Annotated in this window: 372 protein-coding genes, 5 pseudogenes and 3 riboswitches (2 of these 380 only partly in view); of the genes and pseudogenes, 168 read left to right on the top strand and 209 right to left on the bottom strand. The window is 51.2% G+C overall.

Annotated elements, in window-relative coordinates:
• The 8 genes from NYE33_RS22940 to NYE33_RS22905 form a co-directional block, all read left to right on the top strand.
• Nucleotides 1-293, top strand: partial view of a response regulator gene (locus NYE33_RS22940; RefSeq protein WP_341067729.1) — the final stretch only. It extends 1,336 nt beyond the left edge of the window; 293 of the gene's 1,629 nt are visible here — the last part of the coding sequence; its start codon lies off the left edge, out of view; it ends in the stop codon at nt 291-293.
• Between the two features lie 36 nt (nt 294-329).
• Entirely contained in the window at nt 330-1,190 is an 861-nt protein-coding gene (locus tag NYE33_RS22935) for a hypothetical protein (RefSeq protein WP_336100354.1), read from the top strand.
• Nucleotides 1,168-3,015 (top strand): FAD-dependent oxidoreductase, encoded by a 1,848-nt coding sequence (locus NYE33_RS22930; RefSeq protein WP_341067726.1) that lies wholly within the window; start codon nt 1,168-1,170, stop codon nt 3,013-3,015. Before NYE33_RS22935 ends, NYE33_RS22930 begins: the two co-directional genes overlap by 23 nt.
• A gap of 101 nt (nt 3,016-3,116) precedes the next feature.
• The gene (locus tag NYE33_RS22925) at nt 3,117-4,541 is read left to right on the top strand and encodes an extracellular solute-binding protein (protein ID WP_052421878.1); all 1,425 of its coding nucleotides are present in this window, start codon (nt 3,117-3,119) and stop codon (nt 4,539-4,541) included.
• 77 nt (nt 4,542-4,618) lie between these two features.
• Nucleotides 4,619-5,530, top strand: a complete 912-nt coding sequence (locus tag NYE33_RS22920) for a carbohydrate ABC transporter permease (RefSeq protein ID WP_042137398.1) — start codon at nt 4,619-4,621, stop codon at nt 5,528-5,530.
• Nucleotides 5,531-5,535: 5 nt separating this feature from the next.
• Nucleotides 5,536-6,861 carry a carbohydrate ABC transporter permease gene (locus NYE33_RS22915; RefSeq protein ID WP_042137399.1) on the top strand — a complete coding sequence of 442 codons (1,326 nt, stop codon included), beginning with the start codon at nt 5,536-5,538 and terminating at the stop codon, nt 6,859-6,861.
• Between the two features lie 26 nt (nt 6,862-6,887).
• A complete protein-coding gene (locus NYE33_RS22910) occupies nt 6,888-8,813 on the top strand; it encodes an FAD-dependent oxidoreductase (protein WP_052421879.1) in 1,926 nt (641 codons plus the stop codon).
• A gap of 15 nt (nt 8,814-8,828) precedes the next feature.
• Nucleotides 8,829-9,446: an SGNH/GDSL hydrolase family protein gene (locus tag NYE33_RS22905; protein ID WP_341067723.1), complete on the top strand. Its 618-nt coding sequence runs from the start codon at nt 8,829-8,831 to the stop codon at nt 9,444-9,446.
• 555 nt (nt 9,447-10,001) lie between these two features.
• Here the strand turns inward: NYE33_RS22905 and NYE33_RS22900 are convergent.
• Nucleotides 10,002-13,664, bottom strand: coding sequence for a glycoside hydrolase family 9 protein (locus tag NYE33_RS22900; RefSeq protein ID WP_341067722.1), 3,663 nt, complete (start codon nt 13,662-13,664; stop codon nt 10,002-10,004).
• 345 nt (nt 13,665-14,009) lie between these two features.
• On the opposite strand from NYE33_RS22900, the gene NYE33_RS22895 reads away from it, so the two are divergent.
• From NYE33_RS22895 to NYE33_RS22855, 9 genes are all read left to right on the top strand, one after another.
• Nucleotides 14,010-15,662 carry a response regulator transcription factor gene (locus tag NYE33_RS22895; protein WP_341067721.1) on the top strand — a complete coding sequence of 551 codons (1,653 nt, stop codon included), beginning with the start codon at nt 14,010-14,012 and terminating at the stop codon, nt 15,660-15,662.
• The gene (locus NYE33_RS22890; RefSeq protein WP_341068732.1) at nt 15,550-17,382 is read left to right on the top strand and encodes a sensor histidine kinase; all 1,833 of its coding nucleotides are present in this window, start codon (nt 15,550-15,552) and stop codon (nt 17,380-17,382) included. Before NYE33_RS22895 ends, NYE33_RS22890 begins: the two co-directional genes overlap by 113 nt.
• Nucleotides 17,383-17,488: 106 nt before the next feature.
• On the top strand, nt 17,489-18,424 hold the full coding sequence (locus tag NYE33_RS22885) for an ABC transporter permease (RefSeq protein ID WP_197074243.1): 936 nt from the start codon (nt 17,489-17,491) through the stop codon (nt 18,422-18,424).
• A gap of 16 nt (nt 18,425-18,440) precedes the next feature.
• Nucleotides 18,441-19,352, top strand: a complete 912-nt coding sequence (locus NYE33_RS22880) for a carbohydrate ABC transporter permease (RefSeq protein ID WP_336100343.1) — start codon at nt 18,441-18,443, stop codon at nt 19,350-19,352.
• A 77-nt stretch (nt 19,353-19,429) separates the two neighbouring features.
• On the top strand, nt 19,430-21,001 hold the full coding sequence (locus NYE33_RS22875; RefSeq protein ID WP_042137410.1) for an ABC transporter substrate-binding protein: 1,572 nt from the start codon (nt 19,430-19,432) through the stop codon (nt 20,999-21,001).
• A gap of 85 nt (nt 21,002-21,086) precedes the next feature.
• Nucleotides 21,087-22,190, top strand: coding sequence for a glycoside hydrolase family 88 protein (locus tag NYE33_RS22870; protein ID WP_042137412.1), 1,104 nt, complete (start codon nt 21,087-21,089; stop codon nt 22,188-22,190).
• Between the two features lie 39 nt (nt 22,191-22,229).
• Nucleotides 22,230-24,389 (top strand): GH92 family glycosyl hydrolase, encoded by a 2,160-nt coding sequence (locus tag NYE33_RS22865; RefSeq protein WP_341068729.1) that lies wholly within the window; start codon nt 22,230-22,232, stop codon nt 24,387-24,389.
• 33 nt (nt 24,390-24,422) lie between these two features.
• Nucleotides 24,423-26,681 carry a polysaccharide lyase 8 family protein gene (locus tag NYE33_RS22860; protein WP_341067719.1) on the top strand — a complete coding sequence of 753 codons (2,259 nt, stop codon included), beginning with the start codon at nt 24,423-24,425 and terminating at the stop codon, nt 26,679-26,681.
• A 334-nt stretch (nt 26,682-27,015) separates the two neighbouring features.
• The gene (locus NYE33_RS22855; protein WP_341067716.1) at nt 27,016-29,808 is read left to right on the top strand and encodes a polysaccharide lyase family 8 super-sandwich domain-containing protein; all 2,793 of its coding nucleotides are present in this window, start codon (nt 27,016-27,018) and stop codon (nt 29,806-29,808) included.
• 400 nt (nt 29,809-30,208) lie between these two features.
• Here NYE33_RS22855 and NYE33_RS22850 read toward each other — a convergent pair whose 3' ends face one another.
• Complete coding sequence (locus NYE33_RS22850) at nt 30,209-32,518, bottom strand: helix-turn-helix domain-containing protein (RefSeq protein WP_341067714.1); 2,310 nt, start codon at nt 32,516-32,518, stop codon at nt 30,209-30,211.
• A gap of 261 nt (nt 32,519-32,779) precedes the next feature.
• Between NYE33_RS22850 and NYE33_RS22845 the strand changes: the two genes are divergently transcribed.
• From NYE33_RS22845 to NYE33_RS22730, 24 genes are all read left to right on the top strand, one after another.
• On the top strand, nt 32,780-34,378 hold the full coding sequence (locus NYE33_RS22845) for an extracellular solute-binding protein (protein WP_340945548.1): 1,599 nt from the start codon (nt 32,780-32,782) through the stop codon (nt 34,376-34,378).
• A gap of 86 nt (nt 34,379-34,464) precedes the next feature.
• Entirely contained in the window at nt 34,465-35,436 is a 972-nt protein-coding gene (locus NYE33_RS22840) for an ABC transporter permease (RefSeq protein WP_171719614.1), read from the top strand.
• A complete protein-coding gene (locus NYE33_RS22835; RefSeq protein WP_039292182.1) occupies nt 35,430-36,284 on the top strand; it encodes a carbohydrate ABC transporter permease in 855 nt (284 codons plus the stop codon). The genes NYE33_RS22840 and NYE33_RS22835 overlap by 7 nt, the downstream gene beginning before the upstream one ends.
• Nucleotides 36,285-36,314: 30 nt before the next feature.
• Complete coding sequence (locus NYE33_RS22830) at nt 36,315-38,384, top strand: MGH1-like glycoside hydrolase domain-containing protein (protein ID WP_341067713.1); 2,070 nt, start codon at nt 36,315-36,317, stop codon at nt 38,382-38,384.
• Complete coding sequence (locus NYE33_RS22825; protein WP_341067710.1) at nt 38,381-39,778, top strand: FAD-dependent oxidoreductase; 1,398 nt, start codon at nt 38,381-38,383, stop codon at nt 39,776-39,778. The genes NYE33_RS22830 and NYE33_RS22825 overlap by 4 nt, the downstream gene beginning before the upstream one ends.
• 27 nt (nt 39,779-39,805) lie before the next feature.
• Nucleotides 39,806-43,555, top strand: a complete 3,750-nt coding sequence (locus tag NYE33_RS22820; RefSeq protein WP_341067708.1) for a sugar-binding protein — start codon at nt 39,806-39,808, stop codon at nt 43,553-43,555.
• 69 nt (nt 43,556-43,624) lie between these two features.
• Complete coding sequence (locus NYE33_RS22815; protein WP_341067706.1) at nt 43,625-44,911, top strand: Gfo/Idh/MocA family oxidoreductase; 1,287 nt, start codon at nt 43,625-43,627, stop codon at nt 44,909-44,911.
• Between the two features lie 464 nt (nt 44,912-45,375).
• The gene (locus NYE33_RS22810; RefSeq protein WP_340987088.1) at nt 45,376-46,068 is read left to right on the top strand and encodes a response regulator transcription factor; all 693 of its coding nucleotides are present in this window, start codon (nt 45,376-45,378) and stop codon (nt 46,066-46,068) included.
• A gap of 81 nt (nt 46,069-46,149) precedes the next feature.
• Nucleotides 46,150-47,073, top strand: a complete 924-nt coding sequence (locus NYE33_RS22805) for an ATP-binding cassette domain-containing protein (RefSeq protein WP_042137436.1) — start codon at nt 46,150-46,152, stop codon at nt 47,071-47,073.
• A complete protein-coding gene (locus tag NYE33_RS22800) occupies nt 47,066-47,827 on the top strand; it encodes an ABC transporter permease (RefSeq protein WP_042137438.1) in 762 nt (253 codons plus the stop codon). Before NYE33_RS22805 ends, NYE33_RS22800 begins: the two co-directional genes overlap by 8 nt.
• A 106-nt stretch (nt 47,828-47,933) precedes the next feature.
• Nucleotides 47,934-48,749, top strand: coding sequence for a sensor histidine kinase (locus NYE33_RS22795; RefSeq protein WP_341067705.1), 816 nt, complete (start codon nt 47,934-47,936; stop codon nt 48,747-48,749).
• A gap of 197 nt (nt 48,750-48,946) precedes the next feature.
• On the top strand, nt 48,947-49,507 hold the full coding sequence (locus tag NYE33_RS22790; RefSeq protein ID WP_039292156.1) for a glycerol-3-phosphate responsive antiterminator: 561 nt from the start codon (nt 48,947-48,949) through the stop codon (nt 49,505-49,507).
• Nucleotides 49,508-49,642: 135 nt separating this feature from the next.
• A complete protein-coding gene (locus tag NYE33_RS22785; RefSeq protein WP_341067703.1) occupies nt 49,643-50,470 on the top strand; it encodes an HAD-IIA family hydrolase in 828 nt (275 codons plus the stop codon).
• Nucleotides 50,471-50,487: 17 nt separating this feature from the next.
• Entirely contained in the window at nt 50,488-51,231 is a 744-nt protein-coding gene (locus tag NYE33_RS22780) for a glycerophosphodiester phosphodiesterase (RefSeq protein ID WP_341067701.1), read from the top strand.
• Complete coding sequence (locus NYE33_RS22775; protein ID WP_341067699.1) at nt 51,228-51,962, top strand: glycerophosphodiester phosphodiesterase; 735 nt, start codon at nt 51,228-51,230, stop codon at nt 51,960-51,962. Before NYE33_RS22780 ends, NYE33_RS22775 begins: the two co-directional genes overlap by 4 nt.
• 46 nt (nt 51,963-52,008) lie before the next feature.
• A complete protein-coding gene (locus NYE33_RS22770; RefSeq protein ID WP_341067696.1) occupies nt 52,009-53,100 on the top strand; it encodes an ABC transporter ATP-binding protein in 1,092 nt (363 codons plus the stop codon).
• Entirely contained in the window at nt 53,097-53,975 is an 879-nt protein-coding gene (locus NYE33_RS22765) for a carbohydrate ABC transporter permease (RefSeq protein ID WP_341067693.1), read from the top strand. The genes NYE33_RS22770 and NYE33_RS22765 overlap by 4 nt, the downstream gene beginning before the upstream one ends.
• A 12-nt stretch (nt 53,976-53,987) precedes the next feature.
• Complete coding sequence (locus tag NYE33_RS22760; protein ID WP_171719624.1) at nt 53,988-54,815, top strand: carbohydrate ABC transporter permease; 828 nt, start codon at nt 53,988-53,990, stop codon at nt 54,813-54,815.
• Between the two features lie 66 nt (nt 54,816-54,881).
• On the top strand, nt 54,882-56,192 hold the full coding sequence (locus tag NYE33_RS22755; RefSeq protein WP_341067691.1) for an ABC transporter substrate-binding protein: 1,311 nt from the start codon (nt 54,882-54,884) through the stop codon (nt 56,190-56,192).
• Between the two features lie 180 nt (nt 56,193-56,372).
• Nucleotides 56,373-56,505: riboswitch (cyclic di-AMP (ydaO/yuaA leader) on the top strand.
• Between the two features lie 7 nt (nt 56,506-56,512).
• Nucleotides 56,513-57,322 carry an alpha/beta fold hydrolase gene (locus tag NYE33_RS22750; RefSeq protein ID WP_042137456.1) on the top strand — a complete coding sequence of 270 codons (810 nt, stop codon included), beginning with the start codon at nt 56,513-56,515 and terminating at the stop codon, nt 57,320-57,322.
• Nucleotides 57,323-57,435: 113 nt separating this feature from the next.
• The gene (locus NYE33_RS22745; RefSeq protein WP_336100325.1) at nt 57,436-58,122 is read left to right on the top strand and encodes a MarR family winged helix-turn-helix transcriptional regulator; all 687 of its coding nucleotides are present in this window, start codon (nt 57,436-57,438) and stop codon (nt 58,120-58,122) included.
• Nucleotides 58,123-58,361: 239 nt separating this feature from the next.
• Nucleotides 58,362-59,714: an MATE family efflux transporter gene (locus NYE33_RS22740; RefSeq protein ID WP_336100323.1), complete on the top strand. Its 1,353-nt coding sequence runs from the start codon at nt 58,362-58,364 to the stop codon at nt 59,712-59,714.
• A gap of 93 nt (nt 59,715-59,807) precedes the next feature.
• A complete protein-coding gene (locus NYE33_RS22735; protein ID WP_341067689.1) occupies nt 59,808-60,659 on the top strand; it encodes an RCC1 domain-containing protein in 852 nt (283 codons plus the stop codon).
• A 114-nt stretch (nt 60,660-60,773) separates the two neighbouring features.
• Nucleotides 60,774-60,962 (top strand): hypothetical protein, encoded by a 189-nt coding sequence (locus tag NYE33_RS22730; protein WP_052421883.1) that lies wholly within the window; start codon nt 60,774-60,776, stop codon nt 60,960-60,962.
• A gap of 47 nt (nt 60,963-61,009) precedes the next feature.
• Here the strand turns inward: NYE33_RS22730 and NYE33_RS22725 are convergent, their stop codons facing one another.
• Nucleotides 61,010-61,582, bottom strand: coding sequence for a TetR/AcrR family transcriptional regulator (locus NYE33_RS22725; protein WP_042137462.1), 573 nt, complete (start codon nt 61,580-61,582; stop codon nt 61,010-61,012).
• Nucleotides 61,583-61,769: 187 nt separating this feature from the next.
• On the opposite strand from NYE33_RS22725, the gene NYE33_RS22720 reads away from it, so the two are divergent.
• The 10 genes and pseudogenes from NYE33_RS22720 (at nt 61,770) to NYE33_RS22675 (ending at nt 71,698) form a co-directional block, all read left to right on the top strand.
• Complete coding sequence (locus tag NYE33_RS22720) at nt 61,770-62,633, top strand: alpha/beta fold hydrolase (protein WP_042137464.1); 864 nt, start codon at nt 61,770-61,772, stop codon at nt 62,631-62,633.
• Nucleotides 62,634-63,063: 430 nt separating this feature from the next.
• Nucleotides 63,064-63,519: an amidase domain-containing protein gene (locus NYE33_RS22715; RefSeq protein ID WP_341067688.1), complete on the top strand. Its 456-nt coding sequence runs from the start codon at nt 63,064-63,066 to the stop codon at nt 63,517-63,519.
• A gap of 161 nt (nt 63,520-63,680) precedes the next feature.
• On the top strand, nt 63,681-64,115 hold the full coding sequence (locus NYE33_RS22710; protein WP_341067686.1) for a hypothetical protein: 435 nt from the start codon (nt 63,681-63,683) through the stop codon (nt 64,113-64,115).
• On the top strand, nt 64,112-64,342 hold the full coding sequence (locus NYE33_RS22705) for a hypothetical protein (RefSeq protein ID WP_341067684.1): 231 nt from the start codon (nt 64,112-64,114) through the stop codon (nt 64,340-64,342). The genes NYE33_RS22710 and NYE33_RS22705 overlap by 4 nt, the downstream gene beginning before the upstream one ends.
• A 154-nt stretch (nt 64,343-64,496) precedes the next feature.
• Entirely contained in the window at nt 64,497-66,248 is a 1,752-nt protein-coding gene (locus NYE33_RS22700; RefSeq protein WP_042137470.1) for a spore germination protein, read from the top strand.
• A gap of 25 nt (nt 66,249-66,273) precedes the next feature.
• Nucleotides 66,274-67,362, top strand: a complete 1,089-nt coding sequence (locus tag NYE33_RS22695; RefSeq protein WP_042137471.1) for a GerAB/ArcD/ProY family transporter — start codon at nt 66,274-66,276, stop codon at nt 67,360-67,362.
• Entirely contained in the window at nt 67,359-68,552 is a 1,194-nt protein-coding gene (locus NYE33_RS22690; protein ID WP_042137473.1) for a Ger(x)C family spore germination protein, read from the top strand. The genes NYE33_RS22695 and NYE33_RS22690 overlap by 4 nt, the downstream gene beginning before the upstream one ends.
• Nucleotides 68,524-68,890, top strand: a pseudogene (locus NYE33_RS22685) (YciI family protein). Before NYE33_RS22690 ends, NYE33_RS22685 begins: the two are co-directional and overlap by 29 nt.
• Before the next feature lie 622 nt (nt 68,891-69,512).
• Entirely contained in the window at nt 69,513-71,018 is a 1,506-nt protein-coding gene (locus NYE33_RS22680) for a right-handed parallel beta-helix repeat-containing protein (RefSeq protein WP_341067682.1), read from the top strand.
• The gene (locus NYE33_RS22675; RefSeq protein ID WP_341067679.1) at nt 71,015-71,698 is read left to right on the top strand and encodes an ATP-binding cassette domain-containing protein; all 684 of its coding nucleotides are present in this window, start codon (nt 71,015-71,017) and stop codon (nt 71,696-71,698) included. Before NYE33_RS22680 ends, NYE33_RS22675 begins: the two co-directional genes overlap by 4 nt.
• Before the next feature lie 166 nt (nt 71,699-71,864).
• Here NYE33_RS22675 and NYE33_RS22670 read toward each other — a convergent pair whose 3' ends face one another.
• Nucleotides 71,865-73,019, bottom strand: coding sequence for a glycosyltransferase family 61 protein (locus tag NYE33_RS22670; protein ID WP_341067677.1), 1,155 nt, complete (start codon nt 73,017-73,019; stop codon nt 71,865-71,867).
• Nucleotides 73,020-73,496: 477 nt separating this feature from the next.
• On the opposite strand from NYE33_RS22670, the gene NYE33_RS22665 reads away from it, so the two are divergent.
• The 19 genes from NYE33_RS22665 (at nt 73,497) to NYE33_RS22575 (ending at nt 99,365) form a co-directional block, all read left to right on the top strand.
• Entirely contained in the window at nt 73,497-74,531 is a 1,035-nt protein-coding gene (locus NYE33_RS22665) for a LacI family DNA-binding transcriptional regulator (RefSeq protein ID WP_256703784.1), read from the top strand.
• 21 nt (nt 74,532-74,552) lie between these two features.
• On the top strand, nt 74,553-75,470 hold the full coding sequence (gene rbsK, locus NYE33_RS22660) for a ribokinase (RefSeq protein WP_341067674.1): 918 nt from the start codon (nt 74,553-74,555) through the stop codon (nt 75,468-75,470).
• A 151-nt stretch (nt 75,471-75,621) separates the two neighbouring features.
• Entirely contained in the window at nt 75,622-77,133 is a 1,512-nt protein-coding gene (locus NYE33_RS22655; RefSeq protein WP_341067671.1) for a sugar ABC transporter ATP-binding protein, read from the top strand.
• Nucleotides 77,130-78,092 carry an ABC transporter permease gene (locus tag NYE33_RS22650; RefSeq protein ID WP_341067670.1) on the top strand — a complete coding sequence of 321 codons (963 nt, stop codon included), beginning with the start codon at nt 77,130-77,132 and terminating at the stop codon, nt 78,090-78,092. The genes NYE33_RS22655 and NYE33_RS22650 overlap by 4 nt, the downstream gene beginning before the upstream one ends.
• Complete coding sequence (locus NYE33_RS22645) at nt 78,089-79,033, top strand: ABC transporter permease (protein WP_042137486.1); 945 nt, start codon at nt 78,089-78,091, stop codon at nt 79,031-79,033. Before NYE33_RS22650 ends, NYE33_RS22645 begins: the two co-directional genes overlap by 4 nt.
• A 5-nt stretch (nt 79,034-79,038) precedes the next feature.
• Entirely contained in the window at nt 79,039-80,076 is a 1,038-nt protein-coding gene (locus NYE33_RS22640) for an autoinducer 2 ABC transporter substrate-binding protein (protein WP_341067668.1), read from the top strand.
• 26 nt (nt 80,077-80,102) lie between these two features.
• Nucleotides 80,103-80,612: an ureidoglycolate lyase gene (locus NYE33_RS22635; protein WP_336100303.1), complete on the top strand. Its 510-nt coding sequence runs from the start codon at nt 80,103-80,105 to the stop codon at nt 80,610-80,612.
• Nucleotides 80,613-80,682: 70 nt separating this feature from the next.
• A complete protein-coding gene (locus tag NYE33_RS22630; RefSeq protein ID WP_341067666.1) occupies nt 80,683-81,996 on the top strand; it encodes an ArgE/DapE family deacylase in 1,314 nt (437 codons plus the stop codon).
• 72 nt (nt 81,997-82,068) lie between these two features.
• A complete protein-coding gene (locus NYE33_RS22625) occupies nt 82,069-82,803 on the top strand; it encodes a glutamine amidotransferase (protein ID WP_042137493.1) in 735 nt (244 codons plus the stop codon).
• Nucleotides 82,804-83,001: 198 nt separating this feature from the next.
• Nucleotides 83,002-83,952: an ABC transporter permease gene (locus tag NYE33_RS22620; RefSeq protein ID WP_341067663.1), complete on the top strand. Its 951-nt coding sequence runs from the start codon at nt 83,002-83,004 to the stop codon at nt 83,950-83,952.
• On the top strand, nt 83,946-84,842 hold the full coding sequence (locus tag NYE33_RS22615; protein ID WP_081970010.1) for a carbohydrate ABC transporter permease: 897 nt from the start codon (nt 83,946-83,948) through the stop codon (nt 84,840-84,842). The genes NYE33_RS22620 and NYE33_RS22615 overlap by 7 nt, the downstream gene beginning before the upstream one ends.
• A 108-nt stretch (nt 84,843-84,950) precedes the next feature.
• Entirely contained in the window at nt 84,951-86,576 is a 1,626-nt protein-coding gene (locus NYE33_RS22610) for an extracellular solute-binding protein (protein ID WP_341067661.1), read from the top strand.
• Between the two features lie 120 nt (nt 86,577-86,696).
• Nucleotides 86,697-88,139 (top strand): response regulator, encoded by a 1,443-nt coding sequence (locus NYE33_RS22605; RefSeq protein ID WP_341067658.1) that lies wholly within the window; start codon nt 86,697-86,699, stop codon nt 88,137-88,139.
• A gap of 20 nt (nt 88,140-88,159) precedes the next feature.
• Nucleotides 88,160-90,010, top strand: a complete 1,851-nt coding sequence (locus tag NYE33_RS22600; RefSeq protein ID WP_341067657.1) for a sensor histidine kinase — start codon at nt 88,160-88,162, stop codon at nt 90,008-90,010.
• An 890-nt stretch (nt 90,011-90,900) separates the two neighbouring features.
• Nucleotides 90,901-94,059 carry a family 43 glycosylhydrolase gene (locus tag NYE33_RS22595; RefSeq protein ID WP_341067655.1) on the top strand — a complete coding sequence of 1,053 codons (3,159 nt, stop codon included), beginning with the start codon at nt 90,901-90,903 and terminating at the stop codon, nt 94,057-94,059.
• Between the two features lie 2 nt (nt 94,060-94,061).
• A complete protein-coding gene (locus NYE33_RS22590; RefSeq protein ID WP_336100294.1) occupies nt 94,062-95,774 on the top strand; it encodes a hypothetical protein in 1,713 nt (570 codons plus the stop codon).
• 209 nt (nt 95,775-95,983) lie between these two features.
• Nucleotides 95,984-97,183, top strand: coding sequence for a phosphoenolpyruvate hydrolase family protein (locus tag NYE33_RS22585; protein WP_341067653.1), 1,200 nt, complete (start codon nt 95,984-95,986; stop codon nt 97,181-97,183).
• 108 nt (nt 97,184-97,291) lie between these two features.
• On the top strand, nt 97,292-98,515 hold the full coding sequence (locus tag NYE33_RS22580; protein WP_341067651.1) for a Tm-1-like ATP-binding domain-containing protein: 1,224 nt from the start codon (nt 97,292-97,294) through the stop codon (nt 98,513-98,515).
• Between the two features lie 46 nt (nt 98,516-98,561).
• Nucleotides 98,562-99,365: a phosphoenolpyruvate hydrolase family protein gene (locus tag NYE33_RS22575; protein WP_445669820.1), complete on the top strand. Its 804-nt coding sequence runs from the start codon at nt 98,562-98,564 to the stop codon at nt 99,363-99,365.
• Between the two features lie 75 nt (nt 99,366-99,440).
• Here NYE33_RS22575 and NYE33_RS22570 read toward each other — a convergent pair.
• Nucleotides 99,441-99,614, bottom strand: a pseudogene (locus NYE33_RS22570) (transposase); the annotation flags it as partial.
• 560 nt (nt 99,615-100,174) lie between these two features.
• Between NYE33_RS22570 and NYE33_RS22565 the strand changes: the two are divergent.
• Nucleotides 100,175-101,422 (top strand): MFS transporter, encoded by a 1,248-nt coding sequence (locus tag NYE33_RS22565; RefSeq protein WP_336100290.1) that lies wholly within the window; start codon nt 100,175-100,177, stop codon nt 101,420-101,422.
• Nucleotides 101,423-101,583: 161 nt separating this feature from the next.
• Here NYE33_RS22565 and NYE33_RS22560 read toward each other — a convergent pair whose 3' ends face one another.
• Nucleotides 101,584-102,462, bottom strand: a complete 879-nt coding sequence (locus NYE33_RS22560) for a carbohydrate ABC transporter permease (protein ID WP_042137512.1) — start codon at nt 102,460-102,462, stop codon at nt 101,584-101,586.
• Nucleotides 102,463-102,494: 32 nt separating this feature from the next.
• On the bottom strand, nt 102,495-103,430 hold the full coding sequence (locus NYE33_RS22555; protein WP_083705389.1) for an ABC transporter permease: 936 nt from the start codon (nt 103,428-103,430) through the stop codon (nt 102,495-102,497).
• Nucleotides 103,431-103,569: 139 nt separating this feature from the next.
• Here NYE33_RS22555 and NYE33_RS22550 point away from each other — a divergent pair, with 139 nt between their 5' ends.
• From NYE33_RS22550 to NYE33_RS22520, 7 genes are all read left to right on the top strand, one after another.
• Nucleotides 103,570-105,333, top strand: a complete 1,764-nt coding sequence (locus tag NYE33_RS22550) for a cache domain-containing sensor histidine kinase (RefSeq protein WP_341067642.1) — start codon at nt 103,570-103,572, stop codon at nt 105,331-105,333.
• On the top strand, nt 105,311-106,921 hold the full coding sequence (locus NYE33_RS22545) for a response regulator (protein ID WP_341068728.1): 1,611 nt from the start codon (nt 105,311-105,313) through the stop codon (nt 106,919-106,921). Before NYE33_RS22550 ends, NYE33_RS22545 begins: the two co-directional genes overlap by 23 nt.
• A gap of 111 nt (nt 106,922-107,032) precedes the next feature.
• A complete protein-coding gene (locus tag NYE33_RS22540; protein WP_042137515.1) occupies nt 107,033-108,760 on the top strand; it encodes an extracellular solute-binding protein in 1,728 nt (575 codons plus the stop codon).
• Between the two features lie 163 nt (nt 108,761-108,923).
• Entirely contained in the window at nt 108,924-110,066 is a 1,143-nt protein-coding gene (locus NYE33_RS22535; protein WP_042137517.1) for a hypothetical protein, read from the top strand.
• Between the two features lie 32 nt (nt 110,067-110,098).
• Nucleotides 110,099-113,116: a beta-xylosidase family glycoside hydrolase gene (locus tag NYE33_RS22530; protein WP_076243139.1), complete on the top strand. Its 3,018-nt coding sequence runs from the start codon at nt 110,099-110,101 to the stop codon at nt 113,114-113,116.
• A gap of 315 nt (nt 113,117-113,431) precedes the next feature.
• Nucleotides 113,432-115,294 (top strand): beta-L-arabinofuranosidase domain-containing protein, encoded by a 1,863-nt coding sequence (locus tag NYE33_RS22525; RefSeq protein ID WP_341067640.1) that lies wholly within the window; start codon nt 113,432-113,434, stop codon nt 115,292-115,294.
• Between the two features lie 206 nt (nt 115,295-115,500).
• Complete coding sequence (locus NYE33_RS22520) at nt 115,501-115,941, top strand: MazG-like family protein (protein WP_341067637.1); 441 nt, start codon at nt 115,501-115,503, stop codon at nt 115,939-115,941.
• A gap of 99 nt (nt 115,942-116,040) precedes the next feature.
• Here the strand turns inward: NYE33_RS22520 and NYE33_RS22515 are convergent, their stop codons facing one another.
• Nucleotides 116,041-117,645: a M4 family metallopeptidase gene (locus NYE33_RS22515; protein WP_336100285.1), complete on the bottom strand. Its 1,605-nt coding sequence runs from the start codon at nt 117,643-117,645 to the stop codon at nt 116,041-116,043.
• Nucleotides 117,646-118,196: 551 nt separating this feature from the next.
• Between NYE33_RS22515 and NYE33_RS22510 the strand changes: the two genes are divergently transcribed.
• The 3 genes from NYE33_RS22510 (at nt 118,197) to NYE33_RS22500 (ending at nt 123,872) form a co-directional block, all read left to right on the top strand.
• On the top strand, nt 118,197-121,997 hold the full coding sequence (locus tag NYE33_RS22510; protein ID WP_341067635.1) for a glycosyl hydrolase 53 family protein: 3,801 nt from the start codon (nt 118,197-118,199) through the stop codon (nt 121,995-121,997).
• A 274-nt stretch (nt 121,998-122,271) separates the two neighbouring features.
• A complete protein-coding gene (locus tag NYE33_RS22505; RefSeq protein WP_341067633.1) occupies nt 122,272-123,114 on the top strand; it encodes a hypothetical protein in 843 nt (280 codons plus the stop codon).
• 326 nt (nt 123,115-123,440) lie between these two features.
• The gene (locus NYE33_RS22500) at nt 123,441-123,872 is read left to right on the top strand and encodes a hypothetical protein (protein WP_083705357.1); all 432 of its coding nucleotides are present in this window, start codon (nt 123,441-123,443) and stop codon (nt 123,870-123,872) included.
• Nucleotides 123,873-124,148: 276 nt separating this feature from the next.
• Here NYE33_RS22500 and NYE33_RS22495 read toward each other — a convergent pair whose 3' ends face one another.
• Nucleotides 124,149-124,502 (bottom strand): ROK family protein, encoded by a 354-nt coding sequence (locus NYE33_RS22495; protein ID WP_076243136.1) that lies wholly within the window; start codon nt 124,500-124,502, stop codon nt 124,149-124,151.
• Between the two features lie 254 nt (nt 124,503-124,756).
• On the opposite strand from NYE33_RS22495, the gene NYE33_RS22490 reads away from it, so the two are divergent.
• The 12 genes from NYE33_RS22490 to NYE33_RS22435 all read left to right on the top strand — a co-directional run bounded on the left by NYE33_RS22490 (nt 124,757) and on the right by NYE33_RS22435 (nt 139,732).
• Entirely contained in the window at nt 124,757-126,220 is a 1,464-nt protein-coding gene (locus tag NYE33_RS22490) for a glycoside hydrolase family 32 protein (RefSeq protein ID WP_076243135.1), read from the top strand.
• A gap of 58 nt (nt 126,221-126,278) precedes the next feature.
• A complete protein-coding gene (locus NYE33_RS22485) occupies nt 126,279-127,613 on the top strand; it encodes an ABC transporter substrate-binding protein (RefSeq protein WP_341067631.1) in 1,335 nt (444 codons plus the stop codon).
• A gap of 90 nt (nt 127,614-127,703) precedes the next feature.
• On the top strand, nt 127,704-128,579 hold the full coding sequence (locus tag NYE33_RS22480; protein WP_341067629.1) for a carbohydrate ABC transporter permease: 876 nt from the start codon (nt 127,704-127,706) through the stop codon (nt 128,577-128,579).
• A 1-nt stretch (nt 128,580) separates the two neighbouring features.
• Nucleotides 128,581-129,414, top strand: a complete 834-nt coding sequence (locus NYE33_RS22475) for a carbohydrate ABC transporter permease (RefSeq protein WP_336100275.1) — start codon at nt 128,581-128,583, stop codon at nt 129,412-129,414.
• 21 nt (nt 129,415-129,435) lie between these two features.
• Nucleotides 129,436-130,524 carry a glycoside hydrolase family 172 protein gene (locus tag NYE33_RS22470; RefSeq protein ID WP_341067627.1) on the top strand — a complete coding sequence of 363 codons (1,089 nt, stop codon included), beginning with the start codon at nt 129,436-129,438 and terminating at the stop codon, nt 130,522-130,524.
• Between the two features lie 45 nt (nt 130,525-130,569).
• Nucleotides 130,570-131,562, top strand: a complete 993-nt coding sequence (locus NYE33_RS22465; protein WP_042137540.1) for a LacI family DNA-binding transcriptional regulator — start codon at nt 130,570-130,572, stop codon at nt 131,560-131,562.
• Between the two features lie 140 nt (nt 131,563-131,702).
• Nucleotides 131,703-133,310: a response regulator transcription factor gene (locus NYE33_RS22460; RefSeq protein ID WP_340945408.1), complete on the top strand. Its 1,608-nt coding sequence runs from the start codon at nt 131,703-131,705 to the stop codon at nt 133,308-133,310.
• Between the two features lie 7 nt (nt 133,311-133,317).
• Entirely contained in the window at nt 133,318-135,108 is a 1,791-nt protein-coding gene (locus NYE33_RS22455; protein WP_341067625.1) for a cache domain-containing sensor histidine kinase, read from the top strand.
• A gap of 174 nt (nt 135,109-135,282) precedes the next feature.
• A complete protein-coding gene (locus NYE33_RS22450; RefSeq protein WP_341067622.1) occupies nt 135,283-136,701 on the top strand; it encodes an ABC transporter substrate-binding protein in 1,419 nt (472 codons plus the stop codon).
• 81 nt (nt 136,702-136,782) lie between these two features.
• A complete protein-coding gene (locus NYE33_RS22445) occupies nt 136,783-137,718 on the top strand; it encodes a carbohydrate ABC transporter permease (protein WP_336100269.1) in 936 nt (311 codons plus the stop codon).
• Entirely contained in the window at nt 137,715-138,548 is an 834-nt protein-coding gene (locus NYE33_RS22440; protein WP_042137546.1) for a carbohydrate ABC transporter permease, read from the top strand. Before NYE33_RS22445 ends, NYE33_RS22440 begins: the two co-directional genes overlap by 4 nt.
• A gap of 26 nt (nt 138,549-138,574) precedes the next feature.
• Nucleotides 138,575-139,732, top strand: coding sequence for a glycoside hydrolase family 172 protein (locus NYE33_RS22435; RefSeq protein WP_042137548.1), 1,158 nt, complete (start codon nt 138,575-138,577; stop codon nt 139,730-139,732).
• 218 nt (nt 139,733-139,950) lie between these two features.
• Here the strand turns inward: NYE33_RS22435 and NYE33_RS22430 are convergent, their stop codons facing one another.
• The gene (locus NYE33_RS22430) at nt 139,951-142,227 is read right to left on the bottom strand and encodes a hypothetical protein (protein ID WP_052421887.1); all 2,277 of its coding nucleotides are present in this window, start codon (nt 142,225-142,227) and stop codon (nt 139,951-139,953) included.
• A gap of 282 nt (nt 142,228-142,509) precedes the next feature.
• Here NYE33_RS22430 and NYE33_RS22425 point away from each other — a divergent pair, with 282 nt between their 5' ends.
• Together NYE33_RS22425 and NYE33_RS22420 are read left to right on the top strand one after the other, a co-directional pair.
• Nucleotides 142,510-142,977, top strand: a complete 468-nt coding sequence (locus tag NYE33_RS22425) for a MarR family winged helix-turn-helix transcriptional regulator (protein WP_042137550.1) — start codon at nt 142,510-142,512, stop codon at nt 142,975-142,977.
• 45 nt (nt 142,978-143,022) lie between these two features.
• A complete protein-coding gene (locus NYE33_RS22420) occupies nt 143,023-143,961 on the top strand; it encodes an NADP-dependent oxidoreductase (protein WP_341067620.1) in 939 nt (312 codons plus the stop codon).
• 159 nt (nt 143,962-144,120) lie between these two features.
• On the opposite strand, the gene NYE33_RS22415 is transcribed toward NYE33_RS22420, so the two are convergent.
• On the bottom strand, nt 144,121-144,489 hold the full coding sequence (locus NYE33_RS22415; protein WP_081970015.1) for a winged helix-turn-helix transcriptional regulator: 369 nt from the start codon (nt 144,487-144,489) through the stop codon (nt 144,121-144,123).
• Nucleotides 144,490-144,706: 217 nt separating this feature from the next.
• Here NYE33_RS22415 and NYE33_RS22410 point away from each other — a divergent pair, with 217 nt between their 5' ends.
• From NYE33_RS22410 to NYE33_RS22400, 3 genes are all read left to right on the top strand, one after another.
• On the top strand, nt 144,707-145,675 hold the full coding sequence (locus tag NYE33_RS22410) for an NAD(P)H-dependent flavin oxidoreductase (RefSeq protein WP_042137553.1): 969 nt from the start codon (nt 144,707-144,709) through the stop codon (nt 145,673-145,675).
• 102 nt (nt 145,676-145,777) lie between these two features.
• Nucleotides 145,778-146,203, top strand: a complete 426-nt coding sequence (locus tag NYE33_RS22405; protein ID WP_042137556.1) for a MarR family winged helix-turn-helix transcriptional regulator — start codon at nt 145,778-145,780, stop codon at nt 146,201-146,203.
• A 53-nt stretch (nt 146,204-146,256) separates the two neighbouring features.
• Nucleotides 146,257-146,988, top strand: coding sequence for an NADPH-dependent F420 reductase (locus tag NYE33_RS22400; RefSeq protein ID WP_042137558.1), 732 nt, complete (start codon nt 146,257-146,259; stop codon nt 146,986-146,988).
• A gap of 100 nt (nt 146,989-147,088) precedes the next feature.
• Here NYE33_RS22400 and ltrA read toward each other — a convergent pair whose 3' ends face one another.
• The 3 genes from ltrA to NYE33_RS22385 all read right to left on the bottom strand — a co-directional run bounded on the left by ltrA (nt 147,089) and on the right by NYE33_RS22385 (nt 150,945).
• Nucleotides 147,089-148,480: a group II intron reverse transcriptase/maturase gene (gene ltrA, locus NYE33_RS22395; protein ID WP_081969899.1), complete on the bottom strand. Its 1,392-nt coding sequence runs from the start codon at nt 148,478-148,480 to the stop codon at nt 147,089-147,091.
• A 786-nt stretch (nt 148,481-149,266) separates the two neighbouring features.
• Complete coding sequence (locus tag NYE33_RS22390) at nt 149,267-149,980, bottom strand: suppressor of fused domain protein (RefSeq protein ID WP_341067618.1); 714 nt, start codon at nt 149,978-149,980, stop codon at nt 149,267-149,269.
• Nucleotides 149,981-150,261: 281 nt separating this feature from the next.
• A complete protein-coding gene (locus NYE33_RS22385; protein WP_076243123.1) occupies nt 150,262-150,945 on the bottom strand; it encodes a Crp/Fnr family transcriptional regulator in 684 nt (227 codons plus the stop codon).
• A gap of 112 nt (nt 150,946-151,057) precedes the next feature.
• Here NYE33_RS22385 and NYE33_RS22380 point away from each other — a divergent pair, with 112 nt between their 5' ends.
• From NYE33_RS22380 to NYE33_RS22370, 3 genes are all read left to right on the top strand, one after another.
• Nucleotides 151,058-151,735 (top strand): lactate utilization protein, encoded by a 678-nt coding sequence (locus tag NYE33_RS22380; protein ID WP_341067615.1) that lies wholly within the window; start codon nt 151,058-151,060, stop codon nt 151,733-151,735.
• Between the two features lie 333 nt (nt 151,736-152,068).
• Nucleotides 152,069-152,671, top strand: coding sequence for a nucleotidyltransferase domain-containing protein (locus NYE33_RS22375; RefSeq protein ID WP_340945381.1), 603 nt, complete (start codon nt 152,069-152,071; stop codon nt 152,669-152,671).
• A gap of 12 nt (nt 152,672-152,683) precedes the next feature.
• Nucleotides 152,684-153,049, top strand: coding sequence for a hypothetical protein (locus NYE33_RS22370; protein WP_341067614.1), 366 nt, complete (start codon nt 152,684-152,686; stop codon nt 153,047-153,049).
• Nucleotides 153,050-153,184: 135 nt separating this feature from the next.
• On the opposite strand, the gene NYE33_RS22365 is transcribed toward NYE33_RS22370, so the two are convergent.
• Complete coding sequence (locus NYE33_RS22365) at nt 153,185-153,310, bottom strand: hypothetical protein (RefSeq protein ID WP_256703782.1); 126 nt, start codon at nt 153,308-153,310, stop codon at nt 153,185-153,187.
• Nucleotides 153,311-153,429: 119 nt separating this feature from the next.
• Here NYE33_RS22365 and NYE33_RS22360 point away from each other — a divergent pair, with 119 nt between their 5' ends.
• The 6 genes from NYE33_RS22360 (at nt 153,430) to NYE33_RS22335 (ending at nt 160,142) form a co-directional block, all read left to right on the top strand.
• A complete protein-coding gene (locus NYE33_RS22360; protein WP_341067612.1) occupies nt 153,430-155,250 on the top strand; it encodes a hypothetical protein in 1,821 nt (606 codons plus the stop codon).
• A gap of 591 nt (nt 155,251-155,841) precedes the next feature.
• Entirely contained in the window at nt 155,842-156,789 is a 948-nt protein-coding gene (locus tag NYE33_RS22355; protein WP_341067609.1) for a dienelactone hydrolase family protein, read from the top strand.
• On the top strand, nt 156,789-157,034 hold the full coding sequence (locus NYE33_RS22350; RefSeq protein ID WP_042137569.1) for a hypothetical protein: 246 nt from the start codon (nt 156,789-156,791) through the stop codon (nt 157,032-157,034). Before NYE33_RS22355 ends, NYE33_RS22350 begins: the two co-directional genes overlap by 1 nt.
• A 36-nt stretch (nt 157,035-157,070) precedes the next feature.
• Nucleotides 157,071-158,426, top strand: a complete 1,356-nt coding sequence (locus tag NYE33_RS22345) for a glycoside hydrolase family 28 protein (RefSeq protein ID WP_341067608.1) — start codon at nt 157,071-157,073, stop codon at nt 158,424-158,426.
• Between the two features lie 40 nt (nt 158,427-158,466).
• Nucleotides 158,467-159,906 (top strand): glycosyl hydrolase family 28 protein, encoded by a 1,440-nt coding sequence (locus tag NYE33_RS22340; protein ID WP_341067606.1) that lies wholly within the window; start codon nt 158,467-158,469, stop codon nt 159,904-159,906.
• An 89-nt stretch (nt 159,907-159,995) separates the two neighbouring features.
• Nucleotides 159,996-160,142, top strand: coding sequence for a hypothetical protein (locus NYE33_RS22335; RefSeq protein ID WP_341067604.1), 147 nt, complete (start codon nt 159,996-159,998; stop codon nt 160,140-160,142).
• 402 nt (nt 160,143-160,544) lie between these two features.
• On the opposite strand, the pseudogene NYE33_RS22330 reads toward NYE33_RS22335, so the two are convergent.
• A pseudogene (locus NYE33_RS22330) lies at nt 160,545-161,057 on the bottom strand (C40 family peptidase); the annotation flags it as partial.
• A gap of 1,077 nt (nt 161,058-162,134) precedes the next feature.
• Here NYE33_RS22330 and NYE33_RS22325 point away from each other — a divergent pair.
• The 9 genes from NYE33_RS22325 (at nt 162,135) to NYE33_RS22290 (ending at nt 169,949) form a co-directional block, all read left to right on the top strand.
• Entirely contained in the window at nt 162,135-162,230 is a 96-nt protein-coding gene (locus NYE33_RS22325; RefSeq protein WP_081970017.1) for an AraC family transcriptional regulator, read from the top strand.
• Between the two features lie 136 nt (nt 162,231-162,366).
• Complete coding sequence (locus NYE33_RS36570; RefSeq protein ID WP_445669789.1) at nt 162,367-162,603, top strand: hypothetical protein; 237 nt, start codon at nt 162,367-162,369, stop codon at nt 162,601-162,603.
• A 339-nt stretch (nt 162,604-162,942) separates the two neighbouring features.
• On the top strand, nt 162,943-163,263 hold the full coding sequence (locus tag NYE33_RS36565; RefSeq protein ID WP_442950214.1) for a hypothetical protein: 321 nt from the start codon (nt 162,943-162,945) through the stop codon (nt 163,261-163,263).
• A gap of 410 nt (nt 163,264-163,673) precedes the next feature.
• Entirely contained in the window at nt 163,674-164,099 is a 426-nt protein-coding gene (locus tag NYE33_RS22315; RefSeq protein WP_042137576.1) for a MarR family winged helix-turn-helix transcriptional regulator, read from the top strand.
• 468 nt (nt 164,100-164,567) lie between these two features.
• Nucleotides 164,568-165,707: an NtaA/DmoA family FMN-dependent monooxygenase gene (locus NYE33_RS22310; protein ID WP_341067601.1), complete on the top strand. Its 1,140-nt coding sequence runs from the start codon at nt 164,568-164,570 to the stop codon at nt 165,705-165,707.
• 45 nt (nt 165,708-165,752) lie between these two features.
• The gene (locus tag NYE33_RS22305) at nt 165,753-167,216 is read left to right on the top strand and encodes a DHA2 family efflux MFS transporter permease subunit (protein ID WP_442950229.1); all 1,464 of its coding nucleotides are present in this window, start codon (nt 165,753-165,755) and stop codon (nt 167,214-167,216) included.
• 159 nt (nt 167,217-167,375) lie between these two features.
• Nucleotides 167,376-168,407 carry an aldo/keto reductase gene (locus NYE33_RS22300; RefSeq protein WP_341067600.1) on the top strand — a complete coding sequence of 344 codons (1,032 nt, stop codon included), beginning with the start codon at nt 167,376-167,378 and terminating at the stop codon, nt 168,405-168,407.
• 320 nt (nt 168,408-168,727) lie between these two features.
• Nucleotides 168,728-169,468 carry an oxygen-insensitive NADPH nitroreductase gene (nfsA, locus tag NYE33_RS22295; protein ID WP_341067598.1) on the top strand — a complete coding sequence of 247 codons (741 nt, stop codon included), beginning with the start codon at nt 168,728-168,730 and terminating at the stop codon, nt 169,466-169,468.
• A gap of 82 nt (nt 169,469-169,550) precedes the next feature.
• Nucleotides 169,551-169,949 (top strand): MarR family winged helix-turn-helix transcriptional regulator, encoded by a 399-nt coding sequence (locus NYE33_RS22290; RefSeq protein ID WP_341067596.1) that lies wholly within the window; start codon nt 169,551-169,553, stop codon nt 169,947-169,949.
• Between the two features lie 300 nt (nt 169,950-170,249).
• Here NYE33_RS22290 and NYE33_RS22285 read toward each other — a convergent pair whose 3' ends face one another.
• Complete coding sequence (locus NYE33_RS22285) at nt 170,250-170,795, bottom strand: TetR/AcrR family transcriptional regulator (protein ID WP_042137588.1); 546 nt, start codon at nt 170,793-170,795, stop codon at nt 170,250-170,252.
• A gap of 237 nt (nt 170,796-171,032) precedes the next feature.
• Here NYE33_RS22285 and NYE33_RS22280 point away from each other — a divergent pair, with 237 nt between their 5' ends.
• From NYE33_RS22280 to NYE33_RS22240, 8 genes and pseudogenes are all read left to right on the top strand, one after another.
• The gene (locus tag NYE33_RS22280) at nt 171,033-171,794 is read left to right on the top strand and encodes an SDR family oxidoreductase (protein WP_042137589.1); all 762 of its coding nucleotides are present in this window, start codon (nt 171,033-171,035) and stop codon (nt 171,792-171,794) included.
• Nucleotides 171,795-171,951: 157 nt separating this feature from the next.
• The gene (locus NYE33_RS22275) at nt 171,952-172,803 is read left to right on the top strand and encodes an aldo/keto reductase (RefSeq protein WP_341067594.1); all 852 of its coding nucleotides are present in this window, start codon (nt 171,952-171,954) and stop codon (nt 172,801-172,803) included.
• Between the two features lie 1,424 nt (nt 172,804-174,227).
• Nucleotides 174,228-174,491, top strand: a complete 264-nt coding sequence (locus tag NYE33_RS22270) for a hypothetical protein (protein ID WP_341067592.1) — start codon at nt 174,228-174,230, stop codon at nt 174,489-174,491.
• Nucleotides 174,492-174,548: 57 nt separating this feature from the next.
• Nucleotides 174,549-174,889 (top strand): annotated as a pseudogene (locus NYE33_RS22265) (reverse transcriptase domain-containing protein).
• A 509-nt stretch (nt 174,890-175,398) separates the two neighbouring features.
• Entirely contained in the window at nt 175,399-175,854 is a 456-nt protein-coding gene (locus NYE33_RS22255; protein ID WP_231575148.1) for a hypothetical protein, read from the top strand.
• Nucleotides 175,855-175,911: 57 nt separating this feature from the next.
• A pseudogene (locus NYE33_RS22250) lies at nt 175,912-176,127 on the top strand (transposase); the annotation flags it as partial.
• A gap of 332 nt (nt 176,128-176,459) precedes the next feature.
• Nucleotides 176,460-177,530: a tyrosine recombinase XerS gene (gene xerS, locus NYE33_RS22245; RefSeq protein WP_042137595.1), complete on the top strand. Its 1,071-nt coding sequence runs from the start codon at nt 176,460-176,462 to the stop codon at nt 177,528-177,530.
• A 1,109-nt stretch (nt 177,531-178,639) separates the two neighbouring features.
• Nucleotides 178,640-179,269, top strand: a complete 630-nt coding sequence (locus NYE33_RS22240; RefSeq protein ID WP_179093461.1) for a hypothetical protein — start codon at nt 178,640-178,642, stop codon at nt 179,267-179,269.
• 187 nt (nt 179,270-179,456) lie between these two features.
• Here NYE33_RS22240 and NYE33_RS22235 read toward each other — a convergent pair whose 3' ends face one another.
• From NYE33_RS22235 to NYE33_RS22025, 43 genes are all read right to left on the bottom strand, one after another.
• Nucleotides 179,457-180,428 (bottom strand): aldo/keto reductase, encoded by a 972-nt coding sequence (locus NYE33_RS22235; RefSeq protein ID WP_341067581.1) that lies wholly within the window; start codon nt 180,426-180,428, stop codon nt 179,457-179,459.
• A gap of 16 nt (nt 180,429-180,444) precedes the next feature.
• The gene (locus NYE33_RS22230; protein WP_341067578.1) at nt 180,445-180,867 is read right to left on the bottom strand and encodes a MerR family transcriptional regulator; all 423 of its coding nucleotides are present in this window, start codon (nt 180,865-180,867) and stop codon (nt 180,445-180,447) included.
• 142 nt (nt 180,868-181,009) lie between these two features.
• On the bottom strand, nt 181,010-181,561 hold the full coding sequence (locus tag NYE33_RS22225; RefSeq protein ID WP_341067575.1) for a GNAT family N-acetyltransferase: 552 nt from the start codon (nt 181,559-181,561) through the stop codon (nt 181,010-181,012).
• A gap of 65 nt (nt 181,562-181,626) precedes the next feature.
• Nucleotides 181,627-182,070 (bottom strand): hypothetical protein, encoded by a 444-nt coding sequence (locus NYE33_RS22220; protein ID WP_156118646.1) that lies wholly within the window; start codon nt 182,068-182,070, stop codon nt 181,627-181,629.
• A 182-nt stretch (nt 182,071-182,252) separates the two neighbouring features.
• Nucleotides 182,253-184,211 carry an ABC transporter permease gene (locus NYE33_RS22215; RefSeq protein WP_341067572.1) on the bottom strand — a complete coding sequence of 653 codons (1,959 nt, stop codon included), beginning with the start codon at nt 184,209-184,211 and terminating at the stop codon, nt 182,253-182,255.
• Nucleotides 184,201-184,968 carry an ABC transporter ATP-binding protein gene (locus tag NYE33_RS22210; RefSeq protein WP_039291976.1) on the bottom strand — a complete coding sequence of 256 codons (768 nt, stop codon included), beginning with the start codon at nt 184,966-184,968 and terminating at the stop codon, nt 184,201-184,203. The genes NYE33_RS22215 and NYE33_RS22210 overlap by 11 nt, the downstream gene beginning before the upstream one ends.
• 87 nt (nt 184,969-185,055) lie before the next feature.
• Nucleotides 185,056-186,087 carry a sensor histidine kinase gene (locus NYE33_RS22205; protein ID WP_341067569.1) on the bottom strand — a complete coding sequence of 344 codons (1,032 nt, stop codon included), beginning with the start codon at nt 186,085-186,087 and terminating at the stop codon, nt 185,056-185,058.
• The gene (locus NYE33_RS22200; RefSeq protein ID WP_042137605.1) at nt 186,084-186,788 is read right to left on the bottom strand and encodes a response regulator transcription factor; all 705 of its coding nucleotides are present in this window, start codon (nt 186,786-186,788) and stop codon (nt 186,084-186,086) included. Before NYE33_RS22200 ends, NYE33_RS22205 begins: the two co-directional genes overlap by 4 nt.
• A 45-nt stretch (nt 186,789-186,833) precedes the next feature.
• Nucleotides 186,834-187,082, bottom strand: coding sequence for a phosphopantetheine-binding protein (locus tag NYE33_RS22195; protein ID WP_039291970.1), 249 nt, complete (start codon nt 187,080-187,082; stop codon nt 186,834-186,836).
• On the bottom strand, nt 187,079-188,449 hold the full coding sequence (gene hemN / locus NYE33_RS22190; protein WP_336100241.1) for an oxygen-independent coproporphyrinogen III oxidase: 1,371 nt from the start codon (nt 188,447-188,449) through the stop codon (nt 187,079-187,081). The genes NYE33_RS22195 and hemN overlap by 4 nt, the downstream gene beginning before the upstream one ends.
• Complete coding sequence (locus NYE33_RS22185; RefSeq protein ID WP_341067564.1) at nt 188,446-191,376, bottom strand: non-ribosomal peptide synthetase; 2,931 nt, start codon at nt 191,374-191,376, stop codon at nt 188,446-188,448. Before NYE33_RS22185 ends, hemN begins: the two co-directional genes overlap by 4 nt.
• A 5-nt stretch (nt 191,377-191,381) precedes the next feature.
• On the bottom strand, nt 191,382-191,669 hold the full coding sequence (locus NYE33_RS22180) for a phosphopantetheine-binding protein (protein ID WP_081970020.1): 288 nt from the start codon (nt 191,667-191,669) through the stop codon (nt 191,382-191,384).
• Between the two features lie 6 nt (nt 191,670-191,675).
• A complete protein-coding gene (locus NYE33_RS22175) occupies nt 191,676-193,283 on the bottom strand; it encodes an amino acid adenylation domain-containing protein (RefSeq protein ID WP_341067561.1) in 1,608 nt (535 codons plus the stop codon).
• Nucleotides 193,276-194,430: an acyl-CoA dehydrogenase family protein gene (locus NYE33_RS22170; RefSeq protein WP_341067559.1), complete on the bottom strand. Its 1,155-nt coding sequence runs from the start codon at nt 194,428-194,430 to the stop codon at nt 193,276-193,278. Before NYE33_RS22170 ends, NYE33_RS22175 begins: the two co-directional genes overlap by 8 nt.
• Nucleotides 194,431-194,486: 56 nt before the next feature.
• Nucleotides 194,487-196,133: a class I adenylate-forming enzyme family protein gene (locus NYE33_RS22165; protein WP_341067557.1), complete on the bottom strand. Its 1,647-nt coding sequence runs from the start codon at nt 196,131-196,133 to the stop codon at nt 194,487-194,489.
• A 22-nt stretch (nt 196,134-196,155) separates the two neighbouring features.
• Nucleotides 196,156-197,190 (bottom strand): hypothetical protein, encoded by a 1,035-nt coding sequence (locus tag NYE33_RS22160; protein ID WP_039291955.1) that lies wholly within the window; start codon nt 197,188-197,190, stop codon nt 196,156-196,158.
• 16 nt (nt 197,191-197,206) lie between these two features.
• The gene (locus NYE33_RS22155; protein WP_042137617.1) at nt 197,207-198,280 is read right to left on the bottom strand and encodes a 3-oxoacyl-ACP synthase III family protein; all 1,074 of its coding nucleotides are present in this window, start codon (nt 198,278-198,280) and stop codon (nt 197,207-197,209) included.
• A gap of 26 nt (nt 198,281-198,306) precedes the next feature.
• The gene (locus NYE33_RS22150; protein WP_042137619.1) at nt 198,307-198,576 is read right to left on the bottom strand and encodes an acyl carrier protein; all 270 of its coding nucleotides are present in this window, start codon (nt 198,574-198,576) and stop codon (nt 198,307-198,309) included.
• 4 nt (nt 198,577-198,580) lie between these two features.
• Nucleotides 198,581-199,603 carry an electron transfer flavoprotein subunit alpha/FixB family protein gene (locus NYE33_RS22145; protein ID WP_042137621.1) on the bottom strand — a complete coding sequence of 341 codons (1,023 nt, stop codon included), beginning with the start codon at nt 199,601-199,603 and terminating at the stop codon, nt 198,581-198,583.
• A 139-nt stretch (nt 199,604-199,742) separates the two neighbouring features.
• Nucleotides 199,743-200,495: an electron transfer flavoprotein subunit beta/FixA family protein gene (locus NYE33_RS22140; RefSeq protein WP_042137622.1), complete on the bottom strand. Its 753-nt coding sequence runs from the start codon at nt 200,493-200,495 to the stop codon at nt 199,743-199,745.
• 31 nt (nt 200,496-200,526) lie between these two features.
• Entirely contained in the window at nt 200,527-201,039 is a 513-nt protein-coding gene (locus tag NYE33_RS22135) for a flavodoxin domain-containing protein (RefSeq protein ID WP_042137623.1), read from the bottom strand.
• Nucleotides 201,040-201,072: 33 nt separating this feature from the next.
• Nucleotides 201,073-201,846, bottom strand: a complete 774-nt coding sequence (locus tag NYE33_RS22130) for a 4'-phosphopantetheinyl transferase family protein (protein WP_076243105.1) — start codon at nt 201,844-201,846, stop codon at nt 201,073-201,075.
• 10 nt (nt 201,847-201,856) lie between these two features.
• Complete coding sequence (locus tag NYE33_RS22125) at nt 201,857-202,639, bottom strand: enoyl-CoA hydratase-related protein (protein WP_340948937.1); 783 nt, start codon at nt 202,637-202,639, stop codon at nt 201,857-201,859.
• Between the two features lie 12 nt (nt 202,640-202,651).
• Nucleotides 202,652-203,884 (bottom strand): hydroxymethylglutaryl-CoA synthase family protein, encoded by a 1,233-nt coding sequence (locus NYE33_RS22120; RefSeq protein ID WP_042137626.1) that lies wholly within the window; start codon nt 203,882-203,884, stop codon nt 202,652-202,654.
• Nucleotides 203,885-205,189: a beta-ketoacyl synthase N-terminal-like domain-containing protein gene (locus NYE33_RS22115; RefSeq protein ID WP_341067555.1), complete on the bottom strand. Its 1,305-nt coding sequence runs from the start codon at nt 205,187-205,189 to the stop codon at nt 203,885-203,887.
• The gene (locus NYE33_RS22110; RefSeq protein WP_340945308.1) at nt 205,176-205,415 is read right to left on the bottom strand and encodes an acyl carrier protein; all 240 of its coding nucleotides are present in this window, start codon (nt 205,413-205,415) and stop codon (nt 205,176-205,178) included. Before NYE33_RS22110 ends, NYE33_RS22115 begins: the two co-directional genes overlap by 14 nt.
• Nucleotides 205,412-208,975, bottom strand: a complete 3,564-nt coding sequence (fabD, locus tag NYE33_RS22105) for an ACP S-malonyltransferase (protein WP_341067553.1) — start codon at nt 208,973-208,975, stop codon at nt 205,412-205,414. The genes NYE33_RS22110 and fabD overlap by 4 nt, the downstream gene beginning before the upstream one ends.
• Before the next feature lie 26 nt (nt 208,976-209,001).
• Nucleotides 209,002-209,709, bottom strand: a complete 708-nt coding sequence (locus NYE33_RS22100; protein ID WP_081956551.1) for an MBL fold metallo-hydrolase — start codon at nt 209,707-209,709, stop codon at nt 209,002-209,004.
• Between the two features lie 111 nt (nt 209,710-209,820).
• Nucleotides 209,821-212,379 carry an alpha/beta fold hydrolase gene (locus NYE33_RS22095; RefSeq protein ID WP_076243102.1) on the bottom strand — a complete coding sequence of 853 codons (2,559 nt, stop codon included), beginning with the start codon at nt 212,377-212,379 and terminating at the stop codon, nt 209,821-209,823.
• Nucleotides 212,376-221,348 (bottom strand): SDR family NAD(P)-dependent oxidoreductase, encoded by an 8,973-nt coding sequence (locus NYE33_RS22090; RefSeq protein ID WP_341067552.1) that lies wholly within the window; start codon nt 221,346-221,348, stop codon nt 212,376-212,378. Before NYE33_RS22090 ends, NYE33_RS22095 begins: the two co-directional genes overlap by 4 nt.
• Nucleotides 221,349-221,400: 52 nt before the next feature.
• Complete coding sequence (locus tag NYE33_RS22085) at nt 221,401-230,646, bottom strand: SDR family NAD(P)-dependent oxidoreductase (RefSeq protein ID WP_341067550.1); 9,246 nt, start codon at nt 230,644-230,646, stop codon at nt 221,401-221,403.
• Nucleotides 230,647-234,456, bottom strand: a complete 3,810-nt coding sequence (locus NYE33_RS22080) for a beta-ketoacyl synthase N-terminal-like domain-containing protein (protein WP_341067548.1) — start codon at nt 234,454-234,456, stop codon at nt 230,647-230,649.
• Nucleotides 234,453-246,833, bottom strand: coding sequence for an SDR family NAD(P)-dependent oxidoreductase (locus tag NYE33_RS22075; protein WP_341067547.1), 12,381 nt, complete (start codon nt 246,831-246,833; stop codon nt 234,453-234,455). Before NYE33_RS22075 ends, NYE33_RS22080 begins: the two co-directional genes overlap by 4 nt.
• A gap of 60 nt (nt 246,834-246,893) precedes the next feature.
• Nucleotides 246,894-249,089 (bottom strand): beta-ketoacyl synthase N-terminal-like domain-containing protein, encoded by a 2,196-nt coding sequence (locus NYE33_RS22070; protein WP_341067544.1) that lies wholly within the window; start codon nt 249,087-249,089, stop codon nt 246,894-246,896.
• Nucleotides 249,082-255,534 (bottom strand): SDR family NAD(P)-dependent oxidoreductase, encoded by a 6,453-nt coding sequence (locus tag NYE33_RS22065; RefSeq protein WP_341067543.1) that lies wholly within the window; start codon nt 255,532-255,534, stop codon nt 249,082-249,084. The genes NYE33_RS22070 and NYE33_RS22065 overlap by 8 nt, the downstream gene beginning before the upstream one ends.
• A 34-nt stretch (nt 255,535-255,568) precedes the next feature.
• On the bottom strand, nt 255,569-261,874 hold the full coding sequence (locus tag NYE33_RS22060) for a beta-ketoacyl synthase N-terminal-like domain-containing protein (protein ID WP_341067541.1): 6,306 nt from the start codon (nt 261,872-261,874) through the stop codon (nt 255,569-255,571).
• Between the two features lie 5 nt (nt 261,875-261,879).
• Nucleotides 261,880-270,333 carry an SDR family NAD(P)-dependent oxidoreductase gene (locus tag NYE33_RS22055; RefSeq protein ID WP_341067540.1) on the bottom strand — a complete coding sequence of 2,818 codons (8,454 nt, stop codon included), beginning with the start codon at nt 270,331-270,333 and terminating at the stop codon, nt 261,880-261,882.
• Nucleotides 270,323-270,913: an indolepyruvate oxidoreductase subunit beta gene (locus tag NYE33_RS22050; RefSeq protein ID WP_042137642.1), complete on the bottom strand. Its 591-nt coding sequence runs from the start codon at nt 270,911-270,913 to the stop codon at nt 270,323-270,325. The genes NYE33_RS22055 and NYE33_RS22050 overlap by 11 nt, the downstream gene beginning before the upstream one ends.
• A gap of 7 nt (nt 270,914-270,920) precedes the next feature.
• A complete protein-coding gene (gene iorA / locus NYE33_RS22045) occupies nt 270,921-272,669 on the bottom strand; it encodes an indolepyruvate ferredoxin oxidoreductase subunit alpha (RefSeq protein WP_341067538.1) in 1,749 nt (582 codons plus the stop codon).
• A 405-nt stretch (nt 272,670-273,074) separates the two neighbouring features.
• Complete coding sequence (locus NYE33_RS22040) at nt 273,075-273,524, bottom strand: YdeI/OmpD-associated family protein (protein ID WP_076243092.1); 450 nt, start codon at nt 273,522-273,524, stop codon at nt 273,075-273,077.
• A 186-nt stretch (nt 273,525-273,710) separates the two neighbouring features.
• Complete coding sequence (locus tag NYE33_RS22035) at nt 273,711-274,691, bottom strand: patatin-like phospholipase family protein (RefSeq protein WP_341067536.1); 981 nt, start codon at nt 274,689-274,691, stop codon at nt 273,711-273,713.
• A 144-nt stretch (nt 274,692-274,835) separates the two neighbouring features.
• A complete protein-coding gene (locus NYE33_RS22030; protein ID WP_039291913.1) occupies nt 274,836-275,027 on the bottom strand; it encodes a hypothetical protein in 192 nt (63 codons plus the stop codon).
• 77 nt (nt 275,028-275,104) lie between these two features.
• Nucleotides 275,105-275,449 carry a hypothetical protein gene (locus tag NYE33_RS22025; RefSeq protein ID WP_042137649.1) on the bottom strand — a complete coding sequence of 115 codons (345 nt, stop codon included), beginning with the start codon at nt 275,447-275,449 and terminating at the stop codon, nt 275,105-275,107.
• Between the two features lie 242 nt (nt 275,450-275,691).
• Here NYE33_RS22025 and NYE33_RS22020 point away from each other — a divergent pair, with 242 nt between their 5' ends.
• Complete coding sequence (locus NYE33_RS22020) at nt 275,692-276,039, top strand: ribosomal protein L7/L12 (RefSeq protein ID WP_336103345.1); 348 nt, start codon at nt 275,692-275,694, stop codon at nt 276,037-276,039.
• 100 nt (nt 276,040-276,139) lie between these two features.
• Here the strand turns inward: NYE33_RS22020 and NYE33_RS22015 are convergent, their stop codons facing one another.
• From NYE33_RS22015 to NYE33_RS22005, 3 genes are read right to left on the bottom strand one after another with little or no spacing between them, the layout of a single operon-like run.
• The gene (locus tag NYE33_RS22015) at nt 276,140-276,778 is read right to left on the bottom strand and encodes an ABC-2 transporter permease (RefSeq protein ID WP_042137653.1); all 639 of its coding nucleotides are present in this window, start codon (nt 276,776-276,778) and stop codon (nt 276,140-276,142) included.
• On the bottom strand, nt 276,771-277,640 hold the full coding sequence (locus NYE33_RS22010) for an ABC transporter ATP-binding protein (RefSeq protein WP_341067533.1): 870 nt from the start codon (nt 277,638-277,640) through the stop codon (nt 276,771-276,773). The genes NYE33_RS22015 and NYE33_RS22010 overlap by 8 nt, the downstream gene beginning before the upstream one ends.
• Nucleotides 277,637-278,017, bottom strand: coding sequence for a GntR family transcriptional regulator (locus NYE33_RS22005; RefSeq protein WP_042137658.1), 381 nt, complete (start codon nt 278,015-278,017; stop codon nt 277,637-277,639). The genes NYE33_RS22010 and NYE33_RS22005 overlap by 4 nt, the downstream gene beginning before the upstream one ends.
• Nucleotides 278,018-278,239: 222 nt before the next feature.
• Here NYE33_RS22005 and NYE33_RS22000 point away from each other — a divergent pair, with 222 nt between their 5' ends.
• Complete coding sequence (locus tag NYE33_RS22000) at nt 278,240-279,748, top strand: hypothetical protein (protein WP_341067530.1); 1,509 nt, start codon at nt 278,240-278,242, stop codon at nt 279,746-279,748.
• On the opposite strand, the gene NYE33_RS21995 is transcribed toward NYE33_RS22000, so the two are convergent.
• Nucleotides 279,737-280,417, bottom strand: coding sequence for a succinylglutamate desuccinylase/aspartoacylase family protein (locus tag NYE33_RS21995; protein ID WP_341067527.1), 681 nt, complete (start codon nt 280,415-280,417; stop codon nt 279,737-279,739). The two genes, NYE33_RS22000 and NYE33_RS21995, sit on opposite strands and share 12 nt — an antisense overlap.
• Nucleotides 280,418-280,574: 157 nt before the next feature.
• On the bottom strand, nt 280,575-283,121 hold the full coding sequence (locus tag NYE33_RS21990) for a diguanylate cyclase domain-containing protein (RefSeq protein WP_341067524.1): 2,547 nt from the start codon (nt 283,119-283,121) through the stop codon (nt 280,575-280,577).
• Nucleotides 283,122-283,397: 276 nt separating this feature from the next.
• Here NYE33_RS21990 and NYE33_RS21985 point away from each other — a divergent pair, with 276 nt between their 5' ends.
• The gene (locus tag NYE33_RS21985; protein ID WP_336103745.1) at nt 283,398-283,619 is read left to right on the top strand and encodes a hypothetical protein; all 222 of its coding nucleotides are present in this window, start codon (nt 283,398-283,400) and stop codon (nt 283,617-283,619) included.
• Nucleotides 283,620-283,678: 59 nt separating this feature from the next.
• Nucleotides 283,679-283,801 (top strand): hypothetical protein, encoded by a 123-nt coding sequence (locus NYE33_RS21980; RefSeq protein WP_268794596.1) that lies wholly within the window; start codon nt 283,679-283,681, stop codon nt 283,799-283,801.
• Nucleotides 283,802-284,306: 505 nt separating this feature from the next.
• On the opposite strand, the gene NYE33_RS21975 is transcribed toward NYE33_RS21980, so the two are convergent.
• A complete protein-coding gene (locus NYE33_RS21975; protein WP_341067521.1) occupies nt 284,307-284,489 on the bottom strand; it encodes a DUF7667 family protein in 183 nt (60 codons plus the stop codon).
• A gap of 128 nt (nt 284,490-284,617) precedes the next feature.
• Between NYE33_RS21975 and NYE33_RS21970 the strand changes: the two genes are divergently transcribed.
• Complete coding sequence (locus tag NYE33_RS21970; protein WP_340986932.1) at nt 284,618-284,821, top strand: helix-turn-helix domain-containing protein; 204 nt, start codon at nt 284,618-284,620, stop codon at nt 284,819-284,821.
• A gap of 23 nt (nt 284,822-284,844) precedes the next feature.
• Nucleotides 284,845-285,081, top strand: a complete 237-nt coding sequence (locus NYE33_RS21965; RefSeq protein WP_341067519.1) for a hypothetical protein — start codon at nt 284,845-284,847, stop codon at nt 285,079-285,081.
• 56 nt (nt 285,082-285,137) lie between these two features.
• Here NYE33_RS21965 and NYE33_RS21960 read toward each other — a convergent pair whose 3' ends face one another.
• Entirely contained in the window at nt 285,138-285,464 is a 327-nt protein-coding gene (locus tag NYE33_RS21960) for a YolD-like family protein (RefSeq protein WP_341067516.1), read from the bottom strand.
• A gap of 11 nt (nt 285,465-285,475) precedes the next feature.
• Nucleotides 285,476-285,784: a hypothetical protein gene (locus tag NYE33_RS21955; protein ID WP_341067514.1), complete on the bottom strand. Its 309-nt coding sequence runs from the start codon at nt 285,782-285,784 to the stop codon at nt 285,476-285,478.
• On the opposite strand from NYE33_RS21955, the gene NYE33_RS21950 reads away from it, so the two are divergent.
• Nucleotides 285,783-286,025, top strand: a complete 243-nt coding sequence (locus tag NYE33_RS21950) for a hypothetical protein (protein ID WP_341067512.1) — start codon at nt 285,783-285,785, stop codon at nt 286,023-286,025. The two genes, NYE33_RS21955 and NYE33_RS21950, sit on opposite strands and share 2 nt — an antisense overlap.
• A gap of 99 nt (nt 286,026-286,124) precedes the next feature.
• On the top strand, nt 286,125-286,640 hold the full coding sequence (locus tag NYE33_RS21945; protein ID WP_341067509.1) for a hypothetical protein: 516 nt from the start codon (nt 286,125-286,127) through the stop codon (nt 286,638-286,640).
• Nucleotides 286,641-286,932: 292 nt separating this feature from the next.
• Here NYE33_RS21945 and NYE33_RS21940 read toward each other — a convergent pair whose 3' ends face one another.
• The 18 genes from NYE33_RS21940 to NYE33_RS21855 form a co-directional block, all read right to left on the bottom strand.
• A complete protein-coding gene (locus NYE33_RS21940; RefSeq protein WP_341067507.1) occupies nt 286,933-287,511 on the bottom strand; it encodes a hypothetical protein in 579 nt (192 codons plus the stop codon).
• 439 nt (nt 287,512-287,950) lie between these two features.
• Nucleotides 287,951-288,313 carry a phage holin, LLH family gene (locus NYE33_RS21935; RefSeq protein ID WP_341067504.1) on the bottom strand — a complete coding sequence of 121 codons (363 nt, stop codon included), beginning with the start codon at nt 288,311-288,313 and terminating at the stop codon, nt 287,951-287,953.
• Between the two features lie 11 nt (nt 288,314-288,324).
• Entirely contained in the window at nt 288,325-289,242 is a 918-nt protein-coding gene (locus NYE33_RS21930) for a peptidoglycan recognition protein family protein (RefSeq protein WP_341067503.1), read from the bottom strand.
• The gene (locus tag NYE33_RS21925) at nt 289,239-289,478 is read right to left on the bottom strand and encodes a hypothetical protein (protein ID WP_341067501.1); all 240 of its coding nucleotides are present in this window, start codon (nt 289,476-289,478) and stop codon (nt 289,239-289,241) included. The genes NYE33_RS21930 and NYE33_RS21925 overlap by 4 nt, the downstream gene beginning before the upstream one ends.
• A gap of 126 nt (nt 289,479-289,604) precedes the next feature.
• Nucleotides 289,605-289,820 (bottom strand): hypothetical protein, encoded by a 216-nt coding sequence (locus NYE33_RS21920; RefSeq protein ID WP_042215744.1) that lies wholly within the window; start codon nt 289,818-289,820, stop codon nt 289,605-289,607.
• A gap of 1 nt (nt 289,821) precedes the next feature.
• Nucleotides 289,822-290,106: a hypothetical protein gene (locus tag NYE33_RS21915; protein WP_341067498.1), complete on the bottom strand. Its 285-nt coding sequence runs from the start codon at nt 290,104-290,106 to the stop codon at nt 289,822-289,824.
• A gap of 118 nt (nt 290,107-290,224) precedes the next feature.
• A complete protein-coding gene (locus tag NYE33_RS21910; RefSeq protein WP_341067496.1) occupies nt 290,225-290,386 on the bottom strand; it encodes a hypothetical protein in 162 nt (53 codons plus the stop codon).
• A 276-nt stretch (nt 290,387-290,662) separates the two neighbouring features.
• Complete coding sequence (locus tag NYE33_RS21905) at nt 290,663-291,226, bottom strand: hypothetical protein (RefSeq protein ID WP_341067495.1); 564 nt, start codon at nt 291,224-291,226, stop codon at nt 290,663-290,665.
• Between the two features lie 134 nt (nt 291,227-291,360).
• On the bottom strand, nt 291,361-291,807 hold the full coding sequence (locus NYE33_RS21900; RefSeq protein ID WP_256703779.1) for a hypothetical protein: 447 nt from the start codon (nt 291,805-291,807) through the stop codon (nt 291,361-291,363).
• A complete protein-coding gene (locus tag NYE33_RS21895; protein ID WP_341067492.1) occupies nt 291,779-293,353 on the bottom strand; it encodes a prophage endopeptidase tail family protein in 1,575 nt (524 codons plus the stop codon). The genes NYE33_RS21900 and NYE33_RS21895 overlap by 29 nt, the downstream gene beginning before the upstream one ends.
• Nucleotides 293,354-293,431: 78 nt before the next feature.
• Nucleotides 293,432-294,550, bottom strand: a complete 1,119-nt coding sequence (locus tag NYE33_RS21890; RefSeq protein ID WP_076243078.1) for an acyltransferase family protein — start codon at nt 294,548-294,550, stop codon at nt 293,432-293,434.
• 126 nt (nt 294,551-294,676) lie between these two features.
• On the bottom strand, nt 294,677-294,844 hold the full coding sequence (locus NYE33_RS21885) for a hypothetical protein (protein ID WP_179093456.1): 168 nt from the start codon (nt 294,842-294,844) through the stop codon (nt 294,677-294,679).
• A 31-nt stretch (nt 294,845-294,875) separates the two neighbouring features.
• Nucleotides 294,876-295,241: a hypothetical protein gene (locus NYE33_RS21880; RefSeq protein WP_076243077.1), complete on the bottom strand. Its 366-nt coding sequence runs from the start codon at nt 295,239-295,241 to the stop codon at nt 294,876-294,878.
• A 623-nt stretch (nt 295,242-295,864) separates the two neighbouring features.
• On the bottom strand, nt 295,865-296,173 hold the full coding sequence (locus NYE33_RS21875; RefSeq protein ID WP_144026011.1) for a hypothetical protein: 309 nt from the start codon (nt 296,171-296,173) through the stop codon (nt 295,865-295,867).
• A 569-nt stretch (nt 296,174-296,742) separates the two neighbouring features.
• Nucleotides 296,743-296,916, bottom strand: coding sequence for a hypothetical protein (locus tag NYE33_RS21870; protein ID WP_341067488.1), 174 nt, complete (start codon nt 296,914-296,916; stop codon nt 296,743-296,745).
• 15 nt (nt 296,917-296,931) lie between these two features.
• Nucleotides 296,932-297,240, bottom strand: a complete 309-nt coding sequence (locus NYE33_RS21865) for a hypothetical protein (RefSeq protein WP_076243076.1) — start codon at nt 297,238-297,240, stop codon at nt 296,932-296,934.
• Nucleotides 297,241-297,549: 309 nt separating this feature from the next.
• The gene (locus NYE33_RS21860; protein WP_076243075.1) at nt 297,550-298,428 is read right to left on the bottom strand and encodes a DUF5677 domain-containing protein; all 879 of its coding nucleotides are present in this window, start codon (nt 298,426-298,428) and stop codon (nt 297,550-297,552) included.
• 38 nt (nt 298,429-298,466) lie between these two features.
• On the bottom strand, nt 298,467-298,931 hold the full coding sequence (locus tag NYE33_RS21855) for an ArpU family phage packaging/lysis transcriptional regulator (protein ID WP_341067485.1): 465 nt from the start codon (nt 298,929-298,931) through the stop codon (nt 298,467-298,469).
• 109 nt (nt 298,932-299,040) lie between these two features.
• Between NYE33_RS21855 and NYE33_RS21850 the strand changes: the two genes are divergently transcribed.
• Nucleotides 299,041-299,454, top strand: a complete 414-nt coding sequence (locus NYE33_RS21850; RefSeq protein ID WP_076243073.1) for a hypothetical protein — start codon at nt 299,041-299,043, stop codon at nt 299,452-299,454.
• 88 nt (nt 299,455-299,542) lie between these two features.
• Here the strand turns inward: NYE33_RS21850 and NYE33_RS21845 are convergent, their stop codons facing one another.
• The 4 genes from NYE33_RS21845 to NYE33_RS21830 all read right to left on the bottom strand — a co-directional run bounded on the left by NYE33_RS21845 (nt 299,543) and on the right by NYE33_RS21830 (nt 300,769).
• The gene (locus tag NYE33_RS21845; protein WP_341067482.1) at nt 299,543-299,704 is read right to left on the bottom strand and encodes a hypothetical protein; all 162 of its coding nucleotides are present in this window, start codon (nt 299,702-299,704) and stop codon (nt 299,543-299,545) included.
• 85 nt (nt 299,705-299,789) lie between these two features.
• A complete protein-coding gene (locus NYE33_RS21840) occupies nt 299,790-299,921 on the bottom strand; it encodes an ASCH domain-containing protein (RefSeq protein WP_305954187.1) in 132 nt (43 codons plus the stop codon).
• Nucleotides 299,922-299,938: 17 nt separating this feature from the next.
• Entirely contained in the window at nt 299,939-300,238 is a 300-nt protein-coding gene (locus tag NYE33_RS21835; protein WP_076243072.1) for a hypothetical protein, read from the bottom strand.
• Between the two features lie 45 nt (nt 300,239-300,283).
• A complete protein-coding gene (locus NYE33_RS21830) occupies nt 300,284-300,769 on the bottom strand; it encodes a hypothetical protein (protein ID WP_076243071.1) in 486 nt (161 codons plus the stop codon).
• Nucleotides 300,770-300,893: 124 nt separating this feature from the next.
• Between NYE33_RS21830 and NYE33_RS21825 the strand changes: the two genes are divergently transcribed.
• Nucleotides 300,894-301,178 (top strand): phosphatidylinositol kinase, encoded by a 285-nt coding sequence (locus tag NYE33_RS21825; protein WP_076243070.1) that lies wholly within the window; start codon nt 300,894-300,896, stop codon nt 301,176-301,178.
• Between the two features lie 60 nt (nt 301,179-301,238).
• Here the strand turns inward: NYE33_RS21825 and NYE33_RS21820 are convergent, their stop codons facing one another.
• Nucleotides 301,239-301,493: a hypothetical protein gene (locus NYE33_RS21820; protein WP_256703777.1), complete on the bottom strand. Its 255-nt coding sequence runs from the start codon at nt 301,491-301,493 to the stop codon at nt 301,239-301,241.
• 120 nt (nt 301,494-301,613) lie between these two features.
• Complete coding sequence (locus tag NYE33_RS21815; protein WP_445669788.1) at nt 301,614-302,918, bottom strand: DNA cytosine methyltransferase; 1,305 nt, start codon at nt 302,916-302,918, stop codon at nt 301,614-301,616.
• A 588-nt stretch (nt 302,919-303,506) separates the two neighbouring features.
• Between NYE33_RS21815 and NYE33_RS21810 the strand changes: the two genes are divergently transcribed.
• Entirely contained in the window at nt 303,507-304,667 is a 1,161-nt protein-coding gene (locus NYE33_RS21810; RefSeq protein ID WP_341067477.1) for a C45 family peptidase, read from the top strand.
• Here the strand turns inward: NYE33_RS21810 and NYE33_RS21805 are convergent.
• Nucleotides 304,627-305,079 carry a GrpB family protein gene (locus tag NYE33_RS21805; protein WP_231575149.1) on the bottom strand — a complete coding sequence of 151 codons (453 nt, stop codon included), beginning with the start codon at nt 305,077-305,079 and terminating at the stop codon, nt 304,627-304,629. The genes NYE33_RS21810 and NYE33_RS21805 overlap by 41 nt on opposite strands.
• A gap of 246 nt (nt 305,080-305,325) precedes the next feature.
• Here NYE33_RS21805 and NYE33_RS21800 point away from each other — a divergent pair, with 246 nt between their 5' ends.
• The 4 genes from NYE33_RS21800 to NYE33_RS21785 all read left to right on the top strand — a co-directional run bounded on the left by NYE33_RS21800 (nt 305,326) and on the right by NYE33_RS21785 (nt 307,768).
• Nucleotides 305,326-305,496, top strand: coding sequence for a hypothetical protein (locus NYE33_RS21800; protein ID WP_179093454.1), 171 nt, complete (start codon nt 305,326-305,328; stop codon nt 305,494-305,496).
• A 212-nt stretch (nt 305,497-305,708) separates the two neighbouring features.
• Nucleotides 305,709-306,485 (top strand): glutamate racemase, encoded by a 777-nt coding sequence (murI, locus tag NYE33_RS21795; protein WP_042137673.1) that lies wholly within the window; start codon nt 305,709-305,711, stop codon nt 306,483-306,485.
• Complete coding sequence (locus NYE33_RS21790; protein ID WP_341067474.1) at nt 306,475-307,311, top strand: GNAT family N-acetyltransferase; 837 nt, start codon at nt 306,475-306,477, stop codon at nt 307,309-307,311. The genes murI and NYE33_RS21790 overlap by 11 nt, the downstream gene beginning before the upstream one ends.
• 91 nt (nt 307,312-307,402) lie before the next feature.
• A complete protein-coding gene (locus NYE33_RS21785; protein WP_076243064.1) occupies nt 307,403-307,768 on the top strand; it encodes a DUF4190 domain-containing protein in 366 nt (121 codons plus the stop codon).
• A 61-nt stretch (nt 307,769-307,829) separates the two neighbouring features.
• On the opposite strand, the gene NYE33_RS21780 is transcribed toward NYE33_RS21785, so the two are convergent.
• The 8 genes from NYE33_RS21780 to NYE33_RS21745 all read right to left on the bottom strand — a co-directional run bounded on the left by NYE33_RS21780 (nt 307,830) and on the right by NYE33_RS21745 (nt 315,822).
• Complete coding sequence (locus NYE33_RS21780; protein ID WP_076243063.1) at nt 307,830-309,041, bottom strand: response regulator; 1,212 nt, start codon at nt 309,039-309,041, stop codon at nt 307,830-307,832.
• A complete protein-coding gene (locus NYE33_RS21775) occupies nt 309,038-310,816 on the bottom strand; it encodes a cache domain-containing sensor histidine kinase (RefSeq protein ID WP_336101449.1) in 1,779 nt (592 codons plus the stop codon). Before NYE33_RS21775 ends, NYE33_RS21780 begins: the two co-directional genes overlap by 4 nt.
• A 93-nt stretch (nt 310,817-310,909) precedes the next feature.
• A complete protein-coding gene (locus NYE33_RS21770; protein ID WP_042137684.1) occupies nt 310,910-311,734 on the bottom strand; it encodes a carbohydrate ABC transporter permease in 825 nt (274 codons plus the stop codon).
• 18 nt (nt 311,735-311,752) lie between these two features.
• Complete coding sequence (locus NYE33_RS21765; protein WP_341067472.1) at nt 311,753-312,643, bottom strand: carbohydrate ABC transporter permease; 891 nt, start codon at nt 312,641-312,643, stop codon at nt 311,753-311,755.
• Between the two features lie 162 nt (nt 312,644-312,805).
• On the bottom strand, nt 312,806-314,179 hold the full coding sequence (locus NYE33_RS21760; protein WP_042137686.1) for an extracellular solute-binding protein: 1,374 nt from the start codon (nt 314,177-314,179) through the stop codon (nt 312,806-312,808).
• A 117-nt stretch (nt 314,180-314,296) separates the two neighbouring features.
• The gene (locus NYE33_RS21755) at nt 314,297-314,737 is read right to left on the bottom strand and encodes a GNAT family N-acetyltransferase (RefSeq protein WP_042137688.1); all 441 of its coding nucleotides are present in this window, start codon (nt 314,735-314,737) and stop codon (nt 314,297-314,299) included.
• Nucleotides 314,738-314,981: 244 nt separating this feature from the next.
• Nucleotides 314,982-315,146: a hypothetical protein gene (locus tag NYE33_RS21750; protein ID WP_160311818.1), complete on the bottom strand. Its 165-nt coding sequence runs from the start codon at nt 315,144-315,146 to the stop codon at nt 314,982-314,984.
• A gap of 244 nt (nt 315,147-315,390) precedes the next feature.
• Nucleotides 315,391-315,822: a MarR family winged helix-turn-helix transcriptional regulator gene (locus NYE33_RS21745; protein ID WP_042137690.1), complete on the bottom strand. Its 432-nt coding sequence runs from the start codon at nt 315,820-315,822 to the stop codon at nt 315,391-315,393.
• Nucleotides 315,823-315,987: 165 nt separating this feature from the next.
• Between NYE33_RS21745 and NYE33_RS21740 the strand changes: the two genes are divergently transcribed.
• A complete protein-coding gene (locus NYE33_RS21740) occupies nt 315,988-317,298 on the top strand; it encodes an amidohydrolase family protein (RefSeq protein ID WP_042141233.1) in 1,311 nt (436 codons plus the stop codon).
• Nucleotides 317,299-317,523: 225 nt separating this feature from the next.
• On the opposite strand, the gene NYE33_RS21735 is transcribed toward NYE33_RS21740, so the two are convergent.
• The 5 genes from NYE33_RS21735 to NYE33_RS21715 form a co-directional block, all read right to left on the bottom strand.
• On the bottom strand, nt 317,524-319,725 hold the full coding sequence (locus tag NYE33_RS21735; RefSeq protein WP_336101451.1) for a DEAD/DEAH box helicase: 2,202 nt from the start codon (nt 319,723-319,725) through the stop codon (nt 317,524-317,526).
• Nucleotides 319,722-321,041 (bottom strand): ATP-binding protein, encoded by a 1,320-nt coding sequence (locus tag NYE33_RS21730; RefSeq protein WP_042141234.1) that lies wholly within the window; start codon nt 321,039-321,041, stop codon nt 319,722-319,724. Before NYE33_RS21730 ends, NYE33_RS21735 begins: the two co-directional genes overlap by 4 nt.
• Nucleotides 321,042-321,049: 8 nt before the next feature.
• Entirely contained in the window at nt 321,050-322,639 is a 1,590-nt protein-coding gene (locus NYE33_RS21725; protein WP_341067470.1) for a TerB N-terminal domain-containing protein, read from the bottom strand.
• Nucleotides 322,640-323,138: 499 nt separating this feature from the next.
• Nucleotides 323,139-324,350 carry an MFS transporter gene (locus NYE33_RS21720; protein ID WP_042141236.1) on the bottom strand — a complete coding sequence of 404 codons (1,212 nt, stop codon included), beginning with the start codon at nt 324,348-324,350 and terminating at the stop codon, nt 323,139-323,141.
• An 81-nt stretch (nt 324,351-324,431) separates the two neighbouring features.
• On the bottom strand, nt 324,432-325,199 hold the full coding sequence (locus NYE33_RS21715; protein ID WP_042137694.1) for a DUF1836 domain-containing protein: 768 nt from the start codon (nt 325,197-325,199) through the stop codon (nt 324,432-324,434).
• A gap of 115 nt (nt 325,200-325,314) precedes the next feature.
• On the opposite strand from NYE33_RS21715, the gene NYE33_RS21710 reads away from it, so the two are divergent.
• Complete coding sequence (locus NYE33_RS21710; RefSeq protein WP_341067467.1) at nt 325,315-326,637, top strand: hemolysin family protein; 1,323 nt, start codon at nt 325,315-325,317, stop codon at nt 326,635-326,637.
• A gap of 110 nt (nt 326,638-326,747) precedes the next feature.
• Here NYE33_RS21710 and NYE33_RS21705 read toward each other — a convergent pair whose 3' ends face one another.
• From NYE33_RS21705 to NYE33_RS21695, 3 genes are read right to left on the bottom strand one after another with little or no spacing between them, the layout of a single operon-like run.
• Nucleotides 326,748-327,266: a GNAT family N-acetyltransferase gene (locus tag NYE33_RS21705; protein WP_081970028.1), complete on the bottom strand. Its 519-nt coding sequence runs from the start codon at nt 327,264-327,266 to the stop codon at nt 326,748-326,750.
• Between the two features lie 16 nt (nt 327,267-327,282).
• Complete coding sequence (locus NYE33_RS21700; RefSeq protein ID WP_042137698.1) at nt 327,283-327,717, bottom strand: GNAT family N-acetyltransferase; 435 nt, start codon at nt 327,715-327,717, stop codon at nt 327,283-327,285.
• Nucleotides 327,718-327,775: 58 nt separating this feature from the next.
• Complete coding sequence (locus tag NYE33_RS21695) at nt 327,776-328,135, bottom strand: VOC family protein (protein ID WP_042137700.1); 360 nt, start codon at nt 328,133-328,135, stop codon at nt 327,776-327,778.
• Nucleotides 328,136-328,285: 150 nt separating this feature from the next.
• On the opposite strand from NYE33_RS21695, the gene NYE33_RS21690 reads away from it, so the two are divergent.
• Nucleotides 328,286-329,632 carry a TrkH family potassium uptake protein gene (locus NYE33_RS21690; RefSeq protein ID WP_341067465.1) on the top strand — a complete coding sequence of 449 codons (1,347 nt, stop codon included), beginning with the start codon at nt 328,286-328,288 and terminating at the stop codon, nt 329,630-329,632.
• Between the two features lie 132 nt (nt 329,633-329,764).
• Here the strand turns inward: NYE33_RS21690 and NYE33_RS21685 are convergent, their stop codons facing one another.
• Nucleotides 329,765-330,046, bottom strand: coding sequence for a hypothetical protein (locus NYE33_RS21685; protein ID WP_039298880.1), 282 nt, complete (start codon nt 330,044-330,046; stop codon nt 329,765-329,767).
• Between the two features lie 166 nt (nt 330,047-330,212).
• Here NYE33_RS21685 and NYE33_RS21680 point away from each other — a divergent pair, with 166 nt between their 5' ends.
• The 3 genes from NYE33_RS21680 to NYE33_RS21670 all read left to right on the top strand — a co-directional run bounded on the left by NYE33_RS21680 (nt 330,213) and on the right by NYE33_RS21670 (nt 333,333).
• Nucleotides 330,213-331,451: an aminopeptidase gene (locus tag NYE33_RS21680; protein ID WP_341067463.1), complete on the top strand. Its 1,239-nt coding sequence runs from the start codon at nt 330,213-330,215 to the stop codon at nt 331,449-331,451.
• Between the two features lie 53 nt (nt 331,452-331,504).
• Nucleotides 331,505-332,734, top strand: a complete 1,230-nt coding sequence (locus NYE33_RS21675; protein WP_341067460.1) for an aminopeptidase — start codon at nt 331,505-331,507, stop codon at nt 332,732-332,734.
• Nucleotides 332,735-333,159: 425 nt separating this feature from the next.
• Nucleotides 333,160-333,333: a hypothetical protein gene (locus tag NYE33_RS21670; RefSeq protein ID WP_156118649.1), complete on the top strand. Its 174-nt coding sequence runs from the start codon at nt 333,160-333,162 to the stop codon at nt 333,331-333,333.
• Between the two features lie 178 nt (nt 333,334-333,511).
• Here the strand turns inward: NYE33_RS21670 and NYE33_RS21665 are convergent, their stop codons facing one another.
• The 7 genes from NYE33_RS21665 to NYE33_RS21635 form a co-directional block, all read right to left on the bottom strand.
• Complete coding sequence (locus NYE33_RS21665) at nt 333,512-334,204, bottom strand: AlkZ-related protein (RefSeq protein ID WP_341067458.1); 693 nt, start codon at nt 334,202-334,204, stop codon at nt 333,512-333,514.
• A 24-nt stretch (nt 334,205-334,228) separates the two neighbouring features.
• Nucleotides 334,229-334,810: a TetR/AcrR family transcriptional regulator gene (locus NYE33_RS21660; RefSeq protein WP_341067457.1), complete on the bottom strand. Its 582-nt coding sequence runs from the start codon at nt 334,808-334,810 to the stop codon at nt 334,229-334,231.
• Complete coding sequence (locus NYE33_RS21655; protein ID WP_341067455.1) at nt 334,803-335,531, bottom strand: MBL fold metallo-hydrolase; 729 nt, start codon at nt 335,529-335,531, stop codon at nt 334,803-334,805. The genes NYE33_RS21660 and NYE33_RS21655 overlap by 8 nt, the downstream gene beginning before the upstream one ends.
• A 320-nt stretch (nt 335,532-335,851) precedes the next feature.
• A complete protein-coding gene (gene pstB, locus NYE33_RS21650) occupies nt 335,852-336,628 on the bottom strand; it encodes a phosphate ABC transporter ATP-binding protein PstB (protein ID WP_039298903.1) in 777 nt (258 codons plus the stop codon).
• A 108-nt stretch (nt 336,629-336,736) separates the two neighbouring features.
• Complete coding sequence (pstA, locus tag NYE33_RS21645; protein ID WP_042137714.1) at nt 336,737-337,633, bottom strand: phosphate ABC transporter permease PstA; 897 nt, start codon at nt 337,631-337,633, stop codon at nt 336,737-336,739.
• Nucleotides 337,630-338,532, bottom strand: a complete 903-nt coding sequence (pstC, locus tag NYE33_RS21640) for a phosphate ABC transporter permease subunit PstC (protein ID WP_039298909.1) — start codon at nt 338,530-338,532, stop codon at nt 337,630-337,632. Before pstC ends, pstA begins: the two co-directional genes overlap by 4 nt.
• A 99-nt stretch (nt 338,533-338,631) precedes the next feature.
• Nucleotides 338,632-339,579, bottom strand: a complete 948-nt coding sequence (locus NYE33_RS21635) for a phosphate ABC transporter substrate-binding protein PstS family protein (protein ID WP_042137717.1) — start codon at nt 339,577-339,579, stop codon at nt 338,632-338,634.
• Between the two features lie 260 nt (nt 339,580-339,839).
• On the opposite strand from NYE33_RS21635, the gene NYE33_RS21630 reads away from it, so the two are divergent.
• Nucleotides 339,840-340,769: a LysR family transcriptional regulator gene (locus tag NYE33_RS21630; RefSeq protein WP_341067452.1), complete on the top strand. Its 930-nt coding sequence runs from the start codon at nt 339,840-339,842 to the stop codon at nt 340,767-340,769.
• A 509-nt stretch (nt 340,770-341,278) separates the two neighbouring features.
• On the opposite strand, the gene NYE33_RS21625 is transcribed toward NYE33_RS21630, so the two are convergent.
• From NYE33_RS21625 to NYE33_RS21570, 12 genes are all read right to left on the bottom strand, one after another.
• Nucleotides 341,279-342,115 carry a class I SAM-dependent methyltransferase gene (locus NYE33_RS21625; protein ID WP_076243185.1) on the bottom strand — a complete coding sequence of 279 codons (837 nt, stop codon included), beginning with the start codon at nt 342,113-342,115 and terminating at the stop codon, nt 341,279-341,281.
• A gap of 63 nt (nt 342,116-342,178) precedes the next feature.
• On the bottom strand, nt 342,179-343,093 hold the full coding sequence (locus NYE33_RS21620; protein ID WP_039298918.1) for a DMT family transporter: 915 nt from the start codon (nt 343,091-343,093) through the stop codon (nt 342,179-342,181).
• A gap of 157 nt (nt 343,094-343,250) precedes the next feature.
• On the bottom strand, nt 343,251-344,387 hold the full coding sequence (locus NYE33_RS21615; protein WP_042137724.1) for a zinc-dependent alcohol dehydrogenase: 1,137 nt from the start codon (nt 344,385-344,387) through the stop codon (nt 343,251-343,253).
• An 88-nt stretch (nt 344,388-344,475) separates the two neighbouring features.
• On the bottom strand, nt 344,476-345,294 hold the full coding sequence (locus tag NYE33_RS21610; RefSeq protein ID WP_042137725.1) for a VanW family protein: 819 nt from the start codon (nt 345,292-345,294) through the stop codon (nt 344,476-344,478).
• Nucleotides 345,291-345,815 (bottom strand): cysteine hydrolase family protein, encoded by a 525-nt coding sequence (locus NYE33_RS21605; protein WP_341067450.1) that lies wholly within the window; start codon nt 345,813-345,815, stop codon nt 345,291-345,293. Before NYE33_RS21605 ends, NYE33_RS21610 begins: the two co-directional genes overlap by 4 nt.
• Nucleotides 345,816-345,836: 21 nt before the next feature.
• The gene (locus tag NYE33_RS21600) at nt 345,837-346,235 is read right to left on the bottom strand and encodes a VOC family protein (protein ID WP_052421903.1); all 399 of its coding nucleotides are present in this window, start codon (nt 346,233-346,235) and stop codon (nt 345,837-345,839) included.
• Nucleotides 346,236-346,307: 72 nt separating this feature from the next.
• Nucleotides 346,308-346,469: a hypothetical protein gene (locus NYE33_RS21595; protein ID WP_167549552.1), complete on the bottom strand. Its 162-nt coding sequence runs from the start codon at nt 346,467-346,469 to the stop codon at nt 346,308-346,310.
• A gap of 216 nt (nt 346,470-346,685) precedes the next feature.
• A complete protein-coding gene (gene queE / locus NYE33_RS21590; protein ID WP_341067448.1) occupies nt 346,686-347,408 on the bottom strand; it encodes a 7-carboxy-7-deazaguanine synthase QueE in 723 nt (240 codons plus the stop codon).
• Entirely contained in the window at nt 347,401-347,883 is a 483-nt protein-coding gene (queD, locus tag NYE33_RS21585) for a 6-carboxytetrahydropterin synthase QueD (protein WP_341067445.1), read from the bottom strand. The genes queE and queD overlap by 8 nt, the downstream gene beginning before the upstream one ends.
• Nucleotides 347,883-348,545, bottom strand: coding sequence for a 7-cyano-7-deazaguanine synthase QueC (gene queC / locus NYE33_RS21580; RefSeq protein WP_039298934.1), 663 nt, complete (start codon nt 348,543-348,545; stop codon nt 347,883-347,885). Before queC ends, queD begins: the two co-directional genes overlap by 1 nt.
• A gap of 48 nt (nt 348,546-348,593) precedes the next feature.
• Entirely contained in the window at nt 348,594-349,094 is a 501-nt protein-coding gene (gene queF, locus NYE33_RS21575; RefSeq protein ID WP_340945182.1) for a preQ(1) synthase, read from the bottom strand.
• 175 nt (nt 349,095-349,269) lie between these two features.
• A riboswitch (PreQ1 riboswitch) is annotated at nt 349,270-349,313 on the bottom strand.
• Nucleotides 349,314-349,403: 90 nt separating this feature from the next.
• Nucleotides 349,404-350,144 (bottom strand): ZIP family metal transporter, encoded by a 741-nt coding sequence (locus NYE33_RS21570; protein WP_341067442.1) that lies wholly within the window; start codon nt 350,142-350,144, stop codon nt 349,404-349,406.
• 243 nt (nt 350,145-350,387) lie between these two features.
• Here NYE33_RS21570 and NYE33_RS21565 point away from each other — a divergent pair, with 243 nt between their 5' ends.
• A complete protein-coding gene (locus NYE33_RS21565; protein WP_039298941.1) occupies nt 350,388-350,723 on the top strand; it encodes a hypothetical protein in 336 nt (111 codons plus the stop codon).
• A 138-nt stretch (nt 350,724-350,861) separates the two neighbouring features.
• Here NYE33_RS21565 and murB read toward each other — a convergent pair whose 3' ends face one another.
• The 17 genes from murB to NYE33_RS21480 all read right to left on the bottom strand — a co-directional run bounded on the left by murB (nt 350,862) and on the right by NYE33_RS21480 (nt 369,565).
• Nucleotides 350,862-351,776, bottom strand: coding sequence for a UDP-N-acetylmuramate dehydrogenase (murB, locus tag NYE33_RS21560; protein WP_336101458.1), 915 nt, complete (start codon nt 351,774-351,776; stop codon nt 350,862-350,864).
• 167 nt (nt 351,777-351,943) lie between these two features.
• On the bottom strand, nt 351,944-352,753 hold the full coding sequence (locus NYE33_RS21555) for a (2Fe-2S)-binding protein (RefSeq protein WP_340945177.1): 810 nt from the start codon (nt 352,751-352,753) through the stop codon (nt 351,944-351,946).
• A gap of 42 nt (nt 352,754-352,795) precedes the next feature.
• Nucleotides 352,796-353,602 (bottom strand): ABC transporter ATP-binding protein, encoded by an 807-nt coding sequence (locus NYE33_RS21550; RefSeq protein ID WP_039298947.1) that lies wholly within the window; start codon nt 353,600-353,602, stop codon nt 352,796-352,798.
• A 57-nt stretch (nt 353,603-353,659) separates the two neighbouring features.
• On the bottom strand, nt 353,660-354,682 hold the full coding sequence (locus NYE33_RS21545; RefSeq protein WP_445669819.1) for a FecCD family ABC transporter permease: 1,023 nt from the start codon (nt 354,680-354,682) through the stop codon (nt 353,660-353,662).
• Between the two features lie 11 nt (nt 354,683-354,693).
• Nucleotides 354,694-355,752, bottom strand: coding sequence for a FecCD family ABC transporter permease (locus NYE33_RS21540; RefSeq protein WP_341067436.1), 1,059 nt, complete (start codon nt 355,750-355,752; stop codon nt 354,694-354,696).
• A 220-nt stretch (nt 355,753-355,972) separates the two neighbouring features.
• On the bottom strand, nt 355,973-356,986 hold the full coding sequence (locus tag NYE33_RS21535) for an iron-hydroxamate ABC transporter substrate-binding protein (RefSeq protein WP_341067434.1): 1,014 nt from the start codon (nt 356,984-356,986) through the stop codon (nt 355,973-355,975).
• A 198-nt stretch (nt 356,987-357,184) separates the two neighbouring features.
• On the bottom strand, nt 357,185-359,002 hold the full coding sequence (locus NYE33_RS21530) for an APC family permease (protein WP_042137741.1): 1,818 nt from the start codon (nt 359,000-359,002) through the stop codon (nt 357,185-357,187).
• Nucleotides 359,003-359,130: 128 nt separating this feature from the next.
• Nucleotides 359,131-359,290, bottom strand: a riboswitch (cyclic di-AMP (ydaO/yuaA leader).
• Nucleotides 359,291-359,516: 226 nt separating this feature from the next.
• Nucleotides 359,517-359,951: a disulfide oxidoreductase gene (locus tag NYE33_RS21525; protein ID WP_039298958.1), complete on the bottom strand. Its 435-nt coding sequence runs from the start codon at nt 359,949-359,951 to the stop codon at nt 359,517-359,519.
• On the bottom strand, nt 359,948-360,703 hold the full coding sequence (locus NYE33_RS21520; protein ID WP_341067432.1) for a DsbA family protein: 756 nt from the start codon (nt 360,701-360,703) through the stop codon (nt 359,948-359,950). Before NYE33_RS21520 ends, NYE33_RS21525 begins: the two co-directional genes overlap by 4 nt.
• Nucleotides 360,704-360,796: 93 nt before the next feature.
• Nucleotides 360,797-362,716, bottom strand: coding sequence for an ATP-binding protein (locus NYE33_RS21515; RefSeq protein WP_341067430.1), 1,920 nt, complete (start codon nt 362,714-362,716; stop codon nt 360,797-360,799).
• 204 nt (nt 362,717-362,920) lie between these two features.
• Nucleotides 362,921-364,237 carry a hemolysin family protein gene (locus NYE33_RS21510; protein WP_042137745.1) on the bottom strand — a complete coding sequence of 439 codons (1,317 nt, stop codon included), beginning with the start codon at nt 364,235-364,237 and terminating at the stop codon, nt 362,921-362,923.
• A gap of 313 nt (nt 364,238-364,550) precedes the next feature.
• Nucleotides 364,551-365,087, bottom strand: coding sequence for a spore coat protein GerQ (gerQ, locus tag NYE33_RS21505; protein ID WP_445669787.1), 537 nt, complete (start codon nt 365,085-365,087; stop codon nt 364,551-364,553).
• Nucleotides 365,088-365,134: 47 nt separating this feature from the next.
• The gene (locus NYE33_RS21500) at nt 365,135-365,557 is read right to left on the bottom strand and encodes a cell wall hydrolase (protein ID WP_336101464.1); all 423 of its coding nucleotides are present in this window, start codon (nt 365,555-365,557) and stop codon (nt 365,135-365,137) included.
• Nucleotides 365,558-365,847: 290 nt separating this feature from the next.
• Nucleotides 365,848-366,240, bottom strand: coding sequence for a DUF2500 domain-containing protein (locus tag NYE33_RS21495; RefSeq protein ID WP_042137749.1), 393 nt, complete (start codon nt 366,238-366,240; stop codon nt 365,848-365,850).
• A 227-nt stretch (nt 366,241-366,467) separates the two neighbouring features.
• Nucleotides 366,468-366,644, bottom strand: coding sequence for a hypothetical protein (locus NYE33_RS21490; protein WP_171715899.1), 177 nt, complete (start codon nt 366,642-366,644; stop codon nt 366,468-366,470).
• 215 nt (nt 366,645-366,859) lie between these two features.
• Nucleotides 366,860-368,152, bottom strand: coding sequence for a WD40/YVTN/BNR-like repeat-containing protein (locus NYE33_RS21485; protein ID WP_042137750.1), 1,293 nt, complete (start codon nt 368,150-368,152; stop codon nt 366,860-366,862).
• Between the two features lie 27 nt (nt 368,153-368,179).
• The gene (locus tag NYE33_RS21480) at nt 368,180-369,565 is read right to left on the bottom strand and encodes an APC family permease (protein ID WP_341067427.1); all 1,386 of its coding nucleotides are present in this window, start codon (nt 369,563-369,565) and stop codon (nt 368,180-368,182) included.
• 267 nt (nt 369,566-369,832) lie between these two features.
• Here NYE33_RS21480 and NYE33_RS21475 point away from each other — a divergent pair, with 267 nt between their 5' ends.
• Entirely contained in the window at nt 369,833-370,756 is a 924-nt protein-coding gene (locus tag NYE33_RS21475; protein WP_039298976.1) for an L-lactate dehydrogenase, read from the top strand.
• Between the two features lie 369 nt (nt 370,757-371,125).
• Here NYE33_RS21475 and NYE33_RS21470 read toward each other — a convergent pair whose 3' ends face one another.
• Entirely contained in the window at nt 371,126-372,058 is a 933-nt protein-coding gene (locus tag NYE33_RS21470) for a tyrosine-type recombinase/integrase (RefSeq protein ID WP_042137755.1), read from the bottom strand.
• Nucleotides 372,055-372,969, bottom strand: coding sequence for a LysR family transcriptional regulator (locus tag NYE33_RS21465; protein ID WP_341067426.1), 915 nt, complete (start codon nt 372,967-372,969; stop codon nt 372,055-372,057). The genes NYE33_RS21470 and NYE33_RS21465 overlap by 4 nt, the downstream gene beginning before the upstream one ends.
• A gap of 117 nt (nt 372,970-373,086) precedes the next feature.
• Here NYE33_RS21465 and NYE33_RS21460 point away from each other — a divergent pair, with 117 nt between their 5' ends.
• Nucleotides 373,087-374,403 (top strand): APC family permease, encoded by a 1,317-nt coding sequence (locus NYE33_RS21460; protein ID WP_340945149.1) that lies wholly within the window; start codon nt 373,087-373,089, stop codon nt 374,401-374,403.
• A gap of 188 nt (nt 374,404-374,591) precedes the next feature.
• On the top strand, nt 374,592-375,542 hold the full coding sequence (locus tag NYE33_RS21455) for an alpha/beta hydrolase (protein ID WP_341067424.1): 951 nt from the start codon (nt 374,592-374,594) through the stop codon (nt 375,540-375,542).
• Nucleotides 375,543-375,669: 127 nt separating this feature from the next.
• Here the strand turns inward: NYE33_RS21455 and NYE33_RS21450 are convergent, their stop codons facing one another.
• Nucleotides 375,670-376,026: a hypothetical protein gene (locus tag NYE33_RS21450; RefSeq protein WP_052770023.1), complete on the bottom strand. Its 357-nt coding sequence runs from the start codon at nt 376,024-376,026 to the stop codon at nt 375,670-375,672.
• 235 nt (nt 376,027-376,261) lie between these two features.
• On the opposite strand from NYE33_RS21450, the gene NYE33_RS21445 reads away from it, so the two are divergent.
• Nucleotides 376,262-377,590 carry a PQQ-binding-like beta-propeller repeat protein gene (locus NYE33_RS21445; protein WP_341067422.1) on the top strand — a complete coding sequence of 443 codons (1,329 nt, stop codon included), beginning with the start codon at nt 376,262-376,264 and terminating at the stop codon, nt 377,588-377,590.
• Nucleotides 377,591-377,602: 12 nt separating this feature from the next.
• Here the strand turns inward: NYE33_RS21445 and NYE33_RS21440 are convergent, their stop codons facing one another.
• Nucleotides 377,603-378,823, bottom strand: a complete 1,221-nt coding sequence (locus NYE33_RS21440; RefSeq protein ID WP_336101470.1) for an aminotransferase class I/II-fold pyridoxal phosphate-dependent enzyme — start codon at nt 378,821-378,823, stop codon at nt 377,603-377,605.
• Between the two features lie 353 nt (nt 378,824-379,176).
• Here NYE33_RS21440 and NYE33_RS21435 point away from each other — a divergent pair, with 353 nt between their 5' ends.
• Nucleotides 379,177-379,350 (top strand): hypothetical protein, encoded by a 174-nt coding sequence (locus tag NYE33_RS21435; protein ID WP_179093450.1) that lies wholly within the window; start codon nt 379,177-379,179, stop codon nt 379,348-379,350.
• Between the two features lie 106 nt (nt 379,351-379,456).
• Here the strand turns inward: NYE33_RS21435 and NYE33_RS21430 are convergent, their stop codons facing one another.
• Both NYE33_RS21430 and NYE33_RS21425 read right to left on the bottom strand, forming a co-directional pair.
• Nucleotides 379,457-380,443, bottom strand: a complete 987-nt coding sequence (locus tag NYE33_RS21430) for a cation diffusion facilitator family transporter (protein WP_042137768.1) — start codon at nt 380,441-380,443, stop codon at nt 379,457-379,459.
• Nucleotides 380,444-380,585: 142 nt separating this feature from the next.
• Nucleotides 380,586-382,361 carry an ABC transporter substrate-binding protein gene (locus NYE33_RS21425; RefSeq protein WP_341067420.1) on the bottom strand — a complete coding sequence of 592 codons (1,776 nt, stop codon included), beginning with the start codon at nt 382,359-382,361 and terminating at the stop codon, nt 380,586-380,588.
• Between the two features lie 143 nt (nt 382,362-382,504).
• Here NYE33_RS21425 and NYE33_RS21420 point away from each other — a divergent pair, with 143 nt between their 5' ends.
• On the top strand, nt 382,505-383,746 hold the full coding sequence (locus tag NYE33_RS21420; protein WP_076243040.1) for an MDR family MFS transporter: 1,242 nt from the start codon (nt 382,505-382,507) through the stop codon (nt 383,744-383,746).
• A gap of 180 nt (nt 383,747-383,926) precedes the next feature.
• On the opposite strand, the gene NYE33_RS21415 is transcribed toward NYE33_RS21420, so the two are convergent.
• Entirely contained in the window at nt 383,927-384,883 is a 957-nt protein-coding gene (locus tag NYE33_RS21415; protein WP_340948933.1) for a helix-turn-helix transcriptional regulator, read from the bottom strand.
• A gap of 118 nt (nt 384,884-385,001) precedes the next feature.
• Between NYE33_RS21415 and NYE33_RS21410 the strand changes: the two genes are divergently transcribed.
• On the top strand, nt 385,002-385,937 hold the full coding sequence (locus NYE33_RS21410; RefSeq protein ID WP_042137774.1) for a Gfo/Idh/MocA family protein: 936 nt from the start codon (nt 385,002-385,004) through the stop codon (nt 385,935-385,937).
• Nucleotides 385,938-386,314: 377 nt separating this feature from the next.
• On the opposite strand, the gene NYE33_RS21405 is transcribed toward NYE33_RS21410, so the two are convergent.
• The 8 genes from NYE33_RS21405 to NYE33_RS21370 form a co-directional block, all read right to left on the bottom strand.
• Complete coding sequence (locus tag NYE33_RS21405; protein WP_340945127.1) at nt 386,315-386,800, bottom strand: flavodoxin domain-containing protein; 486 nt, start codon at nt 386,798-386,800, stop codon at nt 386,315-386,317.
• 41 nt (nt 386,801-386,841) lie between these two features.
• Entirely contained in the window at nt 386,842-387,720 is an 879-nt protein-coding gene (locus NYE33_RS21400) for a hypothetical protein (protein WP_341067418.1), read from the bottom strand.
• A 35-nt stretch (nt 387,721-387,755) separates the two neighbouring features.
• The gene (locus tag NYE33_RS21395; RefSeq protein ID WP_336101471.1) at nt 387,756-388,385 is read right to left on the bottom strand and encodes a TetR/AcrR family transcriptional regulator; all 630 of its coding nucleotides are present in this window, start codon (nt 388,383-388,385) and stop codon (nt 387,756-387,758) included.
• Between the two features lie 275 nt (nt 388,386-388,660).
• Entirely contained in the window at nt 388,661-389,767 is a 1,107-nt protein-coding gene (locus NYE33_RS21390; RefSeq protein ID WP_341067415.1) for an AbrB family transcriptional regulator, read from the bottom strand.
• Nucleotides 389,768-389,791: 24 nt separating this feature from the next.
• Complete coding sequence (locus NYE33_RS21385) at nt 389,792-390,445, bottom strand: MBL fold metallo-hydrolase (RefSeq protein WP_042137785.1); 654 nt, start codon at nt 390,443-390,445, stop codon at nt 389,792-389,794.
• A 105-nt stretch (nt 390,446-390,550) separates the two neighbouring features.
• Complete coding sequence (locus tag NYE33_RS21380) at nt 390,551-390,952, bottom strand: RrF2 family transcriptional regulator (RefSeq protein WP_076243033.1); 402 nt, start codon at nt 390,950-390,952, stop codon at nt 390,551-390,553.
• A gap of 81 nt (nt 390,953-391,033) precedes the next feature.
• On the bottom strand, nt 391,034-392,065 hold the full coding sequence (locus NYE33_RS21375) for a hypothetical protein (protein ID WP_341067413.1): 1,032 nt from the start codon (nt 392,063-392,065) through the stop codon (nt 391,034-391,036).
• Between the two features lie 109 nt (nt 392,066-392,174).
• On the bottom strand, nt 392,175-392,684 hold the full coding sequence (locus tag NYE33_RS21370) for a GNAT family N-acetyltransferase (RefSeq protein WP_039299018.1): 510 nt from the start codon (nt 392,682-392,684) through the stop codon (nt 392,175-392,177).
• 172 nt (nt 392,685-392,856) lie between these two features.
• Here NYE33_RS21370 and xerS (NYE33_RS21365) point away from each other — a divergent pair, with 172 nt between their 5' ends.
• Both xerS (NYE33_RS21365) and NYE33_RS21360 read left to right on the top strand, forming a co-directional pair.
• Nucleotides 392,857-393,951 carry a tyrosine recombinase XerS gene (gene xerS, locus NYE33_RS21365; RefSeq protein WP_042141249.1) on the top strand — a complete coding sequence of 365 codons (1,095 nt, stop codon included), beginning with the start codon at nt 392,857-392,859 and terminating at the stop codon, nt 393,949-393,951.
• 60 nt (nt 393,952-394,011) lie between these two features.
• The gene (locus tag NYE33_RS21360) at nt 394,012-394,890 is read left to right on the top strand and encodes a pentapeptide repeat-containing protein (protein ID WP_445669786.1); all 879 of its coding nucleotides are present in this window, start codon (nt 394,012-394,014) and stop codon (nt 394,888-394,890) included.
• A gap of 343 nt (nt 394,891-395,233) precedes the next feature.
• On the opposite strand, the gene NYE33_RS21355 is transcribed toward NYE33_RS21360, so the two are convergent.
• From NYE33_RS21355 to NYE33_RS21315, 9 genes are all read right to left on the bottom strand, one after another.
• Complete coding sequence (locus tag NYE33_RS21355) at nt 395,234-395,596, bottom strand: hypothetical protein (protein WP_341067412.1); 363 nt, start codon at nt 395,594-395,596, stop codon at nt 395,234-395,236.
• A gap of 681 nt (nt 395,597-396,277) precedes the next feature.
• Entirely contained in the window at nt 396,278-397,570 is a 1,293-nt protein-coding gene (locus NYE33_RS21350; RefSeq protein ID WP_340945104.1) for a molybdopterin molybdotransferase MoeA, read from the bottom strand.
• Nucleotides 397,571-397,780: 210 nt separating this feature from the next.
• Nucleotides 397,781-398,287, bottom strand: coding sequence for a DUF4178 domain-containing protein (locus NYE33_RS21345; RefSeq protein ID WP_039299317.1), 507 nt, complete (start codon nt 398,285-398,287; stop codon nt 397,781-397,783).
• A 166-nt stretch (nt 398,288-398,453) separates the two neighbouring features.
• Entirely contained in the window at nt 398,454-398,864 is a 411-nt protein-coding gene (locus NYE33_RS21340; protein WP_042137790.1) for a DUF350 domain-containing protein, read from the bottom strand.
• A gap of 126 nt (nt 398,865-398,990) precedes the next feature.
• Nucleotides 398,991-399,659, bottom strand: coding sequence for a PspA/IM30 family protein (locus NYE33_RS21335; protein WP_039299055.1), 669 nt, complete (start codon nt 399,657-399,659; stop codon nt 398,991-398,993).
• Between the two features lie 80 nt (nt 399,660-399,739).
• Nucleotides 399,740-400,078 carry a prenylated flavin chaperone LpdD gene (lpdD, locus tag NYE33_RS21330; RefSeq protein ID WP_042137791.1) on the bottom strand — a complete coding sequence of 113 codons (339 nt, stop codon included), beginning with the start codon at nt 400,076-400,078 and terminating at the stop codon, nt 399,740-399,742.
• Nucleotides 400,079-400,175: 97 nt separating this feature from the next.
• Nucleotides 400,176-401,108 carry a dihydroorotate dehydrogenase gene (locus NYE33_RS21325; RefSeq protein WP_042137792.1) on the bottom strand — a complete coding sequence of 311 codons (933 nt, stop codon included), beginning with the start codon at nt 401,106-401,108 and terminating at the stop codon, nt 400,176-400,178.
• Nucleotides 401,101-401,805 carry a dihydroorotate dehydrogenase electron transfer subunit gene (locus NYE33_RS21320; RefSeq protein ID WP_341067410.1) on the bottom strand — a complete coding sequence of 235 codons (705 nt, stop codon included), beginning with the start codon at nt 401,803-401,805 and terminating at the stop codon, nt 401,101-401,103. The genes NYE33_RS21325 and NYE33_RS21320 overlap by 8 nt, the downstream gene beginning before the upstream one ends.
• 86 nt (nt 401,806-401,891) lie before the next feature.
• Nucleotides 401,892-402,932, bottom strand: coding sequence for an NADH:flavin oxidoreductase/NADH oxidase (locus NYE33_RS21315; protein ID WP_042137799.1), 1,041 nt, complete (start codon nt 402,930-402,932; stop codon nt 401,892-401,894).
• 193 nt (nt 402,933-403,125) lie between these two features.
• Between NYE33_RS21315 and NYE33_RS21310 the strand changes: the two genes are divergently transcribed.
• Nucleotides 403,126-403,986: a polysaccharide deacetylase family protein gene (locus tag NYE33_RS21310; RefSeq protein WP_039299069.1), complete on the top strand. Its 861-nt coding sequence runs from the start codon at nt 403,126-403,128 to the stop codon at nt 403,984-403,986.
• A 158-nt stretch (nt 403,987-404,144) separates the two neighbouring features.
• Here NYE33_RS21310 and NYE33_RS21305 read toward each other — a convergent pair whose 3' ends face one another.
• Nucleotides 404,145-404,822 carry a 3D domain-containing protein gene (locus tag NYE33_RS21305; RefSeq protein WP_341067409.1) on the bottom strand — a complete coding sequence of 226 codons (678 nt, stop codon included), beginning with the start codon at nt 404,820-404,822 and terminating at the stop codon, nt 404,145-404,147.
• 392 nt (nt 404,823-405,214) lie between these two features.
• On the opposite strand from NYE33_RS21305, the gene ppk1 reads away from it, so the two are divergent.
• Entirely contained in the window at nt 405,215-407,335 is a 2,121-nt protein-coding gene (gene ppk1 / locus NYE33_RS21300; RefSeq protein ID WP_042137801.1) for a polyphosphate kinase 1, read from the top strand.
• Here ppk1 and NYE33_RS21295 read toward each other — a convergent pair.
• The 4 genes from NYE33_RS21295 to NYE33_RS21280 form a co-directional block, all read right to left on the bottom strand.
• Complete coding sequence (locus NYE33_RS21295; RefSeq protein ID WP_042137803.1) at nt 407,283-408,809, bottom strand: Ppx/GppA phosphatase family protein; 1,527 nt, start codon at nt 408,807-408,809, stop codon at nt 407,283-407,285. The genes ppk1 and NYE33_RS21295 overlap by 53 nt on opposite strands.
• Nucleotides 408,810-408,937: 128 nt before the next feature.
• Nucleotides 408,938-409,660 carry an amino acid ABC transporter ATP-binding protein gene (locus NYE33_RS21290; RefSeq protein WP_039299084.1) on the bottom strand — a complete coding sequence of 241 codons (723 nt, stop codon included), beginning with the start codon at nt 409,658-409,660 and terminating at the stop codon, nt 408,938-408,940.
• Complete coding sequence (locus tag NYE33_RS21285) at nt 409,647-410,306, bottom strand: amino acid ABC transporter permease (RefSeq protein ID WP_171715928.1); 660 nt, start codon at nt 410,304-410,306, stop codon at nt 409,647-409,649. The genes NYE33_RS21290 and NYE33_RS21285 overlap by 14 nt, the downstream gene beginning before the upstream one ends.
• A 138-nt stretch (nt 410,307-410,444) precedes the next feature.
• Nucleotides 410,445-411,260 carry a transporter substrate-binding domain-containing protein gene (locus NYE33_RS21280; RefSeq protein WP_341067408.1) on the bottom strand — a complete coding sequence of 272 codons (816 nt, stop codon included), beginning with the start codon at nt 411,258-411,260 and terminating at the stop codon, nt 410,445-410,447.
• 369 nt (nt 411,261-411,629) lie between these two features.
• Between NYE33_RS21280 and NYE33_RS21275 the strand changes: the two genes are divergently transcribed.
• Complete coding sequence (locus NYE33_RS21275; RefSeq protein ID WP_341067405.1) at nt 411,630-413,375, top strand: alpha-glycosidase; 1,746 nt, start codon at nt 411,630-411,632, stop codon at nt 413,373-413,375.
• 377 nt (nt 413,376-413,752) lie between these two features.
• Here NYE33_RS21275 and glgA read toward each other — a convergent pair whose 3' ends face one another.
• Complete coding sequence (gene glgA / locus NYE33_RS21270) at nt 413,753-415,189, bottom strand: glycogen synthase GlgA (RefSeq protein WP_042137810.1); 1,437 nt, start codon at nt 415,187-415,189, stop codon at nt 413,753-413,755.
• A gap of 30 nt (nt 415,190-415,219) precedes the next feature.
• Nucleotides 415,220-417,139 carry a 1,4-alpha-glucan branching protein GlgB gene (glgB, locus tag NYE33_RS21265; protein ID WP_341067403.1) on the bottom strand — a complete coding sequence of 640 codons (1,920 nt, stop codon included), beginning with the start codon at nt 417,137-417,139 and terminating at the stop codon, nt 415,220-415,222.
• 217 nt (nt 417,140-417,356) lie between these two features.
• Between glgB and NYE33_RS21260 the strand changes: the two genes are divergently transcribed.
• Nucleotides 417,357-418,580 (top strand): glucose-1-phosphate adenylyltransferase, encoded by a 1,224-nt coding sequence (locus tag NYE33_RS21260; protein WP_042137813.1) that lies wholly within the window; start codon nt 417,357-417,359, stop codon nt 418,578-418,580.
• Nucleotides 418,581-418,672: 92 nt separating this feature from the next.
• On the opposite strand, the gene NYE33_RS21255 is transcribed toward NYE33_RS21260, so the two are convergent.
• The 6 genes from NYE33_RS21255 to NYE33_RS21230 all read right to left on the bottom strand — a co-directional run bounded on the left by NYE33_RS21255 (nt 418,673) and on the right by NYE33_RS21230 (nt 425,123).
• Nucleotides 418,673-419,758: a GNAT family N-acetyltransferase gene (locus NYE33_RS21255; protein WP_341067401.1), complete on the bottom strand. Its 1,086-nt coding sequence runs from the start codon at nt 419,756-419,758 to the stop codon at nt 418,673-418,675.
• Nucleotides 419,755-421,161, bottom strand: a complete 1,407-nt coding sequence (locus tag NYE33_RS21250; RefSeq protein WP_039299109.1) for a sensor histidine kinase — start codon at nt 421,159-421,161, stop codon at nt 419,755-419,757. Before NYE33_RS21250 ends, NYE33_RS21255 begins: the two co-directional genes overlap by 4 nt.
• The gene (locus NYE33_RS21245) at nt 421,158-421,856 is read right to left on the bottom strand and encodes a response regulator transcription factor (protein ID WP_039299112.1); all 699 of its coding nucleotides are present in this window, start codon (nt 421,854-421,856) and stop codon (nt 421,158-421,160) included. The genes NYE33_RS21250 and NYE33_RS21245 overlap by 4 nt, the downstream gene beginning before the upstream one ends.
• Nucleotides 421,849-423,135: a hypothetical protein gene (locus NYE33_RS21240; RefSeq protein ID WP_197074250.1), complete on the bottom strand. Its 1,287-nt coding sequence runs from the start codon at nt 423,133-423,135 to the stop codon at nt 421,849-421,851. Before NYE33_RS21240 ends, NYE33_RS21245 begins: the two co-directional genes overlap by 8 nt.
• Before the next feature lie 36 nt (nt 423,136-423,171).
• Entirely contained in the window at nt 423,172-423,897 is a 726-nt protein-coding gene (locus NYE33_RS21235; RefSeq protein ID WP_042137817.1) for a phosphonate ABC transporter ATP-binding protein, read from the bottom strand.
• Between the two features lie 89 nt (nt 423,898-423,986).
• Nucleotides 423,987-425,123, bottom strand: a complete 1,137-nt coding sequence (locus NYE33_RS21230) for an MFS transporter (protein WP_042141254.1) — start codon at nt 425,121-425,123, stop codon at nt 423,987-423,989.
• Between the two features lie 182 nt (nt 425,124-425,305).
• Between NYE33_RS21230 and NYE33_RS21225 the strand changes: the two genes are divergently transcribed.
• From NYE33_RS21225 to NYE33_RS21215, 3 genes are all read left to right on the top strand, one after another.
• The gene (locus NYE33_RS21225; RefSeq protein ID WP_336103621.1) at nt 425,306-426,223 is read left to right on the top strand and encodes an ArsR/SmtB family transcription factor; all 918 of its coding nucleotides are present in this window, start codon (nt 425,306-425,308) and stop codon (nt 426,221-426,223) included.
• A 123-nt stretch (nt 426,224-426,346) separates the two neighbouring features.
• Nucleotides 426,347-427,099, top strand: coding sequence for an HAD family hydrolase (locus NYE33_RS21220; RefSeq protein ID WP_042137820.1), 753 nt, complete (start codon nt 426,347-426,349; stop codon nt 427,097-427,099).
• 85 nt (nt 427,100-427,184) lie between these two features.
• Nucleotides 427,185-427,928 carry a DsbA family protein gene (locus NYE33_RS21215; RefSeq protein WP_336103614.1) on the top strand — a complete coding sequence of 248 codons (744 nt, stop codon included), beginning with the start codon at nt 427,185-427,187 and terminating at the stop codon, nt 427,926-427,928.
• A 76-nt stretch (nt 427,929-428,004) separates the two neighbouring features.
• Here NYE33_RS21215 and NYE33_RS21210 read toward each other — a convergent pair whose 3' ends face one another.
• Nucleotides 428,005-430,272 carry a type IA DNA topoisomerase gene (locus NYE33_RS21210; RefSeq protein WP_336103613.1) on the bottom strand — a complete coding sequence of 756 codons (2,268 nt, stop codon included), beginning with the start codon at nt 430,270-430,272 and terminating at the stop codon, nt 428,005-428,007.
• Nucleotides 430,273-430,548: 276 nt separating this feature from the next.
• On the opposite strand from NYE33_RS21210, the gene NYE33_RS36560 reads away from it, so the two are divergent.
• Nucleotides 430,549-431,037, top strand: a complete 489-nt coding sequence (locus NYE33_RS36560; RefSeq protein ID WP_042137826.1) for a DUF2569 family protein — start codon at nt 430,549-430,551, stop codon at nt 431,035-431,037.
• Between the two features lie 400 nt (nt 431,038-431,437).
• On the opposite strand, the gene NYE33_RS21205 is transcribed toward NYE33_RS36560, so the two are convergent.
• Together NYE33_RS21205 and NYE33_RS21200 are read right to left on the bottom strand one after the other, a co-directional pair.
• Nucleotides 431,438-433,141, bottom strand: a complete 1,704-nt coding sequence (locus tag NYE33_RS21205) for a proline--tRNA ligase (protein ID WP_341067398.1) — start codon at nt 433,139-433,141, stop codon at nt 431,438-431,440.
• 100 nt (nt 433,142-433,241) lie between these two features.
• Nucleotides 433,242-433,451: a hypothetical protein gene (locus NYE33_RS21200; protein ID WP_156118653.1), complete on the bottom strand. Its 210-nt coding sequence runs from the start codon at nt 433,449-433,451 to the stop codon at nt 433,242-433,244.
• Nucleotides 433,452-433,719: 268 nt separating this feature from the next.
• Here NYE33_RS21200 and NYE33_RS21195 point away from each other — a divergent pair, with 268 nt between their 5' ends.
• Complete coding sequence (locus tag NYE33_RS21195; protein WP_042137830.1) at nt 433,720-435,720, top strand: methyl-accepting chemotaxis protein; 2,001 nt, start codon at nt 433,720-433,722, stop codon at nt 435,718-435,720.
• Between the two features lie 117 nt (nt 435,721-435,837).
• Here the strand turns inward: NYE33_RS21195 and NYE33_RS21190 are convergent, their stop codons facing one another.
• From NYE33_RS21190 to pdhA, 8 genes are all read right to left on the bottom strand, one after another.
• Complete coding sequence (locus tag NYE33_RS21190; protein WP_042137832.1) at nt 435,838-437,325, bottom strand: glutamate synthase subunit beta; 1,488 nt, start codon at nt 437,323-437,325, stop codon at nt 435,838-435,840.
• A gap of 236 nt (nt 437,326-437,561) precedes the next feature.
• Entirely contained in the window at nt 437,562-438,053 is a 492-nt protein-coding gene (locus NYE33_RS21185) for a dihydrofolate reductase (protein WP_076243019.1), read from the bottom strand.
• 49 nt (nt 438,054-438,102) lie between these two features.
• The gene (thyA, locus tag NYE33_RS21180) at nt 438,103-438,897 is read right to left on the bottom strand and encodes a thymidylate synthase (RefSeq protein ID WP_042137834.1); all 795 of its coding nucleotides are present in this window, start codon (nt 438,895-438,897) and stop codon (nt 438,103-438,105) included.
• A gap of 327 nt (nt 438,898-439,224) precedes the next feature.
• On the bottom strand, nt 439,225-440,199 hold the full coding sequence (locus NYE33_RS21175; RefSeq protein ID WP_341067396.1) for a S66 family peptidase: 975 nt from the start codon (nt 440,197-440,199) through the stop codon (nt 439,225-439,227).
• Nucleotides 440,200-440,333: 134 nt separating this feature from the next.
• Nucleotides 440,334-441,746 (bottom strand): dihydrolipoyl dehydrogenase, encoded by a 1,413-nt coding sequence (gene lpdA / locus NYE33_RS21170; protein ID WP_039299144.1) that lies wholly within the window; start codon nt 441,744-441,746, stop codon nt 440,334-440,336.
• Nucleotides 441,747-441,749: 3 nt separating this feature from the next.
• The gene (locus NYE33_RS21165) at nt 441,750-443,402 is read right to left on the bottom strand and encodes a 2-oxo acid dehydrogenase subunit E2 (protein WP_341067394.1); all 1,653 of its coding nucleotides are present in this window, start codon (nt 443,400-443,402) and stop codon (nt 441,750-441,752) included.
• Between the two features lie 108 nt (nt 443,403-443,510).
• The gene (locus NYE33_RS21160; RefSeq protein ID WP_042137842.1) at nt 443,511-444,488 is read right to left on the bottom strand and encodes an alpha-ketoacid dehydrogenase subunit beta; all 978 of its coding nucleotides are present in this window, start codon (nt 444,486-444,488) and stop codon (nt 443,511-443,513) included.
• Between the two features lie 15 nt (nt 444,489-444,503).
• Nucleotides 444,504-445,571 (bottom strand): pyruvate dehydrogenase (acetyl-transferring) E1 component subunit alpha, encoded by a 1,068-nt coding sequence (pdhA, locus tag NYE33_RS21155; RefSeq protein WP_341067393.1) that lies wholly within the window; start codon nt 445,569-445,571, stop codon nt 444,504-444,506.
• 266 nt (nt 445,572-445,837) lie between these two features.
• Between pdhA and NYE33_RS21150 the strand changes: the two genes are divergently transcribed.
• Nucleotides 445,838-446,569 carry an alpha/beta hydrolase gene (locus tag NYE33_RS21150; RefSeq protein ID WP_341067392.1) on the top strand — a complete coding sequence of 244 codons (732 nt, stop codon included), beginning with the start codon at nt 445,838-445,840 and terminating at the stop codon, nt 446,567-446,569.
• A gap of 135 nt (nt 446,570-446,704) precedes the next feature.
• Here NYE33_RS21150 and NYE33_RS21145 read toward each other — a convergent pair whose 3' ends face one another.
• A complete protein-coding gene (locus NYE33_RS21145; protein ID WP_076243178.1) occupies nt 446,705-447,178 on the bottom strand; it encodes a low molecular weight protein-tyrosine-phosphatase in 474 nt (157 codons plus the stop codon).
• Nucleotides 447,179-447,346: 168 nt separating this feature from the next.
• On the opposite strand from NYE33_RS21145, the gene NYE33_RS21140 reads away from it, so the two are divergent.
• A complete protein-coding gene (locus NYE33_RS21140) occupies nt 447,347-447,988 on the top strand; it encodes a thiamine diphosphokinase (RefSeq protein WP_341067391.1) in 642 nt (213 codons plus the stop codon).
• Nucleotides 447,989-448,269: 281 nt separating this feature from the next.
• Entirely contained in the window at nt 448,270-448,809 is a 540-nt protein-coding gene (locus NYE33_RS21135) for a C40 family peptidase (RefSeq protein ID WP_341067390.1), read from the top strand.
• A 110-nt stretch (nt 448,810-448,919) separates the two neighbouring features.
• Here NYE33_RS21135 and NYE33_RS21130 read toward each other — a convergent pair whose 3' ends face one another.
• The 14 genes from NYE33_RS21130 to metH form a co-directional block, all read right to left on the bottom strand.
• Nucleotides 448,920-449,678, bottom strand: coding sequence for a response regulator transcription factor (locus NYE33_RS21130; RefSeq protein ID WP_341067389.1), 759 nt, complete (start codon nt 449,676-449,678; stop codon nt 448,920-448,922).
• A 129-nt stretch (nt 449,679-449,807) separates the two neighbouring features.
• Nucleotides 449,808-450,110, bottom strand: coding sequence for a Dabb family protein (locus NYE33_RS21125; protein WP_340945047.1), 303 nt, complete (start codon nt 450,108-450,110; stop codon nt 449,808-449,810).
• A 16-nt stretch (nt 450,111-450,126) separates the two neighbouring features.
• Nucleotides 450,127-451,197: a ThiF family adenylyltransferase gene (locus NYE33_RS21120; protein ID WP_341067387.1), complete on the bottom strand. Its 1,071-nt coding sequence runs from the start codon at nt 451,195-451,197 to the stop codon at nt 450,127-450,129.
• A gap of 114 nt (nt 451,198-451,311) precedes the next feature.
• Nucleotides 451,312-452,868, bottom strand: a complete 1,557-nt coding sequence (locus NYE33_RS21115) for an ABC-F family ATP-binding cassette domain-containing protein (protein ID WP_042137854.1) — start codon at nt 452,866-452,868, stop codon at nt 451,312-451,314.
• A gap of 145 nt (nt 452,869-453,013) precedes the next feature.
• Nucleotides 453,014-454,543, bottom strand: a complete 1,530-nt coding sequence (locus tag NYE33_RS21110; RefSeq protein WP_341067385.1) for a serine/threonine protein kinase — start codon at nt 454,541-454,543, stop codon at nt 453,014-453,016.
• A 117-nt stretch (nt 454,544-454,660) separates the two neighbouring features.
• Entirely contained in the window at nt 454,661-455,728 is a 1,068-nt protein-coding gene (locus NYE33_RS21105; protein WP_340986760.1) for an SAM-dependent methyltransferase, read from the bottom strand.
• Nucleotides 455,725-456,507, bottom strand: a complete 783-nt coding sequence (locus tag NYE33_RS21100) for an ABC transporter ATP-binding protein (RefSeq protein ID WP_042137857.1) — start codon at nt 456,505-456,507, stop codon at nt 455,725-455,727. The genes NYE33_RS21105 and NYE33_RS21100 overlap by 4 nt, the downstream gene beginning before the upstream one ends.
• The gene (locus tag NYE33_RS21095) at nt 456,507-456,830 is read right to left on the bottom strand and encodes a thioredoxin family protein (RefSeq protein WP_340986759.1); all 324 of its coding nucleotides are present in this window, start codon (nt 456,828-456,830) and stop codon (nt 456,507-456,509) included. Before NYE33_RS21095 ends, NYE33_RS21100 begins: the two co-directional genes overlap by 1 nt.
• Nucleotides 456,827-457,168 carry a cyclic-phosphate processing receiver domain-containing protein gene (locus NYE33_RS21090; protein WP_331281731.1) on the bottom strand — a complete coding sequence of 114 codons (342 nt, stop codon included), beginning with the start codon at nt 457,166-457,168 and terminating at the stop codon, nt 456,827-456,829. Before NYE33_RS21090 ends, NYE33_RS21095 begins: the two co-directional genes overlap by 4 nt.
• Nucleotides 457,168-458,025, bottom strand: a complete 858-nt coding sequence (locus NYE33_RS21085; RefSeq protein ID WP_341068717.1) for a deoxyribonuclease IV — start codon at nt 458,023-458,025, stop codon at nt 457,168-457,170. The genes NYE33_RS21090 and NYE33_RS21085 overlap by 1 nt, the downstream gene beginning before the upstream one ends.
• Complete coding sequence (locus tag NYE33_RS21080; RefSeq protein WP_341067383.1) at nt 458,015-458,830, bottom strand: Fpg/Nei family DNA glycosylase; 816 nt, start codon at nt 458,828-458,830, stop codon at nt 458,015-458,017. The genes NYE33_RS21085 and NYE33_RS21080 overlap by 11 nt, the downstream gene beginning before the upstream one ends.
• A 45-nt stretch (nt 458,831-458,875) precedes the next feature.
• A complete protein-coding gene (locus NYE33_RS21075; RefSeq protein WP_341067381.1) occupies nt 458,876-459,664 on the bottom strand; it encodes a TIGR01457 family HAD-type hydrolase in 789 nt (262 codons plus the stop codon).
• Between the two features lie 294 nt (nt 459,665-459,958).
• A complete protein-coding gene (rnz, locus tag NYE33_RS21070) occupies nt 459,959-460,909 on the bottom strand; it encodes a ribonuclease Z (protein ID WP_042137866.1) in 951 nt (316 codons plus the stop codon).
• Nucleotides 460,910-461,135: 226 nt separating this feature from the next.
• Nucleotides 461,136-461,373, bottom strand: partial view of a methionine synthase gene (gene metH, locus NYE33_RS21065; protein ID WP_371916260.1) — the end only. It continues 3,140 nt past the right edge of the window; only the last 238 of its 3,378 coding nucleotides appear in the window; the start codon falls outside the window, past its right edge — the gene reads right to left on this strand; its stop codon occupies nt 461,136-461,138.

The raw sequence follows: 461,373 nt of genomic DNA, 5'->3' as shown, positions 1-461,373 counted from the left end.
ATAATCTGCATGAGCCGATCAGTCTCCAGGTCATTGCTGACCGCTTCTATATCCACCCGAATTATTTCTCCAGACGGTTCAAAGAACGGTTTAAAAGCAGCTTCATCAGCTACTTGACTGAAGAACGAATCCGCAAGGCCGGACAGCTCTTGAAGAAGACGGAGCTGCAGATCCAGGAAATTGCCGTTCTGGTTGGCTTTCCCGATGCGGCTTATTTCAGCAGCGTGTTCCGGAAATCGACTGGTACGACTCCGGTTCAGTACCGCTTGAACATGTCGGCTGCTTCAGAGTAAGGCCGATGAGTGTTGACAAGGGGGGACAAGGGTTCGATGAAGATCATGGAACATACATTGCAAGCTCACTATAAGACAATAATCTGCGGAGCGACTTGCAGCGGAATCGGAGCAGCGTTAGCGGCACCGGAGTCGACTCTGGTCGTCGAGCGGTCGGCAGCAGTAGGGCAAGAGTATATCGAGAGCTTCAACCCTGGACGGAACGATGGGCCGATTCCGCTGTCCTCATTCGGACGCTCGTTCGTGCTGGAGCTCCGTCAGCGCAATTTGACCGAGGCCGCCTTAGAGCCGGTGCACCTTCCGGGCCTTCATCCTGTTCTGTGCCGGAGACTGCTGGATGCCCGGGTTCAGGTGCTGCTCCTGACAGAGATTATTGAGATCCGGCAGCTCCCCGCAGGCTTCGAGGTTGATCTATTCAATGCATCCGGTCTACATACGGTAACGGCCGACCGCATAATAGATACGACTACATGCCGGGTATCCCGTCCGGCAGAGATCCGTCCGGCCGGGCGCAGCCTTAATGCGTATATTCACACAGGAATTGCAGATCAGGGCCTGCCTGCTGCCAGCGATCCCGGGGTGGAGTTCGTTCAAGGTCGTTTCAGCGCAGAGCATATCGTCAAATGGACGCTTGCAGCAGACGACGATTGGCCTGCTGCAAGAAACGGTCTATTAAGCTATTGGCATACCCGTCCAACTGTACTTCTCCCCTGGACAATTGCCGCCATCGCCTCCGTCTTCGATTGTGAAGTGCAGCGAGGCTTGCAGCTCGTCACGGACAGCTGGTTCTGGCTCCCGTCAAAAGGGTATGGGCACCCGGTTGAAGCTATCGATCAAGGCTATGTTCAACAAAAGAGATGGGAGGGAGCATCAGATGGAGTGCGCAGAAAGGTATAGCGGCGGCGTGGTCAACCATTCGTCCTTCGGGGGAGCTTATGCGGGACGCTATGATGTCATTGTAGCAGGGCTGGGAACAGCAGGAGCGATTGCGGCGATCACGGCGGCCAGGCAAGGGCTGAAGGTTCTTGGCGTAGAGCGTCTGCATGGCATGGGCGGTACAGGAACGGCCGGGGCTGTATGGAGCTATTATTACGGGTCGAGGGGCGGTATATCCGAGCCTCTGGATGAGCAGGTGCTAACGCTTGCTGCCGGATGCTTCACACCTTCGCAAGGCGTGAACGGAGAAGCCAAAATGATCGTAATGGAGCAGGAAGTGATTCAGCTTGGCGCAGACCTCCGGTATGAGAGCACAATCACAAGAGTCCTTAGACGGGGCAAACGCGTATGCGGAATCGAATGGATATCCCCGGAAGGCCGATTCACGGCGGACAGTGAAGTCGTGATTGATTGTACGGGAGACGCGCATGTGTGCGCGCATGCAGGAGCGGGCATGTACTGCGGCCGTAAGATGGACGGCCAGCTGCAGCCGTTCTCGAACGTATGGCTGCAGCTGGAGAACGGACAGGTTAACTGCCGGCATACCGACTCGGGTTATGCCGATCCGGGAGATGCGTTAGCTCTGTCGCAAGCAATCCTCACGTCCGCAACCGTCTCTACGCACCTGAAGGATACATATACTGAGCGGGACGGCTGGCTCCGCCTTGCACCACTGACCGGAATCAGGGAAGGACGGCTGATCGAAGGGGAAGCACAGGTGACACTCGAATGCGTCCTCAATGACATTCATACAACGGAGCCCTTGTATTACGCGTATGCGCATGTTGATCTGCACAGCAAGGATACCGCCTTCGAGAGCGAGGTGCTGCAGAAATGGACCGTTGCCTGCAGCATGTGGGGACACAAACTCTCCGTTCCGGTCCCGCTCGGCGCGCTCATTCCCAGAGGAATGGAGGGGCTGCTCGTCGCGGGCAGATGTCTGGCCGTCGATCATGACTTGGCCACCTGTGTACGGATGAAACGGGATATGCAAAAAGCAGGGGAGGCTGCCGCCTATGCCGCCTATCTCTCCATAACCAGGAAAGTACCGCTCCGGGAGGTTCCTTATCCGGAGCTATCCGCGCTGCTCACCGCAACAGGCTGCTTGCAGGCAAGCGGGCACAATACGGGTCCGGCTTGGCTCGGTCAGTCGGAGACCATCAGGGAAGGTATGTCCAGCGCGCATCCGGGGCTTTCGATCTGGTCGGCGGTTAGAATGGGTGGATCTATTCAAGCTGCATTAAGAGCCTGGATGACACAGGTTCCTGAGTCTGACCTCAGTAAGCATAGTGCATTCGCACTTGCATTGCTTGGGGATGCCTCGTCCGCACCTGTGCTGAGAAAGCTCGCGCGCGTGAAGGACCCCTTCGTACCACAGACCCGCCTCGTCCATAAGCGCAGCCATGGACGGGGCTATTCGGCGATTCTCCTGCTGGGACTGCTTGCGGACAAGGATGCGGCTGACTTGCTGTATACCCTATTGGAAGAACCTGTAGCAGCTTTCCCGAACCCGGATGCAAGTGAAGCGTCGGAGACGCCTGCCGAAGTACACTTCCAATACGTCTCGTTCGCCGTGGCTGCCTTGGCCAGAATCGGGGACCGCCACTCGGATACGCGGAGTCCAACGGCCGAAGCTTATTGTAAGCTGCTGCACAGGAAAGACCTCGGATTCGAGGTCGCCCTGCCCGGTGCGCCTCACATTCCGTACGACATGCTCCCTAAAATCCGGTTGTGCATAGAACAAACAATCCTCCGCTGGGACATCGGACCGCTGTCCTGGAGGTGAAATATTCATATTTAGCCGGTTAATTATTTCTATTTAGTAAGCGGTTGCAACCCTTTATGATGAAGGGGTACAGCAACCACACTTCACGGGGGGATTATGAAATGAAGCGTTATAAAGGGTCTACACACAAGCGGGCTGCGCTGTTAACCATGTCGCTCGCCTTCGGCCTGCTGACGGCGTGCGGTTCCGGCAACGGGAACGATCCGGCAGCCGAATCGGCGGCAACGCCGGCGGGAAATACGCCTGCGGCGGAGAATACAGCAGGGCCTTCCAAGGAAGCAGCTATCGTCGAGATTACCGTTTGGGATAAGCCGGCGCCGGATGCCGCAACGAAAGCGGTCGCCGAAGAACTGCAGGCAAAGTTCGATGCTGCTTATCCGAACATCAAGGTCACACACGAGGATGAGACGCAGACGCCCGAGAAATTCCTGGCAGCGGTTGCGGGCGGAGAGCAGCCTGATGTGTTCCGGCCGTCGTTCCCCAAGATGCAGGAATACGTTCAAGCGGGCATTGTAGCGGATATTACCGATTTGATCAACGCTTCCCCTGATAAGGACCGTTTTATCGACGGCGCCTTCAACATGGCTACACGGGACGGTAAAATCTATGGCGTACCTCTCTCAATGTATTCGACGGGCGTCTATTACAACAAAAAGCTGTTCGAAACTGCCGGAATCACGAGCCTTCCCGCCACATGGGATGAATTCGCTGCTACGGCCAAGACCGTACAAGAGAAGAATCCGGGCACTATCGGTTTCGATATTCTCGGCATGGACTGGGGCGACTGGCACTTCGAGTATTACGTCTGGCAAGCCGGCGGAGATTTGACGGAGCTGCAGCCGGACGGAACGGTCAAGCTTAACTTCACTTCTGAGGCTACCGTCAAAGCCTTGCAGTATTACAAGGATTTGAAATGGACGCATAAGGTCGTTCAGAGCAATGTTCTCCAGTCTTTTGAAGAGAATAACAAGGACTTCTACAGCGGGAAGTCGGCGATGATCCTCGGAGCATCCGATGCCTATAACACCTTCGTCGGACAGGGTATGGACCCGAGCGTAATCGGCTTCATGCCATACCCGGTCGGTCCTGCGGGTGTAGGCCCATCCCAGGTGGGCGGCAGCTTCTGGGCAATCAGCCCGTCGGCAACTCCGGAGAAGCGGCAGGCGGCTTTTGATTACATTATGTTCATGTCCTCCAAGGAAGCCTTCGAGACCCGGCTGCAGTTCAATAAAGACAACGGGCTGGGAGTCAACCCGTTTACCGTCGTCAAAGACGTAGACACATCCAATTATGTTGAAGGCATGCCCGCTGATTTCTTAAGTGCCATCCGTAAGGCGGCCGAAACGCAGCAATTGGAATATTATTTGAAGTCGAGTCTGAGCCCCTATGTGGTGAAGCCGATTCAGAAGGTGCTGCTCGATCAGAATGCTGATCCTTTGACGGAGCTCAAGGCGGCGGAACAATTGGCGCAGAAGGAAGTTATCGATAAATATAACGCAGATATCCTGAGTAAATCCGGCAAATAACCACAGATTACTGTTAAGCTGCCCGGGGTTTCCGGCAAGGGGATCCCGGCATCTATTCTTGTGCAGGCGGTGAAAAGATGAAGCTCGAATCCAGTCCTCCCCTGAAGGCCCTTCCCGCCCCCCGGACCCGTTTCCGTATCCGGTGGACGCCGGTCTTGTTTCTACTGCCATCCATTATCGTCTTCATCGTGTTTAAGTATTATCTGATCTTCTCGGCCGTGCAAATCAGTCTATTTAACTACGATATCGTGAATCCGCCCGGCAGGTTCGTCGGGTTAGAGAATTACTTCGTCTTTTTGCAGACATCGACGTTCTGGCTTGCGCTCAAGAACACTTTTATCATCTTCCTCCTGTCCGTCGCGTTAACCTTCTGGGTGCCGATCGTTCAAGCCATCTTCCTGAGCGAGATCCGCAAGGCGAACGGAGTGTACCGGGTGCTGTATCAGATTCCGAGCATTCTGCCGGTCGTGGCAGGCGCGCTGCTGTGGAAGTGGATGTACAACCCCGACAGCGGGCTGTTCAATTACTTGCTCGGCAAAATCGGCCTTGGTCCCTACGGCTGGCTCAACGATATTAACATGACTAAGTTCGCCATTGTCCTGCCGGGGTTTTTCGCCAGCGGCGGAATCGGAGTGCTGCTCTACTATGCTGCGATCAAATCGATCCCTGCAGAATTATTCGAATCGGCCAAAATCGATGGTTGTGGCCCCTGGCGCCGAATCCGGTCCCTGGTGCTGCCTAACATCCGCTTCGTAATCCTGATCCAGTTCATCTCGTTCATGTCCGGTGCACTGCTTGCATTCGATAATATCTTCATTCTGACGAAGGGCGGTCCTGCAGATGCTTCACTGGTCGTTTCCTTGCTCATTCAGCGTTCTGCCTTCGAACAATCGAACTTCGGGATGTCGGCTGCCCTGTCATTCTTCATGTTTCTGGTAATTGCCTTGCTGACGGTCATTCAATTCAAGCTGCAGAAGGAGGAGAACTGATCCTTATGAAATCTAACCGCATCTCTGAGCGAGGTGAGAAGGGACTAAAGTTCACCTCCTATGCTGTGACGATATTGTTTCTCCTGTTCGGTACGCTGCCACTCGTATGGCTGTGCCTTACTTCCATCATGGACAACGAGTCGATTCAATCGGCTACGCCCAAATTCATTCCGGACGTGCCTCACACGATTACTGTTACATTAGATTTCACGGGTGCAGCCAGCGGGGATGAGACCTTCTATAAGAAAGAAGCAATGGAGGCGATCTGGTTCCCCTGGGCATCCTTAATCCGCAACAATATCGGCGAGATTATCGTGAACGGGACGAGGGACGGCCAGCAGCTGTTCCGGGCCAAGGCCACTTCGGCGCAATTCTATGTGGGCCAGATGTCGATTGTGCCTACCCGCGTCGTCAACGATCAGGTGATGAAGCTTAAGCTGCCCACCATCGCAGAGCGGAAACTGAGTGATTTCGAATGGTACGGACCGGCCTCTAAGCCGGCCAAGGCTACGGCACCCTCCTCTGACCATGAGGTGGCGAAGCTTTACCGCGATTTCTTCGTGTCCCATGACGTGTTAGCCGGAACAATAACGAGTGTAGAGCATTCCCGCAATAAGCTAAGGCTGTTCGACAGCTTCGCCAGCCTGCAGCACATAGCGCTTGGGAAAGCCGGGGATCTCGGGTTCTACCGTTACTTCATCAACAGCGGAATGGTCACGTTCACCGTCATCATCTGGCAGCTGGTCTTCGCGGGTATCGGCAGTTATGCCTTGTCCCAGCTCATCCGCAGCAGCCGCCTCAGATTCTTCCTGTTGATGTTCTTCCTGGCGACAATTATGATTCCCGGGGTATCGATCCTGATCCCGCAATATATTCTGATCAAGAACCTGCATCTAAGTGACTCCCTGTGGGCCATCATCCTGCCGCATTTCGCCTGGGGCTTCGTAATCTTCCTGTTCAAAGGCTTCTTCGATCAGCTGCCCAAGGAATTGCTTCAGGCGGCCCGGATTGACGGTGCTGGTGAATTCAGAACCTTCTTGAAGATTGTCGTTCCCATGTCGATCCCTGTGTTCACCATCGTGGCGGTCATGACCTTCGTGCCTGTATGGAATGAATTCATGTGGCCCTACATCGTAACGAAATCGCCGGAGCATTGGACCTTCCCGGTCGCGATGAACGATATGCAGCAGACGACCAACCGCAATACCATCGTCCGGCCGAACCTGATCAGTGCGAGCGGCGTCCTCTCGCTGATTCCGCTGCTGATCTTGTTCATATCCACACAGCGTTTCGTGGAGAAAGGGATTAATTTCACAGGAATTAAGGGCTAATAACCACTTGAAGGAGCAGAGGATAAATGGAAAGCTATGAGGTTGTCATATACGGAGCAACACCCGGCGGAATCGGTGCAGCGCTCGGAGCGGCGAGGCAGGGCCGGCGGACCTTGCTTCTGGAACCGACAGATCATCTGGGAGGAATGCTGACCAGCGGACTAGGCAGAACCGATATTCTCTCTCTTGAAGCCTCCGGCGCCGTATTCCGTGAATTTGCCGGCCGCGTACATGCTTATTATCGTGACCGGTACGGCGAAGAATCCGCGCAGGTCCAGGATTGCAATAACGGATTATTCTTCGAGCCGTCCGTCGCTCAGCATATCCTGCAGGAGATGACAGGCAAGGAAACGCTGCTTCACATTCAGCTGTGTGCGGAGCTGAAGGGTGTCCGGGTAGAAGGCACTCAACTGCTGGCGATTCGGGTACAGACGGATGCTGGCGAACAGGAATTGGTCGGCAACGTATTCGTGGACGGGACTTACGAGGGTGATCTGGCGGCGATGGCAGGTGTGCCTTACCGGCTGGGGCGCGAATCCCGGGAAGAGTGGAACGAGGAGTATGCCGGCAGGCTCTATATGAACTTCGATGAATCGAAGGAAGTGTATCCCGGCAGCACCGGCGAAGGGGATGACCGGATACAAGCGTATAATTACAGGCTGTGCCTAACCCGGAACCGGGATAATTTCATTGCTTGTACCAGACCGCCGGGGTATAACCGTGACGAATATGCCCTGCTGGCAACTGATGTAGCGGAGCAGCGTATCAAGTCCATTGGCGACATGCTTAATATGCTGGCCGTGCCGAACGGTAAGACAGACAGCAATAACCACCATTACTGCATGTGCTCGACGGATCTTCCGGAGGAGAATACGGCTTATGCCGATGGGGACCGCAGGACAAGGGAGCTATTCGCGAAACGCCAGAAGGAGTATATTCAGGGGCTGCTGTGGTTTATTCAGCACGATGAGGAGCTGCCGGAGGACTTTCGCAAGGATGCGCAGAGCTGGGGGTATGCGGCGGATGAATTTACCGCTTACGATTATTTCCCGCCGCAGTTATATGTGCGTGAAGCCAGAAGGATACAGGGAGAGTACACGTTTACAGAAAATGATGCAAGACTGGCTCCGGGCCTTGGGCGTGCGCCGATTCAATTGGACAGCATCGCGATCGGGGATTACCCCATTGATTCTCATGCCGTGAAGAAACGGGAGCCCGAAGGTCAAAACAAAGCGCTTGAGGGCTTCCTCGGCCTCAACTGGCTGTCTGAAATCTATCAGATTCCCTACGGTGTTATAGTTCCTCAAGCTATTGACGGATTGCTGGTACCGGTCGCCGTGTCCGCCAGCCATATGGGCTTCGGCACCCTCCGGATGGAGCCATGCTGGATGCAGCTCGGCTTTGCGGCCGGCATAGCCGCAGACCTTGCCATCACTAGGAACACAGATGTGCGTCTTGTGCCTGTCGATGCATTGCAGATCAGCTTGCTTGATCGGGAGCAGCGGATTACTTACTTCGAAGATGTTGCCTGGGATCATCCGGCAAGGCAGGCCGCGGAATACTTGGGAACAAAGGGGTTCTTCACTGCTTATGCTGCCGGATTAGACGATCCAATGCCGTTATCCGAAGCCTCCAGACTGATTGCATGGGCACGCAGTTTACCCGGATGCCGCAGCCTGCCTGTACTTCCGGCGACAGACAACCTAATTCCGGTTGGTACAGATATGGGGCCAAGGCTGCCCCTGGAGGAAGCCGGACCGCGGGAGTACTGGCGTGAACGGCCGCTGCTAACCGGGGCGATGGCGGCGAATTGGATACAGGTTGCATTAAGAGGGCTTGGCCTCTCCGCCCGGGAGGACCCGCTTATAGAGCTTAGCCGGGAATCCAGCATCACAAGAGGGACGTTTGTGTCCAAGCTGTATGAGCTTATCCGTGAGGTTCAGCAAATGTAGTGAGGGGGTGTGTTTTTGAGAGCATCTGGCCGATGGGCAGGCAAAAGCTGGGGCACGCTTGGCGACAGCATCAGCGCGGCGGGTGGTTATCAGCCGCTGGTGTGTGCAGAAGTTGGTTTCGGAACAATGGTCAACCTCGCAGTCAGCGGTTGTCCTATGGCAGCGGGCGGAGACCGTGACTACGGGGCGACAGTACATGCGGGCCGTTCCTTAACTGAGATCCCTGACTGTGTTACTATTTTGGCCGGAACCAACGATTTCAGGCTCGATAAGCCGCTGGGAAGTATGGAAGGGCGGGACATTCATACGTTTTACGGTGCCTACGCCACTTTGATTGAGGACCTGTTAACCCGCAGACCGGATGCCCGTCTGAATCTGTGGACTCCGCTTCAGCGGGATAAGGACGGATGGGATACTGCCTTCATTAACGGCGCAGGCTTCCGCCTGCCGGAATACGCTGAAGCGGTCCGCAGGATCGGGGCTTATTATGCCTTGCCCGTACTGGACTTATATGCCGAAAGCGGGATTACCGGGTTAACCCTGAACTTTTTCACCGTTGACGGCCTTCATCCGAATGAGGCAGGCTTTCAGCGGATTGCAGAGCTGGCCATCCCTTTTCTGGAGCGGATTTGAACAGTCAGTGATTTGGCCAATGAAGAAATGCCGCTTCCGTCATACGGTGTGGTTCATGAGCAAATTCCAATTCACCCAGAACAGGTTGATCAATAGTTTTCATCCGGTTCTCCTCCGTTTTGACGTCATGCATGGACCACCATAGATCAATTTCTGCTAAATGTTGTACGTTTTACAACTCTAATCCATGGATAGCCAGGTGATCGGAAGGATTGTTGTATGAAATACAAGAATAATACTGCTGAGCTGCTTGAATAAGGTGAAATGCTGCAATTTGTACAACAATTTTGGATTTGGGCCGATATGAGGAGGGAAATGTTGTATTTTGGGCATGATTTTATACAAAGTTTCTGGATCTCTGCCACAGAAAGCGGATGAATCTATAACATCCTGTCCGCGCAGCGTCCACTCAAGTGCACACGTTGATCCTACTACACAAGCAGCAAACGGTACCGTCCTTTTTAGGGACGGTACCGTTTTTGCGAGAAATAGAAGGAGGAGCTGTCCCAAGCAGCTATTTCTTAGCTTGGGACAGCCCCGTATGCAGCGGGCTTATTAGCTACCCCAACCAACTATAGGGCCGAGCAGAACCTCTGTACTTATGGCATCCGTAAACGTATCGGTGGTGTGGAAGTAGTAGGAATGCTGGCCGGGAGGCAGCTTGGTCGTGTATTGATAGACTCTGCCGTCAACATAGTTAGTATCACCCGGATTAGCAGGCTGCATGGTCCGGACAACGCCGTCCACGACCAGCTCCATGGCAAATGGGGCCTGATTGTCCGCATCGGTATAAGTGACTGTGAAAGTAAACTCGGTTTGCGGCGTGCCTTCTGTATGATTTACGCCTCCTGAAGTTAACGTTGGCGCACTTCCGCTGACCTGATTGGTCGCCTTAATTTCATCAATCAGCATTTCTCCGGCAGTGACTGTATTTTGTTTCAGCCAAATGGACATCTTCAGCGCCTTTTTATCAATGGCCGGACTAAGTGCATTCAGATCAAATTGCAGAACGCTCCAGTCCGCTGGAACCTCTACCCAGCCTCCGGTCAGATTGTACGTTCTTTTGCCGTCATTAATTTCAATCCGGGTTCTGAGGTCAGGCGAGGCCGGATTCTTAAGCGTAATATTCAAATACCGGTAGCCGCTCAGATCGACCACATCGTTCCACGGCTGGAATTTAGCCGCTGAAGTCACACTTGCCGGAGTCTGGGCGAATTTGCCGGCTGAACGTCCGTCTACTGTAAGCTTGGTGAACGTTCCCGTGCCGCCATTCTGATTATACCAGTTGACCCAGGTCGTGTTGGCCGCAGAACCACCCCAGAATCCGCCTCCTCCAAAATCATCATATAACAGCGGAGTGGAGGGGTCCGGCAACGCGGGAGCAACGGTGTAATGAGTCGAGCTGTAGGTGTATCCGCCGGAAGAGTCCTTCGCACGAACATCTACTCTCCGGCTTACGTAGGGCAAGGATTGGCTCTCATCGATAACCGCAGCGTACACCGCACCGCTTACAGTTGAATATACATTACCGGAAACCGTCATCGGCTGATAAGGCAATCCGGCTGCCGCATACTCTACCTGGCTCAGACCATCCCCGGCCTCAGCAAAAACAGTTACATCTCCGCGGACCCATTCTCCAATCACCGGAGAGAGTAGCGGCAAGGCGGGCGGCTTCGCTGTGTTGTCTGCACCTGTTCCCGGAGTTGCACTAAGTCCCATAACTGTATATAGGAGTCCTGCCTGAATACTGATACTGAACTCGTTATACCGCCACTGATTCGTATCATCCAGATAGAGGGACCGGTCCTCGTACCAGGGGCTTATACTGGTTCGATTCTTAGGATCTTTCATATTCGGTCCGCTGACCATGGCGCCGGGGAAGATAATCCCGGTATCACCCGCAGTATTGGAATCCTCATTGTAGCGGGTATGCGGGAACATTACATGATGGGTGCCAATGCCGGAGACCCAGCTGATATTCCACGGATTTTCTCCGAACAGCCAATACATACCTTGTACCACCGCCTCCAGTGCTGCCGGGTCACCGAATAATTCATAGTACCGCAGCAGGTCCCCCAAATAAGAAGCATGAGGTTCGTTTACGCCGAAGTTTTTGAACTGGTTCAGTACACCATACGGGGTATCATCTGAAGTGGAGAGGAAGAAATCCGCTTGCCCTTTTAACAAACTGTGAATATGAGACTGTGTTGAGGCATCGGCCACCGGGTAGAACTCGGCCATGGACATTGGACTCATATCCCAATAGTTCGTGGATGAAATGTCACTCAGCGTTAAGGCGTTGATTGTAGTTGAAGCTGCATTCCTATACTGGTTATCGCCGGTCAGCAAGTACAGCTCCACATCAGCGAGCAGCTTGGAATTGGGGATGCCTCCTCTGGTGGAGTAGGAGCCTATTGGACCGTCAGGATGGGCAACCACATAATCATAAAAGATTACAGCTGCGCTCTCGCATTGGTCGGCAAAATCCGTGAGTTCTGCAATCCGGGCTGACGAGATGTCGCCTTCGTTAACCGCTGTGCGGATCGCGCGCGCTGTGGCTGCCAGTGTACCCGCTGACTTGGCTGAGCCGCCGACGCTTAAATCGGTCAGCTTCCGGTCATCCGCTGTGCCGGAGATGTTGTCGGTAGATTTCTCCGGGTGTACAAAAGAAGCATTGTTCCTGAGACTATACATTTCCCCGCCAAGCTGATCCGCGAACTTGATGAGATATTCGCTGCCGAAGACAGCTTCATCTACCAGGTCCGGGATGCCATTGCTGTCGTTATCGTACTTCACGCTGTCTTTGTCCGCATAACGCGTATAAGCAAGTGCAATCTCTGCGCCGACCCATTGGTTACCGCCATATTTGCCGTAATCCCCAGCATCGTACCAGCTGCCTGTCAGATCATAATGGGTCAGGCCGTCCGCAGACTGGGCATCATCCAGGTGTCCCGCGGCATGGTAGAGCTTAGCGGAAGGAGCTACACTGCTGTAACCCTCAGGATAAGCATCACTGGTGGCTACTGAGGCACGCAGAAGACGGTAGAAGGCTGTCATTTCATCCTTGTATTGATTCCACAGGTTAGGCGTGATTTCAAAAGGATAGGAATACTGCTGATTACTTCGCACCCTGTAGTTGTTCCCGGCATCCGTGACGGAGGAGAAACCGATAGAATAGACATGCTTATTCCAATAGAAGCCCTCGTAAGTCATGGTGCCTGATGACACGACATTAGATCCATCCAAGATTTCATAAGTAGCGTCTGTGACGGTTGTGGTTGAGATGAAATTGGCGTTCTTGATATCGTCCGCACTGTAGCCGGCTTGGCTCACTACAATATCAACCACAGAAGAGGAATTGATTACGATCAAATTGTGAATTCCGGTCTTGACTTCATTCGAAGTCGTATCTGTGGTGCGGAAATAGTAGGAATGGGCTCCCGCCGGAAGCTTGGTCATGAACCTGTAATCTTTTCCATCCGTGTAGGTTACATCGGCTTGATCGGTTTCGCGCATAGTATAAGCCGTGTCATCAATGATCACCTGGACGGCATAAGGCGCCTCGTTATCCCGGTCGGTATAAGTGGCATCGAAGGTAAAATTAGTGTTCTGGTTATAGCTGCCATCTGTATCCGCACTCATCACAGCCGGGCTTAACTGAGGCGCGGTACCACCGGAGGCCGTGGTAAACACGATATCATCGATCAGCATTTCCCCGTAAGTCCCGCCGGCTTGTCTAAGCCACACCTCCAATTTGACTTTCTCCTTCTGAATCTTGGGCGACAGGGCATCCAGATCAAACTGCAGGCTGGTCCAGGTATTCGTTGCAGGTACGTAACCACCGGTAAGATTGTAATTGGTGATGCCATCGCTTATGACAACACGAATGAGTGACTGGGCATAACCTGCATTTTGCAGAGACAGATTCATGTAACGGTAGCCCGAGAGGTCAAAGGTCTCGTTCATCGGCTGAAACTTGGCCCAGGAGGTGGAGGAGCCTGGGGTTTGTGTGAACTTTCCAATCGTACGGGTGCCTTGGACCGTCTTGGTGAAAGTGCCGCTACCCCCGTTCTGATTGTACCAGTTCGTCCAATTTTGTTTGAACAGCCCGCCGCCGGCAAAATCATCATACAGAAGAGGGTGGCCGGGTCCCGGCAAGGGGTTAACCGCTGCTGCGGCAGGCCGGGGAGACAGAGCGACAGTACTTATGATCAACAACAGACTGAGGCATACCGGTAATAACTTTTTGAGTCTCCCGGGGAATAGGCATGATCTGAACATCTGTTTAACCTCCTCATAGTCGGATAGTGTGAACCCTAATCTCCTTTCCTTATTTATGTAAACGCTTGCAAAAAGAGCATAAAAGAGTTACTATCACTAATCGATGATGAATTACGGGAAATATGTGATCTATACTAGGGCTGTAACGGCTTCAAACCTATGAAACAGAGATCTTTCAAAGCCTGGCGGTCAACAATCCTGATATAGATCACACAAAAGATGAAATAGATCATCTACCGGAATTTGCAGCGAGTGTACTGTGATACAAAAGGGGGGAGCATCATGTATAAAATTCTCGTGGTAGACGATGAGCCGAGAGTGAGTGCGGGAATCAAGAACTTCCTGCTCGCTTCGGATATGAACATCACTTATGTTGAAACGGCAATCAATGGGTTCGAAGCGATTGATTATTTGCGGATGGACCGCTTTGATCTGGTGCTGACCGATATACAGATGGGCCGGATGAGCGGAATTGAATTAATGGAGAATATCTATATGGAGCAGTGGAATGTCCCGGTGATTGTCATTTCCGCCCATGAGAAGTTTGATTTTGCCAAAAAATCACTCCGGCTGGGGGCAAAGGATTATCTGGTTAAGCCGGTAGAGCGAACAGAGCTGCTGCGGGTAGTCCGCAAAGCGTTAACCCAGAAAGAGCTTCCGGGGAAGAGTCTTGAGGCGGAAAGCAGGCCGGTACAGGACCAGTCCAGGCGCAATGAGTGGCTGATGGAGCTGGTTACAGAGCGGAATCTGACCCGGAAGGATATTGAAGATGTGACCAGTGAGGTGGGAGAGCTATTACAAGGACAATTCTTCGGCGTGATCTCCAGCCGCATTGATTATAGCCAGGCCGGCTTCAGCCAACAGAAGGTCACTCTGCATGACCGCAAATTATTGAAATATGCGGCGATCAATATTATGAATGAAACCTTAATGGAGTGGAATGGTTTGACCTTCAACGGCTTCGGCCATTCGATCATCAGCATTATCCAGTTATCTGCCGAAGAAATGGGCGATCCCCGGGTTAGAGTACACTCGCAGATCCATATGATCGGGCAGATGATCGCCATGAATATGAAGCAGTATCTGAATGTGGAGGCAACGATCGGCCTCAGCACTTTAGGCGGAGATGTATTAATGCTCCCCGGGCTGATGGAAGAAGCAGACACTGCGGCGGAGTGGACCAAAGTCCATCCCGGACAAAGGGTCTTCTATTATCACGATATAGCCGTGCAGGACAATCTGAGTATGGTGGTCTGGATGAGCAAGGTCAGTGAATTCATGGAGCAGATGAAATCAGCGGTAGAATCCGCCGGGGACGTGAATCCGCAAAGCATCCTTGGCCAGCTGCCGGTGTCTGAACAGTCACAGGAGGTCACGAACAGCTATTGCGGGATGCTGATCTACCGGATTTACGGGCTGCTGGTCGAATACGGACAGGGGAACGGGGTTTCCCTCTATGATTTCAACCCGGATATGGTGTTCCAGGGGCTTAGCGGACAGCAGAAGCTGGAACGGCTGCACCGGTACATTGAAGATTCGGTTGCTTTTTTGCAGCAGCTCTCTAAGGCCAGAGATCAGAACGTCATCTCGCGGATTACCAGCTACATCCAGAAGAATTACCGTAATCCGGCGCTGAAAATCCAGGATATTTCCGAGGAGGTTCATTTCAGCGCAGCTCACTTGGGTTATATTTTCAAACGTGATATGAAAACCAACCTCTGGGATTATGTGACGGCCCTGCGGATGGAAGAGGCCCGGCGGCTGATGATTACCACGGACAAGAAACGGTATGAAATCGCCTTTGCGGTAGGGTATGAGTCGCCTGAGCACTTCAGCCGGATGTTCAAGAGAATGCTGGGGCTCACACCGGCAGAATTCCGCAAGCAAGCCAGAGGAGGGAACCGGACTGAAGCTGAAACTGAAACTGAAGCATAAAGTCACCCTGGCATTCCTCGTATTGATTGTCCTGCCCTTTATAGTAGTAGGCTGGATTTCAGCTTATGTGGCTGTAGACACCATCAAGGAAGAAGTCGGCAGTACAACACTCCAGCTGGTTAAACAAAATCATGTGACGATAGACAAAACCATATCCGCGATCAATGACAGGACGGTCACACTGCTGGATAATCACTTTTTCAGTAATCCGGCGGGGTACAGCTTCTGGACCGGAATTGACACATTGAATGAAATCCAGCAGGCCGATAATATTCTGGAGAGCTGGTCTACCGGGGGCACGGAATATGCAATTTATATGAGAAATATTGAGCGTAGAGATACGCCCTTTGATCTTTCCCATAAGACGAAGGGATTCAAGTATTTGGATAATGACTCCGGCGTGTTGCCTGACGCTATGGTAAGCAACATGGATGTCAGCGGCGGCGGGGCACTGCGCATTACGCATGCAGAGACCGGTGAGCAAACAATCTCGTTCATGCGCAGTATCCTCAATCCCCGGGATTATAATGAGGCCATCGGCCTGCTGGTGGTCAACAAGGTAGAGGTGCTTTTAACCCGGGATATGGTATCTGTTGAGGTGCCGTCTGCTGCCGGTATCTTTTTATTCAACGACAAGGATGAGCTGTTAATGTCCGCAGGTTCAGGCAGCATTTCACTGGCCGAGATTGACAAGAATATCGGACCTGCGGGGCCTTACGGCTTCACTTTTGCGGAAGAAGGCGGGGAAGAGTGGCTCTATGCCTATTCGGACAGCCCGAAATTCCACACCAGATTATTGTACAAAATCCCCTTAGCGTCCATTACCGGTAAACAAATCTGGCTGCAAAATATGCTCGTCATTATCTCCGTCGTTTTTTTAGCATTTGTCCTCACGTTTGTTCTCTATTTAGTGCGGCTTGTCGTCAAGCCCGTAGTGAAGCTCGTCTCGGTTATGAAAATATATGAACCCGGCAAAACGCTGTCATGGACGGAGGAGCCGCTCAGGCATGACGAGTTCGGCATTCTGTATGGATCATTTGTGAAAATGACCAAAAGGCTGGATTATTCAATTGAAGAAAATTATGTGATGCAGCTGAAACAAAAGGAGTATGAGCTGCTGATGCTTCAATCCCAGATCACCCCCCATTATCTGTACAATACCCTGGACTCGATTTACTGGTACGCGCTGGATAGCGGAAATACCGAGGTAGGCGAAATGGTCCGTGACTTATCCATGCTGCTGCGTATTGGGCTAAGCAAAGGCCGTAAAATGATTACAGCCGGGGAAGAGCTGGAGCATGCCCAGGCCTATACACGGCTGCAAGAGAAACGTTATCCTGACACCTTCGGGGTCTGCTGGCAGATCGATGAAACATTGAGCGGCTATGAAACTCCCAAAGTCATTATTCAGCCTCTGATCGAAAATGCCATTATTCATGGCGTGCGCGGAATGGATGGGGAAGGAGAGATACGGGTAACTGCCGTTCAAAGTGAAGATACCCTACGCTTCATCGTAGAGGACAACGGACATCTGCCTGTAGATCCGGATGAACTCTCAGCCATTATGCAGGCAGAGCATAGTCCGAAGGGGTACGGCATCAGAAATGTGCATCAGCGGGTCCAGCTCCATTACGGGGAGGCGTATGGTTTAACCTATGAACGAAGTGTGGACGGGTGGACACGGGCAATCATCACCCTGCCTTTGCGCAGGCCTGAATGAAGGACTACCGGCTATGGGCGTTTAAAAGATCACGTTTTTACGGGAATGCATCATCGTAGCCGTGTAGAGATGGTTCTATAATAAGTCCATGAAAGGAGTAATGGACATGACTAGAGCCACTGGATTCTCAAGATTTATCCATGCCATGTGGAAGTACAAGGCGCTGACACTAATGATGCTGCCGGCCGTTCTTGTCCTTCTGGCGCACAGCTATCTGCCGATGTTCGGTATATTCATTGCGTTCAAGAATGTGAATTACATTGACGGAATTTGGGGGAGTCCATGGGTAGGATTTGATAATTTCAAATTCCTGTTCTCTTCGGGAGATATGTGGAGAATTGTAAGAAACACGCTCCTGTACAGCTTAACCTTTATGATGCTGAACCTAGTGCTGTCAGTATCGATCGCGGTGGCCATCAATGAGATCCGGAGGCGGTTTCTGGCAAAAGCTTACCAAAGCTTCATTATCCTGCCGCACTTCCTGTCGATGGTCGTGGTGAGTTATCTCGTATACGCTTTCCTGCAGCCGGATCATGGCTTCATTAATGCCACCGTCCTCAAAGCCTTCGGGCAGGATGCGGTGTTCTGGTATTCGGAGAAGGAATACTGGCCTTATATCCTGGTGTTTGTGAACGCCTGGAAGCATGCCGGCTTCGGTGCTGTAATCTACATTGCGGCGATCGCCGGAATTGACCCCGAATACTATGAGGCTGCTCTCATCGACGGGGCTTCCAAGTGGAAGCAGATTACGAACATAACGATCCCTTTTATCCGGCCGGTCATTATCATTATGACGATTCTGTCGATGGGAAGTATCTTCAGTTCAGACTTCGGGCTGTTCTTCCAGGTGCCCATGAACTCAGGGGCATTGTATCCGGTTACGGATACCGTGGATACGTATGTATACCGGGCCTTGATGCAATTAAATGATATCGGGATGTCCTCGGCCACGGCGCTTGTTCAATCGGTGGTTGGGTTCATCATGGTGATCGCAACCAATAGCGCGGTCAGACAAATTGACCGGGAACAGGCATTATTCTAAATAAAGGAGAACAATCATGGCCAATGACTCCGGCAACCGCATCGGCGGAATTTCTGTAGCTTCCAGTTTAATTTTAAACATTGCTTTTGTAATCCTCTCATTAATCTGCTTTTTGCCTGTTCTGCTAGTCATTATTGTATCCTTCACAGACGGACAGTCCATTCTGACTCAAGGGTATAGCTTTGTTCCGGATAAATGGTCGTTGATTGCGTACGAATCCATCTTTAAGGATTTTCAGACGATTCTGTCGGGCTACCGGGTGAGCTTTACCATAACTATTCTTGGCACAGCGCTCAGTGTACTGCTCATGGCACTGTATGCCTATCCCATTTCACGTGCGGATTATCCGTTCCGTAATGCATTTACATTCTTTTTGTTCTTCACGATGCTGTTTAATGGCGGGATGGTCAGCAGATATTTAATTTACACACAGGTGCTGCATATCAAGGATTCCTATATGGCGCTGATCCTGCCCATGCTGATTGTACCATTCAACGTAATTATTATGCGGACCTTTTTCCAGACGACCATTCATCCTGCAGTGATTGAATCGGCAAGAATTGACGGTGCGGGTGAGCTTAGAATCTTCCTGCGGATCGTTCTGCCGCTCTCGTTGCCTGTCCTGGCGACCATGGCTTTGTTCAGCACTATAGGTTATTGGAACGACTGGTTCAATGCGCTGCTGTATATCAGCAGTGAGGACAAATATCCGCTCCAGTATTTGATGATGCGTGTCCTCAATGACGTGCAGTATCTGCGCAATAACGTAGAGCTGGCCGCCCAGAATCCAACGATGATGAAGAACCTGCCGAATGAATCCTTACAGATGGCAATGGCCGTCATAGGGATGGGGCCGATTCTGATCGCGTACCCTTTCTTTCAGAAATATTTTGTCAAAGGCCTCACAGTAGGGGCTGTTAAGGGCTAAAGCAGCGGTGGAGCCGGCAAGCAGCATATTCTGTCTGCCGTTCTATATATAAGCTTAATCATTTAGGGAGGGTTAATATGAAAAAGTTAAAAGGGCGCAAACCGCTATTCACGGCGATTGTTCTGGTTCTTGCGTTAGCCTTGCAGGCATGCTCTGGCGGTAATAACGGGGGTACTTCTGAACCGGCAGCATCAAAAGGCACGGAGAGCACGAGTACTGCGGCACCTGCTGACAGTCCGGAATCACTGAAGCCTTACGAGGTGTCGATTATCTACTTCGGTGCGCCGCAGCGGGATGATGCGCTGGTCGAAGCCAAGCTCAGTGAATATTTCAAAGAGAAATTTAATGCCACTGTTGATCTTCAGCCGATCGCCTCCAGCGAATACAAGCAGAAGACCGAGCTGATGTTAAATGCCGGTGAGCCGATGGATCTTGTATTCACAGCCTCTTGGCTTAATTTCTTCGGCAACGTCTCTAAGGGCGCCTTCCTGGATCTTGATGATCTGCTGGCCAAATACGGGCAGGGCATCTCGGAGAACCTGAACCCGATCTACCTGGAGGCTCCGCGCTACAAAGGGAAGCTGTATGGGATTCCCACAAACAAAGAGATTACCCAGGGCAAGGCCTACACTTACCGGAAAGATATAGTCGACAAATATAGTATCCCTATTGAGGATATTAAGACGATGTCAGACTTTGAACCCTGGTTCAAGCTGCTGAAGGAGAAAGAGCCGGCATTGATTCTGGATTTCATTAAGGAGTCGGGTGAAGGCATGATGTATGAGACCCGCTCGAACTTCCGCGTTATCGGGCCAACGCCTAACAAGATTCCTTTGTTCTTATATGACTATACGAATACAGATAACATCCAGATAAAGTCGGTTGTTGATCCGGAAATCTCATCGATTGCCAAAGCGGAGTATGAGCTGAACCGCAGCTATTATGAGAAGGGCTACATCAATAGCGATGCAGCTACAACAACGACTGACATCGGTGATTTAAGAAAACAGGGTAAAATCTGGATGCAGCAGGCCGTCTGGAAGCCGGGGGCTGATATTGAACTGAAAATTGCCACAGACAATAAATATGATTTTGTCTCTAAGGTTATCGAAGAGCCTATTGTAACAACGGACCTTGCCGCCGGATCGATGTTCTCCATCTCCCGCACCTCCAAAGATCCGGAGCGGGCCATGATGGTATTAAATGCGCTGCATACCGATCCTTACGCCGTGAACCTGTTCGTTAACGGAATTGAAGGCACCCACTATAAGAAGATTAGCGAGAACCGCATCGAGCCGATTGCCGATTCCGGATATGGCACCAGCGCCTTGTTCTGGGTGATCGGTAATCAGCTCATCAATTATCTCAAGCCGGGTCAGCCTGATGATTTGTATTCAAGCTGGAAGGAATTCAACAATGAGGCCAAACGTTCACCGCTGTTAGGGTTCGTATTCGATGAGTCGTCTGTCAAAAACGAGATTACTCAGCTTACCTCGGTCATTGGCGAGTACCGGGCCGCAAGCACGGGGGCTATTCCTGACCCTGCCAAAATGCTTGAGGAAAGAAATGAGAAATTAAAGAAGGCCGGCATTGAGAAGGTCCAAACAGAATTGCAAAGCCAAATTGATGCCTGGAAAGCAGCTCAATAATTAACGGATTGAAGCATGGCAGGAGGTCTGTTGTTTCAGGGCGTCCTGCCACTTAACTCTACAAGAGAAAAGGAGACCATACACGATGGAGACTTGGATCAATGAGGCCTGGGATTATTCCCTGGGCAAATTAAGCACCACGCGCCACAGAATCGGAGCAACCTTCCCTAATGCCTCTTACGGCGGAAAATATGATGCGCGTGACCCCGATTGCTGGACCAACGGGTTCTGGCCCGGAATCCTGTGGCTGGCTTATCGTGCTACCGGCGATGAGGAATACCGGAGGATCGCCGAGAACTGTGAGGAGCAGCTGGATGCGCCTCTTCAGGAATACGAACAGCTGCATCATGATAACGGATTCCTCTGGAGCTTGTCAGCGGTAGCCGACTACAAGCTTACCGGCAATATGCTGTCCAGAAGAAGAGGGCTGATCGCTGCCAGCCATTTAGCCAGCCGCTTTAATCTTAAAGGGCATTTCATCCGTGCCTGGCTGTATGAGGGCAGTGAAGGCCTGGCTATTATAGATTGCATGATGAATCTTGGCTTACTGTACTGGGCCAGCGAAGAGCTTAAGGACCCGCGGTACCGGCATATAGCCGCTGCACATTCTGAAATGGCGCTGCGGGAATTCATCCGTCAGGATGGCTCGGTGCACCATATCGTCCGCTTCGATCCCGGAACGGGAGAGCGGATAGAAGCGCTTGGCGGACAAGGGTATAGTCCGGATTCCGCCTGGTCCCGCGGATCGGCCTGGGCGATTTACGGATTCGCTATAGGGTACCGCTATACGCGCGACATCCGGTTTTTGGATGCGGCCAAAGCGGCTGCGGATTATTTCGCCGCACAATTGCCGGAGGATCTTGTGCCACCGTGGGATTTCCGGGCACCTGCAGAACAGCTATGGGCCAAAGATTCAACAGCTGCGGCCTGCGCAGCCAGCGGAATGCTGGAAATTGCCTTTCTGCTGGAAGGCGAAGAAGCAGCGCGCTACCGGAAGCTCGGCGCGGCAATAACGGAAGCGCTGTTCCGTCATTACACGCCGGAGGACCCGGCGGAAGAAGCGTTGATTACCAAGGGGACCGGCAGCTTCCCGTCCAATGCCGAAGTAGAGGTGCCAATCATTTACGGCGACTTTTACTTTCTGGAAGCCTTGCTGAAGTTAAAGGGCGAGAGCGAAATCTTTTGGTAGAGGGAAGGCTTTACCGGCAATGAAGGAGGTACAACGTTGATGAGAAGAAGAGTGGATTATGTCGATCCGTTTATAGGTGTGGATGGGGAAAACAATTGTCTGTGCGGGCCTTATCTGCCGGGCAGCATCGTAAGGCTTGGCCCGGATACGCTGCCGCCGCAGCTATCCCACGGCTACAACAGTTCGAGGCCGATTATCCGATTCAGCCATACGCATGTCAGCGGAACGGGAGGCGGAGGCCGTTACGGCAATGTGGGCTTCACCCCTTATACCGGCATGCAGCGGTTCCATATTGATCCTTACCTTAAGGAGAATGAGCAGGCCGAAGCAGGATATTACAGCGTGCGATTAATGCCCGCTGCCATACAGGCTGAATTGACCAGCACAGCGCGCACAGGCATCCACCGTTACAGCTTCAAGGCCGGGGATGCTGCCAACCTGCTGATTGATGCCGGAGCAGTAATTCAGGTAGGCGGAGATGAGCCGGGGAAGACTACCGGCGTCTCCACGGGCGGTTACCTTGAAGTAATATCGGAGTACGAGATTGCAGGCCGTTCCGACCTGCGCGGGGGCTGGGGGCATGAGTTCCCTTATTCCGTCTACTTCTTTATCCGCTTCGATCAGCCGATGAAGAGCAGCCTGCTGGCAGACGCCGGCGGAGTACGGCGCAGCCCGTCTGTGGATGGCCCGAATTGTAAGGCTTCCCTTAGCTTCGGTGACTGCGGAGTTCTGGTGGCGAAGACAGGCATTTCTTATGTAAGTGTCGGCAAGGCCAGAGCCAGTGTGGACCGGGAAGCGTCCGCCGGATTCGATGAAATCCGGCAAGCGTCCGGCGGCATCTGGGAAGATAAACTGAGCAGAGTCACGCTTGAAGGCGGAAGTGAGGAGCATACGCGGCTGTTCTATACTCTGATGACCCGGCTGTTCTGTATGCCGAGTGACTTGGGGGTAGACGATGAGAACTTCGCCTGGGAATCCGGGGTCCGGCACTTCACTGATCTGTATGCACTGTGGGACAGCGTCCGAAATGCCAACTCGTTGATTACACTGCTCGACCCGCAGCTTGAAGCGGATATCCTCAATTGTCTGCTGGATATCGCGGATCATACCGGCTGGCTGCCGGACGCCTGGATTATGGGACATAGCGCGATGATTCAAGGGGGAAGCTCCGCAGATGTGCTGTTCTGTGAAGCGGCGCTTAAGAAGCTGGAGGGAATAGATTATGTTAAAGCCCTGAAGCAAATGCGCAAGAATAATGAGGTTCCGTCTCCGGACACCTGGCTCTATGGCCGTCACCTGAAGGATTACCATTCCCTGGGGTACTTGTCGACGGATGTGAAGAAGAACTGTGTATCCCGTCATATGGAGTATACCTATCAGGACTGGTGTATCGGCCAATTGGCCGAAGTTCTTGGTGAGGAGGAGGCGGCAGAAGAATATTATCAAAGCTCGGAGAAGCTATGGAATTTATGGCGGGAGGATCTCAAATGCTTCGCGCCCCGGCTTCCGGGCGGGGAATGGGCAGAGTCCTTCGACCCCTTATCCTGCCTGCCGGATTCATGGAATGATCCTTACTTCTACGAAGGAACCAGCCTGCAATGGTCGTTCAGCACGCATCATGACTTTCATGGACTGGTCGAACGGCATGGGGGGACAGAAGCTTTTATCAGGCATTTAGACGATTTCTTTGACGGCGGATTCTATAACTCCAAGGAAACTATGCTGCATATTCCTTATTTATATATTTATGCGGGAAGACCCGACCGGTCGGCTGACCGGGTCCGGGAATGTCTGGAGACATACTTCAGGGCTGAACGTGACGGATTGGGTGATAACGAGGATATGGGCTGTCAGAGTGCCTTTTTCATCTGTTCAGCTATGGGGTTGTACCCTTTGATGGGTCAGGACATCTATTTCCTCGTCCCGCCGTTGTTCAATAAGGTAACCTTGCTGCTGGGAGCGAAGAAGATTCCCGTTCCTCTGACGATCGAGACTCAGGGTGAATGCAGCGGGTCCGGCAACCGGTATATCCTGTCTGCTTCCATCAACGGCAAGGAATTGAACCGTGCCTGGGTCCGTCATGAAGAAATCGCCGGAGGAGGCACGCTTCTGCTGGAGCTTGGCTCTGAAGCCGGAGAGTGGGGAAGCATGATTCCACCTTCCCCGCTCAAGGAATGGGAACAGCGCACAAAGTCATAAAGGGCGAACCGGTGGTTGAAGGAGAGAATTCCCATGCAGAACTTAAAAAACAAATGGCTGCAATATATCTCGGGAGATACGCTGAGTCATGAATTTCTGCAAAGTGTCAGGCATGATCAGGATACGATGCTCTATCACCAGGAGTTGCTATGGGCTGATGTTCCTTATGCTGAGAACGCTTCGGATGTATTTGTGATCATTGGCCGTTTAAGAGCGATGGCGGTTGCTCTGAAGTCATCACGGTCTGCTTGTTATCTGGACTCTACATTAAGGCAACAGGTGATTTATGGATTGGGATGGCTATATGCAGAGAGATACAACGAAAGCTCCCGTCCCTATGGAAACTGGTGGTATTGGGAGATTGGCGTGCCGATAGCTCTGCTGGAAACCCTGCTGCTCATGGAGGAGCTGCCGGATACAGAACTTGTAGAGCGTCTACTCCTCCCCATAGACAAATATGTCGGCGATCCGGCGTTTCATGCACAGTGGTTCGTGGCTAAGGCTCCGCCGTCCACCGGAGCGAATCTGGTCTGGAAGTCTACGGCAGTTGCTCTTGCTGCCGTTATTCAGGGCGACGGGCAGAAGCTGTCCGCCGCCCTTAGTGCGCTGCTTCCGGTATTCAAGAATGTTAGCGAAGGGGACGGCTTCTATGAGGATGGCTCCTTTGTTCAGCATGATAAATACGCGTACACCGGCGGATATGGGGTCTCACTGCTGCAGGATGTGGTCCGCCTGATGGTGTGGCTGCATGATACTCCTTGGGAATTGCCGGGTGAAGCCCGCGATTTGACAGCCAAGTGGATTGAAGATTCCTTTGTGCCCCTTATGTTCAAGGGGTCCCTGCTGGATATGGCGGGCGGAAGGGAAATCTCGCGGGCGGATTCGCAGAATCATGAGAGCGGGCATTCGGTGATCACCTCCTGCTTACGCTTCTCGCGCATACTGGATGAAGCGGAGCAGGTACGTCTGCTCTCCAGAGCGAAAGGGTGGATTGTGGCTGACACGTATAAATCCTATACAGCCGGTGCACCGCCGGATACTGCGGCTCAAGCCAAAGCTCTGCTGGACAATGAATTCGTGCAGCCTGCCCGGGAAGAGTCCTTCTGCAAGCTGTTTGCGCATATGGACCGGGCGGTGCTGCAGGGTTCGGGTTTTGCCTACTCCATTAGTATGTTCTCCAGCCGGATCTATAGCTATGAATCTATTAATGGGGAAAATCTAAAGGGCTCGTATACTTCGTATGGCATGGGTCATCTGTATAATAGTGACTTGGGGCAATATGCCGATGCTTACTGGCCGACCGTTGATCCCTGCCGCCTGCCCGGAACTACAGTAACAAACAAGCGTCAGGAGGATGGAGCCGGGCAAGGGCGTTTAAGCAACCGGGATTTTGTCGGTGGGGCCGTTTTTCATAACCAATACGGCGCCATTGCCATGGAATTGGAGGATGTAGTTAACGAGGCCGATGGACTGACAGCGCTCAAAAGCTGGTTTTTGCTCGGAACCCGCATCGTTGCCTTAGGTTCGGATATTAAGAGCCGTAATTCCGCTAAAGTGGAGACGATCATCGATAACCGGAAATTGAAATCGTTAGGAGACCATGCGATTACCGCAGACGGAAGAAGAATCTGCCGGAAGCCTGGATATGCCGTGACAGAGACCCTTCACCCCAAATGGATTCATATAGCGGGCGGTGAGCGGGGAGCGGATGTTGGCTTCTTTTTTCCTGAACAATGCCGTGTACATGCCTTGCGTGAACAGCGCCAGGGGAGCTGGAAGGAAATCAACGATGCCGGTTCACCTGAGAAGATGGAACGGTTCTATCAGACGTTGTGGTTCGTTCATGGAGAAGCCCCGGCGGGGGATACCTATGCATATGTGCTTCTGCCTGGCTACAGTGAGCAAGAGACTGCTTGTTTCGCTGAGGAACCCAGGGTGAGAATCCTGGAATTGAATGCTCAGGTGCATGCGGTTGAAGATTCTGAACTGGGAATTACAGCAGCGCATTTCTGGAAGGCAGGCTGGTATACAAGCGGGGGGATTGCTTGCAGCAGTCAAGCCTCCATTGTGCTGCAAAGGAATCCTGCAGGCTGGAGCCTGGCTATAGCCGATCCGACACAAAGGCAGCGCAGTCTGATCGAAATCAGGATTGAATTCAATCACCCTGGTACCCGAGTGAAGAACAAGTCAGACCGGATAACGGTAGAACACAGTGAAACCGGCAAGGTGAGACTGTGGTTTGACCCGGATGGTGCCGGGGGAGCCTCGTTTCACGTTGAGCTTGGGACCTAGCGAATCTATGAAATGTATTGGCCGCCAGAGTTGCGGCTTTCTTCTTAAAGAATGAGAGGGTGAAATCAGGGGCACCAGCGCCTTTATTCCGCCCGAAGCGGGCTAAATGGGGAAATGAAAGGTAACCTTTCAAGATCGCTCGAAATTTCATACCTTTTCTCGAATTCACATAGTTTCTTTAGCTGTCATTCCATATCATACTATTAAATGTAAGCGCTTCATCGTAAGGCGGAATTACAGGCGCGGTAAAGAAAGAATTATGTCGGGAAAAAGAAGTGTTTGGATTACGAAAACGAAGCAAACGAAGCAATGAATGAAAAAAGGAGGATTATGGATGAGAAGAATGCTAATGAAAAGCTGCATGGTTATGTTAATTCTGCTCCTGACTGTCGGCAGCTTTGAAGGAATAATGGGTATGCAGCGTGCCCGCGCAGCGGATGAATTCGACGGAATGAGGGAGCACCGCAAGGTTATGCTGACCGGAGGAGCCTCCCTGAATACTGCGGATACGGATATAGCCGCTGCAATTACCAGGCTGACCACTGAAGCGAATGGTTATTGGCAGACAATGAATACCTCGCCCAGCCGTACCTATCTGTGGAGCGATAATCCCGGCACCGGGAATTCGATTCACATCCGGGTGACCTATGAACGTCTATACACCATGGCGCTCGCTTATGCCACCACTGGTTCGGCGTTGTACCAGGATAGTCAGCTTGAGACCGACATCGTTGCTGCACTCGATTATATGTATGCAACCAGATACCATGAGGCGGTAACGACGACCGCCAGCGGAACCAGCAATTGGTGGGATTGGCAGATCGGCATACCGATGCAGCTGAACGATACAGCAGTGCTGATGTATGACTCCCTAAGTCCGGCTCAAATTACGAATTATATGAAAGCCGTGGAACGTTTCTCGCCAACCGTCACCTTAACAGGAGCCAACCGCTCGTGGAAAGCGATCGTCGTAGGCGTTCGGGGAATCCTCGTCAAAGATGGTGCCAAGATTGCCGCTGCGCGTGACGGGCTATCTTCGATTTTTAATTACACGGTTAGCGGAGACGGCTTCTATCGAGATGGTTCATTCATTCAGCATGGCAATATCCCCTATACCGGAGGGTATGGACTCAGTCTGCTGCTGGCTGTAAGCGATCTGATGGGAATGCTCCACGGTTCAACATGGCAGGTCACCGATCCTAACCAGTCCAATGTCTGGGATTGGGTATACAACACCTATCAGCCGCTGATGTACAAAGGCGCCATGATGGATATGGTTCGCGGCAGGGAAATCTCCAGAAATTACAGTCAGGATCATGACGCGGGACATACAGCGATGCAAGGTATCCTGCTGTTGTCCGGGATCGCGCCGCCCGCACAAGCGGCTGACTTCAAGCAGATGCTTAAGGGCTGGATAATGTCGGATACCTTCAAGTCCTTCTATTCCAGTGCACCGATCCCATCCATCGTACTGGCCAAGAGCATAAGCGCGGACCCGTTGATTGAGCCGGCGGAAGAGCTTAAGGTCTATAAGCAATTCTCGGCGATGGACCGGGCAGTCCAGCACCGGCCTGAATATAGCATCGGACTTGCTATGTATTCGAAGCGCATCAGCAGCTTTGAAGCGATCAACAGCGAGAACGCCAAAGCCTGGTACACCTCAGCCGGGATGACCAGCTTGTATAACAGCGATCTCGGACAATACAGCAATGATTTCTGGCCAACCGTCGATAATTACCGCCTGCCGGGAACAACCGTGTTGTCCCAGACCCCGTCAAGCAGCCATACCAGTGCAAATACGTGGACTGGCGGCACCGACATTCAGAACTTATACGGCAGCTCAGGTATGGATTTGCAGTATGCGGATCATACGCTTGGCGCCCGGAAATCCTGGTTCATGTTTGACGGCGAAATCGTCTCCCTGGGTGCAGGCATCACCAGCACGGACAATATTGCCGTTGAAACCATCGTGGAGAACCGGAAGCTGAACACGGCGGGCAGTAATACACTCACTGTGAATGGCGAAGTACAGCCTTCAGCTTTAGGGTGGTCGGAAACCCTAGACCAGGTAGCCTGGGCTCACCTGTCCGGTAGCACAGCTGGTGCCGATACCGGATATTATTTTCCCCAGAATGTATCGCTTACCGCCAAGAGAGAGGCCAGAACAGGGAACTGGAAGCAGATCAACCCACGTCCGGTAACCCCGTCCACACCGATAACCCGCAATTATATGACCTTATGGCTGAATCATGGCGTGAATCCGGGTGGCGGGGAATATCAATATGTCCTGCTGCCGGGCAAGACCGCTGCTCAAGTGGCTGCTTATGCCGCAGCGCCTGATATTGAAGTGCTGTCAAACTCCTCCTCTGTTCAAGCGGTAAAAGAAACGAAGCTGGGCATCATTGGGGCGAATTTCTGGGAAGATGGGGCCAGCTCCGTCGATCTGATCTCAGTGAACAAGAAAGCATCAGTGATGACCAGAGAAGCCGAAGATGGCACTTTGGAACTATCGGTCAGCGATCCGACACAGTTAAATACCGGTGTTATTGAGGTTGAACTGGACCGTTCGGCAAGCGGATATACTGCGGACCCCGGAATTACAGTGACGCAGCTCAGCCCGACCATCAAATTAACAGTCAATGTCAACGCAGCCAAAGGCAAGACGTTCAAGGCCTCCTTTGAACCGGGCAGCGGTACGCCGCCAACCCTCCCTGGAGAAGAGGTTATTGTGGACAATAATGACACCACAGGTGTGCTAAAGACGGGAAGCTGGAAGACCTCTGCGGTACAGACAGACCGGTACGGAATCAACTATGTACATGATGACAACAGCGGCAAAGGCAGCAAAAGTATTACGTATACACCCGAGTTGCCCGTCACCGCCACTTATAGCGTCTATATGATGTGGCCGGAGCATTTTAACCGCTCCACTGCGATCCCAATTGAAGTCGTTCATGCCGGCGGGACGGCAACACTTACCATAGACCAGACCTCAAACGGCGGGGTATGGAACTTAATCGGAACGTACACCTTCACTGCCGGCACCTCCGGCAGTGTGACGATCCGCAATAACGGAACCAGCGGATATGTTGCTGCCGATGCGGTCAGATTTGTGCGTAACCCGTAACTGGCAGCTAAGTGAATAAAGGTTGCATCAAGAGACACTAACGGGAAAGGAGAATTTATTTGAAGCAATCCGCCAGATGGGCAGGTAAAAGCTGGGCCACGCTTGGAGACAGCATCAGCGCGGCGGGTGGCTATCAGCCGCTGGGAGCATTGAAGGCGGGACATTCATACCTTTCGCGGTGGCTACGCCACATTGATTGATTACCCGGTTAACCCTGGATTATTTCACCCTCGACGGTCTTCACCCGAACGCGGCTGGCTTTCAGCGGATTGCAGGGCTGGCTGTTCCTTTTCTGGAGCGGCTTTGAGCCGTGTATAGATAACAGCATTGTCGGACAAGAACATATACGCACAGAAAGCCGCCCATCCGGCGGCTTTCTGTGTTTTCAGAGAGGTTTCAATCAGGAATTCAAATGCAGCTGCCGGTATTCCGTCGGCGTCATGCCATAGTATTTCTTGAAATTGCGCAGAAAGCTGGAGAAGTTGGTGTAGCCGACCTGCTCGGCAATATCATTCAGCTTCATGGGGGTTTCCAGCAGCAGCCGGTGGGCGGCCTTCATGCGTACTTCAATCAGATAGTCGACAAAATTGCTGAAGGTATATTCCTTGAACAGCTTGCTTAAATAATTGGGGCTGATGCTGAACCGGTCAGCCAAATAATTAACGGAAATGTCGCTCTGGGCATAGTGCTCTGTGATATAAGAGAGAACGCTTTCAATCAATTCGCCGCTTTTTTTCTTACTGCTACGTTTCTCCTGCAGAGACTGAATCAGTTCGGTCATCAGCGAGCTTAGAACCATCCGCATCTCGTACAATGTCTCACATTGCTGAAGGCGTATGAACACCGCTTCATGCTCCGTCTGAAATTGTTCATTCAGGCTGGAGTCAGCTGCGGTCCGCAGCGCTTTTAGAATGACCTGCAGGCAGAGCTGGACCATCATCTCTTTGGACAGATTGCATCGCGCCGCCCGTTTGAACAGCTCCTCCAGCACGATTCCGGTTTTCTCCGCGTTCACCTGCTTGACCGTTTCCTGCACAGCATCAACGGACTCAAAGACCTCAAGCAGCCTGCCGCTGTCCCATGCACCAACATCGTTTGAGGTGATGAGCGCATTATGTCCCATGAGGATTTTACAGGAAATCAGCCCTGCCGACTCCAGATAAGACTTGCGGATATCTTGAAAATGATCATAATACTCACCCATGCTGACGGAAATCGTCCGTCTGAACTGCACCTCAACATAGGCCATGAAATCCTCTCCGAATGATCTGGCTTCCATTGTATTCTCCGCACGACCTGCATCCCTGAAGCTCAGAATCATTACCGCCTGATCATCGTTCATCTGAATCGCAGCCCCTTTGACCTTGTCCTGCCGGGAGCGGATCATCTCTTCAGCTACATTACACAGCGCGTACAGGTACAGATTCATGTCTCCAACCTTCTCCAGCATAGCCTTATTATCGAATTCAATGGTGAGGACGATATAATGCTGCGGATACAATTCAATGCCCACATGATTAAGCATAGGCTCAGCGGAGGCGAATTTCGTCCGGTTGCCGGTCAGAATATCGAACATAATCTGCAGCTTCAGCGCCGGAATGCTCTCGTGGAGCTTCTTTTCTGCATTGGAATAACCGGTGAATACCTGCTCTATTCTGTTATGCAGATCATTATAGGAGAGTGCCTGTGAAGAAGGTAAGCTCTGGAAACCAGAGGGAGTGCGCACAGTAATCTCCTCCAGCCTTGCAATGAAAAACTCCATGGGAGCAAACCAGCGGTGATTGACGAAGCGGCTTGCGGAAACCGCGATGACAACCATCAGCACGGCCATGGCGATCAGAATATAGCGCACTGTAAGCGAAAGCGTACTGAGCTGCTGCTGGGATACGATGTAAATCAGCTTCCAGCCGGTATAAGCAGAGTTATCGTAGAATACGAGATTTTTCCCGGTGGCTGTTTTCTCTACCACGTACCCCCGCCCTTCGCGTGCAAGTACCCGGGAAGCGTAGCTGTTGTCCAGAATGCTCTGATGAATCAGCTTGGGGTCCTTATGGGACAGCACATTCCCGTTCCGGTCGACCAGAAATACATTGTAGCTGTCGCTGAATTGCAGATCGCCGAACATCTTCGAGATACTCTTTTCATTAATTCGCGTGACCATTACACCGCTTCTGTCTTTGGGTCCGGCGGTAAAAGGGTAATTGCGGACAAGCAGGAAATCGCTGCTCTCTGCTGCCGGAGGAGAGGCATTCCATTTGCCGGTCTTGCCGCTGTCGGTGAAGGACTTGATCCAGCCCATGGAAGGCGCTGATTCCAGCGGGTAATAGTCGGAAGCAGAGAGGAGCTTGCCACTTTTCTCCGAATACAGATAGATCGCCTTCATATTAAAATTGGCTGCGAGATTGTTGCCCAGCTGATCCTGGAGCATAGAGAGGCCCAGTAAATACTGTGCAGAATCCGGACCGGAGTCCTCAAAAAAAGACCGGGTATCATTACTCCGCAGCAGATTGATGGTGGTCAAATCGATTTCCTGAAGTGTGCTGTCAACCCGTTTGCTGATCTGGCTCAGCACATTCTGATTCGAACCAATCACCTGCCTTTCTAACTGGCGGATAGAGCTGAAATAGCTGATCGCCACTGTCATCAGGATAATCAGGATGAATAATGCGGTATACATGAGCTGTACTTTGGCAGAAATTCTTCTCTTCACTTGCTATCGCTCCTTAACCGGCGGATGTTCACTTCATTATATGACATAATGCAGCGGTAAGCGGGTGTCACTTTCCATTATGATGTAGCGTTATCTACAAATATCCGCCGGACAGCGGGAGATGAGAGTTCATTGTAGGTTCTGCAACTATTCAGTCTGCCGGATAGCCCGCTATAGTTAGGTGGAGGCCAGGCGCCAGGCTTCACCGTCTTAGCAAGACATGATCTGCCCAACATCACAAGTCCATTGGAGGTCAAAAGAATGTACAGAAACAGAAAGCTCACCCCCGCGCTTCTCGCGGTGCTGCTGCTAGGAACGGCGGCTTTGTCCGCATGCGGCAACAGTAACGGAAACGCCGGCACGTCCGCAGGGCCATCCCCGGCCGCTGCCTCACAGGCGCCAAGCGCAGATCCCTATGCTTCGCTGCCCAAGGAAATATCCGGTTCCATTTATGACAGGGGGCAGGTGGCAACGGGAGAAGGCTCTTATGAAGAGAACCGCTGGACAAAGTATATCAATGAGAATTCCGGAGTGAAGGTGAATTGGGTGCCGATTCCGCGCAATCAGGAGGCGGATAAATTCAATGTGCTGATTGCTTCCGATCAGGCGCCGGATATGATGACTACCTTCAACCGCGACTTTATTGTCCGCTGGGCCGATGAAGGAGCCATTCAACCGCTGGATGAGTATATCGACAAGTACAGCACCAGCTACAAAAAATATCTGCAGGAGCATCCCGAGCTGAAGCCGTACCTGACGCTGGATGACGGTAAAATCTATGCCATCGCCAGCATGCGGCCTGCCCGTGCCAATACCGCTATCTTCATCCGGCAGGACTGGCTGGATAAACTCGGGCTGGCTATGCCGACTTCGGTGGATGAGCTGGTGGAGGTCGCCAAAGCCTTCCGGGACAAAGACCCTGACGGCAACGGTGCGGCCGATACCATTCCAATGGCGATGTCAACGGCCTACACGGCGATTACCGACGACTGGTATATGGCGCGCAGTGCGGCCTGGTTCGTGGAGGACGGAAAGCTCACCCAGAGCTTCTTCACCGAACGGTATAAAGATGCGCTTGCTTTCCGCCAGCTTGCTTACCATGAGAGTCTCGTTGACAAGGAATTTGCGACAGATAAGGAATTTTCGCGGCAGAAGCAGCTGTGGACCACGGGTCGCTCCGGCATCTATTTCAGTAACCTGAACATGGACAATACCATTACCGAGCTGCGGAAAAATAATCCGGAGGCCACACTGGCCGCAGTTCCGCCTCTGTCCACGAAATATGGAACGAATGGCTATGAGGTCGAAGTCCCTAACCATCTGCTGACCGCTTTTAACAAAAACATGAAAAATCCGCAGGCCGCGATGGAATTTATCGACTGGATGCTGGATTCAGGCTGGGAGCCGCTGACCTATGGAACTGAAGGCGTACATTATCAGTTGAAGGACAGCATTCCGGTCACAACCGATTTTGACAAATGGAAGACAGAGGTCGGCTACGCTTCGGAATACCGGCTGGTTCAGCAGGAGCAGCAGACACCGGATTATTTGGTCACCCGGGCAGGGGACAGCAAGGATGATCAGGATATGGCTGCCCTCAAAAGTACGATTATTAAGAACAGTGAGACCTATACCTTCCGCAAGGATCTGCCATATATCCCGCCAGTTGCGGAATACGCCTCCATCGCCGGCCAGTTTGAAACCAAATGGAAGGAAATTAACACCCGTATGGCGATGAGCAATCAGACACCGGATGAAGCGGTCGAAGAGCTGCGCCAAGCCTGGAACAGCCTGGACGGAGACAGTGTAACCGCCAAGGTTCAGGCCTGGTACGACGCGAACAAAGACAAGCTGAAGTAACCCATACGATTCTTGGATATAAGGGAGCTGCGGAATGAACGCTATTCCAGGCTCCCGAAATTTATAGAGGAGTGAGAAAGAGCTATATGCCAAAAACATTGCACCAGCCCTCCGGTCCGGCGGCCATACGCTCCAAAGGCCTGAACAAGCCGGGGCGGGGCCTGCTATTTTATCTCTACCGGGACCGTTATCTGTACTTGTTCCTTATTCCGGCCATGTCCTATTTCTTCCTGTTCAAATTTGTCACCCTGTACGGCGAGCTGATCGCCTTCAAGGATTTCCGCCTGCTGGACGGAGTTTGGGGCAGCCCCTGGGTGGGGCTTAAGCATTTTCATACCTTGTTTGGAAGCTCAGACTTCTGGAATGTGCTGCGCAACACCCTGCTGCTGAATTTATACAATCTTGTTTTTGCCTTCCCGGCTCCGATCCTGCTGGCCCTGCTGCTGAATGAGCTGCGGGTGAACTGGTTCAAACGGGCCGTGCAGAACATGCTGTATTTGCCTTTTTTCATCTCATGGGTAGTTCTGGCGGGGATCATTGTCTCCTTGCTGTCACCTTCCACCGGAGTAGTGAACGCGGCCCTGCGCCTGTTCGGGATTGATCCGGTTTACTTCATGACCAGCACCTTATGGTGGCCTGTGGTGTTCATTGTCTCCACCATCTGGCAAAGCGCGGGCTGGGGTACGATTATCTATATGGCCGCCATCTCATCTATTGACCCCGGCTTATACGAAGCGGCCAAAATCGACGGAGCCACCAAGCTGCGCCAGATCTGGCATATTACGCTGCCGGGTATCCGCGGGACCATTGGTGTCCTGCTGGTTCTGCAGATGGGGAAGATGATGGATGTGGGCTTCGAGCATATCTTTAATCTGCAGAATGCCGCTGTCTTCAGTGTATCCGATGTCATCAGCACGTTCGTGTACCGCACAGGGCTGCAGAACGCGCAATACAGTCTGGCAACGGCTGTGGGATTATTTCAGGCGCTGATCGGGCTGATTCTGGTGCTGACGGTCAACAAAATTGTGAAAAAGCTGGGAGAAGGCGGATTATGGTAAACCGACTGAAAAGTATGCCGCTGTATTTGTTTCTGGCCCTGTGTGCGTTCATAACGGTATTTCCGATTCTGAATATTCTGGCGATGTCGCTGAGCAGCAGCCGGGCGATCATCTCGGGCGAAGTGGTATTGTGGCCGGTAGAAATTACCGTTCAGGCCTATAAACAGCTGTTCATCGACGGGCAGCTGCTCATCGCTCTCAAGAATACAGTGATCATCACAGCCGTAGGTACTGTACTCCAGATGATTGCAACTACGCTGGCCGCATACACGCTTTCGAAGCGGAGATTGAAAGGACGGCAGATCTTTACGTTTATGGTGATGTTCAGCATGCTGTTCGGTACCGGGCTGATCCCGCTGTTCCTGCTGGTTAAGCAGCTGCACCTGATCAATACCTTCTGGGCGATCTGGCTGCCCGGGCTGGTAAGTGCTTACAATCTGTTTGTGATGAAATCATTTTTTGAAGGCCTGCCGGCCGAGCTGGAAGAATCAGCGACGATTGACGGTGCAACGGATCTGACGGTGTTCTTCAAGCTGACGCTGCCTTTATCCAAGCCTATCTTGGCTGCGATTTCGCTGTTCTATGCGGTTGCTCTGTGGAACACGTATTCCAATGCCTTGTATTTCATCAGCAAATCGCAGCTGCTGCCTGTAACAGTCAAGCTGTACCAGATGCTGCAGACGCCGATTGATTCCCTGCTTGCAGGCGGTGATTCCTCCCAGTACATTCAGCCAGAGGGTCTGAAGGCCGCGGCGATCATCATCACGGTGCTGCCAATCCTCTGCGTTTATCCGTTTTTGCAAAAGCATTTTATCAAAGGGGTTCTGCTGGGCTCGGTGAAGGGCTGAAGTACAGAATTCCATTTCCGGAGGGAACACATGAAGGTGACTACAAACTATACACTCGGTTCATTTGCGTTTGATTTACGGAAAAGTCTGGCACCTGCTGAACATCTCTGGGTGAGCAGCGGTTATAGTACTGCGGCGCCGTCCGCACGAACGGTCAGCGGCGTTCAAGGCTGCTATTCGCCTCCTTATGCCGCCAAGGATCTGGCCGTTAAACTTCATATAACAGCGGACGGACATCCTGTCCGGGATAACGGAGACTTAGGCAAAGGGGACTGTGGCGTACTGTATGCGAAGGGCGTATGGCAGCCCGATCAGATCAAAAGACAAGGAACATACCATCATCTGGTGGACGGAAACCTGTTATCACTGGCGGTGTCCAGTGAATTGACGCCTCTGGCGGATACCCATGGCTTCCTCCTGACTCAGCGGATCAAGAACCGCAGTCTTAGAACGGTAACGGTTGCTGTTCTACCGGAGCTGGTGCCGGGAAGCCCGGCCATGGTTCCGCTGGACGATTGGGACTATGGAGCACCGCTGACCTCTGCCGGTCCTGCGCTGCAGATTGAGGAAGGAATCTGGGAGAACGAACAGGTCCGTATTACACTGCTTCGGGAAGGGGATCGGGAGCTGAGCCTTGGAGAAGGGGAGGAGGCCGTGTTCCGGCTGGCTGCGGTTCTGACTCCTGCCGGACAAGAGTTCCGTTGGGAAGAAGGGCAGACCCTGAAAGAGCTGGGGGGGCGGACAACCGTAGTCTGGGAACGCCGGCTTGAGGAAGCCTGCCGTGAATTGCCGGTGCTGCAATCGGATATTCCGGGACTGGAAGACTATTACCGCCGCTCATTGATCAGCGGGATGGTCTGTCTGTGGGAGAACCCGGAATTCGCCATTCAGCCTTTTCCCGCCGTCTCCGGCTTGGAAGGTGCAGGAATCTGCTGTTATCCATGGGATGCGGGGGGATACGGTGCAAGAACGCTGGCGCTGATGCTGGGGAAGGACAAAGCGGCAGAGCTGGCTAGTCTGATGGCAGCCAGCGGCATTGAACGGCACTCCCGGTTTGCTCCCAGCGGACAAGGGGCCCATGTGCCCTATTCGTATAGCTTATGGTCGTTTCTGAACTTTGCCTGGTCGATCTTTGTGCTGCATGGGGGAGAGGCAGAGCTGTTCCCGACCATGCGGACGCTGGCCTTATATGACGATAGCCGGTTGCCGGAGTGGAATGAGCTGCTGGATTACGGCCTTCAACCGAACCTGCTGGAAATGCGGGGTGCAGGCTATGAACATATCGTAGCCAGTCCGAATGCCGAGCGGGCATGGAGTTATGACCGCTTGGCCGATCTGGCGCAGCATCTGGATCTGGCGGCGGATCAGCCCGCACAGGAATGGCGGGACAAGGCGGAGCGTATCCGCCAGTCGATCCGCACCCATCTGTGGGATGAGGACAAAGCCTGGTTCAAGGCCATATATCCCGAAGGCCATGCGGAATCGATCTATTCGATTCAATATTATGACGCGCTGCGCTTCGGGGCCTGCACCGAGGAGATGAAGGAGGGAATGTTCGCACAGGTTAGGGATGGGGCATTTCTCGGCAAATACGGCGTAAGCAGTATCTCGGCCGAAGATGAGCTGCATTATGAGCAGAATGATCCGGATTGGTCGGGAGGCGGAGCCTATACCGGGGATGGGCCGATGCTTGCGCTGACGCTGTGGGAATCCGGCCGCGATGAGCTGGCCTGGGATACATTGAAGCGCCACTTCTGGATGGGGCAGCATCTGCCGTATTATCCGCAGGAGCATTACTGTGACCGCCCGGCTGTTCCCGTGCATAAGCGGGCGAATGTGGTCGCAGGCTTGGCCGGCGCGGAAGCAATACTGTTTGGCCTGGCCGGTCTCGATCCCCGCCTGGACGGCAGCTTATGGATTCATCCCCGCCCGCCCGCTGAAGGAAAGGTCTCTCTTTCGGGATTCACATTCCGGTGCCATGCCATTGATGTGCGGATGAGCCCGGAATGGTGCGAAATCATCTGCGATGACAAGGTAATCTACAGCGGTGTCCCCAGCCTCCGTGAGGTTGTTCAGTCCCCCGGGAGCCGGAGGAATTGAAGAGAGAGAAGGGAGCGGACGCTATGAAGGGAAACTGGAATTTCGAGCTTGTGGTGGTAGGAGCAGGAGTCGGCGGGATCAGCGCAGCCCTGGCTGCTGCGAGGTTGTTCCGGCGGGTGCTGCTGATTGAGGCGGGGCCTGAAGTCGGCGGCACCGGCGTCTTCTCCAGCGTCTCGCTGATCTGCAATTTCCGCGACAGTATGGGACGCCCGGTTACAAGCGGCATTCACCGCGAGCTGTTCCCGGCGGCGTATACCCATTACAACGAACAGCGGGTGCCGACCTATGATGAGCAGTTTCTGAAGTCCACCTATCAGCAGCTCCTGGAAGCTGAGCCAACGCTAACTGTGTGGACCGGGTGCTCGGTGAATGAGGTTGATGTGGAGAAGGGTCGGATTCAGCGACTTCACCTTCAGGGCAATCAGGCTGGAACGGTTGCCGCAGAGGTATTTCTGGATGCCACGGCGGACGGTAATCTGTCCGCAATGGCAGGGATGCAGTACGAAATCGGCCGTGAAGGTGACGGCAAGCTGCAATCAGCCACCGCCACCTTTCGTGTGAGCGGCTTCGATCCCATGAAGCTGAAGAATCCGGATATCCAGACCTGGCCGGCGATCCATTCCCTGCGGCTTGAGCTGCTGCCGTATTATCAGGAGCTTAAGGACAAGGGGGAGACCGCTAATCCAAGGCAGAGCATCACCTGCTTTCCTTATCCGGACGGCAAGTCGCTGCTCTTCAACTCCACCTCTGTGCTGGGAGTGGACCCTACCCGTCCGGATTCAGTAAGACTGGGCATGGAGGAGGGTACCCGGCAAGCCAATGAATTGTTCGGGGCCATCTGCAGGCATCCGGCATTCCGGCAGGCCAGGCTGGATTATATCGCGCCGCGACTCGGTGTCAGGGAAGGCCGGCGGATCACTGGTGAGTATGTCCTGACAGCCGACGATTGCCTGAACAACCGGCATTTCGGGGATATGATTGCAGCTTGCGCCTACTCACTGGACATTCACAGCCCGGATGGAGGAGCGACCCGGCTGGAGCGCATTCCCGGGGACGGATATTATCATATTCCTTATCGTTCACTGATCCCCGTGGGCTGCTCCAATCTCCTGCTCGCCTCCCGCTGCATCAGCGGAACCCATGAGGCGCACAGCTCTTACCGGATCATGGCGTCGGTCAGCGCCATCGGTGAAGCGGCGGGGGTTGCTGCCTCGCTGGCCGTGATTCAGGGGAAGGCGGATGTAAGGGAGGTGATGCCTGCACATATCCGTTATGTGCTGCAGCTGCGGGGGCAATTCACAGAAGGTGAAGTGGAGCGGATCCCGCTTCCGGCCAGTCCGCAGCAGGAACAGCCTGGATCATTGGAACCGAACTTCAAGTCAAGTCATGACTGACCATTCAGAAGGGAGGAATACGCAACGATGAATAGGAGAAGCAGCAAGCAAGCCGTATGGGCGTTGATCATCGTGCTGGTATTCTCCATGGCGGCAGAGGGGTTCCCCTCTGCTGTCTACGGAGAACAATTGAGAGCGATTGCATCACCTGGGGGGATCATACCGCCGGATGCTCCGGGCACTCCCGCCAGCGTAACTGAGTCCGTCTATGAAGAACCGGCTTCACCGGTCATTACAGACTGGGAAGATGATTTCCGCAGTAGCTTCGGTAAGCATACGCACGCTTTGGCTCTGGAAGCGGAGGACATCGTCATTGACGGGGTAGTGGACGAATGGGATCGCTACGCAGAGATCCGGCTTCCGGAGGCTGCCGGGCAGGTGCTGGTCGAAGGCTGGGGAGGACCTGCGGATGTATCCGCCAGCGTCTATCTCGCTTATGACCAGAGCTACTTCTACTGGACGGCGAAGGTGACGGATAATGTGCATGCTCCTGTCTCCGACAGCACTATGTGGAGAGGGGACAGCATCCAGTTCGCCTTCAGTCCCGGCGGCAGCTACGGGCCGGAATACGCCATCAATTATATGGACGGGCAAGCGCATGTCTGGCAGTTCAGCGAAGGCGGAGCCGCAGCAGGAGCGGAAGTGATCACGGCTGCAGCCAGCCGGACCGGACAGGAGACCTTCTATGAGGTACGGATGCCGTGGTCTGCTATCTCCACGGGTATGCCGGAGAACGGGGAGCTTCCGTTCACGCTGCTGTTCAACGACAATGACGGCGCGGGCCGCCGGGGCTGGCTGGAATGGACACCGGGCATCGGCAAAGCCAAAAGTCCGGCCGATCATGCAGTGATTCATCTGGTCCCTTCCGCCGACCCTTGGAGCTTCTGGGTGGAAGGTCCCCGGGAGATCAATGTGAATACGACTGTCTCTTATTCGGTGTACGCTGTGAACACGACCAGTGAACCGCATAACCTCCATCTGTCATCCAGCCTGCCGGGTGTTGAAGCGGATTTCACGCTGCCTGCCGGCTCGGCCGCCGGATGGAGCCTGCCGTTCACCACGGCGGACCCCGGAGAGCAGCTGCTTGAATTCACGCTTGCGCAGCAAGGGAGTACTGCCGGCAAGCGGCAGGAGCTGAAGGTGACTGCGGTGCTCGATCCCGCAGAGATTGAGGCCATGCTGGATAGTGTGAATGCACAACTGCCCGGTCTGGAGCAGTTGCTGCTGCAATGTGAGGCACAAGGACTGTCCACAGATTATGAGCGGATTGATTATACCGTAATCAAGGACTTCATTGGTTACGGCAAGGAGGATATCGTGCAGGGGCGGCTCGGCAGAGCGCAGTATGTGGCGGCTGAGCTGGAGACGATGCTTGCAGGCAGCAAGCAGCAGCTGGAAGGGTATCTGGATGGCAGCCTGACCCCGCAGTCCGCCCCCCGGTATGTCTCCGGACGCCCGGAGATTTCCGGATATTCCTTCGTGGGTGACACCATCGTGAGGAGTACGGGCGTCACCGAAGAACGGCCAATCTTCTTCACGGGCTACGGTCACTTCAACCAGGTGAAGCGGGATATTCCGAAGCTTCAGGATCTCGGAGCGAACGTAATCCAGATTGAGCTGGGGCCAAGGGATGTCATTCTGGACAAACAAGATTTCGTAAACCGCTACACCGTCAACCGCTCCGGTGCGGTGTCTGCTACAGCAGCAATTACAGAAGGGATAAGCCATTCCGGCAATCATTCCCTGAAGATTGCCAATGCATCGCCGCGGCAGCCGAATGTATTCATCAATGTCGCCCAGACCTTAGCAGTAGAGCCGGAGACTACCTATGAATTCAAGGTATGGGTGAAGGGTGACAATGCCAGGAACGTCTGGTTCCCGGGCGGAACGGGCTGGAAGCAGCGTCAGCCGTTGCCCGGCGGAACCTATGACTGGACGGAGGTGACGTTCGAATATACCACAGCGAAGGGGGAGGTATCCTACCCGCTGGTTATTTTATCCGAGAATACAGGTACGGTCTGGGTGGATGACTTAAGTGTTGTCAAGGCCGGGAGCACGGTGAATCTGATTCAGAATCCCGGCTTTGAGGAGCTGGGAGGTTATTCCCCAGACAAGGAATACGTTGTCTCCACCCGCAAAATCCAATCGGATCTGTTACCGGCGCTGCAGCGGGCTGAGGATTATGATGTTGCGGTCAATCTCCTGATTTCCCCGCATTATTTTCCGGACTGGGTACTCGCAAAGTGGCCCGAGCTGAAGGTGGAGAATAACGGCTCTATCAAATTCTCCCTGTTTCAGCCGATGGCCCAATTCATTATAGAGGATTATCTGCGGGCCTTGATTCCTGCCATCAAGGATTATGATTCGCTGCAGAGTCTTACGCTCACCAACGAATCGGTCTATATGGCCAATAAGGATGCCTATGCGCTGCCTGCCTGGCAGGAGTATCTTGAAGGCATCTATGACGGCGATATCGGGCAGCTGAACGGCGTCTATCAAACAGCCTATAGCTCATTTAGCGAAGTGCCTATGCCTGAGAATATTACAGCTTCTCCGGCGTCTTATGACTATGTGCTGTTCAACCAGGATTACTTCGCCAGCTGGCATGAATGGATGGCCGGAATTATCCATGAGCTTGCTCCTGAGCTGCCTGTGCAGGCGAAAATCATGGGTGATCCCCGGGGCAGCCTGTCCTGGGGCGTGGATATCGAGCGCTTCTCGGAGTTCAGCCAGATCAACGGCAATGACAACTGGAATTATATCAACGAAGGCCCGAAGGGCTTCATGGAAGAACTCAGCTTCTATGATTTGCAGGCTTCCTTCAAAGAAGCCCCGGTCTTTAATTCTGAGCATCATCTGATCGCAGACGGGGACAAAATGTATACGCCGGAACAGGCAAAGCATGTCCGCTCCGTACTGTGGCAGAGTGCGATTCACGGCAGGGGCGGCTCGGCCATCTGGGTCTGGGAGCGGACATACAATGAAACGGCCAGTACCGAGGGCAGCATTCTGCACCGGCCGGATGTTGTAGCTCAGGCGGGACGAACCAATCTGGACCTGAACCGGCTGGCCGGCCAGGTTACCGCCTTCCAGAACGAGCAGCCACAGGTTGCGATTCTGTATTCTACAGCCTCAGGCGTCTTCTCCGGTGATTATTCGGCAGTCTCACTCCGCTCTTATGAAGCGTTGTCTTACAGCGGCTACAAGGCTGGATATGTTTCTGAAGGGCAGGTAGACAATGGCGGGTTGGACGATTATAAGCTGCTGATTGTGCCAAACGCTTCAAGAGTCAATCCGGAGACGCTGAGCGGAATCAGACAGTTTATGGAGCAGGGCGGACGGGTGCTGCTGATCGGCTCCCACGCTTTGGAGCTTACGCCGCACGGCGCGGCGCTCTCTGCCGCAGACAGAAGTTATGTGCTCGCCCATGCGGACAAAATATCTGCAACGGACTGGACCGCAGGCCAAATCAGAGATTACTTGTTACCGGTCCTGCAGACTGTAAATCCGGGGCAGCTGCTGCTGCTTGATCCGGCAGACAATGCTCCCGTATACAATGTCGAGTGGAGAACCGTTGAATACGGGGGACACACACTCATGAATGTGGTTAACTATGGCCCGGAACCCGTGGCGGTCAAAGCAGTCCGCAACGGATTAACGGCAAACGGCTTCATGGATCTGATTACAGATCAAAGCACTGCGGGCCAGACTATAGAGCTTCAGCCGCTGACCCCCTATTTGTTCAGTCTGGACTTTCCGGCTGAGACAGATAACTGAGGGTAGTGCACGGCTGCGATGCAAAAACTGGAACTCAATTTAAGAGCTAACTTTAGGAGGCGCACGTAATTGGACAAGAAGCGTTATGTACAGGTAGGCATTGGCGGCAGGGCGCAATTTTTCTATGAAGCTATCGCGAAGGAGTACAGGGATTCTGCGGAGCTTACCGCTTTTTGCGATGTGAATCAGACACGTATGGATTACGCCAACAAGCTGTTGTCGGAGACACACGGGTATCTGCAGGTGAACACCTACCTGGCTGAGCAGTTTGACACCATGATCGAGACAGAGAAACCGGATATTGTCATTGTCACCAGTGTCGACCGGACCCATCACAGATATATTATCCGCGCGCTTGAGCTTGGCTGTGATGTGATCACAGAGAAGCCCATGACCGTTGATGTGGAGAAATGCAAGGAGATTTACGAAGCGGTGGAGCGTACCGGACGCAAGGTCAGGGTTACCTTCAATTACCGCTATGCCCCCCATCATACGAAAGCCCGCGAGCTGATTGCCTCCGGGGTAATCGGGGAAGTGCATTCCATTCATTTCGAATGGCTGCTGAATACGGAGCATGGGGCGGATTATTTCCGCCGCTGGCACCGGGACAAGCGCAACAGCGGGGGACTGCTCGTTCACAAATCCACTCATCACTTCGATCTGGTCAACTTCTGGATCGGTGCGGAGCCGGAAACGGTGTTTGCCTTCGGCGACCTGCGATTCTATGGCCGGGAGAATGCCGAGAACCGCGGCGTAACTTCATTCTATCAGCGTGCCACCGGAAATCCGGCTGCCAAGGACGATCCCTTTGCCCTGCAGCTGGATGAGAATCCCGTTCTGAAGGAGATGTACCTGGATGCAGAAGCAGAGGACGGCTATCAGCGGGATCAAAGCGTGTTCGGCGACGGAATCAGTATTGAGGACACCATGGGAGTAATGGTCCGGTACAGCAATAAGGCGATTCTTACGTATTCATTGAACGCCTACATGCCTTGGGAGGGTTACCGGATAGCTTTTAACGGCTCCAAGGGCCGAATCGAAATGAGCATCGTGGAAAAATCCTATGTCAATGCCGGAGGTGACCGTGCCCTGGAGGGAGCTGTGGAGGGTAAGCATATTGTGGTGCATCCCATGTTTGGAGCGCCTTATGAAGTTCAGGTGGATGAAGGAACGGGAGGCCACGGCGGCGGAGATCCTGTGCTGCTGAACGATCTGTTCGGAACGCCGGACGAGGATATTTACCACCGTGCGGCCGACCACCGGGACGGAGCCCGCTCCATCATGACCGGAATCGCCGCCAATCAGGCCATGCGGACCGGACTACCGGTCCGGATCAAGGATCTGATTACCATCTAAATTATTGAAGAAGGCTGGCGTAGGCTGCTACGTCGGGAAGAGCAGGTTTTGAATACAGTTGTGTGCTTATAAGAGGCATCCCCATCAGTTAATGATGTATGGGGATGCCTCTACTTATAACAGCAGCTTCCCTGAGGAAATATAAATAACTCTTTCCATAAAATCCTGCACATAATACAACATTCCCCTCATCCTGTCGGCCCAAATTCAAAATTGTTGTATAAAATGCAGGATTTCACCTTTTTCAAGCGGCTTAGCAGGTTTATTCTTGTATTTCATACAACAATCTTCCCGAATACCAGGCTATTAATAAATCAAAGTTGCAAAACGTACAACAATGATGCCTAAAGGGCTTACTACCGATGGGGACAGCTATTCATTCTGGAAAAAGAAGCAGAAACAGTCTATCATAAAAACATAGATTTCAGAAATGACAGCCAATTAAGGAAATACAAGGAGATACGATGAATAATTCGATACATATTCTTGTAGCCGAGGATGATAGCGATATCAGCCGGCTGCTGTGCAGTATTATACGAAAAAGCGGTTATGTACCCCAGCCGGCCTTCTCCGGAACCGAAGCGTTACTCTATCTGCAGCAACGGGAATGGAGCATGGTATTGCTGGATTTAATGCTGCCCGGAATGACCGGGGAGGAGCTGCTGGATTGGATCCGTTCACGGGGAGATGTGCCGGTCCTTATCATTTCGGCTAAAGGTGAACAGCATACCAAAGTATCCGCGCTGCGCGGAGGTGCAGACGACTTCATTACGAAGCCCTTTGATCTCGAGGAGGTGTCCGCACGAATCGATTTGCATCTGCGCAGGTATGCACAAATTGCGGCTCCGCCTGTATCGCGCATCATGCAGCATAAAGGACTCCTGCTTGAATCCGACTCTAGAACGGTGACTGCAGAAGGGATGAAGGTTGCACTGACCGCCAGGGAATACAAAATTCTAAGCTTGCTCCTGTCGGCACCCCAAAAAGTATTCACCAAAGCAAATCTATACGAAAGCGTATGGGATGAGCCCTACCATGGTGATGACAATACGGTCAACGTACATATGAGCAATTTGCGGAACAAACTTGTGAAGGCTGCACCGGGAAGCGAATATATCGAGACCGTATGGGGCATGGGCTATCGGCTAAAGCCTTAAGACATTCTTAAGATTCGGCTTTAGACTCTCTTAAGTTATTGTTTCTATACTTGGTCTAAGACAGAAGGAGGCCAAGAGACTATGAATGAAGTTATTTTGCAAACGAATCAATTGTCCAAGAAGTTCCAAGGCGGTGTAGCACTGGATAAAGTAAATTTAACGATCCGCAAAGGTGCTATCTATGGCTTTATCGGGCAGAATGGAGCAGGAAAATCAACACTGATGCGCATCATAACCGGACTTGCTTTTCCAACCGGAGGATCAATTGAATTATTTGGCGCCGGCGACGAGAAGTCGTTAACCCGGGCACGCAAGCGAATGGGGTTGATTATTGAGAGCCCCGCATTGTTCCCGCACATGACTGCCGGAGAGAATCTGGAGGTGAACCGGCTCCTCAGGGGCATTCCCGGTAAAGATAGCGTCGTACGTATGCTGGAGCTGGTCGGGCTACAGGATACAGGCAGGAAGAAAGTAAAGAATTTCTCGCTTGGCATGAAGCAGCGGCTGGGCCTGGCAATCGCCATGCTGAGCGATCCCGAATTTCTGATTCTGGATGAGCCGACCAACGGGCTGGATCCGATGAGCGTCATCGAAATGCGCGAACTGCTCAAGCGGCTTAACCATGAACGGGGATTAACGATTCTGATCTCCAGCCACATTCTGAGCGAACTGCATCTGCTCGCCAGCCACTATGGCATCATTCATCAGGGAAAGCTGCTGGAACAGCTCACCGCCCGGGAATTAAATGATAAATGCCAGCAATATTTGTTCATTAAATCGGATAATCCGGACAAAGCAGTAACGGTCATTCAGAACGAGCTAAATACCCATGATTTCGAAGTGATGCCGGATGGGGCCATTAAGCTGTTCGGCCGTTTCGGGCAACCCGCGGAAATATCTTCGGCGTTATTCTCTGCAGGTGTACAGATTGAGCAGTTCATGCCCATGGGAGAAGATCTGGAGAGCTATTTCATGAAGCGGATCGGAGGTGCCGGCTATGTATAATCTGATTAGATCCGAGTTGTTCAAGCTGCGCAAGGACCGATCCTTCCGCGTGCTGCTGCTTATAACCGCCGCTCTTTCACTGGCCTACCCGCTGCTCTACTATTTTGATAACAAGTCCAGTGGAGCGCCGCAGTTCACGGGAGCAGAATTCCTGATTACTTTTATTGCAAGCAATGCTTATGTGATCAAATTGGGCGTAGCAGCCCTGGCAGGATTCTTCATCGCCAATGAATATTCAACAGGTGTAATGAAGTCGATCGCATCATCAGGCCACACCAGAGGCAGGCTATTCGCTGCCAAGCTGATTGGATTCTCTATCGGAACCATGGCTATTTCTCTGGTATTCCCGGTCATAAGCACAGCAGAGGTCTCGCTGCTTGCAGGTTTCGGCCACCTGCCGGAGGGTGTAGATTCGTCCTTCATATTACGGGTTCTTGGACTAACGCTGCTGTATACTTCAGGCTACGCGGCAATCGGAGCCCTGTTCACTGCCCTATTCACCGACAGCGGCAAATCAATCGGCTTCTCGATTATTTTCTTTCTATTGATTGATTCCGTTCTGGGCGGCTTGGTTGAATACATTCCTTCCTTAACCAAGGTATATGAATATTCGATCTTCAAGCTTATGGGGGATATCGGCAAGCCCAGAATGGATAGCCATGATCTGCCGGCGCTCCTGCTTGTGCCCATACTGACGATCGCCGTATCCGGGCTGCTCGGTATTCTTGTGTACCGCAGAAAGGAAATCAAATAGATATGAAAGGGGCGGAAGAGTCTTGCTTATCCTGACGCTTATACTAACTGCGGCGGCAGCTCTTCTGCTTGCCTATCTGCTGCTGCTCAGGCGGGAGCTAAAGCGTATGACACAGCAATTGTACCTTTACAACAAGGGAACTACCGGTAAAAAAATTGAAGTCACCTTATTCGACAACCGGCTGGAAGCGCTAGCGAGTCAAATTAACCGCCAGTCCGGACTTGTCGTCGAGGCAGAAGCACGCAGAAGACGGAGCGAGCAGGAGCTGCGGCAGGCAGTTGCGAACATTTCCCATGACATCCGTACTCCGCTGACCTCCATATCAGGTTATGTTCAACTGCTTGGAGCGGAGCCGGTTACGGATGAGGAGAAGCAGGAATACCTCTCGATCATTCATAACCGGACGAAGCGTCTGCAGGCGTTGTTGAATGATTTCTTCGAGCTGTCCCTCATTGAGTCCCCCGATTATCAGCTCAAGACGGAGCGAATCGGAATGACTGTACTCCTTTCAGAAATACTGGTTGGTTTCTACGACCGTTTCAATGAACAGAACATTATACCGGATATCCGGCTGCCAGAGGAAGACGTGGTTATCTATGCCGATGAATCAGCTATACGCAGGGTGGTTGAGAATTTGCTCATCAATACTGTCAAACATGCAAGTGGAGAGGTGAACATTTGCCTCCAAAAGAGGGACGGGTTTGCCGAGTTGAGGATCGTTAACGAGGCGAAGGCATTATCAAGTGACGAGGTAAGGTTGATATTCGACCGTTTCTACACAGTCGACCGCACACGTTCTGCCCAAGGATCCGGACTAGGACTCTCGATTGCCAAAAGTCTTATGGACAAGATGGACGGAACTCTGACAGCCGAGATGCACCAGGATCATTTGATGATGACTTGCCGTTGGAAGATCAAATAGCTCTCATGCAGTGCTTGATATACGAAGCCCCGAACCCTGTCAGTTATCTGCGGCAATGGAATTCCTTGCCTGAATGTTAACTGTAACTTTTACAGCGCTCTGATATTAAGCGAATAAAAGCTCTGTAACATAGAGTCTAGGACCAGCAGGAAGACAAGCTGGCAGCTGCAAGCTATAAGTGAAGGGAGGATGCTTACTTGAAGCATAACCCCATTATTGCTTCGATCACCGAGGAGTCACAGATTGATCAGGCGGTTGCCTGCGGTGTGAAGCGTGTGAATCTGATGACCGGCAACATTAATAACCTGGGGCAGATTGTGAAGCCGCTGCAGCATGCAGGCAAGCAGGTATTCGTCCATGTAGAGATGGTCGGCGGGATTGGCAGAGATGCGGCGGCGATTCAGTATTTGGCTGAAGCCTTCCGGATCGACGGGATCATTACCACCAAGAGCAATGCCATCGCCACAGCCAGAGCCCACGGGCTCGCCAGTATCCAGCGCTTCTTCGCCATTGATACGGCAGCGATAGAAACCGCGCTTCGGATGATCAAGACCTGTAATCCCGATGAGGTCGAGCTCATGCCCGGACTGATGCCGAGAATCATCAAAGATATGAAGCAGCGCATTAAGCAGCCGCTGATCGTAGGCGGACTGATCCGGGAAAAGCAGGAAATCAGCAGTGCGCTGGACAGCGGCGCCGATTATGTCTCCATTGGGGACGCGGCCCTGTGGCAGTGGAAGCGTGAAATAAGTGAATAACGTACCCCGGGGTGGAGACGATGAGAAAACCCAGCGGTCAGTTATTAGCATTCGATGGAGCCTTACGAGGCTGTAATCGGAGGCTTAATTTCTGGAGCTGGTTTTTTTGTGCGGAAATTCCGGCGCGGAGAACCAGTGAACCTGAATGAAAAGGAGCAAGCGCTGATGGACATCGCTTCATATGAAGCCTACTGCTTTGATTTGGATGGGACCGTGCTGATTGGCGATCAGCTGCTTGCGGGTGTGGTGGACACGGTTGCGGAGCTGCGGCGAAGGGGCCGGAGAGTTCTTTTTCTGACCAACAGCTCGGTCCATACTCCCCGGGATTGCCAGCGCAGACTGGAGCACATGGGGCTGGCCTGCGGGGAAGAGGAAATCTTGACGGCACTCTATGTCAGCGGCAGGTACTTCGCACGGGAAGAGCCGGAAGCCAGGGTGTATCTGGTTGGAGAAGCGGTGATGCGAAGGCAAATGGAGGAGTCCGGAGTGGCCGTCACCGGGAACCCGGAGGCAGCGACCCATGTGCTGGTAGGCATGGACCGCGAATTCAATTATGAGAAGCTGGTGCTCGGAATGAGAGCGGCAAGAGGGGGCGCCAGGCTGGTGGCGGTCAATCCCGATCCGGCCTGCCCGGTGCCCGGAGGTTATATCCCGGATACGTGGGCGATTGTCAAAGCGCTGGAAACTGCGGCCGGGACAGAGGCTGAGCTGATTATAGGCAAGCCTTCTCCCTATTATGCGCAGGAGGCGCTTCGGCTGCTGGCCTGTCCCCCGGAGCAATGCCTGATGGTGGGTGACCGGCTGGAGACAGACATTCTAATGGGTAACGGCAGCGGCATGCAGACGGCCCTTGTCCTTACCGGAGTGAGCACAAGAGCGGATATCACGCGACAGCAGATTCTTCCGGGTTATGTTCTGAACTCCCTGGCCGATCTGTTCAACAAGCAAGCCGAACCCCAATAACAGGAGGATGAGAAACTATGCAGGATTGTAAAATACTCGCCCACCGCGGCGCAAGCGCCTATGCACCGGAGAATACACTGGAAGCCTTCAGGCTCGCAGTGCAGCAGCAGGCCGACGGTCTGGAAATCGACATTCACCTGACCAAAGACGGAGAGATCGTGGTGATTCATGATGATACGATCGACCGCACCTCTAACGGCAAAGGGGATATTATGTCCTACACGCTGGCTGAGCTTAAGGCCTTCCGCTTCAATAAGGGCTTCGAGGAGCAATACCCGGAAGCACAGATTCCTTCCCTCCGTGAAGTGCTGGAATTGGTGAAGGAGCATGATCTGTACCTGAACATCGAAGTGAAAGATATCCTCTCGAAGTCGGAGCTGTATAACGGACTCGGGAAAGAGGCAGGCAAGCTGGTTGAGGAGTATGGCCTCAGCGGACAAGTGATCTTTTCTTCCTTCAATCATACCTCTATGGTAAGGCTCAAGGAATCTTGCCCGGAGATGCGGACAGCGCTGCTCTATATCGCGGGGCTATACGAGGGCGGGAAATATGCGCAAATGACCGGAGCCGATGCTCTGCATCCCTTGTACATCGGGGTTAACCGCGAACTGGTAGAAGAAGCCCACTCGGCAGGAGTTCAGGTCAACGCCTGGACAGTAAATGATCCGGAGCATATCCACATGATGCTGGAGGCCGGTGTAGACGCGATCATCACTGACCGTCCGGATGTCTGCTATCAGCTTAGAGAGGTACGCGCATGAAGCAGACCCAGATACTGGCTCACCGGGGAGCAAGCGCCTATGCACCGGAGAATACGATGGCCGCATTCGGGCTGGCTCTCGACATGGGGGCGCACGGCATTGAACTGGACGTGCAGCTGACTCGGGACGGGAAGCTGGTGGTGATCCACGATCTGTCCATTGACCGGACTTCGAACGGGACCGGTCTGGTCGGAGAACTGACGCTCGAAGAGCTGCGGCAGTATGATTTCTCGTATGCTTTTGCCGGGAAATACGGAACGGACGGAAGCCGCCTGCCGGAGCTTGGCGAGGTGATGGAGTTCGCCATGAAGCACGGGCTGTACATCAACATCGAGACCAAGGATTATTCCCGGCCTTACGGTGAAGTGAATATGCGGACAGCGGAGCTGGTGCGCCGTTATGGCTACACAGAGAATACGCTGATCTCTTCGATTAATCACAATGCCGTGGCCCGGCTGAAGCGCGATTACCCGGAGCTCAAGACGGCGATTGCGTTCATGGAAAGCTTCTACCGGCTGGAGGCATATGCGGCGAATTGCCGGGCGGATGTACTGCATCCGTATTATCTGGGGGTAGATGAAGCCTTCATGGTGCTGGCGGACCGCAGCCGGTTCGAGGTTAATCCCTGGACAGTGGACGATGAGGCAGAGATGATCCGCTTGCGGAATCTGGGGGTTACGCGGATTATGACCAATAAACCAGACCTTGCACGGGAGTGCCTGAAGAACTGAGAGACGAAAGGAAGCAGGCGGAAGACCACTGCTGGAGGAGGAGAATATGAGCGGCATCGTTCTGGAGAAGGTAACCAAGAAATACGGCGACAAGCTGATTATTGAGGATTTGAATCTGACGATTGAGAGCGGCAGCTTCACGGTGCTGGTCGGCCCTTCCGGGTGCGGCAAGTCTACAACGCTAAGAATGATTGCCGGACTGGAGCATTCCACGGAAGGCTCGATTCACATCGGCGGGATAAGCATGAATCAGGTAGAGCCGGGCAAACGGAATCTGGCGATGGTATTTCAGAATTATGCCTTGTACCCGACCATGACGGTCGAGAAGAACATCGAATACGGGCTGAAGAATAACAAAGTGCCGAAGGAGGAACGCCAGCGGCTGATTACTGAAATTGCGGAGACCGTTGGACTGACCAGGCATTTGCATAAAAAGCCGGAGTTTCTCTCCGGCGGTGAACGCCAACGGGTCGCCTTGGCGCGGGCCATGGTGAAGAAGCCTGCCGTGTTCCTGATGGACGAGCCGCTGTCCAATCTGGATGCCAAGCTGAGGCAGCAGATGCGGGCGGAGCTGATCGAGCTGCATAAGAAGCTGGGTGCGACCTTTGTCTACGTAACCCATGACCAGGTGGAGGCGATGAGCATGGGCACCCGGATCGTGCTGATGGATAGCGGGAAGGTCATGCAGGAGGATAACCCGCACAACCTGTATTACGATCCGGCCAACCTGTTCTCCAGCCGTTTCATCGGCACCCCGCCGATGAATATTCTCGCCCTTGACCGCTGCGGGGAAGACATCCATAAGCTGGCTCCGCAGCAGGCCCGGTATCTCGGCTTCCGGCCGGAGAAAGCGAAGTTTACCCTGGAGCCGGGAATGGAGCCGGACAATACCGTTAGCCTGACGGGTACGCTCAGCGGCCGGGAGCTGCTCGGGTCGGAGATTATCTACAAAGTGCAGCTGGAGAACGGGCTGATCATTTCGGTGAAATGCTTCGACCGTCCGGAACGCGAGCTGGAAGCAGTGAGACTCTACGTGAAGAAGGAGCATCTGGCATTCTTCGATGCGCAGGAGCAGCGGGTCCGGGAAGCTGCACAGTCCGGAATCAGCACTGCCGGAAGCACCGGTGATTCGGCATGAAGCGGCTGCGCCCGTCCGTGAAGCTGCTTCCCTATCTGCTGGTTGCTCCGGCAGTGATCATCCTGACCGTATTTTATCTCTATCCGATTCTGTACAACATCTATTTGAGCTTCTTCACCTGGAATATGCGCGGGCCGATGAAGTTCGCCGGACTCAGCAACTACGCAGAGCTGTTCAGCGGCCGGGATTTCCTCCATACCCTGCTCAATACGCTGCTGTACATGGTGATGGACGTTGGGCTGGTGATGGTGCTGGCGATGGGGCTGGCGCTCTTTTTACAGAAAAACACGCCGCTGAACCGCTTCATCCAGACGCTGAGCTTCACGCCCAATATCATCTCGCTGGTATCCGTATCGCTGATCTGGATGTGGCTGATGAACACGGATACGGGGCTGTTCAATTATCTGCTGTCTGTGCTGGGAGCAGCGCCGGTGGGCTGGCTGACCGATAAGGATGTGGCGCTGTTCTCGCTGGTGCTGGTCTCGGTCTGGAAATCCGTCGGGTTCAATGCACTGATCATTTGCTCCGCCTTGGGCTCTATTCCGGGTTACCTCTATGAGGCCGCTGCTCTGGACAATGCGTCCAAGCGTTCCGTTTTCTTTCAAATTACGCTGAAGATGATCTCACCGACCTTGTTCTTCCTGATCCTGATGAATATCATCGGCTCCTTCCAGGTGTTCGAGACGATCAATATCATGACACAGGGTGGTCCATCCAACGCCACGAACACGCTGATCTTCAGCATTTATAAGCAGAGCTTCGAATATTACCGGGTCGGCTACGCTTCCGCAATGGCGGTCGTGCTGATGGGTATCGTGGGTCTGATTACGATTTTCTACTTCAAAGCACTGAATAATCGGGTTCATTACCGCTAAAGGGGTGAAACAATGAGAGTTTGGCTCCGGCTGCCGGGCGCAGGACTGCGGATCATTGTATCTGTTCTGCTGATCGTGATCTTCCTGATGCCGTTCTATTGGATGATCCTCACCGCGTTCAAGACGCTGGGCGAGGTGCTCCGGATGCCGCCGAAATTCTGGGTGGACTCGCTGCAGTGGCAGAACTTCCGGGATGCTTTTACGAGGATTAACTTTCTGCATTATACCCGGAATTCCCTGATCATTACACTCGGGACGATGCTCGGCCAGCTGGTCGTTGTTGTGCCGGCAGCCTATGCATTCGCAAGATATCAATTCAAGGGTAAAAACGCGCTGTTCGGCATCGTGCTCGCCACCATGATGATTCCGGGCCAGCTGATCTTTCTGCCAATCTTCGTGATGTTTGCGAAGTCCGGACTGCTGAACACTTATGTATCGCTCATCGTGCCCTTCATTGCCAGCGGTACGGCCATCTTCATGCTGCGGCAGACCTTCATGCAGGTGCCGGATTCCCAGCTGGAGGCAGCCCGTCTGGATAATGCCAGTGAATTTAAAATCATATACACGATCATGATGCCTGCCGCTGTGCCCACCTTGTCCACACTCGCGCTGCTGACGTTCATCGGGACGTGGAACAGTTACTTTTTCCCGCTCGTATGGACCACAACGGATGCTGTCCGGACCTTGCCGCTTGGAATTCAGAAGCTTCAGGATGTGGAGGGGCTCAGCCCGCAGATCGTGATGGCCGGGAATATGATGCTGATCGTGCCGATTCTGCTGGTCTTCCTGATTGCACGCAAGCAGATTATCAAAGCGTTCACCTACATGGGAGTGAAGTAGCGGGAATACCCTGCGGCCTTGCATGTTGAATACCAAATACAGCAGTTCATGGAGGAGAAACGAATAATGAAGGTATGGGGAAAAAGAGTAACTCCGCTGCTCGCCACTGTTGCACTGACCGCCGTTCTTGCAGGCTGTGCCACCACCGAAGCCGAATCCAGTGTAGCGGCCTATGAGAAAGGGGATTCCGTTACCGAGTTGAACTTCTGGACCTCCGCCGTGGAAGATGTAAATCAGAATCTGGTGGACCAGTTCAACGAGACCAAGGGAGCCGAGCTGAATATCCATGTGAATGCTGAATATCAAGGCGATTACTGGGAAATGCAGCAGAAGATCAACGCCGCAGCCATAGCGGGTACGCTGCCGAATGTTTTTATTGATGAAGTGGCAATGACTAAGGGCTTTGCCGACAGTGACATTATTGCCAATCTGGAACCGTTCATGGAAACGGACAAATTCGACACCTCGGATTTCAAAATCGGCGACCTCGGCAACCTGTATCTGGGCGAGGATCTGTATGCCTTTCCGCATATGCGGAGTGTTCCCGTAATGTATGTAAACAAGACGCTCGCCGCTAAAGAGGGACTGGATCCGAACGGTCCGGCGACCTTTGCCGAACTGGAGGCCTATCTGCAGACCGCATATGATGCTACCGGCCAGCCGCCGATGTACCTGTTCAACTATGACTTCTGGGTGATGGAGGCACTGCTGCATTCGTACTCGGATACCAATGTGGTCAATGAGGATGAGACGAAATCCAACATCAACAGCGAAGGTGCAGTGAAGCTGATCTCCTTCATTGAAGATCTGGAATCCAAGGGTCTGATCAAAGTGCTCGGGGTCACGGACAAGGATGCCTACTATGCCTCCATTGCCAATCCGGCCACTGCGCTGATCTTCTCCAGTGTCGGCGGCTACAAAACGTTCGCCGGCATGGCCGCAGAGAGTGGAATTGATCTCGGCGTATCCATGATTCCTGCCGGAGAAGACGGCAAACGGGGCGTCCCGGTCGGCGGATCGAATACGTATCTGGCGAATACGGGAACGGATAATGAGAAGGCGGCCGCTTTCGAATTCATGAAATGGCTGTCGGATACCGAGCAGGCGGCGTATGCTTCTGCCAATACCGGATATCTTCCGACCCGTCTTACTTCCCTGGACACAGACTTGATGAAAGAGACCATAGCTGCTTTCCCTGGCTACAAGGTCGCTTCCGAAGAGCTGGAATTCAGCAAAATGCGTCCGATGACCGGTACGTACCATGAGATTGAAGATCTGATGGGCACACGCATCAACGATATCTGGCTGGAGAACCTGCCAATTCAGGACAGCCTGGACACGCTCGCCAAAGAGGTGGATGACATCCTGAACCGCTGATTATAGATGATGTTTAAAGCAAGCAGAGCAGTGAGTCTCCGGTAACGGGAGAATCGCTGCTCTGCTTTTTGGGTTCACTGCGGCTGGTTTCTGCGCGTGTTGGGCAAATTCACCTAAGCTATTCATTCATAGACGAATATGGGCTATACTGAAGTTTCTGTTAATCTATATCCGCAAAAATATATGTAATCGCTGAGTTCCGTAATGGAAGCGGGGAAACCAAGTTTTCTGGGGTGAATCTCGAGGAATCGAGTAGGGCTACTCTTCAAGCCCGAATCCGGCAGCTAACTCCGTAAGCGACATGAGAGGATGCACAGGTAATGCCGTATATTGACGTCAATGGAACTACCCTCTATTACGAGGTGTCGGGCAGTGGTCTGCCCATTGTTTTTATTCATGATTATTCGACTTCACATCATCTGTTCGAGCCTCAGGCGGAGTATTTCAGCAAGCGGGCGAAAGTGATCTTGTTTGACCTAAGAGGGAATGGGCAATCCGGTAAAATGGATGTGGAGATCAGCCGGATTGTAGACACGCAGTGTGAAGATCTGAAGGGATTATTGGATGGACTGTCCGTAGAACGGGCCGTCATCGTAGCTTGTTCCAGCGGTGCTGTGCTTGCCCAGAAATTCGCCTATCTGAATCCTGAACGGGTAATTAATCTGGTGTTGGTGGACAATTACATCCTAGGAGATTGTACGTCCAAAGGCAGCAAAGTGCTGGAGCTCTTTCAAATCTGCGCATGGGCCGCCCATTATCTTCCGGCTGAAATGTTCATCCGTTCTTTGCGCATTACATATAACAAATGGCTGTCTGCGTATCATATTCTGAGAAGAGAGCTTGTCCATGAACGGACAACAGAATTGATTAAACAGCGTCTGGCACTAAGACATACGGACAGCTACGGGTTTGCACTAAGGCTGCAGGTTCCCGTTCTTTGTGTATCAGGCAATCAGAATGAGCGGGTTCTGGAGCAGGTGAGACAAACAGCGGCCAAATATCCGCTCGCCACGCTGGCAATACTGGAAGATGCCATGTATCCCAGCCATTTATGTCAGCCGCAGCACTTCAACCGGCTACTGCTTGATTACCTGAAAGACCAGCAATGCTTCCAGCGGAAAATTTATTAACGGCACCTGTAGAAAATCTTTGACAAGTATAACAGGTACCGTTATAATAAATTCAACAGGTACCGTTACATTGATTGACAGGTACCGTAAATATATCCCTGGGAGGATTCATAATGAATATGAATGCTGAATTGTACGACAAGCTCGCCAAGCTGCAATGGCTGTTGCAGAGACAGCATCTGAAGAACCACGCCGCTGTTGGCCCTATGGCAGATACGTCACGGGGACAAGGCAGGATCATGGCGTTTCTCCGGATGAAGGACGGAATCAGCACGAAGGATTTATCCTATATGCTGGACATTCGTGTATCCTCGCTCAATGAATTGCTGGCCAAACTGGAGAAGGCCGAATATATCACCCGTCAGCCTTCCGAGACAGATAAACGCATCATGCTGATTTATCTGACGGCGAAAGGGCGGGAGGAAGAGGGCCAGGAGGTTGAGGGCGGCAGCATATTTTCAGTCCTGTCTCCAGAAGAACAGGCAGCCTTCGGTGAATACCTGGTCCGCGTCATTACAGCCTTAGAAGAAGAACTAGGAACAGATGCAGACCGTGATGTAATGGCTATGTGGATGGAGGCCGCTAAGGAGCGCATAGGATCAGCGGAATTCGACAAGCTGATGGCTATGCGCGGACAAATGAGCAGAATGTGGGGAAATATGGATGACGGACGCTTTAGCGGAAGATTCCCCGGATTTGGCCGGGAAGGTCAAGGCGGCGGCATGAACGGCTTCGGCTGGCCTTCCAGAGATGGTAGAGACGGCTCGAAGGACAACTCCAGTGATTCGGATGACAAGTAAGTAAAGCATTTCCTATTAGCAGCAGCGCTGTCTTTCCCGAAGAACTGAAGGCAAAGGCAGCGCAATAAAGATTTTACCAAATACAGTCTGAAACTGACGATTAGTCAACACCCGCTCACGAGACCCGTATTGTCATTTGTTACGGGTTTGTTTGGTGCGGCACAAAGTTCGCAATCAATTTATAGTTAGAATTCTAACTAATATAGAGACTAACATACAGGAAGAAAGTGGTGAACCGCATGGATACAGAAAACCTCCATTACTTTGAAAAAGCACCGGTTGCAAAAGCCGTAGCGCACTTCGCAATACCAATGATGCTTGGAACGTCAATGAGTGTCATCTATTCCATCCTGAATGCATTTTTCATTGGAACGTTAAATAACACTGCCATGTTAACCGCACTTGCCTTAACCTTACCGTTATTCGCGGTCATTATGGCGCTGGGTAACCTGATTGGTGTCGGCAGCAGCGCCTTCATTTCCCGTTTGCTGGGAGAGAAAAATACGGCTGATGTTAAGCATGTGTCTGCATTCGCCTTTTACAGCAGCCTGGTTCTCGGTCTTATCGCGATGGCCGTCGGCCTGCCGCTCATTAATTCTATCGTACATGGCCTCGGGGCAACGCCTGACTCCTTCGGATTTACCAAGGACTACGTCACCATTATGCTTATTGGCTCACCCTTCGTTGTATTATTCTTCACATTGGAGAGTATTGTCCGCTCGGAGGGAGCCGCGATAACATCTATGATTGGTATGCTGCTTAGTGTGGCCGTGAATATAATTCTCGATGCGCTGGTCATCTTCGTCTTCCACTGGGATGTAATCGGTGTTGCGTCTGCCACGGTCATTTCTAACATGGTTGCGAGTGCTTATTACGCCTATCATATAGGATTTAAGAGTCGATTCTTAACAGTCTCACTGAAACAATTCAAGGCCACTAAGGTCATTCTAAGAAATGTATTCAAAATCGGAGTTCCCGTCTTTGTAATGAGTCTCTTCATGGGTGCCATGTCGCTTATCTTTAACCGTTTTCTGGTTGAGTATGGGGAGCAGGCTATTGCGGGCTTCGGAATTTCCTCACGATTGCTGCAATTTCCCGAGTTAATCCTGATGGGCTTAAGTGAGGGCGTCGTGCCGCTTATTGCGTTCTCTTTTGCAGCGAACCGATTGCGCATGAAGCATACCATTCAATTCACCATTAAAACAATTCTGGCGTTAGCCATCTTGTTCGGCGTTATCGTCTACCTGGTCTCTGACCACTTAATTGGTCTATTCACCAATGATCCGCAATTAATTGAAATGGGCAGCTACATTCTGCATGTCACGTTCTTGTCCTTGTTCATTACAGGTATGACGACGCTATTCACGGGGATCTTCCAGGCAACAGCACAAGGGACCGCCGCCTTCATTATGTCAGTTATTCAAGGAATTACTCTGATTCCTGTGCTCTACATTGCCAACCGCATGAACGGATTCCATGGGGTGGTCTGGTCGCTGGTCATTTCCGATGTCGTGGCGTTCCTGGTCGGGGCCATCATGCTGTATGTTCTGCGGAACAAATTACAGCCGGACTTGGTGAGTTTAGCACAGTAGGATCTGGATTCGGCTCTTGATAAGACAGCCAAGGATAGATACTCTAGAGGGAGCCGCAATAATACCGAAGTCTTCAATGAAGGAGCGAGATTCATGAATGTGTTGGAACGTGTGCCTTCCATAGCAGCTGGGTACCGTCATACTGTCCTGCTTAGGCCGGATGGGGCAGTAATGGCAGCGGGCGACAATAAATATGGTCAATGTGACGTAAGCGGCTGGCAGGATATGGTGGCAATTGCTGCAGCTAATGCCCATACAGGGAATTCACATACCCTCGGACTCAGACCGGACGGTACGGTGGCCGCTGTGGGCTGGAATATGCATAATCAATGCGAGGTAAGCGGCTGGCAGGGTATCGTGGCGGTTGCTGCGGGTTGGCGCCGTTCGGTTGGCATTCAATCGGATGGCACGGTAGTGGCCGTTGGCCGGAATAATGAAGGTCAATGCGATGTACACAGCTGGCGTGATATTATAGCGGTTGCAGCTGGCGACTGGCATACCGCCGGACTGAAACGGGACGGCACGGTGACAATTACGGGGAATAACCGGTATGGCCAATCCAATGTTAGCAGCTGGCGCGATATCGTGGCGATAGGGGCAGGTTATCTTCATACCGCCGGCCTTAGAGCAGATGGCACGGTGGTGGCTGCAGGCCGGAATCATGAAGGTCAATGCGAGGTAAGCGGCTGGCATGATATCGTTGCGATAGCGGCTGGCAGTCATCACACCATCTGTCTTAAGGCAGACGGTACAGTGGAAGCTCAAGGCTGGAATAAACACGGCGAATGCAATATAAGTGACTGGCGCGATATCGTGGCGGTTGCGGCAGGCTGCGCTCATAGCGTTGGCCTTAAGTCAGATGGCACGGTGATAGCTGCGGGTGATGATACATATGGTCAATGCGAGGTGAGCAGTTGGCCTTTCGGACAGCTGGAGGACTATTGAGAGCAGGATGAAATACGAATAAATCATACGAATAAGGGCATTGTAATCAATGGAAAAGTTGATAAAAGATGATCGTAAATCGCGGCATTTTGAATTTCCCGGGAGGTTAAGACAATGACAAATCAGGATCCGAAGGAGCTTCTTCGTCTAAAGCACGAGCAAGATGAGCACAAAAAGCAGTTCACCAATTTTGCCCGGAGTGTCAGCGCCCATGGCGAGGCAGAAGCCGGCCAGGAATTTAGTGTTGACCGTGTGCCTGACGATCAGAACCGTATGAAATCTGTAGAGAACAAACGGGATTAACTTAAAAAGTTAAATGAAGCCGGTCCCTTTCGGGACCGGCTTACTCATTATTTGCTTTGCAGATAATAATCAATGATCACCCTGGCGGTTTCCCGGGCATGCTCCGCAGGCTTGGGATCGGTCTGCAGCATGGCTGCAGTAATCGCGCCTTCCACTAACAGAGACAGACCGCTGGATAAGGCTTCGCGATTCACAGACGGACATTCATTAAGAACAGAATCGATGTATTTTTTCATAAAAGCTTTGTAATTACGGGCTGCTTCATAGTAAGGATGGGAGTGATCCATGAATTCCGCTGCCGTCTTAATGTACACGCAGCCATTAAATTCCGGCTCCCCGAACCATTCTCCGAGCATATCGAATACAGCCAGTAATTTGTCTCTGGGCGTTTTTGCGCTCTTGTTGACTGAGTCTTCGAACCGTTTTCTCCACTCGTCATCGTACTTCATGAGATAAGCAAGGACAAGCTCATCCTTGGAACGGAAATGATTGTAGAGCGTCATTTTGGCTATGTTCGATTCAGAGACAACCTGGTCTACACCGGTAGCCCGGATTCCCTGTTTATTAAATAAGTCGGAGGCGACAGTTAGGATATGTTCTTTTTTACTTTTATTAGCCACAGGATTCCCTCCGGTTCACAGTATTTCAAAAGTATACAGATCAGTCTATCTATTATAAATGGCTCACGGTTACTACGCAAATGATAAATCTAAAAAAAATAACTTGAAACTATACAGACCTGTATGTATACTATTGAGTATCGGAACAGGTAAGCTGGTTACCGGTAACAATGGGGAGGTTGGTTCAATGACTATACAATACAGCTATGCACAAGTTGAAGGTTTGAATATTTTTTACCGCGAGGCAGGGAGCAGGGAGAAGCCAACACTTCTTCTGCTGCATGGATTTCCTTCTTCATCGCATATGTACAGAAACCTTATTCGTGAACTCGAAGGCGATTACCATATCGTAGCTCCGGACTATCCCGGTTTCGGGAACAGCGATCAGCCGTCAACTTCAGAATTCACGTATACCTTCGACAATCTTGCCGTGCTGATCAATGCATTCGTTGAACAATTGAACCTGAACCAATATATCCTGTATGTTCATGATTACGGTGCTCCGGTAGGCTTCCGTTTGGCCCGTATGCATCCGGAACGCGTTCAAGCCATTATTTCACAGAACGGAAATGCTTATGAAGAAGGAATCGGAGAGTCCTGGGCACCGATGCGTGCCTTTTGGAATGATCCAGGGAATCCGGCCAGTCTTGAAGGTATGCTCAATCTGTTGACACCGGAACTGACGAAGTTTCAGTATGTGAATGGAACCCGTAATCCTGAGGCCATAAGCCCTGATAACTGGAATATGGACCAAATTGCCCTGGATCGTCCGGGGAATCAAGACATTCAACTGGCTCTCTCTTACGATTATCAGAATAATTTGAAACAATATCCGGTCTGGCAGGAATACTTCCGGAACTCTCAGCCGCCTTTACTCGCTGCGTGGGGTAAAAACGACTTTTTCTTTGGACCGGAGGGAGCCTTAGCCTTTCAAAAGGATTTAAAAGATGTGGAGGTTCATTTGTTAGATACGGGGCATTTCCCGCTCGAAGAAGATCTGGAACTCAGTGTGAGCCTCATCCGCAGTTTTCTTAAAAAAGAGTTAAAATAGCATATCGCCATACTATTTCTTGTTTTTAGCGTGGAAATTAATCCGAGTGCCTACGCTTTGGAGCTGTCTTCTTCCAAAACTACGAGGAGATTGGTAAGGAATTTCTGAAGGAATATTATTATTTCATTGATATGAAGCAAGACATGAATGTGTCCAAATATATTAAGGACGAAAATGTGCTCCAATATGTCGATTTGAAGCATGATATTATCAAAAACAGAAATGTTCGTTTCGATATTGATGTATCCAGCTTTTCGTTGGAGGTAAGTGTCTATGACTATCAGGTATTAGATAATAACGTAGTCATAACTTATAATACCAGCTTGATTACAGTAAAAAACCAAATGAAATCTTAGAAACTAAATTAAGCAATGAAAATAATTTTTTTGATAAGCTGGATTCTGAAGTTTCGCTCTACAAGACGGATGCAATGAATCCTAATGCTGCAACCCCTAATTCCGCCAGTCTTGCAAGTGTAAGCAGTACTGCCAGAAGCAATATTGTTACATATGCAATTGTTAACAGCAGCAAAACGGAGCCAAGCTCAGGAAATTCAAGCTACGCACCTTATTATGATTTCAGCGCCATTGCAAATGATTGTACAAATTTTATTTCCCATAGTTTGTTAGCAGGAGGAGCCAAAGAAAACCGCACTAGCTGGTATTATGATTCATTATCCGCACGTACCCCGTCATGGGCAGGTGTGAATGAATTTCACGATCCGAATCCAAACCGTTGGCCTACGCCTGCCCGCCTCAATATGTTAGCTGGGAGAATGGGGATATTATTCAGATTAAGTATTCAGTTTACGGATACCCAGGGTTTGGTCATTCTACCATCGTTACTGGTTCCTATGCTCCTAGCTATAACACTCAATATCCAATAATCACATCCAGAACAGGTGATTATTCGTATAATACAAATGAAATTCTTACTAACGTATACCCAATTGATGGAGCAGACGTACTGGCTTACAGACTAATCCATCTAACTGCTGTACAATAAGTTCACTAATTGTTATATAAGCATGTTTAGCCTGGAGGCCAAATGAATAGAAAAACAGGATTACTCTCCTGTATTACTGTTGTTGCTTGCGTTGTGGTTATCATGCTTTTCTTGCATTATTATGATCGGGATAAAGCCGCTTCAACCCAGGCTGCCGCAAATCAAAATGAAGTTATTATTCCAGAGATTGACTTACAGAAAATTGATGATTTCTTTATTGGCTCTGAGCCTCCGCACCTTATTTATGCAGATAGAGATAAGGTAATATTTGAAACCACGGGCGGAGTGTATGTTTATGATATGAAGGGTAAGTCTCTTCTCAGATCCTTCGATACCGCCTCATTCGCATCAGAAAGATACTCGAACGTACTACGGAGTGCTTTTGCTACGCAAGACGGGAAGCAGCTTATTTTAACTTTAGTAAAGGACCCGGATATGTTGCTGCCTACCGTTATTCCTTGGAAGATAAGTTTATGAGTGAATTAACCGGGAAGGAATACGCAGAGTATCTTAAAAAAAGATTTGAATACAGCTATCTCGATCCCAGTGATGAACTGTATCAAAAATCCTCAGGCCTCATAATCACAATTTCCGGCTCAGAATATGTTTATTTAACGTTTCAGGACTGGAAAGTGAGTACAATCAACGTGGTTTATGTGCAGAATGATAAGGAAACAGTCTACAGCGTGTTTACCAGCAAATAATAAGCACCATTCCTGACAAGCGAGTCCTCCGTGACTCGCTTTTTTGATGTGAAATAGATTCAGAAAAACGGTTGAATTCGTCTTAATTAGCAGGTGTGCATGAATTATCCAGCTTCGGCCAAAATAAGGGTTACGATCAGAGGGGGTGTTTGTGTTGTGGAAGAGCATTACGGGTTACATTCCCGGCTGGAGTGTGTGCATGCAGGCACTTATTATTTTTATTGTTCCGGTCATTTTGACAAGATGCATGCTGTGGCTTCGCGCTAAGGAAGGCAAGGCAAGTACCCGGGGAAGACGGGCTGAAGGGCAGAAGGGCGGAGGCGTGCCAAGCTCCGAGGATACCGGTGAAGCAGAGCAAACCAGTGAAGCTGTGAAAAATAATAAGATTGTTCCTTCAACTACTTCGCAGAATAATCAGCAGCCAACGTTAACCTATACCGGACAATTTCAGCAGGATCTACAGACCTTTAGGGAGATCAGTGCGGATATGTCGGATGTTAATGTACGGGAGCTACGTGTAGGGACCCTGAAATTGAAGGCAGCGCTGTTCTTTCTGGACGGCCTCACCGACAAGGATGGAATGGACCGCAATATCCTAAGGCCGCTGATGAATGCAGCACGTCCATTTGAAGGGCTGGACACTCCGCCTGATCCGGCGAGCCTGAAAGAAATCATTGTTCATCAGGTGGTGCTGGTCTCGGAAGTTGAATTCACCAATCAGCTGGACATGTCGCTCAAAAAGGTGTTATTCGGCTCTGCGGTGCTGCTGATCGAAGGAATGAGCGAGGTCTTCATCCTGGGGACGTCTAAAGGGAATACAAGAAGTGTAGAGGAACCGATCTCGGAAGCGCTGCTGCGCGGCCCGCGAATCGGCTTCACGGAAGCGCTGAGCGACAATACGGCCATGCTGCGCAGGCACGGACAGAACACCGATCTTGCGATGATTTCTTTTACGGTCGGAGAAAGAGTCGAGAAAGAGCTGATACTAACCTACATTAAAGGGATAGCTAATGATGAACTGATTGCAGAAGTCACCCGGAGAATTCATACGATTAATATCGATGATGTGCAGGAATCCGGTTATATCGAACAGCTGGTAGAGGACAATTATCTCAGCCCTTTCCAGCAGATTCAGAATACGGAACGGCCGGACCGGGTGATGGCCGCACTGCTGGAGGGAAGGGCTGCCATTTTGCTTGACGGCACGCCGTTTGCGTTGATCATGCCGGTGACGTTCGGGATGCTGCTGCAATCCCCCGAGGATTATTATGACCGCTGGTTCTCCGGCTCCCTGCTGCGGATGCTGCGCTTCTTCGCCGCCTCCGTATCACTGTTTGCTCCGGCGCTCTATATTTCCTTCCTCTCCTTCCATCCCGGTCTGGTTCCGACCAAGCTGGCGATTTCGATCATGAGCTCACGCCAGGGAGTTCCATTCCCGACCTTAATCGAAGCGCTCATTATGGAGATTTCGATCGAAATCCTGCGTGAGGCGGGTCTGCGTCTGCCTAAGCCGATTGGCCCGGCCATGGGTATCGTCGGCGGTCTGATCATCGGCCAAGCGGCGGTAGAAGCGGGGATTGTCAGCCCGATTCTGGTCATTGTCGTTGCCGTTACGGCGATTTCTTCCTTCTCGGTGCCGATGTACAGTGCAGGGATCACCCTGCGGTTTCTCCGCTTCTTCGCGATGTTCTTCGCCGCTACCTTCGGGCTGTACGGTGTAGTACTGTTCTTCCTCCTGCTGAGCAGTCATCTGATTAAGCTGAAGAGCTTCGGTGTGCCTTATCTGAGCATGATCACCCCTAACCGGATGAGTGACCTTCGCGACTTTATTGTCCGGGTACCGCTGCAGTTGATGAAGCGCCGTCCTTCACTTTTGGAGCCAAAGGATAAGCTGCGTAAAAGATAAGCTTAAGTGAAAGGGAGGTGAGCCAATGATCACTAAAGCCCATGACAAAATTACAACGAGTCAGGCGACCATTATTATGGTAAATTACATTCTCGTAGCCGGGATATTCAGCCTTCCCCGGACAACCGTACAGGCTGCAGGCACGCCCGATGTGTGGATTTCAGTAATACTGGGGTCGCTCTGTTCAATGGCAGCAGGTGTAATTATCGTCAGACTCAGCCAGAGGTTTCCGGGCCAGACCTTTTTTCAATACAGTACCCAAATTACCGGTAAACCGGTCGCCGTATTGCTCGGGCTGGTGATCATCGGGTATTTCCTCGCGGTGTCCGGCTACGAGCTGCGTACTATGCAGGAGGTAACTATGTTTTTCCTCCTGGAAGGTACCCCTCCATGGGCAGTAGCCGGCATGTTCCTGTGGGTCGCCCTTTATCTGTGCAGAGGGGGAATCAATGCCTTATCACGGCTAAGCAGACTCGTTGCTCCTATGGCCGGTGCCATATTCTTCGGCGTCTGCCTGCTCAGCCTGAAGGTGTTCGATCTGGACAATCTGCGGCCTGTACTTGGAGAAGGCCTCGCTCCGGTCTGGAGAGGAATTAAGCCAACGGCCCTAACCTATACAGCGGGCGAAGCACTGCTGTTTCTTGTTGCTTTTATGGACAAGCCCAAACGGGCCGGCAGAGTTCTCGTAATCGGAACCCTGATCTCAATGGTTTTTTATTTGCTGGCGGTTATACTGACGATCGGGGCATTTTCTGTAGAAGGAGTGGTTACCCGGACTTGGCCATTCATTGACCTGATCCGCAGCTTTGAAGTGAATCTTCTGTTCGAACGGTTTGAGTCGCTGCTGCTGGTAATCTGGATTATGCAGATTTTCTGTACATTCTGTATCTCTTTTTACGGCGCTGCACTGGGAGTCTCGCATATCTTCAACCTCAAACTGGATCATTGTTTATTCCTGCTGCTGCCGGTTGCTTATCTCATCACGGAAGCGCCGCACAACATTAATAATTTATTTGCCTTTGGCACAGGGCTTGGCAATGGGGCGATTGTGCTCTTCGGTCTGATCCCGCTGCCGCTGCTGCTCATTGCTTATTTCCGGAGAGCCGGTTCATGAAGCGCTGCATTCTGCTGATTGTGTCGTTTGCTCAGATAATGCTGTTAACGGCCTGCTGGAGCAGTGCACCGATTGAGAATTTGAATATGGAAGTAGCGGTAGCGCTGGACGCGGCTGATGAGACTGCCATTGAAAAGAAGTTCGAAGGTGAAGGAGGAGACTATCCTAAACGCGAACGGATATCAGCGACCTATCAATTTATTGTGCCGCAAGGCGCTGTAGGCTCCAAAAAAGAAGGGGCTGCTTCAAGAAATTTCTACAATATGACCGAGACCGGCGATTCTATCTTTGAGGCCATCCGTGAGCTCTCGCTGCGCACAAACCGCCAGCCGATCGGGCACCACTTAAAGGTAATTGTTATTGGCGAGAAGCTGGCCCGTTCCACGAAGCTGTCGGAGCTGATTGATTTCTTCAGCCGGGATAATGATATCCGCCCGAGCGTGCTGGTCCTGGTCAGCAAGGGGAAAGCCAAGGATGTACTGAACAATGTGCTGCCCGGCCAGACACCGGCCTTTGTGCTCGAAGGCATCTTCGGCAACCGTGACCGGAGCCTGCGCATCTGGGACCCGGTAACCATTACCAAGATTGTTGGACCTTTGCACAGCAAGAAGAGCTTTCTGCTGCAGAATGTTATTGCTGCGGAGAATGAAATGAAGTTTGCCGGAGCCGGAATCATTGACGGTGAGTCAGGCAAGCTCAGCGGTTTTTTGAGCGAGAAGGAGCTGGAGGGTGTAGTCTGGCTGACAGGCAAGGGTAAAGGCGGTGTACTCAAAACCCACAAGGATGACACCGGCCGGCTGATCACCTATGAGGTGAAAGCGATGAGCAGCAAGATCAAGGCGGTTGTGGAGGAGGGGCAGATTTCGTTCCATGTAAAGATCGAATCGAAAGGCCGGTACGCCGAAACCTTCTCAACAGACGGGGACCGATTGGATGCGGCTTTTATGAGACGGGATGCCATGGAGCTGGAGAAGGAGGTAAAGGAGCTGGTAAAGACCGTAATTGATAAAATGCAGCATGAGCTGCATGCCGACGTCGGCGGATTCGGTAAAACCCTGAGAATTCAGCATCCTGAGGTATGGCGGAAAGTGAAAGAGCATTGGGATCAGACGTTCACCAGTCTTCCGGTACACCTTGAGGTTAAGCTTCAAATCGAAGAGTATGGTGCTTCCGGTACAGCGACGGACTGACCTAAATACATTGGAGGATTCGGAGGCCGGGAATCTCCCAAGTCCGGAAACTCAGGCAAGCCATGACAAAGTATAATGAGGAATTAGTTAAGGCAGGTGTACGGGTTGCAGCAAAAGGACTTCATCCAAGCTCAAACGGGATTCGCCTTTCGTATCCGGCAGCAGGGGGAGACCCGGTAATTACAGACGGCCCCTTCACGGAATCGGAAGACTTGATTGCCGGATTCATTCTGATTGATGTGAAATCGAGGGAAGAAGCCCTCGCGTGGGCTATGCGCATGCCGGACCCGCAAGGGCATGGTGAAGGCCAGGTTGAATTACGCCAGGTATTTGATTAACAGGACAATGACCAGCTAAATAGGCTGAACTTTAGAACTTAAGAACTTAAGATTTTAACATACAACCAAATCCTTCAACCGTGAATAATGTGGCATCCGGGCTCCGGGCGGCTACAGTTGCCGCAGGAATTTCCCGGTTCATCTTTTTTTCTGGGGCTTAAGACGAAGTTCTGTAGCTTTTCATAAAATCCTGCACATAATACAACATTCCCCTTTCCATATCGGCTCAAATCCAAAATTGTTGTAAAAAATGCAGCATTTCATCTGTTTCAAGCGGCGTAGACGGATTATTCTTGTATTTCATACAACAATCCTTACGAATACCCTGCTGTTTACGAATCAAAGTTGTAAAACGTACAACTTTTATGTCTACCTCTACACGCGATCTATGCAGATGTCTCTCGAATTGTACGCACACAGATCCTATCCGGGTCTGTTTTTTGCTATATAGCCCTTTTATTGCCTTTTATATAGAATACGCTTCTCTTGGTTTGTCTTGATTAGGGTAATCAATTATGATAATCAATGGAATGAATTTCCGCAATTATATAGAAGTGTAGTTGAGAGGACGGCGAATATGCTTAGAAACTTCCGGCGATCCGCCATTTTACTTTGTTTGCTTATGATCTGGGGATGTTCCGGCAGCCAGTATCCACCGCTGCCGGATACAACCTCACCAATCTCTTCCATTCCGCCCATCTCACCAGCTTCGCCAACTGTAAATACAGATCCGGAGGATGCCGCTAATATCTACTACGTATCTATAGCTGGAGATAACACTAACCCGGGGACGATAGATTCACCCTGGAAGACACTCCAGTATGCTGCCGATCATGCCGGTCCGGGTAGTTACGTCTATATTCGCGGAGGCGTGTATCATCAGAAGCTGCGCATCTCAAGAGGAGGCTCAGCGGCGGCGGGACCTATCGTGTTCGCCGGTTATCCCAATGAGACAGCAGTCCTTGACGGGGAAGGTCTGCCAGTTAACGGGCTGGAAGGACTTATCGAGATCGGTCAGGCGGGCTATGTAACCATAAGGGAACTGGAAATTCGCAATTATAAGACGTCAACCAGAGGTGAAGTGCCTGCAGGCATCTATATTCACGGCTCAGGGAAGAACATCTCGTTACTGAATAACCGCATTCATTCCATCGCCAATACCGCCATTCCTGAGGGGGACGAGCTTTCCGGCAGAGATGCCCACGGGATAGCGGTGTACGGTACTGAAACAGACGCAGCCCTGGTTGGCCTGACCATTGACGGCAATGAAGTGTATGATTTGGTCCTCGGTTCCAGTGAAGCGCTGGCTGTGAATGGCAATGTGGATGCTTTTGCGATTACGAACAATATCATTCATGACAATGACAACATCGGGATTGACCTGATCGGCTATGAAGGTACGGCCGGAGACATGGCGGTAGACCAGGCAAGGAACGGAACGGTTCGGGGCAATGTAGTCTACGGGATTTCATCCAATACTAATCCGTCATACGGCGCTTCTGTGCCGAACGGCAGCAATGCAGCGGGCGGAATATACATCGACGGGGGCAGGTCAATCCTTGTCGCGGAGAATCGCGTATACGACAATGACATTGGGATTGAGCTTGCTTCCGAGCATAAGGGACGGCTAACCAGCGGCATCACGGTACAAGACAACCTGATCTACCGCAATCGACTGACCGGCATTGCAATGGGCGGTTATGACGGAGGACGCGGCGGCACTAGCGATAGTACGGTTGTATCCAATACGCTGTACAAGAATGACCTCTTGGGCGACGGCAACGGACAATTGTATCTGCAAGCGAACTTAAGCGGCAATACGATTAGTAAGAATATTATTGTAGCTGGGGATTCCAGCGTCTTCATCAGCAACGAATACAAGAGCAACCGGAATAACACGGTGGATGGTAATCTTTATTACGCTGAGGCTGGAGCGGATGAGGCGTTCTGGGTCTGGAAAAAGAAACCTTACACCGGCTTCGCCGCTTACCAGCGCGGCTCAGGCAATGATTCCGGCTCACGATTTGCCGAGCCGCAGTTCAAAGATGCCGCCCGTGATGACTTCCGGCTGGAGCCGGGGTCTCCGGGAGCCGATGGCGGAGCTACAGAGGAAGGAGCACAGCCATGATTTATTTGCGGAGCTTTAAGCTGTCTGATGAAATCGAGCGTAATCCCAACATCTACCCTGACCATGTATTTAAACATATCGCCGGGGAGGTGCTGTTGTTTGACCGGATCACAGTGCTCTATGGCAATAATGGCAGCGGTAAATCCACGTTACTTAATGTAATTTCGGGCAAGCTGGGGATTCCGGGAGCCGAAAGAATGACCAGCTATGGGCATAGTATTTATGCTCAGCGGTTTGTGGAGAGGAGCAGCTATCAGCTCGGGCAGGATGAGCAAGAGCGTACAATCAGGCGGCTTCCAGAAGGAAGCCGGTATCTGAAATCAGAGGATATTCTATATGAGGTCAAGAAGATCCAACAAGCCTCCGTCCTGCGTGAGGGACTGTTATATGAGCAGATGAACAAAGGAATGAGCAAAGAACAGGCAGCAGAATATGAAGCAACCTATGCGTTCAAAAAAAAGCTGGACGACATTCAGTTCTCACAAGAGAAATACTCGAATGGCGAAACATCCATGCAGTTTTTCGAGGAATATCTGCTGCCCGGGCAATTGTACTTACTGGACGAGCCGGAAACATCACTGTCTCCAGCCAATCAGATAAAAATGGCCGAGCAATCAATGAGCTGGCGCGTTATTTGGACAGCCAATTCATCATTGCTACTCATTCACCCTATGTTCTAGGCACACTGCAGGCAAAAATATACAACCTCGATGCAAAACCTCTTCAGACAGCAGAATGGTTTGAGCTGGACAATGTCCAATTCTTTTATCAGTTTTTCAATAAGCATAAGCAGTTGTTTGAATGAGAGTGGAATGTAATGACGGTCTGCTTCACCTGAACGGCTGCTCATGCGCCTTGCATCTTCAGTCCGGCCATAACAAGTGTTTGCTCCAGCCGGTCCAAATTCACCGTGAAGTCTGCAAGTCCCGGAAACCGCTCCTGTGCTGTACCGTCATCTTGTCCGTACATCATGTAGTAGTCAAGTTTGTTGTGGTTGCTGATCATCCAGTAAGTAGGCACTACATGCCGGATATGAAAAATTTCGATAACAACGGTTCCCTTCATGCAGAAAGCAAGATTGGCCAGTCCCGCACCATGCGGGGAAACTATCGCTTTGGCACAAGCAAAGAGCTGAACCTGCTGGGCCACGGTCCAATCCTCCAGACAAACGGGAACGAATCCGTACGCCTCCAAATGCCGGATGACTTCGTTCTCGTTAGTGAACCGGCGGGCAGATGCTTGGCCCCGGGAAATCAAAATACGGCTTGGTGAATGGTGGAGTGTGACGTGTCCGGGCAGCATAAACCTCCGGAGGGTAGCAGTGGTCCAAGGCGGATAATGGGAATTCATCATCAGGGAAGGAACCACCAGCCGCTCGGCCTGAATTTCCCGGTCATTGGCGGCGTGAATTACGGACGATTCCGGTACGTCAAACATGGCTAACGTCTCTTCCACGAAAGCCCCATAAGGATTCGGGTTCATAATGAGGGTATGAAACGAGAGATTTAGAGTCCTAAGCATCCCCAGCCGCGGCAGCACATCATATAACCAGTGAAAATAGTTATGGCTCCCGCAAAAAGTTAATACAGCAGCCGTTCCAGGGACCTCCTGATGCTCCAAGGCCTCCCGCCGCTGCAACGCCGGGTGTTCTTCCAGTGTCAGCATTCTGTGCAGTTGTCCATCGTATTCGGGGGATAGGTCATAGATCAGTTTGTTGTCTGATGTCAGGACCGCCCCAGATCGTCCCCATACACGCCCGCTCGGAATACATGCCACATATCCGACTCCGGGGTGAAGAGTATAGGGTTGCAGGTACGGGTGAACTTCCGGTTCAAGTGTGTTGGGGGCCTTATATTCAGCGGCTCCACCAAAGTCAAAAGGTACAACTCTTTCCCTGGCTCCAGAGGGAACGGAAGCCTCCCATTCCCACACATCACGGTAGAACCCGGACTCTCTCAGGCTTGTGCCACCCGGCTTATCGTTTCCGCAGATTTCATCCACTGATCATCCCGCCATTCCGTTTAATCTCATGAAGTTATTTTATGCGGGCCTAGCTTAACGGGCACGAAGACAGAAAAAAAAGGCGGACATTCCCAAAGAAAAGTGTAGGAATATTTGCGTAAACGTTTTTACAAATTCACAGCCCTGAATGCCTCCCGCTTGAATTTTATATTTCACAAAATCCGTTCCAACCCATTCATCAAAATTGAACGCTCTAAAAATATCAAATGTTATGTTATCTAACATATAAAACAGATTATTTCCATTATAAAGAAATTAAAAACCGAATACATAACGCAATAATGTCATAAATAACAGTTGTAAGCGTTTTTATTTTTAAATTTTAAGTATTTCCTATTGTAATTCATGAATTCCTATACTAAAATAAACCTAGAAATTGCGAAAACGTTTTTGCAAATAAATCCAAACTCACTGATTATAACGTTGATATAGAAGTCTAATTCTTGCGTAAACGTTATGACAGAAAGGAAAATTATGGCGGATAAAGAGCTTACCATCAAAGATGTGGCCAGACTTGCGGGCGTCTCGGTGGCAACTGTCTCAAGAGTAATGAATGGCCGGGATCGTGTAAGTGATGCAACCCGCAAAAAAATCCTGAAGATGATCGAGGAGCTTAATTTCGTTCCGAATACGATGGCTGCGTCTATGGTCAACAAGAAAACCCATATGATTGCAGTCGTTGTTCCGGAGATTCAGAATCCATTCTATACCGCCGTCATTGGCGGAACCGTGGAAGCGGCTAAGAAAGAGGGATTCTCCACACTCGTTGTCTCTACATATAACGATGAGGCGGAGGAGGAAGAGTTCTTCGAAGGTTTTCTGGGACGCAATGTTGACGGAATTATTCTTATCGGTACGCACAAAGAGGCCGCATTCTACCGCAACATCCGCAAGCCTACAATCCTGGTGGACCGGTTTATCAACGATTGCGGGCATGACGGTGTTCTGATTGATAACTTCCGGGGGGCCTACGAGGCGGTCAGACATTTTGTGGACTATGGCCATGAACGTATCGCAATTATCGACGGAGCACATGACTTCAATGACGGCAAAGACAGATATTGGGGTTATCATCAGGCTCTGCATGAGAATGGTATTACGCCGGATTCCAATTATCATAAGCAGGGCCGGTGGCTTGAGGAAGACGGATACAGGTTTACGATAGAGCTTATGCAGGCTGAACAGCCGCCCACAGCAATTTTTGCTACCAATAATGTGATCTGTACAGGGGCTATTAAAGCCATCCGGGACTTGAATCTGCGGATAGGTGAAGATATATCTTTAATTGGTTTTGACGAGAACGAACTCGCCCAGTTTGTCCAGCCCCAAGTGACTGTTGTGGGCAGACCGATGAGAGAGATGGGGCTGCACGCGACGGAAATGCTTATTCAGAAGATCAAGGTGCCCACAAACGGGTCTTCACCAAAGCTAAAAAAAGTGATACTGGATGTGGAGCTGATCAAGCGGGGTTCCGTTAAAAAGCTAAAGTAGAGTAGCACGGGAGGAAGAGGTATGGCTAACATTCTTGTCGTAGGCAGCATGAATATGGATATTGTGACCCGGGTAGACCGGCTTCCTGTTCCCGGTGAAACGTTACATGGTCTGGGTACTGGCTTTCATGCAGGAGGGAAAGGAGGCAATCAGGCCTGTGCCGCAGCGCGATCCGGGGCCAAGGTAGCGATGGCGGGAGGAGTAGGCACCGACGCTTTTGGCATAGAGATATGCCGGAAGCTTGAAGATGAGGGGATCGATACCACAGCCATTGCCCGCAAGCCGGAAACGACCGGGATCGCACTCATTACCACTGATTCCTCAGGGGAGAACAATATTATCCTGTCGCCGGGAGCCAACTATAGTTATGGCGGAGACGATCTGGAAGCGCTGGTGCTGTCCCCATACGATGTCATCCTCCTGCAGAATGAAATTCCAGGCTCTGTGAATCGCAGGATAATTGATAGGGCCGTAGCTGCAGGCGTCCCCGTATGCATGAACCCGGCTCCGGTGACCGGATTTGACCGTGACCAGCTCAGAGGAATACGCTTACTGATCATGAACGAAACCGAAGCGGAGGCACTGAGCGGGATGCGGATTGTAAGCTTCAAGGAGGCGTGCAGCGCGGGCCGGTTGTTATTGGAGGATGGAATTCCGCAATTGATTATTACACTGGGCAGCCAAGGGGCTGTATACATGGATGGTGACGGGAATATCATCGAGATTCCCGCCTATCCTGTGGAAGCCGTGGACACTACAGCTGCAGGGGATACATTTATCGGAGCCTTCGCTTCAGCCTACTATGCAGGCAAGGAACTGGCAGACAGTCTGCAATATGCTTCCGCTGCAGCCGCGATAACCGTCTCCGCTCCTGGAGCTCAAAGCTCTATACCCGTGATAGAGCAGGTTAATACTTTTCTTGAACAGGCTGGTTCCTAGCCGTAGAAATTCATAACTTACCATAGAAATATCAGTTTCCTTCGTGAAAAAGAGGTTTCTTCACCCAAACACTTTCGCAAATTAACGCTTTTAATTATTAAAGTAACTATAAAACCATGTTTCAATAGCGAATGAAAAAGGGGGTCACAGAATGACTCAACCAGTATTGACCATGGAGGGTATTCGCAAAGAATTCCCGGGTGTAAAAGCTTTGACCGATGTCGGTTTCGAGCTGTATCCGGGTGAGGTCCACGCACTAATGGGCGAGAACGGTGCCGGCAAATCAACGCTGATGAAGATCCTTTCCGGTGTGTATCCGCCAACAGGGGGAACCGTCAGGTTAAAAGGCAAGGAAGCGGTCTTCCGCAGTCCGCTGGATGCCCAGCGCCAAGGTGTGTCGATTATCCATCAGGAGTTCAACCTGTTTACGAATCTGTCCGCAGCGGAGAATATCTTCATCGACCGTCCGGAAATGGCTGGCGGGTTCGGCCGGATCAAGTGGTCCAGAATGGTTGCAGAGGCCCAAGCGCTGGTCGACTCCATCGGAGGGGGTGACATCGATGTCCGTGAAGAGGTGCGGCACCTCGGTGTGCATAGCCAGCAGGTGGTCGAGATTGCCAAGGCGCTGTCCTTCAAGGCCGATGTGCTGATTATGGACGAGCCGTCAGCGGCATTGCCCGAGAATGAAGTCAAGAAGATGTTTGAAGTCATCCGCCGGCTGCGGTCACAGGGTGTAGCCATCGTGTATGTCTCTCACCGGATGAAGGAAATCTTCGAGATTGCTGACAAGGTCACCGTTCTAAGAGACGGCCACAAGGTTGCTACTCAGCCTATTAGCGAAGTCACCGAGCAGAGCCTAATTCAGATGATGGTAGGTAAAGAGGTTCAGCAGTTGTATCCGGTCCGCAAGCAGCCGCATGGGAAAGAGGTAGTGCTTAAGGTAAGGGACCTGTCACTGGATGCCAGCCACAAGATCTCATTTGAGCTGAGAAGAGGAGAAATTGCCGGGCTGTTCGGTATTCCGGGCTCCGGATCGCATACGGTTGCCGAGCGTCTGTTCGGCCTGAAGCGGGGAAGCGGGGAGATCGAGATTAATGGACAGCCTGTCAAGATTACAAATCCCAGTGAGGCCAAAGCTAAAAAGCTGGCCTATGTCCCCCCTGACCGGCACCGCCAGGGCATCATTAAGCCGATGTCCATCAGGCAAAATATCACCTTCGCCATGCTGCCCGAGCTGTCCAAAGGACTAGTGCTGGACCGGAATGCCATTCAGCATGTGAGCGCGGAATATATGAAGAAGCTGCGGATCAAGGCGCCGGATGATGGCCAGACCGTGGATTTCTTAAGCGGAGGCAATCAGCAGAAGGTGGTCATCGGCAAATGGCTTGCAGCCCAACCCGATATTCTCATACTTGAAGAACCCACGCGTGGCGTGGATGTGGGTGCCAAAGCGGAAATTTACAGCATTATTCACGAGCTCGCCCGGGAGGGATTAAGCATACTGCTTATTTCTTCGGAAATGCCGGAGGTTATAGGACTCAGTGACCGGGTGCTGGTGATGTACCAGGGTGATATTGTACATGAATTTGCCCATGGCGAAGCTGATCAGGAGCAGCTGCTGCAGCGGGCCTCACATCCGCGCGGGAAGGGAGGCACCTTATGAAACGCATTTCAAATATACATGAAGCACCTATCATGATATTCACGATCCTAGTCATCGTACTTTTCTCCATCATCACACCGGACTTCTTCGCCCTTACTAATCTCAAGCTTATTCTGGATCAGAATACGACCATGTTTATTGTGGCAATCGGGATGACCATGGTCATTCTGCTGGGCGGCATGGATTTATCCGTAGGCTCTGTCCTGGCAGTGACGGCAACTTCAGTCGGGCTGTTTCTCAGTAAAGGAGTTTCCCCCGTCATAGCGGCTTTGCTCGGAGTCGTTATCGGTGTCCTTTGCGGAGTGGTGAACGGATATTTTATCGCTGTAAGGAAAATCCCGGATATCATCGTCACTTTAGCTACCATGTATATCTTCCGGGGGGTTGCCGTCGGGATAAGCGGCGGAACATGGATGAACAATTTCCCGGACAGCTTCCGCTTTTTCGGTCAAGGGATGGTGCTGGGGATTTCGTTTCCGCTGATCATAGCCCTGCTCCTGATTGCGATCTTCATCTACTTGCTGAAATACACCCGGGGAGGCAGAAGAATATACTCCGTCGGAGGCAACAGCTCTGCAGCCAAGCTGGCGGGCATCAATGTGGCCAGAACCAAGTTCCTGGTATATGTGTTAACCGGAATGCTGGTAGGAATCGCCTCCGTTATCTTTGCAGCCAAGGTAGGCAGTGTTCAGGCATCGACCGCAGGCAACAGCCTGTCCTTTGAAGTCATGGCTGCGGTTCTGATCGGTGGAGGCAGCATCTTTGGCGGCGTAGGCACCATCGGCGGAACGATGCTCGGCGTACTCTTTATGGGCATCGTCAAGAACGGCCTGATTATTGCGAAGGTCTCCCCGTTCTGGGTGGATGCAACCACCGGGTTTCTGATTATCCTGGCTATCGTCATCAATACGCTCCAGCGGGCACGCCAAAATAAAGGGAAAGAAGGGGATCTGGTATGAAAGCCTGGACAAGCCGTCTGCCGCTCAAATCGAATACGCTGCTCGTTCAGCTGTCACTGCTGCTGTTCATCCTAATCCTGTTCAGCTTCCTCTCCCCCTATTTCTTATCCGTTACGAACTTTATGAATGTACTGAACCAGATGGTTGAAGTCGGGCTTATCGCTATACCCATGACGCTGATCATCATTTCCGGTGCGATGGACCTGTCAGTCGGATCAATCCTAGCTTTCTCCGCTGTATCTATGGGGGTCGCCTTTGAACGGGGCTTCAACATCTGGATATGCGTCATTTTCGGCCTTGTGGCGGGTCTGATGTGCGGGGCCGTTAACGGTTATCTTATTGCAAGGCATAGGATGCAGGCGATTGTCGTCACCATCGGAATGCTGGTTATGCTCCGGGGCCTGGTCTATGTCATCAATGAAGGCAGACCGATCAGCGGCTACCCGGATTCCTTCTACTTCCTTGGACAGCATTACATTGCAGGAATTCCATTTAATGCAATCGTACTGGTCGTGTTGTTCCTGATTGCCAGCTTCGTCATGAAGAAAACGAAATTCGGCACCTATATTTACGGGATCGGCAATAACGAAGAGGTCGTACGTTATTCCGGCATTTCGGTAGTCCGTATTCGTTTCGCACTCTTTATGCTTAGCGGTTTGTTCTCTGCACTGGCGGGTGTATTCCTGGTGTCACGGCTGGCAAGCGCCGAAGCGACATCGGGTACCAATATAGAGCTGGATGTCATCACAGCTACTCTGATAGGCGGCACTCATATTTTTGGAGGGAGGGGAAGTCTTACCGGCACCTTTGTCGGTCTGCTGATTATTGTGTTCTTGCGTAATGGTCTGAATTTGCTGGGCGTTTCGGTGCTGTATCAGGCAGTCATTTTAGGAGCCCTGCTGCTGCTTGCGGTAGGAAATAAAAAAATTAGTGGAGAGTGAACCCTATGAAAAAAATGACATTAGCGTTACTGACTGGCGTACTTGCTTTGAGCTTGACTGCTTGTGGAAATGCGGGGAATTCTCAGGCGGACACCGGCTCCCAGACTAATAACGGGGCTGCCGCTTCCGGCACTAGAACCTACTTCATCAACCCGAAATCGATCGGGCCTGCTTACTGGGCTGCTGCGGAGAAGGGAGCCAAGCAGGCGGCCGGGGATATGGGTGTTAAGGTTGTATTCAATGCACCAACCGAGGCGGATTCATCCAAACAGATCAACATGATTCAGGACATGCTGACCCGCAAGGTAAGCGGAATCGGTGTATCTCCGAACGATGCCAAGGCGGTAGGACCTGTCTTCAAAAAAGCTGCCGACCAGGATGTGAAGATCGTCACCTGGGACAGCGATGCACCGGATACCGACCGTCAATATTATGTAGCCCCGGCCACTGACGAAGAAGTCGGAGAATTGCTGGCTAAGACAATCGGTGAAGAGATGGGCGGCAAGGGGCAGGTTGCCTTCATGGTGGCAGGTCTCGGCTCCCAGAATCAGATTGCCAAGTCTGATGCGGCCAAAGCCTATTTTGCAGCTAACTATCCTGACATCGAGCTGGTAACGACCGTATCGAGCGACGATGACCAGCAGAAGGCTTATGCCAATGCCCAGAACTTAATCCAGACTTATCCGGATCTCAAAGGGATTATCGGGTTTGCGGGCGGTGAGCCGCCGGCAGCGGCTGAGGTCGTTGAACAGGCGGTGAAGGCGGGCACGATTGAGCAGGGGCAGATCGCCATTACAGGGATTGCCGTTCCAAGCGTTGTGAAGAACTATATCGCCAACGGCACGATCAAAACGGATATTATCTGGGACCCGGGCAAGCTTGCATATACTACAGTTTACATTCTGGACCAGCTGGCCCAGGGGAATGAAATTAAAGACGGGATGGAAATTCCGACCGTGGGCGCTGTCAAGGTTGACGGACAGAACGTATTCATCGGCACTCTTGAAGTCACCAGTGAGAATGTGGACAGCTTTGACTTCTAGTCAAAGCTGGAAAGGAGGCAGCTTATATGGAACATAGAGTCATCATAGAAGATTTGACGGGAACCGCATTTGCCCCGTATGGCAAAGTCATTGATCTGCCGGCAACCGAGCCATCCAAGACAGGTGACGGCTGGGACTGCTGGAGCTATATTCAGATGCTGGATGTGTCGGAGCCCATCGGCTTCGGCTTGGTGGAAACACAGCAGCGCGCGTTCGTGGTTACTGCGATGGAACGGCATGTAAGCCGCGAGGAGCTGCTGCTCACCTTCGACCGGGAGATCATTCAGCCCGTTGCCTGCTGCAACGACATCGAAGACCCGGAGGAGCAGCCTGATCCCCTGACTGTGAAATGCTTCCGCATCAAGCCGGGACAAGCCATTGTCATCGGCCGCGGAGTCTGGCACAGCCCGGCTTATCCGGCGTCTGAAGATGCCCGGTATCTCTTTGCCATTGAGAAGAAGAAGGACAAGTTCGGAGATGAGATGATTAATCCGTGGGTGGATTTCATTGGTGGAGACACCATCCGGTTTGATTAAAGGTTAGACTACAGCGGGCGCCGTTACACCGGGATGCAAGCCCGGTGCAGACGGCCGAGAAGGAGCAGAGATGATGAATCAGGAACAGCAAGTCATGGAATGGATTGAAGATCATCAGGAGGAAATCCTGGAATTTTTGCAGCAGCTGATCCAGATTCCCAGCGTCAACCCGTGGTTCTTCGATGAACCGGGTCCTTCCAAGGAGAAGGAGGTTCAGGAATTTATCTCCCGTAAACTTGAGGGCCTCGGCGCTGAGATCGAGATGTGGGAGCCGAATGCGGATGACCTGAAGCCGTATGAAGGAATGGCGGGTTATTACCCGGGACGCGATTTCACCGGCAGACCCAATCTGGCAGCAACCTTCGGAAAAGACGCTCCCGGTAAGTCCTTATTATTGTTCGGTCATATCGATGTTGTCATGGCGGGCTCGAAATGGACGGTTGATCCGTTCGAAGGCACGATCATGGACGGCAAAATGTACGGCCGCGGCACTGTAGACATGAAGGGCGGCGTTGCCGCAATGATTATGGCTGTGGAGGCGGTTCTGGGCAGTGGACTTAAGCTGAAGGGGCCCGTTGTAGTGGGAACCGTGGTGGATGAGGAAGCCGGAGGCATGGGGGCACTCGATTTCATTCACCACGGATACCGGGCCGATGCCTGTATATTGACCGAACCAACCTCGCTGACGATTGCTCCGCTGTGCAGAGGGATTCTGTGGGGCAAAATCAAGATTCAGGGCCGGAGCGGCCATATCGAAATGCCGCAGGCGGACTGGAAAGACGGCGGCGCAGTAGACTCCATCAAGAAAGCACGCTATATCCTGGATGCGTTCGACCGGTTGAATGAGCAGTGGGCCGTAAGCAAGACTCACCCTTATTTATCGATTCCCTGCCAGGTGCATGTGGCCCAGCTTAACGCCGGTGAATACCCGACCTCATTTGCGAATGAGGCAGAGATTGTCTTTAATGCGCAGTACCTGCCGTCCGAGCGTGATGAGAAGCTGGTCGGAGGGAACGTGAAGAAGGAATTGACAGACTTCCTGCGCCAGGCTGCTCTGCAAGATCCATGGCTAAGTGAGCATCTGCCGGAAATCGAGTGGATGGTCGACGCGGATTGTGCAGAAACCGATGTGGCCCATCCGTTTGTGCAGACCTGTGTCCAGTCCCTGCAGGCGATTGGCGAGGCAGGCACCATCGAAGGGCTTGGCTTCCACACGGACATGGGCTGGCCGGTTAATGTAGGCATTCCGACGATTAACTTCGGTCCCGGTGACCCGAGCCTGGCTCATCACAGCGATGAATTCACACCCGTACATGAAGTGATCCAGGCTGTGAAAATGATCGCCAAGACGATTATCGACTGGTGCGGGACAGAGAAGGCTTAAGCTAGCGATCAACCGGCCGTGCAGGCCTTAATGACCATATATGGAATACGGAATACGGAGGGCTATGATAATATGAAAATTTTGTTTATTGGAGAATCCTGGGTAGTGCATATGATTCATACCAAGGGGTATGACAGCTTTACATCCACGAAGTATGAAGAAGGGGCCACTTATCTGCTGTCCTGTCTGCGCAAAGAGGGGATTGAGGTAACCTATATGCCTGCCCATGAGGTCCAGGTCCGGTTTCCCCAGTCGCTTGAAGAGCTTAAAGCGTATGATGCCATAGTCATCAGTGATGTAGGAGCGAATACGTTCCTGCTGCAGAACCCGACTTTCTACCAGATGCAAATCATACCCAACGCTCTGGACAATATTAAGCAGTATGTAGAGGAAGGCGGCGGTCTGCTGATGGTCGGCGGCTACCTGACGTTTATGGGAATTGAGGGTAAGGCGAATTACACGAATACGGTACTGGCCGAGGTGCTGCCGGTTATTATGCAGAACGGAGATGACCGGGTGGAGATGCCTTCAGGGTTCTCTCCTGCAATCGCCAAAGAACATCCGCTTGCAGGCTACGGCGAGTGGCCGAAGCTGCTTGGATACAACAAGCTGGCGGCCAAGACGGAGGCCGAGGAGCTGCTGAGCCATAACGGTGATGCCATTCTTACCGTTGGCACTTACGGCAAAGGCAGAACCGCAGCCTTTGCCAGCGACTGCTCACCGCACTGGGGCTCCACGGAATTCATGGAATGGGAGCACTATTCAGCATTCTGGGCTAACCTCGTCAAGTCGTTGAAGCAGGGTTGACATCAGATTTTGACGAGAGAATTCAATGTACAGCAAGAACAGCGTCTTCCGTAACCGGAGGATGCTGTTCTTTTTATATTACTTTTAGCCTTTTAAGTTATTACCAAATTCATTTAAGGGATTACATTTTCTTATTTTCCCCGGAAGCTATAATGAAGGACATGAGAGCTCCTTAATACAGCCGGAGGGATGAGAGAAATGAAAGCGGTTTTATTCAATCAGCGAAATCGTGTCGGAATAAATAAGAGAAATACTTTTTGGTTCAGAATAAAAAGAGATGCCATCCTCTATACCCTTTTACTGGTGCCTCTGTCGTACATTGCCATTTTTAAATATGCTCCCATCTATGGCTTGATTATGGCATTCCAGGATTACAACATCTTCGCAGGAATAAGGGGGAGCGAGTGGGTTGGACTCGATGTGTTCCGGTTTATTTTCCAGCAGGACAGCTTCTATCGTGCACTCAAGAATACGCTGGTTCTGAATGTTCTGGATTTGATCGCGGGATTTCCGGCACCGATTCTGCTGGCCATTCTTCTGAATGAAGTAAGGCAGGCCAGATTCAAGAAATTAACCCAGACGGTCCTGTATCTGCCGCACTTTATGTCCTGGGTGATCATTGGGGGGATTGTATACCTGATGTTCTCGAACAGCGGGATGGTCAATCATTTCATCGCTGCCCTCGGGCTAGAGAAGATTGAGTTCCTGTCGCAGAAAGTCCCCTGGCTGATCACCTACATCTTCGTTGGAGTCTGGCAGAATATCGGCTGGGGGACGATCATTTATCTGGCGGCGATCACCGGAATCAATAAGGAATTGTATGAGGCCTCCGATATGGACGGGTGCAGCAGGCTCCGCAAAATGTGGCATATTACTCTGCCCGGCATTAAGCCGACCATCAATATTCTGCTGATCCTTCAGATTGGCCGGATGGTGTCCATCGGGTTCGACCGCCCCTTCGTGATGGGGAATTCACTGGTCAGTGAATATTCCGATGTAATCAGTACGTTCGTGTACAGAGTGGGGATTAGTTCGGGAGATTTCTCCCAGGCTACAGCAGTAGGCTTGTTCCAATCCGTGGTCGGTCTGACCCTGCTCATAGGCGCCAACTACATCGCGAAGAAATTAGGGGAGGATGGAATATGGTGAAGCTGATGAAGAACGTGCGTCCAGGGAAAAAAATGAGTGTAGCCGATATTGCGATTATTGTATTTATCGTGGCCTTATCCTTCACATGTATTGTTCCATTCCTTTATATGATAGCGCTTTCCCTCAGCTCCAATGAAGCGATCGTTTCCCAAAAAGTAGGACTGTGGCCGGTAGGCTTCACAATAGAGACTTACAAAACCATTCTGAGCGATATGGATATGCTGTACACGCTGGGATATAGTATTGTGCTTACCATTTTCTTCACCGTCGTGTGCATGTTCCTGACCATTTGCGCGGCATATCCGTTAACGAAGAAGCGGCTGTGGGGAAGAAATTTCATTCTGTCAGCCCTCGTCTTCACGATGTATTTCAGCGGCGGACTGATTCCTTCCTATATTCTGGTTAAAAACCTCGGTATGATGAACACGGTATGGAGTCTAATTCTGCCGGGCGCCATGAGTGTCTTCAACCTGATCATCCTGAAAACGTTCTTCACCTCGCTTCCTGAGAGTCTGGAGGAATCAGCGTCCATTGACGGGTGTTCGGATCTGGGCATTCTCATCCGGATTGTGCTTCCGCTCTCGCTGCCTTCCATTGCCACATTAAGCCTTTTCTATGCTGTGGACCGGTGGAATGGCTTCCAGGATGCCTTGTTCTATATTACGAAGAAGGAGCTGTACCCTATGCAGCTCAAGCTGTACCAGATCATTTCGGCCAATCAGCAGCTGGATAGCCAGCAGGGGGGAGAAGGAAGTATAGGCTCCTTCATTGTGCCTGAATCCCTGAAAGCAGCCAGTGTCATGTTTACAACGATCCCAATTCTACTGATCTATCCCAAACTGCAGAAGTATTTCGTAGACGGTGTGATGACCGGGGCGATCAAGGGCTGAGGATAGGCGGATCATAATGAAGGGGGGGATTCCCGGGCTGGTGGACGGCGGCTGATGGATGAAAGATGCAAGGGATTTGCAGATTGGATGATTTCAATAAACAGAGGCATGAAAGGGTGGTTTCTAGTGAAGACGGGCATGAAGAAAATAGCAGCAGTTCTGTGTAGTACAGCTCTTCTGGCCAGTGTTGCCGCAGGCTGTGGAGGCAATGGCAACAAGAGCGGGGAGACATCATCGTCAGAGGCATCAACGACTGCATCTGGCGCCCCTTCCGGTGCTCCGGCAACCTTGACGGTAGAAGTGTTCGACCGCGGGGTTCAGGGACAGCCGGATTTGAACAACAACAAATGGACCCAATACGTTAATGAGAAATTCGGCAAGCCCAATAACGCCATTGTAGAATTTGTTCCTGTCCCCCGCTCCCAGGAAGTCGACAAGCTGAATGTGTTAATGGCCGCGAACCAGGCTCCTGATATTTCCTTCACCTACGACGGGACCCTGGTCACCCGCTTCGCCAAAAGCAAGGGACTCTATACGCTGGACGAATTGCTGGAACAGCACGGCCAGCAATTGAAGTCGTACCTGGGTGAGAAGGTGCTCTCCTACGGAAAATATGACGGCAAACAGGTCTCCATCCCGGGCAAGCGGACCCTGCTGGCCTGGAACGGAATGTTCATCCGCAAGGATTGGCTGGATAAGCTGGGCCTGCCGGTTCCGACGAACCGGGACGAATTGTATGAGACGCTGGTAGCCTTCCGTGACAAGAACCCCGGTAATGTTGACGGCGTCATCCCTTGGGCTACAGCGGCTGCCGGGATGAACTATACCTTCGGCAACCTGGTGCAATCGTTCTGGAAGTCCATGCCGGAGGAGGAATTCATCACCACGTCGAACTGGCTGAAGCCCGGTAACAAGGAGGCTTACCAATGGCTGAACAAGCTGTACAATGAGAAGCTGATCAGCCCCGATTTTGCCCTGGACAAAACAACCAAGCAGGCGGATGCTGATGTAACCAACGGCAAGGTAGGCTTCTATGCCGCCAACTGGGATTATCCGATGACACAAAAAATCCGTGTTCCGCTGAAGCAAAATTCGCCGGAGGCCAACTATGTTCCGATTGATACCTTCAAGAATGACGAAGGCAAATACCTCAAAGAGGTATATAATGAGAATGGTATATTCTCCTTCATTCCCAAGAGCAGCAAGAACGCGGAGCTGGCGATTAAATATCTGAACTGGATGGCTGATCCGGAAGTGATGTTCTTCCTGCAGTTCGGTGATGAAGGCGTTAACCACAAGATGGTAGACGGCATCCCTCACGGGATTGCACAGACCGGCGAGAAAATGCAAATGAGCAATTTGAATATGGATTATACGATGATTGTTAACGGCGCTGAGCTGGGCGATACCGAAAAGAATGTCAGAACCTATGCGGCAGCGCTGGCAGCCGGGGACAAGAGTTATGAGAAGCTGGCGATTGACTCCTATGCAATCAATACAACGGACGGCTATAGCAGCTACAACTATGGCATACCGAACGAAGCCAATATCAAGTACGGCAAAACGCTGGGCGACATGAACAAGCAAATGATTGACAGGCTGATCGTTGCCAAGCCTTCAGAGTTCGACGCCCTGTACGAGAAGCTGGTGAAAGAATATATGGACGCCGGCGGTAAAGCTGTTCAAGAGGAGAATGTGAAGAATTACAGAGAGAGCCAAGCCGCCAAAAAATAATCTCATCATATTCGGATAAGCCATTGAGAGTTTATCATCATGGTTTATCCGAATTTCGGTTGCTATTCCCGGACAATTTCACTATTATTCAGAGGAATCCATAGGTTCAGGAGGCTACCCATGTACAAGGTCATGATTGTAGATGATGAGTCATGGGCGATAAGAGGAATTCAGAACGCCTTTGACTGGGAGAAATACGGTTTTGAAATCACGGGACAATTTACAAGCGCTTACAAAGCGTGGGAGGCCATGTGTACACAACAGCCGGACTTGGTGTTTACGGATATCCGGATGCCGGATATCTCCGGGCTGGATCTGATGAAGCGGGCCAAAGCTCAAGGGCTGAACACCGAGTTTGTCATCGTAAGCGGATATGGGGAATTTGAATACGCCCAGGAAGCGATACGCCACGGGGCGCTCGATTATTTCCTGAAGCCTCTGGATGTCGATATGGCAGATACATTCATTGCGAAGCTGGCCGCTCACTTCTCCCGGAGAAGCGCAACGCGCAATCACCTTCTTCTGGATGCGCTGACCTCGGGGGATGAGACCGAGATCAGGCGCTTCCTGCCGCTTCCGGCCAGTATGGCTGTATGCTATTACCAAGTGTTTGCGGTCTATTTGCGGAGTGAACTTAAGGGTATCAGGAAGCTGTTGTCTCCGGAGGGCAGGAACATAACTGCCGTGGAGGTTGAAGCCGGGTCCCGGAAGCTGCTGGTCGTGCGGATGGCTGAGCATCTGAGCAGCTTGGAGTGGACCCCGGATGAAGGGGTGCTGAAAGAGACGGGAATCCAAAGTGTGGGCATCAGCAGCATCAGCAGCCAGCTTCAGCAGGTGAGCAAACTGATCAAAGAAGCTGACCTGTCCGCCTCGCATATTTTTCTGGAGCAGACTTCAGCAGCCGTTCACTATGAGCCGAAGCTTCATCTCGTGAAACCTTGCATTGATGAACTCGATACGATCATTCACGTGAATTCGCTTGATGATATGAATGTGTACATTGCAGGGCTGCAGGAATATTTCAGGCTTCATCATCTGGGCATGGGCGAGGTGGTCTATTTATGGAATCAGGCCGTCGGGATGCTTATGAACGCGTACGCGGAGGAACTGAGGGACATGGAGCTGGAATTCCTCAATTATTCCGAGATCAAGGAACGGTTCGAAGACTTTGCATCTCTGTGCAGCTTCTTGCATGACGTCCTTACGGTCATCCGGCAAGGCAGCAGCCGTTCCTTACAGGAAGGGGATATTCAATCCTGCTTCAACCGGATGGTCGCCTATATCGACCGGAACTTTGAGCAGAAGCTGTATCTGAAGGATCTGTCTGTCCAGTTCTTCATTAATCAGGTGTATTGCTGCCAGTTGTTCAAGAACAATCTGGGCAGAACCTTCTCTGAATATGTGGCAGAGCTGAGGATCAGGAAAGCCCGGGAGCTGCTGAAGCAGACGGACCTGTCCATTGAGCAAATTGCCGTTAAGTCCGGGTATGTCGATTATTATTATTTCAATAAAGTATTCAAGAAGCATTGCGGGATGACGCCCACCAAATTCAGAAAAAGCTAATCGGATCGGAGCGGTAAGCCATGAAGACCAGTAAAGTGAAATTAAAACATCAGATATGGCTTATCTTTTTTTTCTCGATCGTTATATTTACCGTCATGGAGATCTATTTCTTCCATAGCTTCTCTAATTTAACCCAGAAACGGGCTGCCACTTACGGCAACCAGATGATCGAACAGACCCGCCGCAAGATTGATACAGTGTTCAATGATATCCGGGTCAGCACCGGCATTGCAGTCAACAGCAAGCTGATTCAGGAATTCTCCGTGGAGGTTGATGACTACAAAAGAGCGTTCGACAGCGGTCCGTACGCACTGGATCTTATGGAATATATGAGATCCTTCAATTCCTATGTGAACGGCATCGTCATTAACGACATCAAGGGAAGGCGGCTGCACAGTCTGGACTCGGCAAGCGGTGATATTTTTTTCATCAACCCCTATGAAACTTTTATTCAGAAATATAAGGATGACCCCATGCTGCGGGAGCGGGGCAGGTTCACCACGATTCTGAAAGACGTACGGACAGGTACGGAACAGTTCTTCTATATCGCGCCGATTGTGGAGAATATTGGGGGAGTCTATTTCTCCCAGATTACAGGTTACTGCACGGTGATGGTCAATATGGACAAGATGCAGGGGCTGGTAGAAGATACGGAATTCACGCAGAGCTCCACCTTGTATATTCTGAATAACAGGGACGAGGTGATTGCCTCCACGAATTCCAGTGCACGGGGCACGTTGTTCCGGGAAATTCTGTCTATGGACAAGGACAGTCTGCTTAACGGCGTAAAGACTACCATTGACGGAGAAGAGATTCTCGTTCAGGTCAAGGGTCTGGAGCAGGCAGACGGGTGGCGGGTTGTTAGTATGATTCCGGTACAGGAGCTTACTGCAGATATGGTTCCCATGCGGAAGGTCAGCATTATTGTGGGCATCGGTATTATTCTGACTATGCTCGTAATCGGCAGCTTCTTCATGAACAGTCTGATGCGTCCGCTGATGGGACTTGTTATGGATATGAAGAGGGTCGGACGGCGGGATATGGGCTTCCGCATCAAGGTCCGGTTCACCAATGAGGTGGGCCTGCTGGCCCGCGACATTAACCGGATGATGGATGAGATGGATGAGATGGCCCGGGATATGTTCGGTACCCAGGCCAGATTATATGAGTCCGAGCTGAGCCAGAAGCAGGCGGAGTTCTCCGCCCTGCAGAGCCAGATTAATCCCCATTTCCTCTATAATACGCTGAATTGTATCAGCAGCATCGGATTGGAATACGGAAGCAGGGAGATTGCCCAGATTACCTTCTGCATGTCCAAGATTTTCAGGTACAGCATCAAGAAGGATAATCTTGTACAGATCCGGGAAGAAGTGGACTGTATTCAGGCGTATATGAAGATTATCTTAATCCGCTACGAGAATAAATTCTCCATGGAGCTTGATGTGGAGGAGAGGCTGCTATCTATGAAGACTCCTAAGATGATCCTCCAGCCTATTGTGGAGAACTCCGTATATCACGGACTGGAGCGGATGGACGAAGGCGGCCGGCTTCTGGTTACCGGAAGGATGGATGAACATGGAGATGTGTGCTTCTGTATTACAGATACAGGGAAAGGAATGGAACCGGAAGTACTAGCCGCCCTCCAGCTCAAGCTGGACACGGATTCCCCGGAGCGTGCGCCAGACGGCCAACCGGCACAAGGCATTGGGATCACCAATATCCATAACAGGCTCCGGCTGCTGTTCGGAGAAGGTTACGGGATCACTATAGAAAGCCGATTCGGGCATGGAACAACAGTGACCGTGAAGATTCCGCAGCTGACGTACGACCGCGATACGATTGAAGAGTTTAGACAATCTGAGAGAATGTGAGCTAAGACGACGCCGATCCTGCGGACAGAATAATCTCGTCTGTAATTCGTAAGAACCGGGTGAATTCTCAAGGCTCCCTGGATCACATCAATCAGATCGTTACCGGGAAGGGCAGATAGCCTAATCGTATGTGCAACCAGGACACTTCCTTTAATCGGGAGGTGTCTTTTTGGATTGCATAGCTTCAGAAGCTGGCAACAGTATGGACAAGGATGTGGTAGCGCCTGTCGCCGGAAATAGCAGTTGGATTAACTACACTTGCTCATGAACAGAGGTGTCCTTCACAGGGAACAGTTGGAAAAATAGCACTTAATAGGCGGCAAATCGAGCAGAGTAGAGGAAATCCATGAAATTAAATGACGTTTTTCCAACTAATTCTCTCAGACGCTGCAAAGCATTCAAATTAAGATACGTTTATCCAACTAATCATTTATTCCATATAAGAGGCACTAAAGAGATAAACAAAAAGCAAAAGAAACGGAGGGGAAATTTGGAACTGTAGGAGCGGTAGCGACCGCCTGAAAGCTTTCCGCAGGAAAGCTAGCATCGGAAGCAGCAGCAGTCACCGGATTTCCACCGCGAAGAGCCGTATTAATCAAGAAATCTGGTGACAACAGCGGCGGAAGTCAAATGTTCACCGCAGTGACGACGAAGCTTCAAGTTCAATACTTAAGTGCCTCTTATATAACCTCAGATTCACCCTCCGGTTGATTTTATGGTTTCCTGCCACAGTGAAGGCACTTTTTCTAAAACGGTTACAAAAACCATTTAAGATAGTACATTTTTTAAAAGTTCTCCAGAAGGTAGAATGAGGACGCTAACCTGAAAAATCTAAACAAGAGGGAGATGAAAAAATGAAAGCGTTTTTATCTATCGAAGAAGGGCTACACATGCCTGGCAAAAAATCCAGAGTGCTGCTGCTGTGTCTCGCACTGCTGCTGATGCTGCCACAATGGGGCGGGGTGGCTGCTGCGGAAGAGTCAACGCCGGCTTCACCGGGGCCGGCCGCTGTACAAGGAGGGAATAACGTGTCCGATTTCTACAATGTTATTATGCAGACGGGAGCCGATCCTTGGGTATACCAGCATACGGACGGCTATTATTACAACGTATTCGTCAATGCCAGCGGGATCATGATCCGCAGGGCGAAGACCATCACCGGCATTGAAGCGGGTGAGCGGAGCCTGGCCTGGACACCGGTTAAGGGGACGCAGTATAGCTCCAATGTGTGGGCGCCGGAAATGCACTATCTCAAAGATACGGACGGAGCGTACAAATGGTACATCTACTTCGCAGCCGACAACGGAACCAACGCCAACCACCGTATGTACGTGCTGGAGAACGCCAGTGCAGATCCGCTAAGCGGAACCTGGGAGTTCAAAGGTAAAATCACCGATCCCACCGACCGCTGGGCGATCGACGGAACGGTGCTGACGGTGGGTGAGCAACACTATTTCATCTGGTCCGGCTGGGAAGATACGGACGGAAGCTTCCAGAATCTATACATCGCCCGGATGAGCGATCCGCGGACCATAAGCTCGCAGCGGGTACTGATATCTACGCCTGAACATGATTGGGAGACGTCCCCGGGCAGAATCAATGAAGGTCCGCAGATCACTATAAAGGGGGACACTATTAATCTGATCTATTCTGCCAATGGAAGCTGGACAGACAGCTACTGCCTTGGGCTGATTACCGCCAAGCTCAGTGATGATCCGCTGAACCCAGGCTCCTGGATCAAGCGCGATCAGCCGGTCTTCTCCAGTGCGAATGGCGTCTACGGCCCGGGCCACCACAGTATCGTCACCTCTCCAGACGGTACAGAGGACTGGATTATCTACCATACCGCCCGCTGGCCGGGCTCAGGCTGGACCCGCAATGTCCGTGCGCAGAGGTTCACCTGGAATGCAGACCATACGCCGAACCTGGGAGAACCCGCCGATCCGAACAGTCCGCTTGCAGTGCCTTCGGGTGAGCCGGTGCGGACGCGTTATGAAGCAGAAGCAGCGATACTGGTGAAAGATCCGGCTGGTGAATCTTTCCCGGCTGTCCGGCGGGAAGCCTCCGCTTCCGGCGGGATGAAAGTCGCCAACATCAGGAACGACAATGATTATGCCCGGTTTACAGTTAACGTGCCGGAGGCGGGCTTTTATATGCTGTCTGTACGTAATGCCAATGGCTCACCGGATGCGGGAGAGGCCTCCCATATCTTGTCGGTCAACGGCGGTTCCGGTGCCAATCTGAACATTGTCTATTCGGGATTGAACCGCTGGGGGGCTTCCACGGCGAAGGTCTATCTTGAACAAGGCAGCAACACCATCAGCTTCTACAAGGGGAAAAATGTTGCCGAAATCGACAGTATGGATGTGTTCCGGCTGAATACGTCAGAGCTTCTATTTGAAGCTCCAGGGTTCACGCTGGGCTTGGGGGAAACCCGCAGTTTGCCCCTGTATTCGGTAACAGGCACTACTTATTCCACTGTTAATACAGGAGCGGTCTTCAGTTCTTCTGATACGAAGGTGGCCGTTATTACAGGGAATCTGATTGAGGCTCTAAAGGCAGGCAGTGTCACTATCACCGCTGCCTACAACGGGAAAACAACAACGGCCGCGGTTACCGTAACTGCAGAGCCTAAATCGGTGCAGTCTGTTGTGATGAAGGGATTGTCCCCTATACTGACCAGCGGGCAGACCAGCTCGCCCCTTCAGCTAACAGCACATTATAACAACTATGAAGTTCGAAAGGTGACAGGCGATGCCCAGTATACCAGCAGCGATCCCGAGGTAGCCAGGATGGAGTCCGGTTCGGTTGGCCAATCGGTGTATGCGGTTAAACCGGGCACAGCTCTTATAACAGCCGCGTATAGCGGTAAGCAGGCGGAATACAACCTGACCGTCATCGCAGCTTCTGAGGTGGTTCAAGTGGTAACTGCGGTGAGGACTCCTTCTGGTGTAAGCCCCAAGCTGCCCGGCATTGTGGATGTCGTTTACAATAATAAGCCGAAGCAGGCCGCTGTCGTCAGCCGGGAGCTGACAGGACTTGATTTCAGTTCGATTGGCACAGTTCAGGTGCCTGTTACCCTGAAGCTGGCCGGACGTGAGTTCTTCTCCACCGTTTCCGTAGAAGTTGTTCCGGGTTATGGTCTGGATGAGATTGTGAACCAGCTCCGCGGCAAGCTGGTCAATTTCTCCTATCCTTTGGGAGACGGGCTAGGTAACTATAGTCAATCGAAGTATAACGCCTTCGTGGCAGAAGTGGATCACGCGGAGGAACTGGCCGGGAACGCGAATTTGACCAAAGAGCAGTTTGACAGGGAGCTTAATAAGCTTGCTGAAGCAGAGGCCGCCCTGTTAGCTTCGCTTAACACTACACAGGATGGCGTGTTCTATAACGCTTACCGGGATTTCTCCGGCGACACGGAAGGCAAATACCCTTACGGTATTGTCAGCGAAGCTCTCACTGGCGGCGCTACCACCACTGTGCAGGAGGAAGGCGGGAATAAATTCCTCCGGCTGACGACTACCGCTACAGCGGGCAAGGCCAATCTGTTCCTGCCATATACAGGTGAGGTCAAAGCTGAGGCGGATGAACGTATCGTCATCGAATATCGCGTCAGATTGAACAGTAGCTTCCCGTACGCCAATGGCGCCATGGTGAGGAACGACAGCGGAAACGGCAATTATTCCATGGTCACGGCGTTTGATACAGGTAAAATCATCGTGCAGAATGGAGCCTCCAATAAGGTTAAGGTTAAAGACTTCAGTCTGAGCACATGGTACAAAATCAAAATGGTCGCTAACTGGGACGCCAAGACTTATACCGTCTATATTAACGATGCTCCTGCTCCGGTGGCCACGGACTTCAGCTTCCGCCATACCGGCGGCAGCAAGCTGACCGGCCAGCTGTTCGGCATCGACGGCTACGCCAACGCCTCCATCGACTACGACGACTTTAAGGTTAGCATGATTAATATTAATACTGATGCCGATACTGCCCACCAGGAATCGAAGGATCAATCTGCAGAAGCAGAGGGGGCTATGGAGGAATAGATATGGCTACTCCCGCATACGAGAAATTTGAGCCTTTACGAAATGCGCAGCTTGTTCTGGGGTATCTGACATCCATGGTGGATGAGAAAGCGGATAACCTTCCGTATTGGCTTGTGCTCCCTCATAAGAAGCCTGCGGAAGCTGCTCATTGCCGGGTAGACGACGCGGAGCTGGTCGGCTCCTGGTACGAAGCCATTGACGCCGTCCGGAAAATGCTGAAGACCGAAGAGGGAGCTGAGGTTCAGTTATCCTTTTACCGCCATCTTATGAAGTCTTGGGGAGAGCACGGGCTGCGCTTTCATGAGCCATACTCCTGGACACATACGAATCACAGCTCCTTTCACGAAATGGGCTATATTCTTCCGGCACTGAACAGGATGGTGGAGAATAACCCTTTGGACCCGGAACCGGAAAAGAAGGCTTCCGAGCTTGTAAGAGGGCTACGCTCCCTTGTCATCGAAAGGAAGGTAAGAACCTTCTGGTCAGGTGATTATGAGGAAAAGGAGCCGGTATATGAATTCCCCAATGACGTATATTTGAAAGACGGCGGATTCGATCTGTCCAGGCACACCGGACGGGGGGAGCAGGGAATTCGCAATGCGATTATGCTTCACTCCCTGGTGCGCAGATATGAGATCACCGGAGACGGGGTGGCGCTTGATCTGGCTGTTGGCATTGCCAACCACCTCCTGGGACCCTCGCGTTATTTTAATTACAAAATGGAGTTTTTCGGCCATATCCATTCGGCAGGCTGGGTTGCCTCCGGACTCGTCCGTCTTGGACGCATCACAGGCGCCGGGCGGTATATTACCGCGGGTAAAGGGATCTATGATTATATCCGTTCCTTGTCCTCCTCCTTCGGCTGGGTACCGGAATATGCCCAGTGGCATCCGCAGCATGAGGAGCACTGTGAAACCTGCTGCATTAAGGATATGATCGAATGCGCGAATGAGTTAATTCTGGCCGGGTACGAGGAATATTGGAACGATATGACCCTGTTTGCACGGAACCAGCTGGTGGAGAATCAGCTCAAGGTGGCATCTTATGTAGTGACAGACAATACCTTACCTGATGGGCAGGGGGTCACCTACAGGGAGATTGACAAGAGAATGATTGGCGGCTTCACCGGCGGCTCCCTCGTCAACTCCATCTCATTGTCCAAGTTCCGCTCCATTGCGGGCTGCTGCGTCGGCATGGCTCCGGTGGCCCTGGAGATCATATGGAACCGGGCGGTGGAATACCGCGGTGGAATGGTTCTCGTTAATATCCCTGTCGATAAAGAAACAGAGGAAGCCACGGTGAGCATGAATTACCCCGATACAGGCTATATTTCCATCAAGCCCAAGCAGACATATGATGTTGCAGTACGGGTGTACGACTGGATGGGGCAGAACCTCGAAGGGAGGATTAATGGAATAGCCTGTGCACCCTCAAGAGAGGGAAATCTGGTGGTATTCCGCAATGTTAAGGCAGGGGATATAGTGGAGCTGGAGCATCCTGTGGAGACGGCGGTGGTACAAGAAACGGTGCGCGGCGAACAATATTCGGTATCCTGGAGAGGCTGTGATGTCGTCGATATTGTTCCGCGCGGAGAGCACTTAAGACTGTACCAGCGGGATTTACAGGTCCCGAAATACTATCCGTCGGCGGATGATGTTCACTTCACCGGAGCCGCCAATTATGGTCCTACCCAGCAGGCACAGGGGAAAAAGTAACGGCAGATACGGATACAGACCCTTCAAATACAGACCCAAACAGAAACCATAACCCGCAAAAGTAACTTTGCGGGTTATGGTTTTTCAGCTCCTGTACATTGTTATAATAGAAGATACAGGATTGAAGCGCTCTCAGTAGCAGGGTGGCTTTTTCTTTTATATAAGATGGTTAAGATTGAGGAATCTGAAGAGATGAGGAGCGATAGAGCTTGAACAGAACAGCCATACTGGAGCGCCTTCAATCACAACTGCATGAGGGTAATCATGTCATTGGTGTCTCGACAGGTACGGGGATTACAGCCAAGGTTGCCGCCCAGAGCGGAGCGGACTTTATATTAATGCTGAACTCCGGCAAGTTCCGCCAGATGGGGAGAAGCTCTCTGGCAGGCTTTTTACCGTTCTGCAACAGCAATGATATGGTGATGGACTTCGGGTCAAGGGAAATTGTGCCGCTGGTGAGGCATACTCCCGTGCTCTTCGGGCTGAATGCGAATGATCCCACCAGAGAAATAGCCGGTTATATAATGGATATCAAGGAAAAAGGCTTTGCGGGAGTCAATAATTATCCGACAGTCGGCCTGATAGACGGATTATTCAGAGAGGCTCTGGAGGAAGACGGAATCAGCTATGACAAAGAGGTTGAGGCCATACGACTGGCCCACCGGCAGGAGCTGTTTACGGTGGCCTTCGTATTTGACGAGTCCCAGGCGGTCCAGATGCTCGAGGCGGGGGCAGATGTAATCTGTGCTCATCTCGGCCTGACCGAAGGCGGATTAGTAGGGGCGCGGAAGGTTGTCTCCTTAGAGGCAGCCAAAGCAAGGGCACTGCGCATTTTTGCTGCCTGCGGGCAACTTAAGCCAGATGTGATTAAGATGATTTACGGCGGTCCGGTGAAGACACCCGTCGACGTCCAGTACATGTACAGCAATAACACAGATATTATGGGCTACATTGGCGGCTCTGCCTTTGAACGGATTCCATCCGAGCAGTCGATTACGGCAATTACCCGCGATTTCAAGCGACTGGGCAAGCTGAATGAGGATGATTTCATGGTCAAAATGCTCAGCGGCATCACGAGGCATTATGATTACGTTGAGTTTGTCAAAGAGTATGTCGCACATAACTACAGCGATGAAGTTGTTTTTGCGGATTTGGCAAAGGTAGCTCATGTATCGCGCAGTTACTTAAGCAGCTTGTTTAAAAAAGAGGTGGGCTGCAGCTTTCAGAGCTACCTGGTGAGCTTCCGCATCAATAAAGCTGCAACGCTGCTCCAGGCACCGCAGCTTCAATTATCCGAGGTGGCCGCGATGGCAGGGTATCCGGATTATGCCCAATTCAGCAAAATGTTTAAAAAGCTGAAGGGCTGCTCTCCCAAGCAGTACAGATCTAACCTAAACACAAAAACATAGTACATAAAAGCGTTTTCATTCTTAAGCAAGCCCCGTATGATTAGTCTATAGCGCTCGGCTACCGGGATTGAGCACTGTTCCAGATGATCCATATGAGGAGGCTGCAGAATGAAGACCATCGCAATAGCTGGAACGTTTGATACGAAAGGTGAGGAGTATCTATACATCAAGAGGATTGCCGAAGAGCTTGGGCTGGGGACCCTAATGATCCATACGGGCGTGTTCGAGCCGGCCTTTATTCCGGATGTGTCTAACCGGGAGGTCGCGTACGCTGCTGGTAAGGACATAGAGGAGCTTGCAGCAAGGAAGGACCGGGCTTTGGCTACAGAGCTGCTATCCCAAGGATTGGAGAAGCTGATCCCCCAGTTGTACAAGCAGGGGAAATTTGACGGTATCATATCTTTTGGGGGTACCGGCGGAACCTCACTGGTCGCGCCGGCTATGAGAGCCCTGCCAATTGGCGTTCCGAAGGTATTGGTATCAACGGTTGCATCCGGAAATACAGCTCCATACGTAGGCATAAGCGATATCATCATGATTCCCTCTGTGGTGGATGTCGCAGGCTTGAATTCGATTTCCACAGCAATATTTACAAACGCAATATTTGCGATGGCGGGAATGCTTAAATTTGAGCATACGCATATACCGGAGAAGAAGCCGCTAGTGGCAGCCACGATGTTCGGAGTAACAACGCCCTGTGTGACAGCGGCAAGAAAATATCTGGAGGAACGGGGCTACGAGGTGCTTGTGTTCCACGCCACAGGCATCGGGGGACAATCAATGGAGGCGCTGATCGAGGCAGGTTTCATTGAAGGGGTACTCGACTTGACGACGACCGAGTGGGCGGATGAGATCATCGGCGGAGTCTTGAATGCGGGGCCGCACCGCCTGGAGGCTGCAGGACGCAAGCGCATTCCGCAGGTAGTCTCCGTGGGCGCTTTGGATATGTGCAATTTTGGACCGGCAGATACCGTGCCGGAGAAATTCAAGGATCATACCTTTTATCAGCATAATCCGACCGTTACCCTGATGAGAACGACAGTGGCGGAGAATGAACAGATCGGAAGGAAACTGGCAGAGAAGCTGAACATGGCCGAAGAGAGCACCGTGCTGATGCTGCCGCTTAGGGGCATTTCCGCGATTGATGTGGAGGGGCAGCCCTTCTACGGACCGGAGAAGGACCGGATGTTATTCGATACCCTGCGCCAGCATGTTGACCGCACAAGGGTTGAAGTCATTGAGATGGATTGCGCCATCAACGATCCGGCCTTTGCAGAGGCTGCAGCACTCAAGCTGATCGAACTCATGCATGCACATCGATCTCCTGAATAACAATAAGGAGGATATACGAATGAACAAGCTAAGCAGAACAGAAATTATGGCCAAATTCAAGAATGAGGTGGATCTGGGCAAGATTCTCCTCGGTGTCGGGGCCGGCACAGGGATTACCGCCAAGAGCAGTGAAGCAGGCGGAGCGGATATGCTGATTATATATAATTCCGGCCGTTACAGAATGGCAGGCCGTGGTTCACTGGCGGGCTTGCTGTCCTATGGGGATGCCAATCAGATCGTCATTGAGATGGGCGCAGAGGTGCTGCCCGTTGTCAAGCATACTCCTGTTCTGGCAGGGGTATGCGGCACAGACCCGTTCCGGGTGATGGAGGTATATCTGAAGCAATTGAAGGAGCAGGGCTTCAGCGGTGTCCAGAACTTCCCTACAGTAGGCTTGATTGATGGGGTATTTAGACAAAATCTGGAGGAAACCGGTATGGGGTACGACCTGGAAGTTGAAATGATCCGTATCGCCCATGAGCTGGATTTACTAACCACCCCGTATGTCTTTGATCCTGTGCAGGCCAAAGCCATGGCGGAGGCGGGTGCTGATATTCTGGTTGCCCACATGGGCTTGACGACGAAGGGCACGATCGGTGCCAGAACAGCACTGACCCTGGACGACTGTGTAGAACGAATTGAAGCGATTATTGAAGCCGGGCGGGCTGTGAACCCGGACATCATGATTATTTGCCACGGCGGACCGATTGCAGAGCCGGAGGATGCCGCTTATGTCATTCAGAGAACGAAGGGCATCGATGGGTTCTTCGGCGCGTCGAGCATTGAGCGCTTTGCGGCAGAGAAGGGCATTACACAGCAGACCGAGTCTTTCAAATCGATTTCGAAATAACTACGGGAAACAGGTCATTGCCTTAAGGGGCTGTCCCAAAAACTACAAAAAGTGAGCAGAGCAGCGATTCTCCCGTTATTGGAGCATCGCTGCTCTGCGTTTTTGGTCATTGGTGGCTTGCTTCAGCAGATTATGAGTAAGCAAAAGCCAACCGATCTCAAGCGTCACTTTTTCCATGCCGCGAAGCAGAAAGCGCCGGAAGCCCCGGTTATTCTTCAGTTGTCCAAATACACTTTCCGGTTCCGTCATGACGTTTCCGAATTGCCTGAATCTTATCCTTTTTCAGGTAGGCGTAGTTTTCTTAACTGCCGTAGCCTGCATCCGCAATCACCGTTCTGGGAAATTCCCCACGATCGGCCGCGCCTTTTCCATGATGGTATCGTCAAGCCGATTAACGGCTGCGTTAACGAGCGCGATCGAGGAGGTTTTCTGGAATGTCTTCTTCCAAGTCCATTGGCAAGCAAAGTTGGTCCATGGACTATTGAATGTACAAAGAAATCGCTCCTTTTGGTAAAGCGGAAGCGTTCGCCTTGGTCTCCGGATTTTCACCGCTAAGGGAAATGAAAAAAATCTGGAGAGCACAGCGATTGGAACAACGGTCCGTTCTCGGAGCATCGCACGTTGAACCTACTCAAAAAAACCAAGGCTGCCTTTTGGGACAGCCCTTATTGAGGTGAGAAACTGCTCCTATTTATTTACTTAAGCCTTTATAGATCCGGGTCTGGTCCGTATAATAAGGATGGGAAAGGAGACCCTTGCCTATCATTAAGGGAAGTATATTTATGGATCAATAGGAGGTATAAAGACTGATGAGGCCTGAAACAAGCGCAAACCCGCCGAGCCTGTTCCGTAACCGGTTCCTGCAGACAATTCTTTTATCAAGCGTGCTGCTGCAGATTGGCATCTGGGTGCGTAATTTTGCTATTCTTCTCTATGTTGCAGACAGAACCAACAATGATCCCTACGCTATTTCCCTGATTAGCGTAGCTGAATTCGCGCCTATTTTTGTGTTTTCATTCATCGGAGGTACGTTTGCCGACCGGTGGCGGCCGAAGCGGACTATGATCTGGTGCGATTCACTATCCGCAGTATCGGTGTTCGCCGTTCTGATGAGCATTCACTTCGGTTCTTGGGAATCCGTGTACCTGGTCGCCTTCATCTCGGCTATTCTTTCCCAGTTCTCACAGCCTTCCAGCATGCGGTTATTTAAATACCATGTGCCTGAAGAACAGCTTCAGCAGGGCATGGCGCTCTTCCAATCGCTGATGGCCATCTTCATGGTGCTTGGGCCCATGCTGGGCACTTTCGTTTATAGCACCTTTGGCCTGGAAACCTCAATCGCTGTAATGGGTGTGGTTTTTCTGCTGTCTGCGCTCGTCCTTGTTCGTCTGCCCGAGGATCAGATGCAATCCCAAACGGTCAAGGTAAAAGGGCAATTCCGTAAAGATTTCATCGAAGGCTTTCGTTATGTCTGGCAGAGCCAGGTGCTGCGTATGCTCGGACTCGCATTTATTCTGGCTGGACTTTCGGTTGGAGTAGCCCAAGCGCTCAATCTGTTTATCGTAACAGAGCGGCTGGGCCGAAGTGAGGAGTTCCTGCAATATATGCTTATGGTGAATGGAGCAGCCATGCTGATCGGGGGAGGGATTGTAGCCGTCTTTGCCAAAAGAGTACCGCCCCAGCTTCTCCTGGCTATAGGCATGCTGACAGGCGCCGTTTGTACCACGATTGTCGGGTTTTCGACAAGCATTCCGCTCACGCTTAGCATCCAGTTTCTAAATGGGCTTGTTTTCCCTTGCATTCATATCGGGATCAGTACGATGATTCTGAAATGGTCACATACATCCATTGTCGGCCGGGTCAACGGAGTGCTGAATCCGATGTTTGTCGGGATGATGGTCGTTTCCATGTCCTTTGCCGGCGCGCTTAAGAACGCTTTTTCACTGAGTACGATCTTTAGCGGAGCAGGGATATTATTCCTCCTCGGCGCAATGGTGATGTTGCCGATCATGAATCAAAAAGCGCCGGATCATACCTCTGCTGCACAAGAAATATAATCTCACGGATAAAGATGGTGTACTTACTTTATTCCCTTCTGATATTGTGTGCAAGATGCGAAGCAGCATTCCCCGTTATCGGAGAATCGCTGCTTCATTGACGTTTTACGGGTGCTGCATAAACAGTTCTTAATGGGCTGTAATGCCTGTCAGGGTTCAACCTACTCCTTAACGGCACCAAGCACGATACCCTTGACGAAAAAGCGCTGGAGAAAAGGATAGACCAGCAGGATGGGCAGCATGGCGATGAAAATCTGCGCGGATTTGACGCTCCGGTTGGAGAGCGTTTGCAGATCCTCGAAGCGGATACCGGTCTTGCTGAAGTCCTGCACAACGACGATGGTCTGCAGCAGCGTGGCGAGGGGCCAGCGGTCGGGCGAGGTCATGTAGAGCATGCCGTCAAACCAGGCATTCCAATGGCCCACAAGGGTGAACAGGGACAGGGTGGCGATGGCCGGGAGCGATACGGGCAGATAAATTCTGGACATAATCTGGAAGGAGGTTGCACCGTCCATAATCGCGGCTTCATCCAAGTCTCGCGGCAATGCCCGGAAGAAATTCATCATCAGGATGATATTCCAGACATTGACCAGACCCGGGAGGATGAAGATCCAGAAGGAATTGATCAGGTTGATCTTCTCCATCAGGATATAATGCGGGACCAGCCCGGCGTCAAAGATCATAATAATTAGAAAGAACCATACATAGAAGCTGCGTCCGCGGAATTCCTTGGAATTCCGCGAGAGGGGGAAGGCGGCCAGCACCGTTACGCACATGGCCAGTACCGTGCCGACAGCGCTTCGCAGCACCGAGATTCGAAGTGCCGACAGGAAATTACTATTCTCGAAGGTACGCAGATATCCATCCAAAGAGAAATCCACGGGGATCAGTCCGACTAGGTTGGAATCTGCTGCCGATTTGCCGCTGAGGGACACCGCAAAGATATGAAGCAGCGGCAGCACACAGACCATGGAAATCAAAACAAGGAAAGCGATATTGAACAGATAGAATACGCGGTAGGTGGGGTTTTTATGGTACATGAGGCCTTTCCTCCTTCAAATTGACAAGCATCTCAGAAAATCCGGTAATTTGCCCACTTGTAGGCTGAATAGTAGCCTCCTCCAATCATGATGAAGCCGATCACCGACTTGAACAGGCCGACGGCGGTGGACAGGCTGTATTGGCCTTCCTGGAAAGAACGGTAGACATACGTATCGATAATATCGCCCTTGTCCAGCACCAGGGAATTGATCAGATTATAGATCTGGTCGAAGTTGGCGTTCAGCATATTACCCAGCGACAGGGTGAAGACCACAACGATAATCGGCAGCATCGAGGGGAGCGTAATGTAGAGAGTCTGCTTCATACGGCCCGCCCCGTCAATCTCTGCCGCTTCGTAGAGCGCGGGATTGATGCCGGACAGTGAAGCCAGGAAGACGATGGCGCTGAAGCCGAATTCCTTCCACAGGTCGCTTAGAATAACGGTGAAGCGGAACCAGTTCCCTTCACTGAGGAACATCACGGGCTGCATGTGGAAGAAGCTGAGCAGCTGGTTCACAATTCCTTCCAGGGACAAGAGATCAAGAAGAATGCCGCCCAGAATCACCCATGACATGAAATGGGGCAGATAGACCAGGGTTTGAACCGAACGCTTAAGCCCCGTCTGGCGGATTTCGTTGAGCAGAAGGGCGAATATCACCGGAACTACGAGCCCGAAGGCGATTTTGAGACAGGAGATAATCAGTGTGTTGAGAATGACCTGCCGGGAATCATGCATCGAGAAAATCAGCTCGAAATTGCTCCAGCCCACCCACGAAGAGCCGGAAATGCCCTGCCAGGGCTTGAAGTCCTGAAAAGCGATGATGATGCCCGGCATAGGGGCATATTTGAATATCAGCGCGATGATGACGGCTGGCACCAGCATAAGATGCAGCCTCCATGTGGCGGCAAACTGCCTGGCTATCGTGCCGGTTCCGGGATTGGCCTTGGGAGCGGCATTGGCCGCCATATCTGTGCCTGGCTTCATACGGGTCTCCTCCTAAATGTCCGCCGCTTGCGGATTCTACCACCATATTAGGCTTGACAATCCTGAACTGTACAGATATAGATATTTAAGGTAACTGTCAATTTGTTAAGGGGGTGCTGCCATGCGGGGATACCGGCCGGTATTTGTCAAAATCACTGCCGTTATTTTTATGCTGATTTTGCCAATGGCTCTGCTCTATACGTATTTCAGTGAGAAGAGTCTTGAAGTCATCGATGGACAGATTACAGATAACAACGAAAGCCGCTTGTTTTTCCTGAAGAATCAGATTGAGTCGAACATCGACCGCTTGTCCTTATCCTCCAGTGTGCTGACGAGAGATTCCTCCATTACGGATTTGCAGCTCAATCTGCTTACCGAGGATTATTATCAGACACTATACTACCAGACACAGGTCAAGGAAAAGCTGCAGCTGCAGAGCCTTTCCAGTAACTGGCGCAACGATCTGTCCGTCTATTTGCCGGAGAGCCGGCGACGTATATCCACAAATCCGGGTGACACGTTCGACATGAAGGAGATGAAGCTGTCTCCCGCGGGTGTATGGAGGCTGCATCCGGGCACCGGTGCGGTGAATCCGTATTATCAGATGTTCGTCTGGGACCCTTATCTTTCGCAGGAGCAGAACCAGGAGCCCGTTGCTGTATTCGAGGTACGGTTCACGGTCGACAATATCCGGCGGATGCTGGGTGACTACAAGCAGGATAATCCCGGCAAAGCTTTTCTGCTCACGGCTTACGGTACAGCTTACGGCGCGGCATCCGCAGACGATGCCGCCGCAAGGGAAACCGGGCGCCGGCTGCTCAAAGACCCGATGAAGGAATCCGGACACCGGAGCCTTGAAATCGGCGGGGAGGATACTTTTATCAGCTATGCATATCTGCCCTCCCTAGGCGCCTATCTGGTGGATTATGTCCCGCTTGATGTTATTCACGCACCGATTGTGCAGAGCCGGAAAATGTTCTATCTCAGCTTTGTTGTTTTGGCCCTGCTGGCGCTTATTGCCTCTTATCTGCTTTACCAGCATGTGCAGAAGCCGGTGTCAGAGGTGGTTAAGGGCTTGCGGAGCTTTGAGCGGGGCAATTATTCCTTTCGCATAAGAAAGCGCTTTAATAACGAATTTGACTACATGCGCCTGCGGTTCAATGAGATGGCCGAGCAGACCCAGCATTTGATCAATGACGTCTATGAGGAGCAGAACCGTTCAAGGCTCGCAACACTGAAGCAGCTGCAGTCCCAGATTCATCCCCACTTTCTGTACAATTGCCTCTCCTTCATCGCCGCCTGCGCCAAGGCAGGGGAAACGGAAACGATCCGGGAGATGGTCTATCATCTGGGTGATTATTACCGCTATACGACACGGGTGGAGAACCAGCGTCCGCTCCTGGAGGAAGAGGTACAACAGGCCAGGAACTATCTGCATATCTACGCCTTCAGACTGGAGCGTCTGGATTTCGTGCTGAATATTCCGATGGAAATGCTGGCTGAGCCAGTCCCCCGGTTGTTTCTGCAGCCTGTAGTGGAGAATGCCATTATCCATGGTGTGGAGCCGCAGCCGGGAGCGGGAACGATACAGGTCACAGGTGTACAAGAAGGGGAGTATAATCTGCTGAAGGTTGAGGACAGCGGGGCGGGCATGACGGAGGAGCAGATCGCCGGCTATATGAAAGAGCTGGAGCTGCCCATGAATGAGCAGACAGGCTGCGGCCTGTGGAATGTCAATCAGCGTCTGAAGCAGCAGTACGGTCCGGGGTCCGGCATCAGGCTGGACGCCTCGCCGGGTCTCGGCGGTTTACGGGTCAGCCTGCGCTGGAAAAGGGAACATGAAGGAGGACAGCCAAGTGAAAATGCAGCTGATGCTCGTCGATGACGAGCCGATGATTCTTAAGAGCATGGTCCAGAATGACTGGGCTTCCGCCGGTGTGGAGCATGTGTATAAGGCAGCATCCGGTCTGGAGGCGGCAGAGCTGCTGAAGCATCATCCGGTCGATATTGTGGTCACGGATATCCGCATGCCCGGGATGGATGGTTTGGCCTTATGCAAGCATGTGCATGAGCATTATCCAAGAACCCGCTGTGTGCTGCTGTCAGGCTTCGGCGAATTTGAATACGCCCGGCAGGCGATTGAGCACCGGACGGTAGGCTATCTGCTGAAGCCGGTCAAGGACGAAGAGCTGCTGGCCGAGGTGAAGCGGGTTGCCGCCGGCCTCCGCACGGAATGGGAGCAGATTGCTTCCCAGGAACGGGCGCGGCGGACCTTGCACCAGCATATGCCGATGCTGCGGTCGGGATTTCTGAATGATCTGCTGTCAGGCCAGCTGCCGGAGAATGGAGCGTTAGCCGAGCGGTTGAAGGAGTACCAGCTCCCCTTCCATGCGGAGGATTCGCTGCTGCTGGTGATGGTGCGGCCCGAGAAGGTATTCGGCAGCGGAGAAGAACCGGATGCTCTGCTGTTTGAATATGCGGTACGGAATATTGCCGCAGAGATTATGGAGCCGCACTGTAATGTCTGGCATTGCCGCGATGCCTATGGCTATCTTATCTTTGCGCTGCGCAGCCGGGAGCAACCGCAGGAGATGGGTGAAATGGAGGTGAAAGCTCTGCATACACAGGCACATGAACTGCAGCTGAAGGTCTCCGGCCTGCTCAAGGGGCAGGTCTCGCTTTTGCTGAGTGAACCGCTGCGATTCCCCATGGAGCTGGCGCAGGTCTACCGCAAGTCGCTGAACGAATTCCGGAAAATCCCGCGCAGTGAGCAGGAATTCCTGGCTATAGCGGGCAGCAACCGGACGGTTGAACGCACCTTGACCTCACTCTATGCGCCGCCGGCATTCCTGCGGCTGATGGAGGGAGGCCGTTGGGATGAAGTACGCAGCAAGCTGGCCGCCATTGTCCGCGAAATGGAGGAGAAGCTGCTCGATTCCGAAGAGCATCTGGCCGAGCTGTACCATACGCTGGTGAGCGCTTTCCTGGCCATTGCCCACCAGCAGGGAAAGACCCTGATGGAGGCGACATCCGGCAAGGGAGAGCTTGGTGAACCAGCCCGGATTATGCGTAGTGCCGCCACCATTGCTGACTGGGCGGAAGAGATATTGTCCTGTCTTGCGCAGTCGGAGAATGCGGAATACAACGATCACAAGCGCCAGCTGCTGGCGAGAATCCACCGCTTCATTGAGGAGAATCTTGCTCGGGATGTCTCCCTGCAGAGCATTGCCGACCACGTGAAGCTCCATGCGGTATATCTGTCCTCCATGTATAAGCAGGAGACGGGCGAAAATCTGAGTGATTACATTATGCGTTACCGGATGGAGCAGGCGGCGGTGCTGCTGCGCTCTACGGAGATCCGGATTTATGAGCTGGCCGCCCGGCTGGGCTTCCAGAATCCTCCGTATTTCAGCAAGCTGTTCAAGAACTATTACGGGATCACACCGCAGGAATACCGGGAACGCCTGCTGTAACAATGCTTAAGAATTTAGCATATCACCTTAAATCTTTCTCTCTTACTCCCGTGAAAGCGTTGTAATAAGATGAATGCGTCAGAGATTACAGGAACACAGGGAGGCACTTGCATGAAGAGGACAAAAAAAAGGTTCGCGCTGCTATTGTCGGCAACGCTGCTGCTGTCGCTGCCCACAGCTTGTTCACCGAGCAGCAGCAACGGGGCTGCCGGCACAGCACCGCCGGTATCCGCCCAGCCGTCTGCGCCTGCGGAGGCGGAGGGAGACGCTGCCCGGATTGAAGGGATCAGGGATGGAACATACCGCTTCGAAACTCCGGTCACCATCACTACCGTTACAGCCACGGATTCCAGCTTCAAGTACAAAAACGGGGAGACACTGAGCGACAATGTGCATACCCGTTGGGCGAAGGAGCAGCTGGGGATTGATATCCAGCATCTGTGGGAGGTGCCCGGCGAGCAGTTCGCCACCAAGATGCGGCTGATGCTGACAGCCAAGCAGGAGCTGCCGGATGTCGTCACAACAATGGATATCGGACTGATGAATGAGCTGATCGAATCCGGAGCCTACAAGGATGTTTCAGCCGATTTCGACAAGTATGCCTCGGACCGTGTGAAGGAGATCTTCAGCTCCCACCCGCTGATCTGGAGCCAGGTTACCTTCGAGGGTAAGCATATGGGCCTGCCTTACTTCGCCAATGCCGGTAACGATAATGCTGTCATGTGGGTCCGCCAGGATTGGCTGGACGAACTGGGGATGCAGGCTCCATCAACCTTTGAGGAGCTGGAGGCCTTCATGCAGGCGCTGCTTGATAAGAAGCCGGGCAATACGGATTCCATCATTCCGCTGGGCGTGAGTCTCGGCTCGGGCGGCGGCCACCCGAATCCGCTGGCAGGCTGGCTCGGGGAGAGCACCTGGATCTTCGGGCCGTTCGGAACCGTTCCTTACCAGTGGAACCAGGGCGCGGACGGTAAGCTGGTGCACGGTTCGACCGTACCGGAGATGAAGAAAGGCCTTGAGGTAATGCGGAACTGGTACCAGAAGGGCTATATCTCCAAGGAGGCCGGGCTGCACGATGAGAACAAGCTCGCCGAGCTGATTGGCCAGGGACGGGTAGGGGTTGTGGTGGCTCCATATTGGCTGGGCAGCTGGCCGGTTCCGGACCTGCAGAAGAACGTGCCGGGAGCGACAATGAAGCCGTACCCCATTCCCGTTGAGAATGGCAAGGCGGGAGCGCGGGATACCACGTTCCTGAAGGGAGGGATGCTCGTAAGGGAAGGCTTTGAGCATACCGATGCTCTGTTCCTGTATCTTAACCGTCTGTTCGCCGGAGTGGACAAAGAACCAGGCAGCGAATTCGAGCACGGCTGGGCCGAAGACTATGACTATACCCTCAAGGCGGACGGAACAGTCTCCACAGTTAGCGAGGATATCCCCGGAGGCTCGGTAGGGGTCTACAAATACTTCCTGTATGAGCCAAAGGACCCGTTCAGTGTGCTGCAGCAATCCGCAGACAAAGGGGATTTGCTGGAACAGGGAAATCTTACAGACGCTGAAGCTGCGGCTCTTGGCAATCCCGATATTCTGAAGGCGGCGCAGATCGTCGTCGATGGATGGGCCAAGGACAGCTACTGGGCGCCCAAGTTCCTGGGTGCCAGTACACCGGCGATGCAGTCCAAGGGAGGCATCACGACGAAGCTTGAAGGAGAGGCGATCATGGCGATCATCTACGGCCGCAAGCCGCTGGAGGATTTCGATACATTCGTCAAGGAATGGTACAGCATTGGCGGAGAGCAGATGACGAAGGAAGCCAATGAATGGTTTGACAGCACGAAGTGACGGCGAACCCAGCAGGAGTTATCCGGGCTAAAGCTGCCTGCTGCAGGAGTCTAGCCGGAAGGAGGAGGAGAAACGGACGGGAAGCCGGGATCATCTCCTCCTTTTTGCTTGTTTGGACAATAGGCAACTTATCTATACCTGCAAAGGAAGAAGGAAAGAGGCTATGAAGTGGACAAAAAGCAGAGCCGCCGCAGCTTCGGGTGTCCCGCTGTGTCTGGCCGTTATCCTGCTGTTAAGCGGAGGCGGAGTCCCGGAAAGGCTCGTTGGGCCTGAGGGAAAGGAGAATGCTTCCGCCAAGGCCCAGGGCATAACGGAGCGGATGGCAACGGACCCCGAGGTGGCACGGATCAACGGGTATGCAGTGACCGCGGCGGAACTGAAGTATGCGATGGGACTCCAGCGCACGCAGGTGATTGAGTACTTCCGGGATACTTACAACCAGGCTTATGAAGGGAACTTCTGGGAGCTGGAGATTGGCGGGGAGAATCCGCTGGAGATGCTCAAGCGTGAGGCGCTTACCTCCTGGACTCGAAGCCGGATTCTGCTGGAGATGGGTCATGAAGAAGGGCTTGTTGACAGCACGGACTTTGGCGGGCTGCTCTCTGAGATGGAACGCGAGAACAAACGGCGGGCTCAGGCTGCTGTTGCCGGGATAGCGGTGTTTGGTCCGGCCGAGCTGGATGAAGGCAGCTTCATTCCCTACTATTTGAGCAATCTGGAGGTTGCGCTTCGGGAGAGGATGACAGTGCCTGGGGAACACGGACGGGATGATGAACCGGCACGGGAGGATCAGGTTAGCAGCATTCCTGAGGAACAGGAGCTTACGTTTACCCGCATTTCCATAGCATACCGGAGCAAAGGGCAAGGTGTAGCGGATAACAAGCCGGGAACACAACAGCTTCTGTCTGAGGTGCGTCAGTTGCTTCTTGAGGGCAGAAGCCCGGAAGAGGCGATTTCAGAACTGAGAAATGATAACGCTTCCTTTCCTGACTTGACTCTAAGCAGTGAAAGTCTGGACAGCGCAAACGCCAGAGTGTATTTCCGCGAGCAGGGCCAGCTGTACGCCTGGCTGACCGGTGAGCGGGAGTCCGGCGAGATCAGCCCGGTCATGGATGAAGGCTTCACAGGGGAATGGGTAATGGCGGTGCTTGGCGATGTAAAACCGCAGAAGCCAGAAACAGCAGCGGAGGAGCGGAACAAGAAAGCGGCGACGGAGACAGGCTTCGGGCGGGAACTGGAGCAGCGAATCCGTTCCGCCCGGATTGAGCTAACGGAGCCGGGATATTCCGGCCTGCAAATGCAGTAGCATACCATTCATATCGGGAGGTTTAAGACAAGATGACAAGAAGACCATGGCATCAGATGAACAAGCTGATTTTGACGGCAATCCTGATTCTGGCATCTGTACTGTCTGTATTAGTCCCGTCAACGGTCCGTGCAGACGGTACATCCTATTATGTCGATTCGGCAGGGGGCAGCGACAGCAACACAGGCAGCTCCGATGCCCAGGCCTGGAAGACCCTGGACAAAGTGAACGCCACAGTTTTTCAGCCTGGGGACCGCATTCTGTTCAAGGCGGGCGGAGTCTGGACGGGGACGCTGTCACCCCAGGGCTCCGGCAGCGAAGGCAGCCCGATTCAGATTGACCGGTACAGCGAAGGGGCCAAGCCGTTGATTGCAGGTGGTGGTGCCGCCGCTGCCGTATATTTCTACAATCAGGAGCAGTGGGAGGTCCGTAATCTCGAGATTACCAATAATGCAGCCAGTCCGGGCGAGCGCAGAGGCATTCATGTCAGCGGCAGCAGCGGCAGCTGGACCAATCCCAAGGTCTATAAGCATTTCGTGTTCGAGAATCTCGATATCCATCAGGTCAAAGGGACAACAGCCACCGATTATGTGCATAACGGCGGAATTATCGTCTGGGGTCCGGACTGGGATCTTCATGTGTCGGACGTGGTCATCAAGAATAACCGCATCTATTCGCTCGACAGTGTAGGAATCTATCTGAATGGAGCACAGCGTACCTACTCCACCGGTCTTAAGGTGCAGAATAATGTCATTAACGATGTGGCTGCCGACGGGGCGGTTGTACTCAATACGACGGGCGGGGTCATCGAGCATAATGTGGTGTACGATACCCATGTCCGAGCGTCCGGGTATCATGTGCCGCTGTGGGTATGGGGCACGAAGGATGCGGTCATCCAGTTCAATGAAGTGTACAACACCGCCCCCGGCGGCGACGCGATGGCCTACGATGCGGATTATAACAGTGACGGCACTATTATCCAGTACAACTACAGTCACCATAATGCAGGGGGGATGGTACTGGTCGTCAATGACGGGACAGCTGCCTCCAATTACAATACCAATGCGGTCGTCCGCTATAATATCAGCGAGAATGACGGCGGGGCGGTGTTCAATCTGAACGGCCCGGTCAGCGGCGCGAAGTTCTATAATAATACGGTCTATCTGCCGCTCACTTCCAGCACTAAGGTGGTCAATTACGGCTTTTGGGATGGCTATGCTTCAAATACGGCCTTTTACAACAACCTGATCTATAATCTGGGCACCGGGGGATATCAGTTCGGCTCCAGCACCGGAAACATATTCGATAATAATCTGTTCTATGGCAACCATCCATCCAGCGAACCGGCTGACCCGCACAAAATCACCGCTGATCCGAAGCTCGCTTCTCCAGGCTCAGGCGGCATTGGACGCGGCACGCTGGCGGGCTATCAGCTGCTGAATACCTCTCCGGCCATTGGCAGCGGCAGAATCATCAGCGGCAACGGCGGAAGTGATTATTTCGGCAACCCTGTTCCGGCAGGCACTGCTCCCAATATTGGGGCATACCAGGGAGCGGGGCTGGATCCGAACAATCTGCCTCCACTGCCGCAGCCGCCTTCCCAGAATAATCTGCTGCTTAATCCGGGGTTTGAGACAGGTGATTTCAGCAACTGGCCGCTCCATTACAATGGAGCTTCTATCGTGAATACCGGAGCGCACAACGGTGCCTACGCTGCGGCACTTACCGGCAACTATGCCGGAATGGAGCAGAACATTGGCGGACTGCATCCGAACACCATGTATAAGCTGTACGCTTATGGCGCAGCCAGCGGCGGCGGCTCAGCCGTATTCGGAGTGAAGAACCACGGCAACGCCGAACAGAGTGTCTATATGACTGCAGCTGCTTATACCCGCAAGGAAATTACATTTACGACAGGGGCCTCCAGCACCAGCGCTACAATTTTTCTGTACAAAGCCGGAGGGACGGGACAAGTGACGTTCGACGATCTGGAATTGATTCAATTCAGCGCATCTCCTGCCGGTCCCGCCGAACCGGTGTTCACCGAAGGCGGAAGTGACGAATTCGCCGGGCCGGATCTGGACGGTCAGTGGACTTGGGTACGTGAGAACAGCGCAGCCTGGTCGCTGACGGCTAATCCCGGCTCTATGCGGATTACTGCCGAGAACGGAGAAATCGCAGAGGGGTCTGCAACGGCCAAGAATCTTCTGCTCACCGGAGCGCCTGAAGGGGACTGGACCTTAGAGACTAAGCTGACGGGATTACCGGCGTCCCCATGGGCCCAGGGCGGACTGATTGTCTATGAGAGCGATGCGACCTTCGTCCGGATTACCCGGATGTACGGCACCGGCAACGAATTCCAGTTCACTGCGCAAAAAGACACCGTGCGGCAGCATGTCGAAACTGCCGATACCCTGGGATCGGCGGTATACCTTAGACTCGTAAAGACGGGCAATACGTACAGCGGCTTCTATTCCGCTGACGGTGTGAGCTACCAGCAGGCCGGAGCGGATCAGACAGTGGAAATTGCGGAGCCTAAGATCGGCCTGTTCACGGGAGGCGGTACAGGATTTACGGCGAACTATGATTATTTCCGGTTCATTCCCGTGGAGACCGAACCGGAACCGGAGCCGGTCAACCTGCTGCAGAATCCCGGCTTCGAGATCGGTGATTTCACCGGCTGGGCAGTCCATTATAATGGTGCTGCGATCTCAGACACTGCCCCGTATACAGGGAACTATGCTGCCCGGCTGAGCGGGCAGGCTTCAGGCATGGAGCAGACGGTCTCCAGCCTGCTTCCGGACACGACCTACAGGCTGTCCGGCTTAGGACAAAGTGCAGACGGTGGTGTAGCGGTATTTGGGGTCAAGAATTACGGCGGCACATTCACGGATGCCTGGGGCTTCGAGCAGGGCGCAGGATATGTGCACAAAGAAATTGAATTCACAACAGGAAGCGCCAACACCAGCGCCACGATTTATCTGTATAAAGGCAGCGCCGCCGGTGAAGTCCATTTCGACGACCTGGTGCTGACAGCGGTGCAGCAGTAGAAGCCAAGGTATCACAATAGATCAATAACCGTATTGAAGCGGTGAAGTGGATTACGATAATTCCGGTATAACCGGCAATCAAAAGGGACGGTTCTTCAAGTCACTTCAGTGACTTAAAGGACCGCTCTTTTTTTAAAAAACGAGGCTAACAAACCGAAAGTGGAGACAATCTATCATAATTTTATTTAACACCGGCTTTCAGTTTATTACTCAGTATGGATCAACTTTATATTAGGATTAATCATTGGATTGATGGAAGCGCTGCTATATACTTTCATTGTAAAATCAATGTCAGTATATTAAGGGGCTGCAGCAATGAGAGAACTGAAGGGCAAGCATGTCGTTCTTCATGATAATGATCTGACACGCAGGGAGGAAGCAAACCGGCGGTATTTAATGAAACTGACAAATGATAATCTCCTGTTTAACTATAAAGTAGAAGCGGGAAGATACCATGGCAGAGATATTCCAGAGGATGCACATGGGGGATGGGAGACGCCAGTCTGTCAGATCCGGGGACATTTTCTTGGACATTGGCTGTCTGCGGCAGCTATGCGGTTTCATGAGACTGGCGATCTGGAACTCAAGCTCAAAGCGGATCTCATCCTGGACGAGCTTGCCGAATGCCAGAAGGACAACGGTGGACAATGGGCAGCGCCTATTCCGGAGAAATATTTACACTGGGTTGCTCAAGGTAAAGCGATATGGGCTCCGCAGTATAATATCCATAAGTTATTTATGGGACTGGTGGATATGTACCAATTCACCGGCAGTCAACAAGCGCTCGAGGTGGCCGATCGTTTTGCAGACTGGTTCGTCATATGGAGCACTACCTTCACCAGAGAGAAATTCGATGACATTCTGGACATGGAGACAGGCGGGATGCTTGAGGCTTGGGCGGACCTGCTCCATATTACAGGGAATGCTAAATACAAGACCTTGCTGGAGCGTTATTACCGCAGCAGACTTTTCCGCCCGTTACTGGAGAACAAAGACCCTTTGACCAACATGCATGCCAACACCACCATTCCTGAAGTACTCGGCTGTGCCAGAGCTTACGAGGTCACCAGCGAACAACGCTGGATGGACATTGTCGCTGCCTACTGGAAATGTGCGGTCACGCAGAGAGGCACTCTGGCAACTGGCGGAAATACAGCAGGTGAAGTGTGGATGCCCAAAATGAAGATCAAAGCACGCCTCGGGGATAAGAATCAGGAGCACTGTACGGTTTATAATATGATTCGTCTGGCAGAGTTTCTTTTCCGGCATACATCAGATCCGGCATATGCGCAGTATATTGAATATAATCTGTACAACGGTATTATGGCTCAAGCCTACTACCAGGAATATCATCTGACCGGCAACCGGCACGACAATCCCGGAACAGGGCTGCTTACCTATTTTCTGCCGATGAAGGCAGGCTTACGGAAGGATTGGAGTTCGGAGACCGATAGCTTCTTCTGCTGCCACGGAACGATGGTACAAGCCAATGCAGCATTGAACAGAGGCATTTATTATCAGAATCACAACGATGTCTATGTATGCCAGTATTTCCATTCAGAGCTGACCACAGAGATCAATGGAGAGAATGTCCGCATTCATCAATCTCAGGATCATATGAGCGGAAGCATGCTGAACTCTTCGAATACCGCAGGACAGCAGGAATTGAATGAGGTTACAGCGCTTCACGAGAATCTGCCGAATTATAAAAAGTATGATTTCGTTGTCCATACCGGCTCTGCCCAAGCGTTTGCCCTCCATTTGCGCATACCGGACTGGATCATGTCTGAAGCCGTCATCTATGTGAACGATCAGCTTCACGGGAAATCTGCGGATCATAGTGCATTCTATACCCTGCTGCGGAATTGGAAGGACGGCGATCGAGTCAGTATCATTCTGCCTGTCGGGATCCGCTTCATTCCTCTGCCGGACGACGAACAGACAGGTGCGTTTCGTTTTGGTCCTGAAGTGCTGGCTGGGATTTGTGAGAATGAGAGGATTCTCTTTACACAGCTAGATGATGTTACCTCTGAGCTGATCATGGAAAATGAACGGGAGTGGGGCAGCTGGCGCTATTTCTTCAAGACGGCCAATCAGGACCCGGGAATTCAGCTGAGAAGAATTCGCGATATCGGTTATGAACCCTATCAAGTGTACTTCACGGTAAAAAAAGCTTAGTCGCTTATTGTTGGAACAACCACCTGCGTGAGTTATAGTGAATAACTACCATTATAGGTTGTATGAAAGGATGACATGATTAGTGGCATCTTTTTGCGCTGCAGATTGGCCATATGAGTAAGCATCAGCCCGTTCGTACCGCAGAATTTTGAAATCACCCTGCCCTCAAATCGCATAGAATTCTATATTTTGGAATGTTAGACTTCTTGGTAAGCACTGAAGATATAAATGTTGATCGGGAGGATTGTTGTCTGAAATATAAGAATAATCCTGCTGAGCTGCTTGAAAGGGGTGAAATACTGTTTTTGTACATAAAAAATATTTGTAGAATAGGAGAGAATAAAATGATTGATTTATTACAGTTACAAAAAAGAGTTTATCAGAATAAAGTTGCGAAAGGATTTAATGTTACAGATATTTTCCAGGAATTCTGTTTCATATATGGTGAATTGTCAGAGGCTTGCGAAGCTTATCTGAAAAAGAAAGACGATTTGGGGGAAGAACTGGCTGATGTTGCACTCTACTTAATAGGACTTTCGGAGCTTCTGGGAATTAACCTGGAAGAAGAGATCATACATAAAATGGAGAAAAACGAAAAAAGAATATACGAGAATAAAGATGGTGTGCTTACAAAAGTAAAAGAATAATATATAGATTTCAGGCAATATGGTTTCCAGCAGTTGATCGATCCCTTTTACACCAAACAGGCCAATGATCTTGAGGATCATTGGCCTGTTATTCTGTTCTTAGTAGACGCCTACCGCATTGTAAGCTTTGGTTACGGCAGTTACTTGAGCCGAGCCTGCTCCAAACAATTCCGTAGCCGATTGAATGATTGCTGTTCGTGCAGCAGAGAAGTTGGATGAGGTCGTAAGGTAATATACAAGTGCATTGTAATAGATTTGAACGGCATCCTCACGGCCGATACCTGTGACCGTTACACCGTTAAACGTACCGCCTTGGGCAGCCAGATAGAAAGCTTTGTTATTAATCCCGCTGTTCGTATGCACACCGCCTTCATCACCGGTACCGGTATAGCGGTCGCTGTATTTGTCAGGCTGTCCGTACAATGGGGGATTAGCCAGTGAGCGGAGTGCGTCACCCGCTACACCCGGTGTATATACTTTATCGCCGATCAGCCAGTTCGCACCTTCAATTGAATTTCCGATAATGTCGGAGAAGGACTCATTCAGTGCCCCTGGTTCTCCATAGTATTCAAGATTGGATGTTTTCTCAGTTACACCATGCGTCAGCTCGTGGCCCACAACATCCAAGTCACCGGACAGCAGTGTAAAGGTAGATCCATCTCCATCACCGAAAACAATCTGCGCACCGTTCCAAAAAGCGTTGTTATAGGAAGTATAGTAATGGACGGTGGAACGGATCTGCAGTCCGTTGTTGTCCAGGCTGTTGCGGCCGAAATGCTGGAGATAATAATCATAGGTTCTTTCAGCATACGTGTGGGCATCAACCGCGGCTTTGTCTGTCCAGACATTGTTGGTGCTGGTTAAGAGCGTCCCCGGAAGAGAGGTCTTGTTTTTAGCGGTATACGTCACAATGCCCTTGCCGCGGGTACTGTCATAGAGCTGATAGGTAGAACCCGAGAGGCGTGTCTCGAACGTTTTGGTATCTCCAAACACTCCGGTACCCGTACCCGTCAGGTTCTCTAAAATATTATATTTGAACAGTACGCTGCCATTCTCCGCAGAAATGAAGTACCGTATCCGCAAAGGCTCGGGCTCCAGAACATTCACTTCCGTTTTATAGGCTAATTTAGGTTCTCCGTCAACAATGAAATAATATAAATCCGCTGTAGGAGTAACTTGCGGCTCACCAAGCGGTCCATGTTCCAGCGTGGCATCCTGCTCGGCTGCCAGAATGGCATCTGCTCCGGAAATGGTTTGGAGCTGAATCAGCGGCTGCGGAATCGTCTGGTAAACATCTTCAACTACGCTTCCCAGCAGGGAGGTAACGTTGCCGGCTTTGTCGATATGCAGAGTTTGATCAGCTCCATATACCGGTATCCCCGAGATATACTGGCTTAACCGGTAGTGCTGGCTGCCGGTCTTGCTGTTTGTATTTTGCTCTGAAATTTTGAATTTTCCCCGAATATCCTCTTTAGCCGAAAGATGCAGGTTACCTTTCACACTTTCAAGATATCCCCATACTTTGTCCTCAGAAGCGGAGCCAGCAGGAGCTTTCCAGGATTGGTCTGTAATCGAAATAGGGGACGAGCCTGAGAAGAGTTCTACAGGATTATTGCGTTCATTGTTTTCAGCAGCAGTGCCCACCGAGGCAAAGGATCCAAGTGCTACAACACCTGCAAGAAGTGAAGCTACAGTCTTTTTCATAATTAATACTCCTCCGATCAAAATGGTTGGTTTTAAGTTATGCCGGGTTCTTGTAGACAACCTTTATCTAGCCTGTGTACTCAAGCTGCGATCTGGGGTGCAAGGACTTAAGCGGCGAACAACCTTAAATGTACGGAGGGAGAGAATGTGGAGACGGCAAAACCCCTTTCACGAAAATTTACAACTACACCCTTGTTCACAGACCTCCAAAATGGATATAAATGAAAATAATGTAATTATAGTGGTTTTATTATATTTTGGAAATTGAATATCAACTGTGATAAGAATCACAATTAATGCAATAAATTTGATAAATGATAATTATGCAATAGCGAAGTTTTATACCCATACAGGAACAGGAATCTCTACAATATGTAATCAAATTTACTAATTCAATTAAAGGGAGCTTTGGATTAATAATTTTTTAAGTTTGTTGCAGAGGTATTACTTATAGTTGATCTGCTCCATCCACACCTGATCTTTATTTCTTTACAATAAGGATGTTAAAGGCTGGAAACTGCAGTTATTAAATGAATAATGGAGGTTGAACTATGAGAATCAGCAAAAAGGTTGTTGTAATCATTCTTACATGGGCGATGATTCTGTCGGTAGCATCAGTTGGTTTGCCCGCGAATGTAAACGCTTCATCGGTTTCCGGAGGCTTTTCCAAAGGTGCAGATATCAGCTGGCTGCCGCAAATGGAGGCTTTAGGCTATAAATTCTATAATGATAATGGCCAAGAGGAGGACCTTTTACCAATACTTAAGGAGCACGGCATCGATTCCATCAGAATCAGGGCCTGGGTTAATCCGTCAGATGATCCGGCCAGTGGTCATAACAGCACACAAGAGGTTGTTGCACTGGCTTCCCGGGTAAGCGCCTACGGGTTCCGTGTGATGATCGATTTGCACTACAGCGACAGCTGGGCTGACCCTGGTCAACAGGTTACTCCTGAAGCCTGGAAGGAAGATAATATAGAACAGCTGAAGGCGCATGTCTCGCAGTACACTACGGAAGTGATGCAGGCGCTCAAAGATGCAAAAGTAACACCGGAATGGGTGCAGATCGGAAATGAGATTAATAATGGAATGCTGCATCCTTTAGGAAGCTACAGTAATACAACCAACCTCGTTCAGTTGATTCAGGCCGGTTCACATGCTGCCAAGGCGGTGTTCCCGGATATTAAGGTCATCATCCATCGGGCCAGCGGAGCTGAAGCAGGGGTTGGGCCATTTTTTGCCGGTCTGACAGCGGCCGGTCTTAAGGATACGGATTACGATATCATCGGCTTATCTTATTATCCTGATGCCATTTTCACCTCTACCATTAACGATCTCAGCAACAATATGAATGCGCTGGAAGCTAAATATGGCAAAGAAGTTATGATCGTTGAGGTTGGAGGTAATGTTTCAGAGGATGTTGATAGCGTATACAATATGCTCGTGGCCGTTCAGAATAAACTAAAGGCTGTTCCGGACAATAGGGGAACCGGAATCTTTTATTGGGAGCCTACCGGTGTATTGTTTGGCTATCCGTTATCGGCATGGAATATTGACGGCACACCGACACTCGCTATGGATGCCTTCATCGACGGTGCAGCCGAAATCAACCGCCATCCGGTTACCGCGGTGTCCTTAGATAAGCCTGTAACCGCTATTGAAGTAGGCGGGACGGATAAATTAATTGCCATTTTCGATCCGTTAAATGCAACCTATAAAGGAGTGAGCTTTACAAGCTCTAAGCCGGAGGTTGTTAAAGTAGATCCTTATAGTGGAATACTTTCCGGGGTTTCTGTCGGAAGTGCCACCGTGACCGCAGTTACCTATGACGGGGGATTCTCTGCATTCAGTGAGGTCACGGTAACTCCAAGTTCAAATTTGATACAGAATCCCGGGTTTGAAGATGAGTTGAACGCATGGGAGCTTTCAGGAGATACAAGTGCAGTCAATATTGAAAAAGATGCACATTCGGGGTCGTCCGCCCTGCATTACTATAGTACGACTCCTGCTGAATTCAGGACTTCGCAGACGATCACCGGTCTGGAGAATGGAACGTACACTTTGTCGGCCTGGGTATCCGGCGGGGGCGGTGAAGAGATTTCAGAAATTTTTGCCGGCAGCAGAACACAGCAGTTTACAAATACGGGATGGCAGAAATGGAGCAAGCCGGTTCTGGATCTTATTGAAGTTACGGATGGAACCCTCACCCTGGGCGCTCATCTTAAGCTTGCTGATGGACAGTGGGGGAATATCGACGATTTCGAGCTGATTAAGAAGGATACCAGCAAGCTGCTGGATTTGAGGGTGAACGGCGCTACGGTTAGCGGATTTGATCCAGCCGTTCAGGACTACAGTGTAGTTCTGCCGTATGGCACGACTGCATTGCCAGCGGTTGAGGCGGTTGCAGAACAAGGCATATCGGCAGAAATTACACAAACAGCTGCGCTGCCTGGAAGTGCAACCGTTGTTGTCAAAGGAGAGGTAGTGAGAACCTACACCCTCCACTTCACGGTGGATTCGAACCCTGTGGTTAACTCCGGCTTTGAGCAGGTGAATGAAGCGGGTCTGCCTGATGGCTGGACCATTCCTGACCCTGCTGCCCTGACCGCGAGTTCGGATGGCCGTACCGGTGCAAGATCACTGGGATTCTGGAAGGATTCCGCCTTTACACTGGACGCCTATCAGACGCTTACCGCCCTGGAGAATGGAATCTACACGCTGACGGCCTGGTCGCAGGGCGCCGGGGATGAGACGAAGAATCAGCTGTATGCCTTGAATGGCGAGAAGACCCTACTGAGCTCAAGCTTCGCGAACAAAGGCTGGAATGTATGGAACCAAGCGGTTGTTGGGAATATCAAGGTTACGGATGGAACACTGAAGATCGGGATTTCCCTTGAGGGGAATGCGAAGGACTGGGGCTCTTATGATGATATTGTGCTGGTTAAGACTGGTGACATTCCAGTAGAACCAACACCTACGCCAACGCCTACACCTACACCTACACCTACATCATCACCAACGGCGTTACCAACGGTGACACCAATACCAACACCAATACCAACACCAAGTCCAACAGCTGCCAGTGAAGATAACGGGTTGGCGTCAACAGGGGGCGTCAGTACTGCAACCAGTACTCCGGCGGCAATTCCGGTGGCCGTGACCTCGGGCACCGCTGCTGACGGCACCACTACTTATAGTGTGAAGATCCAAGCAACGGCAGGCAAGGAGGAAGGAGCTGCCATCGTCAAGCTGGATTCCACTATAATCAGCGATCTGGTCGGCAAGGTCAAGCAAGCCGTAGCGGCCGGTCAAAAGGTTGTCATGGAGATTCAGATGGATCAGGAGGCAGGCCAATCATCTGTTGATGTAGTTATAGCTAAGGATGCTCTCAAGCAGTTAATGGAAGCCGCCGGGGCAGAGCTGAAGCTGAATACAGGCATTGCTGATATTACCTTTACGTCTAAAGCAGTAGCTGCAATTGGAAGTGCAGCAGCAGATAGCACAATCAGCATTAAGAAGCTTGCTTCATCAAGCTTGCCGGACAAAGCCCGGAGCAAGCTTGGAGACAGACCGGTTGTAGACTTCTCTGTAACAGCCGGAAATGCTGAAATTACTGCATTCAACGGTGAAATAGTTAAGATCAGTGTACCTTATACGCCAAAAGCAACTGAAAAGTCAAATGCCATTGTAGTGTATTATATCGATCAGACAGGAAACCTTCAGCTGGTTAATGGCGGCTACGATGCAGCAGCCGGAAAGGTTAATTTCCAGACCGCCCATTTTTCAAATTATGCTGTAGGGTATAACGAAATCAAATTCAATGATGTTGCACCGGGCAACTGGTATTCCAGCGCTGTCGATTACTTGGCAGCGAGAGAGGTGGTTAAGGGCGTAAGCAGCTCTGTGTTTGCACCCGAGGCCCAGGTGAAGCGGGCTGACTTTCTGATGATGGTCATGAATGCTTTCGGCATTAAGCCTGATGCAGATAGCGCCGATAACTTTTCAGATGCAGGGAACAAATACTACACAAGCTATCTCGGTACAGCCAAGAAACTGGGCTTGATTTCCGGTGTGGGCGGCAACTCCTTTATGCCGGAGGCCGTCATCAGCAGACAAGAGGCATCGGTAATTCTGTACAATATCATGAAGCAGCTGAACCGTCTGCCGGAAGGTAGCAACAATCAGAGCTACGACAGCTTTACTGATGTCAGTGCGGTAGCCGGATATGCCCAGACAGCCATGAAGCAGTTTGTGGAAGCGGGAATACTCACGGGCATGGAGAAAGAGCTGAGCCCAAGGGCTGCCACAACCCGGGCAGAGGCAGCACAGATTATTTATAATTGCATTAAATAACAAGCTGAATAACCGGCTGCCAGCAGATTTCTGGCGGCCGGTTATTTATGTCAGCGGATTAGAATGGACCCGAACGGAAAACCGATCCTTTATGAGGATGACAATTAAGAACCTTAATGGGGCAGCAATAAAAAAACAGGACAATTTTACCTGCTAAGTTATATAATATCAGAGGAAAGCACTTTGCTGTTTGCTGCCTGCAACCTATTCATGAAATGTTCTAGCAAAATTGGTAGATGCTTTACTATTAATAATTAAGCGGGGATAAGGTTATATGAAACGAAAGAGTCTGATTTATTCGTTAATGCTAGCAATTATAGTATCGGTTGTATCCGGGAGTGGTAGTATTCATGCGGCTGCACGGAACATCACCGACATTGTTAAAGTGACCAAACCTGCTGAGATTAAAGTTGGGGAGTGGAAGTCATACGAGATAGCCATAACTGACTGGACCGATGCAGACGTTACGGAACATGACTTCACTCCAATCTCTTCAGATGAGAATGTTGTCAAGGTCGTACGGAAAACGAATTGGGTTTCTGAACTCCATGCAATAAATAAAGGGATTGCCACCTTAACTGTCAATATTGGAGAAAAGTTTGAACCTTATGTATTCACTGTTCAAGTGGTGGATGAGTATACAGTCATTCCTGAACCAACTTCTGAGCCAACAAAGCCGGTAGTGATAAAGGAACCTACCCGCGAAGAAATCATGTTACGGGATTTGGAAGATTATTATGAACAGTTGCAGCCAATAGCAAGCTATGAAAATAAAGCCATAGATACGTTTATTCAAAATAGACACCTGAACGATTCAACAAGAAAGTCACTCTTTCTTACTTTAAACAATACTGTATTGCCCAATTATACTAAGTTTGTATCCGGGTTGAAAAACCTCAAAGCCAATAATGCAGAGTTGAAAGAAATACATAACTACTATCTGGCAGGAGCAAAACTCCAGCTGGAAGGGTTCACTATAATGCGGGATAGCCTGAAGACGACCAAAATAAATTATTCCAAATTCGAAACGGGTAACAAGAAAGTTATAGAAGGTGCTAAGCAATTGGACAAAGCCGGAATCCTTGTTGATAAGTATAAAAGTAAATATATCAAATAAATAATTCACTATACAGGTTGTATTTCGAATTACTGTGATATCGCGTGGACGAGACCGAGTAAACAAGGTCTCGTCTTTTTTAAAGAAAACTATATCTATTACTATCACTGCATCTTCCATCTGCCTGGCAAGAAGAGAAGGAATAGTGTAATTCACAAATATTATGCCGGGCTTCAACAAGTATGCACATCAGGCCCTTACGCTACAAAAGCGAATCTGTTATCTCTTGGTTATGGGGAGGTTTCAGATGAAGCAGCCGCGGATATATTACAGGATATCAAGTCCGAAACTGAGGTACGTAAAACTATCATAAAAGGAGATTAGCGATGAGGATTAAAAATCTGTTTGCAGGATTAGTATATGGATTCACTGCCAGCCTGGTAATTGGTTTCCTTATAGCAATTTTCGGAAACGGTGTTGCAGGAGGAGCAGGAAGTGATGGCTGGTTATGGTTTTTCTTAACTTTATGTGTTCCGTTATCCTTGTCGTTTGCTATATCCGGTTTTCAATTCCACCGTATCCAATTTAAAAGCGCCAAATTTGTGGTGTTATGTATGATCATCGCATTTATAAACGTGTTAATTATGGGGACAGCTGGTGCCATTATTGTTAGTGGTGAAACCTGGGGATATGAAACCGTTAACATTGAAGGTTATTTGCAATGGGGTCCTGTCTACGCTGTTCTTTTCCTCCCCTTATCTACACCTTTGGTAGCAGGACTTTTACTCGGATTACGAAAATCATTGAATATGATATAGGCGTGTTGATTCCCCAAATAAAGGGACAAAAAAGGCCGCCATTTCGGGTAATGGTAAGTACGACCAAACCAAACCGAAATGAGGCAACCTCATGAATAAATACCCCATTTTAGCCGTTTTCAAACAAGTATTAACACCGGAAGAAGTCCAAATTGTGACTGGACAAACCAAGGACTACGTGGACAGAGGAACCCAAATGACCGTCCAGTTGCTACTCGATTACTTGGTCCAAACCTGCTACCACAAATGGGACGGCTTCCGGCAAAGTGCCCGCTTTTATCGGAAAAGAAAGACGATTTGGGTGAAGAATTCGATTCCCAACGCCAGAGCCCCGCATAATCCTGCATTGTCGCCAAGACCGGGCGGAACAATATAAGTATCCATGGTCCCCAGGATTTCCTGTGCCGATACATAACCATCCAGGGCCTTTCGGACTTCACTGCGGATCATTGGATACAGATGCTCCTGATGCATAACACCCCCACTCAAGATTATACACTTCGGTGACCACAGAAGAATTACGTCTGCAATGGCTTGGCCCAAATCACAGCTATCCAGTCCTTGAGCCGCGCCCCACTTTACCTCACCAAAAGCAGTTATATGTCCATACAAAGGGCTGGGATGCTCCATATTCAGCGGCCCAAACCGCAGATGAATTTGATGCCGCCTGCTTCAATCGCCCCAATGATCATATGATGTTTCCCTCCTGTTTGGTAAGGATAGACTTTCCCGTTAAATTATTGGTAAACGTTTTACGAAATTATTAATCAGTAAATGTAAATCAAATCAATAATCCCATTATAATAACGAATGTAACCGTTGACAATATAAAATAATATGATAATATGTGTTTGTAAAACGTTTTACCAATGGAGATGATGACAATGAAAAAAGTATTCTACAGACCTGCGAATGGCTGGGTAGGAGACGTAATTCCGTTTTATGACCAAGGGGAGTACAAGCTTTATTATCTTCACGATGAGAGAGTGGGGGGGGATTATGGCAACCATACCTCATGGAATTTGGCGGCCACTGGAAATGGGCTTGATTTTGAGGATTACGGAGAGGTTTTGCCAAATGGCAATGAGACTGAGTTAGACCGGAACGCCTATACCGGATCTGTGATCCGGGACAAGGAAGGCCTGTATCATCTATTCTACACGGGACATAATCCCAACCCTGCGTTCTGCAAGGATGGTAAGCCCTTACAAGTTGTACTGCGGGCCACTGGCACCGACGGAATTCATTGGACGAAGGATAGTGAATTCAAGCTTTACGGGGATGAAGTGATCTATGAGGCATTTGATTGGCGTGATCCCTTTGTGTTCTTCAACGAAGAGAAGCAGGAGTATTGGATGCTGGTCACTACCAGGGAAATGAACTCCTCTGAGAAAAGAGGCGGGTGCATCGCACTTCTGACATCGGACGACCTCCTGAGCTGGGAATTCCGCGAGCCCTTCTACAGCCCGGACAAATACATTACGATGGAATGTCCCGATTATTTCCAGATGGGAGAATGGCATTACCTCGTCTACTCCACGTTCAGTGAGAAGTTTGTCACCCATTATAAAAAGAGCAAAACAATCGATGGCTTATATACCTCACCGGTATTGGACACCTTTGACGGCAGAGGATTCTACGCAGCCAAGACAGCCTCAGACGGCGAGAAGCGGTACGCCTTTGGCTGGGTCCCCTCGAAGAAGGGCAGCAATGATTATGGAGATTGGGAGTGGGCTGGCACGCTGGTTGTCCATGAAGTGTACCAGAACGAACTGGGAGAGCTGCTTGTTAGAATGCCTTCTTCCATCTATGGACATTTTAATAGGAACGAACAAATTATTCTGCAAGAGGCGGACAATTGCATGAAGCAGGGGGACAGGCTGCAGCTGTCTTCGCCGGATGGGCTGGCGTATTGCGTACTTAACCCCTTGCCTCCTCAGGTCATGCTTGAGGCGTCCTTTACGGATTGGCAGCATGTCAAGGACTTTGGGATCGCAGTTCGCACGGACAAGAAGCTGGACAATGGTTATTTCATCAAGTTTGATCCTTTTCACAACCGGATCACCTTTGATATGTGGCCGAGAAGGGAACCGGGATTTTTCCAATGGCAAATCGCCGGGGACAAGCCGCAGATGATTGAGCTGGAGCGTCCACTTAATTTTGCCGCTTATAGCCGGATTCGTATTCAGCTGATTCTGGAAGAAGATATCCTGTGTCTGTATGTCAACGATGAAGTCGCCATGACTACACGAATTTATAATTTCAAAGATGGACATTTTGGTTTTTTTGCCAATGAGGGTGCTGTGAATGTTGAGGACATTAGCATGAAGACAGCCGCTGAGCGTTAACTGGCAAGGATGGATCCACAGAACTTATACCGATTAATCTATTGGAGGGGTTATTACAATGACAAAGAAAACATCAAAAGTGTTCACCGGGCTTGCCATTTTCTCCTTGGCAGCAACAGCTCTGGCGGGCTGCGGCAGTTCCGCGGACAACAAAAACACAAACACCGCTGGTTCATCGGATGCACCTAAGGAACAGACGGTAACGTGGCTCTCTGCCAGACCGGAGAATGGAGCGATTGTCCAGACAATCCGTGAGCTTGCCGACCGGTTCGCCGCCGACCACCCGAGCTTTAAGCTGGACCTTCAGGTGACGGCGGACCGTCCCTCTTATCTTACTAAGCTCAGAACGCTGGTTGCTTCAGGACAGATGCCGGATTTCATTGACAGCGATGCCGACCCTTTTGCCCAGGAGCTTGTAAATGCAGGCTTACTGGTGGACATGGAGAAATTTCTGAAGGATGAGGGGCTGTACGATAAATTCTATGAGCCCGCACTGAAATACCAGGAGCTGCCGGATGGAAGCCTGTATCTTCTGCCAATGGAATATCACATGGAAATGACCTGGTATAACAAAAAAATATTTGCAGACAACAAACTTGCTGTGCCCAAAACTCTTGACGATCTGCTTGCAGTCAGCCAAGTGCTTAAAGACAAGGGAATTACGCCAATCGCAGTTGACGGCGTTGATGTATGGCCGGTATTGCGTTATGCAGCCATGTATCCTTTCCGGACCACAGGTAATCAGTTCATCCGTGATTTGAGCCAGGGCAAAGCCAAAATGTCGGATGAGGCAGGCGTGCAGGCGGCTACCTTCGCTGCTCAAATCGGTAAATACTTTCAGGAGGGATTCGCAACCACGGATTATACGACAGCCAAAAACATGTTCCTGAACGGAGAAGCTGCCATGTACAACATGGGCACTTGGGAAATACCATCCTTTGTGGAAGAAAGCCTGCCGGAAGGACTTAAAGGGAATGTCGATTATTTCTATCTGCCAACCACCAGCAATGCGGTTACACCGGAGAATGAATTCTTCGGCAACAGCGGTATCGGACTAGGAGCTTCTGCCAAAACGTTCGATGGGCTGCCGAAGGAATTCCTGAGCTATGTGCTGAAAAATTATAGCGATGTCTATGTGGCCAAACAACAAATGTCACCGCTGAAATTTACCATTGATGATGAATCCAAATTCTCCGAGCTGTTCCTGCGGATCAAAAAGGATATGGACAACTATGGTTCAGAGTTTGCCAAGCCTTGGGATACTCTGCTGGATCCGAACACCAACTCGGTGATGAGTGATCTGATTACCAAACTGACCATGGGCTTTATGACTCCAGATGAGTTTGCCAAACAGATTGATGATGCCATTGCCAAGAACACAGCCAGCAAATAAATAACCTTGATATTTCTTCACCCGGGCTTGCAGGGCCGGGTGGAGCCTTTTATCAATAATAACGTAATTACAACTGCGGGGTGACCCTAAATGAATGTGCTTAAGGACAAAAAGGCATGGCTGGTCTTCATCTTGCCTGCTTTGATATTTTATCTGGGTACGGTTTTTGTTCCCATTATCCAGTCACTGCATTACAGCTTTCAGCAATGGAATGGCATTCAGGAGCCGCGTTACACCGGCTTTGATAATTATATTGCGATGTTTAGCGATTCTTACTTCTGGAATTCAGTGCAAAACAATCTGGTGTACGTAGTGATTGTGGTATTTATGCAGGTGTTCATCGGCTTATTCTTTGCCCTGCTCCTGTCCTATGTCACGAAAGGTGCAGGGATCTTCAGAACCCTATACTACTTGCCGGCGGTTGTTGTAACTGTGGCTATTGCGCAGATGTTCCGTAATTTCTACTCGCTTCAACCCCTGGGTCTCATGAATATGTTCCTGGACTGGGTGGGAATGGGGCATCTGCAATCGGCCTGGCTCTCCAATCCCCATACGGCATTAATCGCTGTGTCCATTCCCGAGGGATGGCGGTTTATCGGGATGTATATGGTTATCTTTTATGCCGCTCTGATTGCGATCCCCAAAGAAATCGAAGAAGCGGCCAGAATTGATGGTGTCAGCGGCTGGCAATTGATTCGTTATATTAAGCTTCCGAGTATCATACATGTGCTGAGCCTGGCTTTGATTATGTGTACAACCGGGGCGCTGCGTGGCTTCGACATTCCTTACATTATTGGGGTGCCCGGATCTGCTACAGAGCTTGTCACCACCTATATGTACAAGCAGGCATTCTCCACTATCCAGTATGGGTACGGAAGCTCAATTGCCGTGTTTATCGTTATCGAAAGTCTGCTTGCGGTATTGATCATCCGGACTATTTTTAATTCGAAGAAAGGAGATGCCTGATATGCCTGCGAGAAAAAAGCTCTCCTCTTCACTGTTGTATCTTCTGGTGATTGTGATTCTTGTGATTCAAATCTACCCGGTAGTGTGGCTGATGCTGTCCAGCTTCAAGTCGAGCATCGAACTGACGACACGGCCGTTTGCCATGCCTTCGTCCTGGTCGTTTGAGAACTATGCCAGTGTATTCCGGGAGAGCAGTCTGCTCCTGTATATCAAGAATACCGCCATTGTAACCTTTACCTGTCTGGCTCTAATTATTGTACTCAGCGCGACGGCAGGATTTGCCCTTGTCAAAATGATTAACCGGCTGAATTCGAAGCTGCTGCTGTTTTTTACAGTCGGCATCATGATTCCGATTCAGGTTACACTGATTCCTCTGTTTATTATGTACAAAGATTACGGGCTGTTGAATACGTATCCGGCACTGATCCTGCCGCAGGTCGGTTTTGCTCTGCCTCTGTCCATCCTGATCTTTACCAGCTTCTACAGGTATGTTCCCAATGAGCTAATCGAGGCAGCAGTCATCGACGGCTGCAACATCTATCAGGTGTTTATCCGGATTATTTCACCGCTTACGGTTAACACAACCATTACTGTAGCCTCGATAAACTTTATTTTCATCTGGAATGATTTCGTATTCTCCAACACGTTCACGAATGACAAGGCATACAAGACGATTGCTGTCGGGCTTCAGGAATTTATCGGAGCTTTTGGGGCAACGGATTGGGGCCAGACTTTTGCGGCAATCAGTATCAGTATTATTCCCATTATTATTACGTACTTGTTCCTGAACAAATATGTAATGGCCGGGGCGTCGGACGGCGCAGTCAAAGGATAAAGGATAAGGAGACGATAAACGATGCAATCGATGGACCAGCTGTTTGGCAGAATGAAGGGCAAGAGCAGAGCGATTACGGCGGAGAATCCGCAGGGTCTCAAGGGACAAGGGGGCCAGGCGGAGGGGCCTCTGGGCGTTGCCCGCAAAGGCAAGGCGTTCATCTCACTCGCTCAGGGAGAAACCGCAACGCTTGTAGATATTGAAGGTCCCGGGATCATTCAGCATATCTGGATGACCGTAACGGATAAGACCGAATCCGGCTGGTTTGTCCTGCGCGATCTGGTACTCCGGATGTATTGGGATCATGAAGAACAACCCTCTGTTGAAGTCCCTCTCGGGGATTTCTTCTGCAACGGATTTGGTGCACGTGCAGTTGTCAATTCACAGCCGGTAGTGGTGAATCCGGTCGGCGGCATGAACAGCTACTTTGCTATGCCGTTCCGCCAAGCTGCCAGAATAACCATTACGAATGAGCATCCGCAGGGCATTGAGGCATTCTTCTATCAATTCGACTACAGGCTGGTTGATGAGCTGGATGAGGATACCGAGTATTTTCATGCCCAGTACCGCAGAGAGAATCCCACTGTGCTGAGGCAGGATTACACTTTAATTGACGGAATTAAAGGGAGAGGCAAATTTATCGGCACATATATGTCCTGGACTTCCCTATCCCGTTATTGGTATGGTGAAGGAGAAGTGAAATTCTATATCGACGGTGACCGGGATTGGCCGACAATCTGCGGCACCGGGGCAGAGGATTATTTCGGAGGCGCCTGGGGATTTGTGAAATATGATAACGGTAACCCGGTACAGGAGCAGACCTACTCGACCCCATATATGGGTTTCCCATATTTTGCGACGAAGGATGACACCCGCTCCCATATTTATGACGGGGCGGCTTGCCCGATGCGGGGCTTCTACCGCTGGCATATCCTCGATCCGATTCTGTTCGAAGAGGATCTGAAGGTGACTGTACAGCAAATAGGGCATGACGGCCAAGCCTTATTTGAACGCAGTGACGATATCAGCTCAATTAGTTACTGGTATCAGACAGAGCCGCATCAGGCGTTCCCTGAATTTCCGGACGTAATGGAAAGGCGTCCACGTTAAGCGTGGGCGTAAAGTTGTGCAAGTAAATCCGCAGAGGTGCAGCAAATGGCAAAACAAAGAGTTACACTAGTACAGGTCGCCAAAGATGCAGGCGTGTCGCCAGCAACGGTCTCCCATTTCATGAACGGTAATTTCCACCGGATGGGCCCCGAGACCCGGGAGAAAATAAGCGACTCGATTACCAAACTAGGGTACCAGGTGAATCCTGTTGCCAAAAGTCTGATTACCGGCAAAATGCATACCATCGGACTCGTTCTGTCGAACAGCACTTATGACGGTTATTTCGAAGATTTATATTTCCTGCACTTCGCCAAGGTGCTGAAGCAGCATCTGAAGACCATGGGATACAAGCTGATTCTCCTGGACTTTGATGAAATCTTCATGAATATCCAGATGGTGGATGGGATTATTGTAAAGGCGACCCTGGAGACAGAGAAGTTCATGCCGAGGCTTATGGATCTCAATGTTCCGGTCATCACCATCGGGCGGCATAATTTATCGTATGGTGCTCATATCGTACGGGTGAACGACTATCAATGCGGCCAGACAGGGGTAGACCATTTAATGTCACGGGGGTATCACAAAATCATTATTCTGACCTATCCGCACGGACAGGTCCCCGGATTTGACGACCGGTTGAACGGTGCCTCCCAATCTATGCAGGAGAAGGGTAATCTTACAACGGTTATTACGGGAGATATGACGGAGAGCTTCGGGTATGAGACGGTCACGCAGCTAGCAGGGAATGGACAGCTGCCGCAGGCGTTATTCTGCCTGAACGACATTTCAGCCATAGGTGTGCTGAAGGCTTGCAAGGATCTGAAATTATCCGTACCTGAGGATCTTGCGGTACTGGGTGTGGATGACATGCCGACCGTGTCGGAACTGCTTAGTCTCTCCACCATCCGGCATCCGATTAACGAGCTGGCAATGAATGCCTCAGAGCTTATGATTCAATCCATTGAATGGAAAGGGGAGCCTGCCGAGCCTGTCGACCGGATGTTCCCCATTGAACTGATGGCAAGGCATACCAGTTGAGCAGGCAAGAAGGTACAGGCTGTCGAGAACTTTTCGGCAGCCTTTTTCTAAAGATAGACTGAAGATGAAGATTGACAGGTGCAACCGCCTACCTTACTATCTTATTGAAATTAGGCTATTCTGCGAGAGGAGAGAGAGCAATGTATAACGTGCTTGTCGCCGATGATGAACCTCGTCACCGCCGCGGCGTATCCGACATGGTTAAGCAGCTCCGCCCGGAATACCGGATTTTCATGGTGAAGGATGGATTGGAGGCTCTGCGGATTATCGAGGATAACCGGATCGATATTATCCTCACAGATATCCGGATGCCCAATATGGATGGACTGACTCTGATTGAACATATGGAGAGCCGCCGAGAACGGGTCAAAATTGTAATTCTCAGCGTGTACGGAAATTTCGAGTATGCAAGGCAGGCGGTAAAGCTCGGAGCCTTCGATTACCTGCTGAAGCCATTGGCATTAGGAGAGCTCTCCGAGATCCTTGACAAGCTTGACACGGCACTGGAGAAGGAACGGCTGAGTCTTCAGAACGGGGCAGTTCTTCAGCAGAGGCTCCATTCGGCAGCCCCGGTCTATGAGCAGCACTTGCTCAGCCGGTGGATGCGCTCCGCTGCAAGCGAGAAGGAGCTTCAGGAAATCCGCAATTTCTTCCCCGATTTAAACGGAGGTTTCGTGATGCTGGCAAGGTTTCAGCAGAAAGAAATTACCGGGTCTTATATGCTTGAAGAATTCGAGGAACTTAAGGCCACTGTGAAGAACTGGATGCGGGAAATCTATCAGACGGTCGGTCCTTCGCTGTCCTTCAACCTGGAAGGAGAGTACCCGATGATTGCTTCCGTTGTGACCCCGGGCCATTCCCTGGAGTGGCTGATGAAGCGGGATCTGGAGCAGTTCCGGCAATTCATCCGCCAGATCCGGGAGGAATATGGCCTGACTCTGACTTTGGGGGCAGGGAACTGGGTGGCCGATCTGTATAGCGGGGCTCCGGGATCCTTTGAGCAGGCGCGGAAAGCGCTCGAATACTCCTTTTATACTGGCGAAGGCCAGCTTGTCCTTTACGATGTAATCGCTTACAACCCTGACAAGCCCAGCTTGAAGATGATTCCTGCGGATACGGGCATGACGGATGCCTTGGCGCGGATGGACAGGGCTGCGGCTGCTGAGGCCTTGAAGACGCTTATTCAGAGACTGCTTGAAGGGGATTATCCGTCCCCGGCTCATCTGAAAGACTCTGTTCTGTACGCTCTGGTTAACGAGGTTAAAGGAAACGAAGTCTTGCTGCGTCAGGATGAAGCGAGCAATTTCATTTCAGAGATGGAGTTTCAAATCCCGGCCTGTGAGAGTCTGCAGGAAGTCGAGGCACGGGCGGTCTCTGTTCTAAACCGGATCATAGAGAGCATTCAGGAACGCAAAAATAACAAAAGCGGGCGGACCATCGGCCTGTGTAAGGCATTTCTTGAGGAGCATTATATGGAAGATCTGTCGCTGGAGTCTGTCGCCCGGCGTTTCTTTTTCAGCTCCGCCTATTTCAGCAGTTTTTTTAAACAGCACACCTCCATGACCTTCACCGAATATTTGCTGCGCCTGCGGCTGGACAAAGCCAAAGAGCTGCTCCAGGACGGGGACCGGAAAATCGCTACCATCGCCTTAAGCGTGGGATTTCGTGATGCGGGTTACTTCACCAGGGTATTCAAAAGGGAGACTGGACTGGCACCGGAGGAGTTCCGGAAGAAAGATGTATTGTAGGTGGACTATGAGACTGAAGAATAAGCTGGTCTTATCTTATATAGTGCTGATTACGCTACCGCTCACCATCCTCGGCTTTGGTTACTATTATGCAAGCAAGGACATTATGCTGAAGCTGGCCCGAGAAAACGTCAGTGAGATTGTACTTAAGAACAATCAGATCATCAACGAACGGCTGAAGATCATTCAGGACAACAGCTTATCCCTGATGGTGGAGTGTGAGCTGTACCAGATTTTTGACAGGCCAAGTCCGGCCGGGGGAGTGCAGCTGCTGGAGAACAATAAAATGGTGACGGGGATCCTTGGCAGATACTTCTCGCAATCGGCCGATCTGTATTCCGCTGAACTGGTCACGCAAGGGTTCGTGTATGGAAGCAAGAGCAAGAATACCTATCCCCCGGACCACTTCTACACCTCTGAGCTGTACCGGCGCGCAGCTGAGGGGAAAGGGCGAATCGCCTGGGTGCCGACTTATGATTATACCCGGATGCATAATCTGCCTGAGCTCGCGGGAACAGATATTGATTACCGTTATATGTTCTCGGCAGTCCGGCAGATCAATCCCTCCTGTGTACGGAATGACGTCATTGTCCGGGCCGAAGGGGCGTCCGAGAAACCGGTGCTGGTGATGAATTTCAAGGAAGATGTGTATGCAGGTGTCTTTAGGGACAGTATCCCCATTAAAGGTTCCGTATTCATGGTGGCCAGTGAGGACGGTACAATCATCTCCCATCAGGACAAGTCGCGCCTGGGGACCGTGGAATCCGCCGCCTGGCTGAAGGAGGTGCGCCGCGAGGGCAGCGGGACGGCATATGTAACTACCGGCGGGCAGCGGATGATCGCTTGCTTCGCTGTGTCCCCGGTGACTAACTGGCTGTCGGTTGTGCTGATTCCGCCCGGCGCATTGACCCATGATATTGCGGATACCATTCTGTTCTTTATTATTACACTGGGGGCTCCGCTGCTGGCTCTCTCGCTATTGTTCGCTTATCTGATCTCCGCACGTATCTCTTCTCCGGTAAGCAAGCTGCTGCTGGCCATCAAGCGGGTAGGCGGCGGTGATTTCAATGCGCAGATCAAGGTGGAGAGCAGAGATGAGCTGGGCCATGTATTGATGAAGTTCAACAGCATGAATGAGCGGGTCAGATCATTGATTGATGAGAATTATGTGGTCAAGCTGCGGGAGCGGGAGACGGAGATCCTCGCGCTGAATATTCAGCTCAATCCCCATTTTCTGTATAATACGCTGAATATTATAAATTGGATGGCTGTACACGGAGAGAAGGAGCAGGTTAGCCATATGCTGATCAGCCTGTCCCGTATGCTGCACTATACTACGGACAACCGGAGAGACCAAATGCTGCTTAGAGAGGATCTCGCCTGGCTGCAGGACTATATAGTAATTATGGCTAACCGTTTCGAACACCGGTTTCGTGTGGATTTCGATATTCAGCCTGAGCTGCTGGAGGTGAATGTACCGAAGCTGTTCCTTCAGCCCCTGCTGGAGAATGCCATCATTCACGGCTTCCGGAATATGGAGAGCGGCGGGCTGATCACCATCTACGGACAGCAACAGGGGAATACCATCCGGTTCTGTGTAGAAGATAACGGCAGCGGGATTGAGCCGGAGCGTATGGAACAGCTGCTGAAGGAGGAGAATGCCAATATAGGTCTGAAAAATGTGGATAAGCGGATTAAGCTGCTGTATGGCAATGAATATGGAATAGAGATTGAATCGGTCCCTGAATTCGGGACCCGCGTGAAGCTGGTCATACCGTATCCCGGCCCGCGTGAATAATGGCTGATATTCCAACCTTTCCCGCTGGCCAATGGCCTGCGGGGTTGTTTTTTATCATTGACCGTAAAATCGTACAGGAAACGAAAGATCGTACCATAGGCAACGGCAACAGCTACATTTACACTGTAATCAGCGACTGCAGCGCTTACATCCGAATTAAGGGGGATAAACAAAATGAGCAGGCACACTGGCAGAACCAAGCTGATGTTACTCTTCCTAATGATTGTTGCATTAATTGTAACCGCTTGCGGTAATGGCGGAAACCAAACAGATACGGCCAATTCAGGTTCAGGCAATACTCCCGCTACCGGAGAAGCAGGCACGGCCACCGGAGAGAAGGTGAAGCTGAAATTCACATTCTGGGGCAGTCCCCAGGAGAAGAAGGCGGTGGAGGACGCGATTAAGGCTTTTGAAGCCAAGAACCCTAACGTCACCATCGATTCCATCCATATCCCGGGCACAGACTTCTTACAGAAGCTGAATGCCATGATCGCCGGGAATGAAGCACCGGATCTAAGCTACTCGGCCGCCTGGAAGCTGAAGATGGGGGAAGAAGGATTGATCTATAATTTCTTCGATCTCATGAAGGATGACCCCAGCATTAAGAAGGAGGATTACCTTCAGTACGCCTGGTGGAACTGGGATACCGATAAAAGTGCGGGACCTTATCAAGCTTCGGTAGTCCCATCTCTGATGTACAATGCAGATCTGTTCAAAGAGGCGGGGGTTGAACTGCCGCCAACCCAAGCGGAAGAAGCCTGGCAATGGGATGAATTCGTGGAAACAGCCAAGAAGCTCACCCTTGACCGGAACGGCAAGCATCCGGATGATCCGGGATTTGATCCCAAGAACATCAAGCAATACGGTGTGAAGTACAGCCTCAGCTGGTTATCCTACATGCCGCTGGTTCTGTCTAACGGCGGCGACTATTTGACTGAGGACGGTGCGGAATTTGGGCTATCCAAGCCTGAAGCGACCGAAGCGATCCAGAAGATTGCTGACCTGATCAATATCCATCATGTTGCTCCTTCCCCGGTACAAGCCAGCAGCATTCCGGCACCGGCAACGGCGCTCCAATCCAGAAAGGTGGCAATGGTCATAGACGGAAGCTGGAACCATCTGGACCTGAGCAAGGCCAAGATCAACTGGGGCGTAGGTGTCCTGCCGGTGCTGAAGGACTATAAGACTTTCTTCCTTGGAGGCTCCCTGATTATATTCAAGAGTTCCAAGCATCCGAAGGAAGCCTGGGAGTTCTCCAAATTCCTGACGGATCCGCAGAATGTACTGGAGCTTCATCAGGGACTCTGGATGCCGCAGCTGAAGCAATGGTATGAAGATCCGAAGCTGGTGGACAGCTGGGCAAATGAAGAGCTTCCGGGCCGTCCGGCCGGTTTTCAGGATGCGGTTATGCGTTCCACCTACGAACATGCAGAGCCTTCGGCTGAGAATAATGTCCGAAACTTTGTAGAAATCGATGCTGCGGTAACAGCGGGGCTGGATCAGGTATGGCTCGGCACCAAAACGGCCGCAGAAGCGATGAACGAAGTGGAAGCCAAAATCAAGCCGCTTATACAAGGAACCTATTTGAAATAACGGACCTTGCCGGAAGGCGGATCTGCCGGATTCTTGGGGCACATCCGCTGCCGGCAATGCCCGAAGAGAGGAAACATGTGTATGGAACCCGTCTCTTCCCTGAGTGTAAACCGTGCAAAGACCAAGCGCAGTTCCTTCAGGAATGAGCTGTACGGCATCTTATTTGCCTTACCGGCCATTCTTGGGCTGGTGATTTTTACGCTGGGTCCCATGATCTATAGCCTGTATATGAGCTTCACCGACTATTCCGGGTCCAATTCACCCTCCTTTATCGGGCTGGATAATTACACCAGAATGTTTAGCGGGGAAGACCAGTATTTCTACAAGGCGCTCGGAGTTACACTCTATTTTGTTGTACTTAGCGTACCCACCGGTATTATCTATTCCTTTCTCCTGGCCATTCTGCTGAACAGGAATATCAAAGGCAAAGCCATCTTCCGGACCGTCTTCTATCTGCCGTCGATCGTGCCGATCATCGCGATTTCGTTCATTTGGCTATGGCTCCTGAATCCCGATTTGGGGCTGGCCAACGAGCTGCTCCGCGCCATCGGCCTTCCCGGCAGCCAGTGGATTTTTGGAGAGAAATCTGTGGTCCCCTCACTGGCGCTAATGAACCTGTGGACAACGGGAGGGACAATGATTATTTTCCTGGCCGGATTGCAGGATATTCCCCGCTCGCTGTATGAAGCCATTGAGATAGACGGGGGCTCCAAGCTGAACAAGCTGCGGAATATTACCATCCCCATGATGACGCCGACGATCTTTTTCAACCTGATCATGGGGATCATTAATGGATTCCAGGTGTTCTCGCAAGCCTATGTCATGACTAACGGCGGACCCAACAATGCCAGCTTGTTCTATGTCTTCTATCTGTACCGGGAAGCCTTTCAGTTCTCGCGGATGGGAAGCGCAAGCGCCATTGCCTGGGTGCTGTTCATCATTATTATGCTGTTGACTTATACGGTCTTCAAGACATCAAGAAAATGGGTGTATTACGAGGGGGATGAAGCCCGATGAGGACAAAAGCATGGATGGAGAAGGGATTCGTGTATTTGGTGCTTTCAGCCGGGGGCCTCTTCAGTCTGCTGCCGCTGATCTGGCTCATCCGCAGCTCCCTGATGGATATGGGGCAAATTTTTGAGCTGCCGCCCATATGGATACCTAACCCCTTCCGGTTTAGCAATTTCAGTGAGGCGCTGACCATTCTGCCATTTGGACGTTATTTTATCAATACAACGATTATTGTCATATTCAGTATGCTGGGTGTCCTCGTGACATGCTCCATAAGCGCGTACAGCTTTGCACGGATGTCCTGGAGAGGACGCGATCTTATCTTTGGCCTGCTGTTATCCAGTATGATGCTGCCCTATGCGGTTACGCTGATTCCGACCTTCATCGGCTGGAGCAAGCTTGGATTAACCAATTCGTTCATTCCGCTGATTGCACCGGCCTGGTTCGGTGGAGGGGCGTTCAATATTTTCCTGCTGCGCCAGTTCTATCTGAGTATTCCCCGTGATCTGGACGAGGCGGCTTATGTGGACGGTGCCAGCCACGGGCGGATTTTCATCTCCATCATCATTCCTCTGACACGGCCCGCCCTGGTCGTTGTAGGACTGTTTACCTTTCTGGCTTCATGGAATGACTTTCTGGGGCCGCTGGTCTATTTGAACGATGAGTCCAAATATACACTGGCGCTTGGACTGCAGCAATTCAAGGGCATGTACGCTGCGGAATGGCATTTGATGATGGCGGCAGCTACTGTAGTGCTGGCTCCGGCGATTATCGTCTTTTTTATCGGACAGAGGTACTTTATCGAAGGTATTACACTTACAGGCATCAAAGCCTAAACGTGCAGAAGGAGTGAGACAATAGGATGAATTCATTATATCAGCGCAAGGAAGGGCAGTCCCGCAGACTATCCAGTTGGGATCAGACCGGGGGCAACCGGGATTTCATCGTGATTGGAGCCGGCCAGACGGCAGCGATCGCAGAGATTGAAGGATCGGGCATCATTCAGCATATCTGGATGACGATCGCAGCCCGGAATAAATATGCTTTCCGCAAAGTGCTGGTGCGTATGTTTTGGGATGGAGAAGAAGAGCCTAGTGTAGATTCGCCGGTAGGCGATTTCTTCGGCGTAGGTCATGGGGTTGCCAGCCACTATGTCTCCATGCCGCTCAATATGATAACAACACAGGATGTCATTGAGGATAAGGCGGCGATGAACTGTTTTTTTGAGATGCCGTTCCGCAGCAGCGCACGCATTGAGATTATCAATGAATGCGAGGATGAGCTGGTATTGTACTTCTACGTTGACTATGTGGAGAAGCAGATTCCAGAGGACAGCTTCTACTTCCATGCTTCCTGGCGGAGGGAGAATCCTACACAGGGGACGGTCGATCTTGCGGCGTTGAAGCTGGAGCATGACGCGCAGGATAAGGCCAATTATGCCGACCAGAAAGTATATGAGCTAAAGAATCTGACGGGTGACGACAACTATGTGCTTATGGATGCGGTGGGAGAGGGGCATTATGTCGGCTGCAATCTCAGCATTGATCACCTGAATCCGATGCCGGGCTTCAGCTGGCCTGGAGAAGGGGATGACATGTTCTTCATCGACGGCGAGCCGTGGCCGCCCCGTCTGCATGGCACTGGTACGGAGGATTATTTCTGTGCAGCCTGGGGCTACCCGTCCGGTAAATACGACAGCCCGTATCACGGGATATCCCTGTATGCGCCCATCCGCGGCAACGGGGACGCATGGAGGGAGAGCAATACGATCCTGTTCAATGACTACTCCGGCAAAATTACGCAATACCGTTTCCATATTGTCGATCCGGTCATCTTCCGGGAGTCCCTTCGCTTCAGTATCGAACATGGTCACGGAAACTCCCAGTCCAATGATTATTCTTCGGTGGCCTACTGGTATCAGCGTGAGCCTCACAAAGCTTATCCGGAGATGCTGCCCGTAGCCCTTCGGCTGCCGCTGCCTGAGAAGGACAGCGCGAAGCAGTTCTTCCAGACTTTCTGATCCGGGGGATTGGCGCAGGACTGATCCGTGGTTCTCATATTCATAAAATAAGAGCATGTTTCCAGATGATGGAGATGTGCTCTTGTTTTATGTGCCCGGCGTGGCCTCGTTCTATAACACAAAAAGCCCGTACAGGCAGGATTTAAGATTCTCCTGCCTGTACGAGCACCTACATAAATCGCACTAATGCGGTTAAACCATGTAATCGAAATCCTTGCTTAGCGTAATGCGAAGGTGATTGAACATCCCGGATCAAGGAGCTGCTTGAAGAGACGTGAGTCCGGACGGGCCGGCAATTCTTCATGCACATTAAGCTCATCTTGTCCATTGCTTGCTGAAGCCATGAGTTTACCGGCATTGTCATGCCGAAGCTCGGTAATTACGGTAATCGTCACTGGGCAAAGATTCAGGATCGTTGCCTGCACGGAATCATCAGTTTTCCGGTAGGCTACACTGAAATATCCGCTGCCCAGCTTGACCTTATCCCAGGTGAAAGAGCTGCTTGGACTGAAGGGCCGGAAGGACAGCTGCCGGGAAGGGGCATCATAAGCGAGACCCAGAATGTCGGAGACAAAGAGCCCGGCATAAACGCCGGAGGCCCAGCCGCACTTCCCGCAGTTATTGTGACGGACTACATCCCCATAAGCGGCTCCGTTGTTGTAAGGCCACCACCAAAGCGAGCCGTCGGCATCGGTCAATTGGCGTATCCGGGTCAAATACCCGTCTTCACCAGACAGTGAGGCGGAGTCTGTAATCATGCCCATGCCGTTCATATACCCGGGGAAGGTACAGGCAGAATGGTCTCCCCACTGTATCCCCCTGGATTCAGGGTTATATGTTGGATTATGCGGGCTTAATGAGAACTGCATGTAATGCTTGTAGGTCTCATTGTCATATGAAGTGTACCCGTACAGCGGCATCAGAATGGTATCTGATTCCTCACCATCGTGATGCAGCAGGTTGACTTGCCCCTCTTCAACCAGATTCCAAATAAACTGCATGCCGAAATCCTTATATTTACCGTTGTATTTCTCTATGCTGTTTGTAAGCTTGTTGCCGTACCTGCTGATTCCCTCTGTATATTGACGGCCGAAGGGGCCTTGGGCAGTAGCCAGCTGTTCCAAATCTTCCCGGATTCTTCCGGCAATGGTCCGGTAGCGTTCTGCTCCCGCCGTGTCACTGAAGACCTCATCCACAATCCGGGAATAATGATAAAGAGCGGTCCAGGCAATCACATTGGAGCCTGTATGATAATCTCCCAGTGAATAGGCATCGGAGAGCCATACTGAAGGGTAGAGCCAGGGTTCATCTTCCTTACGGGTCAGCAGCAGTTCCTCCAGGAGATTACAGATCGACTCGTGAATCTCGGGATGGTCCAGAAACAGCTGTTTGTCACCTGTACTCCGGTAGTAGAGACCCGCCATGACAACAGAAGATAAGGAATTACTGAGAGAGTGGGTAATTCCCCCTTCATAACGGTTACCGGGCGGGCGAACTCCATGCTTCAGGAACCATAACATTCCCTGCCGGAATAACTCTGGCTCTGCTGTGTGAAAGGGAAGCAGGGAGTAGTACATATCCTTGTTCCAGGTGAACTGTGTTGTGGGTGACGTGCCCCAATTGGCACCAGCAAGAGTGTCCTGGCTGTCCATGGCAAGGGAGCCCATGCACTGGAGAAGGGCTCGTTCATAGAACTCCGCCGCGAACGGATCCTCGTCCATTTTCAGCTGACCGGTGATGCCCCGTAAATAGGCCCAGGTTTCATTAAGCCAGTAGAGTGTGCCTTTCTCATCGACAAGCCGTGGACAGGGATCACCAGCCGGATAGATGATAGCGGGCACCCAGCAGGTCTGACCCGGGGCCAGTACAACAGACACGATGCCATCACTGTCTGCCTGATGGCCGAGCACCTGTACACAGAAATCCGGACCGGAGAATAACTGGTCCGGCAGGGTGTCGGCGGAAGGCAGCGTAACTTCACCTGTTAGGGTCTGGCTGGATTGATTCTCCAGCAACAGCCCGTAGACCAGTCCGCGCAGCCGTTTCGAGCCGTCCGCCGACGTTGGAGCATAGACGAGAAGAGTGGCTTTGGCGGCTTCCAGCTGATATTCAGTGACCGGAAACAGATTATCGAGCAGAGAAGTGACATAAGGCAGATCATCGCTGCCCAAATTATAGTATTTCCCGCCGAGCTCCACCTTGTAGGCGTAAGGTCCGGCTTCCCTGAAATCCTTGCACATCCAAACGCCGGGAATATTATCACTGTAATAGCTGCCGCTATACACCGTGACATTTTTTATGGAGCCGTTCATGTGAACGTTCACCAGTGTTTTATTGTTCCCGGTATCAAAAGTTAACTCTGGGTCAGGCAGCTTGCGGCCGAAGAAGCTCACCGGATCATTAGCCGTATACTTGCCGTCCTGATAGACAACGCCGAAATAGAGGCTTCTGGGCTGAGAAAGGGCCTCACTGAAAGTGGTGAAGGGATGCGGCATGGGTATTCTCCTTTGCATTAGTGAAGTAGCGGCCTGCAGTGCCTTTCTTTATTATTCAAGAAGCTTGGGAAGAAAACTATAGGAGAAGCTTTGGATTTCAGGAGAATTTATAGCGCTTTCAACAGGATGAGGATTTGATAAATATGACCTCGAAATAAATACGGAAGAGATAAATCCAACAGAATGTGCCGAGTCCGGCTCATTTATGTTGACGGCAACATATTTAAATGTTACTGTAGGTGTACAGATATGTTGACGACCACATAAAAGGAGATGACTTTATTGAAGCCTAGTGACAACAGCGAAACCATTGAGGATGAAATCGGCGCAGTCACGCATTTCCCCGTGAATTTCTCGATCTTCAGTCTGGCTCGTTCCCATCACCGGATTGCGGGACAACTGCTTCGGGAAGCAGGCTTATACCCGGGCCAGGAACTGGTGCTGATGCAATTATGGCACCGGGACAGTCAATCTCAGAATGATCTCACAAAATCGTTGCGGCTTGATCACTCTACCATAGCGAAGTCCGTCCGCCGTTTGGAAGCTGCGGGTCTCGTCAGCTGCAGCCGTTCCGAAGTGGATAAACGGGTAACCATAGTATCACTCACCCAAGAAGGGCGTGATATAGAAACCAGAGTCGATCAGGCTTGGCGCAAGCTGGAGGAGATTACAACGGAACATCTGAATGCTGAAGAAAAAGTACAGTTTGCAGCTTTGGCCAAAAAAATAGCTGCAAATCTGGAAAAATAAATGAAAGTAAACCAAACCATGGATTATATAGGAGGAGAGATAAATATGTCGAAAAAATCTATGCAAGCTGTTCTGGTCAACGAATACGGGGATCCAAATGTTTTGAAGGCAGTCACCATTGATCGCCCTCAACCGCAAGCGGATGAAGTCCTGGTTCGCATCGTGTATGCTACGGTCATTCCGCTTGATTTTAAAATTCGTAAGGGTTGGCTTCAAAATGTATTTCCTGTAACCTTTCCCTACATCCCTGGTTTCTACGCTTCAGGAGTTGTCGAAGAGGTGGGGCATATGATAACGGAATTTAAGCCCGGTGACCGCGTTTTTGGCGGCATCAAAGGCGCTTATGCAGAATATGGAGTTGCGAAGGAACAAGAATTAATGGCGATGCCGGAAAGTCTCACTTTTGAGGATGCTGCAACGATCAAAGCAGGAGCAGAAAGCGCCTGGAAGGCCTTGTTCACTGAAGGTGAGCTCCAGTCAGGGCAAACCCTTCTCCTCCATGCGGCAGCAGGGGGTGTTGGACAGTTTGCAGTTCAGTTGGCTAAATGGAAAGGGGCAACCGTGATCGCTACGGCTTCTTCCTCTAACGTGGACTTCGTAAAATCGTTGGGGGCTGATCAGGTCATCGATTATACCACAACAAAATTCGAAGATATCGCAAAGGACGTAGATCTGGTGGTTGATTCCGTTGGCGGCGAGACAGAATCGAGATCCTGGACGGTTCTAAAAAAAGACGGAATCCTGGTTTCTTTAACTCAAGATCCCTCCCAAGAAAACGCTGAAAAATATGGCGTTACAGCTAAGTTCAATACCAAATTCCCTAACCGGGAAGACTTGCAGCATCTAACGAGATTAATTGCCGAAGGTATGATTAAAGCGGAGATTGATTCCATATTCCCGTTAAGCCAAGCGGATCAAGCACTGGAGAAGAGCGAAGCCAGACATGGACGTGGAAGAATTTTGCTGAAAATCAGCCCCATCTAACAAACCCCGGCCGGTCCTAATTATGATGCAGATCAACACACCTTCAAGAGAATGGAACCCTGTCCAGTCGTAAGAAAGGGAGATAATCTTGGAGGTTTTTGGTTTGGATTGCGCGATTTTATGTGCTGGCTGAATAGGGGGGAGCCTTTACCTTTACCCTTATCCTTCATCTAATTCAGGCTTCTCCCCATATTCTTTACCGAATTCCTCCATCTTCTTTAGGACAGGCAACAGCTTGTTTCCTTTCTCTGTCAGCGAATATTCGACCCGTGGCGGAACTTCAGGATACACATCGCGCAGAATAATTCCGTCGTCCTCGAGCTCCTTGAGCTGCTTGGTGAGCGAGCCTTGCGACAAGCCTCCCAGGAATTTTTTGATCTCGGTAAACCGGCGTCTTTCCCCTTCCAGATACCAGATAATGAAATATTTCCATCGCCCCGAAAGTACATTTTGCGTAAAGGCTATTGCATACATATCTCTTTTTTCATCAATAAACTCTTTTTCAAATCCTTCATTACATACCCGCATGATATCGCTCCCAGTCTAAAAGTACAAAAATATGTACTACGTTCATTTAAATTGCCTTCTTCGCAAATGAAACATATGGACGTATGATATTGCCAAGGCTGCTAACGGATACAAATATTATTAGCAAGCTAATGATTATTGTAACATAACCCGTAGAGGAGACCAATTAAGCTGTACAGTATTGCGACTATAGGGTGCTAAAGAGAGGACAATATTAATGAACAATCGTGTAGCAGAGATTCTTGGAATTGAAAAACCCATCTTACAAGGACCAATGAGTTGGATTACGAATGCTGAATTTGTTGCTGCCGTGAGTAATGCGGGAGGGTTAGGGATTCTTGGTCCTAATGCCGGCCAAACGACAATAACAACCTCACCGGAGGAAACCGCGGAACGTATGCGCCGTGAGATCCGGAAGACAAAGGAACTGACGGATAAACCATTTGGTACAACTTTAATTACTGATGCTGATATGAAGTTCACTTGGCCCATTTTGGAAGTTGTCATTGAAGAAGGTGTGCAAGTTATTCTTCTTAATGGTGTTGAAGGAACGTTAACTGAAAAGATCATTACCCCATTGAAGGAAGCGGGCATTAAGATTGTTTACCGTCCTTTAACTCCAACGATCGAAGATGCAAAGACTGCTCAAGCTATGGGTGTTGATGTTTATGTTGCTACCGGTTTTGATGAGGGTGGAACATTGCCGACAAGTATTATCGGTACGTTTACAATAACGCCTATAATCGTTGATGTGCTTGATATTCCAGTAATCGCTGCTGGTGGAATTGGTGATGCTCGCGGTGTTGCAAGTGCCTTTGAATTAGGGGCAGAAGGTGTCTTTTTAGGAAGCCGTTTTATTCCTACTGTTGAAAACCCCGCAGCACAATCAGTAAAGCAAAGGATAGTGGATTCATCTGCAGCAGATTTGTTGTTGTACCGTACTTTACCTGCTTACTACCGTTCGTTGCCTACACCGTTTGCTGAAAAATTGGTGGCTATGGATAACCAGGGCGCATCTCGTGAAGAAATTGCTAAGGTAGGGGGTAGCTCTAGTGTAATCCGTATCGGTATGCTTGAAGGTATTGGCGAAGGTGGTATTATCACTGTGGGTACTGGAATTACGCCAATCACAAAGATCCAAACGGTACAAGAAGTGGTTGATGAGCTGGCAGCTGGTATCAAGTAAAATATAGGCCATCCAGGTAAAGCTCCGTTCACCGGTGGACACCTCAATTTCATCATGTTATAGTTAGTTCGCTAAAAATACTTTACAAGTTGAGGGTAAACTATGAATGATACAGTAGATTGTGATATCCGTCAGTCGCTAGACCGGATTTCTTCCCAAATGCGCCGGGATTACAGTGAATCTCTAAGAGAACTTAACCTTTATGTTGGCCAGGATAATTTGCTGTATCGCTTGTGGTTAGGCGATGGGATTACACAAATGCAAATAAGCGAACATCTGAAATGTGAGCCGCCTACGGTTACCAATATGGTTAAGTCACTGGAGCAAAACGGATTCATATACCGCAAGCGTGATGAACAAGATGCAAGGGTTATGCGCATTTTTTTAACAGATAAGGGAAAAGAGTTAGAACAACCGATTGAAGTCAAGTGGAAGCAGCAGCAAGAGAAATTACTGAAATCAATTTTACCCGAAGAGCGCTTACTGTTAAGGCGGCTTTTGAAGGAGATGGAGAGTAACTTATTCTAAGTTCTCTCTTGCTCATATTTAGCATGCTAACTAATATATAGGGAGAAATGAAAATGAGATTTGGAATTATAGGTGCAGGACCCATCGCGTCGAATATCTCCAAAAAATTAATTGAGAATGGACATGATGTCAAAATTGCAGATGCTCGCGGGATAGAACGGCTAGAAGGAAAAGAACTTGCGGGTACACCAGTGAGTGTAGATGAAGTAATAACAAACATTGCTGTTCTAGTCATATCGATCCCTTTCCACGCACTGCCAAGCATTCGCAGCATTGTAGATAAAGTTGGGGAGGAAGTAGTCGTTATTGACACTTCAAATTATTATCCGGGTAGAGACAATAAAATTGCAGAAATTGAGAATGGGTTGGTTGAAAGTGTTTGGGTATCCAATCAGTTAGGGAGACCTATCACTAAAGCTTTTAACAATTTATTAGCATATACGTTGGAATATAAAGGAGCTCCCGAAGGTACCAGTGGACGACTTGCCATAGCGATTGCCGGTGATAACCAGTCGCATAAACAAATAACCATGAACGTAGTCAATGAGCTCGGCTTCGACTCTGTAGATAGCGGATCCTTAAGTGATTCGTGGCGACAACAGCCAGGAACCCCTGCGTACTGCACAGAACTTACCAAAGAGGAACTAACCGAAGCATTAAAAAAAGCAAATAAAGAAAAAGCCCCATTCCTTCGCGATAAAGTGATAGAGAAGTTAACGGCAGCTACTGGAGGATATTCGCACCAAGAAATTGTGAACTTGAATAGAGAGATATATAACTCCTAAGTTAAATTTCGAGTATCTAATATCGAGTAGGAGGGGGCGGCAAGCCCCCGTCCTCTCACACCACCGTACATGCGGGTCCGCATACGGCGGTTCCAAAAGGTTAACAAAGTTCCAGATAGCGTGAAAGTAAACTCTTCAGCCCTTTTGCTTCCCAATAGGAAGTCGAAAGGGCGTTATTCGTGTTCCGGGACATTTCCCACGCGCCTCGCCGCGAGTTGGCCATCTTAAAACAAGCCCACTTTGGAACCCCGAGTGCTCGAAGCTCGCGGATTCGTGTACGTACTCGTTTCCACTGTTTCCACAGACACATTCGAAGTCTCCTCCGAATCCACTGGTCCAGTGTTTGGAAGTGTGTCTTCGCCGAGGCTAGACGGAAATAACCGAGCCAACCCATCAGATAGCGGTTCAGTCGGTAAATCCTTTCTTCCATGGAAATGGACCAGGTACGTTTCGTTAGCTCTCGAATTCTCCCTTTAAAAGCTGCGAGACTCTTCGGAGCAATCCGAATCGTTGCCTGTTTCTGGCTCAGGAAACTGAATCCTAAGAACTTTCGGTGCCAAGGTCTCGCTACCGCACTTTTCTCCCCGTTTACTTTCAGTTTTAGCTTTCCTTCTACAAACCGACTTACCGATTCCATGACACGCTCGCCTGCTCGTTTACTCGCCACAAAGATATTACAGTCGTCCGCGTAGCGTACGAATCGCAAACCTCGCCCGGTCAGTTCCTTGTCCAGATCATCCAATAGAATGTTTGCTAGAAGCGGACTAAGCGGACCGCCTTGTGGCGTTCCCTCCCGGCTACGCTCCCATTTTCCATCCACCATAACTCCGGCGTTTAAGTAAGCACGGATTAGCGTCAGCACTCTTTTGTCCTCCACTTTCCGCGCCACTCTTGCCATTAGCATGTCGTGGTTTACCTTGTCAAAGAATTTCTCCAGATCCAAATCCACGACCCATCTGAGGCCGCCTTGGATATATCTTTGGGCTTGTTTAACGGCGTCATGCGCGCTCTTCCCCGGCCGAAAGCCGTAGCTGTACCACGAGAATTGTGCGTCAAAGATCGGGTTCATGACTTGTAAAAGTGCTTGCTGGAGGAAACGGTCCATCACAGTCGGGATGCCTAGCTGCCGTACACCGCCTCCAGGTTTGGGGATTTCCACCCGTTTGACTGGCGCAGGTCTGTAAGTTCCCGTCAGAAGTTCAGTTTTCACCGATGCCCAGTGCGTATTCAGGTAAACTTGTAGATTCGCTACCGTTACACCGTCCACACCGGGCGCTCCTCCATTTTGCACCACTCGTTTGTAAGCGAGTCGAAGGTTATCTCCTTTGAGCATTTGCTCCAGCAAGTTGTTCTGGTCTTCGCGAGAGGAAGGGACGACTTGTGCCGACGAAGAACTCGGCGCTCCGGCATACCCTGACGGCTTCACCGCTTCTCTTTGCCGCAAGCTCCCTTGCGAGATATTCTGCTGTCGTTGCTCTTCATGCGAACGCATCGCTTTCCTCTCTCCTTTCGGTTCAGCCCTTCCGTAAATTGTTGCAACAGCTTACGTACTATGGCTTCTGCTGACTCCTGCCAGTTCAGCGCAGCCTCTCAGCTACGGTTACAAGTTTTTTTTTTCTTGCTTATCTGACAGGTCTCCCCAGATAAGAACGTCATCTGTCTGCCCGCGACCACTGGAGTATACCGCGCCAGCCCTTGGCGGCTTTGGATTTCGTCATGTTTAGGTGACTCATCCGACTGACACAGCCTCAAATCCAGTTCGTGTACCTTGGCCCGTGCTTTTGCCTCCGGCTTCCTTCAGATTCCACCTCACGGTGGACACCCTTGCCCTTGGCTAACGGTAGGCGCTCGCCAGCCCCCGTTCGGGACTTTCACCCTAAAGATGACGCCCATGCTGGGCGTACGAATATAAAAAAACAACTCCTGGTGAGTTGTTTTTTTTATGGAAGAGCAGGGGCTTTGTCGATCAATAAATTTCTTTGAACTATCTGTGGTGGTGTCGATGGACAAGAACATGGTACTATTGCCGATTAGATAATCATCTTAAACTAAGCCAAACGCGTAGAAGAGTTGATCAAAGGAGTTAGTGAGCTAGGGTAGAAGTCGAATATCTTTAGAGGAGAGATACTTTTCAGTCACTGAGTAACGGAAATCGAAAAGGGGCGGTTTCTTATGAACAGAGCATTGCCGGAAGTCCAATTTTGCCGCAGTGACTGCTCTGATACTTTCAAATCCGTTAATCCGGGCAGTTATTTACAAGCATTGGGTCTATTCGGATTCAGAACGAGGAAATCACCGGGAAGCTCGGACAGCTTGCAACCAGTTCATCCATACCTGACTCCAGTTTGAATTCCATTTCCTCCCGGTATAGCGGAACCAGGAAATAAACCTGAACCTGATTGCCATCTTTCGTATGGACTGTGCTAACCTCTTCCGGCAGAGCAACCAGGATCGCGCCGGACAGCTCAGTGTTAGGCGTATATGGCTCGTAATCCTCCGTATTGGGGATGGTATGGCCGTATCCAAGCCACGTCTGATACATATGCGGGAACCGGGTAAGCATCTTCATCAGCCGGATCGGCCAATAGTACTCCTCCGCTTCAAAATCCTTCTGCGTAAGCGGCCAGTCCGCCGGCAAAAACATCATCAGCTCCGCGCGTTCAAGATGCTTGTACTCTTTACGGATCTCCTGTGGGAGTGTCATCGGCAGATCGCTCATCCCATTGGTGTACAGCACTCGGTATGGCTCATCAGGTGTAGCTTCCATAATGTTCACATCAATATGTACGATGTCTGAAATCAGTTCATGGAACACGCCGGTTTCTCGGTTTGGAAAGACTTTATTAAAATGTTCGTTTAATTGTTCCATGTACAAAATTTCGGAGGGAGGCGTAACCTGCCGCTCATCCGGAGCGTCATAGCCATAAATTGTGGTACCGTCTTCCGATTTGCTCATTTCATTGCCGCCAAACAGTTTTTTGAAAAAGTTCATGTCTTTGCGCTCCTCTGTGCGGGTTTTGTATTAAATGCGAAATGAAGGATGCTGCGATTAAATTCCTGATTCTAGATGGTTTGAAACCTCACTTGGAAGTATAACAAAAGGATAGCCCCGGAGCGATGGGTCTATCGATTCGAATAACCAGGGATATACATGCAAAAATGGGATATTTGCACTTGAGCAGGAGGCCGTAAATCTCGATTGCGCGTGAACGGGAGGTCTTTAGGTCCACAACTGCAGGCTTATACGGCCGATGAATCTCCTTTGCTTGCCGGTTAGTGAAAATCTTTTTCTACTGCTTTTTGCAATAGCTTAAATTCGTTTCTATAAAAGTCAATCAAGCCGTCCCGCTTCATCCATGCAAGTTCTCTGGATAAAGCACTTCTATCTACATCTAAATACTCGGCCATCGCTTCTCTATCAAAAGGAATAGTAAAAGTTTCTGTTCCAGTTTCACGCATAACTCTTGTTAAATAAGTTAAGACCTTATCCCGAATAGTAGGCATAATCAGACAATCATTTCGGTCATGCAGTTCTAACGCTCGTTCTGCGATACTATCAAAAAGATTGCCAAGTAATTGTTCGTGTGCCATACACAACTTCGTACAACGGCTCAATATGCTTTGGATAGGAATAAACAGAACTTCAAGTGGTTCTATTGCCTGTACTGACATAGGGCATCTTCTTCCACGGCTAGCCGCTGTTAAAACTGCGGTATATCCACCCGGATAATGGAGGGATACAATAATTTTTTTTCCCGTGACGCTCAATTTCGTACTTTGAGCGCTACCCTGCAATATGATGCCGACATCATCCACTAAATCGCCCTCACGGACAACCATCTCATCTTTTGCATATTCTTTCCGTGTGGCTGAAAGACATTTAAGCATTTGGGGAATATCACTTGGGGAAATCCCTGAAAATAAACGTGATTGACATAGGGAATCTAAGTTGTTCATGAGAGGCTCCTCGTTGCATGTGCAACATATTTTTTCTTTTTACTGTACTATATTAATCATAACTACAAAAGAATTTAGTCACCTTTTCTAACGTCAGAATGGAGGAAAAACAATGCAAGGGAAAGAAAATTCAATAAAAGCGAGAAATCGGCTTTTAGCCTCAAAGGTTATTAAAAATCTGCAAAGCAGAAAGTTTGAGGCTTATTACTGTGATAACGCCATAGAAGCTGTAGAAAAGGCACTATCATTTATTCCAGAACATACTTCGGTATCATGGGGTGGGTCAGTCACGCTTGAGGAAATCGGGCTTCTTAATCGAGTACGTCTAGGCAGCTATATGATTACTGATCGTGATACAGCGCAAACCATGGAGGAACGTTATGACCTCATGCGCCAAGCTCTTTTGTGCGACACCTATTTAACGAGCTTTAACGCTGTTAGCGAGGATGGCATATTGGTCAATATAGATAGTGTTGGCAATCGAACAGCGGCAATTACCTTTGGACCGAAAAGTGTTATTGCTATCGTTGGGATGAATAAGGTCTGCAAGACCGCTGAAGACGCAGTTATAAGAGCCAGAACATATGCGGCCCCCATTAATGTATACCGCTGTTCGTGTTCGTCCAGCCCATTTTTACATTCGCCGCAAAAAACGCCCTGCCTGGTCAATGGTGCTTGCGGAGATTGTAAAACAGATGATTGTATCTGTTCTTATATCGTCCAAACAAGAATGTGTAAACCGGCGGGGAGAATAAAGGTTATCCTCGTTGGTGAATCTTTGGGATTTTGAATAAGGATTATAGTTTAATAGCTGCCAAACGGCATATAAAACCACACGTTTGTTGTCTGTTATTTTTTTGAGGTTACTAAATAGAAGACGCCTAAAATTGGCTTCCTAATAATAATGTTATAAATTATCTTCCATTATCAATCTATACTTTCGAAGATAATTCTTATATGTTAATTCATACCGGCCGGTAAAAACTAATACGGAGTTGTTGCAATGACAAACAGATCGGACAATCAATAAGATTTTCTTCGGGAATTCGCCAACTTTTCAACATCAGTCTTATAAAACATACCGTTGTGAAAAGCGCGGTGAACTGTAATGGGAGGGATCGGTTTGAGGACGGATATAAGTAATTGGAAGCCTTTAACTGTGTCGGAAATAAATAAACTTTTTTCTGTCATTCCGATACATTGGTGTATTGCCGGGGGCTGGGCATTAGACTTGCATCTACATAAACAAACCAGGGAACATAGTGATATTGATGTTATTATTACTCGTGAAGAGCAATTAATCGCTTATCAGTATTTAATGCGTGATTGGATGTTGTACAGGGCTGAAGATGGTAAGCTTAGTCTTTGGGAAGATGGAGAGTATTTGAACTCGACAAATGATGTATGGGTTAGTAAGAGCGATGATTCGCCTTGGGCTTTTCAACTTATGATCATTGATACCGAAGAAAATTCATGGACTTATAAGAGAGATAAATCAATTAGAAGGCCAATGGCTGAAATTATTTTGAAAACTGTTGAAGGAATACCTTATTTGAGACCCGAAATCCAACTTCTCCATAAAGCAGGCGGTTCGAAAGTACGGGAGAAGGATATTAATGATTTCCGAACAATGCTGCCGACACTTCTGCCACAAGAAAAAGCATGGCTGAAATCTTCTTTAACCCGACAATTTCCGGAGGGCCATGACTGGGACAAATTTTTGTAAATTAAAATATTAATGCTTTGTTGCTCTTACGGATCGGAGGGGTGCATTAATATTAATTTCCGTTTACATGAAGCTATTGATATTTTAGAGCGCACACCAGAAACTCTGGAGCGTTTCTTATCTGGTCTGTCAGAAGCATGGGTGCAAAATAATGAAGGGGAAGGAACCTGGAATGCACACGAAGTGGTTGAACATTTCATTGAAGCAGAGAAACATAACTGGATTCCGCGAGTGGAATCCATTGTAATGCAAGGGGAACATCATCTGTTTTCTGCATTCGATCGATTCTCACACTTGAAGGAGAAGTCGAAACGAACTTTGGAAGAGGCACTTCTAAAGTTCAAAATCATTCAAAAAAATGCATACAGTGGTACTTAAAACATTCAAAATGTTCATGTTAGCATAAATCTAACAGCATGCCCTCAATGAGGACGCCGGGAAGAAGCCCGGCGTCCTTATTCTGAAATCAAGAGGGCTACCGAATTCTCATTATCAGGAAACTCAGGGTTGAATCTACTGCTTAAGCGTTGTCAGCATACTCTGAATATGGCTTTCCATTAGCTGCCGTGCTGTTTCGCTTTGCCGTTCCTCGATGGCAATGGCGATCAGAACATGATAATTGGAAGCCTTGGTCCGCATATTGGGCAGCGTACAGATAAAAGGTATTATTTTCTTGTTTGAAAGCGCTATCCTGTGCTTTCAGCTACTTCATTTGAGGAGGTTTTTATTTGAAGAAGAAACGATCGTTTTCTGTTTGTATGGCAGCAATCTTACTTCTTGGCTTTTCCAGTATATCTCTTGGCACTGTCCGTTTGGCAGCTGCTGAGTCAGCCAGTGAAGAGATCACTGCCGCCGCAGCCTTTATACATCCCGGGATTTTGCAGAATGCTGCTGGCATCCAAACTATGAAGGATAAGGTAGCCAGCCATGCCGAGCCATGGTACTCAACCTATACGGCACTTCAGAGTACGGTTGCCTCCTACGGCACTATATCGGCCGGGGATTATACCCTTACGGCTATAACACACAACAACAGCGGCGGATGGAATGAAATGCGCCTAGCTGCTACCAAGGTCTATAATCTGGCCTTGATGTATACCATCACCGGTGATGCCACTTATGCCGCAGGATCACGGACGATCATGATGAAATATGCGTCGATCTTTACAGGAGTTGGCACCAGCGGTGATACCGGCTCCGTGTATGATACTAATCTTGACGTAGGGGTTGTTACTTTTAAGTTCAGCGCTGCTGCAGAGCTGCTCAGATATGGCTATAGCGGATGGTCCGCAGCAGACACAGCTTCGTTGATCGCAATGTTTAACAAGAATACGGGCGGCACAGCCATAAGTATGTATCAGCTGTTATCCAATGCGGCGGTGCTTGCAACCTATGATATGGATAACATTACCCATGGTCACGCAGCCATTCTGCGGGAGGGTTCTATGGCTTACGCCGTATTTGCCGAGGATACGACGCTGTATAATCTGGTGAAGAGCGATTTCAAAGCAAACAGCACAGCCTACTACACCAATCAGGGAGCTGAGTCTTGGCAGAAAAAACCGGATAAGAGCCAGGGGGCGAACGGGTATAGCCTATTGTACAATTACAATGCCACTACGGGGCAGAGCAAGGAGAGCGACCGGGATCAGGCACATGCGCTGGTAAATCTGTCCGCCTTCATTAACGTGGCACAAATTGCATGGAATCAGGGCGATAACAGCCTGTATGAATTTAATAACCGTCTCTTATTAAAGGCAACAAATTTCAGCGCTCAATATAATCTGGGCTATGAAGTAGATGCTTACGTAACCGCCTATCCATGGAATCATCACAGCGATAGCGGGATAACCACCTATGACAGAGGAAAAGCTGCGGAGAATATGTATGCGTCAGCTTATAATTATTACAAATTCTCCTCTGCTGCCGCAGCCAGTGAATATACGTATTTATCCAAGTATGTGAATAACCCGGTGTATGCGGCCGACAAGAACGGTTATGACGTTACGGGCTACGCTGCTCTGATAAGCTCAGTTGCTAATAGAGCAGCAGATTATACCAGCAATGTCACTCCTGTAAATAACGCGATCAACTGGGGAACCAGCGGATTAGCCTATTTACTGAATGGCTCTTCAAATATTTACGGAGAGTACGCGTCCGGCTTTGTAAGTGGCAGTTCCAGAGATTACAGCAAATTAAGACTTACAGGAACCAAAGCCATTGCGGCGCTCCCCTATACTTCATTCAGCAATGTATCCAAGGTGAATATGAATTATTCAAGCACAGGGACGGGGACGCTTGAGATTAGAACAGCCAGCAGCGCAGGCACTCTGAAGGGTCAACCTGAAGCTTATGCCGAAGGGGCTACCCACGGCGACCGGGGGACATTACTGGCCACGATCCCTGTCACTAATACCGGAAGCTTGACCACATACACGACTACAGCGCTCTCCGGTAACATTCTCACCACTTCAGGGTCGGCAGGAGGCACTGTGACCGGAAACTATATGATCTATGTTGTTTTTAAAGGGGCCAGCTCCAGCACAAGCATGAATCTTCTGTATTTGACTTTGCAATAAATTTGGGAAGCTTATATCTGAAACAACGGAGAGGCCATCAGCTACCATTAAGTCTGGTGGTCTCTTTTTTATGAGTTCCCGTGCTGACGCACCGGCTGCCGGTCAGCTAAAGTGTATGACAAAATATAAACATTTCAGGTGAATTTGCAGAAACTTTTAATACACGCTCGGGAATACAATTAAGCGATATAAAGAGCATCATTTAGCACAATGGGAACGGAGGTAGAACTTGATGCAGATTCTTTCAACGGAGACAACTATCCGAACGGCTTCTCGCAGGGACGAACGATGCGTGGTGCGGAAACAACATCTCTGTTCCATTATGACGGCCAGGTAGTGGAAGTGAAGTTTTCACGATCACATCCATGTACGCAGCGGCCCCCTTAAACACGGAACTCTCAGATGGCTTGCTGAAGGTGCAGATGACCGGTCCGTTCCAAGCAGCCGCATTCTTCTTGAAGAAATAGCGGTCAATAGCAATATCCATTCCAATTATTGAAAGCGGGAATAACCATGACGTGGAGAGCAGATTCGTTATTGGAGCAGTTATATATCAGTAGCCTGAAGAGGATTGAGCAAGAGCGCCTACAGATGTTGCCTTCAGAACGGAAGATTTATCTGAAGGAGACCCTGGAACGGTTAATCGGAAGCTTTGAGCCTAGCGGTAAATGCGAAGCTACTATTATTGAACGTGTTGTGTGTGACGGTTATGTGCGGGAGCGGGTGGAGCTGTCTGCTGTCTCCGGGTTGTCCTTTGCCGCTTATGTCCTAATTCCAGATGGCTATGAACAGACTACAATTCCTGCTGTGTTAGCGGTCCATGGGCATGGTTATGGAAGCAGAGAGATTGTCGGTTTGAACTTCGATGGAACTGTCGATGAGAATCCTCCGGGAATTCATCAGCATTTCGCCTTGCAATTAGTGAAACGGGGACTGCTTGTGATTGCCCCGGATATCGTTGGTTTCGGAGAACGCTTGCTTGAAGGTGACTTGACGGAAGATGGCCTGGCTCCAAGCTCATGTTATAAGATGTCCACACAATTACTGATGTTAGGCAAAACATTGACCGGATTACGTGTAATGGAATCGAGGCTGGTATTGGACTATTTAGCCTCGCGGCCGGAGGTTGACGCGGAACGGTTGGGAATCATGGGCTTTTCCGGCGGCGGATTAATCTCCTATATCACTGCCGCGCTGGATGAGCGGTTAAAGGCTGTCGTGCTTACCGGCTTCACGAGCACGTTCAAGGAGAGCATCATTGCCGTCGATCATTGTATCTGTAACCATATTCCGGACATATTGCTCTATGCAGAATTGCCGGAATGGATCGGTCTAATTGCTCCAAGAGCCTTATTCCTGGAGTCCGGCGAACATGATCCTATTTTTCCGAAGCAAGGTTTTTTGCAAAGTGTGGAAGACATCCGGAAGATTTATGAAGCGGAGAATGCTGCCAATCAATTGTCCTCAGACCTATTCCCTGGCGTACATGAGATTAGCGGCAGATATTCCTATGATTGGCTGGCGGAGACCATGATCTGATGGTATCGCTTGTGCCAAGCACCTTCAATGCTTATGGTCCGCACCGGTATTTTGAGAGAGACCGCCATTTAACAAGTCCTTTCGATCACAACTGCCCGCAGCAAGCTGTGATAGGATCGGGAATTGGCGAATACAGCGGGGAGAAGAAGGAAGAGCTAGGCCGGTCCATGGCCAAATTGAAGGCCGAACTGAGAGGCTTCAATCAGACAAAGGACGGAGAAGCACTTATCACGAAGCTTGATTAATGATCGTTTTCATCGAGATAATTGGAGGAGCTAATAATGAAGGATAGTTTTGATCCGAAAGAATATGGCGCTGTGGCCGACGGCATTGCCGTGGATACGGCAGCAATCCAGAAAGCGATTGACGTTTGCTTTGAGGCGGGCGGCGGAACCGTGGTGCTTGCGGGCGGTACATTTGTCTCGGGAACCATTTTTCTGAAATCCAATGTGTATTTACAGGTGAACCCGTCTGCTGTGCTGCTGGCCAATCCGGATATCAGTGACTACCCGGACGGAACGCATTATAACCGTTACATCAATGAACAGGACATGGATAAATGCTTTATTTATGCCGAGAATGCGGTGAATATTGGGGTAATCGGCCAAGGTGAAATAAACGGCAATGCGGAGAGCTTCCCGAATGAGGGCAGCATTTATCGTCCGATGATGATGAGGTTTCTGCGCTGTATGAACATTCAGGTCAAGGGACTGCGGCTCTATAATTCCACGGCATGGACAACGGCTTTTTTGGACAGTGAGAATATATGGTGCGAGGATTTGGACATTCGTAATGAAAGAAGATATAACGGGGACGGCCTCGATTATGATGGTTGTAAAAATGTGTTTATCTCCAATTGCAAAATACTAGGTACCGACGACAATCTTTGTTTACAAGCCAGCAGCAAAGAGTATCCGATGAAGAATGTGCATATTGTCAATTGTCATTTCACTTCTATCTGCGCCGGAATCCGCATCGGCCTGAAATCTGTAGGCGATATCTCTGGTGTCACAATCCACAACTGTACATTTGAGAATGTATGGCGTGAAGGAATCAAGCTGGAGTGCACAGAGGGCGGCAGCATTACCGACATTGTAGCCCAGGGCCTGGTCATGCGGAATGTAACCCGTCCTGTCTTCATGATCCTGAACAACCGGCTGGATGTAATCGGTTCTTCGCTCGGTCTTGAGGTTATGCCGGAAATCGGGACCATGGAGCGGATTACGCTGGCGGATATTACGGCGACGGACGACGAGGAGATGCAGCATACCCATTACCGTTTCACTGACGATGTAATGGGCTCTCCATCCTTCAACGGAATCCGGATGGATGCCTGCGACAGTTATCCCATCCGCGATGTAACCTTAAGGAATATTACGTATACCTTTATCGGAGGCGTTGATAAAGAAGACATCCCCCCGGCTTATCCCAAGGTATGGGACATGCGGTATAACCATCCGGAACAAGTATCCGAGAACTATTATCCAACCTGGAGCCGGGCGGCGTTTATGGATATCCGCAATGTGGAGCGGCTGACACTGGAAGGGATAAAGCTTCACGCTATTAATAAAGATACAAGAGCGCCGTATATTATCGAGAACTGCACGGTCTTTAAGCAAGAAATTGTGGAGTACTAATGTTTCTGATCATTAACTACAACATCGACATGGAGGAAAAATGAATAAGACGATTGTTTATAGTGCACCGGGTGGGGCCATTAACACAGATGACTTTGCGGTGTATGTCAGGAATCCAGGACAAGCTTGGGAGCAGCTGTTTGTGTACGAGGCTAAAGTAGATATGCACCATGTGCGGCAGGCTTCTATGGCCTATTTTGATATGAGCGGAAGGGTAGAAGTACGGATCGAGAGCCTGAAGCAGAGCATTCAGGAAGCGGTTATTCGTCCGCTGTCGGCTAACCTCTCTTTTGAACATACTGAGAAGACACTTTCCTTCACCCTTGACCGGCCTCTGAAGTTATCGGTAGAGATCAACGGGGAGCGGTTCAGCAATCTTCATCTGTTCGCAAATCCAATTGAGACGGATACGCCGGACCCGGTGCAAGATCATGTTCTCCTGCTTAAGCCGGCCATCCACCGTACGGAGGATATTTACCGCCTGCTGGCAACACCTAAGGTGGACGGTGGCAACCTGCCGGATACAATCTATTTCGCTCCGGGGATGCATTATTTGGAGCAGACGCTGCTTCAGATTCCTTCGGACACGACCGTCTATATTGCCGGCGGGGCAATTGTTGTCGGTTCAATGGTCTGTGACCATGTGAAGAATGTCTCGATACGCGGCAGAGGCATTCTCTACTTGTCTGACTTTCACCGCTTCTCGGCATTCCGCGGAATCCGCATCGTCTTCTCGGAGAATATCTCGGTTGAAGGGATTATTACGCTGGATCCTCCGCATTACAGTATTTATTTGGGACAATCCCAGCATGTGCATATCCAGAATTTCAAATCCTTCAGTACCCGGGGCTGGTCCGACGGCATTGATATGATGTCTTGCTCGCATATTGATATCGACGATGTGTTTCTGCGTACTTCAGATGATTGTATAGCCATATACGGCTCACGGTGGGATTACTATGGTGATACCAGCCACATTACCGTGCGGAACTCTGTGTTATGGGCAGATGTCGCTCATCCCCTGATGATCGGAACCCATGGGAACCATCGGGAGAATGGAGATATTATTGAAGATATTCTATTTGAGAACATCGACATTCTGGAGCACCATGAACCGCAGCCGAATTATATGGGAGCGCTGGCTATCAACGCAGGTGATAATAATTCGGTCCGGAATGTGGTCTACCGCAACATCCGTGTCGAGAATATTGAGCTGGGCCGTCTCATCGACCTAAGAGTAATATGGAACAAAGACTATAATCCCGTACCAGGCTTCCGGATCGAGAATATCAGCTTTGAGGATATCACTTACAATGGCGACACCAGTCATCCAAGCCAAATCTTTGGCTATGATGAAGAACGGACGATCAACAATATCAGTTTCACCCGCCTTTCAGTCAACGGCAGACTAATCCTTCAGCCAGAGTCAGGATTTATGGAGATTAATGAGTTTACCCGCGGGGTCTCATTTGACGCTTAGGATACAACTAAAGATGCGGGAGTTGAGAATTTACAGCGTTATATTGAATCTTCCAAATTCAACGATACCGTTCAAATTTATAGTGGTTATTGCGTTCACAATCAGGGGAATCAGCCCAATCTGCCGAGACCGCAATCAGCGGCAGAACGCCGCGCAGCTACACTTATGTGGCCGAGCTTGTGAACAGCAGCGGAATTTCCCGCAGCGCTGAAATGCTAGTCATCGTCACGAAATAGAATGTAATGACAAATTATAAACATTTCAGGTCGTGGTATTATAACTCTTAATGTGCCGCTTGGCAGATCTTATACGAACGAAAGCGGCCTTTAATAGGTGCTGCCATCGAACAACTACTACGTAAACAAACCGAGGGTCCTCCGTTGCTTGTAATAATCACACTAAAAACTCCCTCACCAAGTACACGGTTAAGGAGTTTTCATTTTATAGTAAAACCGCATACTCCATCGTTTAAGATAACTTCATTTTTCTTATGATTAAGTAGCTTATTTAATGCTGTTAAGCCAATCCCAAGCATCACCGATCGTCTGATCCTGAGACGAATCAGCGGAGGGAGAAGCTGGGGAGAGTGTGTCCGGAGTAGCAGATCCGCTATCTGAAACAGCTTGTCCGTTAGCAGGTAATACGCGGCGTGCTGTTGTATAATGTGAATCCCACCAGCCTGTATCCAGAGCAGTAATGGTCACTCCATCTTCTCCGTACGTATGAAGTATTTTACCGTTGCCCATATATACCGCTACATGGTGAATCGGAGAATAGAAAAATATAAGATCGCCAGGCTGAAGCTCATTTTTTGGCACAAATGTTCCAGTTGTAGACTGGTCTTTGGAAGAACGGGGGAGTGTGATTCCATTTTGTTCGAAAATAAACTGCGTGAATGAAGAGCAGTCAAAAGAACTCGAATCCCCTGACTCTGCACCGTATTCATAGCGGACGCCCTGATATTTCAATCCTGTTGCAATGACCTGATCGGCAACGCTCGTAGATGCGGAGTCTGAGGCAGATGTACTTGTTGCCGCATATGCTGTACTGCTGCTGCCGGTCAAGCCGGTTGCGCCAGTAAGCAAGACCACGCCTAAGCTGATTACGATACTTAAGTTGCGTAAACGTCTTGTGCCGTGAGTTGTATTCATATGTTACCTCCTGTTGTTGCAGTCTGGTTAATTGTCTGATTCAACTCTAACACAGAATTTATTAACATTAATTGTTAATGACTGCGATTTCACTTCTCCATCAAGGCTTACAAGCCGTTTATTAAAAAAAGATTACGATTTTGTCATTATTTTTTATTGACATGCCTGGTACAGGGACCGCTTGTTGGAGATTGGGCATTCTCTCATGGAGATGAAGGACACCACCGGATACACCATTTCCTGCAGTGCTGGACAGAAACGTCGTTGAGAGAATGAGGGCTGCAGTGATCCAAGCAGCTGTTTCTTCCGGGCAAGCGAGAGTTAGCTGTTGACTTGATGGATGGAGTGTCGTAATCAACCCAACAACGGGAAAGGCTGTGTATTTCATTGTCCATTAACTGCAAAATTGTAGGTGAAGGATTCCCGGTAGTTATTTTGCATGGCTGGTCTTTGGATCGCAGCATAATGTCTGTATGCCTTGAGCCAAGTATGATGGAAGGGGAATTAGGTAAATAAAGATACATTGGAGTGGATTCAAGAACAATGGTCATATCGATTTAGTCTGATGTTTTTTCTATTTCAAAAATGAAATCATATGTGCCGGCAAGGATATCCATGGATTATCCAAAAAATTATCAACTGATTAATTACGTAAGTTCTTATATTAAGAAGCATGATTATTAAAAACAACTACAATTGAGTTGTTTTTTTATTGCTAGAATAGGGGCTTTCGGCAATGGGACTAAGTTCTTTCACAAGGGACTATGTTCTTGTTCACAAACATGTTGTTGTGTCGTTAATGTCGGTGGACAAGAACTTGGTCCCATTGCCGATAATGGACAAGAACATGGTACTATTGCCGATTTGATAATTATCAAATAACACATGTTCCAAAAGACAATAAAGTTCTAGACTGAGAAAATAACGTATTAGACTGACGATGCATCATTAAGCTCCCTCGAAATGATTTGGTTTTCTCACGCAGGCTCATGAATTCGCAGGATTTCACCTTTAGCTATGTGAGTGATAAGAAGGAACTAGAGGAGGTGGTGGCCTGGAACGACCGGAAGGGTACCGATGGCGGAGGCAGGTTATTATGACCAAAGCCATTTTACAAAGGCTTTCTCGAAAATTGTAGGATCAACGCCTAGGCAATATGCGATGTCGATTTAGATGAGCAATTTTTTACAAGATTGCGTCCTTCTGTGCAAGTACACTTGAAGTACTTGTAGAAGGGGGAAACGTAATATGCACTAACAATGATTGGGAACAACAAGCGGCAGACGCATTAAAGTCGGTCGCCAGACGAATGGATATCAAGGCTTATGTGGAGCAATCACCATTCCTATATGGGCTCTTGAAAAAGGCCGCTTTACAGTATGTAACAGGCGAATCCCGTATTGACGGGCTCGAAGCGGGTCAGAGACTTTACTGCCAAGGCTATGCCATTTCGCTAGAGTACATAGGCGAGAATACGGTAAATGCCGAGGAATGCGAGGCGGCCGTTGAGGAAATAATAGCGCTAATCGATGATCTCGGTCAATAGGGGGCATTCGCCCGCGTATCCTTCGATTTGTCGCATATCGGACTGATGCTGGATACCGAGCTTGCTTATACGAACTTAGCCAAACGCTGGAAACAGAATTGGAGCTGTTCATCAGCATGGAAGAGTCCGCTAAGACAGAGCGGATCCTCGAGGTTTACAATCGGGCCGCGTCCAGGTATCAGAATATCGGCATTACGCTTCAGGAGCATTTACATCGGACGCCGAATGATTTGGCCGCGCTATCAGCTTCGCCAGGTCGGATACGTATCGTGAAAGGTGCCTATCAGGAGTTGGGTAAGGTCGCGATATCCCGATCCGAATCCGCTGAATGAGCGATATTTGCAGCTAGTGGGAAAGGCGCTCGGAGACGGACACCGGGTTTCAGTTGCTACGCATGATGAGCGCATCATAGAGGAAGCGATACAGCGAGGTCTATTGACGGTGCGTGGCGCGAAGCTGGAGATGCTGTACGGCATCCGACCGGAGCTTGGCAGCAGGCTGAAATCAGCAGGTTATCCGGTTCAGATTTATTTGACCTATGGCCATGAGTGGTACTTGTACTTATGCCAACGAATCGCCGAATATCCGCCAAATCTGTACCGGGCAGTTGCGAATATGGCCGATTCGCAGCGCGTTGATCCTGTGGAGGCATACGATTGAAAGTTCGCACGCAGCATGAAGTGATAAGAAGTGATTAAATCAAGAACAACGCTCAATCGAATCTGCAAATAATAAAAGTCGCATATTATGCGACTTTTATTAAAGACCTAGACTGTCGCTGTTTCATTGACTAACGCGCTTCCATTCTGCGAATCGTACGGATACATCTACGCTTTTTCGAAAATACGATATGTTACACTTGTACCCTCCACTCAGATAGTTAACTCAATCCAAAAACATCTAATTCCTACTGAAAATTATAAATGAATCGGAACTACAAGGAATAACAATAATATATAAATAATGGGTATGGTTTTCTCTTACGGACGAACGATAGTTGACGGCTGAACTACACCTGTGATATATTTAGCCTGCTAAACAATTTTAATAATAAAGGTTGGGAGAGCAACATGGAGAAAGAAATTGACTGTGAGATCCGTGAGCTGTTCGATAAACTTTCGGCAAGAATGAGAAGAGATTACGGCGAAAGTCTTAGGGAGCTAAACCTGCATGTCGGACAAGATAATCTGCTCTACCGTTTATTCTTAGATGATGGAGTAACACAAATGCAGCTAAGCGAACATTTGAATTGTGAACCTCCTACCATAACTAATATGGTTAAGTCACTTGAACAAAATGGATTCATTTACCGTAAGCGTGATGAGAAAGATGCACGAGCTATGCGTATCTTTCTAACCGACAAAGGAAAGGCACTTAAGGATCCCGTTCGTATTATATGGGAAAAGCATCAAGAAAAGTTGCTAAAATCGATTTCAATGGATGAACGACTCCTCTTACGACGGCTTATGAAGCAAATGGAGAGTAATTTGTTTTAAGGACCCTCCATTTGCCGAATATTAGTTAGTAGGCCAAATAATTATTTAGCACGCTAACTAAATTATCATTTATAAGTTTATATATTTAGTTAGTGGGCTAATGATCTTTGTGTTTTTCATACAAACGGATAAAGGAGATATATATTCATGACGACTTGAGCGGTCCATTAGAACTCATGTGGGCAAGGATAGCTACTGGATCGGCTGATATTTCTTTCCCCACCTTAGAAGAAGCAGCATCCCATGTGCATTCAATTCACATGCAGAAGAATGAGCCAGGGAATACAACCGTGAACGATTTGTAATCGGAAGTATTGAAAATGTGGCCAAAAGGCTAATAGATAAAGCAAATGAAGCCTGGGCGGACGAAATTATGATCGCCGATTTTCACCCCGAACAGGCTACGCGATTAAATGCCATTGAGTTATTGGCTAGTGAGATTGATCTTTACAGAAAAGAGGAGCAAAAATGAAAAGTGAAAAACAGCTTAAGATCGGCGTTATACTTGAAGGTGTTGGTTGGAGTTACTCGGCATGGCGCCACCCTAACATGCCTGCCAATGCAAGCGAAAGTGCGGATTTTTATGTCAAGACGGCGAAACGGGCAGAAGAAGGCAAGTTCGATATGGTTTTTTTAGCAGATGTAAGCCATATAGGGCCTGGAAATATCCCGCATTTTCTAAGTATGTTTGAAGGTGTAACGATACTATCTGCACTAAGCATGGCCACTAGCCACATCGGGCTTGCTGCGACTATAGCCACGTCTTACGCTGATCCATTTACAGTGGCTAGACAGATGGCATCTCTCGATAAAATTAGTAACGGGCGAGCGGCATGGAATGCTGTTACTTCTAATCCTGGGGGGTTGGCTAACTACAGCAGAAGGCATTTGTCTAAAGATGATTTATACCCTTTGAATAAAGAGTTTATCGAAATTGTAGAAGGCCTGTGGGATTCCTATGAAGATGATGCATTTATTCGTGATAAAGAGAGTGGCATCTTCCTCAATCCAAGAAAGATGCACCAACTGAATTACAGGGGCAAGTACTTTTCTGTTGACGGTCCGCTAAATATTAGTCGTTCCCCACAAGGAAGACCCGTCATCTTTCAAGCGGGTACGTCTGAAGCGTTTATGAATATCGCATCTAAACATGCTGAAGGTGTGTTCATAAATGGGGATGATTACAACTACGCCAAGCAATTTAGTGAGGAACTGAGAAGAAGAGCAGTCCTTGCAGGACGAGCTCCGGAAGACCTGTTGATTATGCCATCACAACACATCATCGTTGGAAGAACAGAAACTGAGGCGAATGAAAAGTTTTTGGGGTTACAAAAGTTATCGCCCCCAGGATACCGTACTCCTAAACCCACATTTTTCGGATCAGCACAGTCCGTAGCCGATAGGATTGAACATTGGCATCAAACGGGTGCAATGGACGTATTGCTTCTAAGACAAGAACTTCCTTCGGGAATTGATGATTTTATTGATTTGGTCGTACCGATCCTGCAGGAAAAAGGAATATTCCGAAGAGAATATGAATCCCGCACGTTGAGAGGTAATTTAGGTCTTCCTTTCCCGGAAAATAGGTATACAAAAGATAAAGCCTGACGACCATCATTATGCTGCAGGTAGGGCAAAAAAATAAACGATTATATTGATTTTGAAGGAGATAGTGAAATGAAGAAGCAATACAATACACGTGCCATCTTGGCATCGCTGCTTATCTGCGGTTTTGTTGGCATGTTTAGCGAGACCGCTCTTAACATAGCAATAACTAATTTAATGGAAGTGTTCCAAATTAATGCCGCTACAGCGCAATGGTTGACAACAGGTTACTTACTAACACTTGGTATTCTAATGCCGTTCACTGGTCTATTATTGCAAATGTATACAACAAGACAACTTTTTATCGTGTCAACAGCTGGTTTAACGGCAGGTACATTCTTAGCGGCTGTATCCTTAAACTTTGAAATGCTCATGTTTGCACGTGTTATACAGGCAATTGGTATGGGGTTATTATTACCGCTCATGTTTAACACATTGCTTGTGATTTTCCCTCCAGAAAAGCGAGGCGCAGCGATGGGCTATATGGGGTTAGTTTTATCGTTTGCACCAGCACTGGGGCCAGCGATTAGTGGGATGATAATCCAGTATTTATCTTGGCACTTTATTTTCTGGATCTTACTACCATTAATAGTGATTGGTATGTTGTTTGGGATGAAGTATTTAGAAAATGTAACAGAAGTAAGTAAGCAACGTATTGATGTTCTTTCAGCAGTTTTATCAACGATTGGTTTCGGAGGTATCGTATTTGGTTTTGGTCAAGCTGGTGAAGGAGGCCATGGGGGGGGGAGTTCCGTCGCTCTTACGTTGATTATTGTTGGTGTGATTGCACTTATCTTGTTTGTATTGCGACAAAATAAGGATCAGCCGTTACTAAATTTACGTGTATTCAAATATCCGATGTTCGTTATCGGGGTTTTCCTTGTGATGATGTGTATAGTAATTTTTATGACGACAATGATTGTGTTGCCAATGTTCTTGCAAACAGGGGCAGGGCTATCTGTATTTGTTACAGGCTTGATATTATTGCCGGGTAGTGCACTAAATGGTATTTTCCAGATGGTTGCAGGGCGCTTATCCGATAAGTATGGACCGAAATGGGTTATAATGCCAGGTTTAGTCATTATAATGTTGGTTTTATGGTTCTTCACAACATTAACGCCAGCTTCATCAGTTGGATTAATTATTGCATTGCATATGGTTCTAGCGGGAGGGATTGGACTCATTTGGCCAGCCTCACAAACAAATGCCTTAAACTCACTGCCACCTGAATTATATCCACACGGTTCAGCTGCCCTGAACACGTTGATGCAAGTCGTTGGGGCTATGGGAACAGCTGTAGCGATTAGTATTTTAACAGGTGGAAAGAATAAGTATTTAGCTACCTCATCTACACCAACAATGCCGAATGAAATCGCAAATGCGATAACTGCGGGGGTGCAAAACGTGTTTTGGATTTTGCTTTTAATTGCTGTTATTGGCTTTATTATTGGTTTTTTCGTGCGCCGCTCCGTTATCAACCGCGGAACAGTAGAGAGCATGAATATGCATTAAATATGAAAGTTCATTTACACGTATTCACCATGCTTTTATGACTATCTATAAAAAAGAAGAGGCACATAATAACGGATGTAGCGGACAGTTACATGCTGATTGCAAAGCGAGTATGATTGTCATGCTATAAAATGCCCAATATTAAGGAGGATATACAGAATGAAGTATAAGCAGCTTGGAAATACAGGACTTTTAGTTTCACAACTTGCATTAGGCACAATGACGTTCACGAGTGGAAAGGATAACCATAAAATTCTCGGTTTAGTTGGGCAGGAAGAAGCCGACAAGATGATAAAAAAGAGTGTCGATATCGGGATTAATTTCTTTGATACTGCTGATAATTATGCAGAAGGTGAAAGTGAAATTATTCTTGGACAATCCTTCCGCAATCTTGGTATTGCGCGGGAGGAAGTTGTAATTGCTAGCAAAGCCGCCGGACGAACAGGTATGGGACGTAACGATGTCGGTGCTTCAAGAGGACATATTATGAATGCAGTGGAAGCAAGTTTAAAGAGATTGAAGATGGATTATATCGATTTGTATCAGATTCACGCCGATGATTTCTTGACACCTGTAGAAGAAACTTTAGGTGCTTTAAATGATCTGGTAACACAGGGTAAGGTACGATATATTGGCGTATCGAACTGGCATGCTTGGAAAATTGCTAATGCTCTTGGTATTTCTGAACGCAAAAATCTGGCTCGCTTTGAAACGGTTCAGGGGTATTATTCTCTTGCCAGCCGCGATGTTGAACGAGAGTTGGCGCCTTTGATGGAAGCAAAGAAGATGGGACTTCTGGTGTGGGGTCCGCTTGCTGGCGGTCTGCTGTCAGGGCGTTACGATCGACACAATCAAAAGGCAGAGGATTCGCGCCGCTCTGCGGTTGATTTCCCGATTGTAGATAAAGAGCGAGCTTGGAATATCATTGATAAGATAAAACCGATCGCTGAAGCACATGGGACAAGTATAGCAAGTGTAGCGCTCGCTTGGCTGATGACAAGACCAGTTGTAACCTCTGTTCTTGTTGGCGCGAAACGATTGGAACAGTTGGAAGAAAATCTGGAAGCCGCAAATTTAGAACTGACGGATGATGAAATTCAGCACCTTGACGAAGTGAGTACACTGCCTCCTGAATACCCAGGTTGGATGGTTGACTATCAGAAAAGAGATCGCCTGGAACCGCTTTTTTGACAGAATATTCAGTCCAGAGTATCGTGAGCATAGGTTATAACGAAGGAATGTAAAGGCAATGAACCGTTGAGATATGGGATGGTGAACCCCAAGGGAATTAGTGGAGTATGTGCAGAAGAAGTAAACTGGGGAAATTTTTCTAGCTATTCCAGATGCCCAGCCCAGTCTTGATCGGTAATATCTGTACCTTTTCCTATGATTGATCTGATCCAAGTCGATGACATCCTACGAATTAGTAAGTATATGTGAGATAAAACATCAGCATTATAGTTAACAAGCTAATAATCATTGTAACATAACTAGCAAAGGGGACCAATCCAATGAATTCTACGCTTAAATTGCTTCAAAGCCATACCTCCGTTCGTTCTTATACGAATCAACACCTGACAGAGGAGCAACTTGAGGCAATCTTTAAGGCAGCTAATCAAACCTCTTCCTTCAGTCATTTTCAGGCCGTTTCAATCATTAGAATCACAAATTCGGAACTTCGTAAAAAAGTGATGCAGCTCTGTGTCAATCAGCCTTATATAGAAGAAGCAGCAGAGTTTTGGATCTTCTGTTCGGATTTCAACAGAAACCATCAAATTGCCCCGGATGTTGATCTCGAATATATTGATTTTCTTCTGATCGGTTCACTTGATGCCGTGCTCATGGCGCAAAATGCATTAACTGCAGCAGAATCCATGGGACTTGGCGGTGTATTTATTGGAGGGGTGAAAGCAAATATTAACGAATTATCTGAATTATTGCATTTACCTAAATATGTAATTCCATTGGTGGGACTATGTATCGGTGTTCCGTCTGGAGAAAAGCCTGCACTGAAGCCGCGGTTGCCTCAATCCATGGTATTATTTGAAAACCAGTATCAGCCATTCGATATAGAGCAATTAGCAGTCTATGATGAAACCATGCTGAATTATTATGGAGGCCGTCCAGTTAAAGCTCCATTTACCGTGAAAAAAGTAAAAGGATGGAGTGAGCACATTCAGGAGCATCTTCCAATAACTTTTCTGCCAGAAATAGTGAAGTATTTGAACAAGCAAGGATATGCCAACAAATAAATACCCTTAAGAGATGTGGACACCTCAACTTCACAATGTTATAGTTAGTCCACTAAATATACTTTACAAATTGAGGTAAATTATGAAAGATAAGGTTGATTGCGATATTCGTCAGTCTTTAGATCGAATTTCTTCCCAAATGCGCCGGGATTACAGTGATTCTCTAAGGGAACTTAACCTGTATGTTGGCCAGGAGAATTTGCTTAACCGGTTGTGGTCAGGTGATGGTATTACACAAATGCAAATATGCGAACATCTGAACTGTGAACCACCTACGGTAACAAACATGGTTAAGTCACTAGAGAAAAACGGATTTTTATCCCGTAAGCGTGATGAACAGGATGCAAGGGTTATGCGGATTTTTTTAACAGATAAGGGCAAAGAATTAGAGGAGCCAGTTGGTTTCAAATGGAGACAGGAGCAAGATAAATTACTACATTCCATTTTACCGGCAGAACGCCTGCTTTTAAGAACACTTTGAAGCAACTAGAGAGGAACTTAATATAAGTTTCTCTTGTGATAATACTTAGCAGGCTAAGCATTGAATCAATTAACAAAGTTGATAAATAGTCAGAGGAGCGGGCCAAAATAGCTGAAAAAGGAAAATTTCAAATGATATTCATCGCTGATACTCCAGCTTGATGGTTCTTAGGACCACAGTCTTCAATGTTCCCTATGGATCCTATGTTGGCACTATTGGCTGTGCAAGAGAAACGAAACATAATGGGCTTGTTGCTGCTTTCTCAAGCAGCTGTTACCTAACTACGCCTCACTTTTTCGATTAGTCCAGGTGTATCATTTGAACAATATGCTCTGCGATACTTTGTTCTGTTAGTTTAGTTTGTTCAGCAGTATGCAGAGTAACTGCTTCATTAATTATGTTGGCATAGATTTGTACGAAAAAAGTACGTTCATCAGAGGATATTTCCTGCATACAAAGATTCAAATAATGCTTAAGTGCAATGACTAATTTTGAAGAGAGTAGAGGAATGATTTTGTTATAGTTACGGCGACATTTCTTTTTGACTTGTTGATGATATTCAAATGCTGCGAATACTAATTGCATCATATTATCTTTTGTAAATGCACACACACCATTAGTATGTTGTTGAATAAGTTCTTCCGCTGATTTTTTAATTATCTCATCCAACAATTCATATTTATCTTGGAAATGAGCATAGAAAGTTGCCCGATTGATTTGGGCCCGTTCCGTTAAATTTTGTATTGTGATTTTATCAAAATCTTTTTCTTCCATCAGTTCAAAAAGTGACTCAAAAATGGATTCTCTTGTTCGAGTTGTACGAATATTTCTTACTTTAAGTCCCATGGATCTAACTCCTTTTTTTTAAACCAACAAATGGCCCGCATTGTTGGTTGTTCCTCAATGATGTTCCGGATACAATTGAACTACTAAAGCAACTATTGTTGTAATAGTATACTGCTTAGAAGGTGGTTAGTCCATTTTGAAACCTAAAAGTGCAAGATTAATAGTTAATACCGATTTCATCGAACAATGTAATACAATTTCAAAATAATTATAAACCAAATATTGGAGGAATTTAAAATGAAACTTACAGGAAACACGATCTTCATTACAGGTGGCGGTTCAGGAATTGGACGTGCATTGGCAGAAGCTCTACACAACCTTGGAAACAAAGTAATCATCTCGGGTAGAAGAAAAGAGCGTCTGGAGGAAGTGATTAGTGCTAATCCCGGAATGTCTGCAGTTGAACTGGACATACAGGATCTTTCCAGTATTGAGGCAACCGCTAAGCAACTTATTCAGGACTTTCCTGATTTGAATGTCTTATTTAATAACGCTGGCATCATGCTTTTCGATGAGGCTGCGGGTGTGATTGACGAAGAGGTTCTGGTTTCAACGGTCTCAACAAACTTGCTTGGACCAATTCGAATGACGTCTTCATTAATTGAACATTTGAAGTCTAAAGAAGAAGCTGTGATCATTAATACGACTTCTTCAATCGGGTTTATTCCGTACGCAGCGACTGCGGTGTATTCGGCGACCAAAGCAGCGCTCCATTCCTATACCTTATCACAACGTTATTTGTTTAAAGATACAACAGTAAAAGTATTAGAAATCATACCACCTGGGGTTCAAACGGAACTCATGGGAGATATTAGTAACAATCCGCATGCGATGCCACTTGAAGCATTCATTGAAGAAACAATAAGATTACTCGGTACGGATGCTGAAGAGGTTCTAGTGGAACAAGCGAAAATGATTCGTGATAATCAAGGCCCGAATGAAGGCGCTTTTGTAACCCAACTTAACGATATGTCGAGCCAAGCGCCAACAGACCATTAATTACAGCAGAATAGTTTTGAAGCTTAACTTCGTATAACACGAAGGCGGTAGGCTTAGTATAATGCAAATCGGACGTAAGTGGAGTCTCTGCTTCAGTGCCCCATTCCCGGGATATGTGCCGTTTGCTTTATACATTTGAACACTGGGAGGAATTACAATGCAAACCGTAACATTGAACAATGGTGTGAAAATGCCAATCATCGGCTTTGGTGTCTTTCAAGTGCCAGATGCTGAAGAATGCGAGAACGCCGTATATGACGCGCTGATGGCTGGTTATCGCCTGATCGACACCGCGGCCGGTTACCTCAACGAGGAAGCGGTTGGACGCGCGATCAAGCGTAGCGGCGTGCCGCGTGAGGAGCTGTTCATCACGACCAAGCTTTGGGTTCAGGATGCAGGTTACGAGAGTGCCAAGCTGGCGTTTGCTAAATCTTTGAAAAAGCTGCAGCTCGACTATCTCGATCTATACCTTATTCACCTGCCGTTCGGCGATTACTACGGCGCTTGGCGTGCGATGGAAGACCTGTACCGCGAAGGCAAGATCAAGGCGATCGGTGTCAGCAACTTCCTGCCCGACCGTCTGATGGACCTCATCGTGCATAACGAAATCGTGCCCGCAGTCAACCAGATCGAAACGCACCCGTTCTACCAGCAGACTGAGAACGCCGCTTTTATGAAAGAGCAGAGAGTGCAGCACCAGTCGTGGGCACCGTTCGCTGAAGGACTGGGCAACATGTTCGGCAACGAAGTGCTGACCTCGATCGCAGAAAAACACAACAAGTCCGTCGCCCAGGTCGCGCTGCGCTGGCTTGTTCAGCGTGAAGTCGTTGTAATTCCAAAATCGGTGAGAAAAGAGCGGATCATCGAAAACATCGACATTTTCGATTTCGAATTGAGTGCAGACGATATCGAACAAATCTCCACCCTCGATACGCGGGAGAGTTTATTCTTATCCTTCCACGATCCGAAATCTGCCAAGATGCTGGGCACCTCGAGAGTCGAACTGTAATCTCCTTGATCGAACAGTAAACTCATCACGCGTTTATCCTCATCTATTAGAAAGGACAGGGTGCCCCTGTCCTTTCTTTACTTGAACATCGAATTCTATGCATAGCAAAACTGCTGCTATCTGCAGGTAACACATGGAACCACCGGACCTCTATCCTGCTCGTTCGTATTATGAGATCAACCAGTTCTTTCAGGTTGATCCTTTTTTTATTTGGGCGTGCCCAGAGGCACGCATTATCTAGTTGGTGCAAGTCCAACCAAGAGAGGGGCCAAGCCACTCTTGTAGCTAGGATGCTTGCACATGGCGAAATCTGTGTGTAAAAGCGGCATCGACAAAAGTACCGGTCAGAGACCGGGAGAGCGACAACCCAGGCCGTAACTTCAAGTGAATCCTGCTGCGTCGTCCAAAAGGCTCTGCGAAGGGGAGAAGAGGATGCCGAGTCTCGCGTATAATGGATGAAGGCCATGAAGCTGTACAGAACTTGGAACAACGGTGAAGAATCCTCCGGCGTAGAGGGAACGGCATGGGTCAAAAGATAATGCAGTGTTACTTACGAGACCCTCCCCCGCACGGATTTTTTTTAGGAACCCCTAAAGAGGTGCTCAATAAGTCCAGAAGATGAAATGAACCGTCTGTGGGAAGGGAGTCCGAGGGGCTCATAGTGCGTGCGTGGCAGCACGATCATCAGTTGGGTTAAAGTCCCGCTGAGCACCGGACTAGGGAGCTCATATCCAAACTTGGGGGTAACGCCTCGGGGTCCGGTATTTTTTTTACTGGAGGGCAGAGCGTCTATCGCGAGGCAGAGTCTAAAGGGCTTGAGGAGAAGTACCAGGCCGTAGTGAATCGGGGCTACCCGAACTCGCGAACCGGTCGGCCAAAGATGGGGCAAGGTCGAGTCTGCACTATGGAGACGAAGGCGTTCTAGTCCACCCATCGCACCTAGGTGTGTGCGGGCGGCATGGTACGGAAGATGACGTTGTGACCCACGGAGATCTCGTCGTGTCTGAAACGAGTGCACTTCCAGGACGAGTGGATAAACAAAGTCGAAGCGGTCGGGCCGCGTCTACCGCTTCAAAGAATACGCGGCAGCTTCAGTAACGGATGCTATAAGGAAATCCCGAAGTGCATACCGGACGCACGGCGAGAAGTCGGAGTGCTGCATACTACTTACGAACGGACGAAAAAGTCACCTTGGTGTGACTGCCTTCTGTTCACCCAAAAGGTAAATCAGAAGGGGAAGGCGGCTCGCTTTATGGAGACCGGAGCTGGCATGAGTTTCGCGAGTAAGCGGCAAGGGAGGAATATTCCCTAAGTGAAAGACCCAAAACTTGCAGGCGGAGGATACGAAGCGCATGTAAGCAGAAGGCACAGGACGAAAGGTTCATTCATTAGTCAACAAGATGTATCACCGAACAAACCTGGAAATGGCATGGGAAACGGTGAGGGCAAACGGAGGTAGTGGTGGAACTGACAAGGTCACCATCCAGGCCTTCCAAGCTGTAGCCGAAGTGGAGCTAAAGAAGCTGCACGAAGAATTGAAACAAGGGACGTACCGACCGATGCCGGTCAGACGAATTCACATTCCCAAGAAAGGGAAGCCAAACGAGAAGCGTCCGCTCGGCATCCAGGCGATAAGGGACAGAGTCTGCCAGCAAGTGTTGAAAAACAGGCTGGAACCTATCTTCTAACCCTTGTTCAGTGAATGCAGTTTCGGATACCGATCGGGTAGGTCAACGCACCAAGCCATGCGGAAGATTTACCGCGAGATGATGGACGGGTGCGAATGGATTGTGGACGCAGACCTGCGAGATTTCTTTGGAACGGTTCATCACGAACCGCTGGTCGACAGGATTGCGGAGCAAGTAACGATGGTAGAATTCTCGAATTGGTCAGACAAATGCTCGAAGCCGGGTGCATGGAAGGTGGGAAGAAATACGCGACAGCGAGCGGCACGCCGCAAGGTAGCGTAGTAAGTCCGCTGTTTAGTAACATTTACCTGAATCGGTTCGACCATGAAATGACGGACAGAGGGTACCGACTGACGCGCTTCGCTGACGATTGTGCGCTACGAATGCAAGGCGCGTAAGAGCCAAACAATGCTGAACAGAAGATGAAGGCGGGCCCTTCCGAGCCGCTGTGCAGGCGGAGGCTTCAAACCACCTTAAGCTGTTGTGGTCAAAAGCCGTGGTGGTGAGCGTTAAGGAAAAGGCAGGGCAAAACTCTGTCAGGTGAGTGTATGGAGACGAACACAAGTCAATGGCTGATAAAGTGTCGAAAGCGTAGGGATGTCATCAAAACCAGGAGGGAGTCGTTGGCCTGGGAGGAGTCTGGAGGAAACCTGTTTACTGTCCAGATGATGACCGGCATGAAGGCGGGGTGAACGTAACACAGGCTTTTGTTCGGAACGTGGGAACCTAAAACTCCGATGCGAATGGAAAAATCCAAGCGGTAATCCCGCAAGGATGAAAGTACAAATGCGGAGTATAGGGGCGGAATAGCCCGTAGTAGCGATGACCCCATTGAAAAGGTGGCGGAGCCAAGGGACTGTGTTATCCCGTTTTGGAAATACGTCAACCGCGAAAGTGGGAGGAACCAATGGACAAAACAAAGTCGTATGAAATCTCAAAGCACACCGTATGGGAAGCGTATGAACGAGTCAAAGCGAATAAGGGAGCAACCGGAGTCGATGAGGAGTCGATTCAAAAGTTTGAGGAAAACCTGAAAGACAACCTCTTTAAAATTTGGAATAGAATGTCCTCAGGAAGTTACTTTCCTCCGCCAGTTAAGGCGGTAGAGATACCGAAGAAGAATGGCGGAGTAAGAATATTGGGGATTCCAACGGTCTCCGATCGAATCGCGCAAATGACAGTGAAGTTGTCTTTGAGCCGATCGTGGAACCTATATTTCACACCGACTCCTATGGATAAAGACCGGGGAAATCTGCGATTGATGCCGTTCGAGTCACAAGAACCAGATGTTGGCGATATGATTGGGTGTTGGAATTTGACATTAAAGGTCTGTTCGACAACATCAATCATGGGCTGCTTATGAAAGCAGTGAAGAAACATACGGACTGTGCGTGGATCATTCTCTACATCGAAAGATGGCCGTTATGCGTTACCACACCGAGAAAGCCGGAAATGGAAAGAACTCTACAACAAACGAACAAGTGTAGAACGATGTAACTCTCGAATGAAGTCGTACCTAACCGCAGACCAATTGCATGTTTGGGGCATTCAGAAAGTCACGACTCACCAATATTTGAATGCCATTGTTTTGCTTGCTTCTGCGCTAAGTGTAACCTTATTTTTTTCTGGAAAATGAATTATGTAAAATGCTCATATTTATAACGGAGGCTTTTTCAATTCAACGAATAAAAAGCCGGATCACCAGTGTGATCTCGGCCTCTACAGTCCGATTACACATTTTTTTCATACAACCCATTAAGGACGAGCACCGCTGATCTTAATTAGAGTATAAGTCAAGGGAATAGCCCGGAAACTTTTGAGGAATAAATATTTCTTACTGCAGCTTCATGACATACCACAAGACAAAAAAATAAATATGACATTTTAATTACGTAAAATACCATTTTGACGAATAAATATATTAAGATTATAATTTTAATATAACTTGATCTCGATCTGAGGTGTAAAATGGATAAACACGTGAAGCTTAATTATATGAAACGGATAGACGAAAAACTGTTGGAGTTACCTTGGTACGTCACTGAATACATAGACAGTCGAAAACGGAAATTATCTCACACTACACTTTTAAATTATTGTCACGATTTTATTATATTTTTTGACTGGATGGTTAGTGAAAATCTATCTGCAGATATGCGAATTAATGTAAGCCTTACTCAACTTGAAACTTTGACTGTGCGCGAAGTAGAAAATTTCTTGTCTTTTCTAGAATACAAGTTAGGTAATACCAAAATAACAATAAATCGAAAGCTCTCCTCTTTAAAATCGTTGTTTGATTATCTCCAGAACAAAGCAGAGACTTCTGATTTGAAGCCATATTTGCAGCGAAATGTGATGGCAAAAATGGAATTGAATGCTGTTAAAGAAAGTCAGGAAACGATCGCCAACCGAATCGAAGGTAAGATATTACGGGACGACGATTTCGAATCTTTCAGAAAATTCATTGCACATGATTATGGAGAAATATTCAAGTCAAATAAACGTATTTATAATTTCCACCACTTTAATCGTGAACGGGATACAGCGATTGTATCCTTAATTCTGGGTTCTGGGCTTCGGTTATCTGAAGTTGTAGGATGCAATTTAGAGGATCTTGATATTCATAAGGGTCTGGTGAGAGTAATACGGAAGGGCAACAAAGAGCAGTATGTGTATTTTAGTGAGCAGGCATTAATGGATTTAAATAATTATCTTGAAGTTAGAGATTCAAGGTATAAACCAGATAAAACAGCAGCATATTTATTTTTGGCTGCACCGGTTGGGCGTAAAGGAACTAATCGCCGCTTAAACCAAAGATCCATTGAGAAGCTCGTTGAAAAATACGCAATTGCTTTTGGCAAGCCGGCGCTAACCGTACATGCGTTAAGACACTCATTTGCAACCCGCTATCATAAAGAGAACAATGATGTACCTAAGTTAAGAATTCAAATGGGGCACTCATCGATACAGACTACGATGATATATACTCATTTAACTGACGAAGAAATGCGAATTGCAGTTAATAAAATGGATTTATAGTATTTAAATATTATGATATTGAATAGGGAAACAAAAAAATGACACAAAGTTGCATACTTGCTAGGAGGAGTGACACAAAGATGCATACCCACTTGGAGAAATGACACAAAGTTGCATACCTGCTTGGAGGAATGACTACTTAGCTGAAATAAATTATTCTGAATTTATGAATACTACTAAGTATTTTCGCTTAAAGAGCGTAAAGTAGGGAACTTTGTGTCAAAAAGGTATGCTACTTTGTGTCAATTTACACGACAACCGACAACTGTCAGCGAAGGGCTTAATCAAACTCAAAGACATATGTACAAAATACGGGTTTTGTGAAGTAGTAGTAGGTAAATAAATAAGACCAGCCTAATTCAAGCTGTTTCGATCCGTTTTTGCATCTGATTTGGCTTATTGTACTTGTGTACTTTTAATGCTGATTTAATCCTCTTATCTTTACATAGATCGTTTTCTAAATTGTTTTTATTTTTTCTTTTATCGGCACAACACTTTTCATTTAGTTAGTATCGTCATTCAAATATTGTTAAAGTTTATGACGCTCTTAATTAGGCTGTGCTTGATGATTATGTAACTCGATCGTCTGAATTATCCCGTGAAGCTTAGGTTATTCCTAATTCAGTCTTAATTATAATCCTGAAACTCAGTAGCATAATTCGACCTGATTTATTTGACTCTTGTCAGACTCTTGTCAGACTCTTGTCATATAGTTCTAAGTTAGTCCTCTTAAATGATTAGATATTAATTTCATTTAGACAATTGCTAACAATTATCCGTTATAAGTTCTACCCTAAGTTCTATTAACTGATTACGAACAAGTTACATCTTCAATAAAATTCCCACTCCCTCTTTCATATTAATTTATTTACACATATTGTAATTTATATATCAATGCTATTTCAAAATTATTTATGGAATTCATAAGTCCACCCACAATACAAGATCCCTAACCCATTGGAGATGGCGTTGCCGTCTGATTTTCCAGAAAAATATTGTCAAATCCTTAATGATCATGTCATTATAAGTAGGTTCGTATTATAAATAACATTAAAGGGAGTGTGAATTTGAGTCGGTTTAATCTAGTTCTCATCTTTGTTTTATCCATCATGATAGCTTTTCTCCTGGGGATTTATGTGGCCCCTAGCATTGACCCGCGTCTGAGCGGGCAGACTGTGGCAAGTAGTCCCATTGCGGCAGAAATCCCGCCGAGCCCTACTGATATCCCCTCTGCTGCTGCAGTAGACGTCGCACCTGCACCTTCTCCATCCCTGGAACCCGTTGTCTTGGAAGATATGCCATCGGACAATGATACGGGTACCATCAGTGATGACTCTGCCGGCTATGACGCTGAGGAGCTACCGGCAGACGTCCCATCCGGAGAAGGCATTGGAGAGCCCATTGATTTCAAGTACAGCATGAACTCAGCCGATGCTGTTAAGCTTACCTGGGAAGCCTACAACCTAACCGGAAAGACAATCAATTATTATACAGCTCATATCAGCACGTATAATCCGGTGGGCGATCCTTCTTATGATCAGCTAAGTGGCGAAAGCAACTTTCTCGTTAAATACGTGGGGCCGGTTGAGCCTGATGAGACTTTATTTATTTACAGTGACTTTACATACCAGAATACCCTGGACCGGATTATCATTGACCAGCTTACTCTTCAATATGATGACGGTACTATAGAAACCTTCGACTATGGTTACGAAACTACCGAAGAACGCGGCTTCTAATCGGAAGACTCAATTGGCGCGCAACTTCAATGGGTTCTATCCGATTTCTCTTAGGCTCGTCCAGAAGCCTGGAGCGATTTTGATTCGATCTGTAAAATGAGCGTTCATGGTTGGCTATCTCCTAAAACAATATTCAATTGCAAATGGTCCACGAAGCCCGTGGACCATTGCTTTTTCTGATTCTAGTCTAGCCGTCGAGCAGCGTCATCTGTTCTTTCATATAACGCGTGCCGTGAACGACATTCTTGGGGCTGACCTGATCGATTCGTTCGAGGTCCTCCTTCATGAGAAGGATATCAGCCGCGGCCGCATTTTCCTCCAGGTACTTGATACGCTTCGTACCCGGGATAGGCAGCGCCCCGTTGGCAATCGTCCAAGCAATGGCCAATTGGGATGGTGTACAGTTCTTCTCCATCGCGATTTCCTTAATCTTGTCGACAACCTCAATGTTCTTCCGGAAGTTGTCTCCTTGGAACCGCGGCATCCATCTGCGAAGATCGCCTGCGGCAAGATCCTCGAAAGTGCGAAGCTCTCCGGAGATAAAGCCCCTGCTCAGTGGACTGTAGGCCACATGGGTAATCCCCAGTTCTCTTACGGTAGGGAGTATCTCCTCTTCGATGTCACGGCTCCAGAGCGAATACTCACTCTCTAGCACAGAGATCGGATAGACGGCATGAGCGCGGCGAATGGTTGAAGCGGAAGCCTCAGACAGGCCGAGCGCCCGAACTTTGCCTGCCTTGACCAAATCTGCCATCGCTCCGACCGTCTCCTCTATCGGGATTTGCGGATCGACGCGGTGTTGGTAGTATAGATCGATGTAATCCGTATTCAAACGGCGAAGACTATCCTCCACTACCTTCTTAACGTAATCAGGATGGCCACTGATGCTCTCGTAATTTGGGGTGTACGAGAACTTGGTGGCGATAATGGCTTGCTCGCGGCGCCCTTGAAGAGCACGGCCGAGCAGCTTTTCGTTATGCCCGTTCCCGTACACGTCCGCGGTATCGAACATCGTGACGCCAATGTCCAAAGCGCGATGGATCGTTTGGATCGACTGTTCGTCGTTAGTCTCCCCGTATATGCCTGGAGACATTCCCATAATTCCCAGTCCGATCGAAGAGACGGGGATATTGCTATTGCCCAGAATTCTTTGCTGCATTTGTTAATCCCTCCTTCTATGTTTGTTGTCGCTCTGACTCTTCCATCTTGATTAACAGTTGACTCTCGGAAGGGATTCTCCCTTTCTCGATGTCTTCGTATATCGACAGTTTGTTATTGACGGCGTCGAGCGCTTCGGCCAATTCGTTCTGGCGGCGAAATAAATCTTCCTTGTAATGGTTCAAGATCGCTTTGCGCTGTGGAATCGTGGAATCACCACCCAGTGCAAGATTCACCATCTCCTTCAGCAACGACAGCTTCATCTCAGTCGCCCGGAAACATGTCATCAACCGGATCCAATCTAGGTGATCTTGTTCGAACAGTCGATTCCCGTTCTTATCTCTCTTAATGTAAGGGAGCAATCCCTCCTTCTCATAAAAACGAATCGTATGAGCCGGGCAACCAAGCCGCTCTGAAGCTTCTTTGATCGTGAATGCCATGGGCCGGATCGCTCCTTATCGGTTATTTTCATACGGAATCGGCTGGTTCTTTCTCATCCTAAACCTTAAAGTACACTTTAAGGCAAGCGTTATTTTGGGAGAATAAACTGCCGATTGGTTGTTAAATTCTTAAGTTGCCGTATCATTCCTTCATAGGATTAAGTATCCCGTAATATACAATATCCTCATATGAATCGTTCTTGTAAATATGATCTTTCAGTGTCCCTTCATAGCTCATTCCGCACTTTTGCATGATTTTACCGGATGCCGGATTAGATGCGAAATGACGTGCGTATACCCGGTGGTAATTCTTTTCGGTGAAAACAAATTCAATAACTGCCCGGGCTGCTTCGGTTCCATAACCTTGACCCCAATGGGCTTCCCCGATCCAATAAGCGATCTCACCGTTATGATATGGCTGATGGTTGGAAATGCCGACTGCTCCATACAATTTGCCTGTGTTCCTATCTGTGATTGCGAATTCATACATCCGGTCCAGGTCTAAGTTCTGCTCATGATTGGCCATCCAGGACACAGCGCATTCTAGTGGATACGGATACGGCAAGGTCAATGTACTCCGGTAGATATTGTAATTGTTACAATAGTCTCTAACTTCCTCCGCATCCGCTGGCTTAAATAGGCGCAGAAGTAATCTGTCCGTTTCAAGGGTCCGGTCTGTACGGTTATATTTCATCTGACTTCTCCTACTCTCTATATCATATAATGAACAACTATGAAATTCTTGTATATTGAAACCCCTCAATCAACATAACTATTCTCAAAAATATCCATAAAAGCGGTCACCAGTTGCGATTGCGTTACTGTATCCGCATCTTCCGTCTCCGTCAGTTGCCATCCGTATGTACCATACTGCTGATAGTTCTCCATAGACAAAGGACGCAGCTCAAACTCTTTGCGGATAGCTTCAATACCTGCAGCATAATCAATCTTCACCCGGGCGAACGCCTGTTCCGGGTCCTTGAAAACTGCATAACCTTTGCGGTCTGCCCCAATGTGATATGCCGGATCATCTCCCCACTGCGTAATGTCTACAGAACCTTTGATTCCCGGAGCACCAATCACATACTCTCTAACATACTTATTCTTGTTACCGGACTGAGAATGGTTCGAATACACCCACAGTGCGGCCAATATCACGAATGACAGCAACGCCAAACAACCCATAACCTTAGATTTATTCATAGATTTCATGAGGCTTATCCTTTCCTTATAAGGATGCAACAAAAAAGCGGATGCACCAGGACCGTGAATCCAGCCTTTGACTGCCGCTTTTTGGAGAAACAAATCAAAAGATCCACACTATTTAAACAGGCCAAGAATCAGAGACGATTCCCAGCCTGCCTTGTTGCCAGCTATACTAAACCTTATGCCGCACGGGTCAGCTTACGGACAACCTCCTGGCTGTACTTTCGCTTGGTGATGAAGTAAAAGCTGAGCTGGAATACGAAATAGATCGCGACCACAATCGTTGTGTTCTTCATGAATTCGCCAATGATGTCGGACCCGCTCATGACGTGGGTGATCAGATAGATGAAGCAGTAGCCGAAGATGCTGCCCAGCAGCAGCGGAACAAAGAAGGTGATGAGCAGCTCTGCCGATACTACCGACCTTATCTCCTTATCACTGATCCCAATCTTATACAGCTTGCGGAAAAAGACGGTGGCGTTCCCGATTTCGGTATATTGCTTGAAATACAGCACCATTCCGCCTGCTACAAAAAACAGTACGCCGATCAGTGAGGTGACGAACACAAAGAGTGAATAGTTCTTCTTCAGCTCCTTGTAGGCATCTACTTTGGAGGCTACTGCAAACATTTGCCCGCTTCCATCCTTATCCGTAGCATTCAGCGTATCCTTGAGCTTCTGGACAACCCCTTCTGTCCCTTTCCAGGCTGTAAAATCAATTCCGTAGTGGGTACCCATTGCATTCGGGCTTACCTTGGACTCCATATTCTTGTAATCCTCATTGCTCACTACGATCCCGGAGCTTGTCGGATAAGAGCTCGCTGTGGCAAACCAATCCGCGTGATAGGATGATTTCACCTTATAATTGAAGGTTTGCGTACCATCCGTGAATTGAATCGCTTCCCCTTCGCCAATACCATGGGTACCCGGCTCCCAGGCCGTAACAATATTAAGAACTTCCCCGGTGCCAACCGTTACCTTCTCCCCGGTCAGAGAGTTGTACATGTCCTGCGACACAATCGGCTTCGTCTTCAGGACATCGTATTTATCTCCTTCCAGATCCATTTTGAGATTCAGGAAGCTGGTTTCCTGGACCGACTTCAGCGGCTCGGAGGACTGCTTCAGCACCTGCTCCAATTGTCCGCTCTCCAGCACATGCACGCCGGCTACCGAAATATACTCGATATCATACTTATTTCGTTCTGCGATGCTCTCCGACAGCTGCAGCAGCGAGAATGGCGAAGCAACTAGAAAGATTGTCATCCCGCTGAGAATGCTCAGAATGAACATAATCCGCTTGTTCTGATTGAATTTGTGATTGATTTCCGTGATGGACAGGATATGCCGGTAATAGAATTTCTTATTCTTCAGGAAGCTGATCAGTGTGTTCCCAAGATGGGAGATGACCATGTAAATCCCGATGAAGCTAAGCAGGATATAGGTAATGATCATAAAGGGATTCGTATTCAGACTTTCGTGATTGGAGATTACCACCAGGAAAATGATCGAGGCCACAACCAGCCCCACACCTACCAGCCCAAGCCGGGTATCACTTGTCTTCGCCTGGTTATCCTGCTTGCGGGAATCCTTCATCAGGTCTGCGATGTCCAGCTTACCGACCTTAACACTTGAAATCATCTGTGAGGCGGCAAAAATCACGGTAAATACAACCGCAGTGACGATGAAGCTCGCCGCGCTCAGTGAATAGGACACGCCTTGCAGATCCAGCAGATCAATCGCCACATTCTGGAACAGCCGTGAAAAGATCGCACCCGTGATAATCCCGGCAATGAGCGAGGACACACTGATAATCAGATTCTCCAGCAGGATGATCTTCTGCAGATCGTTCTTGTGCATCCCTAGCGACATAAAGATGGCAAATTCCTTGCTTCTCGACTTGATGAACGAGGAATGCGCATAGTTGATGAAGAACACCGAGAACAGGGTCAGTGCAGCCAGACTCAGCATTAGCACAATCTGGATCACATCCTCTGTCGCCCCTTCCCGGATGCTGTTATTGAACAGCAAGGCGGCATAGAGGAAAAAGATCGTAATCGCAAAAGCGCTGCAAATGAAATAGGAGAAGAAATTCCGCACATTGCGTTTGAAGTTCTTAATCGTGACATCTCTAAAGGTCATTTCGTTCCCCTCCGATGATCGCCAGGCAGTCGAGGATTTGATCAAAAAACTCCTTGCGGACCCCGCTGCTGACAATCTCCATGCTGATGGCACCGTCCTTGATGAAGATGATCTTTTTGCAGAAGCTCGCGGCGAAGGCGTCATGAGTCACCATCAGGATGGTGCTCTCCCGTTCCTGGTTCATCTTCTCGATACATTTCATCACTGCATTGGAGGACTTGGAATCCAAGTTGCCTGTAGGTTCATCGGCGAAAATAATATCCGGATCATTCACAAGCGCCCGGCTGACCGCCACCCGCTGCTGCTGGCCGCCCGATATGTTGTAGGGATACTTGCCGGCGATTTCCTCAATGCCCAGCAGCTTCATAATCTCTTCACTTTTGGCTTCCATTTGCGCTTTGTCCCGCTTGTCAAGGATCATGGGCAGCATGACGTTCTCCTTCAGTGTCAGACTGTCCATCAGATTGAATTCCTGGAAGACAAAGCCGAGATGCTGTCTGCGGAAGAGCGCCATTTCATTCTTATCCAGGGAGGTGATATTCTTGCCCCCGATAAAAACCTCGCCGTAGCTCGGCTTACCGATGCCGCTCAGGATATTCAGCAATGTGGTTTTGCCGCTGCCCGAGGGGCCCATGATGCCGATAAACTCCCCCTTCTCTACGTTAAAGCTGACGGAATCCAGTGCCACTGTGGAATTCTCACCGTTCTGCACACCATAAACCTTCTTAACCTCTTTGACTTCCAGTACTACGCTCACAGTTTCATCTCCCGTTTGTCATATATTTATCCTCAATTACAGCTTATAGCTTCATTGTAGTAGACACTGGATTCCATATCCATCCATTTACATTACGTTATCTTTCATTTTTGAAAGGTAAGAAATCTGCACCTCTGTGCCTTGATTGACTTCCGAGGTAATCGTGAGGCGGTGGCCCAGCTTCCGGGCTATTTCTGAGCAGACATAGAGGCCGATGCCTGTCGCCTGGTGATGGGTACGTCCGTTTTTTCCGGTGAAAAAGGGCTGGAAGACCCGCTGCAAATCGACGGGCTCTATGCCAATCCCCTCATCCCGGATGGACAACACCACCTTGTCGCCACGCTGCTCAATGCGGAAGTGGATGGATTTCGCCGCTTCACCCGAGTCAGAGTATTTAATTGCATTGGAGATGATCTGATCCAGCATCGCGGTATTCCATTTGCTGTCCGTCATGACCATGATGCGTTCGTTCTCACATTCGATCACCGGGTAGACATTATTATAGATATATTGATTCCGCTTGCTGTTAATCAGGCTTCTGAGTGATTCCAGCAGGTTGATAGGCTCCGGATTATAGTCCCGGGTGAAATGCTCCAGGCGGAAGAACTTCAGCATCTGGTTCAGCATGCTAAGGATTTTATCCTTCTCTTCCTCAATATGCTGCAGGGCCAGGGCATGGCCGGTGGGGTTCATTTTGTAGTTCTGCAGAATGAGGTCGATGACTGACAAGGGCGTTTTGAGATTATGTATCCACTGCGAGATGAACTTATGGGTGTTGTCAGCCTGGGCTTTGACCTCATAGATCTGGTCCTGATAGCTATGGTGTATCCGGTGAATGAGCTGAATAACGGCTTGCTGCTCGTACGAATAGCCCTTCTCCTCAATCTCGATATTCTCGGATAACCGCTGTATTTCCCGGTGGGTGGAGACGTATTTGATCAAGCGGAAGCACATAAATATAATAAATACGTAAAAATAGATGCTAAGCAGGTACATGAGCTGGATATTGCTGCTGATAAAGAAATTGCAGTATACGCTCACCAGGATATGACTTAAAAAATAGACAAGGGTGAACGACAGATGATCACGCATGAAACCCCGAAACAGCTTAATGCTCACTGGCGGGTCCCTCCGATCATAGCCGAATCAAAAATGTAACCCACGCCTCTTTTGACTTTGATTACATCCTGAAAGCCGAGACTGGCCAGCTTGCTTTTGACCCGGGTGACATTGACCGTCAGCGTATTATCCACGACGAAATGCACATCATCCCACAGTTCTCCCAGCAATTCTTCCCTGGTGACAATGGTATCCATATTCTCCATCAGCTTCTTCAGCAGCTTATATTCATTCTTGCTGAGCTCTTCAACGGCTCCCTTGCAGGAAATACTGAAATTGCGGTCATCCAGATGAATCGGCAACGGCTCTTTCTCCGGCTCCGGCTTGCCCGCATACTCCCCGTAATTCCGGCGCATGATCGCCATAATCTTCGCCAGCAGCACTTGAATATTCAGCGGCTTCACGATATAATCATCCGCCCCCAGCTCCATGCTGAGCACCTGGCTGGATTCCTCATCCCTTGCAGAGATCACAATAATCGGCACCGTTGTTTTCCTTCTGAATACCCGGCAATAATAGAACCCGTCATAATAAGGCAAATTCAGGTCAAGCAGCACAAGCTGCGGCGCTTCCTGCTCGAAGATCTTCTCCACCTGCAGGAAATCCGCAACCTCCACCACTTCATAGCTGTATTTGCGCAGGATATCGGTCATCAGGGTTCTGATTTTGATATCATCCTCGACGATCATGATCTTGAACAATTGGCTCACCTCTTAGCAGCCCTGGCAGTCCTGAGACAATCGCTGTTATGAAGCCTCCGCCAGCTTGTTATCGATAAACCCGATAATTGTGGCAATGCTCGCGAAGTGTTCATGAATCAGTTCCTCGGGCAGAATAATAATCTTGAATTCCTGCTCCAATCTGGCAACCAGATCCAGGAGACCCAGGGAGGTCAGCAATCTGGACTCGAAAATATCGGTGTCCAGGTGCAGCTCCCCTGCCGGAATACGGGTCAAACCCGCTACGATCATTGTAACTTGTTCTGTGATTTTCATATACTATTTTCTCCATTCCTGGTGGATTTGTAGTAGGGATCAAAAACATGGGCAATCGCCCGGATAAAGTACGTACCGGTAGGGGTTACTGTAATTCGCGGAGAGTCCACACCCAGCAGCAGGCCATCCTTCTCCATGCCTCTAAGCACGCTCAGCTCCTCCTGAAAATAAGAGTCGAAATCGATACCAAAGCACTCCTGAAGCATTTGCTTGTCAATAGGGTTACCGCCCAGCAGCTGCTTCAGAATAATATCCTCACGAATGGCATCCTCCCCGGACAAAAGATGGGTCTTCCCGGTCTCAATAGGGAACCTGCCCGAATCAAGCGCGGAGCAGTAACGATCCATCGCCGGGACATTCTTATAATAGAGCCTGCCAATCTTACTGACCGCCGACTTGCCCAGACCCAGCAGATGCTGGCTGCTTCTTTCGGAGGAGCCCATGAAATCACGAACCACATGCATTCCGGGATGCTTCTCCCGCCCGTTGTTGCGGATAAAGGTATCACTGCCCATCTCGGTGTAGTCCCGGGACAAATACTGGCGGGCCAGCTCGAACAGGCGGGACACCATATAATTGTTGGGCAGGCTGAGATGCGGGATTTTGCGCTGCAGGGGGTAGATGGCCGGGTAATGGGCATAGGGAAAAGCCACGATTTTATCGGGGGCAATCCGTACGATCTCCTGCAAGGTACGCTCGAATTCTCCGAGTCCCTGAAAGGGCAGGCCATAACATAAATCCACATTGACGGTGAAGCCCATGCTCCGGGCAAGGCCGATAATCTCCCGCGTATCCTCAAGATCGCATTCCCGGTGAATCGCATTCAGTACCCGGGCATCAAAGTCCTGAATGCCAAAGCTGATATAGTTAAACCCCAGTGTCTTCAGCAGCCGCAGCTTGCCTTCGGTAACAATCTGCTTGTCCGGGTAAGCCTCCAGCTTTATTCGGGCGTTGTCTTCAAAATCCACATACTTGGCAATAATTCCGTACAGCCGTTCGATCTGCTGTTCATTCAAATAAGCAGGAGTCCCGCCGCCCCAGTGCAGATTACCGGACTTCAGCTTCCGGGCACGGCCGGAGAGCTTGAGTGCCAGCTCCTGCTCCAGCGCATCGATATATTGATCCTTGTCTTCATCCTTGCCGCTCAGCACCCGGTCACAGCAGCAGTAATAGCAGATCGACTTGCAGAACGGAACATGCACGTAAACCTGTGCTTCTTCGATTTCCTTAAGCTCCTGAGCTATAGCAGATTCATCCGCAGGCTGGCGCCAGTGGCTGTCCACCGGATAGCTTAAATACATGGGAAGATTATATTCGTTGTACTTTTGCGATAAATAATGCAGCTGATTCTGAATGGTCTGATTCATTGCCATGCTCCCTCCTTGCCCCGGCTTGCCGGGCGGTACATCATCTCCATGACTTCCTGCTCCTTGTGTACAATGTCTTCCAGTAAGCGGCCATGAACAGTTCTCCAAGTGTCCGGCAGCGCAATGCCTTTGCTGCACCTGATCAGGTCACTGCGGATATCCATCCATGCACCGGTAATTTCTCCGAGCCTGGCCGCAGCCGCTTGCCGTTCGGTAAGAAGACGCTCCAGCCGGTACTTTTCAGCCCGCTTGGAATCAATGATGGCGTTCAGGCCAGCAATCTGGCGGTTAACGTGCTGCTCTGTATAACTCCAGTGCTGTGAAATATAGTGATCTTTGAAGGCGGACAACACCAGCAGGCTCTGCGTAATGGCGTCCCGCTGTGTGCGGTACAGGCAATTAAATCTATTAACATCTGGCAGCAGTTCATAGGTGTACGGCTGCTGGAAGCGCGGGAATTCCATCAGGGTGTACGTCTGCGCAGGTGACATTAGATGCTGGCGGTACCCCTGATAACTGTTAAGCAGATCCTCTGCTGTGAGGGTACGTTCCCTGTAATTCAGCGCATCCTTATGGCTGTGCTCCAGTACAATAAACTGATCCTGCGCCTCACTATAACCGTAGACCAGCAGCGTGTGGGCAAGATGCTTCTTCATATAAACGTCTCTACGGGCCGGTTCATAGAAGCTGTCCACCCATAGAATGAACAGGCTTTGCCGGGCCAGTCCAGCGGTAAGCCTCTCCTTCAGCCCGTTCCCGCCCTGCGGGGACTCATACCGGGCCGTAAGGTGCAGCTGCTCCAGAATAGCTTCCGGGGGGGCGGATTCCATGCAGGCAGCAGAGAGGTACGGCTCTGCATGTGCAGATTCCAGAGTATACACAAACATATCGCTGCTCAGAAACGTGTTGATATTCCGGTCAAAGACATTCACTACAGGAAATAGTGAGTTATATAGGCAGCTTTTGTAATAGAGATCGTTAAACGGCTGCGGCTGTGTAAACTGGCGGGACAAGCTCGGCTTTGTTATGATCTTTACCGGAAGGCTGGAGGCAGCTGCAACTTCCCCGCAGTGAACCTGAACCGGCGGGAGGCAGACCGCACTTACCCCCGGAGTAACTCCCGCTTCCACAAGCCCGGCCTGCGCCCTAATGGTAGAGGCGCTCAACAGCTCTTCGTAAGAAAGGGGGATGCCTCTGCGGGCAAGCTCACTCTGCAGCGTAACCGCCTCAATCGAGCTTCCGCCAATTTCGAAGAAGTCATGGTCCAGTCCGATGGGTTCAAGCTCCAGGACAGCCCCCCATGCCTGGCAAATGGACTGCTGCAACGGAGTGGTGCAGGGTGTGAATTCACTATCCGTAAGCATGTTGTGCAGAGAAACCTCAGGCAGCTGCTTTTTGTCCACCTTGCCGTTGGCATTCAGCGGGAAGTGCTCCAGCCGGACGAACACGGACGGGAGCATATAAGCAGGCAGGCGCGCAGCCAGGTACTGCTTAAGTCCAGCGCCGGAGACGGCTTGCGCGGCAGTCAGATAGGCACAGAGGAATTTATCCCCTGAACTGTGGCTCCTGGCCATAACGGCAACATCCCGGATGCCCGGATATTCCAGCAGCAGCTTCTCCACTTCCTTCGTCTCGATGCGGAAGCCGCGGATCTTGACCTGATCATCGCGGCGGCCGAGGAATTCGATAGTTCCGTCCTCCCGCATCCGGCCCAGGTCGCCTGTCCTGTACATACGGTCTGCCTCAGATTCGCGGAAGGGGTCCGGCATGAAGGCTTGTGCCGTCTTCACCGGGTCCTTGATGTAGCCGCGCGCTACCCCGATACCGCCGATATACAGCTCACCTGTCTCTCCCGCCGCAACCGGCTGCAGGTCATCGTCAAGAATGTACCAATAATTCTGTTCAACCGGTATCCCGTAGGGAATGCTTGTCCAGTCCTCCCGGACCTCCGTAACCGGATAATAGATGGACCAGACCGCAGCCTCCGTAGCACCGCCGAGAGCGGTCAGCTTCGCCCGGGGGAAGTAACGCGAGTAGTTCCGCGCCAGCTCCAGGGGAACCCAGTCTCCGCTCAGGAAGATATGCCTCAACTCCAATTGGGCGAAATCAGGGATATACTCCGCCAAGTGCCGGACCAGATAATGCAGCGTGGTCGGAACGGAATTCCAGAAGGTGATCCTCTGCTCCAGCAGCAGCCGTGTTAAGCTGTCCGGATCAGTAATCTGCGGCTCCGGACACAGGACGATCGTGCCTCCGGCGGCCAGCAGGCCGAAGATATCATACACGGACAGATCAAAGCACACCGAGGTTACGAACAAGCCCCTGTCACGACTGCCCATATCCAGCTCGCGGTTCACCCAGGAGATTAAATTCACGGCGGAACGGTGCTCGATCATTACGCCTTTGGGCGTACCGGTAGAGCCGGAGGTGTACATGATATAGGCCAAAGCACTACCGTCAATGGAGAGATCCGGGTTGTCTGACGGATAGCCTGCTGATGAGGAAGCCGCGGTTGCGCCAGCTTCGGCAGACCCCAGGCGGATCTGAACCGGCACAGCGAGCGGTTCTTCGTCATCACAGATAGCGGCCGAGACCCCGGAATGCTGCAGAATATAGTTTTTGCGGCTGGCTGGATAGCCGGGATCCACCGGGACGTAGGCAGCGCCGCTTTTTAACACGGCAAGCAGGGCCATGACCAGATTCATATTGCGCTTCACACTTACGCCTACATGATCATTCGGTCGAACGCCCCGGGCAATCAGCTCATGTGCCAGGCAATTGGCACGCCGGTTCAGCTGCTGGTAGCTTATTGACTCTCCGGCAAAAACGATGGCCGGATGCTCCGGATGCAGCGCTGCCCGGGCTTCGAACCCTTCGTGCAGCGTGGCAGCAGCAGATATGGACAGCTTGGAATGGGAGTCGGCCAAAGCTCTCACCTCCCGGGCAGGCTGCCCTGCGGATGTTCACTGCTCAGCTCAGCGGTCAGCGCAGTCAGCTCGCCCAGCGTCTCACAGCTGAGCAACTCATCTACATGCTCTTCCAGGTTCACGCCAAGCCTGCTCTCCACCATCGCGATAATCTCCACAATCATCACCGAGGTAATGGCCAGATCACCCTCAACCGACAAGCCGGGATGCAGCTCCTCCTTGTCGAAGTAGCATACGCTGGCTATAATCTCATACAGCTTGTCCTGCATCTGCACAGTCTTCTCTCCCCTCATCTTCCTTCAGAGCCGCTTGCGGAATTCATGCTTCAATTGCTGCCGGTCAACCTTGCCGCTCCCCCCTGTAGGGAAGCTGTCAAAGATATGCACCATATCGGGAATCATATAGCGGGGCAGCAGCTTGCCGACAGCCTGCTTCAGCCCAAGGACGGTGAAGCTGCCAGCTTCATGTACAACCACGGCAGCGCAGATCAGCGGATGGCCTTCACCATCCTGGATATCCACAACCGCGGCATCCAGAATATTCTCCATGTCATGCAGCACGCGTTCAATCTCCGGCAGCTCAATGCGAAAGCCGGAACGCTTAATCAAGGCGTCTTTGCGGCCAATCAGGACGAGCACTCCGTCTTCATTAACCATAGCCATGTCCCCGGTACAGTAGAGCTTGTCTCCAAGACCCCAGTCGGGCGGTATACTGCGGAAGCTCTCCTGCGTGAGCCGGGGATTGCGGTAGTAGCCCTTCATGACAATCGAGCCTCTTACGCAGATTTCCCCCTCTTCACCCGTACCGGCAAGACGTCCGTCAGAGGTTACCACCACAACTCCGGTATTGCCGCAAGGATACCCGATTGGTACGGGAGTGTCGCGTATACCGTCTTGCTCACTCAGCGGATAATAGGTACAGACGTTGGTTTCAATCAGCCCGTACAGATTGTAGAAATCCGCCTCTGGCAGCAGCTCCATCACCTGGTGCAGCAGCTTCGGCTGCAGAACCTCTCCCGCAAACAACACGCCCCGCAGCGAAGGCAGCCCGCCTGCCGGCAACCGGCCGTATTGGACCACGGCAGCCCAGAGTGAAGGCACGGAATAGACCCAGCTAATTTCCCCCTGTTCGATGGCCTTGGTAAAACGCGCCGGATGCTGAATGACCTCAGCCGTCAGGAGGACGAGCGTTGCCCCTACGGCAACCGGCACGAAAATATCAAATACCGAAAGATCAAAATGAAAAGGTGCGATGGCCGCGAAGCGTTCATGTTCTTCCGGTTTGAAGTAACCGCAGCACCAGTCAATGAAGGTTCTGGCATTCAGGTGGGTAATCATCACGCCTTTGGGTACTCCTGTGGAGCCTGAAGTGTACAGAATATAAGCCAGATCCTCGCTGATCGGCTGTCTTCTGCCCTTGTACAAATGGCGCAGGGGCTGCTCCGGCGAAGCTTGTACGATCTTGACAAAATCTGCTTCGTCCAGTTCGGCGCCCCCCTCCACCAGCAGGATATGAAGTAACCTCAGCCGCTCCCATTGCTCCGGATTCGCACCTTGCAGCAGCTTCAGCAGGTTCGCACCATCAGTAACCAGAAACCGCGTCCCGCTCTGCTCCAGAATGGTCAACATTCTGTGTACAGGAGAGTAGCTCGTGTCCAGCGGAATGTACGCCCCTGCGGTGAACAGTACGCCGAACATGGCGCATACCGCCTGCGGGGACTTGTCCAGACAGATTGCAGCGGTCTCCCCCGGCTCCATGCCGGTATCGATCAGTGCATCGGAGATTTGAATACTGCGCCGAAGCAGCCCGCCATAGCTTAGCTCCCTGCCTTCAAAGCGCAGCGCAGTCTGGTCGGGGCAGCGCTCAGCGCTGCGGAGCAGGTAATGCTGAAGCAGGAAATCACTCATACCCTTCCCCCAGACCTTCCAGCATGATTTTCTTCTGCATCTCACTCGTTCCCGAGTACAGCTTGGAAGCAAGGGAATCCCGCATCTGTTTCTCCGGCGGGCTCTCCTTCACATAGCCGTAAGCTCCCCAGATTTGTACCGCCGCAAGGCTGTTCTGCACCTTGGATTCGGAGGTATGCAGCTTCAGCATGGAGGCGCTGTGCATTCCGCAGCGGCCCTGGTCAAAGTCCTCGCACACCTTATACAGCATCAGCCTGCTTGTTTCCAGCCGGATCCTCATCTGGACCAGCTTGTCATAGACCCCCTCGAAGGAGCGGATAGCCTGTCCGAATTGCTTCCTCTGGCCCGCATACTGATAGGTCTGCTCATACTGCTGTTCCATGGCTCCGACATGATAAGCACTGACTATAATACGCTCCCACAGCATCGCCTTGAAAAAAATGCCCATCCCCTGCCGTTCCCGTCCCAGCAGCCTGTGCGCCGGAATGCGGGTGTGGTTCAGCAGAACCTCACTCATCGGGCTGGTCCGCAGGCCCATCTTCCCGAAGACCTGTCCAATCTCGTATTCCTGCTGCCGCGCTTCCAGAATAAAGGCCGACACATCCAGCATGGGCAGGCCTCCCGCATGCTTGCCGTACACCAGCAGGATGTCGGACTCCGGGGCGAGTGTTGCAAAGGTTTTGATGCCATTCAGGATATAACCTTCCGGTTCCTTCTCGACAGAGGTGGTCATGGCGGAAGAATCAGAGCCCGCCCCAGGTTCCGTAATTACGCTGCTGCCGATGAATCTTCCATCCATGAGCGGTGCCAGATACCCGGCCTGCTGCTCCTCACTGCCGTATACCCATAGCGGCACTTGGGCCGCCGACATTTGAGCGCATACCGAGAAGACCAGGCCTTCATCCTGGCAGCGGCGCGCCAGCGAACGGATCGCCAGCGCCGTGGTCAGCATTCCCTGCTCCGCTCCTCCATACGCTGCCGGAAAGGGAAGTCCGAGCACGCCGGTACCGGCTAATCTGGACCATTTATCCCTGCGGAAGGTGCCGCTCTCGTCATCCGCATACACTCCGTCATTCAAATACCGCTCACAACATTCCTCCATTAAGCCGCAGATCTGCCGCTGCTCCACGGTATAGCTGAAATCCACAATAAGCGCCCCTCGACCTGTGATTTATTGAAATATAAGAATTTGAAGCCAAAGCCTCACTTTGCGGGGTTATCTTGTAGCTCCCCGGCCATGCCTCTGACGATCATGTCATTGAGCAAAAACTGGCTTTCCGCCGGAATACCCTCAACGGCCCATCTTCGGAGGATATTCTTCTGCACCTTCCCGGATTCCAGCACCGGCAGCTGGGAGACGAGATGCACCCGGTCCGGGACCTTATAGTTGGCGATTTTGCCGCGGCAATAGGCTTTGACCTCACCTTCGGTAAGCAGAACTCCGGGCCTTGGGATCACAAAAGCAGCCAGGGCCTCACCCAGAATCTCGTCCGGCTCCCCTACAACTGATACATCCTCAACCTTGTCCATGTTCAGCACACATTCTTCAATATCTACCGGGTAGACATTGAAGCCGCCGCGGATGACCATATCCTTGATGCGGCCGGCAATGCAAATATTGACGCCGTCCTTGTAATAGCAGGCCAAATCGCCGGTGTACAGCCAGCCTTCCTCGTCAATTACCTCACGTGTCTTGGCTTCGTTGTTGTAGTAGCCCTTCATCAGATAACCCCTGATTGCCAGCTCCCCGATCTCGCCCTTCGGCAGCTCCTTGCGGTCCCGGTCTACAATCTTGACCTCGAAGCCTTCAATCGGCCTGCCGACTGTGTTCAGCCGGACCTCCGGCGGATCATCCAGCCGGGTCATTGTGACCAGGCCCGTAGCTTCAATAATGCCGTAGGCATTGATTAGCGTGCAGCGGGTCGTTTCCTCGATGGAGCGGGCTAAATACGGGGTACAAAGGGAACCGGAGACCACGACCTTGCGCAGCTCCCTGAACAGCCCGGGCTTGCAGTAAGGCATGGCCAGGATCAGGCTCCACATCGTCGGCTGGGTGTGAAAGAGGTTGATCCCGTTTTTGGCGACATGGGTCAGAATATCATTCGGATTGAAGTTGGAGATCCATTTCATCGTGATACAGGAGACAAAGTAGACGAGCACGGCATTGAAGCCCTGCGCAGCATAGAGAGGAGCAATCGAGAAGCCGATATCATCGTGTATATCCAGCAGCTGCCCGCCATAGTAGGAGGTGGCCACCAGATTGCGGTGCGTGATCATCACGCCTTTGGGGTGGCCGGTGGTTCCGGAGGTGTAGCCGAGAATCGCAATATCCTCAGGATCAATAGCTTCGAGCTGTCTGTCCTGAAAAGGGACTGTGAGCGGCTTCAGCAGCCCGGCAAAAGACATGCTGCCCGGTGCAGGCTCATCGCCAAGCACGATATAATTCCGGATCGCCGGCAGTTTGGGACGAAGCCCGGACAAGAGAATTTCCTCATAGTTAAAAATGCCCAGCCGGTCCTGGTAAATGATCGTCTCCGCATCGGAATTATCCAGAATCCGCCGGATTTCATCCGGCTCATACCTTGTGCTGACAGGAACAATCCACGCGCCGATTTTGAACAGGGCGAAGTAGACGTACAGATATTCAAGACTGTTGGGCAGCAGCACGGCCACCTTGTCGTTCTTCTTAATCCCGAGGTCCAGCAAATTGCCGGCAATGGTGAGGGAATAGTCATACAGCTGCGCGAAGGTGACAGTCTCCTGCTCGAACACCACCGCAGGCTTGTCCGGGAAATCCCTTTGTAATGTATCCAGCACGCAGTCAATGGTCAAACGTTCATATTGGATCATCGGTGTGCCCTAGTCTCCTTTGTTAACCCAAATAGGATAAATCAAAGCCTTCGAAATGCTGCGCTGCCTCTTCCTCATTCAGAATGGCGCCGATACAGCCCGGCAGCCTGCGGGGGCGCTGCATGGCCGTCATAATATACTGGATATAATTGAAGTTGTTCGAGAACGAACGGATGCCGATGGCCTGCATGATGATCCCGATAAACGCTCCGGGAGCCAGATTGGTGTTCATCATTTTGTCCGCAAAATCCGGAAACAGTACCGCCTTCAGCTTCTCCACGCATACGAACAGAAATTTCTGCATACGGATGAAGATATAATCCTTGTCCTTCTGATAGATTTCGTCTGTATGGACCAGCTCCCCGTCCAGGTAGAACTCCGCCAGAATCGGAGATTTCAGCTTCATATAACCTTCCTGGTCGAAGGTAATATGATTGAACACATCGTACAGGACGACCGTATACTTGATGTCCTCCTTACCGCTGAACGCCTGGAGCCCGGTCAAATACAGATTGCCTTCAGCAGCGTAAATGTCTACGATATCTTCCTCATAAAATAAAGCGCCGGGTCCAGTGTCCCCATGCTGCTTGTGCATGAAATAGGAGCTGTAGATCCCGCTCATAATCTCAAAAATATGAAAACATTTAAACCGGTCAAAGCGGAGCCGGGCAGCGAGTTTTTTGTCAAACCACTGACCCTCCAGCTCCTCCTTCAGCTTCTGCTCCAAGTAATCCCTCGAACAGAGCACACCCTTGCCTCCGTTAAAAAGATCATCCACCGCCGCTTCCAGAATCAGTCCGTCCGGGCTGACGGTGAGATGAACCATGAAGGACAGGGAGACATCCTGCTTGCGCATGCGGGTGATATCCCGCTGCCAGCCGATAATATGCAGATTCCCTTCATCATCCGTCTGCAGGTTGGTGCCCCGCGCCCTGATCATGGGCACGAGCTTGTCCGTGCAGGAATAGTTGCCGTAGGCGACCTTTTTGCGGATGATTGCTTTATCGAGCGGTTCTCTTACGATCAGCTTGGGAACGGGAAAATTCGTGGCCGTCATAGTCTGCGTTCCTCCCTTACCATATGAGATATGCCGCCGCATAGGTTAAGCCGCAGGCACTGCCCAGCAGCAGGATCGAGTCTCCCTTACGCAGCAGCCCCTGCTCCTCGGCGATCGCCAGACCGGCGGGAATATTGGCGCTCCCCATGTTGCCGTTCTCGGGGAAGGTATTGACGGGGAAGACTTTCTCCGTCCTGACCTCCAGCTTGTTCAGGAGCGAGTTGGTGATATTGCGGCCAAGCTGATGGGAGAAGATGTAATCAATGTTGTCTTTGCGCAGCTCATGCTCCTCCAGGAATTCATAGACAAAGCCGGGCATGTCACGGATGACCTTGGCGGCAATTCCGCGTCCGTCCGCCCAGCTCATGAAATCCATTCCCTCGAACCTTGGTGCGGGCATATGGATTTTGGGCGATACATAGAGCGACAGCTCCCAATCCGCATGGTTTCTCTGCTCCCCGTAGTACTGGATGGACTTCTCGCCATTGTCAGCACTCAGCAGCATCGCAGCGGCTCCGGCCCCGGCGAACAGCAGATTCATTTTGTAATCCGCTTCTTCAAGACTGCCGACCTTGCCTGCATAATTGGAGGCCTCCAGCAGCTCCAGCGGATTCTCACTGGTGACAACGAGGATATTGCGGTATTTGCCCGATTGAATGTAGAGGCTGGACAGCTCCATCGCTTTCAGGAACCCGTTGCAGGTGTCGTTGATGTCGTAATAATTGCCCCGGGTCATTCCCAGCTCATGCGCCAGGATAATCGCATAAGACGGTTCGCGGAAGGGATTGCACACACCCACGAACAGCAGCAGATCAATTTCGCTTGCTGTGATGCCCGCTTTGCTGATTGCTTCCCGCGAGACCTTAACGGCCATCTGCACAGAGCTCTCCTCCCGGTAGTCCGCTGAGCAGGAACGGGTCGTAATTTCCAGAAAATCGAGCTTGCGCTTGCTGCCGTACACCAGCTGCTCCAGATCATCCTCCGGCAGATGCTGAAAGTACTTCTCAGCGAACAAATCTACAATCTCCCCGTTGGTCATCCGCCCCTTGGGGATGTAATAGGATAGGGCACGTATAGACAGATTCAACATGGTCATGCTCCTCTGCATCAAGATGATTAACTGCCGGTCTGCGCGTCAAGGACCAAACTTCTATAGTTGTCAAACAGCTCATAGGCTTCGCCCAGTGTCCGGGTCATTACCCGGTCTTCGGGATTGAACATGACCTGGTACTCTCTTTCGAGCCTAAGCATCACATTGACCAAAGATAAAGAATCGACCCCCAGCTCCAGCAGCAGATTGACCTCCGGGGTCAGTCTTGAAGCCTCAATCCCCAAATATTCGGCAAAGATTCCCTGGAACTGTGCAAAGCTTATCCGTTCTTCCATATGCTCACCTGCCTACTGTTATGTTTTGTCTAACCTGTTCAATCAGGAGCGGCACCGCCTCGAACAGATCGGCAACAATACCGTGCGCAGCCAGTCCCAGAATAGGGGCTGTCCTGTCCCTGTTGATAGCAATCACGGTGTCCATTCTGCGGATGCCCACAGTATGCTGAACCGCTCCCGAGATGCCGACCGCGATATAGATTCTGCCGCTCACATTCCGGCCTGTTAAGCCAATCTGCCGGGAATAATCCAGCCAGCCCTGGTCAATCACCGGTCTTGTTGCACCCAGCTCTGCACCCAGGCATGCGGCAAGCTCTCGGACCAGCTCCATTCCTTCCTTGCTGCACACGCCCCGTCCTGCGGCGACGATAATACCGGAAGCGGCGGAGCCCGGCGCTTCTCTGCTCTTGATCACCTCAAGGATAGAGGTGCGTAGCACGGATGGAAGCTGGAGCTGCGGATGAATAATCCGTCCGGTCCGGTACGGATCGGGTACGCAAGGGGACATGGCCCCGGGCCGGACTGTCGCCATTTGCGGTCTGGCCTCCGGGCAGCAGATGGTCGCCATTAACGCCCCTTCCCGTGCTGGCCGGATCTGCAGCAGCACCCGGCTAGGCAGATCAATGTCAAGCTCTGTGCAATCCGCAGTTAAGCCGGTGTTAAGCCTTGCAGCTAATCTAGCAGCGATGGATTTGCTATGTATAGTGGAGGGAAGCAGCAGGATTTCCGGTTTAACCTCCAATACCAGCTGATGCAGCAGCTCCGTATAAACCTCTTCGCTAAGCGGACTGAGGCCGGGCTGATCGAGCGCATAGACGGTGTCCGCGCCATGGCTGACGCAAGAGGGCGCATAGGCTGAAGTACCGCTTCCGATAAGCACGACGGCAATGTCCGTCTGCAGTTTCCGGTTCAGCTCACGGGCTGAGCCCAGCAGCTCATATACAGCCGGGCTAAGCTGTCCTTCCGCGTATTCACCGGCAATCATGAGACCTTCATATTCTCTGGCCCGCAGGCTCTGATCCGGCATGGAAGCCTCCTTATCTGAATGAAAATAACAAGTGGAAACGGCTTTGCCGTCCTTTTGTAAGGACGGTACTGTTTCAGCGAGAAATAGAAGGATAAGTTATCATGTGAAACATATAAATTCTTATATTTTAGAAAAAGCATCATATACTTGGTGACATATTCTTATCTGTCAAAAGCTGCGCGATCTCCTCAATCTGCTCCCGCAGGCTCTTGCCGCTTACGGTGAAGGGCACCTGCCGGTCTGCGGCATTCCGGGTTGCCTGCACCCGGGTAGGCGATCCCGCAAGCCCGCAGGCTTGCTTGTCCAGGCTCAGGTCCTGGGCGGACAGCCTGGTGATTTCACAGCGGTTAGCCTTCAGAATTCCATTAATGGTCGCCATCCGCGGCTGATTAATGCCTTTATGCACCGTTATCAGGGCCGGGAGCATCAGCTGCACAATTTCAAAACCGGTCTCTGTCATCCGCCTGCAGGTGATGTGCCGCTCTTCCAGGGCGAGGATATCCAGCACATGCGTGGTGTGCGCAGTGCCCAGCTTCTCCGCCAGGGCCGGACCGACCTGTGCGGTCTCCCCATCTGTCGAATGGGTGCCGCAGAGAATCAGATCCGGCTTGCCTATTAGCTCAAGCCCACGGGAGAGCACAGTGGCCGTTGCGAGTGTGTCCCCACCCGCGAACAGCCTGTCGGTCAGCAGCACGCCTGCATCCGCACCCAGTGAGATGCAGCTCCGCAAGATCTGGGCTGCGGATTCTGCTCCCATACTTACGGCGGTTACGCTCCCGCCCTGGCGCTCCCTGATCCGCAGCGCCTCTTCCAGGGCAAAGACATCCGCCGGGTTCATAACAGGCCCCATGTGAGCGGAGGGTACCTGCTTGACACATACTGCTATCTGCAATCCGCTCACTCCTTCCTGGACAAGGTTCTGCTCATGAGGTTTGGCGCAGTTCCTGAAGAATCGGCGAAATGTTTTCTTTGCGCACATCGTCGCAGTTTCTGACCATTTCTTCTGCCATTTCCTTGCCCATGAACAGCCGGGTCATTTTCTGTCCGACCTTCATCATGGTTTTATCCTTGTCGGCCAGCTGTTCAAAGTTAAACCGGCCTTCCAGCGGGAAATATTTCAGCCCGGCACGGATTTTTTCGGGAATGCTTTTGTTGTAGTTCTTGATGGAGGCTTCGCTTTGCACAGGTGTTTTGGAGACGGAAAAGAGGATGACCTTCTTATGCTGCAGCTGGTCCCAGACCTTCTTGAGATAATCGGCGATGACCAGCTTCTGTACCCGCACATAGGTACCTATAATTACGGTGTCATACTGGCCTGCCTGCTTAATGTCAAACGTGTCGATGTCCGCGAGATCGGCTCCAAGCTCCTCCGCGATCCATTCCGCATACTGCTTCGTACTTCCGTAGACGCTTGTGTAAAGGACGAGACTTTTCATAAAGCACCTCCTGAAATGGTTGATACTCATACGTTATAATGGCAGCATTTCTTGCAGACATTGCAATAACCGGGCTTCCGAGCCGTCAGTCATGGCCTTGGCCGGAAGCACAATGGTAAAAACATATTCACGGCGCAGAACGGATATGGCCTTGAATTGCGGGAAATTCTTGAACTGGCTAATCACTCCCTGCTCACCGCGGGTGCACGCTTTGATTTCGAACAGGTCGGTGGGAACGGTGAAGCCGGTCTGAAGCACTTTGGACATCGCTTCCTTGGCCGTCCAGAGCAGGGTCAGGAAGTGCGTCGGCGCAAGCTCAGGTCCAAGGTCCTTCATCAGCGCCTCTTCCTCCTTGGAGGTAATTCTTCTTAACGCGTCCATCGCCTTCTCATCCACAAGCTCCATGTCAACACCCAGCAGAAGACGCGGGTCATAATCAACCGCCGCTCCCAGGGTGTCGCAATGGGTAATCGTAATCTTCCGGTCGCTTCCGGCTACCAGCGGCTGGCACAGAATTCCGTGATCAACCTGAATTTCGGACAGATCATCCTGCTCCCCGGCCACAGCCATCTTGGCGGCCAGCTTGCCGAGCAGGTAGCTGTTGCGGCGTCTGGGATATTTGAACCCGGAGTATTGCTCCTTCTCCGCCGCACTCAGATAATCCAGTGGCCCGTCCTCCGGCGGCAGGGAGACCACACTCAGCTTCAGCCCATAACGATCCTCCGGGCCTTCCAGCTCAAAGCTGATCCTTCTTACCGTCTGGGAGAGGAACTGTTCGTATTGCCTTGCGAAGGTTGTATATAGCATCTCTGTGCCCCTATTCTTTTTCCCAGGGAAATCTTTTGTAACGCACATAATTCTGAATGTTCTCTCTGACTTCTGCGGAAGCGGTCAGCTTGTCAATCTCGGCTACGGCGGCATGTTCCATCGTTTCGTTGATAATCCACATTTGCCGGAAATAGCCTTTGATCTCCCTTACTGTCTGCGGCGTGATCCGGCTGATTCTCCGGTATAGCCGCAGAATGCTGGCATCCGGGTCAGCACTCACTTCATCGGCGAGTCTGCACCCTAGCGCTTCTTCCGAGGACAAGGGCAGTGTGGTCAAGGTCATCTTGTATGCCTGCCAATAGCCGGTCCGCCGGATTAGATAAGGACTGACGAGAGCGGGCACGAGGCCCCAGATCGCTTCAGGCAGGGCAAAGGTGGAACGCGGCGAAGCGACCACATAATCACAGGCAGCCATCAGCCCCACCCCACCGGCAAGCACCTGCCCGTCTACCTTGGCGATCACCATTTTGGACAGTTCGCCGATCCTTTTCATTGTCTGCAAAAAGTCTACGGATGGCGGGGCGGCAGAATCACCGGGTGCGCCGTCCTCGCCGTCCGTAAACGCCTGAAAATTCATCCCGGTACAGAAATACCCGCCCGTACCTTCAAGGACAATCACCCGGCAGGCGCCCAGCTCCTCCAGCATCACTAAGGCATGCTGCAGCTCTGATACCAGGGTGGCAGTGATACTGTTCTTGTGCTCCGGACGGTTCAGCCGGATGCTGTAGAGCCCTTCGTCCAGGTGACTTACGGCAATAGAATGATACTCCATGGCAGTCACTTGTCAGCTCCACGCATATTTGCGGTGAAAGTCATCGACTTCGGTCAGAACCAGATAACCTTTGCCCTTGAAAAAGTGATCATAGACGTGGCTGAATCCGGAGAAATCCACCTTCTTGTCCCGGATTCCGAACAGCCACTCCACGTTCTGGTCCAGGATGTCGTCATATTCCTCAAAGCTGAGCTCATAGCGGCTGTCCAGGCCCGCCTGAATGTTCATCGCTCTTAGCTTCTTTACGGATTCCGGTGTAATCACCCCGCTGTAAAATTCGGAAGAGCAGCCTGAGCCGTAAGAGAATAATCCGACCCTGTGGTAATCCGAGATATCCGCCTGATCAATCAGACTGCACAGACTGAGGTATAAAGCTGCGGAATAGACATTGCCCACCTGCATGCCGTAGGTCAGGGACGGGGCGACTCTTTTGTCAAAGTCCTGCTGGACTACTGCGCCTCTCAGTTTCAGCTCCTCATGGATCAGCTTGCGGTGCGCGCCTTTGACCATGCCGCCGAAGGGTGTATGGAAGGCCAGGAAATCAAAGGTCTCCTGAAAATGGACACCGTCCACCTTCTCCTTATAATTCTTATAGGCATTCTCCAGGCAGTCCAGATAAGACAGCAGTGACAAATCCGGGTTCCCGGTCTCGATCTCCGGCAGCGGCCGGCAGGTATCCATCACCTCATAGCTGTAATGTCCGGTTGCGCCGAAGTCCAGCTCCAGAATCTCCGGATTGGCACTGATAAGCATGGCTACGGCTCCAACAGCCTGAGTCGGCTCACCGTAGGTGCTCTTGGCTGCTGCTCTCGCTACATCCGTGGCGATGACCAGCGCCTTGGCTCCGGGGGAAGCACCCGAGGCGATGAAGCAGGCAGCCATGTGCAGCCCGGCCGTTCCGCCGTAACAGGCCTGCTTCAGCTCGAACAACCGGCAATGGCGGCTCAGCCCCAGATAGTCATGGATATAGGTACTGAGCGATTTGCCGAAATCCACACCGGACTCGCTGGCAGTAATCACCAGCTCGATCCGGTTCTTATCCTCTTCGCTTAAAGCATCGATGATCGGCTTCGCCGCATTGACTCCGCCTGTTACAGCATCTTCGCAGGCTACACCCACAGATTTCCGGTCCATCATCAGATTATCGAACCGGCTGAGGTCAAGGCCTCTGCCTTCAAAGATACTGCGGGCGGAGATCACCGCCGGTCCCCCGTAAAAGTTGATACTCTCAATTCCTACTCGCATTCAGCTTGCTCCTTTTCTGATGATAATGCTGGTATTGATTCCTCCGAAGCCGTAGGAATTGCTAAGCCCATAAGTAAATCCCGCCGGTTCCGCCAGGCTGGAAGCGAAATAGTGCTCCCGGCTGATCGGGTCCTCCAGAGAGGGCAGCGGGTGAAGGAAATCCCCCTGCAGCTGGAGGATCGTCGCCACGGCTTCCACCACTCCGGCTGCATACAGGCAATGTCCGGTCAGCGCTTTGGTCGAATTCAACCGGATGTGACTTAGCTGGCCGCCAAACACCCGTGAGATTGATTTCAGCTCCGTCACATCCCCCAGCGGTGTAGAAGTGCCATGCGCATTGATGTAATCAATGACAGAGGGGGCGATTCCGGCAGTGCGGAGCGCCTGCTCCATCGTCCGCACCTGTCCATCTTCGCTCGGATCAGACAGGCTGTGTCCGTCCAGAGCAGCCGCCCCGCCGGCTATAGTCGCCAGTACCTCCACTTGCCGGGCTTGGGCACTGTCCGCCCCCTCCAGGATCAGGCAGGCGGAAGCCTGCCCGAAGATGAAGCCTTCATGCCTGCTGTCGAACGGCCGGCACGCTGAGGCGGGTGCATCATGGAAGCTGCGGCCTCCGTACGCCCCAATATTGAGGAAGCCCTGCAGCTCCAGCGGGGACAGATCGGCCAAAGGTCCGATAACCATACAGACATCGACAATCCCGAGCTGGATTAATTGCGCTGCCCTCAGCACCGCCGCATTTCCGCTGGCTGAGGCGCCGCCAACCGTCGCTCCCTCTCCCTGAATGCCGAACATTTCACTAAGTACCCCAAGCTGATGGGTATCCATGTAATTCAGCGCATATCTGGGATGCAGCAGCTCCAGCTGATGTCCGTATTCCACCATTGCTGCATAGCTGACCGCCGGAGAAATATTGCTTCCGGCAATGATCAGGCCGATCCGGTCTGCCTCCGGCCTGCTTACATTCAGCTTCGCCTGCTGCCATGCCTCGGCTCCGGCCAGTGCGGAGGCCTTAACCGATTTGCCGGAGATTCTGAACAACCGGCCGGCATTCCGCGATAAATCCCCTTCATAGCGTCGGAAGGATTCCTGCAGCCCTTCTTCGCGCAGCTCAGCGCCGATCAGCGGCTGTCCGTCCGGATAGGTTAATCCCTGAAGATAGCCAATTCCGCTACGGCCTTCTTTCAGGGATCTCCCGAAGGCTTCTATACCGCTTGCCGCCGTGCTGAGGATCCCCATCCCGGTGACGGTCACCGGGCGGAAATCCTCAAACCGCCAGCCTGTTGCACCGTTATAGATTTTCATGCAGGAAATCTACGACCTCCCCGATATTCTTCAGGCTCCCGAACTGCAGCAGCGGGATTTTAATGTTCAGCTCATCCATGGTGTCGGAAATAATATCAAAGCGGTCAATGGAGTTCGCGCCGAGCTCCTTCATGCTTGCTTCCCTGTGAATCTGCTCTGCTGTCAAATCCGGCAGGATATCGATCATTTTACTCTTCATAATCTCCAGTACCTGGTCTTTGTTCATACAAGAACCTCTCCTTTTATGATCTGGGCAGCCCCGTTCATCATCTTGACAGCAATCTCGCCAGCCCGGCGGTGTCTCCAGGCTTCCAGCGGTGTACCCTTCACCCACTGGTTGAAGGCTCCCATGGCCGGACCGCACATAATGCTGTAATTGACCTTATTGCCGGATTCGCCGGCGATGGCGGAGGCTTTGCCTTTGGCGATATACCATTTGAAGACGGCCGCCAGCTGCTGCTTCGAATCTCCCTGGACAGCAGCCCTCTCCTCCGCAGACATTCCGCGCTTGCATGCCTCCAGAACGTCCGTCATCGGCTGGCCGAAATATTTGTCTTCGAGCTGAGACTTCGTCTTGCTGTCCAGCTGCGCGATAGAGCCGGTATTGCGGTACAGCTCATACAATTTGTTGGCTCTTGCCGAGAAGAACAGCCCCTTCTTGAGGACCTGGGCCTTGCCGCCCAGCTCGAACAGCTCCAGGGAAGGAACATAGGCCATGTCGTAGACGTTCACCTGCTCCAGAAGCTCCTTCACCTCCGGGCTTGCCCCGCTCTCCACCGTGCATTGATTAATCGATCCGGTCAAAATAAAGTCCGCGCCCATCAGGAATACACCAGCTGCAGCTTCCGGGGTTCCAATCCCTCCGGCGGCACCGATGTGCATCTCCTGCACCGGAGCGAAGGTACGGGACAATTCCTTCTTCAGACGCAAAAGCGTCGGCAACAGGCTGATAAGGTTGGCCTGATCGGTCGGACCTGCCGAATCTCCTGCTGCGCAAAGATCATCCGCCACCGGAACAAGCCGGGCCAGCTCTGCCTGCTCTGCCGTAATCTGACGGTCGGCCAGCAGCTTGTCCACGATACGGGCCGGAGCCGGCAGCATGAACAGTGTAGCGATATCCGGCCGGGATACCTTGGCAATGATCCGGTTGGCGCGGTGCACAGTTCCATCCTCCGCTCTCGTAAGTCCCAGCAAACGGTACTTTACAAGCGCCGGCGTCAGGGTGAGGTACGAGGAGGCTTCAACCAATTGAATCTTCTCTCTCAACAGAAGCTCTATCAACTCCTCTTCCCGGTTCGGATAGATCGGATGATAGGTTACGGCAACCCCAATAGATTTGCTGTTGCCCAGCTCCCGGCGGATATGGCGGATGGCATCTGCAAGCTCTGCCGGCTTCATCCCGCCTGCGCCCAGAAAAGCGAGACAGCCTGTCTTGCCAGCCTGTACAACCAGTTCTGAGGAGGAGATTCCGTCATTCATCCCTCCCAGCAAATACGCATAATCCAGTCCGTAGCGCTGCTTGAATGCCGCGCTTCCGAGCCGGGTTCCGGTGAAGGCAGTCTGTACCAGCGCCTCTTCCTGCGTCTGGACAGGCTCCGGCTCCACTGTGAAATCTGCGGCCGGAGCTTCCGCAGCTGCGAACGGTTCAAATCCTGTAGAGACCTCAGAGACCTCAACCGCATTTACTGCATTTATCGCATCTACTTCATTTGTGGCATTTGCAGCGTGAACGATTACAGTATTCTCGGAAGCATCCTCCTGTTCCGCGGCTTCAGCCGTGTTCTGTACCTCAACTGCTGCAACAGCTTCAGCTGTGACAGGGGCTTCAAATGCTACAGCAGGCTCAGCCGCTTCCGGTGCTGTGTCGGCTTCGGCAGTTGATGCCGATTCGGCAAATAACAGCCGGGCCTCGGCGGCATCATCCACGATCAGCGGCTCCGCTTCCCGTTTGATTTTGCTGACCAAGCCTGCGATGACGTGACCCGGGCCGATCTGGGTCAGCTCCATTTCGGGATGCCTGCCCATGAGGTAACGGACCGATTCGGACCATTTCACGCTGCTGACCATCTGCTCTGTCATATAATGTACGGCATCGCCTACGGAATAAGGCCGCGCCGTCAAGTTGGCGATAACCGGAATAGAGGGCGGAGCGAACTCGAACTGGCTGAGGAACTCCTGAAATTGGAGCGCCGAGCTGCGCATATACCGGGAGTGGAAGGCGCCGCTGACATTCAGCACGACATAAGCGGAAGCTCCATTCTGTTCAAAAATCTCTTTGGCGGCCTGCACATCCTCCATCAGCCCCGAAAGGGCAATCTGCGTAGGCGTATTCAGGTTGGCCACATCCAGTTTATCGAGGCGGTGGTCGGCGAGAATCCGGTGAATGGCTTCCTCGGTCAGCCCGATGACGGCGGCCATACCGCCGCCGGTCGCCGTGTTCATCAGCGCGCCTCTCTTTTGCACAATCTTAAGACCGGTCTCGAAATCGAACACGCCTGCCGCATACAGCGCACTGTACTCGCCTAAGCTGTGTCCGGCTACGAAATCGGGGGCCTCCCCGGAATCCCGCAGCTCCTTAAGATAGGACAGGACATTAACGACATAGAGCGCGGGCTGTGTATAAGCGGTAGTATCCAGCAGCCTGCTGCTGTTCTTCAGACACAGCTCTTCAATGGAGTAGCCCAACACCCGGTCGGCAATCGCGGTATATTCGGGGAACTCCTTGAACAGCGTGCCTCCCATACCCATGAACTGCGCGCCTTGCCCCGGGAATAAATATGACTTCATCTTCATCTTCGGCTCCCACGCCTCCTTCTTAAGGTTCATTTGCCCATACTCGGCCACGATCTCATTCAGCTTCTTCAGCTCGCTGCCCATTGGCGTAATCACAGACCGTACCTGCCGGACCTGAGGCTGCTCCAGAATGTATTTGCTGAAATTCTCCAGTGTACCTGACGGACCCAGGTCGAGAAACAGCCGCTCCCCGCCGGAGGACAGACTCTCCAGTGCACCGCGGAAATTCATCGGCTTCCTTAGCACATCCCACAAAAAGGACTCTCCCACAGCCTGCACGCTTCCCCCGGCCATAGCCGATACCAGACTGATTCCCCGGGCTGGAGTCTTGTAGTCAATCTTCTGCAAATATGTACGGTAAGGCTCCTCCAGTTCATCGATGGATGCGGAATGAAAGGCATAGTTCACAGGCAGCTTCAGACTGGCGATGTTACGTTCTTTGATAAACTGCTGAATTTCTTTGACATGCTCGCGTTTGCAGGCGATTGTAAAATGCTTCTCAAAGTTCACGGCAATCAGCTCCGAGCGGGTATTCAGCTCCGCATTCCCGTGATACAGCTGTTCATTGTCCAGAATGGCAATCATCGCACCGGTTTTGCAGGTCTTTTTGAGCAGCTCGACTTGCTTCACGATAAGCTCCAGCGCCTGTTCAGCCGTCAGCACCCCAGCCACCGCCAGCGCCACATATTCCCCCAAGCTTACCCCCAGCGTATAGCGGGGAGTCATTCCCTCAGCCTTCAAAGTCTCCGCCAGCGCATATTGAACCATGAAGATCGCGGGATGGGTATACAGGATATCCTCGAATCTGGAACCCTTGCGCTTGGTGTTGAGATATAGCTCTTCTATTACGCTTTTGCCGGTCAGATCATGAAAAATACGGTCCAGCTGTTCCATGGATTGTCGAAACACAGGCTGATTCTCGTACAATTCAAGACCCATTTTGTTGTATTGCGAGCCTTGCCCGGAGAACATAAACACCATTTCGCTGTGCATTACGGTACCTCCTGAATTTGAGCAGCTTATTTGAAATCAAAAACTCTGGCATTGTTCTTTCTGTTCCTGTATTTCACAAAATGATTGATGTCATCGATTTGGAAATACAGATTTCTTTTATAGAGATAGCTCATCTCTTTGCCCGGCGGATCGCCGAAGGAATGGCCCGGGAAAACCCGCACATGTGCCGGAATCAGCCGGATCAGCCGGTGGATGCTGTAATACATATCCTCTGCCGAGCCCCCCTCGCTGTCGCATAAGCCGCAGCCTTCGATAAATACCGTATCCCCGGAGAAAAGGTTGTCTTCGCCCCAGTAGCAGACACTTCCCTGCGTATGCCCTGGAGTCACCAGACAAGTAATTTGGGTGTCCCCGATACGTATCCGGTCCATGTCTTCAACGGTTCTGAGCCGGGTGCAGCGGTATCTGTAGTAGTCCGCCTCTGTTCTGGAAATATAGACCGACGGATGATAGAGCATTTCCAGTTTTTTGACCATATTGGTGTGATCGAAATGAGAATGCGTCAGCAGTACAGCCTCCAGGGATGCGCCCTGCTTCTCCAAAATCTGGATCATTTGCGATACATCCCAGGATGGATCAACAACAAAAGCTTTACGGGAGGTCTTGTCAATTCCGAGATAAGCGTAGTTAGAAAAAGTCATACACTGCGTTTTGATGGTAAACAGATCATACGTTGCTTCCATGTCCGCCTCCTCGAAAATCTGGTTTGTCATATTTCCACAATTTTCTTTATGAATCTACTAAATTATCATCTACGATTTCCTTCAATGTCAATGAATGTTTATGCTGTATAATGTTAAAATTAGTATCATATTTTTGAATTTTTACCTTTTGTGGGCTGCAACAAGAACACAGTCGGCCATAAAGCGCCGTTCATCGTCGCCAGGGAAGACCTGAATGTCCTGATAACCGGCGTCCACGAATACTTTTTCCCAGGCATACGGGTCAATAATCGGAGATTTATCGCGCAGGCTCCGGTCCTCGAACATCCACCAGCCTTCGGCCAGCCCCCAGACCATATCCACCCAGCGCAGGCGTTTGCAGGCTTCAATCAGCAGCATCAGACCATCCGGCACAAGCAGCTGCCGCAAATTGGCCAGCGTTCCGCCGATATCCTTAGTGGCATGGACCACATTCAGCCCGAGCACAACATCAAAGCTGTGCAGTGCCAGGCCCTGCTCTGCCGGATTTTTGCTGATATCAAAAGTCTTAAAGCGCAGGGAAGTGAATTCGGGCTCATCCTTCGCCTTGTTAATAAAATATTCGCCGATATCGGTGAAATAGTAGTTCACATTCGGGAGTTCTGCCAGATCCAGCAGCTGCCGGGTCAAGAGTCCGGTTCCGCCGCCGACCTCAAGAATATTGAGCGGTCTACCGCCTCCGTCCCTGGCGATCAGCATGGAGAGAATATCATGCACCACCCGGGCATAGACCCGTTCCCTGCCATGCTCCACGGTATCCCGGTTGCTCCGCTCCAGGGCGTCCGAGCTGCCCTTAGGGAACAGCACGCTGACCGGAGGGACCCGTCCGCTGAGCGCATCCTTATAATTGCCGGTGCAATAATCCAGGAACTGGAGCATCCCCTGGAACTCAGGGAAATCCTGCAGACAGGCCTCATACAGCTCCTGCGGCTGCGGAATCTCCGCTTCGGCCTTGATGAATTTGACGCGGCTGTTCAGCAGCTTCACCACGCCGTCTTCCGCCAGCATGTCGATCATGCAGTCCAGCAGCTTGGTATATCCGGGGAGGATCTTCAGCCTCTTCACCCACTCAGTCCGGTCATGAATCGTACCGGGAGTGGTGTCGAGACCGCACTGCCTGATATAACGGTAGGCATAGCTCATGCACAGCTCATTCAGACGCTCTTCCAGTCCCCCGTAGCCTTCGATTCCCCGTATGTCCAGCTCTGATCTGCGCAATTGCTCAGCATCCAGAATTTGCGCGTAGCTGTCCCGCAGGCTGAAGGGTTCAGCCTCCGGCCGGAAGATGAACTCTTCCACCGCCCGGTGAAGCTGCTCATGATGCGTCATGAACAGGAAATGGGCGGCGTCCTCCATTTCAACGCAGCGGGCCCCCGGAATTGCAACTGCCATTTCTCTGGATTGCCGGGTATTGATGATGGTGTCTTTTTTGCCGTATACGATCAGTACCGGCACCTGAATGCGGCCGATCAGCTGGATGGTCGAGTAGCTTTTGTGATTGCCGGGCAGATAATATTCCATATACTTCGTGAAAATCTGCTTGTTGATGCTCTTTCCGTATTCCATTAGCTCCAGGGAATCCAGCCCCCGCTCGACTGCTTCAAGATCCTTCTTCATCGCTGCGTCGGCATTCATTTGCGGGTTCTCATTGACGATTTCATAGATGGAGCTGACCAGGATCAGGCTGGAAACCCGCTCCGGATACTCCACGCTGAACGTTTGCCCGACGAGTCCCCCCCAGGAAATGCCTACAAAATCCACCAGCCCGCTCACTCCCAGATTGTCCAGCACCTCCGCAATCACCTTGACCCTGTGCTCCAGCGAGTAATTGTCGATATCCTCACTGAGTCCGCAGCCCGGATTATGGATACTGATGACCCGGTAGCGGCTTGAGAAATAATCGAGCTGATGCAGAATCATCGGCGAAGCCATACCCACACCTCCGACAATGACCAGCGGCTTGCCCTGACCGGAGATTACTACCTCCATCTTCTGACCGGCCGAGGTATTCACCAGCAGCTGGATGTATTTGTGCGCGACTCTATCCAGCTCAGCTGTGGACAGCGGAGGATAACCCGTCCTTGGAGCATTGATGGAGGAGTCGGCAAGCTTGCTCCAAAAGTCGAGGAAAAAGGTATCCGAACTGTTGACCAGCCATAGGGAATCCTGCCGGGCAGGGGTGAACTTCCCAGTCTCAGCGGGGCCTTGAGAAAGCAGGTGACCCGTAGGCTGTACAGCAGGCTCCCCGCTGAAGCTGACCTCTGCACCGGAGGATTGGGTCAGCAGGAATCCGGTTAAGGTATTGATCGTGCTGTATTCAAAGAAGACATCCAGGGGAAAGCTGAATCCCAGCTTCTCCGTCAGATAGCTGTGAAAGGCCGTGAAGCTGATGGAATCAAACCCAAAGCTTTTCCAGTCGGCATCCGGGTGGATTTTGCCCGCCGGTACCTTAAGCAGCGTGGCTACTCCCTCCACCAGGAGCTTGTTCAATTGCGAGCCCAAATCCTGCCGGTCCGCAGGAGCCGCGATTAGCGGCTCCTCCTGGATCGGCGGCTGCGGCTGATGCTGTGGCTGGCCTGCAGGACGCTGACTGTTCTCCCTGATGATCTTCAATGCTTCCTCCGGAGACATTTGCTGGTTCTCCACCAGCTTTAACAACTGCATTCTCGAATAGGTGCTCATTCCAAGAGATCCCCCACTAACAGATTTAAGTTCTCGGCGCTTATTTCCCCTTTGTGTACCTTGTTCAGCCACAGCAGCAGCTGATCGTCATCCAGAACAACCGGCTCTTCTTCCGCATGTGCTTCTGCTTCCGGAGTATGAACCGGGCTTAGGGCAGATTCTGGCGCGCTTATGCGGTCCGGTCCGGGCAGCCAGTATCTTTCCTCATCAAAGGCATACTCGGGAAGCGGCGTCTTGCGCAGTGGCTGCGGGTACCAGGCCGTCCAGTCAATGGCAACGCCCTGCACCCATAGCTGGGCAATCTTGTCCAGCTTCTCTCCCAGCAGCAGCTCATTCATGAACAAGCGGCTCTCCTCGCCGTCGAACAGCTTGCTGAGCGCCGAGCGCTGGCTGCTCTGTCCTTCATGTATGCCCGCCTGATCCTGCTGCCCGGACAGGTACATTCCCAGCTTCCCGTGAAGCATGCTCAGGCTGTCGGCCACAATGGCCAGCCGTTCCGTCATTTCAGCGCGTCCGGTCTGCAGACTGTAAGCCAGCTGCTCCAGGGTGAGGCTGTCCGGCAGAGCAGTTCCTTCCAGGTGCACTCTACTGCGTCCCGCCGCGTAGTAACTGCTGATCCCCTCGGGATCGTGCTGCAACAGGAACATCACCAGACTGTTGAGCGAAGAGAAGCCGTACACGGCGTCCTTGAATTCGAGAGTGAATTTGTCCTTCAGCAATTCCAGCAGCTGCACGTTCTTGACCGCGTCCAGTCCATATTCCTCGAGCTCCGCCGCAGGATCAATGTCCTCACCGTCAAGAACCATCACCTGCCTGAACAAGGCAATGACATCGCGCCGCAGGCTTGTTTCCAGACTGTGGGCGTTGTCCTCCGCAGGAAGGGCCGCCTCTCCCGCAAGGCTGCGGGCGACAAAGTCCTGGAGTCTGCGGCTGTTCTCCTTTAGACTGCTTTGGCTTTTGGCAGACAGGATAATGATGTGCCGGGAGCGGCTGTTTGCAGGCAGCTCAACCGGCGGATTGCGGTATTCTTCCAGAATGATATGCGCATTGCTTCCGCCTACACCGAAAGCGCTGATGCCCGCCCGGCGCGGAATCTCACTGCCCCGGCTTCCGGCAAGCGGCTTCCATGGGACAGTTTGCCCTGCAATGCTAAGACCGCTGCCTTCCAGCTTGATATAGGGATTCAGCTCCTTGAAGTGAATATTGCCCGGAATCTTCCCGTGCTTCATGGACAGCAGCACTTTGCTTACACCCGCTATGCCTGCCGCCGATTCCAGGTGGCCGATTGCTGTTTTGACCGAGCCGATTACGCATTGCGGCAGCTCTGATTCCGGCTTCCCCCACTCTTGATACAGAGCCTTGAATGCCTTTTTCAGTCCCTCTACTTCAATCGGATCGCCCAGGCTGGTACCTGTTCCGTGCGTCTCAATATAAGTGACCGTGGAAGGGTCTATGCCTGCCCGCTCATGTGCGCGGATAATGACTTCCGCCTGGGATTTGGCATTCGGGGAAGTAATCGAATTCGATTTCCCGCCGTGGTTGACCGCTGTTCCCCGGATCACGCCATGAATATAATCCTTGTCCCTAAGCGCGGCAGACAGCGGCTTAAGCAGCAGCGCCCCTGCCCCTTCGCCTCTCACATACCCGTCGGCGTCCTTGTCGAAGGTCTTGCATTTCCCGTCCTTGCTCAGCATCCCCAGGCTGCTGCCAGCGATGAACAGGTTCGGGCTGGCGATCAGATTGATTCCGCCTGCGACTGCATATGGACAGCCTTCATGCCAGATCGATTCCACCGCCCGGTGGATGGCTACCAGCGAGCTGGAGCAGGCCGTGTCAATCGGCTCGCTCGGTCCGCTCCAGTTGAAGAAATAAGAAATCCGGTTCGTCAGCATCGTGCGGGTCAGCGTGGTGGCAATCTCATCCTTCAGCAGCAACTCCTGATAATCCCCGTTCGATACCCCGATGAATACCGAGGTCCGGGTTCCCGACAGTTCCTCCGGCTTGTAGCCCGCATTCTCAAGCGTATGCCATACGGTCTGGAGCATATGTCTTTCCTGCGGGTCCATCTTCTCCGCTTCCACCGGCGAAATGCCGAAGAAGAGCGGATCAAAGGTGTCGATGCGCTTAAGGAAGGCACCGTATTTCACATCGGTTCTGCCCGTCTCCCGGCGCGGGTCGCCGTAGCGGTTCTGCCAGCTCCAGCGGTCTTCAGGAATGGTGGTGACCATGTCCTTCTGTGCTTCCAGATTGGACCAGAACTGCTCCAGATTGTCCGCTCCGGGCATCATCCCGCTCATGCCCACGATAGCGATAGGCTCCCTGGTGTCCGGCAGGGCACCGGTGTTCCGCCCAGATCGATCCGCCAGGTTCGGGAACAAGGAGGTATCCGGTTTGCGGTGCAGCAGCCTGAATGCAGTCTCCGGCTGAAGGTAAGGTTGCCGTGCTTCCGCTTGCAGGGCCTGAACCGGGAGGCGTTCGCCGCCTCGTTCCGGCGGTGCAAAATGAAGGTCAATCACCGTCCGGTATTCACCGTATATCGCTTCCGCAATGGCCGCCGGAGTAGACTGCTCGAAGAACAGCGTTGGTGTAATCTCCACTCCTAAGGCCCGGTTGATAGCATTCGACAGCTCAGTGAACGAGATCGAATCAAAACCAAGCTCACTGAGATCAGTATCCCGGCTGACCTCGCTCCGGCTGCTCTTGAGAATATCCGCCATGATGCCGATGAGCGCTTCCTCCAGCTGATGGCTTCGTTCGTTATCCCCAGGCGCAGCGGCCGCAGCGGCGAAACTGCCTTCCGGCTGCCGGCTTTGCCGGCTGGCCTGGCGAAATTGGCCGGTGAAGGTACGGATGAGCTTCTCCCTGTCTCCCGCTACCGCCATCACCTGGTCCTCCCGGAAGGACAGGCTGTCTTCCAGGGCCCGCAGTCCCTGTTCATCAGACAGCGGGTTCATCCCAAACTTTGACCAGAGCAATTCCCTGGTAGCGCCGTCCACCTGCATGCCGCCATTCTCCCACAGGGACCAGTTCACTGCGGTATCGCTTCTGCCCCGCTTCTCATTCATCAGCGCTACATAATGATCCAAAAAGCTGTTGGCATAGGCATAATCGCTCTGGCCGATATTTCCGACTAACGCGGTTGAGGAGGAGAAGGGCACGAACAGCAGCTCCGGATTTTCCCGTGACAACGCCCGGTACAGATATACGGTTCCGTATACCTTGGGACTGAGCACATCGGCAATATCCGCCATGTTCTTCTTAACCAGCAGCGAATCCTTGATTACTCCGGCGCAATGAATAACTCCATCCAGCTGGTTAAACAAATTCTTAATCTCCGCTACCGTAAGCTCCACCGCTTTCGCATCGGCCAAATCCATCGAAAGATAGACCGCCTCTGCACCCAGCGACTTCAGCCGCTCAAGCTTGGCCGGGTCACCTTCCGGGCTTCTGCCGCACAGCACCAGGCGCGCCTGGTAATTCTCTGCGAGATGCTCGGCAACCCTATAGCCCAGTCCGCCGAGTCCGCCGACAATCATATAGACACCTCGGGCCTTCAGCCTGCGCGTACGGTCCCGGGGCGGCTGTGCAGGGATTAACTGGCGGGTATATCTGCAGCCCGCTTCATATTTCACCTCATGCTCAGGCTGGCTGCCTGAAAACTCCTGTTCCAGCACATGATTCAACCTGCTGTGATCCTTAATATGGATCAGGCTGCCCTGCAATTTGGGACTCTCCAGCACGGCTGAGCGGAAGAAGCCGGACAATGCACTATAGGCGGCCACCGTTTTCTCATCGCGGTATATGCAGAACAGGCGGACCGGGCTTCGGAACCCGAAGGAAGCCAGCCATTTGGACAGATGGAACACGGGATAGACGTCCTGAGCCACACACTCTCTGACCGTCCGGGCACCTGTGCCGCTAAGCAGATAAACAATCTGCAGCTTCGTATCCTCAGCAATGCCGCAGGCTTCGGCCAGTCTCGTATAACTCTCCGGATCGGCTGGATCAATCTGAAACTGATTAACGGCTAGTGACTTGTACACTGAGCCAAAGCTTACCCGAATGGCAGTGTCCGCAAGTGCATTTGTCAGACTCGCCTCCTTCTCCGCCGAAGCGCCGCCCATGAGCAGCAATTTGGCTCCCGGAGCAGACGGCAGCGCAAGTGGATCTATGGGACTCTCCACCCAGCCCGGGGTCAAATAGACCAGCTCACTTCCGGCGGACTTTGGCTGATGCACTGCTGCGGAGGTTCCCGCCAGCGGGTTCACCTGAAACGGACGGATGGCAAGCTCTTTCATTCTTGAAACCACTTGTCCTGCTTCTGCCACAAAAGCGATATCGAATTTCAGTCCCTGACCCGGCGAACGCTGAACATAGGCGTAGGCGGGCTGAACAGAAGCATCCAGAATTTCGAGCTGTCCCAGCACGAACGGCACAAACAGCACCTGCCGGTCAATCAGCCCGGTCCGGTAGGCAAAAGCCACCGCAGACTGCAAGCCTCCGTCGGTCAGGGTCGGGTGCAGCTGATAATGATCCAATGTGGTCATAAGACGGTCCGGAACAGTCAGCCTGGAGACGGCTTCGGACGGATTGCAGTACAAAGCCTGAATCCCCGAGAACCGGCTGCCCAGCTCAGCGCCCAGGCTGCCCAGCAGCTCATAATAGGCACGCGCTTCCTGCTCCCCGCCGCTGCTTCTGCCGATTATGGCGTTGATATCCAGGCTCTCCTGCCGGAAGTCCCCGGAAGAACCCAGCTCCAGCTTGCCCTGGGCATGCTCCACCCGCTGCCCGCCTTGCTCGGAGTAAATCCTGAAGTCAATCCCTTGGGGTCCGGGCTGCACAGCGGTTCTGACCAGTAACGCTTCCTTGTCCACAAGCACCGGACTCGACCAGACCACATTGCGGATTCCGGTTACAACATGCTTAGGATCGGCCAAGGCTCCGGCTGCCCGGACCATCTCCAGATAGACAACGCCCGGCAGAACATGCCCATGATCAGCCAGATAGAACTCGTCGCCCTGAAAGGTCTTCCCGAACTCCTGTTCATACAGCGTCGACAGGTTGCGGTCGATCAGGGCGTGCAAGGCTGAGGCCACAATCTTGACGGAAGCGGGGTCTGCCTTCTTCAGCGGCATCCAATACCGGGTCTGTGCAAATGGATAGCTCGGCAAGGAAACTCTCGCCGGACGCTGATTCCCATACAACTCGGTCCAGGAAATACTGGCTCCGGCTGTCCAGGCCTTGGCGAGGGTAACGTGATCCGCAGCCGCCAAGGCATGGGCGATAACCGCTTGTGAATAGTCCTCAGCTCCTGTCTCTGGACGGGATTTCTTAACGCTGCCCGTGTACAGGCCGGGTGCTTCGTATCCGCCGCAATAAGCGGCCAGCCTGTCCCGCAACTCCTCTTCAGTGGCTGCGATAATAGCCAGCCGTTCCTCCAGCTCTTCGCGTCCCACCTGGAGCGTGTAGGCGATCCCTCGCATATCTGCAGCCTCGGCTAGAGCGCCGCGGAAGAGTGCGGCGTATTCGCGCAGCCGGTCACTGTTCTTGGCCGACAGGAGGAATACTATAGGTTCATCCGCAGTTTGCGCAGGAGCCGCAGACGGCACATACTCCTCGATGACGGCATGGGCGTTCGTGCCGCCGAAGCCGAAGGAGCTGACACCCGCGCAGCGTAGTAAGGACTGGCCGGACGTGTCCACCTTGGCCTCCCAGGTCTTCGTGCGTTCCAGTACGTAGAACGGGGAGCCTTCCAGTTGAATGTAAGGATTCAGCTCCTTGAAATTCAGGTTACCCGGCAGCTTGCCCTTGGAGAGGGAGAGCAGAACCTTAATCACTCCGGCAATACCGGAAGCCGGCTCCAGATGCCCGATGTTCGTCTTGAGCGCGCCGAGACCGATCTGCGGACCAGGGGCCGGAGCTTGGCCCCGGCTATGGTACAGCTCGGAGAAGGCTTTTTTCAGCCCGTTGATTTCCACCGGGTCGCCCAGCTCCGTTCCCGTTCCATGCGTTTCGATATACGATACCGCAGCCGGATCTACGCCCGCTTCGGTGAAGGCCTGCACCACCAGCTCAGCCTGCGCATCCGGATTGGGAGCGGTAAGGGAATGACCCCGGCCTCCGTGATTCTCGGCTGTGCCTTTAATCACGCCGTAAATGTGATCGCCATCCGCCACGGCCTGATCCAGCGGCTTCAGCACTACGACGCCGACGCCTTCTCCTTTGACATAGCCGTTCGCACTGCGGTCAAAGGTTTTGCACTGCCCCTCCGGTGAGAATACGCCCATGACTCCAGCACCTACATAGGTATTGGGATCAAGCATCAGGCTCACCCCGCCTGCCAGCGCAAGGCTGCTCTCGCCGTGCTGAATGGATTTCACCGCCCGGTGCAAGGCTACGAGACTGCTGGAGCAGGCGGTATCAATTGATTCGCTGGGCCCTTTGAAATTAAACAGGTAAGAGACGCGGTTGCTGAGCAAGGCCGTTGCGTTGCCAATGCTGGACTGGGCCTGAATCTTCTCCATATTCGCGGACAATAACTGCTGGTAATCGGTAAACTGGACGCCGGAGAATACGCCCACCGGCTTCCCGGCAAGTGTAGACATTTTATATCCGCTGTCCTCCACCGCTTTCCAGACCGCCTGAATATATAATCTGTGCTGCGGGTCCATCAGCTCCGCTTCGCGGGGCGACAGCTGGAAGAACTTGGCGTCAAAGGTATCATGGCCGCCGATAAAGCCGCCCCAGCGGGAATTGGTGCGGTTCTCAGCCTGCGGGTCGGTGCTGTAATAGGCCTTCCAGTCCCAGCGGTCTGCAGGAATCTCCCGGATCTGATTCTCCTGGCGCTCGAGGAAATTCCACAGCTCCTCCGCCGTGTCTGCACCCGGCAGCTTGAAGCTCACGCCAATCACCGCCACATCCCGCCGCGCCGTAGCTTCGTGCACGGCCTTTGTGCGGCTTGTCTTGCTGCGGCCGGAGAATTTCTGTGCCAGCGGCAGCAGCGCAGGCGGCTGTTCTTCCCCTGCACCAGCTCTCATGCGGGGCAGACCGGCGGGAACCTCAAGCGGAACTGTCTGCGCAGCCGGAGCATTCTGTGGATTCTGAGGAATTGCCTCCTGTGCCGGCAGCGGTGCAATACGTATCTGCTGGTCAAGTGAATCAGTCACAGGAGTCGCCGCAGCATAATGCGCCTGAATCTCCCGGCTGAATTCCTCCAGCAGGAACGGGGTCAGCTCGCTCAGTGTGGTTTTGGCGAAAAAGACAGCCGGAGACAGTTCAATTTCATACAGCTCGCTTAACCCGTCAGCAAATTCCTTCAGTGAAATCGAATCAAAGCCGAAATCGCCCATGTTCTCCTCCGGGTTCAGCCTGCCGGGCTGTGTCTGCAAAATTTGCGCCGCCAGGTGCAGCACATCGCGCATTACCTGTTCTTCCATGGACTCGGTTGTATTCCCCGTATGCTCCTCCAACTTAGCTATTCCTCCTCTGGCCTGCTCGGCCTCCTTCGGCTTCAGCCTCAGCTGCGTTTCCAGCCTTGTTCGTTCCCCGTATACTACTGCAGCTTGCTGCTCCTGGCCCGCCAGGATGGCTTCAAAAGCGCTGATGCCCAGCGCCTCTGTTAAATACCCCATCCCGGAAGTCTGCAGATAGAGCTGTTCCCCCTGATTGTCCAGATGCATTCCGCCCGCTTCCCATAGCGGCCAATTCAGGCAGAGGCTTCTGCCCTGCCGTTCGCCCTTCTCGGCCTTTTGCTGCCTGCGGCGGCAAAACCGGTCCAAAAACCGGTTCGCCACGGCATAATCACACTGTCCGAAATCCCCAAGCAGGGATGAAGTCGAGGAGAAGGCAGCAAAGAAATCCAGCGGCTCCTGCTGCGTGGCTTCATCCAGAGCAGCAATACCCGCGATTTTCGGCTGAAGAATCTCAGTGAAGGCGGCCGTGCTTTTCTGAAAAATAAGCTGATGGCTCGCTTGTCCCGCCGCATGTACCACACCGTTAAGGACTCCGTAATGCTGCTTGGCCAGCCGGACTGCCGAATGCACTTCAGCGGTCTTCGCAATATCGCAGGTCAGATACAGCGCTTCTCCACCGGAGGCACGCAAGGCCGCCAGTTTATCCTCCACTAAGGCTGTAAGCGGACTTCTGCCCAACAGAACCAGCTTCGCCCGGTATTTCTCCGCGAGATGAGTACTCAGGATCATGCCCAGCGCACCGGCTCCGCCGGAAATCATGTACACGCCGCCCTGCTTCAGCAGAGCAGGCCCGTCTGTCCCCAGGTTAAGCTCGCTGAACTGCTGCTCCAATCGGCAGCCACCCGTATATCTCACTTCATGTGCAAAAGCAAAGCGGGTCAGCAGGCTTTCCTCCCGGATGAGTTCCGCCAGATTCGCTTCTCCATCCTGCAGCCCGATATGAGTGAAGCGAAGACGCGGATATACCCGCTGCAGCGAGCTGCCGTAGGCTCCCAAAGCTTCGATTGCAGGCTGCTCTCCGCCGCCGCTCCGGGAGACGGACAACCAGCGGATATTCAGCCGCAGCTTAAGGGCATGAAAGGCCTGAACCCAATGAAAAATATTGAAAATAGCACCGGTATCCGGCGGTGTCAGTGAATCATCCGGCGGCGCGGTATTCTTCCAGAGCATCGCCATATAGGCGATTTGCAGGTTGTCCCTGGCAGCTTCAGCCAGCACAGCGGTATAATCCTGCTCCACCGCAGGATTGATCGTGTAAGCATGACCGTCCTGTTTGTGGAAGGCGCTTCCCGCCAGCACTGTAATTAAAGTGAAATCCCGGCTGAGTTCCCTCACTGCCGCCTGTCCTTCCCTGTCCCCTGCCTCCATAAACAGGAGCATTGCCTTAGCCTCTTCCTTAGAGGGGATCGCCGGGGCTTGCGGAACGTGGGCGGATTCCGCCCACAGCTCCTGGAAATAGATTAATTCCTTACGGTCTTCCGGTTTGTCCATGCTCATTGTGCTGACCACCAACCTATGTTTGATATGCTATATCTGGCGCTTGCCCTGTTCAGACAGTTGCCGGTACTACCGGCCGTTCTGCGTCTAAGACTGGGGCTCCTGTGAGCTTCAGGGTCAGCTCTTCCATGGTCATCAGAACCCGCGCTTGCGGATCAAGGATCGAGATATCAACTGCCGTCAGCCCGTCACTCATCGTCCGCCACCGGGCGAGTACCTGAACATCCCGGGTCAGCGGACCGAGCACCGTACATCTCAGCAGCTTGCGGTATTCCACCCGGTCAGCCTGTGCAGCCAGCCGCACCAGGCAACCCAGCAGTTCTTCAACAGCCGAATAGTGAAGCAGCGCCCGGTTCTGCGCGGAGCCCAGAGTTTCCTTAAGGCGAACGCTGATTGCCGCCAGATGTGCCCCTGTCCGCAGCTCATGAATAGTCTCAATATGCTGAAAGACGGTGGTATTAGGCTCAGGCCATGCAGCGGGCGCTCCTAGTTCAGCCATACGGAATGGCTTTACTGCGGCTGCAGGTCTGTAAGGAGCTGCTGTGACTTTACCCTGGGCACAAATAACATAGTCGCCTTGCTCGTTGTCATAGCCTGTCTCACATTCAATGTACGCTCCAGCTTCATACAGGGAAGTCATAAGGCTGTCCGCCTCCACAGGCTGCGGCTGCACTCCCCATATCACATCCTCAATCACATGGCAGGGCGACTCCAGTGACAGCTCTGCGGTGATGCGGAACAGCTCGATAAAGGCAGTATTCGCCAGTCCGCTGTTCCTATCAGACGCCTGAAGGACCGTCTCGTACCGCTGCTTGCTGAAGCTGGACAGGTTGCGGTCCACCAGCGGATGGAGCTTGCGTTCTTCCCCGCCCTTTGCGGAAGCCGGCGATTCGGTCCGGGTGATCCAGTAACGCTCTCTTTCAAAAGCATAGGTCGGCAGCGGTATAATCCGCACTTCCTCGCCCGAATGCAGCTTCGGCCACTCAACCTCGGCCCCCTGCACCCATTCAGCTGCCACTTCTGCAGCATCTCCGGCTGTGAGCACTGTCCCTTTCGTCCGCTTGGATACCTTGCCGGAATAGATGTCTTCCAGGTTCTCACCGGCCAGATAGCTGTCCAGCTTCGCCTGTAATTCCGTGATGCTGGTACAAGCAAAGGCCAGGCGGCAGGTCATTTCTTCCCGTCCGGTCTGTAAGGTGTATGCGGCATCCGCAAGCGCGGTATCCGGATTGCCTTCCAGGAATGAGCGCAGCTTCACAGCCATTTGCTTCAGGGAATATGGTGTCTTGGCTGACAGCACGATGACCTGAGCATCGCTGCTGTGTCCATTGCCGGAACCAGGCCGTGCCGAAGGCACACCCGCCTGGACTTCAGCGGTGTATTCCTCAATAAGCACATAGGCATTGGTTCCACCGGCCCCGAAGGAACTGACACCGGCCCGCCTTACGGCAGAGCCGTCCGGTCCGGCAACCGTCCAAGGTGCCTGCTCATGCTGTACTCGGAAATAAGAATTGGCAAAATCAATATTGGCATTGGTCTGCTCCGCATGGATGGAAGGGGCAAGCTGCCGGTGTTTCATCTGCAGAAGCACCTTCGTAATGGAGGCAATGCCTGCTGCCGCTTCCAGGTGGCCGATATTGGATTTGACCGAACCGATGGCGCAGGACTGCTTGGGCGGATTCGCTTCAGCAAATACCTGATTGAGCGCATTAATCTCGATGGGATCTCCCAGCTTGGTCCCTGTGCCGTGCGCCTCGACATAAGAGAGGCTGCCGGCATCCACTCCCGCCTGCTTCAGCGCGTTGGAGATCAGGCTGACCTGGGCATTCGGATTCGGAACGGTATAACCGCTGACCTTGCCGCCATGGTTGATTCCGGTCGCCTTAATCACGCCATAGATATGATCTTTATCCTTAATCGCTTCGCTCAGAGGCTTTAAGAGAACGGCCCCCACCCCTTCGCCGGGGACAAAGCCGTCAGCGGCATCGCCGAAGCTGTGGCATTTCCCCGTCGGAGACAGCATCTTGGTCTGGCACATCAGCACATATTTATAAGGATGCAGATATAAGTTCACTCCGCCCGCTACCGCGAGGCGGCATTCTTTGTTCTTCAGGCTCTCGCACGCTGCATGAATGGCCGCAAGTGACGACGAGCAGGCGGTGTCTATCGCCAGACTGGGACCGCTGAAGTTGAACATATAGGAAATCCGGTTGGCGATGGACCAGGGCGACACGTTCGGCATGGCCGAAAGATTGCCCCTTTCCCATTCCTCCGCTCCCCACAGCTGGTACGAATAGGTGGTCGCTCCGGCAAAAACGCCGATATTCGCGCCGTGTTCCTCCCCGTCCCGCTGCAGCTTCTTCTTGGTGTAGCCCGCATCCTCCAGAGCCGACCAGACCGTCTCGGCAAACATCCGTTCCTGCGGGTCCATGATCACTGCTTCCCGCGGCGCAATATTAAAGAATGCCGGATCGAATTTGTCCACATCATCGAGGAACCCGCCCCACTTGCTGTACATTTTGCCTTCCTGCACCTTCTCGAAGCTTCCGCCCAGATATTTCTTATAATCCCAGCGGTCTGCGGGAATCTCGCGGATGCAGTCTCTTCCGCCAGCGATATTATCCCAGAATTCGTAAATATCTCCGGCCAGCGGATATTTCCCGCTTAGACCGATAATTGCGATCTCCTCGCTCTTCCCGGACGCCGCATGGGCCGTACCCCTTTGCCCGCCTTGTCCCGCGAAGGAGGTCAGTTCTTTCCATACCGGCGGCTGGGCGGCAGAGATTACCGGCTGGCCTGCCAAATCAGCGGTTGAAGAAGAAACAGCCTGCTCCGTGAGCTCCCGGCCTGTCCCGTGAGCGCGGAACAGCTTATTCAAAGCACCGGTGTAGCGGCTGACCATATGTGCAGCGAGGCTCTTAAGGGTCTGGTATTCAAACAGCAGGGTCTTGGAAATCTCGCCGAGATCCTCTTCCAGCTTGCCGTTGAAATAGCCGACCATCACCGATTCAATGCCGTATTCCTCAAATTCGGCGGTAATATCAATCTCTTCCGGCTGAAGCTTAAGCAGTCCGCTGAACAGCTCCGTCAGATAGTGCAGCGTCCGGTCCAGCAAGTCAGTGCCAGAGAGGCTGCTATCTTCAAGCTCCTCCGGGTGAATCTCCGCTTCCACCGGATTAACACGGTTAATCCGCTCCAGCAGCCTGCTTACGCGCTCCGGCTGACCGTATCCGACAATCAGCGGATTGATATTGCCCTGCTGGAGCAAGTATTCAAAAGCTGCGATGCCCTGCTGCACAGGGAGCGGCGTCAGGCCGGTCTGCAGCTCCAGCATCCTCCGCTGTTCCGTGGTCAGCTGCATGCCGTCCGCTTCCCACAGCGGCCAGGCCACGGAGAAGGTGCGCCCGGACCGGGCGCCTGCTTCAGCCAGCCGTTCACGGTAGACCGCGAATTCATTCATGAAGCTGTTCGCATAGGCGTAATCCGCCTGCCCGGGATTGCCTGTCTCTCCGGTAATGGAGGAGAACAGCAGGATGAAATCCAGCTTCTCCTCCTGTGCAGCATGATCCAGATTCAGTGTGCTGAGGATCTTGGAGGAGATGACCTGGTCAAAGTCTGCCTGGTCTTTGTTCAGAATAAAAGCATCCCGGTGAATCCCCGCACAGTGCAGAATGCCGTCAATCCGGCCGTATTTCTGCTTCACATAGCCGACAAGCTCCCGTGCTTCCTGCCCGTCTGCGGCGTCCGAAACGAGGTATTCGGCAGAACCCCCGTGCGCCCGGAGCGCCGCGAGCTTCGCCTCCTTCTTCCGGTCCAGCGGCGAACGGCCGGTCAGGACAAGCTGCGCCTGCGCCGTTTTGGCCAAATAAGCGGCGAACACGCGCCCCAGCCCGCCAAGCCCTCCTGTAATGATGTACACACCGTTTGCTCTGACGGTCACCGGAGTGCCGGGCTTTGCTTCACTTCCGGCTTGAACGAGCCGCTTGACGAACCGGCCCGCGCTGCTGTATTGAACCTCTTGCTCCCCAGGGTCCAGCAGCAGCTCTTGTTCCAGAATGGAATGAAGCTCCTCCTGCGGCAGCGAAGCTGCCAGGGAGACGGTCTTGAAGTTGTAACTCGGGCTCTCCAGGTGCAGCGTCTTGATGAATCCGCCCATTGAGGCATTCAGCAGACTGCCTGCATCCCCTGTCTCCCTGAAGGCATACAGCAGCCGGATGCCGGCCGCAGCCTTACTCTCCATCAGCGCCTGGGTCAGGAACAGCAGCGGGTATACGCTGTGATTCATCTTGTCCTGTGGCTTCATTGCAGCCGAAGCTGCCAAATATATAATCTGCGTCAGGCTTACACGCCGCGCCTGCAGAGATTCCAGCAGCGTATGAATATGCTGCTTGTCGTCAAAGCGCAAGCTGTAGAGATTGTCACCAAGCTGGGCATATTGCTCCCCGGCGGTGACGAAGATCAGCCTTGCGCCCGCTGCGAAGCTGCGCTTGAAGTGCGGCAGCTCCTGTATATCATCCAGGAACAGCACCACATCACCGGTCAGATTTCCGGCCGTCTCCTGCGGACTTGGGGTCCACGCGGTGGTGTAATACTGGACGGTTTCCCGTTCCTGTACCTCCTGTGCCTGAAGAGCGGCAAGACGAACACCTTGCATTATCCAGACCACTGCCCCATCTCCGGTTAATACAGCCAGTGTGTATTCATCCCCGGCAATGTGCTCGGCACGAATCACGAATTGCTGCAACGGCTTGTGCCGGAATGACATTTGGCGGATGGAATGCAGCACCGCCGGATGCTGCGGCTGCTTCAGCGCAGCGAGGGCCAGCAGAGTGTGGCAGGCTGAATCCACGGCCTCTGCGGAGAGGGAATCCGCTGCCGGAGCTTCCCCCAGATCAACAAAGGCCAGCAAGCTGTTCTTGTCTTGCCGCAAGCCGGTGACATGCTTCAGTCCGGACTCCATGCCATAGAGTAAGCGTAGTGCCTGCCGGGCCTGCTTCAGAACCGGCTCCCCTTGTCCTGCTTCCGGGATATCCTTCATTGCATAGACTGGATCTACGGTCTGGTTAGCCTCTTCAACTGCCTCACATTGAAAGACAACGTGCTCACCGACCCGGATCTCGGCCGCTCCGGTTCCCCTGTCCGGGAAAATGTGAACGTCCAGTGCCGGCGGAAGCTGCTGCCGGTCTATCAGACCCGACCATGCCATATTTTCCAGCAGCAGCCCTTCCTGCTTGTAACCGGCCAGCTCCAGTGCTTCCCGCGCAAACGCCAGCAGCCCGAAGCCGTTCATGTATTCTTGTCCCTGCCAGGTGTAGGGCTCATAGAAGCTGCTAATCACCGCAGACCGGGAAGAGAAACGGTAGCCGTCGATGGTGGACAGATTATGCTCGACCAGCTCTCCCATACCGGCAGTCTCCGGGACCAGAGCCGGGACGCGGATTTCCCGCCGCTTCACCTCGCTGACCCAATAACGGTTCCGGGCAAAGGGGTAGGTCGGCAGCGGAACTCTTGTGCAGCTGTCTGCTTCATACAGCTTCCGCCAGTCCACATCCAGTCCCAGGGACCAGAGCTGGGCTATTTTACCGGTATTGCCGCCGTCCAGCAGCAGGTCTACATAAGAGATTCCCGCCTGACCCGCGTTGAACAGCTCGATATAATCCTTGAAGCCTTTGACATTGCCACGGTATACCTTGCCGCCCGGTAATCGGCCCTGATTGAATTCATCCAGCAGCGCTTTGAGCTCGGAGACCGAACCGGCAATGATCGCCAGCCTCTCTGCAAAAGACTCCCGTCCCACCTGCAGCGTATAGGCAATGTCCTTAAGACTGGCCGCTTCCGCTTCTGGCAACTCCAGATACTGTGCCAACTTCAGCGCGTAAGCCTTCAGCCGGTCCTCCGCTCTGGCGGATAAGACAATGATGTGCGGCTCTCCGCTGCCTTTGCTGTCTTGACTGCTGCTCTGCGGGGCCGGGATATATTCCTCCAGAATAATATGCGCGTTGGCTCCGCCTGCCCCAAAGGAGCTGACCCCTGCCCGGCGCGGATATTCCTTCTGACCTCCGCCTTCCGGCAGCGACACACGATCCCACGGACCCGTCTGCCGCTGCACATAAAAAGGCGTTTCCTCAAAGTTAATGTGGCCGTTCAGCTCCTCGGAATGAAGCGAGGGAACAAGCACGCCGTACTTCATTTGCAGCAGCACCTTGGTGATGGCCGCGATCCCGGCTGCAGATTCGCAGTGTCCGATGTTGGACTTCACTGAGCCGATGGCACAAAACTGCTTGTCACCTGTCCCCTCCTTGAAGGCCTTGACCAGTCCGCTGACTTCAATCGGATCACCGAGCGAGGTTCCTGTGCCATGGGCTTCAATATAATTGACCGTACGCGGATGAATTCCCGCAGCCTGCAAGGTCTCCTGGATCACCGCACCCTGCATGGTCGGATTCGGCACGGTATAGCCTGTGGTTTTGCCGCCATGGTTGATGGAGCTGGCTTTGATTACGGCGTAGATATGATCGCCATCCTGTACTGCCCGGTCCACCGTTTTCAGTAGAACAGCGCCAACGCCTTCCCCGGGAACATATCCGTCTCCGCCTTCACCGAAGCTTCTGCACCGCCCATCACTGGCCGCGAACTTCTGCTGGCTTAGGAATATGTATTTATCGGGATGAATGGAGACATTCACGCCCCCTGCGATGGCAAAATCGCTCTCGCCCCTGCGGATGCTGTCACAGGCAAGATGGATCGAAGTGAGCGACGAGGAACACATCGTATCCAGTGCGATACTCGGTCCATTCAGGTTGAGATGATAGGACACCCGGTTGGCAATCGACGCATAGACGGAGGATAAGGCGATTTTATTGCCGTCAATCTCGGCATCCAGGAGCTGATACTGGCCATACATCACACCGGCAAAAACACCGACCTTGCGGCTGCCCAGCGTATCACGTGTATATCCGGCATCCTCAATGGCACTGTAGGCGCACTCCAGGAACAGCCGCTCCTGCGGGTCCATAATCTCCGCTTCCCGGGGCGATATATTGAAGAACAAAGCGTCAAAGCGGTCCACATCGTCAAGGAATCCGCCCCATTTGCAGTACATTTTGCCGAGCTGATTCTTATCGGTAGTGTAATATTCGTCAATGCTCCAGCGGTCTGCGGGAATCTCGGTAATGCAGTCCTGCGCCTGAAGCAGGTTATTCCAGAAGACCTGCAGATCCGGGGACATCGGGAATTTCCCGCTGACGCCGACGATCGCAATATCCTCATTCACCCGGCTGCGGTCCCGCTGCCTGGCAGCTTGCCCGGCGTTTGCGGAAGGCTGAATCCGCTTAGGCGGAATAGGCGTTTTGCCTGGGAGCTGCGGACGCACATCTGAACGAAGTCCTTGCGGCGGCACAGCAGCCTTCTTGGCGGCAGGAGGCTCAATCAGACCGGCGAGTGCCTCCCTGTGCTGCTCAGTGAAATATTCGCTCAATTCCCGCAGCGTCTGGTATTCGAACAACAGCGTTTTGGAAAGCTCGCCGAAGCTGGCCTCCAGCTCCTCGTTGATGCTCATCGCCATAATGGAATCAAAGCCGATCTTCTCGAACGAATCATCCAGGCCCAGCGCATGCGGCGGGATTTTGGTGACTTTGATGAAAATATTTTTCAAATATTGCTCCGCGCCTTGCTTCAGCGCCTCCGTATCTATAGATATAGCGGGTGATGCTTCAGGCAATAATACAGCTCCGCCACCGGAAACCGCCGTGTCAGCCCTTGGCTTGTCCCCCTGCTGCGGATAATTGATTGCCTCTACCGCTTGCTCTATCCGTGCAGCATCGCCGTAGAGTACTAAGGCATTCTCCGCCATTTGGCAGCTGAGCTTATCGAATGCATCCAGTCCTTCGGCCGTAGGCAGGACCGATATCCCAAGGTTCCTCCGCATAATGTCCAGGCTGTCCGCTGTCGTCATCATCCCGCCCTCCTGCCACAGCGGCCAGTTGACCGAGAGTATCTTTACACCGGCAGCGGCTCTTTTTTCATTGGCAAAATGGTCCATGAAGCTGTTGGCGTAAGCATAATCGCATTGCCCCACATTGCCGGTCACGGCGGAGATGGAGGAGAACAGCAGCATGAACTCCAGCGGCTCTTGCCCAAATGCCTTATACAGGTTCTGCGTACCGGCAACTTTCGCGGCCAGCACCCGTTCAAGCTCTTCCCGCTCCTTATGCAGGATGAAGGAATCACTGGTCATTCCGGCACAGTGCAGGATGCCATGAAGCCGGGGGAAGCTGGCTTTGACTTCGGAGAGCAGCGCCCGGGTATCGGCTGGACTTGCCACGTCAGCACAGACATACCTCACCTGATTACCGTTTCTGTGCAGCGCCTGCAGCTTCTCTTCCAGCGCACGGTTCAGCGGCGTTCTTCCGGTTAGAATAAGGCTGGCTGAACAGGTATCCGCCAAATGGCGGGCCAACGTGTAGCCGAGCGCACCCAGACCGCCTGTGATGAGGTAGACCGGATGAGCTGCGGGACTTTGCTGCTGTACAGGGAGGTGATCTGCCGGAGCAGTATACCGTTCAAAAACCGGCACATACCGCCGGGAACCCCGGTAATGAATTTCCCGGTGGCCGTTCTGCATGGAGCCAAGCTCCAGCAGCAGCTGCTCCAGCAGTTGCGGGTCAAAAGCTTCGCGGCCCAGATCGGTGGATACCGTCTTGTACAGCAGGCCGGGGTTCTCGATCATGACACTTTTCACAAAACCGTCCAGTGCAGCATGCACCGCGTGATTCTCCGCTTGTTTATATTGGAACAGGATATTAACCTTTGTGCGTTTTTTGAAGGACAGAAGGGCTTTGGTCAGCGCAAACATTGAATATACGCCGCTCTCCATGGCAGCATCCGCCTCTCCATCGGCCACTTCCTCCTGGGACAGGAGATGAAGAATGCTGCCGGGAAAACGTCCCTGCTGCTCCAGGCCGGACAGCAGCCGTGTATAATCCTCCTGACTCTGCAAAGGAAGCCTGTCCTGCCCTGTTTCCGCCCCGGTGCCGGCTTCATCCGCCGTCACAAACGTAAGCGACTGGAACAAGGAGGCAAACTGGCCGCGCAGCTTGGGCTCAAGCCCCCTATCGGCTGCCAGAACGAGCACATGTCCGAGAGAATCCCCTTTAAGGTCTGTAAGCGGCTGTTCCGCCAAAGTCTTGGTGAAGGTTAGGCGCACTTGCTTATCCGAGCGCTTAAGCGCCGCAATCTGCCGGAGGCCTTCCTCCTTGGAGATGGCTCCGCTGGCGATCCTTTCAATAATTGATCTCACTTAGATTCCCCCCAGCATTCTCTCAACTTCATCTACCCCGGCTTCTCCGTTCAGTAGCTTGGTCAGCATCTCATCCAGCAGCGCAGTTCCCGCCAAAGCAGCCGACTCTGCTTCCGCCGCCCTCGTGTTCTGCGCAGAAGACGTCAAATCTCTTCCTGAAAGACAGGAGAAACGCACCGCCGGAAGGCCTGAGCTGTCAAGCAGCAGCAAATCGAACTGCATATCCTGCTCCTTCGCATAAGCGGCAGGCGCAACCAGACAATAGCTCACAGGTGTCAACGGTCTGTAGACCTCTACAGACTGCAGGGCAAACGGGACAAAGGTTCCATTCTGCCGCTGGCCGCTGAGCACCGAATACAATGCTGTCTGCATCGCTCCGTCAGCAAATCCGGGATGAAGGATATATTCCTGAAGCGGCATTTGCGTGTGTACCGGCAGTGTCAGCTTGGACAAGGTGCCGTGATCTCCGGTATATACCGCTTCAATGGTCCGCAGATTGGGGCCGTACTTCATTCCGTGAGCCGAGAACAGCTCATAACAGTCTTCGCGGTAAATGGTGCGGCTGGCTGTTTGGAGGATATGCGGAATATCCACAGCATCCGCATCTGCGGCTTCGGTTTCACCGTCCGTATAATTCACCGTACAGGTGCAGTGCAGTACTCTTTGACCGTTCCCGTTCAGGGAATAGATACTGGCTCCGATCCCGTCTTCCTGGGCAACCAGCCCCACAAAGATGTCCTGGACATCCTTGTCTGCCGGCAGCTCCAGCGTTCTGCGCCATTTCACATCGGTAACCGACTGCACCTTCCACTCCCGGCTGGAGAGCGCCCCTGCCCGCCAGGCCATTTCGAGATAGACCACTCCCGGCAGCACCATCCGGCCTTGGACCACATGATCGCGCAGGTAGGCATCGGCTGCACTTAAGCTTTTTTTGTAGCATTGCTCCTCAAATACAGATTCATTGGAATCGATGACCGCCGCCAGGGCTGCGTGTTTGCTGCTGAATACTGCTGCAGCGGCTTCCGTCGAGTTATACCAGTAGCGTGTCCGGTCGAACGGATAAGTCGGTAAGGAGATTCTACCCGGCTTGCTCTGCGCATACAGCAGCTGCCAGTTGAAGCTCACCCCGCTAACCCACAGTCTGCAGAGCTGGCTCAGCTTGCCGGACTGCACCAGGGACAGCAGGAAGGCTTCCCCTTCCTCACTTTCCGTGAAAACATCGCGGATCTCGCTGCCGGAGCTGATATTTCCCGCATAGACCTCGGAGACTTTGCGGCTGCCGGCCAGAAACTGGCTCAGCTTCTCCCTCAGCTCCTGCGTGCCGGATACCACGATCGCCAGTCTTTCTTCCATGGGCTCCCGGCCAACCTGAAGCGTATAGATCAGCTCTTCCAGGCGGAAATCATAGGCGGCCGTACGGTTCGCATCTATTGCGCTTTCCACATCTTCCGTTGATTCTGCCGTTCCCGCTCCAAGTCCATGTCTGGCCGCAATGGCTGCAGAACCCAGCTGCTCCAGCAGATGACCGGCAATGCCTTCAATCGTGGCGCTGCCCGTCAGGAGGCCCATAGGCAGCCGGACCGGATAAGCTTCATAAAGAGCGTCCGCAGCAGCCATCAGTTCTTCTTTGGACAGGCCGTATTCCTCAATGGCCTCCTGGGCGCTGATGTATGCAGGCAGGAGGGCCGATTGCAGGAAGCAGGCGGTGATGTCGGCGATCACATATTTTCTAAGTGCAGTGCTGCTGATCTCTTCCGGCGCATTTCCCTGCCAAACCGTGTGCAGATCAATGTAATCAAGGACATGCTTGGCATAAGCTTTCAGCCGTTCCTTGTTTTTGGCGGATAAAATAAAGATGTACGGCCCGCAGCCGCGGTCAATGTGCGGTGCGGACAAGACACATTCCGGCTTCCCCTTGTATTCCTCCAGGATGACATGCACGTTCGTGCCGCCTGCACCGAATGAGCTTACCGCCGCGTAACGCGGGCATTCCCTGGACACGCCCCCCTCTTCAATAATGGCAGGCTTCCACTCTTCCAGGCGTCGCTGAACATAGAAAGGGGTCTCCGCAAAGTTAATATTCGGATTCAGCACCTCGGAATGGAGCGAGGGTACAAGCTGCTTATGCTTCATTTGCAGCAGCACCTTAATGATGGAGACCACCCCGGCCGCCGATTCCAGATGACCGACATTGCTTTTGACCGAGCCGATCGCGCAGTACTGGTTATCTGCCGTCCGGGTTCTGAAGGCTTTGGTCAAGCCGCTGATCTCTATCGGATCACCGAGTGCGGTTCCCGTTCCATGTGCCTCCATATAGCTGATATGCCGTGGATGGACGCCCGATTTGCGCAGCGCCTCCGCGATAATATTCGACTGCGCATTCGGATTGGGAACGGTGTAGCCGTTCGTCTTGCCGCCATGGTTAATCGAGGTTCCCCGGATCACCCCATAGATGTTGTCTCCGTCCTCCATTGCTTTGGCGAGCGGCTTCAGCAGCAGTGCACCCACCCCTTCGCCGGGTACATACCCGTCTCCGCCGCTGCCGAAGGCGCGGCATTTGCCTTCACTCGAGGCGAACCGCTGATTGCAGAGGAACAGATACTTATCCGGGTGAATGGTGACATTCACTCCCCCCGCGATCGCAATCTCGCTGTCTCCCCGGTAAATGCTCTCGCAGGCGAGATGCAGCGCGGTAAGCGACGAGGAACACATCGTATCCAGCGCAATGCTGGGCCCGCTCCAATTAAAGAAATAGGAAACCCGGTTGGCGATGGAAGCATACGACGAGCTGAGTGTCAGGGTATTTCCTTTGGCGGTCTCCTCCGCTCCGTACAATTGATAGTGGCCGTACATGACACCGACGAACACACCTGTCTTACTGCTCCACAGGGATTGCCGGGTATATCCGCCATCCTCAATGGCGCTGTGTGCACTCTCCAGGAAAAGGCGTTCCTGCGGGTCTAGCTGCTCTGCATCCCTTGGCGTCAGCTGAAAAAACAGCGGATCAAAGCAGTTATATTCGTCGATAAAACCGCCCCACTTGCTGTAAACTTTGCCTTTCTTGCCTTTTTCCGGATCGTAGAATCGGCTGTGATCCCACCGCTGCGGCGGAATCTCGGAAATGCAGTCCACACCGTTCTTCAGATTATTCCAGAATTCATCCAGATTACGGGCACCCGGAAAAGCGCCGCTGATGCCAATGATCGCAATCCCCTCGTCCTTTGCCGGATGAGCCTGCTCCACTTCCTGGTCCCGGCTCTTGCCGGGCGTTACGAAGGTTCTGTATTTCTTCGAAGGTTCTTCACTCTTCTTCTGAACCGGTGCAAGGTCTGCCGCCGGTACGGCGGGCTTGGCCGCCTGGTGATTCTCGCGGGTCTGCCGGTACCCGGCCTGCCCTTCCAGCAGCTCCCGCTGATTCTGTACAAAATACCCGGCAAGCTCAGCCAAGTTACCGTATTCGAACATCAGCGTCTTCGGAAGATTCGGAAAATCCTTGTCCAGCAGCGAGTTGATCTCCATAATCGCCACCGAATCCACCCCATACTCCTCCAGGCTCTGCCCCGCATTGATCCGGTCTGTGTCCAGACCGATGACCTGCGAGAGCAGCCCCTTCAAATACTGGACAGCATAGTCATGCAGCCCCTGGCCTCCCTGTGCATCTGCATTTGATCCGGTTGTCCGCTTGGTGTCTGCTGGCACTGCGGGCTGGCTTTTCAGCTGCCGGATCAGCGTATAGCCCTGCTCGGGGTCTATCTCTCCCCGCTTGATCTGCTCCAGAATTCTGCCCATTTCCAGGTTTGCGTCACTCATCGTAGGCCCCCCATCCACTGTTCCACTTCCGCTTCGCTCATCTCTCCGGCCTGCAGCCGGGTCAGCAGGTCAACAATGGCCCCCTTATCCTCTAGCGGAACTTCTTGCACCGGTGTGTTTTTTTCCAGCTTGAACGCATGATCAATCTTGGGCTTGTTCCCTGCAGCAACTATGATATTACCGCTGCCCGCCTGGCAGATGGCTTCAAAAGCCCGGATGCCCGTATCCTCATCCATCATGCTCATGCCCAGGTAGCTGGAATAGAACGCCGACTCACTCTCGGGAATTTCAAATCCCCCGTCCTTCCACAGCGGCCAATTGACCGAAATCGTCTGGCCCTTGCGCTTCCCTTGTGACACTGATTCATTTCTAAGCTGTGCATAACGGTCCATGAAGCTGTTGGCCATGGCATAATAACCAACGCCCAGATCACCCAGCTCCACCGAAATGGAGGAAAAGAGGATCAGAAAACCGAGATCAAAATCCGTACTGAACAGGTCCAGGTGGATCAAGCCTTGTACCTTGGAATTCATGATCTCCCGGCCTGCCGCGCGGTCCGCTTCCGTTACTGGTACTGATCCGCCCTGGCCTGCACAGTGGATGATACCGTCAAGCACGCCGAACTCGTTCTTGATGCTGCCCATGATCTTCTTCACATCCCCGGCGCTTGCGATATCGCCCTGAAGATAACGGCCCTCTCCTCCAATCCGCTCCAGCTCCGCCATGAAGACATCCGTCCGTTCACTTGCCGGCTGTCTGCCGGTGCAAATAACGGCGGCCCGGTAAGTGCGGGCAAGATATCTGGCAAAAATCATGCCCAGCGCGCCTGTACCGCCTGGAATCAGATACACACCGTTCTCTTTAAAAGTCACGGGGGATGCAGCAGCCGTCTTCCTGCCGCCATGCTCCAGCGGTCTGATCTTCCGCACCTGCCGCTGTCCTCCGGTATAACGGATATCCGCATGACCTGTGTTCTCTGAAGAGAACAGCTCCTGATAAAGTCTTTCCTGGAAGCCCGCACCGTTGATTGTATGGTCATCCGCCGATACGCTGGCAATCTGAAACTTATGGTGCAGCGTTACAATCGACTTCGCGAAGCTGGCAAGCAGTTCATGAGGAGCCGAGAAAGCTCCCTGGTCTGTCCGGTAGATGAACAGCAGCTTCAGCGGCTGCTGTCCGTACACCTGGACGAAGGCTTTGAACAGTGAGACAACGGAAAATACGCCGTTCTCCAGCATCTGTGTCAGCACAGGCTGGATCATGTCATCACTTAGCGCAGTCAGCGGCAGCGGCGCTGCCGTTCCTGCCCACTGATGCAGGACATGGGTGGCGTCAAAGCCGCTCTCCCGCAGCTCCTGCAGCAGTCTCACATAATCCGCTTCCCTCTGCGGGTTAATCGCCATATGATTTCCCTGACGTGCCCGGTATTCCGTATGCGGTGTAATCCAGACGCAGCCGTCTGCTCCGCTTGGCAACATATGGAGCGGAGGATGAGTGGCATCCTTATCACCGTTGCCCCCGCCGCCTGCCGGTTCGCCAAAGATCAGAACATTCCGCCGCTCTGCGCCCATTACCGGGACAAGCGCTTCATTCTCATAGACCGGAGTATAGTAGAATATCTCCTCCTCCGGGCGACGGCCTTCCGGCTTCCCGGCAAACGGCCGGACGATGAAATCCTCGATTCTGACCACTTCATGGCCGTCCAGGTCGAGAATGGCAATATCAAAAATGTTCAATCCCTGATTGTTCTCTCCCGGCTGCTCCTTCACCCGGGTGTACACATAGCAGTCGGCAGGAATCGGTGCGAATATCCCGATGTTCCCCATCGAGAACGGAATGTGCGTGGCTCTGCCTGCTTCATCCCTGCCTGCGGCCACCGAGCGTACCGCCCCGTCGAATAACGCCGGGTGAAGTACAAATTCAGGCAATGTGGCTCTGTAGGCCTCGTTCAGGGACAAGCGGGCCAGCGTCTCTTCCTTCCCGCTCAGCACCTCTTCCGTCACCTGGAAGGAAGGACCGTAATCGAAGCCAATTCCTTTGAATACATGCTGGTAGCATTCGTATTTATCCTTGCGGCCCGGGCAGCGGCCCTTGATTCCATCCAGGTCCAGGCTCCGCCTTCTCCGGGATGCAGGCATCTCAGCGAATTCCAGAACGCCTCTGGAATGAACAACCTTGCCGCTCCAGGCATTGCTGAAGATTTCATAATGCACAGCCTCCCCTTCAGGCTCCAGAACGATATCCAGGTCCATGGAATCCTCTGTCATCACCACCGGCTTCAGCCAGACAATGTCCCGGACCGCGCTGACCGTGGCTTCGGCAGCAATTTCACCTGCAGCTCTGGCCATCTCAATGTAAGCGACCCCGGGCAGCAGCATCTGCTCCGCAACGATATGATCCCGCAGGTAGAACTGCTCGACAGAGAGCCGCTTGCGGAACCGCTGCTCGCGCAGTGTGGAGATATTGACATCCACCAGCGGATGCAGCGGGTGCAGGGAGAGCAGCCCTTCAGGCATTAGCCCGTTCCCCGCTTGTCCGTTCGCTGCTGTTACAGCTGTTCCCGTGCTGCCGCTGCCCGTGTTCTCCAGCCAATATCGTTCTCTGGCAAAAGGATACAGCGGCAGGGAAACCTTCTGCGGCTTATAGCCTGCAAAGAGCAGACTCCAGTCAATCGGCGTGCCGAGGACCCATAGCTTCGCAATCCGTTCCAGCTGATTCTTGCGGGCCAGCGCGGCGATATAAGCGATATCCTCGGGGTCATTCCCGAGAATGGCGGCTCCGTTCGTTAGCGCTGCCGCCGAATTTCCTTGGTGTACACCTTCGTGGACAACACCTGCCGCAATAGCTTGCAGGGCTGACTTCAGTTCGTCCAGTGTGGAGGCGGCAAAAGCCAGCCGTTCCTCCATTTCCTCCCGGCCTGTGCTCAGCGTGTATGCGATATTTGCCAGTGTGTATTCTCCAGGAAGCGGTGCCTCCAGGAAGCGGTGCAGCTCATGAATCTTCTCCATGAGACGTTCCCGGTTCTTGGCGGACAATACGATCAGCTTGCTTCCGGCGATTTCTGCAGCAGCCTGTGCCGGTACGTATTCTTCGGCAATCAAGTGCACGTTCGCTCCGCCTGCCCCGAAGGAGCTGATGCCGGCTCTGCGCATCTCTCCGCTGCCCGGAGCTTGCTCCCAGCGGTCCAGGCTTCGCTGCACATAGAACGGCGTATCCTCGAAATGGATGCCGCTGTTCAGTTCCTCCGTATGAATCGACGGTGCGAGCATCCGGTGCTTCATCTGCAGCATGACCTTGGCTACTGAGGCAATCCCGGCGGCAGATTCCAGGTGTCCGATATTCGATTTGACCGAGCTGATCGAGCAGAACTGCTTCTCGTCCGTGTACTGGCCGAACGCCTTGGACAGCCCGGCAATTTCAATCGGGTCGCCCAGGGAGGTCCCGGTGCCATGCGCTTCGAGACTGGTGATTGTTCTGGGATGTACGCCCGACTTGCGGAGGGCCTCGGCAATAGCCGCAGCCTGGGCACCCGGATTCGGCACAGTGTAGCCGCTGGTTTTGCCGCCGGAATTCACTGCCGTTCCCTTGATGACTCCGTAGATATGGTCTCCGTCTTCTATGGCTTTGCTGAGCGGCTTGAGCAGAACTGCCCCCACGCCTTCACTGGCTACATAACCGTCTCCGCCTTCGCCGAAGGCCCGGCATTTGCCTTCACTGGAGGCGAAGCGCTGGCTGCACAGGAACACGTATTTGTTGCGGTGGATCGTCACATTGACGCCTCCGGCAAGCGCAGCCTCGCTCTCACCGCTGCGGATACTCTCGCAGGCCAGATGAATCGCGGTCAGCGACGAGGAGCACATGGTATCAACCGCCATGCTCGGCCCCTGGAAGTTGAACAAGTACGACACCCTGTTGGCGATGGACGCGAAGGACGAGTTAGGCGCTACCAGATTGCCTGAGGCGTAGCCTTCTGTGCCGATTAGCTGATAATGTCCATACATGACGCCGACAAAAACACCGACCTTGGAGCGGGCGAGCTTCTCACGGGTGTATCCGGCATCCTCGACGGTGTGGTAGGCGCATTCCAGAAACAACCGTTCCTGCGGGTCCGTCAACTGGGCATCCCGCGGTGTCATCTGGAAGAATAACGGATCGAATTTGTCCACATCATCTATAAAACCGCCGTATTTGGTGTAAATTTTGCCCTTCTTGCCCTTCTCCGCATCGTAGTCCCGCGTGTAGTCCCAGCGGTCAGCGGGAATTTCAGTAATGCAGTCCCGGCCTTCCCTCAGGTTGTCCCACAGCTCGGAGATATTGCCCGCCATCGGGAATCTGCCATCCATGCCGATGACCGCAATATCCATACCGCCGTTGTTCACCGCGTTTCTTACCGGCGGTGCAGCTTCCCCTGCCTTCGGCAGGAAGCGTCCGCCCTGCGGATTTACCGGCAATTTTGCCGGCGTCTTCACCGCCTCCGGGTTCTGCGGCTGCTCAAGCTTCAATAGGGAAGCAAGCTGTGCTCCGTAATGCCCGGTGAAGTAACCGGCAAGCGATTCTACCGTGTTATATTCGTAAAATAATGTGGTCGGCAGTCCGCTGAAATCGCGCTGCAGCGACTCATTCAGCTCCAGAATCATGATCGAATCCAGACCAAAGGCATCCAGCGGCGAAGTCTGGCCGATCCGTTCCTTCGAGATGCCCAGAGTCTTGGCAAGCAGGCTGACAAGATAAGCCTGCGTCCGTACCAGCAGTTCCCCGCTGTCAACGCTGCTGCTTGCTGACTGCGCCGCTGTGGCCGCCTGACCAGCTTGACCAGTTTGACCAGTTTGACCTGCTCCGCTTATACCGAGCGCCCGGGCGATTTTGTGCGGATCGCCGTAGCCGACGAAGGCCTGCACGACATCCTCTTTTAGCACAGCCTCCAGAATATCCAGGCCTGTTCTGCTGTCCAGCAGGTGCATGCCATAATAATCGGCCAGCACCTGCTGCTGGGCTGCGGCAACCTGATATCTTCCATCCTGCCAGAGCGGCCAGTTGATGGATACGGTCTTGCCCTGCCGCTGATGCTGTGCGGCAAGACGGTCACGATAGACGGCAAAGCGGTCCATGAAGCTATTGGCAGCCGCATAGCTGCCTGCTCCCATATCCCCGATCTGTGCAGAGGTGGACGAGAACAGGATGAACAAATCCAGCGCTTCAACCTTGCTGGCCAGATCCAGATTCAGGGTCCCGCTGACTTTGGGGCCGAGAATGCGGGCAAAGCCTGCTTTGCTGCTCTCCGCTGCCTTCACCGTCTCACCGATTCCGGCACAATGAAGGATGCCGTTAATCCCGCCGAAGCGAGCTTTGGCTTGTCCGATTAACCGGACTGCACCACCCATGTCGGCAACATCGGCCTGAAGGTAGACCGCTTCTGCGCCAAGTCCCGCCAAATGCTCCAGCTTCGCCTGAATGGCCGCATCCACCGGCTGCCTTCCGGCCAGCACCAGCCTGGCTTGAACCGTAGCGGCCAGTTCAGCCGCCACCAGCATGCCGAGTGCTCCGGTGCCGCCGGTAATAATATAGACACCGCCTCTGATGAACCTGGATTCTCCGGCCTGGTGAAGCATAGGCTGCGGAAGGAGCTTCCGCAGATACCGTGCACCGCCGTCGTATCTGATTTCTGTCCCGCCGGCAAGCTGCGGCGGCAGTAATTCTTGGACCAACCGCTCTGCGGCTTCTGCCGGGGCCTCTGTATTTAGCTGAACAAGACTCAATTGGAACAACGGATGATCGGCAGAGATTGAATGGGCCAATCCGGCAGCCATTTCATTCAGCGGCGTCAGCACATGTTCCGCACTGTCATAGGCATATAAGCATCTGATTCTGGACATCGGCTTCGATGCTGCCGCCGCCTGCAAGAGATGCAGCAGTGAATACAGCCCTTGATCCATTTGCGCCTCCAGAAATTCCGCCAGCCCAACTTGCAGACTTCCCGTATCTTCCAGCGCATCCCCAGCCCCGGCAACGGCATTCACATTCCAGCCATGCACAATATGCTGTAGCTCCACGCCCTGAGTGTTCAAAGCTTCCAGTAACCGGAGGTAATCCGCTGCCTGTCCCGGGTTGATCACATACTCTGTGCTGCTCAGCCGGGCATATTCGGCCCCTGCCTGAACCTGAATACAGCGGTCTGGCGCCAAGCCTTGCTGCGTAGCCTGCTCACGGATAGAAACGGCCAAAGCCGCTGAGCCGAACACTATAATAGAGGACAGCGCAGCGGATTCCTGCGGCAGACCAGCCTCTATCCATTCCGGCGCATACAGCGATAAACCGGCAGCTTGCACGGGTGCAACTCCTTTGGCTGATGCGTAATGCTTAATTGAGAATCCGAACAGCCGCACAACCTCTTGGCCTTCCATGTCGGTAATCCGGATATCATACTTCCGCGTTCCCTCATCATCCGTACCGGTTGCCCCCTCTGCAGGCTTCGCATAGGCGTAGCACTGCCGGGGAACCTCACCGACCAGCTCCATACGGTCCAGGGCGAACGGCACCCGGAGCGTCAAGTCCTCATCGCTGCGTCTTCCTGCCCATGAGAGCGACCGCACCGCACCGTCGATGATCGACGGATGCAGCACATAGTCGGCGTAATCCGCCTCAAGATGCTGTGGCAGAGAAATTTCGGACAAGCCTTCCTGTACAGAGCTGTAAGCAGTCTTCGTCACCCGGAAAGCAGGGCCATAATCGAAGCCGACGCCCTTGAAGATATGGTCATAACACTGTGCATGATCGAAGGTGGATGTACTTCTCTCCTTGATCTTTGCAATCTCCAGCGTTTGGGCGGAAGGCGTTGTCTCCTGCAAAATTATCCCCGAGGAGTGCAGAACGCGCTGATCCCCGGCTTCACTGAACACCCGGTATTCCAGCTCTCCTGATTCAACAAGCCGGAAAGAGGTGTAAATTTCCTTCCGGTCTTCCTCCAGCTCCACAGCCTTAATCCATCTGACATCCTTCAGCCCCGTTACCGGGGTGATTCCCGCCAAATCGGCAGCAGCTCTTACCATCTCCAGATAGGCTACCCCAGGCATCAGAACCTTGCCGCCGACCACGTGATCCTTCACAAAAAACTGATCCAGCCGAAGTACCGTTCGGAATTTCTCCTCTTCCATAGTGGAGACATTGCTGTCAACCATCGGATGGAGTACGGCGGCAGCCGTTTCTGCGGAAGACAGCTTGGGAGCGATACGGCGTGTATTTTTACGGACCCAGCAGATTTCTCTGGCAAAAGGATACACCGGCAGCGGAATGCGTCTGCCCTTCCGGTTCACATACAGGCGGCTCCAGTCAACCGCCTCTCCGGAGGTCCAGTGTTCCGGTAACTCCGAAAGCTCCAAGGCTGTAACCGGCTGCGCCGATAACCGGTCTCCGGCTTTGGCGGACAGCGATGGTGCAGCCGCAGGCTGTGCGGATACCTGACCGTAGCACACTGCATAGGCTTGTTCCGGCCCGGAGAGGCAGCTGTGCAGAATGTTCACCAGCTCCTCCTTGCCGGCGGCGGCAAAAGCCATACGCTCCGCCATTTCCTCTCTTCCTGTCTGCAGCGTGAAGGCGATGTTATGCAGCGTAAGCTCTTCCTTATCACCATGAAGCGTCAGGTAACTTAGAAGCTGCTGCACCTTTTGCTGAAGCTGGGGCTTGGTCTTTGCGGATAGAATGATCACGTTACCCTGCCCCGACTCCCCGGATTGCCCGGAACCGGAACCAGAACCGGAAGAATCCATGGCGGCTGCAGGCGTATAATCCTCCAATACCACATGGGCGTTCACTCCGCCGAAGCCGAAGGAGCTGACCCCTGCCCGTCTTGGCGCATCTTCAAGCGTTGTCCATTCCTGCGTCTTCTCCACGATATAAAAAGGCGAATGCTCAAGCTCGATATACGGATTCAGCTGGTTAAAGTGAACGTTGCCCGGTAAAGTCTTATGCTTCATCGCCAGCACAACCTTCAGGATTCCGGCAATGCCTGCGGCGGCCTCCAGGTGGCCGATATTGGTCTTGACCGCGCCCAGTCCGCAATACCGCTCCCGGGTCGCCTGGATTCCGCGTCTGTGATACAGCTCTTTAAAAGCACTTTTCAGTGCATTAATCTCCACCGGATCACCCAGGCTGGTGCCGGTGCCATGCGCTTCGATATAACCGATGGTATCCGGGGAAATTCCGGCTTTATCGTAGGCTTCCACCAGCACCTCAGCCTGCGCCTTCGGATTCGGCACCGTCAGCGAGCTGACCTTGCCGCCATGGTTGACCGCCGTTCCTTTGATAACCGCGTAAATATAATCCCCGTCCGCTTCGGCCTGGCTTAACGGCTTGAGAAGAACAGCTCCTGTACCTTCTCCGCGCACATAGCCGTTTGCGCTTTGATCGAAGGTTTTGCAGCGTCCGTCCGGTGACAGCATGCCTGCCCGGCTGAAGGATATGTGCAGGGTTGGGGCGGCAATCACGTTCACACCGCCGGCAATCGCCTGTTCGCAGTCGCCGTTCTGAATACTCTCCACCGCCCGGTGCACGGCCACCAGGGAACTGGAGCAGGCCGTATCAATCGGCTCGCTTGGGCCGCGGAAATTGAGCAGGTAAGAAATCCGGTTGGCGAGTACGCAGTGAGAGCTGCCTGTGGAAGAATAAGCCTCTATCTCGATATCGTTGTCCTGCAGTAGAGTGCTGTAATCATTCGTAGAGACCCCGACGAACAGCCCCACCTTCTTGCCTGACAATGCCGAAGCTTTATATCCGGCATCCTCAAGGGTAGACCACACGGTTTCCAGGAATATCCGCTGCTGCGGGTCCATCAGATCGGCTTCACGCGGGTTAATGCCGAAGAAGCCCGGGTCAAACTTGTCGATGTCCTTCATGAAGCCGCCCCAGCCGGAGATCGGCTTGTCCGGGCCGCGGCCCTTCAGCCGGTTCAGTTCCTGAGTATCCCAGCGGTCGCCGGGAATCTCCGAGATCATATCCTTCTGCTGCCGCAGCTGCTCCCAGAATGTCTCCAGATCCCTCGACTCAGGCATGGCTCCACTGATCCCGATAATGGCAACAGGTTCGCGTTTGACGGCTCCGGCTGACTCCGGCTGAATCACCTTCCACCCTTGTCTGGCCTTCGTGCCGGAGGTCCCCGCCTTAACCGGCCCATAATCAACAGAGGCTACAGCTGCCTGAATGGCTCCGTGACTGAAATATTCAACCAATTCGTCCGGATAGCTCTCCGCCAGATGGGCAGATAATGCACGGACCGTCGGATATTCAAAAAAGACCGCCGGTGTCATCCGCACCTGGAACGTATCATTGACCGCACCCGCCGCATCCGTGAACGTAATGGAACTCATTCCGTATTCGCCCAAATCCTGATCGGGATGGATCACAGCTTCATCCAGCTTCATCAAGCGGCTGATGACTCTGGTGATGGCTTGCTGAGTCTGCTCCAGTAAGTCGGCCGCCAGATTCGCCCGGAGACCGGCTCCTTCTCCGGTTATAGCTGCACCGGAAGCCGCTGATTCAAGGCCCAGAATGCCGCTGATTTTCTTGCGGTTTGCCTGAAGCGGTAATATTTGTGGTACATTTCCGTTCAGGATTGCCTCGAAATAGCCCAGTCCCGCCGCAGTCTCCAGCGGTTTCAGACCCACGGTATTCCGGAAGAACAAGAGAGTCTGTTCCTCTACCTGCATCCCCCCTTCTTTCCAGAGCGGCCAGTTGATGGAGATGGACTTTCCGTATCTGTGACCCGACTGCACCAAGGCATGTCGGGACAGCATATATTCGTCCATAAAAGCATTGGCATACGCGTAATCGCTCTGCCCGGTATTTCCCGTGACCGCAGCTATTGAGGAGAATGCCGCTATGAAATCCAGCTTATCCTCCTGCGTTGCCTGGTCGAGATAGATCAGCCCCTGAACCTTTGACCCCAGCACTTCGCCGGCCTGCTCCGCGTCCTTCACCTGGATAAGTGCATCGCGGGTGACTCCCGCCGCATGAATGATGCCATGCAGGCTGCCGAACCGGCTCCTTGCTTCGGCAACAGCCGCTGCTGCTGCCTGTTCCTGCGAAATATCCGCCTGCACGTACAGCACTTCTGCCCCGAGCTTCTGCAAACGGGCGATTTGCTGTTCCTGCCCCGGCTGAAGTGCGGATCTGCCAATCAGCACAAGCTTGGCCTGAACCTGCCCGGCAAGATGCTCCGCCACAATCAGCCCCAGCTTGCCAAGTCCGCCAGTAATGAGGTACACGCCCTGCGGCCGGATGATATCCCGCGTGGCTTCCTTCTCCGGCAGTGCAATCTCCTTCAGTGCATGAACATACCTTCTGCCCTGCTGGTACAGCACTTCATCGTCAGCTGAATGGACCTCGGCGGCAACCATCCGGTATATCTCCTCCGTGCTGGCCTGTCCGGTGAACAGCGTGCTGAAATGCAGTTTGGAATGCTCCAGCCTGAGTGTTTTGTTGAATCCTCTCAGTGCTCCAAGCTCCGGTGGTACAGCCTCTTTCTCCCCGCCCCGGCATAACTGGATCACCCGGGTATGCCGGTTTTCCTGGCCAGCCATCAGCGACTGGGCCAGATACAGCTGGTGCAGATAAGCTCCGGCGGCAGCTGCCCCGGCAGAAGCAGCAGCGACCTCCGGCTGTTCATACACGATGGTCTCCAGCGTACAGCCTCTGTTCTTCAATTCACGAATCAAACGGGTATAATCGGCCGGCTGCTCCGGGTTAATCCGGTAATGCGCTTCTCCGTCCTGATGATACTCGGCACCGGCTTCTACAATAGTTAACAGCCCTGAATCAGCATGATTATTGGCCTTGGCAAATTCCTTATATAGCTCAGAGTGCCCGGTAAATAAGAGCACATCACCTTGAATAGTATCCTGCTGCGGAAGGGACGTACCGCTCTCCTTCCACTCGTAGGCAAAGCTCATCTCCTCCGTGCTCTGCTGTCTTCCCTGATGGAAGACCTTCAGTACAAAGCGGGTGAACTTCAGCAGGACCCGGCCCTGCCCGTCGGCCAGCACGACGTCGAACTCCTGGTCACCGCCGGTATTGGCGGACTCCAGCTTTTTCACATAGGATACACAGCTCGCCGGCAGGCTCCCGAAGATTTCCAGCTTGTCAAAAGAATACGGCAGTGCCACCGCATCCTCCAGTTCTTCCTGAGAGCTGACCAGCCCGATGACCGCTTCCAGTACTCCGTCAACCACGGTGGGATGCAGCGTATATTCCTTGAAGCCTTCGCGCAAATGTGCAGGCAGTTCGATGAAAGCTAACGCTTCTGTCTCCCCGGCAAACATTTCGGTTATCGACTGAAAGGACGGGCCGAGCAGCAACTGATGTTGTCTGAACTTGTCATAGATTTGGGTTCCGCTGACGCGCGTCTTCCCTTGGCTTAGCGCGGTAATATCCAAGGTGTCCAGCAGATTACCAGACGGTTCTTCCGCTGTGTAACTGATACTGCCCTGGCTATGAACGACCGTATTTCCTTCGGACAGGCTTGTAATCTCATAATCTAGTTCAGCTTCCGCTTCCCCCGGATATAGGCGCACCTGCACAGTCTTAGCGGCTTCGCCGTCTTCCAGTTGGATCGGGTAAGCCCAGACAACACCGGTTATCCTGCGGACCGTTGTACCCGGCAGTGAAGCGGCCGCAGCGGACAAGGCCATCTCCAGCTGGACCACACCCGGAAGCAGCTTATGGCCGGATACGATATGATCGTTCAGGTAGAACTCTGCGCCGGTCAGCTTTTTCGCAAAACACTGCTCATGCACCGTAGACTGGTTGTTATCCAGTACCGGTCCTATCGCTTGTACCGCAGCGCCTCCTGTTACGGCTAAAGGCGCTGCCGTGTTCAGCTCCAGCCAATACTTGTGTTTCTGAAACGGATAGGTAGGCAGCGGTATTTTGTTATATTGGCGGTCGCTGTACAAGACGTTCCAGCTGCAAATGCAGCCTTCCATATACAGTCCTGCGGCCTCATCCAGCGCTTGCCGGGAGACTGAAGCCCCGCTTGTTTTTTTCACCATAATCCCGTCCAGCCTGCGCTGATCCTCACGCCCGTTCTGGTTTCGCCGCAGCACGCGGGAGGCACTGCCCGTATCCGCAGCAAGCGCCTCCAGGGTGCGCAGCAGCTCCGTTTCCAGCTCCTGCAGATCGCCGGCAATCACGGCCGCCCGCTCGGGAAAGTGGCTTCTGCCGACGGATAACGTGTAGGCGATATTTCCGACATCCGTACTGGCGTCCGCCTCTTCCTTGATCCACTCTTTTAGATCCGCAAGTCTCCGAATCAGGCCCTCCCGGGTCTTGGCTGAAAAGAGAAACAGATAAAAAGGGCGTTCGCCGCTATGTATGCCATTATTGCTCATCTGTTTAGCCTCCACTTCTCTTCCTAATGAATGTATGAATTTCGGCCGCTCTTACAGCTTCTAGCTTCCCCTGCGGTATTCTTCGATGACGATATGGCAGTTCGTACCACTGAAGCCAAACCCGCTGATTGCAGCCATTCTGGAGCCCCGTTTGTTCTCCGGCCAATCTACCAGCTCGGTGTTGATGTAGAAGGGGCTTCCGTCCAGCCTGATCTTCTCATTAAGCCGGTTATAGTGGATCAGCGGCGGGATTTGTCTGTTTTTCAGGGACAGCAGGATTTTGATCATTCCGGCGACACCGGCGGCCATTGTGGCATGTCCGATATTGGCTTTGACTGACCCAAGCGCGCAATACTGGCTGTCCTGCGTAAATTCGCGGAACGCTTCGGTCAGAGCCTTTACTTCGATCGGATCACCCAAAGCGGTGCCCGTTCCATGCGCTTCGACATAGTTGATCTCGGCCGGATCGATGCGGAACTTCTCGTACACCCGTTTCTCCAATTGAATCTGCGAGTTCACGCTTGGTGCGGTAATGCCATTGGTCCGGCCGTCCTGATTCACACCTGAGCCGCGGATTACACCATAGATATGATCCCTGTTCTCCAGCGCCTGCTTCAGCGGCTTCAGCACCACGACCCCTACGCCCTCGCTCAGCAAGGTCCCGTCTGCTTCCTGATCGAAGGGCCTGCATACACCCTGCGCTGACAAAATCTCCATCTGGCTGCTCTGCACCATGCTGTCCGGGGTAATCATCAGCCGGATACCTCCGGCCAGCGCCATGTCACACTCCTCATTCCAGAGGCTGACACATGCCTGGTGTACGGCAACCAGCGACGAGGAACAGGCGGTATCTATTGAAATGCTCGGGCCTTTCAGATTGAGAAAATACGAGATTCGCGCAGCCAGAATCGACGAAGAAGTCCCGGTAAACGCATCTGCGGTATTGCTTAGACGGTTCGCTTCCAGATGCTTGGTATAATCGCTTGGCGCACAGCCGACAAATACGCCGCAGCGGGTATCCTGCACCGCCTGGTCGGAATATCCGGCATCCTCCAGCGCCTTCCAGGCCTCCTCCAGAAAAATCCGCTGCTGCGGGTCCATAATCTCCGCTTCCTTAGGAGAAATATTGAAGAATAACGGATCGAATTCATCCACATGGTCAAGCAGTCCGGCAACCGTACAATAAGTCTTCTGATCCGCTTTCCGGTCTTCGTCATACCATGCCCGAATATCGAACCGGCTGGCGGGAATTTCACCCGTGCTGGCTACACCGTCACGGAGATTACGCCACAGCTCTCTTGCCGAAGCGGCGCCGGGAAATCTGCCTGATAACCCGACAATCGCAACGCCTTCTGCCGCGTCGGCTGTGGCTTGGTCAGCGGAAACTCCTGGAGGAGCTTCCGGCGTGACCTTTACCGGTTCTTCCGCAGGGCGGGAGGCGGCAAAGCCCAGTTTGATCTTGCCCGTAGCCTCTGTACTTGAAGCTGCGGGAGCTATGGGAGCCGGGCCGGTTTTCAGTGTCAGCTTGGGCGCTCCAGAGGCCGGTTGTCCAGCGGATAAGGGAGCCTGCGCCGCAGGTGCTTGTTCCTCCTTGGCCTGACGCCCGGTTAGTGGCTTCAGGGATCGTGCGGCGTGCGGCGAGACTGTGGCTGGTTCAGAAGCTTTTACCGGCTCCTTAAAGTCGTTCACCGGCTCCTTCATTGGCGCTTTCGGTTTGGACGGCGCTGCTGCCGGTTTGTTTGTCGAGAATTGATCGATTAGATCATTCATATATTCATATCTGTGGTTCAGCCGCTGGGACTGCACAGGTTCGTGTATCTGCTCTTGCGGGTTTGCATTCGCAGCATTGGCATTGATTACCTTCACCGGCATTGCGCCGCTGTTCTTCTGAATCTCATCTACCATATACCGGGCCAGCTCGGGAATGGTCGGATAATCATAGAGCACGATGCCGTCAAGCTGGATATGCAGCGCTTCATTCAGATCTCGGACAATTTCCACACTGCTGATCGAATCAATGCCCATTTCCTTAAAAGATAGCTCATGGCTCAGCTCCTCCGGCTGAAGCTTCACTACCCGGCACAGCACATCCTTGACCTGCTGCTCCACGGCTTCCTGAGAGAGGGTCTGCTCTGCACCGGAAACCGCATCTCCCCGCTGCTTCAGCTCATGGATACGTCTCAGACCTTCGCGGGCCTCCAGCTTATGGTCCTTGATCTGCTGCAATATGTCCTTGATCGTCTCGCCGTTACTCATAGTACACCTCCAAAAACTGGGCTACTTCGTCCACATCCAGCTCATCCTCGTTCAGCCTGGACAACAGCTCCAGCAGATCACGGTCCTCCTGGTTAACCGATGAGGCAGAAGAGCTGGCGGATATCTCTGATACTCCTGAACCGGCATGTCCTCCTGAAGCTCCGGCTTCTTCTGCTCCCCTACTCGTACCTGAAGATGTTCCTGAGACTGCGGGTACTGCCTTTAATCCCGGTATTCCCGGTACTTCCGCTTCCTTAACCTGTAAAAACGACTCCAGCTTGCGCCCGATATGCGCGGCAAGAAGATTAATAGAGTAGTAGTCATAGATATCGATGGTGTCGAGCTGCAGGCTGAAGCTCTCATTGAGATCGCGCACAATTTCAACGCCGCTGATGGAATCCACACCCATATCCTTGAAATTCATATCCTCGTCCAGTTCTGCTTCATCCAGTTGTATCCGGTTAGCGATGATCCGGGTCAGTTCGTCCTTGAAGTTCCGCTCAATGTTCCGATCGGCTTCTGAAGCATATATGGAAGGAATGGAGTCAGCAGGGTCTGTTGAACTGGCAAGACCTGCTGAACCGTCATGGTCCGTTAAACCGGAATGTATACCCCCGGTCGGCAGGCTTGCCTTGTTTCCTTTATCTTCAGGTGCAGACAGGGTTGCTGCCGTTACAGCTTCCCGCTCATTCCCCCCTGATTCCGCGGCCCGGTATAAGTGGCGGATCTTTGCTTTGACCTCTGAGGTGGTGAAGGTAATCCGGTGCATTTCATTCTCACGTTCCACACATTGCAGTAATGAATCCAGCACCCGGCTGGACAGCTCCTGCTTCAGCACACTGACCGTGGTCCTCGGCTTCTCGGCAATCAGCCGGGCAACCGACACCGCCTCCTGCAGCACCTTGTCCTTTGCCCGGAAGATGACGGAGGCTGATCTGCTTTTGAGCTGTTCGCCGGAATACATTTTGGCTGTGAACATCATCTCAACAGCGAGATTCTTTCCCAGCTTGTCCTCCAGAATGAAGGTTGCGCCCATCCCCGGAGTGAAGCCGTATTTGGCAAAAGCAGCGGAATACAAGCTCTCCTCAGCCATAACCACAACATCCGCATACAATCCGAACAGCAGGCCGCCGCCGGAAGCGTGGCCTTCCATTGCAGAGATCACAGGGATAGGGCACTCCAGCATCCCCCTGTACAAAATCGGCGCATCCGTGAAGCTCAGCCTGGAGTCGGAAATATCCAGCAGCTGCTCCTGGGTTCCGCCCATGGAGAAGATCCGGTCGTTCCCGGCAACCACAATCGCCTTGATCTGCTCATCCTGCTGTGCGGCCTGGAAGCAATGGGTGAGCCCCTGTATAACCTCATGGGTAAAAGTATTGTTATGCTTGGCATCCTGAATGCGGATAATAGCGACGCCGCCCTCCACATGCTCCAGCATAACTTCATTTCCCGCATACGCCGGAATTGCTTCAGGCGCTGCGAATCCGGCAGTTGGAGCGGGTTCTGCATACTCTTGTATAGTTGTAATTAGTTGTGAAGGGTTAATCGGCTCGATCCAATAGCTTTTACGGGCAAACGGATAATGCGGCAGCGAAAGAAGCTCAGGTACGTCATTCCCGTATAATATCCGCCAGTCTATAGCTGCGCCTTCCGCCCATGCCTGGGCCAGGCGTTCAGCATCGCCCGGCGTATACGGATTAGCCTGGATTTGTACATGTCTCTGCATTTGCGCCTTACTTGCCTGCCCTTGTGCAGCCAAGCCTGCCTCTGACGTGAACAGTTGAGCGGATGCCCGCTGCTCCAAATAATCCCCGATCGTCACCAGCAGCTCACTGAGTGTACGGTACACGACAGCCAGCCGGTGCTTCATGGGTTCCCGGGCTACCTGAAGTGTATAGCTGAGCCCCGGCAACGACAGTTCCTGCACCGCCCCGGCCCTGACTTCAGCAGCCTCATAACCTTCCATACCTGCCACTCCGTGTACAAGCTGACTGCTGAGCTCTTCCACTGTTAAGTCACCGCTAACGGCAGAAGCGTTTGCCTGGATGCCAAAGCTCGCCAGGAGCCTGTCACACAGCTGGATGAATTCAACAGGCCCGAGACCCAGCTCCTCCAGGGAGTGATCCTGTCCGATCCCGGTGACCGGAAGGTCCAGCATTTGAGCAATGACCTCCTGCAGGGCAGCTGTCATGTCCTTATGACTACCGTGGCCCTCTGTTGTTCTTTGTTCCATAAAAGCTTTCATCCGCCGGGCATAAGCCTGCAGCCGTTCAGGGGTCTGCGCGGATAATATGAAGATATACGGATCATTATCAACATTCTGCTGATCCTGATTCCCGCTGCTTCTGCTGCCGGTATATTGCTCCAGAATGACATGGGCGTTAGAACCTCCCGCACCAAAAGCACTGATGCCGGCGCGTCTCGGGTACACCGTTGTCCGCCCGTTTGCGGTACGGGTGACCGGCTTCCACGGCTCCAGCTTCTGCTGAATATAAAAGCCCGAATCGCCAAGCCGGATATGCGGGTTAATTCGTTCAGAATGAATTGAAGGCACAAGCTGCCCGTGCTGCATCTGCAGAATCACCTTGGCGATGGAGGATATGCCCGCAGCCGCTTCGGCATGGCCGATATTAGACTTGACTGAACCGATGGCACAGCTGAAGGCTTCGTCCTTATGGGGAGCAAAAGCATTCATCAGCGCCTTGATCTCAATCGGATCGCCCAGCGAGGTCCCCGTGCCATGCGCTTCGATATAATTGATGGTGCCGGCATCGATGCCGCTTCTGCGGATCGCTTCGGACACGGCTTCCTCCTGCGCACGCTGATTGGGAACCGTGAACCCGCTGGCCTCCCCGCCATGATTAATGGCGCTGCCTTTGATCACCGCATAGATCCGGTCATGGTCCCGCTCCGCCTGCCTTAGCGGCTTGATCAGAATGGCGCCTGCTGCCTCGGCGGGCACGTAACCATCTCCGCCTTCGCCGAAGCTGCGGCACCGGCCATCCGAGGAAGCAAAATTACCCTGAGACAACAGAAGGTATTTATCCGGGTGCACGGAGAGATTAACCCCTCCAACCAGGGCCATGGCACAATCCTGATTCTTCACGCTTTGACAGGCCATGTGCAGTGCCGTCATCGAGGAGGAACACATGGTATCAATGCCCAGCGAAGGTCCGGTCAGTCCAAAATAATATGAGACCCGGTTGGCAATCGACGAGAGGGTGGAAGTGGAGACCTGCCGGCTGGTGTTGTAGAGCTGGTACTGCATCCACATGGCTCCGGCGAATACGCCTACCTTTTGACCTTTGAGCGCAGACCGGATATACCCGCCATCCTCGAATGCTTCCCAGGCCAGCTCCAGAAACACCCGCTCATGCGGGTCCATCAGCACGGCTTGATAAGGTGCCACATTGAACAGCAGTGAATCGAACTTGTCCACATCGCGGAGGAAGCCGCCCCACCTGGAGCTGTCCTTGCCCCAGCTCTCCCGGGCAATCTGCTGCTGCTCCTCATGACTCCACCTCTGCGGATCGATCTCCGATACGGCGTCCCGTCCTGCCTTGAGCAGCTCCCAATACTCGGACAGATTGTCCGCACCAGGAAATCTCCCGCTGATACCGATAATCGCGAGGTCATCCTCTTCTGTACTTCTGGCAGAACGGATAATCGGATTCGGAGCCATCTCAGGCTGCGTAGCCGCCTTTTCCTTATGTAACTCCTCATTCCATTCCCCGTCCCGGACCAAGACAGCGTCAATCCTGCTTTCTTCCCCCGGAACCATGAGCAATAGGGTTTCTTCCCGCTGCAGCGCCCATTCCAGCGCCTCTATCCCTGCGGAAGTCTCCAGGAGCGAGATGCCAAATCTGTGTTTTAGCGCAAGCTCCGTATGTTCGTCGCCCTTCATGCCGCCCTCGCGCCAGAGAGGCCAGTTGACGGACAGGGATTTGCCGCTTCTCAGCCCCTGCGCTCTCCAGAGTTCTCTTTGCTGTACATAGGCGTCCATATATAGATTGGCAAACGCATAATCGCTTTGGCTTGGATTGCCCAGAATTCCCGCCACGGAGGAAAAAGCAGCAAAAAACGTGAGCGGCTCCCCCTTGAACACTTCATCGAGATTGGCCGTCCCCTCCGCCTTCACCCGCAGCACCTGACGCAGCTCATCACTGTCCTTATGCACCAGTAACGAATCACGTGTAAGTCCCGCGCAATGAAAGATTCCGTCCAATTCCCCATATTTCTCCTTCACAAAAGCATGCAGGCGCTCGACCGATGTCCGGTCCGTTACATCACAAGCTACATAATCCAGGCGGTGATGCGCGCCTAACCCGGCTGCAGCCTCTTCCGGCAGCTTGGCAGCTCTGCCGCAGAGAATGGCTGTCCCGCCTTGCTGCAGAACATGGGCTGCCAGCTTCAGTCCAATGCCTCCGGCTCCGCCTGTAATCAAGTAGACCTGATTGCTGCGAATGGCCGTTTTACCTCCGCCAGCTACGTGTCCTGCCTTACGGTAGGTCTGTATTCTCCGTATGTCCCGCTCATACACCACACGGCGCCCGCTGTCCCAGCCCCTGTAGAGTTCATTATGGAAAATTGTCCGGAGCTGCCTGCGGTTCTCCGCATCCAGGCCGATACATTTATAAGCCACCTTATCCGTTTCGGATTGGATGCAGTGCAGGAATCCCTCCATCGCTGCATCGCCCAGATGAGCGGCAGCCCCCTCTTGATCGAAGAAATACAGCACCTTTACTGCCGATTTAATTCTGCTTCTCAGCAGCTCCCGCAGGATATAGAACATGGGAATCACCTGCTGCTCGGACTCCGGCAGACCGCCCTGCTTCCGCCCGCCGCAATTCAGGCTGTTGACCAGAACTGTGGGCATGCGGTCCGCCAGCTGTAATTCATCTGCCAATTGCTTGTAATCATCCCCGCAGTTAAAGTTCATGCGGTAAATGCCGGCTTCTGCTGCGGCAAATTGCTCTCCCGGAAGCACGAAGGTGTAGCGATTGCCTGCCTCTATTCCCGCCAGAGACAGCAGTTCATCCTGCTGCCCGCACAAGACCAGTACCTGCTCCTGCTGCCCCGGGTATCCTGACTCGCTAAGCTGTGTTAGCGGGCCGTTGATCCAAGCGGAGGTATAGGCGTGAATGGCCGCAGCGGACGGTTCCGGCTTGGCCGATTGGTTAACATCGCCAGCCGCTGTATCGGAGCTGAAAAACGAATCGCTATGCTCCCGGAGAATATACTGGCTTAACTCCTCCATCGTGGCGTATTCAAACAGCAATGTTGGGTAAAGGGGGCTTCCCAGCTTCTCTTCCAGCCGCTTGACGATGTCAAGCAAATGCTGTGAGTTCAGCCCTTGATTGTAAAAGCCCTCATCGGTCCGCAGCTCAGCCTCATCCCTTCCAGACAGACCGCTTACCAGCCGTTTCAGATAAGCGGTGACAGCAGCCTTGCGCATACCTTCTTCCGCCGGAACTCCTGCACGCACCAGCGGAGCTTGGGCTTTGACTTGGACCGGCTCCTGCTTAGCAGGTGCGGACGAAGCCACTGGGGAAGCTGCTGGAGATTGAACCTTCTGAGGCCCGCTGATCAGTTCCCTGGAGCGGATCTTCTTTAGACCCCAGCGTCTGAAGCTGGCAATCTCCTGTCCTTGCCCGTTATACACCTCGATATCGAAATACATCAGATCCTTGATGTCTCCATCCGGATACCCCTCATCCTTGATATAGACATAGATCTGCTCCTTCATCGGTTCATAGGAACGGAAGGATTCGATGAACATCGGTATGGAAGCCTGAATCTCCCTGGAGAAATCCAGCTCCTGCAATACGACGAATCCCTGAACCAGCGTTGCCGCATCCAGATAACAAGGGTGCATGTAGAACTGGTCCATATATTCCCTCGCCAGCTCGCCCAGGGTAATCTCAGCCAGGATACGCTGATCGCCGTAATACAGCTTACCCAGACCCTTCATAAATTCCAGATGGCGGATATCAATTCTCCGTACATAGCTGTAGGCATGGTCCATATCTTCCACGCGATGACTCAGACTTTTAATCTGCTGAATGTCGATTGATTTCCGCTCGCCGGTGCGCGCAGGTGACAAATGCAGCTCACAGCGCAGGTTTTCATCCCAGGTACTGTCCAGGAGCTCGTGCTCCTTAATCTTCCGGCTCTGCGCCACGACCTCGTATCCGTCCGCTTTTTTGGTGAACGAGATTTGGATTTTTTTATCATATTGTCCGCTGGTGGAGACCGGCTCGCTGAACAGAACCTTGCGCAGCTCGATATCCCGCAGGTTGATGCCCTTGGTCTGCAGGAACCGGTAGATCATGTCAAGCAGCGTCACACCCGGCATGATCCGTACTCCGTGAACCCGATGATCTCTGACGATATAATTGCTGTTTTTAATTACTGTACTGAACTTCACACCATTTAAAGCGTCCATGCGTGCACACCTCTCCGCTCTCCCTTATTCATGCCTACTCTTCCACGAATTGCAGAAAGGACAGCTGATCCTGTTCATCCTGTGTCTGCCTGCCCTCTTCCTTCCCGCGGTTTACCCAGGCCTGCTGCCTGTTATACAGCGGTGCAGGCAACGGATATCTGCGCTGGGTATAACCGTTGAGTGTATCCTCCCCGCACTCCCCGATGATCATATGAACATTGGTGCCGCCGAATCCGAAGGAGCTGACGGCTGCCCGCCGGGCCTCCCCGTGGCTGTCCCAGGCTGCGGCCTCAAGCACCGGATAAAAAGGCGAGTGCCCGAAGTCGAAGCGCGGATTGGGCCGGCTGCAATTCAGCGTGGGAACAAGCATCTTGTGGTGGACGCACAGCGCCGCCTTAATGAAGCTGGCAATGCCTGCCGCGCTGAGGCAATGGCCGATATTGGTCTTCACGCTGCCCACACCGCAAAAGCCTGTGGCACCGGTATATCTTTTGTAAACCGAGGTCAGGGCCTTCAGCTCAATGGGATCGCCGATCATCGTACCTGTGCCGTGGGTCTCCACGTAACCAATCGTCTCCGGGTTAATACCGGAACGGCGTATCGCTTCAGCGATAACCTCTTCCTGGGCCTGCATGCTTGGGGTGGTAACCCCCATCGTACGGCCGTCATTATTGGTTGCCGAGGCTTCAATAACCGTGTAGATTCTGTCCCCGTCGGCGAGGGCCTTGGCCAACGGCTTGAGCAGCACCGCCCCGCAGCCTTCTCCCGGGACGATGCCGTTCGCCTCCTCATCAAAGGTATGGCATTTGCCGTCCGGCGACATGGCTTTGGAGGCGCTGAATACGAGATGGGGACGCTCATCCAGAAGCAGATCCACCCCTCCCGCTATAGCCATCTCCGACTCGCCGGAGCGGATGCTCTGGCAGGCCAGGTGCAGACTGAGGAGCGAGGAAGAACAGGCGCTGTCCACCGTTAGGCTGGGACCCTTGAGATTGAAGAAATGGGAGGCATAAGCCGCGATGAAATTTTGCCCGATGCCGATGATCGTATTCTTATTGATATCCTGCACCCAGCCCGGATAAGAGCCTGGATGGGCGCCGATGAATACACCGACCTTCTTCCCGCTGATGTCCTCCATCTCATAGCCCGCATCCAGAATGGTCTCCGCTGTAACCTCAAGGGACTGCCGCATAAGCGGACTGATCTGCTCCACATTCTCCTTAAGGCCGAAATACCCGCCGTCGAAGCGCTCGATATCGTCCAGGAACCCGCCCCATTTGCTGATGCTTTTGCCTTCTGCATAGACAGGAGCGTACCATTCATCCTTATCCCAGCGGCTGGCCGGAACCTCCGTAATACTGTCCAGTCCCTGCCGCAGATTGTTCCAGAAGGCGTCCTTGTCTCCAGCCCCCGGAAAATGGCAGCCCATGCCGATAACGGCAATCCGTCCGTCATGCCTGCCTTCAGGGCTTGGCGTTTCGTCCTGTGCGTTGTGTACCGCTTGAATTCTTGCTTCACTGCCACGGCCGTAATGGAATTCCGGCACCCGGTTATACGGTTCAGCGAATCTGATTCTATTGCCTGACAGCAATAGCGGGTCATCCTGCTCCAGCTCCGGCTGACTCTTATATTCTGCGCCGTTTGAGCAGAGATGCTCTGCCAGCGCGCGCATGTCTCTAAGCTCGAAGAACAGCGCCGGATCTATGCGGGTCTGAAAAGCGGTGTCCAGCTTCTTAATGACCTCGATCAGCAGAATGGAATCCACGCCGATTTCGGCAAACGGAACATCCTCACGTACGCGGTCCCCCGGCAGCTTCAGCTCTGCACAGAAGATATCCAGAATCAGGGCGGACGCTTTTTGCAGCTCACTTGGGGTACTCAGTGTATTCTGTACATCCCCCCCGGCTACCGCAGCGTCAGGACTGCCTTGACTCTTCACAACGGCCTTCGCCCCAGGTAAACCCTTCCCCCGTCCAGCGCTTGCCTTGATCAATAATTCCGGGCGGTAAAAATCCATGTCCAGAATAGCCGGAATCACACTTGGCGAATCACTGCCAATGATGATGTCCTCCAGCATGAAGAGGCCATCGGCAAGGCTGTGTGCGGTAAGTCCTGACTGTGTATAGAGCGGGCTAAGCTGAAATCCGGAATCTGCCAGCATCCCGACCTCTGACCAGCTCGGCCAGATGATCGACTGATAATAACTGTTTCCGAGGGTGTGCTGATGCTGTGCATACAGGTCCAGATAATAGTTGGCTGCGCTGTAATCGCTAAGCCCAGCAGACAACAGCGGCGACAGAGCTGAAATGGAGGAGAATAGAACAAAGAATTCCAGCTTATCCTGGGCAAAAATGTGCTGGAGTGCCGCCACCCCTTCAACCTTAGGTTCAAAGACCTGCCGGATATGGGCGATTTTTTTGTTCACAAAGGCCGGGTGCTGATTCAGATTGGAGCCTGCGCAGTGCACAACACCGCCAATTTCGCCCCACTGCTGCCGGATGCTCTCAACAAAAGGCATAAGCTGCCCGGCATCGGTCAGCGAACCGGAATACACCTCAACCTGGGCACCGGAGGCTTCCAGCTCCACTACCCGCTTGATTCGTGCCAGACTTCCCGGATCATGGATAGTGCCGGACAAGATGTCCGGCCAATCCTCCCGGGCAGGAAAAGCCTGAACCCCCATCAGCACCAGCTTCCGTGCGCCTCTTCGGACCAGCAGACGGGCCACCTCGGCCCCGATCCCCCGCGTGCCTCCGGTAATGACGTAGACCTTCTTGGGGTCTACCTTCAACCGGTTATGCCGTTCGCGGCCGATCCATTTATTCTGCTGCTTCAACGTGGTGATAACCGGCTCATACCGCAATCCGTCCGCATAGCACGCTTCAGCGGTATCGGATTCCAGGCTTAATTCGCCTAGAACAATCCGGAGCTGCCGGTTAATATCCGAAGCATCCAGGCCGATATCCACGGTGCGGGCGGTGACTTGTCTATATTCTGCGCCAAGCGTGCGGATGATCCCGGCGATATCCGCTCCGGCCAGAGTAACCGTGCGGTTCTCCGGATTCTGAACCCCGCCGGTCAAATGGACAATCCGAAAATCCTTGCCCGCCTGCTTAACCAGCGCTTGCAGAAGCATGATTTTACCGTAGCTCTGCTTGGACATGGGCTTCGGCTGTGCATGGAGATCGGAGAAATCAACGATTCCCTTGAGTTTCAGCTTCATCCCGAGTACGGCTTCAATCGTCTGCTCACTATCCTCTGTAAGCGTGAAGTCAACGGGTAACACGGAGTCACGGGCTTGCTGCGCCTTTCCGTCACACAGGATTAGCGGTTCTTCAAAGCTTGCTCTGACCGCTGCAAGTGCGTTATCATCCATCTCTTCATTTACGATGATAAGATACTGCCCTTCAACCCGTTTGCGCTCACGAGGCCGCTCCGATTTCATCCATTCCTTCTTAAGCAGAGCGTATTGCTCCCCGGTAACAATCTCACGGGTGCTGACGGGGACCATCTGGATGTTCTTAAAGGACAGCACCGCTTCACCCGTCTCATTCAGCACATGAACGTCATAATGAAGCTCACCGCCGGCAGTCTCCAGACCACCCGACTGAAAATGAACATATTTCGCCGATGAGGCTTGGCGGATAAGCTGTATTTCACCGATCTCATAAGCTGCAGACGCCGTGCCGCCATTGCTGATAATGTCCATGTTCAGCCCCTGCAGGACGGCTTCAGTTAGCATAGCTGCCAGGACATCGTCCGCCGAATGGAACGGGCCTGGTGAGATTACCGCCAAGTGGTCTGTCAGGCTGCTGTACAAGCCTGTTATGATCTGTGCCTGTGCCTCATAAGCTATACCTTGATTCTCAAGTACCCGGTAGACTTCATCCCCAGTCCGAACCTGCGCTGCTTCCTGCTTGAGCTTGCCTATATCCAGCGCTGCCGGTTCGTGAGACGGATAAGCCAGGCCTGTTCTGGCCGTACCTGCTGCAAGGATATCCTGCTGCGATCCTTCGTGCAGGATAGCGAACCGGAGGGAATCCCCCTCACCCTCACCTTGAAGTTGAATATTCAGTTTCACTTGCTGCTTGTCAGAAGCAGGATGGCAGAATTGAATCTGCTCCAGTGAGGCAATACCCGGAGCACCACTTCCCAGCAGTGCAGCCTGCGCGCCTATAGCCAGCAGAATAGCTTCGCTGAATACCGCTGCCCCATAAATAGACTTGCCGAACACGGCCTTTCCGGCAGCCTCCGGTTCACTTATGAAGCCGATTCCCTGCACCGTTGACACATTGCGGTGAACCAGCGGATGTAGCTGCCCCTCTGCCGCTGCTCCAGCACTTCCGGCAGCCCCGGCAGCTGAGCTGCTTCTGGATATCTGGTCAGCTCCTGTGGCAGCTCCGCCACTTCCGGATACTCCGCGAGCGCCTCCGGCAGCTGTGGTACTTCCGGCAGCCCCGCCATTCTCCGCGCTTCCCTTCTCATCCGCTGCCTCGATCCAGCAGCGCATATAGTCGAAGGGATAGCCTGGAAGCGGCACTCTGCGGAAGCTCCCGGCAGCGGACAGGCTTTTGAAATCGGCTGCATAGCCTTTGATGTAATAATTGGCAATCAACTGCGCCGCCTTTGCCCGTTCCTGCGGAGTAAGCCGGTCCTGATGAAACTGGACCAGCAATTGCTCCATCTTGGATTTCAGCGCAGGGTTCACCCGCTCATTGCCGCCCGATCCGCCGCCGCTATACCAGCCTGAGCTTGGCTGCTTATGAAGAAAAGCCTCCAGCTCCCGGACCAGCTCTTCCTTGCTTGCGGCAATGAACATGCTGCGGTAGGCGTAATGATCTCTTCCGGTCAGCAGTGTATACGATATATTGGCCAGTCTGCCCAAGCTTGTGCGCTCCTGCAGATAATCCCGCAGATACTGTACCTTGGCCTCGAGTGCCGTATCGCTTTTCGCTGACAAAGCGAACAGCAGCACCTTCCCGTCATTGTCCCCGGCTGTGCAGGTGACGGCTTCTTCTTCCTGCTCTATATGCTCCGCAACCACCACATGGCAATTGGTTCCGCTCATTCCAAACGAGCTGACCGCTGCCATTCTTGGCCGTCCGGCTTCCCTGCGCCATTCCTCGGTCTCTTTTCCCACATAGAATGGGCTGTTCTTAAAATCGATTAGCTTGTTCCCCTCACCAGAGTGAAGCGTAGCGGGAATTCTGCCGTGCTGCAGGCTAAGGAGAACCTTGATCAGACCCGCCATGCCCGAGGCGGACAGGGTGTGTCCTATGTTGCCTTTGACTGAGCCGAGATGGCAATATTGCTTCTTGTCCGTGAATGCGCCGAAGGTCTCCGTGAGGGCAGCGACCTCGATCGGATCCCCCAGCCGGGTGCCCGTGCCATGTGCCTCCACATAGCTGATGTGCTCAGGGTTAATCCCGGATTTCTCATAGACTTCACGTTCCAGCGCTGCCTGTGAGAGACCATTTGGGGCGGTAATGCCATTGGTTTTACCGTCCTGATTGACCCCGATGCCTGCGATGACTCCGTAGATATGGTCTCCGTCCCGCTTCGCGGCAGCATACTTCTTGAGGAGCACAGCGCCTACGCCTTCGCCCAGGCCTATGCCATCCGCCTCCTCGGCGAACGGCTTGCAGATTCCGTCGGTGTTCAGCATCCCCAGCTTGCCCAGCGACATATAAATCCATGGCGTGAGCATAAGCTGGACACCTCCGGCGATCGCCATCTCGCTGCTGCCGTTATGCAGGCTGTCACAAGCGAGTGACAAAGCTACCAGTGACGATGAGCAGGCCGTATCCAGGGCGATGCTCGGCCCCTTTAAATTCAGCAGATAGGAAATCCTCGCCGGAATGACCGACAAGCTGTTCCCCGTAGGGACATGCTCGTTCGTCTCACCCAGGAACCGCTCCAGGTACTCCCCTTGCTGAAGGCCCACGAATATGCCACATTTGCTGCCTGACATATCCTGCAGCGAATATCCCGCATCTTCTATGGCCTTCCAGGATTCTTCCAGAAACAGCCGTTGTCTGGGGTCCATATGCTCCGCTTCTTTGGGTGAGATGTGGAAGAACAAAGGATCGAATTGATCCGCGCCCGGGAGAAAGCCCCCATAACGGATATGTGCCCTCTGCGCCGGGGTCAGCTTGGTCAGCTCCGTGCGTTCAGCAGGCGCTTCCTGAAGACTGCTCACTTCCTGCACAAGGTTGTCCCAATACTGCTGCACATTGCGGGCGCCGGAGAATCTGCCGGAGAGGCCGATAATGGCGATATCATCGCTGCGCACATTCCCATTATTTTGCGTAAAGTCCGGTGTATGTGTTCTGCTCTGCATAGGCATTAGCTCCCCTCCAGTAAGAGTTCAAGTTCATTCAGATCTATAGGGCTATCCACCGCCAGCCCGGAGTTCCCGGAGGCCGCAGATCCCGTTCCTGCTGTCTCCAGAATATGGGCAGTCAGCAGCCGTACCGTGTTGTAATTGAACAGATCATTAGAATGCAGTGCAAGGCCGAGCCGGTCGTTCAGCTTGTCTACCAATTCCAGCGTCAAGACTGAATTCACGCCCAGTTCCGAGAATGGAAGATCGGAGTTAACCTCTCCGGCCTCCAAATAAATGACCTCCTCCAGGGTGCGGTTCAGACATTGCTCCACCGAGTCTGCAGACGTGTCTACATATCCGATCGATTCTGCCGGAGTCACGGTTTGCGGAGTCTGTGAAGTTTGTGGCCGAAGGCTCCTGTTCTGCTCATCACAGGCCGGTTCCAATTCCCAATCCGGCTCCGCTTCAAGCGTGTAGCGATTGGACTCAGCGGCAGCTGCCGAGAAGCCATTGCCGATCCAATATCTCTTCTTGTCAAAAATATAATTCGGCAGCGGGATCACCCGTCCACCGCTGCGTTCATCATGCAGCAGCTTCCAGTCTATCTTCGCCTTCAGCAGCCAGAGCTGGGCAATCTGCGGCCATTGTCTGTTGCGAACCGCGCTGGCGATAAACTGATGCCCGGATTCGTTCTGGAACAGAATGGCAGCAATATCACGCTGCGGGTCCAGGCTGCCTGTGTAAACATCCGGCAAATTCGGTTCTCCGGCGGCAAAGCGGATTAATACTTCCCTAAGCTCCCCGATATCCCGGCTGACAATGGCCACTCTCTCGGCAAAAGCTTCCCGCCCAACCTGCAGCGTATAAGCGACATCCTCTAGGCGCAGTGTATATCCTTCTGTATCGGCGGCATCCATCTCCGCCGCACTAGCCGCAGCAGTCTCGGCGTAAGCCTGGGTATCAAATCCGATCCCGGCATTCCTCCGGTTAAGCTCAGCCGCTTCCAGATGATTCATCAGCTCACGCAGCGACCGGTTAGCCCCTAATGTGCTGTCGGCAGCATGTTCCTGAACCAGCTCATTGATGGCATCGGCCAGCCTAACCTGGTGTACAGCATCCGCGCACAGCTCAGTCAGAATTTCGTCGTAGTCGATCTGCCCGGGGTTCACGCCTAGCACTTCCGCGACAACGTCCAGACAGCGGTTCCGGACAGCCTGTAATCGGGCGGTTATTAGCTCACTTGTGTCCACAGCCCGTCCACCCGTCCGGTGGCGGGCGATAAATGCCGCGAGCTGCCGGGCCTGCGCCTGCAGCGCGTCCCTGCTCTTGGCGGACAGCACGATGAGCTGCTCCTCACCCTGCGCTGCAGGAGGTACGTCCGGCTCATATTGCTCAATCACAATATGGGCGTTGGTGCCTCCTGCCCCGAAGGAGCTGATGCCCGCCCTGAGCGGCTGAACCTTCAGCCCATCCGGCGTCTCCTCCATAAGCGGCTTCCACGGCTGGAGCGAACGCTGTACGTAGAACGGTGTCTTGGCAAAATCTATATTCTCGTTGAGCTGTTCCGCAAGAATTGAAGGCACCAGCTGCTTGTGCTTCATTTGCAGCAGCACCTTGGTCAAGGAGGCCATACCGGCTGCCGATTCGAGATGTCCAATATTGCTCTTGACCGAGCCAATGGCGCAAAACTGCGTTTTGGCGGTGAATTTCTTGAACGCTTTCGTTAACCCGGCCACCTCGATCGGGTCTCCCAGCGCGGTTCCGGTACCATGGGCCTCAATGTAACTGATCTGCTCGGGATGCACGCCAGACCTCCGCAGCGCCTCCTCAATCAGCTCGGACTGGGCATTCGGATTAGGCACAGTATAAGAACTAACCTTGCCGCCGTGATTGACCGCCGTTCCTTTGATTAAGCCATAGACTGAATCCCCGTCGCGGAGCGCCGCCTCCAGCGGTTTCAGCAGAACCGCGCCAACGCCTTCACCGGGAACATAGCCGTCCCCGCCCTGGCCGAAGGCCCGGCACTTGCCTTCCGTGGAGCCGAACCGCTGATCGGTCAGGAAGATATATTTTGCCGGATGCACTAGGGTGTTGACACTACCGGCCACCGCCATTTCACTCTCACCATGCCGGATGCTCTCGCAGGCCATATGGATAGCCACCAGCGCTGACGAGCACATCGTATCAATAGCCAGGCTCGGTCCCTTGAAGTTGAAATGATATGAAATCCGGTTGGCGATGGACGCAAACGAAGAACGGACATCCATGAGCCGGCCGTTATTGTATTGCTCGACACCTAGCAGCTGATAATGGGAATTCATAACGCCGATGAATACGCCAACCTTCTTGCCGGAGAGAGTATCCGCGGCAGCTCCCGCATCTTCCAGCGTATGGTAGGTGGTCTGGAGCATGAGCCGCTCCTGCGGGTCCATCAGCTCCGCTTCCCGCGGGGAGATATGGAAGAATCCGGCATCGAACTTCTCGACATCCTTCATGAACGCTCCCCACTTGGTGTACACTTTGCCCGGCTTGCCTTTCTCAGGATGGTAATCCTTGCGGTAATCCCAGCGCTCCGGCGGAATCTCCGTAACGCAGTCCTGCCCCCCGCTTAGCACATCCCAGAATTCCTCCAGCGTATCCGCCATCGGGTACTGTCCGCTTAAGCCGACAATCGCAATATCCCCGCTTACTGCTTCTGCTCCCTGATGCCGGGACATGGCGGGGGCAGCTTCCTCTTTTACAGCCGCTTCCTGTACAGTTCCCGTTTCTGCTGACACCGCTTCTGGCATCACTTGTTCCGCCGTTTCTTCCACTACTGCTTCTTGTTGCTCCGTTCCCCCGCTCTGACCGGGCTCCCCGGCGGACTGCTGAAAGAATTCCGCATGATTATCCATAAAGAATGCCGCCAGAAGGGCAATCGTGCTGTATTCAAAGAAAAGCGTGCTTGGTAAATCGGAGAAGTCCTTGCCCAGTATTCCATTCAGCTCCATGATCATGATGGAGTCGATGCCGTATTTGGAGAAGTCGGCTGAGGCTTCAAGCTGCGCTGCCGGAACCCCGGTCGCCTGCGACACGACTCCCTTCAAGTACTGCTGAACAGCTTCCTCCACCTTAACGGTGGAGACAAGACCGCTATGAAGCGGCTGCTGCTGGATTGGCGGAACCGGAAGCTTCTGTGGAGCTGTTGCCCCGCCCGTTACCGCTGCTGCCCGCTGCCGCTCATGAACACTCTGCGCGGAAGCATTCAGCACCCTCTCCTGCTGCGGCTTCTCTTCTGTAACTGCCGCAAGTACCCGGCTCAGCTGCTGCCGTTCTCCGCAGGCTACAATAATACGGGATTCACCCGTGCGGACCAACTGCTCCAGCAGTTCAAGACCGGCCTGTGTATCCAGCTGCTCCATCCCGGCCTGCTGGCGGTATTGTACGGCTTCCTCTCCGGACAACTGCATCGCGCCGTCATTCCACACCGGCCAGTTGATAGACAGCGAGGCACCTGACCGGATACCCTCCTTAACCTGCTCAGCCCGGAGCAGGGCAAAGCGATCCAGAAAGCTGTTCGCCGCCGCATAAGTGCCTCTGGCGAAATCTCCAATGATTGCGGAAACGGACGAGAAAAGCACGAAGAAATCCAGCTTCTCCAGCTGCGTAGCTTCATCCAGGTTGATCGCCCCCCGGATCTTGGGCAGCAGCACTTCTGCCATCTGTTCAGGACTGGCTTCCATCAGCGGCTGCTCACCGAGCACTCCGGCACAATGAATGACGCCGTGAATGGAATGAAAAGCCTCTTGGGCCTGCGCCACGATCTCTGCGGCAGTCTGCCGCTCCGCGATATCACCAGGCAAGTAAATAACCTGCCCGGGATAACTCTGCAGCCGCTCAAGTTCACGGCTTCTCGGTTCATCCAGTGCGGATCTTCCGGTCAGCACCACATTGGCTTCATAATTCCGCAGGGCAAATTCGGCCACGGCAAGTCCCAGCTTACCCATTCCGCCGGTAATCAGGTAGGTACCCTGTTTGCGGAAACCGCTGAACTCTGCTTCGGGTAATGACTCCAGCGGAAGGATCACACGGCTGGCTCTCGCTCCGCTTGTATAACTAATTTCCACAAATGACGCCTGCTTGCGGTACAGCAGCTCTTGCGCCGCGTAGAACGGAATTTCTTCTGCACGCTTGCAATACATCACGGACGGGATGAAGCTGCGGTTGGTGGCCTGAAGGGCCTTGGACAGCCCCCGCAGCATTCCCGCTCCCGGCTGGCTGCCGCTGTGGACTGCGCCAAGCAAGAAGCGGACCTGATCCTGGGAATAGAGCTGAGTAACCGCCTTGAACAGATACAGAACCGGATAAAAAGCGTTCAGGATCTCCGCCTGTTCCCCATCCCACTCATACAGAATAGCGTCAATCCTTATCCCCTTAGCCAGCAGCTCCGTGAGCAGCCTGCCATAATCCGCTTCCTGTTCAGGCCGGATGCTGTATTCCTTACTTCCTGCAGCTGCGCTGTAGTCCGCTCCCGGATTCACAATAATGACGTTGTCCGGCACCGTATGCTCCCGGGCGAATGCTTCTGCCAGCCGGTGAGCCTTCCCTTTGTCCCGGACCATATACAGCATATTCTTCACTTCGGCCTTGCTGATCCCTTCACTATGGCCGCCAAGCCCCCCGGCTTCCGGAAGCTGGGCTTCCTGCCAGCGCTCGGTGTACAGGTGAATACGGCGGCTTGCCGCACTAACCGCATTGGTTGGCTGAATGGCCCGGATCGTGAAGTCCCTGGCTTCCACCAGCACTTCCCCCTGCTCATTCAGAATATAGACATTGAACCGCTTCATCCCCGCTGCCTTGCCTGCGGTCTCGGGTACGATCTCCGCATATGAATAGCAGCTTGGCGTCAGCCTACCGTAGATGCGGACTTCACCGAGTGCGAACGGAATATGCAATCTTAGCTGCTTGTACGCTTCGGTTCCGCCGATCCAGGTCACTGCCCGCAGCGCAGCATCGACAAGGGACGGGTGCAGCATATATTGGCTAAATGCAGGCAGCAGGTCCGGAGGAAGGTCGAGCTTCTCCAGCGATTCTCCGCTTCCGCACAATGCTTCTGTTGTAGCCTGGAAGCTTGGCCCATATTGAAAACCGATGGAGCTGCCAAACACCTCGTTGTAGCAGAAATCCTTGGCAATTCTGACTCCGCCCCGGGCCTGAATAGCGTCAAGATTGAAGCTGCGCCGCTCCGCTTGCTGTGCAGTCCCGGTATAGAGCTTGCCCGTGCAATGAATAAGCCGGGTACTGTTCTCAGCAGTATACACCTGGAACTTCATATACCCTGATTCGGGAGTGAGCTGAATATAGGCATCCCGTGTATCGGCCACTTCCAGCCGGTTCACCCATAGCACATCTTTAATGGAATGCACCTGCGTCCTGGCCGCGAATTCGCCGGCCGCCCTGACCATCTCCAGATAAGCGACTCCCGGCAAAATCACCCGTTCATCCACAATATGCTCGCCAACATAGAAATCGCTCACCTTAAGTGTCTTCACGAATAGCAGCCGCTCCGGGCTGGACTTCGCCAGATCAATCATCGGATGGCTCTGAGCCGGAGCAGCCTGAGGGGCCGCCATCCAATACGAAGAACGGTTGAAGGCATAGCCGGGCAATGGCTGCTTCTTGAAGCTTCCGCCGGGATACAGCCTGCTCCAATCTAAATCTGCCCCAGCCAGCCATAGCTTCAGCAGAACCTCATGGAACCCGAAGACTCCGTCACTCTGAGGCGATAATGCTGCCGTTTCCTTATCCCCTGCACACAGCCGGATCACCTCAGACTGCAGGACGCTCTGCCCGGCACATTGCTCCTGAAGCTGTTCTCTCCAGCTTGCAGGCCCGGCAATTTCTGCCATATGCTGATTGGCTTCGTGCAGACAGGTGTAGGGGACATTTAAATTCAGTTGATCCTGCCGTTCATTGAGCTGATTCCGGACTGCTTCCAGCACTCCAGCTTCTTCCTCATCAGAGGAAGTTAACAGCCGGACGGCCATTTCCTTGGATATAACCTCATCCAGAACAAGCTGGACCCATTCACTCAGCCGCGCATCACTTAAAGTGATGCGTTCCGACAAATCCCATTTCTGATTCAGCTTCAGCAGCGAACCGTAGACGATCAACAGCAGAAGAACACGCTGCCGCTCCATTGCCTCGCCACCCTCACCGGCAGCTAACAACTGCTCCTGATGCAGCAGCGAGTCTGTGGACAGCTTCGCTGCCTGCAGCGCCGGGGATTGATCCCAATCCCGCAAATATTTCTTAAAGGTAAATTGCGTCCGGCTGAGTATTCTGGCTTTCTCCACATAATGCCTGAACGCCGCAGCGTCAGCACCGGTGATGCATACATTGCGCAAGCCGGCAATATACGCCGGGCCAATGTTAATACGGTGAATCTTCACTTGATGAACAGGGTCTATGAAGGTCAGCTCCGGTCTTTGCAGCACCGTTTCCGCAAGAGTAGCCCTGCCGGTCAGAATGTCATACGCCTGAACAGGCGTAATCATTCCGCTGACCGCCATTGCGAGCAGCGTCCCTTGCTGCTCACCGCTCACGGACTCAACCTCTACTCCCAGGCTGATCAGGACTTTAGCCAGCGTATAATTAATCAGGAAAGAGTAGGCGGCAAGCTTATCCTTGTTCCATTTGGCAATTGTAAGGCCACTCCGGATAGCAGCCGGCCCGCCGCGCAGCTCAGTTTCGGCAATAACCTCTTCAAGAACTTCGCGGATATACGGCTCTTCCATTACGCTCTTAATCTCCGTGTATCCTGTATAGATGACATTGGTGAAATGTACCGACCAGCGCTTGCGGCCCGGCTCCAGCCGCTCAACAGCGGAGGCAGCGGATTGCAGATACTCGGCTAGCTCCTGCCTGCTCCGGATGACAGCGCCGATTCTGTATTCCCGGCAATGGCGTCTGCCTGCAAGCAGCGTTTTGCATAACTCTCCGATGGATACGTCCGCTATCTCCGGCGAATTCAGATGAGACTTCCAGACGGCTATACTCTCGTTCAAACTGTCGCTATTCAGGGCAGAGAGAGTGAAGAGCTGCGCACCCGGTACGGATTTGTTACTGGCTCTGGCCGGTTTCGGTTGCTCGTAGGCCTCAAGAATCACATGGGCATTGACTCCGCCGAAGCCAAAGCCGCTTACGCCCGCCCGCAACGGTGTATCTTCATTGACCGGCACCCAATCCGTGTTGGCCGTGGCTACCTTAAACGGGGTATGCTCCCAGTCCAGCAGCGGATTCAGACCGGTAAGGTTGAGCAGCTTGGGAATAGTCTTATGCTTCATCATCAGCAGTACCCGGATGATCCCGGCAACGCCAGAGGCACTTGCTAAATGGCCGATATTGGTCTTGACCGAGCCAATGGTGCAGAACTGTTCCTGATCGGTGTACTGCCTGAACACCTGGGTCAGCGCTTCGACTTCAATCGGATCGCCAAGAGCGGTTCCGGTGCCATGCGCCTCAATATAATTGACGGTCGAAGCATCTACCCGGGCTTGCCGCAAAGCAGCTTCAACCAATTCCTTCTGCGCTTTCATGCTCGGTGCAGCGATGGTCTGTGAAGCGCCGCAGTGGTTCACTGCCGTTCCCCGGATAATGCCGTAGACATGGTTGCCGTCCCGCACCGCATCCTCCAGCTTCTGCAGCAGCAGGACGCCAACGCCCTCTCCCTGCACAAATCCGTCCGCATTCTCGTCAAAAGCCTTGCATTGTCCGTCCCGGCTCATCATATTCGACTTGGAGAAGGTCACGTACCGCCAAGGATGATAGGCCAGGCACACGCCTGCCGCTATGGCATACTTCGCTTCTCCGGCCTGGAGATTCTGTCTTGCTTTGTGAACAGCAACCAGTGAGGAGGAGCAAGCGGTATCCAGAGAGAGGCTCTCTCCGGTCAGGCCCAAAGTATGCGAGATGCGGTTCGCCGCAATACATTCGAAGTTGCCGAGCCCCGCATAATGATCGACCTTATCACCACCGGTCAATGCAATCAGACCGTAGTCATTGCCGGTAACCCCGACATACACAGAAGTCCGTTCCTTCTGGAGTTCGGCCAGCGGAATCCCTGAATCCTCAAGACAATGCCATGTTTCTTCCAGCAGAATCCGCTGCTGGGGGTCCATGCTCGCCACCTCTCTGGGTGACAAGTTAAAGAAGGTATTGTCGAACTTGTCGATGCCGGATAAAGAAGCACAGTATTTCACAAACTGCTCATTGTCCCAGCCGAGGTCGGCCTCGTTCTTCAGTCCGTATCTTCCGTTCTGCCAGCGGTCATAACTGATAGGCTTGACGGAATTCACATGATTGATCATGTTGTTCCAGTAGCTGCTGTAATTCTCTGCCTCTGGGAATCTGCACCCGATGCCGACAATCGCCACATCCTGCCCGGCTGCAGCCCTCCGCGGCTTAAGCTTGCTTGCCGAAGCCTTAGAGCTCATATACCGTCTCCTTTTCTCTGGCGACCCGTTGTTCCCTCATCCCTCTAAGCAGAGAAAGAATGCTGTCCTCCTGATACTGCTTCTTGATATACTTCTCCATCGTGCTCTTCCAGACATCGAATTCAAAGCCAAGAGCCTGCAGCAGCGCGCCCAGCATGACGAAATTCTCATTCCGCACATTTCCCGTTTCCTTCGCAATGGCAGTTCCTTCGACATAAGTGACATGCTTGTACCGGCTGAAGTTGTCCTCGTACTTTCCTTTGTATGTATCTTCATTCAGCTCTGCCAGATTGACGAGCATCCGCCCCTCCTGTTTCAGGAAGCTTCCCCAGCGCAGCGCTTCGATCTGATCGAAGCCGACAATATAGTCCGCTGTGCCCATTTCAATCAGGGGAGAGTAGATTTTGTCGCCAAAACGAACCTGTGCATGCACGCTTCCGCCTCTTTGCGACATACCGTGCACCTCGGAGACCTTCACGTCATACCCGAGCGCAACCAGTCCCTGGGATAACACATTGGTTACAGTAATGACACCTTTTCCGCCCACACCGGCTAAAATAATGCTTGTAGCTGCTGTCATAGGTCGCTTAAGCCTCCTTAATGCTGTCATAGGGACAAACCTGCTGGCAGATGCTGCAGCCCTTGCAGTCCAGCGGATCAATCATGATTTGGCGGTCCACAATTTTGATAGCCGAGCAGCCTAGCATAGTGCATTTTTTGCAATTCACACAGGTAACATTGTCAATGATGTATTTTTTTGTGGGTTCCGCTTTGCTTTTGAGAAGTTCACAAGGATGTCTGGAGATGATTACGAACGGTTCAGTGCTGTGCTTGGCTGTGTCCACACACTGCTGCGTTTCTTGGAGGTTGGTGGGGTCTAGTATTCTGAGGTTGTCCGGTTTAATGCCTAGCGCGAGCACGATATCTTCAATCCGTATGACTTCCGACGTGCTGCCCTGCAGTGTGCGCCCGGTGCCCGGGTTCTCCTGATTGCCGGTCATAGATGTGGAGCGATTGTCCAGGATACAGATGACAATCGGGGTCTTGTTGTAAACTGCGTTCAGCAGTCCGGTCATACCTGAGTGAAAAAAGGTGGAGTCACCGATGAAGGCGAATACCTTCTTGCCCATCGGTTTGAAATCCTGAGTCCGCTGCATGCCCGTTGCCATAGAGATGGAAGCGCCCATGCAGAGCACGGTGTCGAGCGCCTTGATCGGCTCGGTGCCGCCCAGCGTATAACAGCCGATATCTCCGGCGGCAATAATGTCCCTGTGCTGCTTGACTGCGCTGTACAGTCCGAGATAACCGCAGCCTGCACACAGCCTTGGCGGCCTTGGCGGTACTTGGACACCCTCGTAGCAGTCGAATTCTTCACGGGTGATCGCTTTTCTGATAATTTCCGGGTTCAGCTCGCCGCAGACGGGAATGATCTCCTTACCGGTACAGGCAATGCCCATCGCTTTAAGTGAGGTTTCGATGAAGGGCTCGCCCTCCTCGACGACATAGATTGTTTTGGCCCATGCAGCGAATTCTTTGGCCTTCTCGTCCGGAAAAGGATAACTCATACCCAGCTTCAGCACGGATACCGTATCTCCGAACACTTCCTTAACATATTGATAGGATATTCCGCTCGTCACTATGCCGATCTCCGGGGAGCTGTACTCTATTACATTAAGAGGGGAGGAATTGGAGTACGCCTGAATATCCAGGAGATTCGCTTCGATTTCCAGATGCCGCTTTCTGGAGATGGCCGGAAGGAGCAGTCTGTCCAGCTTGTTTTTCTTATAATTCTTGAATTTCTCCTCCACCGCCAGGTCTTCCTGGAAGTGAACAATCCCCTTCGAATGGGACACCCGGGTTGTGGTCCTGAACAGGACAGGCGTATTGAAGCGCTCGCTGATCTCATAGGCTTCGACAATCATATCCTTGCATTCCTGGGAGCTGGTCGGCTCGAGCAGCGGCATCTTGGCATGACTGGCATAAATGCGGTTGTCCTGTTCGTTCTGCGAGGAATGGATCCCCGGATCATCAGCCGAAACAATGACCAGACCGGCATTTACACCTTCATAGGTCATATTGAACAGCGGGTCTGCCGCCACATTCACCCCTACGTGCTTCATGGTGGTCAGGCTGCGGATACCGGCGATACAGGCGCCTGCTGCTACTTCCAGCGCTACCTTTTCGTTAGGTGCCCACTCGGCATATACGCCCTCATAGACACTGATGCTCTCGACTATTTCCGTACTCGGTGTTCCGGGATAGGATGAAATGATTTTACAATTTGCTTCATAAGCGCCTCTGGCAATTGCCTCATTACCCATCATTAGAGCTTTCATCGGATCGTCCTCTCGTTCATCTCATTTAACAGAACCACGCGGCTGAATTTCTCCCAAATCACAGATTACATATTTAACATTTATAGGCTCTTACTACTTATATATAGGCTATAATCAATATTATAGTGTTACTATTAACTTTGTTACTTTTTTTTAATAAATTCTAGCCTTTCAGTTCCTTAATCTGCTAATTTTCACAAAATTGAAATAATTAAAAAGCCTGCAACCTTTTATTGCAGACTTTTCAAATAAAAACGTATATTTATCTTTTATAGTATTTATTGTCGATTCCCCTCAAAAGGCCAAATGGACCAGACCGTCCTTCATAGATACCGGATTGTGGGTACAGAGAAGCATTCCAAATCCGTTTGCAGTGCCATTGTGCTTTAGGTCCTTCAACAGGATTCATTTATCTTTCAGTGTGTTAATTAAAGCCAGTATGCGGTTAATCTTCGTCTCTTCCTTTTTGGCAAGCTCGATGTAATGGATCTGCTCCCGCTTAAGATAATCTGGCTGATCCAGGAATGGATTAAGCATATCGTGATCTTCAAGGTTTCTGGTGATGTAGTCCGGCACCACAATATTACGGCTCTCCTCATCTTTTGTAAGAATGACATGGAGTTTGTCACCGGGCTTTTTAAGTACGGCTCTTCGGATGAATTCATTATATACAAAATAATGCCCGTTTTTTGACGGCAGCAGCGTATGTTCGAACCGGTGTCCGTCAACGGTAATTTGAACCGGCACTTTACCGTTCGTATCGAATATTTCCTTCACTGCATATGGGAAATACACTACTTTCCATTTCATTTTGCCTTCCAGCATCTTGATCTCGCTATCAAATTCATACTCCATCTTAAGCATCACTCCTCATTATAAAGAAGCTTCAATATCCACTCTCTTCTCACACTTCGGCATTGTGTCTATATTCTTGATCCTTATAAAAGAAACCTTCCCATTCCCGGCAGTGCTATTGGCAAATTTGTGAATCCCCAGACAAAAGGCTACTGCTCCTCAATGTGGAAGTAGTAGCCTTGCGTTTCAGTGATAAATACCGGGCTCCTGCTGCGATTCACCGGAAAGGGGCTGAACCGGCAATGCTGCATGATTTTCTCTGAATTTATGCTTATAGTCTTCGAAGTCCCATGTCTCCAGGAATTTATCTGCCGCAGCGTGACCGGATGAGAGCAAGAAATGCTTATCTTCTTCCGTCAATTCGAATTTTGTCGTCGTTACTTTTCCAGTAGGAATAAATATTGTGCGCTCTTCCGCATGTTTGTCTACATGTCTTTGATCATGAGCCTGCAGCATGGTTTTGAACATCCCTTTGAGTAACGAGACCGGACCATTGATCTCTATCGATTGGGCATAGGTTCGCCTTTCCGACAGTCTGAATCCGAAGGTTGGCCACCGCGGGACTCCATCTACGTCAAACAGCCAGATCGGATAATTGCTAAGCATTCCTCCGTCCAGCATATAATAGGGTTTCTTCTGCAGGGGCGTATGCCAGACATAGGGTTGAAAAAAGAAAGGCAGCGTGGTGCTCATCCGTACTGCTGCGGCTATGGGGAATTCGGACGCCTTCAAACCATAGTGAGGCAAATCATTAGGGAAAACTGCAATCCGCCCATTGCTTATATTCGAGACTATAATCGAAAGCTTGCCTTCGGGAATATCTCCAAACGTTACAACTTTCTTACGCTTCAACCAATCCGTCATTACCTGTTCTAAAATGTGGTTGCTGTAAATGCCTGACTTCATCATTAACGGAAGCGCCTTGTTCAAGATCGGCAGGCTGTTCATTCTGGTACGCCCGAGCAGCTTCATATAGTCCAGCGAGCTCATCAGCTCTCTGATTTCAGCACTATTGTAACCGCAGGCCAACAAAGCTGCAATGATCGCGCCGGCTGAAGTCCCCGCAAGCTTGTTCCAGGTATATCCTCTGGATTCCATCACTTCAATGGCTCCTACAAAAGCAATTCCCTTTACGCCGCCGCCTTCAAAGACTGCATCTGCCTCCACCTGAGTACCCCTCCTGTTACTTGTAAAAGATGTATCTGTAAGTATGTGTTGGATACTCTGATTTATTCACTTGTAAAACAACAAAAAGCGGATGCACCAGGACCATGAAACCAGTCTTGGACAGCCGCTTGTTGGGGAGACAGATCAAAAGATCCACATGATCACAAAAATGAAAAAGGCAATGACAGCTATGGCAATAACCAGATCGGATATTTGCCTCCATAAGCCTGGAGGGCCTTCGGTGTGATACTTCTGCGCATTCACGTCATGGTTGGCTTTATGCCCGCCGGGATCAGTCGAATTCGCATGTGGTCCCGGATTAAAGAAGTCAGCCATGAAATCACCTCCCTTTCCATGATTATACACCATTTAATCTCACTTTTGATTCATTTGTCCTGAAACAGCACTTATTGTTAAAAAGCGATTTGCACCGATCCGTCCTCGTAAATATCGACCCGCTGGGTGCATAGGAGCATGCCGAGTCCGGAAGCGGTGCCTTTGGTCTTCAAATCCTGCTGTCTGCGCTCCCACAGCTCGCGGTCGTGGATGATGTCATACAAGTAATAGCTCTCAGCGTTAGCCGCTTCCATCTCCTCCACAAAAATGAACCCGCCAGGGAACATGCTGCGGAACCACTGGGCCGCTTCCAGGTGAGAATGGAATGCCGGAAGCTCCTGCTCAAACCGCTCTGACAAATAACGCTGCTTCAGCCGGCCGATCGTTACATAATATTCTTCAAGATTGTACGGAGTTATCACCGGTAAGCCCCCCATCTCCATAAATATTTGAAATTTCGCATAAAAATATCATAATTTTAGAGGGTTGAATATGACATTCTGCATGATACGGGATGAAGTCCGTTCAACCGGACCCGCTGAACTACGTATGAACTGTTCCTAATTCAGGAGTGAAGTGTTCATTCTTCTGCTCAGCGGGTAGTAGAATATGATAGGTCTAGTTACCGTAATCGATGCTATAAGGGCAGAAAGGAGCCGCTCCCATGGACAATACGGATATTATCGCAATTCTGGCTTTGGTTCTTGTGTTACTGCTTATGTTAAGTGTGTTCCGTCTGAAAAAGCGCGTAACAGAGCTGGAGTCTCAGTTGGCGCAGAGGGACGCTTATGGGGGACCTGCAGGAGCTGGAGGCAGGATAGCCGGCATACCGACCCCGCTGTTCGTGCAGAACCCGGAGATTGCTCCTGATCTGGAGCGGAGACTGCATCTGCTGCTCGCGGAGGGCAAGAAGATTCAGGCGATTAAGGTAATGCGGGAAGCACGGAATTTATCCCTGAAGGATGCCAAGGACTTCATCGACAATCTGGAACAGGGCGGTACCTTCCGCTGACCTGCCCCTGCACGGAACCAAAAACGACCCCGTCCTCCACTTTAAAGTGGAAGCTGAGGCCGTTTTTTATGATGCCGGCTTGCCTGTAACCCGGCTGGGGTTATACGTCCTTTTTAACAAAAATCCGCAAAGAGAGCAGATAAGAGCCGTAGATAATAATCAGATAGGCCAGAACACCAATAACGGGCAGAAGCGTGCTGTCCAGCCTGCCGGTCTGGAACCATTCTGCAAGTGCCGGAAACCGTTCAGATAAACTTTTGAATGCCGTGACGTTCAGCATGATTAACATGATGAATACGAAATTGACTACTTGCATGCCCTTTTGTCCCAGCCAGTAATACAGCGGCAGATAGAAGGAAGCAAGCAGCGGAAAAGACGCGGCCGCAAGGCCCAGCTCTCTCCAGCGGAGCGGAGCGTCTATCTTCCCCATCGCAAATGCAAACAGATAGAGCAGCAGTGTGCAGAGGATGCTGAAGGCCAAGAAAGGAATGAGCGTTAAATATTTGGCCTGAATCAGACGCTGCCTCGGTACCGGAAGACTGACAAGAAATTTCTGATTGTTATGCTGCATATCAATAGTGCAGGCATTGATCAGCAGCAGCATGGCCGGAAACAGCGAGAACATAGTGTAGGCATCCGCATTCGTATATCCCATGAGTATATAATACGGCACCAGCAGCAGAATGAATTTCCGGGTAAGGATGAAGTCTTTGCGGATCAGATGCAGGGAGCTATACATGCGCTTCACTTCCTTTTACCGTAAAATACATGATTTCTTCCAGAGTAGGCGTCTCGCAGATAGCCGTATCCTTGAAATACCGTTCGCCCTCCGCACGGTTGCTGATAAGACCCTCGAACCCCAGCCCGTTCTCGCGGATACCGACGAACCATCGCCGTACATCACGGTCGAGCAGCTCCTTCCCGCCTTTGACCAGGAGGTAACGCTCGCTGATACTCTCCTTCATCTCATTGAAAACAATCCGCCCCTCGTTGATGAATACAATATAGTCGGCAATCCGGTCCAGATCCATCGTGTTATGGGTGGAGAACAGAATCGATTTCTTCTCGTCCTGAATATGCTCACTGAGCAGCTCCAGCATCTCTCTGCGGAAAATCGGATCAAGCCCCGAGGTAGGCTCATCCATAATAAGTAGATCGGCACCATGGGATAAGGCGATGGCGAGCGAGAATTTGATTTTCATCCCCTTGGACAGATCCTTAATCTTCTTGCCGGGCGGAAGCTTGAACAGCTCCTGAAACTTCACATATGTATCTTCATTCCAGCGGGTGTAGAACGGCGCGATAACTCTCTTCATCTGCTTGACGGTGAGATTCTCATAATAGATATTCTCATCCGAGACGTACCCAATCCGCTCCTTGACCGCTGCTTGATATAGCTGGTTATTCTGACCCAACATCGTGATATTGCCTTGATCCGGGTAGATCATACCCATCATCATTTTGATCAGCGAGGTTTTGCCTGCACCGTTCGGGCCGATCAGGCCTGTAATAAACCCCTCCTTGATGGACAATGAGATATCCCTCAGCTCAAACCGGTCGTAGCTTTTGGTTAAATGGTCTAACCGGATTACATCGCTCATTCCTGTTCCTCCTCATAGAGCAGTTTCAGCATCTCAGCCAGTTCGGCATACTCCATGCCCAGCAGTCTGCTCTCATCAATGATTTCTTTCAGCTTGCCCTCTACAATCCGCAGCCGCTGCTCCCGGATATATTCCTGATCTGCCCCGGAGACAAAAGAGCCCTTGCCGACAATAGAGTTAATCAGCCCTTCACGCTCCAGCTCCTCGTAAGCCCGCTTCGTGGTAATGACACTGATCTGCAGTTCCTTGGCCAATAAGCGGATCGATGGCAACGGCGTACCGGAGACCAGCTCCCCTTGCAGAATCATCTGGCGGACTTGTCCCACAATCTGGGCGTAGATCGGTTCACCGGATGTACTTGATATTAAAATATTCATGCAGCAGCACCAGCGTCCTTTGTGGTATTTGTATTTAATGTATATATATAATATATACACTATGTTCAGTGGTGTCAATCCTCTAAATTAGCACTGTCTGGTTACAGCTGCGGCGCATATTAGGACTCCTGCTCTCTCGCAGGTATTGATCTAATCACTTATGGGAAGTGGTGATGCTATATAGAGGCGGAAGCCGAATGCTTACACAGAGGGGAAGTTCATATGTCTAGAAAAACCGCCGTCTACCCGCTCATCTGCGGGCTGCTGACGGCTGCCGTTATGCTGCTCATGCAGCCTAAATATTCGTATAATGATCCGGATACGTTCTGGCATCTGGAGGTTGGACGCTACATGCTTGAGCACGGGAAGGTGCTGCATCATGCGATACATACCTTTTATGGAGACAAGCTGCCGTATATCCCCCATGAAGCCGGGTTTCAGCTGCTGATTACACCGCTGTACCAGTGGTTCGGCTGGCCGGGGATCTATCTGCTGACCGCCCTTTGCCTGCTTGGCTTACTGTTGGGGCTTATACGTCTTGGAGAAGTATCACGTAAAGAGCTGGGTCTCCGGGAGAATCATGTTCTGCTCCTGCCCTTTGTCCTGCTGATATCCTGCTGGATCTACTATAACTACTTCAAGGGAAGACCGCAGATGGTCTCCTCTCCGCTGATTGTCTGGTTCTTCATCTGCATGCGTGAGTATCAGCTGAAGCCCGGGGCCAGGTATGCGGCAGCAATGATGATCCTCTCCTGTGCCGTTGCCAATGTCCATACCGGAGTATGGCTGGTGATTGCCGTGTTTACCGGTATGGCCGTGCTGGAATCACTGATTGCACGCAATCTCAGCTGGAAGCGGGCTGCCGTCTTCCTGCTGGTCCTGCTGGCCGGTCTGCCGAATCCGGGAGGACTTCAAGGGCTGCTGTTCATCTTCACCGTCACACACAATAACTACAATCTGCTCATTAATGAATGGCAGCCTCTCTCCTTCAGCCGGCCGGACCAGCTGCCGATTCTGCTTTTGCTGCTCTTTTTCGCGGTCACCCTGCCCTTCTCCCTGCAGCGGAAGCCGTTCCGCTTCTTCCTGATGACCGGCATTCTCTATCTCGGAGTATCAAATTTCAAGCAGAATCTGTTCATGTGGCTGTTCATTCCTTATTTCGCGGCAGTTTTCTTCGAAGCGGTTCCGCTTCCGGGCAAGCTCAGGCTGCGGACAAGCGGAAGAGCGGTTGCCCTTGGACTTATCACCGGGTTGCTGATCAACACTGTATATATCTTCACGGTCCCGCCAGTGGTGACTGCTGCAGATTACCCTGTCTTAGAGATGAGCTATGTACTGGAGCATACACCGGCAGGCAGGCGGCCTAAGGTGCTGTCCAGCTATGGGTCTTCAGGTTATGTGATGTTCCGCGGCGGGGATGTGCTCTGTGATGGGCGCCAGGACCCTTTTATCACCAAGGCTTCGATTGGGATCATGGGCTGGAATGCCTTCGAACGCTCCATGTACGGCTTCTCCGAATACTTGCCTGATATCGTGAAATATGACAGCCCGGATTATGTGATTGTGCGAAACAGCAGCTCCGGGAGGCTGTATCAGGACTGGGTGAAAGCACTCGGCACTCCTGTCTACAAAGGAAGCTACGGGAGTGTATTTGTTCCCGATAACGTGAAGCAGCCCAAGGAAGATCGGCGGTTACAGAGCACAGCACACTATACCGGATCAGCCGGTTAAACCCGCAGCCCGCAGGAAATGGCTGACAATCTCACTTTGCAGCCGCACCCTTAAGGAGAAATCGAGACTCCAGCAGGTTTCCACTGTAACGGCTCTCGCTCCGAGCAGACGCTGCATAGCCATCCGTGAAGTCCCGGCGCGCTCGCGGCGGCGGATATTGAAGCGGTAAGCTTTATTGGGAACCGACAAGTTCATCTTCTTCACAATTTGCTTCGCCACACCTGCCGCCCGGCTAGCCGGGCTGATAATCAGCGTCTGCCCTACGCGCCGCGGATTAAGCTGTGACAGCCCGTTCGCTTCATGCAGATCCAAATACCAGGATGGACGATAACGTGCGGCGAGTTGGAACACCGCTGCTGACAGCGGATGTCTAGCCTTAGTGCCTCTACCCACCGGGAAGGTACGGTTCAAATCAGGTTTGCCGCGGATTCCCTTACGCCGTGCGGATACATTCACTAGCGGGACAATAATCAGCTTCCCTCTGCGCAGAACCCAATCTCCGCGCTTGAACCGGCTTACGATCCCCTGTGCCGCACGGGTACTCGCCGGTTCATTGCCATGGACGCCGGAGATGATCATAAATACAGGACCGGGAGCTACGCTGTTCACGACATAATAAGGTGTGGCATAGGGAGTTCCTGCTGCCAGTATATGCTTCTCGACAGACACCGCGTTTCACCTCCGTTTAGGTATGCAGAAGTACATTCGCTTTATTCTGTAATGTATGCGGATTCCCAATGGTGGATTGGACACATAGACAGGCGCGGCAAAAAGCCGGGTATAGTCTAGATGGACCTTACCCGGCTTCTGTGTTCATAACGGTTATTCAATGAAATACAACCTGGTTTTTTCCGCTGGATTTCGCCTCATAGAGCGCCTTCTCCGACCCGGCAATGAACTCTGAAGTACGTTCCGTTGTAAGAGGGACTTTCAGCAGACCGCCAATACTTACGGTGACCACACCTTCTTCTTCATAACGGTCGCGGGGAATTTGCAGATCATAGACACCCTTGCGCACAGCTTCGGCCAGCTGCTCCGCCTCTCCGGCGGTTGCCCCGGACAAGGTCAGGATAAAGGCTGCTCCGCTGAAGCGGGCGACGAAAGCGCCGTGCTGCTTGCTGATGATGTTCAGTACATCCGCCACCGATTGAATACACAGATCTCCGCCTTTTAATCCGTGGACTGCATTATAGGAATGGAAATCATCGATGTCGATAGACAGTAAAAGAAGCGGCTCCTGGGCGCGCAGACATTCCTTCCATGTCTTAGCAAGCTCGTTCTCGAACGCCAGCCGGTTCGGCAGATCCGTTAAGGAATCCGTTGTCAGGTAACTCTGCAATTGGGTAGTTACAGTGGTGTAGGCTTCACCCTTCGCATCAGCGTTAGACCCCTTACTCAGAACAGCCATAATGGAAGGTTTGCCGCCGTGGATTACGGAGGCCAGTGTCAGGTTCATGTCCAGCGTCAGTCCATCCGCATTCTGAAACTGTCCGCTGCCGGTTACGAACTGGCTTTTGTTCAGGCTGAGCTCCGAGAAATACTGACGCAATGCAGGACGGTATGATTCGTGCACATATTTCAGGAATGGCTGACCCGTTAGGGACTTGCCCTTCTCTATAGCCATCAGGTCCAGCGCACGGTTATTGCTATAGACGATAAGATCATCGGTAATCATAAAGAAAGCTACCGGTGACAGCTCCATCAGCTGCAGATAACGTTGTTCATTATGACGCAGACTTCGTGCATTCTGCAGTGCCTGTTCCTCGGCCTGACGCAGCTGATTCTCCGTCTGGCCGCGCAGGATTGATTTCAGCTGAGGCAGAATGTTGAGATGCTGCTCCTTCCAGGGAAGTGAAGTAGACTGAACGACCTGGCGCCATTTCTCAAAAGATTTCCGGGGAGACAGACGAATCCCGTCATTCTCCTGAATGACAGCCTTGGCCGGATCTCCTGCCCAGTCCACAATCTCTACAACTTCTGGTCTGAACCAGATCATATAGTTCTGCTGTCCGGGAGTCAGAGCCAGATACAGCACGCCGGAGGCTTTGTCCTTGTAAGCTTTGGCTGATTCATATTCCAGACTGAGCCCCGAAGTACAGTAGGTGTAGTCCCTGGCTTTACCGGCCAGCCAGCCCGCAAGCTCCCGTACCTGATCCTGGGAAGGCGTAACCCCGTACAGCATCAGCTTGTCCTGGTAACATACCGCTGCTCCTGAAGCATCCATTAGCGCAAGCAGCGTCTGCTCTTCCTCTCCCAGCTGCTCAATCACCCGGAAGGAGCTTGAATTCCCTGTGAATACATCGACAATCCGCGTCGCCTTGGTCCGCAGCTGCAGCTCTGTCTGATACGTATCCAGCTGCTGGCGCTGGTACAGCTCACTGGAGAAGAAGGAACCCAGGAAATTGCACAGATTGCGGATGCGATGCGGTACATACTTTGGCGAATGGTGATGGCAGGTGATCAGTCCCCAGAGCCTGTTATTATGAATTAACGAGATGGTGGTAGTCGCTCCAACCCCCATATTCTGCAAATATTCGATATGCAGCGGGGAGACACTGCGCAGGATCGACAGGCTGAGGTTCAGCGGCTTGCCGGTTAGGGGCTGAAGCACCGGGATAATCGGTACGGGCGTATAGTGCACATCCACGATGGTCCGCAGCCAGTTGCGCAAGTACAGCTCACGCGCCTGCTTGGGGATATCAGATGCCGGGTAGTGATGCCCGAGGAACGGTTCCAGACCTTCTTCCTTCGCTTCCGCTACAACTTTCCCGTTCCACTCCTCATCGAATTCGTAGATCATCACACGGTCATAACCGAGCATTTCTTTGACCTGTTCAGCCGCCGCCTGACTGGCTTCAATCCGGCCTGCAGTCTGCTTCATACGGCCGAAGAACGTGCGGATCCATTCAAAATCATTGGCTCCTGCACCCTCCTCTTCGGAGGCAGGCTCCAGCTCGACAATCATCAGCCCTTCACTTTCGTGAATAATGCTGAAGAAATCGGTCATCTGTCCTTCAACTTCAATCTTCAGGACAATATATTGTAAATCTGCGGTTTCCTTGGCGTTCACACTGCGCTCCAGTAAGGCCTGAAGCTGACTATCGCCTACCAGCTCAGCCATAGAAGTTCCAAGCAGCGTCTCTGCAGGAATTCCCAGCAGTACATCTGTGTTCCGGCTGGCCTGGACAATAAGATTGTCCTTGCCTTGCGTCACTGCCAGCAGCACGCCATGCGGCTGAATAAGCCCGGGAATATGGATCGGCTCCTTGTCGCAGTTCGTGAGGTCCAGCGATTCATTCATTTCCAGACCGGCTTCGTTCAGCAATGTGCGGTTGAGCGGATCATTCTCGTTATGGGCTTTAAAGTCTGACATGGTGCAACGCCTCCAATGAAGTAAAAGATTTCTATGCATACATTATGCGTAGTTTCATATTATCTTATTTTCAGCAGCGTTAACAAATCGCGCGTACGTTAGGAGAAATTTCTATCTGGGAGGGCCGGGTTATTTCCGGCACAGATGTATACAAAAATCCCGCCAGTTCAGAGCTGGCAGGAGAATACAATCAACGGAGCTTCTTCGCTATGCCTGGAATGGAATAATTATGTATAATATTTATGGATAGAGGAAAGTCTTAGGAGGTTGAATCATATGGAAGAAGTACGGATACAGAAGCAGGACCGCTCCGTGAGCTTCAGAGTTGCAACAGAGGCTGGGGAATTTATCGTCTTTGATATGTCACTTTCCAGCCCTACCCGTAACCGCACCCTTTACAGCGGAAAAGAGTTCAGTCTGGCTTGGGCAGCTGCAGAAGCGGTTCTGGGTGAAATCGCAGTCCCTGATGAACTCTTGAAATTTGCAACAACAGCCTGATGCCCCAGAGTTGACCCCTTAACAGGGGTCTTTATTATTCATATACGAGGTGACCGTAAATGAGAAAATACAAACGTTCAGGCAGAGACATTGTTTCTTTCCTGCTGGGATTTGCGTCAGTGCTGATCATTGCCTTCTTCGTTATCCGGTATGTTCTTCAGAATGTTTCGTTTGGGCCTTAGGGGGTGGCTGTGGATGTCGAGTCACTAATTAGCTTTGAAATGTTGTACGTAATACAACTCGGACTCATATATATGTGGGAATTCGTAAGGTTTGTTGTATGAAATACAACAATTTCCAAGCACAACAGCATGAATACGGGGAAATCCTGCATTTTGTACAACATTTTTCGTTTAAGCTCAATATTGAGAGAAGAATGTTGTATTTCGTGCAGGATTTTTGGGATTTACCCTCCAGCGAAAGTAAAGATTCTCATTCACGCAAAAAGGAGCATTGGGGGAATTCTATAGTTAGCTAAATGGGGTGTATTCAAGTTAAACACTCACACATTATTCCTAATTACTAACCCAATTCAATGAGTTTTGTGAAACACAATGAAATCATCTAAAGGATAGATAGTGATTTATTTTGTGATTTTTGTGGAGCACTCAACAAATGGAATATACGTTATATTTTCGGCACTCTACCCGTCAACCTAAGCACCTCCAGCTTCCGCTGCAGCTCCAGCTACCATTCGTGGTCGTGCGTTGCCCCGGCCAGCACAGACTGGTTCTGTATCATTAAACAGTCCCAGCAATACCTGGCGTTCTCCCGCAGGCAATATTGCAGCTCTTTGGCCTCTTCGAGCGTTAGAGGTCCGGCCATATTAATATGAAAGATCTCTGCCAAGCGTAAATGTACTGGCAACATATGAATCACTCTTCTGTATCATCATCCTAATACATCATATGCAAGTGTATCAGAAAGATGATACGTGTATGAGGATATTGATACATTTATTTATGTGATGTATACTTTTGGAAAAAGGAGGCTTGTCCGTGATTAAGAATAACGTCAAGGACATCATGGACCGGCAGAATAAGGGGATTCGAGGCACTGCGAGGGAGACGGGGTTAGCAATCAACACGGTATCGGGGCTATATCACAATACGTCCAAACGCGTGGACTTTGAGACGCTGGAGAAGCTCTGCAAACACCTGAAGGTTAGCACTGGAGAACTCATTGAGTACATAGAAGAATAAATTTAAATGAGGGATGTGGTTTTATGAAATGGAAATACGGTCTTTTTGGAATGGATAAATATGACCTGGGTGGCGGAATGAATGATATGCTTTTGTCCTTCAACACTTATTCTGAGGCTGAGTCCTATCTCAATAGCGAGAAAAGTTTAAAATACGATTATTGGGAACTTGTCGATTTCAGTACTTTGGATAGGCACGATATCGACAGTGAAAACCCTTTGTTATCCATTCAACAGACTATTAATAAGATTGAGGAGTAAGTTTTCTCCTCTCGAAATGAAATCCTCCGTCAGAAATATCCTGGCGGGGGGATTTTTTATGTAATGACCCGGATCACATCATCGATCTTGATCCAGCTAAAGTCCTCTTCCATTTGGAACTTGGTTCGCCTCAGCTGTCGCTCTACTTTCACCACAACGCCCCGCACCTTCAAATCCTTGTAAGGGTCAAACGGTACGATTGTGATCTGTTCCTGCTCTAGCAATGCATACCCGAGCGCCTGATCAATTAGCTCCCATTCATCAGGGTCGATCACGGGCCTGCTGCGTCGTCCCTGCTCCTGCATTTCCTCCCTCAGCTGCTGCACGTGCTCTGGCAGCATAAACCGACTGCCTTCCCACACACTCTCCAGTTTCCTTGCCATGGTGTCTCCCCCTAGTACTCGGTCCAGTAATCTATATTCCCTGTCAATGGTGCTTGCTGTGACTTGTGTGGGCCTGCAGCAGCATGATCTTTAAACGGGACGTCCCTTTCCCATGCCTCGATCACAACGGCCGTCTCAACCGGCTGCTTATCGTCCCACTGAATGAAGTACTGTTCGACCAACTGCAACAAGCCCGCCTTGATTGCTGCCGGTCTGCGGCCACTCAACCGTTTCAGCTCATCCAAGGAAGGCATTCGGTGAACGTGTCCGTTAAATTGGAACATGATCCGCAACAGCTTTCGCGCCGTATCATCCAGCATGACGATTCTCCGCTACTGGTCTCCAGGACAAAATGCTAGCAATCAGAAATACCCGAGGCGCGCCAGTGGTAAGACAGGTGGCCCTGATACGGCCAGCGCGGATACCGAGGATTTCAATCTTCCGCTGAGTGATTTTACCCGCTTTGTCCTGGTATATCATTTCGATCGTTTGGCCGATGCTCATTTTCATGTGATCGCCTCCAGAATAGGAACGTTTGTTTGCATTATATGCGAACATTAGTTCTTTTTGCAATGGAAATAATGTGCTTGTGATTCGTTGAATAAAAGAATTTCACAAGGTCAAAATAATACTCGAGTAAAAAATAGAGGAGGATCTCACATGCGAGAAGGAATTACAAGTGAAAAATTAAGTGACATTTCAACAGTGATAAAAGATTTTAAATACGACAAAAGTAACAGAGTCTTTAGTGATTTTTCGGCCGCTCCAATTACAGACAGAAAAATTAAAATTTCGACATACGGGCAATTATCTGCACAAGGTAAAAACTGTAGGCTTCTTATTCGTTTGAACAACGATACTGCAAATTACAAGAGTTATTTTAACTGGGGTGGTAATGGAGCAGGTGAAGGGGATTGGGATACTACAGGGTTTTATGTAGGACGCAACAAAGATGGTAATGATTGTACATTTTCGCTTGAGTATACACTTACTATAAACTCAGATTCACTCAAGATTCTCGGAAGTGGAATGGCTAATTTCGTTGATGATAATAGGGTATTCGGATGTGAGAGTCACGGGTATTTTAATACCCCTATACGTTCACTCACTAGTATTGAATTAATATTTTTAGATAATGGTATAGCTAGTTGGGCAACTAAAATCTATAGCCTATAGTTACCATTTGATTAAATACCCGTCAGGCAAAGGCCCGGCGGGTTATTTTATGTATGCTCTGAATTCAGATCGCTCCCTAACGAACTGAGCGCCAACTATCTTGATGGACTGCGGTGTATAACCTTCGACTATACCGCCGTAATCCATTAAATGTCCTATCGGGCCCGGATCGGGCAGAAGCCAGACGGACACTTTGCTTTGGGCCAAGGCTGCCGTCAAGAATTCTGTATCGCTTTCCAAGACCTTACTTGTATGTAGTCCAAATTATCCACCTAAAAATAATATACGACTACTATTCTTTTTCATTTAAAAGTCTCAGACCATGAAAGTCATCCGCATCAAACACCATTTTACCAAAAGATTGGAATTCAATTACCATTTTATCTTGATCATAAGTTATGATAATTCCTTTTCCATATAAGTTATGTTCGATCTTCCTTCCTGATAATCTGTCATCCATGACTAAAGCATTAAGAAGGTTAGGATCTAAAAAAAGAGTTTTCTGTTCTGGATCTTTTGGAAGAGATTTTCTTATTGAAAGAGAAGAGTTGTTGACCTGCAGTTTTAGAGACTTTATTTCATCTAAAATGATTGAGGTTTCCATACTAACCTCGTGTTTTTCCGGAACTTTTGCAGCTTTAATTCCTAATAATGAAATTAGAGACCGACTATCGCTGTCATCTTTGTGTTTTTCAGTGTCATTTAAAGCATTTGCTAATTTAGAAACGGCATTTGTGACAGCATCAATTCGCAATGTATGCTCATAAGGTACATCTCTTAAATGCTGTGTGTCGAATACTCTTGAAGTTAGATCGTCCTTAATTAAAACCACAGGTAAATCAAAAGCCTGCCTTATTCCAAGCTCATACATAACATTTGGGTTTCTTGAACTCAGATCACATATTGCCATATCAGCTTCAACGATACGTTTTAAAATATCTAGAATTATCGTATTGGAATGAATCGTATCGTCAGCGCGATAAGGAGAAAACCCCGCTTTTTCACAGGCTGGTTTTATTATGTATGTATAAACTCTGTCAAAATGACCTTGCGGTTAATCCGGATTATCCGCTATTGGCATTATGACAAAACAAGTCTTTAATATAGATTGCTTTGACTCATCAACACTCTGATTTTCTGGTAGCTTGATAGACATACGGCTCCTCCTTAATATACCCACCATTGAATGGGTAATTTGAATCAAAGGTACTATTGGGATAATTATCCTAATCATGTATTTAAGAGAGTAACACTTTCACTTCATTCTGTAAACGACAAAAAGCCCACCAGCCGAAGCAAGTGGGCAATTATTATTCCTTCGTCCGCACTGTCGCTTTATAAGCAAGGCACGCCTTCTCAACGGCCGCCCGGATCTCCTCTGGCGCAGCCTTGATGCCCCGCTCCTCTAATTGGTCCGAAGCATATACTAGCGCCTGCTGCAGCTTATCCTCGCCGCCTAACTCCTTGTAGACAGTCTGCGCATAAGCGAAGCCCTCGGAAGCAATCTTATGCAGCAATTCCCGCTGCGACACTGACAACCGCGCATCGAAAAAGGAATCTGCCTTTTCCTGTAGCAGTACTATCGTCCGCAGTATTACCGTAGCGAGAATGCCCACAATAGCCAACACAACGGCCGTGATGTACGGTTGGGCCTGATCAATTACAGTTTGCATATTTTACTCTCCTATTCTGTCGGCATACCCGCAGCGCGCCGCAGGTGGTTTGCCATGTTATTGTAGAAAGCCATTGCCGTCTTGTCATCCTTAACCTTTGCCGCCTGCCAGCCGGGGGATAACCACCGGAACACCAACTCTTGGACGTTGCTCTTCGGCAGCTGAGTGAATGGTGCTGCAGACCCCGGCTGTAACGGTATTCGGGCTGCCAGGCGCAGGTTAATGGCGAGGTTGTGCAAGTGCAGGTTGCCTACCGAATCGCCAGCCTTCCGGGCAGCAAACCACGCCGGGGATACATAATCCTCAATGAGTGCCTGCGCTACACTGGCCGGCAGCTGCACGGCAGTCGGTGCCACGATGACCACCGGCTCCTCCTGCATTTCCTTGACCACATCGTAGAGTAGGTCCTTCAGTGTCTTCCCGATGGTAGCCAGCGCCTGGTCAACATCGCTCTTGCGTGTCGGGTCCAGCTGCTTATGGCTAGGGATGTGTGTCAGCGGGTTAAGCTTCCACTTGGCACAGCAGTAAGCCAGATACCATACGTAGCGCTTGTACGCCTCAAGGGTATTAATCTTACCGCCGTAGCACAGCTCCACGCCCAGGGCGATATCATTGGCATCGTCGCCGGATTTAGCATTGTCGGTGGTCACGTTATACAGCACATGCCAGGCCTTTTCGGCCGGATCCGTTCCGGTGCCGGTGGGGATGATCTCCAGGACGCGCTTATCGTCCACAAAGACCTGAGCGGAAGCCGATCGGTTCACCAGCGTCTGAAAATACTCAAAATGTTTATCCTCTGTTGCCCCGGGATTGCCGGTATCATGGGCAACTAAAAAGCCCGGCGTACCCGTTACTAACCGGGTGCCGGGCCGAACATTGGAACGCTTGTTGATATAGCGCCGCTCGATTGGGTATTTATTTTTGATCATCGTCTTCCGGATCCTCCCTTCCTTTTACCGCTGGGCCGTTCTAAGAACAGCCCCAAATCTCTGCCCTGCACCAGAATGGCCAGAGCTGCCAGTGTAACTGTCGTGCCGATCACTCCGATGGTCCAGCCCCAGTCCTGCAGCAGACGGAAGTAGTAACCGCTCCAGCCCTCAATCCTACCGAAACGGATCACGAATCCTATTAGCCGCTCCAATGCATAGGCCGTGAACATCAGCATGCCGAGCACTAGTCAGATACCGACAACGCCCTCACGGTACTTCTTGCGGAAATAGATGTGCATGGAGCCGTAATATAAATGATGCAGATCAGCGATAACGCATAGCAGATGAGTGTAATGTTGTCGTTAGCGCGCATAGTTCTCCCCCTCTTTCGTACTGTGATCGTAAATAAAAGCGCCGGCGAAGCCATTGGACCGGACGACTTCCTTGTGTCGTTCATCCAGGTCCTCATATCGCCGGATCGCCCACTTCACTTCCTGTTCCTTCTCTTCTAATTCCGCCTCTTTCTTTTTGATGGCGGGTATCTTTCTGAGCAGTTCGAACAAACTAACTCGCGGCATGTTACCCACCTCCGTCCTGGTCGCCTGGATTCAAACGATCTCCAGGCTTCATTTTCTCCATAACATCACTACTCCGATTTAGAGCAGCCACGGCGGATATGGCCTTCTCGATTGCGTCATCCCGCTGCTTCTCCGCCTTCTCCAGCGACTTCCCTGGCACCAACTTACCAATAACCAACCACCTACCTACAATGACCAACAGCAACGCTTCCCCGAGCGCAAACAACCAGCCAATACCATATTGGTCCGCCAACGACAGGGCGTCTTTTAAGCTAGGCAAATCCATCCTCCCGCCCCTCTCTCTACATGGAAATAGCCCGCGGATCGGCTCCGAGGGCAAAAAATAGCACGCTCCTCTGCAGGGCGTGCCGCTATTCAACCGGTGACTCCAAATCTGCTTCCACTTACCTGGCTGCTGCCTTCTTGCGGGCTTCGTCCAGCGCCGCCAGTGCTTCACCGATCTGCATGTCGATCTGCTGAAGCAGCTCATGCTGCCGGCCGGGATGGGAGTTGATGAGCAGCAGTACAACTGCCACCGCTTCCTGCACTGGATTGCTCGGGTTCACCGAGATGTCGAGATTTAATACTTTGGCCAGAGGGATCACCTCCTTTCGAGGGAATAAAAAAGAGCCCTCGGAAAAGGACTCATTGTGAATCTGAATCTTTTATCCAACCGCTACCTGGAATGTAGTGCTGAGTATGACCAGTAATTACATTAACTTTCACTGGATACATGCTGCCGTCTCGCTCAAATTCTAAGTAACGATAAGGTGTAGGGTAAATCAGTATGCTAAAGGCGAATAACAGCAAAAGGACTCCAGCAACCCAGACGATAGGTTTGTTCATGGCGTTGAGGGTTCATCAAGTAGCGTCTTAAGCCTGACAAGTTCTTCTTCATTAAAAGTTATGATCTCTTGCTTTGCTTTGATCATTTCATCAATTTTTGCCAAAGCATCAAGCTGCTGCTGTTCTGTCGGGTAATCAGCCGGATACATTTTGACTTTTTCTTTGGAGTCTTCCAAACCTTTAATTGCTCCTTGAGCGCTCTCAATTTCACTCTCAGCAGCCCGGATTTTATATTCAATAAATTCTCTTGAATCGGATTTGTCTGTGGATGTTCCGTTTGAAATAGTTGAATCCGAAGCTATCGTTTGATTGTCACTCATGATAATCTTTTTCCCCTCCACAGTCAGATTTGTCCCCACTGCTTCAGCAACTGCACGAACTGGAGCATAAGCCGAACCATTAATGATAATAGCATCACCAATCTTCGTTCCATTTGCTTTCTGTACCGTGAACAGCCCTTGAACTTTTGCACCGATTAATGGAGAACTTGCGGCTGCAAATCCAATCGACCCACCAAGCATAAGCGCAGAAGTCATAATAACAAAAATCTTCTTTTTCAATATTTCAACCTCCTGAATATAGTAATAACCCAAGTATATCCAAGAGGCTTATAAGATGGTAGGTTTTTTAAGAAACTGTGAATGAGCCTCCCCAGTTCACTGCACCAGCAATACCATGATTATGGGTTCCAAGGTTAACCGTGTGCGAAATGACTAGCGCTTGCTTTCTCCGCTAAGGCGGACCAAATAGAATCAAGCTCAGCACGTAATCCGCTAACGAAATTAATACCGAAACCGGAAACACTATAGGCAGAAGCGAATTTCATTTGCCCTTGAAAAAATATAGTGTTTGTCATAGCAGATAAGAACAGATCGTTATCTCCAGCAGATCGTACTTCAAACAGACCATCACCACCATTAATTACGCCACTACGAGTACCATTTGATTGATCAAATGTAAGTGCACTCATATTATATCCAGCATCCTGATAGATTCCGATGCGCCTGGTACCACTTGCATCATAAGTCCTCCATCCGGTTTCATCAACCTCGAACCTTGCTCCTGCAGCAGCAGTCCTGATCAGCGCCCCCGTCACTGTACCGGCGATAATATCAGAATAGGTCATCGTGGCTTTCTTCAATCAGTCCTGTCAGCGTAATAGATCTCGCCACAACATTCCCAGCCATATCCACTCGGAACGGAGCACTCGCCCAATCCGCATGCCCAGCGCTGATGCCGCTAGGATTGATCTTGGTGATGTTGTTACCCTCGCCGATCTCCATCCTGACAAAGTTACCCAGCACCCCGGCAATCACTTCAGCAGCAATGCCCCGTCCAGTGATGGCCGTTCGTGCTGTGGCCCCGCCGTCCTCCGTAATAATGAGTCCATGTGAAGTCAGGATCATCTGCACGTTCGGATGATCCACCTCCTGCAGCACAATGCCGCGGCTGTCGTAAATAATCTCACTCTTGGAAGCATTAATGTCGATGACGGCCTGCTTCGCAAATTCCTCGAACGCAGCTGCCCGCACCCGGCCGCCGGACAGGAGGTCATTTAGGATCTGCTTGCTGCGTTCCAGGTCCGCCAGCACCTGCGTATCATCCCGCATCTGGTAATTGGAGAGCGTCGCCTGAGAGTGTTTATCCATAGAGAACGGATACTCTGTCAGCTCCATCACCCGGCAGCTGACGCGCTGCAGTTCCATTTCAGGATCGTAGGCATAAACGGTGTCGCCCAGCCGAGGCTGCTGCTCGTCAGGGTCAATCTTGTAGATGTCAGCCGCACTGACGCCGATCTCGAACTCTGGCATTTCCTTCTTCCGCAGGGCCTCCCGGGTAGCTATCAGCAGTTCTTCCGGATCCTCGATGTTCTGGTCAATCAGCTCGCCGTCGTAGAAGGTATTGACGTTATTGGTCCAGTACTGAGCATATGGCGAGATCAGGTAATTGACGGCCAACTTGTTGTCAACAATGGCACCGGGAACGGATTGCAGCAGGCTGCGTTCCTCAGTCGTCAGGAAGTCGGCGGAGAGGCCGATGAATGTGCGGCCGTCTTTCATCTGGCTGAACATCCTGGTGACCAGGTTCGAAGCATCATCCTTGAAGGAGTCGCTGATGATGTTCTTCTTCAGCCGGTATTCGAAACCATCATCGATGCCGATGCGCTTGTGTAGGTGAATGACGAAGTTATCCGGATCAATTTCGCAGCCATACAGATTGACGGAATCCTGCAGTGCAGCCAGCGCCGTAGTCACTCCCCAGTCCTTCACGTCCCTGAGGTCGAAGGTATCATGTGTAACAAAGGAATACACACCACCTGTGGCCGCGCTGATCTTATCCAGCAGCACGCTAATGTGAATACCGTAGGCTTCATCAATGTAATCGGAGTACGGCATTTTGAAGTCGATCATCTTGAACATGATATGAGTGCAGATGACCTGGGCACTGATAACCTTGTTGCTGCGATCCCGGGCGCGGCTCTGCACAACATAAAATTGGCCACGCTCGTCTTGAACGTGGCCTTTAGGTATAATCAACTCTTTATAATCAGCGCTGGTCATCGGAACTGTGAAGGTTATCTCGTAATCGCTGTTCAGACGGCGACGGCGCTGGACGTCGGTGGATGCGACCAACAGACCGGTTGGAGAGCGGTTGCGATCAAATGAACGAAGATGATTCAACTCCAATTTAAATTCCTCCTTCATCATTTTCAATAAAAATACCCTCCAGGTATCACCTGAAGGATAAATCAGAAAAAACACTATCTATAATGTCATTTTCATCTTATTGGATTGAATTTTAGTGGAAACATATTTCCTTCTTATCATTTTTGAAAAGGGTTTTTCAATTCCTTCGAAAGACGCGATTGATAATGCAATTGTTATAAAAACAAAGATCAGAAATGCTACTCTTGAAGAATAATTTGTATTTAGTTGATATACATCATCTAGTGTTTTAAATATTAATTGGACTGGGAAATGCCACAAATAGATAGAATATGATATATCCCCTAAATATGATAATGGTCTTATTGATAAAAATTTATACAACACAGAGATATTCAAAGAGAAAATAATAATTAAAGGATACACCAAGACTGTATAAACTAACTGCCAATATTCTGTTTGATGTCCGATAGTCACCAAGTACCATATTGTCGCTAGCAAGATTGCACCGGAGACTAATAAAGCAGAAACTTTACTCTTTTGATTTTTTATAAATATATTCACTTCATAGGTTATACAACCTATGAAAAAGCCTATTAAAACTCGCCCTACCTTTTCGTTTATAAATAGATAATCCATCTTATTTAAGAGTATAATAAATCCAAATATTATGCATGTTACATAGATATAAAAAAACATATGATTCTTACGGTTCAATATATATTTAGCGATTATAAAAAACAAGATATATGCAACGATTTCGCTTGACACAGACCAAGTCGGTGCATTAAAAGACCACCCCTTTTCAAACCCCTCGCCTTGTATAAATAAAGCATTCAAAATGAAATGGTAAAGATCATTATTCTGATAAATAAAAAAACCCTTATCAAGATGCACTCGCACTATTTGAAAGACTAAGACTACCATCAATGTTAAAAAATGAAGAGGATACAGTCTACTCATTCTAAAAATTGCATATTCTTTAAATTTAACTGTACCATTAACTATTTTTTCTTTATAAACAAAGGAGAATATAAAACCTGACAACACAAAAAAGAAATCTACCAAATTCCATCCATAGTGATAAAACCAATACCCTTTATTGCTAAAAGGAAATCCATTCTGAGGTTGGAAGTGTTGATAATGCCAAAAAAAAGCTACTCCAATTGCCGCAATTCCCCTTAGAGAATCTAATGGTGTCAATCGATTACTATTCATTTTTTCCCCTCATGATACAGATTTATGTTTAGAACTAGATTATATATTGAATGTCTCTCATTTAAAACCATAAATCCGATCACTAATCAAAAGGACTTTCTATGAATTTGTATTCTTTTCTCTTTTTTAGAGTGGCGCTCCAGTCTCATCGTATCCAAGAGTAGCAAGTCTAGCCTTTACACTAGCTTGAGAGCCAACAGGAACTTGGGCAATTGTGATATCTCTATAAATAATGAGCGATGCCATAACAATAATCATTTTCATCCCCCTTTTCCAGAACTTAATAAGATCCATAATAAAAGGCGGAAGAGGACATATGCCAACATCATCCGCCTAACAACTTCGAGTATATTTCAAAAAGCGCATTTTTGTTTTCGCGATCCTTGTCTTCAATTAAGGCTTTCAAAGCTTCATTTTCTGCTTGGAGTTTCTCGAACTCTGTCGGCTCGGGTGTATGGTCTATTTCATACTGTCGCCATAGTGTAGTCATCTCTGCATCTGTTCGTTCAATTATTTCATCCCCCTTTACATACCATCGGGGTATAACCTTGTTATACCATAAGTATAAGTTAAAGTGGCGCCCGCCATCTTGAGCGACCAGTAAGTCGCCTTCATGCGGCTGCTCAAACGCATCAGAAAAAGCGTGGATCACGTTGCTGTCTGCGTCCACGCGGATATAGTGTCTATACATATCTTCACTCCTTACAGTTCAGCATCTGCTGTAAAATGAAATGCTCTTGACCTGTCTATGGTCGTAGGTGACTCGATGTTAAACCCATACTCACCCGCAAATTAATGGCTCCGTCAGTGGCTTCGATAGATCCAACATAATACCTTGCTGTACTCCCAGTTCCTCCGGGATTAGTTGAAAATGGTGAATATGTGTATATTGTTGGCGTAATTCTTTTTCGGACTTTAAAATTTACATTAATTGTTTGCGACGCCGAAACATTTGCTCCAAATATAATGACTCCTGCTGAGTTATTAGTTTGTGGTTGTATATCCATTGCATAACTTTTTTCGTAGTATCGCTGACACAACGCTAGTTCATCACAAATGGATCGCGGTTGAAAAGGGAGGCCTACGTCTCCAGTATTCACTTGCAACTTTGCAATATCGATTGTACCAGTTCCAACAAAAGTTTCGGTCCCAGTCGTCCTACGGTTGCTGCTACTCCAGAACCCCACAATGTCAAAAACCGCACTTGCATTCTGTCTTCCATTCCTGTTCCAAATGTTTTTCCAACAAGAGTATTGGTTGTGAATGTAAAACTGTACTGTGTCCATGTTGATGTCAGCACCCAGTTCGATCCATTTATAATCTCCGCAGATGACGCACCACTGAAATTATAAACTGATTAAGACGCACTCCAATTTTCTTGGAGGCAATCGAGCTTCTTGCCCAGAAACTAACAGTAATTTTTTTCCCTAATCCACATAAAAGACGCACACCATTTTCAATTTGTTGTTGCAGATAATAAACATCATTGGCTCCAAAGCCGCTACCAGCCCCATTGACAGCAATTCTGTAATAATTAGAGGCTCCATTTATATCTCCTGGAGTAACACTTTGCCTACTGTGTGTAATGGATGTCGGCAGAGTTCCGGTTACCGAATCTACCACTTGGAATCTATCTGCAGTATACTATACGTATAAGCATTTGCACTTATATTCTGAAGACCCTTCCCATCTTCCCCATACACAACGTGCACACTTCGCTGGCTGATTAGGATGCTCTTTAACCAACGGAGGCCGGATACTATTCTGTTTTCTCGCCATGATGACCATCCTTTCGTGAATACAATTTAACCCAATCATACAAATCACTTTGGGATAATGAACTGGAACGAAGCGCAGCTGCTAATTCCCGCTTCCACTCTTCAGAACCGAACTCATAAAACCTTGCTGCTATCTCCACCAGAATCACCCTTTCGGAATAATAAAAAAAGCCGCCCAATAATGAGCGACTTCGGAATATGTATTCAATTCAATCCTGCAATGAGCCTGGTCTATAGAGCGGCGTCCGCTAAGCGTCCGCAGCAAATGCGCTGCGCTCTTTGCTTAAATCTTTATCTCCATAGTTACAGAGGAGAACAACACCATTTTACTGACCTGGAGAAATCGGAGTCAAAGCCGCCGCAGCTAATCACAGCAGATATGCTCATGGAAATCTCATTCTCTCTCCCCATTGCTCACTCTTTCGGCAAATGCTGCCGGGAGTATTTCCGGACGGATCCATCTTGAAACTCAGCTTCTATAACCTTGAGCCCCGAAGTAACTTTATCTGTGCTGATGACCCGGGCAGGCTCATGCACGATGTTGCCATTTACCCAATATCCGAATTCCCAAATGTTCCCGACTTCCACGATAAGCACCTCCAGTTATACCGGCTTATATTTCAGCTTCAGCTCAGCCATTAATGCCTTGACTTCCGCCTGATCCCGTTCGATCCTCTCCTGAAGTGCATCACGCTTAACAGGATCTTTCAGAGCATTGAAACGTTCCCGCAGCTTACCGATGGAACGCTGCTTCTCACGAACATTTGTATCCGTGTAGAACGACGGGTACTCTGTCTGGCAGTACGGGCAGATGAAGTAAATCTCTTCGGCGGCATCCTCCAGCCGACGCTGCTGCAAGTCTATATGAAATCCACCCTTGCAATTATCGTAGTGGACAGCCATTCCTTCCATTATTGAACCCCTCCTGATGTTTTATTTTGATTCATCATTGATTCGAGAACGAGAATATCCCGCACTCACTCAGGCGGCCGGCAGCCTCCACGATCCAATCTTTAACCGTTGTGGTCACGGTTCTAGGGGACAAGGGTAACAAGATCGGAGTAAAAGAAAAAGCGAGAGGAGGTACGCATCGGTTAATGCTGCATTGCTGCAGCCGTGCGTGTCACTCTCGCCTGATTTCCACATTACCAATATACTATGTCTAAAACCTAATGAACGGCCATTGTGCGGTCAAATATCGGCCAAAAGACGGTCAAGATATTAACGAAAACCTAAGTGATTTAATTGCTCTACAATATCTATTTTGAGCCTGTTAATTTGTATCAATTCATATGCAAAAATAAGTAAATAATTCGAGGTCATACTTATAGTACTATTTAATTCATCTCGTTCAGTTCCTATGCTTAACAAATTATTATTTTTATCTCGATAACTCGAAAACATAGAACTTTCACCATGAACCATTTGGCTATTAATTTTATAATTGACTATATACTCTTGCTCTAAGTAGAAGTCAGGCATTTCTTTCTGGAGTCTTCCAGTCATATCAACTTGTCTTGCTCTTTGATCTAGGGAAGGGTATTTAGCCCAATGATATTTATTTCCGTGTTTATAAAACTGACTTTTAAAATTCTTAGCTCTATTTATTAAAGGTTCCGTTGGGCCATGAAAAAGTAACGTTTCGTTAAATTTATTACCTTTTTTGATCATATAATCTTTAAAATCGTTCCATCTATTAAACAATGACTCATTTGTAATTGCCTCATAATCCATCCAACTATCCCTTTCGTTCTGGGATTTATTTATTTCTTTACACAGCCATAAATAAGAAAAATCTATTAAATTCTCTAACATAGAACGCACTAAAATTGAACTTGAAACTCCGAACCCTTTTATAATCAGATGATAAATACTTTCACCTAAATGATACTCATGAGCAAGGAAATAACGACTTATATAAATCAATTTATCTGATTTATATTTTTTGTGATTTTCATTCACCTCATAGATCATTAGGTCATAGATAAAAAGAATATAAATCATTCTTTGTAATAGCTTTGCGTCCGCGTTCGCCACACCTTCTATTTTTTCAATTTCTTCTTTCCATGATTCTGAAAGGTCAACAGGATATTTAATCAATAAACTTCCCCCTAAAAAGCAGTTTCTCATTTCCTTATCTAATTATGATCGATTAACACTTCTAATCCAAGTGCGCACGCTAAAACATATATTGCTCTTGATTTTATCCTTCGGTACTTCCGATCGCTCATCCCCAGCTCCCCGCACAGTATCGAATCATACTCATCCTCATACTCCGGATATCGCAGTTGTATAATCTCCCGCTCCGACTTCTTAAGCCTTTCCATGGCCATGTCCAGTAATTTAGATTGCTGCTCCAACTCAGCCCCTCTGTCCGTGTTCCATATCGCTATATTCTCCGTCGTCCGGCTGATCGCATTCGTTGATCCGTGATACCGCGGTTCCGGACTCGCTGTTAATGCTGCCTGGCGCCGTACGAATCCAATCTGCCGATACAAACGGATCGTTTCTAGATGTTCTTCCACCCGGCGTCGGGTTTCCTTCTCGTCGATCGGGAGGATGTCAGAAGCCAGTTGGATTGCTAATTTGTCGCTTTTCCCCATTATAATTCCCTCACTCGTGGTATAATTCGAATGAAGGTACACGATTGGACCCCCGCCCCGGCCAAGGATATGGGGGTCTTTTGCTATTCATAAAAATGGAGGTAATTCGATGTTTAGTAACAACAGAAGGAGCATGCGTGCGTACATTATGCTCAATCCCAATATCACTGATGATCAATTAATGAGAATAAAGATTGATTACGAAGCAACGTTGGAAGAGTTGAAACTATCTGGTGTGTTGTTATCGGCGATAACAATAATTTTAACCATAGTGGGCATTATCGTTAATAAAACTTATACAGGCACAGGAAAATTATTTTTTTTGTTTCTTCTATTCTTTGCCGCATGTATATATTTTCTCTTTACTAAAAAAAATAGAGTGGTGTCCAATCTAGTGAACGACATAAAGACTATTGAATATGAAATTCAAATGCGTAAAGAAAAACAGGCAATACATAAAAGTCATATGGAGCAAATTTCAATTATCAGAGATAGGAGATTAAGAGAAAAATATAAAAAATAATATTATCTACTATTGGATATCTTTGTCCAGATCCACAAGCTCTGCTACCCTTTGGTCGGGACCGACTCCGGCAGCTGCTTAACATGCGTCAGTTCCCAGCATAACGGCCATCATCATACCAGCCTAAAGCCTGTTCCTTTTTGCTGACCGGGTCCTCTCGCATCGCATTACCACCGTCTTTTTCAAGCACTACATCCCCGCGTATGCAGCGGCTGACCTCCCAGCACTCCTCAAGACTTGCGACAGCCACAACCGTCCCGGTCGGCAGATTTCAGCAGTATATCCGTGCCGGACGAGTGCTGCACTGATCTCTGGCTCCTCGCACGCTTCCCGGTCTACATTTTCCCGGCGTGAATCGCCAACTCGCCGCGGTGCTTTGTTGCCCAACTGCGCGTTTCAAACCGTTTCTCTCTGAGGGCGATCAGTGTCGCCCACGGCTGTATGATGGTTATTGCCTTCATGCTCATACTGGTTATGCCTCCCCTTAATAGCCCGCGAATTCGGGCATTTCATCCAGTTTGTATTGCGGCATTGTTTCGATCCTAAGCTTATAATCTTCGAAGAACGTGTATTCTCCGTCATGCCAATCGTTTACGCCGAATCCGTTTACAATTAACTGGTCGGCAGCCTGCAGTTCGTCCTCCGTTGGTTTGTTGTTGTCGGTCATTTGGTCGCGCAGATCCCACAGCATTTCTTGTATGGATTCCTCAGCGGTTGTAACCGTTGGCCCTTGGCCTGCGGGAATGACTATCGTAAACGTCTTAACCTTTGTCGTATTTGCCATGCTTATCAGCTCCTTTATAGGGGAGAGGGTGGCTAACCCTCTCCGTTATTCGCTAGAACCTACGAATTGCGGAAACTCCGTCTCCCATTCCAAAAGTTCCTGCAGCGTCATCTTTCCGTCTTCTTCCCAATCCATTGCTTTGTCCATTGGTAAATCGACGACTTTGTAATCCTGCCACTCTTCATCGGGGATATTGACCTGAGATCGATACCAGACGGTCAATTCTTCGTTAGTGCCGTATCCTGCTACAATGTCCGCTCTGTCTGGCCCAATGGCTACAGCATGGAGATCACCATACTGAATCCGCTTTGCTTCCGGGTCAGACTCGCAAAAATCCCCAGGTTCCTCGCCGGCCTTCCGTGCATCATGTAACGAATCAAGGACTCTGCCGATGTATTCGTCCGATACGGTATGCAGCACCGGTTTTGCACCGCTCTCCAGCAACTTCTTGGCCTGCTCCAGTGTGATAACCTCGCCATTGTGATTGATGTACTGCCCTGGACGTAAATTGTTGATATGGACTGTTTCCATCGCTCGTTCTCTCCTTAAAGTGGACTTAATTAATCCAAATATCTTTGAATATAGGCATATGCCGTGATCACCATAGGTTGTAGTCCATAGACTGTTGTCGAGATATTATTTGAGGAGGCTACTCATGGAAACAAATTATCAATCGCTCGCCTGGAACAATGTGAATAAATATGTTGGCATGACTACAAATGACGGTCAGACTCATGACGGGTTTATCGCTCATATTGATCAGGACTACGTTACACTTGCTATACCCTCAAACGAAATGATGAACGGAATGCCTGCTAACGCATCAACTTACAGACAATTTGGATACTATCCAGGCTTCTATCCTCGCCGCCGCTTTTATCCGCGACGTATACCATTTGGTGCCATTACCGCTTTGTACTTGCTTCCATTTTTTATTTAATTCAAATCACTGGTGGGAGGGGCGCTATCTGTTCCCTCCCTGGGACTAAAATAACTTCTCCTATTTGCTCGCCGTTGGCATCTGAGTAATCAATGGACACCAGCGCTTTGCTGTTTTTATAACCAGCGGGCTGCTGTAGTCCATATTGCCAAATCCAACGAAAGTATTGTCCGTTGCCTTATTTGCGTCCGGATGTTCGCAAAAGTATTTCTTACGACCTAGGCGATTCTGTTGCGTCTGCACCCTGCCGTGCTGCTTGCAGAAGTTACAATTTTTACACTGCGCTTTCATGACTTCCACTCCCTTGACCGCCATTTATAACCCGGATAGTCTCTTTCAAAAATGAATTTCCGGAGCTGTTCGTCAGTCTGCTTCTCAATTCCCTCAGCCTTCAGGATGCTTGGCTTCCCTTGGTATTCAGCGAACCCGACATAATCACGGGCCATCTTCAGCAAGTCGTCCCGGGTAAATCGCCGGAGCAAGTCCCGGATTTCTCGGCTGTCGGCGGCGGAAGCCTTGCGCCGCGAACAGCTCATGCGGCTCCAACATGCGCATGCCTATATCTACGATCTGGTAATCCACGCCCTCAACCGTAACCAAGCCGAATCGGTCCTTGGTGGTTACGGTGTGCAGGGGCTCTCCCAGCTGCTGGCCGTTATCGGCGCTACCGTAATATTTGAGTAGGAATGCCCGTACCTCGCCGAAGTGCAATCCGCCCGCCGTTATCGTTTGGAGTGGATCATCCATAGGCTGGCCTATGTTGGTGCCGCGCAGCTTGACCAAATGGGAAGTGACCAGCCTGCTCTTTCCGCCGCCCCCGGCGGTAACGGTGCCCAGTAGTGCATCCGCAGGGCTGCCGACCGACTCCCCGAAGTGCCGAACAACGTGAGCTGTAACAAGTGCATTGTGATCAACGGTTGTTACAGTCGGTAAAGGCCTCTGCAGGTCTGCCCCCGGTCCGGTGTAATTGCCGCCGTAATGCTTAGCGAGGAATGCAGCAACCAGAGCATGTTTCCGGCCGCCGGATACTACCGTGCCCAGTGGCTTCTGCAGCCCAGGTGCACGCGGGCTTTGTCCCGGACCTTCGCCGTAGCCGATCTCAATTAGTGTCGGGCTAAGAAGCATGTGATGATTGCCTGTCGTGATGGTTCGCAATGGTTCTTCCGGTGAGCTGCCGGGGTGCCCTGTCGTATTGACTCCCTGCACCGGTGTAACCAGTAGGTGTTCAGCCTTGGTTGTGACGGTCGTGAGAGGCTTGTCGATCTCATATTGCAGTCGGTCGCCGCCAAATCCGGTCTGGCCGATCCGGACTACGAACGGCCGTGGGTTATCGATCACGAAGCGCTGAATGCCTCGGGCGATTCGGCGCTGAGTATTTTCCGCCAGTGGTTTCTTCCAGTCGAAGATGCTCGGACAGGGAATCGACCAGTCAATAATCTCCGCTGCCGTCCGCCATGGCAGCCGCTTACCCACCAGTACTTCCGGACTGTCCGGTGCTCCGTGTGTGGGCTCCTGCCAGACTATCGGGCGGCCATCGCAGCGAGCCACCAGGAACAGCCGCTTGCGGATCGTCGGTGCGCCGTAATCGCAGGCCCGCAACTCCCGCCAGTCCACCCGGTAACCCTGCCTGCGCAGAGCGTTGACGAAAGAATTGAACGTCCGGCCTTTGCGATCCGGGTCCGGGTATCCGTCTTTGAGCAGTGGACCCCAGGTTTTAAACTCCTCTACATTTTCGAGCATGATCACCGGGAGCCGGACTGTCGCCGCCCACCGTACTGCAACCCAAGCAAGCCCCCGTATAATTTTATCGCCAATATTATGAAACGGGTCGGACACGATGATGCAAAAACAACTACGAAAATCTATTTACATGTCACGAAGAAGATGAAGCAGGATGATGTAAATAAACTCAATATTCAATTCGGTGACCTGTTGAAAATGAATCAATCCACGCTGTTGTGATTTTTATGTGATTTCTCCAATAATAAAACCCTCGAAAAGCCCGAAGAACCGCGCCTTTCAAGGGTTTTACAACACAAAAAGGAGCATTGGGGGAATGCTCCTCTTCGGCTTACATATACCGTTATTTGAACTGCGCCTCCGGCAAAAGTTAATCCGGAAGTTATATCAATAAGTTACCTTAAAAATGACAATAATACAAGTATTTCCTACTCCGTCCAAGAAAATAAGACCCTATAATGATTGCGCTTCCCTGTATAGCAGCCCATGCGGGTATTTCGGCCGGAACGGACTTTGCCGACTGAAGAGCTCGCCCGTTATAATGAACCTACTCTGCGCAGAGAGTAAACGAGAGAAGGTACTTATACAATGGATGCTAATCCCCCTATTCAAGGCAGGACCGCACAATATTCCCATATCGTTACGGAAGGCACTCATTATGAGGTCGGCCGTGCCTTGGGCGCTCATTACAAGCATAATTCCGAGCTCATCTCATTCTTATCCTCTCCATTCATGGGGGCTTCCCCGCTGCTGCCGTCTGCGGCAGATAGAGTCATGGAGAGCTTCGAGAAGTATTGCCCCGGCATGAACGAAGAAATCAAAGGCTTCGCCGACGAGACCGGTATTGAACCCGGCAGGGTTGTGTTCTATTACTCCTACTTCCAGCCATCCGGTCACTGTACACAGGCTGCATACCGGACAAGTCCGGATAACGGCGGACATACCTGTCATATGCGTAACTACGATTTTGGCTGGGAGGATGAGCCCTATAATCAGCTGCTGCTCAGTACAACTCGGGTAAAGGGCAAACCTGCGCATACCGGATTTGCGCTCCAGCTGTTCGGCCGTTATGACGGAATGAACGATGAAGGGCTTACTGTAACAACTACATCGGGGAGAATCCGTCCGGAGATGACCGGTGAAGGCTTTATTTTTCCGGGAGTGGTCCGCGCCTTGCTCGACAACTGCACCACGGCGGAAGAAGCGGCGCTGCTGATACGCAGCATGCCAGTCTCCGACTACCGGAATTTCCTGATCTCGGACGCCAAAGGCGATATCGCACTAGTTGAAACTGCCGGTACGCAAAAAGAGGTCCAGTATTATCCGGCAGCGGCTGGCGGGAACTGCAACCAGCTTGTCCTCTCAGCCAACCATTATACCCTTCCATCCATGCAGGTTCATAATTTGCAGGTGATGGAGAATTCGAGGACAAGGTATGAAGCGCTGCGGTCGGCACTTACGGACGAAGTTGCCCTCCAAAGCCCCGTGGGAGCCATGCAAGCCATCGCAGGCACAGAATACCCTAAGGGAGTCTGCTGTCATCATTACAGTGAGGGCTTCGGAACGTTATGGTCCATGGTCTGTGATAACTCGGCCCGAGAGGCGCATATCTGCTTCGGTTCCCCGCAGCTGAACAGCTGGAGAACCTTTGGGTTCAACGACCCGGCCGGAGTCTACGAATATCAAGCCGTTCTGCCTAACCGCCCATCTACAGCCGGATTCTGGGATCAGCTGCCTTCTGCAGAATAGAGTGCACGAACTCTGTCTTCCCCTCACAATATGAGTCGATATCATAACGGTATTCTTTCGCAAGCCGCTGCTTGACCGCCTGATACTCCTCACGGGCAGACGGGCTGCTACGCAGATAATTGCGGAAAGCGATATGCTCAAGATATCCCTTCCCGTCCTTCGGACATACGTAAAGGTGGTACTTCATAAATCCGTCCTCCTTCACGCTCCGGAAGGCTTCCCTGCCCTCAATCCCCAAATTGCCCTGATGCTCATAACCGTACTGCTGTAATCTCCGGATGATCTCCGGCAGCTTCTCATAGCTCTCCATCACCAGATCGATATCGATAACAGGTTTGGCCGATAACCCCTCGATGGAGGTACTGCCCACATGCTCAGCCGCTATGATCAGATCTCCCGCGATCTCCAGCATCCGCGCTTCAATTCTGGCGTATTCAACCTTCCAGGCCGGGTCGTAGGGAACAACTTCAACTACTTTTGTTTTCTCAGCGATGATCTTCCCCTCCTTGGTGAGAATAGTTTTTAGTAAATATATTATAGCGCACCTGTCAACGGGGAATGTGCCTGCCTGCCAAGTATTCTATGTAACGTTTAAGTCTGCCGGGATAAAATGCAAACCGCTATCTCATACTATCCATCAGATATGGAGGTGAACAGTATGCCCAAGAACAGTGCAGATCCGAAGCATGACCGTGCTGATAACCGTGCCGATAAAAAGAACAACCAGCAGAATCACTCCAGCATCACCGAAATCCCCCAGATGGTGAATCCGGATAAAGCCGAAGATTATGTGCCAAGCTTAAATGGCGTGACCAAGAACGAAAGCTGAATGTAAAAGGACCGGGCTTCGCTGATGGAAACATTGGCGGAAGTCCGGTCTTTTTTATGTTTTCCGATGAAATTCCAGATCTCAAGCACAGCCGGGAATCAGAATTCATATATGAATTAGAGTGTGTGAATCTGAACGGGCAATGTAGTTATAAAGTTAATGTAGTGATAGAATAATACAATCATTCTAATAATCACGGGAAGAGTGGAAATATGCGAATAGGATTATTTGACTCCGGAATAGGCGGTTTAACGGTGCTTCATCAGGCACTGAAATTTCTGCCGCAAGAAGATTACCTCTTTTACGCAGACACTGCACATGTTCCTTATGGAGAGAAAACAAAAGAAGAAGTTAGAGAGTACATTCTAAATGCTGTAGATTTCATTGCTAAACACAATATAAAAGCTTTGGTCATTGCTTGTAACACTGCCACCAGTATCGTGATTGAGGAGCTCAGAAGCCGTTATGACTTTCCTATCCTGGGCATCGAACCGGCAGTGAAGCCTGCCATTGAACAATCCGAAGGAAAACAGAAAAAGGTTCTGGTGTTAGCCACGAGACTTACGCTGCAGGAGAAGAAGTATCATGATTTAGTTCACCGTATAGATCATGGGGAAATTGTGGACAGTTTGCCTCTTCCCGGACTGGTGCAGTTCGCTGAAAGCTTTGAATTTGATGAAAAGAAAATCATCCCCTATTTACATCAAGAATTGTCCCGGTTTAATTTGCAGCAGTACGGCACAGTGGTACTCGGATGTACTCATTTTCCTTATTTTGAGAATAGTCTTAAGAAGGTTTTCCCTGAAGACGTTGATTTCATCTCAGGAAGTATTGGAACAGCCAGACATCTGAAACGTATCCTCGAACACAAAGGTCAGGTTAACCAAGGAAGTGGTGATATCATCTTTTTCAAGTCTGGTGTGATAGTTGAGGATACCTGCACGTTAGGCAATTACCATCGCCTGTTTAAACTTCTGGATGAACTGTGAATTTAATTATGTTCAGCTGCTGATGATTACCGGAGAAAAGGAAGTGTATGACTTGAGCCACTATGAAGCGATCATGGGGAGATTACGCCGTAGCCCCCTGAAGAATATAACGCTGCTCAAAATGATGACTGCCTATCACAGTCAGATTGACAGTACGCTGATCGAACAGCAGGATCAATGGGGAGTGTTATTGATGATGCCTGCCGTGACCTTCCCCTACGATCACCGGACCTATCCGGAAGCTGACACCGTTGTGCTTATGGACTACAGCAGCCCGGAGGTCTTCCCCGCCCTGCTGAAGCTGCTGCCAAGGGACGCAAGGCTCGTATTTAAGCTGCAGGAGGATGCGTACCGCCAAGCGCTGGAGCCGTATTTCACACTGCATAAAGTCCGCAGTCTCTATTCCTATTCTACGGCCGAAGGCCAAACCTTCAGCGCAGACGGGGCATGCATCGTAAGTGAAGCAATGGATGAACGGCTGCTGCCGTTATGGATGGAAAATGATTATTCACAGGGGGAAATCAGTCAATATTTTCAGGAGGGGGCTTTCTCTGTATCATTGTTCGAGGGAGACATGCCTATCAGCACTTGTATGGTGTTCCGCAATGAGGAGTCTGTCTGGGAGATTGGAGCTGTACATACGTCTGCTGCCGCAAGAAAAAACGGACTGGCGCAGCGCGTGGTCCGCACAGCATTGTACCATACTCTGCAAAGGGGATATATTCCGAGGTATCAGGTACTTGAAGACAATCTCGCCTCCATACGTCTGGCTGAATCGATTGGTCTTACCCCCGCAGTGAAGCTTGAGCACTGGATTAACTATTAACGGTTATCTCTGTATTCAAAATATTATATACTGTTAGAAACATGTATCTGTCTATGGAGCCTCTGCTCACAAACTATGAAGGAGTTAATCTATGAGTTATCAACCCCCACCCTTTGGAGATCAGGAATTTTATCAACAGTTTCCCCCGCCGCCCCGCCAGGAGCGGACGAACGGCAAAGCGATCGCAGCACTGGTGCTCGGCATTCTCTCCATCGTAGTTCCTTATATCGGACTTATCTTCGGAATTATTGCGATCGTTCTGGCTGCACTCGCCTTCAAGGAGATCCGTCTCCGCTATGAGCAAGGCAGGGGGCTGGCGATTGCCGGGCTGGTCTGCGGGATTGTCGGCACCATCATTTACGCTGTACTAATCCTCCTGTTTGTTCTTGCACTCGTGATGTTTGGTAATATTGACACCGGCACGGTGAATTATTTCAACAATTTAAACAGCTTTTAAAGGGTGAAAAAACAATAAAAGGAAGCTGACACCGGTTTCGATAACCGGCATCAGCTTCCTTTTATTGTTGCGGCGGAGTCCCCTTACTCATGAGAATGTTGATGCTCTCCTGCTGACGGTATTCCGTCGGTGTAAGCTGATATTTCTTACGGAACATTTGCGTGAAGTGCCGCATGTCCTGATAACCCACCCGTTCAGCAATTTCAGCCAGCTTCAGCTTGGGATTGAGCAGCAGCAGCTTGGCCTGCTCCAGCCGCAGGGAGGTTACATATTCCTTGTAGCCCTGCCCCGTCTTCTGCTTAAACAGCTGGCTGAAATACGCCGGATTCAGGAACACCACCGAAGCCATTTTCTCCAGTGACAGATCCTCGTAGAAATGCTCCTTGATATAGTGCAGCGCAACATCAATGGCCTTCTCCCCGCTGCCCTTCATCGGCTCCAGCTCAAGCGCCTGGGAGGCCGAAGCCTCCCGCATCCGCTTCACAACCTGCGGCACGGTGTTGAAGTCGTAGCTGAGCCCGGAGTGGATAATCTGGAAAGAAATCTTCAGGTAATGCGTCAAATGAGCCTTGACCTCTTCCTGGAAATGCTCCACCCGGACGTTCTCACCCGGCGTAATAAGGCCCAGCAGACTCTGCCGGTCATAGCTGACAACGAATCCCCGTCCATGCTGGTCGATCAGCTCAGACAGCACATTCTCGACGATGAAATGCTCCAGGCGGACACTTTTGTCACCCGGGTCCAGCTGGATCATTACCAGATAGAAGTGGTTGTAATCTTCAATAAAAGGCTCAATATCCAGATTCCCGATATCCAGCCCAGAGGCCAGCCGCTGGAATACCCCCTCGCGGAGGAATCTCAGACTGGCCTTCAGCCGTTCTCCTTGCCGCGAGATATTATTGTCCTGCTGGATTTCCGTTGTTAGGCTGTCAATAAGCTCAGTCAGCTTTGTTTTGCCGATCGGCTTAAGCAGATAGTCTCTCGCACCCAGCCGGACTGCTTCCTGCGCATAGGAGAATTCGCTGTGGGCAGAGATGACAATCCATTTCACATACGGATACCGGCGCTTCGAGATCTTCATGAATTCGAGGCCGTTCATTCCCGGCATCAGAATATCGGTCAGCACAATGTGGATGCGCTGTTCTTCCATGATTTTAACCGCTTCTTCCGCTCGGGCGGCCACGAATACCTGATGCTCCGGGCTAATCTGCCCGATGGTGCGCTTGATGCCTTCACGTATGACCCGTTCATCATCGGCAATAAGAATATTCACGTAGTCTGTTCTCCTTCCACTGAAATCGGCAGCACGATGGCAACCTGTGTCCCTTCTCCGGGGAAACTCTGAATCTGCAGGCCGTAACACTCCCCGAACATGAACTGCAGCCGGCGGTGCAGATTCTGCAGGCCGATGCCGCTTTTGCCGCTCTCCTTGGGACTGAGACCAGGAGCGTCCCCATTCAGCGAGTCCTGCAGCCGTTTCAGCTGTTCCTCATTCATTCCATTTCCATTGTCTTCCACAATCAGTCTAAGAACGGAACCTTCTTCACTGGTATATACCTTCAATATACCCTGGCGGCCCAGTGATTCCAGACCGTGCTTGACGGCGTTTTCAATTACAGGCTGGACCGTCATTTTGGGAACACGGATGTCCAGCCAGCGTTCATCGATTTCCGTAATAATCTGCAGCCGGCCTTCCAGCCGGATCGAGATAATCTTCAGATAATGGCCAATCTGCTCCAGCTCTTCGCGCAGGCTCACTTCGGCCCCATCCTCCCACTGGCTGCTGTAACGGAACATTGAGGACAGGGACAAGACCAGCTCACCCAGTTGCTCATTGCCTTCCTCATCCAGCATCCAGTAGATCATATCGAGTGTATTGTACAGGAAATGCGGATTGACCTGGGACTGCAGCGCATGCAGCTCAGCATTCTTCTCACTGACGGAAGAGAGCTTCACCCGTTCAATCAGCTCCTCGATCCGCCGGACCATCCGGTTGAAGGAAGCCACGAGAATATTAATCTCCTGATAGGAGGAGACATTGACCATTCCGCGGAAGTTACCGACCTCTACCTGCCTCATCTCCCGGATCAGCTTCTTCAGCGGCGAGGAGATGGTCTGAGATACGATCGAGGCAATCAGTGTTGAGACAATAATCAGCGCCGAGATGACAATCAGCAAATAACGCTTCATCTCAATCAGCTCTACATTCAAATCCTTGTCCGGGGTTATACTCATCACCCACCAGCCGGAGAATGACAGCTTGGAGGCTACGACCAGCCGGTCGCTTTGCTGCTCAACCATCACATTCTGCGAAGTCGGCAGCATAGGCAGATTGGAGACGTCCGGCGTCGGATCTGTAGCAGAAGTGACAAACCGTCCATCCGGGGACATCAGATACACCTGACTGTGCTCACCGAGCTTCAAGTTCTCAAGGGCATCCAGCACCGGCTGCGGATTCGTCTCATACAGCACGATCCCGATCGGCTTATGCTCATTCAGATCATAAATCTGCCGGCCGAAGGCGAACACCGGGCTGTCCTCCACCTGATCGATCAGGGAATGCTGGTACACCCCGAGCCAGACCATTTTACCTGACGAGGCCTGCAGCTGGTGATACCAGTCTTCATCGGCGTAATCCGGATCGACCACGTTCATATAATTCCCGTAATTATAAATCTTCCCTCTGTCTGTGATCACATGAATGCCCACCAGGTCATCCCGTGAATAAAAAATCGAGCCGATAATATTCGTCACGGTCTGCTCATTGATATAAGCCACCGCCGGCTCATCGGTTTTCTCATTAATCAGACGAATCATCTCGAAGTTATTGCTGAGCGATTTGGACAATGCATCATAGCCCTTGTAGAGGAGTGTGAACAACCCTGCGGTCTGGGCAACGTTTTTTTGCGACAAATCACTGATCTTCTCATGCAGCTGATCCGTAGTCCGGTTATAGTACAGCAAGCTGACAATAAGCAGAATACTGGACATGCAAAAAAGAAACAGCAAGAACAACCGATGATGGATGGAATGAAAGCCGCTCTTCATAGGACTCTCTCCTTTCAACACCCTGTCCTGCCGTTTCCTATTATAAATCTAACCCAATTTTATATGCAACGCGTGAATTCATAATTCTGCAGATCAGCCTTTGACAGCCCCTGCCACCATGCCCTTAGTGATCTGGTTCGACAGGAAGAAGTAGATCAGGATAACCGGCAGCGCACCCATAACGAGGAATGCCCCGATGTTGCCGTAGTTGACCGAATACTGGCTGACGAAGGTGTAGACCCCGAATGGCAGGGTTTTGAGCTTCTCGGACGAGATGAACGTTGCCGCCAGGATGTACTCGTTCCAGATGTTGATGAAGGTCAGGATACATACCGTCATTACCGGCGGTACAGACACCGGAAGAATAATGCTGCGGAAGATCCGGTACACACTCGCTCCGTCGATGAACGCCGACTCTTCAATCTCATGCGGGATAGCTCTCATGAATCCGCTTAAGATGAATACGGCGATTGGCGTGGAGAATGCGACGTAAGGCAGAATCAGCGACCAGTGAGTATTCAGGATATGCATATTTTTGAAAATAATCATCAGCGGCAACAGTGTAGCCTGCATCGGAATCATCATCCCCATCAGGAAGATGGTCATCACGAGATTGCCGTATTTCCAGCGAAACCGTGAGATTGCATAAGCTGCCATTGAGGCCAGCAGGATAACACAGATCATCGTAAATGCGGTAACGAATACGCTGTTGGACAGATACTTCAGATAACTCCCGGAGGTGTAAGCTTCATAGTAGTTATGCCATTGAATTTTTTTGGGAAAAGAAAAGAAGCTGCCGTCCATGATTTCTTCGTTGGTCTTGAGTGAATAGAGCAGCAGCCATAACAGCGGGTACAGCTGGGTGACCACAGGGATGGCAAAAAGAAGATACACGATTCCTTTTTTTAATTTACGCATGATTCGCGCACTCCTTTCCTAGTTGTATTTTTTCTCAAGTTTATTGAAGAAGGTATTGATCACTCCGGTAAAGATGAGACAGACAACAACCAGGAACGTTGCGATCGCACTGCCGTATCCATACTTGAAGGACATGAAGGAACTGTTATACATATGGGTTGAGATGACATCTGTCGCATGCGCCGGACCGCCGCCTGTCATGACCATGACCAGATCGAAGGCCTGCAGGGAGCCGATAAACGCCAGGATAATCGATATTTTGAAGATCGGAACAATCAGCGGGAGGGTAATATAACGGTCCGCTTTGAAGCCGTCTGCTCCGTCAATTTTGGCCGCTTCATATAGCTCATCAGGAATATTCTGCACTCCGGTATACTGGATCAGCAGATGGTAGCCGAAGAACTGCCAGAGTGATACCAGATAAAGGGAATACATGGCGATGTTCGGCTCGGTGAGCCAATTGTGAGTCCAGCTGTCAAGACCCAGTGACACTAGCACGCCATTCAGCATGCCCCCCATGGAAGTAGGGTTGTAGATGGTCTTCCAGAGTTGTCCAATGATAACAACCGACAGGATCACCGGTGTGAAGTAGATCGACACCAGTGTATTGGCTTTTTTCAGATAACGGTTAAGCAGGATAGCCATTCCTAAGCAAAGTGGAATTTCCAGCATGGAAGCCACTGCATACAGCAGGGTTCTTCGTACGGAAGGCCAGAACACAGGATCATTGAAGAACATATCTTTGAAATTGCCTAAACCGATAAACTCCGCAGTAGTAAGACCGTCCCACTTCAATAAGCCCGTATATAATGATACCAGTATGGGAACAAACACAAGGCACACGTACAAGAGCAGACATGGCAGTATGAAGACGGCTATTGTGCGTGCTGGCACCTTAAGTACTTTCATCTTTCCCGCCTCCTAAACAAGCAGATTCTTTGTCTATTTACGATATTCACGATATTCACATTGAAAATCTTCATGATAAACTCGATGCGAAGAAGCCTGGATCAGCTTGCTTCGCATCGAGAAGGACAGCTTTACGGTTGCCTGTAGCGTATTGCTTATTGCTTATTTGTTGGCTTCAAATGCAGCCTGGTGCTCTTTCGCTACCGCAGCGGAATCCATTTTCTGAACGAACAGGTTCTGAATGCTGCTGAGGTGAACTTGAGCTGTTGCAGGGTTCATCGTGTTATCGAACGCCAGGTCGCCGCCTTTAACTTGGTTGAACAGGCCGGCAATGTTAACAGCCAGATCAGAGTAACCGGCAGCTTTGAGGTCGCCGTCTACCTTTTGACCGATACCTACAGCATTTTTCAGTTCAAACTGTTTCTTAGGATATTCGGAAGCGAAGTAGTTCAGGAAGTCTTTGGTTTCTTGCAGGTGTTCGCTGTTTGCAGATACGGCAAATGCGCTGCCTGGTGCAAGCATGAATTCGTTAGGATCGCCCTTGCCGTTCACTGTAGGGAATTGGAAGGCTCCAACTTTACCGGCTACAGGCGATGCGTCAATTGCGCCTGTTTCCCAAGATCCGATCGACCACATTGCCGCTTTACCTGTTTTGAAGATGTTACCGCCGGCATTGGCATCAATGGAAGTAGCTCCATCCGGGAATGCACCGGCTTGAACCAGTTGCTGGAATGCTTCTACAGCTTCTACGAATGCAGGATCTTCGAAGGTTTTCTTGCCGTCAAGCACATCCTGCAGGAATCCAGGGCCGCCGTTGGTGCGGAGCAGGATGTTCATGAACAGGAACGAGCCGGTCCAGGAATCTTTTTCACCGATAGCTAGTGGGGTAATTCCCTTATCTTTCAGGATTTTGACATCCTGGAGCAATTCTTCAAAGGTTGTCGGAGGAGCAGCAATTCCTGCTTGTGCGAACAGATCTTTGTTGTAGTACACGACTTCGATGTTGTTGCCGTCAGGAAGCGCATACACATTGTTGTCGAAGCTGTAGTAATCGAGCAGGCCTTCCTGATAAGTGTCTTTCAGGCCATTCTGATCGAGCATATCATTCAGTGGAGCGAACAATCCTGCATCTACGAAAGGCTTCATTTGTGCAGCCGGGTTAACGATGGTGATGTCCGGTACTTCTTTGGAAGCAGCCTGTGTCTTGAGCTTCACCTTCTGCTGGTCTGTGTTCAGCGTATCCAGTTCAATCTTCACATTCGGATGATCCTTCTGGTACTGCTCGGTCAGCTCGTTGATCATTTTGTAAGCCGGTGTTGCAGGGTCAGGATAGATATTCTGGAAGGTAATTGTTACTTTCTTGTCGCTTGGAGCAGTTGTTGCTGCGGCGTTTCCGCTATCTGTTGTGTTCGGTGCGGCGTTGTTTTTGGCGCCGTCGTTTGCGTTGTTGTTCGAGTTACCGCATGCTGCAAGGCTTAACGCCATAACTGCGGTGAAAGCGATGGTAGCGGATTGCTTCATTTTTCTGTTGACCATTAATTGATGCCCCCTGTGTTCGTGATATGCTTATTATCATCCTGTGAAGCGCTTCCAACAAGGTGGGAACTACAGAATAAAGGTTTGTTTTTTCTAGGTATACTGCACTTAAGCAGCCTAATCGTCCAACCTTTTCTCTAACATCTGTTCATCGTCTTTAACATAGCTGCACTGTTCATAGGTTCTGGTTGCAGCAGTGTTGCTTCTACCTGTCAGTACCTTTATACTTTTCACTCCGCGTTCTCTAAAATTTTCTTCCAGGCAAGAAATAATGGCAATTGCAATTCCTTTTCTTCGAGCGGCTTCTTCTACGTAGAGTTCAGTAATTTCTCCATAGGGTTCATCATAACAAAATGAAGAAAAGCATTGAGCACAGCCAAAACCAACGATTCTACCATTTATCTCTGCTACGGCAATCAGTTCATTATGATTTATATTCAAATGTTCAATTATCTTAGCTGCGGGTCTTGGTGCACCACCGTTAAATTCCTGATTTAGTCTGGAAAGATCTTCAGCATCGGTTAAGGATGCCAGCCGTACATTTGCAACAGAATCCATCTTCGGTCACCCCTCCATTTCTATATCTAACCCCTAAAGTTTAATAATACTAATTCTTGAAGAACTTCCTGTACATCACAGTTGGAATTTAGGATATTGATCATCTCTTCCGTAATGGGGTAATCATCGTAAATTTTTGCAACAACATCTAAGGATAGTGATAACTCAAAATAACCTATTGCAAAATCTACAAAATCCTCTGGTGTATGGAATATACAGCCCACTAAAAAATCAGAACCATCGCTTACACCTTTTGGAATCTCAACTTTTCCCTTGTGCCAGTTAGTGTCACTGTTTTTACGCCATATGGGCTTAATTCAGATTCATGATCGAAGCCTTTTATTATGGAGCCATCAGGGGAAAACAAAATAATTAGATGATCACCTGCTCCATTATCTATTTTCGCCATACAAACACCCTCGTCCCAATTTTGAACAAAGCTATGGTAACGAAGCCATTCATATTGACAAATATCCACTCACTTCAACGTCTGCCCATAGCTAACCGGGGCTGCCGTCTCATACCGGCAACCTCGGTTAAATGATTGTTAAGCTATAGTGACCCCGTTATGGAGTTCAATGATTTTATCCTGTAATAACTAATCCCTTATTTCGGTATTTCTTTGAAAGCAGCCGTCGAGTAGGTTTTTTCCTTTATGATAATCTTTCATTAATTTTGATCAATATTTCCTTCAAGATTTGCTTCTCCTCCTCGGTAAGGACTTGAACGATTTCTTCCTCCACCCTTTGGAATGAGTCTTGAAAGTCTGCAATCAGTTCAATCGCTTTTGGCAATACATATATATTTTTTTGCCGTTCATTATTGGCCGGGATTTTGCGCTCGATGAACCCTTTTTGCTCTAGACCTTGAAGCATGCTTGTAATGCTGGCCCCACGTAGATGAAACCTATCGGCAAGGTCCTTTTGAATAATATGATTATTTTGGTTCTGGTAAATATAATCGATTACTTTTCCTTGTTGAGCGTTTAACCCCTGCTCTTTTATACTTTCGTCCGCTCTTTTCTTTAACTTAAGACCGATAATCTGAAACAAATCCAGATAAGGCGTATCCTTTCGGGATTCCATGATCTTCCCCCCTGTGATTGTTAGGAATCTAACTGTAAGCAAATAAACTATACAGTGATCCTATAGGCTTGTCAAAATAATAATTAGATTATTGACAGTTAGTTAACTAATAGTTATACTTCGAATTGTTCAAATTACAAACACTTGGGAGGAATTCATATGGAGATGGATAAGGTCACACAAAATGCTGCGTTAGAACAAGTTACGGCAATTACAAATATACGTATTTTTGATGGAAATCAAATGATTGCGCCAAGACATATTGTCGTTAAGGGGGAGTCCATAATTTCAGTGGGCGGAGACCTTCCGGCTGGTGCAACGATTATCGATGGAGAAAATGCGACTCTAATGCCTGGTTTCATTGATGCACATGTCCACACTTCGATCGGCGGATTACGAGATGCACTAAAATTCGGCGTGACAACAGAACTCGAAATGAACGGCGATTTTACAAAAAGAGGGCGCGAGATTCAGTTAAAAAATGTGAATGACGTCGCAGACGTCCGTTCTGCTGGCACAGCGATCACCGCTCCGGGCGGACACCCAGATGAATTATTGCCAGATGGAGATGAAATACCGGAATTCATATTAAAGGAACTAGAGAAATTATCGGAGGAAGACCGGGAATCGATGTTGGCTGCATACGCTCACGATCACGAAGAAATACCGCAAGTGACAACGGTGGAAGAAGCGATTAAACATGTGCATACCCAAGTGGAGAATGGCGCCGACTATATTAAGATCATGATTGAAGAAGGAACGGTCATGGGTGCGCCTGGCCTGCCTGTACTAAGCGAGGAGATTCTAAAAACAGCCGTGACAGAAGCCCACAAGTTCGATAAGCTGGTCATCGCCCACGTATTGACGGCTCTTTCATCGCAAGAGGCCATCGATTTTGGAGTCGACGGTTTGGGCCACTTGTTTATCGACAGACCCGAGAATACGTCCGGGTTAGTAATGTCCATAGCGGCTTCAGGCGCTTTTGTTACACCGTGCTTGGTGTTGAATTCATCTATCCTTGGAAATCCGGCATCGGAATTGGCGAATGATCCGCGTGTTCATTCCAAGTTAAGTTCGGATTGGATCGATATCTTGAACTCAAGCTTCAATACGTTTCCGCAAGGCAATATGGAGAACAGCTTTAAAAATGTGATGGACCTTCACCGTGCCGGAGTTGATATTCTGGTAGGGACGGATGTCGCGCCGGTTCCTGTTCCGAATCTTGGCGGCCTTGCTCATGGAGCCAGCGTCCATCATGAAATGCAATTGCTGGTGAAGGCCGGGTTCACTCCGATAGAAGCGCTTCAGTCAGCTACCGCAAAACCGGCCCGTTGCTTTGGTCTTAACGATCGCGGTCGTATTGCCGAAGGCGCACGCGCTGACCTTATTTTAGTAACCGGTGATCCGACAACCAACATCTCGGATACCTTGTCGATCAAATCCGTGTGGTTCAAAGGTGTGCAACAACGATATTAATCAGAGCCGATATCCCCGTACTTTGTCGTCAGAGCGATTACTTAGTGTAAACGAAATAATTACACGGCCGCCCTACAAACATATAAAACATTCTGATCGCTGGGTCCATGAATTTCATTGGAGCATCCCGTTGAAAGCAAGCATTACTTTTCGCCACTAATTATTCAAAAGAAGCAGCCGATCACGTTAGAATCGGCTGCTTCTTGTTATATATTACTATATCAATTATGCTGGCGGCTGCTTCCACTGTTTAATCACGCTGAGCAATCCCGGAACATCCAGCCCGTCGAGCGAAAAAGCTTTGCGCAGCAGATCATGCGGGATGAATTCATCGTATTTGCCGAGGTAAGGGGCTTCATCCGGTCCGAGCAGTGAAATAGCATCCGTAGCTGCAGCGGTTTCAGCAATGATCTCTTCCTCCAGCGTCTCTGCATCTGCCTTGCCGGCGACAACCATATAATAAGGTTCCATCGGTACGACGGACCGCAGACCGAGCGGTCCCTTCAGATTGTTCTTCAGCAGGCGCTCCAGCGTACGGAACTGCCGGCTGCCCGCCCATGGAAGGATGAACATGGAGTCTCCTCCGGCAGGCAGGACAGAACGCGTCAAGAGTCCGCTCTCTTTGGCAAGCCTGCGGGCCCGCTCCAGTCTGGTGGCCGCGCTTGGCGCAAGATACGGATATAAGGCTGCCGATCCCAGCACTTCGCGGATCTTCGTCATGATCCGGGTGTGGACATCCCCTCCGGCTCCAAGCCATAAGGTGTCTACCTTGCCGCGTGATCCTTTGACATAGACCGCCTTGTGGCGGTTGTCCACCTCTTCCACCTTCCACAGCTTGCCGGCCAGGGTGAAGCAGTAGCCCGGAGGCGGCACTGTAGTAATTGAACCGATTTCCTCGGTGCCATTATAGACAACATGCTCTTCATCGTCTTTGAATACCGCATAGAAACGGAAGTTGTTGACGATCTTCTCCCCCGCCATGCCGATCAGCAGACTGCCCTCATCCATCTTCTCAATATGGCCCATGCCCTGCATGTATTCCATGAAGGCGTCATAATCAGCGGGATCAATACTGCGGAAGGACGGCAGGCTCAGCACCGCCTCCTTCAGATCCTCCGGCTCCGCCTCTCCCATGCTCTTGAGGATGCTCATCGTCTGATGATAGAGCAGCCCGACCGGCAGCTGGCGCACGACCAGCGGCTCTACCCATTTCTCGCGCACGTACAGCTCGATTACGGCAATGGCCCGCAGCAGCGTCCACGGCATCCGCGCAGGCAGCTGCGCCTCCTCGTCCTCCTCCTCGGGCGTGACGAAGATCATCTCGGAGGCGGCGTCCCCGCGCCTGCCCGAGCGGCCCAGCCGCTGCACGAAGCTCGCGCAGCTGTAAGGCGCGCCGAGCTGCAGCACCCGCTCCAGCTCGCCCAGGTCAATCCCCAGCTCCAGCGTCAGCGTCGCTGCAGCCACAGCCGGCCCCGCACCCTGGCGGAGCGCGGCCTCCGTCTCCTCGCGCAGCATCGCGGAGATGCTTCCATGATGCACATGGAAGACATCCCGCTCGCCGCGCTTAGCGGCAATGCGCCGCATCTCCAGAATCGCCTCCTCGGCGTCTGTGCGGCTGTTCGTGAAGATCAAGGCCTTCTTCACATGCGTATGGTCGTAGATGAAGCCGTAATAAGCCTGTCGCGCCCGCTCCAGGTGTTCGGCTTCTTCCTCATTCCGCGCATCCGGGAAAGAAAAGTGCTCCACGCTCAGGCGCAGCTTGCGCCCGCCCTGCGGTGCACTGACCTCCACGCTCTCCCGCGTGCCCGCCGCCAGCCACTCCGTGACGGAGGCGTAGTCGCTCAGCGTTGCGGACAGACCCACCCGCCGCGGATGACAGCCGGCCATCCGCGAGATCCGGGCCAGCTGGCTCAGCACCTGAATGCCGCGGTCCGCCCCCATGAAGGCATGCACTTCATCGATTACGATGAAGCGCAGATCATGGAATAGCGCCGGGATGGCATTCGGGCGGTTCATCAGCAGGCCTTCCAGCGATTCCGGTGTAATCTGCAGCACCCCGGAAGGGTTCTGCATCAGCTTCGTCTTATCCGCCTGCGGCACATCGCCATGCCAGTGCCAGACCGGAATATTCCCTTCGCGGAGCAAATCATTTAACCGGGTGAACTGATCGTTGATCAGCGCCTTCAGCGGAGCGATATACAGAATACCTACAGATGCGGACGGACGCTCATACAGCTCCGTAAGCGCGGGGAAAAAAGCCGCCTCTGTCTTGCCCGAAGCGGTTCCGGAAGCGATAAGCAGATGATGCGGTGTGTCAAACAGCACCCGGCAAGCATCTACCTGGGCCTCACGCAGCGTATCCCAGCGGTTCTTGTAGATGAATTCTTTAATGAACGGAGCCAGCCGGTAGAAAGGGTTATCACTCATAGGTCAAACTCCGCCAGGAATCCGTCCAGTTCATTCTGCCCGGTCTCGGCAGGCCGCGGAGTCCGCTCCCCGACCAGCTTCTCGAACGACATTTCCGGATGCTGGTTCAGCGTATGCAGCAGATCCATGAAGTCGCGCACGACCTCACGCGCGGTAAGCAGCTCATCTGCACCCAGCCGGTTCACAGCCTCTTCCATGAAATGCACCAGCTGCTCCTGCGTCAGTCTGGCTTCATACCCGTAGTGCAGCGCGTGAATGTCCCGCAGCTTCTGTAGCAGAATCAGAATCTCCTCATGGGAGAGCATGTCCAGCGCAATGATCGGTCCGGTGAAGTTATTCAGTCCGGCACCGGCATACCGCCCGGCTACCAGCCTGGAACGGAGTGCCTCATAGCTGAATAAGCCGCGGCGGTGGTCTTCAACGAACTGCGGTGTGCCGCCGACGAAGATCCCCAGCCGTTCTGCCTTGCCCTGCATCGTATCGTTGAACATGGTCAGCAGCTTCTCATAATTGCTCTGGCGGGAGATGCTGTTGGTTATCTTGTAGAGGTTGACTCCCTCATCGATGAACAGCAGCAACCCCTTATAGCCGATGGCCCCGGTGAATTCCGCCCATAGCTTCATATAATCATACCAGTTGTCGTCATCGATAATAACGCCCACACCCAGCGCCTTGCGCGCTTCCGTGCGGGTCGCGAACTCGCCGCGCAGCCAGCGCAGCGAATCCTGCTTCAGTGCGTCATCAGCCAGCTTATGCCCGTTCCAGTAAGAGGCCAGCACCTTCGCGAAGTCGAAGCCATGCACAAGCCCGCGCATCTCGGAGGCAACCGCATAGATCCGCTGCTCCACTTCTTCACCAAGCTCCAGCGCATCCGGCCCATAGCCCTTCTCTTGCATGACGGCCTGCTGCAGAGACATAATCCACTTCTGCAGCATAATCTCCAGTGCCCCGCCATCGGGGCGCGTCCGGGTTGACAGATGGCTCATCAGCTCGCGGTAGGTGGCAAGCCCCTGCCCCTTCGTACCGACAAGCCGCCGCTCCGGCGACAAGTCCGCATCCGCGACCACGAAGTCCCGGTCCATCGCGTAATTGCGGATAATCTGCAGCAGGAAGCTTTTGCCGCTGCCGAATTTGCCCGTAATCAGCTTAAAGGCGGCTCCGCCCTCGGCGATATTATCCATATCGCGGAGAATGGCTTCAACCTCCGGCCGGCGGCCGACGGCAATATATTCAAGACCGATACGCGGCACAACTCCCGCCGTCAAAGAGTTGACAAGCGCCGTGGTCATCCGCTTCGGTATTTTGAGTGGGTTCATTCCTGATTTCACCTCTTTATATAGTGCAGCATGGATATACACTCTTCTGTCAGCTCTTCACCGTCGATGACGAGATCCCCCAGTGTATCCATAGCAAGTTCATTAATCTCATCGAACAGCAGCTCTGCCATGGTTCCGCCGCCCGCTGCCAGCCGGTTCACCTTCACCAGGCCATCATCCTCTGCCAGCGCAAGCAGCACATCACGCTGCAGCAGACTCAGTTCAGAAGCGAAGGACGTCCAGCTGTCCGCTTCGCCATCAATAATTGGCAGCGGAGAATCTGCTTGTCCTTGCACGACAGGTTCTTCAACAATAATGTCCAGCTTCTCTTCGTCACTTTCTCTAACCGCTGGCTCTTCTTCACCCGCTGTCTCCTGTTCCCAATCCGTTTCATCATCCTTCTCCAGCGCTTCCTCCACCGTGAGCAGCGAACGCACCACCTCGGAGTCATTCTTCAGCTGTTCCAGCTTCCTCTGATCAATCACAACTGCCGGACCCTTCTCCTCCTGCTCCGCCTTGCGGAATTCACGCTGCAGGAACTTGGTCACCAAGTCCTCCATGTCGGCATCAACCTTGACATCCTTGAGCCGTCCGCGATAACCCATAAGTCCCCGCAGCTTGTTCTCGGTCAGCCGGAATAAGCGTGTAATCAGGCTGCGCAGCGGCGGCGATTTGCTGATTCGTACGACAGGTATAAGAACAGAGTAGCCATAGAGTGAGATATCATATACTGCGCTGCGGAACAAATACCGCTCACGGACAACCGGCGGACCGGGCGGGAACATCGTGATCAGATTCGAGCCGTGCTTCCGCGCGACATACGTATCAATTAGTGCCACTACTTGGGGGATGTACTTTTCCGCAGCAGCTTTTCCTTCACCTGTATAAAATTTCGATTTGCTGATATCATAATCCGACATCACACTCAGCACCTCGATGCTAAGCTGCTCCGGGGCAGCAGACAGGCAGCGGACAAGCTCAAGCTCAGCCAAGTCCCCGGCAAGCCCGCGTGTACGGATCACAATCTCCGAGAGCGGGATATCAAGCTTATGCACGAATGAGAAATCCGCAATCCATCCGCCAAGGTATTGATCCAGACGTTTATACATGTCACGGTAGGCTTCCCAGAGCAAGCCGAGCTGACGGCATCCATCCTGCGGCTCATCCCAGCCCACACCGTTAATCAGCTCATATATATGCAGAAAAATATAGGAGAGGTCGGTCTTAGGGTATCTCCCTTGCCGGACTTCATCCCGCCAGAAGAAATACCACCGGCTCTGCGCACCTGTCATATGGCCGTAAGTCGGCCAATAGCTCTTAAAGGGAACAAATAAAGCCGCAGGCTCCTTATGATCCGCAAGTTCCCGGGCCCGCTGGACAAACTGGCTCTCCGTAGTGGTTACCGGCTCCTGTGTCTCTTCCATATCCCATAGCTGGAGCTGTACTGTATCATATTGGGACGTTTTCTTCTTGCCCGGACCTTCCGGAGGCTTCGGTATAACCGCTTCTGCAGAACTCCGCGGCGGAATTGCCATATTCTGCTCCGTGCTCTCCCAGACCAGCTCCGTGAAATGCAGGCCCTGCCTGTCTTTAGCCATACTTACCCGCTCCATTAGTGTGCCATAATAATTTTTACCATTATACCATATGCCTTATGAGGTGATGCAGCGGTCTCCAGTCCTGTACTAGGGGCATCAAATGGAGCTATTCTTGCTCCCGCCGTTCCGTCAAAAGGTAAGCCGGACTGAAAAACCGCTACTTGGAACAAATCAAGCAAGTTCGGCAGGCGTAAACATATCCATGCTGGCGTATATTTCAAAAAAGACCTTGAGAGACTGGCCCCTCAAGATCCTAGATTAGAGTGTCTGTCACCGCACATTGCCGGACAATGAGAACGTTCGTTTGTGTCTTCCTTAAGAATATACTATATTCACCCTATGGGCTGCAATAGCGGAGGCTTCCCTCCAGCCGCTATGCGGGTGGTTTTTTGTATTGCGCATTTCACGCACTCAACTGGCTAAAGCCACAACAAAGGCCAGCCGGAAGCTCCGGCTGGCCTTGTTGGAGTATAACTCCTGATGGTTTTTCCAATTATTCTTAGAGCAGCTCTGTGCCCTTCGTTTCCTTCCCCAGGAACAGCACGGCCAGCGCACCAATAATAATCGTTACGAAGAACAGCATGAAGATTGTGCTGATCGCGACCGAATTCCCCACCATCACGCCGACCAGTGTAGGTGCAATAATACCCCCGATCCGGCCGAACGAGGTTGCCAGTCCTGCACCTGTTGAACGGATGGTAGTCGGATACAGCTCCGGTGTATAAGCATACATCCCGCCCCATGCCCCCAGGTTGAAGAAGGACAGGCAGATCCCGGCGGCCATCAACATGCCTTCGGTCGTGGAATTTCCGAACCAGGCGGCGCTGACAGCTGTCAGCAGCAGATAGATCACGAGCACGAACTTCCGGCCGAATTTCTCGATGAAATAAGCGGCGGTGAAATATCCCGGAAGCTGGGCGAGCGTCATGATCAGCACATACTCGAAGCTTTTGACCAGACTGAAGCCCTTAAGCACCATAACTGTCGGCAGCCACAAGAACATACCGTAGTAGGAGAAAACAACCGTAAACCACAGAATCCACAGCATAATCGTCGAACGGCGGTATTCCGCAGACCAGACTGCCGTAATCCGGTTCCGCAGGGATACCGGAGCCTTCTTGATCTCGGCGAATTTCGGCGAGTCATCAATCGCCTTACGCAGGTAGAGCGCATAGAGCGCCGGGACTGCACCAATCGCGAAGGCAATCCGCCAGCCGTAATCCGGAATAACGAAATAAGCGATCAGCGCGGACAGAATCCAGCCAAGCGCCCAGAAGCTCTCCAGCAGCACGACGGCCCGTCCTCTTTCTTTGACCGGCATGCTCTCGGACACCAGTGTCGAGGCAACCGGCAATTCACCGCCCAGCCCGAAGCCGGCAATGAAGCGCAGCACGCACAGCATTACATACCCTGCGGCGAATGCCGACAGGCCGCTTGCTATGGAGAAGATCAGCAGCGTCCACAGCAGTACGGATTTACGGCCGAACCGGTCCGCGAGAATCCCGGCCGCAGCCGCTCCCACAGCCATCCCCACCGAGTTGATACTGGTTAAATATCCGATCTTCTCCGGTCCCAGCGCCCACTCCTTGGCCAGCGCAGCCACCACAAAAGATATCATCCCCACATCCATCGCGTCGAACATCCAGCTGAGTCCTGCACTGAAGAGCAGTTTTCTTTGCTTCGGATTCTGCAGCAGCGACATTTGATTCATCATAACAAGCACCCTCTTCCCTGATTCCCGCTAAGTCTCGAGTAAGACTAGTTTCACTTACACATTCTAGAATCGGACGGTTCAAAAATCAAGGAATAACACCGCATTGAAATATTGCCGGGCCATCGCCTGAAAATAACAGGTCTGAACTGATATGGCGGCAATCAGGAGCATATTCTGCACGGCATCCCGTTGTGATCTGGTCAGATGGCTGAGCCGCTTCATCATTCCGTCCATCGCCGATTTGAGCGCACTGTCGGATTTCAGCAAATACTCTTTGGGGTTACCAGGCTGAGCCTGCCCCTGCACCGGCATCGGGGAGCGGGTCTTGATCTCCTCGAACAGCTCTGCATACCCGTGATACAGCTGTGCCGGCTCGACCAGGTCGTCATCATCACGCTCAGGCGCCAGGAACAGCATACGGAAGAGCTGGCGGATGCTCTCGAAATCGAGTGCAGCCTTGAGATCATCAATTATAAATAGAAGCGCAGCCTGATTAATGGAATACTTCTTCCCTTCACGCGGCGCCCCGAGATATTCCTTGAAGTCACGCTTTACCCAGTTCTGCATAGCCGTAACAGATAATGTGGAATACTCAATCAGACTGCCGAGCGAGGCGATTTCACCAAGGGATAACCCTTTGATGCCGCTGCCTTTGATCAATTTCTGCAGGATCGGGGGAATATCCGTAGAGAGAAAAGCCGGCAGTGATGTCCCCTCCCGCACCTCTTCACGGTGGAACTTGGTCCAGGCTTCCTGCAGAATATGGAGCGGCTTCCGCTCCGAGTTTTCGCTTAGAGACAGTAATAGTCCGGACATCTCTATCCGGCTAAGTGTAAATGCTTCCATAGATGGCAACCCTCCACCATTTGATATTTCATTGAAAAGTTCGTACAATAGGTTCATATGAACTCATAATATGAGTATAACCTATTTTAGGGACGAAAGGGATGGTAAAGATTATATGGGTATAGGACTTAGTTTGACGCTCGTGGCAATTTTGATTATTTTAACCGCATTTTTTGTAGCAACGGAGTTTGCAGTAGTGAGATTAAGAGGAAGCCAGGTCAGCCAGATGGTACTCGACGGGAAGAAGAATGCGCTAGCGGTACAGCGGGTATCTGCTAACCTCGATGGATATCTGTCTGCTTGTCAGCTTGGAATCACCATTACTGCACTCGGGATCGGGGCGTTGGCAGAGCCTGCATTTGAGCAGCTGCTGATACCATTGTTCGACCTGACGAACCTGAGCCACAGCGTTAGTGAGCCTATTGCTTATGCACTGGCCTTCATTATCGCCACATTCCTGCATGTCGTTGTCGGTGAACTTGCACCGAAGACGGCCGCTATAAACATTCCGGAGAAAATCGGTCAGATTACCGCACCGCTGATTATTTGGTTCTACAGAGTATTGTACCCTTTGATTTGGATCATGAACGGTTCCGCCAACCTGCTCGTCCGTATGTTCGGAATGAAGCCGGCCAGTGAACATGGCGATGCCCACAGTGAAGACGAGATCCGCCTGATCTTGTCCGAGAGCTATGAGAGCGGCAAAATCAACAAAGCGGAATACGGTTATGTGAACCGGATCTTCACCTTTGATGAAATGCTGGCCAAAGAAATCATGGTTCCCCGGACAGATATGGTATGTCTGTTCACCGACCACTCGCTGCTGGAGAATATCTCTATTATCCGCAAGGAGCAGTATACGCGTTTCCCTGTAGCAGACGGAAGCAAAGACAATATCATCGGTATGATTAATACCAAGCAGCTGTACCTGCAATATGACAACAACCCTGATTTTGATTTCAAAAGCCTGATTCTGCCGATTCTTACCGTATCGGAAGTAACGCCGGTGAAGACGCTGCTGACCCGTATGCAGAAGGAGCGCGTGCATATCGCCCTTCTGCTGGATGAATACGGCGGAACCTCCGGCCTCATTACGATTGAAGACATCCTGGAAGAGATTGTCGGTGAGATCCGCGACGAATTCGACGGGGACGAACGCAGAAATGTAGAGAAGCTGAGCGAGACCCATTATCTGTTTGACGGCAATGTGTCTCTGCTGGAGATCAAAGATCTTACAGGTCTTGATTTCCACGACGACGAAGTGACTACGATCGGCGGATGGCTGTACAGTCACCTGGAAGAGCCGGTTGTCGGCAAAAGCCATGTGTATGAGCATGTCACTCTGACTGTGCGTGAGATGAACCGCCACCGTATCCGTAAGGTTGAGATCAAGATTGATCTTCCGGTCACCGAAGATGCCGCAGTACACAGCGACTAAAGCGGATAGATACGCTGCAGTAATACAGAAAGGCGCTTCCCAGGGGAAGCGCCTTTCTTGCATACTTTGGTGAGTACTAACGTAATCACGCCTATAATTAATACCATTAACTATATAGAGGCGGGGTTAAATATTTTACTCATATAATATTCGTCTACCCATTCCCCATCCACCAGCAGCGACTTTTTCTTCACGCCTTCAATCTCAAAACCATACCTCGTATACAGCGCAACAGCCCGCTCATTATGCTTCATTACCGTAAGCTCCAGACGCACAATGCCGCTCCGGTTCGCCCACAAGTCCATCTCATGGAACAATCCGCTGCCGATTCCCATGCCCTGATATTGCTTCAGGATGCCGATGACTATATAGGCACTGTGTTTATTGCGGCTGACGCTTCCTCCCCTGACTGACAGGTATCCCGCCAGCTCACCGTCAGCTTCGGCTCCGATCAGGATAGAGGTTTGAGCATTCCCGAAGCTTGCGATCATTTCTTCCACCTGCGGAATTCCGGTCTGCCTCTCTCCGGGTGCAAGCAGCATATACGAAGTTTCCTGATCCAGCCGGTGCTGCAGACTTAAGAGTGCGGCGGCGTCTTCAGGAATCAGTTCCCTCAGTATGATATCCATTACATTCCTCCTGCATTTAGACCGGTATGTATTTTTTGAAAAGCTTGCTTCCCTCTCCGTCGTACCCCAGGCGCTCGTAGAAGCGGTGGGCATCCGTGCGGCAGCTCTTGCTGGACAGCATTACCTTAAGGGCGCCTCTGGCCGCTGCTGCCTCTTCTGCGAATTGCATCAGTGAGGCTCCAATTCCCTTGCCGCGCAGCTGCGGGTCAGTTACAACACGCTCTATGACTCCGAACGGGCGGTCACCGCTAAGCGCATCCATGCACAAGTGCAGATGTAACGTACCCGCTACCTCCCCGTCTTCTTCGTATACGATCAGCAGGCTGTCCGGATTATTGGCAATTTGGCTGATTCTTTGCGGCGATACTTGGATATCCGTGTGCTCCGGCAGCAGAATCCGGTACAGCTTCTCTAAGCCGTAGGCATCCTCCGGTGTGGCTTCTCTTATCATTCGCAATACTCCCTGTATTATAATTAACAACATTAATCAATATAGTTAATGCAATTAATTAGTTGGTTGAACGGCAAATCATCAGCACATTCCCGTCCGGATCTTTGAAATTAAACCAGTGATCATGTTCAATATCCGTGAGAATTTCAGCTCCGGTAGCTTTAACATAATCATAGGCAGCATCAATGTCGTCGGTAAGCAGATGGAAGGAAGGCACCTTCAGCACAGCCTCGGCTGTAAAAATTCTGCTGTCGAGCACGATTCCCGGACCCTGCATCGGCACGTCATACAGATGCCCGAACAAAATTTCACCGTCTAGCGGCAGTCCAAGCAAGCTGCAATACCAGTTTTTGGACCTTTCGATATCACTAACCGGGATGAAGACAGCGCCAACCTGATTCCGTATGGGACTTGTCACAGCAAGTAGAGCCTCCTCTAAAAGTACAGTAGTAGGTGGAGCCTTTAATCATTTCGATAAAATATGTCAATTTCCTGCCTCTTTGGTGACGGGAATATAAGTTATGCTATAATCTTGTCAGATCCTATCCAGATGTCAGGAGAATGAGACTTGGCTAACCTATCCTTTGGGTATCTCAGGCTGACGCCGCCCAAAATACTATCACTGGGCTTTGTAATACTAATCGCGGCCGGCACCCTGCTTCTGTGTCTCCCTGCTGCTTCTACCGGCGGAAGAATCTCTTTCATTGATGCACTGTTCATGGCAACCTCAGCGACCTGTGTAACCGGACTTGCTGTCATCGACACAGGAACGCAGCTGACGGCTTTTGGACAGATTGTATTGCTCGTGCTATTCCAGTTCGGCGGTCTCGGGTTCGTTACGATGGCGACGCTGATCACGCTGGTGCTGAACAAGCGGATCTCACTGAAGGAGCGCCTGCTGCTGCAGGAATCCATGAATCAGAATTCCATGCAGGGAATTGTGAAGCTGATCCGCCGGGTGCTGATCTACTCGCTGGTGATTCAGCTGACCGGGGCCATTCTTCTTGCCGCAAGATTTATGATGGACATGCCTTTTGGCAAAGCAGCGTATTACGGAGTATTCCATAGTATATCCATCTTCAACAATGCCGGATTTGATCTGTTCGGGGATGTTCACGGGCCCTTCAGCGGTTTAACCCGCTATGTCGAAGATCCGATTGTGAATATTACCTCCATGCTGCTGATCTTCCTCGGCGGTATCGGCTTTATTGTATTATCTGATGTAATCGACTTTCCGAAACGTAAGCGGCTGACTCTTCATTCCAAGGTAGTCCTTACCACTTCTGCTGCTCTCATTGTGATTGGCGCGGCTATTTTCTTCTGGCTGGAGCTGAATTCCACGCTGAAGCCGCTGCATGCCGGAGGCAAGATAATGGCTTCCTTCCTGCAGGCGATTACGCCACGCTCTGGTGGGGTGACAACGATCGAGATCCCGCTGCTCCGTGAATCCACGCAATTCCTGATGATTCTGCTGATGTTTATCGGAGCAGCTCCCGGCTCCACCGGCGGCGGAATTAAGATTACCACCTTTGCGATTCTGGCCAGCACAGCCTATGCCAAGCTTCGGGGCAAAGAGGATATCGTAATGTTCCGCCACCGGATCTCGAAGGAGAATGTCTACAGGGCGATTACCATGACCCTGCTGTCACTGATGCTGGTGGTCATCTCGACCATGCTGCTGTCCGTGACGGAAAGTGCGGATTTTCTGACCGTGCTGTTCGAGGCAGTCTCCGCTTTCGGTACTTCCGGTATAACAATGGGACTGACTACAGAGCTGACAACAATCGGTAAGGTGCTGGTGATCATTCTGATGTTTGTCGGCCGGACAGGACCGCTTACACTTGCTTATGCACTCAAACCGAAGAATAGTAAGGAACTCTACCGGTACCCTGAAGGCAATATTACCATCGGCTAAACTCTGCGTTACCTTTGAAATGTGAAATGCGACCCTGTGCGGCAAGATTATTCTGCCGGAACGGAGTCGCATTTTTTAATAACAGCTTGTACATAGAAAGGCTATTGTATGACAAGGCTATCCGGAAAGGGTCTAGGCTTCCTCTTCCGGAATCTCCTGAGTGTCGAGTGCCGCGTCCAGCAGCTGATTGTATACATCGTCATCATTCTCCAGCAGGGCATCCACCTCAAGGAACTGCTCTTCACTTCCCGGTTCACCGGCGAAGCTCAGGCTGTAATCCCATTCGGTTCCCCGTGAACTGAAGAAAGTGATCTCATAAGGGGAGCTGTGATTCTCCAGTGTAAACACCGTTCTCCCGACAAAACTTCTATCCTCTACGCGTTTCATTTCTGCTTTGGTGATTTCTAGGTTCATACTCTTTCCTTCCTTTCATCTGATCATGCCCACAATATTCAGTATAACATTGATATGTAAGCAATTCCTTTCCTTTTGCGCTGTAATTGACTTTTTTCATCCGGCGGTTAATAATTTAGTACAATGCTTATTCCGAGCTAAAATTATGGTAATGGAGGAAATCGCAATGACTCAAACAGAGCTTCAATCCAAGCTAAGTAAATATGCTGATCTGGCTGTGCAGATCGGTGTAAATGTTCAGCCGGGGCAAATCCTGGTCGTGAACGCTCCGATTTCCGCAGCCGAGTTCGTCCACCTGATTACCGCCAAAGCATATGCCATCGGCGCAAGCCAGGTCAAGGTTAACTGGAGTGACGAGTTCATTACGCGCCAGCAGTTCGAGCATGCTTCACCGGAAGTGTTCACCAAGGCTCCAACCTGGTACGCGGGTGAAGTAACCGAATTCGCCGAGAACGGTGCTGCATTTCTGAACGTTATTGCCGAGAATCCGGACGCGCTCAACGGCATTGATCCTGAGCGGATTGCCAACTTCCAGAAGACCCGGGGGGCTGCACTTACGAAATACCGCGAAATGCAGATGTCCGATAAAGTCAGCTGGAGCATTGTAGCCATCCCGTCCCAGCCTTGGGCAGACAAGGTATTCCCTGACGTGCCTGAAGAAGAGCGCGTAGATAAACTCTGGGAGGCAATCTTCCACACCGTACGCCTGGACCGCGAAGACCCTGTAGCCGCATGGCAGGAGCATCTGGATACGCTGGAGCAGAAAGCGGATGTTCTCAATGCGAAGAAATACAAAAGCCTGCATTACATAGCACCTGGAACCGACCTTAGTATCGAGCTGCCTGAAGGCCATATTTGGGCGCAGGGCGACAGCATCAATGCTAAAGGTCATTCTTTTGTCGCCAACATGCCAACTGAAGAAGTGTTCACGGCTCCGAAGAAAACCGGCGTTAACGGTACTGTCAGAAGCACGAAGCCGCTCAGCTACGGCGGGAATATTATTGACGGCTTCTCGATTACCTTTGAACAGGGCCGGATTACCAGCGTAAGCGCCGAGCAAGGCCAGGAAGCCCTGGAATATCTGATCAGTCTCGATGAAGGCGCCAAGTACCTGGGTGAAGTCGCACTCGTGCCGCACAACTCGCCGATCTCCGACTCCAACATCCTGTACTTCAACACCTTGTTTGATGAGAATGCGTCCAACCATCTGGCGATCGGCACCGCATATGCCTTCTGCCTCGAAGGCGGCAAAGAAATGAACCAGGATGAGCTGATCGCCCATGGTCTCAATACCAGCGTAACCCATGTCGATTTCATGATCGGCTCAGCAGAGATGGATATTTATGGTATCACGGCTGACGGTACGCGTGAGCCTGTATTCCTGAAGGGCAACTGGGCATTTTAATGCCTTTTCTACTCCATATTACAAAATAGAAGATCGTGAAGGGAGCTGAAATCATGCTGGATTTCAAGCAAAAGCTCGAAAATTACGCCCTGCTCGCTGTAAAGATCGGAGTCAACATTCAGCCCGGTCAAACGCTTGTAGTCAATGCGGATATCGTCTCCGCAGAGCTGGTACGGCTCATTGTACGCCAAGCCTATGAAGCAGGAGCAAAGCTGGTAAAGGTTAATTATACCGATGAATTCGTTACACGGACACGTTATGATCTCGCTCCATCCGAGAGCTTCCTCGAGCCGCCCAAGTGGCAGGCGGATGAGCTGGAGGATCTCGCGCGTAATGGCGCTGCGTTCCTGACCATTATCTCGGCTAATCCGGACTTGCTGAGCGGGGTAGAACCAAGCCGGATCTCTGATAACCAGAAGACTGCCGGCCAGGCCATGGCCCCTTACCGGGAGATGATGATGGCTAACCATGTCAGCTGGAGCGGCATCGCCTTCCCTTCTCCTTCATGGGCCGCCAAGGTATTCCCGGACGCTGCGCCTGAGCAGCAGATTGAACTGCTATGGGATGCAATCTTCAAAGCTGTGCGCGCAGACCAGGAGAACCCGGTTGCAGCCTGGAGCAGCCATCTGGGCGGCCTCAAGCAGCGCTGCGATCTGCTGAACGCCAAGAAGTACCGCAAGCTTCACTACACAGCACCGGGAACCGAACTGACGATCGAGCTGCCTGAAGGCCATATCTGGTGTCAGGCCGGTGCGGTGAACAGCCGCGGTATGTCCTTCCTGGCCAACATTCCGACAGAGGAAGTGTTCACGGCCCCGCTGAAGACCGGTGCGAACGGCAAGGTCAGCAGCACCAAGCCGCTTAGCTACGGCGGCAACATTATCGACCGTTTCACCTTGACCCTGGAGAACGGCAAGGTCACAGACTTTACCGCAGAGGTCGGCCAGGAGGCCTTGGCTTCCCTGCTGGCTATGGATGAAGGCGCGGCCTACTTCGGCGAAGTGGCCTTGGTGCCTTTCCACTCTCCGATCTCGGAGAGCGGCATTCTCTACTACACCACGCTGTATGACGAGAATGCTTCCTGTCACCTAGCGCTGGGTGCTGCTTATGCTTTCACGCTGCAGGACGGCATCAATATGACGAAGGAACAGCTTGCTGAAAGAGGCATGAACCAGAGTCTGACACATGTAGACTTTATGATGGGTTCCCCGGAGATGAGCATCGACGGAATTGCCGATGACGGCTCTGTTGACCCTATCTTCCGTAACGGAGATTGGGCTTAAGCTTTTGCCTGTGGATTGTAGCTTGAGGATTGTGGTTTGACGTTTGTTAATGAATTGTGGCCCCGCCGTTCCCCTTATGGGAGAATGGCGGGGTCATTTTGTATAAGAGAGCTATGGAGTTAGTGTATCGAGAATTTTCCGACTCAGATTCCGCTAAGTAACTTTGGCAGGGTGTGCTCCCATCGTACAGCTTGGAAATAGAATCGTTAGTTTCCTGCTTGTTCATTCCTCCAATAGCCCAAATTTGAAGATTAGCTCAAAGAATATTCACAATATTGTTGAATTTAATTCACAAATATGTCACAATACAATTAAGGATGGTATTTACAAGTTCCGCATCCAAAGTTATCACCAAGCTTCTGATGCCAGAATTGCGAAACGATGCTGGAAGTTTATGCTTACCAAACACTTAGGAGGGAATCCTGATGAAAGAATCTTTTAACCAAGAAGTGGATTCGACTGAACCGGAACGTCTGGAAGTCCAGGCCCCCAAAGACTTAAGTATCGTAGCCTCCGATGCAATCAAGTACACAGCCTACATCATGCTGCTGTTCGGGTTCTTGTACTTTTTGATTGCATACCTCGCCCCTATGCTATAAGGCTGCTTCAATATATACGCTTCCCCGTAAGCGCTTACGGCCGGTCTGTTCCTAAGGGAAATGGATTAGCCGTTTTATTTTGCAGATAGGGGTTCTAGAAACAGCCTCTCTAATCTGGCAACTACGGCTATACAAAAAAAAGTAGTCCCCGCTAATCTCGAGGACTACCATAATATGCTTATTTCCAGCCTAACGCTTTGCTGATCCAGGCTATCGCTTCCGGCGTCCAGCTCCCGTCCATTCTCGAACGCAGCCACGCCACCGCCTCTTCTCTCGTTCCTTCAAAAGATTCAATTCCCGCTTCGTTCATCCAGTGGCCCGAGGTTTCAAAAGAGGTACTGTTCCACCCGTTCGGCTCACCGTCCGCATTCAGCCGTTGCTTAACTCCGGAGATTACAATATCCAGAGTGCCCTGAAGCTCGGTTACAGCGTTGTCAAAAGCCGTTTTCTTCTCTTTGGCCTTCATATCAGCCATAGAACGGAGCTGGCGTGTCTCTATGCCTTCATGCTCCCGGATAATCTGCAATAACGTTAGCGCTTCTTGGGTAGCAAGACCGCTGTCATACCGCTCCTCCAGGGAACGCGGACTTCCTGCTGCCGCCAGATAAGCGGGAAGCCACTCACGGGATACCAGAACGGCTTTTTTCTTGATAAACTTTCCATAACCGGCCAATCCTTCTCCCGGAAATCTCACCCGCCAGCCCCAGGGGTCCAGCTCGGAACCGGTATGCCAGTTCTCCGCCAGGGTCAGCCCGTTTACAGAAGGATGCCCAGGGATCAACGGGGCCAGCGGTACGATCCCCAGCTTGGCCACAACCTCAGCCATCTCCTCAAATGTTGTAATACTCTCTAGGCTTTCTACACTACCCACTCATTCCGCCTCCTCGATGTAAATTCATTCAAGCTCATCTGCTCCCTCACCCATGCAGCGGATTCCGGCAATATAAGCGCGGATCAGCCGCGTAAGACTGACATTCAAGTCCAGCGGCATTCCGAAGCCGCCTTGATTCTCAAGGGCAGAGAACCCGTGCAGTATGCTGCGCAATCCCCGGACGGCGTGCAGGTTCCCTTCCTCATCCAGCCCAAAGCAGGACAGGACTTGAATAATCAGTGACAGGACCTTCCCGCCCGCAGCCTCCAGTGCGGTATCTCCCTGCTCAGGTGCTCTCAATGTTGTTTCGTACAGCCCCGGATGTTGTCTGGCAAATCCGATGTAAGCCTGACTCAGCGCATGAACGGCCTGTTCGCCCCGTGCGCCTTCCGCTGCCGCTGACATGGCGTCATAGAGCTGCTCCAGCCCGTGAATCGCCAGCAGTGTCCGCAGACCCGCGAGTCCGTTAATGTGATTATACAACGACGGCGGGCGAACGCCCAACTTGGCCGCCAGTGCAGCCAGCGTCACCTCCTGAACACCCTCATCAGCCAGCTCTGCTGCTGCCAGCACCAGAGTATGTGTGTCCAAACCGGCTCTAGCCATGCACCTTCCCTCCATTCACCAATACCCTGCCCGCCTCTGCTGCCGCATGTTTCATGGATTCCACCGGGTGCCTCACCAGATTTCCATGTCCTACAGCCAGCACTGAAGGCACTAGATCAATCAGCTTATAGGCACTGGCCAGTGCCTGCTCCAGACTCCATGTCGCCATAGCCGGAAAAGGAAACAACGGCACCTTCTTGCCGGACACAGCGGTTGCCCGGAAGGTCTGGAACGCATCTCCTACAATCAGTGCGCCACTGCGCTGATCCCGGAAAGACATAGATCCCGGAGTATGACCGGGTGTACTTATGGCCGTCAATGAGCCGATGATATCCCCGTCGTACAGCAGCACATCGGGCTTCGTTGCTATCTTGGACGGTACGCTGCCCTTAATCGGGGTCTGAAGCTCACCTGCCCTTAGCGAGCGGTCACCGGCCAGCAGCGCCGCATCCCGCTCCGAGATATAGACTTTGGCCTCTGGAACAAGCTTCTTGAGCGTATCCAGCGCCCCGACATGATCCATATGGCCATGGGTTAGCACGATCCGGGTAAGCGGCTTTTGAAGCCTGGCGGACTGTTGTAGAATACCTTGTAAACTATATGGCATGCCTGCATCTATTAGAGTAAGCTCCTCTTCTTCTTCGACCAGATAACAGTTAACGGGAAATAAGCGCGGCAGCCAGGTAAGCTGGTGCAGATACCCTTCTTGAGTTACTCTCATAAGGACCCTCCTTGAAACTAATGTAATTAGTTAAATAATAAACTAATATGATTAGTTTTACAAGTGGCACTTGTATTTTCTACATATGTACTGAAAAAACGAGGGTTAAATCCCCGCCGATTGCGGATTCTTCCTAGTTCTCCGAATCCAGCGTTTTGTCGGCATTTTTATTGGGTCGCTTGATCATTAGCCACTGCAGCGCGGTAATTCCTAAGAAGAAAACCATTATGTACATTATATATTGCATTTAGGATATAAAATAAACACCATCCGCAAGGAATGGTGCCTATGGCTCCTGAAACTATTGTAATGCCTGTCCGTCAGCCGAAACGGCCCATAATATATTCCTGGGTCATCTGATTCTCCGGATTGCTGAAGACCTTCTCGGTCTTGTCATATTCCACAAGCGAGCCCAGATAGAAGTAGGCTGTATAATCCGAGATCCGCGCTGCCTGCTGCATGTTATGGGTAACGATTACGATCCGCAGCTCTTCCTTCAGTTCCTTAATCAGCTCCTCCACCTTGCCTGTCGATACAGGATCAAGTGCTGAAGCCGGCTCATCGAGCAGCAGGATCTGAGGGTTTACCGACAATGCCCGGGCAATACACAGACGCTGCTGCTGTCCGCCGGACAATGCCAGTGCAGAGTCCTTCAAGCGGTCTTTGACCTCATCCCACAGGGCGGCGCGGCGCAGGCTGCTCTCCACGATTTCATCCAGTGCTTTTTTGCCTTTAATTCCATGATACTTAGGACCAAAAGCGATATTGTCATAGATGGATTTATAAAAAGGGTTCGGCTTCTGCCAGACCATGCCGATTTTTTGCCGCAGCTTAATGACATCTGTTCCTGAAGCATTGATATCTATACCGTCAATCCAGATGCTGCCTTTGGTAGTCGAGCCGGAGATATCATCATTCATCCGGTTAAGAGAACGGAGAAAGGTTGATTTCCCGCAGCCGGAAGGGCCGATCAATGCTGTTACCGTATTCTGGGCGAAGGGAAGACTAATTCCTTTAACCGCCTCATAAGTGCCATAAAAAATACTCAGATCCTCAGTTTGAAATGATTCGCGTACCACCGGTTCCGCTATGCCCATCTCTTACTCCTCCTAAAAGTTTTGTCAGCATCCGCTTCTTGCATCACCTTCGCAAAACTTGCTTCGAAAGCATACACTTAGTTTTGTCAGCATCCGCTTCTTATTAGCCTAGTTCATTCTCTTGGAAGCGGTAAGCTTGCGGTAGATGAATCTGCCGAAGTAACGGGCAGCCAGGTTGAAGATTAATACGGTCAGCACCAGCACTGCCGAAGCACCTGCTGCGATCTGCAGCGCATCCGGCGCCAGACCTTCGCTGTTGACCTTCCAGATATGAACCGCCAGTGTTTCTGCCGGACGGAACGGGTTAAGCGGTGAAGAAGGACTAAGCGGATTCCAGTTGCTGAAGTCCAGACGCGGACTGCTCATCCCCGCCGTGAACATCAATGCCGCCGCTTCACCGAAGACGCGTCCGGCGGACAGGATCGTTCCCGTAATGATCGTTGGCAGAGCTACCGGGAGCAGTACCGAAGTCACAATCTTCCACTTGGATAAACCAAGCGCGAAGCCTGCTTCCTTCTGCTGCTTAGGCACCGTGCGGAAAGCCTGCTCGGTGATACGAACCATCAGCGGAAGGTTGAAGAAGGTAAGCGCGAGTGCTCCCGAGATCAGGGAGAATCCGAGATTGAAGGTATTGACGATCAATAAGAGACCGAACAGACCGACGATGATGGACGGGAAGGAAGATAACACTTCCACAACCAGACGGATGAAGTTAGTCAGTCTGCCGGGACGGGCATATTCTGCCATGAAGATCCCCGCTCCAAGTCCAAGCGGTATAGTAATAATAAGGGTCAGCACCAGCAGGAACAGGGAGTTGAAGAGCTGAGGTCCTACCCCGCCTCCTGCACGGATCTTCTGTGGTGCCGAAGTCAGGAAGTCCCAGCTGATATGACTCATCCCGCGGATGAGGATATATCCAAGCAGGCCAACCAGAATAGCTACGATAAGCAAAGCGAACGTTACAATAATAGCAGTGGCAATTTTGTCTGCTGTTCTCGGCTTCAAATTTTATTTCTCCTTTCGAGCATTCTAACAAGCAATACGAATACAAATGTCATCAGCATAAGCACGAGAGCCATGCTCCATAGCGCGTTGTTCTGCGGTGAACCCATCGTCGTGTTCCCCATACCCAGCGTAATAACACTGGTCAGAGTAGACGCGGATTCGAACAGCGAACGCGGCACAAAAGGAGCATTACCGATAACCATCTGTACAGCAAGTGCTTCACCGAATGCACGGGCCATCCCCAGTACCACCCCCGTCATAATAGCCGGGAAGGTCGTCGGGAGAATGACACGGGAGATCGTCTGCCAGCGAGTGGCACCGAGCGCAAATGAGGATTCTTTCAAGTTTTGCGGCAAAGAAGCAAGCGCGTCTGCAGCCACGCTGGTAATGGTCGGCAGGATCATCACCGACAGTACTAGCGCGCCTGCAGCAACCCCGATGCCCTGTCCGGGCAATGTATTCCGCAGAAAAGGCACAATGACACTTAAGCCAACGAATCCGTATACGACAGACGGAATACCTGACAACAGCTCAATAACCGGCTGCAGCAGTTTTTTGCCCCACCCAGGGACGATTTCAGTCATAAATAATGCGGCGCAGATGCTAAGCGGACTTGCGATAAGCGCGGCAAGCAGTGTTACCAGGAAGGAACCGGCTATAAACGGAAAAGCTCCATAAGAAGGCGTATCCGCTTCAGGCGACCATTTCGTGCCGAACAGGAAATCGGAAACCTTAACCTCACCGCTTACAAAGTTCGCAATTCCTTTAGAGGCTACAAAATAAACCATCGATACAATGATTACAATCAATAGCAGTACACAAAAGGACATATAAGCGCGTCCGATAAAATTCTCTATATGATGTTTTTCAAACCGCGTTTTCTTTGGTTTTACCCTCAAGATGCTCCCTCTTTCTAAAGTGAAAAGAGAGGCAGAAGAAATCCGCCTCTAATCACATGAAGTTCTAATGGATGATACCTGTGAATGAATCTGTAGTACTTACTTAGTTGTTACAGTTCCTGCTACATCGCGGGATACCTGCATCTGCGAAGCCGGGATGTAACCAAGCTCTACTACGTCACCTGTCTGTACTTCGTCAGTCATCATGAAGTCCAGGAATGCTTTTACTGTTTCATTCGGCTCACCGTTAGTGTACATGTGCTCGTAAGCCCATACCGGATATTTGCCGGAAATTACGTTGTCTACAGAAGGTTCAACGCCGTCATAGCTCAAGGTTTTAACGGAATCGTCCAGGTAGGACAGAGCCAGGTAACCGATAGCTCCCGGTGTTTCACCGATAATTTTCTTAACAGTACCGGAGGAATCCTCTTGAATAGATCCTGGAAGATCATCCGTTTTGGTGCCAAGCGCGAAGCTCTCGAAGGTTGCGCGTGTACCTGAGCTTGCAGGACGGTTGATGATCTGAATCGCCTGGTCAGCGCCGCCGACTTCGCTCCAATTCTTGATTTTGCCAGTGAAGATGTCGACCAGCTGCTGCTTAGTCAGTGTATCTACGCCTGCATCCGGATTGCTTACTGCTGCGATAGCTACAACGGCTACCTGATGATCAACCAGCGCTGCCGCTTTTTCTGCATCAGCATCTTTCAATTTCTCTTCTGCGAATACGTCGGAGTTACCGATATCCACTTGCTTCTCAGCCACTTGTGTCAAGCCTGTTCCGCTTCCGCCGCCTTGAACCTGAATATCCACGCCTGCATTGGCATCCATGAATTTCTCTGCTGCCTGCTCTACGAGCGGCTGCAGTGCTGTGGAGCCCGAAGCCAGGATAGATCCGCTTAATTCGGCGCCGCTGCTATTTTGTGTATTTGTTGCAGCTGCATTGCCTCCGTTATTGGTTGCCGCATTATTTCCCCCGTTGCCACATGCCGAAAGTGCTACTACGCTTGTTAAAGCCAAAGCCATGATCCAAGATTTTCTGAATTGCATTGTTTTTTTTCCTCCTAAAGGTTTTGTGAGTGTCTGCTTCATTGGTCTGCTTCGTACAAAACTCACTTTGGAAGCATTGTCTGTGCTCATGTCAGCTTCTCTTCTGACTCTTCTTATTCTAGGGCTCGTTCGTTATGTAAAAGTACTGAGTTTGTAAAGCGGAAGATAAAAGTTATAATAGATTTTGAATAATGGCATAGATATATTCTATATATAAGCAACAATCGCTAATTTATCGCCATCTAACCGGAGGAATCAGCATGAATCTTGTGAAATTACAAATCGTAGTCCTGATTGAAAAATATAAAAAGGTAACGGACGTAGCCGCCGAGATGGGACTTAAGCAGCCGACCGTCTCCTTCCATATGAAGAGTCTCGAGAGTGAGCTTGGCGCTTCACTGTTCCAGTTCCGGAGCGGCCGGGTGCTGCTGACCGATGCCGGACGCGCCCTGTATCAATATGCTGTGCGGATTGTATCGCTGACGGCAGAAGCAGAGCGGACAGTTAAGCAGTTTACCTCTCTGGCTTCGGGGAATCTGGAGCTTACAGCAAGCGACATCCCCGGTAATTATCTTGTGCCTAAACTGCTGTCCCAATTCACTTGCCTGCATGATGGAATTGATGTGTTCCTGTCCATACTGCCGGATGATGCTGTCAGGGAGCGTCTGCGGAGCCGGGAGATTCAGCTGGCTGTGCTGCACAGTGCGGACGGACAGGATGATTCCTTCCATACTCAAGTGATTGCCAGTGATGAAACGGTGCTGATTTTTGCGCCTGGACATCCTTTTGCCGGAGCGCAGGAAATTACGGTAGAAACGGCAGCAAGAGAACCCTGGGTGCAGCATGAAGCCGCCTCCTTCCTGCGCGGAATCTCCGACAAGTGGACGCAGCTCAATCATGTGAAAGTGTGGAACCATGCCGTACTCGGCTCGCCGGAGGCGGTCAAACGTATGATTAGCGGCGGCGGGATGGTCGGAGTATTCTCCAAATCAGGGATTGAGGCCGAGGTGGCGGCCGGAAGTCTGGCCTATGCCCCGCTGCCGGGACTTCATCCCGGGGATGGTGCATTTGTGCTGGCCTGGCGCAAAGACTACACCCTCTCCCCGCTACAGAAGGCTTTTGCCGGAATGGCAGGCAGTGACGGATTACAGGAGGAGGACCAGCGCGAAGATCTGATACCCAGTGAATAGCTTGACTTCCGGGCGGTGGATGTCATCGCAGGGATTTCCAGATTATCCGCATTCCTGAGCAGGAATCTGGTAACTTTATATAAAATCCTGCCCAAAATGCAACAATTCCCTCATTATATTTACCCGAAACTAAAATTGTTGTAAAAAAGGCAGCATTTCATCTTTTCCAAGCGGCTGAGCAGGATTATTCTTGTATTTCATACAACAATCGATCTGAACACCTGGCTATCCATACATCAAAGTTGTAAAACGTACAACACTTCACTCACTAGTACCGTACTATGAAGTCACCATTCTGCCGTAACGAATCAAATGTAAAGAATTGAAATTTACATTTACATAACAAAAACGGTATCCCTTAGCGCACGAACGTAACCGTGCTTCAAGAGATACCGTTTGTTTGAAACATATGACTTCTTAGGTTTCACACTATAAATTACTGCTATTTCCCGCTGAAACGGCTTTGCTGTCTTTAAAAAGGGACGGCAAAGCCGTTTCCACTTCGTTTATTATCTTTTTCCCGCCACCAGAGTGAAGGTCTTGGGAATTCCCTTGTCATATACATCCGACGACAGGTTGGGCTCTTCCACCAGTTCCTGAATAACAAGCCCGCTGGCCGCAGCAGCCGTTACAATCTCGCCGAGTGTCCAGCGCCGCCAGTAGACTACATTAGGTCTGTCTGCCCCCGCTGCTTCTCCGGAAGAAGGCATATACTTGGAGTAGGACACCTGCTTCTCTTCCAGTGCCGTATCGAAATAATCACCGTTCACTTTATGCTTGCGCACCTTGGCAGTTGAACCCTTGGAGGAGATCAGCTTGGTCGTTACCGGGTGGAAATCGCGCAGTACGAACTTCCCGCCGGGTGCCAGCAGCCGGTATGCCGTAGTCATAAACGGAGCCAGGTCGGTGAAATAGTGGACAATTCCCATTTCCGCAAACACCAGGTCATACGAGCCGTCCAAGACGGCTTCAGGCAGTCCCAGCACATCTGAGACGATATAATTCAGCTTCACTCCGGCTTCCTGCGCCAGTTCAGCAGCATAACGCCCATTCGCCTCCGAGAAATCAGCAACCGTCACTTCTGCCCCCATCAGCCCCAGCGCTACCGCCTTCATGCCGTTCGAACCCATCAGGTTCATAATCTTGCGGCCCTGCACATCTCCCATATAGGCATTCAGCGGGAACAGCTTCCCAGCCGGATCTTTGGCCAGCTTCTCTGCTGCCTCGGCTGGTGATCCGAACCGGCTAGTCCATGCCGCATAGGTATCCTCATTCCACAATTCTTCACTGGAAGGAGCGGCCCCGCCGTTTAGACCTGAAGGTTCATTCTGATCTTGTTCATTCATTACGTTCGTTACCCCTTTATATATGTTCTGTGAAATAATGTCATCGCTCCACCGTCTAACACATTATGACGCATTAGGCAGAGCTTCCTGGAGCTTGAGCGCCTTCCTGCGTCCGGAATACAGATAGACCCCGAGGCCGGCCATGACCAGCACGCCTCCTGCCCATTGTAAACCGCTCAACTGTTCCCCCAGCAGCAGGAAAGCAAGAATGCTAGCGCCGACAGGCTCTCCCAGAATATTCATCGATACTGTAGTCGCTGATGCATACTGCAGCAGCCAATTAAACAGAATATGGCCGAATACGGTTGGTACCACCGCCAGCAGGACAAAGATGCCCCATTCCCGGGCGGGATAAGCGAAGAAAGGTGTACTTGTTACCAGATTGTAAACAGCAAATACGATGGCCGCAGAGATGAATACAATCAGGCTGTACAAATAGGAAGGCATACGCGCCACCAGCTTCTGACCGATTAATAAATGTGCGGCTACAGCTACCGTTCCGCCAACCGACAGCATGTCACCCTTCAGGTTCTCGGCGGACAGTCCGATATCGCCCCAGCCGATAAAGACAACCCCAAAGATTGCAATAGCCATACCCAGCATAGCTGAGGCGCTGTTTCGCTCTTTATACAGTATGTACGCACCCAGCATAATGAATAACGGCTCCAGAGCCATGATCATTGTCGAGCTGGCCACTGACGTGTAATTCAGCGAGCCCATCCAGAGCAGAAAATGAAGGGCCAGCATTACACCGGAAGCGCCCAGCAGCAACCAGTCTTTCAGGCGCAGCGCCCAAGCTGCTCCGCTATAGCGGCGGGCGAACGGCAGCATCAGCAGTGAGGTGAACAACAGCCGGTACATCCCCTGAACCGACACCGGAGCAGACGACCATTTAATGAAGATAGAAGAAAAGGATATGGCCACAATTCCGATCACCATCAGCAGCGGTACGGGAACGGGCGGTTTTTTGGGAATCATACGTAGTTGCCCCTTCGTGTTTTGTAAGACTCATTATGTTAATTTAACGCAAATTGCAGAAAAAAGCAGCATTTTTCATTAAAAGAGACATAGAATCCGTCTTTCAGCGGGTTCCATGCCTCATACGAGCTATACCAGTGCTAATAAGCATCTGTATCTATGGCTTAAGTACAACCTTGATACAGTCCTCTTCCTTCTCTTGAAACACCTTATAGCCATGCTCTGCTCTGCTGATCGGCAGCCGGTGGGTGATGATATCTGTGGGATCGAACTTATTCTCCTTAATCATCCTGTAGAGCGCCGGCATATAATGAATGACCGGAGCCTGTCCCATCTTCAGCGTAATATTGCGCTCAAACAGATGACCTAGCGGGAACATATTATAGTTCAGCCCATACACCCCTACAAGCTGAATCGTACCGAATTTGCGGACCACCTCTGAGGCGATACGGAACGCCCCTAGTGAGCCGCCCTGCAGCATTAATGTGGTCTCCACCTTTTCTACAACCGTCTTCTTGGCGTCGAGACCTACACAATCAATGACCACATCGGCCCCGCCGCGGGTGATCTCCTTCATGTGCTTCTCGAACTCTTTAATTTTCTCAAAATTAAAAATCTCCACATTATTCGTTTGCTTCGCATGCTGCAGCCGGTATGGGATATGGTCGACGGCAATGACCCGGGATGCGCCTTTCATCCAGGCGAATTTTTGTGTCAGCAGACCTACCGGCCCGCATCCGAGCACAATTACGGTATCTCCGGGCTTCACGCCGGCATTCTCAACCCCCCACCAGGCGGTAGGTACAATATCCGAGAGGAACAGCAGCTTCTCGTCTTCCATCTCAGCATCCTCCGGAACGACAAAGGGGCCGAAATTTCCGTACGGTACACGCAGCAGTTCGGCCTGCCCACCGGCGAAGCCGCCGTAAGTATCCGAATAGCCCAGATAGCCGCCGGTATCCTTGGCTTCATTCGCGTGGTCACATTGGCTCTCCATCTCGTGCTGGCAGAAGAAGCATTGCCCGCAGGCTACATTAAAAGGGATAATGACACGGTCACCCTTCTTTACCTTGGTGACCTCCGGTCCTACATCTTCCACTATTCCCATAGGCTCATGCCCGATAATGTAATCATCATGCATGCCGGGGATTTCGCCATTATAGATATGCAGATCCGATCCGCAAATGGCGGTTGAGGTAATGCGGACAATGATATCATCCTTTTTCTCAAGCCGCGCATCAGCGACTTCCTTAACCTCGACTTTCTTCTTGCCCTGATAGGTTACTGCCTTCATGTTGAGAGTCACTCCTTCAGAAGTTGGGTATGGACATCGCAGCTGTAAATTCACGCTACACTATGTTATAACCCCAAATCCTCCGGCTTTATCCGTGCAGCAGCGGAGAATACATCATCAGTGCATGGTTCTCGGCGACAGCCTCATCACCCGCGAGCTCTCCTGTATGGGTAAGCACCCTGCGGCGGATAGCGTTACTTCGTACATATCCTCCCCACGGCTCCAGGCTGATCACATGGCCGTCTTCATAGACCTCATAATTGTAGAGCTGCCGGCTGTCACAACGCCACTCCCCGTGCAGATGGGTCTCATCCAGATGAAGCTTCAGCTGGTAGGTGTACTCCGTATCATTTCTAAGCTGCAAATCCAGATAGTTATAGGAACAGGTGGCCCCGCTGCCAAAAGGCTGTGTCCGCTGCTCATCGGGAAAAACATCATAGCTGTGCCGGTGCCGTTCAGTAACCGTGAGCGGTGTATGCAGCGCCATCCAGTAGATCAGATTCGACAATTGGCAGAGTCCGCCTCCCGTTCCGGACCGGAAGCCGCCATAATGCAGAACCATTCCATCCAGATATCCCTTCCTGCGGGTCGGCTTTCCGATACTCCGCCAATAGGAGAAAGTCTCGCCGGGACGGATGACGAGTCCGTCAAGCTTGGCAACAGCCAGGCGCAAATTCGTTATTTTATTATACTGCAGCTGCATATCGACATTACGCAGGCTCCGAAGCAGAGGTGTGGCATGGCTGGCCGCCTCATAAGGCAGAGCTTCCGGGCGAAGTTCCTTGGCGAGCCTGCCCCGTGCTGTGATCCATTTCCAATATCTTTTCCAGATAAAATAGCGCTTGCCGGCAAATAATCTCAGCCTGGAGCGGCGGATCGGCTTCATTGCGGTAATTACCGGATTCATCGGAAGGTTACTTCCTGTTCCGAGCGCAGCGCAGCAATTCCGGAGCCAAGCGCATCATTATGCTGCTTCACGATTTCTTCACCTGTGAGATGGTTATCATCGAAGGTACTATGTGCATCTTTGACCAGGACGCTGGAATACCCAAGGCTATGTGCGCGTCTGCTGGTGGCATTTACACAGTAATCCGTCTGCATCCCGCAGATAACCAGCTCCGTCACTCCAAGCCGTTCAAGCTCTTCCTGAAGCCCGGTGAGATGGAAGGAATCCGGAGTTGTCTTCTCGATTATCGTCTCCCCTGCCTGCGGTGCAATGCGGCTGCTGATCTCCCAGGTAGGGATCCCCTTCACAAATTCCCCCTCTTCTTCAGTATGCTGGATGTAAATCACCGGAACCCCGGCTAAGCGGGCCTTGTCCAGCAGCGAGCTGATCCGTTCCAGAACCCCTTCTTCGTCAAACAGCTTCATATCAGGATAAGCAAACATCGCCTCTTGAACATCAATAATCAGTAATGCGGTTGACATCATCAATTCCTCCCCGGACTGTTATTCTCCTGCTGCAGACTTTCTTCTGCATACCAGCTGGACCGGATTGCCGTCCGGATCATTTATCCATGCGGATCGCAGATCATTTAGGAAATCATGTGCTGCCGAAAGAAGTGTACCGCCGTTCTCCAGCAGGTATTGAAGCGCCAGATCCGTATCCTCTGTCCAGAGGGCCAGCTCGCTGCCAGTGTTGGTTCCAGGCGTCAGCCCATGTACCTTATTCGCTGAAGTCCTGCTGGCCAGCCCCAGCTTGAAGCCATCCAGCACAAGTTCATGATGCACGGCTTCACCCTCGATTTCCGCAGTGAAAGTCAACTTAAACCCTAGCTTTTCATAGAAAGTTCTTGAACGGGCTAAATCTGTGACATACAGATTAATCTGCGGGCTTTTGAATTCCATTTCATTCCCTCCTCCAGATGCTGTAACCATGGCGTTTAAGCACTAATACTCCCTAATATTATAACTGATAATTCACTCTGGTAGCTTATCCGAGATCACCAGGATAAAGGTAGCCAGCGGTCCCAGCAGCAATGACAGCAGAAACCAGTTTAATCCGCTCCGGTTTTTCCCCTGGGCAATTCCCGCATTAATCAGTGCCAGCGTTCCCCAGCCTGCGTAGTATCCGTTCTCCATTTCAATTCCCCCTCATACTTGATCATCCATCAAGTATATTACGCCTAGAATGGGTGATGCACCTCCGCTTGTTACATTAATCCTAATAATTACATTAAAAGGTATTGGGTACCGGCACCCCGAAGGAAGAGCAGGCGGACCGGGGGACTATAACACAAAGACCGGACCTCCGCATCGCAGAGGTTCGGTCTTCATTCAATATATAATGCGCAAGCCTTACTTGCCCCGCTTATTATGCCAGATTAGTGCGTGAAGCTGCGGCAGCACCCGCGCCTTGTTCATCTGCGGGTCGGCAATCACCAGATTAAACAGCCATTCCAGCCGGCCCAGCAGGCGGCCTGAAATGTCGCCTTCCTCGGTGACATTTTCGTTCCCCGGCTGAAGAAACAGCGGGACCTCCGGGTACCTGAAATGTACCTTCCGGGCATATTCATAATCCTCCTGGCTAAAAACAACCACCTTCAGGCTATGGGCAGCCTTGCCGCTGCTGCCGACTCTAAGCATAATCTCATCCAGCTTATCCCAGTCGGTCTTCATCCCGGAGCTTGGCGGCTTGGGGCTGATCGTCAGCACATCGACATCACTGAACCAATCCTGCCAGCGGCTGCCCTGTGTCTCGATGGCCGCCTGGATACCGCGTTCGTGGAGCAGGGTGATGAACTCACCCATGGCTTCCCCGATAAGCGCCGGATTGCCTCCGGAGATGGTTACGCAATTGAAATTATCTCCTGCCAGCTCAAGCAGCCCGGCGAGAATCTCCTGCGGTTCCATCAGGGTTACTTTATCTTTCGCCGATCCGTCCCAGGTGAAGGCGGAATCACACCAGCCGCAGCGGTAATCGCAGCCGTAGGTGCGGACGAACATCGTTTTGACACCGATGACCGCCCCTTCCCCCTGAATCGTCGGGCCGAACATTTCGATAACGGGTATTTTACTCATGGTCGCAGCCTCCGTACAGACGGTAAGACGGCCCCGCTTCCGGAATGTCTGCCGCCAGCACCTCCGCCCAGGAGGTCGGAGTCTCCCACAGCTTGACCGAATAGACCGGTAAGGAAGCCCGCTTCAGCTCATAAGCGATGTATGCTGACATGTTCTCCGCCGTCGTACGGAACGACAGCAGTGCTACCTTGGAGCCAGTAGCCGTAAGTGTCTCCAGTACAGGCTCATTGCCCATGGCCAGGAAAGCATGATCCAGCCGGTCGACTACAAACTGCTTCACCGTCGCTTTGATATCGCTGAAATCGATGACAAACCCCTCATCCGACTGGCCGTGCTCCACGGACGGAACGCCCTTCAGTACAACCTCAAGCTTATACGTATGCCCGTGCAGATTACTGCATTTCCCCTTGTGCCCTATCAGCTGATGGGCGGCGTCAAAGGTAAAGATTTTGCAGACAGATACTTCGCCCAGCATTATAGTCCAGCCTCCTGGCGCTCCGCCTCATACTGCTCAAGGCCGCGCTGGCGCAGCAGACATGCCGGACAGGTGCCGCAGCCGCTGCCGATAATCCCGTTGTAGCAGGTAAGCGTCTGCTCACGGATATAGTCGAAATAGCCAAGCTCGTCGGCCATTTTCCAGGTTTCTTTTTTGTCCAGCCACATCAGGGGAGTATGGATTACGAACTCATAATCCATCGACAGATTGAGTGTGACATTCAGTGATTTCACGAACACATCCCGGCAATCCGGATATCCGCTGAAGTCCGTCTGGCAGACACCGGTGATGATATTGCTATAGCCCAGCTGTTTGGCCAGAATCGCTGCAAAGGACAGGAACAGCAGGTTCCGTCCGTCTACAAATGTACTCGGCAGCTCCTCGCCCTCCCCGGCAGCGATTTCGATATCATCCCGGGTTAGCGCGTTCGGGGCCAGCTGATTCAGCAGTCCCAGATCGAGAATATGCTGCTTCACCCCAAACTTCGCGGCAATCTCCTTGGCGACTTCGATCTCTGCCGCATGGCGCTGATTATAATTAAAAGTTACCACCTGAACCTCCTGGAACTGCTGCAAAGCCCATACCAGACAGGTGGTGCTGTCTTGGCCGCCGCTGAAGACGACCAGTGCTTTTTTATTCATCGTAAGTTCTCTCCTCCTTATTGTTCTGTGTGCTGCGGATCTCCCGGATTAACGGTTATCCACTTTCTCGGGATACAGGTCGTGGTTCATCAGCCGGTGCTCGGCCATGCCCTCATATTTCTTTCCCGGACGCCCCCAGTTGCAGTAAGGATCGATGGAAATGCCGCCGCGCGGCGTGAACTTGCCCCAGACCTCAATGTAGCGGGGCTCCATCAGCGAGATCAGATCATTCATAATAATGTTGACACAGTCTTCATGGAAATCCCCGTGATTGCGGAAGCTGAACAGATAGAGCTTCAGGGATTTGGATTCAACCATTTTGATATCAGGAATATACGAGATGTACATCACACCGAAATCCGGCTGTCCGGTAACCGGACACAGGCTGGTGAACTCCGGGCAGTTGAATTTGACAAAATAATCACGGCCGGGATGCTTGTTATCGAACGCCTCCAGAATTTCCGGAGCATAGCCGAAATTATACTTCGTACCTTGATTACCCAGCAGGGTAACCTCCTGCATTTCCTCTTTCAGTCTGCCTTCTGACATGACAAAAAACCCCTCTCTTTTCCCTAGGCTCACGGCCTGAACTGGAAAGAAGAACGAGATTTCGAAAACCTGGCTCTACTAAGATGAGACACGCGCGGCATAACAAGAAATAAGTACAGGCAAATGCCCGTACTCCTTTAGCCCCCGGATATCCGGAAAGCTGCTCATGCCTGTAGCGGTCTTAGTTTTTTATAGAGGGAGTTTGCGAACCTCTCCTGCGCTTGCGCGCGCAGATTCCTTCTTTGTGCTTATGACTATACATATGGTGCGTCTTGAACTATACCATGATTGCCGGAGGCTTGACAACCCTCACAGCTGATCCAGGATCAGCGAGCACAGCAGCCCCATGGCGGCGATAAATCCCGTTAGCGGTCCACCGTCCTCATAGGCTTCCGGCATCATGCTGGAGGAGACCATCGCGATAATCCCGCCCCCGGCAAAAGAAGCAATCATCGCCTCCGTATACCCGCTTGCATGGTCCATAAATGTATAGCCAGCGCCTGAAGCCAGGGTGGAGATTACCAGTACGCCGAGCCAGAGCAGCATAATTTTTCTTTTGCCGTAGCCGTCCTGCTTCAGCCCTGCCGTGCTCGACAGCCCTTCCGGAATATTGCTGATAAAAATAGCAATAACCAGCAGCAGACTTACACCTTGGCCGGCAATCAGACTGGCCCCGATCATGATCGACTCAGGAATAGCATCCAGTACCGTTCCGGCAAAAATAGCCATGCCGCTCCCGCCTTTAGCTTCCGTCTTCCCTGATGCTCTGGCTGAGCGTTTGCGGCCGGCTCCGCCTTTCCGCGAGATATACCAGTCAAACAGCGTGAACACCAACGCTCCTGCGGTAAAACCGATGATCGTCGGGGTCAGCCCGCCGTCACTCGCGGAATCCTCCAGCAGTTCATAAGCAGCTGCTCCAATAAGTACGCCTGTCCCGAAAGCCATAACGAAGCCGATCAGCTTGGTGGGAATGGACAGGAACAGAGCGAGCAGCGCCCCGAGTAACACAGCTGAGCCGGAAATGGCGCCCCACATCAATGCACCCCACATTATGCTCACCTTCCCCGTTTATGTATTGTTAATAGAAGTGCATAGATGTAGTTTACACCCTAATGGGGAACTGCAAACAATGCATCTTCCGGCGGGCACCTATTCGGGATCTATTCTTTTACGCTTTTATATTATTCATTATGTTAATTATTAATATCATTAATAAATACGATGGATTCATTTGCCCGGAAAAGGGTAACTTAGAATTATCAATCTCTTACTAACCAAAGGATGGGATCCTATATGGAACAAAACGTACAGAAGCTTATCGATTGGCTGGAGGCGCAGGAGCATGCAACCCTGGTGATCAAGAAGCAGGAGCTGGATGATCTGGATACAGTTCACTTTAATCTGGACACCGTAGACTACCGCAATGCCGAGGATGTTCTTGATGAATACCTGGGCAGTGCACTGATTCTGCGGGGAACGGGAAATACACTCAATGCAGACGGTGAGCTTGTGCCGCTTCCGCAGCCTAATTATGAGATCGCGGTCAGCGGGCTGAAGCTGAATACAGTAGCTGAGGATAATGTCGAGCTGGAGACGGACAGAGCGAAATATTCCTTAGCCTTAAGCTGAATGATCTAAGTATTACAGGAAAGTTGTGCGCGTCATGTTTATTTCCCCTCTACTTGAGACACATACAGGCCATGGGTGAAACACACCCATGGCCTTACACACGTCTATTGATTCAGATACAAGAATTTATTAGCTGATTTATGCTTCTTCCCCGAGAATCTCAACTTCCGTCTCCAGCTCGACATCGAATTTTTCCTTCACCGTTGAACGCACATGCTGAATCAGTCCGATGTAGTCACTGGCTGTCGCATTATCCGCATTGACGATGAATCCGGCATGCTTGCGAGATACCTCCGCTCCGCCGATGCGTGTTCCCTGCAGGCCGCTCTCCTGAATCAGCTGGCCGGCATAGCGGCCCGGCGGCCGCTTGAACACACTGCCGCAGGAAGGATATTCCAGCGGCTGTTTGGATTCGCGGAGATAGGTCAGCTCATCCATGGAGGTCTTGATCGCAGCAGGATCACCCGGCTGAAGCGCAAATCTGGCCTCCAGCACAATATACTCTCCGCTGGCAAAGATACTTTTGCGGTATCCCCACTGAAGCTGGTCGCCCTGCATAGTAATAAGCTGTCCGTCCTTGTCGATCACAAGTGCACTTTGCAGCACGTCCTTAACCTCACCGCCGTAAGCTCCGGCATTCATATACAGCGCCCCGCCTACCGTGCCGGGGATGCCGCAGGCGAACTCCAGCCCCGTCAGCTCCAGCTCCAGCGCATATCTTGAAGCATCGATAATCTTCGCCCCGCACTGCGCGTAGAGCAGTCCGTCCCGGATGCCCATTTCCGTCATGTCGGAGGTCTGAAGCACAATACCGCGGATACCCCCGTCCCGGATAATGACATTCGAGCCGTTTCCGAGTACAGTAAGCGGAATATGATGATCATGCGCATATGTAGATATTCTCTGAATTTCATCGTAGGTTGCCGGAGCAGCCCAAATATCCGCTTCCCCGCCCATCCGGGTATACACCAGATGCTTAAGACTCTCGTGGCGCTTCAGCGAGCCTGCTGTGACCAGCTGCTGCAGGTCCTTATATATGTTGTCGATATTCATACATCATGCCCCTAACTCTATGAAAATGATGACCGTGATCATCTGCCTGCCTCAACTGCATCGCGGCAACCACAACTTTAACAACGAACAGGCTCCCTTGTCAATGACAGGAGCCTGTTTGGAAGCTGCATACAGCATTATTATGTTTCATCATTCCCGTTTATAACCTAACTTCCGGCCGCAGCACGCTCTGAACGGAATTCTTCCCTTCTCGCTGCACGTTCCTCTTCTTTCATCCGGGGGCAGGTATAACATAGACGGCCGCCTTCTGTCCGGTAGTACATACAGCAGCGGTTGCGCATCTGTACAGTTTGCTCCGGGTCAACGAGCGATTCAATTCTCCGTACCTTCACATGAAACGGATTCCGGGGCATCTGGAATACTTCAGCAGGCAGTTCATCTTTCAGATAGCTGTAATCTGCTTCAATCCGCTTAAGCACTGCAGGATCGGTAATTCCGGCTGCAAAGGACTCCACATAATAATTGAATTTGGACGGCATCTGTCCCCATATCTCACCAGGTGATAAACCGCTCACCTGTGAAATACAGCGTACCAGCGGCCCGGCAGTCTCTTGATAAAAGCGGGCAAACACATCATTTCGCCACGCGTCCCTGCTCTGCTGTTCCTCAGGAGCCTGCTCAGTCTTCCACGCGTGAAGGGAGAAGGCAATCCGGCAATATCCGTCTGCCGGAATGAGATGAATCCCCAGATTCGCTAGGCTGAGCTCAGGAACGAAGGAGAATCCTGTGACTGAATACTGAACCGCAAGCGCCAGATTGGACAGATAGCCGCCGAAATATGCAGCAACCGCTTTATCGTCCAGTGCTTTCATTAACGGCCCGTAAGTGTCTACAAATGCCCTCATACCCTGCTCATGCACCAGTTCAGCTGCAGCGAAGGAGTGCAGAGCTCCCTCCGGTACCGCAGGATGCAGGTCAAACTTAGTGGTGAATTCCTTAATCAATTGTTCATTCATTGCACTGCCCCTCTCCGCTCCACTAGCCTGCACAGCTCGCGCTTATAGTCCAGCTGCCTTGTACGCAGCCAGCTCGTAAGGGAGGCACAGCGGCACTCCGGTACGCGGATCAGGCACAATATCGGCTTCAATGCCGAATACTTCACGCAGAACTACCGGTGTCATTACATCAACCGGCGCACCTTCACTGATCACATTGCCGGATTTGATCGCTACCATATGCTGCGCATAACGGGATGCATGGTTCAAATCATGTACCACCATGATAATCGTCCGGCCTTCTTCTTCATTCAGCTTCTGCAGCAGCTGCAGCACCTCCAGCTGATGGGCCATATCAAGGAATGTCGTCGGTTCGTCAAGGAACAGAATATCTGTCTGCTGCGCCAAAGCCATAGCAATCCAGGCCCGCTGACGCTGTCCGCCGGAGAGCCGGTCAATCGGTCGGTCATGGAACTCTGTCATACCGGTAACTTCGATTGCATTGGCAATGATGCTGCGGTCTTCAGGCGTCATGGTGCCGAAGCCCTTCTGATGGGGGTAGCGGCCGTAACCCACAAGCTCAGATACAGTAAGACCGTCAGGTGCTGTAGGATTCTGCGGCAGAATCGCCAGCTGCTTGGCCACCTCTTTGGTGGACAGGTTATGAATGGATTTGCCGTCAAGCATGACGCTGCCGCTCTTCGGCTTCATGATGCGTGCCATCGTCTTCAGGATAGTCGATTTACCTGAGCCGTTCGCTCCAACCAGCGCTGTAATCTTCCCTGTCGGAAGTGACAGGTTCAGCCCCTTTACAATCATTGCCTCTGCGTATCCGATACTCAGCTGTTCTGTATTCAAACGTTCCGACATGATACTCACTCCTCAGGATTTTAATTTTTCATGATAATTCGCCTATGAATGCCTATGTTAAGCCTTAGATTTTGCCAAAAGATATAAAAAGTACGGGGCGCCGATGATCGCCACCACGATACCTGTAGGTATCTCTGTAGGCTGCAGAATCCAGCGCCCGATGGTGTCTGCGGTAAGCAGCAGCAGCGCGCCTATCAGAGCGGCTACAGGCAGCATGATCTGATGACGCGGGCCTACAAGTCTGCGGGCGAGATGCGGTGCAATCAGTCCGACGAAGCCGATGCCTCCGCTGACCGAGACGCAGGCGCCTGCGAGAGCCACAGCAGCAGCCAAGAGCAGCAGACGTTCCCGCTCCAGCGGCAGCCCAAGTCCCTTGGAGGTTTCATCCCCCAGGTTTAGTACGTTAAGCACCCGGGCTTTGTAGAACGCGAACGGCAGCAGAATCAATATCCAGGGGAGCAATGCCAGCACGAACCGCCAGTCTCCGCCCCAGATTTTGCCGGCCAGCCAGATGGCTACGAACTGATAATTCTGCGGGTCCAGTCTTAACGACAGGATCAGCTGAAAAGCGTAAATGCCGGCACCTACGGCAATTCCGATCAGGATCAGCCGTGTCGGCGAGAGTCCGTCGGCTCTCCGGTAGGAGAGAAAATAGATCAGCGTGGCCGTAAGCGCTGCACCTGCCAGCGCCAGCAGCGGAAGAACAAAGATGGGCCCCGCTGTGGTTGCCGGGACAAATGAAATGAAGATCAGCACTGCGAATCCCGCTCCGGCGTTAATCCCTAAGGTAGAGGGTTCAGCAAGAGCATTGCGCGACAGGCCTTGCAGAATAGATCCGGATACTGCGAAACCCGCCCCGATGAGCAGTGAGATCACTATACGCGGCAGCCGGAAATCAAACAGAATCAGCTTCTGCTGTTTGGTTCCTTCACCGAGCAAAGTATGTAGAACATCAAGTGGTGATAAGCGCATGAAGCCGGTATTCATACTGACAATAAAAATAATGACGATAAGTGCAGCAAGCAGCGTTAGAATACCGGCTTCTCTGGTGCGGCGCGATTTCACTGAGGGTACAGACATGGTCCTGTTCATTACAGCTCCCCCTTGCGCTTGCTGGCCAGATAGATGAAGAACGGTACGCCGATTACTGCAATCAGGGCACCTATCGGTGTTTCATAAGGCGCATTAATCATTCTCGCAGCGATATCGGCAAAGAGGATCAGGACGCTCCCGAGTACTGCCGAGCAAGGAATGATCCAGCGGTAATCCACCCCCACCAGATAACGGGTAATATGCGGAACCATTAATCCGACAAAAGCAATCGGGCCCACCGTCGAGACCGCCGCTCCGGCAAGAATGACCACAATGATCATCCCTACGGTCTGTACTAGCCGTGTGCGCTGCCCCAGTCCAGCGGCAACATCCCTTCCCAGGCTTAACAGCGTGATGGAACGCGAGAGCACCAGCGACCCGATAAGCGCACCTGCAACCCAGGGGGACATAATCTTGAGCTGTGTCCAGTTCGCTCCCCCAATCCCGCCTGCCATCCAGAACGCGATATCCTGGGAGAGGTGATACAGAATGGCGACGCCTTGGCTGAGCGCCAGCAGCATAGCACTGACCGCCGCACCCGCTAAGGTCAGGCGTAGCGGTGTCAGCCCGCTATGGGACAGCGAACCGATGCCGAAGACTAAGAGCGATGCCACAGCCGCTCCAATGAAGCAGTAGATCATGATATACATGAAAGACAGCGAAGGCGCAAAGGCGAAAGCCAATGCCAGGCCGACACCGGCTCCGGCGTTGAGTCCCAGCAGCCCCGAATCCGCCAGCGGATTCCGGGTCATTCCCTGCATGATCGCGCCGGCAACAGCAAAACATGCCCCCACCAGTGCTCCAGCCAAAGCCCGGGGGATTCGCAGCTCCCGGATGACCTGATGCTGTCCCAGCTCCGGATTGAAGCGGACAACAGCTTCCCATACAGTAGCCAGCCGGATATCTGCTGCTCCTACCGATACAGACAACATCAGTCCGAAGACGATGACAGCTATTCCGAGCAGCAGTATCGTAGCTGCAGCCACCGGCCGCGACTTGATGGGTTTATCCCCTGCAGCCGTAGAAGGATTGAGGTTAGAACGTGTGGATGAAACCATAAGCCGTCTCCTTAACAGGATTATTACTTGCTTCTAATTGATTATCATTCTCATTATCGCAAATATATGAATTTTGTACAAGCAGATAACGCGTAATCTATGCTGAACGCCCTCATCTATCGCTCCATTTAAAAAAAGGTGCAGATCATCGTATCCGGGGATACAAGGACCTGCACACTCTATACCGGCAGAGGCTGATTACCGGCATTTTGAACGCATCTTATTTTACAAGACTGCTCAGAGCATCATCAATTGTTTTGGAGTTAGCTATAGGACCGCTGTACAGCCAGCTGGTTGATCTGCTAAACTCATGAACATTCCCCGCCTTAACAGCCGGAATCCCCTTCCAGATCGCGCCATCCGTAACTTCAGCAGCATCCGCCCCGTCACTGTTCACTAGGATGATATGATCTGCAGTCAGCTCAGACAATTTCTCAAGTGATATCGGATTCCACGTTGCTCTGGACTCAGCAGGAATTTCGGTAACCAGATTCGGAAGCTTCACGCCAAGATCACCATACAGGACTGCCCCGCTGCTGCGGGTTTCATCTACTATATAGAAGTTCTTGGATACCAGCCAGAGAATGGCAACGGACTCATCGCCGATCGCAGCGGAGATTTTTGTTTTGGCATCAGCCGCTTTTTGATCATAGGCAGCAATGGCTGCTTCAGCTTCAGGCGTTTTGTTCAACAGCTCGCCGATCTTGAGCAGCGATTTGCGCCAGTCCTTGCTGACTTCGTCGCCGAGTACATACGTTGGTGCAATTTTGTTCAGCTGGTCATACAGACCGTTCTGGACAGTACCTTCCGATTGTACAATAGTGAAGTCCGGTGCGAAGCTGGTTACAGCTTCGAGTGGAAGGTCATAGCTGATGGTTGGAATGTCCTTAAGCTCAGCTGCAAGGTAATCCTGAGTGCCGTTTGTCACGGACCATTGGGCAACCGGAGTCACGCCAAGTGCGACCAGATAGTCTTCCAGATAAGAAGCAAGCACACGCTGCGGGTTCGCAGGGACAGTGACTTTATGTCCCATGGCATCCGTTACTGTTTGCTCTACCGCTGGAGCTGTTGTTTCTGCCGGTGCAGTAGTGGCTTCTGCAGGTGCCGTAGTTGCCGCAGCTCCGTTATTGGCTGCATTGTTATTTCCGCATGCGGATAATAAGAACGTCGTGGTCATGAGTCCGGCCATAGCCAGCTTCATGCTTGTTGATCTTTGCAGGTTGAACGAAAACATTAATTACCCCTCCTGTATATACATTCATTATTGGTCAAAGGTGATTGCGGCCTTCGCCTCACATAAACTGATGATATTGATTCTCATTCTCTATGTCAACTAAATTATCTGATTCCATTTATACTCACCCTGCGCATAACAAAAAACGGCTATTCCCGCAACCTGCGGAAACAGCCGTTTTACATATAAAGGGTATGTCTATTTGTGCAAATGATACGGTACAGTTGCTATAACGATATCCTTCTGATTCATCAGATAAGAGCGGATGAACAAGCTGGTCTGATTATGCAGAATCGCCTGCCACCAATGCTTCGTAACAAATTGCGGAATGAGTACAGTAATGTGGTCTGTAGAAGCGGTTTTCCACTCCACCGTATCGATGAATTTCACCAGCGGGCGGATGATGCTGCGGTAACGAGAGCGGAGTACAATCAGGCGCACTCCAGGGTTCCACTCTTCCCACTTCTGTTCCATTTTGTGAATCTCTTCTTCATCGAATCCGACATATACAGCCACTACATTCTCAGTCAATGACTTCGCATAGCTGATCGAATGCAGTACTGCACGGGTGACACCGGCAACAGGTACAACCACTGTGCTTCCTTTAATGCAAGGTTTATCCGTAGCCGGACAAATACGCAGCTGATCGGCAATATTCATATAATGGCGGTGAATCCGGTGGAACACGATGATTACAAGCGGCAGGAAGATGAAGGCCATCCATACACTCGAGAATTTAGTAATAATGAAGATGAGCGTAATGGTTAAGGTTGTGAGCATGCCTACTGTATTCACAGCGAATTTGCTCTGCCAGCCCTTAGGCTTGGTTCTGTACCACTGGACCATCATGCCAAGCTGTGAAAGGGTAAACGGAATGAATACCCCAACGGCGTATAATGGAATCAACCCTTCGGTATTTCCGTGAAAAGCAGCTACAAGCACAGCCGACATTACGCCGAGGAAAATAATGCCGTTGGAGAATCCCAGCCGGTCTCCGCGCACCATGAAGGCGTGGGGTAAATATTTGTCTTTGGCGAACATGAACGCCAGCAGCGGGAAGGCCGAATACGCTGTATTCGCCGCCAGGAACAAGATTACTGCGGTGATGCCTTGGATGAAGAAGTACAAACCGCCGCGGCCAAAGGTAGACTCGGTAATCTGTGACACAACCGTTGCTTTCTCGTCCGGCATGATACCGTACCAATAAGCCAAAAGCGTAATCCCCGTGAACATAGCCCCGAGAATCAGACCCATCAGCATCAGCGTTTTAGCCGCATTTTTCTCAGCCGGTGCTTTGAAGTTAGGAATCGCATTGGAGACCGCTTCTACCCCGGTCAGTGCCGAACAGCCGGAGCTGAAGGCCTTAAGCAGAAGGAACATACTGACGTTCGATACCGCCGAGCCGATCTCAGGAACCTGGGCATGAGCACCGCCGGTTGCATACTTGAAGACTCCCGCGATAATCAGTACAAAGATGGAGACGACGAACAGATATACCGGAATGGCTATGAATGAAGCAGATTCAGTAACACCCCGCAGATTGACAATCGTTAAGAGCAGAATGACAGTAACCGCTATGAGTACACTATGATTATGAAGACCCGGGAACGCTGATGTGATCGCATCCGTTCCCGCCGAGGCGCTTACCGCCACCGTAAGAATATAATCCACCAGCAAAGAGCCGCCGGCAAGCAAGCCGGTATGAACCCCGAGATTGGTTTTGGCAACAATATAGGCGCCCCCGCCTTGCGGATAAGCAAAAATGGTCTGCCGATAAGACAGGATTAAGATGGCCAGCAGGCCCAATACGGCTAATGCAATTGGCAATGAGTACCAGATAGCTGTGAAACCTGCGGCCACAAGTACGATTAAGATTTGTTCTGTTCCGTAGGCTACAGACGAGAGCGCATCAGAAGACAGGACAGCCAGTGCTTTCACCTTGGATAACTTTTCATGATCGAGTTCGTTCGACTTCATCGGACGCCCGATCAATAGTCGTTTTACCTTGCTTACCATTGTAGTAACAGTTCCTCTCTTTGTTAAGTTGAAACGGCAGTACCGCGCGCTGTTTTCATAAGTGGATTTCATAAATGCAGGCACAAAAATAAGCATACGGAAATGATCCGCATGCCTTGAGTGCATGGTCATTATCCCACTATTGCTTACGAGGTTAGCTGGCGGATTCGGGCTGTGGTAGCCCTACGGTTTTCGAGTCTGCTGACCCGCTTCCGATTCACCCCGTTGGCACTCGGCCAAGTTTGGTTCCCCCGTTTTTCCTTCCGGAAAATTCAGCGCATATTCAACTTCTCACAAGGACTAATATTAATCTACAATGCCTCTTCCGTAAAGCGTTGAAACAAATGAAAAAAGAATGAAAAACAACCAAAACAACCAAATCCATGATCCGGTATGTCTTGATCTTTCATTCTCTTTCATTATCCCTTTATCGCGTGATTTTACAGCGTTTCTGCATAATAATTTACACTTAATTTAAGGGGAATAGTTACTCTTCATTCTGCCTGACGGCTTCTTACTCACCTGCATCCTCTTTACGCCCTGTCCATAGCAGAATTGTGATTAATGCGAACGCAATGAGTGCCAGCAGCGGGATGGTGATGAATCCGAAATAATTCAGATAATCCGTGTTGCACGGCACACCGATTGTACATGGAAGCACCTTGCTGAGTGCCGGAATTTTCTGCTCTGCGTAATGATAGATCGAAATGCTTCCGCCAATCAAACTTAAGGGAAGGACATACGGGATAATGCGCTTATCCCCCCGGTAAGTGGCGATTCCGAGCAAAATCAGCTGCGGGTACATAAATATCCGCTGAAACCAGCATAGCTTGCAGGGCTCATATTTCAGCACTTCACTGAGATACAGACTGCCTGCTACAGCAACAACCGAGACGAACCAGGCCAAGTAGAGACAATTCCGGCGGCAGAATGCAGAGAATTTATTCATTGTCCAGCCACAGCTTCCGCAGCTACCTGGATTTGAGCATCGATTTCCTCCATATTAAAAGGTTCATTCACTTTGACTCCATTGACAAACAATGACGGCGTGTTGGTTATGCCGGTGTCAGTGCCAAGCTGGATATCTCTCTCCAATTCGCTTTCGTAGGTCTTGTCTTCAATATCCTTACGCAGCAGGTCGAAGTCAATGGGCAGTTCTAATTGCTGTGCCAGACTTACCAGGAAGTCCGGTGTTGCCCACTCCACCTTTTCTTCACCCTGGTTAGCATAGATGGCATCGAAGAATTTCCAGAAAGCCTCTTGATTCTGATGGTATACGGAGAGTGCCGCGAGTGAGGCTGTTCTCGAATCCGTACCAATAAAGGCCAGGTTGACGAAGTAAAAGGCTGCTTTATCCTGATTGACATACTCCTGAACGATTTGCGGTTTAATCACCCCGGTGAACTGGGCGCAAGCCGGACATTTGTAATCGCCGAATTCAACGATTTTGACTGGAGCATCTTCTTTGCCCAGCCGTGCCATTTCACTGTAATTGAAGTCAACGGGAGCCGCAGCAGATCCTGTGGTTGAGCCGTCCTTCGAGGCCAGCATGAATAATCCTACAAAAATAATTACGACTAATGCCACTGTACTCACGATCAGAATTCTCGTTTTCTGCTTCTGCTGTTCCTGCTCTGCCCGGCGTTTCTCCTGCTTGCTCATCTGGGGAAGCGCGACATTGTTCTTATTCGGTTTGCTCAAAGAGAGTTCCTTTCTGTCCATAGGACTGTCGTGATAAAAGATAAGTTACTTTAAAATTATATAATTAAAGTTCTCTCCTTGGCAAACCCTACATTATACAGCTTTTGTTGCCGCAGGCACTCCGCTGTCTTCATTTTCTTGGTTGTAAATCAGCTCCGGCGATGAATCCAGCGACTGCAGTACAATTCTGAAAAAGAACTGGGTCCCGCCGCCCGGCGCCGGTTCCGCCCATATTTCTCCCTGCATAAGCTCCACCAGCTTCTTGCAAATGGCCAATCCCAGACCGGTACCCGGATATTTACGCGTGTGGGAAGCATCCACCTGGGAAAAGGATTGGAACAGCAGCTGCAGCTTATCCGGCGGAATGCCGATGCCTGTATCATGCACTTTGAATTGCAGCGTCTGAGAAGCTCCCTTCATGCCGGCGGACTCAACAGTAACTGTAACCGCTCCCGAAGGAGTGAATTTCACCGCATTGCCGATTAAATTAACCAGGATCTGACGGATCCGCGCAATGTCTCCCACGAACTTGCCGGGAAGACCCTCTTCTACCGCCAGCACAAACGACAATTGCTTATCTCTGGTAATTACTTCAAACAGATCCATACACTCCTGCAGCAGCACAGTCAGCTGAAACGGCTCCTGGTTCAACACGAGACCATCTGCTTCCAGGCGGGAGATATCGAGAACATCACTCATTACATGGAGCAGCGCCTGGCTGCTGGTACTCTGCAGCTTCAGCAGCTCCAGATGCTCGGGCTTGCTGATCTCTTCGGCCAGCAGCTGATTGATGCCGATAATTCCGTTCAGCGGTGTACGGATTTCATGGCTCATCGTCGCCAGAAACTCGCTTTTCATCCTGGCAGCACTCTCTGCCGCATCCCGGGCCTGAATCAGTTCATGCTGGTACTGCATCAGGGCAGTGACATCCTCGGCAACGAGATAGACCAGCTGTTCCTTATTATGAAGCAATGGAAACACCGTTACGCTGCAGATCATCTGCTGGCCGTCCCTGGTGATAACCTTCAGCTCCAGCTTGGAGGACTTCCCTTGGGAGGCATTGCGCACAGCTTCCTTGACCGCGGCTTCATCCCGGGCACTGTACAGGATGTTCTTGAATTCCCCCAGTTCTTCTCTTCCATATCCGGTGGTATACCGCAGGGAAGGATTAGCACTGATGATCTTCTTAAGGGCCGGATCAATACACAGCACCATATCCGGGCTATGCTCGAACAAGGCCATATAACGCTGCTCATTAAATGCTGCAAAGCGGAGCACATGCTGCCGGTCCCTATAGAGCAGGCCAAGCACAATTGTCACAATGAACAAGAAGGAACCGCCCAGAATAATGCCCAGCAGTGAATCATCCAAGAGCGGAGCGCGCCCTGTATACAAGAAGGAGTCTACTACTGTGAAGGATGCGCCGGCCATTGCAGAATAATGTATTCCTGTGAACGCTCCGGTTAGGGTTAACACGAGCAGCAATTTTTTGACACTAAGCATATTGTAGGCATTCCCCAGCCATTTCGGGTCGTAGGATGCAGTAATTACAGGGACAACCAGGGCGAATAGGATAGACAGGATAATGGAGAAGAACCCTTGTTCATACGTTGCCGAGAGCTTCATCGCCAGAATACCGCTGAAATGCATGATCAGTATTCCGCTGCTGAACAGCATGCCGCCAAGACCCAGATAGACACGGCTGCGGGTATGGGGGTTGCCAAGCATTGCAAACAGCATATAAGAAGCGGCCACAGGAATGATCAGCGAGAACACAAGCAGCAGCAGATCATACGATACCGGAACTCCCAAATCCATCGCCCGCATTCCGATAAAATGCATACTCCACATCCCTGTGCCCAGCACTACAGAGATAAGCAGAATATAGAGATTCCCCTTGCGGCCACGGAGCAGCCGTTCCGCCAGATCCAGGGCTGTGAAGCACGATAGAAATGCTATAGCAACAGATAAGAGGACAAGCAGATCATTGTAATGATTCGGATGATGCTCCATAGGCCTCTCTCCTTTCATGAACTTTAAGATATTGCATTTCACCTATTTACACTAACCTTACCCTGGGTGAAACCAGTCGAATCGTAGATTGTGCCTAATGGGACAGACAGTTTTTGCTTAAGGGAAACGCTGACAAAACGAGAGCCCCTGAATACTAAAAAAAGCACAGCGCTGTAATAGCGCCATGCTCTTGTCATCTCGTAATTAAGCTCCGGCTTCCTCCGTCAGAAACTGCACCTTCAGCAGCTTAATCCGGGAAATCCGCTTATTGTCCGTCTCTTCAACCACAAATAAATGATTGTCGAACTCCACCGTCTGGCCTTTTTGCGGAGGATTGACCTCCAGCTTGGAATACAGCCAGCCGCCTATCGTATCGTAATCATCCGTCTCCATGTGGATTCCGAGCGTATCATTGATCTCCTCGATCAGCATCAGGCCGTCGATAGAGAACTCATCCTCCCCCAGCTTCTCGATGCCGGGACGTTCCTCGTCGAACTCATCCTGAATCTCTCCGACAATCTCTTCCATAATATCCTCCAGAGTAACCATTCCCGAGGTACCGCCATACTCATCAATCAGGATAGCGATTTGGGTCTTGGCACGCTGCATGACCTTGAGGAGGCTGCTAATCTGAATCGATTCCGGTACAGTCAATATCGGACGGATCAATTCGTTATACTTGGGCGCATTATCACGGATCATATCCTTGATATGAATGAAGCCGAGAATATGGTCCTTGTCTCCGTCGCAGACCGGATAACGGGTTCTCATTCCGTCAAAGGCAATTTCAAGATTCTCGTCCGTCTCCAGATGTGTGTTGAGACAGATCATTTCCGTGCGCGGAATCATAATCTCCCTGGCCATCGTGTCGGCAAATTCGAAGATATTATCCACCAGGGTCATTTCCGTGTTGTCGATCAATCCGCTTTTGTTGCTCTCCTGCATCAGAATGCGTATTTCTTCCTCTGTATGTGCTGTAGCCAGCTCCGATGCCGGCGTCAGACGGAAGATACGCAGCAGCCCGCGAGCCAGGCCGTTAACCACCCAGATGAAGGGATACATGATCCGGTAAAAGACATTCATCGGACCTGCAGCAAGCAGAAGTACAGCCTCGGCTTTATTCACTGCAATGGTCTTCGGGGCAAGCTCGCCCAGTACAATATGCAGAACAGTGATGAACATAAAGGCTATGATAAGCGAAACCACAAAAACAGTTGTTTCTCCGAAGCCGAGGTTCGTAATAACCGGTCCCACAATCGTAGCAATCGCCGGTTCTCCGAGCCAGCCTAGCGCAAGCGAGGCAAGTGTTATGCCAAGCTGACAGGCCGACAGATAACCATCCAGATTATGAACGATCTGTCTTGCTGCAGGGGCTCTCTTGCTGCCTTCCTCAATCAGTGAATCGATGCGCCCGCTGCGCACCTTCACCATCGCATACTCAACCGAAACAAAAAAACCGTTAAGCAGCACAATCAAAATAATAAGACCTACATTTAATATACCGGGTAAAGGGTCGCTCAATTTATACTCCTATCCGCCGTTTCCTGTGCGGGCGGATAGGCCCACCTCCTTCGTTTGTTCAAAATGTCAGACTGGATCATGCCAGCTGTTCCTTTCCGTATCAATTTCCCAATGCCTTCATCTCCAGTACATAAATCACGGATTATAAATAATACTTTTATTATATAAATATATTAGGTGAAACAGCAAGCATGCGTGTCCCCTCGAAAAAAACAGCATATGTGCGTACGGTAGCAAAAGAAACGGCTGACCGCCTTTAAACAAAGGTGGACAGCCGTTTTTGCGTTATTCTATGGATAAATGGCCAGAAAGCTTATCGGCAGCTCCGTACAACCGCCGGATTTCCGATAACTCCCGGATATTGATAGACAAGCGGCTCTTCAAAGGTGGCATAATCGAAATTTACCATCAGCAGCACAACCCGCTGTCCGGTCGCCCGGTCGCTGATAATCAGATGGTCGCGGCCCGCAGCTTCAAGCACGCCGGTATAGACCTTGGCGTTCCAGTCTTTGTTGTTCTCATAGGTGAAGTAGAAGGTGCCGATCTTGCCAAGGTTGAGGCGGAAGATGTTCTCCACATAAGACTGTTCGAACACCGGTGCAGTTGTTGAGACCACGGTTCCGGCTGGCGTCATGGGGCTGCCGCTGGTGACCTGCGGCGGCATGCTGCTCATAGTACCCATGGTGCCCATGTTTCCAATGTTCCCCTTGTTGCTCATGGCACCCATAGTATTCATCGGGCCCATGCCGTTCATATTGTTCATGTTGTTCATATTGTTCATGTTGCTCATGCCACCTGCTGGGTTGCTGCCCATCATATAATTAACGGGACGGTAGGGTTGAACGATCATTTACGAATAACCTCCTAAAATTTGAATTAGCATTCACTTAAGCGTACCTAGAATAATGACGGGCAATCCGCCTGGGTCGGAGTGAAGAAGCAGTGTGCCTTGTAGCGGCCGGTGTTCTGCTGGTTGTACCAGTTGGCCGGACAGGCCCCGACAGGCCGGAAGAACCACAGCGCATTTGATGCTGGCCAGGTTCTTTCCCCGGCGATAGCGCGTTTTGCCAAACGGATGTCGGCCTCCCGTGCACGCTGATAGAAGTACCCCTTCTGCGGGGCTTCAAAGCCGCCCGGGCTCTGGTACACCATATCATTCACACTGCGGATGTTGTTGAAGTCCAGACAGTTGCCGAGAATCCGGTTGACCCCGACATTACCGACCATCAGCATGCCTGACTCCCCATCCTCTTCGGCCTCGGCCCGCATCAGCCGCGCAAGCACCCTTACATCCTCCGAATTCGTTTTGATGACGGCCACGCGTTCTCCTCCTTGTAATCACTTCATTGACAGTTATGGAACAAAGCTGTAACGCCAAGCATCCGTTGTTCTTTACTGCTCGCTGTATTGTATGTGCATTCGCCTAAGTGGTGACAGTCCCCGCCCAATTTCTTGCGGTCTGCAGCAATACCTTGTATACCATGAAATACCTGCTTTTGAGCCGAAGCAAGCACAACCCAAATCCCCCCCTTCCACCGCTGACGGTTACAAGGGGGGCTGCTGAACACTTTTCAAATAAACATCACACTATCCATGAACAAGCCTGTTCACTATTCCGCTGTGGAGTAATGCGGGCGCCGCTGAAAGCCATGATATCTTGTACCCTGATATGTCAGCACTCCCCTGTCCCCTTCAGCACTCATACCATATTCATGGCCGTCCACCTTGAACTCTCTGCGGACACCATCCTCCGCTTCATACGTCAGGTAGTAGGTTGTGCTGGTGCGGCTGCTCTCATCCTGTGCCTGCTGCTGGCGGACTTCGCTGCGCTTGCTGACAATGCGGGCGGGTATGGACTGCAGGGGGGCATTATTGTTCCGGCTCCACTGAAGCAGTCCTCTGCCTGCAGACACAGCGATAATCCCCACGACTACAGCGAGGAATATCGGCAATACCGTTCCTGTAAAATCAAACATCCAGGATGGATCCGGTCCCGTTCCCATGGTCTCTTCCCCCTTGTTCCCATCTGGTTAGATTCCCTGCCCTTGGCAGGTCTTCTCTACATGTATATGCCTCTTCCCTTGAAGACAGCATAACAAATGTGTAACACCCCCATCTGCTCCGAGAGAATCTTCACTTGGGGTGATGACAGCACGCCAAAAAGACCACCTAAATCCCCCTATATCCGGGAACCTAAATGGTCTTCATTATACCAAGAGAGGCGATCACATTAAGCATGTACGAGATCTAGCAATTGTCTGGTTTCGCTTGTTTCTTCCGGCAGCATACCGTTGTCCGCCCAGCAAGCTCTGCATTGTTCTTCCGTTTCACACAGGTGAGCATCGTCACAGTTGTAGCACAATTGCAGCAGGTTTCTTGTCATATAATCCGTTTCAAATGTTTTCATAATAATCTCTCCTATTCGGGATGAAAGTTTGTGAAAAAATGAACTTGTTCTCTATGTGTTAAATATATCACAGGAGTGAAAGTTTGTCATGTGATTTTTTTCACATTTTTAAAGAAAATTTTAAATAAGTTTTTTCCTTATATTAAGAGGGCTTTGCGGCCGTATTATCAAAAAGAAAAGGCTACCCGCCAATGCGGACAACCTCTTAATTACCTTTACATAACCCGCCAGCTCACTCCGCCATTCGTAGTCTGCAGCAGGATAGATCTGCGGTCCTCTTCCTTCTGGATCAGCAGCCAGCCTACATCATCCGAGATGAATTGCAGCTTCACTACTTCCGGGTATTCCAGCAGCTTGGACTGCAGTACACTGCTGGCCGGAAGTGCCGTCCAGGTCTGTCCCTGATTCATCGTCTTGTACAACAGGTTCCCCTCTAAAGACCAGCCCGCCTGCGAGCTGAGGAATTCAGGTGCCACATGCCGGTTAATTCCCGTCAACGCCGGCCGGCTGAAGCTGATAAACTTCCAGTTTTCTCCCCCGTTTGCAGTGAAATAGCCGTTGTAGGTCATGCTGGCCTCTTTTTCTTTTTGACAACCTACAGACAGCCATCCGCTTGTATGATCCGTACCGAAGAATTCAGGTTCACCGGCAATGACCCGGTCACAGCCTCCAAAGCTCTCGTTGACCAGAAATTCAGAGCCTGCCGCCCAGGTTGCCCCGCCGTCTTTGGTGACATAGATCTTAGGCAGTGCCCCGGTCTGAAGCGTTACGAATCCGCGGCTCCCGTCCTTAAATATCATTCCGGTCGTAACGCCCGGCAGCGGAATTGTATTGTTAGGCAGATTCGGATTATACTGCTCATTCTGCATGACCAGGGCCCAGGTTGCCCCGCCGTCCTGCGTAGCATACAAGGCTTTGCTCTCTTTGGTGGAGCTGGCATCCCATGAAGTCATCAGCCAGCCATGGGACGGTGAACTGAAGTAGAACGAAGACAAGGTGTTGGTGTCAGGAAAAGCAGAAACTTTCCAGGTGTGTCCCCCATCTGTTGTGCGCAGCACCACGGTCTCGGTCGTGCCGAAAGAGCTTCGTATAATCCAGCCGTTGCTGGGATCGGTGAAGAAAATCTCTTTGCCATACACCGGGTTGCTCAGAAACTGCACAGTCGTAGCCGGCGAGATATTGGCCCAGGTTTTGCCGTTATCAAGGGTCATATACATGCGCAGCTCATTTTTGGTGACACCCCAGGCTATTCCCGCTGACGGGTTAAGCAGCCTGAAGTCTGTCAGCCGGGTCTGAATCTGATATTTCGGGGCATTCTCATTATCGACGTTCTTGGCATCCGGTGTGATGACCGTAATCATCTGCCCTTCTTCCGGCGCTTCCGTCGGCTGCGGGGGCTGGGAAGGCTCGGGAGCAGGAGCAGAAGAACAAGCCGAGAGAATAAGTAAGGTCAGGAGAAGCAGCAGTACCCTTCTCAGAACCTTGTAACCTGAAGCTGTGGATGACAATGCTCTCTCTCCTCTTCCCGTTAATCGTTATTTCTTCGTATTTAAATTACTGCGTTTGTATCCGTACAGACCATAGATTAGCAGTCCTACCGCAAGCCAGATCAGGAAGCCCATCCAAGTTTCTCTTCCCAGATTATACATTAGATAACCGCAGGTTGCCGCACTAAGGAGCGGAATGAACGGAACCCAAGGAACCTTGAAGCCTCTTCTGAGATCTGTTTTCGTACGGCGGAGCACAATAACACCCAGCGAAACCACCAGGAAGGCGAATAAGGTCCCGATACTGGTCAGATTGGCCAGCCGGTCAAGCGGGACGAAGCCGGTAAGAACGGCAATCAGTCCGCCGACCATCCATGTGCTGCGCACTGGCGTATGTGTTTTGGGGCTGACCTTGGACAAGCTCTGCGGCAGCAATCCGTCTCGGGAAATGGCAAACAGCAGACGGGTTTGTCCGAACAGCATTACCAGCAGCACGGTAGTCATCCCGGCAATGGCACCTACAGAGATCAGACCGGCGATCATATTCTGGTCAACGAACCGCAGGGCGAACGATACCGGATCACTTACATTGAGGTTCTGATAAGGCACGATCCCCGTAAGTACCAAGGATACGGCGATATAGAGTACGGTACAGATCGCAAGCGACGAGATAATACCGATCGGCAGATCGCGCTGCGGACGCTTCACTTCTTCGGCAGCAGTCGAGATGGCATCAAATCCGATATAGGCAAAAAATACGGTTGCCGCACCATTCACCACACCATGGAAACCAAACGGCAGGAATGGCGTCCAGTTCTCAGGCTTCACATAGAATATACCGGTGACGATAAACAGCAGCACCACCGAGATTTTGATCACAACCATCACTGCATTGAAACGGGCGGTCTCCTTGACCCCGCGTGTCAGCAGGTAAGAGATCAGCAGAATAATGACAACTGCGGGTAAATTAATAATGGTTCCTTTATCTGCATTATACGCCCCTGACAAAGCGGTGGGCAAATGAATGCCGAAGCCTTCCAGAAGTCCCTGGAAATAACCGGACCACCCGCTGCTTACCGCCGCTGCGGCTACGCCGTATTCAAGCACCAGATCCCATCCGAGAATCCAGGCCAGCAGTTCCCCGAAGGCGACATAGCTGTATGCATAAGCGCTGCCGGATACCGGCAGTGTGGAAGCAAATTCGGAGTAACACAGTGCGGATAACACACAGGCAAAGCCGGCGATGATGAAGGACAGCACAAGTCCCGGTCCGGCATGCTCCGCAGCAGCCACTCCCGTCATTACAAAAATTCCGGTGCCGATAATGGCCCCTACACCGAGCATGGTCAGATCCATTGCACCCAGTGTCTTGCTAAGTTTCTCCGCTCCGGTATTCTGGGGAATAGCCAGCGGTTTTTTGCGGAATAAATCCATTCTGAAATTCGCTCCTGTCAAGTGGTTGAGTGGATAATAAGAAATACATTGTTAGCATGCCCGTTTTGGGGTAATGGATTAAAAGCGGACAGCTTGAAAACACTATCCCTAGAGATTATGATGGATAAGATTGGACCGCAAGTGGAAACGGCTCTGCCTTCCTTATATAGGACGGTACCGTTTCAGCGAGAAATATAAGGATGAATGATGGCGTTTAACTTATAAACCCTTATATTTCAAAATTCGAAAGCTGGAGGAGATCTAACAATGGCCCCATTTAAGCCCAATCGTGTCGTAGTGATCGGCACCGGTGCAGTCGGAACCACGACAGCCTATACGCTGCTGCTGCGTAAGCGCATGCCCGAACTAGTACTCATCGATGTGAACCATCAGAAGGCGCTTGGTGAAGCGCTGGATATGAACCACGGCATGCCATTTGTCGGCGGTGTGAAGCTGTGGGCCGGCACCTATGAGGACTGCAAGGAAGCCGACATCATCATCGTCACTGCCGGAGCCTCCCAGAAGCCTGGTGAAACCCGGATCGACCTGCTGCGCAAGAACATCTCGATCTTCAAAGATATCATCCAAAAAATCACGAAATACAATCATCACGCTATCCTGCTGATTGCCACAAATCCGGTCGATATTCTGTCCTATGCCACCTTGAAGATCAGCGGCTTCGACCGCAGACGGGTTATCGGTTCCGGTACTGTACTGGACAGCGCCCGCTTCCGTTACCTGATTGGGCTTCATAAGGAAATCGATCCGCGCAGTATTCATGGACAAATCATCGGTGAACATGGCGATTCCGAGCTGCCGGTCTGGAGTCTCGCCAATGTCGCGGGAATTGACCTGGGCTTCGATGAAGCGGAACGTGATGAGATCTTTGAGGACACCAAGAATGCCGCCTACGAGATCATAGATGCCAAGGGCTCTACCTCCTATGCCATCGCATTGGCACTGGACCGGATTGTTGCGTCCATCCTGAACAATGAAGGCTCCGTCCTGAATGTCTCCACACTGCTGAACAACTACAACGGCGTATCAGACGTGTTCCTTGGCGCTCCATGTGTCGTAGACCGTTCCGGCGTGCGTGAAGTACTTGATCTTCCGCTCAGTGACGAAGAACAGCTTCTGTTCCAGCAATCCGCCGACAAGCTCAAAAGTGAGATTGCCAAGCTGGAGCTGTAATCTCCGTGCGTGGACAAGCCTGCCGCCAATCCTCTGAGGATTGGCGGCTATTTTACTTATAGGAAGAGATTCAAGATTCAGACTCTGCTTCTTCTCCAGCCCGCCTTACCATCAGACGTGCACAGACGCGTTAACCAATTAAAGTCAGAATTGCTGTCCAGCTTATAGATTTCTTTTATCCATGGTCTAATCGTTGTGTCTACGACTTCGAGGCTTGTCCCTCTCCGCCTTCTACCCTGAATAATAACCCCTTCTCATGGTAGCAATTCACGGCGGTGTTGTCATTATAAAAATGCACATTCCGTGTGATTTATGCGTTATGTTTTGAACAAAAGTTCATAGTGTGTATTGACGCTGTTAGCCCCAGGTTCACGAGTCACCGCTGCCTGTCTTATACGGCATGCCGATCTGCAGTCTGGACATAGCTTCTTCCTTCTCACGGCTCGTAATATGTGTGTATACAGTGGTCGTCTGGATCGAGGAATGGCCAAGCAGCTCCTGCACCGTGCGCAGATCCGCTCCCTTACGCAGCAGCATGGTGGCAAAGGAGTGCCGCAGCTTGTGGCTGGAGTACGGCCGGCGCTGGGACAAAGGCACTTCACTCTGGAAGCGGCTGAATGTATCTGCAGCAATCCCTTGGATGCCGCGGATGGAGAGCCGGCGGCCTTTTTGCGAGATGAACATCGCCTCCTCCTTGCTGTGCCAAGGATTAAGACGGTCCTTCAGCGCCTCGTCAAGATACGGGGCAATATCCTCAGGAACCGGGACATTGCGCCATTTGCGTCCTTTGCCGAAGACACGCAGTGAACGTCTCTCTACATTATAATCACTCTGATTCAGCGTATGTACTTCTCCTACCCGCAGACCCATATACGACATCAGCAAAAAAACAGCCAGATTGCGGCTTCTGTATTTGCCGTCTACCGCTGACAGAAACCGCTGCAGGTCTTGTTCATCCAGATAGACCGGCTCACGGTTTTTTTCAGTCTTGGACTTCTTGATTCCGGCGGCCGGGTTGATATTCAGCAGCTCCAGCTCCGTCAGTGCCTTGAAGAGGCAGCTTATTGAGGCATGCTTGCGGTTACGTGTCGCATCACTTACCCCGCGTTCCCGCACAGAAGTCAGATAGGAGACAACCTGCAGTTTTTTGACAGTACCCAGCTCCCGCCCGTTCAGACTGCCCAGAAATTCCCGTGCATCAGCAAGATAGGATTTCTGGGTATATGCTGTGTAGCCGGCGTCCTTCATCCAGATCAGAAAGGCATCCAGCTCTTCTTCATATTCAAGCTCCGGCTCATTCATGCCCTGTGCTCCTCCTCTTCCCTCCACATTACAGCATGCTTCTGTACCGTTTCAAGAAACTCACTTAACGCCGGGGATTTCCACTTTTTGCTGTGATAGGCAATTTGGGTCGCCACCCGCTGGGATTCATCATTCCAGTTCAGCCGGCCCAGCTTGCCTTCCGCCAATTCCCTGCGGACCGTAATCATCGGCAGGAATGAGATACCGAGTCCTGCCATTACGCATTGCTTAATCGCTTCAATGCTCCAGAACTCCAGATTCGGATCGGGGAATACCCCATGGCTGTTCAGATGCCGCTCAAATAAGGTGCGGTAGGTACAGCCTGTTTCCGTATGCAGAATTGTTACATTTTTTAGATCAAGCGGCTCAACCTCTGCCAGTTCCAGCAGCGGGTGATCCAGTGGAGCGACCAGCGTCATCGCTTCATGGATCAGCGTGTCACAGTACATCTCCTTATACTCCGTCTCCGGTTGGAGAAGAAAGGCTAGATCAAGCTCACCTGAGCGGACGAATTCCGTCAGCTCCCAGCAGGCTCCCGGCTTCAGCGTAATCTGTACCTGCGGATGCCGGCTACGGAATTCCTTGATAATCCCCGGGAGGCGGAAGGCCGCCAAAGATTCAGGTGCACCAATCCGCAGCGAACCGGATATTTCCGTCTCCGACCGCAGGGCGTTCTCGGCCATCGTGTGCATCTTGGAGATTTCCTGGGCATACGGCAGGAGGCGGCGGCCGGCATCGGTGAGAATGATCTTTTTGCTGATCCGGTCAAACAGGGGCTGCTCCAGTTCTGCCTCCAGCGCCTGAATCTGTGCGGTAATGCTGGACTGGGCGTAATCAAGCTTCTGGGCTGCGCGGGTAAAGCTGCCGGTCTCAACTACAACGAGAAAGGTGAACAGATGCTTAGACTCCATAGTACCTCCTTCAACCTATCGGTTATTCGAATGGATTCCATTCGATAATTCCGTTTTTCCAATGGATCTATTATCTGATACTCTATATTTAAATACAAGGAAAGCGGGACTATTTATATGAAGGAAAATAAATCATTACAACGGAATATCGGGATGCCGCAGGCTATTGCCCTGTACATAGGAGCCGTCCTCGGCTCAGGTGTGTTAATCGTACCCGGACTGGCAGCGGAGATGGCTGGACCCGCTTCGCTACTGGCCTGGGGATTCATGACCCTGCTGATTCTCCCGCTTGCGCTGTCCATGGGTCTGCTCTCGGCCAAGTTCCCTAATGCCGGCGGGGTATCCCATTTCGTCACCCTGGCCTTCGGCCCGAAGGCCGGCGCACTGGTCGGCTGGTTCTTCCTCATGTCCGTGCCGATTGGCGGTCCTGTCGCTGCACTCACCGGAGCGGGTTATATGACAGCCGCCATGGGCTGGGGCGATCCGGCCAGAATTGCCATCGCTGCAGGAATGCTGGCCATTGGCCTGATTGTCAACTGGATCGGCATGAAGGTTGCCGGTAAAGTGCAGATCGCCGTGGTTATCGCGATTGTTGCCGTACTGGTCTTCTCTTTTGCTGCGGCTCTGCCAAGAATGGAGAGTATTCACTTCACCCCATTTGTTCCGCATGGCTGGATGAGCGTTGGGCAGGCGGCAGCGATTCTCTTCTGGTGCTTCATCGGCTGGGAGGCCGTTTCACATCTGTCTGAAGAATTCAAGGACCCGCAGCGCGCTGCGGTCAAGGGTGTCACCATCGCTGCGGTCATTGTCGGAGTCCTCTATTTCCTCTCGGCACTCGCTACAGTCGGTACGCAGAGCTATCTGCGCGGAGGTGCCGACTCTTCACTGGTCTGGATCATCAGCCAGCCGCTTGGAGCCTGGGGCGGATTCATTGCCGGACTCACCGGACTTTTCATCTGTACGGCGACGATCATCGCCTATTCAAGCGCTGCATCACGCGTAGCTTATGCCTTGTCACGGCAGAGCTATGCCCCGAAATGGATGGGCCGCTTATCAGACCGCTATCAGACACCTGTGGGAGCGATCGGCTTCCTGACCCTCTGCTTCACAGCAGTATTATCGCTCTACGGCAGCGGCCTGCTCTCGATTACGACACTGATTAAATTTCCCAATGCCACCTTCATCCTCACCTATATTGGCGGTTGTGCTGCAGGAATCCGCCTCTTGCGTGGCAGCCGGGCAGGCGTAACGATCAGCTGGATTTCTTTTGCCGCTACGGTAGCCGTGTTTCCGTTTACAGGCTGGGCGATCATGTATCCACTGCTGATTACACTGTTGTTTGTTCTGGTGGATTATTTAAGACAGGGACGTAAACGTGCAGGAAATATTCCTGTAGCCAGTGATGCTGAAAAGATTTCCCGGCGCGCATTATAAGGGCGCTTATAAGAACAGGCTGCACTCCTCCTTATTTGAGGATGCAGCCTGTTTATCTATATATAAGCGGCGGAGTTTCCAGCCCTTGACCAGAGCCTCCGTTCGCTTTACGTTTCAGAAAAGTGTCAGATGGTTATGGATGAAGGAGAGCCTGACCTAAATCAGATCTAAGAAGGAGACTGTAAACCATGACAGAAGACAAGAAGATTGTTCTCGAACCTGCAGCCCAGAAATTCGCTGATGACAACTCCGAGCCTCCCTTTCTGCCCGACCTTGGGCCTGAGAAAGGCCGCGAAACGGTAAATACAGTCCAATCCAGTGAAATATTCAAGCCCGAAGCCGATATCCAGGATCTGACGGTATCCGGCGGCCCTGGTGGTGAGGTGAAGGTACGAATTGTCCGTCCTATCGGCTCCGCTTCTACTTCTCTCCCGGTCATACTCTATATTCATGGAGCCGGCTGGGTATTCGGCAACAGCCATACGCATGACCGCTTAATCCGCGAGCTGGCCGTCGGTGCCGAAGCTGCCGTCGTTTTCCCGGAGTACAGCCTCTCTCCCGAAGCCAAATATCCTACAGCCATTGAAGAAATCTACGCTGTACTGGAATGGATTGCCCAAGAAGGCTCCACTTACGGGCTGGATACGTCCAAGCTTAGCGTTGCCGGAGACAGCGTTGGCGGCAATATGACTGCGGCCATCACACTTATGGCCAAGGAACGCAGCGGTCCGGCAATCTCCAAGCAGCTGCTGTTCTATCCGGTGACCGATGCAGCCTTCGATACAGAATCATATCACCTGTTCGCCGAAGGATATTTCCTGCAGCGCACCGGCATGAAATGGTTCTGGGATCAGTATACCACTGATCCGGAGGAGCGGGCACAGATTACCGCGTCCCCGCTGCGGGCCAGCCTGGAGCAGCTGAGCGGTCTGCCGGAAGCCTTAATCATCACCGGCGAAGCAGATGTGCTGCGGGATGAGGGCGAAGCCTACGCCGCCAAACTCCGCGAAGCAGGAGTGCCGGTTACGGCAGTGCGGTTCCAGGGCATCATCCACGACTTCGTGATGCTTAACGCCCTGGCAGAGACCCATGCCAAAAAAGGGGCCCTGCTGCTGGCAACGGCCTGGCTCAAGCAATAGAGATTACGTTAAAATACGAAATCACATAATGAAAACAGCGGCAGCCATGGATGATATACATCCGGAGCTGCCGCTGTTTTATTGAATTAGACTAGTTCCCGCTGGTCTAATTATGGAGATAAACGCGCTACTTCCGCTGGGAATAGAACTCCGCCGCTTTGACCAGCATGTCCTTCAGTGAGCTGAAGGAGGTAGTTTTCGTGACATGCTCGTTCAGCTGATCCTGCGGCAGCGATTTCAGCTCCTCTGCTGATCCGGCAGAGAATCCCCCGCTTTGCAGAAGCTCCGTCAATGATTCGAACGGTGTGAACTTTTGCAGAAAAGAACCCGACAACAATTGATCCAGCGGCAGCTTCTCCAGCAATTGATCGACAGGCAGCTGATCTAGCGGAAGCTTTTGCAGCAGCTCACCGACTCCGCCCTCTTTGAACGTATCCACTAATCCTTGTATTTTATCGCCAAAGCCTCCGAAATTGAATCCCATAAAGGCAACCTCCTGATAACTGTAGTTGCTCCTTATTACCCTAAATACCGCTCAGCGAATTACCTAGTTAACATAATGTATGTTATGTTACGTTATTGTTATGATTGTAGTTATGGTTATGGTTATCGTTGTGGCTTTACCTCCGGTTACAATATTGTCTTCCTTATTTTAGCAACCAATCCTTGCTCCCGGCGTCTTACTATTTAGAACAAGACACATCAAGGAGATGACTCAGATGCCGCCAATGAAATCCATCCTCACCAGCATACTCGCCCTTTCCCTGCTCTCATCCGTCACCGCTCTCTCTTCAGCAGAACTTTTGCCGGGTACTGTATACGCTGCTTCCGCGAACAATGCAGTCATTGCGGTCTCCAAAGACAAGCTGCTGCCGCTGAAGTGGCAGGTAGCCACGGATGGCATGGGCATGTATGACAGCAAGCCGCCTATTATGAACGAAATTCTCTACTACTCAGACAGCAACAATACGCTTTACGCCAAAAATATAGCCTCCGGCAAAGTTCAGTGGTCCTATAAACAGGGGGCGCATCCGCAAATCGTCACGAATAACTCCGTATTCTTCATCGACAATCAGGAACAGCTCGTCAAAGTGTCCGCTGCCACCGGAAAGCTGATCTGGAAGGTTAAGGTGTCGGAGCGGCCTATAGAGATTGGGGCACAGGCCCGCCTGATTAACGGAAAAGTCTATTTTGCCAATGAGTACGGCGTTGTCGCGGCCTATAACCCGGTTTCCGGAAAGAAACTATGGGAGAATAAGGATATTCCTATGTATGCGGGGACCATTTATGGAGAATATTTAGGTGTGTTTGTCGTTTCCAGCACGGTCGATAACATCCGCACCCAATTCTACGGCCTTGATCCGGCTACCGGGAAGCGGCTGTGGAGAATTGAGGGGTTATACAGTTATGTGACTTATCAGAATGGACAACTATTACTCCGTGAGCAAGCAAAAACTGCGGCGGTGAATACGGCAACGGTCGTGCCGGGTTACCAGCTGACTCTGGTACAGCTGAATCCTGCTACAGGCAAGATTTCCGGCCGGGAAAACTATAATCTGCTGGACGACATCTCCAGATTGGGGAGTGCCGCTACCTCCATCCAGAACTCTTATGTTTATACGGCAGACGGCAATCTCGACCAGGATGGATATACTCTTACGCGCTTTAAGCGTGGAGCGGATACCGATACGGCCCCCACAAGCTATGCTAGCTTCGGCAACTGGCTGGCCGGTCCCGCGAACGGAATGGCCTTCTTCCAGCATGAGACACAGATTAGCGGAATCAATATTGCGAACGGCAATGTCGTTGCGTTCGATCATCCGGCAGACAAGGTGGAGCACCTGCAGCACGTTGGCAAGGCTGTATTCGCCATTTACAAGAATGGCTATATCTCGATCAACCATTCCGATACCGGCGCACTGCTGGGGATGATCAACAGCGGTTCAAAGTATCCATACTTCGGCAATATAACCATCGATCATGGAACCGCGCTGATTCCTACTGAACACCATATCTTAGCCGTTGCCCTGCCACAAGAATATCAGTAACATACGCGAAGTTTAAACGTTCGTACGCAGAAACTCCCCTATCCTCCGGGCGGCTTCCAGAAGCCGCTCTTCATCCTCAACCAGCGCTATTCTGACGAAACCCTCTCCCTGACTGCCAAAAGCACTTCCGGGAATCACCGCTACCCCGGTCTTCAGTAACAGTTCATGGGCGAAGCTCTGTGATCTTCCCGCTTCACCGTCCACCCCATAGGTCTCCGGCAGCCTTGCCCAGATAAACATCGTTGCTTCCGGCAATGGCACACTCCAGCCTTCATGTGCCAAGGCTTCCACAAACACATTCCTGCGGCATTCATACAGCGCAGCCACTCCCTGCTCCGGTCCGGAAGTCATCGCCTGCTCCAGCGCTGCGACTGCCGCTTCCTGGATGGGATCGAAGACACCGTAATCCACATTGCTCTTCAGCTCCCGCAGCGCTCCGACGGCCTGAGCATTGCCCGTCATGAAGCCGATGCGGCAGCCGGCCATATTGAAGCTTTTGGAGAAGGAATGAAATTCAACGGCCGTATCCAGCGCTCCGGGGATCTGAAGGATACTGACGGGCCGGTAGCCATCGAAGCCCATCTCCGAATAGGCCAGGTCATGAATGATCAGCACATCCCATTTATGAGCAAGCTCCACTAACCGCTCCATATAAGCTAGATCTACCGTGACAGATATCGGGTTGCCGGGAAAGCTGAGTAATATAAATACCGCTTCACGCCATACCTCATCAGGGATGCTCTCCAGATCGGGCCGGAACGCATTCTCTTCCAGCAGCGGCAGCGGCCAGGCTCTAACGCCGGCTATAGCCAGTGATCCTGAATAGATCGGATAGCCGGGGTCCGGCACAATCGCCAGATCCCCAGGATTGCAGACCGCAAGTGCGAGATGTGCCAGTCCGTCCTGCGAACCCATCAGGGCTACGATTTCTTCATTGGGGTCCACTTCAGCGTCGAAACGCCATTTCATCCATTTGGCCGCCTGCTTGCGGAACGCATCGCTTCCTTTGGAAGCCGGATACGAATAACTGTCCTCCCGCAGCACTGCTTCGCTTAAGGCATGACGGATTTCAGGCAGAGGAGCCCGGTCCGGACTGCCAATCCCTAGATCAATGACCTCCAGTCCAGACTTTCGTGCTTCCGCCTTCCAAGCGGCCACCTCAGCAAAAATTGATGACCCCAGATGAGACAGCTTGTCCGATCTCCATTTATGTTTCGGGCTGCTATGTGCCAATACAATACCTCCAGCATTTGTTTTCCAATTATTATAGCATGCGTTCAGAGTGCAGAAACCATGAAAGCCTGAGCAAATTTCGCGAATGGGATTATATTGCATTAATATATTATTATTCTATTAAATTGACTCTATTTGAGCTGATCACTAGTGCCTGAATTCATATAAAAGTCCCTCAGAACTGAAACAGCGTATAATTTATGTTATACGCTGTTTTTTCGGGGCATATTTCGGCCAATTTAGCCCCTTTTTCAACGGACGCCCTTTCCCTTCAAATGATTTTAGCTCCGGCAGAACCGTAAGTTCCCTCTGGGCATAGGATAGGGGTATACATTACAAAGGTGGGACGTATCATGGCCAAAAACAAGCGCGGCAAAGCACTCTGGCGCACTCCTTCCAGAGCAAGAGGCACCTGTCCGATCTGCGGGAGCACCCGTATTAAGCTATTGTATTTCGGAAAAGGTCCTGCGGGCGAGAAGCTCACCGTCTGCAAGAAATGTGACGGCAAGCAGCAGGCAGCGGTCTGAGCTAATCCCGGCTTCTCCTGCACAAAGAAACGGCTTGCTTGTCCCCTAGGGGAAGCAGCCGTTTCTTCAAGTAAACCCTCTCTCCTGTTCCAGCTTAAGCAGAGACTCATTGCAGCTCATGCTGCGGTACCCAGTTCTGAATTCCGTTATCCTCGAGTATGCCGAGCGTCACATCCGAAATATGCGGGTCTGCAAGCAGCTTGTCCCTTACCTTGAACTTAATGTCATCGGCATCGGCGAGCGTCATTCCCCGTTTCAGCTCGATAAGTCCTTCGACGTGATAATAACGCCCTTCCTGCAGAATCCGCATCTGATAAATATCCGTCACCCACGGGTCATCAAAAATAATCTTCGCCACCCGCTCCTCAATCTCCGGCGGTGCAGCCACACCGATCAACCCGACCATGTTGTCGTAGCCTACACGGAAGGCCACCCCGATCATCATGAAGGCAATCAGAATACTGCTCACACCATCCAGCAGCTTGAAATTGGTAAAAGCGGTAACCAGAATGGCAATCATGGCGAGCAGGCCGCCGCTTGTTGCGACCAGATCCTCATAGTAGACAAGCCGGGTAGGCGGGGCGGCTCTTTTCACATTTTTGAGGGAAGCCGTGAACTTGCCCAGCCCTTTGGCCTCAACCCGTGATTCATGCAGCACCTCATTCATCGCCTTAACCCAGACGAATCCGTCTGCCGCGATCGACAGCACAAGTACCAGCACATTGATCCAGTAGCCTTGCGAATCCGTAGCCGGATGCTTCAGCAGATGGAAACCTTCATGCATTGTCTCGTACGCCATGATGGTCACGACAATTACGGCCACCATACAGAATAGGTTAATCACCCGGCCGAAACCGTCCGGGAAGCGGCGTGTCGGTCTTTTCTCAGCCAGCACACTGCCTGTAAATACAAACATCTGATTCACAGCGTCGGCAATCGAATGCATCATTGTGGCAAACATTGAACCGCTGCCTGTCAGTGCAAAAGCGATTCCCTTAACGATGGCAATCCCTGTATTGCCGATAGCAGCCGAGCCTGAGGATTTATTGCCCTTCTTGATTAAGCTTCTTATGCTTTCGTTTGTCTGCTCCATTATCCGGCAGCCTCCTTAAGCTCATATACCGAAATCCGGCAGACGCCTCCGCAGCTGATTTCGTACGGCTCCCGCCGTGGTCTATGTATCTATTTACCCCATGCGGCAATTTTCTATCAGCTGCGGTGAGTTGGAGGTTGAATTACTGGAATCCCGATTTAACCCATAGCTTCGAAATATCCAGAAATCCGAAAGAGCCGGTCTGCAGTCCGAACAGGTTTTGGCTAAGCTGCGCTTTTTTGTTCATATGGCAGCCATAGAGCACCCAGCAGTTGTCGCGCAATTGGTCTTCCGCCAGATCCAGCAGCTCCGCCCGCTTTTCAGCAGGCAGTCGGGAGAAATGCTCCAGTACCCGCTGCAGCGCCAGTTTCTGACGATCCAGCAGCAGATCATGCAGATAGTTCGACTCATTGCGGAAATAATTGATCATCCCCCACTGCCAGTCATCCTCCAGCACCTCTTCGGCAATCAGCAAGTCAGCATAGCCCATGATATCTGCGAGATCGTATTCGGTCAAAGGATGCAGCTGGAGCTTAAGTCCGATCCTCCCGCCGCGTTCCTGCAGCCATATAGCCTCCTCCTGATCCTCCTTCCGGCTCCGGTAGGCAATCGTCAGCACTTCTCCCCCGTAGCCGCCAGCCTGAAGCAGCGCTTTTGCTTCCTCAAGCAATGGCTCTCTGAACTCCTGCTGATTACTCTTCCAGGGTAAAAAGCTGTCCGCCGGCATAATCCGGTTGCCCCCGAGCTCCCGGATCATGGCCGGCTGATTGTACAATATCCGTAACGCTTGCCGTACAGCCTGCTGATGGTGAAGTCCTTCTCTTCTAAAGTTAAACAGGATATAGCGGCAGCCCAAGGCCGGGTAATCAATGCTATGGCCCTGCTCTTCCCCGGCAGGAAGCGGGTTGTGCCCGGCATCCGTAAGCTGATACTGGCGGACACTCGATCCCAAATGCGGTAAATACCAGATTTCTACCCGGTCCAGCAGTGGGCGGATTCCGTAATAGAGGTCGTATGCACCGAGCACCAGTACATCCTCATTCAGATCCAGTACCTGATATGGCCCCGTCCCTACCGGATTAGCGGCGAAATCCACATCATAAGGCAGAATAGACATATAGATTGAACTGAACAGATGCAGAAAAAAGGTATTGGGCTGCACGAGGTCAAACCGGATTCGATAATCACTTTCCAGCTCGACATGACAGATATCCTTAAAATGGCTGATCGCCGGACTATTCAGATCGGTCAGACGCTGCAAGGTCTCTTTGACATCCCGTGAAGTCATCCCCCGTCCGTGGTGAAACCTTACCCCCTTACGCAAATAGAACAGGTAACTTGTACTGTCCGGATTGGCCTCCCAAGTATGCGCCAGCCCAGGCAGAAAGCTGCCATTCTCTGCATCATAGGTAATTAATGTACTGCAAATATGCCCCAGCAAATAGGTTTCAAAAGCTGTGTACACCATCGCCGGGTCCAGCTTCTCCATCGGGCGGTTACGGGAAATCCGCAGCACCTCCTGCCCGGATGTGGAGTCCGGCTCACTCCAGAAGCCCATTTGTTTGTCGAGTACTGCCAGCAGGCGTTCCTTAAGCGGCTCGTTCACCTGATATTGGCCAATTAACTCGATCGCCGGTTTAATCCGGCCTTTATGGACCATGTCCTGAAACTTCTCCTCCAGCACCTCGTCCACACTGCGCAGGAACGTCAGCTGCGAATAATTCCCTCTGCCTCTGCCGGGTATCCATGTGATCAATTGCTGTTCCTCAAGCTTCCGCAGAATAAACTTTACATTGCGCGGCGTGCAGCACAGGATGCCGGTTAGTTGCTCAATAGTGACCGGAATGGGCTGCTGTATACTGAAAGCCGGGTCTAAAGCTGCGGCCAAACAGAGATAATTCATGCTGCTATTGTCCATATATCCAGGCTCCTTTAAAGGTGAAAAGTAACATGAAATCCTTACACTTTTATTTCATCCTTTTATCTATACAATTATACTTAATACAGCATCAAGAAGCATTCGCCAAATTCAAATCACCCGATTAGGAGACATCTGATTCTATGAAACAGCATCTGCGGCACATTCATCCTCTGGCTTGGACCATTATCATCGGAACGATGTTTGGCCGGCTGGTCACCTCCATGAGTATCCCTTTTCTATCGATTTACCTGACACAAGTCCTGGGCGCTACTGCCACCCAAACAGGATTTACGGTAGCCGTCAGCTCTCTGGCGGGTGTTCTGATCAGCTTCTACGGCGGTTACATATCTGACGTGATCGGCCGCAAAATCGTTATGCTGGTCTCCGTGTTCGGCTGGGCCTGCGTATTCTTCGGCTTCTCAGCCGCGCAGCATTTATGGGTCTTTTTCCTCGTCAATACGCTAAATGGGCTATGCCGTGCAGTATTCGAACCGACCTCGCGGGCTTTACTCTCGGATATTACACCTCCGGATCACAAGCTGCTGGTCTTCAATCTGCGGTATGCAGCGGTCAATCTGGGTGTGGTATTCGGGCCGATCATTGGCCTGCAGCTGGGCTCAGCCAAATCCACATTCCCGTTCATGATCGCCGGGATCGTCTATATCGCCTATGGACTTGTACTGTTCCTGCAATTCTCTGTACACCGTGCCAGCCTGCCGGTTCATGGCGAAGCCCGTACACCGAAGCTGCTTGAAGCGCTGTCCACCACCGGAAGGGATAAGGTCTTCCTGCCCGTTCTGCTCGGTACGATCTTCTGCGTGCTGGGATATGGGCACTTCAGTTCAACACTGGCGCAATATCTGGCGAACAACCCCCATTTCAGTAATGGCAAACAGCTCTTCTCCTACATGCTGTCTCTGAATGCGGTAACGGTGCTGATTGTGCAGTATCCGATTGTCCGTACAGCCAGCAAATTCCCGCCGGTCATTCCTCTGATCCTGGGTAATAGCTGCGTTGCTCTCAGTCTGCTGCTGTTTGGCATGCCTGGCGGAGTCGCGCTCATTATGTTCAGTGTCGTGCTGTTCACAGTCGGGGAAGTCCTGCTCTTCACGATGATGGATATGCTGATAGACCGGATTGCCCGTCCGGAGTGGAAAGGTACTTATTTCGGCACCATCGGCTTCAATAACCTTGGCAATGTAATGGCGCCTATTCTGGGAGGCCTGCTGCTCGATCAATTCGGTACGGCGAATGGTCCGGCCGTATTCGTGCCGCTGGCTTTGACTACCGCGCTGGGTCTGCCTTTCCTGATTACGGCGCACAAAAGGCTCCGGAGCAGAGAGCTTGCCGAAGCTGGCAATAAGGCTAACATAAGTGCCTAAGACATGACTAATCCCCAGACCCCGCTGAGAAGCTTAGGTCTGGGGATTATTTTGACTACCTGTCTCTATAACACTAACATGCTACCATAAATTCACTCGCGAGCTATTGCTTAACAACCACTCACTATTAATAAGTTAACATAATATTAATTATGTTACCATTTCACAACAATATCAATCTCAACAATACATTTTATTCCATATACGCACCTGACTGCCAATGTATTCCCGAAGCTCTGCCGGTTCCATAATTTCAGCTTGGACGAGCAAGGGCAGCACCTTCTCACACGCAGTCTCATAGTCGTACATATTCGCAGTGATGATCTGGAATTCACCCTCTGGTTCCGTATTCATAACTTCTAACCTCTTACTGATCCCCTGATTATGCACTGGCGTGCGGATGACTACGGGGTAGATTTCCCGTGCTTTGCTGGCATTAATGAAGGCAAGCTCTCCTTCCTTCCAGTATTCCTGCAGGGAGAAGTGTTCAGGGATAGTATAGGTTCCCTCTATTAACGACACCGCGGCAAACCGCTCGCATTTAAACGTACGAACAGCCTCCGCGCCCTCGCAATAAGCGGCCAGATACCATTCGCCCTGCTTGACAACAAGTCCATAGGGATGCAGCTTCCGGCAGGAGAGATCTCCATTCATTTTGCGGTACTTCGTCTCAATTCGTCTGCCTCGCCACACCGCAGTGCGCAGCGCCTCCAGATATGGCACTACCGCCCGATCACTCCACCACGGTGTATCATCGAATAGAAAACGGCTCTGCGCGGTACGGATATCCTCCTGATAAGGAGCGGGCAAGCTTGCTTCGAGCTTCAGCAGAGCATTTTGGAGCAGAATACCGGTCTCGCCCGAACCGCCTGCTGGCATCCCCATCCCTGTCAAAAACAGCTGAACCACCTCTTCGCCATGCAACCGCCGCAGATTCACCGTATAGCCCTCCATCAATGAAATTCCGCCGTTCGGCCCGGTTGTGGTAACGAGAGGAATGCCCGATTCAGCCAGGACATCAATATCTCTGTAAATGGAGCGGACGGACGTTTCGAGGGCCTCTGCCAGAGCAGCCGCCTTCATCCTGCCCCTGGATTCAACCAATAAAAGAATTGCAATCAAGCGGTGCAGCCGCATCATATCCCTCCTTTTTCTACATTTCAAAGACGCATCATTTCACAACTCTATTCTTGCCACTCTGTTGTCAACAATAGGACGTTATGATGAATGTATCAAATCTAAGGAGCTGCTGTAAATGAATATTGGCATATTGGGAACAGGTTTTGGAGCCTATCATGCATCGATCTTGAAGCAACTGGAGTCTACAGACCGTGTGGTCGTCTTCGGACGAAATGAAGCCAAGCTGCTGAAGCTGAAGGAAGAGCTTGGAGTAGAGATCACATTGTCTATAGAAGATATAATGTCTGATCCCGGGTTGGATGTAATAGATATCTGTCTGCCTTCTGCGCTTCATAAGACTTATGCTGTGGAGGCACTGAGACGCGGGAAGCATGTATTTTGCGAAACGCCGGTTGCCCTGGAGCCGGAAGATGCACGGGAGATGCTCTTGGCTGAACAGCAATACGGCCGGAGAATTCTGGTCAATCAATTCATCAAATTCGATTATGCCTATGAGTACTTATATAAGGCAGTTCAAGAGCTTACATACGGCAAATTGCTGCAAGTCACCTTGCGCCGGGAAACGGCACCGCTATGGGGGGACCTGGGCCTCTCCAAGATCGCAGCTAATCTGATGATTCATGATCTGGATTTCATCGAATGGCTGCTGGATTCACCTGCACCTTCTGCGGTCTGGGGTACCTCTGGAGCTAAAGACGGTGAAGCATTGGTGCATGCTTCCTTCCTTCAATCTGAGGTGAGCGCACAGCTGATTGTCTCTTCTCAGATGCCGGAGTCTTATCCTTTTACCGTCGGTTATGAAGCTTATTTCGATCAGGCGAAGCTGGTGTTCCACGAGGTCGGTTATGCGAACGGGGATATAGAGGCCAGCTTAACCGCATATACGTCTATAGGCAAAGAGAGTATTCCATTGCCTCCTAACAATCCTTATGAAAAAAGCTTACGCCATGCACTCCAATGTCTGCAGGACGGTACGGACTCCATCCTTTCACTGCAGCATGCGCTGAGGTCACTGGAAATGGCATCAAAATTGACGGAAGAGCTCCGTTAATTAATCGCAATAAATACTGTCGATTTCTGTAGCTGGTAGTGGTATTTCAATCCTTTTTCCATTTGTTTGTGGATAGGTACGTATTGAATTTGCAGGCGAGCGTGGTAGCAAAGTGGAGTAATTGGTGAAGTTTTTCCTATTATGAATTTTTCACATGTTGAAATAGTATAATACATAGGGGACGGTCTGTTATTTTTAGTGATACATGCAGATTGTTAGTTAACATAATTTTATTTATGTTACCCTAGATAGAGTTGAATGCTATATCTTCCCAAAATCAATGCAGCGGCAGCTCTTTGCACAGGATCAATTTCCTTAGCTGCCGCTCTTTTACAGAAATTTATCATTTCAGCCCCTGCCGCTGGCTTACAGCCAATCTAACTCACTGTCATTGCACGTGCGAACCCTTCGAGCTTATTCATCGATAATCCAGCTCCAGCTTCATTCCCTTTCCCCTTGACCATCCGCAGAACCCATTTGTCCAGTGCTGAAATTCTCTCCGGATAAATCTCATCGCCCAGGATCTCCTTGGCAAGTGCCTTCTTGTACAGAACCTCCGGATAAGCTTGCTGAAGCTCCTGCTCCGCTTTCTCCCCCGTCATCCCTGCACAGATGAATAACCCGAGCCGCTTACCCGACAGCTCCTGTACGTTTTTGGAAGTGAATGCCGCCATTTCTTTACGGATTGTACCGTAGTAGATGGAACCGCCCAGAATCACCGTGTCATAGGCAGCCAACGCCGGCACTTTGGCATACTTTAGATTCACAGCCTCAGCCTCTCCAAGCCTCGATTTCAACAGAAATGCCGCTTTCTCGGTACATCCATACTTGCCTGCATATAGAATCAGTGTTCTATTACTCATATTATCCGCCGCTCCTTATCTGTGGTAAATGGGTTTGAAGGCTATCCCGGTTCCTGTACATTGCTTAATACAAGGTATAAACAAACAATAGCACCTAAATTAAACGCAGGAAACGTTATCAGCTCTACTGTAGATACACTTACTCCCGCCCTCAGCATCCCAACGATCATGGCAGTGATGGAGGTTAGCAGGGCCGCAGCTTTTACTATGACTACAGAAGCAAGCAGATAACCATAAGGCCGTCTGCGAATGAGCAGTACCCCGGTAATTGAAGATAGCGGAACAACAATGGCTAAATCGAGTGCCTGAATCACTAATGTGCTGTAATGCTCCAACCCTTCGGGTGCTGTCCCTTGGCGATAAGAACCAGCGAGCCTGCCCAGCCATAACAACATGATCATTAATGAGGTGAAAAGCAGGAATACACCTATGCTTTGTGCCGGTAAACTTGGTCTAAAGAAACGTTCAACCTTCTCCTTCTCTAATGACAGCAGAGTCAGAATAAATGCAAATAAGCTGGATGAGAACAATATTACATAGATTAGAAACAGGTTATTGTACATAGACAGGAAGCTGTAGGACGCATAAGTATACGTAAAATATCCCAAGGCTCCAGCTAACAGCAGCCGCCCTCTGACCCGCCCTCTGAAGCTCATAACCAGTGAAACGAGCAGCAAGGGAACCCCCAGTACCAGTGTAACTCCATCCTGGGCTTTGGCCTGGGCAACGACAGAAATTGAATCATTTTTATAGATTCCGCTACCATATAATTCGACCTTCTCACCCCGGATTGAGGTAAAGGATTCAGAACTCCCTTTCACCCCCGGTCCGTGACCTGACAGTAATCCGTACCCCGACGCGGCTATCGCAAGGATAATAATTAATCCCGTTAAAATGCCAACTGACCGTCTATACCCCATCGCCTTCTACCCCTTAGCCGAATAATCTTAAAAACTCATTCCCGACTCCCTGCAATAAGCAGCATTGCCTCGATATGCCGGGCAATCAGCGCCTCCTTCTGCTCCTCCGGCAGATTCTTCTCGACGCTCAGCCTCATGATCAGTCCAAATGCCGCACTCCAGATCACTTGGGCAGTAAGTTCAATTTCCTCCTCTTTGCGGGCTGCCATCCCTCTGAATTGGCGTAGAGTCCTGCAGAGCATGCTGATCGCATTACGCTCCAGTGCAGCCCCTTTATGCAGTACTGCAGTATGTTTAAGTACAGCAGGCGAATCATTAAGCATCACATTCCGGTACTGTGATCCTTCCGCGGTGGTCATCCGGATAAACTGTGACAGAGACTGGCTTAAGTTATCCTCAGCCGATACTTCACTCCGCACAGTGTCTGATCCGGCTGTTAGTCCGCCCATCAACTCCCTGTACCCCTGCTGAAGCAGCTGCTCCACTATATCCTCCTTTCCCTGAAAATAGTGATAAATGATTCCGGCGGAATACTCCATCCGTTCAGCGATCTTGCGGATAGACAACTGCCCAATCCCCTTCTCGGCCACTAGTTCACCGGCCGTTGTCAGAATCAAATTGCGCATCGCTTCCCGTTCCTGCTCTTGTCTCTCTTCTTTACTCATGATTATAAGACTCCTTTAACAAGGCGTTATTTAATTTAACACTGTAATGTTTTTAAACACTGTTCAATACAGATTATATGCACCGAGAAACTTAAATGATGTGATTATTTTTACATTTTTGAGAAATCCCCCAATTGCATGTGCAGAAAAAGCCTGGGACCACCCCCGGAGGGCATCCCAAGCTTTGCTTTAAGTTCACTTTTAAGTTCTCTTTTCATTTCAATACCGCTTTAGCCGATTAAACTCATGATTAAGTTAACATAATCATTATTATGTTAACTAACCGTTACTGTCTTGCGTTTTTTCTCCCGGAAGATTAATTTAAACAACGGCGGAACCGCAAAAAAGATGAAAAACGTCCGGAATAACTGATAACCCGCCACCGTTGGCAAATCCGCCCCTACCTCATGCGCGATCAGACTCATCTGATCCATCCCTCCAGGAGCAAGACTGAGCAGCGCTGTTGCTGATGATACCGAATCCAGATAAGCGAACAGCAGACTCAGGCCATACGCCCCTGCTATCAGCACTGCCCCGCTGCCTACAGCCAGCGATAGTGTCAGCAGTTTATTGTTCAGCTTACGCGGATCGAGCAGCAGTCCGACATATACTCCAATCATCAGCTGCGCGGCATTGATCAGAACATCCGGAAGCGCGGGACCCTGAAGACCGCTGATCTGCAGAATAGCCGTAATAATTGCCGGACCGAGGAGATAGGCGGTTGGAAATTTAATCTTTTGGCCTACAATTCCGCATACCGTACAAGCGACGACAAAATAAAAGATATTTGGGAATAGCCCTCCCCAGCCGGCCGCAGATTCAACCAGAAGAGGTGTATTCTCTCCCCCGCCAGCGTGGCTGGCAAACAAGGGACTGTAGATCAGCAGCGGCACACAGATAATAATCATCATCAGCCGGACCACCTGAATGACGGTTACAACCGTAAGATTGATATCCTCCGACTCTTCGGCCAGCACCAGCATCTGGGTTAAGCCGCCGGGGATACTTCCCAGTAGGATGGTCTTGTAGTTGGTTCCCGACACCTTAGATACAATCACCGCAATTCCGGCGCAGAACAGCAGCAGAAGCGTAGTCATAAGCAGCATAGAGGGCAGCTGATAAGCTATTTGATTCAGTGCAGAACCGGTCAACGAGAGACCAATCGTATAGCCGACGATAATCATCCCGGTGTTCCGTATTTGTCCGGGCCAGATATATACTTGCTTACGCAGATTGGAACCGGTCAGCACAGCGATCATTGGGCCGAGCAGCCAAGGCAGCGGGAGATGCAGCAGCATAAAGATGCCCCCGCCAGCCAACGCGGTAATCAGGGTCATCAGAACATATAGCGGTTTACGCCGGGTCACAGATAGGGTTGACATCAACAATCCTCTTTTCCAGCCCATTCAGCTTGGTTCATATTGGAGAGTATAGATGTGATTCAGTCCGGCAAGGGTCTCACCAGTAATCACCAGCTCTTCTACAACGTTAACAGGCCTGCCTGCAGCCTGCAAGAACTTATCCGCTTTGGCAAAATAAAACCGGCCGAGCAGTCCCAGCGCTTTGGTGCTGTAATGCATAGGAATGGCAACCGCCGGCTGCAGCTGCTTCACCACTGCCGCTGCTCCAGTACCATCCAGCGTCATTCTTCCGCCGACAGGAATCATCAACACATCAACCTCCCCTATCTGCTCCACTTGCTCCGGGGTCAGAATATGGCCGAGGTCACCGGCATGACAAATCCGCAGTCCGTCGACGGTGAAGACAAAGACCGTATTACTGCCTTTTTTGGCCCCTTCAACATTATCATGATAAGTGGGCACCCCATGAATCTCCACTCCTTTTACACTGAAATGCCCTGGGTTATTAATTAGTTCGTAGTCGCCTTCAGCGATATGAACCTGATTGTGATCCTTATGATCATGGGTGACTGCCAGTATATCCGCCCTAACCCGGGGCATCCGGTAGCCTAGGAATTTCCCGTACGGATCAATCAGAATTACCGTCCCCTGCTCAGATGTTAGCTGAAATGCGGAGTGTCCAAACCAGTGTATTCTCATTTAATCTCCTCCATAATTGAATAGTGCTATTAAATTGTGCATTTATTTGCACATTTTAAATCAAAAAAAGCATGTGTTTGGAGAACGGCCACGGAATCTCAGCCGTCACTCCACCAAATCAGCAACCGTATAGGATTTCAGCACATGCTCAACCTGGAACCGGATATCCGTCATAATCTGATCGAAGGACTGGCGGACCTTCTGTCCAAACAAATGATTGCCGGTAGTGTCCAGCATGCCGTCCAGCATAGGTACATCATCATGCATGGACAGGTATACCTCTGCCAGGGTAATATCTCCGGGTTGTTTAGCCAGCATATAGCCTCCGCCCCGGCCTTGACGTACCTCAATATAACCGGCTTCAGTAAGCCGGGACAGGATCTTGCGCAGCGCTGTCGGCTCGCAGCGGATCTGTTCAGCAATCTCCCTGCTTGAGTACTGCTCCTTAGCTGAAGCGAGCACGACTAACGCCTGCAATCCATAACCAAATCGTTTGAGCTCTGCCATGGGAAGTAGTAACTCCTTCACTACTACTAATATGTGCAAATCATAGCACACTTAATATCTGCATACAACCTTATTAACCGGCTAATCAATACTAGCTATCTTCCATTCACCTTGCTTGTTTTTGAGCAGAGAGATCTCATTAGCTCCATCAACAATATATCCCTCTGAAGTCATCCGGGTATAGCTGACGATGAAGGCAGCCCGTTTGGCCCCTTCCATAGGAATGCCCCGGACGGTCAATTCGGAGAAATGATAGACATTCTTTTGATCCAGAAAAAACTGCAGAGCTTCATTAAGCTGCGGTGAGTATAGAGTAGAGTCGAATTTCTCCTTATCCCCTGCCGCCCAGGCATCAAGACAGTCCATCGTTTCCTGCAGCGCCTGCTTTTTCCCGGGATCACTTCCTACATCCGGCGCTGTTAAGAACACACCCGGAGTGATGGGCGGTTGCTTCTTCATATATTCAACAGCTCTAAGCATATCAATGAACACAGGAAGCAAAGTTGTACGTTGTTCATCCTGTATATGGATTTCCGCCCTGTAAGCCTGATCTTTCGCCGTGAATTTGAATGCTTCGGCCGTCTGGCTTGCTTTTACTTTGCTTCCGAGGTATTCCTTATATTTCAGCAGCACCAGATCATTGCCTGGCCCAAATTCTCCATCACCAGCTGCCGTATCCGCTCCATCAAGTTTAATTAAAGTAATATAATTCTGTTTATCCGGTGTGCCCCAGGCAGTCCTTCCGTCCTGTTCAAACCGCACCATCGTTTCAGGCATGAACAGCCCCAAAGGCAAAATCTGATCTGCCGAGAATGTAGCTTGTACAACCTCTCCCTTAATTACATATCCTCTGCCGCTCTCGGTATAATCCAGCACTGCCGGAATCAGCGCGACTGATTTGACCACAGGCGGTTCTGTTTGGATTACTGCCGGGGTAGCAGGGGCTGGAGAAGGAGTAACGGATACTGCAGCTGTTGCAGCTGTCGTTGCGGACGGCTGTGCCATCCCCCCGGCACCGGAGGAATTAATCTCTGCCCCGTTGCCGCAGCCTGTGCTGAGCGCTAATACCATTGTAATGCAGCCCGCTCCGAGCACACTTTTACACATGGACATTTGTGATCACCTCATTTACCAGACGCTGGAAGCGCCTTAAAGTTGCGCGCCATTCTGGGAATTGTATGTGATGAACCAGTGAATTCATCCATGTTAAGGCATTCCGCATTTATTTCTTAATCCTATTAGTATTTAATGTGCTGAAGTATTGGCTGGGGTTGCCTTGCCGGGAGTTGAACCTCTCCTGGAACTCCCCTCCTGTATAGGAACCGATCACCCGGTGCCAGAAGTTACGCGCAGGCGTATTCGCACGGATCTGCGAGACCTTCCAGTCGCCGGGGAACATATCGAACAGCCGGTGTGCAGCCCAGGTTCCTACGCCGCTGCGGCGGTATTTCTGCATCACAAAAAACTCCGTCATATAGAACTGTCCCTCCGGATCACGCAGTAGCCGGTCTACAAGCGCAAAGCCGGCAATATTGCCGTCTACCGTGAATAAGTAGGCGAACTTGTTTAGACCGCTGTTCCAGTAAGCCTCCAGCCCGGGATAAGACGGAAACAATCCGTCACGGTCCACCTGCAGCTCCAGATACCGCGTAAAATCATACAAATAGAACTGCATTAATCTGCTTATAATCTGCTTCTGCTCTTTAGGAACCAGCTCGATTCCAAGTTCCATCAGGTTCACCTCTGCCGTTTTCGTTTACTTCACATCATATAACTTTGTTACATCAGGAGCAAGGGCACTGCCTTTCCCGGAAGCAGATTCAAGCCATAAAATGCTAAAAACATGTTAAGATAGAATGACAGCCCTATCGGGCTTCCGGCAAACTATAAAGAAGGTGATTCCTATCAGTATTCAAAAAAACACCGACCGGAAAAACCTCGACCAGCGTCTGCCGCAGATGCCCTGGTTCGTGCAGCAGTTCATCGATTATAAGCGTCCGGATCTGTCCCCCTCCACTCTGCTGGAGTATATCCGTGATTATGAATCCTTTTTCGGCTGGCTGCGCGGTGAAGGTCTATCCGCAGCTGCGAGCAATACTGAAATTACGCTGCTCGATCTGGAGACCCTGCATATGGACAGCATTGTCGGTTACCGCCTTCATCTGACAACCCGGGCTGAGAGTGCGAATACACGCGTTACCGTGTCCCGCAAGCTGTCTGCATTGCGCTCCCTTTTCCACTACTTAAGCCAGATTGCGGAGGATGAGAACTTTTATCCGCTGCTTAAGCGTAATATTATGGCCAAGGTGGAGATCAAACGGATTCACAAACCGAAGGATACGGCCGCCAAGCTGAAGGGCAAAATTCTGGAGGATGAGGAGCTGCTGGAATTCGTAGGCTATATCTACGAGGGTTATGGCAAAGATGTAGAAGCCAACAAGCAGGCTTATTATTCTTTTCAGCTGAACCGTGAGCGGGATGCCTGTATTGCCAGTCTGATTCTGAACTCCGGCCTGCGCGTATCCGAGGTAGTCAATCTCAATGTGGATGATCTGGATGTGAACAACAAGCTGCTCTATGTCTTCCGCAAGGGTCATAATGACGAAACCTTCAAGACCCCGGTCTATTTCCGCGAGCAGGCCAAGGACGATCTCAGCTTGTACCTCAGCCTCCGCCAGTCCAGATACAAGACTCCGAAACGGGAAAAAGCGCTCTTCATCACCCTGCCAAATGGCAGCACTGAGGGCAAACGGATGACCAAGCGGGCGATTCAAGAAATGATTATCAAATACGCCAAGCGGTTTGGCAAACCTTATCTGACCGTACACAAGCTGCGGCACTCCTTCGCAACCGACTATTATCTGCAAAATGATATTTACAGGACGAAGGAACAGCTCGGACATGCTTCAACTGAAACCACCGAAATCTATGCCCATCTCACGGACAAAACAATGTCAGAAGCTATTGAGCGCCGTCTGGAGAGTGAATCCCCCCAATAGTCTAACATTTGCGAAAAGCTCCGGGCTGAAACTCATTATTCATGTGGAGGTATTATTCCTTTGATAGAAAATTATTTAAATTGGACTGAAACTCAGGACACTGGACTGCATGAGCTGCATTCTGACTGCCTGAACTGCTTTGGCCTCTGCTGCGCGGCGCTTCCTTTTGCCGCTTCCTCCGACTTCGCAATAGATAAGAATGCAGGACAGCCCTGCCCCAATCTGCGGGAGGACTTCCGCTGCGGAATTCACACGGAACTGCGGGAGAAGGGCTTCCGGGGCTGCACAGTGTATGACTGCTTCGGAGCCGGGCAGAAGGTCTCCAATCTGACCTATGGAGGCCGTGACTGGCGGCAGGCCCCTGAAACCGCCGGGCAGATGTTCGAGGTCTTCCCGGTGATGCGCCAGCTTCACGAGCTGCTGTGGTATCTGCGTGAGGCCTTGGCGTTCCCCGGCGCTGATATTATGCATGATTCTCTTATGCTGATAATAGAACGGACCTTGAGTCTGACTACACTCAGCCCAGAAGAACTCCTGACGCTAGATGTACCAGTTCACCGCTCTGAAGTCAATGAACTGCTGCTGCGCGCCAGCGAATTGGCACGTAATGCCGCGCGGGCGCAGCTGACCCCGGCTCCCAAGCGGCAGAAAAACTACGGCCGCGGGGCAGATCTGATCGGCGCCAAGCTGCGTAAGGCCGATCTCCGCTGTGTCAGCTTACGCGGTGCATATCTCATCGCCGCTGACCTCAGCGGTGCAGATCTGCGGCATGCCGACCTGATCGGCGCTGACCTCCGCGACACGAATCTGAGCGGCGCCGATCTGCGGGACAGCCTCTTCCTTACCCAAGCGCAGCTGCAAGCCGCTAAGGGAAATTCGGCTACCAAGCTGCCGGGATCGCTTACGCATCCTGAGCACTGGTCAGCGGACAAAGGGTGAGACTAAGTTAGGCTGCTCTGCTGTTTTATATAGCAACAGGTGGCTAGTTACTGCCGTATTTGTGTGTTGATTGAGGTTTTCAGACTGTCTGCTCCATATCTTCGGATACAAGCGCATTTGTACACCTGATTCTCCTTTTTCCAGCCGCATGCGGATGATCATGATATCCTTAGGCCTGATTTGGGCTTTACGCGACAACGTAGCAGTTTGAAGCATACTTCTGCTTCTGAGCTTAGATTATCAAGAAACCCGGATCGTAGTTGATCCGGGTTTCTTTTTGATTTTCATTAAGTATTCTGAGAACTTAGGGCTTTCCCTTGTAACCCGTTTTTCGGGATGCGCATTATGAAAATAGGAGCACGATGGGATGATTCTGCTGGCAGGTTGCTCTACTTTTTCGATTTTCTATTGTGAATTTTTCATATGTTGTAATATTAGAATTAGCCTCGTTGCTGCCCATAGCAGAATTAAAAATATTCACATCAATTTTAGCCTTCACCACAGTAAGTATTGGACCTTTTGGTCTGTTGGGGCAAGATTTTACGATTTCAACCCGCGACGTGTGAGGAAGAACTGATTTCTTTGCCAAATCCTGCACAGAATACAACAATTCCCTTATGATTCCGGCTATAATCGAGAATTGTTGTACAAAAGGCATCAATTCTTCTCCCCCAAGCCGTTGAACGAACCAATTCTTGTATTTCATACAACAATCTGTCCGAACACCCCGATATTTTGGGGTCCGAGTTGCATTACGTACAACATTTAAGCCGCTACGATATGAAACTTAAGCAAACTTAAGCATCATCCCATCCACGACAGCATCTCATGCACTACCAGTAAGTCACTTTTCTATTATGAATTTTTCATATGGTGAAAATATTAAATAAATTATAAAACCAAACATCAAACGATAGTAACACATCAAGCGATAGTAAGACATCAAGCGATAGTAACACATCAAGCGATAGTAACACATCAAGCGATAGTAACACATCAAGCGATAGTAACACATCAAGCGATAGTAACACATCAAGCGATAGTAACACATCAAGCGATAGTAACATCAAACGATAATAAGTCATCAAACGTTAAAATACATTAAGCGCCTACGTTTTATCCGCACTCATAAGTTATTCAACCCCAGTATTCCCCTTACATTTTCTCACAAAATGACATACTCAGCATGGCCATACGCTTGTCCATGCTGGTGAGCGCCCATCTATGAGGGTTTGTCCAAATTCCGGTTCGGGTTAAAGTCGGGGTTCGCGCCCGGGCTCTACTTGCTCTACTTGCTCTACTTGCTCTAATTGCTTCAGTACAGTTTCTTAGACTTTCCTTTCAAAGCTGATATGCGCTTCTGTTGAGGTTCCTGTCTCCCCACTACTCACCCCCGGATCTCCCCCGGCAGCTTAAGTACGGTTACCTTATTCCCGGAATTCATCTGCCCGCTATCCGGCGGAATGACGATGAGGCAATCGCTGTCTTTGATCGTAACCGTCACGGAGGATTCGTCAACGCCGGCAGGATAAGCATAGAGAACACCCTCCCGGATCTCCAGCCGGGCCCGGACATACCGGGTGAAGGAGTTCTCCCGCTTATAATCCACGCCTAGCGCAGCAGTCCATTCCGGCAAAAAAGGCTGCGCCGCCCCCTGCATCAGCCCGATGACAGGCCGGGCGAACAGCTGGAACCCTACAAAGCAGGCTCCCGGGTTGCCTGATAAGGCCAGCAGAATAGTCCCTCCACGTACTGCTGCAGTTGTAACGCTGCCCGGTCGCATAGTTACTTTGTTAAACAGCATTTCGCCGCTTTGCTCGCGGATCAGATCACCCATAATGTCATAATCTCCGACGGACACACCTCCAGTAGTAATTACTAGATCATAGCTCTCCAGAGCCATCTGCACTTTACTTCGGGCAAGCTCCAGATCATCAACAATCGCACCCAGCATTACAGGCTCGCCGCCTGCTTCCCGTACAAGCGCCTCCAGCATAGGAGAGTTGCTGTTGCGGATTTTACCCGGAGCCAGCGGCTCGTCCACCTCAAGCAGTTCAGTCCCGGTGGCGAAGATTGCTACCTTAGGTCTGCGATGCACGGGAACATTCGCGACCCCCAGCGCAGCCAGTGCAGCGATATCACCGGCACCGATTATTTTCCCCTCAGACAGCACCAGTTCTCCTGTCCCCAGCTCCAGGCCGCACGGCGTAATATGAAGACCCGCCGCTTGCGGCTTGCGAATGCCCACATAAGTAACACCATCTTCCATCCGGCTCTCTGTGGCCTCCAACATAATTACAGTGTCCGCTCCATCCGGAACCTGCGCTCCGGTCATGATCCGCGCAGCAGTCCCCGTCGAAATCTCTCTTGACGCTACTACGCCGCAGGGAATAACATCTACCACCTCAAGCCACAGCACGCTGTTATCACCAGCAGATGCTGTATCTGCTGCGATAACTGCATAGCCGTCCATACTTGAGCGGTCAAATGCCGGAAAAGGATGCGGTGCATGAACAGACTGGGCCAGATAGCGCCCGCAGCTTTGATTCAAAGGAACCTCTTCATCCGAAAGGGGGATTGCATATGCTGTCAGCCGGACCTGAGCCTCTGTCACCTGAAGCGCCGAGCGCTGAAATTTATCATTGGTATATTCCTTGTTATGGTTCTCTGGATTAACCATGGAAGTAGTCCATCCTCCTTGTTAAGTTGGCAGTTTCCTGCATCTGCTGAGCTACGCCCATTTTAACATGCGGCACTATTAAGGGAAATTCAGCTCCGGCTGGCTCGCGCGCAAAAAGGGACGCACACGGCCTGTAGCAGGCAGTTGCATCCCTTAATCTCAATACGCTTCAGTTGTTAGCAGACTGATCTCTTCTGCTCCATGTTAACCTTAAGACGCACGAATCACTCTGACATCAGCCGGAATGACAGTTTCACCTTCATAGAGCATGAACCGGCCATTCTGCCATTCCACGCGCAGCAGCCGCGAATCATCCGACTGGTACTGCCAGACATGCTGCTCTCCGCCATTCATGTAAGGAGTCTGACCTGTAACTGCTGCATACCCCTCGTATTCTTCCTCCAGATAAAAGGTACAATCATCCAGCTCCAATGTAGCCGGTACCTCGGAAGGGCTATCCAGACGCCCGTCGATCGGATGATACAATCTGTATTGCAGCTGTTCCCGTTCTTCAATATACAGATAGGAAATCTGGCTTCCGTCGCGAAGCGTCAATACAGCAGCATTGCGGCCGCTGGTCTTCGTCCGGCCCGTTACTTCGTAAGTTACCAAAGATACTTCGCAAATATCTCCGGGAGACAGGTCGAGCATGCTTTTGGGCGCAGCGGGCGCCTCCGGCTTCGAGAACATATTACCGATCCTTTTCCATAAACCCAAAGCCATCAATCCTCCTAAAAGTTGTGTCAGCATACACTACGTCGATTTTCCTTCGCAAAACTCGCTTCGAAAGCATCCGCTTAGTTGTGTCAGCATACACTACATCGATTTCCCTCCGCAAAACTCGCTTCAAAAGCATCTGCTTAGTTGTGTCAGAGTAAGTATGTTATCCACGAATAAATGCAGCAATAATTAAAGCCCCGATTACATGCAAAGAGCCTGCAAGCAGACCGTAGCCGACTTTGCCCAGCTGAGTGCCATGATCGAGATCAAGCTTGCCTACCCTGCCCAGCAGCAGCTCGGCTGATTTTTCCAGAACAAACAACAGTACAAAAGATACAATAGAGACAACAAGCGCTTCCCCCAGCCGGCTAGCCGCAGCAATGGATGACGATAAAATATAGCCCTGAGCCCCCAGCTTCAGCACAAAGCGCGTAGTGACTGCCATATTGCCTGCTTTGAGTTCTTCCAAATCATCATAACGGGTAAACAGCGAATCCACGAACATCAGCACACACAGCAGTACTGCGCCGCTGACCGTCCACACTACCATGGACACCAGGGTATGGAAATCCATTGCTTTAGCCCCCGCTTGTTCAGATTACCTTCCAGGTAAGACAAAGATAAGGCGAAGGAGAAACCGCTAGTTCTGTCTCCCCTTCGCCTGTGGACAACCGCCTGAACTCCGGCTTATGCCAATATATTATTGTTTGTCGTACTGCTTCATCAGTGCAGCCAGCTCATCTTCTACCGCCTGGTCTTTACCCAGCTTCTCGAATTCATCATCCAGCGATTTGTTGCCGGAGCTCATCTCGTTGCTGGCTTCTGCCTGCGCTTCTGCCTGAAGCATCTTGTCTTCCATCCGTTTGAGACCGGCGGAAGCCGAATCGGAGCTGAATCCGCTCATGGCTTTGTTGATTTCAGTCTGCGCCTTCGCTGCGTTGTAACGGGCAACAAGGGTCTCACGTTTGTTCTTCATCTGTGTAAGCTGCTTGCGCATTTCTTCTAGCTTGCCGCGGAGATTGTCCGCTGAAGCCTTGTTCTGATCGAAGCTGGTTTTGTACTCTACAAGTTTGGCTTCAGCCGATTTCTTCTCTTCCAATGCACGGCGGGCCAGATCTGCATTACCGGCTTGTGCGGCAGCGTGTGCCTGCTGGTTACGCTTGTTCACCAGTGCTTCCTGCTCTTCGTACAGTTGCTTGAACTTCTTCTCAATAGCAATCTGGGCAGCTACCGCTTTCTCCGCATCTTCCAGATCCTCGGTCATATCACGAATGTATTGGTCGGTCATTTTGACCGGGTCTTCCGCTTTATCAATAATCGCATTCACATTGGACATGGTCAGATCACGCAATCTTTTAAATATAGACATGGTTCATTCCTCCAAAATAAAAGTTAGTTGCTCATTTGGTATCTTTTACGCAGGGAGTGCCACTATCGTTTCAAAAATTGTTAAACCTTCTGCAATAAATATTGGTCCACTTTGGTATTCACAATATTTACGACTTCCATAATGCCCTCTTTGGTCAGATTGTCATAATGAATCCCCATCACAACCGTGACTGTCACGTTCAGCGCAGCTGCTGCCCGGAGTGCAACCGATTCGCTGATGGTATGCTCCTTATGATGCGGGACCGCTGAAGTCATGACCCTGGCATTGTCACCATCCATATAAGCGGTGCTTGCCGCACCGATATGACGGACACCTCCGGTAATCAGCAGCAGCAGGTCACGGCCAACCGTGATTTCAGACAGCTCAATGTCATCAGGATGCGGCTGATCGGATGTCATAACAGAATTCCCCCTACCCATTATATTAACCATGGCAAGTGAAGATCTCTCAGGCTGTGCAAAAAAGTTATGCGAAATCGCAGGATCAGCCTTCCAGCTATACAATACCGCGGATTTCATCCAGCGAGCTGATATTCTCTTCAGCCATAAACTGCTGCAGTTCTTCGACAAGCGTACTGCCGGCCCGTAAATTCATGAAGTTGTACGTTCCCACTTGAATGACGGCTGCCCCGGCCATAATGAATTCAATAATATCGGTAGCTGAGGTGATGCCGCCCATCCCGATAACCGGAATGGATACACGTTTGGATACCTGATGCACCATCCGCAAGGCTACAGGTTTAATGGCAGGTCCGGACAGACCGGCATACAGATTATTAAATACACTGCGGCGGCGGCGCACATCAATCTTCATTCCTGAGATCGTATTGATCAGCGAGACGGCATCCGCCCCCTCAGCCTCACACATCTCAGCCATCTCTGCTATATCCTCGGCATTCGGCGACAGCTTCACGGCCAGCGGAAGACGGGTTGCTGCTCTAACTGCCCGGACGACCTCAAGTGCTGCCGGAGTCTTCACGCCGAAGGCGATGCCGCCCTCCTTCACATTCGGGCAAGAGATATTCAGCTCGATCATATCCACTGCCGGTTTGCCTGTAAGCAGGCGGGCATCCGCATCGCGCTGGATCAGCTCGGCGCCGAGCACGTAATCAGCCAGTGTGTTGCCGCCCAGATTCACGATACGCGCCGTGTCCAGCGTCTCCCAGTATGGGAGCTCCTTGGCCAGGAAGGCTTCCACTCCCGGATTCTCAAGTCCTACACTGTTCAGCATGCCCGATGCTGTCTCATACACGCGTACACCGGGATTTCCCGCTTTGGCATGGAGCGTCAGCCCTTTGCCGGAGATGCCGCCAAGCAGGGATACATCATAGAGCTTGCCGTATTCACGGCCGAAGCCAAACGTGCCCGAAGCCATAACAATCGGGTTCTTGAAATGAACACCGGCAATAGTAGCAGTTGTATTAATCATGGAACAGCACCTCCCCAGCCAGGAAGACAGGGCCGTCTGCGCAGGCCTTCCGTTGTCCATCCTTGCAGGATACACTGCAGACGAGACAGGCACCGATGCCGCAGGCCATGCGGTTCTCCAGCGACAGATATACGTCAGGACGCTTGCCGGCTGTTTCCGCTGCTATGCCCTTGAGCTGTGCCGCCTTCAGCATGGGATGGGGACCGCAGACAAATATATGATCATAGGCTGTGAAATCCACGCTGTCTAGAATGTGGCCGCCCACATCGACGGTTAGCTCGGCAGCAAGCGGACGGAAGGCTTCGGTACGGAAAGGTTCCCGGCTGAAGCCGAGGTAGATGTCACTCTCAGGAAGCTCCTGGGCGCAGTAATAGAGCGGAGCAATTCCGATGCCCCCGCCTACTAACGCAACCTTACCTTCCACCTGCGGGAAGCCGGTGCCGAATGGCCCTTCGAGTTCAAGCTTGTCTCCCGGCTTCAGTCCGGCAAGAATCTCCGTGCCTTCCCCTACTACGTGATACAAAAAATCAACACCGCTGTCATTCACCTGATGTATGCTAAGCGGTCTGGACAGCAGCGGATAGGCTCCCCATGCCCGCAGCATGTAGAATTGACCCATCGCACCGCCGTTACCTCCTTCAACCACCAGGTGGTATACTCCGTCTCCAAGCCGCTCGTTACTTATCACCGTCGCCACGTTATCAAGCTCCTTCAAATTTAATCTTATTAACCATGCCTTAGAAGGAGCTTAAAATCTGTGACATACTTCACAATCACAGCCTTCTATTTCTTGTTCCAAATCCCGCGCAGATAAGGTTTAGGCAAATTGGCCTGATGTACCCCTCCGAGCGCTTCTTCCGCATGCAAAGTCCAGTACGGATCACTAAGCATCCCCCGGCCGACAGCCACAAGTTCGGCCCTCGCTTCGGTAATTACCGCCTGGGCTTCCCCGTAGGATTCCAGACGGCCTACAGCTATTACCGGTACCTGCAGTCCGCTGCGTATGTACTCAGCAAGCTCCACCTGATAAGCCGGTCCTGCATTAGGACCTCCATTAGAGCCGATCGGGCCTTCCCCGCCGGATGATACATGGAACATGTCTACTCCTGCAGCTTTGTAGCGGCGGCAGAATTCCAGCGCGTAAGCTTCATTATATCCGCCTTCTACATATTCCTTAGCGGAAACTCTCATTAGAAGCGGCATCTCCGCCGGCAGCACTTCACGCACCGCCTCCACTACCTGCTCACCGAACAACGCGGGATCGCTGCCGTACTCATCATCCCTGACATTGGACAGCGGGGAATGGAACTGGTGGATCAGGTACCCGTGAGCTCCATGCAGCTCAACGGTATCAAATCCGGCCTCGACCGCCCGGCGGGCAGCATCCCGGTATGCCCCGATCATCTCTGCAATCCCGTCCCGGGTCAGCGCACGGGGCGTTTGGGAATGTGCATCAAACGGGATCGCCGAAGGCGCAACCGGGGGATTGGCATCCACCGCCTTACGGCCGGCGTGTCCGAGCTGGATGGCGATTTTGGCACCCTGGGCATGAACAGCCTCTGTTATCCGCTTAAACGCCGCAATCTGCCCGTCCTCCCAGATCCCCGTATCCTGATTGGTAATCCGCCCGTCCGGATGAATCCCGCTCATCTCTACAATGATAAATCCGGTACCGCCGACAGCGCGGCTGACATAATGCACAAAGTGCCAGTCTGTAGGAATGCCGTCCTGCTTCTCAACTGCATATTGGCACATCGGCGGCATAACCACGCGGTTCTTCAAAGTGAGGGCCTTCAGTTCATAAGGTGCAAACAAATCTGTCATTCTTGTCTCCATCCTTCCCGTATCTCTCATCATTTGGCGGGCTTACCCCCGTATTCATTAAGTATACACGTATTTACGGACAGGTTAAATCTTTAGGTGATTCACATGCTGACAGCATAAATTCGCAAAGGCTGGGAATAACAACCCTTGTATTTCAAAATATCCAGTTGTGTGATCAGAGGAGGCGTAACCCATGAAGTTGGCAAGAATCCGCCGCATTTTGCTCCTTATTTTCATAATAATAGTGATCCTGCCCAGCATCTTCCCGATTGCTGTGTCTGCTTCTGCATCCGCTCCAGCCTCCGCCCGGCCGAATGTCTCTATGGAAGAAGATCCTGCTGTTCCGGCCGGCTCCACCGCCTCCCAGTCTTCAGCCCGGCGCCACAAAAGAAATAAAGGACTTTCTCTAAGCCAGCTGCTGCGCAAATATCCGGATACGATCAAGACCCAGGGGCCGCGGCGCAAGATTATTGCCCTGACCTTTGACGATGTGCCTGATCCGCGCTTTACTCCGCAGCTGCTGGATGTTCTCCATAAATATAATGTCAAGGCCACCTTTTTCGTGGTCGGCAGCCGTGCCGAGAAACATCCCGGTCTGGTTGCGCGGATCATCCGGGAAGGCCATGCGATTGGCAACCACTCCTACAATCATCCCGAATTCGGCAAGCTGGGGATGAATGAATTCCGCACCCAGATTATCCGTACCGAGAATATCATCCAGGCTCTTGCGGGCTACAAACCGCGGCTGATCCGTCCCCCGTACGGTGACATCAGTGAGCAGCAGCTGAAATGGGCCAGAGCCCACGGCTACAAGCTGGTGAACTGGAACGTCGACTCCCTGGACTGGAGAGGCTTATCCAAGACCCAGGTACGGAACAATATCCTCTCCAGGGCCGGAAAAGGCGCAATTATACTCCAGCACGGCGGCGGCGGCCGGGGCAGCAATCTGCAGGGTACCATACAGGCGCTTCCGGAAGTCATCAGCATTATGCGCAAACGCGGGTATAGCTTCGTGACTGTTCCGCAAATGTTCGAAGTCAGCAAAAGCAAATGAACCGGCTGATGCACCGGAGAGCCAGTATATCAAATAGAAGCAGAGGGATAAAATATAGCTTGAAGCCCTTTATATATTAAAAAAAGGAAACAAAACCTGCCGGAGAACGGCCGGGTTTTGTTTCCTTTGGTAAATGGTGCAGCTATACATTTATCGGGTTATTGAATAATATACAACTGTACATATTGATAGCCGAAATCGGCTACAAAGCTCTGGCTGCCGGGAATGAAGATGTCAATCCGGTTGCCCTTGATCGCGCTCCCCATGTCAGTGGCGGTCGCCAGGAATGCCTGCTTCGGGAGACCCGGATGAGAATATCCGGTAACGAGAATCTTGGTACCCAGCGGAATGACACTAGGATCAACTGCAATCGTTCCCAGCTTAAGCGCATTGCCGAAATAATCAACCGCGCCCCATTTTCCATTCTCACTGGCAGCAGAGGAATAAGCCGAAGCCTTTACCTGTATGGATTTGGCATAAGTATAAGCTTTGCCCCAGGCTTGAACGGTGTTTGATGCAGGCTCCACACTTAGTGCTGACAAGTCTGCGTTAGTTACAACGGCGGCGGCTGCCGATTCTGTGACTGCTACCGTCTTGGCCTGAACAGTGCCGGGAATGGCAAGCTTAAGACCCGGGTAGATGTTGCTTGCAGAGATCTGCGGATTTGCGCTCATGAGCTCTTCTACGCTGATGTCATAATGATTGGACAGCGTATAAAAGGTAGTTGCTTCTCCAGCGATATGTACGCTGTCAGCTTGAACAGGGGCGGCTTGGAGCAATGTGCCGAGTCCCAGTACAGCAGCCAGGGCTGTGATGGCTCCGAACTTGATTTTCATTAAATAGCCTCCTTCATTAGTGGGCGTCCAGGATATAACGGATACGGCTCCGCCAGTGACGCCAAGATAACGCTGGACCTATGTACTTTTTTGTTGCCAGGTCTCTGGAATTGCGGCGCTTTGTAAACTAACAGTTATGAATATATCACAACTTTGTAACCAGTGGCTATGTTTTTGTTACGTTTGGAAATATTTTGCCTATATACAGCGTTTTCATCGGGTTAATTATTACATATTCTTAATATTTCGCGTTGGAATTATCGTGGCTTCGGCAATCTTTTTTAAGTTTTCGCGAAAATTTTACACAGTTTTAACATTTCTCCCTTTGGCAAATAGTAGAATGATAGAATACGATAGATAATGTAGAGACTGAAGCATAACTTGGAGGGTCAATGAACGTGAATGCAGAAGAGAAAAAAAACAACCACACCAGTCCCGCAACAGCCTATCTGAACCGCGATTTGAGCTGGATTGAATTCAACCGCCGTGTCCTTGCCGAAGCACAGGATCCGGAGAACCCGCTTATGGAGCGGGCCAAATTTCTGGCGATTGTGTCCAGCAATCTGGATGAATTCATCAGTGTCCGGGTAGCGGGCATTCAGGATCAGATCCGGGCGGGTTATACCAAAAAGGATTTCACCGGCTACACCCCCTCCGGCCTGTACAAGCGTCTGATCAAGCGGGTCACCAAAATCATCGCCGACCAATACCGTACCTTCAAGGACATTTCCCGGAGTCTGCACAAGGAAGGGATCGTGTTCGTCGATTACAAGGACCTCACGCATGCCCAGGAGCAATCCATTGAGCAATATTACCGTGATATCATCTATCCAGTCTTAACGCCGATGGCCGTGGATCAGAGCCGTCCATTTCCGCTTGTGCACAGCCAGTTCATCTATCTGGCAGTAGTGCTGACACGCAAGAACAGCCAGGAAGAAGAACCTTATTTCGCAATCCTGCAGATTCCCTCGAATCTGCCGCGCTGTATCCCGCTGCCCCACCGCTCCAACAGTAAGAAACGGCAGTTTGTCTTCATTGAAGATGTGATCCGCCAGCATATCCAGACCTTGTTCAGCGGATATGATCCTGTGGCTGTCAGTGAATTCCGCCTGACCCGCAATTCCGATCTGACCATTGATGAGGAAGGCGCAGAGGACCTGCTGGAGGAGATTGAGAAGGAGCTGCGCAAACGCCGCCGCGGCGTCCCTGCCCGTCTTGAAGTACAAAAGGGGATTCACCCTTATGCCCTGGAGCAGCTGCAGGCCGAATTCGAGCTTGAGGATTTCGTGTTTGAAATTGAGGGGCCGCTGGATCTCAGCTTCCTGCGGGGGTTCGCCGGCAGCGTCAAGGGCTTCAGCTACCTGCATCATGCACCGATCGAGCCGCTCTATCCGGCGGAATTCGAGGAGAATGAGGACTTCTTCGAGGTGCTTGGCGAACGTGATGTGCTGGTCTATCATCCGTATGAATCCTTCGATGCCATGACGGACTTCATCATTCAGGCTTCCGAAGATGAGCAGGTTATGGCGATCAAAATGACCCTGTACCGGGTCAGCGGGAACTCCCCGCTGATCACCGCCCTGGCCAATGCCGCCGAATCAGGTAAGCAGGTTACGGTAGTTGTGGAGCTGAAAGCCCGATTTGACGAGGAACGTAACATTGCCTGGGCACGTAAGCTGGAGCAGTCGGGCTGCCACGTAGTCTATGGCCTTGTAGGTCTCAAAACCCATGCCAAGGTCACGCTGATTGTACGCCAGGAAGGCCCTGAGCTGCGCCGTTATGTGCATGTAGGGACAGGTAACTATAATGACAGCACGGCCAAGGCGTATACAGACCTTAGCCTGTTCACCGCCAATCATGAGATCGGCCTGGATGCCTCGGAGCTGTTCAACCAGATGACCGGTTATTCTGCCAACTATAACTGGAACTCCTTCATTGTGGCACCGACCAATATGAGCCTGTCGCTTCAGAAGCTGATCCTGCGCGAAGCAGAGCATGCTGCCGCCGGCAGACCTGCACGGATCATCGCCAAGATGAACTCCCTGTCCAATCAGGAGGTCATAGACAACCTGTACAGCGCAGCACAGGCCGGTGTATCGATTGATTTGATTGTACGCGGTGTCTGCTGTCTGCGTCCGGGCATTGAAGGATTAAGCGAACGGATTACAGTCCGCAGCATTGTCGACCGTTTCCTGGAGCATTCACGCATCTATTATTTCGAGAACGGCGGTAAACCGGAGGTCTATCTGTCCAGTGCGGACTGGATGACCCGGAACCTGACGCGGCGGATTGAACTGATGTGTCCGGTGAAGGACAGCAGCATCCGCAAGCAGATCGTCAAAATACTGGACCTGTCGCTGATGGATAATGTGAAATCCAGCTTCCTGCAGCCTAACGGTTATTACGAACGGGCGGACGACAAAAAGGCTCCGTTCCGGAGCCAGTTCGCTGCTATGAATGTTACCCGCTGGAAGGGAAGCCGAGCTTTACCTTCACCGACCAAGCATTCCTGAAGGCTTTGAGCGCATTCTCAATGTCCTCCAGCCCGATAAGAACTTGTCCGCCCTGCAGCTCCAGATCCAGCGTATTGTTATGCAGCCGGGCGTTGACCCCGCTGACAATGCCGATCTCGGTGCTGTCCAGGGCAATGCTTAACTGCACCAGCGTACCCAGCTTATGAATCCACTCTTCGTCGGAAGCCAGCAAAATGTCCTTATGCATCTGGGACAATTTCTGCTTCCGGCTTTTGGTGCTGTAGGAAGCAATGTACGCACTTAGAATCAGCTGCCGGTGGGTCAGGCCGCGGATCGGGGAATTCATCAGCCAGTAGCGGGTATGCCGCTTGGACTGATAATAATTAATGTTGGAGCCGGTACGGTGCAGCATAATCGCCACGTAGATCAGCATCTCATGCTCCTCCCGGTCACCTTCCCTCTCAAAAGCCCCCAGCAGGCCGAGTGCCAGCTTATAGATATGATCCAGATGCCGCTTGGAGGTACGGATATCAAAGCGGATAATGGTATCCAGGCTGTACTCCAGCGCGCTGTCACGGACCGGCTGCTCCGGCTTCAGCAGATCATGCAGCATGCCCTCACGCAAGCCTTCCCCGCTAATTACAGCACGGCTGGCCCCGATATAATGGTACACCGTATGGAAAATAACCAGACCGGACACGATGATGTCTCCCCGGCTTTTCGACAAACCATCCAGATCCTTGCGCTTCTCATATGGAGTCGCTGGCAATGTCTCCATGAACTTCTCTATGGTCTCCCCTTCCAGCACGTAGCCATGGGAGTTCGGCAGCGAATATTCCCGGTTCTTCTGGTCCAGCTTGCCGAGTGAACGCAGCGTTCCGCCGAGTCCATATAACGGAAGCCCGTTGCCCGTAGTGAGCCAATCATGCTCTACCAGCCTGCCGGTAACGTATAGCTGCAGCTTACGGACCTGATCAGCGTTCCAGTTGCCGCCCTGGCTGAACATCAGATTCGTATTGACCGCACCGAACGGGAAAGAGATGCTGTGCTGATAACGCCGTCCGCGGAACAAGGTGACCTCCGTGCTTCCGCCTCCGATGTCAATGACGAACCCGTCCTGAATATCAAAGGCATTGATGACCCCGAGAAATCCGAAATAAGCCTCCTGATGCCCGCTGATTACTTCAATCCGGATGGATGACGCTTCAGACAGATAGCTTATAATCTCGGCGGAGTTGGCTGCGTTGCGGATTGCGGCGGTAGCTCCTGCGCGGATGTTATCCACTTCGAAATCATCACAAATCTCTTTGAACTGGTGGAGGACAGGAATAATCGTATCCATATCCTTCTTCTCCAGTCTGCCTTCCTTGGTAATTTTCTCACTCAGACGGGCAGAGTACTTGCATTCCTTAATAATTTTGTAGCCGCCTGCCTGCGTCGTATCATAAATTACAAGCCGTATGGAGTTGGAACCAATATCAATAATGCCTATCCGGCAAAGATCATCTCTCATCTGTATGTACTCCCTTTCAAGTAGATTGATCATTTGTATACTATATCACCCATTTCACGCTCCGCCAAAATTTAATTCCCTCACAAAAAGGGCCGCTGAAGGAATTTTCAGCGGCCGTTCCAGTAATTTTATAAAACTTTGCTCAAGAAATCACGGGTACGGGCGTGTTTGGGATTGCCGAACACCTCTGCCGGGGTCCCCTGTTCTACGATAACCCCGCCATCCATGAACAGGATCCGGTCGCCGACTTCACGGGCAAAGCCCATTTCATGCGTCACAATGACCATCGTCATACCGTCTACTGCCAGCTGTTTCATAACCTCCAGCACCTCACCGACCATCTCCGGGTCAAGCGCCGAGGTAGGCTCATCGAACAGCATCACATGCGGCTGCATCGCCAGCGCCCGGGCAATCGCGATCCGCTGCTTCTGTCCGCCGGAGAGCTGGGCCGGATACGCATCCCGCTTGTCCTCAAGGCCGACGGTGCGGAGCAGCTCCGTGGCGATTTTTTCCGCTTCGGAAGCTTGCTGTTTCCGCACCTTCAATGGCGCGAGCATAATGTTCTGCAGCACAGACTTATGCGGGAACAGATTGAACTGCTGGAACACCATCCCCATTTTCTCGCGGGTCACGTTGATATCATGCTTTTTGGCTGTAATCGATTGTCCTTCAAACGAAATCTCACCGCCGGTAGGCTGCTCCAGCAGGTTCAGACAACGCAGGAAGGTGCTTTTGCCCGAGCCGCTGGGACCGATCACTACAACAACCTCACCCTTGTGAATATTCAGATCAATCCCCTTGAGGATCTCCAGCTTGCCAAAGCTCTTCTGCAGGTTCTTAACCTCGATCATCCGTATTCAGCCTCCGTTCCAGAATGCCCAGCAGCTTGGATAACGTGAAGGTCAGCACAAAATACATGGCGGCAATCACGATCAGCGGGCTAAGTCCTTCATAGGTGATCGAAGTAATGGATCTGGCTTCAAACAGCAGATCAGCCACCCCAATCATCGATACAATGGAAGACTCTTTAATAATGGTAATAAATTCATTTCCGATCGCGGGCAGCACATTCTTCAGCGCCTGCGGCAGAATGATGTAACGCATGGTCATCCCCTGCTTCATCCCGAGCGAGCGTGCCGCTTCCATCTGACCGCGGTCCACCCCTTGAATTCCGGCACGGAAAATCTCCGCCAGATAAGCCGAGCTGTTGATTGTTAGCGTAATCGCACCCGACTGGATCGGGGACAGCGAAATACCGAACTCCGGCAGGCCATAGTGGATCAGAAACAGCTGCACAAGCATCGGCGTCCCGCGCAGAAACTCCACCCAGGCGGTGGCGATAAAGCGCAGAATTCTCCATTTGGACATCCGCAGCAGCGAAACCGCGATACCCAGCACGAAGCCGAAGAATACGCCCATCACAGCGAGCAGCAGTGTGTACTTCAGACCGGATAGGAAAAAATTGCGGTAATCATAAGCAAGTTCAAATACACTCATTGCCTTTCAATCCTCCTGTTCTCAAAAAAATAGAAAACAGCGGATCACCGCCATTTTCTGCAAAGTAGAGCATTGTCCCGCAGCAGGCTGCGGGTTGTACTTAATTCATCAGGGCTAACCGTGTAACGGGTTCGCGTTCTATTTGCTCTCAGCAAGCTCGCTTGCTGCCGCTACATACTCATCAATCTTGCCTTCCGAGTTCAGGCGGGTCAATGTCTTATTCACTTGGTCCAGCAACTCTGTGTTACCCTTCTTCACCCCGATTACATAGCCGTCATCTTCCACTTCAGGTTTGGCATCGGTAATCGCGAGTCCCTTAACATTCTTCACAAAGGACTTGGCAACAGGTCCTTCCATAATTGAAGCGTCTACGCGGTTTGATTGCAGCTGCAGGACGATTTCAGAAATTTTACTGAGGGATGTCAGCTGTGCGCCTTCAATACCTTTGGCAATATCTTCCTGGATCGAACCGGTCTGAATGCCCAGCTTGGCACCCTTCAGCGAGTCCATTGTTGCATATTTGTCCTTATCCGATTCACGTACAACGACAGCCTGTTCGGCTTTGTAGTATATATCGGACAAGCCCACAGCTTCAGCACGTTCCGGTGTCGGACTTAACCCGGAGATTACCATATCGATTCTGCCGCTCGACAATTCATTCAGCAGCGAATCAAACGGCAGATCCTTAATCTCAAGCTCTCTGCCCAAATCAGCAGCAATCTCCTTCGCGATCTCGATATCGAAGCCAACAATCGTATCCTGGCCGTCAACCACCTTGTGGAATTCATACGGAGGAAAGTCTGCACTTGTGCCCATAATCAGCTTCTTGGCGGCAGCCCCGGAGTTGGCATTTCCGCTTGCTGCGGTATTATTCTCGTTGTTATTAGAGCCGCATCCGGCCAGTAGTCCAGCTGCCAGCAGCAGTCCCATTGAAAGTTTACCCCATTTGTTCATTTGTCTGTCTCCCCTATTCTCTTTATGTTCATTTCTCTAAGTAGTCCCATTGACCGATTTATTATAAATCACTCCGCATGAATATGCAAAGACAAATTTGTGACAAAGCCTGTTAAATTCATGAATTAATTGCAGGCTGTTGGCCGGGTCTGCTATTCCCCCATTTTGCACATCCTATGAAAAGAGGTATATACTATTTACTATCTCCATTTGCCGCCGGAATAACCGGGCTGGTTCAGATGCCACTGTAGGCGTTATTTAACGGATATGGTGAATAGGCTCACAAAACTTAGGCGTATGCTTTCGAAGCGAGTTTTGCGTAGCGTAATCGGGAAGCAGTTGCTCACAAAACTTTTAGGAGGTGAAGTCATGCTGCTGGAAGCGATGTACCATGTTCCCCGCGATAAATGGGCTTATGCCTACGATGCCACTACCATACATCTGCGGGTGCGTACCAAACGTGATGATGTGGACTACGTAGTTGCGCTTACTGGCGACAAGTACGATTGGCAGCATACCTCTTACGACATCATAATGGAAAAAGCTGCCTCTGACGATAAATTCGACTACTGGGAAGCGGCTGTCCGTCCCAAATACAAGCGCCTCAGCTATACTTTTCGCGTCAGCAAGGGTTCGGAGACGGTGTATCTGCTCGACAACGGCATCCGGACCGAATGTCCGCAGCCGCCCAACCACTTCTATGAGTTTCCTTATATACACGGAATTGACTTATTCAAAGTACCCACCTGGGCCAAGGATGCGGTGTTCTATCAGATCATGACCGAGCGGTTCGCGAACGGCAATCCTTTGAATGATCCGGAAGGCACAGAACCGTGGGGCGGCAAACCGAAGCTGGATAATTTCTTTGGCGGTGACCTTCAGGGTGTGCTGGATCATCTGGATGATCTGCAGGAGCTGGGTATCAATGCCGTCTACTTCACGCCGCTGTTCGTCTCCCCCTCCAACCATAAATACGACATCGTGGATTATAAAAAAGTCGACCCGAATTTCGGCGATAATGAGCTGCTGAAGAAGGTCGTAGAAGAATGCCACAAACGGGGCATCCGTGTCATGCTGGACGCCGTGTTCAACCACTGCAGCGACAAATTCCCGCCGTTCCAGGATGTTCTGGAAAAAGGCGAATTCTCCGTCTACCGCGACTGGTTCCATATGAATTCTTTTCCGGCTGAGATTGTTGATGGCATTCCCACGTACGATACGTTCGGCTTCTATGGCAATATGCCGAAGTTCAACACCGCCAATCATGAAGTGAAGTCCTACCTGCTGGAGGTTGCGGAGTATTGGATCAAGGAGATCAGGGTGGATGGCTGGCGGCTAGATGTGGCGAATGAGGTCGATCATCACTTCTGGCGTGATTTCCGCAAAGTGGTCAAAGCCGCAAACCCGGATGCCTATATCGTCGGCGAGGTATGGAGTGATTCCTTAACCTGGCTGCTTGGTGACCAGTTTGATTCGGTAATGAACTACCCCTTCTCGGGGGCGGTGCTGGAATTCTTCAACGGCGGGATGGACGGCATCACCTTCGGCCACCGGATCGGCGGCCTGCTCATGCGTTATCCGCAGCAGACGAACGAGGTTGTCTTCAATCTGCTCGGCAGCCATGACACCCCCCGCCTGCTCACCGTTCTGGGGGAAGATAAGCGCAAACTGAAGCTGACCGTCGTCTTCCTGTTTACGTTCATGGGCACTCCCTGTATCTATTACGGGGACGAAATCGGCCTGACCGGGGGGGAAGATCCGGACTGCCGCAAATGTATGGAGTGGGATGAAACGAAGCAGGACCGTGAGCTGTATGACTTCTACCGGATGATGATCGCGCTGCGCAAGGAACATAAGGCGCTCCGCGAAGGCCGCTTCCGGATTCTCCAGGCCTGTGAGAATGACCCGTGCATCGTCTATGAGCGTGCAGATGAGCGGATTCATTTCACCGTCTGGATGAACAATTCGCCGCAGCCCCGTACGCTCAGCCACCCGATGGAGACCGATGACTGGCAGGATGCGCTGACGGGAGAAGCTGTATTGCCGGAGAACGGGATGATGAATGTTGCGCTTGATCCGTATGGATATAGGATATTGTACCGGAATCTACGTTAAGGTAACAGATATATGTCAAACGAATATGGGTGGTGTCCCAGAAGCTGAGAAATGGCTGCTTGGAACATCACCTTTTTTTTAATTCAGATAGATGGAGAATCTCAAGCCAAATCTTCGACCCAAACCTCACCTATACAGAATGTTACGGACCTGAATATCACGGATTAGCCACAATAACAAAATGGTTTGACGACTGGAATACAAGAGGTACAGTTCTGGTCTGGACGATAAAACAATTTATTCATCAAGGCAGCATGACTGCTGTTGAATGGTACTTCAAATGTGAGTATGAGTCAGTATTATCCCTATACATAATTTAAAAAGGCATTCCTCCCATCACCATGATCGGGGAATGCCTTTTCTATACAATAGTTCTTCTACTCCGTAACTTTATCCGAAATCTTGTTATAAATATCAATATACTGCTGCGCAGATACATTCCAGCTGTAATCGCCGGTGAAAGCATTCTTCGCTACTTTTTTCCAGTGCTCCGGTTTGTGGTAGAACGATACGGCCCGGCGGAGCGTGTACATCATATCATGGGCATTATAGTCTTTGAAGGTAAAGCCGTTGCCTTCTCCGGTCTCCTCGTTGTACGCCTGAACAGTATCGTTAAGTCCGCCTGTCTCACGCACTACAGGAATACTGCCATAACGCAGAGCCAGCAGCTGGCTGATGCCGCAAGGCTCGAATTTGGACGGCATCAGGAACAGGTCGCTGGCGGCATATATTTTGCGGGACAAGGCATCATTGAACAGAATCTGTGAAGACAGCTTGGTCGGATAACGCCACTGCGCCTCGCGGAACCAGCGTTCGTAGACCTCATCACCAGTGCCCAGCAGGACAAACTGAATATCGTCATAGTAGAGCAGCTCATCGAGAACCCGGGTCAGGAGATCCAGCCCTTTGGAATCCACAAGACGGGTAACCATAGCTACCATTGGAATATAAGGAGCTACAGGCAAGCCCAGTTCCTGCTGGAGTCCCAGCTTATTCTCAGCTTTCTTGACCAGGTTGGAACGGTAACGGGTGAAAATAGACGGATCACTGGCCGGATTGTAGCTCTTGGTATCAATCCCGTTGACAATCCCGCTTAGAGCATCTGAACGAGAGGTCAGCAGTCCGTCAAGGCCATATCCATAATAAGGTGTACGGATTTCATCGGCATAGGTTGGACTGACCGTGGTCACATGATCACTGTAGACAATTCCACCCTTCATATAGTTCACGTTCCCGTAATATTCTACACCAGGGAAATAGCTGTCATCGAGACCGAGCAGCTCGCCCAGCACCGAATACGGGAATACCCCCTGGTACAGGAGATTATGTATAGTGAACACTGTACGCATCTCACTGTAGAACGGATTGTGACGGTAGTGCGCCTGCAGCAGCAACGGAATTACCGCGGCATGCCAGTCATGGCAATGCAGGACATCAGGCTGGAAGTTAATCGCCGGCAGGCATTCAAGCACAGCGCGGTTATAGAAAGCGAAACGTTCGCCGTCATCCATATACCCATAGATGCCGTCACGTCCGAAGTAATACTCATTATCGATAAAGTATACAGGAACTCCCTCAAAGACAATCCGTTCAATCCCGCAATATTGATTGCGCCAGCCGATCGGCACCTCAAGGACAGCGACATGCTCCATCTGGGAGGAATACTTCTCTGCGATCCCCTTGTATTTGGGCAGGATTACCCGAACATCTACTCCGGCAGCCTTAAGCGCCTTCGGCAGGGCACCGATTACGTCGGCTAACCCGCCTGTTTTGATAAATGGATGGGCTTCAGCTGCAGCAAATAGAACTTTCATCCAGATTTCCTCCTTATAGATATGAATAGTTTATTTAATCGTTTTGCGTCCGGATTTCTTGAGCACCAGGAATCCAAGCGGCGGAAGGGTCAGCTCCAGGCTGTTCAGCTGGTTATGCCATTCCTTCTTCTCACTCTTAACAGGTTCATTATGAAGACCAGAACCGCCGTATTCGCGGGTCTCCGAGCTGAATATCTCTTCATAGGTCCCCGGACGCGGCACACCGATCCGGTAATTACGCCGTTCCACCGGCTGGAAATTGATAATGATCACCAAGGTATCCACAGGCCTCTTCCCTCTGCGGATATAGGAGGCAACACTCTGGCCGCTGTCATCGGCGTCAATCCATTGATAGCCCTCCATATCATGGTCGAGCTCCCACAGCGCTTTTTGCGTGAGATAGAGCTTATTCAGGGCAGCCGTGTAAGCGAGCATCCGGCGGTGGGCCTCATATTCCAGCAGCAGCCAGTCGAGCTGGTCCTGATCCTTCCATTCGATGAATTGACCAAACTCACCGCCCATGAACAGCAGCTTTTTGCCCGGATGACTAATCTGGTAACCGAGCAATGCCCGCAGACCGGCGAACTTCTGCTCATACGAGCCTGGCATTTTGTTCAGCAGCGACTTCTTGCCGTGCACCACTTCGTCATGGGACAAAGGCAGAGTATAGTTCTCGGCATAGGCATAGACGATCGGGAAGGTCAACAAATTATGATGGTAGGGCCGCGCGCCGAAATCATGTTCTATGTACCCAAGAGTGTCATTCATCCAGCCCATGTTCCATTTGTAATTAAAGCCGAGCCCCCCTTCATGAACAGGTGAGGTTACGCCAGGCCAGGCACTGGATTCTTCGGCCATCATCAGAGCTTTCGGATAATACCGGAAAATCGCCGTATTCAACTGCTGAATGAACGCGATCGCTTCCAGATTCTCAAGACCCCCGTGCATGTTCTTTGTGTACTGATGGTGCTGCTTCTCGAAATCAAGCCGCAGCATACTGGTTACGGCATCCACACGCATACCGTCAATATGATACATCTCAAACCAAAAAAGCGCATTAGAAATCAGGAACGATATGATCTCCGGTTTGCTGAAATCAAAGGATAGTGTGCCCCAGCCCGGCTTCTCGGCCAGCATCGGATCGGCGTATTCATACAGCGGCGAACCGTCAAACATTCTCAGTCCGTGGGCATCCTTGGCAAAATGGGCCGGAACCCAGTCGAGGATAACCCCAATGCCGGCTTGATGCAGCTGATCAATCAGGTACATCAGATCCTGCGGATCACCGAAGCGGCTGGTGGCCGCAAAATAACCGGTTCCCTGATACCCCCAGGACAAATCATACGGGTGCTCAGCAAGCGGCATAAACTCCACATGAGTGTAACTCATCTCCGTAAGATACGGGATCAGCAGGCTGCTCATCTCTCTATAAGTATAGAGTTCTCCATTATCCTTCTGGCGCCAGGTCCCAAGGTGCATTTCATAAATGTTCATAGGTGCATTGTACGGTGCTTTGCTCTTCCGGCGCCACGCGGCGTCGCCCCATTGGTAACCATCCAGATTCGCCACAACGGAAGCGGTGGCCGGACGTACCTCAGCTTTGAACGCGTAAGGATCAGCCTTGAGGAAGCTTGTTCCATCTGCACCATGAATCCTGTATTTGTAAAAAGTTCCCGGCTCTATACCCGGAAAAAAACGACTCCAAAATCCTGAATCGGGTATCTTATATAACGAGTCGGAGTCCAATGTTCCATCCCAGCCATTATGATCACCAGCCAGTCCTACATATGCCGCATGAGGAGCCCACACGGTAAAGCGAACGCCGGCTTGCCCTTCTTCCACGGCAATGTGCGCGCCAAGCATCGTATAGCTGCGATAATTCGTGCCCTCATGGAACAGATAAATATCTTCAGATGACGGGAGGTTTACTGTTTTTGGTATTTCGGCCAAATCATCACCACCTTAGTATATAGGATGCACCTATTACATTACCCCAATATGTGCCGTTTGAAAATGATTTTGCGGGCAAATTCAATGATTTCTGAATTAAGAAAATTATTGATGTAATTTTTCCTGATGCACAGCAATATAATTCACCTATGTCGTTTCAAGCGCTTGCCGGCAGGTTATATTACAAGCATTGACAAAAAAATGGGAGGGATAACAAATGAGTAAAAAAGATTGTATCGCCATGCTCCTGGCTGGCGGGGAAGGCCGCAGATTAGCCCCCTTGACCTCCAGTATGGCTAAGCCTGCAGTCCCTTTCGGAGGACAATATAGAATCATTGATTTTCCACTCAGCAATTGTGTAAATTCCAAGATCGACACTATTGGAGTTCTGACACAGTACGAAGCCGATTCCTTACATCATCATATTGGGGAAGGTGAGCCTTGGGGACTGCACAGCCGCAGCGATAAAGGCGTGAAGCTGCTTCCTTCAGGGGTTGAAGGCAGAGACACCTATTCAGGTACAGCCGATGCCATTTATAAGAACATAGAATACATTGACAGCCAGAATCCGGAGCATGTGCTTATCCTGTCTGCAGATCATATCTATCATATGGATTACCGTAAAATGCTGGATTACCATGTAGGCAAAGCAGCCAAAGCCACCATTTCGGTCATGGAAGTGCCTTGGGATGAAGCCAGCCGGTTCGGTGTGATGAACGTTAATGATGATCTCCAGATCTCTGAATTTGCCGAAAAGCCAAAGGTTCCGAAAAGCAACCTCGCCTCCATGGGTATTTATATGTTTGAATGGGAATATCTGAAAGGCTATTTGCTGCGGGATGCCGCTAATTCGGAATCCGGCCATGACTTCGGCAAGGATGTCATTCCGTCCATGCTGGATGCCAACGACCAATTGTTCGCATACCGCTTTGACGGGTATTGGAGAGATGTAGGTACGGTTGACAGCCTCTGGGAGGCACATATGGATCTGCTGCAGTCCGAGAATGGCTTCAAGCTCGACAACTCCCGCTGGCCGATGTACAGCCGGTCTTACCGTACGAAGCTGGCTGCCTATAAACCACGGGTTCAGGCACCGCCTGCAGATTGCCTGATGCACGAAACCTGCACCTTGGAAGGCAATCTCCAGCGTTCCGTTATCTTCGGCGGTGTAGAGATCGGCAAGCTAAGCAAGATCAAGCAGAGTGTAATTATGCCGGGTGTCCGCATCGGCCGCGGTGTTCTGATTGAGAATGCGATTATCGGGGAGGGAGCAGTCATCAAAGACGGCGCTGTGATTAAAGGCAGCGCGGACAACATCGTGGTTGTCGGCCCGCATGAGATCGTAGCAGCCAAGCCAATCATCCGTACCCAGCCTTCCCGTCTGCTTCAGGAGGTCTACGAGAAGACCGGCCGTCTGCGCGCGGAAGGGATGCCTTCATAATCTTACATCAGCCTTAAGGGCTGCTACATAAAAGGGATACAGCTACGGTCTATCCGACCTTCTGCTGTATCCCTTTTGTAGGTTCTTCCTATTCATTTGCCGGAGGGGCGGTTTGCCCTCCACTCCCTGTCCAATATGCCCATCTCGATGCAATCGGCATAGCGCCCGCCGAATGTAGTAGCCTCACGCGAAATCCCCTCCCGTGTAAATCCGGCTGTCTCGTAGGTTTTCTGTGCCGCCGTGTTGAAATCGAAAACTCCAAGGGATATCCGGTGGAGCCGCAACCCCTCGAAGCCGATACGCAGGACTTCACGAACCATCTGCAGTCCGATTCCCCGCCCTTGGCTCCCGGGGTCGACGACGACCCTGCTTATTCTGGCCGAACCGTTCTCACGGTCGATTCCGGATAAGCTTATATGTCCAACCGTTTGTCCGGTAGCTCTCAGCACCGCACAATAGACCAGCAAACCAGACTCTGCCGGATGATTGGCTCCGTCCAGATATCGCTCAAGCTGCCGGTCATCCAGAGGGTAGGACAACGATGGACCTGCCCACTTCTTCAAATACTCCGGGGAAACACTCCATTCCCTCATTAAAGCGTAATCAGCTTCCCCCATATACCGGAGAATTACGCTGCCCGGATCGCCGGTCTCCGCTTCATACTCATACAGGTTAACCAACCGGCCTGCTCCGACATCCCGGGTACCCATATAGTGAAATCCCAGGCTCTGATAGTAACGGTTAAGCTTAATATTATGGGCTACTGTATCCAGTCTGAGACCCGCACAACCCCGTTCCTCCGCTCTTCGTAACGCAAATCGGATCATCTGGCCGCCAAGTCCCATGCCGCGGTGGGATTTGGCTACAGCGAGCCGGTGCAGATAGGCATAGGATTCGTCATTGCGGTCTCCCCAGTACTGGATATCGCTGAACTGCAGAGTGAACATCCCGGCAAGAGCCGCTCCCTCCATGGCCAGATAAACCTCTCTGCTGCTCAAATAATCCTCCACATCGCGGATGCTGAATTGCCCCGGCGTCCACTGGTTGATTCCTTTGCTCTCCATCCAGCCTGCCGCTTCCCGGAGGAGCTTCAGAATATCCGCTGAATGTTCACGTCCGCCGCGGATCATCTCGGGCCTTTGTTCTGAAGAAGATTTCCCTGATTCCTGTGTATTCATGCCTTCTCCTCCTGCACATCATCAAGCGGCAAAATAACGGTAACCTGAGTACCCTTGCCAAGCTCGCTGTCCATTTCCAGCTTGCCGTTATGAAGCTCTACAATCTGCTGGGAGATCGCAAGGCCAAGGCCGGTTCCGCCGTTGAGCGCATCGACCTGGAAGAACCGGTCCCGCACTCTGGACAGATGCGCTTCGCTGATGCCGATCCCGCTATCCCTTACAATTACGGCCATCTCTGTATTCGACAGGCGTTCAGCGGACAGGACGATACTGGAATCCTCAGGCGAGAACTTCACAGCATTGTCGACCAGATTGAGGAACACCTGCTTCAGCCGGTTCGCATCGCCTCTTATATAGATAGTCTCTTCGCATTCCAGCAGCAGGTGAATCCGCTTCTTCTCGGCCTTGGCCCAGATATTCAGCAGCGTCTCCTGCAGCAGGACCTTGATATCCACCTGGGTAATCGACAGCTTCATTTCGTTCTGCTGCAGCTTGGAGAAGTCCAGAATCTCTTCCACCAGCCCGATCAGCCGGTCGCTCTCCTTGGAGATGATGCCCATACCCAGCTTGGTTTCCTCGGGATCGTAGCCGCCTGAGATGAGAGTCTCACTCCAGCCCTTGATGCTGGTCAGCGGTGTCCGCAGCTCATGGGAGATCGAAGAAATGAAATCATCCTTAATCTGATTACTGCGGACGATCTCCTCCGCCATATAATTGAGCGTTGAAGCCAGTTCAGCGATTTCGTACCGGTAATCCCCCTTGATGCGGGTGGTGAACTTCCCCTTGGCCATCTGCGCCGACACAGCCGTGATATTGTTGAGCGGCCGCACAATGGAATTTGCGAGACCGAAGCTGAACAAGACCACGATCGACATAACCGCCGCCCCGATGCCAATGGAGAGCAGCGTCAGATTCAGCAGATCCTTGTTGACTCCCTCCATGGAGGTCAGGTAACGCAAGATGTAAGTTTCATGCGAGTTGATCTGCACCATCTTGGAGACGGCCATTACACTCTCATTCGTCCCGGCCTGCCGGCCCACCCAGCGCCCGACACTACCGCCCACAGCCTCGGGAACATCACTGGTGGTGATGGTCCGGTCCGGCTGAAATCCGGTGGAACTGGTAATGATATCTCCATTTAATGTCAGAACTTCTAGTTCGGTATACTCCAGATTGAAGAAGTCGAGCAGGTTCAGCAGCTGATTCGGCGATCGTTCCGCTGAGAATTCATATTTTACGAAAGTCTCCCCCGCACTGATATGAGTGGTGATTTTGCTGTAGATGCTGTCGTAATAATACGTCCGGATCGCCAGCAGAAAAATAGTCTCCACGAGGAGAAGCGCCACAAAGACTACAAGAATATAGTGCAGTACGATCTGTCTGCGCATCCCCTTCTTAATCATTGTACCTGACCTTTCCATTTGTAGCCGTGCCCCCACACCGTCTGCAGGAATTCAGGCTCTGACGGATTATTTTCGATTTTCTGGCGCAAGCGGCGTATATTCACGTCAACGATTTTGGGATCGCCCATGTACTCCTTGCCCCACACATGATCGAGCAGGGAGTCGCGGCTGAGCGGCGTATTCTCCTTCTCAAGGAAGAATTGCACCAGCGAAAATTCAGTAGGCGTAAGCTCAATCGCTTCACCGCTCTTCTTGAACTGCTTCGAGATCAGATCCAGCGTAAACGGACCCGAGTGAAATGAGACTTTGGCCGACTGCTCACGGTGAACATTGACCCGGCGCAGCAGGGACTGGATACGGGCAATCAGCTCGGTTGGACTAAACGGCTTGCTGACATGATCATCTGCGCCAACAGACAGTGCATATACCTTATCCTGCTCCTGAACTTTGGCTGTCAGAAAAATAATGCCGAGCCGCTCGTTAGTTTCTCTAATGCGTCTGCAGACCTCAAAGCCGTCGATGCCGGGCACCATGACATCCAGCAGGGCAATATCAATATCCGGAACCGTTGTCAGCTTATGCAGAGCCTCATTGCCGTCAGCGGCTTCGAGCACTTCAAACCCGTTGCGTTTAAGATTGATCACAATAAAACTGCGGATGGATTCTTCATCCTCCAGAATCAGTACTTTACTCATCGATTCCCTTCCTCTCTATAGAAGATTTGACTCTTCCGTTCTCTCCCCCGATGGTGTTTTGCTCCAGTTCCCCGCGGTAGCCGATCATTTTGTCCAGATCACGCCCCAGAAGCTTCCAGCCGGAGTTCTTTACCCTATCCCATTCTGCCGGTGAGAAGAACGATACCTCAGCTACAGTCTCCCCGGTGTCGAGCATAATGAATTTAAGCGATTTGTCCTGAACGGACTTGGTATCCACAGTGACATTCTCATGCCATTCCGGAGAAAAATTAATGGTAAACCGGTCCGAAGGATCATTATACAACTGAGTACTAAAGGTCAAGCCGTCTTTTCCGTCCCATTTGTAATAAGAATTGAAATACGGTATGGTCTCAGGGTCGAAATACTCCCACCCCGAGGGGGGCTCCAGCATTCCGATCTCAATAATTCCATCCAGGTCAATATCCTCACTGACAATCTTCCGGTCCTTGAAGGTCCGTACATCTCCCGGAATGGCTACGCGCAGCTTGTTATTCTCCATAACAACAATTGTTGTATAAGCAGAGCGCGAATCCACAGCAGAATCCAGAACTATACCTTCTTTGTTCTCCGCCACTTTTCCTGAGACAATATTGTAATAATTATCGAAATAGGGGTCCAGATTATCCAATTCGTCAAGCACCTTGAAGCTGTCATTATATTGATAGGTAGTTATTGTGGCGAATTCATTGCGTTTGAAATACACGACTGTAATGTCGGCAATCCCGTCCTCGTTCAAATCATCCAGTATATATTTGGTGTAAGGCTTCGTCAGAATTTCTTCCAGCTCTCCGCCGGAATAACTGTAGACCACCATGCCCTTTTCATCCCCGCGCGAATAGCCGGTAACAATATCAAGCTTCCCGTCTCCCGTCACATCCCTAAGATCAACCGAATCCAGCATCGTTCCGTCACCGTCAAAAACAAGCTTCTTGACCCAGGTGTCCTCATGCTTCTCCAGAATCATCCCGTGGATCACTACAGCTTCATTCTTCGTCTGGTAGAAGACAAGCGTCTCCATAATCCCGTCCTTGTCCAGATCCTCGGTAAAAATAGAACTGTCATCATCATTGGCCGGACGGATCAGCGTTGCATCAAGCGGCTTCAGTGAGGAATTAATCGCTGTCATCAGCGAAGCTTTGTCAGCGGACAGCTGCGGCACCTTCATCTGGGAAACAGGATCGCTGATGAAGGTACAGCCGGACATTACAAACAGGGACAAAGAGGCTGCTGTAAGCCTTCCGAGTAACCGTTTATTCAACTTCATCACTCTCTCCTTATTGCACACCTTGCCGCTTCACAGATGCAGCCGCTCCTGTGAGGTCAGCCGGCGCCCCTTCACATCATGTTTGATTCTTCCGTCTTCCAGTACCCATAACCGGCTGGCGAAACGTTCCGCCAGTTCAATCGGCAGTACGGTAATCACAGTTAATCCGGTTTCCTTACACAGCTTACGGAGCGTTTCAAGCACATTCTCCGCAGTCTTGGGGTCCAGACCGGTAACAGGTTCATCGGCAAGTATAACCTTAGCACCGTGAACCAATGCGCGGGCGATAGCCACACGCTGACGTTCACCGCCGCTGAGGTGGCTCGTCTTCATCTTTGCTTTGTCCAGCAGACCCAGCAGATCAAGCTGGTCCATCGCCCCCATATAATCATCAGAGCGGACCATTCCTGTAGCCATCCGCCACAGAGGTGTCTGTGAGGCTTGTCCGATCAGCACGTTCTTCAGTGCCGTACGGTTCGGATTCAGCTCCGCATTCTGCTCCAGATAGGCCCATTCGCGGCGGATTTTGCGTTTGCCGGCAAAAGGGCTCTTCATGATGTCCTTGCCGTCTACCCGGAAATTCCCTCTATCCCATTTCTCGCGCAGAGCCAGGCATTTCAGAAGTGTCGATTTTCCGCTTCCGCTGGCTCCCAGAATAACCACAAATTCACCCGGTTCTAATTGAAATCCGATATCCTGCAGAACTGGTGCTTTATCTTCCCCGACCGCTTTGGCCAAATGTTCAACTGTAATCATAGTTCAGCCTCTCCTGTCTTCAACTCTACTCTATAGTGTACTCTGAAAGCGGGATCAAATTCCATGCGAGCATTCGTTCTTATCTTACCTCAAATTATCTTCCGTGGCGAGAATAATAAGCCTGTCAGTCCGAAGAGAATATATAAACCACCCATTACTGCGAATACACTGCCACCCCAGCCGAATTGCAGCAGCAGCCCGCCGACACCGGGTCCGGCGATACTTCCAAGGCTATAATGGAAGGAAGACACAACATTCGCCGCCGGAAGCAGATGGCGCGGCAGGATATCTGCGGCATAGCTCAGGCCAAGGGAGAAGAAGGAGCCTACCAGGCCTCCGGCAATCATCAGGAGCAGCAGATTCAGCAGAAAATGCTCTCCGGCCAGCGGAAGCAGTGTGAAGGCAAGGCCTCCGCCTACTCCCGAAGCAATCAGGATGGCTCTGCGGCCATAGCGGTCGCTCCATATGCCAAGCGGCAGCTGCAGCAGCAGGCCGCCAATGCCGGCAAACGGCAGTAGCGTTGCGATCTGATCCGTACTGAAGCCGATCCGCAGTCCGTAGACAGGGAAGTTACTGTTCAGGCTCGCTTCCATATATCCGTACAGCAGTGCCGGGATCAGTGCGTACCAGGCCAGCCTGTAGCTTCGTCCGAACCGTCTGGCCTGACCTTCACTATGGTCTATCGGGTGCGGACGGGAATCCGGCAGTTTGACCGCAACGAGCAGCAGGACAAGCACGAACAGTCCGGCGGTAATCAGGAACGGCGCGGACGGGCCGAAGCGCAGCAGGATGATGCCCAGCGGTCCCAGGCTGAAGCCCAGTCCGTAGGACATTCCATACAGGGACAGATTGCGGCCGCGGTGCTCGGCGGGTGACATCAGCAGCACCCATAGCTGAGCGGCGTAGTTAATGGCTGAATCGCCTATGCCTACAAGCAGCCGGAGCACGAACCAGACCTTGACCCCGGGAAGCAGCGGGAACAGGAGCAGTGTCACCAGCACCAGACTGAGGCCTGCGGCAATGAGCTTCTTGAAGCCGATGGCGCCAAGTACCCGCTCTGCAATCAGGGTCATTGCGAAGGATCCTACGTATAGCGCTGCGGCATTTAATCCGTTCAGTGAGGAGGATACACCCTTTTGCTCGAGCAGAATGGATAATACCGGCAGCAGCATCCCCTGGCTAAGTCCTGCCAATATAATTACGGTAATCAGAATCATATAATTCATTTTGCTGCTGTGCTCAAGCGGTATAGATTTGGAATCGGACACGAATAAATCCTCCTATGTAATTCAGCGGTGATCAAAACTGCCGTCAGAGCGGCAAACACCGAACATTATAGTGGACAACCCTCTTCAAAACAAGAGATAATATATAGAAGTGACGGATTTTCTGGAGGTGACCCGGCTTGATGAAGTATGAACTCGAAATTGATGTATCACCCGTATATGAACTGCTGGACAGTTTTATGCTATATGTGACGAAGAAATGGATTTCCAATCTGGAGATCGGCACCGATTGGGTTCGGGATATAGACGGCCGGTTCCCGCCGATGCAGCTGGCCGCGCTGAAGCAGGCTGCCGAGTGGCCTTTTGACGACTATGATGTGCTCTATGCCTGGGCTTACAGCCGGGGGGAAGCTTCCAAAGTACTGCAGTTCCTGAATGAGCTTGAAGCCTCTACCGTTGAGGATTGCCTGGTGCGGACCGCCCCCTTCTTCCACAACTTCACACTTGAGGAATGTGCCCGGATCAAGAACGGCTATACCCCGCTGCTGCGGATGTGGTATGAGCATTATTTCCGTCATGTGGAACACACGATCCTGCCGCTCCTGATTGAAGACGCATCCGAGAAAAAAATGCTTGAGAGCAAAATGGACATGGTGCCGCTGATCGAATATGCCTCGGGCGGCGTAGTTATTGAAGATATTCCTGAGCTGAAGACCATTGTGCTGCTTCCTACGGTACATAACCGGCCGATCAATACTTATTGCTTCTATAAGAATCTGATGCTTGTACAATATCCGGTCGATGTACCCTCCGAGAATGAAGAGGAGCCGCCGACAGTGCTGCTCCGGTTAACCCAGGCCCTCTCCGACCCGACCCGGCTGAGACTGCTCCGCTTTGTGGCGGGTGAGCCCAAGACCCTGTGGGAGATGCAGTCCGAGCTGAACCAGTCGCGGGAGATGCTGATGCATCATCTGCTCAGTCTGCGGGTCGCCGGACTGCTGCGCGTACATCTGCGCGGTGAAGGCACTGAACGCTACAGCATACGGCCGGATGGCGCAGCTGAACTTCAGATGTTTCTGGAGTCTTATATTCGTATATAATAATTGTACATTTACAGCCGAGGCGTATTTACTTACACAACCAAGCGGATGCTTCCGGAGCAGGTTTTGTTCGAAGCGCACATCATAGAAGGATTCCTCACAAAACATTTAGGAGTGAGCAGTATGAAATATTTGACACAACAAGTAATCTTCGATCTGGACGACACCCTGGTGCACTGCAACAAATATTTTGACCTCATTCTAGGCCGGTATTTCGAGCTTATGTCGGACTGGTTCAGTGATTACGGACCGACCATGAGCGAGTTCCGCACCAAGCAGGTAGAAATTGATGTAGAAACAGTCAGCACCAGCGGACTGGCCAGCGATAATTTCCCGAAATCCCTGATTGCCACATACCGATATTTTGCCGCCAAATTTAACCGCAAGACCGATCCGTTCGAGGAGCAGCAGCTGATGAAGCTCGGCCTGAGCGTATATGATCAGGAGGTTGAAGCCTACCCGGGTATGGTGGAAACCCTTGATACCTTGAAGCAGGATGGTCATTCCCTGTACCTATACACTGGCGGAGATGATTCCATCCAGCAGCGCAAAATCGCCCAAATGAAGCTGGACGCCTACTTCGATGACCGGATCTACATCCGCCAGCATAAGAATGTGGAGGCGCTTGAGAATATCCTGACTACTTACAATTTCGACCGCAAAATAACCTGGATGATCGGCAACTCCCTGCGGACGGACGTGCTTCCCGCGCTGACTGCCGGCATTAACAGCATCTATCTGAAGCAGCAGAATGAGTGGCTCTACAACCTGATTGAGCTTCAGCGTGAAATGCAGCAGTCGGTCATGACCATTTCAGCAATTCATGAGGTACCGCCGGTGATCCGTTCGGCTGCCCTGCGCAAGCATCACGGCTGAGTGGTGTTACAAATGACATATGCAGCCTGCTGCGGGTATGATTATACTATTTGAGTAGATTTTCATCCCGCGCAGGAGGTAGGCAATGAACAAACCTATGAAATCTAAGAGTTCCAAGAATTCCACGGGTAACAAACGTCTGCTCCCCATGTTGCTTGCTGTCATTGTGGTTCTTCTGGTGGTTTTACTGTTCTTCATCACTACAGGCAGCAAGTCATCCGGTTCAGCCGAACTCGAGGGCCTGCCCAATTACACAGATGTGAAGGGAACAATCGTTGTTGACGGGCTGAAATATGAGAAACAGCCTCATCTGGGCAAGGAAGATGCTAAGGTGAAGATCATTGAGTTTGCCGATTTCAAATGTCCAGCCTGCAAAAAATGGACCGCAACCTATCTGGATACGTTCATCAAGGATTACGTGGATACCGGAAAAGTACAGTTCTTCTTCATGAACTTTGCCTTTATTGACCGGGACTCTTATCTTGCCGCCAGTGCAGGTGAAGCCATATACAAGCAGAGCAACGAGAAGTTCTGGGAATATGTCCATAAGCTCTATGCCAATCAGGGGGATGAGAGCAAGATCTGGGCTACGCAGAAGTTCATCCTGAAATTCGTTAAGGATAACATCGAAGGCATCGACTACGGACAGTTCGAGCAGGACGTCAAGAACCATACCTATATGTTCGATGTAAAAGAAGACTTCAAGATCGCCGGCGCTTACGGTGTAAACGGCACGCCCAAGTTCATGGTGAACGGTGTTCTGCTGCCGGACTCCTCTTATGAAGGCTTAAGCGCTGCGATTGACAGCGCAATGCAAGAAGCTAAGTAAATTCACAGCCTGTAAAAGCATATAAAAAGCGCCCCGGCCGGGAAAAACTGGCCGGGGCGCTTTTTTCATTTATGAATTATTCCACAGCCAGCTGTCCTGTATCCATGTTAGTCAGCACCAGCTTGCCTTCCAGCGGAGAGCCGTCTTCGGCAGCCAGCTTCAGCTTGCCGGTCTTGCCCTTCTCGATCAATGCTTTCACCTGGGCGTCGGTGAGCGTGCGGCCGTGATTTTCTTTCCAGATCACGAATTTGCAGCCTTCCTTGTAATGGGAGCAGCCGTAGCCCTTGCGGCCCATGAAGATCATCCCGCCGCAGCCGGGCCGCGGGCAGCTGCCGATTATCTTCGGCCCGGAATCATCTACTTTCGCGGCAGCCGGCTCGCTGCGTTTTCTTGCCACAGCCGGTTTGTCGGCGGCTTTGCGGTCCGCAGCTTTGCGGGGCGCAGCTCCCGCACTGCGTCCTTTGGCTCCGGCGTTCAGCGAAGGGGTTTCGCCTTCGAAGGAGGTTTTGGCGGCACGGGACTGCACCCGGACCTTGTCCACGATCATGGAGGCGAAACGTTTGACGTTCTCCATGAACTGGCCGTCCGCGGCTGTGCCGCGGGCAATTTCATTCAGGCGGCGCTCCCACTGGCCGGTCATTTCCGGAGAGGTCAGCAGCTCCACACCCGCACCGCGGATCAGCTCAATCGCCGTCCGGCCCTTTTGGGTGATGGCGATTTTTTTACCCTGCATCTCCACGTAGCCGACATTCTTCAGCCGCTCAATGGTTGCTGCCCGTGTCGCCGGAGTGCCGAGCCCCGAATCCTTCATGGCATCGCGGAGCTCCTCATCCTCAATCTGCTTGCCTGCGCTTTCCATCGCCTTGAGCAAAGTCCCTTCCGTGTAATGCTTCGGCGGCTGGGTATCCTTCTCCTTAACGATGGCGTCACTGCAGATCACCTCATCCGTTGTTGAGATCGAGAACGGCTCGTTCACCTCAACCTCCTCGTCCTCCTCATCCTCCTTGCCCTTGCCTTTGGCCGGTTTGGACTTGTCCTTCTTCTGGTCTCCGTAAATCACCTTCCAGCCCAGGCTGAGCAGCTCCTTGACGGTGGTTTTGAACTTCTCATTCTCCACCTCGGTGATTACGGTATGCACCTTGTATTCAGCAGCCGGATAGAACTGGGAGAGGAACCGGCGGACGATCAGGTCGTACAGCTTGGCCTCATCCGCGCTCAGTCCGTTCGCCTTGCGGTTCGTCGGCAGAATGGCATGGTGATCCTCAACCTTGGACGGGTTACAGATAAACTTATTGCCTTTATGGACCAGGTTGCGGTTGGCACCCTTCACCCATTCATCGTACTGTGTACCCTGCAGTGCCGACAGCGTCTTGTGCATCTCCGGGATATTCTGCTCCGTCACGTAGTTGGAGTTGGTACGCGGATAGGATATCACTTTATGCTTTTCATAGAGCGCCTGGGCAATATCCAGCGTTTTTTTGGCCGAAAATGCATATTTCCCGTTCGCCTCACGCTGCAGCAGCGTCAAATCATACAGCTTGTTCGGATATTCCTTGGTTTCCTTAACCTCATACGATTCAATTCTGGCAGGCTTGCCCTTCACTTTGGCAGCAAGCGCTTCTGCTTGGGCACCGTCAGTGAGCCGGTCCCCCTGCCACATTCCCTTGTAGTTCAGTTCGTTCTGGCTGAAATGCCCCTCCACCTCAAAAAACTTCAGCGAGGAGAACGCCTCAATCGTCTTCTGGCGGTCATAAATCAGCGCAAGCACGGGGGTCTGCACCCGCCCTACAGACAGCAGCACATTGTGCTTGGTCGTAAATGCCCGCGAACCGTTCATCCCGATCAGCCAATCCGCTTCACTGCGTGCCCTTGCCGCTTTGGTCAGATTCTCGTATTCCGAGCCGTCCTTCAGCTCCTGGAACCCTTTGCGGATCGTTTCCGGTGTCAGGTCAGAAATCCACAGCCGCTTGACCGGCTGGCTGAGCTCCAGATGGCGCTGGATTAGCGAGAAAATATGCTGCCCTTCGCGCCCGGCATCACAGGAATTGACCAGCAGGTCGCTGCGCTTCGCCAGCTCTCCGATCACCTTCAGCTGATCCAGCGTCCGCGCATTCGGCACCAGCTTGAACTGCTCCGGAATGATCGGCAGATCATTAATGTTCCACTTTTTATATTTGTTGTCGTAAGCTTCCGGCTCCGCCAGGCCAATCAGATGCCCGATCGCCCAGGTGATAATGTACTGCTCCCCTTCCAGATAGGAACGGTAATTTTTGGCCTTCGGTTCTATTGCGGCGGCGATATTCCGCCCCATGTCCGGTTTTTCCGCAATAATGAGTGTCTTCAAAAATAATCGCTCCTTACCCATGGTTCTTCCAAAATACGTCCAGTAGTCTATTATACCATTACTTCACCACTTTTTAACGTATTGACTTGAAGACTGAGTTCAGACCCGCGGAATTAGCGGTTATAGCTCACAGGTTGAGTCGCAGTTCAATAAATATTTTCTCATTCCAATAGATACATCTAAATATGTCATTTCGCACTATTTATTCGCGATATATAATTCAGTTACATAAATTCAGCAAAACCTGCAGCCGATGCGGATCTTAAGGGTGAACTCATGGCGAATAAAAACATTTCAAGAAAATCATATGTAGGATTTGGCGGATGGTTAGTGCTGTTTGCTGCTAGCTTGTTCGTACAATTTATCAGACTTCTATTAAGTACCCTTGATAACTACTCCATTATCATTTCTGACGAATTCAAACTAATCACCGATCCAGACAGTGAATATTATAATTCATCCTTGTATCCGTCATTAATTGTTGATACCATCCTAAGTTTGTTCATCTGTATTATGATTATATTCATTATCTATTTTTGTATAAGGCATAGTATATGGTTCAAAAAGTTATCTGTAATTTACATAATCAGCTCTTTCATTATTCAATGCTTAACACTTTTTTGGCTGCTGGGTATTCATTTTTTGCCGGAGGAATTCTATGAAGAAATAAATATATATCAGGGTGTTATATCTTCATTGGCTTATATGCTGATCTGGTTGCCTTACTTACTCATATCTAAAAGAGTGAAAAACACATATGCGTAAAAGACACAGTTTTTGTTATGGGTAATCAAACGGAGTTATTCAAAATGTTGTACGTTGTGCAGCTTTGATTCGTAAATACCCAGACGTGCTGGTGGATTGTTGTACAAAATACAAGAATTGTTCCGATTAGCCACATAATGGCGGAGAATTGCTGCATTCCATGCAACATTTTTAAATTTACGCCATTTTAATGAGAGGAATGTTGTATTTCGTGCAGGATTTTATATTAAAGGATACCGATAAAGAATATTTCTTTGAAAATGCCCATCTGCTTGTGGAAGAACTGCCTGCTGCGTTTCGGAGTACAGAGGTAGTTGTTTATATTGGATAGATACAACAGGCCGATTAGGTTCCATTGAAACCTTAATCGGCCTTTGTACCATGTCCCGCTCAAGAAACCTTAGATCCCGCTCACCCGCGCCACAGCCTCACTGATATCAATCATTTCTTTGGTCCCGGCTCGGCGGTCCATATATTCGACCTTCTGCTCTGCTGCCCCCTTGCCCACGACCAGAGCAACCAGAATACCGATCAGCCCGGAATCCTTAAACTTGACCCCGGCCCGCTCATCCCGGTCATCCAGCAGCGTCTCAATGCCGATGGCGGTGAGCTGTGCGTACAAGGCTTCAGCAACCTCACGCTGGCCCTCATCCTTCACGGACATCAGCAGAATATGAACCGTATAAGGAGCTATGGCCGCCGGCCAGATCAGCCCCTGGTTATCATGATTCTGCTCTGCGACCGATGACAGGAGCCGCGAAATTCCGATACCATAGCAGCCCATCACCATAGGCTGGCTCCGCCCGGCCGTATCTAAGAAGGTCGCACCAAGCTTCTCACTATAGACTGTGCCGAGCTTGAAGACATGCCCTACCTCAATCCCCTGATGAAACACCAGCTTCCCTTCGCCACACTCCGGACAGATATCACCTGCAGCAGCGTTGCGGAAATCCCCAACATGCGCAAGCGTGAAATCGCGGCCAGGTACTACGCCACGCAGATGGTAATCTTTTTCACCGGCACCCGTGACCGCCTCTGTCATGCCGGCAACGGCTGCGTCAACCAGGATGGTTAAAGACAATCCGGCCGGACCGACAAAGCCGCTCTCAACTCCGGCCGCCGCCTGCACACTATCATACTCAGCCAATGCGATTTCGCCGCAGCCCAGATACTTCTCCACCTTCAGTTCATTGACCTCATGATCTCCCCGCACCAGCACGGCAAAGGACCGGCCGCCGCCGGTGTAGATCAGTGTCTTGATAATATCCTGCGGTTTAATCCGGCTCTCCTGCTCCAGCTGCTGGATCGTCTTCTGATTAGGCGTGTGGAACTTTACAGGAACAGGAATGCCGCTGTAATCCCGCTCCTCGAATGCGGCTCCCCCGCGTACTTCAGCCTGCTCCAGATTTGCGGCATAATCGCAGATGGAGCAGACCGCAACCGTATCCTCTCCAATCTCTGACAGAGCCATAAATTCGTGATTCTGGCCTTTTCCGCCGATAGCCCCGGCATTGGCCTGCACTGCCCGGTAGGTCAGACCGCAGCGGTTAAATATCCGCCCGTAGGCATTGTACATCTGCTCATAGTTCATATCGAGACCTTCCCAGCCTGTGTCAAAAGAGTAGGCATCCTTCATGAGGAACTCCCTGCCCCGCAGTAGCCCTGAACGCGGACGTCGTTCATCGCGGAACTTCGTCTGAATCTGATACACCGTGAGGGGAAGGCGTCGGTAGGAGTTAATTTCATCCCTTACAAGTGCTGTCACTACCTCTTCATGGGTAGGTCCAAGCACAAATTCCCGTTCATGACGGTCCTGCAGCTTCATAAGCTCCTTACCGTACACGTCATATCGGTCCGATTCTTTCCAGAGCTCTGCGGGCTGCAGAGAAGGCATAAGCAGCTCTTGTGCTCCAGAGGCATCCATCTCTTCCCTGACAATGTTCTCAATCTTGCGGAGTACCCTCCGCCCCAGCGGCATATATGTATACACTCCTGCCGCCAGCTGGCGGATGTATCCGGCGCGCAGCAGCAGCTGGTGGCTCATCGTTTCCGCTTCAGCAGGGGCTTCGCGGAGAGTTGTGACGAATAGATTGGTTTGGCGCATAGTGATCAGCCTCTTTCTTCGATAAATATTTTTAGTGCCCAGCTTAATAACTCCAAAAGGACGCAAAAAAGACGCATCCGTCAGGGACGAATGCGTCGTGTTACCACCCTGGTTCAACCGCCATACAGAGCCTGGCGATCCTCAAATCCGGATAACGGCCGGGGCCGGCAGCATTATACATATCGCCATAAGCTGCAGCTTCCAAGGCAGGGTATGCTTCACGCGCACTTGAGGGACCTTTCAGCCGGTGAATCCCCTCTCTGTTCTGGCGGGTACGGAAACATAGATCCTTGGTCAACGCTTTGTACACTATAAATATTGTACTTAATCTATACGATATTTCGGTACCCGTCAAGCCCGTACTGAAAAACATCCCAATGGATAAACTACTACTTTTTGTTAAATGTATCCCCTTTCATTCGCGGAAAGCTATGATGCAATTAAATATTTTTTCCAGACGTCTTCAGATATGAAAAAACTGTGTCGATAAACCGAATATATGAGTAGAGTTATTCAAAGAAACGGCTACATTCTCATATAGAAGCCGATTTCCATGTATCCGAGGGGGAACCATTCCAATGTCCAAATCCGTCAACCGTTCTAAACGAAAATCCAAGTCAGGGTCGCTGCAAAGAAAAATGATGATCCTATTCAGTATTATGCTGGTGATCCCCATCCTGCTCGTAAGTACTTTCTCCTATTTCAGTGCAAACAAGCAATTGAAGATCAAAATGCAGGATGCCACGCATTCCAGTGTGGATCTGGTCGCAAGTACAATTAACGAATATGTTTCAGCCGCAATGCGAAATGTAGATCTGCTAAGCCAGCAGATTAATTCTTCCGATATTGATGCAAATTCGCCGGAAACGCGTACGCTGATTGAATTGTTCATGAAGGCGCATCCCGAGCTGGAGATCTTAACGGTGGGCAATAATCAGGGTGCCTGGATGAAAGCCCCCGATCCCGGGAAGCAGGAATATGATCCGCGCACCAGAGACTGGTATAAGGCAACCCTGCTGAATCCCGGTAAAATCACAATCATCGACCCTTTTGTCTCAGCAACAACCGGCAACTATACGCTCTTTATCTCGGAAACGCTGAAGGATGGCCAGGGCGCGATTACAACCAGCCTTAACCTGAAAGCCTTAAGTGAGAAAATCAACAAGACCACGCCAGGGGAAACAGGCTATTTTTATATTGTTGACCGGAATCATAAGTTCGTCTCTCATCCCGTAAAAGCTGCAGGTGATGATGTAGCAGACTATGTCGTGGAGATGCTGGTTAATGAAAGCGGAGATCTCGACTATACAAATCCGGATTCAGGCATGGATATGCGGGGTTACTATACAACCGATGCGAATACCGGATTCAAGATTGTCGGCATTCTTCCGACCCAGGAATTCTCTGATGCGACGCAGCCTATTATTAATACAGGAGCAATTGTACTGGCTGTGTCTCTGATCGTCAGCATGACCTTATTGTTCCTGATTATCCGCTCCATCACGAATCCGATCCGCAGTCTGAACCGTTCCGCGCAGCGGGTGAGCGAAGGGTATCTGAACGAACAGATTCACATTAACCGGTCGGACGAAATCGGCCAGCTGGCGGAGAATTATAATCTGATGGTAGGTTCTCTGCGCGGTATCGTTTCTGATATTTCAGACACTTCGGCACAGCTTGCCTCTTCAAGCCAGCAGCTTACAGCCACGACTGAGGAGAACTCCAAAGCTACTGCTTATGTGACCGGACTCGTGCAGGAATCTTCAGAAGGTGCTGAAACGCAGACTTCAGCGATGGCTGAGACCTCGCGTGCGATGGAGGAAATGTCCTCAGGTATCCAAAAAATCGCAGAAGCTGCAGCCACCATCGTAGATTCTTCGGCCAATACAGAAGCTGACGTGCTTAGCGGCAGCCTCAAGATCGAACAGGTCAGCCGGCAGATGGATGCCATCCGTACCTCCACCCACCATTCTTCGGAGCTGATCGGCCAATTAAACGGCCTGAACACCGAAGTCTCGGCTATGAGCAGCGCAATTACAGCTATTGCCGTGCAGACTAACCTGTTGTCGCTGAACGCCGGAATCGAAGCCGCCCGGGCCGGAGAACATGGCAGAGGATTCGCTGTAGTCGCCACTGAGGTACGGAAGCTGGCGGATCAATCGAAGAATACCGCCGGAGATATCCAGGACACCCTGCTGCAGATGACCCGGCTGATTGATCAGACCTATGAAGCCATCCGGCATACGGTTGCAGCAGATGTAGATTTGGGCATTCAGGTTACAGCCGAAGCTAAGGAAGCGTTTATCAGTATTGAGCACTCTACGACCAAAATCAACAGCCAGCTGCATGACATCTCGGCCATTACCGAGCAAATGTCTGCCGGTGCGCAGGAGGTAGCTGCTTCTGTTCATGAAATTTCCGGCATCTCGCGTTCGACTTCAGATGCATTCCAGAGCGTAACAGCGGCTACCGAGCAGCAGCTTGCCTCCATGGAGGAAATCTCCTCCTCCTCCACCGAGCTGTCCAAGATGGCCGCAGCACTGCAGCTTAAGATCGAACGCTTCAAGCTGGAGGACTAGTTCACACGGATTACAGTCCTATAGCAGCACAAAAAAACCGTCACTCAGCAAATGCTGGGATGACGGTTTTTTTGTGCATTTTATTATATTAAGGCTAAAAACTCATTGTCTTATTATCTAGACGAGTACGGTCGAACCCATCAGATATCTATCCACTTCACGTGCCGCTTCACGGCCTTCGTTGATCGCCCAGACCACCAGACTCTGTCCACGGCGCATATCTCCGGCTGCGAATACTTTATCCACATTGGTGTTGAATTTACCGTAACGGGCCTTTACATTACTGCGGCGGTCCGTATCCAGCTTGAGCTCCTCAATAATATCCTGCTCCGGTCCGTCGAAGCCGATCGCGATCAGCGCAAGCTGAGCGGGATAGACAGCCTCTGTTCCCGGAACCGGCTGGTAAATCTTCCGTCCGGTCTCGTCCACCATACGGCGGATTTGCACGGTGTGCAGCTCCTTGAGGTTGCCTTCTTCATCGCCTACAAACTTCGTAGTCATGATGGAGAATTCACGGGGATCTTCACCGAAGACCGCCTTGGCTTCCTGCTGGGCATAATCCAGCGTATAGACATTAGGGAATTGCGGCCATGGGTTAGCAATCGGATCGCGCTCCAGCGGCGCCTTGTCATGCGTACCGAACTGTGTAATACTGCTGCAGCCGTGACGCAATGAGGTAGCCACGCAGTCGGAACCCGTGTCCCCGCCGCCAAGTACGATAACATCCTTGCCGGCAGCCGATACATAGTTGCCATCCTCCAGATTGGAATTCAGATAGCTCTTAATCGTACCGTTAAGGTAATCCATAGCGTACATTACGCCATTCAGCTCATTGCCTTCTACATTGAAGCGTCTGGCTTTGGTCGCTCCGCCGCAGAGTACAACGGCATCATATTCATCCACCAGCTGCTGTGCCGGAATATCCTTGCCGATTTCCGTATTCACTACGAACTGGATGCCTTCCGCTGCCAGCAGATCCACACGGCGCTGCACGACACGTTTGTCCAGCTTCATGGTAGGGATACCATACATCAGGAGGCCGCCGATGCGGTCACTGCGTTCAAAGACCGTCACAGTATGGCCCGCTTTGTTCAGCTGAGCTGCTGCCGCCAGACCTGCCGGTCCGGAGCCGACAATGGCAACCCGTTTGCCTGTGCGTTTCTCCGGAGGGTTCGGTACCACCCAACCCTCTTCAAAGCCTTTGTCTACAATTGCCAGCTCAATGGTCTTAATGGTGACAGGCTGGCCAATCAGGCCGACGGTACATGAACCCTCACAGGGTGCAGGGCAGATGCTGCCCGTAAATTCCGGGAAATTATTCGTCTTGTGCAGGCGTTCCAGCGCTTCCTTCCACAATCCCCGGTAGACAAGATTATTCCATTCCGGAATAAGATTATGCACCGGACAGCCCGAGGTACCGCCGCTCATATCTATGCCGGTATGGCAATAAGGTGTTCCACAATCCATACAGCGGGCACCCTGGGTCCGAAGCTCGTCCTCGGTCAGATGCTCATGGAACTCTTCCCAATCCTTGATGCGCTGCTCGGGATCCCGGTCCCCTGGGAGCTGGCGCTTATACTCCATAAATCCAGTAGGTGTAGACATATTTACGTTTCCCCCATCCGTTCTCTTCGTGTTGATGTATAGTACACTATAACATACCTGCGGCAGAAATATATCTAATGCAGCGTAGGTGAAGAACCTGCATATTTTATACTACCTAGTGAAATATCATTTCTAATTTTAATTATAGTAGCATTCAATACTTTCACACTGTAATGGACTAATCTGCTGATTATTTGTACTATTTCACATCTTGTGTCAGAGAAAACGCTTTTTCGTTACTCCCTGCGTTCATATACAAAAAAACGGTAATCATAAGGATTCTGTTCATTGCGAATCCCCAGTGTACTTGAGATTTCGTTCCACTGGCTCCAGTTGACGTCCGGAAACTTCGTATCGCCCGCAATATCCGCGTAAATCCGCGTGACCAGCAGCTTATCTGCATGAGGCAGCATCAGGCTGTAGATCTCAGCTCCGCCGATCACCATCAGCTCATCCTCTTTACGGCCTTCTGCCAGGGCTTCTTCCAACGAGTGTACAACCTCCGCACCTTCCGGCGCAAAGCTGTGGTCCCGGGTCAGAATAAGGCTGGTGCGGCCTTTAAGCGGCTTCCCGCCTAGAGAGTCCCATGTTTTACGGCCCATCAGCATTCTTTTGCCGAGAGTCTCTGCTTTGAAATAAGCGAAATCCAGCGGCAAATGCCAGGGCATATCGTTATTCTTACCAATCACACCATTCGAAGCCATCGCCCAAATCATGGTGATACTCATATTCATGCCCTCTTTTCCATGAAATCATAGATTAGGTTTCCGGACAGGGTTATATAGCAACCGGCGCTTTGATCCCCGGATGATGGACATAGTCGGTAAACTCGAAATCCTCAAACGTATAATCAAAAATACTGTCAGGCACCCGGCGGATATTGAGCTTCGGCAATGCGTAAGGCTCCCGCGCGAGCTGTGTGGCCACTTGCTCCATATGATTTGTATATATATGCACATCGCCGCCTGACCAGATAAATTCACCAACCTCAAGCCCTGTCTGCTGGGCCACCATATGGGTGAGCAGCGCGTAGCTGGCTATGTTAAAAGGAAGCCCCAGGAACGTGTCCACAGAACGCATGGTAAGCATACAGGAGAGCTTCCCGCCCGCTACATAGAACTGAAACACAAAATGGCATGGCGGTAGCTTCATCTGCTCAATCTCGCCTACATTCCAGGCACTGACGATATGACGGCGCGAATCCGGATTATGCTTAATCGACTCAATAACATTTGCAATCTGGTCGATATGGCGACCGTCCTTGCTCTCCCAGGCCCGCCACTGTGAACCGTATACCGGTCCCAGCTCACCGTTCTCATCTGCCCATTCATCCCAGATGGAGACTCCATTCTCCTTCAGATAAGAAGTATTGGTATCCCCTTTGAGGAACCAGAGCAGCTCATGCACCACCGATTTCAGATGGATGCGTTTGGTGGTCATCAGCGGAAATCCCTTCGACAGATCGAAGCGGAGCTGACGCCCGAATACAGACACTGTGCCAGTGCCGGTCCGGTCGCCTTTGGCTGTACCGTTGTCCAGTATATCCTGCAATAAATCCAAGTAATTACGCAAGCAGTATCGCACCCCACTCTCTTTTTTTCTTATACCAGTTTACCATGACCTGCCCGTGCTTGTAACTTGTTCGCGCGCAGAAAATGTTATTTCCTGCGGACAGCAAATACTGACAAAAGCAGTTTTTCCTAATCCTGATAATAGAGGGAATTAACTAGCGGAATTCCCGCACTAAAATATGATGATTACTCTTGAGACTACAACTCATCCGGCGATAAGAGCAGACAGCTAACATGTACAGGAATCTGTTTAGTAATTATTTGCTTAAGCACCCTCTGCAGCTCCAGCACATGCTCTGTCCCGTTGTTCATCATGCTCTGCCCTCCTCTACTCCCATATCTTAAGCTCTACCTTCTCCTGCAATGCTTGCAGTGATGCTCTTCCTCCTATGGGAAAAGTGATTATCGGCGATGCGTGGCCAAAATTAACATCAGCAATCACGGGGAGCTCCTCCAGCTCCTTTTTGGATTTGATGATGGTGTGCAGGATCTCGCGGCTCATTCTCGCCCCCCGCTGAAACCTGCCTAGTGCCAGTCCTTTGACCCCTGAGAACCCCGGCTGCTGAATCAGCGATACCAGATCACGGTCAAACACTTCAGGATAGACCTCGAAATCATCCTCCAGAAACAGAACCGAGCCTTCCAGATCCGGCATGTACTCCGTTCCGTGCAGCAGGCTGAGCGTACACAGATTTCCGCCGAGCAGCGTACCCTCCGTTTCGCCTTCGTTAATGATATAAGGGCCGCTGTTTTTTTCAAAAACCCGGTTCTCCTGATCTATAAACCAAGCGTCATCGCTCCAATGTTCAGAGGGCTCTACGGTGACGGCTTCATGACCCATCATCATTTTCGTGAAACACTCCACAGTATACTCATTACCGAGCTTCATGCTGAAAGTGGAGAAATGGGGTCCGGAATAGGTGAGCAGGCCTGTCTTGGCGTATATTGCGTTACTCAGCACAGTAATATCTGAATACCCGCACAACCGCTTGGGGTTGGCCGCAATGAGGTCATAATCAAGTTCACGCAGCAGCTGATTGCTGTTATGTCCGCCCAGGGTTGTCAATATTCCTTTGACCTGGGGATCGCTGAAGGCATTATGTATATCTTCTACTCTGGAAGCAACGGATGATGAGCCGAAGATATCTTGTTCATAAGCATGTCCGGCAAAAGAAACCGTAAAACCAAGCTTCTCCAGCAGTTTTGTGGCATGTTCGAGCTGATCTTTGGCTATGATCCCCAGGCTATTTGCCGGTGATATAATTCTGATTTCGTCCCCTGTTTTTAATTTCGCAGCTTGCATGATCCCACTCCCCGTCAAAATAAAATACCGGCCCCTCTCCTCTGCCGCCGATCGAAAAGAGGATGTCCCCTTAACCATTCTACATGGCTTTGGAAACATCCTCTTATGATCTTACCCGTGCAGGCGTAAGGGTATTATTTAATCACGTGAATCGGGTGTCCTTCTACCAGCTCAGCCGCTTCCATGACGATTTCGCCTAGGGTTGGATGCGCGTGGATCGTCAGGGCGATATCTTCAAGCGTAGCGCCCATTTCAATAGCCAGACCCAGCTCAGCAATCAGGTTGGAAGCTTCGATACCGACGATTTGCGCGCCGAGCACCTGATTATTGTCGCTCTTAGCCACAATCTTGATGAAGCCTTCAGGAGCATTCAGGGAAACGGCACGGCCGTTACCTGCGAACGGGAATTTGCCGCTCTTCACAGCATAGCCCTTGTCCTTCGCTTCTTTCTCAGTCAGACCTACGCTGGAGCATTCAGGATCTGTGAACACTACTGCAGGCATAACCTTGTAGTCAACAACCGATTTGTGACCGGAGATGGCTTCAGCAGCAATTTTACCTTCGTAAGAAGCCTTATGTGCCAGAGCAAGACCGGGAACGATGTCGCCGATGGCAAAGATATTAGGAATATTAGTGCGTCCCTGGTGGTCGACTTTGACCAGACCGCGTTCATCCAGCTCAACACCGATCAGATCCAGACCCAGTTCACCGTCAGTGTTAGGACGACGTCCTACAGTAACCAGCAGGTAATCGGCAGTCACTTCTTTGGACTCGCCGCCCACGGAGTACTTCACGGTTACTTCCTTGTCGTTCTGAACAGCACTTTCAGCTTTGGCGTTAGTCACAATTTCAATACCGGTCTTCGCCATATTCTTGGCAACCAGACGGGTCATGTCTTTGTCGAAGCCAGGCAGAACAGTGTCCAGACCTTCAATGATCGTTACTTTGGTGCCGAATTTGGAGTACATCTGGCCAAGCTCTGCTCCAATATAGCCGCCGCCGATAACAATCATGCTCTTCGGAATTTCCGGCAGATCAAGTGCTTCAGTCGAGGACAGAATGCGTCCGCCGAACGGGAAAGGCTTCAGTTCAATCGGACGGGAGCCCGTTGCGATGATGCAGTTATTGAATTTGTAGCGCGGGGATTCATGATCATTGAACAAACGGGCTTCGTTTGTGCTGATGAACATAGCTTCACCGCTGAATACTTCAATTTTGTTGCCTTTCATCAGGCTGGTTACCCCTGAAGTCATTCTTTTGACAACGCCGTTTTTGAACTCCTGGGTTTTGGCCCAGTCCACTTTGACGTTCTCGGCAGTAACACCGAATACTTCGCCGTGCTGAGCAGCCTCGAATTGATGAGCTGCAGAGATCAGCGCCTTGGAAGGAATACAGCCTCGGTTCAAGCACACGCCGCCGAGTTCCGATTTATCTACAATGATTACCTTTTGGCCGAGCTGGGCGGCACGAATTGCCGCCACATACCCGCCGGGACCTGCACCAATTACCAATGTGTCGATTTCGATTGAAGCGTCTCCGACTACCATTTATTACACCTCCATAACTAACATATCAGGATTTGCAAGCAGGGTCTTAATGTAATTCATGAAGTTCTGAGCGGTTGCACCATCGATAATACGGTGGTCAAAGCTCAGAGACAGGGCCATAACCGGAGCTGCGACGATTTCGCCATTCTTAACAACCGGCTTCTCAGTGATGCGTCCTGTACCCAGAATCGCAACTTCAGGGAAGTTGATAATTGGGGTGAAGAACATGCCGCCTGCGGAACCGATGTTGCTGATCGAGATGGTGCTGCCTTTCATTTCATTCGGAGCCAGTTTGCCGTCGCGTCCGCGGACTGCCAGATCTGTAATCGTGCTTGCGATCATCCAGATGCTCTTGCGGTCAGCGTCTTTGATTACAGGAACGATCAGACCGTTGTCTGTATCTGTAGCGATACCGATGTTGTAGTATTTCTTGTAGACAATTTCGTTCGTTGCTTCATCAATCATAGCGTTAAGCGCAGGGAATTGACGGGAAGCTGCAACGAGTGCCTTCACGATGAACGGAAGGTAAGTTACCTTCACGCCTTTCTTCTCGGCTACAGGTTTCATACGGGCACGGAAGGCTACAAGCTCAGTAACATCCACTTCGTCCATAATGGTAACATGCGGTGCTGTGTATGCCGATTTAACCATAGCATTGGCAATGGCTTTACGGATACCCTTGAATGGTACGCGTTCTTCTTCCAGGTTTGCATTGCCGGAAGCTGCCGGAGAAGCTGCTGCCTTAGCTTTTGGAGCTTCTGTTGCTGCTGCAGGTGCAGATGCCGCCGCCGGAGCCGATGCCGCAGGTGCTGCTGATCCGCCCTTCAGGAAGGCTTCTACATCTTCAAGTGTGATCTTGCCGTTCTTGCCGGAGCCATTTACCTGAGAGATGTCAACACTCTTGTCACGGGCAAATTTGCGTACGCTAGGGGTTGCCAGCACTTCACGGTTAGGAGCCGGAGCTGCCGCCGCTGCTGCCGGAGCCTGGGAAGGAGCTGCTGCCTGCGCACCAGACGCTTCTGCATGGCCGCCTTCCTGCTGAGGAACATCGCCTTCTGCAGCAATGATTGCCACCACTTCGCCTACACGGCATACTTGACCGTCTTTGGTGAACACTTCTACTACTGTACCGTTGACAGGAGAAGGAACTTCAACTACAGCCTTATCATTCTGAACTTCCATGATGATATCATCGTCGGTGATTTTGTCGCCGACCTTGATATGCATCTTGATGATTTCCCCTTCATGCAGACCTTCGCCGAGTTCAGGGAACTTATATTCAAAGTTGCTGGTTCCGCCTGTTGCAGGGCTGCTGGCTGCCGGAGATGATGTTGTATCTGCTCCGCCCTTTGCTGCATCTGCTTCCTGGGAAGCCTGTTCTGCAGGATGGCCGCCTTCCTGTTCAGGAACTTCGCCTTCTGCATCAATAATTGCAACTACTTCACCTACGCGGCATACCTGACCGTCTTTGGTGAAGACTTCAAGCACTGTGCCGTTAACCGGACAAGGAACCTCTACTACTGCCTTGTCATTCTGAACTTCCATTACGATATCGTCATCGGTTACTTTGTCGCCGGCTTTGATATGCATTTTGATAATTTCGCCTTCATGCAGACCTTCGCCCAGCTCAGGGAACCGGTACTCAAATTTTGCCACCTTGATAACCTCCTAAAAGTTATGTTTACATACGCTTAGTTTGTAAGCAGTACAATGTATTGCAGAAACGGGTGCCGCCCTTTTGCAAGGACGGCAAGGTCATTTCTCTTAGAATTCCATTACTTTCTTCACTGCCGCAATGACACGCGCCGGTGTAGGAATCCAGGAATCCTCGATTTGTGCGAACGGGAAGATTGTATCAGGGCCAGCTACACGAAGCACAGGAGCTTCAAGATGCAGCAGAGCTTTTTCATTAATTTGAGCAATCACTTCAGCGGCTACGCCGGAGCTCTTTTGTGCTTCTTGGACTACAATGGCACGGTTGGTCTTCTTAATAGAAGCGACAATCGTATCGATATCAATCGGGCTAACCGTACGCAAGTCGATAATTTCGGCTTTGATGCCGTCTTTTTCGAGCTGATCGGCCGCTTTGGTAGCAGTATGTACCATCAGGCCGTAAGTGATGATTGAGACATCAGTTCCTTCGCGTACTACATTAGCTTTACCCAATTCAACGGTGTATTCACCTTCAGGCACTTCTGCACGGAAAGCATGGTACAGGTTCAAGTGCTCCATGAAGAATACAGGGTCATTGTCGCGGATCGAAGCGATCAGCAGTCCCTTGGCATCGTATGGATTGGAAGGAATAACAACCTTGATACCCGGGCTCTGGGCAATCAGGCCTTCCAGGGAATCGGTATGAAGTTCGGCTGCTTTAACGCCGCCGCCGAATGGAGTGCGGAAGACTACAGGAGCATTGTATCTGCCCCCGGAACGCCAGCGCAGGCGGGCAGCCTGAATGACGATTTGATCAAGTGCTTCGAAGATGAAGCCTACGAACTGGATTTCGGCAATCGGGCGGAAACCCTGTACGCCGAGACCGAAAGCCAAACCTCCGATTGCAGATTCAGCCAGCGGAGTATCGAAGACACGCTCCTCGCCAAATTCCTTTTGCAGCCCTTCCGTTACACGGAACACGCCGCCTACATTACCAACATCCTCTCCGAAGATAAGAACATTGGGGTCACGAGTCAGTTCAACGCGCATTGCGTCACGAATTGCTTCTTTCATATTCATCTGTGCCATTGCCTGATATCCCCCTTATTCAAAATCGGCTTTTTGTTCTTCAAGATGTTTCGGAGTTACCTCGAACATGCTGTCGATCAAGCCGGGAATGGTCATTTTTTCGGTCTGTTCTGCTTTTTTAATCTGCTCGTTCACAGTTGCTTTCGCTTCTTCTCTTACGCGCAGAGTGTCTTCTTCGGTCCAAAGGCCTTTTTTCTCCAGGTACTTGGCAAGACGGGCAATCGGATCTTTCTCATTCCATTGTCCTTCTTCTTCCTTGGAGCGGTATTTACTGGCGTCATCGGACAGGGAATGTGGACGGAAACGGTAAGTTACGGCTTCAATCAATGTCGCGCCTTCGCCTTTACGGGCACGTTCAGCAGCCTGCTGAACAGCGGCGATTACCGCGAACACGTCCATACCATCGATCTTGATTCCCGGAATACCTGCTGCAACCGCTTTGTGGGCGATCGATTTAGCTGCCGTCTGCTTCGCGAACGGAGTTGTAATCGCATAGCCGTTGTTCTGAACAAAGAAGATTACAGGAAGTTTGAAGACACCTGCATAGTTAAGGCCTTCATAGAAGTCACCTTCGGATGAACCGCCGTCACCTGTATAAGTAATAGCTACATTAGCTTGTTTCTTCAATTTGAATCCCATTGCAATACCGGTAGCATGCAGGATCTGTGCTCCGATAATGATCTGCGGCATAAGTACATTTACGCCTTCAGGAATCTGTCCGCCGTGCTGATGTCCGCGGGAATACAGGAAAGCCTGATATAATGGAAGTCCATGCCATACCAGCTGTGGAATATCGCGGTAGCCCGGGCAGACGAAATCTTCCTTCTGCAAAGCGAACTCGCTGCCGATCATCGTAGCTTCCTGACCGGATACCGGTGCATAGAAGCCGAGACGGCCTTGACGGCCCAGGTTGACGGCACGGTCATCCCAAGTACGGGTAAATACCATACGGTACATAATTTCTTTCAGTTGGTCATCGGTAAGATCAGGCATCATTTCCTTGTTGATAACTTCTCCATCCGGGGAAAGTACCGAAAGGGCTTCAACGTCCTCTGTATACACTTCATAAGGAACTCTAGTCATTATCTTCACCTCAATAAAAAAATTTGAATATCAGTGGTCTCTGTTATAGAATTATTATACACCTGTTGTAGCTGTTTCGTCAAAGAAATACGCATAAAATTTATGTTTCCATAAATTTTGTATGTATAACAGGCTTTGGAATATCCTATAACAGATAGAAGGATATTATTCAAGTAAATGATATATCCCACATTTGCCGCTTGGGTAATTTTAACGTAACACTTAGTCTAATGCAAAAATCCGACACGAAAGGTGACGATTGGACAATGAGCGAACCTGTTTTTCTGAAACGTACAATAGTGAAACAAACACTGTGGAGCGAGCATCTGCAGGAGGAACGCAAGCTGCGCATTTATCTTCCTCCCGGCTATAACGAAGTCCTCAGTTACCCGGTGGTCTACTGCCAGGACGGGGAAGAATTCTTCAACTTCGGCCGGATCGCCACGCTTGCCGGGCAGCTGATTCTGGAGCAGGATGTGGATCCCTTCATTATAGTGGGTGTCGAAGTGAACGTAGCTGTCCGCACCGAAGAATACGCTCCGTTTGGCAGCCGCTTTAAGCAGTACCTTGCATGCTTCGCCGAAGAGATTATTCCCTTCATTGAACATAATTATCCTGTACGGCGTACGCCGGAAGAACGAATCATCGCCGGCGATTCCCTGGGCGGCAGTGTCTCCCTGCATCTTGCCCTGGCTTATCCCGCCTTATTCAACCGTGTGCTCAGCCTCTCCGGCGCCTATTACCCCGAAACCCGCCAGCAGCTGGAACAGGAAGCTGATCTCTCCGGGCTTCAGATCAATATGGTCGTCGGTCTGCAGGAGCGAGACTACAAGACTGATACCGGAATCTACGATTTCGTAGAAATGAACAGGGAAACCAAAGCGATGCTGGAGTCAAGGGGAGCCACCGTATCCTACCGTGAGAAGGACGGCCGCCATCTCTGGGGATTCTGGCAAAAAGAGCTACCGGAATCATTACTCTACTTCTTCAACCGCTGAAACAGCCTTTAAGGCCTAAAAAGTGAACATCTTCCGAACTTATGTACGTTGTGCAGGTGAGTGCGCTTTCAGTACAGGGCGGGCATACGGTGCCCGTCCTTAAATGTAAGGACGGCAACCGGTCATGCTGCGGATCTATGCCTGCTCCAGATTCTCGGTAATAATACGTTCCAGCAGCACTTCACAGCCGGCATTCACCAGATCATATACCTGCTCAAAATTTCCGGTAAAATACGGGTCCGGCACTTCACGAAGCTCCTCGTCCGGCAGCAGTTCCATGAAGAATAACAGCTCCGACTTCTCGCCTCCGGGAATTTTGCGAACATTGTCCCCATTGGACTTGTCCATGCAGATTATATATTGAAACTTCTCAAAATCTTCGCCGCTCACCAGCCGGGCTGTCATGTGCTCATAGCTGATTCCATGCAAATCCAGAATCCCTCTTGTGCCCTCATGCGGCATCTTGCCGATATGCCAGTCTCCGGTTCCGGCTGAATCCACAGTGATTTGACTGGACAATTGCCGCTGCTCTATTTTGTGGCGCAGAACTGCTTCAGCCATCGGCGAACGGCAAATATTGCCCAGACATACGAATAACACGTTTACGATCTCTCTCACCCCCCGTGACCATTTATGCCTTCCAATCCGCGGATAAGTCTTGCGGCGAAATGCATCTGACTTCATTTTAGCGTTATGGCAGCAATTGTACAACTTTTCAAACTGCATTATACTGTTCAGGGTGACTAACTTAATAGCCACAACAAGGAGGGGATCACATTGCCATCTGGGCGTGTTGTCATATTTGCAGGCGGTGAGCTATCACCGGATGGTTTGCACCTATTAGATGAAGAGGATTTTATTATCGGAGCGGACCGGGGGGCACTTTTCCTGATTGATCACGGATACACACCTGATATTGCCGTCGGAGATTTCGATTCCGTCTCCCCCGAAGCGCTGCTGCTGATACAGGCGGGAAGCAAGGAAACCATCAGCTGTGATCCGGTCAACAAGGACCTGACGGACAGTGAAATGGCGCTGGATCTTGCCCTGAATACACAGCCTGAGTCCATTCTCCTTATGGGTGTAACCGGAACCCGTATGGACCATACACTGGCCAGTATCCAGATGATGACCCGGGCACTGCAGCGTCAGGTCGCCTGTTCTATCATGAATGCGAATAACTATATTACGCTGACCGGCTCGCATGCTGTAGTCGAGGAACGCGGGTATACCTATGTCTCTCTGCTGCCTTTGACACCGGAGGTTACAGGAATTACGCTGCAGGGTTTTCAATATCCGCTGGAGAATGCCACCCTTAAGCTGGGCCAGTCTCTGGCCGTAAGTAATGTGCTGCTTGCCGCTAGCGGAACGGTTACTATTGAGAGCGGACTTCTGCTGATTATCCAGAGTAAAGACTGATTACATAGGTTTTTAGAGACATCACTGTAACCTTTGTTTCAAAAATGTAAAGCCGGGAATCTCCTTACACAGTAAGGGTTTCCCGGCTTTATTCTATGCCTGTTCAAGCTAAATATTAATATTTTGTAACTTTTAATGAGATTTTAATAAAACGCTTACAACGTAGACCCAGCCTGCATTTGAAGCCTCTGCTCCATAATTTAGGAAATAGATAACCTGCTATACTACGAATCAGAGAAAGAAACTAGAAAGATAAACACAAACCTGGGAGGTATTACTACATGAATAAGCAACAATGGTTTAAGCAAGCAATTGCTATTGGAATGTGCACAACAATCGGGCTCGGCACCCTAATGGCTACCGGAGCAGGCACAGCCCCTGCTGCTGCCACATCCGTATCCTCTTCCGCTGTCACAGCAGAATCCGTTTCCGCATCTTCAACCGGCTCAAGTATTGTCAGCTTCGGCAAAAAATATCTGGGTACGCGCTACCAGTTCGGTGCATCCACTTCTACTACAAGATACTTTGACTGCTCTTCATTCACGAAATATATTTTCAAGAAATATGGCGTTAACCTGCCGCGTACTTCCGTAGCCCAATCTAAAGTCGGATCATCCGTGAGCAAGGCCAATCTGCGCGTCGGCGATTTGGTGTTCTTCTCCAGCGGAAGCCGGGCAACAGGCAAGAATGTAACGCATGTAGCAGTCTATGCAGGCAATGGCAAGATTCTCCACACCTACGGTTCACCTGGAGTAACGCTTTCAGATCTGAATTCGGGCAACTGGAAAAAAACCTACCTGAAAGCACGCCGCGTACTGTAAACGCATCTGATCAGCTCTCTCTTATTAAATATTAAACGTGCTTCATTCACGATTTGTTGCAAGTCCATAGCACGGTTCTCAAAAAAGCCGGAGAGTCAGTTAAGTATTCCCTAACCTGTGACACCGCTCTCCGGCGCCCGCAGTACATATCCGGTTCCTCGTACCGTATGTATCAGTTTATTCCGGTGGCCCTTGTCTATCTTCATACGGATATGCCGGATGTAGACATCCACCACATTAGTGTCAGCGTGAAAATGATACCCCCATACCTGCTGTAAAATCTCGTTTCTGGGACAGATTTCACCCAGATTAACGGCAAGATAGTACAATAGGTCGAATTCCTTGGGGGTCATCTTCAGCTCTATTCCGTCCCGGCTGACCTGCCGGCGGCTGGGATCGAGCAATAAGCCATCCACCTTAAGCAGCGAAGCCGCTCCTCTGCGGCGTCCGGTAAGCTTCAATAAATTGAGCACCCTGCATTTGAACTCACCGGTATGTACAGGCCTCGCCATATATTCATTGCCCCCTGCATCAAAAGCTGATACAGCTGCCGGGCCACGCGCCTCTTCATCCCCTCCGGATATCACCATCACCGGCAGAACCATCCCCCCTTCCCGCATTTCTGACACTACCCTCCAGCCTGACCAGCCTGCGGGTTCACCCAGCTCTGCGAGCAGCAGCACTGGTTCTTGACCAGACAACAACAAGCGAAGATCCTCTACATCTTCGCTTGTTGCTGTCTTCATACCCAGCTCACGGATTGCGGCTTCAAGCTCCACACGCCCCTCTTCCCGTTTCTTGCATTCCGCCTCAGATTCCCGCACCTCCGGCGCCGGACCGGGCGCATGCCAGGCAATGATTTCATTCACAATGAAGTCCCCCACCTTCCACCTTTGTACCGGCTGTACCGGCGCAGATGAAGCTTAGAGTTCCCGTAAAGCAAAGAGACCATTCCAGGGAATAGTCTCTTTGCTTTACTTTGCTTAGGCTACGGACGATTAATTCACGAAGTCAATCTCCTGGAAATCAGCTACCTCTACCTCCCAGCGTTTTGCAACAAATGCCTGATGCTCGGGATGGCTATTATAGGCATCATAAGCCGCCTGATCTTCGAACTCCATCGAGAAGCCATACCGGAAGTCACATTTCACACTGACCTGGCGCAGCACCTCGAAATTCTTCACTACCGGAATGGCGCTGAGGATCTCCGCTCCGTCCCGCAGGAAGGCAGCAGTCTCCGCAGAGTCCGGGGCATGCTTCAATGTAAAAATAGCCATATGCCTGATTGTTCCGTTCTTCATCTTATCCTCCCCTTCGTTACCCGAAATACCGGTGATAGAAGCTGCGTGCCGCAGCAATATCACTGGTTCCATGAATCAATGCCCTCCCGTCGGCAAACACAACCATACGGTAAGGCTCCTCTGTAAAGGAGACCAGGTACGGATTGCTCTCTACCTTGCCGCTATTCAGCCTGGAGAGGCGGGCGGCAGTCTCCTGCAGATTGAGGCTCCGGCGCTGCGCCGGGCGGATCTGCACCGTATCCCGGCCGCAGAGCACATCGCTGCGTTCTGTGTTAGCTGCAGACAGATACGGATAGACCGGACGGTCACCGCAGGATGGACAGTCTACCTTTTTCGCCGCCTTGACGCCAATCTCCTGCTGCTCGCTCTGCCAGACATCGAATGTCAGCAGCTTGCCGCGCAGCTTCTCTTTGTACCCGCCGAGCAGCTTCAGCGCCTCAGCCGTTCCATTCGCCGTAACCATCTGTACAGCTTGCGGCAGAATGCCGGCCGTATCACAGGTATCCCCGCCCAGCGGGATAGTACCCAGCAGACAATTCAGACAGGGCGTTTCACCCGGCAGGATGGTGTATGTAATTCCGTAGCTTCCGACACAGGCGCCATAGATCCAGGGAATGCCGTGTTTTTGCGCCAGGTCATTCATGATCAGCCGGGTGTCGAAGTTATCCGTCCCGTCCATAATCAGATCCACCCCCGGAAGCAGGCTCTCCATCTCCTCTGCACGCACATCCAGTACATGGGCTTCAAGCACGATTTCCGAGTTAATCTCCAGGAGTCTGGATTTGGCCGCAGCCGCTTTGGGCATCCTCAGACGGGCATCCTCTTCCGTATACAGCTGCTGACGCTGCAGATTGCTCCACTCTACATAATCGCGGTCCACAAGGATGAGCCGGCCTACCCCGCAGCGCGCCAAAGTCTCGGCAATCCCTGTACCCAATGCGCCCATTCCTACTATCAGCACACTTGAACGCGCCAGTCCCTGCTGCCCCGCAGCCCCGAACGGAGTAAAGCGGACCTGTCTAGAATACCTTCCGTCCCGTCCCGCCGCTGATGCCGGAGCCAGTTTGTCATTGTCATTAGGACCCATTCCTGAACAGCCCCCTTTATCCAATAGAAAATGTTTATTCCATTTATCACTCTATATTATGAAAATCCGGGAAACAGCGCCTTGCAGCGCTCCTCCCCGGACGTTGTAATTCATCTATACAGTCTGAGCAGACCACTGCTCCACATTCCATACCTTCGTTACCCAATCCTCGTAGAATTCCGGTTCATGGGAGACAAGCAGAATCGTCCCTTTGTATTCCTGCAGCGCCCGTTTGAGCTCTGCCTTGGCAACAATATCAAGGTGATTCGTAGGCTCATCGAACAGAATCCAGTTGCTCTCACGCATCAGCAGCTTACACAGACGTACTTTGGCCTGCTCGCCACCACTCAGCATGCTAAGCGGACGGGTAATATGTTCATTCTTCAGCCCGCAGCGTGCCAGATGGCCACGTACTTCATTCTGGGTGAGACTTGAGAATTCATTCCATACATCTTCAATCGGGGTAATATTCTCCGCCTTCATTTCCTGCTGGAAATACGCTGAACTCAGGTAATCCCCCAGATAGGTTTTGCCGCTGTAGGTCGGGATTACGCCTAGAATCGTTTTGAGCAGCGTGGATTTGCCGACACCATTGTACCCGACAATAGCAATCTTCTCTCCGCGTTCAATCATCATATTCAGCTTGCTTGGCAGCAGCGGACGATCATAACCAATCTCGAAGTCAACGCCTTCGAACACGGTCTTCCCGCTGGCCCGGCTCTCTTTGAACTGGAAGGTCGGCTTCATCGCCTCTTCCGGACGGTCAATCCGTTCCAGACGCCCAAGCTGCTTCTCGCGGCTCTTGGCCCGGCCCGATGTGGAAGCCCGCGCTTTATTGCGCTGGATGAAGTCTTCCTGCTTTTTGATGAAATCCTGCTGCTTCTCATACGCATCAATGTGCTGAGCTTTGTTCATCCCCGCCATTTCCAGGAATTTCTCGTAGTTTGCCGTATAGCGGGTCAGCTTCGAGAACTCCAGATGATAGATCACATCTACGATTTTATTCATAAATTCCGTATCATGGGAGATCAGCATGAAGGCATACGGATAATTTTTCAGATAATTGGTCAGCCAGTCAATATGCTCCACATCGAGATAGTTGGTAGGCTCATCGAGCAGCAGCACATTCGGTTTCTCCAGCAGCAGCTTCGCCAGCAGAACCTTGGTCCGCTGCCCCCCACTCAGGCTGGTTACGTCCCGGTCCAGACCGATCGCCGACAGGCCGAGGCCGCCCGCCATATCCTCCACCTTCACATCAATCATATAAAAGTCGCCGATGTCCAGCTGTTCCTGAATCGTGCCCATCTGATCCAGCAGCGTTTCCAGCTCTTCGGGAGTGGCGTCGCCCATTTTATCAGTAATGGCCAGCATTTCAGCCTCCAGCTCCAGCAGCGGCAGGAAGGCATCTTTAAGCACATCGCGTACCGTTTTGCCTGCCGTAAGCTGGGTGTGCTGATCGAGATAGCCGTAACGGACACGCGGAGTCCACTCTAATTTGCCGCTGTCCTTCAACAATTTACCGGTCAAAATATTCATCAGCGTCGACTTGCCCACGCCGTTAGCTCCAACAATTCCTACATGCTCTCCATCCAGCAGGCGGAAAGATACATCCTTGAACAATACCCGGTCCCCAAAGTTGTGGGAAACGTCTTCTACAGTAAGTAAACTCATAAATTCTCCGCAAGCTCCTGTCTATATTATAAATATTACAAATCGGGTTAAGCACATACATCACTCCATTCTAGCACACCTATGTCCTGCGCCGAAATAGAAAATAAGCCTAATTCCTGCAAAACACGCAGAAAAAGTAGTGATTTCAACGTTTTTTCTGAAATATTCCACTATTTTTTGCATGGAATCGTTTGTCCGTTCCCAGTCCAAGCATCTCTCCAACCGCTTGACCCAGCTTCCCTTTGGGCTGAAAAGGGTCCTGCTGAAGCGGCAGGCTGCACACCTTGGCCTGTCCCAAAGCAGAAGCCAGAAGCGCTGCCGCTGAACCGCCGGCCAGCGGGAGACAGATCCGCCAGTCCGGCTGAGGGGTGAGACCGCTGCGGCGCAGCCAGTGCAGCGTATCCTCCAGCCGCCAATCCGCCCCGGAGGCCACCAGCACCGGCCTGCCGCTGGCCGTGAAGGCGGGCAGCGCCCCTTCGTAACCGCCTGTCCCCAGATCCAGAACCACGAAGGAATACGACTTCCCCGTCCGCTGAGGCAGTCCGTCAGCAGGCGCAAGCTTCCAGAAATCTACGTTGCTCCAGGTAAAGGGATGCTCCGGCAGCACTACACCATGGCTGGCACTTCTTTCAGGCACTTCTGCCATTCCTTTAATGCGATTAAATACTTGCGCTTCAGGAGCGCATTCCACCCAGGCGGTGTGGCCAGTCTGCGACAAATAATGGCTCACAGCCAGTGAAGTATGCGTTGTCCCCAGTCCCGGAGCTACGCCCAGCACAGCCACTACTAAGGTCTGCCGGGACTGCAGCCTAACAGAAGCGGCCTGTAAATCCGGCTTATGCTCCGGCGCTGTCAGCTCTGCGGCTTCGGCTTCAAGCGGTTCAAGCGCTGACAGCACCTCCTGGGCACTGCCGTACCGCTCCTCCGGATGATGACGCAGTAGGCGCCGTATTACCGGAATCAACCGGTCCGGAATGCTGCCATGCAGCTTCCGTTCCATTCCCGGCTGCCAGCTGCTGAATTGTCCGCCGGAAGCCATGTACAGCAGCAGCGCACCCAGCCCGTACAGGTCAGACAGCGGACTGCTCTGTGCACTGCCATATTGCTCCGGGGCAGCGAAGCCGGCGGTTCCCAGCTTCTCCGTGTCTTCATCAGATCCGGTTCTCAGCTTACGCGCAATACCGAAATCAATCAGCCGCAGCTCATGAGGCCCGGTCAGCATAATATTGGAGGGCTTCAGGTCACGGTATACGATCGGCGGATGATGACTGTGCAGGTATTGCAGGACCTCCAGCAGCTGCCTGGCATAGCTGATAATCCGCCCTCCCGTAAGGGCTGCCGGATGCTCAATCATGGATTGATGAAGGGTTACCCCTTCAATGTAATCCATCACCAGATAACTATAGCCGTCACAGTCCGGCGGGAAGAAATCGCCAACCCGCGGCAGCTTAGGATGATTCAGTGAGATCAGCAGCTCCGCTTCTGCCTGGATGGCTCCAATGCGATGCCCGCCCCCTTCCCGTATCACACTTTCCTTGACCGCCCATATCTTTCCCGGCAGCCGCAAATCCTCTACCTTATACACACGGCTCATTCCTCCTGCACCGATAAGTCCGGTAATAGAGTAACGTCCTCCAAGGATTTGTCCGGTTGTCAGCTTGCCCGCTACATTCATCTTTTTTCCTCCTTATTGTCACACAAAAAAGGGAAAGCATCCGCCGTCAGCACCTGGTACCGGCATGAAGCCGGCGGTGCAAATAGCGGGATGCTTTCCCTTTATCCATGAACCTAATTAATATTTAATCATATAAAGTGTTATTTCATCGCGGTTGTGAAACAGTTGCTTCGCGCGCTGAATCTGCATCCGTTCACCTTCGAACATGGTAATAATCTCTTTGATCATCGCCAGCGGCTTCTTATGCATCAGCTTCACCGTGACAATGGCAGTCCCGCCCGGAGTCAGACTATGGAGCAGTCCGGTGACCAGCTTCGCCATCAGCTTGGGACTCCAGCTCATATCACAGACCAGCAGATCAAATTCATTCTCACGGAATTTGACCTCCCCGGCATTTTTACGCAGAATCTTGAGTCCGGGATAATTACGCAGCGATTCATGCATCAGGGCCGGATCCACAGCGGTTACCTTAAGGCCGCGTTCCAGCAGGAACGAGGTCCAGCCGCCCGGGGAAGCGCCGATATCCACCGCATTCTTGAAGCTGTAGAACGGAATCGCGAATTCCTTCTCCGCCTCCATCAGCTTGAACTTGGCCCGTGAGATCTGCCCATCCTCCTTGCGGAAGCGGATCATCCCGCCGTTCCAGCTGGAGAGATTCTCTTCCGGCCGGGATACACCGGCATACAGGGCTTCTCCATCTGCATATACGGACACCACCCATGCCGGCTCCTGTACGGTGAATTCTGCACCCAGACTGTCAAGCCGGCCCTGCAGCCACTCCCGCAGCTCTCCCGGGCTGTCTTCCCAGAAGGACGTGCTGCCCTTGCGGACATGCAGCGAGACCTTCTCACCCTCCAGCTCTGTCCGCCGGCTTAAGTATACGGCCAGCCTGTCCATAGCAGACATATCGCCTGTGTCCTGGAACTGCACCGGCTGGATATGGCGCAGGAAGATCGGCAGGTTCTGTGCCAGCATCCGCGATACCTCTTCAGGCTCTGCCTCCAGCGTTGCCAGGAACACTTCACCCGGCAGCAGCAAAGTACTTTTCACTGCTCCGAACAGGCGGCGCAGCTCCTCTTGTGCATAGGGAGCAAAGCCGTGGTTCGCGGTGCAGATGTATCTTGAAATTATTTTCTCATCAGGAGCCAGGTTTGGCTCGAGGGGTTCTTGCGTAAAATCATTCAAATCGATGTGCCTCCAGGTCTTATTTTTATCCAAGGACGGCCGCTATCCCATTCAACATCAACAGGTATATCGAAAGTGTCCATCAGCATTTCCCTAGTCAGCACTTCTTCCTTAGGACCGGCTCCCGCCAGCTTCCCGTCACGGATCAGCGCTACATGGGTGAAGAGCGGTACAATCTCCTCTACATGATGCGTTACGTACACTACAGCCACATTGCGCTGCTTCAGCTTGTCGATCTCGGCCAGCATCTTCTCACGCTCGTAGAGATCAAGGCCGGCGCAAGGCTCGTCCATGATCAGCAGCTTGGGCTCGGCTATCAGGCAGCGTGCCAGCATCGCTTTCTTGCGTTCCCCCTGGGACAGGGTACCAAACGGATGGTACGCCAGTTCGCTGAGATTCATATCCTCCAGCAGCTTCAGCGCCTGATCCTGCACACTTTGCGGGATTGCCTGATAGAAGCGCAAGTAGGCATAAGCGCCAGTTGCGACGACTTCCCATACGGGATCGCTGAGCGAGAGCTTTTCCATCAGGGACGGACCAATATAGCCGATTTCCTTGCGCACCTCACGTACATCACACTGGCCGAATTTGTAGCCCAGCACTTCAACGGAACCCTTGCTTGGAAACAGGTAACCGGTCATCATTTCCAGCAAGGTGGTTTTACCGGAGCCGTTACGCCCGAGAATTACCCAGTTCTCGCCTTGCTTCATTTCCAGAGATACATCATCAAGAATCAGGCTTTGTTCCCTGCGCAGGGAAAGATGTTGTAAAGATATCATTATGAGGTCACTCTCCTTATGTAATCCAGTACCCGTTCTACCGAGCCCATTGAATAAAAGATTTCCGGTTCAGCGCGGCGGTCCGCCGGCACTACCATCAGTGCAGGCACACTGGATATACGGTACGTGTTTACAAGTCCGGGCAGCATATTTACGTTACCCTCAGCAATCAGAAGTCCGGGCGGCAGCAGATGCTGCGCAACCTCCAGCATACGACGTGCGGCCTTGCAGGTCCCGCACAGCGGGGTATACAAGAACACTGCAAGAGGTTCTCCCGGCCTTCCGAGCAGCTCCATCAGCTCTTCCTGATTCATATCCTTCATCCAGCCGCCGCTCCTGCAGCAATTTCCTGCAGCCTCTCCAGCCCAAGCGGGCCATTGTGCAGCTGTGTGCCGGCAGGCACGGCCGGATACAAGATTTCGTACATTTCCTTGCGCCCCTCAAGGCTGGAGGTGTGCAGATAGATTTCCCGCGGGAATAATCCTTCGAGCACCATCCTTTTGACCACTTCACCGCCGCAGAAATCGTCCGGGCCCATATCATAATCAAGCGACAGAATATCAACCGGGCCGCTGCGCAGCATCAGCAGACACTCTCCGGTGGTTCTGGCCAGCGCAAAACCGGAAGGCCGTCTTCTCATATCGTCCATATATATATTCATCACGATTCATCCTCCGCTTCAAACCAATGCCTGACTACAGCAATTTCCGCCCTGTGAGTGCCGTCAGGCCCTTTTTCCGTTTCCATCGCAATTGCTGCCACCTTGTGCAGAGGAGCAGAAGTCAGCAGTTCTCTCAGCGCCTTAACTCCAATATGGCCTTGCCCGATCTGAGCATGTCTGTCCCGCCTCGAGCCGCAGGGGAACAGGGAGTCGTTCAGATGTACGGCAGCAAGATGCGGCCAGTAACCAAGTGCTTGCCCCCTCTGCAACAGCTCATCCGTATGCTGCGGATTCCAAATCCCTGATGCAAAGGCATGACAGGTATCGAAGCAGAAGCCGATTTTCTCCGGATAGCGGCTCAGTTCACGGACTTTAACCAGCTCTTCCAGCGTCATGCCTTCATGGCCGTGATTGCCTGCCATGTTCTCAATCAGCAGCTTTGTCTGGCCTTCCCATCCTGACAGGGTGTCATTTATACATTGTATAATATTTTGATAGCCTTGTAATGGCTCCATTCCGGCAAAATGGCCAAAATGCACCACAATGCCCAGGGATCCGCAAGCCTCGGCGATCTCCAGATCATTGCGCAGCGAAGCAGCCATAACGGCTCTGCCTGCGGAATCTGCAGCCAGATTAGTCGGATAAGGGGTATGGGCTATGGAGACCATCCCCTGTTCCCGGCAATAACTGGCACAGTTGCGGGCATCCCGGTAGTCAACCGGCTTAAGCTTCAGACTGCGCGGATTCTTCGGGAAATATTGGAAACATGACGCGCCGCTCTCCCTGGCGGACCGGGCAGCCTGCCCGTATCCGCCGCGTATGCTGACATGTGCCCCTATACCGGGATTAAGCGTCATGCTGACAATCCGGGCAATAAAATACCTTGCGTCCAGACTGCTCTGTCTTGATAATCGTTCCCCCGCCGCGCAGGCAGGGTTCGCCGCCGCGGTCATACACTTTACAAACATCGTTGTAAGAACCGGTAACCGTATCTCCGGTCATGAACGGCATTTCCATATAACCGCCAATCTCGGTTGCCTCCGTCAGTACCTTGCGCACACTGTCATACAGCCGGGTTACTGCCTCCGGTGACAGATTCTGAACGAGCGTAGACGGCAGAAGTCTTGCTTCAAAGGCAATCTCGTCGGCATAACAATTGCCGATTCCAGCCATAACATGCTGGTTGACCAGCAGACTCTTCAGCGCACCGCGGCGTCCTTTGAGCAGAGCGGCGAAGCGTTCAGCCGTCATCCTCCGGTCCAGCAGCTCCGGTCCAAGCTTACCCATTGCCGCTTCACTTTCCTTAACAGACAGGAGATGCAGATACCCCAGGCGCAGGCCCATGAAATAAAGGATATGCTCTCCAAAAGCCAGTTCAACCTGAGTAGTCCGGTCCGGACGCTCTTCCTCTGTCCCATAGAACAAAAGTCCGCCCAGCATCAGATGAAGCAGCAGTCTTCTGCCGTCATGCAGATGGAAAAGGATATGCTTGGCACGGCGCTCTACGAACACAACACGCGCCCCAACCAGTCCGTTCACGAAATCCGCGGTCTCCATATTGATTGTTTTTTCTCTGTTAACGGTTACCCCCGTAATTGGAACATTTATTAAATGCTGGCTCAGCAGCTTTCTGTAATTCTCCATTTCCGGCAATTCCGGCATATTGTCATCTTCCCTTCCAGGTTGGTAAAAGGCATACCTTTGTCATTATACACCGAGCAGTACCATTAGTTCAGCTAAATCAGCACAAATTTCATCCGGTTTAACTCCCGTAACAGTCTGGTAGTGCTCCAGATTATCGCGTGTGGTCAGACCCGTCAGCACCAGTATCGTGCGGCACCCTGCATTTACACCGGCAGAAATGTCTGTACGCATGTTATCTCCGACTACAACCGCTTCCTCAGGTGTGATCCCCAGCAATGTTGTCGCATAGGTAATCAGATGGGATTCCGGTTTGCCGATTACTACAGGTGACACCCCGCTGGCTGCTTCAATTGCAGCTCCAAGGGTTCCGGCGCCGGGCATCACCCCGTTATCGGAGGGGAGCATCAGGTCCGGGTTGGTCAGCACAAACCTGGCTCCTTCCCGGATCCAGCGCGAGGCCCGGGCCAGCGATTCATATGTAAAAGAACGGTCGATGCCCTGGACAACATATTGCGGATTCTCCTTGACCAGCGTTAACCCCGCTTCGGCGCAGGCCTGCACCAGTCCCTCTTCTCCAAGTATCGCCACGGTTGCTTCCGGTGATTCCTCAGCAATGTAGCGTGCCGCAGCAAGCGATGAGGTGCAGACCTCTTCCGGATTCGCGTCAATTCCCATCCCGCGCAGATGAGCAGCAACACTTGCTGCTGTGCGTGAAGAGTTATTCGTGACAAACAGGAACGGTACAGCCGCTCTACGCAGCGCTGCTATCAACCGATCTGCATCCGGAATCATCCGGCCGCCGTGATACAAGGTTCCGTCCAGATCAATTAACAAACCACCTATATTGTTCATAATACCCCCTGTTTGAGTCCCGTTTATTTAATTCATCGCATTAATTGTTAATGCTATAAAATATTTTCGCAATTTTCTAACCATTTCCCGCTATAGCCCAATGTTATTAAGTTTTTTAATGGTATCCTAGCTTTTCCGCTACTCCGTTTCGCCAATTTCTCTACTGCTTCGTACGCTTAAAGCTCTCCAACTATTTAAAATTTAACATACTTCGTCGAACGATAGCGAACCGCAGTACCGGCAGGCTTTTTATGGCACAACCCTGTCATTTCCTGCGCTTTCCCGGAAAATAATTCATTCCCCGGGGGCATTTCCCGCGGCTCTCCGGTGGACCGGGAAGGTGCAGAATTCCTCCGCCAGCAGTGTATTCGGGAAGATGGCCTGCGCCTCTTCCAGGAGTGGAATCAGCTCCTCCTGTGAGCTGTACCGCGAGCTGAAGTGGGTCAGCAGCAGTTCACGCCCGCCTGCCTCACGTGCCAGCTCCGCAGCTTGCCGGGCTGTACTGTGATGATACTGGTAGGCCATATCCGCCAGGTCATGAGCAAAGGTAGCCTCATGAATGATCAGATCAGCATCCTGTGCCAGCGGCAGTGTTCCCTCGCAAGGACGGGTATCGCCCAGAATAGTAACAATACGGCCGCGTTTCGGCGCATGGATCACATCCGCTGCCCGGATTACAGTCCCGTCTTCAGTTGTAATATCTTCGCCTCTCTTCAGCTTGCCGTACAGCGGCCCCGGCTTCAGCCCGTAACTCTTAAGCAGCTCTGCATCGAGGTTGCCCGGACTGTCTTTCTCCGTTACCCGGTACCCATAGCTGTCAATTCTATGCTCCAGCAGTCCCGACTCAACCTTGAACGTGTCATCCTCAAATACAAGCCCGCCGCAGTGCTCGATAATCTCAAGCTTGTAAGGGATTCGCGACTGGCTTGCGGACAGTGAAATATCCAGATAAGCTTTGATCCCCGGGGGTCCATACACTGTAAGCGGTGATGTACCGCCCTGATAGCCACGGCTCGACAGCAGCCCCGGAAGGCCGAACAAGTGGTCACCATGCAAATGGGTGATAAACAGCTTCTCCAGCTTGCCCAGCCGCAGCGGTGAACGGAGAACCTGATGCTGCGTCCCTTCTCCGCAATCGAACATCCAGAACGTACGCCGTTCTTCAAGCAGCCTGAGGGCGATTGAGGTTACATTCCGCTGCAGTGTCGGTACCCCGGCATTTGTTCCCAAGAAATAAATTTCCATTATGCCCCTCCTCTCTTCTCTTGTACTTCTCACCTTATTTTTATCATGCCGGTTCTTATGAAAAGAATTCTACTCTGTTTTGGCGCTGAAAGCATCTTTCAAGCGGAATCAGCTGGATACGTTACATATAAACTCTTATAATCCCAGCAAAAAACCTCCCGGTGACGGGAGGTTCCGCTATGACGGGCACAGGCCCTTCTGACGGGTGATGATCAATCAGGGCACTTTACAGCTTCTCCACATTGAAATACTGCGCTTCAGGATGTGCAAATACCATAGCCGATACCGAAGCCTCCGGCTCCATCATGAAGCCTTCGGTAAGGTGAACTCCGATATCCTCCGGGGACAGCAGCTTGAATAACGGCCCTTGATCCTCCAGATCCGGGCAAGCCGGGTAGCCAAAGGATACACGGATTCCCTGATAACGCGCCCCGTGTCTCTGCTTCATCGTCATATCCGCCGGG

The sequence above is a fragment of the Paenibacillus sp. FSL R10-2199 genome (assembly GCF_038000235.1).
In the GTDB taxonomy this organism is placed as follows: Bacteria; Bacillota; Bacilli; order Paenibacillales; family Paenibacillaceae; genus Paenibacillus_AQ; species Paenibacillus_AQ phytohabitans.
The sequence above is the reverse complement of the archived record's forward strand: the minus strand, read 5'-3'. Positions and strand labels throughout refer to the sequence as shown.

Excerpts from the sequence above, each read along its gene's own strand:
- NYE33_RS22935 (WP_336100354.1), top strand. The coding sequence starts at position 330 with ATGAAGATCATGGAACATACATTGCAAGCTCACTATAAGACAATAATC.
- NYE33_RS22930 (WP_341067726.1), top strand. The coding sequence starts at position 1,168 with ATGGAGTGCGCAGAAAGGTATAGCGGCGGCGTGGTCAACCATTCGTCC.
- NYE33_RS22925 (WP_052421878.1), top strand. The coding sequence starts at position 3,117 with ATGAAGCGTTATAAAGGGTCTACACACAAGCGGGCTGCGCTGTTAACC.
- NYE33_RS22920 (WP_042137398.1), top strand. The coding sequence starts at position 4,619 with ATGAAGCTCGAATCCAGTCCTCCCCTGAAGGCCCTTCCCGCCCCCCGG.
- NYE33_RS22915 (WP_042137399.1), top strand. The coding sequence starts at position 5,536 with ATGAAATCTAACCGCATCTCTGAGCGAGGTGAGAAGGGACTAAAGTTC.
- NYE33_RS22910 (WP_052421879.1), top strand. The coding sequence starts at position 6,888 with ATGGAAAGCTATGAGGTTGTCATATACGGAGCAACACCCGGCGGAATC.
- NYE33_RS22895 (WP_341067721.1), top strand. The coding sequence starts at position 14,010 with ATGTATAAAATTCTCGTGGTAGACGATGAGCCGAGAGTGAGTGCGGGA.
- NYE33_RS22885 (WP_197074243.1), top strand. The coding sequence starts at position 17,489 with ATGACTAGAGCCACTGGATTCTCAAGATTTATCCATGCCATGTGGAAG.
- NYE33_RS22880 (WP_336100343.1), top strand. The coding sequence starts at position 18,441 with ATGGCCAATGACTCCGGCAACCGCATCGGCGGAATTTCTGTAGCTTCC.
- NYE33_RS22875 (WP_042137410.1), top strand. The coding sequence starts at position 19,430 with ATGAAAAAGTTAAAAGGGCGCAAACCGCTATTCACGGCGATTGTTCTG.
- NYE33_RS22870 (WP_042137412.1), top strand. The coding sequence starts at position 21,087 with ATGGAGACTTGGATCAATGAGGCCTGGGATTATTCCCTGGGCAAATTA.
- NYE33_RS22865 (WP_341068729.1), top strand. The coding sequence starts at position 22,230 with ATGAGAAGAAGAGTGGATTATGTCGATCCGTTTATAGGTGTGGATGGG.
- NYE33_RS22860 (WP_341067719.1), top strand. The coding sequence starts at position 24,423 with ATGCAGAACTTAAAAAACAAATGGCTGCAATATATCTCGGGAGATACG.
- NYE33_RS22855 (WP_341067716.1), top strand. The coding sequence starts at position 27,016 with ATGAGAAGAATGCTAATGAAAAGCTGCATGGTTATGTTAATTCTGCTC.
- NYE33_RS22845 (WP_340945548.1), top strand. The coding sequence starts at position 32,780 with ATGTACAGAAACAGAAAGCTCACCCCCGCGCTTCTCGCGGTGCTGCTG.
- NYE33_RS22840 (WP_171719614.1), top strand. The coding sequence starts at position 34,465 with ATGCCAAAAACATTGCACCAGCCCTCCGGTCCGGCGGCCATACGCTCC.
- NYE33_RS22835 (WP_039292182.1), top strand. The coding sequence starts at position 35,430 with ATGGTAAACCGACTGAAAAGTATGCCGCTGTATTTGTTTCTGGCCCTG.
- NYE33_RS22830 (WP_341067713.1), top strand. The coding sequence starts at position 36,315 with ATGAAGGTGACTACAAACTATACACTCGGTTCATTTGCGTTTGATTTA.
- NYE33_RS22820 (WP_341067708.1), top strand. The coding sequence starts at position 39,806 with ATGAATAGGAGAAGCAGCAAGCAAGCCGTATGGGCGTTGATCATCGTG.
- NYE33_RS22810 (WP_340987088.1), top strand. The coding sequence starts at position 45,376 with ATGAATAATTCGATACATATTCTTGTAGCCGAGGATGATAGCGATATC.
- NYE33_RS22805 (WP_042137436.1), top strand. The coding sequence starts at position 46,150 with ATGAATGAAGTTATTTTGCAAACGAATCAATTGTCCAAGAAGTTCCAA.
- NYE33_RS22800 (WP_042137438.1), top strand. The coding sequence starts at position 47,066 with ATGTATAATCTGATTAGATCCGAGTTGTTCAAGCTGCGCAAGGACCGA.
- NYE33_RS22795 (WP_341067705.1), top strand. The coding sequence starts at position 47,934 with ATGACACAGCAATTGTACCTTTACAACAAGGGAACTACCGGTAAAAAA.
- NYE33_RS22780 (WP_341067701.1), top strand. The coding sequence starts at position 50,488 with ATGCAGGATTGTAAAATACTCGCCCACCGCGGCGCAAGCGCCTATGCA.
- NYE33_RS22775 (WP_341067699.1), top strand. The coding sequence starts at position 51,228 with ATGAAGCAGACCCAGATACTGGCTCACCGGGGAGCAAGCGCCTATGCA.
- NYE33_RS22770 (WP_341067696.1), top strand. The coding sequence starts at position 52,009 with ATGAGCGGCATCGTTCTGGAGAAGGTAACCAAGAAATACGGCGACAAG.
- NYE33_RS22765 (WP_341067693.1), top strand. The coding sequence starts at position 53,097 with ATGAAGCGGCTGCGCCCGTCCGTGAAGCTGCTTCCCTATCTGCTGGTT.
- NYE33_RS22760 (WP_171719624.1), top strand. The coding sequence starts at position 53,988 with ATGAGAGTTTGGCTCCGGCTGCCGGGCGCAGGACTGCGGATCATTGTA.
- NYE33_RS22755 (WP_341067691.1), top strand. The coding sequence starts at position 54,882 with ATGAAGGTATGGGGAAAAAGAGTAACTCCGCTGCTCGCCACTGTTGCA.
- NYE33_RS22750 (WP_042137456.1), top strand. The coding sequence starts at position 56,513 with ATGCCGTATATTGACGTCAATGGAACTACCCTCTATTACGAGGTGTCG.
- NYE33_RS22745 (WP_336100325.1), top strand. The coding sequence starts at position 57,436 with ATGAATATGAATGCTGAATTGTACGACAAGCTCGCCAAGCTGCAATGG.
- NYE33_RS22740 (WP_336100323.1), top strand. The coding sequence starts at position 58,362 with ATGGATACAGAAAACCTCCATTACTTTGAAAAAGCACCGGTTGCAAAA.
- NYE33_RS22735 (WP_341067689.1), top strand. The coding sequence starts at position 59,808 with ATGAATGTGTTGGAACGTGTGCCTTCCATAGCAGCTGGGTACCGTCAT.
- NYE33_RS22730 (WP_052421883.1), top strand. The coding sequence starts at position 60,774 with ATGACAAATCAGGATCCGAAGGAGCTTCTTCGTCTAAAGCACGAGCAA.
- NYE33_RS22720 (WP_042137464.1), top strand. The coding sequence starts at position 61,770 with ATGACTATACAATACAGCTATGCACAAGTTGAAGGTTTGAATATTTTT.
- NYE33_RS22715 (WP_341067688.1), top strand. The coding sequence starts at position 63,064 with ATGAATCCTAATGCTGCAACCCCTAATTCCGCCAGTCTTGCAAGTGTA.
- NYE33_RS22710 (WP_341067686.1), top strand. The coding sequence starts at position 63,681 with ATGAATAGAAAAACAGGATTACTCTCCTGTATTACTGTTGTTGCTTGC.
- NYE33_RS22705 (WP_341067684.1), top strand. The coding sequence starts at position 64,112 with ATGAGTGAATTAACCGGGAAGGAATACGCAGAGTATCTTAAAAAAAGA.
- NYE33_RS22695 (WP_042137471.1), top strand. The coding sequence starts at position 66,274 with ATGATCACTAAAGCCCATGACAAAATTACAACGAGTCAGGCGACCATT.
- NYE33_RS22690 (WP_042137473.1), top strand. The coding sequence starts at position 67,359 with ATGAAGCGCTGCATTCTGCTGATTGTGTCGTTTGCTCAGATAATGCTG.
- NYE33_RS22680 (WP_341067682.1), top strand. The coding sequence starts at position 69,513 with ATGATCTGGGGATGTTCCGGCAGCCAGTATCCACCGCTGCCGGATACA.
- NYE33_RS22675 (WP_341067679.1), top strand. The coding sequence starts at position 71,015 with ATGATTTATTTGCGGAGCTTTAAGCTGTCTGATGAAATCGAGCGTAAT.
- NYE33_RS22665 (WP_256703784.1), top strand. The coding sequence starts at position 73,497 with ATGACAGAAAGGAAAATTATGGCGGATAAAGAGCTTACCATCAAAGAT.
- rbsK (WP_341067674.1), top strand. The coding sequence starts at position 74,553 with ATGGCTAACATTCTTGTCGTAGGCAGCATGAATATGGATATTGTGACC.
- NYE33_RS22655 (WP_341067671.1), top strand. The coding sequence starts at position 75,622 with ATGACTCAACCAGTATTGACCATGGAGGGTATTCGCAAAGAATTCCCG.
- NYE33_RS22650 (WP_341067670.1), top strand. The coding sequence starts at position 77,130 with ATGAAACGCATTTCAAATATACATGAAGCACCTATCATGATATTCACG.
- NYE33_RS22645 (WP_042137486.1), top strand. The coding sequence starts at position 78,089 with ATGAAAGCCTGGACAAGCCGTCTGCCGCTCAAATCGAATACGCTGCTC.
- NYE33_RS22640 (WP_341067668.1), top strand. The coding sequence starts at position 79,039 with ATGAAAAAAATGACATTAGCGTTACTGACTGGCGTACTTGCTTTGAGC.
- NYE33_RS22635 (WP_336100303.1), top strand. The coding sequence starts at position 80,103 with ATGGAACATAGAGTCATCATAGAAGATTTGACGGGAACCGCATTTGCC.
- NYE33_RS22630 (WP_341067666.1), top strand. The coding sequence starts at position 80,683 with ATGATGAATCAGGAACAGCAAGTCATGGAATGGATTGAAGATCATCAG.
- NYE33_RS22625 (WP_042137493.1), top strand. The coding sequence starts at position 82,069 with ATGAAAATTTTGTTTATTGGAGAATCCTGGGTAGTGCATATGATTCAT.
- NYE33_RS22620 (WP_341067663.1), top strand. The coding sequence starts at position 83,002 with ATGAAAGCGGTTTTATTCAATCAGCGAAATCGTGTCGGAATAAATAAG.
- NYE33_RS22615 (WP_081970010.1), top strand. The coding sequence starts at position 83,946 with ATGGTGAAGCTGATGAAGAACGTGCGTCCAGGGAAAAAAATGAGTGTA.
- NYE33_RS22610 (WP_341067661.1), top strand. The coding sequence starts at position 84,951 with ATGAAAGGGTGGTTTCTAGTGAAGACGGGCATGAAGAAAATAGCAGCA.
- NYE33_RS22605 (WP_341067658.1), top strand. The coding sequence starts at position 86,697 with ATGTACAAGGTCATGATTGTAGATGATGAGTCATGGGCGATAAGAGGA.
- NYE33_RS22600 (WP_341067657.1), top strand. The coding sequence starts at position 88,160 with ATGAAGACCAGTAAAGTGAAATTAAAACATCAGATATGGCTTATCTTT.
- NYE33_RS22595 (WP_341067655.1), top strand. The coding sequence starts at position 90,901 with ATGCCTGGCAAAAAATCCAGAGTGCTGCTGCTGTGTCTCGCACTGCTG.
- NYE33_RS22590 (WP_336100294.1), top strand. The coding sequence starts at position 94,062 with ATGGCTACTCCCGCATACGAGAAATTTGAGCCTTTACGAAATGCGCAG.
- NYE33_RS22580 (WP_341067651.1), top strand. The coding sequence starts at position 97,292 with ATGAAGACCATCGCAATAGCTGGAACGTTTGATACGAAAGGTGAGGAG.
- NYE33_RS22575 (WP_445669820.1), top strand. The coding sequence starts at position 98,562 with ATGGCCAAATTCAAGAATGAGGTGGATCTGGGCAAGATTCTCCTCGGT.
- NYE33_RS22565 (WP_336100290.1), top strand. The coding sequence starts at position 100,175 with ATGAGGCCTGAAACAAGCGCAAACCCGCCGAGCCTGTTCCGTAACCGG.
- NYE33_RS22560 (WP_042137512.1), bottom strand. The coding sequence starts at position 102,462 with ATGTACCATAAAAACCCCACCTACCGCGTATTCTATCTGTTCAATATC.
- NYE33_RS22555 (WP_083705389.1), bottom strand. The coding sequence starts at position 103,430 with ATGGCGGCCAATGCCGCTCCCAAGGCCAATCCCGGAACCGGCACGATA.
- NYE33_RS22550 (WP_341067642.1), top strand. The coding sequence starts at position 103,570 with ATGCGGGGATACCGGCCGGTATTTGTCAAAATCACTGCCGTTATTTTT.
- NYE33_RS22545 (WP_341068728.1), top strand. The coding sequence starts at position 105,311 with ATGCAGCTGATGCTCGTCGATGACGAGCCGATGATTCTTAAGAGCATG.
- NYE33_RS22540 (WP_042137515.1), top strand. The coding sequence starts at position 107,033 with ATGAAGAGGACAAAAAAAAGGTTCGCGCTGCTATTGTCGGCAACGCTG.
- NYE33_RS22535 (WP_042137517.1), top strand. The coding sequence starts at position 108,924 with ATGAAGTGGACAAAAAGCAGAGCCGCCGCAGCTTCGGGTGTCCCGCTG.
- NYE33_RS22530 (WP_076243139.1), top strand. The coding sequence starts at position 110,099 with ATGACAAGAAGACCATGGCATCAGATGAACAAGCTGATTTTGACGGCA.
- NYE33_RS22525 (WP_341067640.1), top strand. The coding sequence starts at position 113,432 with ATGAGAGAACTGAAGGGCAAGCATGTCGTTCTTCATGATAATGATCTG.
- NYE33_RS22515 (WP_336100285.1), bottom strand. The coding sequence starts at position 117,645 with ATGAAAAAGACTGTAGCTTCACTTCTTGCAGGTGTTGTAGCACTTGGA.
- NYE33_RS22510 (WP_341067635.1), top strand. The coding sequence starts at position 118,197 with ATGAGAATCAGCAAAAAGGTTGTTGTAATCATTCTTACATGGGCGATG.
- NYE33_RS22505 (WP_341067633.1), top strand. The coding sequence starts at position 122,272 with ATGAAACGAAAGAGTCTGATTTATTCGTTAATGCTAGCAATTATAGTA.
- NYE33_RS22500 (WP_083705357.1), top strand. The coding sequence starts at position 123,441 with ATGAGGATTAAAAATCTGTTTGCAGGATTAGTATATGGATTCACTGCC.
- NYE33_RS22495 (WP_076243136.1), bottom strand. The coding sequence starts at position 124,502 with ATGGAGCATCCCAGCCCTTTGTATGGACATATAACTGCTTTTGGTGAG.
- NYE33_RS22490 (WP_076243135.1), top strand. The coding sequence starts at position 124,757 with ATGAAAAAAGTATTCTACAGACCTGCGAATGGCTGGGTAGGAGACGTA.
- NYE33_RS22485 (WP_341067631.1), top strand. The coding sequence starts at position 126,279 with ATGACAAAGAAAACATCAAAAGTGTTCACCGGGCTTGCCATTTTCTCC.
- NYE33_RS22480 (WP_341067629.1), top strand. The coding sequence starts at position 127,704 with ATGAATGTGCTTAAGGACAAAAAGGCATGGCTGGTCTTCATCTTGCCT.
- NYE33_RS22475 (WP_336100275.1), top strand. The coding sequence starts at position 128,581 with ATGCCTGCGAGAAAAAAGCTCTCCTCTTCACTGTTGTATCTTCTGGTG.
- NYE33_RS22470 (WP_341067627.1), top strand. The coding sequence starts at position 129,436 with ATGCAATCGATGGACCAGCTGTTTGGCAGAATGAAGGGCAAGAGCAGA.
- NYE33_RS22465 (WP_042137540.1), top strand. The coding sequence starts at position 130,570 with ATGGCAAAACAAAGAGTTACACTAGTACAGGTCGCCAAAGATGCAGGC.
- NYE33_RS22460 (WP_340945408.1), top strand. The coding sequence starts at position 131,703 with ATGTATAACGTGCTTGTCGCCGATGATGAACCTCGTCACCGCCGCGGC.
- NYE33_RS22455 (WP_341067625.1), top strand. The coding sequence starts at position 133,318 with ATGAGACTGAAGAATAAGCTGGTCTTATCTTATATAGTGCTGATTACG.
- NYE33_RS22450 (WP_341067622.1), top strand. The coding sequence starts at position 135,283 with ATGAGCAGGCACACTGGCAGAACCAAGCTGATGTTACTCTTCCTAATG.
- NYE33_RS22445 (WP_336100269.1), top strand. The coding sequence starts at position 136,783 with ATGGAACCCGTCTCTTCCCTGAGTGTAAACCGTGCAAAGACCAAGCGC.
- NYE33_RS22440 (WP_042137546.1), top strand. The coding sequence starts at position 137,715 with ATGAGGACAAAAGCATGGATGGAGAAGGGATTCGTGTATTTGGTGCTT.
- NYE33_RS22435 (WP_042137548.1), top strand. The coding sequence starts at position 138,575 with ATGAATTCATTATATCAGCGCAAGGAAGGGCAGTCCCGCAGACTATCC.
- NYE33_RS22430 (WP_052421887.1), bottom strand. The coding sequence starts at position 142,227 with ATGCCGCATCCCTTCACCACTTTCAGTGAGGCCCTTTCTCAGCCCAGA.
- NYE33_RS22420 (WP_341067620.1), top strand. The coding sequence starts at position 143,023 with ATGTCGAAAAAATCTATGCAAGCTGTTCTGGTCAACGAATACGGGGAT.
- NYE33_RS22415 (WP_081970015.1), bottom strand. The coding sequence starts at position 144,489 with ATGCGGGTATGTAATGAAGGATTTGAAAAAGAGTTTATTGATGAAAAA.
- NYE33_RS22410 (WP_042137553.1), top strand. The coding sequence starts at position 144,707 with ATGAACAATCGTGTAGCAGAGATTCTTGGAATTGAAAAACCCATCTTA.
- NYE33_RS22405 (WP_042137556.1), top strand. The coding sequence starts at position 145,778 with ATGAATGATACAGTAGATTGTGATATCCGTCAGTCGCTAGACCGGATT.
- NYE33_RS22400 (WP_042137558.1), top strand. The coding sequence starts at position 146,257 with ATGAGATTTGGAATTATAGGTGCAGGACCCATCGCGTCGAATATCTCC.
- ltrA (WP_081969899.1), bottom strand. The coding sequence starts at position 148,480 with ATGCGTTCGCATGAAGAGCAACGACAGCAGAATATCTCGCAAGGGAGC.
- NYE33_RS22390 (WP_341067618.1), bottom strand. The coding sequence starts at position 149,980 with ATGAACTTTTTCAAAAAACTGTTTGGCGGCAATGAAATGAGCAAATCG.
- NYE33_RS22385 (WP_076243123.1), bottom strand. The coding sequence starts at position 150,945 with ATGAACAACTTAGATTCCCTATGTCAATCACGTTTATTTTCAGGGATT.
- NYE33_RS22380 (WP_341067615.1), top strand. The coding sequence starts at position 151,058 with ATGCAAGGGAAAGAAAATTCAATAAAAGCGAGAAATCGGCTTTTAGCC.
- NYE33_RS22370 (WP_341067614.1), top strand. The coding sequence starts at position 152,684 with ATGCTTTGTTGCTCTTACGGATCGGAGGGGTGCATTAATATTAATTTC.
- NYE33_RS22365 (WP_256703782.1), bottom strand. The coding sequence starts at position 153,310 with ATGCGGACCAAGGCTTCCAATTATCATGTTCTGATCGCCATTGCCATC.
- NYE33_RS22360 (WP_341067612.1), top strand. The coding sequence starts at position 153,430 with ATGGCAGCAATCTTACTTCTTGGCTTTTCCAGTATATCTCTTGGCACT.
- NYE33_RS22355 (WP_341067609.1), top strand. The coding sequence starts at position 155,842 with ATGTTGCCTTCAGAACGGAAGATTTATCTGAAGGAGACCCTGGAACGG.
- NYE33_RS22350 (WP_042137569.1), top strand. The coding sequence starts at position 156,789 with ATGGTATCGCTTGTGCCAAGCACCTTCAATGCTTATGGTCCGCACCGG.
- NYE33_RS22345 (WP_341067608.1), top strand. The coding sequence starts at position 157,071 with ATGAAGGATAGTTTTGATCCGAAAGAATATGGCGCTGTGGCCGACGGC.
- NYE33_RS22340 (WP_341067606.1), top strand. The coding sequence starts at position 158,467 with ATGAATAAGACGATTGTTTATAGTGCACCGGGTGGGGCCATTAACACA.
- NYE33_RS22325 (WP_081970017.1), top strand. The coding sequence starts at position 162,135 with ATGGCGGAGGCAGGTTATTATGACCAAAGCCATTTTACAAAGGCTTTC.
- NYE33_RS36570 (WP_445669789.1), top strand. The coding sequence starts at position 162,367 with ATGGATATCAAGGCTTATGTGGAGCAATCACCATTCCTATATGGGCTC.
- NYE33_RS22315 (WP_042137576.1), top strand. The coding sequence starts at position 163,674 with ATGGAGAAAGAAATTGACTGTGAGATCCGTGAGCTGTTCGATAAACTT.
- NYE33_RS22310 (WP_341067601.1), top strand. The coding sequence starts at position 164,568 with ATGAAAAGTGAAAAACAGCTTAAGATCGGCGTTATACTTGAAGGTGTT.
- NYE33_RS22300 (WP_341067600.1), top strand. The coding sequence starts at position 167,376 with ATGAAGTATAAGCAGCTTGGAAATACAGGACTTTTAGTTTCACAACTT.
- nfsA (WP_341067598.1), top strand. The coding sequence starts at position 168,728 with ATGAATTCTACGCTTAAATTGCTTCAAAGCCATACCTCCGTTCGTTCT.
- NYE33_RS22290 (WP_341067596.1), top strand. The coding sequence starts at position 169,551 with ATGAAAGATAAGGTTGATTGCGATATTCGTCAGTCTTTAGATCGAATT.
- NYE33_RS22285 (WP_042137588.1), bottom strand. The coding sequence starts at position 170,795 with ATGGGACTTAAAGTAAGAAATATTCGTACAACTCGAACAAGAGAATCC.
- NYE33_RS22280 (WP_042137589.1), top strand. The coding sequence starts at position 171,033 with ATGAAACTTACAGGAAACACGATCTTCATTACAGGTGGCGGTTCAGGA.
- NYE33_RS22275 (WP_341067594.1), top strand. The coding sequence starts at position 171,952 with ATGCAAACCGTAACATTGAACAATGGTGTGAAAATGCCAATCATCGGC.
- NYE33_RS22270 (WP_341067592.1), top strand. The coding sequence starts at position 174,228 with ATGGCATGGGAAACGGTGAGGGCAAACGGAGGTAGTGGTGGAACTGAC.
- NYE33_RS22255 (WP_231575148.1), top strand. The coding sequence starts at position 175,399 with ATGGACAAAACAAAGTCGTATGAAATCTCAAAGCACACCGTATGGGAA.
- xerS (WP_042137595.1), top strand. The coding sequence starts at position 176,460 with ATGGATAAACACGTGAAGCTTAATTATATGAAACGGATAGACGAAAAA.
- NYE33_RS22240 (WP_179093461.1), top strand. The coding sequence starts at position 178,640 with ATGATAGCTTTTCTCCTGGGGATTTATGTGGCCCCTAGCATTGACCCG.
- NYE33_RS22235 (WP_341067581.1), bottom strand. The coding sequence starts at position 180,428 with ATGCAGCAAAGAATTCTGGGCAATAGCAATATCCCCGTCTCTTCGATC.
- NYE33_RS22230 (WP_341067578.1), bottom strand. The coding sequence starts at position 180,867 with ATGGCATTCACGATCAAAGAAGCTTCAGAGCGGCTTGGTTGCCCGGCT.
- NYE33_RS22225 (WP_341067575.1), bottom strand. The coding sequence starts at position 181,561 with ATGAAATATAACCGTACAGACCGGACCCTTGAAACGGACAGATTACTT.
- NYE33_RS22220 (WP_156118646.1), bottom strand. The coding sequence starts at position 182,070 with ATGAATAAATCTAAGGTTATGGGTTGTTTGGCGTTGCTGTCATTCGTG.
- NYE33_RS22215 (WP_341067572.1), bottom strand. The coding sequence starts at position 184,211 with ATGACCTTTAGAGATGTCACGATTAAGAACTTCAAACGCAATGTGCGG.
- NYE33_RS22195 (WP_039291970.1), bottom strand. The coding sequence starts at position 187,082 with ATGAAAATCACAGAACAAGTTACAATGATCGTAGCGGGTTTGACCCGT.
- hemN (WP_336100241.1), bottom strand. The coding sequence starts at position 188,449 with ATGAATCAGACCATTCAGAATCAGCTGCATTATTTATCGCAAAAGTAC.
- NYE33_RS22180 (WP_081970020.1), bottom strand. The coding sequence starts at position 191,669 with ATGAGGGGAGAGAAGACTGTGCAGATGCAGGACAAGCTGTATGAGATT.
- NYE33_RS22175 (WP_341067561.1), bottom strand. The coding sequence starts at position 193,283 with ATGAGTGATTTCCTGCTTCAGCATTACCTGCTCCGCAGCGCTGAGCGC.
- NYE33_RS22165 (WP_341067557.1), bottom strand. The coding sequence starts at position 196,133 with ATGATCCAATATGAACGTTTGACCATTGACTGCGTGCTGGATACATTA.
- NYE33_RS22160 (WP_039291955.1), bottom strand. The coding sequence starts at position 197,190 with ATGACGGCCACGAATTTTCCCGTTCCCAAGCTGATCGTAAGAGAACCG.
- NYE33_RS22155 (WP_042137617.1), bottom strand. The coding sequence starts at position 198,280 with ATGTTGAATCTGTCTATACGTGCCCTATCCTATTACATCCCCAAGGGG.
- NYE33_RS22150 (WP_042137619.1), bottom strand. The coding sequence starts at position 198,576 with ATGGAAGAACGGATAAGCTTTGCACAGTTCCAGGGAATCTTTGCCGAA.
- NYE33_RS22145 (WP_042137621.1), bottom strand. The coding sequence starts at position 199,603 with ATGCCGGATCAGAGCCTGCGGGCCAGAGAATATGAAGGTCTCATGATT.
- NYE33_RS22135 (WP_042137623.1), bottom strand. The coding sequence starts at position 201,039 with ATGAAAAGTCTCGTCCTTTACACAAGCGTCTACGGAAGTACGAAGCAG.
- NYE33_RS22130 (WP_076243105.1), bottom strand. The coding sequence starts at position 201,846 with ATGCTATATACAACCTTCGCAAGGCAATACGAACAGTTCCTCTCCCAG.
- NYE33_RS22125 (WP_340948937.1), bottom strand. The coding sequence starts at position 202,639 with ATGGAGTATCATTCTATTGCCGTAAGTCACCTGGACGAAGGGCTCTAC.
- NYE33_RS22120 (WP_042137626.1), bottom strand. The coding sequence starts at position 203,884 with ATGCGAGTAGGAATTGAGAGTATCAACTTTTACGGGGGACCGGCGGTG.
- NYE33_RS22115 (WP_341067555.1), bottom strand. The coding sequence starts at position 205,189 with ATGAAAATCTATAACGGTGCAACAGGCTGGCGGTTTGAGGATTTCCGC.
- NYE33_RS22110 (WP_340945308.1), bottom strand. The coding sequence starts at position 205,415 with ATGAACAAAGACCAGGTACTGGAGATTATGAAGAGTAAAATGATCGAT.
- fabD (WP_341067553.1), bottom strand. The coding sequence starts at position 208,975 with ATGCACAGCGAAATGGTGTTTATGTTCTCCGGGCAAGGCTCGCAATAC.
- NYE33_RS22100 (WP_081956551.1), bottom strand. The coding sequence starts at position 209,709 with ATGACAAACCAGATTTTCGAGGAGGCGGACATGGAAGCAACGTATGAT.
- NYE33_RS22095 (WP_076243102.1), bottom strand. The coding sequence starts at position 212,379 with ATGAGCACCTATTCGAGAATGCAGTTGTTAAAGCTGGTGGAGAACCAG.
- NYE33_RS22090 (WP_341067552.1), bottom strand. The coding sequence starts at position 221,348 with ATGAGCATGGACAAACCGGAAGACCGTAAGGAATTAATCTATTTCCAG.
- NYE33_RS22080 (WP_341067548.1), bottom strand. The coding sequence starts at position 234,456 with ATGAGTGACGCAAACCTGGAAATGGGCAGAATTCTGGAGCAGATCAAG.
- NYE33_RS22075 (WP_341067547.1), bottom strand. The coding sequence starts at position 246,833 with ATGAGCAATAATGGCATACATAGCGGCGAACGCCCTTTTTATCTGTTT.
- NYE33_RS22070 (WP_341067544.1), bottom strand. The coding sequence starts at position 249,089 with ATGAGTAACGGCGAGACGATCAAGGACATATTGCAGCAGATCAAGGAC.
- NYE33_RS22065 (WP_341067543.1), bottom strand. The coding sequence starts at position 255,534 with ATGGACGCTTTAAATGGTGTGAAGTTCAGTACAGTAATTAAAAACAGC.
- NYE33_RS22060 (WP_341067541.1), bottom strand. The coding sequence starts at position 261,874 with ATGCAGAGCAGAACACATACACCGGACTTTACGCAAAATAATGGGAAT.
- NYE33_RS22055 (WP_341067540.1), bottom strand. The coding sequence starts at position 270,333 with ATGAGCTCTAAGGCTTCGGCAAGCAAGCTTAAGCCGCGGAGGGCTGCA.
- NYE33_RS22050 (WP_042137642.1), bottom strand. The coding sequence starts at position 270,913 with ATGACAGCAGCTACAAGCATTATTTTAGCCGGTGTGGGCGGAAAAGGT.
- iorA (WP_341067538.1), bottom strand. The coding sequence starts at position 272,669 with ATGAAAGCTCTAATGATGGGTAATGAGGCAATTGCCAGAGGCGCTTAT.
- NYE33_RS22040 (WP_076243092.1), bottom strand. The coding sequence starts at position 273,524 with ATGGAGTATGAATTTGATAGCGAGATCAAGATGCTGGAAGGCAAAATG.
- NYE33_RS22030 (WP_039291913.1), bottom strand. The coding sequence starts at position 275,027 with ATGGCTGACTTCTTTAATCCGGGACCACATGCGAATTCGACTGATCCC.
- NYE33_RS22020 (WP_336103345.1), top strand. The coding sequence starts at position 275,692 with ATGGACAATACGGATATTATCGCAATTCTGGCTTTGGTTCTTGTGTTA.
- NYE33_RS22015 (WP_042137653.1), bottom strand. The coding sequence starts at position 276,778 with ATGTATAGCTCCCTGCATCTGATCCGCAAAGACTTCATCCTTACCCGG.
- NYE33_RS22010 (WP_341067533.1), bottom strand. The coding sequence starts at position 277,640 with ATGAGCGATGTAATCCGGTTAGACCATTTAACCAAAAGCTACGACCGG.
- NYE33_RS22005 (WP_042137658.1), bottom strand. The coding sequence starts at position 278,017 with ATGAATATTTTAATATCAAGTACATCCGGTGAACCGATCTACGCCCAG.
- NYE33_RS22000 (WP_341067530.1), top strand. The coding sequence starts at position 278,240 with ATGTCTAGAAAAACCGCCGTCTACCCGCTCATCTGCGGGCTGCTGACG.
- NYE33_RS21990 (WP_341067524.1), bottom strand. The coding sequence starts at position 283,121 with ATGTCAGACTTTAAAGCCCATAACGAGAATGATCCGCTCAACCGCACA.
- NYE33_RS21985 (WP_336103745.1), top strand. The coding sequence starts at position 283,398 with ATGGAAGAAGTACGGATACAGAAGCAGGACCGCTCCGTGAGCTTCAGA.
- NYE33_RS21980 (WP_268794596.1), top strand. The coding sequence starts at position 283,679 with ATGAGAAAATACAAACGTTCAGGCAGAGACATTGTTTCTTTCCTGCTG.
- NYE33_RS21975 (WP_341067521.1), bottom strand. The coding sequence starts at position 284,489 with ATGTTGCCAGTACATTTACGCTTGGCAGAGATCTTTCATATTAATATG.
- NYE33_RS21965 (WP_341067519.1), top strand. The coding sequence starts at position 284,845 with ATGAAATGGAAATACGGTCTTTTTGGAATGGATAAATATGACCTGGGT.
- NYE33_RS21960 (WP_341067516.1), bottom strand. The coding sequence starts at position 285,464 with ATGGCAAGGAAACTGGAGAGTGTGTGGGAAGGCAGTCGGTTTATGCTG.
- NYE33_RS21950 (WP_341067512.1), top strand. The coding sequence starts at position 285,783 with ATGACGATTCTCCGCTACTGGTCTCCAGGACAAAATGCTAGCAATCAG.
- NYE33_RS21955 (WP_341067514.1), bottom strand. The coding sequence starts at position 285,784 with ATGCTGGATGATACGGCGCGAAAGCTGTTGCGGATCATGTTCCAATTT.
- NYE33_RS21945 (WP_341067509.1), top strand. The coding sequence starts at position 286,125 with ATGCGAGAAGGAATTACAAGTGAAAAATTAAGTGACATTTCAACAGTG.
- NYE33_RS21940 (WP_341067507.1), bottom strand. The coding sequence starts at position 287,511 with ATGTATGAGCTTGGAATAAGGCAGGCTTTTGATTTACCTGTGGTTTTA.
- NYE33_RS21935 (WP_341067504.1), bottom strand. The coding sequence starts at position 288,313 with ATGCAAACTGTAATTGATCAGGCCCAACCGTACATCACGGCCGTTGTG.
- NYE33_RS21930 (WP_341067503.1), bottom strand. The coding sequence starts at position 289,242 with ATGATCAAAAATAAATACCCAATCGAGCGGCGCTATATCAACAAGCGT.
- NYE33_RS21925 (WP_341067501.1), bottom strand. The coding sequence starts at position 289,478 with ATGCTGATGTTCACGGCCTATGCATTGGAGCGGCTAATAGGATTCGTG.
- NYE33_RS21920 (WP_042215744.1), bottom strand. The coding sequence starts at position 289,820 with ATGCCGCGAGTTAGTTTGTTCGAACTGCTCAGAAAGATACCCGCCATC.
- NYE33_RS21915 (WP_341067498.1), bottom strand. The coding sequence starts at position 290,106 with ATGGATTTGCCTAGCTTAAAAGACGCCCTGTCGTTGGCGGACCAATAT.
- NYE33_RS21890 (WP_076243078.1), bottom strand. The coding sequence starts at position 294,550 with ATGAATAGTAATCGATTGACACCATTAGATTCTCTAAGGGGAATTGCG.
- NYE33_RS21885 (WP_179093456.1), bottom strand. The coding sequence starts at position 294,844 with ATGGATCTTATTAAGTTCTGGAAAAGGGGGATGAAAATGATTATTGTT.
- NYE33_RS21880 (WP_076243077.1), bottom strand. The coding sequence starts at position 295,241 with ATGTATAGACACTATATCCGCGTGGACGCAGACAGCAACGTGATCCAC.
- NYE33_RS21865 (WP_076243076.1), bottom strand. The coding sequence starts at position 297,240 with ATGGAAGGAATGGCTGTCCACTACGATAATTGCAAGGGTGGATTTCAT.
- NYE33_RS21855 (WP_341067485.1), bottom strand. The coding sequence starts at position 298,931 with ATGGGGAAAAGCGACAAATTAGCAATCCAACTGGCTTCTGACATCCTC.
- NYE33_RS21850 (WP_076243073.1), top strand. The coding sequence starts at position 299,041 with ATGTTTAGTAACAACAGAAGGAGCATGCGTGCGTACATTATGCTCAAT.
- NYE33_RS21840 (WP_305954187.1), bottom strand. The coding sequence starts at position 299,921 with ATGAGCATGAAGGCAATAACCATCATACAGCCGTGGGCGACACTGATC.
- NYE33_RS21835 (WP_076243072.1), bottom strand. The coding sequence starts at position 300,238 with ATGGCAAATACGACAAAGGTTAAGACGTTTACGATAGTCATTCCCGCA.
- NYE33_RS21830 (WP_076243071.1), bottom strand. The coding sequence starts at position 300,769 with ATGGAAACAGTCCATATCAACAATTTACGTCCAGGGCAGTACATCAAT.
- NYE33_RS21825 (WP_076243070.1), top strand. The coding sequence starts at position 300,894 with ATGGAAACAAATTATCAATCGCTCGCCTGGAACAATGTGAATAAATAT.
- NYE33_RS21820 (WP_256703777.1), bottom strand. The coding sequence starts at position 301,493 with ATGGCGGTCAAGGGAGTGGAAGTCATGAAAGCGCAGTGTAAAAATTGT.
- NYE33_RS21815 (WP_445669788.1), bottom strand. The coding sequence starts at position 302,918 with ATGCTCGAAAATGTAGAGGAGTTTAAAACCTGGGGTCCACTGCTCAAA.
- NYE33_RS21810 (WP_341067477.1), top strand. The coding sequence starts at position 303,507 with ATGGATGCTAATCCCCCTATTCAAGGCAGGACCGCACAATATTCCCAT.
- NYE33_RS21805 (WP_231575149.1), bottom strand. The coding sequence starts at position 305,079 with ATGCTGGAGATCGCGGGAGATCTGATCATAGCGGCTGAGCATGTGGGC.
- NYE33_RS21800 (WP_179093454.1), top strand. The coding sequence starts at position 305,326 with ATGCCCAAGAACAGTGCAGATCCGAAGCATGACCGTGCTGATAACCGT.
- murI (WP_042137673.1), top strand. The coding sequence starts at position 305,709 with ATGCGAATAGGATTATTTGACTCCGGAATAGGCGGTTTAACGGTGCTT.
- NYE33_RS21790 (WP_341067474.1), top strand. The coding sequence starts at position 306,475 with ATGAACTGTGAATTTAATTATGTTCAGCTGCTGATGATTACCGGAGAA.
- NYE33_RS21785 (WP_076243064.1), top strand. The coding sequence starts at position 307,403 with ATGAGTTATCAACCCCCACCCTTTGGAGATCAGGAATTTTATCAACAG.
- NYE33_RS21775 (WP_336101449.1), bottom strand. The coding sequence starts at position 310,816 with ATGAAGAGCGGCTTTCATTCCATCCATCATCGGTTGTTCTTGCTGTTT.
- NYE33_RS21770 (WP_042137684.1), bottom strand. The coding sequence starts at position 311,734 with ATGCGTAAATTAAAAAAAGGAATCGTGTATCTTCTTTTTGCCATCCCT.
- NYE33_RS21765 (WP_341067472.1), bottom strand. The coding sequence starts at position 312,643 with ATGAAAGTACTTAAGGTGCCAGCACGCACAATAGCCGTCTTCATACTG.
- NYE33_RS21760 (WP_042137686.1), bottom strand. The coding sequence starts at position 314,179 with ATGGTCAACAGAAAAATGAAGCAATCCGCTACCATCGCTTTCACCGCA.
- NYE33_RS21755 (WP_042137688.1), bottom strand. The coding sequence starts at position 314,737 with ATGGATTCTGTTGCAAATGTACGGCTGGCATCCTTAACCGATGCTGAA.
- NYE33_RS21750 (WP_160311818.1), bottom strand. The coding sequence starts at position 315,146 with ATGGCGAAAATAGATAATGGAGCAGGTGATCATCTAATTATTTTGTTT.
- NYE33_RS21745 (WP_042137690.1), bottom strand. The coding sequence starts at position 315,822 with ATGGAATCCCGAAAGGATACGCCTTATCTGGATTTGTTTCAGATTATC.
- NYE33_RS21740 (WP_042141233.1), top strand. The coding sequence starts at position 315,988 with ATGGATAAGGTCACACAAAATGCTGCGTTAGAACAAGTTACGGCAATT.
- NYE33_RS21735 (WP_336101451.1), bottom strand. The coding sequence starts at position 319,725 with ATGAGTGATAACCCTTTCTACCGGCTGGCTCCGTTCATTAAAGAATTC.
- NYE33_RS21730 (WP_042141234.1), bottom strand. The coding sequence starts at position 321,041 with ATGAACCCACTCAAAATACCGAAGCGGATGACCACGGCGCTTGTCAAC.
- NYE33_RS21725 (WP_341067470.1), bottom strand. The coding sequence starts at position 322,639 with ATGGCTAAAGACAGGCAGGGCCTGCATTTCACGGAGCTGGTCTGGGAG.
- NYE33_RS21720 (WP_042141236.1), bottom strand. The coding sequence starts at position 324,350 with ATGAATCAAATGTCGCTGCTGCAGAATCCGAAGCAAAGAAAACTGCTC.
- NYE33_RS21715 (WP_042137694.1), bottom strand. The coding sequence starts at position 325,199 with ATGGAAGCATTTACACTTAGCCGGATAGAGATGTCCGGACTATTACTG.
- NYE33_RS21710 (WP_341067467.1), top strand. The coding sequence starts at position 325,315 with ATGGGTATAGGACTTAGTTTGACGCTCGTGGCAATTTTGATTATTTTA.
- NYE33_RS21705 (WP_081970028.1), bottom strand. The coding sequence starts at position 327,266 with ATGGATATCATACTGAGGGAACTGATTCCTGAAGACGCCGCCGCACTC.
- NYE33_RS21700 (WP_042137698.1), bottom strand. The coding sequence starts at position 327,717 with ATGATAAGAGAAGCCACACCGGAGGATGCCTACGGCTTAGAGAAGCTG.
- NYE33_RS21685 (WP_039298880.1), bottom strand. The coding sequence starts at position 330,046 with ATGAACCTAGAAATCACCAAAGCAGAAATGAAACGCGTAGAGGATAGA.
- NYE33_RS21680 (WP_341067463.1), top strand. The coding sequence starts at position 330,213 with ATGACTCAAACAGAGCTTCAATCCAAGCTAAGTAAATATGCTGATCTG.
- NYE33_RS21675 (WP_341067460.1), top strand. The coding sequence starts at position 331,505 with ATGCTGGATTTCAAGCAAAAGCTCGAAAATTACGCCCTGCTCGCTGTA.
- NYE33_RS21670 (WP_156118649.1), top strand. The coding sequence starts at position 333,160 with ATGAAAGAATCTTTTAACCAAGAAGTGGATTCGACTGAACCGGAACGT.
- NYE33_RS21660 (WP_341067457.1), bottom strand. The coding sequence starts at position 334,810 with ATGGCTAGAGCCGGTTTGGACACACATACTCTGGTGCTGGCAGCAGCA.
- NYE33_RS21655 (WP_341067455.1), bottom strand. The coding sequence starts at position 335,531 with ATGAGAGTAACTCAAGAAGGGTATCTGCACCAGCTTACCTGGCTGCCG.
- pstB (WP_039298903.1), bottom strand. The coding sequence starts at position 336,628 with ATGGGCATAGCGGAACCGGTGGTACGCGAATCATTTCAAACTGAGGAT.
- NYE33_RS21635 (WP_042137717.1), bottom strand. The coding sequence starts at position 339,579 with ATGCAATTCAGAAAATCTTGGATCATGGCTTTGGCTTTAACAAGCGTA.
- NYE33_RS21630 (WP_341067452.1), top strand. The coding sequence starts at position 339,840 with ATGAATCTTGTGAAATTACAAATCGTAGTCCTGATTGAAAAATATAAA.
- NYE33_RS21625 (WP_076243185.1), bottom strand. The coding sequence starts at position 342,115 with ATGAATGAACAAGATCAGAATGAACCTTCAGGTCTAAACGGCGGGGCC.
- NYE33_RS21620 (WP_039298918.1), bottom strand. The coding sequence starts at position 343,093 with ATGATTCCCAAAAAACCGCCCGTTCCCGTACCGCTGCTGATGGTGATC.
- NYE33_RS21615 (WP_042137724.1), bottom strand. The coding sequence starts at position 344,387 with ATGAAGGCAGTAACCTATCAGGGCAAGAAGAAAGTCGAGGTTAAGGAA.
- NYE33_RS21610 (WP_042137725.1), bottom strand. The coding sequence starts at position 345,294 with ATGAATCCGGTAATTACCGCAATGAAGCCGATCCGCCGCTCCAGGCTG.
- NYE33_RS21605 (WP_341067450.1), bottom strand. The coding sequence starts at position 345,815 with ATGTCAACCGCATTACTGATTATTGATGTTCAAGAGGCGATGTTTGCT.
- NYE33_RS21600 (WP_052421903.1), bottom strand. The coding sequence starts at position 346,235 with ATGGAATTCAAAAGCCCGCAGATTAATCTGTATGTCACAGATTTAGCC.
- NYE33_RS21595 (WP_167549552.1), bottom strand. The coding sequence starts at position 346,469 with ATGGAGAACGGATACTACGCAGGCTGGGGAACGCTGGCACTGATTAAT.
- queE (WP_341067448.1), bottom strand. The coding sequence starts at position 347,408 with ATGAGTAAAATACCCGTTATCGAAATGTTCGGCCCGACGATTCAGGGG.
- queD (WP_341067445.1), bottom strand. The coding sequence starts at position 347,883 with ATGCTGGGCGAAGTATCTGTCTGCAAAATCTTTACCTTTGACGCCGCC.
- queC (WP_039298934.1), bottom strand. The coding sequence starts at position 348,545 with ATGAATAAAAAAGCACTGGTCGTCTTCAGCGGCGGCCAAGACAGCACC.
- queF (WP_340945182.1), bottom strand. The coding sequence starts at position 349,094 with ATGTCAGAAGGCAGACTGAAAGAGGAAATGCAGGAGGTTACCCTGCTG.
- NYE33_RS21570 (WP_341067442.1), bottom strand. The coding sequence starts at position 350,144 with ATGTGGGGTGCATTGATGTGGGGCGCCATTTCCGGCTCAGCTGTGTTA.
- NYE33_RS21565 (WP_039298941.1), top strand. The coding sequence starts at position 350,388 with ATGGAACAAAACGTACAGAAGCTTATCGATTGGCTGGAGGCGCAGGAG.
- murB (WP_336101458.1), bottom strand. The coding sequence starts at position 351,776 with ATGAATATCGACAACATATATAAGGACCTGCAGCAGCTGGTCACAGCA.
- NYE33_RS21555 (WP_340945177.1), bottom strand. The coding sequence starts at position 352,753 with ATGAATGAACAATTGATTAAGGAATTCACCACTAAGTTTGACCTGCAT.
- NYE33_RS21550 (WP_039298947.1), bottom strand. The coding sequence starts at position 353,602 with ATGTCGGAACGTTTGAATACAGAACAGCTGAGTATCGGATACGCAGAG.
- NYE33_RS21545 (WP_445669819.1), bottom strand. The coding sequence starts at position 354,682 with ATGTCTGTACCCTCAGTGAAATCGCGCCGCACCAGAGAAGCCGGTATT.
- NYE33_RS21540 (WP_341067436.1), bottom strand. The coding sequence starts at position 355,752 with ATGGTTTCATCCACACGTTCTAACCTCAATCCTTCTACGGCTGCAGGG.
- NYE33_RS21535 (WP_341067434.1), bottom strand. The coding sequence starts at position 356,986 with ATGTTTTCGTTCAACCTGCAAAGATCAACAAGCATGAAGCTGGCTATG.
- NYE33_RS21530 (WP_042137741.1), bottom strand. The coding sequence starts at position 359,002 with ATGGTAAGCAAGGTAAAACGACTATTGATCGGGCGTCCGATGAAGTCG.
- NYE33_RS21525 (WP_039298958.1), bottom strand. The coding sequence starts at position 359,951 with ATGAATAAATTCTCTGCATTCTGCCGCCGGAATTGTCTCTACTTGGCC.
- NYE33_RS21515 (WP_341067430.1), bottom strand. The coding sequence starts at position 362,716 with ATGGAGCATCATCCGAATCATTACAATGATCTGCTTGTCCTCTTATCT.
- gerQ (WP_445669787.1), bottom strand. The coding sequence starts at position 365,087 with ATGATCGTTCAACCCTACCGTCCCGTTAATTATATGATGGGCAGCAAC.
- NYE33_RS21495 (WP_042137749.1), bottom strand. The coding sequence starts at position 366,240 with ATGGGAACGGGACCGGATCCATCCTGGATGTTTGATTTTACAGGAACG.
- NYE33_RS21490 (WP_171715899.1), bottom strand. The coding sequence starts at position 366,644 with ATGAAAACATTTGAAACGGATTATATGACAAGAAACCTGCTGCAATTG.
- NYE33_RS21480 (WP_341067427.1), bottom strand. The coding sequence starts at position 369,565 with ATGGATTTATTCCGCAAAAAACCGCTGGCTATTCCCCAGAATACCGGA.
- NYE33_RS21475 (WP_039298976.1), top strand. The coding sequence starts at position 369,833 with ATGGCCCCATTTAAGCCCAATCGTGTCGTAGTGATCGGCACCGGTGCA.
- NYE33_RS21470 (WP_042137755.1), bottom strand. The coding sequence starts at position 372,058 with ATGAATGAGCCGGAGCTTGAATATGAAGAAGAGCTGGATGCCTTTCTG.
- NYE33_RS21465 (WP_341067426.1), bottom strand. The coding sequence starts at position 372,969 with ATGGAGTCTAAGCATCTGTTCACCTTTCTCGTTGTAGTTGAGACCGGC.
- NYE33_RS21460 (WP_340945149.1), top strand. The coding sequence starts at position 373,087 with ATGAAGGAAAATAAATCATTACAACGGAATATCGGGATGCCGCAGGCT.
- NYE33_RS21455 (WP_341067424.1), top strand. The coding sequence starts at position 374,592 with ATGACAGAAGACAAGAAGATTGTTCTCGAACCTGCAGCCCAGAAATTC.
- NYE33_RS21450 (WP_052770023.1), bottom strand. The coding sequence starts at position 376,026 with ATGGGATTCAATTTCGGAGGCTTTGGCGATAAAATACAAGGATTAGTG.
- NYE33_RS21445 (WP_341067422.1), top strand. The coding sequence starts at position 376,262 with ATGCCGCCAATGAAATCCATCCTCACCAGCATACTCGCCCTTTCCCTG.
- NYE33_RS21435 (WP_179093450.1), top strand. The coding sequence starts at position 379,177 with ATGGCCAAAAACAAGCGCGGCAAAGCACTCTGGCGCACTCCTTCCAGA.
- NYE33_RS21430 (WP_042137768.1), bottom strand. The coding sequence starts at position 380,443 with ATGGAGCAGACAAACGAAAGCATAAGAAGCTTAATCAAGAAGGGCAAT.
- NYE33_RS21425 (WP_341067420.1), bottom strand. The coding sequence starts at position 382,361 with ATGGACAATAGCAGCATGAATTATCTCTGTTTGGCCGCAGCTTTAGAC.
- NYE33_RS21420 (WP_076243040.1), top strand. The coding sequence starts at position 382,505 with ATGAAACAGCATCTGCGGCACATTCATCCTCTGGCTTGGACCATTATC.
- NYE33_RS21415 (WP_340948933.1), bottom strand. The coding sequence starts at position 384,883 with ATGCGGCTGCACCGCTTGATTGCAATTCTTTTATTGGTTGAATCCAGG.
- NYE33_RS21410 (WP_042137774.1), top strand. The coding sequence starts at position 385,002 with ATGAATATTGGCATATTGGGAACAGGTTTTGGAGCCTATCATGCATCG.
- NYE33_RS21405 (WP_340945127.1), bottom strand. The coding sequence starts at position 386,800 with ATGAGTAATAGAACACTGATTCTATATGCAGGCAAGTATGGATGTACC.
- NYE33_RS21400 (WP_341067418.1), bottom strand. The coding sequence starts at position 387,720 with ATGGGGTATAGACGGTCAGTTGGCATTTTAACGGGATTAATTATTATC.
- NYE33_RS21395 (WP_336101471.1), bottom strand. The coding sequence starts at position 388,385 with ATGAGTAAAGAAGAGAGACAAGAGCAGGAACGGGAAGCGATGCGCAAT.
- NYE33_RS21390 (WP_341067415.1), bottom strand. The coding sequence starts at position 389,767 with ATGTCAACCCTATCTGTGACCCGGCGTAAACCGCTATATGTTCTGATG.
- NYE33_RS21385 (WP_042137785.1), bottom strand. The coding sequence starts at position 390,445 with ATGAGAATACACTGGTTTGGACACTCCGCATTTCAGCTAACATCTGAG.
- NYE33_RS21380 (WP_076243033.1), bottom strand. The coding sequence starts at position 390,952 with ATGGCAGAGCTCAAACGATTTGGTTATGGATTGCAGGCGTTAGTCGTG.
- NYE33_RS21375 (WP_341067413.1), bottom strand. The coding sequence starts at position 392,065 with ATGTCCATGTGTAAAAGTGTGCTCGGAGCGGGCTGCATTACAATGGTA.
- NYE33_RS21370 (WP_039299018.1), bottom strand. The coding sequence starts at position 392,684 with ATGGAACTTGGAATCGAGCTGGTTCCTAAAGAGCAGAAGCAGATTATA.
- NYE33_RS21355 (WP_341067412.1), bottom strand. The coding sequence starts at position 395,596 with ATGAAATACAAGAATTGGTTCGTTCAACGGCTTGGGGGAGAAGAATTG.
- NYE33_RS21350 (WP_340945104.1), bottom strand. The coding sequence starts at position 397,570 with ATGGTTAATCCAGAGAACCATAACAAGGAATATACCAATGATAAATTT.
- NYE33_RS21340 (WP_042137790.1), bottom strand. The coding sequence starts at position 398,864 with ATGGATTTCCATACCCTGGTGTCCATGGTAGTGTGGACGGTCAGCGGC.
- NYE33_RS21335 (WP_039299055.1), bottom strand. The coding sequence starts at position 399,659 with ATGTCTATATTTAAAAGATTGCGTGATCTGACCATGTCCAATGTGAAT.
- lpdD (WP_042137791.1), bottom strand. The coding sequence starts at position 400,078 with ATGACATCCGATCAGCCGCATCCTGATGACATTGAGCTGTCTGAAATC.
- NYE33_RS21325 (WP_042137792.1), bottom strand. The coding sequence starts at position 401,108 with ATGATTAATACAACTGCTACTATTGCCGGTGTTCATTTCAAGAACCCG.
- NYE33_RS21315 (WP_042137799.1), bottom strand. The coding sequence starts at position 402,932 with ATGACAGATTTGTTTGCACCTTATGAACTGAAGGCCCTCACTTTGAAG.
- NYE33_RS21310 (WP_039299069.1), top strand. The coding sequence starts at position 403,126 with ATGAAGTTGGCAAGAATCCGCCGCATTTTGCTCCTTATTTTCATAATA.
- NYE33_RS21305 (WP_341067409.1), bottom strand. The coding sequence starts at position 404,822 with ATGAAAATCAAGTTCGGAGCCATCACAGCCCTGGCTGCTGTACTGGGA.
- ppk1 (WP_042137801.1), top strand. The coding sequence starts at position 405,215 with ATGAACGTGAATGCAGAAGAGAAAAAAAACAACCACACCAGTCCCGCA.
- NYE33_RS21295 (WP_042137803.1), bottom strand. The coding sequence starts at position 408,809 with ATGAGAGATGATCTTTGCCGGATAGGCATTATTGATATTGGTTCCAAC.
- NYE33_RS21290 (WP_039299084.1), bottom strand. The coding sequence starts at position 409,660 with ATGATCGAGGTTAAGAACCTGCAGAAGAGCTTTGGCAAGCTGGAGATC.
- NYE33_RS21285 (WP_171715928.1), bottom strand. The coding sequence starts at position 410,306 with ATGAGTGTATTTGAACTTGCTTATGATTACCGCAATTTTTTCCTATCC.
- NYE33_RS21280 (WP_341067408.1), bottom strand. The coding sequence starts at position 411,260 with ATGAACAAATGGGGTAAACTTTCAATGGGACTGCTGCTGGCAGCTGGA.
- NYE33_RS21275 (WP_341067405.1), top strand. The coding sequence starts at position 411,630 with ATGCTGCTGGAAGCGATGTACCATGTTCCCCGCGATAAATGGGCTTAT.
- glgA (WP_042137810.1), bottom strand. The coding sequence starts at position 415,189 with ATGAAAGTTCTATTTGCTGCAGCTGAAGCCCATCCATTTATCAAAACA.
- NYE33_RS21260 (WP_042137813.1), top strand. The coding sequence starts at position 417,357 with ATGAGTAAAAAAGATTGTATCGCCATGCTCCTGGCTGGCGGGGAAGGC.
- NYE33_RS21255 (WP_341067401.1), bottom strand. The coding sequence starts at position 419,758 with ATGAATACACAGGAATCAGGGAAATCTTCTTCAGAACAAAGGCCCGAG.
- NYE33_RS21250 (WP_039299109.1), bottom strand. The coding sequence starts at position 421,161 with ATGATTAAGAAGGGGATGCGCAGACAGATCGTACTGCACTATATTCTT.
- NYE33_RS21245 (WP_039299112.1), bottom strand. The coding sequence starts at position 421,856 with ATGAGTAAAGTACTGATTCTGGAGGATGAAGAATCCATCCGCAGTTTT.
- NYE33_RS21235 (WP_042137817.1), bottom strand. The coding sequence starts at position 423,897 with ATGATTACAGTTGAACATTTGGCCAAAGCGGTCGGGGAAGATAAAGCA.
- NYE33_RS21230 (WP_042141254.1), bottom strand. The coding sequence starts at position 425,123 with ATGAATTATATGATTCTGATTACCGTAATTATATTGGCAGGACTTAGC.
- NYE33_RS21225 (WP_336103621.1), top strand. The coding sequence starts at position 425,306 with ATGAAGTATGAACTCGAAATTGATGTATCACCCGTATATGAACTGCTG.
- NYE33_RS21220 (WP_042137820.1), top strand. The coding sequence starts at position 426,347 with ATGAAATATTTGACACAACAAGTAATCTTCGATCTGGACGACACCCTG.
- NYE33_RS21215 (WP_336103614.1), top strand. The coding sequence starts at position 427,185 with ATGAACAAACCTATGAAATCTAAGAGTTCCAAGAATTCCACGGGTAAC.
- NYE33_RS36560 (WP_042137826.1), top strand. The coding sequence starts at position 430,549 with ATGGCGAATAAAAACATTTCAAGAAAATCATATGTAGGATTTGGCGGA.
- NYE33_RS21205 (WP_341067398.1), bottom strand. The coding sequence starts at position 433,141 with ATGCGCCAAACCAATCTATTCGTCACAACTCTCCGCGAAGCCCCTGCT.
- NYE33_RS21195 (WP_042137830.1), top strand. The coding sequence starts at position 433,720 with ATGTCCAAATCCGTCAACCGTTCTAAACGAAAATCCAAGTCAGGGTCG.
- NYE33_RS21190 (WP_042137832.1), bottom strand. The coding sequence starts at position 437,325 with ATGTCTACACCTACTGGATTTATGGAGTATAAGCGCCAGCTCCCAGGG.
- NYE33_RS21185 (WP_076243019.1), bottom strand. The coding sequence starts at position 438,053 with ATGAGTATCACCATGATTTGGGCGATGGCTTCGAATGGTGTGATTGGT.
- NYE33_RS21175 (WP_341067396.1), bottom strand. The coding sequence starts at position 440,199 with ATGCAAGCTGCGAAATTAAAAACAGGGGACGAAATCAGAATTATATCA.
- lpdA (WP_039299144.1), bottom strand. The coding sequence starts at position 441,746 with ATGGTAGTCGGAGACGCTTCAATCGAAATCGACACATTGGTAATTGGT.
- NYE33_RS21160 (WP_042137842.1), bottom strand. The coding sequence starts at position 444,488 with ATGGCACAGATGAATATGAAAGAAGCAATTCGTGACGCAATGCGCGTT.
- pdhA (WP_341067393.1), bottom strand. The coding sequence starts at position 445,571 with ATGACTAGAGTTCCTTATGAAGTGTATACAGAGGACGTTGAAGCCCTT.
- NYE33_RS21150 (WP_341067392.1), top strand. The coding sequence starts at position 445,838 with ATGAGCGAACCTGTTTTTCTGAAACGTACAATAGTGAAACAAACACTG.
- NYE33_RS21135 (WP_341067390.1), top strand. The coding sequence starts at position 448,270 with ATGAATAAGCAACAATGGTTTAAGCAAGCAATTGCTATTGGAATGTGC.
- NYE33_RS21125 (WP_340945047.1), bottom strand. The coding sequence starts at position 450,110 with ATGAAGAACGGAACAATCAGGCATATGGCTATTTTTACATTGAAGCAT.
- NYE33_RS21120 (WP_341067387.1), bottom strand. The coding sequence starts at position 451,197 with ATGGGTCCTAATGACAATGACAAACTGGCTCCGGCATCAGCGGCGGGA.
- NYE33_RS21115 (WP_042137854.1), bottom strand. The coding sequence starts at position 452,868 with ATGAGTTTACTTACTGTAGAAGACGTTTCCCACAACTTTGGGGACCGG.
- NYE33_RS21110 (WP_341067385.1), bottom strand. The coding sequence starts at position 454,543 with ATGAATGTAGCGGGCAAGCTGACAACCGGACAAATCCTTGGAGGACGT.
- NYE33_RS21100 (WP_042137857.1), bottom strand. The coding sequence starts at position 456,507 with ATGATATCTTTACAACATCTTTCCCTGCGCAGGGAACAAAGCCTGATT.
- NYE33_RS21095 (WP_340986759.1), bottom strand. The coding sequence starts at position 456,830 with ATGAAGGATATGAATCAGGAAGAGCTGATGGAGCTGCTCGGAAGGCCG.
- NYE33_RS21090 (WP_331281731.1), bottom strand. The coding sequence starts at position 457,168 with ATGAATATATATATGGACGATATGAGAAGACGGCCTTCCGGTTTTGCG.
- NYE33_RS21085 (WP_341068717.1), bottom strand. The coding sequence starts at position 458,025 with ATGACGCTTAATCCCGGTATAGGGGCACATGTCAGCATACGCGGCGGA.
- NYE33_RS21080 (WP_341067383.1), bottom strand. The coding sequence starts at position 458,830 with ATGCCGGAATTGCCGGAAATGGAGAATTACAGAAAGCTGCTGAGCCAG.
- NYE33_RS21075 (WP_341067381.1), bottom strand. The coding sequence starts at position 459,664 with ATGAACAATATAGGTGGTTTGTTAATTGATCTGGACGGAACCTTGTAT.
- rnz (WP_042137866.1), bottom strand. The coding sequence starts at position 460,909 with ATGGAAATTTATTTCTTGGGAACAAATGCCGGGGTACCGACACTGCAG.